At 65.0% G+C, this 461,373-nt stretch carries 359 protein-coding genes, 3 tRNA genes, 11 pseudogenes and 1 riboswitch (2 of these 374 only partly in view); of the genes and pseudogenes, 139 read left to right on the top strand and 234 right to left on the bottom strand.

Features of this window, described 5'->3' with window-relative positions; genetic code table 11:
* The 4 genes from MB901379_RS05835 to MB901379_RS24135 all read right to left on the bottom strand — a co-directional run.
* A protein-coding gene (locus MB901379_RS05835; protein ID WP_158015767.1) for a ferredoxin reductase crosses the window boundary here: on the bottom strand, positions 1–620 show its 5' portion. Its footprint begins 538 nt before the window's first position; only the first 620 of its 1,158 coding nucleotides appear in the window; the start codon lies at positions 618–620; its stop codon lies beyond the left edge, outside the window.
* 221 nt (positions 621–841) lie between these two features.
* Entirely contained in the window at positions 842–1,339 is a 498-nt protein-coding gene (locus MB901379_RS05830; RefSeq protein ID WP_408632337.1) for a DUF6912 family protein, read from the bottom strand.
* Between the two features lie 9 nt (positions 1,340–1,348).
* A complete protein-coding gene (ppk2, locus tag MB901379_RS05825) occupies positions 1,349–2,212 on the bottom strand; it encodes a polyphosphate kinase 2 (protein ID WP_197717865.1) in 864 nt (287 codons plus the stop codon).
* 42 nt (positions 2,213–2,254) lie between these two features.
* Positions 2,255–3,673 carry a WS/DGAT/MGAT family O-acyltransferase gene (locus MB901379_RS24135; RefSeq protein WP_158015765.1) on the bottom strand — a complete coding sequence of 473 codons (1,419 nt, stop codon included), beginning with the start codon at positions 3,671–3,673 and terminating at the stop codon, positions 2,255–2,257.
* A gap of 189 nt (positions 3,674–3,862) precedes the next feature.
* Here MB901379_RS24135 and MB901379_RS05815 point away from each other — a divergent pair, with 189 nt between their 5' ends.
* Positions 3,863–4,396, top strand: a complete 534-nt coding sequence (locus MB901379_RS05815) for an Rv3235 family protein (protein ID WP_158015764.1) — start codon at positions 3,863–3,865, stop codon at positions 4,394–4,396.
* Between the two features lie 3 nt (positions 4,397–4,399).
* On the opposite strand, the gene MB901379_RS05810 is transcribed toward MB901379_RS05815, so the two are convergent.
* The 12 genes from MB901379_RS05810 to MB901379_RS05755 form a co-directional block, all read right to left on the bottom strand.
* Positions 4,400–5,545, bottom strand: a complete 1,146-nt coding sequence (locus MB901379_RS05810) for a cation:proton antiporter (RefSeq protein ID WP_158015763.1) — start codon at positions 5,543–5,545, stop codon at positions 4,400–4,402.
* A gap of 4 nt (positions 5,546–5,549) precedes the next feature.
* A complete protein-coding gene (locus MB901379_RS05805) occupies positions 5,550–6,032 on the bottom strand; it encodes a cation:proton antiporter regulatory subunit (RefSeq protein ID WP_158015762.1) in 483 nt (160 codons plus the stop codon).
* A gap of 118 nt (positions 6,033–6,150) precedes the next feature.
* Entirely contained in the window at positions 6,151–6,906 is a 756-nt protein-coding gene (gene mddA, locus MB901379_RS05800) for a methanethiol S-methyltransferase (protein ID WP_158015761.1), read from the bottom strand.
* Between the two features lie 46 nt (positions 6,907–6,952).
* The gene (secA, locus tag MB901379_RS05795; protein WP_158015760.1) at positions 6,953–9,814 is read right to left on the bottom strand and encodes a preprotein translocase subunit SecA; all 2,862 of its coding nucleotides are present in this window, start codon (positions 9,812–9,814) and stop codon (positions 6,953–6,955) included.
* Positions 9,815–9,926: 112 nt separating this feature from the next.
* Complete coding sequence (hpf, locus tag MB901379_RS05790) at positions 9,927–10,571, bottom strand: ribosome hibernation-promoting factor, HPF/YfiA family (RefSeq protein WP_174236991.1); 645 nt, start codon at positions 10,569–10,571, stop codon at positions 9,927–9,929.
* 346 nt (positions 10,572–10,917) lie between these two features.
* Positions 10,918–11,562: a ComF family protein gene (locus MB901379_RS05785; RefSeq protein WP_158015758.1), complete on the bottom strand. Its 645-nt coding sequence runs from the start codon at positions 11,560–11,562 to the stop codon at positions 10,918–10,920.
* A 70-nt stretch (positions 11,563–11,632) separates the two neighbouring features.
* A complete protein-coding gene (locus MB901379_RS05780; RefSeq protein ID WP_158015757.1) occupies positions 11,633–12,457 on the bottom strand; it encodes an LmeA family phospholipid-binding protein in 825 nt (274 codons plus the stop codon).
* Between the two features lie 55 nt (positions 12,458–12,512).
* Entirely contained in the window at positions 12,513–14,312 is a 1,800-nt protein-coding gene (lpqB, locus tag MB901379_RS05775) for an MtrAB system accessory lipoprotein LpqB (RefSeq protein ID WP_158015756.1), read from the bottom strand.
* Positions 14,312–15,991 carry an MtrAB system histidine kinase MtrB gene (gene mtrB / locus MB901379_RS05770; protein ID WP_158015755.1) on the bottom strand — a complete coding sequence of 560 codons (1,680 nt, stop codon included), beginning with the start codon at positions 15,989–15,991 and terminating at the stop codon, positions 14,312–14,314. The genes lpqB and mtrB overlap by 1 nt, the downstream gene beginning before the upstream one ends.
* Positions 15,992–16,043: 52 nt before the next feature.
* Positions 16,044–16,730: a two-component system response regulator MtrA gene (mtrA, locus tag MB901379_RS05765; protein WP_158015754.1), complete on the bottom strand. Its 687-nt coding sequence runs from the start codon at positions 16,728–16,730 to the stop codon at positions 16,044–16,046.
* Positions 16,731–16,799: 69 nt separating this feature from the next.
* On the bottom strand, positions 16,800–17,453 hold the full coding sequence (locus MB901379_RS05760) for a dTMP kinase (RefSeq protein ID WP_158015753.1): 654 nt from the start codon (positions 17,451–17,453) through the stop codon (positions 16,800–16,802).
* A gap of 140 nt (positions 17,454–17,593) precedes the next feature.
* Positions 17,594–19,678, bottom strand: coding sequence for a PPE family protein (locus tag MB901379_RS05755; RefSeq protein ID WP_158015752.1), 2,085 nt, complete (start codon positions 19,676–19,678; stop codon positions 17,594–17,596).
* A 245-nt stretch (positions 19,679–19,923) separates the two neighbouring features.
* Here MB901379_RS05755 and MB901379_RS05750 point away from each other — a divergent pair, with 245 nt between their 5' ends.
* Positions 19,924–20,169 carry a hypothetical protein gene (locus MB901379_RS05750; protein WP_158015751.1) on the top strand — a complete coding sequence of 82 codons (246 nt, stop codon included), beginning with the start codon at positions 19,924–19,926 and terminating at the stop codon, positions 20,167–20,169.
* On the opposite strand, the gene ahcY is transcribed toward MB901379_RS05750, so the two are convergent.
* The 6 genes from ahcY to MB901379_RS05720 all read right to left on the bottom strand — a co-directional run bounded on the left by ahcY (position 20,163) and on the right by MB901379_RS05720 (position 25,719).
* Positions 20,163–21,641 carry an adenosylhomocysteinase gene (gene ahcY, locus MB901379_RS05745; protein WP_158015750.1) on the bottom strand — a complete coding sequence of 493 codons (1,479 nt, stop codon included), beginning with the start codon at positions 21,639–21,641 and terminating at the stop codon, positions 20,163–20,165. The genes MB901379_RS05750 and ahcY overlap by 7 nt on opposite strands.
* 125 nt (positions 21,642–21,766) lie before the next feature.
* The gene (gene alkX / locus MB901379_RS05740) at positions 21,767–22,417 is read right to left on the bottom strand and encodes a TetR family transcriptional regulator AlkX (RefSeq protein WP_158015749.1); all 651 of its coding nucleotides are present in this window, start codon (positions 22,415–22,417) and stop codon (positions 21,767–21,769) included.
* The gene (locus tag MB901379_RS05735) at positions 22,414–22,596 is read right to left on the bottom strand and encodes a rubredoxin (RefSeq protein WP_162334328.1); all 183 of its coding nucleotides are present in this window, start codon (positions 22,594–22,596) and stop codon (positions 22,414–22,416) included. The genes alkX and MB901379_RS05735 overlap by 4 nt, the downstream gene beginning before the upstream one ends.
* A gap of 67 nt (positions 22,597–22,663) precedes the next feature.
* Positions 22,664–22,825 carry a rubredoxin gene (locus tag MB901379_RS05730; RefSeq protein WP_158018974.1) on the bottom strand — a complete coding sequence of 54 codons (162 nt, stop codon included), beginning with the start codon at positions 22,823–22,825 and terminating at the stop codon, positions 22,664–22,666.
* An 11-nt stretch (positions 22,826–22,836) separates the two neighbouring features.
* The gene (locus MB901379_RS05725; RefSeq protein ID WP_158015748.1) at positions 22,837–24,123 is read right to left on the bottom strand and encodes an alkane 1-monooxygenase; all 1,287 of its coding nucleotides are present in this window, start codon (positions 24,121–24,123) and stop codon (positions 22,837–22,839) included.
* Between the two features lie 111 nt (positions 24,124–24,234).
* Positions 24,235–25,719 carry an amino acid permease gene (locus MB901379_RS05720; RefSeq protein ID WP_158015747.1) on the bottom strand — a complete coding sequence of 495 codons (1,485 nt, stop codon included), beginning with the start codon at positions 25,717–25,719 and terminating at the stop codon, positions 24,235–24,237.
* A 101-nt stretch (positions 25,720–25,820) separates the two neighbouring features.
* Here MB901379_RS05720 and MB901379_RS05715 point away from each other — a divergent pair, with 101 nt between their 5' ends.
* Together MB901379_RS05715 and MB901379_RS05710 are read left to right on the top strand one after the other, a co-directional pair.
* Positions 25,821–27,167 (top strand): FAD-dependent oxidoreductase, encoded by a 1,347-nt coding sequence (locus MB901379_RS05715; protein WP_408632365.1) that lies wholly within the window; start codon positions 25,821–25,823, stop codon positions 27,165–27,167.
* A gap of 96 nt (positions 27,168–27,263) precedes the next feature.
* The gene (locus MB901379_RS05710; protein WP_158018973.1) at positions 27,264–28,661 is read left to right on the top strand and encodes an FAD-dependent oxidoreductase; all 1,398 of its coding nucleotides are present in this window, start codon (positions 27,264–27,266) and stop codon (positions 28,659–28,661) included.
* On the opposite strand, the gene manA is transcribed toward MB901379_RS05710, so the two are convergent.
* The 4 genes from manA to MB901379_RS05690 form a co-directional block, all read right to left on the bottom strand.
* A complete protein-coding gene (gene manA / locus MB901379_RS05705) occupies positions 28,639–29,865 on the bottom strand; it encodes a mannose-6-phosphate isomerase, class I (RefSeq protein ID WP_158015745.1) in 1,227 nt (408 codons plus the stop codon). The genes MB901379_RS05710 and manA overlap by 23 nt on opposite strands.
* Before the next feature lie 7 nt (positions 29,866–29,872).
* Positions 29,873–30,985, bottom strand: coding sequence for a TobH protein (locus MB901379_RS05700; RefSeq protein ID WP_158015744.1), 1,113 nt, complete (start codon positions 30,983–30,985; stop codon positions 29,873–29,875).
* Positions 30,982–32,385 (bottom strand): phosphomannomutase/phosphoglucomutase, encoded by a 1,404-nt coding sequence (locus MB901379_RS05695; RefSeq protein WP_158015743.1) that lies wholly within the window; start codon positions 32,383–32,385, stop codon positions 30,982–30,984. Before MB901379_RS05695 ends, MB901379_RS05700 begins: the two co-directional genes overlap by 4 nt.
* Before the next feature lie 107 nt (positions 32,386–32,492).
* Positions 32,493–32,948: a DUF3499 domain-containing protein gene (locus tag MB901379_RS05690; protein ID WP_197717864.1), complete on the bottom strand. Its 456-nt coding sequence runs from the start codon at positions 32,946–32,948 to the stop codon at positions 32,493–32,495.
* Between the two features lie 173 nt (positions 32,949–33,121).
* Between MB901379_RS05690 and MB901379_RS05685 the strand changes: the two genes are divergently transcribed.
* Entirely contained in the window at positions 33,122–33,544 is a 423-nt protein-coding gene (locus MB901379_RS05685) for a metallopeptidase family protein (RefSeq protein WP_158018972.1), read from the top strand.
* 32 nt (positions 33,545–33,576) lie between these two features.
* Here the strand turns inward: MB901379_RS05685 and MB901379_RS05680 are convergent, their stop codons facing one another.
* Positions 33,577–33,945 carry a WhiB family transcriptional regulator gene (locus tag MB901379_RS05680; protein ID WP_331852728.1) on the bottom strand — a complete coding sequence of 123 codons (369 nt, stop codon included), beginning with the start codon at positions 33,943–33,945 and terminating at the stop codon, positions 33,577–33,579.
* Between the two features lie 373 nt (positions 33,946–34,318).
* On the opposite strand from MB901379_RS05680, the gene cofD reads away from it, so the two are divergent.
* From cofD to MB901379_RS05660, 4 genes are read left to right on the top strand one after another with little or no spacing between them, the layout of a single operon-like run.
* Positions 34,319–35,308 carry a 2-phospho-L-lactate transferase gene (gene cofD / locus MB901379_RS05675; RefSeq protein WP_158015741.1) on the top strand — a complete coding sequence of 330 codons (990 nt, stop codon included), beginning with the start codon at positions 34,319–34,321 and terminating at the stop codon, positions 35,306–35,308.
* Positions 35,309–35,319: 11 nt separating this feature from the next.
* Entirely contained in the window at positions 35,320–36,678 is a 1,359-nt protein-coding gene (locus MB901379_RS05670) for a coenzyme F420-0:L-glutamate ligase (protein WP_174237073.1), read from the top strand.
* A gap of 28 nt (positions 36,679–36,706) precedes the next feature.
* Positions 36,707–38,293, top strand: coding sequence for an Eco57I restriction-modification methylase domain-containing protein (locus MB901379_RS05665; RefSeq protein ID WP_158015739.1), 1,587 nt, complete (start codon positions 36,707–36,709; stop codon positions 38,291–38,293).
* Complete coding sequence (locus tag MB901379_RS05660; protein WP_158015738.1) at positions 38,248–38,841, top strand: NUDIX hydrolase; 594 nt, start codon at positions 38,248–38,250, stop codon at positions 38,839–38,841. Before MB901379_RS05665 ends, MB901379_RS05660 begins: the two co-directional genes overlap by 46 nt.
* On the opposite strand, the gene manB is transcribed toward MB901379_RS05660, so the two are convergent.
* From manB to rfbD, 3 genes are read right to left on the bottom strand one after another with little or no spacing between them, the layout of a single operon-like run.
* A complete protein-coding gene (gene manB / locus MB901379_RS05655) occupies positions 38,823–39,899 on the bottom strand; it encodes a mannose-1-phosphate guanylyltransferase (protein ID WP_158015737.1) in 1,077 nt (358 codons plus the stop codon). The genes MB901379_RS05660 and manB overlap by 19 nt on opposite strands.
* Before the next feature lies 1 nt (position 39,900).
* Positions 39,901–40,791, bottom strand: a complete 891-nt coding sequence (locus MB901379_RS05650; protein WP_158015736.1) for a glycosyltransferase family 2 protein — start codon at positions 40,789–40,791, stop codon at positions 39,901–39,903.
* Positions 40,784–41,707 carry a dTDP-4-dehydrorhamnose reductase gene (gene rfbD / locus MB901379_RS05645; protein ID WP_158015735.1) on the bottom strand — a complete coding sequence of 308 codons (924 nt, stop codon included), beginning with the start codon at positions 41,705–41,707 and terminating at the stop codon, positions 40,784–40,786. The genes MB901379_RS05650 and rfbD overlap by 8 nt, the downstream gene beginning before the upstream one ends.
* A gap of 64 nt (positions 41,708–41,771) precedes the next feature.
* Here rfbD and MB901379_RS05640 point away from each other — a divergent pair, with 64 nt between their 5' ends.
* The 4 genes from MB901379_RS05640 (at position 41,772) to ctpC (ending at position 46,557) form a co-directional block, all read left to right on the top strand.
* Positions 41,772–43,247, top strand: a complete 1,476-nt coding sequence (locus MB901379_RS05640; RefSeq protein WP_408632336.1) for an LCP family protein — start codon at positions 41,772–41,774, stop codon at positions 43,245–43,247.
* Positions 43,235–43,951: a TIGR03089 family protein gene (locus MB901379_RS05635; protein WP_197717863.1), complete on the top strand. Its 717-nt coding sequence runs from the start codon at positions 43,235–43,237 to the stop codon at positions 43,949–43,951. Before MB901379_RS05640 ends, MB901379_RS05635 begins: the two co-directional genes overlap by 13 nt.
* A 119-nt stretch (positions 43,952–44,070) precedes the next feature.
* A complete protein-coding gene (locus tag MB901379_RS05630) occupies positions 44,071–44,349 on the top strand; it encodes a DUF1490 family protein (protein ID WP_158015733.1) in 279 nt (92 codons plus the stop codon).
* A 9-nt stretch (positions 44,350–44,358) separates the two neighbouring features.
* A complete protein-coding gene (gene ctpC, locus MB901379_RS05625) occupies positions 44,359–46,557 on the top strand; it encodes a manganese-exporting P-type ATPase CtpC (protein WP_158015732.1) in 2,199 nt (732 codons plus the stop codon).
* Positions 46,558–46,598: 41 nt separating this feature from the next.
* Here the strand turns inward: ctpC and MB901379_RS05620 are convergent, their stop codons facing one another.
* On the bottom strand, positions 46,599–47,240 hold the full coding sequence (locus MB901379_RS05620; RefSeq protein WP_408632364.1) for a cation transporter: 642 nt from the start codon (positions 47,238–47,240) through the stop codon (positions 46,599–46,601).
* Positions 47,241–47,521: 281 nt separating this feature from the next.
* Here MB901379_RS05620 and MB901379_RS05615 point away from each other — a divergent pair, with 281 nt between their 5' ends.
* Positions 47,522–48,706 carry a CoA transferase gene (locus tag MB901379_RS05615; RefSeq protein ID WP_158015730.1) on the top strand — a complete coding sequence of 395 codons (1,185 nt, stop codon included), beginning with the start codon at positions 47,522–47,524 and terminating at the stop codon, positions 48,704–48,706.
* Positions 48,707–48,976: 270 nt separating this feature from the next.
* A complete protein-coding gene (locus tag MB901379_RS05610; RefSeq protein WP_158015729.1) occupies positions 48,977–51,214 on the top strand; it encodes a SulP family inorganic anion transporter in 2,238 nt (745 codons plus the stop codon).
* 147 nt (positions 51,215–51,361) lie between these two features.
* On the opposite strand, the gene MB901379_RS05605 is transcribed toward MB901379_RS05610, so the two are convergent.
* From MB901379_RS05605 to MB901379_RS05595, 3 genes are read right to left on the bottom strand one after another with little or no spacing between them, the layout of a single operon-like run.
* Positions 51,362–52,531, bottom strand: coding sequence for an acyl-CoA dehydrogenase (locus tag MB901379_RS05605; protein WP_158015728.1), 1,170 nt, complete (start codon positions 52,529–52,531; stop codon positions 51,362–51,364).
* 12 nt (positions 52,532–52,543) lie between these two features.
* On the bottom strand, positions 52,544–53,059 hold the full coding sequence (gene purE, locus MB901379_RS05600) for a 5-(carboxyamino)imidazole ribonucleotide mutase (RefSeq protein ID WP_158015727.1): 516 nt from the start codon (positions 53,057–53,059) through the stop codon (positions 52,544–52,546).
* Positions 53,056–54,315, bottom strand: a complete 1,260-nt coding sequence (locus MB901379_RS05595) for a 5-(carboxyamino)imidazole ribonucleotide synthase (RefSeq protein WP_408632363.1) — start codon at positions 54,313–54,315, stop codon at positions 53,056–53,058. Before MB901379_RS05595 ends, purE begins: the two co-directional genes overlap by 4 nt.
* A gap of 99 nt (positions 54,316–54,414) precedes the next feature.
* On the opposite strand from MB901379_RS05595, the gene MB901379_RS05590 reads away from it, so the two are divergent.
* Positions 54,415–55,098, top strand: a complete 684-nt coding sequence (locus tag MB901379_RS05590) for a GtrA family protein (protein ID WP_158015725.1) — start codon at positions 54,415–54,417, stop codon at positions 55,096–55,098.
* Here the strand turns inward: MB901379_RS05590 and MB901379_RS05585 are convergent.
* Both MB901379_RS05585 and MB901379_RS05580 read right to left on the bottom strand, forming a co-directional pair.
* A complete protein-coding gene (locus MB901379_RS05585; RefSeq protein WP_158015724.1) occupies positions 55,053–55,571 on the bottom strand; it encodes a PH domain-containing protein in 519 nt (172 codons plus the stop codon). The genes MB901379_RS05590 and MB901379_RS05585 overlap by 46 nt on opposite strands.
* 62 nt (positions 55,572–55,633) lie before the next feature.
* Entirely contained in the window at positions 55,634–56,440 is an 807-nt protein-coding gene (locus MB901379_RS05580; RefSeq protein WP_158018969.1) for a biotin--[acetyl-CoA-carboxylase] ligase, read from the bottom strand.
* Between the two features lie 269 nt (positions 56,441–56,709).
* Here MB901379_RS05580 and MB901379_RS05575 point away from each other — a divergent pair, with 269 nt between their 5' ends.
* The 8 genes and pseudogenes from MB901379_RS05575 (at position 56,710) to MB901379_RS05540 (ending at position 64,001) form a co-directional block, all read left to right on the top strand.
* Positions 56,710–58,359, top strand: a complete 1,650-nt coding sequence (locus MB901379_RS05575; RefSeq protein ID WP_158015723.1) for an acyl-CoA carboxylase subunit beta — start codon at positions 56,710–56,712, stop codon at positions 58,357–58,359.
* 70 nt (positions 58,360–58,429) lie between these two features.
* Positions 58,430–58,930, top strand: a pseudogene (locus MB901379_RS24455) (acyl-CoA carboxylase subunit epsilon).
* On the top strand, positions 58,927–59,568 hold the full coding sequence (locus MB901379_RS05565; RefSeq protein ID WP_158015722.1) for a Maf family protein: 642 nt from the start codon (positions 58,927–58,929) through the stop codon (positions 59,566–59,568). Before MB901379_RS24455 ends, MB901379_RS05565 begins: the two are co-directional and overlap by 4 nt.
* A 29-nt stretch (positions 59,569–59,597) precedes the next feature.
* On the top strand, positions 59,598–60,086 hold the full coding sequence (locus tag MB901379_RS05560) for a pyridoxamine 5'-phosphate oxidase family protein (RefSeq protein WP_158015721.1): 489 nt from the start codon (positions 59,598–59,600) through the stop codon (positions 60,084–60,086).
* A 39-nt stretch (positions 60,087–60,125) separates the two neighbouring features.
* Entirely contained in the window at positions 60,126–61,031 is a 906-nt protein-coding gene (locus MB901379_RS05555; RefSeq protein WP_158015720.1) for a sulfurtransferase, read from the top strand.
* Positions 61,028–61,459, top strand: a complete 432-nt coding sequence (locus MB901379_RS05550) for a SufE family protein (protein ID WP_158015719.1) — start codon at positions 61,028–61,030, stop codon at positions 61,457–61,459. The genes MB901379_RS05555 and MB901379_RS05550 overlap by 4 nt, the downstream gene beginning before the upstream one ends.
* 111 nt (positions 61,460–61,570) lie before the next feature.
* The gene (locus tag MB901379_RS05545; RefSeq protein WP_158015718.1) at positions 61,571–63,367 is read left to right on the top strand and encodes an acetyl/propionyl/methylcrotonyl-CoA carboxylase subunit alpha; all 1,797 of its coding nucleotides are present in this window, start codon (positions 61,571–61,573) and stop codon (positions 63,365–63,367) included.
* A 220-nt stretch (positions 63,368–63,587) separates the two neighbouring features.
* Positions 63,588–64,001, top strand: a complete 414-nt coding sequence (locus MB901379_RS05540; protein WP_158015717.1) for an STAS domain-containing protein — start codon at positions 63,588–63,590, stop codon at positions 63,999–64,001.
* Here the strand turns inward: MB901379_RS05540 and MB901379_RS05535 are convergent.
* Both MB901379_RS05535 and MB901379_RS05530 read right to left on the bottom strand, forming a co-directional pair.
* Positions 63,972–64,766 carry an RNA polymerase sigma factor SigF gene (locus MB901379_RS05535; RefSeq protein ID WP_158015716.1) on the bottom strand — a complete coding sequence of 265 codons (795 nt, stop codon included), beginning with the start codon at positions 64,764–64,766 and terminating at the stop codon, positions 63,972–63,974. The two genes, MB901379_RS05540 and MB901379_RS05535, sit on opposite strands and share 30 nt — an antisense overlap.
* A complete protein-coding gene (locus MB901379_RS05530; RefSeq protein WP_158015715.1) occupies positions 64,763–65,200 on the bottom strand; it encodes an ATP-binding protein in 438 nt (145 codons plus the stop codon). Before MB901379_RS05530 ends, MB901379_RS05535 begins: the two co-directional genes overlap by 4 nt.
* 134 nt (positions 65,201–65,334) lie before the next feature.
* Here MB901379_RS05530 and MB901379_RS24985 point away from each other — a divergent pair, with 134 nt between their 5' ends.
* Positions 65,335–65,469 (top strand): hypothetical protein, encoded by a 135-nt coding sequence (locus MB901379_RS24985; protein ID WP_269462798.1) that lies wholly within the window; start codon positions 65,335–65,337, stop codon positions 65,467–65,469.
* A 245-nt stretch (positions 65,470–65,714) separates the two neighbouring features.
* Here MB901379_RS24985 and usfY read toward each other — a convergent pair whose 3' ends face one another.
* The 4 genes from usfY to MB901379_RS05510 all read right to left on the bottom strand — a co-directional run bounded on the left by usfY (position 65,715) and on the right by MB901379_RS05510 (position 68,470).
* Positions 65,715–66,026, bottom strand: a complete 312-nt coding sequence (usfY, locus tag MB901379_RS05525) for a protein UsfY (protein ID WP_158015714.1) — start codon at positions 66,024–66,026, stop codon at positions 65,715–65,717.
* Positions 66,027–66,129: 103 nt separating this feature from the next.
* Positions 66,130–66,543: a hypothetical protein gene (locus tag MB901379_RS05520; protein WP_174236988.1), complete on the bottom strand. Its 414-nt coding sequence runs from the start codon at positions 66,541–66,543 to the stop codon at positions 66,130–66,132.
* A 78-nt stretch (positions 66,544–66,621) separates the two neighbouring features.
* Entirely contained in the window at positions 66,622–67,965 is a 1,344-nt protein-coding gene (gene lat / locus MB901379_RS05515) for an L-lysine 6-transaminase (protein WP_158015713.1), read from the bottom strand.
* Between the two features lie 52 nt (positions 67,966–68,017).
* Positions 68,018–68,470 (bottom strand): Lrp/AsnC family transcriptional regulator, encoded by a 453-nt coding sequence (locus tag MB901379_RS05510; RefSeq protein ID WP_158015712.1) that lies wholly within the window; start codon positions 68,468–68,470, stop codon positions 68,018–68,020.
* Between the two features lie 30 nt (positions 68,471–68,500).
* Between MB901379_RS05510 and hglS the strand changes: the two genes are divergently transcribed.
* Genes hglS through nei2 form a run of 5 tightly spaced genes read left to right on the top strand, consistent with a single transcriptional unit; the run spans position 68,501 to position 77,398 of the window.
* Complete coding sequence (gene hglS, locus MB901379_RS05505) at positions 68,501–69,760, top strand: 2-oxoadipate dioxygenase/decarboxylase (RefSeq protein WP_158015711.1); 1,260 nt, start codon at positions 68,501–68,503, stop codon at positions 69,758–69,760.
* Positions 69,757–71,271 carry an L-piperidine-6-carboxylate dehydrogenase gene (gene amaB, locus MB901379_RS05500; RefSeq protein ID WP_408632335.1) on the top strand — a complete coding sequence of 505 codons (1,515 nt, stop codon included), beginning with the start codon at positions 69,757–69,759 and terminating at the stop codon, positions 71,269–71,271. The genes hglS and amaB overlap by 4 nt, the downstream gene beginning before the upstream one ends.
* A gap of 48 nt (positions 71,272–71,319) precedes the next feature.
* The gene (locus MB901379_RS05495; RefSeq protein WP_158015710.1) at positions 71,320–71,994 is read left to right on the top strand and encodes a TetR/AcrR family transcriptional regulator; all 675 of its coding nucleotides are present in this window, start codon (positions 71,320–71,322) and stop codon (positions 71,992–71,994) included.
* Positions 71,995–72,046: 52 nt separating this feature from the next.
* On the top strand, positions 72,047–76,639 hold the full coding sequence (locus MB901379_RS05490) for an ATP-dependent helicase (RefSeq protein ID WP_158015709.1): 4,593 nt from the start codon (positions 72,047–72,049) through the stop codon (positions 76,637–76,639).
* Between the two features lie 3 nt (positions 76,640–76,642).
* Entirely contained in the window at positions 76,643–77,398 is a 756-nt protein-coding gene (nei2, locus tag MB901379_RS05485) for an endonuclease VIII Nei2 (RefSeq protein ID WP_158015708.1), read from the top strand.
* 6 nt (positions 77,399–77,404) lie between these two features.
* Here the strand turns inward: nei2 and MB901379_RS05480 are convergent, their stop codons facing one another.
* The 3 genes from MB901379_RS05480 to pstS all read right to left on the bottom strand — a co-directional run bounded on the left by MB901379_RS05480 (position 77,405) and on the right by pstS (position 80,734).
* Entirely contained in the window at positions 77,405–78,325 is a 921-nt protein-coding gene (locus MB901379_RS05480) for an alpha/beta hydrolase family esterase (protein ID WP_158015707.1), read from the bottom strand.
* An 89-nt stretch (positions 78,326–78,414) separates the two neighbouring features.
* Complete coding sequence (locus MB901379_RS05475) at positions 78,415–79,554, bottom strand: PPE family protein (RefSeq protein ID WP_158015706.1); 1,140 nt, start codon at positions 79,552–79,554, stop codon at positions 78,415–78,417.
* Positions 79,555–79,651: 97 nt separating this feature from the next.
* On the bottom strand, positions 79,652–80,734 hold the full coding sequence (gene pstS / locus MB901379_RS05470) for a phosphate ABC transporter substrate-binding protein PstS (RefSeq protein ID WP_158015705.1): 1,083 nt from the start codon (positions 80,732–80,734) through the stop codon (positions 79,652–79,654).
* Between the two features lie 246 nt (positions 80,735–80,980).
* On the opposite strand from pstS, the gene MB901379_RS05465 reads away from it, so the two are divergent.
* A complete protein-coding gene (locus MB901379_RS05465) occupies positions 80,981–81,298 on the top strand; it encodes a DUF732 domain-containing protein (RefSeq protein ID WP_158015704.1) in 318 nt (105 codons plus the stop codon).
* An 8-nt stretch (positions 81,299–81,306) separates the two neighbouring features.
* On the opposite strand, the gene MB901379_RS05460 is transcribed toward MB901379_RS05465, so the two are convergent.
* From MB901379_RS05460 to MB901379_RS05450, 3 genes are read right to left on the bottom strand one after another with little or no spacing between them, the layout of a single operon-like run.
* Complete coding sequence (locus tag MB901379_RS05460) at positions 81,307–81,801, bottom strand: DUF3830 family protein (protein ID WP_158015703.1); 495 nt, start codon at positions 81,799–81,801, stop codon at positions 81,307–81,309.
* Position 81,802: 1 nt separating this feature from the next.
* Positions 81,803–83,221, bottom strand: a complete 1,419-nt coding sequence (locus MB901379_RS05455) for an amidase (RefSeq protein WP_158015702.1) — start codon at positions 83,219–83,221, stop codon at positions 81,803–81,805.
* Positions 83,218–84,198 (bottom strand): D-2-hydroxyacid dehydrogenase, encoded by a 981-nt coding sequence (locus tag MB901379_RS05450; protein ID WP_174236986.1) that lies wholly within the window; start codon positions 84,196–84,198, stop codon positions 83,218–83,220. The genes MB901379_RS05455 and MB901379_RS05450 overlap by 4 nt, the downstream gene beginning before the upstream one ends.
* An 81-nt stretch (positions 84,199–84,279) precedes the next feature.
* Here MB901379_RS05450 and MB901379_RS05445 point away from each other — a divergent pair, with 81 nt between their 5' ends.
* The 4 genes from MB901379_RS05445 to MB901379_RS05430 are packed head-to-tail and all read left to right on the top strand — an operon-like array spanning position 84,280 to position 88,556.
* Positions 84,280–84,999 carry a maleate cis-trans isomerase family protein gene (locus MB901379_RS05445; RefSeq protein ID WP_197717862.1) on the top strand — a complete coding sequence of 240 codons (720 nt, stop codon included), beginning with the start codon at positions 84,280–84,282 and terminating at the stop codon, positions 84,997–84,999.
* A 2-nt stretch (positions 85,000–85,001) separates the two neighbouring features.
* Entirely contained in the window at positions 85,002–86,171 is a 1,170-nt protein-coding gene (locus MB901379_RS05440) for a M24 family metallopeptidase (RefSeq protein ID WP_158015700.1), read from the top strand.
* 3 nt (positions 86,172–86,174) lie between these two features.
* The gene (locus MB901379_RS05435) at positions 86,175–87,374 is read left to right on the top strand and encodes an aminotransferase-like domain-containing protein (RefSeq protein ID WP_158015699.1); all 1,200 of its coding nucleotides are present in this window, start codon (positions 86,175–86,177) and stop codon (positions 87,372–87,374) included.
* A 3-nt stretch (positions 87,375–87,377) separates the two neighbouring features.
* The gene (locus MB901379_RS05430) at positions 87,378–88,556 is read left to right on the top strand and encodes a M20 family metallopeptidase (RefSeq protein WP_158015698.1); all 1,179 of its coding nucleotides are present in this window, start codon (positions 87,378–87,380) and stop codon (positions 88,554–88,556) included.
* A 19-nt stretch (positions 88,557–88,575) separates the two neighbouring features.
* On the opposite strand, the gene MB901379_RS05425 is transcribed toward MB901379_RS05430, so the two are convergent.
* Positions 88,576–91,437 carry an FAD-binding and (Fe-S)-binding domain-containing protein gene (locus tag MB901379_RS05425; protein ID WP_158015697.1) on the bottom strand — a complete coding sequence of 954 codons (2,862 nt, stop codon included), beginning with the start codon at positions 91,435–91,437 and terminating at the stop codon, positions 88,576–88,578.
* A gap of 48 nt (positions 91,438–91,485) precedes the next feature.
* On the opposite strand from MB901379_RS05425, the gene MB901379_RS05420 reads away from it, so the two are divergent.
* Positions 91,486–92,217 (top strand): maleate cis-trans isomerase family protein, encoded by a 732-nt coding sequence (locus MB901379_RS05420; RefSeq protein WP_174236985.1) that lies wholly within the window; start codon positions 91,486–91,488, stop codon positions 92,215–92,217.
* Entirely contained in the window at positions 92,214–92,891 is a 678-nt protein-coding gene (locus MB901379_RS05415) for a GntR family transcriptional regulator (protein WP_158015696.1), read from the top strand. The genes MB901379_RS05420 and MB901379_RS05415 overlap by 4 nt, the downstream gene beginning before the upstream one ends.
* Before the next feature lie 21 nt (positions 92,892–92,912).
* On the opposite strand, the gene MB901379_RS05410 is transcribed toward MB901379_RS05415, so the two are convergent.
* Positions 92,913–94,379, bottom strand: coding sequence for an NAD-dependent succinate-semialdehyde dehydrogenase (locus MB901379_RS05410; protein WP_158015695.1), 1,467 nt, complete (start codon positions 94,377–94,379; stop codon positions 92,913–92,915).
* Positions 94,380–94,503: 124 nt separating this feature from the next.
* On the opposite strand from MB901379_RS05410, the gene MB901379_RS05405 reads away from it, so the two are divergent.
* The gene (locus MB901379_RS05405; protein WP_158015694.1) at positions 94,504–95,769 is read left to right on the top strand and encodes an aspartate aminotransferase family protein; all 1,266 of its coding nucleotides are present in this window, start codon (positions 94,504–94,506) and stop codon (positions 95,767–95,769) included.
* Between the two features lie 29 nt (positions 95,770–95,798).
* Here the strand turns inward: MB901379_RS05405 and MB901379_RS05400 are convergent, their stop codons facing one another.
* The 4 genes from MB901379_RS05400 to MB901379_RS05385 all read right to left on the bottom strand — a co-directional run bounded on the left by MB901379_RS05400 (position 95,799) and on the right by MB901379_RS05385 (position 102,656).
* Positions 95,799–97,181, bottom strand: coding sequence for an MFS transporter (locus MB901379_RS05400; RefSeq protein WP_158015693.1), 1,383 nt, complete (start codon positions 97,179–97,181; stop codon positions 95,799–95,801).
* A 161-nt stretch (positions 97,182–97,342) separates the two neighbouring features.
* A complete protein-coding gene (locus tag MB901379_RS05395) occupies positions 97,343–100,267 on the bottom strand; it encodes an arylsulfatase (protein ID WP_158015692.1) in 2,925 nt (974 codons plus the stop codon).
* Entirely contained in the window at positions 100,264–101,130 is an 867-nt protein-coding gene (locus tag MB901379_RS05390; RefSeq protein WP_408632334.1) for a pseudouridine synthase, read from the bottom strand. Before MB901379_RS05390 ends, MB901379_RS05395 begins: the two co-directional genes overlap by 4 nt.
* 530 nt (positions 101,131–101,660) lie before the next feature.
* On the bottom strand, positions 101,661–102,656 hold the full coding sequence (locus MB901379_RS05385; protein ID WP_158015691.1) for a magnesium transporter CorA family protein: 996 nt from the start codon (positions 102,654–102,656) through the stop codon (positions 101,661–101,663).
* Positions 102,657–102,805: 149 nt separating this feature from the next.
* Here MB901379_RS05385 and MB901379_RS05380 point away from each other — a divergent pair, with 149 nt between their 5' ends.
* Entirely contained in the window at positions 102,806–103,456 is a 651-nt protein-coding gene (locus MB901379_RS05380) for a DUF5994 family protein (RefSeq protein WP_232021996.1), read from the top strand.
* A 143-nt stretch (positions 103,457–103,599) separates the two neighbouring features.
* Positions 103,600–103,779, top strand: a complete 180-nt coding sequence (locus MB901379_RS23865) for a hypothetical protein (protein ID WP_162334326.1) — start codon at positions 103,600–103,602, stop codon at positions 103,777–103,779.
* Positions 103,780–103,813: 34 nt separating this feature from the next.
* Here the strand turns inward: MB901379_RS23865 and MB901379_RS05375 are convergent, their stop codons facing one another.
* Positions 103,814–105,571: a glycerol-3-phosphate dehydrogenase/oxidase gene (locus MB901379_RS05375; RefSeq protein ID WP_158015690.1), complete on the bottom strand. Its 1,758-nt coding sequence runs from the start codon at positions 105,569–105,571 to the stop codon at positions 103,814–103,816.
* Positions 105,572–105,589: 18 nt separating this feature from the next.
* Positions 105,590–107,066, bottom strand: a pseudogene (locus MB901379_RS05370) (NAD(P)H-quinone dehydrogenase); the annotation flags it as partial.
* Positions 107,067–107,216: 150 nt separating this feature from the next.
* On the opposite strand from MB901379_RS05370, the gene MB901379_RS05365 reads away from it, so the two are divergent.
* The 3 genes from MB901379_RS05365 (at position 107,217) to MB901379_RS05355 (ending at position 110,419) form a co-directional block, all read left to right on the top strand.
* Positions 107,217–107,696, top strand: coding sequence for a gamma-glutamylcyclotransferase (locus MB901379_RS05365; RefSeq protein ID WP_158015688.1), 480 nt, complete (start codon positions 107,217–107,219; stop codon positions 107,694–107,696).
* A 113-nt stretch (positions 107,697–107,809) separates the two neighbouring features.
* Positions 107,810–108,697 (top strand): endonuclease domain-containing protein, encoded by an 888-nt coding sequence (locus MB901379_RS05360; RefSeq protein ID WP_158015687.1) that lies wholly within the window; start codon positions 107,810–107,812, stop codon positions 108,695–108,697.
* 186 nt (positions 108,698–108,883) lie between these two features.
* Positions 108,884–110,419, top strand: coding sequence for a PE family protein (locus MB901379_RS05355; RefSeq protein WP_158015686.1), 1,536 nt, complete (start codon positions 108,884–108,886; stop codon positions 110,417–110,419).
* A gap of 4 nt (positions 110,420–110,423) precedes the next feature.
* Here the strand turns inward: MB901379_RS05355 and MB901379_RS05350 are convergent, their stop codons facing one another.
* Positions 110,424–111,593 carry an amidohydrolase gene (locus MB901379_RS05350; RefSeq protein ID WP_158015685.1) on the bottom strand — a complete coding sequence of 390 codons (1,170 nt, stop codon included), beginning with the start codon at positions 111,591–111,593 and terminating at the stop codon, positions 110,424–110,426.
* Positions 111,590–112,777: an amidohydrolase gene (locus MB901379_RS05345; RefSeq protein ID WP_158015684.1), complete on the bottom strand. Its 1,188-nt coding sequence runs from the start codon at positions 112,775–112,777 to the stop codon at positions 111,590–111,592. Before MB901379_RS05345 ends, MB901379_RS05350 begins: the two co-directional genes overlap by 4 nt.
* A gap of 90 nt (positions 112,778–112,867) precedes the next feature.
* On the opposite strand from MB901379_RS05345, the gene MB901379_RS05340 reads away from it, so the two are divergent.
* Together MB901379_RS05340 and MB901379_RS05335 are read left to right on the top strand one after the other, a co-directional pair.
* The gene (locus MB901379_RS05340) at positions 112,868–113,674 is read left to right on the top strand and encodes a purine-nucleoside phosphorylase (protein ID WP_158015683.1); all 807 of its coding nucleotides are present in this window, start codon (positions 112,868–112,870) and stop codon (positions 113,672–113,674) included.
* 3 nt (positions 113,675–113,677) lie between these two features.
* A complete protein-coding gene (locus MB901379_RS05335) occupies positions 113,678–115,258 on the top strand; it encodes a phospho-sugar mutase (protein WP_158015682.1) in 1,581 nt (526 codons plus the stop codon).
* 21 nt (positions 115,259–115,279) lie between these two features.
* Here MB901379_RS05335 and upp read toward each other — a convergent pair whose 3' ends face one another.
* Positions 115,280–115,903, bottom strand: a complete 624-nt coding sequence (gene upp / locus MB901379_RS05330; RefSeq protein ID WP_158015681.1) for a uracil phosphoribosyltransferase — start codon at positions 115,901–115,903, stop codon at positions 115,280–115,282.
* An 81-nt stretch (positions 115,904–115,984) separates the two neighbouring features.
* On the opposite strand from upp, the gene MB901379_RS05325 reads away from it, so the two are divergent.
* Entirely contained in the window at positions 115,985–116,884 is a 900-nt protein-coding gene (locus MB901379_RS05325) for an alkaline phosphatase family protein (protein WP_158018962.1), read from the top strand.
* 48 nt (positions 116,885–116,932) lie between these two features.
* A complete protein-coding gene (gene satS, locus MB901379_RS05320) occupies positions 116,933–118,273 on the top strand; it encodes a protein export chaperone SatS (protein ID WP_158015680.1) in 1,341 nt (446 codons plus the stop codon).
* 37 nt (positions 118,274–118,310) lie between these two features.
* On the opposite strand, the gene MB901379_RS05315 is transcribed toward satS, so the two are convergent.
* From MB901379_RS05315 to MB901379_RS24975, 3 genes are all read right to left on the bottom strand, one after another.
* Positions 118,311–119,222 (bottom strand): alpha/beta fold hydrolase, encoded by a 912-nt coding sequence (locus MB901379_RS05315; RefSeq protein WP_158015679.1) that lies wholly within the window; start codon positions 119,220–119,222, stop codon positions 118,311–118,313.
* Between the two features lie 176 nt (positions 119,223–119,398).
* Positions 119,399–119,563, bottom strand: coding sequence for a hypothetical protein (locus MB901379_RS24980; protein WP_158015678.1), 165 nt, complete (start codon positions 119,561–119,563; stop codon positions 119,399–119,401).
* A gap of 244 nt (positions 119,564–119,807) precedes the next feature.
* Entirely contained in the window at positions 119,808–119,933 is a 126-nt protein-coding gene (locus tag MB901379_RS24975) for a hypothetical protein (RefSeq protein ID WP_269462778.1), read from the bottom strand.
* Positions 119,934–120,155: 222 nt separating this feature from the next.
* On the opposite strand from MB901379_RS24975, the gene MB901379_RS05305 reads away from it, so the two are divergent.
* Positions 120,156–121,664 (top strand): NCS1 family nucleobase:cation symporter-1, encoded by a 1,509-nt coding sequence (locus MB901379_RS05305; protein WP_158015677.1) that lies wholly within the window; start codon positions 120,156–120,158, stop codon positions 121,662–121,664.
* A gap of 11 nt (positions 121,665–121,675) precedes the next feature.
* Here the strand turns inward: MB901379_RS05305 and puuE are convergent, their stop codons facing one another.
* Genes puuE through MB901379_RS05275 form a run of 6 tightly spaced genes read right to left on the bottom strand, consistent with a single transcriptional unit; the run spans position 121,676 to position 127,633 of the window.
* The gene (gene puuE / locus MB901379_RS05300) at positions 121,676–122,590 is read right to left on the bottom strand and encodes an allantoinase PuuE (RefSeq protein ID WP_158015676.1); all 915 of its coding nucleotides are present in this window, start codon (positions 122,588–122,590) and stop codon (positions 121,676–121,678) included.
* The gene (gene alc / locus MB901379_RS05295) at positions 122,587–123,546 is read right to left on the bottom strand and encodes an allantoicase (RefSeq protein ID WP_158015675.1); all 960 of its coding nucleotides are present in this window, start codon (positions 123,544–123,546) and stop codon (positions 122,587–122,589) included. Before alc ends, puuE begins: the two co-directional genes overlap by 4 nt.
* Positions 123,543–124,799, bottom strand: coding sequence for a DUF6986 family protein (locus tag MB901379_RS05290; RefSeq protein ID WP_158015674.1), 1,257 nt, complete (start codon positions 124,797–124,799; stop codon positions 123,543–123,545). The genes alc and MB901379_RS05290 overlap by 4 nt, the downstream gene beginning before the upstream one ends.
* 52 nt (positions 124,800–124,851) lie before the next feature.
* A complete protein-coding gene (locus MB901379_RS05285; RefSeq protein ID WP_158015673.1) occupies positions 124,852–125,940 on the bottom strand; it encodes an adenosine deaminase in 1,089 nt (362 codons plus the stop codon).
* Positions 125,940–127,238: a thymidine phosphorylase gene (locus tag MB901379_RS05280; RefSeq protein WP_158015672.1), complete on the bottom strand. Its 1,299-nt coding sequence runs from the start codon at positions 127,236–127,238 to the stop codon at positions 125,940–125,942. Before MB901379_RS05280 ends, MB901379_RS05285 begins: the two co-directional genes overlap by 1 nt.
* Entirely contained in the window at positions 127,235–127,633 is a 399-nt protein-coding gene (locus MB901379_RS05275) for a cytidine deaminase (protein ID WP_158015671.1), read from the bottom strand. The genes MB901379_RS05280 and MB901379_RS05275 overlap by 4 nt, the downstream gene beginning before the upstream one ends.
* Positions 127,634–127,900: 267 nt before the next feature.
* Here MB901379_RS05275 and sdhC point away from each other — a divergent pair, with 267 nt between their 5' ends.
* From sdhC to MB901379_RS05250, 5 genes are all read left to right on the top strand, one after another.
* A complete protein-coding gene (gene sdhC, locus MB901379_RS05270) occupies positions 127,901–128,239 on the top strand; it encodes a succinate dehydrogenase, cytochrome b556 subunit (protein ID WP_232022084.1) in 339 nt (112 codons plus the stop codon).
* Positions 128,236–128,703, top strand: coding sequence for a succinate dehydrogenase hydrophobic membrane anchor subunit (locus MB901379_RS05265; protein WP_158015670.1), 468 nt, complete (start codon positions 128,236–128,238; stop codon positions 128,701–128,703). The genes sdhC and MB901379_RS05265 overlap by 4 nt, the downstream gene beginning before the upstream one ends.
* Positions 128,704–128,713: 10 nt before the next feature.
* Entirely contained in the window at positions 128,714–130,522 is a 1,809-nt protein-coding gene (gene sdhA / locus MB901379_RS05260; RefSeq protein ID WP_158015669.1) for a succinate dehydrogenase flavoprotein subunit, read from the top strand.
* The gene (locus MB901379_RS05255; RefSeq protein ID WP_158015668.1) at positions 130,522–131,325 is read left to right on the top strand and encodes a succinate dehydrogenase iron-sulfur subunit; all 804 of its coding nucleotides are present in this window, start codon (positions 130,522–130,524) and stop codon (positions 131,323–131,325) included. Before sdhA ends, MB901379_RS05255 begins: the two co-directional genes overlap by 1 nt.
* A 1,065-nt stretch (positions 131,326–132,390) precedes the next feature.
* Positions 132,391–134,082 carry a helix-turn-helix domain-containing protein gene (locus MB901379_RS05250; RefSeq protein WP_158015667.1) on the top strand — a complete coding sequence of 564 codons (1,692 nt, stop codon included), beginning with the start codon at positions 132,391–132,393 and terminating at the stop codon, positions 134,080–134,082.
* Positions 134,083–134,199: 117 nt separating this feature from the next.
* Here MB901379_RS05250 and MB901379_RS05245 read toward each other — a convergent pair whose 3' ends face one another.
* Complete coding sequence (locus MB901379_RS05245) at positions 134,200–135,309, bottom strand: alpha/beta hydrolase (RefSeq protein ID WP_158015666.1); 1,110 nt, start codon at positions 135,307–135,309, stop codon at positions 134,200–134,202.
* 727 nt (positions 135,310–136,036) lie between these two features.
* Between MB901379_RS05245 and MB901379_RS05240 the strand changes: the two genes are divergently transcribed.
* From MB901379_RS05240 to MB901379_RS05210, 6 genes and pseudogenes are all read left to right on the top strand, one after another.
* Positions 136,037–136,666 carry a chorismate--pyruvate lyase family protein gene (locus MB901379_RS05240; RefSeq protein WP_158015665.1) on the top strand — a complete coding sequence of 210 codons (630 nt, stop codon included), beginning with the start codon at positions 136,037–136,039 and terminating at the stop codon, positions 136,664–136,666.
* A 29-nt stretch (positions 136,667–136,695) separates the two neighbouring features.
* Positions 136,696–144,125: pseudogene (locus tag MB901379_RS24970) on the top strand (SDR family NAD(P)-dependent oxidoreductase); the annotation flags it as partial.
* Positions 144,126–144,197: 72 nt separating this feature from the next.
* Positions 144,198–153,884, top strand: a complete 9,687-nt coding sequence (locus tag MB901379_RS24965; RefSeq protein WP_456319950.1) for an SDR family NAD(P)-dependent oxidoreductase — start codon at positions 144,198–144,200, stop codon at positions 153,882–153,884.
* A complete protein-coding gene (locus MB901379_RS24960) occupies positions 153,826–155,526 on the top strand; it encodes a type I polyketide synthase (RefSeq protein WP_408632361.1) in 1,701 nt (566 codons plus the stop codon). Before MB901379_RS24965 ends, MB901379_RS24960 begins: the two co-directional genes overlap by 59 nt.
* A gap of 572 nt (positions 155,527–156,098) precedes the next feature.
* Entirely contained in the window at positions 156,099–156,440 is a 342-nt protein-coding gene (locus tag MB901379_RS05215; RefSeq protein ID WP_158015660.1) for a DUF732 domain-containing protein, read from the top strand.
* Between the two features lie 175 nt (positions 156,441–156,615).
* Positions 156,616–157,080, top strand: a complete 465-nt coding sequence (locus MB901379_RS05210; RefSeq protein WP_158015659.1) for a DUF5078 domain-containing protein — start codon at positions 156,616–156,618, stop codon at positions 157,078–157,080.
* A 169-nt stretch (positions 157,081–157,249) separates the two neighbouring features.
* Here MB901379_RS05210 and MB901379_RS05205 read toward each other — a convergent pair whose 3' ends face one another.
* The 5 genes from MB901379_RS05205 to MB901379_RS24405 form a co-directional block, all read right to left on the bottom strand.
* Entirely contained in the window at positions 157,250–157,915 is a 666-nt protein-coding gene (locus MB901379_RS05205; RefSeq protein WP_158015658.1) for an iron-containing redox enzyme family protein, read from the bottom strand.
* Between the two features lie 567 nt (positions 157,916–158,482).
* Positions 158,483–159,862, bottom strand: coding sequence for a cytochrome P450 (locus tag MB901379_RS05200; RefSeq protein ID WP_408632333.1), 1,380 nt, complete (start codon positions 159,860–159,862; stop codon positions 158,483–158,485).
* Between the two features lie 157 nt (positions 159,863–160,019).
* Entirely contained in the window at positions 160,020–177,956 is a 17,937-nt protein-coding gene (locus MB901379_RS05195) for a non-ribosomal peptide synthetase (protein ID WP_158015657.1), read from the bottom strand.
* Positions 177,953–181,129, bottom strand: coding sequence for a type I polyketide synthase (locus MB901379_RS05190; protein ID WP_158015656.1), 3,177 nt, complete (start codon positions 181,127–181,129; stop codon positions 177,953–177,955). The genes MB901379_RS05195 and MB901379_RS05190 overlap by 4 nt, the downstream gene beginning before the upstream one ends.
* A gap of 282 nt (positions 181,130–181,411) precedes the next feature.
* A complete protein-coding gene (locus MB901379_RS24405; protein ID WP_232021995.1) occupies positions 181,412–181,621 on the bottom strand; it encodes a hypothetical protein in 210 nt (69 codons plus the stop codon).
* A 164-nt stretch (positions 181,622–181,785) separates the two neighbouring features.
* On the opposite strand from MB901379_RS24405, the gene MB901379_RS05185 reads away from it, so the two are divergent.
* Together MB901379_RS05185 and MB901379_RS05180 are read left to right on the top strand one after the other, a co-directional pair.
* Positions 181,786–182,016 (top strand): MbtH family protein, encoded by a 231-nt coding sequence (locus MB901379_RS05185; protein WP_158015655.1) that lies wholly within the window; start codon positions 181,786–181,788, stop codon positions 182,014–182,016.
* A gap of 198 nt (positions 182,017–182,214) precedes the next feature.
* A pseudogene (locus MB901379_RS05180) lies at positions 182,215–182,460 on the top strand (IS1634 family transposase); the annotation flags it as partial.
* A 167-nt stretch (positions 182,461–182,627) separates the two neighbouring features.
* Here the strand turns inward: MB901379_RS05180 and MB901379_RS05175 are convergent.
* The 3 genes from MB901379_RS05175 to MB901379_RS05165 all read right to left on the bottom strand — a co-directional run bounded on the left by MB901379_RS05175 (position 182,628) and on the right by MB901379_RS05165 (position 198,872).
* Positions 182,628–194,744 (bottom strand): amino acid adenylation domain-containing protein, encoded by a 12,117-nt coding sequence (locus tag MB901379_RS05175; protein WP_408632360.1) that lies wholly within the window; start codon positions 194,742–194,744, stop codon positions 182,628–182,630.
* A 203-nt stretch (positions 194,745–194,947) separates the two neighbouring features.
* Complete coding sequence (locus MB901379_RS05170) at positions 194,948–196,066, bottom strand: condensation domain-containing protein (protein WP_158015653.1); 1,119 nt, start codon at positions 196,064–196,066, stop codon at positions 194,948–194,950.
* Positions 196,067–197,312: 1,246 nt separating this feature from the next.
* On the bottom strand, positions 197,313–198,872 hold the full coding sequence (locus tag MB901379_RS05165; protein WP_158015652.1) for a DHA2 family efflux MFS transporter permease subunit: 1,560 nt from the start codon (positions 198,870–198,872) through the stop codon (positions 197,313–197,315).
* 541 nt (positions 198,873–199,413) lie between these two features.
* Here MB901379_RS05165 and MB901379_RS05160 point away from each other — a divergent pair.
* Positions 199,414–200,967, top strand: a complete 1,554-nt coding sequence (locus MB901379_RS05160; RefSeq protein ID WP_158018959.1) for a tryptophan 7-halogenase — start codon at positions 199,414–199,416, stop codon at positions 200,965–200,967.
* A 570-nt stretch (positions 200,968–201,537) separates the two neighbouring features.
* On the opposite strand, the gene MB901379_RS05155 is transcribed toward MB901379_RS05160, so the two are convergent.
* The 3 genes from MB901379_RS05155 to MB901379_RS05145 all read right to left on the bottom strand — a co-directional run bounded on the left by MB901379_RS05155 (position 201,538) and on the right by MB901379_RS05145 (position 212,019).
* Positions 201,538–204,435: an MMPL/RND family transporter gene (locus MB901379_RS05155; RefSeq protein ID WP_232021994.1), complete on the bottom strand. Its 2,898-nt coding sequence runs from the start codon at positions 204,433–204,435 to the stop codon at positions 201,538–201,540.
* Positions 204,432–204,854, bottom strand: a complete 423-nt coding sequence (locus tag MB901379_RS05150; protein ID WP_158018957.1) for an MmpS family protein — start codon at positions 204,852–204,854, stop codon at positions 204,432–204,434. Before MB901379_RS05150 ends, MB901379_RS05155 begins: the two co-directional genes overlap by 4 nt.
* 628 nt (positions 204,855–205,482) lie before the next feature.
* Positions 205,483–212,019, bottom strand: a complete 6,537-nt coding sequence (locus MB901379_RS05145) for a type I polyketide synthase (RefSeq protein ID WP_158015651.1) — start codon at positions 212,017–212,019, stop codon at positions 205,483–205,485.
* Positions 212,020–212,663: 644 nt separating this feature from the next.
* On the opposite strand from MB901379_RS05145, the gene MB901379_RS05140 reads away from it, so the two are divergent.
* Positions 212,664–213,272 (top strand): TetR/AcrR family transcriptional regulator, encoded by a 609-nt coding sequence (locus MB901379_RS05140; RefSeq protein ID WP_158015650.1) that lies wholly within the window; start codon positions 212,664–212,666, stop codon positions 213,270–213,272.
* Positions 213,273–213,298: 26 nt separating this feature from the next.
* Here the strand turns inward: MB901379_RS05140 and MB901379_RS05135 are convergent, their stop codons facing one another.
* The gene (locus MB901379_RS05135; RefSeq protein WP_158015649.1) at positions 213,299–213,775 is read right to left on the bottom strand and encodes a condensation domain-containing protein; all 477 of its coding nucleotides are present in this window, start codon (positions 213,773–213,775) and stop codon (positions 213,299–213,301) included.
* A gap of 87 nt (positions 213,776–213,862) precedes the next feature.
* Between MB901379_RS05135 and MB901379_RS05130 the strand changes: the two are divergent.
* Positions 213,863–214,486: pseudogene (locus tag MB901379_RS05130) on the top strand (carboxymuconolactone decarboxylase family protein); the annotation flags it as partial.
* Between the two features lie 198 nt (positions 214,487–214,684).
* Here the strand turns inward: MB901379_RS05130 and MB901379_RS05125 are convergent.
* The 3 genes from MB901379_RS05125 to MB901379_RS05115 all read right to left on the bottom strand — a co-directional run bounded on the left by MB901379_RS05125 (position 214,685) and on the right by MB901379_RS05115 (position 218,566).
* Positions 214,685–215,620 (bottom strand): sigma-70 family RNA polymerase sigma factor, encoded by a 936-nt coding sequence (locus MB901379_RS05125; RefSeq protein ID WP_158015647.1) that lies wholly within the window; start codon positions 215,618–215,620, stop codon positions 214,685–214,687.
* Positions 215,621–215,699: 79 nt separating this feature from the next.
* Positions 215,700–217,994, bottom strand: a complete 2,295-nt coding sequence (locus tag MB901379_RS05120) for a VIT domain-containing protein (protein ID WP_158015646.1) — start codon at positions 217,992–217,994, stop codon at positions 215,700–215,702.
* Positions 217,991–218,566 (bottom strand): MerR family transcriptional regulator, encoded by a 576-nt coding sequence (locus MB901379_RS05115; RefSeq protein ID WP_174236980.1) that lies wholly within the window; start codon positions 218,564–218,566, stop codon positions 217,991–217,993. The genes MB901379_RS05120 and MB901379_RS05115 overlap by 4 nt, the downstream gene beginning before the upstream one ends.
* A gap of 119 nt (positions 218,567–218,685) precedes the next feature.
* On the opposite strand from MB901379_RS05115, the gene MB901379_RS05110 reads away from it, so the two are divergent.
* Genes MB901379_RS05110 through nagA form a run of 3 tightly spaced genes read left to right on the top strand, consistent with a single transcriptional unit; the run spans position 218,686 to position 222,514 of the window.
* Positions 218,686–219,933, top strand: coding sequence for a D-alanyl-D-alanine carboxypeptidase family protein (locus MB901379_RS05110; RefSeq protein WP_158015645.1), 1,248 nt, complete (start codon positions 218,686–218,688; stop codon positions 219,931–219,933).
* Between the two features lie 56 nt (positions 219,934–219,989).
* Positions 219,990–221,369: a sugar porter family MFS transporter gene (locus tag MB901379_RS05105; RefSeq protein ID WP_232022080.1), complete on the top strand. Its 1,380-nt coding sequence runs from the start codon at positions 219,990–219,992 to the stop codon at positions 221,367–221,369.
* Positions 221,366–222,514 (top strand): N-acetylglucosamine-6-phosphate deacetylase, encoded by a 1,149-nt coding sequence (gene nagA / locus MB901379_RS05100; RefSeq protein WP_158015643.1) that lies wholly within the window; start codon positions 221,366–221,368, stop codon positions 222,512–222,514. The genes MB901379_RS05105 and nagA overlap by 4 nt, the downstream gene beginning before the upstream one ends.
* Here nagA and yhjD read toward each other — a convergent pair.
* Both yhjD and trpS read right to left on the bottom strand, forming a co-directional pair.
* Positions 222,511–223,536, bottom strand: a complete 1,026-nt coding sequence (gene yhjD, locus MB901379_RS05095; RefSeq protein ID WP_269462777.1) for an inner membrane protein YhjD — start codon at positions 223,534–223,536, stop codon at positions 222,511–222,513. The genes nagA and yhjD overlap by 4 nt on opposite strands.
* Positions 223,537–223,540: 4 nt before the next feature.
* Entirely contained in the window at positions 223,541–224,572 is a 1,032-nt protein-coding gene (trpS, locus tag MB901379_RS05090) for a tryptophan--tRNA ligase (protein WP_158015642.1), read from the bottom strand.
* Between the two features lie 159 nt (positions 224,573–224,731).
* On the opposite strand from trpS, the gene MB901379_RS05085 reads away from it, so the two are divergent.
* A complete protein-coding gene (locus MB901379_RS05085; RefSeq protein WP_232022079.1) occupies positions 224,732–225,529 on the top strand; it encodes an alpha/beta fold hydrolase in 798 nt (265 codons plus the stop codon).
* On the opposite strand, the gene MB901379_RS05080 is transcribed toward MB901379_RS05085, so the two are convergent.
* Positions 225,522–226,751: an NADP-dependent isocitrate dehydrogenase gene (locus tag MB901379_RS05080; protein ID WP_158015641.1), complete on the bottom strand. Its 1,230-nt coding sequence runs from the start codon at positions 226,749–226,751 to the stop codon at positions 225,522–225,524. The genes MB901379_RS05085 and MB901379_RS05080 overlap by 8 nt on opposite strands.
* Positions 226,752–226,907: 156 nt before the next feature.
* Positions 226,908–227,027, top strand: a riboswitch (SAM riboswitch).
* Positions 227,028–227,066: 39 nt separating this feature from the next.
* Here MB901379_RS05080 and MB901379_RS05075 point away from each other — a divergent pair.
* The 3 genes from MB901379_RS05075 to MB901379_RS05065 are packed head-to-tail and all read left to right on the top strand — an operon-like array spanning position 227,067 to position 230,313.
* Positions 227,067–228,431 (top strand): bifunctional o-acetylhomoserine/o-acetylserine sulfhydrylase, encoded by a 1,365-nt coding sequence (locus MB901379_RS05075; RefSeq protein ID WP_158015640.1) that lies wholly within the window; start codon positions 227,067–227,069, stop codon positions 228,429–228,431.
* 11 nt (positions 228,432–228,442) lie between these two features.
* Entirely contained in the window at positions 228,443–229,582 is a 1,140-nt protein-coding gene (gene metX / locus MB901379_RS05070; protein WP_158015639.1) for a homoserine O-acetyltransferase MetX, read from the top strand.
* Positions 229,579–230,313 (top strand): class I SAM-dependent methyltransferase, encoded by a 735-nt coding sequence (locus MB901379_RS05065; protein ID WP_158018953.1) that lies wholly within the window; start codon positions 229,579–229,581, stop codon positions 230,311–230,313. The genes metX and MB901379_RS05065 overlap by 4 nt, the downstream gene beginning before the upstream one ends.
* A 216-nt stretch (positions 230,314–230,529) precedes the next feature.
* On the opposite strand, the gene MB901379_RS05060 is transcribed toward MB901379_RS05065, so the two are convergent.
* Both MB901379_RS05060 and MB901379_RS05055 read right to left on the bottom strand, forming a co-directional pair.
* The gene (locus tag MB901379_RS05060) at positions 230,530–241,707 is read right to left on the bottom strand and encodes a PPE family protein (RefSeq protein WP_197717861.1); all 11,178 of its coding nucleotides are present in this window, start codon (positions 241,705–241,707) and stop codon (positions 230,530–230,532) included.
* A gap of 460 nt (positions 241,708–242,167) precedes the next feature.
* Positions 242,168–243,610, bottom strand: a complete 1,443-nt coding sequence (locus MB901379_RS05055; protein WP_158015637.1) for an FAD-binding oxidoreductase — start codon at positions 243,608–243,610, stop codon at positions 242,168–242,170.
* 269 nt (positions 243,611–243,879) lie between these two features.
* Here MB901379_RS05055 and MB901379_RS05050 point away from each other — a divergent pair, with 269 nt between their 5' ends.
* The gene (locus MB901379_RS05050; RefSeq protein ID WP_232021993.1) at positions 243,880–244,299 is read left to right on the top strand and encodes a DUF732 domain-containing protein; all 420 of its coding nucleotides are present in this window, start codon (positions 243,880–243,882) and stop codon (positions 244,297–244,299) included.
* A gap of 3 nt (positions 244,300–244,302) precedes the next feature.
* Here MB901379_RS05050 and MB901379_RS05045 read toward each other — a convergent pair whose 3' ends face one another.
* Together MB901379_RS05045 and MB901379_RS05040 are read right to left on the bottom strand one after the other, a co-directional pair.
* Complete coding sequence (locus MB901379_RS05045; RefSeq protein ID WP_158015635.1) at positions 244,303–244,596, bottom strand: DUF3017 domain-containing protein; 294 nt, start codon at positions 244,594–244,596, stop codon at positions 244,303–244,305.
* Positions 244,593–245,438 carry a bifunctional methylenetetrahydrofolate dehydrogenase/methenyltetrahydrofolate cyclohydrolase gene (locus MB901379_RS05040; protein ID WP_158015634.1) on the bottom strand — a complete coding sequence of 282 codons (846 nt, stop codon included), beginning with the start codon at positions 245,436–245,438 and terminating at the stop codon, positions 244,593–244,595. Before MB901379_RS05040 ends, MB901379_RS05045 begins: the two co-directional genes overlap by 4 nt.
* Positions 245,439–245,503: 65 nt before the next feature.
* Here MB901379_RS05040 and MB901379_RS05035 point away from each other — a divergent pair, with 65 nt between their 5' ends.
* The 3 genes from MB901379_RS05035 to MB901379_RS05025 all read left to right on the top strand — a co-directional run bounded on the left by MB901379_RS05035 (position 245,504) and on the right by MB901379_RS05025 (position 252,041).
* The gene (locus MB901379_RS05035) at positions 245,504–246,712 is read left to right on the top strand and encodes an NADH:flavin oxidoreductase (RefSeq protein ID WP_158015633.1); all 1,209 of its coding nucleotides are present in this window, start codon (positions 245,504–245,506) and stop codon (positions 246,710–246,712) included.
* A 139-nt stretch (positions 246,713–246,851) separates the two neighbouring features.
* Positions 246,852–249,488 (top strand): FHA domain-containing protein, encoded by a 2,637-nt coding sequence (locus MB901379_RS05030; RefSeq protein WP_158015632.1) that lies wholly within the window; start codon positions 246,852–246,854, stop codon positions 249,486–249,488.
* A gap of 42 nt (positions 249,489–249,530) precedes the next feature.
* Positions 249,531–252,041: an ATP-binding cassette domain-containing protein gene (locus MB901379_RS05025; RefSeq protein WP_158015631.1), complete on the top strand. Its 2,511-nt coding sequence runs from the start codon at positions 249,531–249,533 to the stop codon at positions 252,039–252,041.
* Positions 252,042–252,045: 4 nt separating this feature from the next.
* On the opposite strand, the gene MB901379_RS05020 is transcribed toward MB901379_RS05025, so the two are convergent.
* The 6 genes from MB901379_RS05020 to MB901379_RS04995 all read right to left on the bottom strand — a co-directional run bounded on the left by MB901379_RS05020 (position 252,046) and on the right by MB901379_RS04995 (position 257,773).
* The gene (locus MB901379_RS05020) at positions 252,046–252,606 is read right to left on the bottom strand and encodes a pentapeptide repeat-containing protein (protein WP_158018952.1); all 561 of its coding nucleotides are present in this window, start codon (positions 252,604–252,606) and stop codon (positions 252,046–252,048) included.
* 17 nt (positions 252,607–252,623) lie between these two features.
* Complete coding sequence (locus tag MB901379_RS05015; protein WP_158015630.1) at positions 252,624–253,226, bottom strand: GTP-binding protein; 603 nt, start codon at positions 253,224–253,226, stop codon at positions 252,624–252,626.
* Positions 253,207–253,602: a DUF742 domain-containing protein gene (locus MB901379_RS05010; RefSeq protein ID WP_158015629.1), complete on the bottom strand. Its 396-nt coding sequence runs from the start codon at positions 253,600–253,602 to the stop codon at positions 253,207–253,209. Before MB901379_RS05010 ends, MB901379_RS05015 begins: the two co-directional genes overlap by 20 nt.
* Positions 253,578–254,009 carry a serine protease inhibitor gene (locus tag MB901379_RS05005; protein WP_158015628.1) on the bottom strand — a complete coding sequence of 144 codons (432 nt, stop codon included), beginning with the start codon at positions 254,007–254,009 and terminating at the stop codon, positions 253,578–253,580. Before MB901379_RS05005 ends, MB901379_RS05010 begins: the two co-directional genes overlap by 25 nt.
* Positions 254,006–256,792, bottom strand: a complete 2,787-nt coding sequence (locus MB901379_RS05000; protein WP_174236978.1) for a sensor histidine kinase — start codon at positions 256,790–256,792, stop codon at positions 254,006–254,008. The genes MB901379_RS05005 and MB901379_RS05000 overlap by 4 nt, the downstream gene beginning before the upstream one ends.
* A gap of 375 nt (positions 256,793–257,167) precedes the next feature.
* Positions 257,168–257,773: a class I SAM-dependent methyltransferase gene (locus MB901379_RS04995; RefSeq protein ID WP_158015627.1), complete on the bottom strand. Its 606-nt coding sequence runs from the start codon at positions 257,771–257,773 to the stop codon at positions 257,168–257,170.
* Positions 257,774–257,922: 149 nt separating this feature from the next.
* Between MB901379_RS04995 and MB901379_RS04990 the strand changes: the two genes are divergently transcribed.
* Both MB901379_RS04990 and MB901379_RS04985 read left to right on the top strand, forming a co-directional pair.
* The gene (locus MB901379_RS04990; RefSeq protein WP_408632359.1) at positions 257,923–258,375 is read left to right on the top strand and encodes a tRNA (cytidine(34)-2'-O)-methyltransferase; all 453 of its coding nucleotides are present in this window, start codon (positions 257,923–257,925) and stop codon (positions 258,373–258,375) included.
* Positions 258,376–258,481: 106 nt separating this feature from the next.
* A complete protein-coding gene (locus MB901379_RS04985; protein WP_158015625.1) occupies positions 258,482–260,263 on the top strand; it encodes a PE family protein in 1,782 nt (593 codons plus the stop codon).
* 11 nt (positions 260,264–260,274) lie between these two features.
* Here the strand turns inward: MB901379_RS04985 and MB901379_RS04980 are convergent, their stop codons facing one another.
* From MB901379_RS04980 to MB901379_RS04970, 3 genes are all read right to left on the bottom strand, one after another.
* Complete coding sequence (locus MB901379_RS04980) at positions 260,275–260,919, bottom strand: nitroreductase family protein (RefSeq protein WP_158015624.1); 645 nt, start codon at positions 260,917–260,919, stop codon at positions 260,275–260,277.
* Positions 260,920–261,008: 89 nt separating this feature from the next.
* Entirely contained in the window at positions 261,009–261,845 is an 837-nt protein-coding gene (locus MB901379_RS04975) for an oxidoreductase (protein WP_158015623.1), read from the bottom strand.
* Between the two features lie 49 nt (positions 261,846–261,894).
* The gene (locus MB901379_RS04970) at positions 261,895–265,200 is read right to left on the bottom strand and encodes an error-prone DNA polymerase (protein WP_158015622.1); all 3,306 of its coding nucleotides are present in this window, start codon (positions 265,198–265,200) and stop codon (positions 261,895–261,897) included.
* 231 nt (positions 265,201–265,431) lie between these two features.
* Here MB901379_RS04970 and MB901379_RS04965 point away from each other — a divergent pair, with 231 nt between their 5' ends.
* From MB901379_RS04965 to MB901379_RS04955, 3 genes are all read left to right on the top strand, one after another.
* Positions 265,432–266,808 carry a wax ester/triacylglycerol synthase family O-acyltransferase gene (locus MB901379_RS04965; protein ID WP_158015621.1) on the top strand — a complete coding sequence of 459 codons (1,377 nt, stop codon included), beginning with the start codon at positions 265,432–265,434 and terminating at the stop codon, positions 266,806–266,808.
* 42 nt (positions 266,809–266,850) lie between these two features.
* The gene (gene otsB, locus MB901379_RS04960) at positions 266,851–268,020 is read left to right on the top strand and encodes a trehalose-phosphatase (RefSeq protein WP_158015620.1); all 1,170 of its coding nucleotides are present in this window, start codon (positions 266,851–266,853) and stop codon (positions 268,018–268,020) included.
* A 297-nt stretch (positions 268,021–268,317) separates the two neighbouring features.
* Positions 268,318–269,784 (top strand): APC family permease, encoded by a 1,467-nt coding sequence (locus tag MB901379_RS04955; RefSeq protein WP_331852725.1) that lies wholly within the window; start codon positions 268,318–268,320, stop codon positions 269,782–269,784.
* Positions 269,785–269,788: 4 nt separating this feature from the next.
* On the opposite strand, the gene MB901379_RS04950 is transcribed toward MB901379_RS04955, so the two are convergent.
* Positions 269,789–270,661, bottom strand: coding sequence for a MaoC family dehydratase (locus tag MB901379_RS04950; protein WP_158015618.1), 873 nt, complete (start codon positions 270,659–270,661; stop codon positions 269,789–269,791).
* Positions 270,662–270,756: 95 nt separating this feature from the next.
* Between MB901379_RS04950 and MB901379_RS04945 the strand changes: the two genes are divergently transcribed.
* The 3 genes from MB901379_RS04945 to MB901379_RS04935 are packed head-to-tail and all read left to right on the top strand — an operon-like array spanning position 270,757 to position 274,608.
* Positions 270,757–271,479 (top strand): histidine phosphatase family protein, encoded by a 723-nt coding sequence (locus tag MB901379_RS04945; protein WP_158015617.1) that lies wholly within the window; start codon positions 270,757–270,759, stop codon positions 271,477–271,479.
* 40 nt (positions 271,480–271,519) lie between these two features.
* Entirely contained in the window at positions 271,520–273,532 is a 2,013-nt protein-coding gene (locus MB901379_RS04940) for an SDR family oxidoreductase (RefSeq protein ID WP_158015616.1), read from the top strand.
* 29 nt (positions 273,533–273,561) lie between these two features.
* Complete coding sequence (locus tag MB901379_RS04935; protein ID WP_158015615.1) at positions 273,562–274,608, top strand: nucleoside hydrolase; 1,047 nt, start codon at positions 273,562–273,564, stop codon at positions 274,606–274,608.
* Positions 274,609–274,623: 15 nt separating this feature from the next.
* On the opposite strand, the gene MB901379_RS04930 is transcribed toward MB901379_RS04935, so the two are convergent.
* Together MB901379_RS04930 and MB901379_RS04925 are read right to left on the bottom strand one after the other, a co-directional pair.
* The gene (locus MB901379_RS04930) at positions 274,624–276,174 is read right to left on the bottom strand and encodes a DNA polymerase Y family protein (RefSeq protein WP_408632358.1); all 1,551 of its coding nucleotides are present in this window, start codon (positions 276,172–276,174) and stop codon (positions 274,624–274,626) included.
* Between the two features lie 38 nt (positions 276,175–276,212).
* Positions 276,213–276,866 (bottom strand): hypothetical protein, encoded by a 654-nt coding sequence (locus MB901379_RS04925; RefSeq protein ID WP_158015614.1) that lies wholly within the window; start codon positions 276,864–276,866, stop codon positions 276,213–276,215.
* Between the two features lie 131 nt (positions 276,867–276,997).
* Here MB901379_RS04925 and MB901379_RS04920 point away from each other — a divergent pair, with 131 nt between their 5' ends.
* Positions 276,998–277,645, top strand: a complete 648-nt coding sequence (locus MB901379_RS04920) for a hypothetical protein (RefSeq protein WP_232021991.1) — start codon at positions 276,998–277,000, stop codon at positions 277,643–277,645.
* Between the two features lie 23 nt (positions 277,646–277,668).
* Here MB901379_RS04920 and guaA read toward each other — a convergent pair whose 3' ends face one another.
* Together guaA and MB901379_RS04910 are read right to left on the bottom strand one after the other, a co-directional pair.
* Positions 277,669–279,246, bottom strand: coding sequence for a glutamine-hydrolyzing GMP synthase (gene guaA, locus MB901379_RS04915; protein ID WP_158015612.1), 1,578 nt, complete (start codon positions 279,244–279,246; stop codon positions 277,669–277,671).
* A 252-nt stretch (positions 279,247–279,498) separates the two neighbouring features.
* Positions 279,499–279,723, bottom strand: coding sequence for a hypothetical protein (locus MB901379_RS04910; RefSeq protein WP_158015611.1), 225 nt, complete (start codon positions 279,721–279,723; stop codon positions 279,499–279,501).
* A gap of 125 nt (positions 279,724–279,848) precedes the next feature.
* Here MB901379_RS04910 and MB901379_RS04905 point away from each other — a divergent pair, with 125 nt between their 5' ends.
* Entirely contained in the window at positions 279,849–280,142 is a 294-nt protein-coding gene (locus MB901379_RS04905) for a hypothetical protein (protein ID WP_158015610.1), read from the top strand.
* Positions 280,143–280,158: 16 nt separating this feature from the next.
* Here MB901379_RS04905 and MB901379_RS04900 read toward each other — a convergent pair whose 3' ends face one another.
* Complete coding sequence (locus tag MB901379_RS04900) at positions 280,159–280,842, bottom strand: winged helix-turn-helix transcriptional regulator (protein WP_158015609.1); 684 nt, start codon at positions 280,840–280,842, stop codon at positions 280,159–280,161.
* A gap of 77 nt (positions 280,843–280,919) precedes the next feature.
* Between MB901379_RS04900 and MB901379_RS04895 the strand changes: the two genes are divergently transcribed.
* From MB901379_RS04895 to MB901379_RS04885, 3 genes and pseudogenes are all read left to right on the top strand, one after another.
* Positions 280,920–282,476 carry an MFS transporter gene (locus MB901379_RS04895; RefSeq protein ID WP_158015608.1) on the top strand — a complete coding sequence of 519 codons (1,557 nt, stop codon included), beginning with the start codon at positions 280,920–280,922 and terminating at the stop codon, positions 282,474–282,476.
* Between the two features lie 84 nt (positions 282,477–282,560).
* A pseudogene (locus MB901379_RS04890) lies at positions 282,561–283,345 on the top strand (beta-phosphoglucomutase family hydrolase).
* Complete coding sequence (locus MB901379_RS04885; RefSeq protein ID WP_158015606.1) at positions 283,342–285,729, top strand: glycoside hydrolase family 65 protein; 2,388 nt, start codon at positions 283,342–283,344, stop codon at positions 285,727–285,729. The pseudogene MB901379_RS04890 and the gene MB901379_RS04885 overlap by 4 nt, the downstream one beginning before the upstream one ends.
* 12 nt (positions 285,730–285,741) lie before the next feature.
* Here the strand turns inward: MB901379_RS04885 and MB901379_RS04880 are convergent, their stop codons facing one another.
* On the bottom strand, positions 285,742–286,308 hold the full coding sequence (locus MB901379_RS04880; RefSeq protein ID WP_158015605.1) for a TetR/AcrR family transcriptional regulator: 567 nt from the start codon (positions 286,306–286,308) through the stop codon (positions 285,742–285,744).
* 60 nt (positions 286,309–286,368) lie between these two features.
* On the opposite strand from MB901379_RS04880, the gene MB901379_RS04875 reads away from it, so the two are divergent.
* Entirely contained in the window at positions 286,369–287,265 is an 897-nt protein-coding gene (locus MB901379_RS04875; RefSeq protein WP_158015604.1) for a TauD/TfdA dioxygenase family protein, read from the top strand.
* Between the two features lie 4 nt (positions 287,266–287,269).
* Here MB901379_RS04875 and MB901379_RS04870 read toward each other — a convergent pair whose 3' ends face one another.
* The 4 genes from MB901379_RS04870 to guaB all read right to left on the bottom strand — a co-directional run bounded on the left by MB901379_RS04870 (position 287,270) and on the right by guaB (position 293,879).
* Entirely contained in the window at positions 287,270–289,006 is a 1,737-nt protein-coding gene (locus MB901379_RS04870) for a GMC oxidoreductase (protein ID WP_158015603.1), read from the bottom strand.
* Between the two features lie 89 nt (positions 289,007–289,095).
* Positions 289,096–290,919, bottom strand: a complete 1,824-nt coding sequence (locus MB901379_RS04865; RefSeq protein WP_158015602.1) for a PPE family protein — start codon at positions 290,917–290,919, stop codon at positions 289,096–289,098.
* A gap of 234 nt (positions 290,920–291,153) precedes the next feature.
* Entirely contained in the window at positions 291,154–292,281 is a 1,128-nt protein-coding gene (locus tag MB901379_RS04860) for a GuaB3 family IMP dehydrogenase-related protein (RefSeq protein ID WP_158018949.1), read from the bottom strand.
* 8 nt (positions 292,282–292,289) lie between these two features.
* Entirely contained in the window at positions 292,290–293,879 is a 1,590-nt protein-coding gene (gene guaB, locus MB901379_RS04855; RefSeq protein ID WP_158015601.1) for an IMP dehydrogenase, read from the bottom strand.
* A 162-nt stretch (positions 293,880–294,041) separates the two neighbouring features.
* Between guaB and MB901379_RS04850 the strand changes: the two genes are divergently transcribed.
* Positions 294,042–294,455 carry a DUF5319 domain-containing protein gene (locus MB901379_RS04850; RefSeq protein ID WP_158015600.1) on the top strand — a complete coding sequence of 138 codons (414 nt, stop codon included), beginning with the start codon at positions 294,042–294,044 and terminating at the stop codon, positions 294,453–294,455.
* Positions 294,456–294,473: 18 nt separating this feature from the next.
* On the opposite strand, the gene MB901379_RS04845 is transcribed toward MB901379_RS04850, so the two are convergent.
* From MB901379_RS04845 to MB901379_RS04835, 3 genes are all read right to left on the bottom strand, one after another.
* Positions 294,474–295,478, bottom strand: a complete 1,005-nt coding sequence (locus MB901379_RS04845) for an anti-sigma-D factor RsdA (RefSeq protein ID WP_158018948.1) — start codon at positions 295,476–295,478, stop codon at positions 294,474–294,476.
* A complete protein-coding gene (gene sigD / locus MB901379_RS04840; protein WP_197717859.1) occupies positions 295,471–296,046 on the bottom strand; it encodes an ECF RNA polymerase sigma factor SigD in 576 nt (191 codons plus the stop codon). The genes MB901379_RS04845 and sigD overlap by 8 nt, the downstream gene beginning before the upstream one ends.
* Before the next feature lie 80 nt (positions 296,047–296,126).
* Entirely contained in the window at positions 296,127–296,921 is a 795-nt protein-coding gene (locus MB901379_RS04835; protein WP_158018947.1) for a hypothetical protein, read from the bottom strand.
* A gap of 444 nt (positions 296,922–297,365) precedes the next feature.
* On the opposite strand from MB901379_RS04835, the gene MB901379_RS04830 reads away from it, so the two are divergent.
* Positions 297,366–297,674: a WhiB family transcriptional regulator gene (locus MB901379_RS04830; protein WP_158015599.1), complete on the top strand. Its 309-nt coding sequence runs from the start codon at positions 297,366–297,368 to the stop codon at positions 297,672–297,674.
* Positions 297,675–297,723: 49 nt separating this feature from the next.
* Here the strand turns inward: MB901379_RS04830 and MB901379_RS04825 are convergent, their stop codons facing one another.
* Positions 297,724–299,394 carry an amidohydrolase gene (locus MB901379_RS04825; RefSeq protein ID WP_158015598.1) on the bottom strand — a complete coding sequence of 557 codons (1,671 nt, stop codon included), beginning with the start codon at positions 299,392–299,394 and terminating at the stop codon, positions 297,724–297,726.
* A gap of 290 nt (positions 299,395–299,684) precedes the next feature.
* Here MB901379_RS04825 and MB901379_RS24390 point away from each other — a divergent pair, with 290 nt between their 5' ends.
* Positions 299,685–300,080 (top strand): hypothetical protein, encoded by a 396-nt coding sequence (locus MB901379_RS24390; protein ID WP_232021990.1) that lies wholly within the window; start codon positions 299,685–299,687, stop codon positions 300,078–300,080.
* A 7-nt stretch (positions 300,081–300,087) separates the two neighbouring features.
* Here MB901379_RS24390 and MB901379_RS04820 read toward each other — a convergent pair whose 3' ends face one another.
* On the bottom strand, positions 300,088–301,299 hold the full coding sequence (locus tag MB901379_RS04820; RefSeq protein ID WP_158018945.1) for an Rv1453 family transcriptional regulator: 1,212 nt from the start codon (positions 301,297–301,299) through the stop codon (positions 300,088–300,090).
* Positions 301,300–301,539: 240 nt separating this feature from the next.
* Here MB901379_RS04820 and MB901379_RS04815 point away from each other — a divergent pair, with 240 nt between their 5' ends.
* Positions 301,540–301,941: a hydrogenase gene (locus MB901379_RS04815; RefSeq protein WP_158015597.1), complete on the top strand. Its 402-nt coding sequence runs from the start codon at positions 301,540–301,542 to the stop codon at positions 301,939–301,941.
* Positions 301,942–302,082: 141 nt separating this feature from the next.
* Here MB901379_RS04815 and groL read toward each other — a convergent pair whose 3' ends face one another.
* The 14 genes from groL to glmS form a co-directional block, all read right to left on the bottom strand.
* Positions 302,083–303,702 carry a chaperonin GroEL gene (gene groL, locus MB901379_RS04810; RefSeq protein WP_158015596.1) on the bottom strand — a complete coding sequence of 540 codons (1,620 nt, stop codon included), beginning with the start codon at positions 303,700–303,702 and terminating at the stop codon, positions 302,083–302,085.
* Between the two features lie 149 nt (positions 303,703–303,851).
* On the bottom strand, positions 303,852–304,154 hold the full coding sequence (gene groES / locus MB901379_RS04805; RefSeq protein WP_011739140.1) for a co-chaperone GroES: 303 nt from the start codon (positions 304,152–304,154) through the stop codon (positions 303,852–303,854).
* A gap of 263 nt (positions 304,155–304,417) precedes the next feature.
* Entirely contained in the window at positions 304,418–305,461 is a 1,044-nt protein-coding gene (tsaD, locus tag MB901379_RS04800) for a tRNA (adenosine(37)-N6)-threonylcarbamoyltransferase complex transferase subunit TsaD (RefSeq protein WP_158015595.1), read from the bottom strand.
* Positions 305,462–305,938, bottom strand: a complete 477-nt coding sequence (gene rimI / locus MB901379_RS04795) for a ribosomal protein S18-alanine N-acetyltransferase (protein ID WP_158015594.1) — start codon at positions 305,936–305,938, stop codon at positions 305,462–305,464.
* Positions 305,935–306,561 (bottom strand): tRNA (adenosine(37)-N6)-threonylcarbamoyltransferase complex dimerization subunit type 1 TsaB, encoded by a 627-nt coding sequence (tsaB, locus tag MB901379_RS04790; protein ID WP_158015593.1) that lies wholly within the window; start codon positions 306,559–306,561, stop codon positions 305,935–305,937. The genes rimI and tsaB overlap by 4 nt, the downstream gene beginning before the upstream one ends.
* Complete coding sequence (tsaE, locus tag MB901379_RS04785) at positions 306,558–307,040, bottom strand: tRNA (adenosine(37)-N6)-threonylcarbamoyltransferase complex ATPase subunit type 1 TsaE (protein ID WP_158015592.1); 483 nt, start codon at positions 307,038–307,040, stop codon at positions 306,558–306,560. The genes tsaB and tsaE overlap by 4 nt, the downstream gene beginning before the upstream one ends.
* Positions 307,033–308,097: an alpha/beta fold hydrolase gene (locus MB901379_RS04780; RefSeq protein WP_158018944.1), complete on the bottom strand. Its 1,065-nt coding sequence runs from the start codon at positions 308,095–308,097 to the stop codon at positions 307,033–307,035. The genes tsaE and MB901379_RS04780 overlap by 8 nt, the downstream gene beginning before the upstream one ends.
* 49 nt (positions 308,098–308,146) lie before the next feature.
* Positions 308,147–309,322: an alanine racemase gene (gene alr / locus MB901379_RS04775; protein ID WP_158015591.1), complete on the bottom strand. Its 1,176-nt coding sequence runs from the start codon at positions 309,320–309,322 to the stop codon at positions 308,147–308,149.
* A 330-nt stretch (positions 309,323–309,652) separates the two neighbouring features.
* The gene (locus tag MB901379_RS04770; RefSeq protein WP_158015590.1) at positions 309,653–311,038 is read right to left on the bottom strand and encodes a glutamate decarboxylase; all 1,386 of its coding nucleotides are present in this window, start codon (positions 311,036–311,038) and stop codon (positions 309,653–309,655) included.
* A gap of 45 nt (positions 311,039–311,083) precedes the next feature.
* Positions 311,084–312,505: an NAD(P)H-hydrate dehydratase gene (locus tag MB901379_RS04765; RefSeq protein ID WP_158015589.1), complete on the bottom strand. Its 1,422-nt coding sequence runs from the start codon at positions 312,503–312,505 to the stop codon at positions 311,084–311,086.
* Between the two features lie 31 nt (positions 312,506–312,536).
* A complete protein-coding gene (locus MB901379_RS04760) occupies positions 312,537–313,250 on the bottom strand; it encodes a rhomboid-like protein (protein ID WP_158015588.1) in 714 nt (237 codons plus the stop codon).
* Positions 313,251–313,301: 51 nt separating this feature from the next.
* Positions 313,302–314,144 carry a DUF4436 domain-containing protein gene (locus MB901379_RS04755; protein ID WP_158018943.1) on the bottom strand — a complete coding sequence of 281 codons (843 nt, stop codon included), beginning with the start codon at positions 314,142–314,144 and terminating at the stop codon, positions 313,302–313,304.
* A 132-nt stretch (positions 314,145–314,276) separates the two neighbouring features.
* Positions 314,277–315,113, bottom strand: coding sequence for a DUF4436 domain-containing protein (locus MB901379_RS04750; RefSeq protein WP_158015587.1), 837 nt, complete (start codon positions 315,111–315,113; stop codon positions 314,277–314,279).
* Positions 315,114–315,215: 102 nt separating this feature from the next.
* Positions 315,216–317,093, bottom strand: coding sequence for a glutamine--fructose-6-phosphate transaminase (isomerizing) (glmS, locus tag MB901379_RS04745; RefSeq protein WP_158015586.1), 1,878 nt, complete (start codon positions 317,091–317,093; stop codon positions 315,216–315,218).
* Positions 317,094–317,179: 86 nt separating this feature from the next.
* On the opposite strand from glmS, the gene MB901379_RS04740 reads away from it, so the two are divergent.
* From MB901379_RS04740 to MB901379_RS04730, 3 genes and pseudogenes are all read left to right on the top strand, one after another.
* Positions 317,180–317,584, top strand: coding sequence for a DUF2510 domain-containing protein (locus MB901379_RS04740; protein WP_232021989.1), 405 nt, complete (start codon positions 317,180–317,182; stop codon positions 317,582–317,584).
* A gap of 9 nt (positions 317,585–317,593) precedes the next feature.
* Positions 317,594–318,433 carry a dienelactone hydrolase family protein gene (locus MB901379_RS04735; protein ID WP_158015585.1) on the top strand — a complete coding sequence of 280 codons (840 nt, stop codon included), beginning with the start codon at positions 317,594–317,596 and terminating at the stop codon, positions 318,431–318,433.
* A 19-nt stretch (positions 318,434–318,452) separates the two neighbouring features.
* Positions 318,453–319,492: pseudogene (locus MB901379_RS04730) on the top strand (LLM class F420-dependent oxidoreductase).
* A 5-nt stretch (positions 319,493–319,497) separates the two neighbouring features.
* On the opposite strand, the gene MB901379_RS04725 reads toward MB901379_RS04730, so the two are convergent.
* From MB901379_RS04725 to eccCa, 9 genes are all read right to left on the bottom strand, one after another.
* Positions 319,498–320,880, bottom strand: a complete 1,383-nt coding sequence (locus tag MB901379_RS04725) for a hypothetical protein (protein WP_158015584.1) — start codon at positions 320,878–320,880, stop codon at positions 319,498–319,500.
* A 2-nt stretch (positions 320,881–320,882) separates the two neighbouring features.
* Complete coding sequence (locus MB901379_RS04720) at positions 320,883–321,230, bottom strand: type VII secretion target (protein ID WP_158015583.1); 348 nt, start codon at positions 321,228–321,230, stop codon at positions 320,883–320,885.
* Positions 321,231–321,279: 49 nt separating this feature from the next.
* Complete coding sequence (glmM, locus tag MB901379_RS04715) at positions 321,280–322,617, bottom strand: phosphoglucosamine mutase (RefSeq protein ID WP_158015582.1); 1,338 nt, start codon at positions 322,615–322,617, stop codon at positions 321,280–321,282.
* Between the two features lie 150 nt (positions 322,618–322,767).
* Positions 322,768–323,238 (bottom strand): 30S ribosomal protein S9, encoded by a 471-nt coding sequence (gene rpsI, locus MB901379_RS04710; protein ID WP_158015581.1) that lies wholly within the window; start codon positions 323,236–323,238, stop codon positions 322,768–322,770.
* Entirely contained in the window at positions 323,235–323,678 is a 444-nt protein-coding gene (rplM, locus tag MB901379_RS04705) for a 50S ribosomal protein L13 (RefSeq protein ID WP_158015580.1), read from the bottom strand. The genes rpsI and rplM overlap by 4 nt, the downstream gene beginning before the upstream one ends.
* A 252-nt stretch (positions 323,679–323,930) precedes the next feature.
* Positions 323,931–324,227, bottom strand: coding sequence for a WXG100 family type VII secretion target (locus MB901379_RS04700; RefSeq protein WP_232021988.1), 297 nt, complete (start codon positions 324,225–324,227; stop codon positions 323,931–323,933).
* Between the two features lie 16 nt (positions 324,228–324,243).
* Positions 324,244–324,570 carry a WXG100 family type VII secretion target gene (locus MB901379_RS04695; protein ID WP_158015579.1) on the bottom strand — a complete coding sequence of 109 codons (327 nt, stop codon included), beginning with the start codon at positions 324,568–324,570 and terminating at the stop codon, positions 324,244–324,246.
* Positions 324,571–324,652: 82 nt separating this feature from the next.
* A complete protein-coding gene (locus tag MB901379_RS04690) occupies positions 324,653–325,885 on the bottom strand; it encodes a type VII secretion-associated protein (RefSeq protein WP_158015578.1) in 1,233 nt (410 codons plus the stop codon).
* The gene (gene eccCa / locus MB901379_RS04685; RefSeq protein ID WP_158015577.1) at positions 325,882–329,568 is read right to left on the bottom strand and encodes a type VII secretion protein EccCa; all 3,687 of its coding nucleotides are present in this window, start codon (positions 329,566–329,568) and stop codon (positions 325,882–325,884) included. Before eccCa ends, MB901379_RS04690 begins: the two co-directional genes overlap by 4 nt.
* A 117-nt stretch (positions 329,569–329,685) precedes the next feature.
* On the opposite strand from eccCa, the gene eccD reads away from it, so the two are divergent.
* Positions 329,686–331,062 (top strand): type VII secretion integral membrane protein EccD, encoded by a 1,377-nt coding sequence (gene eccD, locus MB901379_RS04680; RefSeq protein WP_158015576.1) that lies wholly within the window; start codon positions 329,686–329,688, stop codon positions 331,060–331,062.
* Positions 331,059–332,444 carry a type VII secretion-associated serine protease mycosin gene (gene mycP, locus MB901379_RS04675; protein ID WP_158015575.1) on the top strand — a complete coding sequence of 462 codons (1,386 nt, stop codon included), beginning with the start codon at positions 331,059–331,061 and terminating at the stop codon, positions 332,442–332,444. Before eccD ends, mycP begins: the two co-directional genes overlap by 4 nt.
* Here the strand turns inward: mycP and eccB are convergent.
* Positions 332,397–333,812 carry a type VII secretion protein EccB gene (gene eccB / locus MB901379_RS04670; protein ID WP_158015574.1) on the bottom strand — a complete coding sequence of 472 codons (1,416 nt, stop codon included), beginning with the start codon at positions 333,810–333,812 and terminating at the stop codon, positions 332,397–332,399. The genes mycP and eccB overlap by 48 nt on opposite strands.
* A gap of 92 nt (positions 333,813–333,904) precedes the next feature.
* On the opposite strand from eccB, the gene MB901379_RS04665 reads away from it, so the two are divergent.
* The 4 genes from MB901379_RS04665 (at position 333,905) to MB901379_RS04650 (ending at position 339,072) form a co-directional block, all read left to right on the top strand.
* Entirely contained in the window at positions 333,905–334,717 is an 813-nt protein-coding gene (locus MB901379_RS04665; protein ID WP_158015573.1) for a cutinase family protein, read from the top strand.
* A gap of 133 nt (positions 334,718–334,850) precedes the next feature.
* On the top strand, positions 334,851–335,462 hold the full coding sequence (locus MB901379_RS04660) for a cutinase family protein (RefSeq protein WP_232021987.1): 612 nt from the start codon (positions 334,851–334,853) through the stop codon (positions 335,460–335,462).
* A 284-nt stretch (positions 335,463–335,746) separates the two neighbouring features.
* Positions 335,747–337,423, top strand: a complete 1,677-nt coding sequence (locus MB901379_RS04655; protein WP_158015571.1) for a purine-cytosine permease family protein — start codon at positions 335,747–335,749, stop codon at positions 337,421–337,423.
* Positions 337,424–337,605: 182 nt separating this feature from the next.
* Positions 337,606–339,072, top strand: coding sequence for an amino acid permease (locus MB901379_RS04650; RefSeq protein ID WP_158015570.1), 1,467 nt, complete (start codon positions 337,606–337,608; stop codon positions 339,070–339,072).
* Positions 339,073–339,154: 82 nt separating this feature from the next.
* Here the strand turns inward: MB901379_RS04650 and MB901379_RS04645 are convergent, their stop codons facing one another.
* Positions 339,155–339,709 carry a CGNR zinc finger domain-containing protein gene (locus MB901379_RS04645; protein ID WP_158015569.1) on the bottom strand — a complete coding sequence of 185 codons (555 nt, stop codon included), beginning with the start codon at positions 339,707–339,709 and terminating at the stop codon, positions 339,155–339,157.
* A gap of 73 nt (positions 339,710–339,782) precedes the next feature.
* Here MB901379_RS04645 and MB901379_RS04640 point away from each other — a divergent pair, with 73 nt between their 5' ends.
* Entirely contained in the window at positions 339,783–340,904 is a 1,122-nt protein-coding gene (locus tag MB901379_RS04640) for an EamA family transporter (RefSeq protein ID WP_232021986.1), read from the top strand.
* On the opposite strand, the gene truA is transcribed toward MB901379_RS04640, so the two are convergent.
* The 8 genes from truA to infA all read right to left on the bottom strand — a co-directional run bounded on the left by truA (position 340,876) and on the right by infA (position 345,470).
* Complete coding sequence (truA, locus tag MB901379_RS04635; RefSeq protein ID WP_158018940.1) at positions 340,876–341,721, bottom strand: tRNA pseudouridine(38-40) synthase TruA; 846 nt, start codon at positions 341,719–341,721, stop codon at positions 340,876–340,878. The genes MB901379_RS04640 and truA overlap by 29 nt on opposite strands.
* Entirely contained in the window at positions 341,717–342,304 is a 588-nt protein-coding gene (rplQ, locus tag MB901379_RS04630; RefSeq protein ID WP_158015567.1) for a 50S ribosomal protein L17, read from the bottom strand. The genes truA and rplQ overlap by 5 nt, the downstream gene beginning before the upstream one ends.
* Before the next feature lie 30 nt (positions 342,305–342,334).
* Positions 342,335–343,378, bottom strand: a complete 1,044-nt coding sequence (locus tag MB901379_RS04625; protein WP_158015566.1) for a DNA-directed RNA polymerase subunit alpha — start codon at positions 343,376–343,378, stop codon at positions 342,335–342,337.
* A gap of 87 nt (positions 343,379–343,465) precedes the next feature.
* Positions 343,466–344,071 (bottom strand): 30S ribosomal protein S4, encoded by a 606-nt coding sequence (gene rpsD / locus MB901379_RS04620; protein WP_158015565.1) that lies wholly within the window; start codon positions 344,069–344,071, stop codon positions 343,466–343,468.
* 18 nt (positions 344,072–344,089) lie between these two features.
* Positions 344,090–344,509 carry a 30S ribosomal protein S11 gene (gene rpsK / locus MB901379_RS04615; RefSeq protein ID WP_158015564.1) on the bottom strand — a complete coding sequence of 140 codons (420 nt, stop codon included), beginning with the start codon at positions 344,507–344,509 and terminating at the stop codon, positions 344,090–344,092.
* 6 nt (positions 344,510–344,515) lie between these two features.
* A complete protein-coding gene (gene rpsM / locus MB901379_RS04610; protein ID WP_036352829.1) occupies positions 344,516–344,890 on the bottom strand; it encodes a 30S ribosomal protein S13 in 375 nt (124 codons plus the stop codon).
* A 193-nt stretch (positions 344,891–345,083) separates the two neighbouring features.
* Positions 345,084–345,197 (bottom strand): 50S ribosomal protein L36, encoded by a 114-nt coding sequence (gene rpmJ, locus MB901379_RS04605; protein ID WP_003879483.1) that lies wholly within the window; start codon positions 345,195–345,197, stop codon positions 345,084–345,086.
* A gap of 51 nt (positions 345,198–345,248) precedes the next feature.
* Positions 345,249–345,470: a translation initiation factor IF-1 gene (infA, locus tag MB901379_RS04600; RefSeq protein ID WP_003418601.1), complete on the bottom strand. Its 222-nt coding sequence runs from the start codon at positions 345,468–345,470 to the stop codon at positions 345,249–345,251.
* 254 nt (positions 345,471–345,724) lie between these two features.
* On the opposite strand from infA, the gene MB901379_RS04595 reads away from it, so the two are divergent.
* The 9 genes and pseudogenes from MB901379_RS04595 to mmsB all read left to right on the top strand — a co-directional run bounded on the left by MB901379_RS04595 (position 345,725) and on the right by mmsB (position 353,742).
* A complete protein-coding gene (locus tag MB901379_RS04595; RefSeq protein WP_158015563.1) occupies positions 345,725–346,576 on the top strand; it encodes an LLM class F420-dependent oxidoreductase in 852 nt (283 codons plus the stop codon).
* Between the two features lie 25 nt (positions 346,577–346,601).
* Positions 346,602–347,462: an LLM class F420-dependent oxidoreductase gene (locus MB901379_RS04590; RefSeq protein ID WP_158015562.1), complete on the top strand. Its 861-nt coding sequence runs from the start codon at positions 346,602–346,604 to the stop codon at positions 347,460–347,462.
* Between the two features lie 10 nt (positions 347,463–347,472).
* Complete coding sequence (gene rfbB, locus MB901379_RS04585; RefSeq protein WP_158015561.1) at positions 347,473–348,468, top strand: dTDP-glucose 4,6-dehydratase; 996 nt, start codon at positions 347,473–347,475, stop codon at positions 348,466–348,468.
* Between the two features lies 1 nt (position 348,469).
* Positions 348,470–349,078 carry a dTDP-4-dehydrorhamnose 3,5-epimerase gene (gene rfbC / locus MB901379_RS04580; RefSeq protein WP_158015560.1) on the top strand — a complete coding sequence of 203 codons (609 nt, stop codon included), beginning with the start codon at positions 348,470–348,472 and terminating at the stop codon, positions 349,076–349,078.
* Between the two features lie 68 nt (positions 349,079–349,146).
* Positions 349,147–349,629: a lipoprotein LpqH gene (locus MB901379_RS04575; RefSeq protein ID WP_158015559.1), complete on the top strand. Its 483-nt coding sequence runs from the start codon at positions 349,147–349,149 to the stop codon at positions 349,627–349,629.
* A 97-nt stretch (positions 349,630–349,726) separates the two neighbouring features.
* Positions 349,727–350,102 (top strand): annotated as a pseudogene (locus tag MB901379_RS04570) (ATP-binding cassette domain-containing protein); the annotation flags it as partial.
* 59 nt (positions 350,103–350,161) lie between these two features.
* The gene (locus tag MB901379_RS04565; RefSeq protein WP_158015558.1) at positions 350,162–351,682 is read left to right on the top strand and encodes a CoA-acylating methylmalonate-semialdehyde dehydrogenase; all 1,521 of its coding nucleotides are present in this window, start codon (positions 350,162–350,164) and stop codon (positions 351,680–351,682) included.
* Between the two features lie 5 nt (positions 351,683–351,687).
* Complete coding sequence (locus MB901379_RS04560; protein WP_158015557.1) at positions 351,688–352,848, top strand: isobutyryl-CoA dehydrogenase; 1,161 nt, start codon at positions 351,688–351,690, stop codon at positions 352,846–352,848.
* 12 nt (positions 352,849–352,860) lie between these two features.
* A complete protein-coding gene (mmsB, locus tag MB901379_RS04555; RefSeq protein ID WP_158015556.1) occupies positions 352,861–353,742 on the top strand; it encodes a 3-hydroxyisobutyrate dehydrogenase in 882 nt (293 codons plus the stop codon).
* On the opposite strand, the gene MB901379_RS04550 is transcribed toward mmsB, so the two are convergent.
* The 8 genes and pseudogenes from MB901379_RS04550 to secY form a co-directional block, all read right to left on the bottom strand.
* Positions 353,739–354,293: a TIGR03086 family metal-binding protein gene (locus tag MB901379_RS04550; RefSeq protein WP_158015555.1), complete on the bottom strand. Its 555-nt coding sequence runs from the start codon at positions 354,291–354,293 to the stop codon at positions 353,739–353,741. The two genes, mmsB and MB901379_RS04550, sit on opposite strands and share 4 nt — an antisense overlap.
* Positions 354,294–354,314: 21 nt before the next feature.
* Complete coding sequence (locus tag MB901379_RS04545; RefSeq protein ID WP_158015554.1) at positions 354,315–354,815, bottom strand: MarR family transcriptional regulator; 501 nt, start codon at positions 354,813–354,815, stop codon at positions 354,315–354,317.
* Positions 354,816–355,023: 208 nt separating this feature from the next.
* Positions 355,024–355,673, bottom strand: a pseudogene (locus tag MB901379_RS04540) (thiamine pyrophosphate-binding protein); the annotation flags it as partial.
* A gap of 49 nt (positions 355,674–355,722) precedes the next feature.
* Positions 355,723–356,484, bottom strand: a complete 762-nt coding sequence (locus MB901379_RS04535; protein WP_158018939.1) for an anti-sigma factor — start codon at positions 356,482–356,484, stop codon at positions 355,723–355,725.
* An 89-nt stretch (positions 356,485–356,573) separates the two neighbouring features.
* Positions 356,574–357,107, bottom strand: a complete 534-nt coding sequence (locus MB901379_RS04530; RefSeq protein WP_158015553.1) for a sigma-70 family RNA polymerase sigma factor — start codon at positions 357,105–357,107, stop codon at positions 356,574–356,576.
* Between the two features lie 53 nt (positions 357,108–357,160).
* Positions 357,161–357,961 carry a type I methionyl aminopeptidase gene (gene map, locus MB901379_RS04525; protein ID WP_158015552.1) on the bottom strand — a complete coding sequence of 267 codons (801 nt, stop codon included), beginning with the start codon at positions 357,959–357,961 and terminating at the stop codon, positions 357,161–357,163.
* 2 nt (positions 357,962–357,963) lie between these two features.
* Positions 357,964–358,509 (bottom strand): adenylate kinase, encoded by a 546-nt coding sequence (locus tag MB901379_RS04520; RefSeq protein WP_158015551.1) that lies wholly within the window; start codon positions 358,507–358,509, stop codon positions 357,964–357,966.
* Entirely contained in the window at positions 358,506–359,831 is a 1,326-nt protein-coding gene (gene secY, locus MB901379_RS04515; RefSeq protein WP_158015550.1) for a preprotein translocase subunit SecY, read from the bottom strand. Before secY ends, MB901379_RS04520 begins: the two co-directional genes overlap by 4 nt.
* Positions 359,832–360,110: 279 nt before the next feature.
* Here secY and MB901379_RS04510 point away from each other — a divergent pair, with 279 nt between their 5' ends.
* Positions 360,111–361,061, top strand: coding sequence for a class I SAM-dependent methyltransferase (locus MB901379_RS04510; protein WP_158018938.1), 951 nt, complete (start codon positions 360,111–360,113; stop codon positions 361,059–361,061).
* A complete protein-coding gene (locus MB901379_RS04505; RefSeq protein WP_158015549.1) occupies positions 361,048–361,974 on the top strand; it encodes a class I SAM-dependent methyltransferase in 927 nt (308 codons plus the stop codon). Before MB901379_RS04510 ends, MB901379_RS04505 begins: the two co-directional genes overlap by 14 nt.
* Before the next feature lie 23 nt (positions 361,975–361,997).
* Here the strand turns inward: MB901379_RS04505 and MB901379_RS04500 are convergent, their stop codons facing one another.
* Together MB901379_RS04500 and MB901379_RS04495 are read right to left on the bottom strand one after the other, a co-directional pair.
* Positions 361,998–362,660, bottom strand: a complete 663-nt coding sequence (locus MB901379_RS04500) for a GNAT family N-acetyltransferase (protein ID WP_158015548.1) — start codon at positions 362,658–362,660, stop codon at positions 361,998–362,000.
* A 155-nt stretch (positions 362,661–362,815) separates the two neighbouring features.
* A complete protein-coding gene (locus tag MB901379_RS04495; RefSeq protein WP_158015547.1) occupies positions 362,816–364,153 on the bottom strand; it encodes a xylulokinase in 1,338 nt (445 codons plus the stop codon).
* A gap of 30 nt (positions 364,154–364,183) precedes the next feature.
* Between MB901379_RS04495 and MB901379_RS04490 the strand changes: the two genes are divergently transcribed.
* Positions 364,184–365,173 carry an NAD(P)-dependent oxidoreductase gene (locus MB901379_RS04490; RefSeq protein WP_158015546.1) on the top strand — a complete coding sequence of 330 codons (990 nt, stop codon included), beginning with the start codon at positions 364,184–364,186 and terminating at the stop codon, positions 365,171–365,173.
* On the top strand, positions 365,170–365,835 hold the full coding sequence (locus tag MB901379_RS04485) for an L-fuculose-phosphate aldolase (RefSeq protein ID WP_158015545.1): 666 nt from the start codon (positions 365,170–365,172) through the stop codon (positions 365,833–365,835). The genes MB901379_RS04490 and MB901379_RS04485 overlap by 4 nt, the downstream gene beginning before the upstream one ends.
* Here MB901379_RS04485 and MB901379_RS04480 read toward each other — a convergent pair whose 3' ends face one another.
* A complete protein-coding gene (locus tag MB901379_RS04480) occupies positions 365,836–366,702 on the bottom strand; it encodes a helix-turn-helix transcriptional regulator (RefSeq protein WP_158015544.1) in 867 nt (288 codons plus the stop codon).
* 74 nt (positions 366,703–366,776) lie between these two features.
* Here MB901379_RS04480 and MB901379_RS04475 point away from each other — a divergent pair, with 74 nt between their 5' ends.
* A complete protein-coding gene (locus MB901379_RS04475) occupies positions 366,777–367,472 on the top strand; it encodes a class I SAM-dependent methyltransferase (protein ID WP_158015543.1) in 696 nt (231 codons plus the stop codon).
* Here MB901379_RS04475 and MB901379_RS04470 read toward each other — a convergent pair.
* Together MB901379_RS04470 and MB901379_RS04465 are read right to left on the bottom strand one after the other, a co-directional pair.
* Positions 367,469–368,701, bottom strand: a complete 1,233-nt coding sequence (locus MB901379_RS04470; RefSeq protein WP_158015542.1) for a zinc-dependent alcohol dehydrogenase — start codon at positions 368,699–368,701, stop codon at positions 367,469–367,471. The two genes, MB901379_RS04475 and MB901379_RS04470, sit on opposite strands and share 4 nt — an antisense overlap.
* Complete coding sequence (locus MB901379_RS04465) at positions 368,698–369,471, bottom strand: SDR family NAD(P)-dependent oxidoreductase (RefSeq protein WP_158018937.1); 774 nt, start codon at positions 369,469–369,471, stop codon at positions 368,698–368,700. Before MB901379_RS04465 ends, MB901379_RS04470 begins: the two co-directional genes overlap by 4 nt.
* Before the next feature lie 338 nt (positions 369,472–369,809).
* On the opposite strand from MB901379_RS04465, the gene MB901379_RS04460 reads away from it, so the two are divergent.
* Together MB901379_RS04460 and MB901379_RS04455 are read left to right on the top strand one after the other, a co-directional pair.
* Positions 369,810–370,775 (top strand): class I SAM-dependent methyltransferase, encoded by a 966-nt coding sequence (locus tag MB901379_RS04460; protein WP_158015541.1) that lies wholly within the window; start codon positions 369,810–369,812, stop codon positions 370,773–370,775.
* 30 nt (positions 370,776–370,805) lie between these two features.
* A complete protein-coding gene (locus MB901379_RS04455) occupies positions 370,806–371,720 on the top strand; it encodes a class I SAM-dependent methyltransferase (RefSeq protein WP_158015540.1) in 915 nt (304 codons plus the stop codon).
* A 7-nt stretch (positions 371,721–371,727) separates the two neighbouring features.
* Here MB901379_RS04455 and sppA read toward each other — a convergent pair whose 3' ends face one another.
* Complete coding sequence (sppA, locus tag MB901379_RS04450) at positions 371,728–373,530, bottom strand: signal peptide peptidase SppA (RefSeq protein WP_158015539.1); 1,803 nt, start codon at positions 373,528–373,530, stop codon at positions 371,728–371,730.
* A 49-nt stretch (positions 373,531–373,579) separates the two neighbouring features.
* On the opposite strand from sppA, the gene MB901379_RS04445 reads away from it, so the two are divergent.
* Entirely contained in the window at positions 373,580–374,506 is a 927-nt protein-coding gene (locus MB901379_RS04445) for an LLM class flavin-dependent oxidoreductase (RefSeq protein WP_158015538.1), read from the top strand.
* An 83-nt stretch (positions 374,507–374,589) separates the two neighbouring features.
* Here MB901379_RS04445 and rplO read toward each other — a convergent pair whose 3' ends face one another.
* From rplO to rpsJ, 26 genes are all read right to left on the bottom strand, one after another.
* Positions 374,590–375,030, bottom strand: coding sequence for a 50S ribosomal protein L15 (gene rplO, locus MB901379_RS04440; protein ID WP_158015537.1), 441 nt, complete (start codon positions 375,028–375,030; stop codon positions 374,590–374,592).
* Positions 375,027–375,242 carry a 50S ribosomal protein L30 gene (gene rpmD / locus MB901379_RS04435; RefSeq protein WP_158015536.1) on the bottom strand — a complete coding sequence of 72 codons (216 nt, stop codon included), beginning with the start codon at positions 375,240–375,242 and terminating at the stop codon, positions 375,027–375,029. Before rpmD ends, rplO begins: the two co-directional genes overlap by 4 nt.
* On the bottom strand, positions 375,239–375,907 hold the full coding sequence (gene rpsE / locus MB901379_RS04430) for a 30S ribosomal protein S5 (protein ID WP_158015535.1): 669 nt from the start codon (positions 375,905–375,907) through the stop codon (positions 375,239–375,241). Before rpsE ends, rpmD begins: the two co-directional genes overlap by 4 nt.
* A gap of 37 nt (positions 375,908–375,944) precedes the next feature.
* A complete protein-coding gene (gene rplR / locus MB901379_RS04425) occupies positions 375,945–376,313 on the bottom strand; it encodes a 50S ribosomal protein L18 (protein ID WP_162334433.1) in 369 nt (122 codons plus the stop codon).
* 41 nt (positions 376,314–376,354) lie between these two features.
* Positions 376,355–376,894, bottom strand: coding sequence for a 50S ribosomal protein L6 (rplF, locus tag MB901379_RS04420; protein ID WP_158015533.1), 540 nt, complete (start codon positions 376,892–376,894; stop codon positions 376,355–376,357).
* A gap of 12 nt (positions 376,895–376,906) precedes the next feature.
* Positions 376,907–377,305 carry a 30S ribosomal protein S8 gene (gene rpsH / locus MB901379_RS04415; RefSeq protein WP_158015532.1) on the bottom strand — a complete coding sequence of 133 codons (399 nt, stop codon included), beginning with the start codon at positions 377,303–377,305 and terminating at the stop codon, positions 376,907–376,909.
* Between the two features lie 131 nt (positions 377,306–377,436).
* The gene (locus MB901379_RS04410) at positions 377,437–377,622 is read right to left on the bottom strand and encodes a type Z 30S ribosomal protein S14 (protein ID WP_069417601.1); all 186 of its coding nucleotides are present in this window, start codon (positions 377,620–377,622) and stop codon (positions 377,437–377,439) included.
* Between the two features lie 4 nt (positions 377,623–377,626).
* Positions 377,627–378,208: a 50S ribosomal protein L5 gene (rplE, locus tag MB901379_RS04405; RefSeq protein WP_158015531.1), complete on the bottom strand. Its 582-nt coding sequence runs from the start codon at positions 378,206–378,208 to the stop codon at positions 377,627–377,629.
* Positions 378,209–378,212: 4 nt separating this feature from the next.
* Positions 378,213–378,530, bottom strand: coding sequence for a 50S ribosomal protein L24 (gene rplX / locus MB901379_RS04400; protein ID WP_158015530.1), 318 nt, complete (start codon positions 378,528–378,530; stop codon positions 378,213–378,215).
* On the bottom strand, positions 378,531–378,899 hold the full coding sequence (gene rplN, locus MB901379_RS04395; protein ID WP_003403649.1) for a 50S ribosomal protein L14: 369 nt from the start codon (positions 378,897–378,899) through the stop codon (positions 378,531–378,533).
* A gap of 345 nt (positions 378,900–379,244) precedes the next feature.
* Positions 379,245–380,171: a DUF4436 domain-containing protein gene (locus MB901379_RS04390; protein ID WP_158015529.1), complete on the bottom strand. Its 927-nt coding sequence runs from the start codon at positions 380,169–380,171 to the stop codon at positions 379,245–379,247.
* A gap of 96 nt (positions 380,172–380,267) precedes the next feature.
* Complete coding sequence (locus MB901379_RS04385; RefSeq protein ID WP_158015528.1) at positions 380,268–381,176, bottom strand: DUF4436 domain-containing protein; 909 nt, start codon at positions 381,174–381,176, stop codon at positions 380,268–380,270.
* Positions 381,177–381,276: 100 nt separating this feature from the next.
* Positions 381,277–382,167 carry a formylglycine-generating enzyme family protein gene (locus tag MB901379_RS04380; RefSeq protein ID WP_158015527.1) on the bottom strand — a complete coding sequence of 297 codons (891 nt, stop codon included), beginning with the start codon at positions 382,165–382,167 and terminating at the stop codon, positions 381,277–381,279.
* A gap of 4 nt (positions 382,168–382,171) precedes the next feature.
* On the bottom strand, positions 382,172–382,810 hold the full coding sequence (locus MB901379_RS24380; RefSeq protein ID WP_232021984.1) for a hypothetical protein: 639 nt from the start codon (positions 382,808–382,810) through the stop codon (positions 382,172–382,174).
* A gap of 22 nt (positions 382,811–382,832) precedes the next feature.
* Positions 382,833–385,193: an arylsulfatase gene (locus tag MB901379_RS04370; protein WP_158015526.1), complete on the bottom strand. Its 2,361-nt coding sequence runs from the start codon at positions 385,191–385,193 to the stop codon at positions 382,833–382,835.
* A gap of 180 nt (positions 385,194–385,373) precedes the next feature.
* Positions 385,374–385,754 (bottom strand): 30S ribosomal protein S17, encoded by a 381-nt coding sequence (rpsQ, locus tag MB901379_RS04365; protein ID WP_158015525.1) that lies wholly within the window; start codon positions 385,752–385,754, stop codon positions 385,374–385,376.
* Positions 385,751–385,993 (bottom strand): 50S ribosomal protein L29, encoded by a 243-nt coding sequence (gene rpmC, locus MB901379_RS04360; protein ID WP_158015524.1) that lies wholly within the window; start codon positions 385,991–385,993, stop codon positions 385,751–385,753. Before rpmC ends, rpsQ begins: the two co-directional genes overlap by 4 nt.
* Positions 385,993–386,409 carry a 50S ribosomal protein L16 gene (gene rplP / locus MB901379_RS04355; protein WP_158015523.1) on the bottom strand — a complete coding sequence of 139 codons (417 nt, stop codon included), beginning with the start codon at positions 386,407–386,409 and terminating at the stop codon, positions 385,993–385,995. The genes rpmC and rplP overlap by 1 nt, the downstream gene beginning before the upstream one ends.
* A gap of 3 nt (positions 386,410–386,412) precedes the next feature.
* Positions 386,413–387,240 (bottom strand): 30S ribosomal protein S3, encoded by an 828-nt coding sequence (rpsC, locus tag MB901379_RS04350; protein ID WP_158015522.1) that lies wholly within the window; start codon positions 387,238–387,240, stop codon positions 386,413–386,415.
* On the bottom strand, positions 387,240–387,788 hold the full coding sequence (gene rplV, locus MB901379_RS04345) for a 50S ribosomal protein L22 (RefSeq protein ID WP_158015521.1): 549 nt from the start codon (positions 387,786–387,788) through the stop codon (positions 387,240–387,242). Before rplV ends, rpsC begins: the two co-directional genes overlap by 1 nt.
* Positions 387,785–388,066 (bottom strand): 30S ribosomal protein S19, encoded by a 282-nt coding sequence (gene rpsS / locus MB901379_RS04340; protein ID WP_011739061.1) that lies wholly within the window; start codon positions 388,064–388,066, stop codon positions 387,785–387,787. The genes rplV and rpsS overlap by 4 nt, the downstream gene beginning before the upstream one ends.
* A 31-nt stretch (positions 388,067–388,097) precedes the next feature.
* Positions 388,098–388,940, bottom strand: coding sequence for a 50S ribosomal protein L2 (gene rplB / locus MB901379_RS04335; protein ID WP_158015520.1), 843 nt, complete (start codon positions 388,938–388,940; stop codon positions 388,098–388,100).
* A 30-nt stretch (positions 388,941–388,970) separates the two neighbouring features.
* Complete coding sequence (gene rplW, locus MB901379_RS04330; protein ID WP_158015519.1) at positions 388,971–389,273, bottom strand: 50S ribosomal protein L23; 303 nt, start codon at positions 389,271–389,273, stop codon at positions 388,971–388,973.
* Positions 389,273–389,947, bottom strand: a complete 675-nt coding sequence (gene rplD, locus MB901379_RS04325; RefSeq protein WP_158015518.1) for a 50S ribosomal protein L4 — start codon at positions 389,945–389,947, stop codon at positions 389,273–389,275. The genes rplW and rplD overlap by 1 nt, the downstream gene beginning before the upstream one ends.
* The gene (rplC, locus tag MB901379_RS04320) at positions 389,947–390,600 is read right to left on the bottom strand and encodes a 50S ribosomal protein L3 (protein ID WP_158015517.1); all 654 of its coding nucleotides are present in this window, start codon (positions 390,598–390,600) and stop codon (positions 389,947–389,949) included. Before rplC ends, rplD begins: the two co-directional genes overlap by 1 nt.
* A 14-nt stretch (positions 390,601–390,614) precedes the next feature.
* The gene (gene rpsJ / locus MB901379_RS04315; protein ID WP_003873519.1) at positions 390,615–390,920 is read right to left on the bottom strand and encodes a 30S ribosomal protein S10; all 306 of its coding nucleotides are present in this window, start codon (positions 390,918–390,920) and stop codon (positions 390,615–390,617) included.
* Positions 390,921–391,566: 646 nt separating this feature from the next.
* On the opposite strand from rpsJ, the pseudogene MB901379_RS04310 reads away from it, so the two are divergent.
* Positions 391,567–392,800: pseudogene (locus MB901379_RS04310) on the top strand (cytochrome P450).
* 26 nt (positions 392,801–392,826) lie between these two features.
* Here MB901379_RS04310 and mftG read toward each other — a convergent pair.
* The 7 genes from mftG to mftA form a co-directional block, all read right to left on the bottom strand.
* Positions 392,827–394,263: a mycofactocin dehydrogenase MftG gene (gene mftG, locus MB901379_RS04305; RefSeq protein ID WP_158015516.1), complete on the bottom strand. Its 1,437-nt coding sequence runs from the start codon at positions 394,261–394,263 to the stop codon at positions 392,827–392,829.
* A gap of 8 nt (positions 394,264–394,271) precedes the next feature.
* On the bottom strand, positions 394,272–395,681 hold the full coding sequence (gene mftF / locus MB901379_RS04300) for a mycofactocin biosynthesis glycosyltransferase MftF (RefSeq protein ID WP_158015515.1): 1,410 nt from the start codon (positions 395,679–395,681) through the stop codon (positions 394,272–394,274).
* Positions 395,678–396,433, bottom strand: coding sequence for a mycofactocin biosynthesis peptidyl-dipeptidase MftE (gene mftE, locus MB901379_RS04295; RefSeq protein ID WP_158015514.1), 756 nt, complete (start codon positions 396,431–396,433; stop codon positions 395,678–395,680). The genes mftF and mftE overlap by 4 nt, the downstream gene beginning before the upstream one ends.
* Before the next feature lie 170 nt (positions 396,434–396,603).
* A complete protein-coding gene (gene mftD, locus MB901379_RS04290; protein WP_158015513.1) occupies positions 396,604–397,776 on the bottom strand; it encodes a pre-mycofactocin synthase MftD in 1,173 nt (390 codons plus the stop codon).
* 2 nt (positions 397,777–397,778) lie between these two features.
* The gene (gene mftC, locus MB901379_RS04285; RefSeq protein ID WP_158015512.1) at positions 397,779–398,975 is read right to left on the bottom strand and encodes a mycofactocin radical SAM maturase; all 1,197 of its coding nucleotides are present in this window, start codon (positions 398,973–398,975) and stop codon (positions 397,779–397,781) included.
* Positions 398,972–399,289 carry a mycofactocin biosynthesis chaperone MftB gene (mftB, locus tag MB901379_RS04280; RefSeq protein WP_158015511.1) on the bottom strand — a complete coding sequence of 106 codons (318 nt, stop codon included), beginning with the start codon at positions 399,287–399,289 and terminating at the stop codon, positions 398,972–398,974. The genes mftC and mftB overlap by 4 nt, the downstream gene beginning before the upstream one ends.
* A complete protein-coding gene (gene mftA / locus MB901379_RS04275) occupies positions 399,249–399,338 on the bottom strand; it encodes a mycofactocin precursor MftA (protein ID WP_158015510.1) in 90 nt (29 codons plus the stop codon). Before mftA ends, mftB begins: the two co-directional genes overlap by 41 nt.
* 102 nt (positions 399,339–399,440) lie before the next feature.
* Between mftA and mftR the strand changes: the two genes are divergently transcribed.
* From mftR to MB901379_RS04255, 4 genes are read left to right on the top strand one after another with little or no spacing between them, the layout of a single operon-like run.
* Positions 399,441–400,037, top strand: coding sequence for a mycofactocin system transcriptional regulator (gene mftR, locus MB901379_RS04270; RefSeq protein WP_158015509.1), 597 nt, complete (start codon positions 399,441–399,443; stop codon positions 400,035–400,037).
* The gene (locus tag MB901379_RS04265) at positions 400,034–401,092 is read left to right on the top strand and encodes a DUF2332 domain-containing protein (protein ID WP_232021983.1); all 1,059 of its coding nucleotides are present in this window, start codon (positions 400,034–400,036) and stop codon (positions 401,090–401,092) included. Before mftR ends, MB901379_RS04265 begins: the two co-directional genes overlap by 4 nt.
* A 53-nt stretch (positions 401,093–401,145) precedes the next feature.
* On the top strand, positions 401,146–401,676 hold the full coding sequence (locus MB901379_RS04260) for an RNA polymerase sigma factor (RefSeq protein ID WP_232021982.1): 531 nt from the start codon (positions 401,146–401,148) through the stop codon (positions 401,674–401,676).
* The gene (locus tag MB901379_RS04255) at positions 401,673–402,974 is read left to right on the top strand and encodes a VOC family protein (protein ID WP_158015507.1); all 1,302 of its coding nucleotides are present in this window, start codon (positions 401,673–401,675) and stop codon (positions 402,972–402,974) included. Before MB901379_RS04260 ends, MB901379_RS04255 begins: the two co-directional genes overlap by 4 nt.
* Here MB901379_RS04255 and MB901379_RS04250 read toward each other — a convergent pair.
* From MB901379_RS04250 to MB901379_RS04210, 9 genes and pseudogenes are all read right to left on the bottom strand, one after another.
* Positions 402,971–404,200, bottom strand: a complete 1,230-nt coding sequence (locus MB901379_RS04250; RefSeq protein ID WP_158015506.1) for an NAD(P)/FAD-dependent oxidoreductase — start codon at positions 404,198–404,200, stop codon at positions 402,971–402,973. The two genes, MB901379_RS04255 and MB901379_RS04250, sit on opposite strands and share 4 nt — an antisense overlap.
* A 9-nt stretch (positions 404,201–404,209) precedes the next feature.
* Complete coding sequence (locus MB901379_RS04245; RefSeq protein ID WP_158015505.1) at positions 404,210–405,037, bottom strand: mycofactocin-coupled SDR family oxidoreductase; 828 nt, start codon at positions 405,035–405,037, stop codon at positions 404,210–404,212.
* A gap of 101 nt (positions 405,038–405,138) precedes the next feature.
* The gene (locus MB901379_RS04240) at positions 405,139–405,933 is read right to left on the bottom strand and encodes an SHOCT domain-containing protein (protein ID WP_158015504.1); all 795 of its coding nucleotides are present in this window, start codon (positions 405,931–405,933) and stop codon (positions 405,139–405,141) included.
* A 155-nt stretch (positions 405,934–406,088) separates the two neighbouring features.
* A pseudogene (locus MB901379_RS04235) lies at positions 406,089–406,967 on the bottom strand (PE family protein); the annotation flags it as partial.
* A gap of 154 nt (positions 406,968–407,121) precedes the next feature.
* Positions 407,122–408,312 carry an elongation factor Tu gene (gene tuf / locus MB901379_RS04230; protein WP_158015502.1) on the bottom strand — a complete coding sequence of 397 codons (1,191 nt, stop codon included), beginning with the start codon at positions 408,310–408,312 and terminating at the stop codon, positions 407,122–407,124.
* A 135-nt stretch (positions 408,313–408,447) separates the two neighbouring features.
* Entirely contained in the window at positions 408,448–410,553 is a 2,106-nt protein-coding gene (gene fusA, locus MB901379_RS04225) for an elongation factor G (RefSeq protein ID WP_158015501.1), read from the bottom strand.
* A 116-nt stretch (positions 410,554–410,669) separates the two neighbouring features.
* Positions 410,670–411,140: a 30S ribosomal protein S7 gene (gene rpsG, locus MB901379_RS04220; RefSeq protein WP_158015500.1), complete on the bottom strand. Its 471-nt coding sequence runs from the start codon at positions 411,138–411,140 to the stop codon at positions 410,670–410,672.
* Positions 411,140–411,514: a 30S ribosomal protein S12 gene (rpsL, locus tag MB901379_RS04215; protein WP_003879423.1), complete on the bottom strand. Its 375-nt coding sequence runs from the start codon at positions 411,512–411,514 to the stop codon at positions 411,140–411,142. The genes rpsG and rpsL overlap by 1 nt, the downstream gene beginning before the upstream one ends.
* Positions 411,515–411,887: 373 nt before the next feature.
* Positions 411,888–412,535 carry a TetR/AcrR family transcriptional regulator gene (locus MB901379_RS04210; protein ID WP_158015499.1) on the bottom strand — a complete coding sequence of 216 codons (648 nt, stop codon included), beginning with the start codon at positions 412,533–412,535 and terminating at the stop codon, positions 411,888–411,890.
* A gap of 271 nt (positions 412,536–412,806) precedes the next feature.
* Between MB901379_RS04210 and MB901379_RS04205 the strand changes: the two genes are divergently transcribed.
* Entirely contained in the window at positions 412,807–413,184 is a 378-nt protein-coding gene (locus MB901379_RS04205; protein WP_158015498.1) for a DUF3060 domain-containing protein, read from the top strand.
* A 44-nt stretch (positions 413,185–413,228) separates the two neighbouring features.
* Positions 413,229–413,708 carry a DUF3060 domain-containing protein gene (locus MB901379_RS04200; protein ID WP_158015497.1) on the top strand — a complete coding sequence of 160 codons (480 nt, stop codon included), beginning with the start codon at positions 413,229–413,231 and terminating at the stop codon, positions 413,706–413,708.
* A gap of 42 nt (positions 413,709–413,750) precedes the next feature.
* Here MB901379_RS04200 and MB901379_RS04195 read toward each other — a convergent pair whose 3' ends face one another.
* The gene (locus MB901379_RS04195) at positions 413,751–414,251 is read right to left on the bottom strand and encodes a GbsR/MarR family transcriptional regulator (protein ID WP_158015496.1); all 501 of its coding nucleotides are present in this window, start codon (positions 414,249–414,251) and stop codon (positions 413,751–413,753) included.
* Positions 414,252–414,435: 184 nt separating this feature from the next.
* Between MB901379_RS04195 and MB901379_RS04190 the strand changes: the two genes are divergently transcribed.
* Complete coding sequence (locus MB901379_RS04190) at positions 414,436–414,864, top strand: MmpS family protein (protein ID WP_158015495.1); 429 nt, start codon at positions 414,436–414,438, stop codon at positions 414,862–414,864.
* On the top strand, positions 414,861–417,782 hold the full coding sequence (locus MB901379_RS04185) for an MMPL/RND family transporter (protein ID WP_158015494.1): 2,922 nt from the start codon (positions 414,861–414,863) through the stop codon (positions 417,780–417,782). The genes MB901379_RS04190 and MB901379_RS04185 overlap by 4 nt, the downstream gene beginning before the upstream one ends.
* Before the next feature lie 8 nt (positions 417,783–417,790).
* Here the strand turns inward: MB901379_RS04185 and MB901379_RS04180 are convergent, their stop codons facing one another.
* From MB901379_RS04180 to MB901379_RS04155, 6 genes are all read right to left on the bottom strand, one after another.
* Positions 417,791–418,576 (bottom strand): crotonase/enoyl-CoA hydratase family protein, encoded by a 786-nt coding sequence (locus MB901379_RS04180; protein WP_158015493.1) that lies wholly within the window; start codon positions 418,574–418,576, stop codon positions 417,791–417,793.
* Positions 418,573–419,295 carry a PaaX family transcriptional regulator C-terminal domain-containing protein gene (locus MB901379_RS04175; protein WP_158018934.1) on the bottom strand — a complete coding sequence of 241 codons (723 nt, stop codon included), beginning with the start codon at positions 419,293–419,295 and terminating at the stop codon, positions 418,573–418,575. Before MB901379_RS04175 ends, MB901379_RS04180 begins: the two co-directional genes overlap by 4 nt.
* A gap of 16 nt (positions 419,296–419,311) precedes the next feature.
* Positions 419,312–420,250, bottom strand: a complete 939-nt coding sequence (locus tag MB901379_RS04170; RefSeq protein ID WP_158015492.1) for a crotonase/enoyl-CoA hydratase family protein — start codon at positions 420,248–420,250, stop codon at positions 419,312–419,314.
* A 221-nt stretch (positions 420,251–420,471) separates the two neighbouring features.
* Positions 420,472–422,100, bottom strand: a complete 1,629-nt coding sequence (locus tag MB901379_RS04165) for an acyl-CoA dehydrogenase family protein (protein ID WP_158015491.1) — start codon at positions 422,098–422,100, stop codon at positions 420,472–420,474.
* 64 nt (positions 422,101–422,164) lie between these two features.
* Entirely contained in the window at positions 422,165–423,010 is an 846-nt protein-coding gene (locus MB901379_RS04160; protein WP_158015490.1) for an extracellular catalytic domain type 1 short-chain-length polyhydroxyalkanoate depolymerase, read from the bottom strand.
* A 52-nt stretch (positions 423,011–423,062) separates the two neighbouring features.
* Positions 423,063–423,821 carry a deoxyribonuclease IV gene (locus tag MB901379_RS04155; protein WP_158015489.1) on the bottom strand — a complete coding sequence of 253 codons (759 nt, stop codon included), beginning with the start codon at positions 423,819–423,821 and terminating at the stop codon, positions 423,063–423,065.
* A 335-nt stretch (positions 423,822–424,156) separates the two neighbouring features.
* On the opposite strand from MB901379_RS04155, the gene MB901379_RS04150 reads away from it, so the two are divergent.
* Positions 424,157–426,064 (top strand): neutral ceramidase, encoded by a 1,908-nt coding sequence (locus MB901379_RS04150; RefSeq protein ID WP_269462775.1) that lies wholly within the window; start codon positions 424,157–424,159, stop codon positions 426,062–426,064.
* Positions 426,065–426,151: 87 nt separating this feature from the next.
* Here the strand turns inward: MB901379_RS04150 and MB901379_RS04145 are convergent, their stop codons facing one another.
* From MB901379_RS04145 to MB901379_RS04130, 4 genes are all read right to left on the bottom strand, one after another.
* A complete protein-coding gene (locus tag MB901379_RS04145; RefSeq protein WP_158015487.1) occupies positions 426,152–430,114 on the bottom strand; it encodes a DNA-directed RNA polymerase subunit beta' in 3,963 nt (1,320 codons plus the stop codon).
* A gap of 52 nt (positions 430,115–430,166) precedes the next feature.
* On the bottom strand, positions 430,167–433,694 hold the full coding sequence (gene rpoB / locus MB901379_RS04140) for a DNA-directed RNA polymerase subunit beta (protein ID WP_158015486.1): 3,528 nt from the start codon (positions 433,692–433,694) through the stop codon (positions 430,167–430,169).
* 483 nt (positions 433,695–434,177) lie between these two features.
* Entirely contained in the window at positions 434,178–435,182 is a 1,005-nt protein-coding gene (locus MB901379_RS04135) for an ABC transporter ATP-binding protein (RefSeq protein ID WP_158015485.1), read from the bottom strand.
* Between the two features lie 120 nt (positions 435,183–435,302).
* Positions 435,303–436,817: a carotenoid oxygenase family protein gene (locus tag MB901379_RS04130; RefSeq protein WP_158015484.1), complete on the bottom strand. Its 1,515-nt coding sequence runs from the start codon at positions 436,815–436,817 to the stop codon at positions 435,303–435,305.
* A 107-nt stretch (positions 436,818–436,924) separates the two neighbouring features.
* On the opposite strand from MB901379_RS04130, the gene MB901379_RS04125 reads away from it, so the two are divergent.
* Complete coding sequence (locus tag MB901379_RS04125; protein ID WP_408632357.1) at positions 436,925–437,617, top strand: TetR/AcrR family transcriptional regulator; 693 nt, start codon at positions 436,925–436,927, stop codon at positions 437,615–437,617.
* Positions 437,618–437,682: 65 nt separating this feature from the next.
* On the opposite strand, the gene rplL is transcribed toward MB901379_RS04125, so the two are convergent.
* From rplL to MB901379_RS04095, 6 genes are all read right to left on the bottom strand, one after another.
* Positions 437,683–438,075 carry a 50S ribosomal protein L7/L12 gene (gene rplL, locus MB901379_RS04120; protein WP_158015482.1) on the bottom strand — a complete coding sequence of 131 codons (393 nt, stop codon included), beginning with the start codon at positions 438,073–438,075 and terminating at the stop codon, positions 437,683–437,685.
* A 67-nt stretch (positions 438,076–438,142) separates the two neighbouring features.
* A complete protein-coding gene (gene rplJ, locus MB901379_RS04115) occupies positions 438,143–438,712 on the bottom strand; it encodes a 50S ribosomal protein L10 (protein WP_158015481.1) in 570 nt (189 codons plus the stop codon).
* Between the two features lie 416 nt (positions 438,713–439,128).
* Entirely contained in the window at positions 439,129–442,281 is a 3,153-nt protein-coding gene (locus MB901379_RS04110) for a PE family protein (protein ID WP_158015480.1), read from the bottom strand.
* A 306-nt stretch (positions 442,282–442,587) separates the two neighbouring features.
* Positions 442,588–443,493: an ROK family protein gene (locus tag MB901379_RS04105; protein ID WP_158018932.1), complete on the bottom strand. Its 906-nt coding sequence runs from the start codon at positions 443,491–443,493 to the stop codon at positions 442,588–442,590.
* Between the two features lie 7 nt (positions 443,494–443,500).
* Positions 443,501–444,118 carry a DUF7158 domain-containing protein gene (locus MB901379_RS04100; protein ID WP_232021981.1) on the bottom strand — a complete coding sequence of 206 codons (618 nt, stop codon included), beginning with the start codon at positions 444,116–444,118 and terminating at the stop codon, positions 443,501–443,503.
* Positions 444,115–448,329, bottom strand: coding sequence for a glycoside hydrolase family 38 N-terminal domain-containing protein (locus MB901379_RS04095; RefSeq protein ID WP_158015479.1), 4,215 nt, complete (start codon positions 448,327–448,329; stop codon positions 444,115–444,117). Before MB901379_RS04095 ends, MB901379_RS04100 begins: the two co-directional genes overlap by 4 nt.
* A gap of 238 nt (positions 448,330–448,567) precedes the next feature.
* Here MB901379_RS04095 and MB901379_RS04090 point away from each other — a divergent pair, with 238 nt between their 5' ends.
* The 7 genes from MB901379_RS04090 to mmaA4 all read left to right on the top strand — a co-directional run bounded on the left by MB901379_RS04090 (position 448,568) and on the right by mmaA4 (position 455,959).
* Positions 448,568–449,494: an alpha/beta fold hydrolase gene (locus tag MB901379_RS04090; RefSeq protein WP_158015478.1), complete on the top strand. Its 927-nt coding sequence runs from the start codon at positions 448,568–448,570 to the stop codon at positions 449,492–449,494.
* A gap of 130 nt (positions 449,495–449,624) precedes the next feature.
* Complete coding sequence (locus MB901379_RS04085; protein WP_158015477.1) at positions 449,625–450,971, top strand: ABC1 kinase family protein; 1,347 nt, start codon at positions 449,625–449,627, stop codon at positions 450,969–450,971.
* A 37-nt stretch (positions 450,972–451,008) separates the two neighbouring features.
* Positions 451,009–451,956 (top strand): alpha/beta fold hydrolase, encoded by a 948-nt coding sequence (locus MB901379_RS04080; RefSeq protein ID WP_158015476.1) that lies wholly within the window; start codon positions 451,009–451,011, stop codon positions 451,954–451,956.
* A 68-nt stretch (positions 451,957–452,024) separates the two neighbouring features.
* Positions 452,025–452,885, top strand: a complete 861-nt coding sequence (mmaA1, locus tag MB901379_RS04075; RefSeq protein ID WP_158015475.1) for a mycolic acid methyltransferase MmaA1 — start codon at positions 452,025–452,027, stop codon at positions 452,883–452,885.
* 161 nt (positions 452,886–453,046) lie between these two features.
* Positions 453,047–453,910 carry a cyclopropane mycolic acid synthase MmaA2 gene (gene mmaA2, locus MB901379_RS04070; RefSeq protein WP_158018931.1) on the top strand — a complete coding sequence of 288 codons (864 nt, stop codon included), beginning with the start codon at positions 453,047–453,049 and terminating at the stop codon, positions 453,908–453,910.
* Positions 453,911–454,039: 129 nt separating this feature from the next.
* Complete coding sequence (gene mmaA3 / locus MB901379_RS04065; protein WP_158015474.1) at positions 454,040–454,921, top strand: methoxy mycolic acid synthase MmaA3; 882 nt, start codon at positions 454,040–454,042, stop codon at positions 454,919–454,921.
* A 141-nt stretch (positions 454,922–455,062) separates the two neighbouring features.
* Positions 455,063–455,959: a hydroxymycolate synthase MmaA4 gene (gene mmaA4, locus MB901379_RS04060; RefSeq protein WP_158015473.1), complete on the top strand. Its 897-nt coding sequence runs from the start codon at positions 455,063–455,065 to the stop codon at positions 455,957–455,959.
* Between the two features lie 75 nt (positions 455,960–456,034).
* Here mmaA4 and rplA read toward each other — a convergent pair whose 3' ends face one another.
* The 12 genes from rplA to MB901379_RS04000 all read right to left on the bottom strand — a co-directional run bounded on the left by rplA (position 456,035) and on the right by MB901379_RS04000 (position 461,130).
* Positions 456,035–456,742, bottom strand: a complete 708-nt coding sequence (gene rplA, locus MB901379_RS04055) for a 50S ribosomal protein L1 (RefSeq protein ID WP_158015472.1) — start codon at positions 456,740–456,742, stop codon at positions 456,035–456,037.
* A 99-nt stretch (positions 456,743–456,841) separates the two neighbouring features.
* On the bottom strand, positions 456,842–457,270 hold the full coding sequence (gene rplK, locus MB901379_RS04050) for a 50S ribosomal protein L11 (RefSeq protein WP_158015471.1): 429 nt from the start codon (positions 457,268–457,270) through the stop codon (positions 456,842–456,844).
* 80 nt (positions 457,271–457,350) lie between these two features.
* Positions 457,351–458,067, bottom strand: coding sequence for a transcription termination/antitermination protein NusG (nusG, locus tag MB901379_RS04045; protein WP_162334320.1), 717 nt, complete (start codon positions 458,065–458,067; stop codon positions 457,351–457,353).
* Positions 458,068–458,098: 31 nt separating this feature from the next.
* On the bottom strand, positions 458,099–458,581 hold the full coding sequence (gene secE, locus MB901379_RS04040; protein WP_158015470.1) for a preprotein translocase subunit SecE: 483 nt from the start codon (positions 458,579–458,581) through the stop codon (positions 458,099–458,101).
* A 111-nt stretch (positions 458,582–458,692) separates the two neighbouring features.
* Positions 458,693–458,765 (bottom strand) — tRNA-Trp (locus MB901379_RS04035).
* Positions 458,766–458,910: 145 nt separating this feature from the next.
* Positions 458,911–459,411, bottom strand: coding sequence for a (3R)-hydroxyacyl-ACP dehydratase subunit HadC (gene hadC / locus MB901379_RS04030; RefSeq protein WP_158015469.1), 501 nt, complete (start codon positions 459,409–459,411; stop codon positions 458,911–458,913).
* Between the two features lie 13 nt (positions 459,412–459,424).
* Positions 459,425–459,853: a (3R)-hydroxyacyl-ACP dehydratase subunit HadB gene (gene hadB / locus MB901379_RS04025; protein ID WP_158015468.1), complete on the bottom strand. Its 429-nt coding sequence runs from the start codon at positions 459,851–459,853 to the stop codon at positions 459,425–459,427.
* Positions 459,840–460,319: a (3R)-hydroxyacyl-ACP dehydratase subunit HadA gene (hadA, locus tag MB901379_RS04020; protein ID WP_158015467.1), complete on the bottom strand. Its 480-nt coding sequence runs from the start codon at positions 460,317–460,319 to the stop codon at positions 459,840–459,842. Before hadA ends, hadB begins: the two co-directional genes overlap by 14 nt.
* A gap of 50 nt (positions 460,320–460,369) precedes the next feature.
* Positions 460,370–460,537, bottom strand: a complete 168-nt coding sequence (gene rpmG / locus MB901379_RS04015) for a 50S ribosomal protein L33 (protein WP_007167776.1) — start codon at positions 460,535–460,537, stop codon at positions 460,370–460,372.
* Positions 460,538–460,595: 58 nt separating this feature from the next.
* Positions 460,596–460,669 (bottom strand) — tRNA-Met (locus MB901379_RS04010).
* Between the two features lie 51 nt (positions 460,670–460,720).
* Positions 460,721–460,793 (bottom strand) — tRNA-Thr (locus MB901379_RS04005).
* A gap of 118 nt (positions 460,794–460,911) precedes the next feature.
* Positions 460,912–461,130, bottom strand: a complete 219-nt coding sequence (locus MB901379_RS04000; protein ID WP_158015466.1) for a type II toxin-antitoxin system VapB family antitoxin — start codon at positions 461,128–461,130, stop codon at positions 460,912–460,914.
* Positions 461,131–461,262: 132 nt separating this feature from the next.
* Here MB901379_RS04000 and MB901379_RS03995 point away from each other — a divergent pair, with 132 nt between their 5' ends.
* Positions 461,263–461,373, top strand: the start of a protein-coding gene (locus MB901379_RS03995; protein WP_162334318.1) for an MBL fold metallo-hydrolase. It continues 606 nt past the right edge of the window; only the first 111 of its 717 coding nucleotides appear in the window; the start codon lies at positions 461,263–461,265; the stop codon falls past the right edge of the window.

The following is a 461,373-nucleotide window of genomic DNA, read 5'->3' as shown; positions in this document are numbered from 1 at the left end:
AGGTGCACGATGTCGGTGATTTGGTCGCGACGCACCAACGTCCGCAGCATTGACATCACCGGCGTGATTCCAGATCCGGCGGTGAGAAACAGAATCGATTGCGGCGCCGGGTCGGGTAGCACGAAGTTGCCCTGGGGCGCGGCCAGCCGCACGATGGTCCCCGGTTTGACACCGGCCACCAGGTGGGTGGACAGGAACCCTTCCGGCATCGCCTTCACGGTGATGGTCACCGTGCGGGCGGAGCCCGATATCCCCGTCGTTCTAGTGGCCGGACTCGACGTCAACGAATACGAACGCCAGCGCCAGCGCCCGTCGACCAGCAGCCCGATGCCGATGTACTGTCCCGGCTGATAGTCGAAGCTAAAGCCCCAACCCGGCTTGATGACCAGGGTGGCTGAATCCTCCGTCTCCCGGCGCACCTCGAGAATTCGACCGCGCAATTCCCTCGCTGACCACAGCGGATTGGCCAGTCGGAGATAGTCATCGGGCAGCAATGGCGTTGTGATGCGCGTCGCGATCTTGCGCAGCGCGTGCCAGCCCGGGTGTCTGTCGGCCCCCGCCACGGTGGGCCGTCTGGTATCGATGACGCTGGCGTTGAGCGCGGTGGTTTTCTTACTCATTTGGAAGCTCCTGCTTGCGGTGCGGCCGTGGCGTCCGCCCGAGTCGGGACAATCTGATGCCCAGCAATAAAGCTACGGTACCGTAACTTACGATCGCGTAGCTAGACCTGATACCGGCGGAGTACGTCACATCCGACGCCGATGCCACCGTTGGCGCAGGTCCTCGCGTCTCGGCTAGCCACCCGCTTGGCCCGCCGTGGGGCGCCACCAGATTTGCGCCGTCAGAGCAGGTCAAGCAGGAACGGCAGCTCTTGATTGGCATACCAAGCCAGGTCGTGATCCTGGGCATCCCCAACAACGAGCTCGGCATCCTCGTCGCCGACGTCGGCGGCGTCGATGGCCTCCATCGCGGCGGCGACGGCCGGTTCGGCGGCGACGTTGTCGACGTAGGCCGCGACCACCTGATCAATCGCGACGGGCCCGCCCAGTCTGACGACAGCATCGTCGAGATCGGGGCGGCGAGTGGCGTCGTCGACCTCGGCGGCAAGCACCGCGCGGCGCGGCGGCAGATTCTCGTTGCCGCCGTCGGCCAGTAAGCGCAGCGACGCCAGCGCGGCCTCCTGCAGCGCCACCTCGGCCAGCTCGTCGTCGTCGCCCTCCGCGTAGGACTCGCGCAATGTCGGCGTGACCGCGAACGCCGTGCCGTTGATCGGCCACAACGACCCGTCGGCCACGAGCCGCTGCAACATGGCCAAGGTGGCCGGGATGAATACCTGCACGGTCGCCACTTAGCGCCCGATCAACGTGGACACGTAGTCGTCCACGTACTTGGACAGCTCGCGCGGCGGACGCTGGTAGTTGCCCGTCACGACCGGCCGGTCCGGCAACTTCACCTTCGGTTTGCCCACGTCGCGGTAGTCGATGGTCGAGAGCAGATGCGCCATCATGTTGAGCCTCGCGTGCTTCTTGATATCTGAGTCAACGACGTACCACGGGCTGACCGGAGTATCGGTGTGCACCATCATTTCGTCTTTGGCCCGGGAGTAGTCCTCCCATCGATACACCGATTCCAGATCCATCGGGCTGAGTTTCCATTGCCGGACAGGGTCGCTCTGCCGTGCCTTGAACCGACGCAGCTGTTCTTCGTCCGACACCGAAAACCAGTACTTGCGCAGCAGGATCCCGTCGTCGATCAACATCTGCTCGAAGATGGGCGTCTGCCGCAGGAACAGCGCATGTTCGTGCGGCGTGCAAAACCCCATGACCTTCTCGATGCCGGCGCGGTTGTACCAGGAACGATCGAAGAAGACGATCTCCCCTTTGGCGGGCAGATGGGCGATGTAGCGCTGGTAGTACCACTGGCCGCGCTCCCGGTCGTTGGGCAACGGCAACGCTGCCACATAGGCATTGCGTGGGCTGAGATATTCGGTGATTCGCTTGATCGCACCACCCTTGCCGGCAGCGTCGCGGCCTTCGAATATGACCACCACGCGCGCACCCGAATGCCGCACCCACTCTTGCAATTTCACGAATTCGGTCTGCAAACGGAACAACTCGGCTTCGTAGACAGCTTTGGAGATCTTGTGTCGCGTCGACGCCGGTGACTTCTTCTTCGCCTTCGGCGGCGCGCCGTCGTTCGTCGGGGTGCTCACATCAACGGATGGTATCGCCATGCAGGACTGTTGATCCGCAGACTACCGAGAAGCCTCCAGCAGCTCCTCCAGCGCCTGGTTGAGCAGGCCGGGCAGCAGGTCGACGTCGCTCATCGCGTCGCGATCGGCGTTGATCCCGAAATAGAGCATGCCGTTGTAGGACGTCACGCTGATGGCCAGCGCCTGGTTGTGCAAAAGGGGCGGCACCGAATAGGCCTCCAGCAGCTTGGTGCCAGCAACGTACATTTGCGACTGCGCGCCGGGGGCATTGGTGATCAACAGGTTGAAGGTCCGCTTGGAAAAGCTCGGAAACCTGGTGGCCACCCGGATCCCCATGGCGTGCAAGGTGGGTGGTGCAAAACCTGACAACGTCACGATGGTCCGAGCGTCAACCAGGCTGGCCGCCGTCGGGTTGGACTCGGTGGCGTGCGCAATCTGCGACAGCCGCACCACGGCGTTACCTTCCGCCACTGGCAGATCGATCAAGAACGGCGTCACCTGGCTAATGGCCTGACCGGGCCCGGAAGAGTCGAGTTGGTCGTCGTCGTAGACCGACAGCGGCGCCATTGCCCGCACGGTCGCCGTCGGTGCCACCGCCTCGCCGCGGGACATCAGCCAGTTACCCAGCGCGCCGGCGATCACCGCCAGCACCACGTCATGGACGTCGCAGTCATAGCGTGCGCGCACCGCCCGATAGTCCTCCAAGCGTCCACGGGCAACCGTGAACCGTCGATTGCGCGACACGGTGGCATTGAGCGGACTGCTCGGTGCCGTGCCCCGCGCCACCGTGCGCGCAACATCGAGCAGCCGACGGCCGGTGTCCGCCAGTTGGCCGTGGTTGGTTGCCAACCCGGCGATCGCGGATCCCACGGCCTGCAGCTGCGCGCCCGGTCCCCCAATCCAGTCGCCGATGGCGCCCAGGATCAACCGGGTACTGCCGGGGTCGCGTTCTGGGATCCAAATGTCTTCGGGAAACGGCGGCGGACGCCGGGTCCGGTCGGCGATGACGTGGCCTATCGACAGCGCCGTCACCCCATTGATTAGGGCTTGATGCGACTTGGTGTAGAGGGCGATCCGATTCTTATCCAGGCCCTCGACCAGATACATCTCCCACAAGGGCCGCGACTTGTCGAGTGGCCGCGCCCCCAGCCGCGCAATCAGCTCATGCAATTGCTCGTCACTGCCCGGCGATGGCAGTGCCGAGCGCCGCACGTGATAGGTGATGTCGAAGTCGGGATCGTCAATCCACACCGGCCTGGCCATACCGATCTTGACTTCGCGAATCTTCTGCCGGTACCGCGGCACCTGAGCCAGCCGTTGCTCGATGGTGGCCAGCAACGTTTCGTAGCTCAATCCGGCACGGGGGCGACGCAGAATCATCAGTGACCCGGCGTACATCGGGGTGGCGGTGTTCTCCAACCGATAGAACGACGCGTCCGCTGTGGACAACCGGGTCACCATTAAGGCGCTGCCCTCCTCGCCGATCCGTCGATGCCCGTGGGATCGATGTGGCTCACCGTAGCCGCCAACACCGGCACGCGACGGCGCGGGTACGCGCCGGCGTGGTTTGTGCAAAGATGACCGGCAGTTTGTCTGCCACTCTCCAGCAGGCCGTTCCCATTGGTGATTCGTTGAGTTGGAGAGTGCCCGTTGAGCATCAGTCCCATTGTGGGTCCAGCCAGTGGTGAGTCGTTCGCCGTGGTCCCCGTGATCGAGTACGAACCCCCCACTCGAACCGTCCCTCGATGCCGGCCATCATCTCACGCACCCGTGCGGCCGCGCAGCAGTCCGTGTGCGCCGCGCCGATCCCGCGGCGAGCAGCCGAGGGCCGCCGGCGTGTCGATACCAATGTGTCAGGCCGCGATCTTCACCGATGCGGCATTGCGCCGCGTGCTGGAAGTGATCGACCGCCGCCGTCCGGCCACCCAGCTGCGTGCGCTGCTGTTACCCGGCCTCGTCGACTCGGTGCTGTCGGTCAGCCGACCGATTTCCGGCCAGGAAGGTGCCGCCGTGTTGCGCCGCGTGCGGTTGCAGCAGGCCGGCTGCGTCGGCTCAGCCACGGCGGCCGAAGCGTTTGGCACCTACAGCCGCGGAGACCGGGTCCACGCCATCGCCTGTCGCGTGGAACAGGCGGCGTCGCCGGGCACACCGCGCTGGCTGGTCGTTGCGCTGCATATCGGCTGAAGCTCACGGGGCGGTAGGCGGTGGCCCACCGGTATAGCGAGCCAGCAGCGGACCCGCGATCGCCATGATGAAGACGTAGGAGGTCGCCAACGTCGCCGCAGCCGGGATCGACGTACCGACCAAGCCGATGATGATCAGCGAGAATTCCCCGCGCGCGATCAGTGCGGTGCCCGCGCGCAACTGCCCGCGCCGGGCCACGCCGTCGCGCCGCGCGGCATACATCCCGGTCAACACCTTGGTCGCGGCGGTAACCACCGCCAGCCCGATGGCTACCGGGAGCGCCGGCAGCAACTCTTTTGGTGCAACCGACAATCCGATTCCCAAGAAGAAGATCGCGGCGAACAGGTCACGCAGCGGACCCAACACTCGCCGGGCCCGCTCGGCGGTCTCTCCGGTCAAGGTCAGACCCACCAGGAAGGCGCCCACCGCCGCGGAGGCATGCAAAGACTCGGCCAGCGCCGCGACCATCAAGGTAATGCCCAGCACGCGCAGGAGCAGTTGCTCGGAATCGGGGTGCGCCACCAGGCGGCCAACATAATGGCCCCAGTAGTAGGACGCGGCAAACGCCGCCACAAGAGCACCAATGGCGGCTACGGTGCCGGCGAGCGCTTCCAACCAGCTGCCGTGTAACGCCAGCACCGTGAACATTGGCAGGTAGCCGGCCATCGCGAAATCTTCGAGCACCAGCACCGACAGCACCGCCGGTGTTTCGCGGTTACCGAGCCGGCGCAAATCCTCCAACAGACGCGCGGCGACGCCCGACGACGAAATGTAGGTGACGCCGGCCAGCGCGAGGATGGCAACTCCGCTCAATCCCAGCAGCCAACCGGCCACCGCACCCGGCGCCGCGTTGAGCACCAGGTCCACCCCCGCCGACGGCAGGTGGCGGCGCAGGCTGCTGGCGAATTCGGTTGCCGAGAATTCCAGACCCAACGTCAGCAACAGCAACACAATGCCAATCGGTGCCCCCGTACTGACGAAATCATCAGCGGCGGCCACCGGCAGGATGCCACCTTTACCCAGTGACAGGCCGGCCAGCAGGTAAACCGGGATCGGGGACAGTGCGAAGTGACGCGCAACGGCGCCCAACAGCGCCAGCGTGGTCAGGAGTGCGCCGACCTCAAACAGCAGCGCCCTCGAAACCTCCACCGATTTAGCCCTGGTCGACGATCTGGTCGACTCCGGCGATTCCCTCTTCGGTGCCGATGACGATCAGCACGTCGCGCACACGCAGTGTTTCCGACGGGTTCGGCGACGCGACCACGTCCTGCCCACGCACGATTGCCACGATCGAGGCACCCGTGCGAGTACGGGCGTGGGTATCGCCGAGCGGCCGGTTGACAAATGGGCTCGCGGGCTTGATGACGATGTGCCCAGCCTCCAACCCGGGCACTTCCCGGGTCAGCTCGGTGAACCGCTCCGCGATGCGGGGCGCGCCGAGGATCTGGGCCACGGCTTCGGCCTCTTCGTCGGTGAGGCAGAACACGGGCCGTGCGGTGTCGGGATCGGCTGCGGCGTAGAGGACCACCTCGAAATCGCCGGTACGTCGAGCGACAATGCCAATCCGCTCACCCTTGCTGCTGGTGAACTCGTACCGCAGACCGACGCCAGGCAGCAGCACCTCCTCGACATCCATAGCCCAATACTTGACGAAACTCCGCCGAGATAGAAGTGGCTTCGGCCGATTTCATAAGCGAGGACCGCGCCCAGGATGATGCCGGGGCGCCCGGACACCGGGCAGCGCCGCTCGAAAATCAGTGTTGACCAACCGTTTTACTCGAGTTCCAACGCAGCCGCGGCAGCAGCATCGGCACGTCTCGACGGTAGTCTTGGTATTGGTTTCCCAGCGCTCTCACCAGGTCACGCTCTTCCAGGGGCAGGGCTATCAGAATGTAGCCCGTGGCGCCGATCGCGAACAGCAAGTGGCCGGCCGTCATCGTGGGCGCCGCCCAGAACGCGATGATGAAGCCGAGCATGATGGGGTGGCGGACCAGCCGATACAGCAGACTGGTGCGAAAACCTATGTCCGTATACGGCTTTTCCCGCCACGCCAAGTACACCTGGCGCAGTCCGAACAAATCGAAATGGTTGACCATGAACGAGGAGGCGAATACGGTCGCCCAACCCAACCAGAACAATGCCCACAGCAGCACACGGCCTGCCGAATTGTGGACATCCCAGACAACTGCCGGAATTGTTCGCCACTGCCAATACAGCAAGATCAGTGCAGCGCTGGCCAGCAAGACGTAGGTGCTGCGCTCAATGGGCGACGGCACCAACCGCGTCCACCAACGTTTGAATCCCGGCCGCGCCATGACACTGTGCTGGGCTCCGAACAACCCAAGCAGCGCCAGATTGACCAGCACCGCCACCCCCAACGGCGCGGCGATACCGTGATCGACGTTGCGCGGCACCACGATTGCGCCGACGAAGCCGATGGCATACAAGAAAGCAATCAAAAAGAGCAGGTAACTCAGAACTCCGTAACCGATCATCAGATAGCGCTTCATTCCTCAATTGTGCGCCGGAAATGCGCAGAAAGCGCTAGCCGGCAAATCAGCGCTTCTTCACCGATTTTGGCGGCTTAGGGCCCCGGCCCTGTCGGCGAGCGGCCTCACGCCGCTCACGCCGGCTGGCGCCGGCCGGCACCCCGGCCGGTGTCTTCTGCGCGGCGCCGCCGTTGCGCTGGACCTGGGCCGAGCCGTCCTCCGCGGGCCCGGAATACGTCAGCGCAGGCGAGTCGTTCTCAATGCCCTTGGCGCGCAATCTGCTTGGCGCCTCCTCGCCCCCATCCGCGGACGCCTCGCCAGCGCCACGTTGCTGCGCAGCTGCCGCCGCCGCGGTCGCGAATTCGGCCAAGTCTTCGGGTTCTGCCACCGGTGCGACCTCAACCTGGGGAGCCGGGACCGCCTCGACGCTGACATTGAACAGGAACCCCACCGATTCCTCTTTCATGCCGTCCAGCATCGCCATGAACATGTCGTAGCCCTCGCGCTGATACTCCACCAGCGGGTCGCGCTGCGCCATCGCGCGCAGCCCGATGCCCTCCTTGAGGTAGTCCATTTCATAGAGGTGTTCACGCCACTTGCGGTCGATGACGTTGAGCAGCACGTTGCGCTCCAGCTGGCGCATGGCGCCCTCGCCGGCAAGTTCCTCAAGCTCGGCTTCTCGTGCAGCATAAGCACGTTCAGCATCTTTGAGCAGGGCTTCGAGCAACTCGTCACGGGTGAGGTCGTCACGATCGGAGTCCTCGTCCCGCCGCATCAGCGTGTCGGCTTCGATGCCCATTGGGTACAGCGTCTTCAGCGCGGTCCACAACGCGTCCAGATCCCAATCCTCGGCGTAGCCTTCTGCGGTCGCGCCATCGACGTAGGCGGTGATGACGTCGGTAAGCATCTCTTTGGCCTGCTCTTGCAAATTCTCGCCCTCGAGAATGCGGCGACGCTCGGCGTAGATCACCTTGCGCTGCTGGTTCATCACCTCGTCGTACTTCAGGACGTTCTTTCTGACCTCGAAGTTTTGTTGCTCGACCTGCGTCTGCGCACTCTTGATCGCGCGGGTCACCATCTTGGCCTCAATCGGCACGTCGTCGGGCAGGTTCAGCCTCGTCAACAAGGATTCCAAGGCAGCGCCGTTGAACCGGCGCATGAGCTCATCACCCAGCGACAGATAGAAGCGGGACTCCCCGGGGTCGCCCTGCCGGCCGGAGCGACCACGCAGCTGGTTGTCGATGCGCCGCGACTCGTGGCGCTCGGTACCCAGCACGTAGAGACCGCCCGCGTCGATCACCTCAGCGGCCTCGGCGCCGGCCTCCTCCTTCACCACCGGCAACTCCTGGTGCCAGGCCTCCTCGTACTCGTCGGGCGTCTCGACCGGGTCCAGACCGCGGGCACGCAGCCGCAAATCGGTCAAAAAGTCGACGTTGCCGCCGAGCACGATGTCGGTGCCGCGGCCGGCCATGTTGGTCGCCACCGTGATGGCGCCGCGCCGACCCGCCTCGGCGATGATGCCCGCCTCCTGCTCGTGGTACTTGGCGTTGAGCACGTTATGTGGGATGCGTCGTTTGGTGAATTGCCGGGACAGATACTCCGAGCGCTCGACGCTGGTGGTACCGATCAGGACGGGTTGGCCCTTCTCGTAGCGTTCAGCGACATCGTCGACCACCGCGATGTACTTGGCTTCCTCGGTCTTGTAGATGAGATCCGACTGGTCCGCGCGGACCATTGGCTTGTTCGTCGGGATCGTGACCACGCCGAGTTTGTAGATTTCGTGCAGCTCGGCCGCCTCGGTTTGGGCGGTACCGGTCATGCCGGCCAGCTTGTCGTAGAGCCGGAAGAAGTTCTGCAGCGTGATGGTGGCCAGCGTCTGGTTCTCCGCCTTGATCTCGACGTGCTCCTTGGCCTCGATCGCTTGGTGCATGCCTTCGTTGTAGCGGCGCCCGATCAACACACGGCCGGTGAACTCGTCCACAATGAGCACCTCGCCGTCGCGGACGATGTAGTCCTTGTCACGGGTGAACAGCTCCTTGGCCTTCAGAGCGTTATTGAGGTAGCTCACCAGCGGAGAGTTGGCGGCCTCGTACAGGTTGTCGATACCGAGCTGGTCTTCGACGAATTCCACACCCAGCTCGTGCACCCCGACGGTACGTTTGCGCAGGTCGACCTCGTAGTGGGTGTCTTTTTCCATCAACGGCGCCAACCGCGCGAATTCGGTGTACCAGTTGGAGCTGCCGTCGGCCGGACCGGAGATGATCAGCGGGGTACGGGCCTCGTCGATCAGGATGGAGTCGACCTCGTCGACAATGGCGAAGTTATGCCCGCGTTGCACGCAGTCTTCGAGTGAATGCGCCATGTTGTCGCGCAAATAATCGAAGCCGAACTCGTTGTTGGTCCCGTAGGTGATGTCCGCGTTGTAGGCGATGCGTCGCTCATCGGGCGACATCTGTGCCAGGATCACCCCGACGTCTAGGCCCAGGAAGCGGTGCACCCGGCCCATCCACTCGCTGTCACGTTTGGCCAGGTAGTCGTTCACGGTGACGATATGCACGCCCTTGCCGCCGATACCGTTGAGATAGGCCGGCAACACCGAGGTCAGGGTCTTGCCCTCACCGGTCTTCATCTCGGCAACGTTGCCCAGGTGCAGCGCCGCCGCACCCATTACCTGGACTTCGAATGGCCGCTGGTCAAGCACCCGCCAGGCCGCTTCGCGGGCCACCGCAAACGCTTCTGGCAGCAACTCGTCGAGGCTTTCCGGGTTTTTCGCGTCGGTGTGCCGCCTCTTGAACTCGTCGGTTTTAGCCCGCAGCTCGGCGTCGGTGAGCTTCTCGACGTCTTCGGACAACGTGTCGACATAGTCGGCGACCTTCTTGAGGCGCTTGACCATGCGACCTTCACCAACGCGCAGCAACTTCGACAGCACAGCTATGTCCCCTGTAGGTAGGAGTCTTCGTCTTATATAAGGCGACTCCCATCGTAGGTGACGACGTGGCGAAGGCCGCCGACCATCAGTTGGGCTATCTCAAGCGGCTATCTCAAGCCAGTCGAATCAACCCATAGTCGTAGCCGTGCCGGCGGTAAACGACGGTCGGCCGTTCGGTCTCCTTGTCGAAGAACAAGAAGAAGTCGTGCCCGAGGAGTTCCATTTCATACAGCGCATCATCAACCGACATCGGCTTGGCCGGGTGCTCTTTGATACGCACGATGCGCCCTGGCTCGTGGTCCACGACCGCGCCGTCATGATCGTGTGGCTCGGCGGGTTTCGCATCGAAGGCCCGCTCCGGCGGTAGCACCGCAGCGGTCGCCTCGGCCAATGACACGGGCGTCTTGTCACCGTAGTGCACCTTGCGGCGGTCCTTGCTGCGGCGCAGCCGACTCTCCAATTTCACTACTGCGGACTCCAGCGCGGCATAAAAGCTGTCGGCGCAGGCCTCGCCGCGCACGATTGGCCCGCGTCCGCGAGCGGTGATCTCCACGCGCTGACAGGATTTGCGCTGGCGACGATTGCGTTCATGGTCAAGTTCGACGTCGAACAGATAGATGGTTCGATCGAGCCGCTCGCAGCGGGCGAGTTTCTGGGAAACGTAGATGCGAAAGTGATCGGGAATCTCGACGTTGCGTCCTTTGAATACGATCTCGGCGTGCGAGGTCGGCTCGACCTGTTCGTCGGCTCCGGCCATGGGCCGGTCCAGAACCTGATCGGAATCCGCGGTAAGCCTTGACATACGTGACAACTCGTTTCTCTTTCCACGTCACACGCGCCCTGCGTGCACGGCATTCAGATATGCGCCGACGAGGGTTGGAGCGGCTTAGCCAAGTCACCGCCACAGGCTGCCCGCCGGAGCAAGATGTCGAATACTCACCTCCTACCGCGGGTGTACTTGAACCTAGGAACAACCTGGGAACAACTCGGGAAATCGCGACCGTGAGTCATAAAACGTTGTCTCCGACGTTAGCTCGTGTTTGCCTCGCCGTGCCACCACTTTGGCGCACCTGTTTCGAGTTCTTCACGAACTCTTGTCATCTTTATGCCGCAGCGATCGCTAGCACGGCGGCAACCCGGATACCAACGGCCTGCAGCACGCGAACGGACTCCCGCGCCGTCGCCCCGGTGGTGACGATGTCGTCAACGACCATGACTTCGCTGTGCGCTGCGGTGCCCAACCGCGTGGTGTGCAGCCGCACCCGGCCCGCGATGTTGCGTTCACGATCGGCGGCGCCCAGGCCCACCGAGTCGCGCGCCAGCGCCTTGATTCGCAACGCCGCAACGACACTGATCTCCGGGTGGCCTGCCACCGCCGCGCCGACGATGCGGGCAACCGGATCACCGCCGCGCCGGCGCGCCGCGGCGCGTCGCGTGGGCGCGGGCACGATCGTCACCGGGGTTCGGATTAAGCCCCACCTCAACAACCGGTGAACGCCGACGGCCAAGACCCGCGCCAGCGGCGTCACCAGGTCGCTGCGGCCGCGCTCTTTCATCGCGAGGATCGCGTGGCGCCGCGCACCGACATAGCGGCCAAGCGCGAGCACCGGCACCTGTGGGTCGATGCGGGGAGTCACCACCCGCGGCGCATCGGCAGCCACCAACAGCTCCGTGGCGCAGTCGGCGCACCAACGCGTCGATGGTGTTCCGCAGCCGCCGCATTCCAGCGGCAGAATGAGGTCGAGCACATGTGCAGTGTGCCGGCAGTGGGTGACAAGGCGACCGAGTTAACGCCGGCCAACCTGTCGAGCCGAGGTGCTAGCCTCGCCACCACGACGGCCAGGTGAAGCTGAGCGCACCCTGACTCAGCCGAGTGATGAGGTCCTCGAGATACCTCATTGGCAGGTCCATTCGCCATTCTGGCAGCAGGGCGGACAGCTCCAAAGAATCCACGCCCAACGTGACGTCGGTGATCAGCAGGCCCTGGGGCAGATCGGGCAGCGGAACCCGGTAGGAAGGGGTCCGGCCGGGCAGCGTCCACCGCCGTTGGCCGGTGACCACGGCGCGCGGCCGCAGCCACAACGTCGCGCCGACCACATCGGCGTCTACCTCGAGACCACCCCAACCAGGCCGACGCGCCCAACGGAGTCGAGCGATCCCATCCTCCGACAGCTCACTGCGCAGTTGCGGAGCCACCTGCTGCAGTACCTCCTCGAAGACCGCTGCCGGCAGCGTCGATGACAGTTCGACCGGCGCCGCCACCACGACCGGGGGCACGCCCGGACGGATGTGCACGTTGCGTAGGACGGCAACGGCGCTGTGCAGATGCTGCCCATCCCACCTGATATCGCGGGCGGCCACTCGAACCTCGCCGAGTTGACCGACGGCCAACCCTTGCGGATCGAGCGCGGAATCCAGCTCGGTGACGGTCAGCAGCACATCACGGTCGCCGATACGCACCGTGACTTCCTTGCCGACCAGCAGCTGCTGCAACGTGGTGAACAACGTCCGGTAAGGCATGGCGACGGCATGGGCCGCCCCCGCGCCCACCGACGGCAACCCGGTCGACGACCACAACGAGGCCAAAACATCCAGGGCGCGGAAGGGATCATCCCAACGCAAAAAGGGGACTTTGGGCGACATCGATAAGCGCCTCCTCACTGCGAGGGTAGTCGGTGCGGTCGGAGCGGCCCAGCGCCTATCCCGGTAGCACCGGCGCGGCCCCGGCCACCATCAGACCGGACACCTCTGTCCAACCTTGTTGGCCGTCCGCGGACGACGCCGAGTACATCAGCACCCCTTGCGGACCCGCGACGTACACCGCCGACGGGTTGGCCGCGATAGCGAACAACGGTATCTGCAGGCCTCGAGCGGGGGCGTCGGAATTCACCCCGTCGAGGTTCACATACGACACCGGATGGGTGACATCGTTGCGGGTCACCACGATGTCATCACCGGTTCGCCAGGACAACGACACCACCGAAGTACCCAACCCGAAACCCAGCCGCCGCGGATAGGTCAGGGCGAACTGCCCGGCCTGGGTCTGCTCGACGCTGGCGAGGATCACCTGCCCATCGATCACCATCGCGGCCCGGGTCCCATCGCGAGACAGCTGCAGGTCGGTGATCGCCCCCGGAAAGCGACTGGCCACCGCGGTGGAATCCACCGGAATCCGCGCCGGTTGCCCTGACGCGGGTTCCTGAATCGCCCGCAGCACGTTGTTGGTATCGACCACCACCCAGACCGCGTCGTCCAACGACCAGCTGGGCCGCGACAAATTGTGGCCGTCGGCAGCCTGGACCGCCTCACCGCCCAGATCGCCGATCCACAAGGAGGCCGCGACATCGGGGGCGCCGCGACGCAGCGTCACCACCGAGGCCACCAGGCGGCCGCTGCGGGACAGCGCGGCACCGGTTTGGTCTCCCATCCGTCCGAATGCGCCGGGCACGGTGGTGATCCGCTGGCCGTCCAGCGCGACCAGCGACCCGCCGACCAGGGCATGCAGTCCTGCCCCCGCACCGTCGGCAACGCCCGGGTCGGTGGCGGCGACGTCGGAGGTGGTCCATCCTTCGGCGAACCGGTCGTCGAGCGGGGCACCGTCAGCGTTGATGACGTAGGGCCCCCTGATGTCGGCGCGGGCCAGCGTCCAAATGATCTGTGCGGCCAGCAATTGCCTACTGTGCGGGTCGGTGGTGGCGAGTTTCTCCAGATCGATGCGCGCGCCACCGTACCCCTTGCCGATGCCGCTCTTGCCACCATCGGCACGGGTCACCGGACCGCGCAGCCGCAGTGGCGGGGCCAACAGGTTGCGCACCGAGCGCGCCATCTCCGGACGGGGACCCGCCAACAGCTTGGACACCAGCTCGGTGGCCAGCTGGTCGTGATCGGACACGGCAACGTAGCGCGGGTCGGGAACCACCGTCTTGCCGGTCGGGTCCGCGAAGTACAGCGTGTTGCGCTTGTAGGTGGATTGGAATTGCTGCCAGTCCAAAAACACCCCGTTGGGCAGACGATCGATGCGCCAACCACCAGATGTCTTCACCAACTCGATCGGTCCGGGGTCGGGCAGCTCGCCTTCGGCGGTTTCAAAGACCCCCATGTCGGACAGCGAACCCAGGATGTCCGCTCGCATGGTCGCCGAAACTCGTTCGGCACCACGGGTTTCGACGAATACGACGTGGTCGATCAGGAGCGCGCTGCCGGCGTCATCCCACGAATTGGAGGCCGACTGCGTAAGAAACTGTCGGGCCGCAAGATGCCGGTTGGCCGGGTCCGCCGTTGCCTTGAGGAATTCGCGTAGCAGCACATCGGGATCCATGCCAGGGATCGGCTTGGGCAGGTTCGACGGTGCCGGTCGCTCGACGGTGCCGATGGCTTGCGGGGCCGAGGAGCTGGGCACGCTCGCGCAGCCGCCGAGCAGCGCACCCGCGAACAGCAAGGCCAAAACTTTCGGAAAAACCCGTGGACCAAACCGACCTGCCGCCGGATATCCCCGCATCAGCCGCTCCACTCCGCGTGCTCGCGTGGACGCTGGCGTTCGTCGTGCTCCGTTACGTTCGGTTGTGGGGCCGGTTGCGGGACCGGTTTCATGGGCAGCGGGCTGGTGGTGACCTTATGGCCGCGGACCAGCGGAAGCGTCAGCCGGAAACAGGCACCCTGGCCGGGCTCGCCCCACGCCTCCAACCGTCCCTGATGCAGCCGGGCATCTTCGACGCTGATCGCCAAGCCCAGCCCGGTGCCGCCGGAGCGCCGCACCCGCGAGGGGTCCGCGCGCCAGAACCGGCTGAACACCAGCTTCTCCTCACCGGGCCGCAGCCCCACCCCGTAATCACGGACGGTGACCGCGACGGTGTCTTCGTCGGCGGCCATCCGGATGCGCACCGGTTTATGTTCGGCGTGGTCGATGGCGTTGGCGATCAGGTTGCGCAGTATCCGTTCCACCCGGCGCGCATCGACCTCGGCGATCACCTCTTCGGTGGGCAGGTCCACGAGCAGTTCGATGCCGGCCTCCTCGGCCAGATGGCCCACGTTCCCCAGCGCGTTGTTGACGGTAGCGCGCAAATCGACCGCCTCGACAGACAACTCGGCCACCCCGGCGTCGTGCCGGGAGATTTCCAGCAGGTCGTTGAGCAACGACTCGAACCGGTCCAGCTCGCTGACCATCAACTCGATGGAACGACGCAGCGTCGGGTCCAGGTCTGCGCTGTGGTCGTAGATCAAATCGGCCGCCATTCGAACCGTGGTCAGCGGGGTGCGTAGTTCATGGCTGACATCGGAGGTGAACCGGCGCTGCAGGTTGCCGAACTCCTCGAGTTGGGTGATCTGACGGGACAGGCTTTCCGCCATGTCGTTGAACGACAACGCCAACCGGGCCATGTCGTCTTCACCGCGCACGGGCATGCGTTCGGAGAGATGGCCCTCGGCGAATCGTTCGGCGATCCGCGACGCCGACCGTACCGGCACCACGACCTGGCGCGATACCAGCAGCGCGATGCCGGCCAGCAGGACCAGCAGCACCAGGCTGCCGGTCGCCATCGTGCCTCGCACCAGCGTGATCGTGGCCTGCTCGTTGGCCAGGGGAAAGATGAGATACAACTCCAGGTTCGCCACCCGCGACGACGTCGGCGTACCGACGATGAGCGCCGGGCCGGAGAAACCATCGGTATGCACGGTGGCGTACTGGTAGGCGGCCTGCCCAGCCTTGACGAACCCGCGCAACGCGGGGGGCACCTGGTCGACGGGACCGGCCGTGGAGGCGGCCCGCGGTCCGTCCCCCGGCACCATCAGCACCGCATCAAAGGCGCCCGCTTGGCCGGCACCCGAGGCGGGATCAGTTTTCGACGTCAGCGTGTTTCGGGCCAGTTGCAGGCTGCTGTCCAACGACCTCGTCTCTTCACCGTTGACGATTCCGCTGACGGTGTTGCGCGCTCGCTCGATCTGGTCGATCGCGGCCTTGAGCTTGATGTCGAGCACGCGGTTGGTGACTTGGCTGGTCAGCACGAAGCCCAGCGCCAACACCACGGCCAGGGAAAGTCCAAGGGTCAACGCCACGACTCGCAGTTGCAGCGACCGGCGCCATGCGACACCTACGGCTCGACTCAACGCACTCAAGCCTCGTGTCATCGGGCCAGAGCGCCCCCAACGACCCCGAATGCGTCGCCGCGAGCCCCAAATCAATGGCGCCGCTCCTTAACCTCGCGACGACGCTGGGCGTCGTCGCCGGCGCGGATCACGGAGGTCCGGCCTTGTAACCCACTCCTCGAACGGTCAATACCACGGTCGGGTTCTCCGGGTCTTTCTCGACCTTGGCCCGCAGACGCTGGACGTGCACGTTCACCAGGCGGGTATCCGCCGGGTGCCGGTACCCCCACACCTGTTCGAGCAGCACATCACGAGTAAACACCTGGCGGGGTTTGCGTGCCAGCGCAACCAGCAGGTCGAACTCCAGCGGCGTCAGCGAGATCTGCTCACCATTGCGAGTGACCTTGTGTGCCGGCACATCGATATCGACGTCGGCGATGGAGAGCATCTCGGCGGGCTCATCGTCGTTGCGGCGCAGCCGAGCACGCACCCGAGCGACCAGTTCCTTGGGCTTGAAGGGCTTCATGATGTAGTCGTCGGCACCCGACTCAAGACCCAACACCACATCGACGGTGTCGGTCTTGGCGGTCAGCATCACGATCGGCACGCCGGAATCGGCGCGCAACACCCGACACACGTCGATGCCGTTCATGCCGGGCAGCATCAAATCCAATAGCACCAAGTCGGGGCGCAATTCACGCACCGCAGTCAGGGCCTGAGTACCGTCGCCGATGACCGCGGTGTCGAAGCCCTCCCCACGCAACACGATGGTCAGCATCTCAGCCAGCGAAGCGTCGTCATCGACGACAAGAATCCTTTGCCTCATGATCTCCATGGTGGCACCAGTTCGGTATAAAACTGACGCGCCACACGGGCGTTTCTTGCTTGATTAGGGCAAATACTGTCAAATTCTCCCGTCCGGGGCCGTCGGCGACATCAAAGTCGCCGCCAGATCACCCGGATCGACATCCGCGTCGACGACCAGCCAGGGTCCGCCCCATCCGGCGGCGGCCAACTCGGTATACACCAGGCCGGTGCGCCGCTGCAGTTCGGCGTCGCGTTCGTAGCTGTCGCGCGGCCGGCCGGGGTCCTCGCGGGCCCGCCCACGCGACCTTTCCCCGGCGAGCTCGACGGGCACCGCGAGCAGCACCTGCCAGTCGGGCTCCGGCAACCCGAACCGTTGATACTCCATCCGCCGCACCCAGGCCACCGCCGCGCCGGCGGAGCCCTCATGCAGGCGAGCCGCGCTGTAGGCTGCGTTGGAGGCCACGTAGCGGTCCAGCAGCACCACCTCGTAGGCCAGACACAAACCGTGGATCTCCTCTACTGCGGCGGCCCGATCCAGCGCGAACAGCGTCGCCATCGCGAACACCGACGACGCAAGATCACCGTGCTCGCCATGCAGAGCCTCTGCGGCGATATCGGCCGTGACCGAGCTCCCGTAACGGGGGAAGGCCAGCGTGGCCACCGACTTTCCGGCGGCCTCGAACTCCGTGCGCAGGCCCTCGGACAGGGTTCGCTTACCCGCGCCGTCCACGCCTTCGATCGCGATCAGCACCGCATCAGCCTATTGCGGGCCTATTGCGGGCCATTGCGGGCGTAGGGCGGGCGTAGGGCGGGCGTAGGGCGGGCGTAGGGCGCGGCTAATGCGCGACATGCGGAACCGCCGCGGAGCGGGTCGGTAACCCACCGTCAGCCTCAGTGGAACGGCCCGGACTTGACGTTCTGCGCGTTGAACAAGCCCGATACCTGGTTGCCCAGGTTCCCGAAGCCCGAGTTGAACGTCTCCAACAACCCCGGGGTAAAGGTACCCGCGTTGAAGAATCCGGAGATGAACGTCCCCGAGCTGTTGACGAAGCCCGACATGAAGCCGGGGTTGATGCCCTCGGGGCCGGTGTTTCGGAAGCCCGAGCTAAACGAGCCGGCATTCAAGAAACCAGAACCGAAGTTGCCATGGTTCTCGAAGCCCGAGGAGCTAATGGTGCCCCCTTCTATGTTGTCACCGGAGTCAAAGCCCGAGTTGCCGTTGCCTTGATTAAAGGCGCCCGATTGGTTGACCCCCCCTTTGCCGAATGGTCCGTCGAAGTCATTGGAGAAGCCCGAGTTCACCACCGGTTGATCAAAGGGGCTGAACGGGCCGGTGTTGAGATTGCCCGCATTGAGAACGCCCGTATTTGTGCCGCCGGAGTTGGCGTAGCCGGTATTGATGCTGCCCGAGTTGAAGCCACCGGTATTGATGCTGCCGCCGTTGAAGCTGCCAAAGTTTGCAGTTCCGGCATTGAACGATCCCGTGTTGGTGTCACCCGAATTGAAGAAACCCGTGTTGGTGTCACCCGAGTTGAACAAACCGGTGTTGGTGTCGCCCGAATTGAACAGGCCGGTGTTGGTGTCACCGGAGTTGAAGTAGCCGCTGTTGGTGGAACCCGAGTTGCCCCAGCCAGTGTTGAGCGTGCCCGAGCTGCCGACGCCGGAGTTGAATTCGCCCGAAGTGAAGAATTCGGTGCTCAGTGGACCAACTCCCAAGCCCGAGTTGGCGATTCCGATGTTCTTGTCTCCGGAGTTGAAGAAACCCACGTTGTCGTTGCCGGAGTTGAAGAGGCCAATATTTCCGTGGCCACTGTTCAGCCCGCCGAAATTGATACCGATCTGGTTGTCGCCGGTCAGCCCGAAGCCAATGTTGTTGCTGCCTTTGTTTCCGAACCCGATGTTGTGACTACCCAGGTTCCCCCAACCGACGTTGCCGTCCCCAAGGTTGCCACTGCCGACGTTGACAGAGCCCGTGTTCCCACTGCCGAAGTTGGTGCTTCCGGTATTCCCCAAACCAAAGTTGGAGTCTCCGGTGTTTCCGCTGCCCAAGTTCGCGTTGCCGCTGTTCCCGGAACCAAAGTTGTGGCTGCCGATGTTCCCACTACCGAGGTTCAAGTCGCCGATGTTGCCGAAGCCAAAGTTGGTGTCACCGGTGTTGCCGCTACCCAGGTTGAACATGCCCAAATTGCCGCTGCCCACGTTGAAATCGCCCAGGTTTCCGCTGCCCAGGTTGAAGCTGGACAGGAGCTGTGCCGTGGAGTCCCCGTTGCCCGAGTTGCCGTTTCCGCTGCCCAGGTTGAGATTGCCGAAGTTGCCGTTACCCAGATTGTTGTTGCCCGTGTTTCCGCTACCCAGATTGAGATCTCCGATATTGCCGATGCCCAGGTTGAAGTCACCGATGTTGCCCGGGGTGAAGTTGAGGATGCCGATGTTGTCCGGCAGCGGTATGACGATTCCCCGCGACGTCAGCTCCCACGGTGCCAACTGCGCGGCGGCCGCCGACGCTCCGGCGTGGTAACCGGACATGGCGGACACGTCCTGGGCCCACATCTCCTCGTAGTTGGCCTCGACCGCCGCAATCGCCGGCGCGTTTTGACCGAACAGATTCGAAAACACCAAGGACACCAGCTGGGTGCGGTTGGCCGCCACCGCCAGCGGATGGACGATCGCCGCCCGCGCCGCATCAAAGACGGCGGCCACCCCGTTGGCTTGGGCCGACACCTGGTCGGCTTGAGCCGCAGTCGCGGTCAGGTGCCCAGCGTAGGCCTGCGCCACACCCGTCATCGCCTGGGCCGCAGGACCTTGCCAAAACTGACCGGTCAGCCCCGAGGTCAGCGCGGAAAACCCGGCCGCCGCCGACTGCAATTCGGCGGCCAATTCACCCCAAGCTTCGGCAGCCACCAGCATCGGCTCGGGGCCCGCACCGGCAAACATCAACATCGAATTGATTTCCGGTGGCATTACTGAAAAATTCACTGCAATTTCCCCTTCCGGTCGTGACTATTGGCGACCGCTACGCCCAGCATTGCGACGGAGTCTACATAGCCTCGAGTAAACCGGAATAGCTTTGGGACACTTAATAATTCATAGTTCGATGACATTATTCGTAGCTCATGAGATGCACGTAATAAAGTGGATCTCTTAGCAATTCAGACATCGGCGAATTCAGCCGGAGTTCCCAGTTTCAGAATTGCATGGACCGCTTAGGAATTCACAGTTACATGAAATACATGCACGGCGACACCGCCATCGATGGCGAGTTAATCGCAGAGCGCGCCCCGGCCCGCGGACGGACCGGGGCGGCGTCGCCGGACGCACCGCCGTCAGTAGCGGTGACGCGGGCGGTCGGGTCGGGTGCGCCCGCGCGCGCCGGTGAGTACGACATTGCTGCGGTTGGCCTGCTGCGGCACCGCGGCGACGTCGGGTCCCGCCACAGCTGGAGTGCGGGAAACCGCCTAGGTCAGTAGCGGTAGTGGTCCGGCTTGTACGGGCCTTCGACGTCGACACCGAGGTATTCGGCCTGGTCCTTGGTCAGCTTGGTCAGCTTGCCACCGAGGGCCTCGACGTGGATGCGGGCCACCTTCTCGTCCAAGTGCTTGGGCAGCCGGTACACCTCGTTGTCGTACTCATCGTTCTTGGTCCACAGTTCGATCTGAGCGATCGTCTGGTTGGCGAAGCTGTTGCTCATCACGAACGACGGGTGCCCGGTCGCATTACCCAGGTTCAGCAGCCGCCCTTCGGACAGCACGATGACCGAGCGCCCGGTGTCACCGAAGGTCCACAGGTCGACCTGCGGCTTGATGTTGGTCCGCGTCGCCCCGGAGCGCTCCAGGCCGGCCATGTCGATCTCGTTGTCGAAGTGGCCGATGTTGCCCAGGATCGAGTGGTCCTTCATCGCCTTGATGTGCTCGAGCATGATGATGTCTTTGTTGCCGGTCGACGTCACGACGATGTCCGCGTCACCGATGGCGTCCTCAACGGTGACGACGTCGAATCCCTCCATCATCGCCTGCAGCGCGTTGATCGGGTCGATCTCGGTGACCTGGACGCGGGCGCCCTGGCCCTTCATCGCCTCCGCACAACCCTTGCCGACGTCGCCGTAGCCACAGATCAGGACCTTCTTGCCGCCGATCAGCGCGTCGGTGCCGCGGTTGATGCCGTCGATCAACGAGTGCCGGGTGCCGTATTTGTTGTCGAACTTGGACTTGGTCACCGAGTCGTTGACGTTGATCGCCGGGAAAGCCAGGTCCCCGGCCGCGGCGAATTGGTAGAGCCGCAGCACACCGGTGGTGGTTTCCTCGGTGACGCCCTTGACCGACTCGGCGATCTTGGTCCATTTGCCCTTGTCGGTCTCGAAGCGGCTGCGCAGCAGGTTCAGGAAGACCTTCCACTCCGCGGAGTCGTCTTCCTCAGCGGGTGGCACCACACCGGCCTTCTCGTACTGCATGCCGCGCAGCACCAGCATGGTGGCATCGCCACCGTCATCGAGGATCATGTTGGCCGGCTTGTCCTCGTCGGGCCACGTCAGCATCTGCTCGGCGCACCACCAGTACTCTTCGAGCGACTCGCCCTTCCAGGCGAACACCGGCACGCCCTTGGGCTCCTCGGGCGTGCCATGCGGACCGACGACGACAGCGGCGGCCGCGTGGTCCTGGGTAGAGAAGATGTTGCAGGACGCCCATCGAACTTCGGCGCCCAGCGCGGTGAGGGTTTCAATCAGCACCGCGGTCTGGACGGTCATGTGCAGCGAACCCGAGATACGGGCGCCTTTGAGGGGCTTCACCTCGGCATATTCGCGGCGTAGCGACATCAGGCCGGGCATCTCGTGCTCGGCGATCCGGAGCTCTTTGCGACCGAAATCCGCTAGCGACAGGTCGGCAATCTTGAAATCGATGCCGTTCTTTACGTCGGCAGAGAGCGCAGTTTCGGTCGTCGTCATACGTGTTTCATCCTTCTTACTTTGGGGGTCGAGGGGCACTCAACGGGTGGCTAGAGGCTACTCAAGGCTACTTAGCCTAAATATGCTCTTGTGCCACTGTAGCCGCCGACCCCAAGCCTCGCAGGTCAGGGGACATTAATCACACCGTGACGCTCTGCGAACGGCGTCATCAACCTGGCCAAATCCGCAGCCACGTCGTGGTCCGCCTCTGGTGGCATCGACACGTAGCTCAACGACAGCCGCACGATCGCTCGCGCCAGCACGTTGGCGTCGTCGTCGCTGGTGGCCACCCAGGTCTGGGTGAATGCCGTTGCCAGTCGGGCCGACGCACGGGTGATGATCGGAGCGCTGTCGGTGGTGATGAGCTGCAATAAGTCGGGCTTCGCGACCCCGGTCAACAGCGAGACGACCAGCGGATCGGCCGCCGATTCGCTGAAGAACGACCGGAAGCCTTGCAGGAACGATTCGTAAATGTTGCCCACGTTGGCATCCAGCGCGGCGTGCACCTTGTCAACCAGGCGGTCGGCCAGGCGCAGCGCGTACCCCTGCGCCAGCCCCTGTCGCGAACCGAACTCGTTATAGATGGTCTGACGGCTCACGCCCGCGGCACGGGCAACGTCGGACAATGTGATCGCCGACCAGTCGCGGGTCAGCAGCAGATCCCGCATTGCATCCAGCACCGAATCCCGCAGCAAGACCCGGGATGCTTCGGCGTAGGGAATACGCTTCACAGGCGCGACCATATCTGTTTTGGTAGCGAAGTTGGTGCTGATCATGAGCGAGCCACCTCAACCATCACAAAGTCCGTCTTCGCGGCGCCACAGTCCGGGCAACTCCAGTCCTCCGGGATGTCCTCCCACCGGGTGCCGGGCGCAATGCCTTCATCCGGCCAGCCCAGCTCCTCGTCGTACTCGAAGCCGCATTGGACACATTGATACAACTTGTAATCACTCACTGAGGTGCCTCCTTTCAACAGCCCGACTCCTCCGCCCGCCGTGTGCACGACAAGCATCGTCACCGAACTAGATCCTTTCGAAATCAACTTTCTCGCGCACTGCGCAATCCGGACAGCACCAATCGTCGGGAATCTGGTCCCATCGGGTGCCGGCTGGAAATCCTTCCCTGGGGTCGCCTTTAGCCTCGTCGTAGACGTAGTCGCAGACCGGGCACTGGAAGGCGTTGATCTTGACTTGGGTCATGCCGAACCCTCTTGCCCGGCCCCGTACCGCGCCAGCATCTTGGTCCGGACCCGCGGGTGCAGATTGACCCTGCTGATGTCACCGTCGTAGTGCTCTAGCACCCGGTGATCCATCACCTTGCGCCACAGCGGCGGGAAGTAGGTGAGCGAGATCATCGACGCGTACCCACTGGGCAGGTTGGGCGCACCCGACATGCTGCGCAACGTCTGGTAGCGGCGGGTGGGGTTGGCGTGGTGATCACTGTGCCGCTGCAGGTGATACAGGAACAGGTTGGTGACAATGTGGTCAGAGTTCCAGCTGTGCATCGGCGCGCAGCGCTCGTAGCGGCCTTTTCCAGCAGCGGTGGCGATCTGCTGCCGCAAAAGTCCGTAGTGCTCCAGGTAGTTCACGGCCTCGAGCAGGCTGAACCCGAACACCGCCTGGATGACCACAAACGGAATCAGGCCCACCCCGAAGATCGCGATCAGCGCACCCCACAGCACGACTGACATGGCCCACGCATTGAGCACGTCGTTGCCCGGATATGTCCTCGGGTCCCAAGGGCTGCGGCCCAGCCGGCGGATCCGCTGCGCCTCCAGCCCGACCGCGGAGCGCAGGCTGCCGAACACCGTCCGGGGCAAGAATTCCCAGAACGTCTCCCCGAAACGGGCCGATGCTGGGTCCTCCGGGGTGGAGACACGGACGTGGTGACCCCGGTTGTGCTCGATATAGAAGTGGCCGTAGCAGGTCTGTGCCAGGGTGATCTTGGACAGCCAGCGTTCCAGCGACTCCTTCTTGTGCCCCATCTCGTGGGCGGTGTTGATGCCGACGCCGCCTAGCACACCGATGGTCAGCGCCACGCCGATCTTGCCCACCCAGCCCAAACCGCCGTGGGTGTCCGGGAAGCCGAGCCAACTGAGGTTCGACGCGGTGAACAGGTAGGCACCCAGCACCACGCTGAGGTACTGGAACGGGATGTATATGTAGGTGCAGTAGCGGTAGTACTTATCGTTTTCCAGCCGCTCCATCACCTCGTCGGGTGGGTTCTGCCCATCGGGCCCGAACCGCAGGTCCAGCAACGGCAACAAGCCATAGACCAGGATCGGCCCGATCCACAACGGCAGTTGGGCGGCGGTATGCCAGCCCAGCTGGTTGATCCCCCAAACGAGCGGCAGCATCACGAACAACGCCGTGGGGGCGATCAAGCCCATCAGCCATAGGTAGCGCTTCTTATCCCGCCACTCCCCCACCTCGGGGTCTCGAGCCGGCGCACCAGGCGCATCGGAGCTGAACTGTGTGGTCATATGCCAAACCTCCTTGTGAGTCACACCACGTTGAGGTTGGACAATACTTATCGATTCGTCTGCTGTCTAGACACAGACAATCAATTTGTAAAAAGACTTTCCAAAAGTCCCCTATTTGTCGACAGCCGCGTTGGCGAGCTCCCTTCGCCCCTGCACCGAGTGTTTGCGCCCGTAGCCGAGGTAGATCGCCGTGCCGACCAGTAGCCACACGGCAAACCGGATCCAGGTCAGAGCCGTCAGGTTCAACATCAACCACAGGCAGGCGCACAACGAGGCGATCGGCAGCAGCGGCACCCAGGGCACCCGAAACCCACGTTCCAGATCGGGCCGGCTCCTGCGCAGAATGATCACGCCCGCGGACACCAGCAGGAACGCGAACAGGGTGCCGACGTTGACCATCTCTTCGAGCTTGGTGATCGGGAATACCGATGCCGTCGCACCCACTGCCACCGCGACCAGCACGGTAATCCGGACCGGGGTGCCGCGTGACCCGGTCTTGGCCAACTGCCGCGGCAAGAGCCCGTCGCGCGCCATCGCGAACAACACCCGGCACTGCCCGAGCATCAGCACCATCACCACGGTGGTCAGTCCGGCCAGCGCTCCCACGGAGATGATGCCGCTGGCCCAGTACACCCCGTTGGCCGTGAACGCGGTGGCCAGGTTCGCGTGCCCACCGCCCGGGACCGAGCGCAGCTGCGTGTAGGAAACCATGCCGGACAGCACCACCGATACCGCGACGTACAGCAGGGTGACGATGCCCAGTGAAACCAAAATGCCCCGCGGGACATCGCGCTGGGGATGTTTGGTCTCCTCGGCCATGGTGGCCACGATGTCGAACCCGATGAACGCAAAGAAGACGATCGACGCCCCGGCCAATACCCCGTACCAGCCGTAGTGACTCCCGGCGGCTCCGGTCAGCAACGACAGAACGGACTGGTCGGCGCCCCTGTCGTTGTGGCCGGCCTCAGGTTTGGGGATGAACGGCGAGTAGTTGGCGGTCTTGATGTAGAAGGCGCCGACCACCACGACCAAGATCACCACCGACACCTTGATCCCCGTGACAACCGCGGAAAACCGTGACGACAACTTGGTGCCCAACGCCACCAGGGTAGCCACCACCGAGACGATCAGCAGGGCGCCCCAGTCGACCGTCATCGAGCCGAGATGGACTGTGCCACCTGCGAATCCGAAGACCGTGCCGAGGTAGCTGGACCAGCCTTTGGCGACGACGGCCGCACCGACGGCTAACTCCAGCACCAGATTCCAGCCGATCACCCAGGCCAAAAACTCACCGAAGGTGGCATAGGAGAAGGTATACGCGCTGCCGGCTACCGGCAGCGTCGAGGCGAACTCGGCGTAGCAAAGCGCCGCCAGCGCACAGGTGGCCGCAGCCATCAAGAACGATACCCAGATGGCTGGGCCGGTGATGTCACCGGCAGTCGATGCGGTCACCGTGAAAATGCCGGCGCCAATCACCACCGAGACACCGAAAACCACCAGGTCGCGCCAGGTGAGGTCCTTCCGCAGCCGAGTCTCCGGCTCGTCGGTGTCGGCGATCGATTGTTCTACCGACTTAGTACGCCATCGACCGCCCATTCACATCCCTCTCACGCACGTTTCCAGCCTGCTGTGACCGCACAGTACTGGGTACGCTGCGGGGAATGCGTTCGACCGTGCAAAACCGGAACGACCACGCGCTGGTGATCGGTGCCAGCATCGCGGGTCTGTGCGCCGCACGCGTGCTCTCGGACCGCTACGCCAAGGTGACCGTCTTCGAACGCGACGACCTGCCGAACACGCCGTCATCGCGCGCCACGGTGCCCCAGGACCGGCACTTGCATCTGCTGATGGCGCGCGGCGCGGTGGAGCTGGACAGCCTGTTCCCCGGACTGTTGAGCGATCTGGTGGCTGCGGGTGTGCCCATGCTGGACAACCGTCCGGACTGCATCTACCTGGGTGCGCTGGGTCACGTATTGGGAACCGGACAGCGGCTTCGCCAGCCGTACACCGCCTACCTCCCGAGCCGGCCCCATTTGGAGTGGCAGATGCGACGGCGGGTGCTGGCCCTCGACAACGTCACCATCCAACAACGCGCCGTGCGCGAACCGCGGTTCGACCGCACCCACGAGCGGGTTACCGGCCTGGTATTGGACTGCGGGAGCGGTGATCCGGAATTCGTGGCGGCCGATCTCGTCGTCGACGCCGCGGGCCGAGGTAGCCGGCTGCCAGTGTGGTTGACGCAATGGGGATATCAACGCCCGGCCGAGGAAATCGTGGACATCGGCATCAACTACGCCACTCACCGGATCAGCATTCCCGACGGCCTCATCCGGGAGAAGATGGTGGTGACCGGCGTCCGCGGCGAGCGATCGCTCGGGTTGGGAATGTTGTGCTACGAAGACGGCAACTGGATCTTGACAACCTTTGGGGTGGCCAAAGCCAAACCGCCGGCAACATTCGAAGAGATCCGTGAGCTCGCGTGCCGGCTGCTGCCGAACCGGTTCACGGCCGCACTTTCCCGGGCCCAACCCATCGGTGGCCCGGCATTCCACGCCTTTCCGGCCAGCCGATGGCGACGCTACGACAAACTGAGGCGCTTCCCGGGCGGAATCGTTCCGTTCGGGGATGCCGTCGCCAGCTTCAATCCCACCTTCGGGCAGGGCATGACGATGGCGTTTCTCCAGGCCGGCCATCTGCGGCGCGCCCTGCGGCCCCCGGACCGGGAACCAGCCGGCAAACTCAACCGGGCCACAGCCAAGACCACCCGACCGGTGTGGACGATGAACGCGGTCGCCGACCTTTGCTTCCAACACGCCGATGGGCACATGCCCAGGTGGTATCGACCCGTCGGGGCGCTCTACGACCAATTTCTCGGGGCCGCCGAAAGCGATCCCGTGCTCGCCGAATGGTTCTTGCGTCGGGTCTCACTCCTCGACAGCCTCTACCTGGTGCCGTCGGCTCCGATCGTCGGCCGCGCCGTGGCGCACAACGTGCGGCTGTGGCTTCGCGAACGCAACCAGAAACGGCGCACCGCCGCGGTTTGACGCAAATTCCCCTCGGTGCAATCAAATTACGCACGGCACCGTAGTGGGTACTCTGCGGGCATGAGGGGGAACTCGATAGACACCAAGGACCACGCGGTGGTCATCGGCGCCAGCATCGCCGGTCTGTGCGCGGCGCGCGTGCTTGCCGATTATTACCGCCGGGTGACGCTGTTCGAGCGCGACCAGCTGCCGACCACACCGGCCAACCGCGCCACCGTTCCACAAGACCAGCACCTGCACATGTTGATGGCACGCGGGGCCGACGAGTTCGAACGGCTTTTCCCGGGTCTGCTGGGCGACATGGTGGCCGCCGGAGTGCCGATGCTGGAAAACCGGCCGGACTGTATCTATCTGGGCGCCGGCGGGCATGTGCTGGGCACCGGACACACCCTGCGCGACGAATTCACCGCCTATGTGCCCAGCCGACCACATCTGGAATGGCAGATCCGGCGGCGAGTTCTCGAGCTTGACAACGTCGAGATTGTGCAGCGGTCGGTCGCCGAGCCACGGTTCGACACCGCCCAGCAGCGGGTGACCGGCGTGCTGCTCGATCCCGCAGCCGATGGCCAGACCGGTGCGCCCGAATTCGTGACTGCCGAGTTAGTCGTCGATGCCGCCGGCCGGGGTACCCGGTTGCCGGCGTGGTTGGAGCGGTGGGGCTATCAGCGTGCACCGGAGGCAACCGTGGACATCGGCATCCACTACGCCACCCACCAGTTCCGCATCCCGGAAGGGTTGCTCCGGGAGAAAGTGGTGGTCGCCGGCGCGTCCCACGACCAATCGCTGGGTTTGGGCATGCTGCATTACGAGGACGGTACGTGGGTGCTGACAACCTTCGGGGTGGCAAATGCCAAGCCGCCGAGGACCTTTCCCGACATGCTCGCCCTCGCCGAGCAACTACTGCCCGACCATTTCAACGCGGCGCTGGCGCACGCGGAACCCGTCGGCGAACCGGCATACCACGCATTTCCGGCCAGCAAATGGCGCCGGTACCACAAGCTGAATCGCTTCCCGGCCGGGATCGTGCCGTTCGGGGATGCGGTAGCCAGTTTCAACCCGACGTTCGGTCAGGGTATGACGATGACGTCGCTGCAAGCCGGTCATCTGCGTCGGGCGTTGGCATCTTCACACCGAGCGCCCGACGTCGACGTTGCCGAACAGTTCAACCGGCTAACGGCGAAGACCACCTATCCGGTGTGGATGATGAACGCCATCGGCGACATCACCTTCCACCACGCCGCCGCCGGTCAAATCCCGTGGTGGTGGCGACCATCCGGTGCGCTATTCGACCAATTCCTCGGGGCCGCAGAGACCGAGCCCGTTCTCGCGGAATGGTTTTTGCGCCGATTCTCCCTGCTCGACAGCCTGTACATGATTCCGCCGCCCCGGATCCTCGGCCGTGCCATTGCCCACAATTTGCGGCTCTGGGTTGGTGAGCGTCGGCACGCCGCCAAAAAGCGACGACGAGCTCTCACAGCCCAACCGTCGCCCTAAACAGCTTGGCCGGTTCCGATGCCAGCAGCCGGATCGGTCCGTCGTCGGCGGCTACCCAAGCGGCCTGGCCATGTTCGAGCAACAGCGACTTGGACTTCCCGTGCACCATCGTCGAACCTTCCGTGCACAACAAGATCTGGGGACCGTCGTGGCTGCAGGATGCATCGATCTCGTGGCCGACATGATCACCGTCGAGCGCCAACAGCGCGACTGCGAACTCGTCGGTCGGGGTGTCATAGATCAGCTCCAGCCCGTCGTGGCGGACCGCTGGCCGCAGCTCGGACTCGGCGGTCGGGGTGAAATCGAGCACCCGCAACAGCTCCGGCACATCGACGTGTTTGGGGGTGAGTCCGCCTCGTAAGACGTTGTCGGAGTTGGCCATTACCTCAAGGGCAAAACCCCGCATATAGGCATGCAAATTGCCGGCCGGCAGAAATATCGCCTCGCCGGGAGACAGGCTGATGCAGTTAAGCAACAACGCTGCCAGCACGCCGGCGTCACCGGGATAGCGCTCACCCAGTTCAAGTACCGTCTTGGCTTCGGACTGGAATTCCATAGCGCCAGAGCTGACATAGTGAATGGCCCCGTCGAGCACGGCCGGCACCAGCACGTCGATATCGGGCTGCGGCGCGGTGATCCAGGTGGTGAACAGCGCGCGCAAACCGTCAGCGTCGGACTGGTCGCTCAGCAAATCGATGAACGGGTCGAGGTCGGACACGGCCAGCGCCTGCAACAGCTCGCTGGTGCGAGCCGCCGGCCGGAATCCGGCGAGCGCCGTAAAGGGCTGCAGTGCCACCAGCAACTCCGGCTTGTGGCTGGTGTCGCGATAGTTGCGGACCGGTGAGGACACCGGAATGCCAAGCCGTTCCTCACGCCGGTAGCCCTCGACCGCCTGCTCGGCGCTGGGATGCGCCTGCAACGATAGTGGTTCGTCGGCGGCAAGCACCTTGACCAGGAACGGGAGCACATCGCCGAACCGCGCCCGCGAGCCGGGACCGAGTTGTCCCTCCGGATCGGCGGACAACGCTTCAAGCAGCGAGGTTTCGCCGTTCTCGGTTTCCAACCAGGCCGGGTCCCCCGGGTGCGCGCCAAACCAGAGTTCAGCCTCGGGGTGGGCCGCCGGCACCGGCCTCCCGGTGAACTCAGCGATGGCGGTGCGCGATCCCCAGGCGTACGTCCGTAACGCTCCGCGTAGCAGTTCCACTTTCTACCTATCCCCGCACGAGTCGCTGATACACCGCGGCCATCTCCAGCCGAACGGCCAATACTGCCAGTTGCTGCTCGGCCTGTTGTGTGCCGGTCATCGCCCCATCCGACCCGGCGAGGGCACCGGGCACACCCGGGACCTGTGCCGCATCCTCCGCCGCCACCACATAGACGTCACTAAGCCCGGCAACCCGAGCGCCCACGACCGCCCGCTCCTCGGCCAACGTCAGCGCCAGCACCCGCATCCGCTCGGGCAGCGGTCCGTCGATCTGCTCATCATGGAATAGCGCATTCGCCGAGTAGCCGTCATCGCCGACGCCCGACGTCATACCCGTCCGCAGTGCCACCATCGCGTCGGCCAGCCAGCTGGCCGCGGCCACCTGATGCGCGACCCGCAACAACACCGAACTGCCGTGTCTGGCCAGCGCCAGTGTGGCGGCGTTGTCGCCAACCAAAGCGACCCGGCGGCCGGTGATGCGGGCGGCAAGCGTCTTGGCTGGGTTGGTGAACACCTCGCGGCCGGCACCGTTACGGAGTGCCTCGGCATCAAGCTCGTCGGCGAGCGATGACAGGTCGATACTCAGCCGGTGATCAACCGTCCTGAGCACGGCCAACCCGGCGGCCAGGTACCGGGAGAATCCGAATGCGTCTGGTACCGGCAACCGTGGCGCCAACACCGCAACCCGGCCGGCCGAGCAGTCGCGCAGCGGCCCCTGGTACGGAGCCACCACGACCACCCTCGCCCCGCGGCGCACGCCGGTCGCGGTGGCGGTGACCAGAGCGGGATCACACGGGTCGTCACCGGCAACGACCACCACGTCCAGCGGCCCGACCCAGGGTGGCGCTTCGCGCGCGATCACGATCGGCGCACTGGCCGCCGCACCCAAGGTAGCGGCCAGCATGACCCCCGCCGCTTCGGCGGTACCCCGGCCGGCCACCCAAATCACCGTGCGGGGCCGGTCGTGGCCGTGCAGTGAGTCGAGTTCGCCCTCGTCTCGAGCGGCGGCAACGGCACGCACGTGTGCACCCGCGGTCGATGCGGCTCGCAGCAGGCCTTCCCGATCCGCAGCAATCAGGCCATCGGTGTCTTCGAGATCGATCGCCTGGGTGGCGTTCACGTTCCCGTCTCTCCCCCCGGTTGCTGGGCGGCGATCTCGTCGCTGACCTGCCGAACCAGCGCGTCGACATCATCACCGGTGCGCGCCTCCACGTTGAGCCGCAGCAAGGGCTCGGTGTTGGAGCTACGCAGGTTGAACCAGCTGTCGCCACCCAAGTCCACCGTCACCCCGTCCAAACGGTCGATGGCGACGATCCCGGTACCAAAGGACTTCAGTACCGCATCCACACATAACGATGCGTCGGCCACCCGAAAGTTGATCTCGCCGGACGATGCATAGCGTTGATAGTCGGCGGTGAGTTCCGACAATGGCCGGCCCTGCTCGCCAAGGGCGGCCAGCACGTACAGTGCGGCCAGCATTCCGGAATCGGCGCCCCAGAAGTCACGGAAGTAGTAGTGCGCTGAGTGTTCGCCACCGAATATCGCGCCGGTATCGGCCATCAGCGCCTTGATGTAGGAGTGCCCTACGCGCGAACGCAGTGGCGTGCCGCCGCGTTCGATGACCAGTTCTGGCACCGCACGCGAGGTGATCACGTTGTGGATTACGGTGGCCCCGATCTCTCGCTTGAGTTCGCGCGCGGCCACCAGGCTGGTCACCGTGGACGGCGAGACCGGCTCGCCACGTTCATCTACCACAAAGCAGCGGTCAGCGTCTCCGTCGAAAGCCAATCCGATATCCGCGCCGGTTTCACGCACGTACGCCTGTAGGTCCACCAAGTTCGCCGGATCAAGCGGGTTTGCCTCATGGTTCGGGAAGGATCCGTCGAGCTCAAAGTACAACGGCAATAAGGTGATCGAGTCGATCGGACCGAGCACCGCAGGAGCGGTGTGGCCGGCCATGCCGTTGCCGGCGTCCACGGCCACCCGCAGTGGCCGCAACCCGTCGGTGTTCACCAGCGATCGTAAGAACACCCCGTAGTCGCCGAGCACATCCTTGTCGGCAATCGTCCCCACCAATCCATCGCCCGCGGCCACCGGCTCAGCGTCGATAAGATCCTCACGGATGGCGTTCAGCCCGGTGTCGGCGCCCACCGGTTTGGCGCCGGCCCGGCACAGCTTGATGCCGTTGTAGGCCGCCGGATTGTGGCTGGCGGTAAACATGGCGCCGGGACAATCCAGATTGCCTGAGGCGAAATAAAGCTGATCGGTAGACGCCAGACCGACCCGCAGCACGTCCAGGCCCTGGCCGGTCACCCCGTTTGCGAACGCGGCAGCCAACGACGGTGAGCTATCGCGCATATCGTGGCCGATCACCACCTGGCGCGCACCTTCGACAGCCATCAATCGAGCGAACGCGGCGCCGATATCGGCCGTGAGCGATTCATCGATCTCCTCACCGACCAACCCGCGAACGTCGTATGCCTTGATGACACGATTGATAGCCGCGGCGGGCCAAGACATGGCGGGCTCCTGACGACCTAGTTTTCTTCGGCTGTTGTCCGCCAGCCTATCCGCCCACCAACAGTGCGGACCCCAACGGTCTCGAACCGTCTGGTCACCGCCCGCGGCTAGTCAGCGGGGTCGGGTAAAACCCGCAGGTGTCCGCGACGGCGTCCGGAGCGTGGTTCGGACGGTGCGAACACGCCGCCACTCGGCGCGGTGGCGTGCGCCCCGGCATGCTGTACGACGGGGTCGGCAAATCCGTCGTAGCCGTTCAACCGTGCACCATCCCTGCCCGCGTAGGACGTCTCCGCGTCTGGGCCGCCCTCGCGCACCGCGTCGGCCAGCGCCACCAGGTCGTCTTCATCGGGATGGGTGGGTAGCGGCCCGGCGTGCCGAACCAATTCCCACCCGCGCGGAGCCGTGATACGCCCGGCATGTCCCACGCATAGATCCCAGGAGTGCGGTTCCCGCGCAGTGGCGAGCGGACCGACCACCGCCGTCGAATCCGAGTAGACAAACGTCAACGTTGCCACTGCATAGTGCGGACACCCGGGCCGGCAACAGCGACGGGGTACGTTCACGATCGAAAGGCTATCGTGCGGAAACCCCGCCGAAGTGTCGGACACGCGCAACCGTTCGGAGCGCGATGTACAACCGTTACCATCGGCGCGTGAGCGATTCCCGCAGCTTCGGACGCAGCGGTCGGCCAGACGGCAGATCCGCATCGCGTCGACCGAGGCGTCGGGGCCGCGATTTGCGAGGTCCGCTGCTGCCGCCGACGGTGCCCGGATGGCGTAGCCGGGCCGAACGGTTTGATATGGCGGTTCTGGAGGCCTACGAACCCATCGAGCGTCGTTGGCAGGATCGGGTGTCCGAACTGGACATCGCGGTCGATGAGATTCCCCGCATCGCGGCCAAGGACCCGGAGAGTGTGCAGTGGCCACCGGAGGTCATTGCGGACGGTCCGATCGCGCTGGCCCGGCTGATCCCGGCTGGGGTCGATGTCCGCGGAAACGCTACACGGGCGCGAATTGTCTTGTTCCGCAAGCCAATCGAGCGGCGCGCAAAAGACACGCTCGAGCTTGGCGAATTGCTTCATGAGATTCTGGTGGCCCAGGTGGCAATTTACCTGGACGTAGATCCCACGGTCATCGATCCGACGATCGACGACGACTGACCGGCCGTCCCGCCGGTCGGGCTGGACTCGGATCAGATGATGCCGCGTTTGAGGCGTCGACGCTCGCGCTCGGACAAGCCACCCCAGATGCCGAAACGCTCGTCGTGCGCCAGCGCGTACTCCAGGCACTCATGGCGCACCTCGCACCCCAGGCAGATCTTCTTAGCCTCCCGGGTGGAGCCACCCTTCTCCGGGAAAAACGCCTCGGGATCCGTTTGCGCACAAAGGGCACGGTCTTGCCATTGCTCACTCGGCGGTTCTGCGGAGACCGGCAGGGGTTCGGGCTCGAATGCGGCGGGCGCATCGGGAACCAAACTCAAATGCGGTCGACCAATTTCCATCGATGGCACTGTCATCGCATCGACAGCCGAACCGGCAACGGTGTGCGGTGTGCCTCCCATTACGCCCCGAAGGTGCTCATAGGGCATGCCTCCGCCTCCTCCTAATAGGTACTGAAATGGTTTCCCACTGTTTTGATGTGCAGCTAACCCAATTCGAACTAGTGATCGAATCTCGGTCTGCGACACCGAAACCGGCCGGCCAACCGGGAAATGACACTGATGTGATTAGACACGGCTTGGCCAGCCTGGTCAAGCACTTCGGCGCATTTCCATATCATCTCGTGATCGAATTTCCGCGATTCTGTTTCAGTTGAGCCTTCGGCGTGTCGAGTGGATCTCATCACAGTGGGTGAAGCGGGCATGGCCCAGCTTTGTCCCGGGCTACCCTAGCGGCCCACGAGCGCTCCGCCGCCGGCAGGTACTGTCCTGCGATGTGAAGGTCACCGTTCTGGTCGGCGGAGTCGGCGGCGCCCGCTTCCTACTCGGGGTCCAGCACTTACTGGACCTGGGCCAGTTTGCCACACCCGACGATGACGCGCGGCACGAATTGACCGCAATAGTCAACATCGGCGACGACGCCTGGATCCACGGGCTGCGTATCTGCCCCGACCTGGACACCTGCATGTACACCCTGGGTGGCGGCGTCGATCCGGAACGCGGCTGGGGCCACCGTGACGAAACCTGGCACGCCAGAGAGGAACTCGCGCACTACGGCGTGCAACCCGACTGGTTCCAACTCGGCGACCGGGACCTGGCCACGCACCTGGTGCGCACCCAGATGCTGGGGGCCGGCTACCCGCTTTCGCAGGTCACCACGGCGCTGTGCGACCGCTGGCGGCCCGGCGCGACGCTGCTTCCCGCCAGCAACGATCGTTGCGAGACTCATGCGGTAATTACTGACCCCGTGGATAATTCGCCTCGGGCCATCCACTTTCAGGAGTGGTGGGTGCGCTATCGCGCCCAGCTGCCCACGCACAGCTTCGCCTACGTCGGCGCCGAAAAAGCCAGCGCCACAACCGAAGCGGTAGAAGCGATAAAGGCAGCCGACCTCGTCATGCTGGCACCGTCCAACCCAGTGGTTAGCATCGGCGCCATCCTGGCGGTGCCCGGTATGCGTGCCGCGCTGCGGGCCACCACCGCTCCGATCGTCGGCTACTCGCCGATCATCGACGGAAAACCATTGCGTGGCATGGCTGATGCATGCCTCTCGGTGATCGGAGTGGATTCCACCGCCGCGGCGGTTGGCCGGCACTATGGGGCCCGCAGCGCCACCGGGATCCTCGATGGCTGGCTGGTCGCCGAGGGCGACAGCGCCGACATCGAAGGCGTCGCGGTGGCATCGATACCCCTGCTGATGAGCGACCCGAAGGCAACGGCCGCCATGGTGCGAGCCGGGTTCGACCTGATGGGTGTGGCGCCGTGACCGATGCCAAGCTGCCGCCGACGGGCGAACACGGCACCGCCTCGGCCATCCAGATTCTACCCATTGCCGGCCTTCCCGACTTCCGCCCCGGCGACGATCTCGTTGCGGCCGTGGCGACCGCCGCACCGTGGCTGCGCGACGGTGATGTCGTCGTGGTCACCAGCAAGGTGGTGTCCAAGTGCGAGGGACGGCTGGTGGCGGCTCCCGAAGACCCGGAGCAGCGAGATCAGCTACGTCGCAAGCTGGTCGACGATGAGGCGGTGCGGGTGCTGGCACGCAAGGGCCGGACCCTGATCACCGAGAACCGGCTCGGGCTGGTGCAGGCCGCTGCCGGCGTGGACGGATCCAACGTGGGCAGATCCGAACTCGCTTTGCTGCCAATCGATCCCGATGCCAGTGCGGCCACCCTGCGTGCCGGGCTGCGCGAGCGGCTGGGCGTCACTGTCGCGGTGGTCGTCACCGACACCATGGGCCGCGCCTGGCGTAACGGGCAGATCGACGCCGCGGTCGGGGCCGCCGGCCTGGCGGTGCTGCACAACTATTCGGGTGCCGTGGACCGATATGGCAACGAGTTGGTCGTCACCGAAATCGCGGTTGCCGACGAGGTAGCCGCCGCCGCCGATCTGGTCAAAGGCAAACTGACCGCGATGCCGGTGGCGGTGGTTCGCGGTCTTCCAGAACATGTGGTGGGCGACCCCGACGCGACGGCTCGACAGCTGCTGCGGCCTGGCGCCGACGACCTCTTCTGGTTGGGCACCGCCGAGGCCATCGACCTGGGCCGCCAGCAGGCCCAACTGTTGCGCCGGTCGGTCCGTAGCTTTGCCGACCAACCGGTCGATGCGCAGCTCGTCGAGTCCGCCATCGCCGAGGCGCTCACCGCGCCGGCCCCGCATCACACTCGGCCGGTGCGGTTCGTCTGGCTGCAGACCGACGACACCCGCACTCGGCTGCTCGATCGCATGAAGGACAAGTGGCGAGCCGATCTCGCCGGCGACGGCCGGCCCGCCGACGCCGTTGAACGCCGGGTGGCTCGCGGCCAGATCCTCTACGACGCTCCCGAAGTCGTCATCCCGATGCTGGTGCCCGAAGGCGCACATGCCTACCCCGACGCCGCCCGCACCCAAGCCGAGCACACCATGTTCACCGTCGCGGTGGGAGCCGCCGTGCAAGCCCTGCTGGTCGCGCTGGCGGTGCGCGGACTGGGTAGTTGCTGGATCGGCTCGACCATCTTCGCGGCCGACCTGGTTCGCGAAGAGCTGGGGTTGCCGGCGGACTGGGAGCCGCTGGGCGCCATCGCCATCGGCTATGGTTCCGATCCACCCGCACCGCGCGACCCGGCGCTCGTCGGGGATTTGTTGATCCGCAAGTGAGCGGGATGAGGCGGCGGTACTGGACGCCATGAAGACGTTCGCGGGCAAGAGCGCCGCGTCGGCCGACAAGGTTCGCGGCGGCTACTACACGCCGGCGCCGGTGGCCCGCTTTCTTGCCCGCTGGGTGCTGCAAGCCGGGCCCAAGATTCTAGATCCCTCCTGCGGTGACGGCCGAATCCTGCGTGAACTGGCCAGCGCCAGTCGTGACGCCCGCGGTGTGGAACTCGTCGCGCACGAGGCCGCCAAGGCACGCAAGTTCGCGCCAGTGGACACCGAGGACCTGTTCACCTGGCTCGGCACCGCCAGGGGCGGCAGCTGGGATGGGGTGGCAGGCAATCCGCCGTATATCCGGTTCGGGAACTGGCCGGCAGACCAACGATCTCCGGCAATGGACCTAATGCGCCGCGCGGGCCTGCGCCCCACCAGACTGACCAACGCGTGGGTTCCGTTCGTCGTGGCAAGCACCACGTTGGTACGCGAGGGCGGACGGGTGGGTCTGGTGCTACCCGCCGAACTGCTTCAGGTCACCTATGCCGAACAATTGCGCCAATTTCTGTTGAGCCGCTTCCGTGACATCACGCTGGTGACCTTCGAACGATTGGTGTTCGACGGAGTTCTGCAGGAGGTCGTGTTGTTCTGCGGCGTGGTCGGCCGTGGCACCGCACGGATCCGCACGATCAATCTCCGCGACGCAGACGCTCTTGCCGGCACCGACTTCGGTGGCGAGGCGGCTCCAGCGCTCATGCACGAATCGGAGAAGTGGACCAAATACTTTCTCCGCCCCACCGCGATCCAGACGCTGCGCACGCTCAGGCAGTGCGACACCATGACCAGCCTGGGCAGGGTCGCCGAGGTGGACGTCGGAATCGTGACGGGCCGCAACACCTTCTTCACGTTCACCGACGACCAGGCCCGGCAATTGCGGCTAAAACAGCATTGCGTGCCCCTCGTTTCACGCAGCGCACAACTGCGCGGCCTGGTCTACGACCTCGATTGCCGAGCCGGCGATGTCGCCGCACAGCACCGCACCTGGCTGCTTGACGCTGCCCGCGAACCCACCGACCCAGCCCTGGTCGCGCACATCGAAGCCGGCGAGGCCGCCGGCGTCCACCGCGGCTACAAATGCTCCATCCGCAAGCCGTGGTGGCGCACACCGTCGCTATGGATCCCAGACCTGTTCATGCTGCGCCAGATTCACCGCGCCCCGCGCCTGACCGTCAACACCGCGGCGGCAACGAGCACCGACACCGTGCATCGGGTCCGGCTCAAGGCAACGCCGCCACAGCTCGACGCCACCGCACTGGCCACCGCGTTTCACAACAGCGTGACATTTGCTTTTGCCGAGATCATGGGCCGCAGTTACGGCGGCGGCATCTTGGAGCTCGAACCCGGCGAGGCCGAGCAGCTCCCCATTCCACCACCCACACCCGCCTGTGCCGAATTGGCGCGCGACGTCGACCTGCTGCTGAAGGCCAACGAAATTGACAAGGCGCTCGACATCGTGGACCGACATATCCTGATCGACGAGCTCGGCTTTTCGCCGCAGATCGTGACAGATTGTCGATCGGCATGGATGACGCTGCGCGATCGCCGGACCAAGCGAGGAGCCCGTTGAGTATCCGAGAGTCGACCATTGAGATCCTCACCCATTGGCGGGCCCCCGATCCTGCTCAGGATTCGTTGCGGCACTCCGTGCTGGCCTTTGTCCACGGACGACGCGATGCCTGTCGCCGCGCGTGCGAACCCGGCCACGTCACCGCGTCGACACTGGTGGTCGATTCGGCCAGCGATCGGGTGCTGCTGTGCTTGCATCGCCGGCTTGGCCGCTGGGTGCAGCTCGGCGGCCACTGCGAAGACGACGACGACGACATCGTCGCGGCGGCCTTGCGCGAAGCCACCGAGGAATCCGGGATCACCGGCCTGCGCATCGTGCCACAGCTGGTGGCCGTCCATGTGCACCCAGTGACGTGCTCACTGGGCGTACCGACCCGCCACCTCGACCTGCAGTTCGCCGCGCATGCGCCGGCCGGTGCCCGCATCGCCGTCAGCGAGGAATCCGAAGACCTGCGGTGGTGGCCGGCCGACGCATTGCCACCGGGAACCGACCACGCGCTGGACTACCTGGTCAAGCGCGCAATGCGGAATCACACATCAGACGAGTAACGGATGCCGCCGTCGGGAATGCACACCCCGGGCCACACCCGGGCGCCGCGCAGCAATTCGCAACGCGCGCCGATGTCGGCACCGTCGCCGATCACCCCGTCGCGGATCAGCGCCCGCGGACCAATACGCGCTCCGAAGCCGATGATCGATCGCTCGATGACGCTGCCCGCCTCGACCTTGACGCCGTCGAAGATGACTGCCCCGTCCAGCCGGGCGCCGGGACCGATCTCGGCACCCCGTCCGACGACCGTGCCGCCGATCAACAGCGCCCCGGGAGAAATCGCCGCGCCGTCGTGTACCAGCTGTTCGCCGCGGTGGCCGTGCAGGGCCGGCGAGGGGGCGATCCCACGCACCAGATCGGCCGAGCCACGCACAAAATCCTCCGGTGTCCCCATGTCGCGCCAGTAGGTGGCATCGACATAGCCGCACATTTTGACGCCGGGATCGGCCAGCAACGACGGGAACACCTCCCGTTCCACCGAGACTTCGCGGCCCCGCGGAATCCGGTCGATGACTTTGCGCCGGAAGACGTAACAGCCCGCGTTGATCTGATCGGTGGGCGGATCTTGTGTCTTTTCCAGAAACGCCGTCACCCGGCCGTCCGCGGTGGGAACACAGCCGAAAGCCCGCGGGTCGCCCACCCGCACCAGGTGCAGGGTGACATCCGCTTGGTTGGTTTGGTGAAATTCCAGCACCTGGCCCAGGTCGGCACCGGAAAGTACGTCGCCGTTGAACACCATCACGGTGTCATGACGAAGCTGTCCGGCGACATTGGCGATGCCACCACCGGTACCCAATGGACTGTCTTCGGTGACGTAGTCAATCTGCAGACCCAGCTTCGACCCGTCGCCGAATTCGGCCTCAAACACCTCGGCCCGGTAGGACGTGCTCAGGATCACGTGTTCGATTCCCGCTGCGGCGATGCGCGACAGCAGATGGGTGAGAAAAGGCAGCCCCGCCGTCGGCAACATGGGCTTGGGCGCCGACAACGTCAGCGGGCGCAGCCTGGTGCCCTTGCCGCCGACCAAGACCACCGCGTCGACGTCCTTGGTTGCCAACTCAGTGCCGCCCTTCTGTCAGCTTTCGCCGCGACCCGCGCACCATCAGCCGGGAGCGAACGGCCAGCGATCCTCGAAAAATCCAGCGCAACGGTGCCCACCACCAACCAGGATGCCGATCTGCAAGGAATATATATGTGCTTTTGTGATGTGCCGCCAGGTGATGCGCCGGATCACGCCCGGTGGAATGGCCCTTGTGATGCAGCACCTCGGCCGACGGTACGTACACGTTGAGCCAGCCGGCCCTGCCGAGCCGGTCGCCCAGATCCACGTCCTCCATATACATGAAGTAACGCTCATCGAAGCCGCCGACTTCGGTGAATGCCGCCCGTCGCACCAGCAGGCACGACCCCGACAACCACCCCACCGGCCGTTCGCTGGGCTCGAGGTGCTCCTGACGATAGGCCCTTGTCCACGGGTTGCCCGGCCACATCGGCCCGAGCACCGCGTGCATGCCGCCCCGGATGAAGCTGGGCAGCAGCCGCGCCGACGGGTACACCGACCCGTCCGGATCCCGGATAAGCGGCCCCAACGCTCCGGCTTGGGGCCAACGCTCAGCGGCCTCCAATAGTGCGTCAATACTTCCCGGACCCCATTGCACGTCGGGGTTTGCCACGATCACCCAGTTGTCCACCCAGCGTTCGTCGACCGCGTCGAGCTGGGCGACCGCGCGGTTCACCGCGGTTCCATATCCGAGATTGGATCCCGTCGGGTGCAGCCGCACGTTGGGGTAACGCTCGACTGCGGCCTCTGGCGCTCCGTCGATGGAACCATTGTCGGCCAACACGACACTCACCGGACGCTCCGTAGCCAGCGTCAGGGAGGCCAGAAACCGCTCCAAGTGCGGGCCCGGCGAGTAGGTCACCGCGACGACCGGCAGAACGTCAGTCACGCGTAGAGGGTAACGGTCGTCCGGGCGGCGCTCCCTGCGTTCCGCTGCATGCCGCGGCCAAGGCGGCGACGAGCGCTGCGCGCCAGGGCCGTAGCGGCGTCAGGCCCGCCGCGGCCCACTGCCCACCGGACAGCGCGGAGTAGCTCGGCCGCGGCGCCGGCCGGGGAAATTGGGCACTGCTAACCGGCCGGACCCGCTGGGTCTCGGCACCGCACGCTTCGAAGACCGCGCGAGCCTGCTCGAAGCGGGAGACTGCACCGGAGTTGGCGGCGTGCAGGACGCACCCCCGCAGACCGGTGTCGGCCACCTCCAGCAAGGCAGCGGCAAGGTCGGCGACATAGGTCGGTGAGCCGATCTGGTCGTCCACCACATCGATGGGACCGTCGCCTCCGGCCAACCGTTGCATCACAGCAACAAAATCCTTGCCGGCTCCACCGGTGTACACCCAGGCGGTTCGCACCACGACGGCCTCGGAATGTGCCGCTAGCACGGCCCGTTCGCCGGCGAGCTTGCTGCGCGCGTACACCCCTTGGGGTGCGGTGTGGTCGCTGGGTTCATAGGGACGCGGCTCGGTGCCGTCGAACACGCCGTCAAATACGTAGTCGGTGGAGACGTGGATGAGCCGCGCACCTACGCGCGCGCACGCGCGGGCGAGGATTTCCGGTCCGGTGGCATTAACGGCGTAGGCCCGTGATTCCTCCGTCTCGGCGCCGTCGACATCGGTGTAGGCCGCGCAGTTGATCACCACATCGCCGGTTTGGATGATCCGATCGGCCGCCGCGGGGTCGGTGATGTCCCATTGCGACGACGTCTTTGCCAACATCGTGCGGTCCTGACCGGCTGACAGAGCGGCCAAGAAGCCGCCCAGCTGCCCACCTGCGCCGGTGATAACCAGCCGTCCCGACGTGCTCGACATGTGTTTGAGTCTGGCACGCCGGACCGAGCTACAAAGAAACCGGCTGTGATACAAGTAACCTACAGTGATGCCTGTGCAACGTGTGGCTCGTGCGGCCCGTGCGGTTTCCACGGCATTGGCCGTCGTCGTCGTCCTCGGCACCGGACTGGCATGGACCAGCGTTCGGTCCTTCGAAGACGGCATCTTCCACATGTCCGCCCCCTCGCTGGGGCACGGCGGCGACGACGGTGCGATCGACATTCTGTTGGTTGGCCTGGACAGCCGCACCGACGCACATGGCAACCCACTAACCGCGCAGGAACTGGCGACCCTGCGAGCCGGCGACGAGGAAGCGACCAATACCGACACGATCATCCTGATCCGGATCCCCAACAACGGGAAATCGGCCACCGCGATCTCCATTCCGCGCGATTCCTACGTCCAGGCCCCGGGCCTGGGCAAGACCAAGATCAATGGCGTCTACGGCCAAACCCGAGAGACCAAGCGAGCCAATCTGGTCCAAGCCGGCGCCTCGGCCGCCGAAGCTGCGGCCGCGGGTACCGAGGCTGGGCGCGAGGCGCTGATCAAGACCGTGGCCGATCTCACCGGAGTCACCGTCGATCACTACGCCGAGATCGGACTGCTCGGTTTCGCGTTGATCGCCGACGCACTCGGTGGCGTCGACGTCTGCCTCAAAGAGGCTGTCTACGAGCCGCTTTCGGGCGCCGACTTCCCGGCCGGGCGGCAAAAACTCAACGGTCCGCAGGCGCTCAGTTTCGTCCGGCAGCGCCACGAGTTGCCCCGGGGCGACCTCGACCGCGTGGTGCGTCAGCAAGCCGTGATGGCCACGCTGGCGCACCGGGTGATATCCGGCAAAACGCTGTCCAGCCCGGCCACGCTGAGACGCTTGCAGCAGGCGGTGCAGCGCTCGGTGGTGCTGTCCTCTGGCTGGGACATCATGGACTTCGTGCAGCAGCTACAGGAGCTGGCTGGCGGCAACGTCGCGTTCGCCACCATCCCGGTGCTCGACGGGTCCGGCTGGAGTGACGACGGCATGCAAAGTGTGGTTCGGGTGGACCCGCACCAGGTTGCCGACTGGGTGGCCGGTCTGTTGCACGAGCAGAATGAGGGCAAGACCGAACAGCTGGCCTACACGCCGGCCAAGACCACCGCCAATGTGGTCAACGACACCGACATCAACGGCCTGGCGGCGGCGGTGTCGGAGGTGCTGACCGCCAAGGGATTTGCCACCGGCATGGTGGGCAACAACGATGGCGGACACGTGCAGGGCAGCCAGGTGCGGGCCGCCAAGACAGACGACCTGGGCGCGCAGCAGGTGGCCACGGAGCTGGGCGGGTTGCCGGTCGTCGCCGACCAGTCGGTACCGGCCGGATCGGTGCGGGTGGTGCTGGCCAACGACTACAGCGGCCCGGGCTCCGGCCTCGGGGGCGGCGGCTCCGTATCATCCGCCCGTGCGGCGAGCACCGGGTCCTCGGACACCGCTCCCCCGCCGTCGCCGATCCTCACCGCCGGTTCCGACCAGCCGGAATGCATCAACTGACCACTCTAAGCGAAGCGATTCTCGACCCGATAGTGCGGGCCGATCCGGTCGGGCCGCGCATTACGTACTACGACGACGCCACCGGCGAGCGCATCGAGCTGTCCGCGGTGACCATGGCCAATTGGGCGGCCAAGACCGGCAATCTGTTGCGTGACGAGCTGGCCGCCGGACCGACCAGCCGGGTCGCGGTGCTGCTGCCCGCCCACTGGCAGACTGCGGCGGTCCTGTTCGGCGTGTGGTGGATCGGCGCCGAGGTGGTTCTCGACGGCGCGGCCGATCTGGCCCTGTGCACCGCAGATCGGCTGGACGAAGCCGACAACGCGGTCTCCGGCGGCGAGGTGGCCGTGCTGTCGCTGGACCCGTTCGGCCGGCCGGCGGCCGACTTGCCGGTCGGCGTCACCGACTACGCGACCGCCGTACGGGTGCACGGCGACCAGATCATTGCCGAACGCCACCCCGGCCCGGCGCTGGCCGGCCGAGCCGTCGATCGAGTGCTGGCCGACTGCGCGGAATCGGCGGCACGGACGGGTATCACGGCAACGGATCGGGTGCTCTCCACCGCATCTTGGCCCGGTCCCGGCGAGTTGGTGGACGGCTTGCTGGCGATCTTGTCGGTGGGCGCGTCGCTGGTGCAGGTCGCCAACCCCGATCCGGCCGCGCTGCCACGCAAGATCGAGACCGAAAAGGTCACTCGCGCGCTGTGAGCCGGGCGACCAACGCGTCCACTATTCATGTTGATATCGCGATATTTCGATGTTAACGTCGTGGCCGACGCTGAATGACACAGCGATAGACCGACAACGACGATAGGAAGGTTGCAGCCATGGCGGCGTATGGACTGTTGGCAAAGGCGGCCACATTGGTAGTGCACGGGGTGGTCGGGGCGGCCGCATACGACGTGGTCCGCAAGGCCGCGAAGAAGGCTCCACTGCACCAGACCGCCGTATCGGCGGCCGAGCTGGGCTTGCGCGGCACCCGCAAGGCTGAGGAAGCCGCGGAGTCGGCCCGGCTCAAGATTTCCGACGTGATGTCGGAGGCGCGTGAGCGCATCGGCGAGGAGGCGCCCACTCCTGCCGTCGCAGTCCACGACCACGACCACTGATCCGGCGATATGTCCCTCGCCATCGTTAAGGACGTTGCCACCAGCGACGACGCCACCGAGACCGCCGACCTGGTCGTAGTCTCCGACGCGGCCGGACGGATGCGGGTGCAGGTCGACTGGGTCCGCGGCAATCCCCGGCGGGCCGTGGCAGTCGAGGAGGCCGTGGCCAAGCAGACCGGCGTGCGCGTCGTGCATGCCTATCCGCGTACCGGGTCGGTCGTGGTGTGGTACTCGCCGCGACGATGCGAACGCTCCTTGGTACTGGAGGCGATCAGGGGTGCCGAACACGTGGCCGCGGAGCTGATCCCGACGCGCGCGCCGCATTCCTCGGAGATCCGCAATGCCGATGTTCTTCGCATGGTCATCGGGGGTGCGGCGCTGGCCCTGCTCGGGGTACGCCGCTACGTCTTCGCCCGCCCACCGCTGCTCGGACCCAGCGGCCGGATGGTCGCCACCGGCGTGACCATCTTCACCGGCTACCCGTTCCTGCGTGGCGCCCTGCGTTCGCTGCGTTCCGGGAAGGCCGGCACCGATGCGCTGGTGTCGGCGGCGACGGTGGCAAGCCTCATCCTGCGCGAGAACGTCGTCGCGCTGACCGTGCTATGGCTGCTCAATATAGGCGAATACCTGCAGGATCTGACCCTGCGGCGGACCCGACGGGCGATCTCCGAGCTGCTGCGCGGCAACCAGGACACGGCGTGGATCCGCCTCACCGAGGGCGCCACCGCCGGGACCGAAGTGCAGGTGCCGATCGATAGTTTGCAGATCGGTGACGAGGTCGTCGTCCATGACCACGTCGCCATCCCGGTCGACGGTGAGGCGGTCGACGGTGAAGCCATCGTCAACCAGTCCGCGATCACCGGCGAAAACCTGCCGGTCAGCATCACTCCCGGAATGTACGTACACGCGGGTTCGGTGGTGGTGCGTGGACGGTTGGTGGTGCGGGCCCAGGCGGTCGGCAACCAAACCACCATCGGGCGCATCATCACCCGAGTCGAAGAGGCCCAGCTGGACCGGGCGCCCATTCAGACGGTCGGCGAGAACTTCTCCCGCCGCTTCGTGCCCACCTCGTTCATCGTCTCCGGTATCACCTTGCTGCTGACTGGGGATGTGCGCCGCGCGATGACCATGCTGCTGATCGCCTGCCCGTGCGCGGTGGGCCTGTCCACCCCGACTGCGATCAGCGCGGCAATCGGAAACGGTGCCCGCCGCGGGATCCTGATCAAGGGCGGATCCCACCTCGAACAGGCGGGCCGGGTGGACGCGATCGTCTTCGACAAGACCGGGACGCTGACCGTCGGCCGCCCAGTAGTCACCAATATCATTGCCATGCACAAAGATTGGGAACCCGAGCAGGTGCTGGCATACGCCGCCAGCTCGGAGATCCACTCGCGACACCCGCTGGCCGAAGCGGTGATCCGCTCGACCGAAGAACGCCGCATCAGCATTCCCCCACACGAGGAGTGCGAAGTCTTGGTCGGCCTGGGCATGCGAACCTGGGCCGACGGCAGGACCCTGCTGCTGGGCAGCCCATCGCTGCTGCGCTCCGAGAAAGTCAAGGTGTCCAAGAAGGCATCGGAGTGGGTCGACACGCTGCGCCGCCAGGCGGAAACCCCGCTGCTGCTCGCCGTGGACGGCACCCTGGTTGGCCTGATCAGCCTCCGAGACGAGGTCCGTCCCGAGGCGGCCGAGGTGCTGACGAAGCTGCGGGACAGCGGCATCCGCCGGATTGTCATGCTCACCGGCGACCACCCCGACATCGCCGAGGTAGTCGCCGACGAGCTGGGCATCGACGAGTGGCGCGCCGAGGTGATGCCCGAAGACAAGCTCGAGGTGGTGCGTGAGCTGCAGAGCGACGGCTACGTGGTCGGGATGGTCGGGGACGGCGTCAACGATGCCCCGGCGCTGGCCGCCGCCGACATCGGGATAGCGATGGGCCTGGCTGGCACCGACGTCGCCGTCGAGACCGCCGACGTGGCGCTGGCCAACGACGATCTGCACCGGCTGCTCGACGTGCGGGACCTCGGCGCCCGGGCAGTGGAGGTAATCCGGGAGAACTACGGCATGTCGATCGCCGTGAACGCCGCCGGTCTATTGATCGGCGCCGGTGGCGCACTCTCGCCGGTGCTGGCCGCGATTCTGCACAACGCCTCGTCGGTGGCGGTGGTGGCCAACAGCTCCCGGCTGATCCGCTACCGGCTCGACTGAGGCCCAGCGGGATCGCCGCCGGTGCAGGGCTCGCCACAGCCTCAGCAGCCGCAGTCGTGACCTCGCCAGGCTCGGACGCCCTGCCAAAGCGCGATCGCCGCGATGACCAGCCCGATCGCCGGATCGATCCACCATCCGCCCGGCCAGCCGGCAGTTACCGCGAGGCCGACCAAGACCGCGGCGGCCTGTGCGGCACACAGGTAATTTTGGGTGCCCTCGCCCTCCGTGGCCCCAGAAGCCAGCCGTGCGCCCAGCCGGCGGTTGGCCCAACCGAGAACTGGCATCAGCACCAGGGCGCTCGCGGTCAACCCGATGCCGATCACTGAGGTCTCAGCCCGGCACCCGCCGGCCAGGTCGCGGATGGATTCCACAGCGATATAGGGTGCCGTCAACCAGAACGACACCGCCACTCCACGCTGCGCGAATCGCTCGGCCGTTTCGGACATCGTGCGGTCACCGGTGAAGCGCCACAGCACCATCGCGCTGGCCAGGCCCTCAGATCCGCCACCCAGCGCCCACGCGGTCAGTGCGATGGACCCGACCGCCAGGCCCTGCCACAGCCCGATGCCGCCTTCGACCAGCAACACCACCAGGCTGACCCAGGCCAGCCGGCGCGCCCACCCGACATTCCGCTGCCAGTCGGCATCCCGCGCGACCCCGGCCGATGTCTCCAGCGTGGTCACATCGCAGCAGCCGGCTTGCGGCGAGGTCCTGGCATCCACCCCGACGATGTTAGATGCAAGACCGGTGCGGCGGTGGTTTGTCCAGCTCGGCGGGTGTGCCGATGACTGTTCGCGGCCCCGGGGCTCGAGGCGCCGGCAGCGCTTGTGGTTAATGTGTCTAACCAACAGCTCCTTGAGGAGATTTCCGATGATGTGCACCCGAACGACACCGGGCTATCGCGCCGCTGTGCTGCGCCAGGAGAACCCGGACATTCGGATGGCGCACTAGGGAAGGGCCGGCCATGCTGAAGGACAATCCCGCCAAACCACTTGACGGCTTCCGGGTGCTTGATTTCACCCAGAACGTCGCTGGCCCCCTGGCTGGACAGGTGCTGGCGGATCTGGGGGCCGAGGTCATCAAGGTCGAGGCGCCGGGCGGTGAAGCGGCCCGCCAGATCACCGCGGTACTTCCCGGACGCCCCCCGCTAGCCACCTACTTTCTGCCCAACAACCGGGGAAAAAAGTCGGTGGCGGTGGACCTGACCAACGACGCGGCCAGACAACAGATAGTGCGACTCGCCGACACCGCCGACGTCGTGCTGGAGGGGTTTCGTCCCGGGGTGATGGAACGCATGGGCCTTGGCCCCGACGACTTGCGATCACGCAATCCCAAACTGATCTACGCCCGCCTTTCGGCGTTCGGCGGCAACGGTCCGCACGGCACGCGGCCCGGGGTCGACCTGATGGTCGCCGCTGAGGCCGGCATGACCACCGGCATGCCCACCCCGGATGGCAAACCGCAGATCATTCCATTCCAACTGGTGGACAACGCCAGTGGCCACGTGTTGGCCCAGGCGGTGCTGGCCGCGCTACTCAACCGCGAACGCCACGGTGTGGCCGACACCGTCCGAGTGGCGATGTACGACGTTGCGGTGGGACTGCAGGCCAACCAGCTGACCATGCACCTCAACCGCCGCAGCGACGATCGTCCGAAACCCGAGGAGGCACCGACCGGCAAGCGACGCAAGCGGGTCGGTTTCGCCACCCAGCCATCGGATGCGTTTCGGGCCGCCGACGGTTACCTGCTGATCAGCGCATACGTGCCTAAGCATTGGCACAAGCTGTGCCACATCATCGGCCGTCCGGATCTTTTGGACGACGAGCGGTTCATCGACCAGCGAGCGCGTGCGGTCAACTACCCCGAGCTGACCGAAGAACTCGAGTCGGCCCTGGCGGCAAGGACCGCCGCCGAATGGGTCGAGCTGCTGCACGAAGGCGGCCTGATGGCGTGCCTCGCCTACACCTGGAAACAGGTCGTGGAAACCCCGCTGTTCGCCGAGAATGACCTTGCCCTCCCGGTCGGCAGCGGCGAGCACGCCGTCACCGTGATTCGCACCCCGGCACGCTACGCGAGCTTCAGAGCCGTACTCGCCGATCCCCCGCCGGCGCCTGGCCAGCACAATGACCTGTTTCTGACCGAATCCTAAGTTATCTAGTTGCCAGCCATGCCCTAGTTTTGAATTGCCGATGAATCCGCACCCGGCCTCGGCGAATCGCACCAGCAATCATGCAGGATTTTGACCAGACGCCCTGCCAAGCTTCATAGATTTGCGCAACGCAAATATGACCTGCCTTGTTCGCAACGCTCGGTGGACACTGGATGGAAACACCACGTTGAGGCCGGTGCTGAAAGGTCGTCAGCTCACGGTTGCCCGTCCGCCCGGACGACCATGTTGACCGGTTTCGAGGAGCCAAGAATGAGCACCGCTATCAAGAAACCCGTCGACACCCCGGAATCGCGGTCTCGGTCGATCCTGACCGATCTGAGGCACGACTTTCCCGCGTCTCTGGTGGTCTTCCTGGTCGCACTGCCGCTCTCGCTAGGAATCGCCATCGCCTCCGGGGCTCCGCTGATGGCCGGCTTGATCGCTGCAGTGGTGGGTGGCATCGTCGCCGGATCGCTGGGCGGGTCGTCGGTTCAGGTCAGTGGTCCGGCCGCGGGTCTGACCGTGGTGGTCGCCGGACTGATCGATCAGGTCGGTTGGCCGATGTTGTGCCTAATGACCATCGGCGCGGGTGTGCTGCAGATCGCATTCGGCCTGAGCCGGTTGGCGCGCGCGGCGCTGGCCATCGCCCCGGTCGTGGTGCACGCCATGCTGGCGGGCATCGGTGTCACCATCGCATTGCAGCAGGTTCACGTTCTGATGGGCGGTTCGTCGCACAGCTCCGCGTGGCAAAACATCGCCGCGTTGCCGAACGGCGTCCTCCATCACGAACTGCATGAAGTGATCGTTGGCGCAACGGTCATCGTCATCTTGTTGGCGTGGTCGAAGCTGCCCGCGAGGGTGCGCATCATTCCCGGCCCACTGGTCGCTATCGCCGGGGCGACCGCGCTGTCGCTGGTTATCGACCTGCACGTGGAGCGAATCAACCTTTCCGGCAACTTCTTCGAGGCGATCCAGCTACCCCATCTGGCCCAGCTGGCCCCCAACGGGCAGCCGTGGTCCACGGACATCAGCGTCATAGCCGTCGGTGTCCTGACAATCGCGCTCATCGCCAGCGTCGAATCGCTGCTGTGCGCGGTCGGCGTCGACAAACTGCACCAGGGACCGCGCACGAATTTCAACCGGGAAATGATCGGGCAGGGCAGCGCCAACGTGGTGTCCGGAGTGCTGGGTGGCCTGCCCGTCACCGGGGTCATCGTGCGCAGCTCGGCCAACGTGGCCGCCGGCGCTCGCACCCGAATGTCAGCGGTGCTGCACGGCGTATGGGTCCTGCTGTTTGCCTCGCTCTTCACCAACCTTGTGGAGCTCATACCCAAGGCGGCGCTGGCCGGCCTGCTCATCGTGATCGGCGCCCAGCTCGTCCGATTGGCCCACATCAAGATCGCCTGGCGCACCGGCAACTTCGCGATCTACGCCATCACCATCGTGTGCGTCGTCTTTCTCAATTTGCTGGAGGGCGTGATTATCGGGCTTGCCGTTGCGATCGCCTTCCTGCTGATCCGGGTGGTACGCGCTCCCATTGAGGCCCAGCTGGTAAGCGAGGAAGCCAAGCATTGGCGCGTCGATATCGACGGCACGTTGAGCTTCTTGCTGTTGCCACGTCTGACCAAGGTGCTCTCCACGCTGCCGAAGGCAACGGACGTGACGCTGACACTGAACGCGGATTACATCGATCACTCCATCTCCGAAGCCATCTCCGATTGGAAGACTGCCCACGAAGCGACCGGCGGCACGGTGACCATCATCGAGCACTCGCCGGCAAACCTGGTCAGCGCCCACAGCAGCCCACCAAAACGTCACTACGTTTCCAAGTCTGGACCGTGGCCCTCCCGACGCGACAAGCAGCCGGACAATGACGCCTCCATACTCGACGGCGTCGAGGAATACCACCGCAATGGCGTTAACACGCTGCACCACCACGTGCCCGAGCTGATAGATCCGGCGAACCCGGACACGGTGTTCCTCACCTGTGCCGATTCCCGAATCCTGCCCGACGTCATCACCGCGAGCCGGCCCGGTGACCTCTACATCGTGCGAAACGTCGGCAACTTGGTACCCACCGACCCGGCCGAACGGTCGGTCGACGCCGCGCTGGACTTCGCGGTCAACCAGCTTGGCGTGAGTTCGGTTGTCGTCTGCGGACATTCGTCGTGCCGCGCGATGGCGGCACTACTGGAGAACGGCGGCAACTCCGCGACCCCGATGGACCAGTGGCTAGCACATGCCGGCGAAAGCCTGGCCGCATATCGGGATCACCATCCGGCGCGGCTGAGCGCGATGTCCAACGGCTTCGGCGAGGTGGACCAGCTGGCGATCGTCAACGTGTCCGTCCAGCTTGAACGGCTCGCTCGCCGTCCAATCTTGGCGGCCGCATTGGCTTCTGGCGCGGTCAAGGTCCACGGTATTTTCTTCGATTTCAACACGGTCCACGTCCATGAGGTGAATGGGAGCGGCATCGTCTCGTCCGCTCAACCACTGAGCAAACAATAACGGTCGTCCACGTCCGCCAGCTTGCTCGAGTCAGACGAAAGCCGTCGACGCCCAACTACGCCTGCCCACCCCAGATCGTTGGCAGCAGATGGCGTCGACTCCCACTGGCGGATCCGCCGTGGTGCGGCCCAGTCCCCGCGGGCGCCGTCAGCGCAACAGCGCCCGCGACATCACCACGCGCTGGATCTGGTTGGTGCCCTCGTAGATCTGGGTGATTTTGGCGTCCCGCATCATCCGCTCGACCGGAAAATCGACGGTGTAGCCGGCGCCGCCGAACAACTGCACCGCGTCGGTGGTGACTTCCATCGCCACATCTGAGGCCATGCACTTCGACGCCGCTGAGATGAACCCCAGGTTCGATTCGCCGCGCTCGGCGCGGGCGGCAGCGCTGTAAACCATCAATCGGGCGGCCTCCACCTTCATCGCCATGTCGGCGAGCATGAACTGCACCGCCTGGAAATCACTCACCGCCTGCCCGAACTGCTTGCGGTCCTTGGTGTAGGCGATCGCGGCATCCAAAGCCCCCTGCGCGATACCTACCGCCTGGGCACCGATGGTCGGGCGAGTGTGATCCAGGGTGGCCAACGCGGTCTTGAAACCGGTGCCCGGCTCACCAATGATCCGGTCACCGGGAACCCGGCAGTTCTCGAAGTACAGCTCGGTGGTGGGCGAGCCCTTGATACCCAGCTTGCGTTCCTTGGGGCCGACCGCAAAGCCTTCGTCGTCCTTGTGCACCATGAACGCCGAAATACCGTTGGCACCCTTGTCCGGATCGGTCACCGCCATCACGGTGTACCACGTTGATTTACCGCCGTTGGTGATCCAGCACTTCGCGCCGTTGAGGATCCAGTCGTCACCGTCCGCCTTGGCGCGGGTGCGCATCGACCCGGCATCCGAACCTGCCTCGCGCTCACTCAGGGCGTAGGAGGCCATCGCGCTGCCATCGGCCAGCGATGGCAATACCTGCTTTTTGAGGTCGTCTGAGCCGCGCAGGATCAGACCCATGGTGCCCAGCTTGTTGACCGCGGGGATGAGCGACGCCGATGTGTCGACCCGGGCGACCTCTTCGATGACAATGCAGGCAGCCACCGAGTCGGCACCCTGGCCGCCGTACTCCTCGGGCACGTGCACGGCGTTGAAGCCCGATGCATTCAGCGCCTCCAAGGCCTCCTGCGGGAACCGCGAATTCTCGTCCACGTCCGCGGCGTGCGGAGCGATTTCCTTTTCCGCCAGTGCACGAATCGCCGCCCGCAACTCCTGGTGCTCCTCAGGGAGCTGGAACAAATCGAATGTCGGGTTTCCGGCCCAACCAGCCATGACGGCCTCCTTCTAGTCGCGGGTTAACTTACCCGCAAGCCTCTGCAGTTCCGCATCCTTGGCCCGCACGGTCTGTGCCAGCTGGTCTTGAAATGCGACGATCCGTGCCCGCAACCGCGGATCGGTTGATCCCAGTATCCGCACGGCCAGCAGGCCGGCGTTGCGGGCACCGCCGATGGACACCGTGGCCACCGGCACCCCGGCCGGCATTTGCACGATCGACAGCAGCGAGTCCAGGCCGTCGAGCCGCGCCAGCGGCACCGGCACCCCGATCACCGGCAGCGGCGTGGCGGAGGCGACCATGCCGGGCAGGTGGGCCGCACCGCCGGCGCCGGCGATGATCACCTCAATGCCGCGGTCGGCGGCGCCGCGCGCGTAGTCGAACATCACATCCGGGGTGCGATGCGCGGAAACCACCCGAACCTCGATCGGGATGTCGAATTCGGCCAGCGCCGTGGCGGCATCGGCCATCACCGACCAGTCGCTGTCGCTGCCCATGATCACCGCGACCCGGGCCTGTCGGGTCATATCCGCCGCTCCTTCGCCTCGCCGCGCTCCCCATCGTCACCGACCGCGTGCGGATCCCATCCGTCCGTCCACTGTCCGTGTGACAACCAGTGTGCCGCTAGCTCCGCCCGTTCACCCAGCACGGCGACGCTTGCCGGGTCCATGCCGAGTAAGTTGATGTGCCCCACCTTGCGCCCGGGGCGTTCCATCTTGCCGTACAGGTGCACCCGGGCATCGGGCATGCGTGCCAGCAGGTGATGCAACCGCTCATCCAGGGCCATCGCCGGCGGCTGGGCCGCACCCAGCACGTTGGCCATCACCGTCACCGGGACGATGGCGTCGGTGTCCCCGAGCGGGTAGTCCAGCACCGCACGCAAGTGCTGCTCGAATTGGCTGGTCCGCGACCCGTCCATGGTCCAGTGGCCGGAGTTGTGCGGGCGCATCGCGAGCTCGTTGACCACCAAGGTGCCCTCGGTGGTCTCGAAAAGCTCGACGGCCAGCACACCGACCACTCCGAGCTCGGCGGCCAGCCGCAAGGCCAGCCGCTGCGCGGCGCCGGCCGAATCGTCGGACAACGCCGGCGCGGGCGCGATAACCAGCACGCAGATGCCATTCCGCTGCACCGTCTCCACCACCGGCCACGCCGCGCCTTGGCCGAATGGCGAGCGCGCCACCAGCGCCGACAACTCCCGGCGCAGCTGCACTCGCTCCTCAACCAGCACCGGGACTCCGCCAGCCAGGTAGTCGCGGGCGATGTCGCGGGCATCCGCCAGATCGCGGGCCATCCGCACGCCACGGCCGTCGTAGCCGCCCCGTACCGCCTTGACCACCAGCGGTGCGTCTACCCGCCCGGCAAATGCGTCGAGTTCCGCCAGGCCATCGAGACGGTCGATGCCCACATATCGCGGCACCGGCACACCCAGCTCCTGCAGCCGGTGTCGCATGATGAGCTTGTCCTGGGCATGTACCAAAGCGTGTGGGGGTGGTGCCACCGACACACCTTCGGCCACCAGCTTGTCCAGCAATTCGGCGGGCACGTGCTCGTGATCGAATGTCAGCACGTCGGCTCCGGCAGCGACACGGCGCAGGTCTTCCAGATCGGTGTGCGATCCGAGCACCACGTTGGGCGTCACCTGCGCTGCGGGATCGTCGGCCCCCTCGGCCAGCACGCGCAGGTTCTGCCCCAGCGCGATCGCGGCCTGATGGGTCATTCGGGCTAGTTGGCCACCGCCAATCATGGCGACCACGGGGGTGCGGGGTTTCGGCACGGCCATCATGGTGTCATGGCCCATGACCGGCGTGTTTGGCGGCTATGGCACCGAATCGTTATATATCATTTTGCGTCGTTTTCGTGTCGATCCGTACACTGACGTGTTGTGTCCTTTGCCGATGCCACGATCGCGCGTCTTCCGGGGGTGGTTCAGCCCTACGCGCAGCGTCACCATGAACTGATCAAATTTGCCATCGTCGGCGGCACCACGTTCATCATCGACTCAGCGATCTTCTACACGCTGAAGCTGACCATTCTGGAACCCAAGCCGGTCACCGCAAAGGTAATCGCCGGGATCGTCGCGGTCATCGCCTCCTACGTGTTGAACCGGGAATGGAGCTTCCGCGACCGCGGCGGCCGCGAGCGCCACCATGAGGCGCTGCTGTTCTTCGCCTTCAGCGGCGTCGGGGTGCTGTTGAGCATGGCGCCGCTATGGATCTCCAGCTACGTCTTGCAGCTGCGGGTGCCCATGGTGTCACTGACCTTGGAAAACATCGCGGACTTCATCTCGGCCTACATCATCGGCAACCTGTTGCAGATGGCGTTCCGCTTCTGGGCTTTCCGGCGCTGGGTGTTCCCCGACGAGTTCGCGCGCAACCCGGACAAGGCGCTGGAATCGGCCCTCACCGCGGGCGGCATCGCCGAGGTCTTCGAGGACGAGATCGAGGGCGGCAACGTCACCCTGCTGCGCTCCTGGCGTCATAGGGCCGGCCGGGCCAACCGCGCGGATCTGCGGTCGGCGGCTCAGCTGGGGGCTTCCTCTGAACCCAGGGTGTCAAAGACCTCGTGATACAGCAGCGCGTGCACTTCACGCAGGCGCGGAATGTTGTAGAACTCCAGCGGATCATGTGACGCTGACTCGATAATCAGCGTCCCGGTGCGAAACATCCGTTCGAGAATCCGGTCCCGGAACTCCACACTGTTGATCCGCGCCAACGGTATGTCGATCCCACTTCGGGTGAGCACTCCGCTCCGATACATCACCCGCCGATTGGTCACCACGAAATGTGTGGTCAGCCAAGTCAGGAACGGCCAGAGCGTGAGCCAGCCAACGATCACCAGCCAGATGCCCCAAATGACACCGTGAATGATGTTCTTCGCCAGCTGCTGCCACGGGGTGGAGTTGACGAACCCTGACCCCAATGCGGCCAGCCCGGTAACCAGAATCAGCACCACGACCGGCCAGATCAACCGATTCCAGTGTGGGTGACGATGCAGGACGACCCGCTCACCCGCAGCCATGGAATTGTCCGGATAGCGCATGGTGGCGACCTTAGCCGTCCCGGGCTGCCGTTCGCTTGTTGATGGCCCTGGGAGGGCAGTTACTACCGCAAATGCACCACGTCGCCGGCCGAAACCAAGACGCTCTCCTGCGATGCGTCTGGCCCGCCGGCGCGGGTTTGCACACACAGCCGGCCCTGTTCGTCGATGTCCAACGCGGTGCCGACCAGTTCACGGCCACCGGGCAGCTGAGCGCACACCCTCGAGCCAATCGTCAGGCTGACGGCCCGGTAGGCGGTGATCAGCTGCGGATCGGCTAGCCGCCACTGGGCGATCCGCGCCGCCAGCTCGCGCAGGAGCCGGCAGGCAAGTTGGTCGCGATCGGGCGCGGAGACACCGAGGTCGAACAGAGAGGTCGCCCCGGGACCGTCGACCTCCTCCGGCGCCTGTGTGACGTTGAGGCCCACACCGATCACGGCGAACGGCTGTGCGATCTCGACCAGAATGCCCGCCAGCTTCGCCTTGGCGGCTGCCGAGCCGGCCAAGACGTCGTTGGGCCACTTCAGGCCCGTTTCGACGGCGGTGGGCGCCAGCAAGGGGGCCACGGCGTCGAGCACCGCCAATCCGGTGGCCAGGGGCAGCCAGCCCCACCGCACCGTCGGGACGTCGCGCACAACCACGCCGACCGACATGGTGAGCTGCGCCCGGGGCGCCGCCGACCAGCTGCGACCAAGACGCCCCCGCCCGGCGGTCTGGTGTTCGGCGATCAGCACACTCGCGCCGATGTCGACTCCTGCGGCCGCGCGTGCCAGCAGATCGGCGTTGGTGGAACCGGTCTGCTCGACGACATCGAGTTGTCGCCACGCCGATTCCGCGCCGAGCACCTCGTCGCGCAGCGCATGCACATCCAGCGGGTCGCGTTGCCTCACCCGGTCAGCCTAGAGGGCAAGCGCCCCGCTAACCCGCTGTTCCGACGAGCGCCCGTTTGTGCCCGCCGGTGCCGGCGGCGGCCACGGGGCGGTTCGCCATGAGGTGAGCACCCCACCTGCCAGAAGCGGCAGCGTAACGCGGAACCGGAGCGTTTGCTCCGATTTATCGGCAATGTTGTGCGGGACGCCCGACCGATGTTGTGTGGGACGCCGGACCGATCAAAAATGTCGCTGCCGATACCATCAAACCCATGACCAGCGTTACCGACCACTCGGCTCATTCCGCAGAGCCTGCCGCCGAGCACACCATCGATATCCACACCACGGCCGGCAAGCTCGCCGAGCTGCACAAGCGCCGCGCAGAGTCGTTGCATCCGGTCGGTGAGGCCGCCATCGAGAAGGTACACGCCAAGGGCAAGCTGACGGCCCGGGAGCGGATCTACGCGCTGCTGGACGAGGACTCGTTCGTCGAGCTGGACGCGCTAGCAAGGCACCGCAGCACCAACTTCGGCCTGGAAAGCAACCGACCGCTGGGCGATGGCGTAGTGACCGGCTACGGCACCATCGATGGCCGCGACGTGTGCATTTTCAGCCAGGACGCCACGGTGTTCGGCGGCAGCCTGGGCGAGGTGTACGGGGAGAAGATCGTCAAGGTCCAAGAACTGGCGGTCAAAACCGGACGTCCGCTCATCGGCATCAACGATGGCGCCGGCGCACGTATTCAGGAAGGCGTCGTCTCGCTGGGCCTGTACAGCCGGATCTTCCGCAACAACATCTTGGCTTCCGGCGTCGTGCCGCAAATCTCGTTGATCATGGGGGCGGCCGCGGGTGGACACGTTTACTCTCCCGCGCTCACCGATTTTGTCATCATGGTCGACCAGACCAGCCAGATGTTCATCACCGGGCCCGACGTCATCAAGACTGTCACCGGCGAGGACGTCACCATGGAAGAACTCGGTGGCGCCCACACCCACATGGCCAAGTCCGGTACCGCGCACTACGTGGCCTCCGGTGAGCAGGACGCGTTCGACTACGTGCGCGAACTGCTCGGCTACCTGCCGCCCAACAACTACACCGACGCGCCGCGCTACCCCGCGCCTATTCCCGCGGGGCCCATTGAGGACAACCTCACCGACGAGGACCTCGAGCTGGACACGTTGATCCCGGACTCACCCAACCAGCCCTACGACATGCACGAGGTGGTCACCCGCATCCTCGATGACGACGAGTTCCTGGAGATCCAGGCCGGTTATGCCCAAAACATCCTGGTCGGTTTCGGGCGGATCGAGGGCCGACCGGTAGGCATTGTCGCCAACCAGCCGACGCACTTCGCGGGTTGCCTGGATATCGACGCCTCGGAGAAGGCCGCTCGATTTGTGCGAACTTGCGACTGCTTCAACATCCCAATCGTGATGCTGGTCGACGTTCCAGGCTTCCTGCCGGGTACCGGCCAGGAATACAACGGCATCATTCGGCGCGGCGCCAAGCTGCTCTACGCCTACGGTGAGGCCACCGTGCCCAAGGTCACCGTCATCACCCGCAAAGCCTACGGCGGCGCCTACTGCGTGATGGGCTCCAAGGATATGGGTTGCGATGTCAACCTGGCCTGGCCCTCCGCGCAGATTGCGGTGATGGGCGCCTCCGGCGCGGTCGGATTCGTCTATCGACAGAAGCTGAAGGAAGCGGCCCAAGCCGGCCAGGATGTCGATGCGCTACGGCTGCAGCTGCAGCAGGAATACGAGGACACCCTGGTCAACCCGTACATCGCTGCCGAACGCGGCTACGTCGACGCGGTCATCCCCCCGTCGCACACCCGCGGCTACATCGGCACTGCGCTGCGCCTGCTGGAACGCAAGATCGCGCAGCAGCCGCCAAAGAAGCACGGGAATATTCCCCTGTGAGGTCGAGTGAGCGGAACGAACGCAGTGAGTGACGGGAACGAGCCGAACAATTCGGCACCTGTGAGATCGAGTGAGCGGAACGAACGCAGTGAGTGACGGGAACGAGCCGAACAATTCGGCACCTGTGAGGTCGAGTGAGCGGAACGAACGCAGTGAGTGACGGGAACGAGCCGAACAATTCGGCACCTGTGAGGTCGAGTGAGCGGAACGAACGCAGTGAGTGACGGGAACGAGCCGAACAATTCGGCACCTGTGAGGTCGAGTGAGCGGAACGAACGCAGTGAGTGACGGGAACGAGCCGAACAATTCGGCCCCGAGCGGCATGGATGACGAACCGGGGCTGGGCGCGCCTACATCGCACCGGCACGAGCCGCACATCGAAGTGCTCAAGGGGCGGCCGACCGATCAGGAGTTGGCCGCGTTGGTTGCGGTGCTGGGCAGCATCGGCGGCCCGGCCCCGCCCCCGGCGCCCGAACCCACCCGGTGGGGGCTCCCGGTCGACAAGCTGCGCTATCCCGTCTTCAGCTGGCAGCGGATCACGTTGCAGGAAATGACACACATGCGCATATGACCCGGCTGGTGCTCGGGTCCGCCTCACCCGCACGGCTTAATGTCCTGCGCCAGGCCGGGGTGGAGCCGCTGGTGGTGATCTCCGGGGTCGATGAGGACGCTGTTGTCGCCGAACTGAGATCACCTGTTGCGCCCGGCGACGTGGTGCGTGCGTTGGCCCGAGCTAAAGCCGAGCAGGTCGCGGCTGCGCTGAATCCGCCGTTCGCCGCGGATGCGGTCGTCGTCGGCTGCGATTCCATGCTCTACGTCAATGGCCAGTTATCGGGCAAACCGCAGTCCGTCGCCGAGGCGCGCCGGCAGTGGCAGTCAATGGCCGGACAGCGCGGCGAACTGTACACCGGGCACTGCGTCATCCGGCTGTTGGATGCCGAAACAGTGCGCCGTACCGACGAAACAACAATAACCACAGTGTATTTCGGAAAACCCTCAGCGGCCGATCTGGAAGCGTATCTGGCCAGCGGGGAGTCTTTGCAGGTAGCCGGAGCGTTTACCCTTGACGGCCTGGGCGGTTGGTTCGTCGACCGGATCGACGGTGATCCGTCCAACGTGATCGGGCTGAGCCTGCCAACCTTGCGGTCCCTTCTGCGAAGGGTCGGGCTGTCGGTCGCGGCATTGTGGGCAGGCAACGCCGGCGACTAGCGCACGCACGGCGGTCCTAGTGTCAGGGCATGACCGCATGGACCACATTCGCCGCCGCCGCTCCGCAGATCAGCACCGTCTTCACCCGTCGCCATCGCGCCGCCGGCAACCTGTGTTTGCTCGGCACTATTCGTTCTGACGGTTTCCCACGGATCAGCCCAATGGAGCCGCTGATCTTCGAAGACCGGCTGTGGCTCCCGGGGATGCCGGACACCACGAAATTCCGGGATCTCACCCGCAATCCACGGTTTTGCCTGCACACTGCGACCGTCGACACGAAAGTGACCGACGGCGACGCCAAGCTGTGGGGCCTGGCCCACGACGTGGCCGACCACGCGCTACGCCAGCGGTTTGCGGCCGCCCTGTTCGAGGACACCGGATTTGACCTTCGCGGGGAAATCTTCGCCCTCTACGACACAGACATCACCGGAGCATCGGCGGTCCAGGTCCGTGACGGCCATCTGGACATCACGGTGTGGAATCGGGGTGGACCGGAACGGGTGGTGCGCAAGCACTGAGCCAACAGCGGTTTCCCGGCCAGCGGTAGGCTCGATGATGTGCCGCTTCCCGCAGATCCGAGCCCGACCTTGTCTGCTTATGCCCACCCCGAACGGCTGGTAACCGCCGACTGGCTGTCAGCCAATTTGGGTGCACCGGGGCTGGCGATTGTGGAATCCGACGAGGACGTGTTGCTCTACGACATCGGCCATATTCCGGGCTCCGTGAAGGTCGATTGGCACACCGATCTCAACGACCCAACGGTCCGTGACTACATCGACGGCGCGCAGTTCGCGGCGTTGATGGATCGCAAGGGCATCGCCCGAGACGACACCGTGGTGATCTACGGCGACAAGAGCAACTGGTGGGCGGCCTATGCGCTCTGGGTATTCACCTTGTTCGGGCACCCCGATGTGCGCCTGCTCAATGGTGGGCGTGATCTGTGGCTCGCCGAACGCCGAGATACGACGCTCGCCGTACCGACCAAGACGTCGACCGGCTATCCCGTCGTGCAGCGCAATGATGCTCCGATTCGCGCGTACAAGGACGACGTGCTGGCGACGCTGGGTGCTCAACCCCTGATCGATGTGCGCTCACCCGACGAGTACACCGGCAAGCGCACCCACATGCCCGAATACCCGGAAGAAGGGGTCCTTCGCGGCGGCCACATCCCGACCGCACGATCGATTCCGTGGGGCAAGGCGGTTGACGAGAACGGGCGATTCCGCGAGCGCGAAGAGTTGGAACGGCTCTATGACTTCATTGATCCCGACGACAAGACCATCGTCTATTGCCGCATCGGAGAGCGCTCCAGCCACACGTGGTTTGTGCTGACTCATTTGTTGGGCAAGCCCGGCGTGCGCAACTACGACGGATCGTGGACCGAGTGGGGCAATACCGTGCGGGTACCGATCGTTGCGGGCGAGGCCCCGGGCTCCGTCGATGGATCAGTGCCGGCCCGATGACCACGCCCGCGAGTCTGCCCGCCGCCCTGGCGGAGGTGGTATCCGACTTCGCCGAAGTCCAGGGTCAGGACAAGCTGAAGCTGCTGTTGGAATTCGCCAACGAGCTTCCGGCTCTGCCGCCCCACCTGGCCGAGGCGGCCATGGAGCCGGTACCCGAGTGCCAGTCCCCATTGTTCCTGCACGTCGACCTCAGCAATCCCGAGCGAGTGCGGCTGCATTTCAGCGCGCCGGAGCAAGCGCCGACCACCCGCGGGTTTGCCGCGATCCTGGCCGCCGGCCTCGACGAGCAGCCCGCGGCAGACATCCTGGCCGTGCCCGAGGATTTCTACCGAGAACTGGGCTTAGCGGATCTGATCAGCCCGTTGCGGCTGCGCGGCATGTCGGCGATGCTCGCCCGGATCAAGCATCGGCTGCGCGAGGCGGCATGAATAGGGGAACCGCGTGACCGCGGCTACGGCGCGGCGCATAAACTTCCCCGGACAAGACTTGTAAGAAATTCTCTTAGAGACCAAGAGACGCTCAGCCCTACAGGAGGCGCAGTGGCCAGTCACGCCAGCTCCAGGATCTCCAAGGTTCTCGTCGCCAATCGCGGTGAGATTGCCGTCCGGGTGATCCGGGCAGCCCGCGATGCCGGGCTGGCCAGTGTGGCGGTCTATGCCGAACCCGACGCGGAGGCTCCGCACGTCGGCTTGGCCGACGAGGCGTTCGCACTGGGCGGGCAGACCTCCGCCGAGTCGTACCTGGATTTTGAAAAGCTGCTCGACGCGGCGGCCAAGTCCGGCGCGAACGCCGTCCACCCCGGTTACGGTTTCCTCTCCGAGAACGCCGACTTCGCCCAGGCGGTGATCGACGCCGGGCTGATCTGGATCGGCCCCAGCCCGCAGTCCATCCGCGACCTCGGCGACAAGGTCACCGCCCGCCATATCGCCGCACGCGCCAAGGCGCCCCTGGTGCCCGGCACTCCGGACCCGGTCAAAAACGCCGACGAAGTGGTCGCCTTTGCCAAGGAGCACGGCCTGCCGATCGCGATCAAGGCCGCCTTCGGCGGTGGCGGCCGCGGCATGAAGGTCGCCCGCACCATGGAGGAGATTCCGGAGTCCTTCGAATCGGCCGTGCGGGAGGCCACCGCGGCGTTCGGCCGCGGCGAGTGCTTTGTCGAGCGCTACTTGGATAAACCACGGCACGTGGAAGCCCAGGTGATCGCCGACCAGCACGGCAATGTGGTAGTCGCCGGCACCCGAGACTGCTCACTGCAACGTCGTTACCAGAAGCTGGTCGAAGAGGCGCCCGCGCCGTTCCTGAGCGATGCCCAGCGCAAGGAAATCCACGAATCGGCAAAGCGGATCTGCAAAGAGGCTCACTACTACGGCGCAGGAACCGTCGAATACCTGGTCGGCCAGGACGGCCTGATCTCTTTCCTGGAGGTCAACACTCGCCTTCAGGTCGAACACCCGGTCACCGAGGAAACCGCGGGCATCGACTTGGTCCGTGAACAGTTCCGCATCGCCAACGGCGAGAAACTGGATCTGGCCGAGGACCCCACCCCGCGGGGGCACGCAATCGAATTCCGGATCAACGGCGAGGACGCCGGACGGGGCTTTTTGCCCGCCCCCGGTCCGGTCACCAAGTTCCACCCGCCCAGCGGTCCCGGCGTGCGGCTGGACTCCGGCGTGGAGACCGGCTCGGTGATCGGCGGCCAGTTCGACTCGATGCTGGCCAAACTGATTGTGTACGGGGCCAACCGCACCGAGGCGCTCGAGCGGGCCCGTCGCGCACTCGATGAGTTCCAGATCGAGGGACTGGCCACCGTGATCCCATTCCACCGTGCTGTGGTGTCCGACCCGGCATTCATCGGCGACGACAACGGCTTCTCGGTGCACACCCGCTGGATCGAGACCGAGTGGAACAACACCATCGAACCGTTCACCGGGGGCGAAGCCCTCGACGACGAGGACGCCCGGCCACGACAGAAGGTGGTCGTGGAAATCGACGGCCGCCGGGTCGAAGTGTCGCTGCCCGCCGATCTTGCGCTATCCAACGGTGGCGGTTGCGACCCGGCCGGGGTGATTCGGCGCAAGCCCAAGCCGCGCAAGCGTGGTGCGCACACCGGTGCGGCAGCTTCCGGCGACGCCGTGACGGCGCCCATGCAAGGCACCGTGGTGAAGGTGGCGGTGGAAGAAGGGCAAGAGGTCGCGGTCGGCGAGCTGGTGGTAGTCCTCGAAGCGATGAAGATGGAGAACCCCGTCACCGCCCACAAGGACGGCGTCATCACCGGTCTTGCGGTGGAGGCCGGAGCAGCCATCACCCAAGGCACCGTGCTCGCCGAGATCAAGTAGCCGGCGCGGCGAACCGTTCCCCGCTCACCGGCCTGACCAGTGATTGTTGTCGCCCCCGCGCGCCCCGCGTACGGTTGAAGACAGGTTGAGTTCACAGCCTCCCGGAATCACGTCCTGTCAGTGTGTCGGGCCGCAATAGGAGTGAATTCCCTGCGCGGCGGCGCTTCGCACGCTCGATGTGATCCACAGCTACGAACGTTCGTCGACTGATGGAGTCGCAATGTCTGTGATCCAATCCTGGAAGAAATGCCGAACCGCTACCTTCACCGCTCGCTGCGGGCCATCCACCGGCGTGATCACCGCGCAAGGTGAACTCGATGCCGCTAACGCAGATCAACTCGGCGAGTACGTCCAGCACTGCCTAAAGTACTGCCGATGGCTGGTCCTTGACCTCACCGGCTTGGAATTCATTGGTACTGCCGGGTTTTCCGTGCTACACCGGATCAATGTGGCCTGCTCGGCGGCCGACACGCAATGGGCGATGGTGCCCAGCCGTGCGGTGTTGCGGTTACTAATGGTCTGCGACCCCGACGGCGCACTGCCCACCACGGGGACGATCAACGACACGGGGACGATCAACGACGCTAACGCGGCGAAACCGCGACTACTCCAACTGGTCCCGCAGCCGAGCTAGCGACTTGGCCAACAATCGGGACACGTGCATCTGTGAGATGCCCACTCGCTCGGCGATCTGTGTTTGCGTCATGGACTCAAAAAACCTGAGTACCAATACGGTTCGTTCACGCTCCGGTAACGCCTCCAGCAACGGGCGAAGCGACTCCCGATCTTCGATCCGATCAAGGCCGGCATCCATGTCTCCCAACGTGTCGGCGATGGCGCGGGCGTCGTCGTCGTCGCCACCGCCGCCGCCACCGCTGTCGATCGACAAGGTGTTATAAGAGCTGCCCGCCACCAGGCCTTCAACGACCTCCGCACGGTCCATGTCGAGCTCTGCCGCGAGTTCCGTCGCGGTGGGGGCCCTGCCGAGTCGCTGCGACAACTCCGCGGTGGCGGCGCCCAACCGCAGGTGCAATTCCTTCAACCGTCGCGGAACCTTGACCGACCAGCTGTTGTCCCGGAAGTGCCGTCGGACCTCACCCATGATGGTTGGCACCGCAAAAGAGACGAAGTCCGACCCGGTCTCCACGTCGAAGCGGACTACGGCGTTGACCAATCCGACCCGCGCAACCTGAACTAGGTCATCGCGTGGTTCGCCACGACCTTCGAAACGCCGGGCGATGTGGTCGGCCAGCGGCAAGCATCGCTCCACGATCTTGTCCCGATGGCGCTGAAAGTCAGGCGAGTCGGCGCCGAAGCCGGCCAACTCACGAAACATCTCCGGGACATCGGCGTATTCGTTGGGTCGTGAAGCAGAACCGCCGGCAGCGCGCGAGGTCACCTGCTAGTGGCCGCCCGTCGAGCCGTCAACGTAATGCCGAACACGCTGCCGGCTGCATCGGGCTCGCGACCGTCGTGAAAGGTCTGAACGTCGTCGGCCAGCGACGTCAGAACATGCCAACTGAAACTGCCTGGTGCGACGACGTCGTGGGTGTCGCACGCCGTAGAAGCCTCCACGACCAGTTCGTCCTCGTGTGGATCAACCACCAGCGTCAGGGTGGCGTTTGGGGTGGCCGAGCGAATCAACCGGGTGCAAACTTCATCTACCGCCAGCCGCAGGTCCGCAACGGCGTCGAAATCCAGGTCCTCGAAGGTACCGATGGCGCCGACCAAGGTTCGAAGCATCGCCAGGTTCTCCAAACGGGCAGCAACGTTTAACTCCACGGCACGATGGCCGCGTTGGCGCCCGTTGGAGCGCGAATCCGCATCGGTCATGTGGCCTCCCGGCAATTTTCGACCGACACTACTCCCACGTTGGGACCCACCTCGGTCCCCGCCTTGGGCCCTGGGTTCTAGCCGGTTTGTCATGATCGCCACCGGGTATTCAACCAGCTGTGGACGAGCGTGACATGACCGACACAGTCGCGATGCGCAGGCTGAGGCGCATCGCGGTGATCGCCGGGATAACGTTGGTCGTATTTATCGTGGTCGTAGTAGGTATCTATGTCGGTGCCTTCACGATTCTGTCCCCCATGATGGGGTAATAGCGTTAACGCAACAATGCCGGTGCTCATCATGGTGCACTCGTGATACCCCGTCGGCGCGGACGGCAAAACGTGATTTGGCATTTCCGGTGCATTTCCCGTGATTTTCTGCCGAACTTGCACGGCAGCACGCCCGGACGCACGCGCACCCCGCCGGGCGCGAACCGACCCGTCCCCGCCGCCCGGAATACCGAAGTCACTGGTATTCAAGGCGATTAGCAATTGACAGGACCGGCCCGGGGCGGCTAACTGGCAAGCCGCTGCCGCCGGACTTCGGGATGTTCGGCGTACCACCGATTGGCGATCCTGCGGACTCGGCGGTGTTCGAAGGCCAGCCACATCAGACCCACCACAGCAACGATGACCGCCACCACACCCGAGGCCATGCCTTCCGCGTGATGTCCGGTACCGAAGGCCGCAAGGGCTCCGACGCCACCGATAACACCCGCCACCACCAGGAGGTACCCGGGCCAATGCAGCACATCGATCAGAGACTCGCCAGCAAGTGGCCGCGTCGTCCGCAAGTGGTCGACGGGGTCTCGATAAGTGTCCCCCATGGCTCACTCATCCTTTCTCCCGATTTGATGCCCATTACCAGGCAATACAACCAACGGTAGAACTCGCGGATGCGGATGTGGAGGGGTATCGCCAAACTATTTTTCACTCCAGCAGCGCTGAGCCCAGCGTCGAGGCCAGCGCCGGGCCGGCGATCGAAGGGACTCCCAAAGACACCGCCACCACCATCAGCGTCAGCAGAAACCAACCGGCACCGTGCCAGCCCCACCAGGTGCCTCCGCCACGCCACACCCGATAGGTGCGCACGAACGCCCACACCCCGCTGGCAAAGAGGATCAGCGGGGCGCCGAAGGCGAGCAGGGTGCGCTGCGGCGGCCCGCAGGCGGCCGTATCGATACCGGCCCTTCCGCCGCACGTGCTGACCCATAACGCCGCCATGATGAGGAAGCCGACGCCGCCGGCAGCGGCTAGGACGGCAAACCGGATGGCCGCGCGAACCTCCGCGTCGTCCTCCCCCAGCCGATCATCACCACCTGATCGCTCAAATATTTTCTGCATCCTGAACCCCAATCTTGCGTTCGGCGGATACATAGCAAATTGAATACCCCGGCGTGAGCTGGGTAAACGGTCTGCGGTTTAGGTCACAACCGTCAACGCACCCCGCAGGGCGGCTATCGCCTCGTCGATGTCGGCTCGACTGACCGTCAACGCGGGCCTAAATCGCACGCCGTCTTGGCCGGACGGCAGCACGATCACCGAGCGCTGCCACATCTGGCGGATCAATTCGTCGCGGCAGTCGGCGGTCGGCAGGCTAAACGCGCACATGAGGCCGCGACCGCGCGGATGAAGGACGACGCCCGGAAAGTCTGCGGCCAGCTCGTCGAGCTGGGAGCGCAGGTAGCGGCCCCGCTCGGCCGCCCGCTCGAACAGCTCCTCGGCCTCAATCACCTCCAGGATGCGGCGAGCGCGAACCATGTCGACGAGGTTGCCACCCCAGGTGGAATTCAGCCGCGACTTGATCGCGAACACATGGTCGGCGATCTCGTCGACCCGGCCGCCCGCCATCACCCCGCACACCTGTGTCTTTTTGCCGAAGGCCAGCACGTCTGGTTGCACACCCAGTTGCTGATAAGCCCACGGTGTTCCGGTCAGCCCGCAACCGGTCTGCACCTCGTCGAAGATCAGCAGGGCATCGTATTCGTCGCACAGCCGGCGCATCGCCGCGAAGAACTCCGGCCGGAAGTGGCGGTCGCCGCCCTCGCCCTGAATGGGTTCGGCGAGAAAGCACGCGATGTCGTGCGGGTGCGCATCGAATGCGGCGCGGGCCTGGCGCAGCGAGTCGGCCTCCACCGCGTCCATGTCCACTCCCGGCTGGAGGTAGGGCGCATCGATGCGAGGCCAGTCGAATTTCGGGAAGCGGGCGACGTTGATCGGTTTGGTGTTGGTCAGCGACAGGGTGTAGCCGCTGCGGCCATGAAACGCCCCCCGCAGGTGCAGCACCCTGGTTCCCAACGCCGGATCGATGCCGTGCGCCTCGTTGTGCCGACTCTTCCAGTCGAAGGCGACCTTGAGCGCGTTCTCGACCGCCAGGGCACCGCCTTCGACGAAGAAAAGGTGCGGCAGCCTGGGATCGCCCAAAACGCGCACGAACGTCTGCACGAAGCGGGCCATGGCTACCGAATACACGTCGGGATTGCTGGGTTTGTTCAGCGCAACCTCGGTGAGTTCGGCGCGGAACTGCTCGTCGTCGGCCAGCGCCGGATGGTTCATACCCAGCGCCGACGAGGCAACGAAGGTGAACATGTCGAGGTAGCGCCGCCCGGTTCGGGCGTCGACCAGATACGAGCCGGCCGACCGGGACAGGTCGAGGACCAGGTCGAAGCCGTCGACCAGCATGTTGCGGCCCAGCACTTCCCGGACGTGGTCGGGCGCCAGTTGCCGGCCAGCAGCGGCTGCAAGGGATTCTACGGCGGCAGTCATACCACCATGCTAGCCGTAATCTTACGAAGCACTGATACGTAGACAGGAAAGATTATGGCATGAACTGCCGATCACTGTAATAAGTACTTAATATGATGGTGCTCCGCGTGCGCACGTTCGCGGTTGCTCGGATACGCTGCAGCAGGTCCTCGAGCGCCCGCGCAGACACCACCCGCACCAGCAGGACATAGCTCTCTTCGCCGGCCACCGAATGACACGACACGATTTCTTGGATGTGCTCCAGACGGGCGGGCGCATCATCAGGTTGGGAGGGATCGAGAGGAGTTATCGCCACGAACGCCGACAGCAAGTGCCCCACCGCCTCGGGGTCGACCCGCGCGGTGTATCCCGTCACCACCCCGCGCGACTCCAGCCTGCGCACCCGGGACTGGACCGCAGAGACCGAGAGGCCGGCGACGGCGGCCAGCTCGGAAAGCGTTGCACGCCCGTCGGCGACCAGCTCACGTACCAGGATCCGGTCGATGTGGTCGAGCGACTCACCCATGGGCGCACACTATCGCAGCGCAGGCCCACCATGAGCTCGACGAAGCGGCTGGTCACCTCGGAGCTGCGCGCCCGATTCGCGGCGGGATTGTCGGCCATGTACGCCAGCGAAGTGCCGTTGTACAGCACGCTGGTAGCGGTCAGCGCCCAGGTCAACGCCGACTATGTGACACGTCATGCGGGTGCCGAGCGGTTGGGGTCGCTGCAGCGCGTCACCGCTGAGCGACACGGCGCGATCCGGGTCGGCAACCCGGCCGAACTGACCGCGGTCGCCGACCTGTTCGCCGCATTCGGCATGCTGCCGGTCGGGTTTTACGACCTCAGGACAGCCGAATCACCAATTCCCGTGGTGTCTACGGCCTTTCGACCGATCGATGCAAAAGAACTGGCGTATAACCCGTTTCGGGTGTTTACCTCGATGCTGACCACTGACGACACCCGGTTCTTCGATATCGGGTTGCGCACGCGCGTGCACGCGTTTCTCGACCAGCGCCAGCTGTTCGACCCCGGTCTGCTGGCCCAGGCGCGCATCATCGCGGCCGACGGCGGTTGCGACGCCGGGGAGGCGCCGGCTTTCGTGGCCCGAGCCGTTGCCGCGTTCGCCTTATCCCGCGAACCGATCGACGCGTCCTGGTACCAGGAGCTGTCCCGGGTGTCGGCGGTAGCCGCCGACATCGCGGGGGTCGGGTCGACCCACATCAACCACCTGACACCACGGGTGCTCGACATCGACGATCTCTACGCGAAGATGACCGAGCGAGGCGTCGCCATGATCGACAAGATCCAGGGTCCACCCCGCACCCAGGGACCCGATGTGCTGTTGCGGCAGACCTCATTTCGCGCGTTGGCTGAACCGCGGCTGTTCCGTGCCGACGACGGCACGGTGGCCAGCGGCAGCCTACGGGTGCGGTTCGGCGAGGTGGAGGCTCGCGGTGTCGCGCTGACCCCAAGCGGGCGTAAGCGCTACGACACCGCGATGGCGCAGCTGGTCGGCGCCGGTGATGCGGCCTCGGTCTGGGGCCGCTATTTCCCGTCGACCGATGCCGAGATGGCCGCACAGGGCCTGGCCTACTATCGTGGCGGCAACCCGGCGGCACCTATCGTCTACGAAGACTTCTTGCCGGCCTCGGCGGCCGGTATCTTCCGCTCCAACCTGGACAGTGATGCGCGCCCGGTCGCTGGCGCCGACGGCTCCCGCTACGACCTGCAGCGGTTGGCGGGGGCTATCGGGCGCGACATTCACGATCCGTATGCCCTGTACGAAGCACTCGCCGAGGAGGCGCCCGCATGATGACCGACGACCAGCTCCGCGATCAGGTGTTGACGGCCATCGCGGCCATGGGCGTACGCGACCCCCTTGGCGAGCCGGGCGGAGCCGGAATGCCCGTTAGTACGCCGATCACCGGCAAGACCCTGTTCACCCTCACCGAGACCACGCATGAGCAAGCTGACCACACGATCGCCGAGGCAGCACGGACCTTCACGCGCTGGCGAGCTACCCCGGCCCCGGTGCGCGGCGCGCTGGTGGCCCGTCTCGGCGAACTGCTCACTGAGCACAAAGCCGATCTGGCGACGTTGGTGACGGTCGAGGTCGGCAAGATCACCTCCGAGGCACTGGGTGAAGTCCAGGAAATGATCGATATTTGCCAGTTCGCGGTCGGCCTGTCGCGCCAGCTCTACGGCCGCACCATCGCCTCGGAGCGACCGGAACATCGGCTCATGGAGACCTGGCACCCGCTCGGCGTGGTGGGCGTGATCACCGCGTTCAACTTCCCGGTGGCGGTTTGGGCGTGGAATACCGCGGTGGCGCTGGCGTGCGGAGACACGGTGGTGTGGAAGCCCTCAGAGTTGACGCCGCTGACGGCACTGGCGTGCCAGGCGCTGTTGACCCGGGCGGCCGCCGATGTGGGTGCGCCGCCGTCGGTGGGTGGCCTGCTGTTGGGCGCGGCCGACCTCGGCGAGCAACTCGTCGACGACCCGCGCGTCGCCCTGGTTTCGGCGACCGGTTCGGTGCGGATGGGCCAGCAGGTGGGTCCGCGGGTGGCCCGACGCTTCGGCCGGGTCCTGTTGGAACTGGGCGGCAACAACGCCGCCATAGTGACGCCGTCGGCGGACATCGAACTGGCACTGCGTGGCATCGTGTTCGCCGCCGCCGGCACCGCCGGCCAACGCTGCACCAGCCTGCGCCGGCTCATCGTGCACCGGTCGATTGCCGACGACCTGGTGGACCGTGTCGTGGCCGCCTTCGACCAGCTGCCGATCGGCGACCCGCTGGCCCCGGGCACGCTGGTGGGCCCGCTGATCCACGAGACCGCTTACCGCGACATGGTGGGAGCGCTCGAACAAGCGCGGTTGGACGGTGGTGAGGTTTTCGGCGGTGATCGACGACAGGAAGGTCCGCACGGCGCGTACTACGTCGCGCCGGCGGTCGCGCGGATGCCGGCCCAGACCGCCGTCGTGGCGACCGAAACCTTCGCACCCGTTCTCTACGTGCTCACCTACGATGACCTGGACGACGCCATCGCGCTCAATAATGCGGTGCCACAAGGCCTTTCGTCCGCAATATTCACCAATGACCTGCGTGAGGCCGAACGCTTCCTGAGCGGATCCGACTGCGGTATCGCCAATGTCAACATCGGCACCTCGGGCGCGGAGATCGGCGGTGCGTTCGGTGGAGAGAAGCACACCGGCGGCGGACGTGAGTCGGGTTCGGATGCCTGGAAGACCTACATGCGCCGGGCCACCAACACCATCAACTACTCGAGCGAGCTGCCACTTGCTCAGGGCGTGCAGTTCGGCTGACCACGCGCTCTAGCGGAGCGCCGGGTGTCCGTGAGTAGTATCGTCCCCATGGCGACAGCCAGGAGGCGGTTATCCCCTGAGGATCGACGCGCCGAACTGCTCGCCCTGGGGGCGGAAGTTTTCGGGAAGCGACCGTATGACGAGGTCCGCATCGACGAGATCGCGGAGCGGGCCGGGGTGTCGCGCGCACTGATGTACCACTACTTCCCCGACAAGCGGGCATTCTTTGCCGCGGTCGTCAAGGACGAGGCGGATCGACTATACGAGGCCACCAACATCGCGCCTCCCGTCGGCATGACGATGTTCGAAGAAGTACGCACCGGCGTGCTGGCATACATGGCCTATCATCAACAAAACCCGGAGGCCGCGTGGGCCGCGTATGTGGGCCTGGGCCGCTCGGACCCGGTTCTGCTCGGCATCGACGACGAAGCCAAGAACCGCCAAATGGAACACATCATGTCCCGGATCGGGGAGGTGCTCGGCAGCCTGCCGGGGAACAGAACCCTCGAAGCCGACGTCAAGCGCGACTTGCGGGTGATCATCCACGGATGGTTGGCGTTCACCTTCGAAATATGTCGCCAGCGGATCATGGATCCGGCCATCGATGCCGAACGACTCGGCGACGCATGCGCGCACGGTCTGCTGGATGCGATTGCGCGGGTGCCGGCGATCCCGGACGAATTGGCCGAAGCGATGATGACCGCACGACACGTGCCGCAATAGGCCGCCCTAGTTTCCAATAGTTTTTGTCGGTGCCCGTTGGCACCATAGCGGGGTGAGCACTGCGCCCCCCGATGCACTACACCGGTTCAGCGCGATCACCCGCGAGTGGTTCACCAACACCTTCGCCGCACCCACCGCCGCCCAGGCCAGCGCCTGGACCGCCATCTCCGCAGGTGAAAATACGCTGGTCATCGCCCCAACAGGCTCCGGCAAGACGTTGGCGGCCTTTCTGTGGGCGTTGGATTCCCTGGCCAGCTTCTCCGCTGCTGGTGATCGGCCTGCCGGCACCCGGGTGCTGTACGTGTCGCCGCTCAAGGCGCTGGCGGTCGATGTCGAGCGCAATCTCCGCACCCCGCTGGCGGGGCTGACCCGACTCGCGCAGCGTCGGGGTCTGCCGGTACCGAATATCAGGGTAGGGGTCCGATCGGGTGACACCCCGCCCACCGTGCGCCGGCAACTCATCACCAAGCCACCCGATGTGTTGATCACGACCCCGGAATCATTGTTTTTGATGCTGACGTCGGTCGCGCGCGAGACGCTGGCCGGGGTGCAGACCGTCATCGTCGACGAGGTTCACGCCATCGCCGCCTCCAAGCGTGGCGCCCACCTGGCGTTATCCCTGGAGCGCCTGGACGACTTGGCTCAGGGCGCCGCGCGTTCGACTCCGGGACGCCGCGCGCAGCGCATCGGGCTGTCGGCGACTGTACGTCCGCCCGAGGAACTCGCCCGGTTCTTGTCCGGGCATTCCCCCACCACCATCGTGGCGCCCCCGTCGGTCAAGGCCTTCGAGCTATCGGTACAGGTGCCGGTGCCCGACATGGCGAACCTAACCAACAACACCATCTGGCCCGATGTCGAGGCACGGCTCGTCGACCTGATCTCATCGCACAATTCGACGATCGTGTTTGCTAATTCGCGCCGGTTAGCCGAACGACTCACCGCTCGGCTCAACGAAATTCATGCCGAGAGATCCGGCTCTGCGGTCCCGTCGGAGCCGAACCCACAGGTTGCCGGCGGCGCCCCGGCCTACATCATGGCAAGCGGCCAAACCTACGGGGCGCCCCCACTGCTGGCCCGCGCCCACCACGGCTCGGTGAGCAAGGAGCAGCGCGCCCTCGTCGAGGAGGACCTCAAACGCGGCCGGCTCAAAGCGGTGGTGGCAACGTCCAGCCTTGAACTCGGCATCGACATGGGAGCCGTCGACCTGGTGATCCAGGTGGAGGCGCCGCCCTCGGTCGCCAGCGGCCTGCAACGCATCGGGAGGGCCGGACATCAGGTCGGCGAAATCTCTAGGGGCGTGCTATTACCCAAGCACCGCACGGATTTGATCGGATGCGCGGTGAGCGTGCAGCGCATGCTGGCCGGTCAGATCGAGACCATGCGGGTGCCCGCCAACCCGCTCGACATCCTGGCGCAACACACGGTTGCCGCCGCCGCGCTGGAGCCCCTGAACGCCGACTTGTGGTTCGACACCGTCCGCCGCAGCGCGCCCTTTGCTGCGCTGCCACGCAGCGTCTTCGAGGCAACCCTGGATCTGCTGTCGGGCAAATACCCATCCACCGAATTCGCTGAGCTGCGACCGCGGTTGGTCTACGACCGCGATGCCGGAACGCTGACCGCACGGCCGGGCGCGCAGCGGCTCGCCGTCACCTCCGGCGGCGCCATCCCCGATCGCGGCCTGTTCACCGTCTATCTGGCTAGCGATTCCGAAAAGCCATCGCGGGTAGGCGAACTCGATGAAGAAATGGTCTACGAGTCGCGTCCCGGTGACGTCATTTCGCTGGGCGCCACCAGCTGGCGGATCGTGGAGATCACCCACGACCGGGTACTGGTGGTCCCCGCACCCGGCCAGCCGGCCCGGTTGCCATTCTGGCGCGGGGACGATGTCGGCCGTCCAGCCGAGCTGGGCGCCGCACTCGGGGCGATCACCGGCGAGCTAGCCGGTCTGGACCGTAAGACGTTCGACAACCGTTGTGTGGATTTGGGTTTCGACGAGTTCGCGACCGACAACCTGTGGGGCTTGCTCGATGATCAGCGGGCCGCCACCCGGGTGGTCCCCACCGACACCACCTTGTTGGTGGAGCGTTTCCGCGACGAGCTGGGCGATTGGCGGGTGATTTTGCATTCGCCGTACGGGTTGCGGGTGCACGGGCCGCTGGCGCTCGCGGTGGGCCGACGGCTGCGGGAACGCTACGGCATCGATGAGAAGCCGACCGCCGCCGACGACGGCATCGTCGTGCGGTTGCCCGACACAGTGTCCGACACCGGCTCGGACACCCCGCCGGGCGCGGAACTGTTTGTGTTCGACTCCGACGAAATCGAGGCGATCGTGACCGCGGAAGTCGGCGATTCGGCGCTGTTCGCATCACGCTTCCGGGAATCGGCGGCCCGCGCCCTGTTGCTGCCGCGTCGCCATCCAGGCCGCCGGTCACCGTTGTGGCATCAGCGCCAGCGCGCCGCCCAGTTACTCGATGTGGCCCGCAAATACCCCGACTTTCCGATTGTGTTGGAGACCGTCCGCGAGTGCCTGCAGGATGTCTACGACGTGCCAACTCTGATCGCGCTCATGACCGACATCGCCGGACGCCGGATTCGAGTGCTCGAGGCGGAAACCGCGAAACCGTCGCCGTTTGCGGCGTCGCTGCTGTTCGGTTATGTCGGCGCTTTCATGTACGAGGGTGACGTCCCGCTGGCTGAGCGCCGCGCCGCAGCACTGTCCCTGGACAGCACCCTGCTGGCCGAACTGTTGGGCCGCGTCGAATTGCGCGAACTGCTGGACCCCGATGTGATCGCCACCACCGGCCGACAGTTACAGCACCTAACGGCCGACCGAGCCGCGCGTGATGCCGAAGGGGTGGCGGATTTGCTGCGGCTCCTGGGCCCACTTACCGAGGATGAAGTAGCCGCGCGGGCGAGCGCGCCCGTCGGCACCGACATCGGGGGCTGGTTGGAGGGATTGCGCGCCGCCCGCCGCGCGCTGACGGTGTCGTTCGCCGGCCGTGGCTGGTGGGTGGCCGTCGAGGACATCGGCCGACTGCGCGACGGCGTGGGTGCTGCAGTCCCGGTCGGGTTACCCGCCGCCTTTACCGGGGAAGTGCTCGACCCGCTGGGTGAACTGTTGGGCCGATACGCACGCACTCGCACACCGTTTACCACCGCGGAGGCCGCCGGCAGATTCGGCTTGGGCCTGCGGGTGACCGCCGACGTGTTGGGCCGGCTGGCCAGTGACGGACGGCTGGTGCGCGGCGATTTTATCGCCACCGGGGTCTCCGGTGACACCAGATCCGAGCAGTGGTGCGATGCCGAGGTGTTGCGCATTCTGCGGCGCCGCTCGCTGGCCGCGCTGCGGGCACAGGTCGAGCCGGTCAGCACCACCGCCTACGGCCGGTTCTTGCCGGAGTGGCACCAGGTGGGCGGCGCTACGTCGGGCCACGACGGCGTGGACCGGCTGGCGTCGGTAGTCGACCAGCTCGCCGGTGTGCGGATTCCCGCCTCAGCGCTAGAGCCGCTGGTGCTGGCGCCGCGCATCGGTGACTATGCGCCGGCCATGCTCGACGAGCTGCTCGCGAGCGGCGAGGTTGCCTGGTCGGGGGCTGGGTCGATATCGGGCAGTGACGGCTGGATCGCGCTCCACCTCGCCGATACCGCCCCACTTACGCTGGTCACGCCGGCGGAGATCGAGTTCTCCGACGTCCACCGGGCGATTCTGGACACCCTGGCCGGCGGCGGTGCGTATTTCTTTCGTCAGCTTACCGGAGACGGGTCCGACGACGCGACGCTCAAAGCCGCCCTGTGGGAACTGATCTGGGCGGGCTGGGTCACCGGCGACACCTTCGCCCCGGTGCGGGCGTTGCTCGGCGGCGGCTCGAAGTTCCGCAAGCGGTCCGCTCCTGCTCACCGGGCGCATCGCCCGCCACGCCTGAGCCGATACACCGTCGCGCACGCGCAGTCGCGCACCGTCGACCCGACGGTGGCGGGCCGGTGGTCGGCGCTTCCGCCTCCCGAGCCGGACTCCACACTTCGGTCCCACTACCAGGCCGAGCTACTGCTGAATCGCCACGGAGTGTTGACCAAAGGAGCGGTCGCGGCCGAGGGCGTGCCCGGCGGTTTCGCCGTCCTGTACAAGGTCTTGAGCGCCTACGAGGACGCGGGCCGCTGCCAGCGTGGCTACTTCGTCGAATCGTTGGGAGGGGCCCAGTTCGCCGTCGCGTCCACCGTCGACCGGCTGCGTCGCTACCTCGACGGCATCGACCCGGAACGGCCGCAGTACCGGGCAGTCGTACTGGCCGCCGCCGACCCGGCCAATCCCTACGGGGCGGCGCTACCTTGGCCCACGGCTGGGAGCGACGGCGGGGCCCGGCCGGGCCGCAAGGCCGGCGCACTGGTGGTGTTGGTCGATGGTGACCTGGCCTGGTTCCTAGAACGCGGCGGACGCACCCTGCTGACCTTCACCGCCGACCCGGCCGCCTGCCATGCGGCCGCCGTCGCGTTGGCCGATCTGGTCGCCAACCGACGGGTGGGGTCAATCTTGGTCGAACGCGTTGACGGTGTTCCGGTTCTGCAGTCCGGCGTGCCCGGCCCGGTCACAGACGCGCTGGCCGACGCCGGCTTCGCACGCACACCACGCGGTTTGCGATTGCGGTGAGCCATGCCCGAGGGTGACACCGTATGGCACACGGCGGCCGTGCTGCACCGACACCTTGCCGGCCGCACGCTGACTCGCTGCGATATCCGTGTGCCCAGGTTTGCCACCGTAGACCTCGCCGGGCAGGTAACGGATGAGGTGTTCAGCCGGGGCAAGCATCTGTTTATCAGAATCGGCGCGGTCAGCATTCACTCCCATTTGAAGATGGATGGCAGCTGGCGGGTCGCACAGCGGGCCGTGCGGGTGGATCACCGAGCTCGAATCATCCTGGAAGCCGGTGCTATTCGGGCTGTCGGCGTGGACCTGGGCGTGTTGGAGATTCTTGACCGAGACACCGACGACGCCGTCGTCGCGCATTTGGGCCCGGATTTGCTGGGCGAGGATTGGGACCCCCAGGTCGCCACCGCCAACCTCACCATCGATCCGAACCGCAAGATCGCCGAGGTACTACTCGATCAGCGGGTGCTGGCTGGGGTCGGCAACGTCTACTGCAACGAATTATGTTTCGTTAGCGGATATCTGCCCAGCACTCCGGTCCGCGCCCTCGGCGACCCGCACCGCCTGGTCACCCGCGCCCGGGACATGCTGTGGGCCAACCGCTCCCGCTGGAACCGCTGCACCACCGGCGACACCCGGGCCGGTCGGCAGCTGTGGGTGTATGGCCGAGCCGGCCAGGGCTGCCGCCGGTGCGGAACGCGCATCGAATATGACGGCGCCGGCGAGCGGGTACGGTTCTGGTGCCCGGAGTGCCAACGCTGAGACGACCTACCCGTTTCGGCCGTGCGTTGCGAAGAACTGCGCGATAACCGCCGAACCGGCAAGGGCGCGGGTAGTAGCGCCGATGACCGGCTTGGGTAGATATTGCTTAGCGCCGGGCCAGGTGTGTCCGCCGTTCTCGATCCGATAGAAGACCACTTCGGTGCCCGCAGCACACGCCCAGTAGTCGTAACGGCGCACCAGGGTGCCGTCGCGTAGGTCGGGAAGTTGCTCGACGACCGGATCACCTTGGCAGGCATCGACGGTTCGCCAGCGATCGACCATGCTGAGCGCCGAGATGGCGTGGCTGAGCCCGCCGCGACCGCGCACGTCTCCACCGTTGAACGGAACCACCCGATCGGCGGTCCCATGCGCTTCCAGAACCGACACCGGCTGTGACGGATTGCAGGCCACCCCCACCCCCAGCGTGCCGGCAATCGGCGCAATGGCGGCGAAAACATCCGCACGGTCGCATGCCAGGCGGTTGGACATAAACCCCCCGTTGGACATCCCGGTAGCGAACACATGCCCGGCAGGAATATCGAATTCGTTGCGCAGCTTGGCCACCAGGGTGACCAGGAAGCCAACGTCATCGAGATGGCGGCGGTCCGCGGGCGAGGCGCCCCTGCCGTCGGCCCAGCTCTTATCGAAGCCGTCCGGATAGACCACTAGCAGGTTGTTGGCATCGGCAGCGGTGTCGAATCCGGTCAAGCCTTGCTGCCCGGCGCCGCTGCTGCCGCCGCCGTGCAGGCTGAGCACCAACCCAGCCGGCACCCCGGGTGGCACATGCACGATGTAGGTCCGCTTCAGACCACCGAACTGAAGCGTTCCCGGCTGATCTCGAGAACGCGCCGCCGATACTTGGTGCTCGCCGCACCCGACAAGGCACACCATGACTGTGAACAGCACCAACCACCGCGCCCCTGGCATGACGGCCAAACTACCGACTGACCACCGGGAGCGGTCGACCAACTCCGATATTTGGCGACGCGCCAGTGGCACGCGAAGACACCATCGGATCACCCCGCCGACGGCGGTCGAGGCATGAACGTCCCCTTGAGCTCCAGGCCGTATTCAAGGTCCTCGTACTTTTGCGGTTTTCGCTTGCGCCAACCACTGCCCGCCGAGATCGGCGGCGGCATCAGCGGCGGGAGCATGGGGAGCACGGCCTCATCGGGGGCAAGCGGCGTCGCTGCCGACGCGAGTTGCACCGGCGACTGCGCGGCGGTCAATACGCCGACCGCCGCTGGCGGTGCCTTGAGGTTGCCCATCGAAACGCCAACGCCCACCGCAGCAGTCGGCGCGTCCGCGGCGCCGACGGCCCTTGCCGCGCCGGACAAGGTGGCCGCCGATGCCCCCAGGGCCGACTCCCCCTCCGAGAGACCCTCGGCGATGTCGGGGGCCACCGACGTCAGTGCCTGGGCCGAAGTGTTCTGCGCTAAATAGCTGAGCAGGTTGATGGGGAATCCGGACGAAACGAACTGGTTGAGGTAGGTGTTGGTCAGGCCAAACCAGCCGGCGTTGGGGTCGAAGGTGGCGCCCAGCGCCTGCAGTACCGAATCCAACGGAGAGACGGTGGCCGCCGGTGCCACCGCAGCGGCAGACACCACACTGGCCTGCGCGGCCGACCCCGTCGGACTGACAATCGAGGGCGGCGAGAAGAATTCGGGCAGCTCGAGGGCTTGAGCCGAGGCCGCCTCGTAGCGGTACATGGCCGCCGAATTGCTCACCCACATGTTCTGGTACTGCGCTTCGGTCTCGGCGATGGCGGCCAGGTTTCTGCCGAATCCATTGGTGGCCAGCAACTGTGCCAGCTGGAGCCTGTTGGCGCTAACCTCCGCGGGGTAAACGACCGTCGAGACGGTGGAGCCGAATGCCGCCACTGCGAGCTGCGCCGCCGCACTGAGCTGCTGGCACTGCTGCGCGGCGCCGCGCAACCAGTCGAGGTAGGGCGCGACGGCCTGGATCATCACTGCCGACGACGGACCGTTCCACGCGTCGGCGGCAGTAGCCAACGCCGGAACGTAGGCCCGGACGGTTTCCTCCAAATCGGTGCCCAGACGCTGCCACGCGTGGGCGGCCTCGACAAGTGAGTCCGCGCCGGGTCCCGCGTGGATCAGGGCCGAGGTGACCTCGGGTGGCGATGCAATGAAGTCCATGACATCTCACAAAGACCACGCGAGGAAATTCCGCGCGACATTGCGTTGACCACGGCGCGAAAATAGCTGAAACATTGCGCGCCGCGATGGTGCCAGATCACGAGAGGGCATGAACCGCGGTCGACAACCGTGACTTGAATCCGTCCGGGACCGGAACATACCCATGATCCGCCAGCCCGGCCTGTCCGACGCCGATCGTGCTTTGCAGGAATGCCTTCGCCGCCGTGCCGACCTGCGGTTGCGGGTATTTCGAGCAGACAATCTCATAAGTCACCAGGACGATCGGATACGAGCCTGGCTGATTTGGCCGGTAGAACGAGATCGTGTCCAGGGCGAGGTCGTTGTCCTCGCCGATGAACCATGCGGCCGAAATCGTCTTGCCCACCGACTCCGCGCTAATCGCTACCGGTTCGGGGCCGGCCGACGTGACGATCTGTGCCATGTTCAGGAGTTGCGCCTGCGCAAACGACCATTCCACGTAGGTAATCGAGCCTTCGGTGCGCTTGGCGAGGGCGGCGGCACCGGCGTTGCCCTCGGCGGCTTCGCCGACTCCGCCGTTGAATTTCTTCCCAGCACCCTTGCCCCACATACCTTTGGACGCGGTATCGAGATACCTCTGGAAGTTGTCCGTAGTTCCGGACTCGTCGCGGCGGAAAACGACACGGATCGGCTCATTGGGCAAGCTGGCGCCCGGGTTCAGTGCCTCGATCGCAGGATCATGCCAGTTTGTGACGCCCCCGTTGAAGATCCGGGCCGCGGTCGGACCGTCCAGCGTCAACGAAGTCAGGCCGTTGACGCGGTAAGCGATGGCGATGGGGCCGAATACCATCGGCAGGTTCCACACCGGCGAGCCGCACCGCTGCTCCGCCTTAATGTGCTCGTCCTTGCTCAGTGGCGAGTCCGATCCAGCGAAATCGGTTTTGCTGCTGATAAATTGGCTTATTCCGGCGCCGGAACCGTTGGCCGTGTAGCTCAATGACTGTCCGGGGCAAGCCTGTTCGAAGGCACCAGCAAATAGGGCCATCGCGTTTTCCTGTGCGGTGGAACCGCTGGCTTGTAGCGTTGGCTTGCCGCCACAGGCCACCCCCACCGTTGAGGTGTTGTGCGCGCTGCATGCCGATAACATCGAAATCCCGGCGACCAGAACACCAATTGCGGCGCCAAATCGATTGTGCTTCAAACTGGTTCCTTGAATAATGCAGACTGCCGTCGTCCTCGCCGCATGAGGCATCGTACAAGATCTCCGGTTTCGCAACGGGGCCCCAACATCGCTTGACATGGCCGGACTTCACGAATTCAGCCACAATTTCCGACCGGTACACGGTCTCGACATCTGCGCAACATCGGCGGGCCGGAATGGCCAACTAGAACCGTTCGGGGAAGCCCCGGCTTGCCATCAGCGCTGCGCAACGGGGAGGCTCCAGGAATGGCAACCAGCCGAGAGCGTTCGCTGCTGGCGATCGCGCTGTTCAGCTTCGGGGCGTGGGCGAGTCCCACCGCGCACGCCGACTCGGTCGATGACGCTTTCTTGAACGCCGTGAAGTCGCACGGCATCAACTTCGCCTCCCCTCAGGCCGCGATCATGGCCGGTCATCAGGTCTGCAATGCGCTTGATTCCGGGAGGCAGAAGTCCGATGTCGCCGGTGACGTGGCGGCCAGCAGCAGCCTGGACGGCTATCGCGCGGGGTATTTTGTCGGCGTGAGCATAGCCGCGTACTGCCCCAGGCATCACTCACAAGCCTGATCCGTCGATCACCGGCGGGCGAAGCTCAGCGTCTCGCCGCGCACGCCGCCCATCCACAGGTCCTGGCAGGCGGCGGCCAGTTCGTCCAGACCCTCGACGACCTCACCGAAGACGTTGCCCGGTACCCAGCCCTGATCCCCGTTGATCAGCAGGTTGTTCCGCCCGTAGAACAGCGCCAGGTCAACGATGGCTCCCGTGGTCCCCGTGCCAGTGGTGTTTTCGTATCCATAGGCCGGATTGCCGAGCTCGTCGGAATCGAAGGAGAACCAGCACAGGTCGCCCGGTATCGGCGTGACGGTGGTGTTCTCCTTACCCGGATTGTCGGCGAACGCCGGTAACAGCGTATAGATCTCGTTGCGCGCGTACTTGCCGTGGAACACCGGCGCCGAGAGCGGCAGCGCATTCCACACCGCGGCGCAGGTGCGCGGTGCGGCGTCGTCGAGCAGTCGCGCGACCGCGGTCACGCCACGTTTGTCCAGCGACACCGTGATCAGCCTGCTCATGTCAATGCTCCCCATCCTCATCGGTCGATAGTCTCGGAGTGCGCAGGTGCCAATCGGTGCCGGACTGGTAGGCCTGGCCCACCCGCAACACCAGCGGATCGGCGTGCCTGGCGCCCACGATCTGCAACCCAATCGGCAATCCGGCCGCGGTGAACCCGCAGGGCACGCTCAGCGCCGGCTGCTGGGTCAGATTGAACGGGTAGGTGTAGGGAGTCCAGCTCGTCCAGTCCGGTGACGCCGAGCCGTCGGGCACGTCCTGTCCTGCGGGAAAAGCTCCCAGCGGCAGTGTCGGGGTGACCAGGACGTCGTAGGTCTGGTGGAACTCGCCCATCAGCCGGCCGAGTTCGGTGCGCACCGCCATCGCATCCAGGTAGTCCGCGACGGTATAGGTAGCGCCGAGGGTCGCGACGCGGTGCAGTCCGGGGTCGATGCGGCCGGTCCATGCGTCGAGGCTGCCGTGGGCCTGCAGCACCTTAGCCGCGCCGGCGAACCACAGGACGTGGAAGGCTTGGACCGGATTGCCGAAGCCCGGATCGACTTCGTCCACGTGGGCACCGGCGTCCACCAACACGTCGACGGCCGCGCGGACGGCGCTGTCCACCTCGGCGCAGTTTCGAACGAAACCGAGGTTGGGCGAGAAGGCCACGCGGAGCCCGGAAATCCCGTCGTCGAGTCCCGCCAAAAACGACGCCGCCGGAGTCGGCATGGCTGACCAGTCGCGGGCGTCGAAACCCGTCAGCACGTCGAGCAGCGCCGCGGTGTCCCGCACGGTTCGGGTCATCGGCCCGACATGGGCCAGCGTCCCGAACGGGCTCGGCGGGTAGTGCGGGATCAGCCCATATGTCGGCTTGAGCGCGACGGTTCCGGTGAATGCTGCGGGGATGCGCACCGAGCCCCCGCCGTCGGTGCCGATCGACCACGCTCCCATTCCCAGCGCCACGGCCACCGCGCTGCCGCCGCTGGAGCCGCCCGCCGTCTTCGTCGGGTCCCACGGATTGGCCGTCACCCCGTACCGCGGCGAGTCGGTGACGCCCTTCCACGAGTACTCCGGGGTCGTGGTCTTGCCGAGCAGCACGGCGCCGGATTCACGCAGTCGCGCGACGGCGGGCGCGTCCTCGTCCCAACCCGGTCCGGTGGCGTCGATCAGGTGACTACCGCGCACGGTAGGCCACCCGCGGGTCCACAGGGCGTCCTTGATGGAGGTCGGCACGCCATCGGCGGGGCCGAGCGGTTCACCGGCCTGCCAGCGGGCCTCGGACGCCCGCGCCGCCGCGATCGCGTCCTCCGCGGCAACCAGCACGAACGCGTTGACAACACCGTCGAGGGTGTCGATCGCGTTCAGCGCTGCCTCGGTGACCTCGACGGGTGAGATGGTCTTGTTCCGGTAGCCCGCAACGAGCTCCGTTGCCGTCGGTGTCACGCCGTCGCGCCCGTGGGAACGTAACCCAGCGTTTTGTCCACGACGTTGCACAACGGCTGGCACGTCAGCCATCGCCGGGCGTTGGTGGCGAACTGGGCGGCCAGCGTCTCCCGCCAACCGGCGACATCACCGGACATATGCGCGGTGATGGTCACATTCGGCGCATCCCACAACGGATGGTCGGGTGGCAGCGGCTCGGTGTCGAAGACGTCGAGGGTGGCCGCGCCGATGCTGCGCCGTGCCAACGCGTCGAGCAGTGCGGCCTCGTCGACCAGCGGTCCGCGGGCGATGTTGATCAGGTGCCCGTCGGGTTTCATGGCGGCCAGCACCGCGGCGTCGACCAGGCCGCGGGTGGCCGCGGTCAGCGGCGCGGCCAGGATGAGGTGGTCGCACCAGGCGGCTTCGGCAGCCAAGTTCGCGCTGTCGACGATCTCGCCGAAGTCGGGATCGTCGACGACAACTCGGCGCCCCGCCCCGCGCACCACCAGCCCGGCAGCACGCAGCAGCTTCCCGATCGCTCGCCCGATGCCACCGGTGCCGACGACCAGCGCCGTCGCGCCCGCGATACTGCGCGTCTCGCGGTGGCGCCACTCGTGCCGCCGTTGCAGATCGAAGCTGTTGAGACTGTCTTTGGCGTGGGCGATTACGGCGCCGAGGACGTATTCGGCCATCGGACGGTCGAAGACGCCCCGGGCGTTGGTCACCACGACGTCGGACTCTCGCAGCTCGTCGAACAGCAGCGTATCGACGCCCGCGGCGGCGATGTGGATCCACTCGAGGTGGCTGGCCTCGGTCCACACATCGCGGACCGCCTTCGAGAAGAAGTCCCAAAGCAGCAGTGCCCGCGCACCGCGCAGCGCTTCGGCGAGTCCGTCGGCGGCACAATATCGAAGGTCAACACCCAGGCCATCGAGGCCAGGCAGACGGTCGGTTGGGTTTTCGCTCAGAACCGCGACAACCGGACGGGTTCGAGGCACCGTCCGATGGTAGAAATCGCACCGTACGATTGTCAACAATCGACTTGCGCTGGGGCGCTGGTGCACCCAGACTTGAGGACTATGCGCCGAGCGTCGCTGCAGCAACTGGGGGTCGGGGTGGTCGCGCCGTCCGACTTCGCCCTCGACCGTGAACTCTGGCGTTGGGTGCCCGACGAAGTCAGTCTGCACGTTACCCGCTTGCCCTTCACCCCGCTGCCCGCCACGATCGAGCTCGCGGTGCACATCTCCGACCCGGCTCTGGTCGCCCAAGGGGTAACCAACCTGGGTGCGGTCTCGCCGCTGGTGACCGCGTACGCATGCGCCTCCGGCAGTTTCGTCGGCGGCCTGGCGGGTGAGGCCGCGCTGGTGGCGGCGATGGTCGCGGCCGGCGCCCCCATCGCCGTCACCACCAGCGGCGCGCTGCTGGCCGCGCTGCGCTACCTGGGCCTGAGCCGAATCGTCGCGGTGACGCCCTACCTTGCCGACCTCACCGCCGGGCTGGCCAACTATCTTGCCGAAGCAGGGGTCGAAGTGACCGGGGCTGCCGGGCTCGGCCTGACCACCGGCATCTGGACGGTGCCCTACAACATCACCGCGGATCTCGTCCGGGACAACGACACCGCCGACGCCCAAGCCATATTCATCAGCTGCACCAACCTCCCCACCTACGATCTGATCGCCGCCTTGGAGCGCGAACTCGGCAAACCGGTGCTCACGGCCAATCAAGTCACCATGTGGTCGGCCCTCGACGCCATCGGCCGCAAGGCATTTGGCCCGGGCCAGCACCTGCTGGAGCGCTGAGGATGGCTGCGGGGTTGGAAACCGAATACCCGAGCCGACTGCGGCGCCTGCGAGACACCATGGCACACAAGGAGTTCAGTGCGCTCGTGGTGTGCGATCCGGCGAATCTGTTCTACTTGACCGGCTACAACGCGTGGTCCTTCTACACACCGCAATGTCTGCTGGTTGGCCCTCAGGGGCCGCCGCACCTGTTCACCAGGGCGATGGACGCCGCCGGCGCCCGCCTCACCTGCAACCTCGATGAGGACCACATCCACGGCTATCCCGAAGAATTGGTGCACCGGCCGGACATGCATCCGTTCGACTGGATCTCCGCGTTGATCGGCGAACTGGTCGACCCCGGTGAACCCGTCGCGGTGGAGTGCGACTCGCCCTACCTCTCCCCCCGCGGGTATCGGGCCCTGCAGCGGGGGTTGCCGTCGAACCGGTTGGTCGATTCTGCCGAACTCGTGAACTGGATTCGGGTGATCAAGTCCCCCTACGAAATACAGCAGCTACGCATCGCGGGCAGGATCGCCGAACACGCAATGCGCACCGCCTACGACAACCTGCGGCCAGGGCGCCGACAGTGCGATGTGGTCGCCGCGATCATGGCCGCCCAGGCGTGCGGCACCGCGCAGCACGGCGGCGACTACCCGGCACTCGTGCCGCTGCTGCCCACCGGCCGGGCCGCGGGGACACCACACCTGACCTGGACCGCCCAGCGGTTCCATAGCGGCGAGGCCACCACCATCGAACTGGCGGGCGTTTTCGGTCGCTACCACGCCCCGCTGGCGCGCACCGTCGTGCTCGGCGACCCAGCTCCCCAACTCACCGACACCGCGAAGGTGGTCGCCGAAGCGATGGACGCCACCCTGGCCGCCATCCGCCCCGGCGTGGACGCCGGTCTTGTCCACCAAGCCTTCGAACGGGTGATCAAACCCCATGGAATCAAGAAAGATTCGCGGATCGGCTACTCGATCGGCATCGGATACCCACCGGACTGGGGCGAACGAACGGTGAGCCTGCGCCGCGGTGAGACGACCGAACTCGCGGCGGGTATGGCGTTTCATGTCATCCTGGGCATCTGGATGGATGATTGGGGCTACGAGCTGTCCGAACCGGTAGTGGTCACCGATACCGGGGTGGAGCGCCTGACCGACCTGCCGCACGAACTCACGATCTCGAGGTAAAGCGTGTCAGCTTCCACACTTCCACTTGCCACCCGCGCCGCCGGTCTGGTCGGGTCGGTCATCGACTCCAGTACGTCGCTGTTACACAAGCAATCTCACGACGTGGTGCGGTTCGCCATGGGCAGCCCCGCGGCCGAGGCGGTGCCGACAGAGATTCTTGCCGGGATCGCGTCGATCGAACTGAGCGCGCCCGATGCCTACGACTACGCCGCGACGGAGGGCGATCCGTCGCTGCGCGAGGCACTGCTGGAGATGCTGCGGGGCACCAGCGACGAGACGACACCCGACCGGCTGACGATCACCGCGGGCGGTATGCAGGGGCTGGACTTGTTCTGCAAGGTCTTCGTCGATCCCGGCGATCTGGTGACCGTCGAGTCGCCCACGTATACGAACGGCAGCGCGACCGCCCTGTCCTACGGCGCGATGCTGCAGGAGATTCCGGTCGACGACGACGGCATGGACGTCGATAGGTTAGAGCGGCTGGTCGATGACGCGGGCCGGCCGCCGAAGGCGATCTACACCATCCCCACGTTCCAGAACCCGTCCGGCGTGACGCTGTCGTTGCAGCGCCGACTGCGGCTGCTCGAGCTGGCCCGCCGGTGGGGGTCGATGGTGATCGACGACGACCCGTACGGCATGCTGCGGTTTGCGGGCCCGCCGGTGCCGACGCTGCGCGAACTCGGCGGCGGTGACCCGCTGGTGTTCACGGTCCGGACCTTCTCCAAGATCGTGGCGCCAGGCCTGCGTGTCGGCTGGGTGGACACCGTCCCCGAGCTGCAACCGCTGTTGATCAACGCCAAGCAGGCGATGGACACCTGCACCAACCTGCCCGCGCAGCGCTTGTTGACCGGCTTTCTGTCCGGCGGCCATCTGGCCGATCACCTGAGCGCCCAACGTGCGGAATATCGGCGGCGCAAGGAGGCTATCCAGGCGGCGCTGCGCGAGCACTTCGGTGACAGGGCGCGGTGGACCGACCCGGAGGGCGGTTTCTTCTGTTGGGTCACCCTCGACAACGTCGACACCACAGCACTTTTCGAGCCGGCCCTCGCCCAGGGCGTCGCGTTCATCCCGGGTGCGGCCTTCTCTCCGAGCGGCCGGTTCAACAACGCCTTACGCCTGTGCTTCGCCTCCAACCCGCCCGATCGCATCCATGAAGGGATCGCCCGCTTGCGCCGGGCGGTCGATTCGATCACACCGGACTGAAGCGTGCCGCTGACCCACCGCGAGCGGGCCGTGCTCGACACGATCGATGAGAATCATCTAGTCGAGCTGACCCGGTCGTTGGTGCGAGCCACCGGTCAAAACCCGCCGGGAGAGGAGGCCGCGACGGTAGCGGCACTATCCGGGGCGGCCGCCGAGTTAGGTCTCGACGTGACCGAGCAACGGGTACGGCCTGGTCGACATAATGTGCTGATCACCAAAACCGGCGGTGCCGGTCCGGGATTGTTGTTGCTCGGGCACACCGATGTGGTGCCGGTCGGCGATGGGTGGACCAGGGATCCCTTTGGCGGCGTGATCGAACACGGCCGGATCTACGGCCGCGGCGCGTCGGATATGAAAGGTTGCCTGGCGGCTGCCCTTTCGGCGATGGCCGCACTGCGAGGCACCGAGTTGAGCGGACCCATCGAGTTGGCGGCCCTGGTCGACGAGGAGGACGCCGGCATCGGCATCCGGGCCTATGTCGCGTCGACTGCCCCCAGATCGCACGGCTGCATCACCGCGGAGCCGACCGAGCTGCAGACCGTCATCGGTGCGCGCGGCGCCTCCTACCTCCGGGTACTCGTTCGCGGCACCGCCTGTCACGCCGGCCGCCCGGACGACGGCGCGAACGCGATCTACGGCGCGGCGGCATTGGTGGCCGAGATCGAACGCATGCACGCCGAGTTGGCGGATCACAAACATCCGCTATTGGGTCCCGCGACCTGGAGTGTCGGGCAGATTCAGGGCGGTACCGGCGCCAGCGTGGTCCCGGCGGAATGCGTTGTCACGGCCGATCGGCGGTTACTACCGGGCGAGTCATCCACCGCGGTGCTCGACGACGTGCACGCGCGGATCGAGGCTTTGCGTCTGGCGGACCGCGGCTTGACCTTCGAAATCGAGATGCCAATGGCCATGCCCGCGTTCCTAACACCGGCGGAATCGACGCTGGCCCGCACCGTCGGCGCCGCCGTGGTCGACGCCGGGGGACCGGCGCTGCCACCGGGCGGCTGGGCGGCGGCGTGCGACGGTGGATTTATCGCCCGCGATCTGGGTGTGCCCGTTGTGGTGCTGGGTCCGGGATCGGTCAGCGCACAGGCGCACCGACCGGACGAGTCGGTGGCGATCGACGAAATCATCCTTGCCGCACGGGCTTACGCGCTCACTGCGCTGCGCTTGCTGGCTTGATCTCCGGCAAAACAGTGCCTCAGGGCAGGCCGGTGGCCAGCAGCTCGGCCAGGTGCAGCGCCCGTCGCTCGGTGCCGTGCGCGATCTGCGTACGGCAACTGAAACCGTCGGCGAGGATAACCGTCGAGGGCGCGACGGACCGGACGGCAGGCAGCAGCACCCGCTCCCCGACCGCCCGCGACAGCTCGTAGTGGACGCGCTCGAAACCAAAGTTGCCCGCCAGGCCGCAACATCCGGAGTCTGGCACCTCGGCCCGGATACCGGCCTTGACCATCAACGCACGATCGGCGTCGAAGCCGAGCACGGCGTGCTGATGACAGTGTGTCTGCACCAACGCATCCGTCGCGATGTCCGGGGGCTGCCAACCCGAGCGATCGAGGAACTCGGCAAGGGTAGTGGTCGACGTCGCGAGCAACTCGGCCCGCGTATCCTCAGCCAGCAGCTCGACCGCATCACGGCGCAGCACCGCGGTGCAACTGGGCTCGAGCCCGACGACCGGTGTGCCCGCTCGCAGGTGCGGCTCGAGCACGCCCAACGCGCGCGATAGCCGCCTCTTGGCCGCCCGCAGCTGGCCGGTGGAAATCCACGTCAGCCCGCAGCACACCGGACCAGCGGGTAGCACGACCTGGTATCCGGCCGCCTCCAAGACTGCTGTTGCGGCTTGACCGACTTGCGGCGCAAGGTAATTGGTGAAGCTATCGGGCCATAACACGACCGGTCCCCGGGTAGCCGGCCGGGCCGCCGAGGAGCGTCGGGAGAACCACGACGTGAAGGTCTGCTCGGCGAAGCCGGGGACTTCACGCTGGGGCGCAATCCCGCCCAAGCGTTTCGCCAGCTGCGTACCGGTGATCCGATTGGTCAACCGCGGTGCGACCGAGGCGAACCGTGACAACTGCGGCAGCCAGCCCATCGACCAGTGCGACAGCGGTCTAGCCCAAGGCCGACCAGCGTAGTGGTGGGCAGTGAATTCGGCCTTGTAGGTCGCCATGTCGACGTTGACCGGACAATCGGCCAAGCATCCCTTGCACGACAGACAGAGGTCGAGCGCGTCACGGACTTGGGTGGACCGCCAGCCATCGGTCACCAGCTCCCCTTGCAGCATCTCCCAAAGCAGATGAGCCCGGCCGCGGGTTGAATGCAACTCCTCGTGGGTGGCCTGGTAGCTCGGACACATCACGCCACCGCTGGATTGCCGGCACTTTCCGATGCCGACGCAGCGCCGCTGGGCCTGCGCGAAGTCGTGGTTGTCGTCGGGATAGCTGAACAGCGTCAACAGCTTTCGGTCCTTGGCCGAACCGCGGTGTCGAATCGCCGCGTCCAGTGGCGGCGGGTCGACGATGACGCCGGGGTTCATCACGGCGCCCGGATCCCAGATGGCTTTCATCTCGGCATGCAGCGCCAGCCCGTCCGACCCGTACATCAGACCTAGCAGTTCGGAGCGGGCCCGGCCGTCGCCGTGTTCGCCGGAAACCGATCCACCCAGCGCGACGACCAGAGCCGTGGCCTCCTCGACGAACGACCGGTATGACGCGACGCCAGCCGTGCTGAACAGATCGAAGTCGATCCGCATGTGCATGCAACCCTCGCCGAAGTGTCCGTAGGATGCCCCGTGCAGGCCGTATCGGTTCATGAGGTGGTCTAGCCCGCGCAGGTAATCGGCCAGGCGTTCTGGCGGGACCGCCGCGTCCTCCCAACCACCCCAGGCCTCTCCCCCATCGACACGACGCGTCGCCAAACCGGCGGCATCGGTGCGACACCGCCACAGCACCGCCTGGGCGCGGACATCAGTGACCAATGCGACCGTCGCCGTCGGACTCGAATCACGCAGTTCGGCAAGCATTTGCTCCGCCGCTGCCTCCGCGGCGCCGCGGTCTGCGCCGCCTATTTCCACCAGCAGCCAGGCGCGTCCGGCGGGGAGCCCGGCGTCGGTCGCCGCCCGGCGCACCTCGCCGGGCAGCCGGTCGACCAGATCGACGTTGATGGACTCCATCGTCAGCGGCCGGTGGCCCAACAGCACCGAGACACACTCGGCCGACGCGATCGGATCGGGGAAGCCCAGGACACAGAGCACCCTCGCCGCCGGGAGCGGCGTCAACGCGATCGTCGCCCCCAGGGTGGCTGCGAAGCTGCCTTCGCTGCCGCACAGCAGCCCCGCGACGTTATAGCCATGTTCGGGCAGCAGCCGGTGCAGCGCGTACCCGGAGATCTGCCGGGCGAAGCGGCCGAACCGGCGGCGGATCACCAGCTCGTGGGTGTCCACGAACGCCTGCAGGGACCGATGCAGCTCGCCCTCGCGTCCGGGCCCGCTCGCCAGCTGCTCCCTGACGCCCCGCGACTCGACGACGCAGCGGGTGCCGTCGGCGAGCAGCACATCGAGTGACCGGACGTTGTCGGCCGTCGTGCCCCATGCGACGGAGTGCGCCCCGCAGGCATTGTTGGCGATCATGCCGCCGATCGTCGCGCGGCTGGCGGAGGACGGATCGGCGCCGAAGGTGAGGCCAAGCGGGCGAGCCGCGGTCAGCAGGTCGGTGAGCACCACGCCGGGTTCGACCACAGCGGTGCGCGCGGCTGTGTCGATGCCGCGGATGGCGTTGACGTGTCGCGAGACGTCGATGACCACGCCACCGATGGCGTTGCCGGCCATCGACGTCCCACCGCCGCGCATCGTCACCGGCGCACCGGCCCCGGCGGTGAGCGCCACCGCCGCGGCCAGGTCCTCGGTGTCGGCCGGGACCACCACGAGGTCGGGAGGCAGCCGATAGTTCGACGCATCGACCGCGTACAGCCCCCTGCTGGTGGCGTCGTCGCATACCGCGCCCCGGATATTGGATCGGAGCGCTCTGCCCAGCCTGCCGACGTCGTAGCCTGTACGGGTTAGCATTGTCGACAATCTACCTATCGCGGTCACCATTATCCAAGGGAGATGCGCATGCCAACGGTGGGCCTGCTGTATCCCGGCCACAGCGCCGAAGACGACTTTTCAGTGTTCGAAGCGCGGGTCGGCGGGGCCGTTCGCCTACCGATAGCGATCACCTCGGTCGGCGAGGATGCGCATCGCGTCGACGCCCTGCTCGACCTCGGCCGCGAGCAACGCCTCATCGCCGGGGCGGCGCAGCTGGCCGGCGAGCGACCGGAGGCGATCATGTGGGCGTGCACCTCGGGCAGCTTCGTGTTCGGGCCGCAGGGCGCACACGAACAGGTGGCGGCCGTCGCGGCCTTCGCCGGAGTGCCCGCCGCGTCGACCTCTATCGCGTTTGTCGATGCACATCGACACCTGGGCAGACAACTCGGGATCCGCCGGGTCGCGGTCGCGGCGTCCTACCCCGACGACGTGGCGCAGCACTTCGTGAAGTTCCTTAGCGAGGGCGGCGCGGAGGTGACCGCGATGGCCAGCCACAGCATCTACACCGCCGCCGAGGTAGGCACGCTTTCACCCGACCAGGTGGTGGAGATGGTCACCGCCGCTGACCACCCCGACGCCGAGGCGGTGCTCGTCCCCGACACCGCGATGCACACGCTGGCGATAATCGACAAGTTGGAGGCCGCGGTGGGCAAGCCGGTACTGACCGCCAACCAGGTGACCGTATGGAAAGGGCTCGAGCTGCTCGGCCCGGTGCCGCCGGTGCCCGGGCTGGGCGTGTTGTTCGGAGACCGGATATGAACAGCTTCATCGGCCCGCTCGTCCGGGAGTCAACTCCCAGTATCATCGCCGACAAGTTGCGCCAGGCCATCGCCCATGGCGAGCTCAAGCCGGGCACCCAGCTCGGTGAGGCCGAACTGGCGCGCCGACTTGGCGTCAGCCGTGGCCCGCTGCGCGAGGGGATGCAGCGCCTCACTCAGGAGGGTCTGCTGGTTGCGATCCGCAACCGCGGGCTGTTCGTCATCGACATCACGCCCGACGATGTGCGCGACATGTATCTGGCCCGCGAGGCGATCGAGCGAGCCGCGATGGCCAAGATCCTCGAGGGCGACCACGCCGCGGCCGGTGATGAGTTGCTGCTCATCGCCGACCAGATGGCGGCCGCGGACAGCCCGGCCGAGGTCAGCGAACGCGACATCGCCTTCCACGAGCGCCTGCTGCAGCTGGCCCAAAGCCCACGGCTGTCTCGGATGCACCAAACACTCATCACCGAGACCCAAATGTGCATTCACGCGCTCAGCGACAGCTACGCGGACTCCGAAGTTCGCGGTCAGGAGCACCGAGCATTGGCGGAGGGGATTCGCAAAGGCGACCGCGAACTGGCCGAACGGCTACTGGCCGCCCATATGGACGACGCCATCCGCCGGCTCGTCGAGGGGACCGCGGCCGAGGAACCGAAGCCCGTCGACAGCTAAACTTTCGGGCCTTTGGGGCCCTCAGGGCATCGCGATCCCGATGTACTTGGTCTCGAGGAATTCGTCGATGCCGACGGCGCCGCCTTCGCGGCCGAGGCCGGATTGCTTGACGCCGCCGAACGGGGCCGAGGGATTGGACACGACGCCCTGGTTGAGCCCGACCATCCCGGTCTCCAGCGCTTCGGCGACCCGTAGCGCACGCCGCAGATCGTTGGTGAACACGTAGGACACCAAACCGTATTCGGTGTCGTTGGCGGCCGCGATCACGTCGGCCTCGGTTTCGAACGCGATGAGCGAAGCTACCGGCCCGAAGATCTCCTGCTCACACAAGGCGGCGTCGGGCGACACATTCGTCAGGACGGTGGGCGGGTAGAAGTAACCGCCACCGTCCACTGCTTCACCGCCGGTCAGCACTGCGGCACCGCGCTCCACCGCATCGGCGACCAGCATCTGCACCTTGCGCAACGCGGCCGCGTCGATGAGAGGCCCAACGGCAACACCGGGCTGGGTGCCACGGCCGACCGGCAGCGCCGCCATCCGCTCCGCCAGCCGGCGACCGAACTCGTCGATAACCGACGACTGTACGTAGATGCGATTGGCCGCGGTGCAGGCCTGGCCCATGTTGCGCATCTTGGCGGCCACGGCGCCCTCCACCGCTTCGTCCAGGTCGGCATCGGAGAACACGATGAACGGCGCGTTCCCGCCCAGCTCGAGTGAGGTTCGCAAAATCTTCTCCGCGCACTGCTTCAGAAGTTGCCGGCCGACCGTAGTCGACCCGGTGAACGACAGCTTGCGGGCCAAACCGGACCGGATCAGGGGTTCCATCACCGGTCCCGCGTCGGTGACCGTGATGCAGTTGACCGCTCCGGCGGGTAGCCCGGCCTCGGACAGAATGCCCATCAGCGCCAGCATGGACAACGGCGTTTGGGGCGCGGGCTTGATCACGCTGGTGCAGCCGGCGGCAATCGCGGGTCCCAGCTTGCGCGTTCCCATCGCCATCGGGAAGTTCCAGGGGGTGATCAGCAAGCACGGACCGACGGGCTGGCGGGTGACCAAAAATCGGGCCCCGCCATGGGGTGCTGTCTGATAGCCGCCGTCGATCCGCACGGCCTCCTCGGCGAAGTGTCGGAAAAATTCCGCCGCATAGGCGATCTCTCCCCTGGCCTCGGCCAGTGGCTTACCCATCTCCAACGTCATCAGCAGGGCAAGGTCGTCGATGCGCTCGTGCAGTAGGTGAAACGACTGCATGAGGACGTCGGCCCGCTGCCGTGGTGGCATCGCCGCGAAGTCGGGTTGTGCGGCGACGGCGGCGTCCAGCGCCGCCTGGCCATCGACCACGGTGGCGTTGGCGACCGAACAGAGCGTTTCACCCGTCGCCGGGTCGGCGATATCGAAGGTGCGCCCGTCGGCGGCGTCGACCCATTTGCCGTCGATGAAGAGTCTTTTCTCGACGGCCTGCAGCACGCACGCTTCGTCGCGTTCGCTCACAAACTCCCCCTTATTTATCGACGTTCGGTGGGTTCGATACCATGATTGTCAACAATCTACTCAAATCCGCCCACTCTACTCAAATCTGGTCAAACAACTCAAACCAACTGGCAAGGGGGATGCCGTGCCCGGCTCCGCACAACTCTCGCAGACGCTCAAGCAAGCGACCGGCGTGCTGGCAACTCGCGGTGAGGGCGTTCTGTTGTACGACGAGGACGGCCGTCGATACCTGGATTTCACGGCCGGAATCGGCGTGACGAGCACTGGACACTGCCATCCGCGTGTGGTCGAGGCCGCACAGCGTCAGGTCGGCACGTTGATCCACGCCCAGTACACGACCGTGATGCACCGTCCGCTGCTCACGCTGGTGCAACGGTTGGGCGAGGTGCTGCCGGCCGGTTTGGATCGGCTGTTCTTCGCCAACTCCGGCAGCGAGGCGGTGGAAGCCGCGCTGCGCCTGTCGCGGCAGGCCACCGGTCGGCCGAACGTCATCGTCTTCCACGGCGGGTTCCACGGCCGCACGGTGGCCGCGGCTTCGTTGACAACCTCCGGTACCAAGTTCCGGTCCGGCTTTTCGCCGCTGATGGCCGGCGTACACGTAGCACCCTTCCCCGACCCCACTCACTTCGGCTGGCCAGTCGAGCAGGCCACCGATTTCGCCCTCGCTCAGCTCGATTACGTCCTGCAGACGCTGACCACGCCGGCCGACACCGCGGCGTTCGTCGTCGAGCCGGTGTTGGGCGAGGGCGGCTACGTGCCTGGCAACGAGCGCTTCTTCGCCGGATTGCGGGAGCGCGCCGACCGATACGGCATCTTGCTGGTGATCGACGAAGTGCAGACCGGCGTCGGGCGAACCGGAAAATTCTGGGGCGGCATGCACTTCAACGCCGATCCGGACATCCTGATCACCGCGAAGGGCCTGGCGTCCGGATTCCCACTGTCGGGAATCGCCGCGTCGGCGGAGCTGATGGCCAAGGCGTGGCCGGGATCGCAGGGCGGTACCTACGGCGCCAACGCGGTTGCCTGCTCGGCCGCGGTGGCAACGCTGGACGTGATCCGCGACGAAGGACTGGTCGACAACGCCGCGCAGCGCGGGGCACAGCTACGCGCGGCGCTGCAGCTGGTCGCGGACAAGCACGACGCGATCACCGATGTGCGCGGTCTCGGGCTGATGATCGGCTGCGAGTTTCGCGACGCCGAGGGCAAGCCCGATCCGGTGACCGCGGCCGCCGCGCAGCAGGAGGCGGCACGCCGCGGGCTGTTGCTGCTGACCTGCGGCGCGTGGGGTCAGGTCGTGCGGTTCATCCCGGCACTCGTGGTAAGCGGTGACCAGATCGAGGAGGCCGCCGGCATCTGGGCCGATACCGTCAACTCCGTTGTCGCCCACTGAGTTCGGTTAGCCCGCGCCGCCGAAAGCCCTCACGCCGCGGACCGCTTTACGTAATCCAGCGCAGGGCGAGCCTCGGGAGTACCCGGTGTCTCGGTGCCGTTTAGCGGGCACCGAGTCGTCTCGGGCACATTCGCGAGGGCCAGCGCTCCGACAACGCAGGCGCCCATCATGTAGTAGGCGGGCACGATACTGTCGCCGGTTTTTTCGATGAGCCACTCGTTCACCGCCGGTGCGGTGCCGCCGAAGATCGACGTCGACACGTTGTAGGCGATGGCGAACCCCGCGTAGCGCACATGGGTGGGAAACATGGCCGGGAACGTCGCCGAGATGGTCGCCAGCTGCGGCACATACAGCAGACCGAGAACGGCGAATCCGACCACCGCCCCAAGCACGTTGGTGCCCATTAACGTGAACATCGGCACGCCGGCCACGAATAGACCGACCAGGGAAATCCACCACATCGGTTTGCGCCCAAAGCGATCCGACGCGGCGCCGGCAAACGGCAGGAATACCATCATCGCGAGCATCCCGATGATCGGTACCACCAGCGCCGTGCTGGACGGCAGACCGATGGACTGCTCGAGGTAAGTCGGCATATAGCTCAGCAACGTGTAATTCACCACGTTGAGCGCGACGACCATACCGCCCAGGCGCAGAATGGGCGCCCAGTAACCCATCAGGAGATCCTTGAATTGCGTGCTGGTGCGATCCTCTCTTTCACCGGACTCGGCCAACTCACGAAATATCGGGGTGTCTTCCAGCCGCGACCGCAGGTAGAGGCCGACCAAGCCGAGCGGCGCGGCCACCAGGAACGGCAGCCGCCAACCCCAGGTGTTCATCTGGTCGGCGCTGAGCACCAACGAGAACCCAAGCATCAAGAGCCCGCCAAGCGAGAAGCCGGCCAGTGTGCCGAACTCCAGGAAGCTACCGAAGAAACCCCGCCTGCGGCACGGCGCGTATTCCGCCATGAAAGTGGCGGCCCCGCCGTATTCTCCCCCGGTCGAAAAGCCCTGAATCATCCGCAACAGCACCATCAGCACCGGTGCCCAGAATCCGATCGCGGCATAGGGCGGCACCAGAGCGACACACAGCGTGGCGCCCGACATCAGCAAGATAGTGAAGGCCAGCACCTGCCGACGCCCGATCCGGTCGCCGAGCGGGCCCCACACCAGGCCGCCAATCGGCCTGACCAGAAACGACAGCGCGAACGTTAGCAACGCCAACAAGGTGGCGCTCTGCGTGTCGCCGGGGAAGATGGCGGCCGAAATGTAGGTGACGCCGAACGCATAGATCCCGTAGTCGAACCACTCCGTGGCGTTGCCGACGGCAGACGCCGAGACGGCCTTCCACAACACGGCGGGCGGCGGATCGGTCGTTGCGGTCGACGGCGTGGGGTGATCGGGCGTACCCATCGGGATCCTTCTGTCTGATTAGCGCAACGTGTGCTAAGGGCTGCGCATAGTCGAGAAAACTCCGAGACGGTCCGAGACAGTTTGTAGTGTTGTCAACAATCCGAACATAACATGGTCAATTACTCGCTGAAGGGGCTCCAGTTAATTGCCAATTAATTCTGCTAGCCAGCGGCCCCCTGGCCGACCGCTTGCACCGAGGCGTGCTCATGCAACGCCTGCTCGTCGTCGGGCGCAACCGGCTTGAGGTCGAAGATGACCTCCTTGACGGTGCCGGTGAACGCGTAGGGCGCCTTGTCTTCGTAGTCACGGTCCACGACGAGGCCGTTGTCGCGACCGACGTCGAGCCCGGCGTACGAGGTGAACGCCAAACTCACGGTTTGGGGCAGCTCACCCTCGCCGATCAACCGGTCGTCGACCCACAGCGTCACCCGACCCCCGGAACCGATGACGGGCGCCGCGGAGTCGAACAGCATCCGCACAGTCACGTCGCCGCTAGGGATTGGTTCGGTGGATACCTGTCGATACGTCTCGATGCCGAGGAAGGAATAGGTGTGGTGCAGCCGCTGCTGGTCGTCGATCCAGAGCGCGAACCCGCCCATAAAGTCCGCATTGGCCACGATCACACCCTGCGCACCACCGTCAGGGATGTGCAACCGCGCCTCGATCGCGTAAGAGCGTCCGAAAATGCGTGGAACCATGCCACGTTGGATGTTCTGCACGCCCCCCTGGAAGGCAAACCGAGTGGTGGTGGGCAACGGCGGCAAGTCGCCATACATGACCGCGAGCCCGCCCAATAGCGGCAGCACCCGGTTACGTTCGGCTTCCTGCCACCACAGCTCGATGAGTTCGGCGAGTTTCTCCGGATGCTCGGCCGCAACGTTTCTGGCCTGAGAGAAGTCATCGGGTAGGTAATAGAGCTCCCAGGTGTCATTGTCCGGGTTGTAGTTCCCGGGCGCAAAGCGCTGCATGGTCTGCGGAGACAGATCCCAGGGCGCCTTGTCCAGCCGGGCGCACGCCCACCAGCCGTCCCGGTAGATGGAGCGGCTGCCAAAGTTTTCGAAGTACTGCACCGTATGACGCTCCTCGGCCGCCGCGTCGTCGAAGGTATGCAGGAAGCTCGTCCCGTCCATCGGTTCCTGCTCGACGCCGTCGACACTGGTCGGCTCCGGTAGACCGATGGCCGCCAACACCGTTGGGGTGATGTCGATGCAGTGGGTGAACTGGCTACGAACCCCGCCTTCCCGCGGGATCCGACTCGGCCAGCAGACCACCATCGGGTCCCGAGTCCCGCCCAGGTGGCTGGCCATCTGCTTGCCCCACTGGAACGGCGTGTTGTTGGCATGTGCCCACGCGCTCGCGAAATGCGGTGCCGTGAACTCGTCGCCGAGCGCCTCGATGCCACCGTATTGCTCGATGAGCTCCAGTTGCCGGTCGGCGTCAAGGTCCAGCCCATTAAGAAATGTCATCTCGTTGAACGAACCGGTGATGGTGCCCTCCATGCTGGCACCGTTGTCACCCCAGATGTAGAAGACCAGGGTGTTGTCCGACTCACCGAGACCGTCGATCGCGTCCAGCAACCGGCCCACGTTCCAGTCCGCGTTTTCCGAGAACCCGGCGAACACCTCCATCTGCCGGGCAAAGAGCCTCTGCTGCGTCTCTGAAAGGCTGTCCCAGGCTGGGAACAGGTCGGGACGCTCGGTCAGCTCGGCGTCGGACGGAATGATACCGAGCTGCTTCTGTCGCTCGAACGTTTTCTGCCGGTATACATCCCAGCCCTCGTCGAATTGACCCTGGTACTTGTCGGCCCACTCTTTGAACACGTGGTGTGGCGCGTGCGTGGCACCGGTCGAGTAATACAGCAGCCACGGCTTGCTGGCATTCTGGGCCCGCACGGTGTGCAGCCACTCGATGGCCTTGTCGGTGAGGTCGTCGGGAAAGAAGTAGGGCTTCCCGTCTTGTCCCTGCGGTATGCCAATCACGGAATTGTCTTGGGTGATGATCGGGTCGTACTGTCCCGCGGCACCCGAGGGGAATCCCCAAAAATGGTCGAACCCCCAGCCCGCCGGCCAGTTGTCGAACGGTCCGGCCGCTCCTTGAACGTTGTCCGGGGTCAGATGCCACTTGCCGAAAGCGCCAGTCACATAACCGTTGTCACGCAGGATTCGGGGCAGCGCGGCGCAACTGCGGGGTTTGACCGTCGAATAGCCCGGAAAGGGGCCCGGCAATTCGCAGACCGATCCGAACCCGACCCGGTGGTGGTTGCGGCCGGTCAACAGCGCCGCACGGGTCGGCGAGCAGATCGCGGTGAGGTGAAAGCGGTTGTAGGCCAGACCATTCTGCGCCACTCGGGACAGCGTTGGGGTTCGGATGCCGCCGCCGAAGGTATCCGGCCCGCCGAACCCGGCGTCATCGATGAGTACGATGAGCACGTTGGGCGCATTGTCTGGCGCGCTGGCACCGGCGACGATCGTCCAGTCACCAACCGACTCGTCCAACGTGCGGCCGACGGTGCCGCCGAAGCCACGCTGCGGTATCGGCAGTTTGGTGCGATCCGGATTGAACTTGCCCATCGCTTCCTGAAGCGCTGCACCCAAGCTGCGCAATGTCGAACGGCTCAACTCGGCAACCGATTTCATCGGTGAACCGGACAATGTCTGCTCCACCGGCAACCGGCCCGGCGCCGGTGTCACGGCGATGATCACCGCGCTTCCGGCCGCCATCGCTTGTCCGATCTTGTCGCCCAGCCCACTTGTTATCCGATGTTGGGCGAAGGTGCCCGCCAGCGCTCCCGCCGCCGCGCCGACCGCAGCCGACGCCAGCAACGCCGGTGAGAACAAGCCGACGGCCAGACCCGCCCCGGCGCCCCATGCCGCGCCCCGCCGGCCGAGACGATTGCCGGTGTCAAGCAAGACGGGATTGCCCTCGTCGTCTTTGCCGACCAACGCCGCACCGTGCAACGGCAGCGTCTTGGCGTTGGCCCGGCCGGTCAGATTCTCGAAGTCGTGCCGGGCCGTATCGAGATCCTGATACCCGGCAACGATGACCAGCGTGTTTTCTTCACTCACAACGACACCCCGTTCGCTCATATCTTCCGATGGCTGACGAACTCGCGATGTAGACCGGTGATCGGATCGGTGAACTCAATGCGTTGCGCCAGCAGTTTCAGCGGCATGCTGAAGTCGCTACGGTCTTGGTCATTCTCAGGTATGACTTTGGGGTACAACGGATCTCCTATGATCGGTAGCCCCAATGACGCCATGTGCACCCGCAGTTGATGGGTGCGTCCGGTGCGGGGGGTCAGACGATACAAGCCGTCCGCTGAGATCAGCTCCACCAGGGTTTCCGCGTTGTACTCACCGGGCTCGCACACCGCCTGCAGGTGGCCCCGGCGCTTCACAATCCGACTGCGGACAATGCGGGGCGACACCAACGTCGGGTCGACCGCGGCCCGCGCCAGATAGGACTTGCCCACCTTCCCGTTGGCGAACAGCGTTTGGTATCTGCCCCGCAACTCACGCCGGGTGGTGAACAGCAGCACCCCGGCGGTCAAGCGGTCCAGCCGGTGCGCCGGGCTCAGCTCAGGCAAACCCAGCCCGCAGCGCAACCGCACCAGCGCGGTCTGCACGACGTGGCGCCCGCGCGGCATGGTCGCCAAGAAGTGCGGCTTGTCGACGACGACAATGTCGTCGTCTTGATGGAGCACCGGAAGGTCAAACGGCACCGGAACCTCGTCCGGTAGCTCGCGATGCAGATAGATAAAGGAGCCCGGGGCCGACACGGTGTCGGTATCGACGACGGCTCCGTCGTCAGCGACCACTTCTCCGGCGAGCACCTTGGCCCGGGCCGCCTCACCAAACCTCGCAGTCAGCTCGTCCAGTACCGACCCGCCGTGCAGTCGCACCCGGGCGGGCCCGAGCACGTCGCGAACGCCGAGCGGTGCGGGCTTCAATGCGATCCTCCTAGCCGGATGGCGACGTCGCCGGGTGGAGATTACCGACCGGCGGAGATTTAGGGGCGCTAACGACAAAGTTTCGGCACCTGCAACCGCGGGTCATCGGGCCATGGTGGGATGCCAGATTGCGCAGGAGTCCAGTCCGGCGGTAACTCTTCGGGCTCTCGGGGTTGGTTGACCCAGGTGCCGAACGGACTGATGCTGGATGCGCCTTGAGAGAAAACAGCATGTCCCGCATACGATTTCGGAATTTTCGTGCGTCAATTTCGTGCTCTCGGGCCCGCGCAATACGGGCGGATCGCCGCTGCGCCCTGTTTCGTTTGCCCGGTGGCGGCGTCGCGCACGCCGGCATGCGCGGCCGAAGAGATCGGCCCCAGCCGGTGCGGTCCGGTAGCGCCGTCCAGTAGGTGAAGTCCAGGTCACGGTGCCATCGGGAAGATCAGCCTCGACAACGCCGCGACATTCAGGACGGCCATCGCTTGAACACAAGTTCGATCGTATGCCCGGGGTCCGCCCGCGTTGACTCGTCAAAGCCAGTCGCGACGCCGGAACATCACGTACAGCACCGCCATCAAGATGGCAATCACGCTGGTACTGGTCACGAAACCCGCGATGTTGCCGAAGCCCGGGTAAGGGACGTTTTGACCGTAGAAGCCAGTGATCGCGGTTGGCACCGCAATGATGGCCGCCCAACCGGTCAACTTCTTCATCACGGCGTTGAGCCGCGCATCTTGTAGGGACACGTTGGTCTCGAAAATGGTTGCGATCATGTCGCGTAACGATTCCGTCCATTCCGATACCCGCAGCACATGGTCGTACAGGTCGGCGTAGAGCGGGTCGAGTTCACGCGCGGCCTCCGCGTGAAGACGGTGGTGTTGAAGGGAATTGACGACCTCCCGCATAGGCAACGCGATACGGCGCAAATTGACCAGATCTCGGCGGAGCGAAAAAGTTCGACGCTGGAAGCTTCCCCTCGGCGAGTTGTTGTCGAACAAATCGTCTTCGATCGCTTCGATGCAGTCGTCGAGCGCTTCCACGGCGGCGAAATGGCTGTCCACCACGACGTCGAGCAATCCGTGCACCAGTGCGGCGACCCCGTACTGTTGACCGCCGATCGCCTGCCATCGCCGGGTCACTTCGCTGATGTCGAAATCGGAAGTCAACCGCACCGTGATCAACCCCTGGGCAAGCACAAATGCCGAAATCCGCCGCATGGCCAACATCGGCTGGGGATCGCCGGACTGGGCGACGATGTCGACGGCGTAGACGGTGAGGAAAGTGTGCGTCGGATAGGCGGTGGTCTTGACGCGCTCCGCCGCCGCCACCGCATCTTCCACGGCCCAGGAGTTGAGGTGAAGTTTGTGCGCCAGGTCGGACAAGGTGTCGTAGTCCGGATCGCACAGATCCGCCCACACCAGGGCGTCGTCCTCAGCCAGGTAGTCAGATATCTTGTCGAACTCGAAATCGGCCTGCAGCTTTCCAGCCCGCCACACGCGACCCTGGATACTCGGCGCAACTTGCACGAGGTCATCTTGTCAGCCCACGGCGGGCCGCGGCGCCCTGGCGCCCGTAACCAAATGTTCGGAAAACCGCCACTCGCGCGTGGGGTTCTCGAATCACGGGGTGGCAGTCGCGACCGTACCATGCGTGCAGTCAGTCGACAGGTGGTGTGATGGAAAACGAAATCCGGTTGCAACTCAAACCATTTCGGCCTGCCCTCGAGCACATCGACGGTGCCTGGTGGCCGCGATCGCGGCGGCTGACCGACGAGTTGCCGGGTTTGGTGTCGTCAGTAGCCGAACGGCTGGGGCCCGTCGCCATGGTGGGCTACCACCACAGCGGCTGGGACGACACCCCGCCGCTGATCGAGATCAACGGTGACACCGTTGAATTGCTGGGGTTCAGCAGCGGCGAGCCGGCCAGCGTAATCCTCATCGGCCGAGACGGCCACCATCTGAGCCTGAGCGTCATCCCACCCGACACCAGCGACCAGACCGGCCGTCAGGCACTGGATCAGGCGGGCGGCCGCACCGATACCGATGTCGTATCCTCCGGCCGCTCCCGTTCCCTGGTGGAGCGCTCCGTCGCGGACGTCGCGGACAAGCTGGCCGGCCACGAGGGCATGCAGGACGAGCAGCGAACCGCGCAAATCAGGCGCTGGTGTGCGGAGGCGGCCGCCCAGTTCGTCGAGGCACCCGTACAGACGTTCGTCCCCATCCTGGTCGAGCACATCGTCCGCAACCGCATGATGCGATCCCGGACTTCACCCGCGCTGGTCAACCGCGCGACCGTACCGGCGCGCAACGGCCACCTGTTGCGGTAAATCGGCGGCCAGCCGTCCCGCATCCCGGCTACGACTGAGCTGGAGTTGTTCATCTGACGTTGACACGCATATTTCAGGGTCGACTTCGCCGGCGGATAGGCTAGCAAAGCAGCGGCGTACCCTCCGATCAAAGGAAACCGATGGTGTCGCTTCCGAAAAGCATCTACGAACAGCGCAAGAGCCTGCAAGCCATGGAACTCCTCTCCACACGCTCCCGCGGCGCGGTGCGCGCGGTAGCGCGGGCCGTGACAGCGAAGTTGAGCACGGCCGCCACGGCGCAGCGAGACGCGCCCATGATGGCTCCCGGCGCCGAGCGCTGCTAAGACGCCGGCCGGCTACGCGGCGAAATCGCCACGGTCAATTCAGCGGCACCGGCTCAAGGATTTCGGCACGCGCTTCGGGCGCGCTGGCCCGCAACATATCCGCCGAGACATCGTCGGGCTGGGCCTGCGACAGCACCTCGGCCTCCACCCGCGCCTTGTAGTTCGCGACTTCTCGCTCGATGTCCTTGGTGGTCCACCCGAGCACCGGTGCCACCACCTCGGCAACCTCGCGAGCGCAGTCGACACCGCGATGCGAATATTCGATGGAGATCCGCATCCGGCGGGCCAGGATGTCTTCCAGATGCAGGGCGCCCTCGGCCGCGGCCGAATAGAGGGCTTCCACCTTCAGATAACCGGGTGCTTCCGTGATGGGGCTCAGCAGGGCGGGATCGTCGATCGCCAACGCCAACACCTCGTTGATCAGCGAACCGTAGCGGTCGAGCAGATGCCGCACCCGGTAGGGATGCAGGTTTACCTGCTCGCCGACGTGTTCTACCTGGTTGACCAGCGCGAAGTAGCCGTCGGCACCTAACAGGTTCACCTTCTCGGTGATTGACGGCGCCACCCGAGCCGGGATGAACTGCACGGCAGCGTCGATCGCGTCCGCGGCCATCACCCGGTAGGTGGTGTACTTGCCACCGGCGATGGCCACCAGGCCCGCCGCAGGCACCGCCACGGCGTGTTCCCGCGACAGTTTGGAGGTATCGTCACTTTCCCCGGCCAGCAGTGGGCGCAGGCCCGCGTATACGCCGTCGATATCGGCGTGGGTCAGCGGCGTGGCCAGCACCTCGTTGACGGTTCCCAGGATGTAATCGATATCGGCCTTGGTGGCTGCCGGGTGGGCCAGATCGAGATTCCAGTCGGTATCGGTGGTTCCGATAATCCAGTGGCTGCCCCACGGGATGATGAACATCACCGACTTCTCGGTGCGCAGGATCATCGCGACGTCGCTGACGATCCGGTCCCGAGGCACCACGACGTGCACGCCCTTGGACGCGCGCACCTGAAATCGCCCGCGCTGTTTGGACAACGCCTGAATCTCGTCGGTCCAGACTCCAGTGGCGTTCACCACGACGTGGCCGCGGACGTCGGCAACCGACCCGTCCTCGGAGTCGCGCACGCTGACACCCACCACCCGGTCACCTTCGCGCAGCAGCGCCACCACTTGGGTGGAGCACCGCACGACGGCGCCGTAGTGTGCCGCGGTGCGCGCGACCGTCATGGTGTGGCGAGCGTCATCGACGACGGTGTCGTAGTAGCGGATGCCGCCAACCAACGAACTCCGTTTGAGACCGGGGCTTAGCCGCAATGCACCCGCTCGGGTCAAATGCTTTTGCGCCGGAACCGATTTCGCGCCACCCAGGCGGTCATAGAGGAAGATGCCCGCGGCGATGTAAGGGCGTTCCCACCAGCGCTTGGTCAACGGAAACAGGAACGGCAACGGTTTGACCAGATGCGGCGCCAAGGTGGTCAGCGACAGCTCGCGCTCGAAGAGCGCCTCGCGCACCAGCCCGAATTCCAGTTGCTCGAGATAGCGCAACCCGCCGTGGAACATTTTCGACGAGCGGCTTGAGGTGCCCGAAGCCAAGTCGCGGGCCTCGACCAACGCCACCTTGAGACCACGGGTGGCGGCATCGAGGGCACATCCGGAGCCCACCACGCCACCACCGATGACCACGACGTCGAATTGCTCGGCGCCGAGTCGCTCCCAGGCCAACGCGCGCTGCTCAGGCCCCAGCGAACCAGTCGGCGCGGCCTGCTCGCCACGCGGTGCGTTGATCGGCTTGCTCACGACGACGGACTCCTGTCGGTTACTGGTCGGTAGATGCTGCTCACCAAGGCTAGTTCCTGCGGCATCGGCGAGTCGGACTTCAGTCCAGATCATCGCGCGCCATCAACCGGCGAGCGGCCTCGGTGATGGAACCCGATAGCGACGGGTATACGGCCAGGGTCTGCGCCAGCTCGTTGACCGTAATGCGGTTTTGCACGGCCACCGCGATCGGCAGGATCAGCTCCGAGGCGATCGGCGCCACCACCACCCCGCCGATCACCACGCCGGTGGAGCGCCGGCAGAAGATCTTGACGAACCCCTGCCTCAGGCCCGACATCTTCGCGCGCGCGTTGGTGCCCAACGACAACATGATGGTGCGGGCGGTGACCGATCCGTCGTCGATCGCCGATTGCGGCACACCGACTGCGGCGATCTCGGGTCTGGTGAACACCGTCGCCGCGACGGTGCGCAGCCGGATCGGGCTGACGCCCTCACCCAGCGCGTGGTACATCGCGATGCGGCCCTGCATGGCGGCGACTGACGCCAACGGCAGCAGGCCGGTGCAGTCACCGGCCGCGTAAATCCCCGGCACCGACGTTCGGGACACGCGATCGACGGTCAGGTAGTTGCCTCGGCCCAGCTCGATGCCGACCCGCTCCAGACCCAAACCGCTGGTATTGGGGATCGAGCCGATGGTCATCAAGGCATGGCTGCCCTCAACGGTGCGACCATCGATCATGGTCACCAACACACCGGTTTGCGTGCGGGTGACCGATTCGGCCCGTGCGTTCTTGAACAAGCGGACGCCGCGTTCGGCGAACGACTCTTCGAGCACCAGCGCGGCGTCGGCGTCCTCGTAGGGCAGCACCCGGTCCTGACTGGCTACCACCGTCACCTGCACACCCAATTCGGTGTAGGCGTGCACAAACTCGGCGCCGGTCACCCCGGAGCCCACCACAATGAGGTGCTGGGGCAGCTCCTCGAGACGGTAGAGCTGCCGCCAGGTCAGGATGCGTTCGCCGTCCGGCGGGGCCGAGGACAGGACCCTGGGGCTGGCACCGGTGGCGATCAGCACGACGTCGGCCTCGTGTTCAGTGGTGGAGCCGTCGGGGGCGGTCGCCTGGACGCGGTGTCGGGCCAGGCCGGGCGTGGGGTCGATCAGTTCGCCCCGACCGGCGATCACGTGGACTCCCACGCTGAGCAGCTGCGCAGTAATGTCAGCCGACTGTTCGGCGGCCAGCGTCTTGACGCGGTCATGGATCTTCGGCAACGAGATCTTGGCTTCGTCGAATTCGATGTCGAAGCCCAGCCGGGGCGCCCTGCGCAGCTCGGTGCGCAGGCCGGTAGAAGCAATAAAGGTCTTGGACGGCACACAATCGTCCAGGACGGCGGCGCCGCCGATGCCATCAGAGTCGATGACGGTGACTTGGACTGATTCGGGGTGTGAGGTGGCGGCCACCAGTGCGGCCTCATAGCCGGCCGGGCCTCCACCGAGGATCACGATGCGGGTCACCACAGCCCATAACCTAGCCTGGCGGCCCGAAAACTTCAGAGCGCGCCACCCTGCGCCACCAAACTGGCAGCGCGGCAGACCGATAGTGTCCTGACTCGCGGTCCCGACCACAGCAAAAGCACCGAGGCGGCCCATGCCGTCTAAGCTTTCCCCGTGCCGCTCTATGCCGCGTACGGATCGAACATGCATCCAGAACAGATGCTGCAGCGCGCACCCCACTCGCCGATGGCCGGGACCGGCTGGCTACACGGGTGGCGGTTGACGTTCGGTGGCGAAGACATCGGCTGGGAGGGAGCCCTGGCTACCGTCGTCGAGGATCCGCATTCGAAGGTGTTCGTGGTGCTCTACGACATGACGCCGGCCGACGAGATGAACCTTGATCGGTGGGAGGGCTCCGAATTTGGCGTCCACAAGAAGATCCGATGCCGGGTCCAGCGCTTATCCTCGGACACCACAACAGATCCCGTCCTGGCGTGGCTGTACGTGCTGGACGCCTGGGAGGGCGGGCTGCCGTCGGCGCGCTATCTGGGAGTGATGGCCGACGCCGCCGAGATCGCTGGCGCGCCAAGCGACTACGTCCACAATCTGCGTACCCGCCCGGCCCGTAACATCGGCCCGGGGACCAGCACCTAGCTCTCGTTCGCGAGCGACCGTGTTTGTGCAGCGACACGCCGCAGCGGCCGGCATTTTGCGGACTCTCGTGGCGTGAATTGATTGCGTAGGATCCTGCCCCGACGATTGCAGGCGTGCATCCAGGGCTGAACCGGTTATTCGCCGCGCAGGGTGGCGTTGTCACGTCGGCCCAGGCGCTGAGCTTCCTTACCCGTCGCAGCTTGGAAGCACAGGTAAATTGCGGTGCGCTCCATAAGATTTGGCACGGCATTTATGGTCGCGGCGAAGTGACCACGGCATTGCGACTGCGCGGGCTTGACCTGGCAACCGGCGCAATGGTCGCGGCCTGCATGGGAACCGCCGCGGCCGCGTACGGCTTCGACACCGAGCAAACCGCGGATCTGCACGTCCTCGCCCCCAGCGGTCGGCGGCTGCGATCGACCGATGGCCTAATCGTGCACCGTCGCGAGGGCGCGGCACTCGTCCGGGTCGGTGGACGCCCGGCCACGGCGCCCGCGTGGACGGCGATCGAGGTCGCCCGCGGACTGCGGCGGCCGCGGGCTCTGGCGACGCTGGACGCTGCGCTGCGCAGCAACACATGCCGCCGCTACCAGCTGAACCGCGCCGCCGAGCTGCAGGCCGGCCGTCGCGGCATCGTCAAAGTCCGCGAATTGCTGGGCTTGGCTTCCCCATTGGCCGAATCGCCGATGGAGAGCGAAGCGCGCCTGGTGATGCTCGACGGCGGCTTGCCTCCGCCGGCCCTGCAATATCAACTCGTGGATACGCTGGGGCGTACCTGGCGACTCGACTTCGCCTGGCCTGAATGTCGCGTCGCCGCGGAGTACGACGGCGTTGATTGGCACAGCGGACCGGACGCATTTCGCCGGGACCGCCGACGCTCCGCGGCCCTGCAAGACTTGGCTTGGGTCGTCGTGCCGATCATCGCCGAGGATGTCAGGTGCCGGCCCGCCGAACTTGTCCGACGGCTCGAAGCGCGGCTGGATAGGGGTCGAGCCGCATAAAGCGGGTTTGCGAGCGTCCGCAAAATGCCGCGCCATGCGGCGTGTCTCTGTACAAACACGGCCGCTCGCGGCAATGGGGGCGGGCACGCCCGAACGATTCCGAAATATCTAGTTGGCTCAAACTGCGAATATCCAGCCCTGGCGGCAATACGATCGATTGATGCTGCGCGCTTAGGGAGGTGCGGTATGTCGTTTGTCATCGCGGCACCGGAAATGATTCAGGCGTCGGCCGCGGATTTAGCCCATCTTGGTTCAGCCATTACCTCGGCCTCCGCCGCCGCGGCGGCTTCGACGACGGGGGTGTTGGCCGGGCGTGCCGACGAGGTGTCGGCGGGCATCGCCGCGTTGTTTAGAGCGCATGCCCAGTCGTATCAGGCGCTGAGCGCCCAAGCCGCGGCGTTTCACGACCAATTTGTGCGCGCACTGGCCGCGAGCGCGGGCGCGTATGCCCACGCCGAGGCGGCCAATGCGTCGCCGTGGCAACTCGTGCAGCAGCAGGTGCTGGACCTGGTGAATGCGCCGACCCAGGCGCTGCTGCAGCGCCCGCTGATCGGCAACGGCGCCGACGGTGCTCCTGGAACCGGGGCAAGCGGCGGATCCGGCGGACTGTTGTATGGCAACGGTGGCAACGGGGGCTCAGGCGGGACCAACCAGGCCGGTGGTAGCGGTGGGGCCGCCGGCCTGTTCGGCGACGGCGGGCGAGGCGGGGCGGGCGGCGCGGGCGTGCTGGGCATGCCCGGCGGTGCGGGCGGGACCGGCGGCCACGGCGGGCTGCTCGCGGGCAATGGGGGTGCCGGCGGCACGGGAGGAATCTCACTGACCACTACAGCCGGCGGCCAAGGCGGAGCAGGCGGTATGGGCGGACTGCTCGGCTCCGGCGGCGCCGGCGGCGTCGGCGGGGCCGCGGCGGCGGGGGGTGGTGCCGGCGGCGCCGGCGGCGCGGGCGGCGGCGCGGGGTGGATCGGCTCCGGCGGAGCCGGCGGGGTCGGCGGGAAAGCGGTGGCTGCGGCCGCTGTCGCCGGGGCCGGCGGGGCCGGCGGCGCCGGGGGGATGCTCTCGGGCTCCGGCGGCGCCGGCGGTGACGGCGGGACCGCGCTCAATAGCCTCGGAGTCGGCGGTGCCGGTGGTGACGGCGGCAAGGCGGGTCTATTCGGCAACGGCGGCAACGGCGGAGCCGCTCAGGCTGCCGCGACCTCCGCATTCGGCGGGGGGGCCGGCGGCGCCGGTGGGCTCGTCTTCGGCAACGGCGGCTCGGGCGGGGCGGGCGGCGACGCCTCCGGCGGCTTCGTCGACGGCGGAAGCGGCGGGGTAGGCGGCAACGCCGGACTGCTAGGCGTCGGCGGCGCTGGCGGCGCCGGCGGATCGCACCTTACCGGCGGGGGCGGGAGCGCGGGCACCGGCGGCGCCGGCGGCGCCGGCGGGCTGCTGGTCGGAGACGGCGGCATCGGCGGGGCGGGCGGGCTGGCCAACGGCCCGCTGTTCGGCGGCACCGGCGGCAACGGCGGTAAGGCGGGACTGCTCGGCAACGGCGGCGCCGGCGGGGCCGGCGGGGCGTCCGTCGCAGCCGCCACCACCGGCGGCACCGGCGGCAACGGCGGCGACGCTGTGCTGTTCGGCAATGGTGGTGACGGCGGCGCCGCCGGCACCGGCAGCCCAGCCCTAGGCAGCGTTGGGATCGGCGGCATGGGTGGGGTGCTGTTCGGCCTGAATGGGAGGCCTTAGCCGGCTAGAAAGCTGCGGCCTGCTCGATGATGTTGACCATCACCCGCACACCGATTCCCAGGGCCCGCTCATCGAGGTCGAACGTCGGTTGATGCAGGTCCAGCTGGGGCCCCTCGCCGGACCACACGCCCAAGCGCGCCATGGCACCCGGAACCTCTTCCAGATACCAGGAAAAATCCTCGCCACCGCCGGACTGCCGGGTGTCGGCCAGCACATCGGGACCGACGGCCTCGATGGCGTGGGTCAGGATGTGGGTGGAAACTTCCTCGTTTACCACTGGCGGCACGCCGCGATGGTATTGCAGGGTGTGCTCGATGGCGAGCGGCGCCAGCAGTGCGTCGACGGCATGCCGGATGATCTGTTCGAGGTCGACCCACGTCTGTCGGCTGGCGGTGCGAACCGTGCCGGACAGCACGCCGTTCTGCGGAATGGCATTGGCGGCCACGCCGGCATTGACCGCCCCCCAGACCAAGACGGTGCTGTTGCGCGGGTCGATACGGCGGGACAACACCCCGGGCAGCCCGGTGATCAGGGTGCCCAGCCCGTAGACCAGGTCGGCGGTCAAGTGTGGGCGCGAGGTGTGCCCGCCCGGCGAATACAGTGTCACCACGATCGAGTCCGCGGCTGAGGTGATGGGGCCCTGTCGGACCGCGACCTTGCCCACTTCGAGTCGCGGATCGCAGTGCAAGGCGAAGATCCGCGACACGCCCGCTAACGCCCCGGCCGCGATCGCGTCGATGGCACCACCGGGCATCGCCTCTTCGGCCGCCTGGAAAATCAGCCGCACTCCGGCCGGCAGCTCGGGCACCGACGCCAACGCTAACGCAGTACCCAGCAGGATCGCGGTGTGCGCATCGTGCCCGCACGCGTGCGCCACGTTGGGCATCGTCGAGGTGTAGGGGGCACCGGTGCGCTCGGCCATCGGCAGCGCATCCATATCGGCGCGCAGCGCGATCCGCGGCTGATGCTCAGGGCCGAAGTCGCACGTCAACCCGGTCCCGCCGGGCATCACCTTGGGGTTTAGTCCCGCGTCGGCCAACCGCTCGGCGACGAACTGCGTGGTGGCGAACTCCTGCCGGCCCAGCTCCGGATAGCGATGAATGTGCCGACGCCAGGCGACCAGTTCGTCATAGTTTGCCGCCAGCCACGATTCGGCGCTGTCAACCAGACTCATCGGGCCGCCGCCCTGCGCTGCTGCGCGGCCAGCACCCGGTCCCGCTCGTTGGGCGTCTGAGCGAGCTGAACAACCGTGCGCGCCAGCATGATTGCGCCATCAACGACAGCGCGGTCCGCGCTGGGCCCGGCCGCGGCCGCGGCGAAGGCACGCTGGTGCACGGTGGCGCCACCGGCATCGATACCGATCACCGGATGGATTCCCGGCAGCACCTGCGTCACGTTGCCCATATCGGTGCTACCCAGGGGAAGCCTTGCCTCGAGATCGGACGACACCGGCTGCCGGCCGAGCTGACGCATCTCCTCTCGACAGGTGTCGACGAGCCATTGGTCGGGCTTCAATTCGGCATACGCCGGTGCGGCGGGATCGATGTCGTATTCGCAACCGGCGGCCAGCGCTCCCGCGGCAAAGCAAGCAAACATCCGGCCCTCCAAGTCGCGCAGCGATTCCGATTCGATCGCCCGCATCGCATATTGCAGCGTCGCGTGCCCCGGGATGACGTTGACCGCCTGCCCGCCTTCGCTAACGATGCCATGCACCATCTGCCCCGGCGCGAGTTGCTGCCGCAGCAGCCCAATGGCCACCTGCGCAACGGTTACCGCATCTGCGGCGTTCACCCCCAGATGCGGCGCGACCGCGGCGTGCGATTCCTTACCTCGATAACCCACGGTGACCTCAGACAACGCCAACGATCGGGCCCCGGCGATATCGGTCGGCCCGGGATGCACCATGACCGCCAGCGCGACATCGTCGAAGGTACCCGCTTGCAGCATGAGAGCCTTACCGCCTCCGGATTCCTCGGCCGGCGTGCCCAACAGCGACACCGTCAGACCGAGGTCGTCGGCGACTTCGGCCAAGGCCAAGGCGGCGCCCACCGCCGAGGCCGCAATGATGTTGTGGCCGCAGGCGTGCCCAATCTCAGGAAGCGCATCGTATTCGGCACAGATCCCGACTATCAGCGGTCCGGTGCCGAAGTCGGCGCGAAACGCCGTATCCAAGCCGGCCGCGGCGGGTGTGATGTCGAAACCGCGCTCGCTGACCAGCGTCTGCGCCTTGGCGCAACTGCGGTGTTCGGCGAACGCCAACTCCGGCTCGGCGTGAATCGAGTGGGATAGTTCGACCAGATCACCGCCCCGGTGTCGCACCAACTGCTCGACGGTATCCAAAGCAGTGGGTGCGGACATCCTCGCAGTATCTCATCGACCAGCACCCGCGACGCCGGCGATGCTCAGACGAGCTTGTATCGCGCCATTTCGGCGCTAGGCTCCCCCAGTGTGACCGGCCCGCAGCTTGATCCCGGCGAACTCGCGCGACAGGCGGCATACGTCATCGGCGAGCGCACCGGAACCGACCGGCACGACATCGCGGTCGTTCTCGGGTCGGGGTGGTCGGCGGCCATTGCCGCTCTCGGCACGCCATCGGCCGTAGTGCCCCAAGTGGAAGTACCCGGGTTCGCACCGCCCAACGCGGCCGGGCACGCCGGTGAGCTGTTGTCCGTGTTGGTTGGTGATCATCGGGTGCTGGTGCTGGCGGGCCGCATCCACGCCTACGAGGGACATGACCTAAGCCGCGTGGTCCATCCGGTGCGGACGGCGTGCGCCGCCGGGGCGCGCACGGTTGTGCTCACCAATGCGGCCGGTGGACTACGTCCCGATATGCGGATTGGCCAACCGGTTCTCATCAGCGATCATCTGAACCTGACCGCACGTTCGCCGCTGGTCGGAGCGCAGTTCGTCGACCTGACCGACGCCTACTCACCACGGTTGCGGACGTTGGCCCGCCGATGCGACCCGGAGTTGGCCGACGGGGTGTACGCCGGCATGCCCGGGCCGCACTACGAAACGCCCGCGGAGATCCGGATGCTGCGGATGCTGGGCGCCGACCTGGTTGGGATGTCGACGGTCCATGAGACCATCGCGGCCCGCGCGGCCGGCGCGGAGGTGCTCGGTGTTTCCCTGGTGACCAATTTGGCGGCCGGAATTACCGGCGAACCGCTGAGCCACGCTGAGGTGCTAGCCGCCGGCGCCGCGTCGGCCACCCGGATCGGCGCGCTGCTGGCCGACGTCATAGCCGGGATCTGAGCCGTGCGGCCCGCGGAATGGATCGCACACGATCCCGACCCCACAACCGCCGCCGAGCTGGCCGCATGTGATCCCGACGACGTCGCCACCCGGTTTGCCCGGCCATTGGCCTTCGGCACCGCGGGACTGCGCGGCCCGGTGCGCGCCGGGCCGGACGCGATGAACCTGGCGGTGGTGTTGCGCGCCACCTGGGCGGTGGCACAGGTGCTTGCCGAACCGCCCGGTCCGCGGTCCAGGACAGTGGTCGTGGGACACGACGCCCGGCACGGCTCAGCGACTTTCGCCAACGCGACAGCTGAAGTGTTTGCCGCCGAGGGCTTTTCGGTGATGTTGCTACCCGATCCGGTGCCCACCCCGGTGGTAGCGTTCGCGGTACGCCACAGCGGCGCCGCGGCCGGGATCCAGATCACCGCGTCACACAACCCGGCGACCGACAACGGTTACAAGGTGTATCTCGACGGCGGCATCCAGATCATCTCGCCCACCGACCGCAAGATAGAGGCCGCGATGGCCGACGCCCCCTTCGCCGATCAGATCGGCCGGACACCTGTCGAACCCACACACACCGACGTCATCGAACACTACCTGCGGCGCGCGGCCGGGGTCCGACGCTCGACCGGTTCGGTCCGGATCGCCCTGACACCGATGCACGGGGTGGGTGGTGTGGTGGCGGTGGAAACGTTGCGCCGGGCCGGCTTCGACGACGTACACACGGTGGCGACGCAGTTCGTTCCCGACCCCGACTTCCCCACCGTCGCGTTTCCGAACCCAGAGGAACCCGGCGCCACCGACGCCCTGCTGGCGCTGGCCGCAGCGGTACACGCCGACGTCGCGATTGCACTGGATCCCGATGCCGACCGGTGCGCGGTCGGGATACCCACCGACTCGGGATGGCGGATGCTGTCCGGCGACGAAACAGGTTGGCTGCTAGGCGATTACCTGCTGTCACAACCACAGCCGGACAAGGCGATCGTGGCGAGCACCGTGGTGTCGTCGCGGATGCTGGCCGCGATCGCCGCCCACCATGGCGCGCTGCACGTGGAGACCCGCACCGGGTTCAAATGGCTGGCGCGCGCCGATGTGGACCGGACCGGCACCCTGGTCTACGCCTACGAGGAAGCGATCGGGCATTGCGTGGACCCGGCCGCCGTGCGCGACAAGGACGGCATCAGCGCCGCGGTGTTGGTGTGCGACCTGCTGGCCAAGCTGAACGAGCAGGGCAGTTCGGTGCCCGACGCGCTGGACCGGCTGGCACTACGCCATGGGGTCCACGAGGTTGCCGCGGTACCGCGTCGTGTCGCCGACGCCGACGAGGCCGCCGCGCTGATGCAACGGCTGCGCGAGTCGCCACCGCGCCAGCTGGCCGGTTTCACCACTTCCACCACCGATATCGCCGATGCGCTGATCTTTACCGGCGGCGGCGATGGCACCTCGGTGCGGGTGGTGGTGCGCCCCTCAGGCACCGAACCAAAATTGAAGTACTACTTGGAGGTTCGCTGCGCGGCCACCACCGACCTGGCCGCCGCCCGCCGACAGGCCCAGACGCTGCGTGAGGACTTGGTATGCATGGTGCGAAGCTGGTAAGCGCTGGGCTTTCCGGGGTATTCAGCGGGGGCCGAACTGGCGATCGCCCGCGTCGCCCAGACCCGGCACGATGTAAGCCGCTTCGTTGAGCCCTGCATCGATGGCCGCGGTGAACAACCGCACGTTCGGCGCCACCTTCTCCAGCGCCGCAATGCCTTCCGGAGCCGCGACCACACACAACACGGTGATATCGGTCGCGCGACGGGCCAATAGCAGGTCGATGGCATGCGACATCGAGCCGCCGGTGGCCAGCATGGGGTCCAACACCATCACCGGCACATCGGTCAGATCGTCGGGCAGCGCCTCCAGGTACGGGATCGGCCGGTGCGTCTCCTCGTCGCGGGCAACGCCGACAAAACCGACACTCGACTCCGGCAACGCCAGGTGCGCCTCGTTAACCATGCCCAAACCGGCTCGCAGCACGGGAATCAGCAGCGGGGGTTTGGCCAGCCGCACCCCCGTCGTGTCGGCTAGTGGTGTCCGGACCGCGACCGGCTCGGTCCTCACGTCGCGGGTGGCCTCGTAGACCAATGCCAGCGTGATCTCGCGCAAGGCGGCTCGGAAGGCGGCGTTATCCGTGCGTTCGTCGCGCAGCACGGTCAGCCTGGCTGCCACCAGCGGGTGGTCGATGAGGCGAACGTCCACGGAGTGTGACCCTATATAACGATCGGATTCAGGCCGCTGACACGCATGCTGTCATCCCGGCGGGCACCCCCGTGCGCTCTTATACTCCGGGGCGTGCAGCGGTTGCGACGGCATCTGACCAGGGCATACCAAGCCTTGGCGATGGTTGTCGCGATGACCGTCTCGGTTCCCGCCCAAACTGTCGACGCTCCGCCCGACGTGAGGCTGACCGCGGCGGCCCTGCCGAAGTTCGCCCACGTGGTGATTGTGGTGGAAGAAAACCGCTCGCAGGCCAACATCATCGGCAACTCGTCGGCACCCTTCATCAACGCGCTCGCGGCCAACGGCGCAATGATGGCGCAATCATTCGCCGAAGCGCACCCCAGCGAGCCGAACTACCTGGCGTTGTTCGCTGGCACCACTTTTGGTTTGAAGCAGAACACGTGCCCGGTCAATGCGGGCGCGGCACCCAACCTGGCTTCTGAGTTGCTCGCCGCCGGGCACACCTTTGTCGGCTTTGCCGAGGGTCTGCCCGCCGTCGGCTCAACGGTCTGCAGTGCCGGCAAGTACGCCCGCAAGCACGCGCCATGGGTGAATTTCAGCAACGTGCCCGCAACGCTTTCGATGCCGTTTTCGGCGTTCCCAGCACCGGAGAATTACGCCAGCCTGCCGACGGTGGCGTTCGTGGTTCCCGACGGAGACAACGACATGCACGACGGCACGATCGCTGCGGGCGACGCCTGGCTGAACCACCAACTGTCCGCCTACGCCAATTGGGCCCGCGCCAACAACAGCCTGCTCATCGTGACCTGGGACGAGGACGACGGCGGCCCCCGCAACCAAATCCCCACCGTGTTCTACGGCGCCCACGTGCGCCCAGGGACCTACAACCAGACCATCAGCCACTACAACGTGCTTTCCACGTTGGAGCAAATGTACGGCTTGCACATGACCGGCTATGCAGCGAATGCGCCGGTCATCGCGGACATCTGGGGCGAGTAACTACCACCGGGCCGGGCCGGTCAGCCGGCCGTCGCTATTCTGTGCCGCATGGCTGCTGACCTCGTGCCCATCTGCCTGAGTCTGTCCGACGGTGACCGTTACACGCTGTGGGCACCTCGTTGGCGCGATTCCGGTGACGAATGGGAGGCGTTCCTGGGTAAGGACGACGACCTGTACGCGTTTGACAGCGTCGCCGACCTGGTCGCATTTGTGCGCACCGACACCGAGAACGACTTGGTGGACCATCCGGGGTGGAAGGACCTCACCCAGGCCCACGCACACGAGTTCGATCCGGCCGACGACAAGAAATTCGATTTGGTGATCGTCGAAGAGCTGCTGGCCGAGAAGCCGACCGAGGAGTCGGTGACTGCGTTGGCGGGCACACTGGCGATCGTGTCGTCGGTTGGATCGGTGTGTGAGCTGGCGGCGGTGTCGAAATTTTTCAACGGGAACCCCACGTTAGGCAGCGTGTCAGGCGGCATCGACTACTTCACCGGCAAGGCCGGCCAGAAACGCTGGAACGCGATCGCGGAGATTATTGGGCGCAGCTGGGACGACGTGCTGACGGCCATCGACGCGATCGTCACCATCCCCGAAGTCGATGCTGACCTGTCGGCGCAGGCCGCCGAGGAATTGGCCGAGGAACCCGAGGAGACCGAAGACGACGAGACCTCCGAAGACGACGAGACCTCCGAAGACGACGAGATCTCCGAAGACGACGAGATCTCCGAAGACGACGAGATCTCCGAAGACGACGCCGACGAGGCGACCGACGACACCGACGACGGCGCCGCCGACGAGGAAGCCCGGGCCCCCGGTGACACGGTCGTCCTCGGTGGTGACCAAGACTTCTGGCTGAAGGTGGGGATCGACCCGATCCGGATCATGACCGGTGCGGGCACCCTGTATACCCTGCGGTGCTACTTGGACGATCGGCCAATTTTTTTGGGTCGTAACGGTCGGATCAGCGTCTTCAGCTCCGAGCGCGCGCTGGCCCGCTATCTTGCCGACGAGCACGACCATGACTTGTCGGATCTGAGCACATACGACGACATCCGTACCGCCGCCACCGACGGCTCACTAGAGGTCGACGTCACCGATGAGAACGTCTACGTGCTGACGGGGCTGGCCGACGATTTCGCGGAGGGGCCAGACGCCGTGGATCATGACCAGCTCGACCTCGCGGTCGAGCTGGTTCGAGATATCGGCGACTATTCCGAGGACAGCACCGTCGACAAGGCGCTGGATTCAAGCAAGCCGCTGGGCAAGCTGGTGTCCTACGTGCTGGATCCCGACTCGGTCAGCAAGCCCGCAGCCCCGTACGCCAAGGCGGTGCGCGAGTGGGAGAAATTGGAGGCCTTTGTGGAGTCACGGCTAAGGCGCGAATAGCGCCGAGATTGCCCCCACGGCAGTAGATTCGCCGGAGTCACGACCCGCCCGGCACGTCATGCGCGCACGCGGCGAAGATCGCATCCCAGTCTTCGATGTTGAAATGCCCCTTGCCCTGGGCCCAGTGCAGATCAACCCGCGAAATGGCGCGCTCGAAGTACTCGCCCATCGCTCGGGGTACAAAGGAGTCGCGATCCCCCAACCAGATGTGGGTGGGCACCGACACCTCGGCGACGTCGAATTCCCACGGCCGGTATTCCAGATACGACTCGTAGGCACCACCGCGGCTTCCTTGCCGAAATGCTTCGAGCTGGATGGCTTGGAAATGCCGGAGGAAAAGTTCGTCGCGCAGGTGGTGCTTGTCCGCGGCGGGCACCGAGGCCGTGATGACCGAAGAAAACAAGCCGGGTGTGTACCGTGCGCACCAACCCAGCGGCGCGAACAACGCACCAAACAGTCGCGCCCGCCCGAACCGCGCTAGACGCGCGTAAAAACGGTCGGCGGTGTTGAGGCTGCGCACGATATCCGGCGTCGCCAGCGGCCCCCACGGTCCCAGCGCGCCGACGAACGCCAGCCGGGACTGCGGGATCAACGCACCGCACGCGAACAGATGCGGTCCCGCGCCCGAATGCCCCACCACCCCGAACCTGTCCAGCTCGAGCGCGTCGGCCAAGGCACAGACGTCCGCCGGCCAGTCCCGAAACCTGCGCCCCTCCTGAAACGTCGAACGCCCGAACCCTGGACGGTCAACCGCGATCAAACGGAATCCGGAGCGCTGGGCCGCCTGGTCGGCGAAGGCGCCCTCGAGGCGCGAACTTGGTGTGCCATGAAAGTAGAACGTGGGGAAGCCGGCGGCGTCACCCCATTCCAGGTAGGCGAGCGCACGCCCGTCGGGCAACGTCACGATGTCGGCCTCGGCGGTGCGAATATGGTTCGGCAGCAACTGCATTAACCGATCGCCTTCGTAGGAGCCGGACCGCGCGGTGACACACCCGCCGCTTGAAGCGAGGCACGTGTCAGCGCCGCAAGATCAGGCTGACGCGACCGCTTGCGACGCCCTCACCGGCAGCGCTGGCATCCCGAACGGGCCGGGCCGAGAGCACGCCCGGCCGCTCAAGGCTACGCCTACGCCTGCCCATCGGTCCCGTTTCTGCCCCACAATCTCGCCGCCATGCCGCCGACGCCCGCAGGACCCCCGGAGTCGCCGTCACCGCCGGCGCCACCGTTGCCAATCAGCTGTGCATTTCCACCGTTGCCCCCGGCTGCGGCGACCGTGGGCGCATTGATCACGGCCAGCGGATCGCCCCACGACCCGGACGCTCCAGAGTCACCGGCCGGCCCCGGGCCCCCGTCTGCCCGGTTGGCAATGAGGGGAAATCACACAATCGCCTGGGCGCGTTACCGCATCCAAAGCGGCCTGCAACGGCGAGGCATTGGCGGCTGCACGACGCGGTGATGAAACGCCGCCGCCTGCGCACCCAATTGATGACAAACCTGGGCAACGGCGTTGAATAACGCCGTCCTAGGGGCCGTCCTAGGGGCCGACACCCCGCCGGCAGCGCAGCAGCGCATTGGCGGCATCAAGCGCTGACTCGATAGCGAACAAATCCGACGTCGTGGCCACCGCGATCCGTGGATCCACCGCTAGCAAAAACGACATTGCCTTCCGTCCCGTATCCCGCCCATGCCAGCGCAGCTATTGGCTTGGGCACTCCCCGGTGTCCGCAGAAGACAATGGCGGCAACCCGAACCCCTGACGACGTGAATTACATAGCGCACGTGTTTATTTCGCATTTAATAGGCGCATATTCCGGACGAAATGGCACGGCAACACCACGGAAATAGTGTCACTGTGTCATCAACGGACCGGCGGGAAGGATGCATGGCCGAGATCACCGCACCTCACGATCCAACGCTGTCGGTGGATCACGGGGCCGGGCCGGGAGAAATCAGGCCCGGATACCACCCACGGTTGACGAACCAGGATCTGGCGCCGCTGCGGGTGCAGACCTGGAATACCTACAACATTTTCGCGTTCTGGATGTCCGATGTGCACAGCGTCGGCGGCTATGTCACGGCGGGCAGCCTGTTCGCACTCGGCCTGGCGAGCTGGCAGGTACTCGTCTCGCTCATCGTTGCGATCACGATCGTCTACTTCTTGTGCAACTTGGTGGCCCGGCCCAGTCAATCGACCGGTGTGCCCTACCCGGTGATCTGTCGCAGCATGTTCGGCGTTCTGGGTGCGAACATTCCGGCGATCATTCGCGGTCTCATCGCCGTCGCGTGGTACGGAATCCAAACCTATCTCGCGTCGGCGGCACTGGACGTCGTGATGATTAAGCTGTTCCCCGGACTTGCCCGGTATGCGGCCGTGCAAGACTACGGGTTCTTAGGGCTGCCGGCGCTGGGCTGGGCCAGCTATCTGATCCTGTGGGTTCTACAGGCATGCGTGTTCTGGCGTGGCATGGAGTCGATCCGCAAGTTCATCGACTTCTGCGGTCCCGCAGTCTATGTCGTGATGTTCGTGCTATGCGGCTACCTCATCGGCAAGGCCGGCTGGGCCGCAATCGATCTCAACCTTGGTGACGTCAGGTACGCGGGACTGGATGCGCTGCCCGTGATGCTGGGAGCGATCGCGCTGGTGGTCTCGTACTTCTCCGGACCAATGCTCAACTTCGGCGACTTCTCGCGTTACGGCCGCTCGTTCGCGGCAGTCCGCAGAGGAAACCTCCTGGGGCTGCCGGTCAACTTCCTGCTGTTCTCGTTATTGGTGGTCGTCACGGCGTCGCTGACGGTTCCGGTATTTGGTGAGCTGATCACCGACCCGGTGCAGACGGTCTCGCACATCGACTCGGTTCTTGCGATCGTGCTGGGCGCTTCGACGTTCACCATCGCGACGATCGGCATCAACATCGTCGCCAACTTCATCTCCCCGGCATTCGACTTTTCCAATGTCGACCCGCAACGAATCAGCTGGCGTACCGGAGGCATGATCGCCGCGGTCGGGTCGGCGCTGCTCACGCCGTGGAATTTGTACAACCATCCCGACGTGATCCATTACACGCTGGAGACTCTTGGCGCTTTCATCGGACCGCTGTTCGGGGTGCTGATCTCCGACTACTACTTGGTACACAAGCAGCGTGTGGTGGTCGATGACCTCTTCAGCCTCTCGGAAAGCGGAACCTACTGGTACCGAAAGGGTTACAACCCGGCAGCCATCATCGCAACGGTGGTAGCGGCCGCGGTCGCAATGGTCCCGGTGCTGGCGAACAACGTCTACGGCATGCACACGGCAGCGCAGTACAGCTGGTTCGTCGGCTGCGGTCTGGCCCTGATCCTCTACTACCTGCTCGCCACCCGCGGCCGACTGGCCATCCCGCCGATCCCATGACCCAGCGGCGCTTATCGGCCGCTGGGCGCCGGATGAACCGCGCGCCAGTGCTCGGCAATCTCGATGCGCCGGGCCAGCCAGACCGCGTCATGGGATAGCACGTAGTCCAGGAAACGCTGCAGCGCCGCCGTTCTGGCCGGCCGGCCGATCAATCGACAATGCAGCCCGACGGACAACATTTTTGGGCTGCCGTCCACCCCCTCGGCATAGAGCACGTCGAACGCGTCGCGCAGCTGCGCGAAGAACTCGTCACCGTGGGAAAACCCCGCCGGGGAGGCGAACCGCATGTCGTTGGTGTCCAGGGTGTAGGGCACGACCAGATGATCGGTGCCGCCCACGCGGACCCAGTACGGCAGGTCGTCGGCGTACGAGTCAGAGTCGTAGCTGAAACCGCCGTGTTCGACCACCAGCTCACGGGTGTGCGGCGAGTTGCGACCGGTATACCAACCACGTGGCGCGGCTCCGGTTAGCTCACGATGGATTTGCACCGCCTCGGCAAGGTGCACTCGCTCGGTGTGGCGGTCGATCGTTTGGTAGGACTTCCAACGTAGTCCATGGCAAGCGATCTCATGACCGAGCTCACGAAACGCGGCCACCGCCTCGGCATTTCGCTGCATAGCTCGGGCGACGGCAAAGATCGTCAACGGAATATTGCGCCGTTCGAAGACCCTCAGCACCCGCCACAGCCCCGCACGTGATCCATATTCGAACAGTGACTCCATGCTCATGTCCCGGTCCGGAACAGCCTCTGCCGGCACGATCTCGGACAGAAAGGTCTCCGAAGACCGGTCACCATCAAGGATGCAGTTCTCGCCCCCCTCTTCGTAATTCAGGACGAATTGCACCGCAATCAACGCCCCGCCGGGCCACTGCGGATCGGGCGGCATGCGACCATACCCAGTCATGTCGCGCGGGTACGCGCTCATGCCAACTCTCCGAACAACCGCAGCCGCGACAGTCCGCCGTCGGGGTAGATATCCAATTGCACCTCACCCACAACGTCTTTCGCGTCGGTCAGAAAACGGTGCCGGGTGTCGGCCAGGAGATTAGTTTGCGGTAGCAGCTCGACCCATGCGCCGTCCGCGCGCCGCCCAGTGAGCCGCGCCGAGGCGGGACTGTTGCCTACGAAGTACGACGTGTCGATTTCGGCAAGCCGCACCACGCCCGGTCCGGCCAGCTTGATCCGTACCCAATCGTTGCCGTCGTCCCGGCGCCGGGCGGTCTCCCAACCGTCACCCATGACCCGTGCGACACCTGGAGAGATGATGTTTTGCGGCGAGCTGTAGAAACGGTTGGAACAGTCGAGCACCAACCCGCCGTTTTCCACCGCAGCCAGATCCAGCGGGCCCAGTCCGAGTAGCCGACCGTCGGGGCGTCCGTGTCCGTGCACCCTCAGCCGGGCCACGCCGCCATCCGGGTAGATGTTGAGTCGCACATGGGTCCACCGCTTTTCGGAGGACACCGGAAACGGGTTGCGGGTGTCACCGACCACGTTGGCACGTTTGACAATCGTCTCCCAGCCGGTATCGGCGGCCAGCCGCTTGGCACCCGGGTAACCGGCGACCTCCATCGCCTCGACCGAGATCTCGGGTGGGTAATTACCTTTGAACCAGGCGGTGTCGACCACGACGCCACGGATCACGCCGGGGACACCAAGCCGCACGATCGCCTGATCATGACCGGGCTCGCGACGACGACGGGTTTCCCACCCGTCGTACACCTGCCCCTTGTGACCGAACGACGCCGGCTGGAAACCGGCCGGCTCGGGCTTGATCAGGTTCTCCTTCTCGGCGAACGACTCATCGTTGGCCCAGATCACGGCACCGCCCAACGGGCGCAACGCGAGATCGGGCAGCCAGGTGAAGTCCGGGGTATCGGTCATGATGGATCGCGTTCCTGGGGCATGCGCAGCTTGAGGGCCCGCAGCACCGCCACGGTGGCATCGGGCGCGGCGGCAATCACCTCGTCGGCGGAAAAGGCCCCGCAATTGAGTCCACGCAGCACGATCGTCGCCAGCGCTTCGGCGGTCGCCGGCTCGTCGACGAAGCGACCACCGCTGCGCTCAAGGTAGCCCTGCAACCGCGGCGCGGCGGCAACCAACGCCGCGCGGAAAAACGTGAAGCTCGCCAACCAGCGGGTGACCAGGTGGCCGGGATGCAGGTCCCAACCCTGGTAATAGCCACGCTCCAGCGATCGGATAACCAGCCGGTAGTGGTCCCGGATCGACTGCGCTACTTGCTCTTCCGTCCCCACAGGCACGATGTTGGTGGAGCCGTCGGCAACCCACACACCAGTCTGCGCGGCGGCTGCCAGCATGACCGCCTTGGCGTGGTCGGCTACCGGATGATCGAGCGCTTGGTGCTGCGGGGCGATCCCGCACCCGGCGCTATAATCATAAGTCCCGTAATGCAATCCGGTGCACCGGCGCTGCGATAGATGGATCGCCTGCGCAAGGGTGGCAACGCCATCCGGGCCGATGATCGCCTGCGGACTCTCGATCTGCAGTTCGAATTTCAAGCCGCCGGCCGGCAGACCGTGTGCCTGCTCCAGCGCCACACACAATTGCACCGCGGCCGTAACCTGGCCGACGGCACGAAGTTTCGGCAGGACGAAGACGAACCCGGCAGGAACCCCTCCCGCGCCGTCTAGCACCAACTCGAGGGTGCGTAGCGAGCGACGCCATTCGGCGGTGGTCAAGCCTTTGATTCGCACACCGCAGTTGTCCAGGCCCAACGCTGCCAATGTCTGCCCCGCCCGCACCGCGTCGGCATCCTCCAGGTCCTCGCCCCGCGGCCCATATCCGTCTTCGAAGTCCAACCTCAGGTCCGCGATAGGTGCGGCGGCCAGACGTTGCCGAACGAGACCTAACGCTGCACGGTCACCGAGTTCGCGCAGCATGCCGAGGTGCTGGTCGAGCAACTCAATGGCCGCCGCACTCCATTGCGTCGGCGTCTCGGGTGTTGCCTCGGCGGCGCTGACGTACACGGTGTGCACGGGTTGCACCCCGACACCGTCGCCCGGGTATCGAGCCGCCAACTCCTCGTCGACGCGTTCCAGCACCGTCTCGATCGGTGTAAGCAGGTGCGATGCAACGGTGCTGCTGCCCGCTTTGGGCTTTCCGATCGCTGCTGCCACCCGCCCATCATCACAGATGCGGTGGTGACCGCCGCAGCGAAGGTGTCCCGCGCTACCCGATGAGCACCGCAAACCGCGGCTTGATCACCTCGTCGATAATCTCCAAGCGCTCATCAAACGGAATGAACGCCGACTTCATGGCATTGATGGTGAACCGTTGAAGATCACTCCAGCCGTAGCCGAAGGCCCGCACCAACCGATGCATCTCCTTGCTCATCGACGTATCGCTCATCAGCCGGTTGTCGGTGTTGACAGTGACCCGAAAACGCGCGCGGGCCAACAAGTCGAACGGATGCTCGGCGATGCTTCTGACCGCGCCGGTCTGCACATTGGAACTGGGGCACAACTCCAGCGGAATTCGCTTGTCCCGCACTATCGCCGCTTGACTCCCTAGCCGGAAACCCCCGTCGGGGTCAACGTCAATGTCATCGACAATGCGCACACCGTGACCCAGCCGGTCGGCACCGCAGAATGCGATAGCTTCGTGGATGGACGGCAGTCCGAACGCCTCGCCAGCATGAATCGTGAAGCGCGCGTTGTTATCTCGCATGTACTCAAAAGCGTCGAGATGCCGGGTTGGCGGGTGGCCGGCCTCTGCGCCGGCGATATCAAAGCCGACCACCCCTTTGTCCCGGAACCGGATCGCCAGCTCTGCGATCGCTCGAGACACCGCGGCGTGGCGCATCGCGGTGACCAACAGCCGCACCTTGATGGGATTGCCGGCGGCCGCACAAGCCTTTTCGCCGGCGGCAAAACCCGACAGCACGGCATCGACGATGTCATCAAAGGACAATCCCCGGTCGATATGGAGCTCGGGAGCAAACCGTATCTCGGCATAGGCCACCGCATCGGCGGCCAGATCTTCTACACATTCGAACGCGACCCGGTGCAAAGCATCGGGGGTCTGCATCACGGCTACGGTGTGCGAGAACGGCTCCAGATAACGCTCCAACGAGCCACTGTGCGACTGGGTGCGAAACCATTCGGTCAACCCATCGGCGTCGGTAGCGGGCAGCCGGTCGTAGCCGATCTGCTCGGCGATGTCCAATACGGTGGCCGGGCGCAGCCCGCCGTCGAGGTGATCGTGCAGCAGGGCCTTGGGCGCTTGCCTGATCGCCTCCAGGGTCGGCGTTGCGGTCATCAGACGATCCGATCGAAGATGAGTGGCCGCGGCGGCGGCGAATTGTCCCCGACACTCCAGCCATCGTCCAGTGCCGCCAACGCCGCGCTGAAACGCTCCGGCGTTTCGGTGTACAGCGTGAATACCGGCTCACCGGACACAACCGCGTCACCCGGTCGGCGATGGATCCGAACACCCGCACCGTGTTGCACTCGCGCGCCCGGTCGGGTCCTGCCCGCGCCGAGCCGCCATGCCGCCAGCCCCACTGCCATCGCGTCGATGTTGCCCATTGTGCCGCCCCGATGAGCCGTGACGGTTTCCGAACACCGACCAATTGGCAACGGTTTCGCCAAATCGCCGCCCTGGGCGGCGATCAACCGCCGGAACCGGTCCATCGCGGTGCCGTCACGCAAGGTGTCCGCCGGGTCACGGCCGTCGATCCCGGCCAGCTCGAGCATCTCGCCGGCGAGCCGCAAGGTCAGCTGGACCACGTCGGCGGGTCCACCGCCGGCGAGCACTTCCAGCGCCTCCGCGACCTCCAGCGCGTTGCCGATGGTGGCGCCTAGCGGACAGTTCATGTTCGTCAACAACGCGCTGGTGGGCACCCCGTGGGCAGCACCCAGCGCAACCATAGTGTGGGCAAGTTCACGCGCCGGCGCTTCGGTCTTCATGAAGGCACCCGAGCCGACCTTGACGTCCAGCACCAGGGCGCCGGCACCCTCGGCCAGCTTCTTGCTCATGATCGAGCTGGCGATCAACGGCAGGGATTCCACGGTGGCGGTGACATCGCGCAACGCATACAGCTTGGCATCCGCCGGTGCCAGCTCACCGGCGGCGAAAATCGCCGCCCCGACGTCGCAAAGCTGTTCTCGTACCGTCTGGTTGGCCAGGTTGGCGGTAAACCCGGTGATTGACTCCAGCTTGTCCAGGGTGCCGCCGGTATGGCCGAGTCCATGGCCCGATGCCTGCGGCACCGCACCACCGCAAGCGACAACGACGGGCACCAACGGCAGGGTGATTTTGTCGCCTACGCCGCCGGTGGAGTGCTTGTCCACAGTCACCAGGGGCTGCCCGTTCGCGCGCAGGTCCGTGAAATCCATGCGCGGACCCGACGCCAACATGGCCCACGTCCACCTGGCGAGCTCGCCACGGTCCATGCCCCGCAAGACGATCGCCATCAACAGGGCCGACATTTGCTCGGGAGCTACCCGACCGTCGGTGTAGGCCTCAATGACCCAGTCGATGGCGGCGTCGGATAACCGGCCACCGTCGCGCTTGGTGGCAATCACCGTCGGTGGGTCGAAGTCGAGATCGGTCATGAAGGTTCCCTGGTGAGGTCGGCGTGGAAGGCGTCTGGCAGCAGCTCACCAAGCCGACGGGGTCCCCCCGGATGATCGACCAATAGCTCGGTGCCGCCGTGTTCTAGCAGCACCTGACGACACCGCCCACAGGGCATCAGCAACGAGCCGGCATCGTCGACACATGACAATGCGACCAACCGGCCGCCGCCGCTGGCATACAGAGCACATACCACACCGCATTCGGCACACAGGCCCAGACCGTAGGAGACATTCTCCACATTGCAGCCGGTGACCACCCGGCCGTCGTCGGCTAGCGCCGCGGCACCCACCGGAAACCGCGAATAAGGCGCGTAGGCTCCAGCCGCAGCCTGAGTTGCTTTGTTCCGCAGCACTTTCCAATCGACATCAGGCATTCTCGACCCCGCTCGGCAATCGGCTGACTTAGGAAAGCCACCTTAATCCTGGCACAACACTTGATCTCGATCGGACTGTCCGGTACCGCCAGCAACCTGGTCAAGATAAGCTCGATTGCCCGGCAGGAGCCTGGAAGGGGTCGGCAGAAGGTGAGCACAACAGCAACTACCGCGGATCCGGCGGGGCCCAATACCGGGCCCAAGAAACCGTCCGGAACATTGCGCAAACGGCGACCTCCGCGGACCCTATACCGGGGTGATCCCGGCATGTGGTCGTGGGTACTGCAGCGCATCACCGGCGCAACGATCTTCTTCTTTCTGTTCGTCCACGTATTGGACACCGCCCTGGTGCGGGTGAGCCCGCAGGCCTACAACTCGGTGATCGATACGTACAAGACGCCGATCGTTGGCCTGATGGAATTCGGACTCGTGGTGGCGGTGTCCTATCACGCGCTCAACGGCATCCGGATCATCTTGATCGACTTCTGGTCGCAGGGGCCGCGTTACCAGCGACTGATGTTGGTGATCGTCGCGGTGGCCTGGCTGTTGATCCTGGTACCGGCGGCGGTGGTGCTGGGTATCCACATGGCGGAGCACTTCCTATGAGTGCCCCCGACCTCCAGCTGGCTCGGGGCCGGCTCGCCCCGGTGCGCCAGCGCAGCCACGACCGACCCGCCAGCCTGGACAATCCGCGTTCTCCGCGACGCCGTGCCGGCATGCCGAACTTCGAGAAATTCGCGTGGCTGTTCATGCGTTTTTCCGGCGTCGTGTTGGTGTTTTTGGCACTGGGACACTTGTTCATTGGGTTGATGTGGGAGAACGGGGTCTACCGCATCGACTTCAACTACGTCGCACAGCGCTGGGCGTCACCGTTCTGGCAGACCTGGGACCTGCTGCTGCTGTGGCTCGCCCAACTGCATGGCGGCAACGGCCTGCGCGTCATCATCGACGACTACAGCCGCAAAGACTCCACCCGGTTCTGGCTGAACTCGCTACTAGTGGTGTCCATCGTGTTCACGCTGATCTTGGGGACCTACGTGCTATTGACATTCGACGCAAACATCTCCTGAGGGGCGACAGGTGATTCAGCAACACCGATACGACGTGGTGATCGTCGGCGCGGGCGGCGCCGGCATGCGGGCAGCGGTAGAGGCGGGACCGCAGGTACGGACGGCAGTGCTGACCAAGCTGTATCCCACCCGTAGCCACACCGGCGCCGCGCAGGGCGGCATGTGCGCCGCGCTGGCCAACGTCGAGGACGACAACTGGGAATGGCACACGTTCGACACCGTCAAAGGCGGCGACTATCTGGCCGACCAGGACGCGGTCGAGATCATGTGCAAGGAAGCCATCGACGCGGTGCTCGACCTGGAAAAGATGGGCATGCCATTCAACCGCACCCCCGAGGGCCGCATCGACCAGCGCCGCTTCGGCGGGCACACCCGCGACCACGGCAAGGCCCCGGTACGTCGCGCGTGCTACGCGGCCGACCGCACCGGCCATATGATCCTGCAGACGCTCTACCAGAACTGCGTCAAACACGACGTCGAGTTCTTCAACGAGTTTTACGCGCTCGACTTGGCACTCACCCAAACGCCCACCGGCCCGGTGGCCACCGGGGTCATCGCCTACGAATTGGCGACCGGCGATATTCATGTCTTTCACGCCAAGGCCATCGTGATCGCCACCGGCGGATCCGGGCGGATGTACAAGACCACCTCCAACGCACACACCCTGACCGGAGACGGCATCGGTATTGTCTTCCGAAAGGGACTTCCCCTGGAAGACATGGAGTTCCACCAGTTTCACCCGACCGGCCTGGCTGGCCTGGGCATCCTGATCTCCGAGGCCGTGCGCGGCGAGGGCGGTCGGCTGCTCAACGGAGAGGGCGAGCGCTTCATGGAACGCTACGCCCCGACCATCGTCGACCTGGCCCCCCGCGACATCGTCGCCCGCTCGATGGTGCTGGAAGTGCTAGAGGGCCGCGGTGCCGGCCCGCACAAGGACTACGTCTACATCGACGTCCGCCACCTGGGCGAGGACGTGCTGGAGGCCAAATTGCCCGACATCACCGAATTCGCGCGCACCTACCTCGGCGTGGACCCGGTTCATGAGCTGGTCCCGGTCTACCCGACCTGCCACTACGTGATGGGCGGCATTCCGACGACCGTCACCGGTCAGGTGCTGCGGGACAATACCCACACCGTCCCCGGCCTGTTCGCGGCCGGCGAGTGTGCCTGCGTGTCGGTGCACGGCGCCAATCGATTGGGCACCAATTCGCTGTTGGACATCAATGTCTTCGGCCGCCGTGCCGGCATCGCGGCGGCCCGCTACGCGCGGGGTCATGACTTCGTGGATTTGCCAGCGGACCCGGCCGCGATGGTGGTCAGCTGGGTGGGCGACATCCTTTCCGAGCACGGCAACGAGCGAGTCGCCGACATCCGCACCGCCCTGCAGCAGACCATGGACAACAATGCAGCGGTGTTCCGCACCGAGGAGACGCTCAAGCAGGCGCTCACCGACATCCATGCGCTCAAGGAGCGGTACTCGCGAATCACGGTGCACGATAAAGGGAAACGTTTCAACAGCGACCTGCTGGAGGCGATTGAGCTGGGCTTTTTGCTGGAGCTGGCGGAAGTCACGGTGGTGGGCGCCTTGAACCGCAAGGAGTCGCGCGGCGGTCACGCCCGTGAAGACTATCCCAACCGCGACGACGTCAACTACATGCGGCACACGATGGCCTATAAGGAAATTGGGGCCGACAAGGAAATTGGGGCCGACAAGGAAATTGGGGCCGACAAGGAACGCGCCGAGCTGCTCAGCGACATCAGGCTGGACTTCAAGCCCGTCGTGCAGACCCGCTACGAGCCGAAGGAGCGGAAGTACTAATGGGTAAGTCGGCAGTCGAACCACAGGTGGAGACCTCGTTGGAGCCACCGTTGCCACCGGTGCCGGAAGGCGCGGTGATGGTGACGGTGAAGATCGCCCGCTTCAACCCGGACGACCCGGAGGCTTTCGCCGCGACCGGTGGCTGGCAGAGCTTCCGGGTACCGTGCCTGCCCAGCGACCGGCTGCTGAACCTGCTGATCTACATCAAAGGCTATTTGGACGGAACACTCACCTTCCGGCGCTCCTGCGCCCACGGAGTGTGTGGCTCGGACGCCATGCGGATCAATGGGGTCAACCGACTGGCCTGCAAGGTGTTGATGCGTGACCTGCTGCCGAAAAAGCCGAACAAGCAGCTGACCATCACCGTCGAGCCGATCCGCGGGCTGCCCGTGGAAAAAGACCTGGTGGTCGACATGGAGCCGTTCTTCGACGCCTACCGCGCGGTAAAGCCGTACCTGATCACCAGCGGTAACCCGCCTACTCGGGAGCGGATCCAAAGCCCCACCGACCGCGCCCGCTACGACGACACCACCAAGTGCATCCTCTGCGCGTGCTGCACCACCAGCTGCCCGGTGTTCTGGAGCGAGGGCAGCTACTTCGGCCCGGCGGCGATCGTCAACGCACATCGCTTCATCTTCGACAGCCGCGACGAGGCCGCCGCCGAGCGGCTCGACATCCTCAACGAGGTCGACGGTGTGTGGCGCTGCCGAACCACCTTCAACTGCACCGAATCCTGCCCGCGCGGCATCGAAGTGACCAAGGCGATCCAGGAGGTCAAGCGGGCGCTGATGTTCTCACGCTGAGCGTGAGCAATCACCAATCCCGTTCGCGCGCCGCACCCCCGGCGATCCCGGGGGCCGCTGCTGGGCAAGACCTACCGCGGGTCGATCCCATATCACACAACCCTTGAATATTGACAATTGTCACCAATGCTCTATAGTGACAAACGTCAACTACGGAAGGAGCGTCGTGATCACCAGTGATCGGCCTGGGACCAGGACATATGTTGACCACCGCACGAAGGCCGGCGCCGATAGCGAGGCCGTTCGAACTTGCAGCGGGCCGCCGAATAGGCGTCCCAGCAAGTTGCCAGCAGACTCACAGCAGTTTAGTAACTGTCGCATACTTGTAGCACAACGTAGTCACTCGTAGCGTCCCTCTAACAATTATTTTGGCGGAAAATGCGCGGGCTGTGTAAACACCGGTCGCGGGGTCTCCATGCCGGTCTTCTCAGTCGACAAGTGTAATTCTATAAATGCAAATGGTAACCAAATTCAGGTGCCGACATTACCTCGACAGCTGACGAGACCGATACGCATTAACTTGGCCGACGACACAGCTCGGAGCAGAAGATGGTCGGATCGCTACGACGCCGGGGATGGCCAGAGCTTTGGGGCGCACAGAGGCGCACCAGACCCTAGCGGCGCCAAGGAAATTGGTTCCGCTGGACAGACGAAGAGGTTCGGACCGAAGCGGATGCGAAGTTCGGCTTCTTGAAGCTAGACAGATCGGCAGTGCTCGACAGAGCGGCCGAGAAGTCTCTCTGAAGACACCTAAATAGCCATCGCGCTCGAACGGCCGAGGAAAATATCTGGAGGTCACTTGGATCAATAATAGAAAAACTAAATAAGAGGAATTTCCACACTCCGCAGTGAGAGGCCTCCTGGTGAGGGTCAAGAAGTGACGATCACTCATCTCGCTGGGGAAAGCATGGGGCGGCGTAAAGGCCTTTCAACGCTTGCGGAGTGTCCCGCCGGCAAAGTCCGTGAGCCAATCACGCTTACAGATCGAGTCTTTGCTCAGCATTCAGGCTTTACCCGGTTGCCAGTCGCCAGTAACGCAGCCGGTAGCACCCAGGAGGATAGATCATGGCCGCCCCGCTCACCCACTATCCCGAGTCTTCAACCGACATCCAGGGATTGAAGATTCGCGACCTTCTTGACGAACCACTGATGCGCGGCGCCCGCGTAATAGCCGGCACCGATCGGCTAGACCTGGAATTGACCTGGCTGCTGCCCCTGGCAGAGGTGGCCAGCAGGGCAGACTCGCTTGATGGCGTTGCCCTATATGCACGTCCGGAAGCCTTACTTGCCAACGGTGCCGCGTTAGATACGCTGACCATTCGAGGAGCGACCGCCCTGGTGGTGGACGGCCCGGCACCGGAAGAGTTTATGCACCACCAATTCTCTGACGAGCTGGTAGTTATCGAGATGTCCTCGCGCGTCGGCTTCGGAGCCCTCAATCGGCTGCTGGCGGAGCGCACCCTGAACCACGAACTGCAGATGATGCGCTACGCGATGCGGGTGCGAGCCTCCTTGGCGGAGCTGTTCCACCGGGGTGCCGGGTTGCAGATGCTCACCCGCGAGGTCTGCCACCTCGCCCGCAATCCGGCGATGGCGCTAAACGCCCGGGGACAAGTCGCTGCCCATTGCGGGCTGGGCGGCCGCACCCTCGAGGCGCTGTCAAAGTCGGTTCCCCAGGCGTTGGCGGCCGGCGTGCCCGCCTCACAGCGGGCAGCCATGCAGCACACCAGGGTGGATCGGGTGGCCGGTCCGGACGGCAGTACCTGGACATGCATTGCTAGTCAGATCAACCTGGGCAAGACCTCCCACGGTTGGTTGGCGATCCTGGTCCCGTTCTCCATCCTGGATGCGCGCGACCTGGCCTCACACCGAGTCCTCGCCGAGCAGGCCACCGCAATCATCGGATCAGAGATGCTGCGCTTGCAAAGCGTGGACGAGGCCGAGGAACGCGCACGCGGTGACTTCATCGAGGCACTGTTGCACGGCCGGTTCTCCAGCGACCACGACCTACAGGCCCGCGCCGACCACCACGAGATTGATATCAATTCGTCGTTTGGCGTGTTCGTTGCCCACGGCGTATTGCCGGAGCCGACAGACAATCCGGCGACCGGCATGCTACGACTGGCGCGCCACGCCGCGAACATCTGCGCACAGCCGTCATCGCGCGCCGACGCGACCGTCATCGGCGACGTCATTGTCGTGCTGCGCACTCTGAGCCAAGCCGACGACGTGGACCTGTCACCAGAGATGGACGACTTCGCGCAGGCCATGTGCCAGGCACTCGAGCAACGATGCGGAGCCCCGGTGGCCGTCACCTACGGGCGAGTAGCGCACGGCGCCCGCGAAATTCGCAACAGCTACAGCCAAGCCCGCATCACCCTGGGCCTGGCTCGTCAGCTCGGGCGTAGTGGCGTTAGCTCCTACCGAGACCTGCGCAGCTTCACCGTGCTGGCCGAACTCACCGACACTGAACACGGGCAACAGCTAATCGAGCAGTTCGTCGAGCCGTTGCGAACCGGGCCCAATCTGCTGGAAACCGTGACCAGCTACCTCACCCACGGCGGCAATGTCTGCCTGGCCGCCCGTGCGCTCAGCGTCCATCGCAACACGATGCTGGCCAAACTCGACCGCATCTCGCGCACCATCGATCTCGACATCCGCGAACCAGAAAACCAATTCACCCTCTGGCTAGCGATCCGGCTCAGCATGCTGGCGAACGCCCGAACGACCGCCAATCGGGAAGCAACCTTTGGCTGAGGCTCATGCTCAGCAGTGACCAGGCGCTGGCTGCCGTCGTGGGGTTGGCAGCTTGGGCGGACACCTGAGGCGCGAAAGCAGACTCGGCCGGCACGCTCGGTCGGCCTCGCGATTGGTCTAGCGACAAGATTCTGCGGCCGCGACCGTTTCTGTGCCGCGCCCCGGCGTGGCCCGTCGAATGTATTCCGCGATCTGCCGCAACGAACGCGCGGCTTCGGGCACCATCGGCGCGGCAACCTGGAAATCATGAATCTGGCCGGGCCAGATCCGCAGCTCGACGGGGACGCCAACCTGCGCCAGCTTGCGCGCGGCCAGTCGAGCATCATGCAGCAGAGCTTCGGCGCCCGAGACGTGAATCAGGGTGGGGGGTAAACCAGCTTCGATATGCGCCAAGGGCTCGTAGAGTTCTTCAGGCTCACCGTCGACGCTGTGGTTGGCGGCGGCACCGGCCGCGACCTCGCGCAGAGCATCAAACGCACGTGCCGAAAACATCGTGTCCACCCCGTTGTTGAGATGCCACAGTTTGGGCCTGCTGGCTAGCTGCAGCAACGGCGAGATGGCCACGAGTGCCGCTGGTCTCTCGTTTTGCCGCTGCAGTCGCTGCGCGAGAGTGAGGGCCAGATAGCCACCCGCAGAATCACCGGCCAGAACGATCTGGTCCGGATTGAACCCGTGCGCCCGTAACCACCGGTAGGCATCGTGACAATCGTCAACCGCCATGGCGATCGAGTGTTTGGGGAGTAGTCGATAGTTGACTATCAGGACGGGCGCGTCGGCGTGTCTTGAGAGCGTGTTGACCAGGTGTTTGTGTGAATTAGCTCCGCCCATCAGAAATGCACCACCGTGCATGTAGAGCACCACCCTGCGATTGCCGCTCGCAGGTGTTACCCCGGGCGCATGTACCAACTGGGCGGTGGCGTGCGGCAACTTGATGTTGACGCGAGTGGAGCCAGAGGCCTGTGGCAGCGCCCGGCACGCGAATTCGATCACCCCCCAGGGCCATGCGACATGCGGGGCATAGCTGCCCACCGACACAATCGGCCTGATCGTCATTAAAGATGCGAATGCCATCAATCGGCCGGCAATACTGGGTCCCCGCTCCACGAACTTCGCCGGAGTTCTATTGTTGAGCGCAAATCCGTCGGCATAGCGTCGAAACGTGCTGGCGATTTCTATTTCATCACTAGTTGTCCCCGGTGGTTCGGACACTAGACTTAGTGCGGTCATGATCGACACTCCTGGGTCGTTGCGGCAAAAAGCAATTCCGTCGAACGGAATTCCAAAGGCCCGTTCGCTGTCCGCAAGAGAGAAACTTTATTGTGATTTCTACCCGTATCCGGGCCAGAGTGAAATGGTCACGATGGCCAAGCCTTCGCGTCCCTGTGGGTCAGCTTGCACAACACGTTTCAGAACACCTGGTTGCCTGCGGACAACTTTTCAGCTGGCCGCGGCAGTTCCGCCGATCACCCCGAGCTCTCGCACCGGCGATGGCACGTGTGTGGCCGAACTTCATTCGCCCACAGTACATCCGACGCGCGAGCACGCTTACCGGACAACGGCCAGGCAGCACGCGGGTCTGTGGTACCGGAGCACGAGTGCATCGCCGCTTTGGGTTTGCGCCCCGACCCCCGAGCCCGGTCCCGTAGGCCACCACTCGGCGCAACCGGGTGTCAACGTGCAGTCTGCTGCGCGAGAACCATTCGAGGAGTGCTGGGTGACCATGGCAAACGAACTTGTAGTGCACTAACTTGCTGGCGTACCGACGATAAATCGAAATATGAATGAGAGTCGAATTCATTGGAAATTCATATCGATCGGTCGCGCACTCGGGCGCGTAGCACACGACCAGACGGGTTACCGGGATAGGACATCACGCCAGCGGATTCCAGTTACCACGGCTGAGCCAAAGCATTTCCGGCATATTGTTGATTTCCATTATCGCAAGGGGACCACCATGACCGTCAACAGCGCTCAACTCCTGCCTTCTAACGCCCCTGTCGCGGTGCCGGCCTGCGCCGATCACGACGCCCCGGGACCCGTCACACACGGCGAACCCTCGCAGCGATGCCTCTTGTCTGAACAAGAAATCAGAGCCTTCAGTCGCGACCTTCGAATTCTCCTGGCCACCAACGGCACTCTCACCAGGATCCTAAGTGTGCTAATTGATGAAGAAGTCGCGGTACGGGTACTCGAGCAAACAATCGAGACCAGGTCACCCGAATTGCCGCAGTTCGAGGCATTTGGCGATAGCCGAGTACTTCGACGCAAGGTAATCCTCGAAGGCAAGGTTTCCGAAAGGCCGTTCGTCGCGGCGGACTCATCGATCGCGATAGACCTCTTACCGTCTTCCGTCGAGGCAAACCTGAAGCAAACCAAGCGCCCAATTGGGGAGATCATGGCGAGCAGCCACCTCGAACTGTTTAAGGAAAAGCCGGAATTCTGGATGGGCGATACGCCCGGTTGGGCGGTGCCTGCAATGAACCATGCCTTGCGTCAGAAAACCGTTGGCCGTCGCTACCGGATGATCATCGAAGGCCAGCCGGCCGTGGTGGTCTCCGAGTACTTCCCACTCGATCTTTTCTAGGCCGATTAGCCGGGCGGGGTCATCCGATAATGCAGAATACAAATCTGGCGAGGCTGCTCGCCGAGCAAGCCGTGGACGCGGGATGGTATGACAAACCCGCCTACTATGCGCCGCACGTTGTGACGCATGGCCAAATCCATGACTGCGCCGCCCGCCTTGCGCAGATTCTGCGGGACCGCGACTTGGCTACCACAGATCGCGTCATCCTTTGCCTGCCCGATTCCCTGGACTTGGTTCAGCTGTTGCTGGCATGCTTGGCCTGCGGCATCCCGGCGTTTATCGCGAATCCAGAACTTCACGCCGAAGAGCATGCATTCTACGAGCACGACGTAGCACCGGCACTCGTCGTCGCCGACGACGCGCTGGGCGGTCGATTTACGCACTCAGAAGTCACCAGTCCGGCTCAGCTCTGGTCCGCGGCGGCTGATGCCGCGCCGGCGGCCTATGAACCCGTGGGCAGCGACGCTCTCGCCTACGCCACCTACACGTCTGGCACCACCGGTCGGCCGCGGGCCGCCCTGCATCGGCATGGTGATGCCGTCACCTTTGTTGATGCCATGTGCCATCGTGCCTTGCATCTCACGCAGCAAGACATCGGGCTAAGCAGCGCACGCATGTATTTCGCGTACGGGCTGGGTAATTCGGTCTGGTTTCCGCTTGCTACGGGCAGTTCCGCCATCATCAATCGCACTCCGGTCACCCCGGAACTGACCGCACAGCTGTGCAACGAATTAACGCCGACCGTCCTCTATTCCGTACCGACATTTCTCAGCAGAGTTGTCGAAGCGTGTTCACCCGAATTATTCGGCTCCCTTCGCTGCGTCGTGTCCGCCGGTGAGAGTCTCGAGATCGGTCTCGCCAAGCGTGTCTCGGAATTCTTTGACGGAATCCCCATTCTTGATGGTCTGGGTTCCACTGAAGTTGGGCAAACATTCATATCGAATACGATCGACGATTGGCGTCCTGGGACACTGGGAAAGGTCCTCGACCCGTACGAGATCCGCGTCGTGTCACCAGACGGTACAGCGGTCCAACCGGGTGTCGAGGGTGATCTTTGGGTCCGCGGGCCGTCGATCGCTGCGGAATATTGGAATCGGCCAGCAGAGCTTTCTTTACAAGACGGAGATTGGCTCGACACGCGTGACCGGGTGTCAGTCGACAGTGACGGCTGGATTACCTACCGCGGCCGCGCGGACGGAATCGAGATCATCGGGGGCGTTAATGTCAACCCGCATGAGATAGAACAACTCATCGCTTCAGACGACGCTGTGGATGAGGCCGTCGTTGTCGGGTTGAAGGATGCAACAGGCGCATCGGTCCTACAAGCTTTCCTGGTCCCCCGGCGCGATACTGCACTCGACGAGTCGGCAATCAGCAATATTCATCAGCGGTTGCTCACTCAATTGTCATCGATGAAGGTACCGCATCGATTTTCCGTTCTTGAACAACTTCCGCGGACGCCAACCGGGAAACCGTTGCGGGGTTTGCTTCGGTCGGCCAGTCCCACGGAACCGATTTGGCACCGCGCACAGCACCCGGTGGAACCCGCTGAGACCGCGCTCAATGAGCGGCTGACCGCGTTGCAGCAGGAACGCTACCGCTTGGTGGTGGGTGCGGTCACTTCAGCGACCGCGACAATTCTGGGCCTGGCCGACGGGCAGTCGCTGGACATTGGCCGCGCATTCGCGGACCTGGGCTTCAACTCGCAGATGACAGTCGAACTTCGCAATCGATTGGCCGCAGTAACGGGGCTGCAACTGCCGGACACGATCGGCTGGGACTACGGCTCGATCGCGGAGCTCGCAAAATATTTGGAGAGCGAACTATCCAGGTGGGATAAGCGCGTCGAGACCCCATCCTCCGTGCAGTTGGACGAGCCGATCGCGGTGGTGGGGATGGCGTGTCGGTTCCCTGGTGGGGTGGATTCCGCGGCGGCGTTATGGGAGCTGGTCAGCAGCGGCACCGATGTGATGGGCCCCTTCCCCAATGATCGGGGCTGGGATTTAACGCAGTTGTTTGACTCCGATCCCGACGCGGTCGGTAAAACCTACGCCCGTTACGGCGGATTTCTAGCCCAGGCCGGACACTTCGATGCCGAGTTCTTCGGGATCTCCGCCCGCGAAGCCCAAGCCATCGACCCCCAGCAACGATTGCTATTAGAAGTATGTTGGGAAGCCCTCGAAACCGCCGGGATCGACCCGGCCACCCTGGCCGGCTCCCAGACCGGAGTCTTCGCCGGCACCTGGGCACAGTCCTACGGCGACGGCAACTCCCACAGCGCCGAGGGATACGCCATGACCGGCAGCGCCACCAGCGTGGCCTCCGGACGAGTGGCCTACCTCTTGGGATTACAAGGCCCGGCCATCACCGTCGACACCGCCTGCTCATCCTCCCTGGTCGCCACGCATCTCGCCTGCCAATCACTGCGCAACGCCGAATCCAGTTTGGCGCTAGCCGGAGGCGTGACCATCATGACCACCCCCGGCCCGTTCACCGAATTCGCCCGCCAACGAGCCCTAGCCCCCGACGGCCGCTGCAAAGCCTTCGCCGCCGCCGCCGACGGCACCGGATGGGGCGAAGGCGCCGCCGTCTTAGTCCTCGAACGCCTCAGCGACGCCCACCGCCACCACCACCGCGTGCTGGCCGTCATCGCCGGATCAGCAATCAACCAAGACGGCGCCTCCAACGGCCTAACCGCCCCCAACGGACTCGCCCAACAACGCGTCATCACCCAAGCCGCCGCCAACGCCGCCATCGACCTCGACCACGTCGACGTCGTCGAAGCCCACGGCACCGGCACCACCCTGGGCGACCCCATCGAAGCCACCGCGCTCATCGCCACCTACGGCAGCGCCCCCCACCGCACCCACCCACTATGGCTGGGATCAATCAAATCCAACCTCGGCCACACCCAAGCCGCCGCCGGAGCCGCGGGACTGATCAAAATGATCTGCGCGCTCAACCACGACACCCTGCCCCCCACCCTGCACGTCGACCACCCCAGCCCCCACGTGGACTGGTCAGCAGGCACCGTACAACTACTCACCCAACCCACCCCCTGGCCCGACACCGACCACCCCCGCACCGCAGCCGTGTCCTCCTTCGGCATCAGCGGCACCAACGCCCACGTCATCCTGCAAACCCCCACCACCCCAGCACCAACCACACCCACCCCCACCACCACCCCAGCCTGCGACCCCCCACCGCGGATCTGGCCGCTATCAGCACGCACCCCCACCGCACTTCACGCCCAAGCCGCCCGCCTACACCACCACCTACTCGACCACCCCAACCTCGACCTCACCGACCTCGCCCACAGCCTGGCCACCACCCGCACCCACCACCCCTACCGAGCCGCCCTCACCACCCCCACCACCAGCAACAACCCCCGCGAAGACCTCCTCGAAGCACTACACGCCCTCACCACCAACCACCCCCACCCCGGCCTGGCCAGCCACCACCTAACCCACACCAAAAAAATCGTGTTCGTCCTACCCGGCCAAGGCGCCCAATACCCCGCCATGGCCGCCCAACTCTACGAACACCACCGCATCTTCGCCGAAACCCTCGACCACATCTGCGCCGCCTTCGACCCCCACCTCGACACCCCCCTGCACGACGTCTTAACCGCCCCCGCCGACACCCACCCCGCCCAACTACTCGGCCAAACCGCCTACGCCCAACCCGCCCTGTTCGCCTACGGGGCCGCCATGCACGCCGTACTCACCCACGCCGGCATCACCCCCGACTACCTACTAGGGCACTCCCTAGGCGAACTCACCGCCGCCTACCTCGCCGAAGTCCTCTCCCTACCCCAAGCCGCCACCCTCGTCGCCGCCCGCGGCCGACTCATGCAAACCTGCACCCCCGGCGCCATGCTGGCCATCCACACCAACCCCGAACACCTCACCGACCAACTCCACCACTACCCCCACACCACCATCGCCGCGATCAACAGCCCCACCTCAATCGTGATCGCCGGCCCCCACGACGACATCAACGCCCTCCACCAGTGGTGCACCACCGAGCACTACCAAACCACCCAACTGCCCGTCAGCCACGCCTTCCACTCCCCCACGATGGACCCCGCCCTACCCGAATTCCACGCCATCGCCACCACCTTGACCTGGCACCCACCCACCGTGCCCATCCTGTCCAACCTCACCGGCCAACTAGCCACCCCCGACCAACTCACCTCAGCGCACTACTGGACCCAACACCTACGCCAACCCGTCCGCTTCGCCGACAACCTCACCACCCTGCTGGCCCAAGGCCCACACACCTTCCTCGAACTATCCCCCCACCCCGTCCTGGCCCCCGCCATCACCGACACCCTCACCCACCACACCAACACCGCATCCACCGTCATCACCACCACCCACCGCGACCGCCCCCACCTCGACACCCTGACCACCGCACTGGCCCAACTCCACACCCACGGCCACAGCCCCCACTGGCCCACCCTCTACCCCCACGCCCACACCCTGGAACTACCCACCTACCCCTTCCAACACCACCACTACTGGCTCACCCCCACCACCACCACCGACATCACCGCCGCCGGACTCGACCACCCCGACCACCCCCTCCTCGGCGCCATCACCGACCTCGCCGACCAAGACCAAATCATCCTCAGCGCACGACTTTCCACCCACACCCAACCCTGGCTAGCCAGCCACCGCGTCCACGACACCATCATCTTCCCCGCCGCCGGCCTCATCGAACTACTCCTCCACGCCGGCCAACACACCCACTACCCCACCATCGACGAACTGATCCTGCACAGCCCCCTCACCCTGCCCGAACACACCCCCACCGACCTCCAAATCACCATCCACCCCCCCGACGACACCAACCGACGCCCCCTAACCGTGCACACCCGCACCACCACCAACGACCACCACAACCCCTGGCACCTCCACGCCACCGCCACCCTGAGCACCCACCAACCCCCCACCCCCACCAACCACACCCCACCCCCCCTCCAACCCATCAACCCCGACGACTTCTACCACCAACTAGCCACCCACGGCCTGCACTACCAACCCCCCTTCCAAAACGTCCACGCCCTCCACCACCCCCCCACCAACCCCGACACCATCTACGCCCACATCGCCCTACCCCCCGACACCACCACCACCGGCTACGGCATCCACCCCGCCCTACTCGACGCCGCCCTACACCCCCTGACCACACTCACCCACACCCACCCCGACACCGACCCCGACACCACCCCACTCCCCTTCGCCCTAACCGGCATCACCCTGCACGCCACCACCGCCACCCAACTACACACCCAACTCACCCGCACCAACACCAACACCTACACCCTGCACGCCACCGACCCCACCGGCGCACCCGTCATCACCATCACCACCCTCACCCTGCGCGACCTACCCCACACCCCCCAACAACCCACCCCCACCCCACACCACAGCCTGTTCCACCTCGACTGGCCCGCCCTACCCCCCACCACCCCCAACACCCCAGAAACCCCCAACACCAACTGGGCCCTCATCACCCCCGACACCACCAACAACCCCCACCTACCCCCCACCCTCAACCACCTACCCACCCACCCCGACCTCACCCACCCCGACCTCACCCACCACGACCTCCTCATCTGGCCCCTCCCCCAACCCCACCCCAACACCACCGACCTCCAACACCTCCACACCCTGACCCAACACACCCTGACCCAACTCCAACACTGGCTCACCCGACCCGACACCACCCACACCCACCTAGCCATCCTCACCCACCACGCCATCACCACCAGCCCCCACGACCCCCACCCCAACCTCGCCCACGCCGCAACCTGGGCCCTCATCCACACCACCCAAAACGAACACCCCCACCGCATCACCCTCATCGACACCGACCACACCCCCACCACCAACACCACCCTCCCCACCCTGCTCACCACCCTCAAACACACCACCGAACCCCAACTCGCCCTCCGCCACGGCACCACCCACACCCCCCGACTCACCCCCGCCACCGCCCTGACCCCACCCCCGACCCCCAGCTGGCAGCTCGGCACCACCGGAAAAGGGGACCTGAGCAACCTGGCCCTGCTACCGGCAGAGCCGGAGACCGAATTGAGCGCCGGTCAAATACGCGTGGAGATCCGGGCCGCCGGGCTCAACTTCCACGATGTGGTCGTTGCGGTAGGGGCGATTCCCGATGAAGGCCTCGGCGCCGAAGCCGCCGGTGTGGTGGTCGACACCGCGCCCGACGTGACCGCGTTTCGCCGCGGTGACGCGGTAATGGGGTTGTTCCCCAACAACGCATTTGCCCCGTCCGCTGTCGTGGACCACCGCATGGTCGTCCCCATCCCAACCGGATGGACCTTTGCCCAGGCCGCGTCGGTTCCGGTGGCATTTTTGACCGCATACATCACGTTGGTCGAGATCGCCGGGCTGCGTGCTGGCCAACGGGTATTGATTCACGCTGGCGCCGGCGGTGTCGGTCAAGCTGCAATCCAAATCGCCGCTCAGCTCGGCGCCGACGTGTTCGCCACCTCGCACCCCTCAAAACAGCATGTGCTCACGGCCCTGGGAGTGCCCAGTGGACACATCGCCTCATCTCGGACACTGGAATTTGTCGACACCTTCACCGAGGCCACCGAGCACGACGGTGTGGACGTGGTCCTGAACAGCCTTGCCGGCGAATTCGTCGACAGGTCGCTACAACTGCTGCCCCGTGGCGGCTCGTTCATCGAAATCGGCAAGACCGACATCCGAGCGTCCGACAAAGTCGCCGCCACTCATCCCGGTGTCGTCTACCAGGCCTACGACCTGCACACGGCCGGACCCGACGATCTCAGGGGAGCCTGGACCAGGCTCACCGAGATGTTCACTGCGGGCGTCCTTGAACCGCTGCCCACGACCAGCTACGGCCTACTACAAGCCCCTCAAGCGTTCCGCGCCATGAGCCAGGCTCGACATGTCGGAAAAATCGTGCTCACTCCACCCGCCGCCTGGGACCCGCAGGGCACGGTATTAATCACCGGTGGCACCGGAATGCTCGGCGCACTATTCGCCGAACACCTCATCACCCACTACGGCACCCGCCACCTACTACTGGTCTCCCGCCGCGGCCCCACCGCCCCCGGCGCCACCGAACTCCACCAACACCTCACCAACCTCGGCGCCCACGTCACCATCACCGCCTGCGACACCACCAACCCCACCACCTCGCCACCCTGCTCGACACCATCCCCACCGAACACCCCCTGACCGCGATCATCCACACCGCCGGCATCCTCGACGACGCCGTCCTCACCGAACTAACCGACACCCAACTCCACAGCGTGCTCGCCGCCAAAGCCGACACCGCCTGGCACCTACACCAACTCACCACCAACCACAACCTCGCCGCGTTCATCATGTTCTCCTCCATCGCGGCCACCCTCGGCTCCCCCGGACAAGCCAACTACGCCGCCGCCAACGCCGCCCTCGACGCCATCGCCCACCACCACCCCAACGCCACCAGCCTGGCCTGGGGCTACTGGGAAACCCCCTCAGCGATGACCGCCCACCTCAACCACATCGACCAAACCCGCGCAGCCCGCAACGCCATCACCCCCCTCACCACCCAACACGGCCTAGCCCTCTTCGACGCCGCCCTGACCCACCACCAACCCACCCTCATCCCCGCCCCCCTCAACCCCCGCACCCTCAACCGCCTCGCCCACCGCAACGCCCTACCCCCCATCCTGAGCGCACTGACCACCACCCGCCCCCACGCCGCCACCACCACCAGCCCCACCACCCTGAGCACCCAACTAGCCACCCAAACCCCCGACCAACAACGCCACACCCTGACCACCCTGGTCACCACCACCACCGCCACCGTGCTCGCCCACCCCGACCCCACCACCCTCGACCCCGACCGCCCCTTCAAAGACCTCGGCATCGACTCACTAACCGCCCTCGAACTACGCAACACCCTGGCCCAACACACCGGCCAAACCCTGCCCCCCACCCTGATCTTCGACCACCCCACCCCCACCACCCTCGCCCACCACCTGACCACCCTGCTCACCCACCACAACAACACCACCACCCCAACCGGACCCCACCGACCCACCGCCACCACCAACACCGACGAGCCGATCGCGGTGGTGGGGATGGCGTGTCGGTTCCCTGGTGGGGTGGATTCCGCGGCGGCGTTATGGGAGCTGGTCAGCAGCGGCACCGATGTGATGGGCCCCTTCCCCAATGATCGGGGCTGGGATTTAACGCAGTTGTTTGACTCCGATCCCGACGCGGTCGGTAAAACCTACGCCCGTTACGGCGGATTTCTAGCCCAGGCCGGACACTTCGATGCCGAGTTCTTCGGGATCTCCGCCCGCGAAGCCCAAGCCATCGACCCCCAGCAACGATTGCTATTAGAAGTATGTTGGGAAGCCCTCGAAACCGCCGGGATCGACCCGGCCACCCTGGCCGGCTCCCAGACCGGAGTCTTCGCCGGCACCTGGGCACAGTCCTACGGCGACGGCAACTCCCACAGCGCCGAGGGATACGCCATGACCGGCAGCGCCACCAGCGTGGCCTCCGGACGAGTGGCCTACCTCTTGGGATTACAAGGCCCGGCCATCACCGTCGACACCGCCTGCTCATCCTCCCTGGTCGCCACGCATCTCGCCTGCCAATCACTGCGCAACGCCGAATCCAGTTTGGCGCTAGCCGGAGGCGTGACCATCATGACCACCCCCGGCCCGTTCACCGAATTCGCCCGCCAACGAGCCCTAGCCCCCGACGGCCGCTGCAAAGCCTTCGCCGCCGCCGCCGACGGCACCGGATGGGGCGAAGGCGCCGCCGTCTTAGTCCTCGAACGCCTCAGCGACGCCCACCGCCACCACCACCGCGTGCTGGCCGTCATCGCCGGATCAGCAATCAACCAAGACGGCGCCTCCAACGGCCTAACCGCCCCCAACGGACTCGCCCAACAACGCGTCATCACCCAAGCCGCCGCCAACGCCGCCATCGACCTCGACCACGTCGACGTCGTCGAAGCCCACGGCACCGGCACCACCCTGGGCGACCCCATCGAAGCCACCGCGCTCATCGCCACCTACGGCAGCGCCCCCCACCGCACCCACCCACTATGGCTGGGATCAATCAAATCCAACCTCGGCCACACCCAAGCCGCCGCCGGAGCCGCGGGACTGATCAAAATGATCTGCGCGCTCAACCACGACACCCTGCCCCCCACCCTGCACGTCGACCACCCCAGCCCCCACGTGGACTGGTCAGCAGGCACCGTACAACTACTCACCCAACCCACCCCCTGGCCCGACACCGACCACCCCCGCACCGCAGCCGTGTCCTCCTTCGGCATCAGCGGCACCAACGCCCACGTCATCCTGCAAACCCCCACCACCCCAGCACCAACCACACCCACCCCCACCACCACCCCAGCCTGCGACCCCCCACCGCGGATCTGGCCGCTATCAGCACGCACCCCCACCGCACTTCACGCCCAAGCCGCCCGCCTACACCACCACCTACTCGACCACCCCAACCTCGACCTCACCGACCTCGCCCACAGCCTGGCCACCACCCGCACCCACCACCCCTACCGAGCCGCCCTCACCACCCCCACCACCAGCAACAACCCCCGCGAAGACCTCCTCGAAGCACTACACGCCCTCACCACCAACCACCCCCACCCCGGCCTGGCCAGCCACCACCTAACCCACACCAAAAAAATCGTGTTCGTCCTACCCGGCCAAGGCGCCCAATACCCCGCCATGGCCGCCCAACTCTACGAACACCACCGCATCTTCGCCGAAACCCTCAACGAGTGCGACCACGCCCTGCACCCCTGGACCGGCTGGTCAGTACGCGACGTCCTCACCCAACACCCCAGCGCCCCACCGCTACACCGCGTCGACGTGATCCAACCCGTCCTGTTCGCCATCATGATCTCGCTCGCCGAACTACTCCGCACCTACGGCATCATCCCCGACGCTGTAATCGGCCACTCCCAAGGAGAAATCGCCGCCGCCCACATCGCCGGCGCACTCCCCCTAGACCAAGCCGCCAAGATCGTCGCCCTACGCAGCCAAGCCCTCACCGCCCTATCCGGTCACGGCGCCATGGCCTCCGTACGCCTATCCCCCCACGAACTACACCCGCACCTACAACCCTGGAACAACACCCTCACCATCGCCGCAGCCAACGGCCCCACCCACACCATCATCAGCGGTGACCCCACCGCCCTCGAACAATTCACCGCCACCTGCCAACACCACGGCATCCACATCCGACCCATCGCGGTCGACTACGCCTCACACTCACCCCAGGTGGAACAGCTCCACCAACACCTCCTCCACCAACTCGGCGAACTCACCCCCCAACCTGCCCAAATCCCCCTTTACACCACCGTGCAAAGCGCACAAACCGACGACCCCCTCGACACCACCACCATGAACGCCGACTACTGGTACCGCAACCTGCGTGAACCAGTCGAATTCCACAACACCATCACCACCCTGCTGGCCCAAGGCCCACACACCTTCATCGAACTATCCCCCCACCCCGTCCTGGCCCCCGCCCTCACCGACACCATCACCACCACCGACCAAACCCAATCCACCGTCATCACCACCCTGCACCGCGACCGCCCCCACCTCGACACCCTGACCACCGCACTGGCCCAACTCCACACCCACGGCCACAGCCCCCACTGGCCCACCCTCTACCCCCACGCCCACACCCTGGAACTACCCACCTACCCCTTCCAACACCACCACTACTGGCTCACCCCCACCACCACCACCGACATCACCGCCGCCGGACTCGACCACCCCGACCACCCCCTCCTCGGCGCCATCACCGACCTCGCCGACCAAGACCAAATCATCCTCAGCGCACGACTTTCCACCCACACCCAACCCTGGCTAGCCAGCCACCGCGTCCACGACACCATCATCTTCCCCGCCGCCGGCCTCATCGAACTACTCCTCCACGCCGGCCAACACACCCACTACCCCACCATCGACGAACTGATCCTGCACAGCCCCCTCACCCTGCCCGAACACACCCCCACCGACCTCCAAATCACCATCCACCCCCCCGACGACACCAACCGACGCCCCCTAACCGTGCACACCCGCACCACCACCAACGACCACCACAACCCCTGGCACCTCCACGCCACCGCCACCCTGAGCACCCACCAACCCCCCACCCCCACCAACCACACCCCACCCCCCCTCCAACCCATCAACCCCGACGACTTCTACCACCAACTAGCCACCCACGGCCTGCACTACCAACCCCCCTTCCAAAACGTCCACGCCCTCCACCACCCCCCCACCAACCCCGACACCATCTACGCCCACATCGCCCTACCCCCCGACACCACCACCACCGGCTACGGCATCCACCCCGCCCTACTCGACGCCGCCCTACACCCCCTGACCACACTCACCCACACCCACCCCGACACCGACCCCGACACCACCCCACTCCCCTTCGCCCTAACCGGCATCACCCTGCACGCCACCACCGCCACCCAACTACACACCCAACTCACCCGCACCAACACCAACACCTACACCCTGCACGCCACCGACCCCACCGGCGCACCCGTCATCACCATCACCACCCTCACCCTGCGCGACCTACCCCACACCCCCCAACAACCCACCCCCACCCCACACCACAGCCTGTTCCACCTCGACTGGCCCGCCCTACCCCCCACCACCCCCAACACCCCAGAAACCCCCAACACCAACTGGGCCCTCATCACCCCCGACACCACCAACAACCCCCACCTACCCCCCACCCTCAACCACCTACCCACCCACCCCGACCTCACCCACCCCGACCTCACCCACCACGACCTCCTCATCTGGCCCCTCCCCCAACCCCACCCCAACACCACCGACCTCCAACACCTCCACACCCTGACCCAACACACCCTGACCCAACTCCAACACTGGCTCACCCGACCCGACACCACCCACACCCACCTAGCCATCCTCACCCACCACGCCATCACCACCAGCCCCCACGACCCCCACCCCAACCTCGCCCACGCCGCAACCTGGGCCCTCATCCACACCACCCAAAACGAACACCCCCACCGCATCACCCTCATCGACACCGACCACACCCCCACCACCAACACCACCCTCCCCACCCTGCTCACCACCCTCAAACACACCACCGAACCCCAACTCGCCCTCCGCCACGGCACCACCCACACCCCCCGACTCACCCCCACCCCCCAAACCACCCCCGCCCCCGAAACCACCCCCACCTGGGACCCGCAGGGCACGGTATTAATCACCGGTGGCACCGGAATGCTCGGCGCACTATTCGCCGAACACCTCATCACCCACTACGGCACCCGCCACCTACTACTGGTCTCCCGCCGCGGCCCCACCGCCCCCGGCGCCACCGAACTCCACCAACACCTCACCAACCTCGGCGCCCACGTCACCATCACCGCCTGCGACACCACCAACCCCCACCACCTCGCCACCCTGCTCGACACCATCCCCACCGAACACCCCCTGACCGCGATCATCCACACCGCCGGCATCCTCGACGACGCCGTCCTCACCGAACTAACCGACACCCAACTCCACAGCGTGCTCGCCGCCAAAGCCGACACCGCCTGGCACCTACACCAACTCACCACCAACCACAACCTCGCCGCGTTCATCATGTTCTCCTCCATCGCGGCCACCCTCGGCTCCCCCGGACAAGCCAACTACGCCGCCGCCAACGCCGCCCTCGACGCCATCGCCCACCACCACCCCAACGCCACCAGCCTGGCCTGGGGCTACTGGGAAACCCCCTCAGCGATGACCGCCCACCTCAACCACATCGACCAAACCCGCGCAGCCCGCAACGCCATCACCCCCCTCACCACCCAACACGGCCTAGCCCTCTTCGACGCCGCCCTGACCCACCACCAACCCACCCTCATCCCCGCCCCCCTCAACCCCCGCACCCTCAACCGCCTCGCCCACCGCAACGCCCTACCCCCCATCCTGAGCGCACTGACCACCACCCGCCCCCACGCCGCCACCACCACCAGCCCCACCACCCTGAGCACCCAACTAGCCACCCAAACCCCCGACCAACAACGCCACACCCTGACCACCCTGGTCACCACCACCACCGCCACCGTGCTCGCCCACCCCGACCCCACCACCCTCGACCCCGACCGCCCCTTCAAAGACCTCGGCATCGACTCACTAACCGCCCTCGAACTACGCAACACCCTGGCCCAACACACCGGCCAAACCCTGCCCCCCACCCTGATCTTCGACCACCCCACCCCCACCACCCTCGCCCACCACCTGACCACCCTGCTCACCCACCACAACAACACCACCACCCCAACCGGACCCCACCGACCCACCGCCACCACCAACACCGACGAGCCGATCGCGGTGGTGGGGATGGCGTGTCGGTTCCCTGGTGGGGTGGATTCCGCGGCGGCGTTATGGGAGCTGGTCAGCAGCGGCACCGATGTGATGGGCCCCTTCCCCAATGATCGGGGCTGGGATTTAACGCAGTTGTTTGACTCCGATCCCGACGCGGTCGGTAAAACCTACGCCCGTTACGGCGGATTTCTAGCCCAGGCCGGACACTTCGATGCCGAGTTCTTCGGGATCTCCGCCCGCGAAGCCCAAGCCATCGACCCCCAGCAACGATTGCTATTAGAAGTATGTTGGGAAGCCCTCGAAACCGCCGGGATCGACCCGGCCACCCTGGCCGGCTCCCAGACCGGAGTCTTCGCCGGCACCTGGGCACAGTCCTACGGCGACGGCAACTCCCACAGCGCCGAGGGATACGCCATGACCGGCAGCGCCACCAGCGTGGCCTCCGGACGAGTGGCCTACCTCTTGGGATTACAAGGCCCGGCCATCACCGTCGACACCGCCTGCTCATCCTCCCTGGTCGCCACGCATCTCGCCTGCCAATCACTGCGCAACGCCGAATCCAGTTTGGCGCTAGCCGGAGGCGTGACCATCATGACCACCCCCGGCCCGTTCACCGAATTCGCCCGCCAACGAGCCCTAGCCCCCGACGGCCGCTGCAAAGCCTTCGCCGCCGCCGCCGACGGCACCGGATGGGGCGAAGGCGCCGCCGTCTTAGTCCTCGAACGCCTCAGCGACGCCCACCGCCACCACCACCGCGTGCTGGCCGTCATCGCCGGATCAGCAATCAACCAAGACGGCGCCTCCAACGGCCTAACCGCCCCCAACGGACTCGCCCAACAACGCGTCATCACCCAAGCCGCCGCCAACGCCGCCATCGACCTCGACCACGTCGACGTCGTCGAAGCCCACGGCACCGGCACCACCCTGGGCGACCCCATCGAAGCCACCGCGCTCATCGCCACCTACGGCAGCGCCCCCCACCGCACCCACCCACTATGGCTGGGATCAATCAAATCCAACCTCGGCCACACCCAAGCCGCCGCCGGAGCCGCGGGACTGATCAAAATGATCTGCGCGCTCAACCACGACACCCTGCCCCCCACCCTGCACGTCGACCACCCCAGCCCCCACGTGGACTGGTCAGCAGGCACCGTACAACTACTCACCCAACCCACCCCCTGGCCCGACACCGACCACCCCCGCACCGCAGCCGTGTCCTCCTTCGGCATCAGCGGCACCAACGCCCACGTCATCCTGCAAACCCCCACCACCCCAGCACCAACCACACCCACCCCCACCACCACCCCAGCCTGCGACCCCCCACCGCGGATCTGGCCGCTATCAGCACGCACCCCCACCGCACTTCACGCCCAAGCCGCCCGCCTACACCACCACCTACTCGACCACCCCAACCTCGACCTCACCGACCTCGCCCACAGCCTGGCCACCACCCGCACCCACCACCCCTACCGAGCCGCCCTCACCACCCCCACCACCAGCAACAACCCCCGCGAAGACCTCCTCGAAGCACTACACGCCCTCACCACCAACCACCCCCACCCCGGCCTGGCCAGCCACCACCTAACCCACACCAAAAAAATCGTGTTCGTCCTACCCGGCCAAGGCGCCCAATACCCCGCCATGGCCGCCCAACTCTACGAACACCACCGCATCTTCGCCGAAACCCTCGACCACATCTGCGCCGCCTTCGACCCCCACCTCGACACCCCCCTGCACGACGTCTTAACCGCCCCCGCCGACACCCACCCCGCCCAACTACTCGGCCAAACCGCCTACGCCCAACCCGCCCTGTTCGCCTACGGGGCCGCCATGCACGCCGTACTCACCCACGCCGGCATCACCCCCGACTACCTACTAGGGCACTCCCTAGGCGAACTCACCGCCGCCTACCTCGCCGAAGTCCTCTCCCTACCCCAAGCCGCCACCCTCGTCGCCGCCCGCGGCCGACTCATGCAAACCTGCACCCCCGGCGCCATGCTGGCCATCCACACCAACCCCGAACACCTCACCGACCAACTCCACCACTACCCCCACACCACCATCGCCGCGATCAACAGCCCCACCTCAATCGTGATCGCCGGCCCCCACGACGACATCAACGCCCTCCACCAGTGGTGCACCACCGAGCACTACCAAACCACCCAACTGCCCGTCAGCCACGCCTTCCACTCCCCCACGATGGACCCCGCCCTACCCGAATTCCACGCCATCGCCACCACCTTGACCTGGCACCCACCCACCGTGCCCATCCTGTCCAACCTCACCGGCCAACTAGCCACCCCCGACCAACTCACCTCAGCGCACTACTGGACCCAACACCTACGCCAACCCGTCCGCTTCGCCGACAACCTCACCACCCTGCTGGCCCAAGGCCCACACACCTTCCTCGAACTATCCCCCCACCCCGTCCTGGCCCCCGCCATCACCGACACCCTCACCCACCACACCAACACCGCATCCACCGTCATCACCACCACCCACCGCGACCGCCCCCACCTCGACACCCTGACCACCGCACTGGCCCAACTCCACACCCACGGCCACAGCCCCCACTGGCCCACCCTCTACCCCCACGCCCACACCCTGGAACTACCCACCTACCCCTTCCAACACCACCACTACTGGCTCACCCCCACCACCACCACCGACATCACCGCCGCCGGACTCGACCACCCCGACCACCCCCTCCTCGGCGCCATCACCGACCTCGCCGACCAAGACCAAATCATCCTCAGCGCACGACTTTCCACCCACACCCAACCCTGGCTAGCCAGCCACCGCGTCCACGACACCATCATCTTCCCCGCCGCCGGCCTCATCGAACTACTCCTCCACGCCGGCCAACACACCCACTACCCCACCATCGACGAACTGATCCTGCACAGCCCCCTCACCCTGCCCGAACACACCCCCACCGACCTCCAAATCACCATCCACCCCCCCGACGACACCAACCGACGCCCCCTAACCGTGCACACCCGCACCACCACCAACGACCACCACAACCCCTGGCACCTCCACGCCACCGCCACCCTGAGCACCCACCAACCCCCCACCCCCACCAACCACACCCCACCCCCCCTCCAACCCATCAACCCCGACGACTTCTACCACCAACTAGCCACCCACGGCCTGCACTACCAACCCCCCTTCCAAAACGTCCACGCCCTCCACCACCCCCCCACCAACCCCGACACCATCTACGCCCACATCGCCCTACCCCCCGACACCACCACCACCGGCTACGGCATCCACCCCGCCCTACTCGACGCCGCCCTACACCCCCTGACCACACTCACCCACACCCACCCCGACACCGACCCCGACACCACCCCACTCCCCTTCGCCCTAACCGGCATCACCCTGCACGCCACCACCGCCACCCAACTACACACCCAACTCACCCGCACCAACACCAACACCTACACCCTGCACGCCACCGACCCCACCGGCGCACCCGTCATCACCATCACCACCCTCACCCTGCGCGACCTACCCCACACCCCCCAACAACCCACCCCCACCCCACACCACAGCCTGTTCCACCTCGACTGGCCCGCCCTACCCCCCACCACCCCCAACACCCCAGAAACCCCCAACACCAACTGGGCCCTCATCACCCCCGACACCACCAACAACCCCCACCTACCCCCACCCTCAACCACCTACCCACCCACCCCGACCTCACCCACCCCGACCTCACCCACCACGACCTCCTCATCTGGCCCCTCCCCCAACCCCACCCCAACACCACCGACCTCCAACACCTCCACACCCTGACCCAACACACCCTGACCAACTCCAACACTGGCTCACCCGACCCGACACCACCCACACCCACCTAGCCATCCTCACCCACCACGCCATCACCACCAGCCCCCACGACCCCCACCCCAACCTCGCCCACGCCGCAACCTGGGCCCTCATCCACACCACCCAAAACGAACACCCCCACCGCATCACCCTCATCGACACCGACCACACCCCCACCACCAACACCACCCTCCCCACCCTGCTCACCACCCTCAAACACACCACCGAACCCCAACTCGCCCTCCGCCACGGCACCACCCACACCCCCCGACTCACCCCCACCCCCCAAACCACCCCCGCCCCCGAAACCACCCCCACCTGGGACCCGCAGGGCACGGTATTAATCACCGGTGGCACCGGAATGCTCGGCGCACTATTCGCCGAACACCTCATCACCCACTACGGCACCCGCCACCTACTACTGGTCTCCCGCCGCGGCCCCACCGCCCCCGGCGCCACCGAACTCCACCAACACCTCACCAACCTCGGCGCCCACGTCACCATCACCGCCTGCGACACCACCAACCCCCACCACCTCGCCACCCTGCTCGACACCATCCCCACCGAACACCCCCTGACCGCGATCATCCACACCGCCGGCATCCTCGACGACGCCGTCCTCACCGAACTAACCGACACCCAACTCCACAGCGTGCTCGCCGCCAAAGCCGACACCGCCTGGCACCTACACCAACTCACCACCAACCACAACCTCGCCGCGTTCATCATGTTCTCCTCCATCGCGGCCACCCTCGGCTCCCCCGGACAAGCCAACTACGCCGCCGCCAACGCCGCCCTCGACGCCATCGCCCACCACCACCCCAACGCCACCAGCCTGGCCTGGGGCTACTGGGAAACCCCCTCAGCGATGACCGCCCACCTCAACCACATCGACCAAACCCGCGCAGCCCGCAACGCCATCACCCCCCTCACCACCCAACACGGCCTAGCCCTCTTCGACGCCGCCCTGACCCACCACCAACCCACCCTCATCCCCGCCCCCCTCAACCCCCGCACCCTCAACCGCCTCGCCCACCGCAACGCCCTACCCCCCATCCTGAGCGCACTGACCACCACCCGCCCCCACGCCGCCACCACCACCAGCCCCACCACCCTGAGCACCCAACTAGCCACCCAAACCCCCGACCAACAACGCCACACCCTGACCACCCTGGTCACCACCACCACCGCCACCGTGCTCGCCCACCCCGACCCCACCACCCTCGACCCCGACCGCCCCTTCAAAGACCTCGGCATCGACTCACTAACCGCCCTCGAACTACGCAACACCCTGGCCCAACACACCGGCCAAACCCTGCCCCCCACCCTGATCTTCGACCACCCCACCCCCACCACCCTCGCCCACCACCTGACCACCCTGCTCACCCACCACAACAACACCACCACCCCAACCGGTGACCCAGAGGACGCGGAGATCCAACAACTCATCGCCTCCATCCCCGTCAGCCGACTCAGGGCGGAGGGGGTCCTCGACCTCCTCTTGGGAATGGTTGGACAAGTTCCCCAGACGGGTCCCGACGATAGGCAGGTTGCTATTCAAGACTTGGATGTCGAAGGCCTCGTCGACCTCGTAATGGGTGAGGAATGACGAGGTTTCGGCCCGAAGTCTGCGCAGTTACCTTCGCGAAAAGGCATGTCACGACGGCCGTCAGGTGCGACCGGCGGGCATCTTCCGCGTGGCCACCGAGTGCAGCCCGGCGCTCGCGGGTGTAACCATGTTGCTGTTGGATGCCTGGTGGGACACGTCCGAGGGGCGACCTGCGCTCATCACCGCCTGATGCCACTGCCACGCAATATATTTCACTCGATGCCGACGGTCCGAGTTAGATCCGGGATCGGTAGGCAGCCGATGGTCGCGACTAATGGCGGATGTGGGAAAATATAGGCACTTTGTCGGGCTGCCGAAGAACAATCCGGTGATAATGTCCGTCCCCTTCTGCTCGTTACCTCGCTAATCTTGCTGCCAACAGCGCGATATCGGGAAAACCGAATCGACCATCGCATCGAAATGGCCCCTAGATCTCCAAACGCCTCCCGAAGGGACATCGCCGTGACCAAGTTTTCGAAACGACGCGCGTGGTCACGAGGTGCCATTCAAAGTCCACGCGTCCGAGTCGGATTCCTGGCCGGTCAGCGCACGACGAGTCGGCAAGAACCACAATGAAATTTGTCAAGTTCCTTGCGCCAGCAATAGCCACGTCGGCAATGATGATCTTGGCGGCCCCGGCGCTCGCCGACCCAGATGAGGACTTCAACAATCAGCTCCACGGGTACGGCATCTACGGTCCCCGCGACTACAACGCTTGGCTGGCAAAGATCGCGTGCGGACGCCTCAATGATCGCATCGATAACACAGCCGCCAATTCCGCTCACTTCGCCCTGCTCAACCTTCCGAACGGGACAACCACTAGGCAGAGCTGGGAGTTCGTAGCCACCGCCATCACCACCTACTGTCCTGAGCAAGCGCACATCCTGACCGCAAGCGCCGGACGCGGGGCATGAGATGGCCGCGCGCAACGCAACCCACGCGGCTAAAGAAAGGCTGGTGATGTCCGCCAGGCACGCGCGGCGGCCGCGCCAGCCAATACCGCAGAAGGAGACGTCGTAGCTCCCACTGAGCCCGCAGCCGGCTTACCGATCACTACCAATTCTTGGGAACCGCAAAGGAGATACCCAAATGAACCGATCACGGCGTCAGCACACCCGCTGGTGTCTGCACGTCGGCGGCACCGCACTCACCGCCGCCATCGCCGCGACATCGGTATCCGCGACAGCGGCGGCCGATAGCACCAACGACTACCCCATACCGCACAAGATCATCGAGACAACCTGCACGGCCGAGCAAGTCTTGGCCGCCGCCCGAGACTATGCGCCGGTCTACTATCAGCGGTACATCATCGACATGCACAACAAGGCGGCTGACATCCAGCAAGCGACCAAGGACAAGGCCCACTGGTTCTTTTCGCTCAGCGCGGCAGATCGCAGGGCGTACGCAGAGAACATGTACGCAGGCGGTGCCGACCAGCTTTCGCTAGCGTGGCCAAATCATATGAAGATCTTCTTCAACAACAAGGGCGTTGCGGCCAAGGAATCCGATCACTGCGCGGATTACAGCCGCGATGACCAATCTGTCTGGGGCTGACCACCCTAAAAATACTGCCCCACTTCCACGCGCGCTGAGTCAGCGGTCGCCTAACCGAGAAACCCGAGCGGCTGATGCGTTTCACGCCGACGGTCCTCAGCCGTCAGCGTATCCGCTGCGGGGCGGCGACCCGCAGCGGATACGCCACATCGGCAAACAACCCGTGGCACTAGGCAGATCGGGAGACCGCGAGGTCGAATTGTGCAAAAAAGTCGATCCACAATGACCACATCTGCTCGGCGGCCCGCGTGATAGCAGCTTCCTCATCCTGACTAAAGCGCGGGGCGATCGCCTCATCGGCCGCGTTAACGTGACCGGGTTCCTGCTGCACGTGGATGTCAACCCATGGCAAGCGGTCGCACTGGCTGACGTTGTATACCGCCTTGCCGATACCCGAAACCATTGCCAGGTCAGCTGTCTCGGTACCGTACAAGTACCCCAGGCCCGATAGGGCCTCCACTGTGGAAGTCTCGTACCCGTCGATCAATGCCGCCGTGGCCGGAAGCCTTGGCGCACCAATGACTTCTTCCTTCGTGAACCCGGCCGCGGTCATTGAGTCGATGTAGATGATGGGATGCGCCCGTTGGGGATCTCCTTCACCGAGTTCCTCGAACAGGATGCGAGAGACTGCGGTCTGCACCTCGAAACTGGGTACCACGGCGATCAACTGTGACAAGAATCGCGGGAAGTTGGAAAGTGGGTGCCACCACTGGCCAACTACCGTGGCGACCTCGTCCCTGGAAAGGCCGTAGAGCGTGCGGTCGGAAAAGAAGTTGTGATCGATCAGCTTCGTCCGCAGGTCGTTTGTACGAAGCGAGAGGGGATGTGCGGTCATCGCGTGTTCTCCTTTGTAGGGCGGTGGGATTGTTTGTCTGTCATGCGGAAGGCCTCATACGCTGATAGATCGGAAATTTGAATTCTCCGCAACGACCACAGCCTTTGGTCAGATGGCAAGTGTGGCTATGAGATTAGCCACGCCGAGTGCTGCGACCAATGGGCACGATGGCTAGATGCAACCCGGACAACGCTACAATGTGCACATCCCTCAACAGCGCCACGCGACGCCCGCGCGGCGCCTCCGACGAGAACGAGGTCTTGCGCGGCGACGGTCGACCAGCCTTGGGCGGTAACACATTTCGCGATGACCGCTGGTGTTGACGCAACTGGCTAAGACAGCATTTCAGCAGACGAGAAAGCCGTGGCGCCGATGACTTCACGACGGCGATTCCCGCGAATTCTAGCGCACTGGGCACGACTTCGTCGAATCAACTCGACCTGCTGCGCCCCGAATCACACGGTTGGACAATTCTTTTGCAGAGGAGCGCAATCGGAGAATGCGTCGTAGCCGCATCATTCGTGAGATTGATTGCACCGCCAGGGCTGCCGACAGCGCCCCGGCGATTCAGCCGGTGACGGTGGCGCGTGTTCTCGCTTGCGCCCGAATCGGTAGGGTGGCGGCGGTGCTCCACGGCTCTGGAAGCGGAAACTCATCGTCGAGGGAACGTATTTCGGTGCTGCGGATGATTGTGGCGAGCGCGAGGGTGGCTTCCAGCATCGAAAAGTGGTTGCCGATGCACGACCGCGGCCCGGCCCCAAACGGTATGTACTGCCAGCGGTCGCTAACGGCGCTGTTCTCTGGGTTGAAGCGCTCGGGGTCGAAATCCAATGGCCGGACCCACACCGCGGGGTCGCGATTCAGAAGGTAGACGGCCACGCTGCAGATGGTGCCCGCCTTAACCCGATAGCCAGCCACCTCCATGTCCCTGGTGACCACCCGCGACATGGCTGCCGTGGGCGAACTAAGTCGCAACGCCTCTTGAATGACCTGAACGGTGTACTGCAGCCTCGGCACATCGTCGGATGTCAGCTGCCGATCACCGATTTCGGCAATTTCGGCGCGGACGCGCTCCTGCACATCGCTGTGGCGCCCCAGGGCCCACAACGCATAGCTCATGGTCAGCGCCGTGGTGTCGTTGCCGGCAAACATGAAGATGACGAGTTCGTTGCAGATGTCGTCGTCGGACAACTTCCGACCGGTGGCGGGATCGGTGGCCTCCATCAACGCGCGCACGAGCGGCGCATCCCGGTCCGGGTCTGACCGACAGTCCTGCAGAATCGTATTCGCGAGGGCGTGCAAGGTGGCACCGGCGGCGCGGGCACGGCGGCGTGCCCAGGTGGGCAGCCACCGGGGCGCCCGGAGGGGCCGCACCGCCCGCCGATTGACATATCCAAGCGCCACCCGCATTGCCGCCTCAACCTCATCGGTCCTTTTGTCCAGATCAATACCGAGTACCGACGAGCTGAGCGCCCGCATCGTTAAATGCCGACAATCGGCACCCAGATCGATAACCTCCGAATCCCGCCAACCAGCGGCGACCGTTTCGGCAGCGAGGGCCATGTGGCCGGCAAAGGCGCGAACTCGCTGTTTGGTAAAAGTCGGCTGCAGGATCCGTCGTCGCGGTAGCCAACGTTCATGGTGGAGCACCAGCATTGACGGGCCGAGCAGATGGCGCAATTCGTCGTGAAATCGCGTCACATCGGTAGAGGTTCCGGTGGCGCCAAGGATGTCGTGGGCCGCCTGCGAAGAGGTGGCCAGGACCAGTTCTGGCACCAACCACTTTGGGCCCATTTTCAGTCGAGTAACATCTCCGCCCGCATCTCGCAGGATTTCGATGCCGGTGTAGAACTTTTTCATGGCCAGCATCTGTTGCCGCAGTGGCAACGGATTTCTTGGGACTAACGGTAACGTTGAGATGGCGGTGGGCGCATTAGTCATCGGCATAGCCACGCTTTCTTGGCTCGGGGCGCCCCAAGGGCGCCAATACGATCAGCTCATCGGCACCGAAGAATTGATCAGTGACACGGTTATTTGGCGGGTTTAACATCCTTTACAAACCTGTCCGACATGCTCGCGTTTCCAAGAACATTTTCGGCCTGCCCTAGAGCAGATATGCCCCGAGCTGTTCACCAAAATATTTCAGTGATTCCGGATTGAGCATCTCATCGTGGGCGCAGTCGACAGGGTGTTCGGCGATATTGCCCGCAACGAATGGTTGCCATATTGGCGCCAGCGGTGGTGCGTCGCCCGCCCGTCCCGAAAAGATGATCATGTCGCCATCGAATACGTCGGGTACGTGTCCGGATTGGAGTCGGAGACTGATGTTCAAGTTCTCGACCATGGTTTCCAAAATCCGCTTGGGAGGGAGCGGAAACTCAACCGCTTCGCGATGCCGAAACAGCGCCTCCACCTGCCGGTAAGTAAGCGGCTGCGATTGTTCCTCGATCTCGATGCCATTCATCTGTAGGAATCTCCCTACGATATAGCTTTCGGGTATCGGGTCTTGTTTTTCACTTCCGTCCAGGTCCAGGCGAGGGTCGAGGACGATCAGGGATCGAACCTTGCACCCACGCCGCTGTAGCTCAATGGCAAGTTGATGCGCGACGAGGCCGCCAAACGACCAGCCAATGAGGTTGTAGGGACCCTCGGGATAGAATTCTTGGGCCTTATCCGCGTAGTTGCATGCGATTTCTCGGATTGATCCCAGCCAAGATTCACCAATTGGCTGTTGGAAGCCGACGATGGGGCAGTCCACATACGATTCCAGGTTTCGGTACTGCCAGGCCAGCCCGCCTCCTGGGGGCAAACAAAACAGTGGAATTCCGTCGCATTGTTTGAACACCTCGACGGGAACAACTTCGAGTGAAATTTCCGCCGATTCAAGCTGCTGGCGAAGGCCCGCCACTGTCGGGGCCTCGAACAGCACCCGCACAGGCAGGTCGGCATCCAGTGTGGTGTTGATCGCCGCGATCACCTTCATCGCCAGGATGCTGTCTCCGCCGAGGTCGAAGAAGGAGTCATCAACCCCGACCCGATCCAACCCCAGCACTTGGGCATAAATACCGGCCAGGATCTCTTCGACCGGGCTCGCCGGGGCCCGGTAATGCTCGCTGTGGCCGTACTCAGGAGCGGGCAACGCCCGCACATCAAGCTTGCCGTTCAACGTCAACGGCAACTGCGCCAACCCCACCACCGCCGCGGGCACCATATAAGCGGGCAACCGCTGGGCCAACACCGCCCGAACCGCATCGACCTCGACATCACCGGTGACATAGCCCACCAACCGCTTGGGACCCTCACCATCCTGGCGAGCGATCACCACCGCCTGATCCACACCCTCCACCGCGGCCAGCGCGGCCTGAACCTCACCCAACTCGATGCGATACCCACGGATCTTGACCTGCTCATCAGCACGCCCCAGATACTCCAACTGGCCATCAACACCCCACCGCACCACATCCCCGGTGCGATACATCCGCGCTCCCGGCGCACCCACCCCAGCAAACGGACACGCCACAAACCGCGACCCGGTCAACGACGCCCGCCGCCAATACCCCACACCGACCCCGGCACCGGCCACATACAACTCCCCAGCCACCCCCACCGGCACCGGACGCAACCACCCATCCAGCACAAACAACGCCGCCCCCGACACCGGCGACCCAATCGGCACCACATCCGCACCGGCCACCAACGGCGCACTCATCGATGAGTACCAAGTCTCGGTGGGGCCGTAGGCGTTGAGCATGACCCGCCCCGGTGCCCACCGCTCGACCACCTCGGGCGGGCATGCCTCACCGGCCACCACCAGGGTGGTCGACTCCAACCCCTGCGTCGACAACATCCCCGCCGCGCTGGGGGTTTGGCTAAGCACGCTGACCTGCTCGGCCACCAACAACTCGTGTAGCTCCGCGGGGGAACGGGTCAACTCCTCGGGCACCACCACCAACCGGCCCCCATGCAGCAACGCCCCCCACATCTCGAACACCGAAACGTCGAACCCATACGAATGGCATTGGCTCCACACCTGGTCAGGCGCGGGTACCAGGGCGGTTTGTCTCGAGTCATATAGCCGGACGATGTTGTGGTGGGTGACGGCGACGCCTTTGGGGACCCCGGTGGTGCCCGAGGTGTAGATGATGTAGGCGATATTGTCGGCGGTCGGGACCGGCAACGCGGTATCGGGCTGGGTCTCGATCACCGGATCATCGATATCGACGACCACCACCTCATGACCGGCGAAGCGATCCAGCAACCCCGCGGTGGTGATCACCACCCGCGGCGCGGCATCACCGATCATGAAATCCACCCGCGCCGCCGGCAACGCCGGATCAATCGGCAAATACGCCGCCCCGGTCTTTAACACCCCGACAATGGCCACCACCGCCCGAGCCGAGCGCTCCAACGCCAGCCCCACCACCTCGCCAGCACCGACCCCACAGCCCACCAACAACTGCGCCAACCGAGTAGACGCCACATCCAACTCACGGTAACTCAACGTCTGACCCGCAAACACCAACGCCGGCGCCAACGGCGTGCGCCGCACCTGCGCGGCAAACAACTCCGGCACCGACGCAAACGCCCCCGCCCCCGCCGCGGTCAATGCGGTCCGGTTGCCAATCCGATCCAAACGGGCATGCTCAGCCTCATCAAGCAAATCAATCGAGGACAACCGTCGATCGGGATCAGCGGTCATCGCCTCCAACACCAACCGCAACCGCTCAATCAACCGGCCAATCGTGGCCGCATCAAACACATCGGTGCGGTATTCCACCATCCCCGCAATACCGGCAGGAGCACCCGCAGCGGTAAAACGCTCAGCCAACGAAAACACCAAATCCATCCGCGCGGCACCGGTGTGCAGGGAGATGGGGGTGGCCTCCAGCCCGCCGAGCGCTACTGGGGCACCGAGATTGTCGTGTGGGCCGGCGAAGTTCTGCCAGGCCAACATGACTTGGATCAGGGGGTGATGGGTCAAGCTGCGGGTCGGGTTAAGCCGCTCGACCACCACCTCAAACGGCACGTCTTGATGCTCGAAAGCGGCCAGGCTGCGCGCACGCACCTGGGCCAGCAACTCAGCAAAACTCACATCCCCGTCGAGCTGGACCCGCAACACCAACGTATTGACAAAGAACCCGATCAGCTCATCGAGGGCCGGATCGCTACGACCGGCCACCGCAAACCCCACCGCCACATCACTGCTGGCCGCCAACATCGACAACAGGGCACTAAGCGCGGTCTGGACCACCATGAAACTGGTCGCATTATGCTCAGCGGCCACCCGCGCCACCCGCGCCTGCAACGCCGCCGGCCAGTCCACCTCCACACTGCCACCACGATGATCCGCCACCGCCGGATACGCCCGATCGGTCGGCAACGCCAACCGCTCACCCATCCCGGCCAACTCATCGACCCAATACGCCAACTGCGCACTAGCCGCACTACCACTATCGGCAAGCTCCCCCAAATGAGCGCGCTGCCACAACGTGTAATCGACATACTGCACCGCCAACGGCGCCCAATCCGGAGCCCGACCCGCACACCGGCTGGCATAAGCCACCCCCAGATCAGCGGTCAACGGCGCCAACGACCACCCATCAGCGGCGATATGGTGGATCACCACCACCAACACATGCTCGACAGCGCTCACCCGAAACAGCCGCGCCCGCAACGGAATTTCTACCGCCAAATCAAAACTATGCCGCGCCTGCTGCTCCATGGCCTGCTGCAACTGCGACTGCGACCAGCCACCAGCATCAACAACCTGCCACCCCACCTCGACGCGCTCCACCGGAACAATCACCTGCTGGGCCACCCCATCGACGGTCACAAACACCGTCCGCAAGCTTTCATGCCGGCCCACCACATCAACTAACGCCGCCCCCAACGCCGCATCATCAACACGCCCACGCAACCGCAACGACCCCACCATGTTGTAGATCGGTGAGGGACCCTCCAGCTGATCCAAAAACCACAACCGCTGCTGAGCAAACGACAACGGAATCACCGCCGGACGCTGCACCGCCACCAACGGCGCCCGCCCACCAAAAACCCCACCACCCACACAAGCCGCCAACCCCGCCACCGTCGGCGCCTCAAACAACACCCGCACCGAGACCACAACATCCAACGCGGAATTGATCGCCGCGATCACCCGCATCGCCGACAGCGAATCCCCACCCAAATCAAAGAAAGAGTCATCAACCCCGACCCGATCCAACCCCAGCACTTGGGCATAAATACCGGCCAGGATCTCCTCGACCGGGCCCGCCGGAGCCCGATACCGGTCGGCGTGCACATACTCCGGAGCCGGCAACGCCCGCACATCAAGCTTGCCGTTCAACGTCAACGGCAACTGCGCCAACCCCACCACCGCCGCGGGCACCATATAAGCGGGCAACCATTGGGCCAACACCGCCCGAACCGCGCCGACCTCGACATCACCGGTGACATAGCCCACCAACCGCTTGGGACCCTCACCATCCTGGCGAGCGATCACCACCGCCTGATCCACACCCTCCACCGCGGCCAGCGCGGCCTGAACCTCACCCAACTCGATGCGATACCCACGGATCTTGACCTGCTCATCAGCACGCCCCAGATACTCCAACTGGCCATCAACACCCCACCGCACCACATCCCCGGTGCGATACATCCGCGCTCCCGGCGCACCCACCCCAGCAAACGGACACGCCACAAACCGCGACCCGGTCAACGACGCCCGCCGCCAATACCCCACACCGACCCCGGCACCAGCCACATACAACTCCCCAGCCACCCCCACCGGCACCGGACGCAACCACCCATCCAGCACAAACAACGCCACCCCCGACACCGGCGACCCAATCGGCACCACATCCGCACCCGCGTGCAGGGGGCCGGCGATCGCAACTTCCACGGTCGTTTCGGTCGGACCGTAAACGTTCATCAGCGTGGTGGCCGCGGCGGCGTATCGGTCCGCGAGTTCTCTCGTGCACGCCTCGCCGCCCACCGTCAACCGGACGCTTCGCAGTTGGCTCGCCGGCAGCGCCGCCAAGGCTGTGGGGGTAAATACCGCGTGGGACACGTCTTGTTGGCGCATGAGTTCAAGCAATTGCTCGCCCGGCAACGCCTGGTCCGCGTTGGGTATCACCGCGGCCGCGCCCGTCAACAGTGCGGTCCACATGTTCGACACAGACGCATCGAAGGTTAATGGGGCAAACTGCAGAATCCGGCTCTCAGGCGTAATGACATTGCGTTCCAGGTGGGTGGTCACCAGACCGGCAATTCCGGTGTGGGTGACGGCGACGCCTTTGGGGACCCCGGTGGTGCCCGAGGTGTAGATGATGTAGGCGATATTGTCGGCGGTCGGGACCGGCAACGCGGTATCGGGCTGGGTCTCGATCACCGGATCATCGATATCGACGACCACCACCTCATGACCGGCGAAGCGATCCAGCAACCCCGCGGTGGTGATCACCACCCGCGGCGCGGCATCACCGATCATGAAATCCACCCGCGCCGCCGGCAACGCCGGATCAATCGGCAAATACGCCGCCCCGGTCTTTAACACCCCGACAATGGCCACCACCGCCCGAGCCGAGCGCTCCAACGCCAGCCCCACCACCTCGCCAGCACCGACCCCACAGCCCACCAACAACTGCGCCAACCGAGTAGACGCCACATCCAACCCGCGGTAACTCAACGTCTGACCCTCAAACACCAACGCCGGCGCCAACGGCGTGCGCCGCACCTGCGCGGCAAACAACTCCGGCACCGACGCAAACGCCCCCGCCCCCGCCGCGGTCAATGCGGTCCGGTTGCCAATCCGATCCAAACGGGCATGCTCAGCCTCATCAAGCAAATCAATCGAGGACAACCGTCGATCGGGATCAGCGGTCATCGCCTCCAACACCAACCGCAACCGCTCAATCAACCGGCCAATCGTGGCCGCATCAAACACATCGGTGCGAAACTCGATGCGGAAGCCTAGTTCGCGGCCCGGTAGCACCTGCATCCCCAGGGGGTAGTGCGTGGATTCGTGGCTAGCGATATCGGCGATGGCTAGGTCGCCAGCACCGAGGGGCTTCCCGGAATCCATGGGGTAGTTTTCGTACACCATTAGGGTGTCGAAAAGCTGCTCTCGGCCGGTGATTTGGTGGATCTCATTCAGCGCCAAGAACTGATGCTCCACCGTGTCGTTGTGGAAACACTGAAGCTGGCCAATTAGGTCAACGACGGTGGTGGTGGGAGTGATACGCGCTCGGACCGGCAGCGTGTTAATCAACAGGCCGACCATTGATTCGGCGCCGGCCAGCTCCGCGGGCCGACCCGAAACGGTGGTGCCGAATGCGACGTCGTGGTGGCCGGTCAACCAGGCCACTATTTGCGCCCAGGCCGCCTGCAACACGGTGTTGAGGGTGGCGTGAGATTGACGCGCCAGCCTGGTCAACCCCTCGGTGGTGTTGGCGGACAGGTGGAACCGTTGGGTGCCGCGCGGGCCCAGCCCCAACGAATGTGCCGGGCCGACCAGCGTCGGGGTTTCAAAGCCGTCGAGCACCGACCCCCAGGCCCGATGGGCGCTCTGCACGTCGCGGCTGGCAAGCCAGGTCAAGAACTTGCGATACGACAGGGGTGCGGGCATCGACTGTCCGTTGTAGGCAGCGAATATCTCACCCATCAGGATCGGAATCGACCAGCCGTCGAGCACGATGTGGTGGTGGGTGAGCAGTAGTCGGTGCTGATCGTGCCCGGTGCGGATCAGCGCCGCTCGAAATGGCGGTTGCTGGGTGATATCGCAGACGGCGTCGCGTTCGGTGGTGCACAGTTGCTGGATCCGCTGTTCGACGTCAACGCCGCTGGCGGCTAGGTCCTCATAGTGCCAGGGCAGCATCGGATCGGTGGCGATGATCTGCACCGGGTCGTTGTCTTTGGGCCAGATGAATCGGGCCGCCAGGTTCGGATGGCGGGTAAGCACCGTATGCATGGCACGGTGTAGTCGGTGCTGGTCCAGGTGCCCAGTCAAGGTGAAATCGAACTGCACCGCGTAGGGGTCGCCTAGGTCGTCGTACATGCTGCTGGCGGCGTGGAAAAGCAACCCCTGCTGCAGCGGGGTCAACGGCAAGATGTCGGCGACGCGGTATTGACGCTCGAGGTCTTCGATTTGCCGCTGGCTGAGCCGGGCCGGGAGGATATCGCTGGGGGTCAGCCCGCCCCCACCGCGGCTGACATGTGCGCACATGCCGCGCAGTGCGTCAAACCACAATTGGCTCACGCGGTCGATCTGGTTGCGATCGAGTTTGCCGGACGCCCAGGTCCAACCGGCCTGTAGTTGTGCGCCGGCCTCGGTTTCGACGGTGGCCGCGTTGAGTTCCACCGTGTGCAGCAACGGCATCGCCAGACCAGCATTGCTGTTGCTCGAGGTCGAACTCCACGAGCCGATCCGCCAGGCGTCGTCAGCGCGCGGGCCGGCCGATGGAGCACCCAATCGCCCTAGGTAGTTGAAGCCAATGGCCGGATCGCAACCGGTGAGATCGACCTCATCGTTGAGGTAGCGCAGCAGCCCGTAGGTCCAGCCGTCCGGGAGGGCGCGAAGTTGCTCCTTCGCGTTCTTGATGACGGCACCCAGCCCCGTATGACCGGCGGTGACGTGAGACCAGTCCAACCCGCCGACACACAACGCTACCGGGTATTTGGAGGTGAACCATCCCACGGTGTGCGATAGGTCAATCCCGGCAGCGAGTTCCTCGTGACGCCCGTGGCCTTCGACATCGATGCCGATCGGGGCGTCCCCCGTGCCCAAGAACTGCGCCCACGCCAACCCAAAGGCGATCAATAGGATGTCCTGCACCCCAGCCCCGAAGGCGGCGGGCACTTCGGCAAGAAGCATTCGAGTGGTCTCGGCATCGAGGGATGCCGACAGGTGACCGGCGGTAGCGAAGGTATCCACATCCGGTTCCGGTGCAGGTAACGCGGCGGGTATCGACACCACGTGCTGCCAAGCACCGACCTGCTCAATGACCGCTTCACGGCGTGCGCCTTCGGCCAGCACCGACGCCCAGCGCTGAAACGATGTCCCTCGGGCCGCCAAATGCACGTGTTGGCCCCGGCGGTGCTGATCCCAGCCGCTGTTGAGATCGTCCAGCAAGATCCGCCACGACACCGCATCGACAGCGAGATGATGCACAATCAGCAACAGCTGGCCAGTAGCCGCCGCCCACAGCGCACTGAGCATCACCCCGGAAGCGGGATCCAACAGCGAGCGGGCCGCCACCAGCGCTTCGTCGGACAACGCCGGCACCGGCCGCACACACTTGGCGGCATCGATGGACCCGGGTTCGCGCACCCACAACGACCAATCTCCGTTGCTGTCCGCGGGTGCAACTTGTAGCCGCAGCATGGCGTGGCGATCCACCAACGCTTGCAGTAGGGCCACCACGTCGTGCTCGCCCACCCCGGCCGGTGCCTGTAACAACAGCGCCTGGTTGAAATGCTCCACCGGGCCGGGGGTATTCAGTAGCCACATCATGATCGGTGTGGCTAGCACCTCACCCACGTGGTGGTGGCCCTCGTCGAGCCCCTCGCTGGTGGCACGACCGGCCGCCCGGCCCACGCCGGCCACCGTTTGTTCGGTGAAAAGATCGCGCGCTCGGCACAGCACACCTTCATCGCGGGCGCGCGCGACAACCTGGATCGCCAGGATGCTGTCTCCGCCGAGGTCGAAGAAGGAGTCATCAACCCCGACCCGATCCACGCCGAGCACTTGGGCATAAATACCGGCCAGGATCTCCTCGACCGGGCTCGCCGGGGCCCGGTAATGCTCGCTGTGGCCGTACTCGGGAGCGGGCAACGCCCGCACATCAAGCTTGCCGTTCAACGTCAACGGCAACTGCGCCAACCCCACCACCGCCGCGGGCACCATATAAGCGGGCAACCGCTGGGCCAACACCGCCCGAACCGCATCGACCTCGACATCACCGGTGACATAGCCCACCAACCGCTTGGGACCCTCACCATCCTGGCGAGCGATCACCACCGCCTGATCCACACCCTCCACCGCGGCCAGCGCGGCCTGAACCTCACCCAACTCGATGCGATACCCACGGATCTTGACCTGCTCATCAGCACGCCCCAGATACTCCAACTGGCCATCAACACCCCACCGCACCACATCCCCGGTGCGATACATCCGCGCTCCCGGCGCACCCACCCCAGCAAACGGACACGCCACAAACCGCGACCCGGTCAACGACGCCCGCCGCCAATACCCCACACCGACCCCGGCACCAGCCACATACAACTCCCCAGCCACCCCCACCGGCACCGGACGCAACCACCCATCCAGCACAAACAACGCCGCCCCCGACACCGGCGACCCAATCGGCACCACATCCGCACCGGCCACCAACGGCGCACTCATCGACGCATAAATCGTGGTCTCGGTGGGACCGTAGCCGTTGAGCATGACCCGCCCCGGTGCCCACCGCTCGACCACCTCGGGCGGGCATGCCTCACCGGCCACCACCAGGGTGGTCGACTCCAACCCCTGCCTCGACAACGCCCCCGCCGCGCTGGGGGTTTGGCTAAGCACGCTGACCTGCTCGGCCACCAACAACTCATGCAACTGGTCCGGAGCGCGAGTCACCGCCTCGGGCACCACCACCAACCGGCCCCCATGCAGCAACGCCCCCCACATTTCCCACGACGAGTAATCAAAGGCATATGAGTGGCATTGGCTCCACACCTGGCCAGGCGCGGGTACCAGGCCGGCTGGCGGCGTGGCGAAGAGCCGGGTGAGGTTGTGGTGGGTGACGGCGACGCCTTTGGGGACCCCGGTGGTGCCCGAGGTGTAGATGATGTGGGCGATATTGTCGGCGGTCGGGACCGGCAACGCGGTATCGGGCTGGGTCTCGATCACCGGATCATCGATATCGACGACCACCACCTCATGACCGGCGAAGCGATCCAGCAACCCCGCGGTGGTGATCACCACCCGCGGCGCGGCATCACCGATCATGAAATCCACCCGCGCCGCCGGCAACGCCGGATCAATCGGCAAATACGCCGCCCCGGTCTTTAACACCCCGACAATGGCCACCACCGCCCGAGCCGAGCGCTCCAACGCCAGCCCCACCACCTCGCCAGCACCGACCCCACAGCCCACCAACAACTGCGCCAACCGAGTAGACGCCACATCCAACTCGCGGTAACTCAACGTCTGACCCTCAAACACCAACGCCGGCGCCAACGGCGTGCGCCGCACCTGCGCGGCAAACAACTCCGGCACCGACGCAAACGCCCCCGCCCCCGCCGCGGTCAATGCGGTCCGGTTGCCAATCCGATCCAAACGGGCATGCTCAGCCTCATCAAGCAAATCAATCGAGGACAACCGTCGATCGGGATCAGCGGTCATCGCCTCCAACACCAACCGCAACCGCTCAATCAACCGGCCAATCGTGGCCGCATCAAACACATCGGTGCGGTATTCCACCATCCCCGCAATACCGGCAGGAGCACCCGCAGCGGTAAAACGCTCAGCCAACGAAAACACCAAATCCATCCGCGCGGCACCGGTGTGCAGGGAGATGGGGGTGGCCTCCAGATCACCTAATGCCAGGTCGGCGGGCAGGTTGTTTTGCCAGGCCAACATGACTTGGATCAGGGGGTGATGGGTCAAGCTGCGGGTCGGGTTAAGCCGCTCGACCACCACCTCAAACGGCACGTCTTGATGCTCGAAAGCGGCCAGGCTGCGCGCACGCACCTGGGCCAGCAACTCAGCAAAACTCACATCCCCGTCGAGCTGGACCCGCAACACCAACGTATTGACAAAAGACCCGATCAGCTCATCGAGGGCCGGATCGCTACGACCGGCCACCGCAAACCCCACCGCCACATCACTGCTGGCCGCCAACATCGACAACAGGGCACTAAGCGCGGTCTGGACCACCATGAAACTGGTCGCATTATGCTCAGCGGCCACCCGCGCCACCCGCGCCTGCAACGCCGCCGGCCAGTCCACCTCCACACTGCCACCACGATGATCCGCCACCGCCGGATACGCCCGATCGGTCGGCAACGCCAACCGCTCACCCATCCCGGCCAACTCATCGACCCAATACGCCAACTGCGCACTAGCCGCACTACCACTATCGGCAAGCTCCCCCAAATGAGCGCGCTGCCACAACGTGTAATCGACATACTGCACCGCCAACGGCGCCCAATCCGGAGCCCGACCCGCACACCGGCTGGCATAAGCCACCCCCAGATCAGCGGTCAACGGCGCCAACGACCACCCATCAGCGGCGATATGGTGGATCACCACCACCAACACATGCTCGACAGCGCTCACCCGAAACAGCCGCGCCCGCAACGGAATTTCTACCGCCAAATCAAAACTATGCCGCGCCTGCTGCTCCATGGCCTGCTGCAACTGCGACTGCGACCAGCCACCAGCATCAACAACCTGCCACCCCACCTCGACGCGCTCCACCGGAACAATCACCTGCTGGGCCACCCCATCGACGGTCACAAACACCGTCCGCAAGCTTTCATGCCGGCCCACCACATCAACTAACGCCGCCCCCAACGCCGCATCATCAACACGCCCACGCAACCGCAACGACCCCACCATGTTGTAGATCGGTGAGGGACCCTCCAGCTGATCCAAAAACCACAACCGCTGCTGAGCAAACGACAACGGAATCACCGCCGGACGCTGCACCGCCACCAACGGCGCCCGCCCACCAAAAACCCCACCACCCACACAAGCCGCCAACCCCGCCACCGTCGGCGCCTCAAACAACACCCGCACCGAGACCACAACATCCAACGCGGAATTGATCGCCGCGATCACCCGCATCGCCGACAGCGAATCCCCACCCAAATCAAAGAAAGAGTCATCAACCCCGACCCGATCCAACCCCAGCACTTGGGCATAAATACCGGCCAGGATCTCTTCGACCGGGCTCGCCGGGGCCCGGTAATGCTCGCTGTGGCCGTACTCGGGAGCGGGCAACGCCCGCACATCAAGCTTGCCGTTCAACGTCAACGGCAACTGCGCCAACCCCACCACCGCCGCGGGCACCATATAAGCGGGCAACCGCTGGGCCAACACCGCCCGAACCGCATCGACCTCGACATCACCGGTGACATAGCCCACCAACCGCTTGGGACCCTCACCATCCTGGCGAGCGATCACCACCGCCTGATCCACACCCTCCACCGCGGCCAGCGCGGCCTGAACCTCACCCAACTCGATGCGATACCCACGGATCTTGACCTGCTCATCAGCACGCCCCAGATACTCCAACTGGCCATCAACACCCCACCGCACCACATCCCCGGTGCGATACATCCGCGCTCCCGGCGCACCCACCCCAGCAAACGGACACGCCACAAACCGCGACCCGGTCAACGACGCCCGCCGCCAATACCCCACACCGACCCCGGCACCAGCCACATACAACTCCCCGACCACCCCCACCGGCACCGGACGCAACCACCCATCCAGCACAAACAACGCCGCCCCCGACACCGGCGACCCGATCGGCACCACATCCGCACCGGCCACCAACGGCGCACTCATCGACGCATAAATCGTGGTCTCGGTGGGACCGTAGCCGTTGAGCATGACCCGCCCCGGTGCCCACCGCTCGACCACCTCGGGCGGGCATGCCTCACCGGCCACCACCAGGGTGGTCGACTCCAACCCCTGCCTCGACAACGCCCCCGCCGCGCTGGGGGTTTGGCTAAGCACGCTGACCTGCTCGGCCACCAACAACTCATGCAACTGGTCCGGAGCGCGAGTCACCGCCTCGGGCACCACCACCAACCGGCCCCCATGCAGCAACGCCCCCCACATCTCGAACACCGAAACGTCGAACCCATACGAATGCCATTGGCTCCACACCTGCCCCGGCCCCAGCGGGATCATCTCGGCGTCCAGCCGATCCACGAGTTGGGTGATGTTGTGGTGGGTGACGGCGACGCCTTTGGGGACCCCGGTGGTGCCCGAGGTGTAGATGATGTAGGCGATATTGTCGGCGGTCGGGACCGGCAAAGCGGTATCGGGCTGGGTCTCGATCACCGGATCATCGATATCGACGACCACCACCTCATGACCGGCGAAGCGATCCAGCAACCCCGCGGTGGTGATCACCACCCGCGGCGCGGCATCACCGATCATGAAATCCACCCGCGCCGCCGGCAACGCCGGATCAATCGGCAAATACGCCGCCCCGGTCTTTAACACCCCGACAATGGCCACCACCGCCCGAGCCGAGCGCTCCAACGCCAGCCCCACCACCTCGCCAGCACCGACCCCACAGCCCACCAACAACTGCGCCAACCGAGTAGACGCCACATCCAACTCGCGGTAACTCAACGTCTGACCCGCAAACACCAACGCCGGCGCCAACGGCGTGCGCCGCACCTGCGCGGCAAACAACTCCGGCACCGACGCAAACGCCCCCGCCCCCGCCGCGGTCAATGCGGTCCGGTTGCCAATCCGATCCAAACGGGCATGCTCAGCCTCATCAAGCAAATCAATCGAGGACAACCGTCGATCGGGATCAGCGGTCATCGCCTCCAACACCAACCGCAACCGCTCAATCAACCGGCCAATCGTGGCCGCATCAAACACATCGGTGCGGTATTCCACCATCCCCGCAATACCGGCAGGAGCACCCGCAGCGGTAAAACGCTCAGCCAAGATAAACGCCAAATCCATCCGCGCAGTGCCGGTGTGCACCGGCACCCGGGCGACATCCAGATCACCCAATGCCAGGTTGGCGGGCAGGTTGTTTTGCCAGGCCAACATGACTTGGATCAGGGGGTGATGGGTCAAGCTGCGGGTCGGGTTAAGCCGCTCGACCACCACCTCAAACGGCACGTCTTGATGCTCGAAAGCGGCCAGGCTGCGCGCACGCACCTGGGCCAGCAACTCAGCAAAACTCACATCCCCGTCGAGCTGGACCCGCAACACCAACGTATTGACAAAAGACCCGATCAGCTCATCGAGGGCCGGATCGCTACGACCGGCCACCGCAAACCCCACCGCCACATCACTGCTGGCCGCCAACATCGACAACAGGGCACTAAGCGCGGTCTGGACCACCATGAAACTGGTCGCATTATGCTCAGCGGCCACCCGCGCCACCCGCGCCTGCAACGCCGCCGGCCAGTCCACCTCCACACTGCCACCACGATGATCCGCCACCGCCGGATACGCCCGATCGGTCGGCAACGCCAACCGCTCACCCATCCCGGCCAACTCATCGACCCAATACGCCAACTGCGCACTAGCCGCACTACCACTATCGGCAAGCTCCCCCAAATGAGCGCGCTGCCACAACGTGTAATCGACATACTGCACCGCCAACGGCGCCCAATCCGGAGCCCGACCCGCACACCGGCTGGCATAAGCCACCCCCAGATCAGCGGTCAACGGCGCCAACGACCACCCATCAGCGGCGATATGGTGGATCACCACCACCAACACATGCTCGACAGCGCTCACCCGAAACAGCCGCGCCCGCAACGGAATTTCTACCGCCAAATCAAAACTATGCCGCGCCTGCTGCTCCATGGCCTGCTGCAACTGCGACTGCGACCAGCCACCAGCATCAACAACCTGCCACCCCACCTCGACGCGCTCCACCGGAACAATCACCTGCTGGGCCACCCCATCGACGGTCACAAACACCGTCCGCAAGCTTTCATGCCGGCCCACCACATCAACTAACGCCGCCCCCAACGCCGCATCATCAACACGCCCACGCAACCGCAACGACCTCACCATGTTGTAGATCGGTGAGGGACCCTCCAGCTGATCCAAAAACCACAACCGCTGCTGAGCAAACGACAACGGAATCACCGCCGGACGCTGCACCGCCACCAACGGCGCCCGCCCACCAGAAACCCCACCACCCACACAAACCGCCAACCCCGCCACCGTCGGCGCCTCAAACAGGGCAAACACGGCTAGGTCGACGTCCAGTGTGGTGTTGATCGCCGCGATCACCCGCATCGCCGACAGCGAATCCCCACCCAAATCAAAGAAAGAGTCATCAACCCCGACCCGATCCACGCCGAGCACTTGGGCATAAATACCGGCCAGGATCTCTTCGACCGGGCTCGCCGGGGCCCGGTAATGCTCGCTGTGGCCGTACTCAGGAGCGGGCAACGCCCGCACATCAAGCTTGCCGTTCAACGTCAACGGCAACTGCGCCAACCCCACCACCGCCGCGGGCACCATATAAGCGGGCAACCGCTGGGCCAACACCGCCCGAACCGCGCCGACCTCGACATCACCGGTGACATAGCCCACCAACCGCTTGGGACCCTCACCATCCTGGCGAGCGATCACCACCGCCTGATCCACACCCTCCACCGCGGCCAGCGCGGCCTGAACCTCACCCAACTCGATGCGATACCCACGGATCTTGACCTGCTCATCAGCACGCCCCAGATACTCCAACTGGCCATCAACACCCCACCGCACCACATCCCCGGTGCGATACATCCGCGCTCCCGGCGCACCCACCCCAGCAAACGGACACGCCACAAACCGCGACCCGGTCAACGACGCCCGCCGCCAATACCCCACACCGACCCCGGCACCGGCCACATACAACTCCCCAGCCACCCCCACCGGCACCGGACGCAACCACCCATCCAGCACAAACAACGCCGCCCCCGACACCGGCGACCCGATCGGCACCACATCCGCACCGGCCACCAACGGCGCACTCATCGACGCATACATGGTGGTCTCGGTGGGACCGTACTGATTGACCATGACCCGCCCCGGTGCCCACCGCTCGACCACCTCGGGCGGGCACGCCTCACCGCCCACCACCAGGGTGGTCGACTCCAACCCCTGCCTCGACAACGCCCCCGCCGCGCTGGGGGTTTGGCTAAGCACGCTGACCTGCTCGGCCACCAACAACTCGTGTAGCTCCGCGGGGGAACGGGTCAACTCCTCGGGCACCACCACCAACCGGCCCCCATGCAGCAACGCCCCCCACATCTCGAACACCGACAAGTCAAAACCGTATGAGTGGCATTGGCTCCACACCTGCCCCGGCCCCAGCGGGATCATCTCGGCGTCCAGCCGATCCACGAGTTGGGTGATGTTGTGGTGGGTGACGGCGACGCCTTTGGGGACCCCGGTGGTGCCCGAGGTGTAGATGATGTGGGCGATATTGTCGGCGGTCGGGACCGGCAACGCGGTATCGGGCTGGGTCTCGATCACCGGATCATCGATATCGACGACCACCACCTCATGACCGGCGAAGCGATCCAGCAACCCCGCGGTGGTGATCACCACCCGCGGCGCGGCATCACCGATCATGAAATCCACCCGCGCCGCCGGCAACGCCGGATCAATCGGCAAATACGCCGCCCCGGTCTTTAACACCCCGACAATGGCCACCACCGCCCGAGCCGAGCGCTCCAACGCCAGCCCCACCACCTCGCCAGCACCGACCCCACAGCCCACCAACAACTGCGCCAACCGAGTAGACGCCACATCCAACTCGCGGTAACTCAACGTCTGACCCGCAAACACCAACGCCGGCGCCAACGGCGTGCGCCGCACCTGCGCGGCAAACAACTCCGGCACCGACGCAAACGCCCCCGCCCCCGCCGCGGTCAATGCGCCCCAGTTACCAACCCGATCGAGGTATGCCTGTTCTGAGGGTTCGCCCGCACCGCCCGGCGCGGTGTCGAACAGCATGCTCACCTCGCGCAAGGGGTGGTCCCACATATCGAGCAGCCGCGCCATCATGGCCAGGAGCCGACGCCCCAGCTCCTCCGAGTTGATATCGCCTGGAGACATCTCGCTGGTCGCTATGGTCAGCATCAATTCGCCCTCGGCGATTTCGGCCTGGATGCCGACCGGAAAATGCGCCCGACTTCGCAACGTGGGCGACCGGAAAGTTACCGAGCCGGCGGCCAACCCCCCGCCGCTGATCGAATCGGTCAGGGGAAAATTCTCGAAGGCCAACACGGTGTCGAACAACTCACCCAAACCAGCCAACGACCGGATCTGCGCATGCCCAAGGTAAGCGTGCTCGCGCAACCGGGCACCGTCGCGCTGCATAAGCGCACATTTGCTACCCACCAAAGTCGTTGGCTCAAGACTCACACGCATCGGCACTGTGTTGATCAACAGCCCGACCATGGATTCAACACCGGTTAGCTCGGCCGGTCGAGTAGATACAGTGACACCAAACACCACGTCTTGACTGCCGGTATGCGCCGACAACAACAACGCCCACGCAAGCTGGGTAAGCGTACTCACCGTGACACCGCGGGTACGCGCACCATGAACAAGGCCACTCGTGGCCGCCGCATCGAGGCGCACCACCGTGTAGGTCGCTTCACCGCCCGGTTGCACGCTGTTACCCCCGGGTGACTCCGCCGCCAGCAGCGTCGGCCCAGGCAGACCCGCGAGGTATTGCCGCCACAGCTCTTCTGACTGCGCCACGTCACGACGGGCCAACCAGCTCAGGTAGTCACGATAAGGCCGCGGGGGCGACGGGAGCGCATCAAGGTTGCCGCCCGATTGATACAACCTCAGCAGTTCGTCGATGAACAACACCATCGACCACCCATCGATCACGATGTGATGCACGGCGATATGGAACCGCCACGCCACATCGGACAACTCGATGAGCAAGAACCGGATCGGCGGACCCTTTTCCAGATCGAATCCCTTTGCCCGCTCCTCGCTTTCGAGCGTTACCGCCGACTCCCCGGTCGCGGTGACGTGCTCGAAAGCCAAGTCCACAGCAACAGGCACGACCTGGACCGGATGCGGCAGCACCCGCCCCACGAAGCGCGCGCGCACATTCGGGTGACGCTTGAGCATCAACACCACGCAGTCACGCAACAACTCGCTGTCCAACGGCCCAGTAACATCGATGCCTATCGCCATCGTGTACGGATCATCCGACGGTGCCTCGCTGGCCATCGCCAGCGCGAACAGCCCCTGCTGAAGCGGGCTCAGCGTCATCACATCCTGGATGCCGGAAACATCCGCGCTGGTCTGGGTCATAGCAGCACCGCCGCATCGATCTTTGCCAGCACACCAGGCAGCGCGGCCAATTGCTCGGCGGACAAACCTGACATACTCATCGCCTCGCCGCGCGCATCATTGGACCCATCACAAACAGCGTCGCCCTCGTCCTCACCGGCGGCCATGACGCGGTCCAGCGCCTCCGCCAACTGCTGCACGGTCGGATGATCGAAAATCAGCTGCGGAGTCAGCGGCATACCCGCCGCACGCACACGGGCCGCCAGCTGCATCGCGGTGACGCTGTCACCGCCGAGAGCCACAAAGCGGTCCGCACGCCCGACGCGGGGGATGTCAAGAAGATGCTCAATCGCCTCGGCCAGCAGCCGCTCGGTCTCGGTGCGCGGCGGCTCGGTTGACTGGCTAACACCGCGTGGCGATATCGAAACGCCACCATAACCAGCCGAACCGGTTGTCGGCCAGTGCCGTTTGCGTTGAAAGGCATAGGTGGGCAGCTCCACCCGCCGCGCATCCGAAGCTAAGGATCCGGCGGCCCAATCGATCGATGCGCCACGGACAAACGCCGTTGCCAACCCCCTGATGAACGATTCGTTTTCCTCAATACCCGGCTTGAGCAATGTGGCGGCGCATACCGGTTCGCCAGCCATTTCGTCGGCAGCAAAATTGGCCTCGGCGTAGGCCACGAGTTCGGCACCGGGACCAATTTCCAGGAAATTACTGACCTCGCCCTGCACCCGAGCCCAGCGCAGGGCTTCCATAAACCGGACGGGCTTAGTTAACTGATCTACCCAATACTCGGGCGTAGTCAGCACATCGGCATCGGCAATACGACCGGTGAACCCTGAGATAACTTGGATAGTCGGGACACGATAACTGAGTTTGCGCACAGCTTGCATGAGCTCCGGAATCAGCGGATTCATGTGCGACGAATGCAGCGCGCGGCCGACCCGGCTCCAATTTGTTCGCATTCCGTTGGCCTCGAGCTTTTCCGAAAGTGTATTCAAGGAGCGCTCTTCACCAGAAATCGTCACTGCCAGCGGGCCATTGATGGCAGCCAGCGCACAGCCGGCGAACTCACGCAAATAGGGCGAAACATCACCCTGAGACGCCTCCACACAAAGCATGGCGCCTTCGGCCGGCAACATCTGAACAAGCCGAGCACGTTCCGCCACAAGATGGCAGGCGTCCTCCAACGACCACAAGCCCGCCACGTAGGCGGCTGATATCTCACCCAACGAATGGCCAATCACGTAGTCCGGGCGAAGACCCCACGACTGAGCGAGCCGAAACAGCGCAACCTGGACCGCGAACAGGGCTGGCTGCGCATAGCCGGGTTGATCCAGCAATCTCGGCGCTCCCGGGCCGGCAGCTCCGGAAATCGCGTCACGCAGCGGCGTGCCGATCTGCTCGTCGAAATGCGAACACACCTCATCGAATGCGGCGGCGTATATCGGCGAACGGGCGTAGAGCTGCTGGCCCACACCCACCAGCTGCGCGCTCTCACCCGAAAACAACACCGCTGTTTTAGTGGCATCGGGCGCCGCACTACGCACCACCGCCGACGACGTCGCGTCCGCGGCCAATGACCGGAGCCCGCCAAGCAGTTCGTCACGCTCGCTTCCGACCACAACCGCCCGATGGTTGAAGGTTGTCCGGGAAGTTGCCAACGAGTACGCAATGTCGATCGGACGAAAGTCCGGATCCTGTTCTAGATGCTCTAGTAACCGGGCGCCCTGCATCGGCAGTGCCTCGGCAGATTTCGCGGTGATTACCCACGCGAGCGCACCGGCGCCAGTGGTAGTCGATGGGCCAGTCGCCTCCGCTCGCGCCGAGCGTTCCGCGCCAGCCTCCTCGAGGATCAGATGCGCGTTGACTCCGCTAAGACCGAACCCAGACACACCAGCCCGGCGCGCACCTTCACCCGGCAACCACGGGTGCGCGTCGGCGGCCAGCTGGACACCCCCCGACGACCAATCCACAAACGGTGTCGGTTCCTCGGCGTGCAGTGTCGCCGGTATGACCCGATGGCGCAGCGCCTCTACCATCTTGATCACGCCGCCAACGCCAGCCGCCGCGAGCGTATGGCCCATATTCGACTTGAGCGACCCCAGCCACAATGGCCGGCCATCGGGCCGGTTCCGGCCGTAGGTCTCTATCAACGCTTCGACTTCGGTGGCATCACCCACCGGAATCCCGGTGCCGTGTGCCTCAACCACATCCACTTGAGCTGCCGACAGATCAGCGTCCTGCAGCGCGCGCTGAATCACTCGTTGTTGCGCAAGCCGATTGGGGGCCTCCGGCCCGTTGGTCGGCCCATCATGGTTGACCGCCGAACCACGAATTACCGCCAATACCGGATGCTGGTTTTCCACCGCATCGGATAACCGCTCCAACAGCAGCACGCCCACACCTTCACCCCATCCGGGACGATCCGCAGACGCCGCAAAAGACTTGCATCGACCGGCCGCAGCCGGCTTTTTACCCACCAACCCCACAAAGCCTTGCTGCGTCATCACCGTCACACCACCGGCGATCGCCAGTGGACACTCCCCCGACCGCAGCGATCGGATCGCCCGATGGATCGCGACCAACGATGACGAACATGCAGTATCAAGCGTGATCGCCGGGCCATCGAAACCAAAGAAATAAGAAACCCGGCCAGCGACCATGCTCGCTGCCCAGCTCGTCATGTCTTCTGTTGCCACGCAGACGTTTTGCGTTGTGCTCATATTGGATGTCATGCCGAGGAAGACCCCCGTGTCGGTGCCCCGAACCGTGGCTGGATCGATGCCAGCGCGCTCAAATGCCTCCCAGGCGGACTCCAGAACCACCCGCTGATGGGGATCCATCACCGCCGCCTCACACGCGCCAATCCCAAAGAAGTCAGCATCAAACATGCTGACGTCGGCGATAAAGCCGCCAAACCGCGCTCCCGACGCGGAGTCGAGTTCGTTGACCTCGTCAATCTCCCACCCGCGGTCACTCGGCAAACCCGAAACCAGATCACGCTTTTCACACACCGCCCGCCACAACTCCGCCGGTGAATTCAACCCACCGGGATAGCGGCAAGCCATACCAACGATCGCAATCGGCTCACGGCCTCTGGCTTCGATCTCCCGCAAACGCTGACGTGTCTTCTCCAACTCCAAGACGGCCTGTTTGAGGTAAGAATGAAGTTCTTCATGAGTTGCCATCAACAGCCTTCCATGAGCATGACCGTGCTTCGCGTAAGAAATCTCCAATGCGCATGTAACCCTGAGGAAGAGCTAACGAGCGCCGTACATGAAAAGCGGCTCCGCTATCGAAAGGTTCCGCTATCCCGCACCCGAAAGTCGAGCATTGCCTACCATTCAGGATCAGGCGTGATCAACAGACCATAGTGACCGCGGGGCCTACGAAACCTAACTTCGTTACCCATCCACAGCTCCTTCGATCCACAAACGCTGCTCGCCTTCACAAGTCGCGCGAAAAGGAAGCTAATGCAGGACACAAAGCTTCGCCATGGACAAGTAGCCCTGCACAAAGCGCATCGAAGCAGCACACAGCACATCGAGCTGAGCAACCTCCGGAGGTAGGCGGTCTCCGCCGCTACCCTGACGCAGCCGCACCGATGCGCGGGCATACAGAACATCGCCGGCCCTTTGTCCGGCCGGCTGCACCGCGACAAGCGCGCTCCAAGTCCTCACGCAACCAGTCGCGCCTGGCTGTGCACATTGCCGCCTACCGGGATCTCGTTCTGACAACCATGCCTATGGCCAGTAGTGGTCCGGAGTCGTTAATCTCGTGCTCAACATTCGCGAATCGACATCAGATTCAATTCAAATCCAGGCGAGTGGAAAGTTGGGAACCCTTGACTGTCAATCCGTTTGACGACGACAACGGCATCTTCTACGTCTTGGTCAACGACGAAGACCAACACAGCCTATGGCCCGTCTATGCCGATATCCCAGCCGGATGGCGGGTAGTATTCGGCGAGGCAGCGCGCTCCGCATGCCTCGACTTCATCGACGAACACTGGACCGACATACGGCCCAAGAGCCTACGCGAAAGATTGACGCAGGAACGCACAACCGGCGCGTAATCGATCGTGCCCGGCCCACCTGCCACCGGCCTCCTACATCCCACCAGACCGATCGCGACGTTGGCCAGTGTTGCCGGTGCGCTTCTTCGGCAAGAACGCCGCGGGAATCATCGCAAACACCGTGAGTGCGAAGACAACGACAAACACCACGAATAGGCATGAGACAGGTCAGGCCATCAGGCGGGCCGCGTAGTCGACCGCCCGATCTATCACCGCCTGCGCGAATCCGTCGAAGCGCACCTGAGCATCGTGGTCGCCGCGCTGGCCAATAGCCACTACATCGAGGCCCAAACTGGCCGGACGATCAAGAAATTCGTCCGCACCACCGGCCGCTACCGCAGTGTGAAAGTCAAAGCCGGCAACCAGATCCTCACCGCCGCTGACCCACTACCCGATGACCTTCGCGACGCACTCGTCAAGATCCGCGCAGACAGTGCGCACTAACTGAGCCAAGTCGGTGCACTGACCGCCTGAACCATCACGACGAACAATCACGCGACAACGTCGTACACCACGTCCTTGGACTTGACCCGATGGACTCACTAGCAGTTGTCATTGCCACGCTTCCTTGTCTTCGAGCGCCGGGGAGGCGCCCTCACGACCCGATGACGTTAAAGCAGGTAGGCCGCAAGCCGCGCACCAAATGATTCCAGTGATTCCGGATTTAGCATCTCGCCATGTGCACAGTCGACAGGGTGCTCGGTGATGTTGCCCGCAACGAATGGCCGCCACTCCGGCAATAGAGGCGGGGCATCGCCAGCTCGTCCCGAAAAGATGATCATGTCGCCATCGAATACGTCGGGTACGTGTCCGGATTGGAGTCGGAGACTGAGGTTCAAATTCTCAACCATGGTTTCCACGATCCGCTTCGTTGGGAGCGGAGACTCCACGGCTTCGCGACGCCGGAACAATGCCTCTGCCTGTCGATAGGTAAGCGGCTGCGCTTGTTCCTCAATATCAATCCCGTTCATTTGGAGGAACATATTTATGATGTAGCTTTCGGATATTTGGGCTGGTTCCGCGGTACCGTCTATGTCCAGGCGAGGGTCGAGGACGATCAGGGATCGAACCTTGCACCCACGCCGCTGTAGCTCAATGGCAAGTTGATGCGCGACGAGGCCGCCAAACGACCAGCCAATGAGGTTGTAGGGACCCTCGGGATAGAATTCTTGGGCCTTATCGGCATAGTGGGCAGCGATTTCTCGGATTGATCCCAGCCAAGATTCACCAATTGGCTGTTGGAAGCCGACGATGGGGCAGTCCACATACGATTCCAGGTTTCGGTACTGCCAGGCCAGCCCGCCTCCTGGGGGCAAACAAAACAGTGGAATTCCGTCGCATTGGTTGAACACCTCGACGGGAACAACTTCGAGTGAAATTTCCGCCGATTCAAGCTGCTGGCGAAGGCCCGCCACTGTCGGGGCGTCGAACAGCACCCGCACAGGCAGGTCGGCATCCAGTGTGGTGTTGATCGCCGCGATCACCTTCATCGCCAGGATGCTGTCTCCGCCGAGGTCGAAGAAGGAGTCATCAACCCCGACCCGATCCAACCCCAGCACTTGGGCATAAATACCGGCCAGGATCTCTTCGACCGGGCTCGCCGGGGCCCGGTAATGCTCGCTGTGGCCGTACTCAGGAGCGGGCAACGCCCGCACATCAAGCTTGCCGTTCAACGTCAACGGCAACTGCGCCAACCCCACCACCGCCGCGGGCACCATATAAGCGGGCAACCGCTGGGCCAACACCGCCCGAACCGCATCGACTTCGACATCACCGGTGACATAGCCCACCAACCGCTTGGGACCCTCACCATCCTGGCGAGCGATTACCACCGCCTGATCCACACCCTCCACCGCGGCCAGCGCGGCCTGAACCTCACCCAACTCGATGCGATACCCACGGATCTTGACCTGCTCATCAGCACGCCCCAGATACTCCAACTGGCCATCAACACCCCACCGCACCACATCCCCGGTGCGATACATCCGCGCTCCCGGCGCACCCACCCCAGCAAACGGACACGCCACAAACCGCGACCCGGTCAACGACGCCCGCCGCCAATACCCCACACCGACCCCGGCACCGGCCACATACAACTCCCCGACCACCCCCACCGGCACCGGACGCAACCACCCATCCAGCACAAACAACGCCGCCCCCGACACCGGCGACCCGATCGGCACCACATCCGCACCGGCCACCAACGGCGCACTCATCGACGCATACCAAGTCTCGGTGGGGCCGTAGCCGTTGAGCATGACCCGCCCCGGTGCCCACCGCTCGACCACCTCGGGCGGGCATGCCTCACCGGCCACCACCAGGGTGGTCGACTCCAACCCCTGCCTCGACAACATCCCCGCCGCGGTCGGAGTCTGATTGAGCACGCTGACCTGCTCGGCCACCAACAACTCATGCAACTGGTCCGGAGCGCGAGTCACCGCCTCGGGCACCACCACCAACCGGCCCCCATGCAGCAACGCCCCCCACATCTCGAACACCGAAACGTCGAACCCATACGAATGGCATTGGCTCCACACCTGCCCCGGCCCCAGCGGGATCATCTCGGCGTCCAGCCGATCCACGAGTTGGGTGATGTTGTGGTGGGTGACGGCGACGCCTTTGGGGACCCCGGTGGTGCCCGAGGTGTAGATGATGTAGGCGATATTGTCGGCGGTCGGGACCGGCAACGCGGTATCGGGCTGGGTCTCGATCACCGGATCATCGATATCGACGACCACCACCTCATGACCGGCGAAGCGATCCAGCAACCCCGCGGTGGTGATCACCACCCGCGGCGCGGCATCACCGATCATGAAATCCACCCGCGCCGCCGGCAACGCCGGATCAATCGGCAAATACGCCGCCCCGGTCTTTAACACCCCGACAATGGCCACCACCGCCCGAGCCGAGCGCTCCAACGCCAGCCCCACCACCTCGCCAGCACCGACCCCACAGCCCACCAACAACTGCGCCAACCGAGTAGACGCCACATCCAACTCACGGTAACTCAACGTCTGACCCGCAAACACCAACGCCGGCGCCAACGGCGTGCGCCGCACCTGCGCGGCAAACAACTCCGGCACCGACGCAAACGCCCCCGCCCCCGCCGCGGTCAATGCGGTCCGGTTGCCAATCCGATCCAAACGGGCATGCTCAGCCTCATCAAGCAAATCAATCGAGGACAACCGTCGATCGGGATCAGCGGTCATCGCCTCCAACACCAACCGCAACCGCTCAATCAACCGGCCAATCGTGGCCGCATCAAACACATCGGTGCGGTATTCCACCATCCCCGCAATACCGGCAGGAGCACCCGCAGCGGTAAAACGCTCAGCCAACGAAAACACCAAATCCATCCGCGCGGCACCGGTGTGCAGGGAGATGGGGGTGGCCTCCAGCCCGCCGAGCGCTACTGGGGCACCGAGATTGTCGTGTGGGCCGGCGAAGTTCTGCCAGGCCAACATGACTTGGATCAGGGGGTGATGGGTCAAGCTGCGGGTCGGGTTAAGCCGCTCGACCACCACCTCAAACGGCACGTCTTGATGCTCGAAAGCGGCCAGGCTGCGCGCACGCACCTGGGCCAGCAACTCAGCAAAACTCACATCCCCGTCGAGCTGGACCCGCAACACCAACGTATTGACAAAGAACCCGATCAGCTCATCGAGGGCCGGATCGCTACGACCGGCCACCGCAAACCCCACCGCCACATCACTGCTGGCCGCCAACATCGACAACAGGGCACTAAGCGCGGTCTGGACCACCATGAAACTGGTCGCATTATGCTCAGCGGCCACCCGCGCCACCCGCGCCTGCAACGCCGCCGGCCAGTCCACCTCCACACTGCCACCACGATGATCCGCCACCGCCGGATACGCCCGATCGGTCGGCAACGCCAACCGCTCACCCATCCCGGCCAACTCATCGACCCAATACGCCAACTGCGCACTAGCCGCACTACCACTATCGGCAAGCTCCCCCAAATGAGCGCGCTGCCACAACGTGTAATCGACATACTGCACCGCCAACGGCGCCCAATCCGGAGCCCGACCCGCACACCGGCTGGCATAAGCCACCCCCAGATCAGCGGTCAACGGCGCCAACGACCACCCATCAGCGGCGATATGGTGGATCACCACCACCAACACATGCTCGACAGCGCTCACCCGAAACAGCCGCGCCCGCAACGGAATTTCTACCGCCAAATCAAAACTATGCCGCGCCTGCTGCTCCATGGCCTGCTGCAACTGCGACTGCGACCAGCCACCAGCATCAACAACCTGCCACCCCACCTCGACGCGCTCCACCGGAACAATCACCTGCTGGGCCACCCCATCGACGGTCACAAACACCGTCCGCAAGCTTTCATGCCGGCCCACCACATCAACTAACGCCGCCCCCAACGCCGCATCATCAACACGCCCACGCAACCGCAACGACCCCACCATGTTGTAGATCGGTGAGGGACCCTCCAGCTGATCCAAAAACCACAACCGCTGCTGAGCAAACGACAACGGAATCACCGCCGGACGCTGCACCGCCACCAACGGCGCCCGCCCACCAAAAACCCCACCACCCACACAAGCCGCCAACCCCGCCACCGTCGGCGCCTCAAACAACACCCGCACCGAGACCACAACATCCAACGCGGAATTGATCGCCGCGATCACCCGCATCGCCGACAGCGAATCCCCACCCAAATCAAAGAAAGAGTCATCAACCCCGACCCGATCCAACCCCAGCACTTGGGCATAAATACCGGCCAGGATCTCCTCGACCGGGCCCGCCGGAGCCCGATACCGGTCGGCGTGCACATACTCCGGAGCCGGCAACGCCCGCACATCAAGCTTGCCGTTCAACGTCAACGGCAACTGCGCCAACCCCACCACCGCCGCGGGCACCATATAAGCGGGCAACCATTGGGCCAACACCGCCCGAACCGCGCCGACCTCGACATCACCGGTGACATAGCCCACCAACCGCTTGGGACCCTCACCATCCTGGCGAGCGATCACCACCGCCTGATCCACACCCTCCACCGCGGCCAGCGCGGCCTGAACCTCACCCAACTCGATGCGATACCCACGGATCTTGACCTGCTCATCAGCACGCCCCAGATACTCCAACTGGCCATCAACACCCCACCGCACCACATCCCCGGTGCGATACATCCGCGCTCCCGGCGCACCCACCCCAGCAAACGGACACGCCACAAACCGCGACCCGGTCAACGACGCCCGCCGCCAATACCCCACACCGACCCCGGCACCAGCCACATACAACTCCCCGACCACCCCCACCGGCACCGGACGCAACCACCCATCCAGCACAAACAACGCCACCCCCGACACCGGCGACCCAATCGGCACCACATCCGCACCCGCGTGCAGGGGGCCGGCGATCGCAGCTTCCACGGTCGTTTCGGTCGGACCGTACGAGTTCATCAGCGTGGTGAAGGCACCAAAGCGGTCGACAAGCTCTCTCGTGCACGCCTCGCCGCCCACCTTCAACCGGACGCTTCGCAGTTGGCTCGCCGGCAGCGCCGCCAAGGCTGTGGGGGTGAAATTGCCGTGCGAGACCTTCTGCTCAATGATCAGATCGACCAATTGCTTCCCCGGCAACGCTTGGTCCTGATTGGGGATGACCGCGGCCGCGCCGGTCAACAGCGCAGTCCACAGATTCGCGACAGATGGGTCGAAGGTCAATGGGGCAAACTGCAGAATCCGGCTCTCAGGCGTAATGGCATCGCGTTCCAGCTGGGTGGTCACCAGACCGGCAATTCCGGTGTGGGTGACGGCGACGCCTTTGGGGACCCCGGTGGTGCCCGAGGTGTAGATGATGTAGGCGATATTGTCGGCGGTCGGGACCGGCAACGCGGTATCGGGCTGGGTCTCGATCACCGGATCATCGATATCGACGACCACCACCTCATGACCGGCGAAGCGATCCAGCAACCCCGCGGTGGTGATCACCACCCGCGGCGCGGCATCACCGATCATGAAATCCACCCGCGCCGCCGGCAACGCCGGATCAATCGGCAAATACGCCGCCCCGGTCTTTAACACCCCGACAATGGCCACCACCGCCCGAGCCGAGCGCTCCAACGCCAGCCCCACCACCTCGCCAGCACCGACCCCACAGCCCACCAACAACTGCGCCAACCGAGTAGACGCCACATCCAACTCGCGGTAACTCAACGTCTGACCCGCAAACACCAACGCCGGCGCCAACGGCGTGCGCCGCACCTGCGCGGCAAACAACTCCGGCACCGACGCAAACGCCCCCGCCCCCGCCGCGGTCAATGCGGTCCGGTTGCCAATCCGATCCAAACGGGCATGCTCAGCCTCATCAAGCAAATCAATCGAGGACAACCGTCGATCGGGATCAGCGGTCATCGCCTCCAACACCAACCGCAACCGCTCAATCAACCGGCCAATCGTGGCCGCATCAAACACATCGGTGCGGTATTCCACCATCCCCGCAATACCGGCAGGAGCACCCGCAGCGGTAAAACGCTCAGCCAACGAAAACACCAAATCCATCCGCGCGGCACCGGTGTGCAGGGAGATGGGGGTGGCCTCCAGATCACCTAATGCCAGGTCGGCGGGCAGGTTGTTTTGCCAGGCCAGCATGACTTGGATCAGGGGGTGATGGGTCAAGCTGCGGGTCGGGTTAAGCCGCTCGACCACCACCTCAAACGGCACGTCTTGATGCTCGAAAGCGGCCAGGCTGCGCGCACGCACCTGGGCCAGCAACTCAGCAAAACTCACATCCCCGTCGAGCTGGACCCGCAACACCAACGTATTGACAAAAGACCCGATCAGCTCATCGAGGGCCGGATCGCTACGACCGGCCACCGCAAACCCCACCGCCACATCACTGCTGGCCGCCAACATCGACAACAGGGCACTAAGCGCGGTCTGGACCACCATGAAACTGGTCGCATTATGCTCAGCGGCCACCCGCGCCACCCGCGCCTGCAACGCCGCCGGCCAGTCCACCTCCACACTGCCACCACGATGATCCGCCACCGCCGGATACGCCCGATCGGTCGGCAACGCCAACCGCTCACCCATCCCGGCCAACTCATCGACCCAATACGCCAACTGCGCACTAGCCGCACTACCACTATCGGCAAGCTCCCCCAAATGAGCGCGCTGCCACAACGTGTAATCGACATACTGCACCGCCAACGGCGCCCAATCCGGAGCCCGACCCGCACACCGGCTGGCATAAGCCACCCCCAGATCAGCGGTCAACGGCGCCAACGACCACCCATCAGCGGCGATATGGTGGATCACCACCACCAACACATGCTCGACAGCGCTCACCCGAAACAGCCGCGCCCGCAACGGAATTTCTACCGCCAAATCAAAACTATGCCGCGCCTGCTGCTCCATGGCCTGCTGCAACTGCGACTGCGACCAGCCACCAGCATCAACAACCTGCCACCCCACCTCGACGCGCTCCACCGGAACAATCACCTGCTGGGCCACCCCATCGACGGTCACAAACACCGTCCGCAAGCTTTCATGCCGGCCCACCACATCAACTAACGCCGCCCCCAACGCCGCATCATCAACACGCCCACGCAACCGCAACGACCCCACCATGTTGTAGATCGGTGAGGGACCCTCCAGCTGATCCAAAAACCACAACCGCTGCTGAGCAAACGACAACGGAATCACCGCCGGACGCTGCACCGCCACCAACGGCGCCCGCCCACCAAAAACCCCACCACCCACACAAGCCGCCAACCCCGCCACCGTCGGCGCCTCAAACAACACCCGCACCGAGACCACAACATCCAACGCGGAATTGATCGCCGCGATCACCCGCATCGCCGACAGCGAATCCCCACCCAAATCAAAGAAGGAGTCATCAACCCCGACCCGATCCACGCCAAGCACTTGGGCATAAATACCGGCCAGGATCTCTTCGACCGGGCTCGCCGGGGCCCGGTAATGCTCGCTGTGGCCGTACTCGGGAGCGGGCAACGCCCGCACATCAAGCTTGCCGTTCAACGTCAACGGCAACTGCGCCAACCCCACCACCGCCGCGGGCACCATATAAGCGGGCAACCGCTGGGCCAACACCGCCCGAACCGCATCGACCTCGACATCACCGGTGACATAGCCCACCAACCGCTTGGGACCCTCACCATCCTGGCGAGCGATCACCACCGCCTGATCCACACCCTCCACCGCGGCCAGCGCGGCCTGAACCTCACCCAACTCGATGCGATACCCACGGATCTTGACCTGCTCATCAGCACGCCCCAGATACTCCAACTGGCCATCAACACCCCACCGCACCACATCCCCGGTGCGATACATCCGCGCTCCCGGCGCACCCACCCCAGCAAACGGACACGCCACAAACCGCGACCCGGTCAACGACGCCCGCCGCCAATACCCCACACCGACCCCGGCACCGGCCACATACAACTCCCCGACCACCCCCACCGGCACCGGACGCAACCACCCATCCAGCACAAACAACGCCGCCCCCGACACCGGCGACCCGATCGGCACCACATCCGCACCGGCCACCAACGGCGCACTCATCGACGCATAAATCGTGGTCTCGGTGGGACCGTACTGATTTAGCATCGTCCGGCCCGGTGCCCACCGCTCGACCACCTCGGGCGGGCATGCCTCACCGACCATCACCAGGGTGGTCGACTCCAACCCCTGCCTCGACAACATCCGCAGCGCGGTCGGAGTCTGAGTGAGCACGCTGACCTGCTCGGCCACCAACAACTCATGCAACTGGTCCGGAGCGCGAGTCACCGCCTCGGGCACCACCACCAACCGGCCCCCATGCAGCAACGCCCCCCACATCTCGAACCCCGAAACGTCGAACCCATACGAATGGCATTGGCTCCACACCTGGTCAGGCCCCGGCCGGATGTCTCCCTCCGGCCGGCCGAGCAATTGGGTGAGGTTGTGGTGGGTGACGGCGACGCCTTTGGGGACCCCGGTGGTGCCCGAGGTGTAGATGATGTAGGCGATATTGTCGGCGGTCGGGACCGGCAACGCGGTATCGGGCTGGGTCTCGATCACCGGATCATCGATATCGACGACCACCACCTCATGACCGGCGAAGCGATCCAGCAACCCCGCGGTGGTGATCACCACCCGCGGCGCGGCATCACCGATCATGAAATCCACCCGCGCCGCCGGCAACGCCGGATCAATCGGCAAATACGCCGCCCCGGTCTTTAACACCCCGACAATGGCCACCACCGCCCGAGCCGAGCGCTCCAACGCCAGCCCCACCACCTCGCCAGCACCGACCCCACAGCCCACCAACAACTGCGCCAACCGAGTAGACGCCACATCCAACTCGCGGTAACTCAACGTCTGACCCGCAAACACCAACGCCGGCGCCAACGGCGTGCGCCGCACCTGCGCGGCAAACAACTCCGGCACCGACGCAAACGCCCCCGCCCCCGCCGCGGTCAATGCGGTCCGGTTGCCAATCCGATCCAAACGGGCATGCTCAGCCTCATCAAGCAAATCAATCGAGGACAACCGTCGATCGGGATCAGCGGTCATCGCCTCCAACACCAACCGCAACCGCTCAATCAACCGGCCAATCGTGGCCGCATCAAACACATCGGTGCGGTATTCCACCATCCCCGCAATACCGGCAGGAGCACCCGCAGCGGTAAAACGCTCAGCCAACGAAAACACCAAATCCATCCGCGCGGCACCGGTGTGCAGGGAGATGGGGGTGGCCTCCAGCCCGCCGAGCGCTACTGGGGCACCGAGATTGTCGTGTGGGCCGGCGAAGTTCTGCCAGGCCAACATGACTTGGATCAGGGGGTGATGGGTCAAGCTGCGGGTCGGGTTAAGCCGCTCGACCACCGCCTCAAACGGCACGTCTTGATGCTCGAAAGCGGCCAGGCTGCGCGCACGCACCTGGGCCAGCAACTCAGCAAAACTCACATCCCCGTCGAGCTGGACCCGCAACACCAACGTATTGACAAAGAACCCGATCAGCTCATCGAGGGCCGGATCGCTACGACCGGCCACCGCAAACCCCACCGCCACATCACTGCTGGCCGCCAACATCGACAACAGGGCACTAAGCGCGGTCTGGACCACCATGAAACTGGTCGCATTATGCTCAGCGGCCACCCGCGCCACCCGCGCCTGCAACGCCGCCGGCCAGTCCACCTCCACACTGCCACCACGATGATCCGCCACCGCCGGATACGCCCGATCGGTCGGCAACGCCAACCGCTCACCCATCCCGGCCAACTCATCGACCCAATACGCCAACTGCGCACTAGCCGCACTACCACTATCGGCAAGCTCCCCCAAATGAGCGCGCTGCCACAACGTGTAATCGACATACTGCACCGCCAACGGCGCCCAATCCGGAGCCCGACCCGCACACCGGCTGGCATAAGCCACCCCCAGATCAGCGGTCAACGGCGCCAACGACCACCCATCAGCGGCGATATGGTGGATCACCACCACCAACACATGCTCGACAGCGCTCACCCGAAACAGCCGCGCCCGCAACGGAATTTCTACCGCCAAATCAAAACTATGCCGCGCCTGCTGCTCCATGGCCTGCTGCAACTGCGACTGCGACCAGCCACCAGCATCAACAACCTGCCACCCCACCTCGACGCGCTCCACCGGAACAATCACCTGCTGGGCCACCCCATCGACGGTCACAAACACCGTCCGCAAGCTTTCATGCCGGCCCACCACATCAACTAACGCCGCCCCCAACGCCGCATCATCAACACGCCCACGCAACCGCAACGACCTCACCATGTTGTAGATCGGTGAGGGACCCTCCAGCTGATCCAAAAACCACAACCGCTGCTGAGCAAACGACAACGGAATCACCGCCGGACGCTGCACCGCCACCAACGGCGCCCGCCCACCAGAAACCCCACCACCCACACAAACCGCCAACCCCGCCACCGTCGGCGCCTCAAACAGGGCAAACACGGCTAGGTCGACGTCCAGTGTGGTGTTGATCGCCGCGATCACCCGCATCGCCGACAGCGAATCCCCACCCAAATCAAAGAAAGAGTCATCAACCCCGACCCGATCCACGCCGAGCACTTGGGCATAAATACCGGCCAGGATCTCTTCGACCGGGCTCGCCGGGGCCCGGTAATGCTCGCTGTGGCCGTACTCGGGAGCGGGCAACGCCCGCACATCAAGCTTGCCGTTCAACGTCAACGGCAACTGCGCCAACCCCACCACCGCCGCGGGCACCATATAAGCGGGCAACCGCTGGGCCAACACCGCCCGAACCGCATCGACCTCGACATCACCGGTGACATAGCCCACCAACCGCTTGGGACCCTCACCATCCTGGCGAGCGATCACCACCGCCTGATCCACACCCTCCACCGCGGCCAGCGCGGCCTGAACCTCACCCAACTCGATGCGATACCCACGGATCTTGACCTGCTCATCAGCACGCCCCAGATACTCCAACTGGCCATCAACACCCCACCGCACCACATCCCCGGTGCGATACATCCGCGCTCCCGGCGCACCCACCCCAGCAAACGGACACGCCACAAACCGCGACCCGGTCAACGACGCCCGCCGCCAATACCCCACACCGACCCCGGCACCAGCCACATACAACTCCCCAGCCACCCCCACCGGCACCGGACGCAACCACCCATCCAGCACAAACAACGCCGCCCCCGACACCGGCGACCCGATCGGCACCACATCCGCACCGGCCACCAACGGCGCACTCATCGACGCATAAATCGTGGTCTCGGTGGGACCGTAGCCGTTGAGCATGACCCGCCCCGGTGCCCACCGCTCGACCACCTCGGGCGGGCATGCCTCACCGGCCACCACCAGGGTGGTCGACTCCAACCCCTGCCTCGACAACGCCCCCGCCGCGCTGGGGGTTTGGCTAAGCACGCTGACCTGCTCGGCCACCAACAACTCATGCAACTGGTCCGGAGCGCGAGTCACCGCCTCGGGCACCACCACCAACCGGCCCCCATGCAGCAACGCCCCCCACATTTCCCACGACGAGTAATCAAAGGCATATGAGTGGCATTGGCTCCACACCTGGCCAGGCGCGGGTACCAGGCCGGCTGGCGGCGTGGCGAAGAGCCGGGTGAGGTTGTGGTGGGTGACGGCGACGCCTTTGGGGACCCCGGTGGTGCCCGAGGTGTAGATGATGTGGGCGATATTGTCGGCGGTCGGGACCGGCAACGCGGTATCGGGCTGGGTCTCGATCACCGGATCATCGATATCGAGGACCACCACCTCATGACCGGCGAAGCGATCCAGCAACCCCGCGGTGGTGATCACCACCCGCGGCGCGGCATCACCGATCATGAAATCCACCCGCGCCGCCGGCAACGCCGGATCAATCGGCAAATACGCCGCCCCGGTCTTTAACACCCCGACAATGGCCACCACCGCCCGAGCCGAGCGCTCCAACGCCAGCCCCACCACCTCGCCAGCACCGACCCCACAGCCCACCAACAACTGCGCCAACCGAGTAGACGCCACATCCAACTCGCGGTAACTCAACGTCTGACCCGCAAACACCAACGCCGGCGCCAACGGCGTGCGCCGCACCTGCGCGGCAAACAACTCCGGCACCGACGCAAACGCCCCCGCCCCCGCCGCGGTCAATGCGCCCCAGTTACCAACCCGATCGAGGTATGCCTGTTCTGAGGGTTCGCCCGCACCGCCCGGCGCGGTGTCGAACAGCATGCTCACCTCGCGCAAGGGGTGGTCCCACATATCGAGCAGCCGCGCCATCATGGCCAGGAGCCGACGCCCCAGCTCCTCCGAGTTGATATCGCCTGGAGACATCTCGCTGGTCGCTATGGTCAGCATCAATTCGCCCTCGGCGATTTCGGCCTGGATGCCGACCGGAAAATGCGCCCGACTTCGCAACGTGGGCGACCGGAAAGTTACCGAGCCGGCGGCCAACCCCCGCCGCTGATCGAATCGGTCAGGGGAAAATTCTCGAAGGCCAACACGGTGTCGAACAACTCACCCAAACCAGCCAACGACCGGATCTGCGCATGCCCAAGGTAAGCGTGCTCGCGCAACCGGGCACCGTCGCGCTGCATAAGCGCACATTTGCTACCCACCAAAGTCGTTGGCTCAAGACTCACACGCATCGGCACTGTGTTGATCAACAGCCCGACCATGGATTCAACACCGGTTAGCTCGGCCGGTCGAGTAGATACAGTGACACCAAACACCACGTCTTGACTGCCGGTATGCGCCGACAACAACAACGCCCACGCAAGCTGGGTAAGCGTACTCACCGTGACACCGCGGGTACGCGCACCATGAACAAGGCCACTCGTGGCCGCCGCATCGAGGCGCACCACCGTGTAGGTCGCTTCACCGCCCGGTTGCACGCTGTTACCCCCGGGTGACTCCGCCGCCAGCAGCGTCGGCCCAGGCAGACCCGCGAGGTATTGCCGCCACAGCTCTTCTGACTGCGCCACGTCACGACGGGCCAACCAGCTCAGGTAGTCACGATAAGGCCGCGGGGGCGACGGGAGCGCATCAAGGTTGCCGCCCGATTGATACAACCTCAGCAGTTCGTCGATGAACAACACCATCGACCACCCATCGATCACGATGTGATGCACGGCGATATGGAACCGCCACGCCACATCGGACAACTCGATGAGCAAGAACCGGATCGGCGGACCCTTTTCCAGATCGAATCCCTTTGCCCGCTCCTCGCTTTCGAGCGTTACCGCCGACTCCCCGGTCGCGGTGACGTGCTCGAAAGCCAAGTCCACAGCAACAGGCACGACCTGGACCGGATGCGGCAGCACCCGCCCCACGAAGCGCGCGCGCACATTCGGGTGACGCTTGAGCATCAACACCACGCAGTCACGCAACAACTCGCTGTCCAACGGCCCAGTAACATCGATGCCTATCGCCATCGTGTACGGATCATCCGACGGTGCCTCGCTGGCCATCGCCAGCGCGAACAGCCCCTGCTGAAGCGGGCTCAGCGTCATCACATCCTGGATGCCGGAAACATCCGCGCTGGTCTGGGTCATAGCAGCACCGCCGCATCGATCTTTGCCAGCACACCAGGCAGCGCGGCCAATTGCTCGGCGGACAAACCTGACATACTCATCGCCTCGCCGCGCGCATCATTGGACCCATCACCGGACCCATCACCGCCGCCTCACACGCGCCAATCCCACAGAAGTCAGCATCAAACATGCTGGCGTCGGCGATAAAGCCGCCAAACCGCGCTCCCGCTGACGTGCCTTCCCCAACGCCAAGACGGCCTGTTTGAGGTAAGAATGAAGTTCTTCATGAGTTGCCATCAACAGCCTTCCATGAGCATGACCGTGCTTCGCGTAAGAAATCTCCAATGCGCATGTAACCCTGAGGAAGAGCTAACGAGCGCCGTACATGAAAAGCGGCTCCGCTATCGAAAGGTTCCGCTATCCCGCACCCGAAAGTCGAGCAATGCCTACCATTCAGGATCAGGCGTGATCAACAGACCATAGTGACCGCGGGGCCTACGAAACCTAACTTCGTTACCCATCCACAGCTCCTTCGATCCACAAACGCTGCTCGCCTTCACAAGTCGCGCGAAAAGGAAGCTAATGCAGGACACAAAGCTTCGCCATGGACAAGCAGCCCTGCGGGAGTCTCGACGAGACAGCACACAGCACATACCGCAGGCGATGTCCGCAGCTGCTGGCGAGCCGCCGTACCTTCGCCCGGATCTGCTTGATTTGCCGTCGCCGGACGGCTTTGCCTGGCTGTGCGCGTTGCCGGCTAATATGACCTCGATCTGGCAACGATGCCCATGGGTCACGACACCATCTCGCCGCTAATCCTACTGTTGTATCTACGAATTGACGTTGGAGCAAGATCACGGCAAGCCTACCGGACGGCTGGAAGCCCTTGATTGTCAATCGGTTTGACGCCAGCACGGCATCTTCTACGTCCGAGTCAGCGACGAAGTCCAACACTGCCTATGGCCCGTCTATGCCGATATCCAGCGGGATGGCGGGGAGTGCTCGCGAGGCAGCGCGCTCCGCATCCCTCGACGTCATCGACGAACACTGCACCGGCATACGGCCCAAGAGCTTGCGCGAAAGATTGACACCGGAACGCATAACCGGAGCCTCACCGATCGCGCCCGGCCGACGCCTCAGCTACGCAGTGCTCAGCAGAATCTCGATTTCCCCTCCCGTGACACCGGGTTCAATGTGGCGCCGCGTGTCGAGCCCCGACGAAAGCCGCATGGGTGCGCCTTACCGAAGCGCAAGGTGGCGTTGATATCTAGGAATCGGACTTCGTTGGCAGCAGCGCCGCAGGAATCAGCGCCAACGTCGTGACTACGAAAGCGACCACGAACACGACGGCATAGGCATGAGACAGGTCGTGCATGACGCTGGTCGCGAAGTCGGGACTAAGAGCTCGATGTGGCAGTGACCCAGGATCGAGCGGCGCGCCAATTCTGGCAGCATCCCTTTGCAGGCTTTCCATCTCCTTTGCGGCAGAGATATTTTCGCTGCGCTTCAGTTGATTGGTCAAGATCACAGACATCAGCGCATAGGCCACCGAACCAGCTATCTGATGGTTGACACTGACCAGGGTGGTGGCCCGCGCTATCTGATGCGGGGCCAGGGTCTGTACGGCGGCCGCGCTGGACGGCAGCTGCGTGCTACTTACGCCAAAACCCAGAATGATCATCCCCGCCACCAGGATCGGCAGATAACTAGGATGGTTGATGACGCCGAACGCGAAGATTCCGGTACCCACGGTGACCAGGATGGCCCCGGCTAATACAACCTTTCCTGGCCCACTCTTGTCCACCATCTTGCCAGCCAGCGGGACACTTAGTACCGCGCCGATTCCCACCGGAATGGTGGCTAGCCCGGCCTGCAACGGCGTATGGTGCAGCAACTGCTGAAAGTAACTGGGATACAAGATCCCTGAGCCGGCAAACGCCACCGAGAACAAAAACATCACTGCATTCGCGAGGGTGACCATGCGGTTGGTGAACAAACGCATGTCGATCAACGGATGCTCTGTCCCGTACAGAGCATGGAGCACGAAGGCGATAATCAACACCAGGCCGATCGCGGCCGGTATCCACACGTGCGGATTGGACACTGTGCCGCGGTCGGGCAATGACGACACCCCGTACAAGAAGGTCGCCAAGCCAGGCGAAAGTAGCATCAGGCCCATACAGTCTAGATGTTCGGCGGGTTCAGGCTGATCCTTTGCGAGGATGATCGCCGCCAGGACCGATGTGGCCAATCCGATCGGCAGGTTGATCAAAAAGATCCATTCCCAGCCAAAGTGGTAAATCAGCCAGCCGCCCAGCATCGGCCCACAAATCGGGCCGAGGAGCATAGGGATGCCTACCACCGCTATTAGGCGGCCGACCCTATTCGGGCCGGCCTCACGGGCCACCACCGTAAAGACCAACGGAAGCAAAATACCACCGCCGAGGCCCTGCAGTACGCGAAATACGATCAGCCAGGTGATATTTGGCGCGATGGCACACAACACCGAACCCAATGTAAAGGTCATCATCGAACCGATGAAGAGTCGCTTGGCGCCGAACCGATCTGTTGCCCAACCAGCCGAGGGGGTAACCGTGGCCAGGCCGAGCACGTAACCGATCATCGTCCAGGCGACTGCGGCTTCGGTCGAATCGAACGCGGCGGCAAAAGTGCTTTGGGCAACAAAGACGACCGTGGTGTCCAGACTTACGGTCAACGACGCCAGAACACATACGCCGGCGATCCGGAGCAATGCAGCGTCGAGCTTGTCGGGATATTCATGTCCGGCCGGATGCGACGGACCCAGGGAGCTGGCGGGCGGCGCCATCTCCGGGGCCGGCCGCGGTTTCGTCGCTTGCGGGTCGTCCACGCCACGTACGGCCGCCATAGTCTTAGGCTCCCGCCCGAGCGCGGAGGCGAACAGAAAATGATCTCCGGAATCGCGGGTCGACGCCCAGAGGGCGATAGTCGGGATGCCGATGGAGCTGCCTCGAGTAGCCGCCGCTACCGCCGATGCGAATTGCCATCGGGATCATCGGCTGGATCTGCCCCATGCGATTTCTCCTTACGATCCCATCAGGCAATGTTGCGGACAATGTTTGCGCCGCCCGTATGAGGTGTACCAGGAGCACGCGAGTCAATGCAGCACGACAGTGCCCAGAATCTTGCTGCGACGCAAGTCAATCTGCACATTCCGTGAATGCACACGCCGGTGATATTCAATGTGAGGGCCGTCGATGGACGGTCGAACTACTGCCGGGCCGGACCTCCAACCCGACATCGCGCCGGCCGAATAACCGAATCAATGGCTGTCCGGATGCCGGGGCGGGCATCCAACTGTCGTCGCAACCTGCCGCAGGGAGAAAATGATGCCTCACACAGTTTCTGAAGAGTTCGATGTGATCGTGGTCGGGGGCGGCCCCGCCGGCTCAACGTTGGCCGCTTTGACAGCCATGCAGGACCACCGCGTCTTGGTGTTGGAAAAGGAGTTCTTTCCTCGCTACCAGATCGGTGAATCCCTGCTGCCGTCCACTATCCACGGTGTCTGCCGGCTGTCCGGAGCCGCAGATGAGCTGGCCAAGCAGAACTTTCCCCGAAAGCTTGGCGGTACCTTCAAGTGGGGAGCCAGCCCGGAACCATGGGCCTTCTCCTTCTCGGCCTCATCGCAAATGGCGGGTCCGACGTCCTACGCCTACCAGGTTGAGCGCTCGAAATTCGACGAAATCCTGCTCAACAACGCTCGTCGGGTGGGCGCCGATGTGCGCGAGGGCTGTGCGGTCACTGACCTGATTGGCGACGACGAGCGAGTACGCGGCGTGCGCTACACCGACGCCGACGGCAATCCGCGCGAAGCGCATGCGAAGTACGTGGTGGACGCGTCGGGAAACATGAGTCGCCTACACCGTGAAGTGGGTGGCACGCGGAAGTATTCAGAGTTTTTCCGCAGCCTGGCTCTATTCGGGTACTTCGAAGGCGGCAAGCGTTTGCCCGAGCCGAATAAGAACAACATTCTCTGTGTGGCGTTCGAAAGCGGATGGTTCTGGTACATCCCGCTGAGCTCGACGTTGACCAGCGTTGGTGCGGTGGTTGACCGCGAGATGGCCGAGAAGGTCCAGGGAGACCCCGAGACGGCGCTAAAGTCGCTCATTGAGGAATGCCCGATGATCTCGGATTTCCTTTCGCCTGCCGAGCGGGTGAGAGAGGGCCAGTACGGAAAAATCCGAGTCCGCAAGGACTACTCCTATCACCAGACAAAGTTCTGGCGCCCGGGCCTGGTGTTGGTCGGCGATGCAGCATGTTTCGTCGACCCGGTGTTTTCCTCCGGCGTCCATCTCGCAACCTACAGTGCCCTACTGGCAGCACGGAGCATCAACAGCGCCCTGGCCGGGCTAGTGGACGAGGACGCGGCGATGAAAGAGTTCGAAGCCAGATATCGTCGCGAATACAGCGTGTTCTATGAGTTCCTGCTCTCGTTCTACGAAACGCATCAAGACGAGTCTTCGTATTTCTGGCAGGCCAAAAAGATTACCAAGAACGCCAAGCCGGACTTGGAGGCGTTCATCGAGCTTGTTGGCGGCATTTCCTCTGGGGAGTCCGCGTTGACCGATGCCGAATCGCTCGCAAAGCATTTCGAGGCTCAGTGCGCGGAGTTCGCCGGTGCGGTGGAAAACCTCAGCGAGAGCCCGGGCACTGGAATGATGCCGATGTTCAAGTCCTCAATCGTCCGAAAAGTGATGCAGCAGTTGGTTCAAAGTGGCGCCGAGGTACAGATGCAGGCCCTGCTCGGCGATCACGCCAAGCCCGAAGCCCCGCTCTTCCCGGGTGGGCTTGTGTCGTCGAGCGACGGCATGCACTGGGTCACCCCAGCTCAACGAGGCAGCAAGTCTCGAGGATCCATTCGCCCGGGCTCATCGCGGCACTGACCAGGTGCCGCATCGAGTAACCGCTACGCCATCAGCTGCCGTCTAGCGCGGCGTCGCCTCCCGATAGGGGACGCCGCGCGGTAGCGGTTGGCGGCTCCGTCCGCTGTCGCTCGTGGCCGTCCCGAACTGGCCGCATCGCTCCCGCCGTACTCGGCGGTGCGTACCGGTAAGTGGCTGATTACACGTTATTTCGCGCACGGCCCCGGCCCCGCGACGTCGGATCGAACGTTGGGCACCCGGTGCGACAGCGGTAGATCGTGTTCATTGCTCTTGGCAAGCTCGCTGATGGCTGCGGCGCACTCGGTGCGAGCGCCGTGACGAGTACGGCCGTGCTGCCTCGAAGCGGCAGCGAAACTCGTTGACGGTCAACGCGATCAATCCCGACGGTGCGGGTGGCCATTGGGGGCGTAGGCCAGCATGGCCAGGATTGCCAAGCCGGCCCCGCACTAGGTGTTGGTCCAGGCAGTACTTTCGTGACTGTCTCTATTCATGAATGGTCCGATGCACGGCCACCATGCCTACCAGCTGTCGGCACGCCAGCCTCTTCAGCAGGGAAAGCCCGGCTGGGGGTCAGGACACCACGCCTGCTTCCTGGCGGTGACCGTTGAGGACTGGCAAAGGAGCGCTCTCAGGAAGCGCCTTATGGCGTGCGACGGCGCTGGACCGTCGAGTCCGGACCTGCATGGGCCACCAGAACCACCGCCCTAAGAGAGCGGCGATCGACGGCGTCATAAACGCGCGGACAACGAACGTGTCGAATAACAGACCCAGGGCGATCGTAGTGCCCACCTGACCGATCATGCGCAGGTCGCTGACACCCATGCTCGCCATTGTGGCGGCGAATACCAGGCCAGCCGAGGTCACGACTTTGCCGGTGCCACCCATCGCGCGAATAATTCCAGTGTTAAGGCCCGCGGAGATTTCGTCTTTCAATCTGGAGACCAGCAGCAGGTTGTAGTCGGACCCCACCGCCAGCAGAACAATAACCGACATCGGAAGAACCAGCCAGTGCAATTCGACGCGCATAATGTTCTGCCAGATCAGCACAGAAAGACCAAAGGAGGCCCCCAACGAGATCGCTACGGTCCCGACCACGACCAGGGCCGAAATCAGTCCACGGGTAATGAGCAACACGATGATGAAGATAAGGCACAACGAAGAAATTCCGGCGATCAAGAGATCGTATTTGTCGGTATCGGAGATATCCTTATAGGTGGCCGCGTTGCCGGCGATGTAGATTTTCGCGTCCTCCAGCGGCGTACCCTTGAGCGCTTCCTCGGCCGCAACCCTTACCGCCGCGATGCTCGCCAGACCTTCGGGCGCCGCAGGGTCCCCCCGGTGCGAAATGATAAAGCGCGCCGCCTTACCGTCGTCAGACAAGAAGACTTTCATGCCACGCTTGAAGTCGGAATTGTTGAAGATCTCCGGCGGCAGATAAAACGAGTCGTCGTTGCGAGCGTCGTCGAAGGCCTTCCCCATCGCCGTCGCATTCTGACTCATTTCGTCCATTTGATCATAGATCCCAGACATGGTGCTGTGCATGGTCAGCATCATGGTCCGCATACTTTCCATGGTCTGAATCATGGGCGGGAGCTGCGCGACAATTTCCGGCATGAGCCGATCCATGGTCCGGAGGTCTGCCAGCATGTCGGTCAGCTTGTCGCTCATCTCGTCGACACCATCGATTGCGTCGAAGATCGACCTAAAAGACCAGCAGATCGGGATATCGTAGCAGTGCTTTTCCCAGTAAAAATAGCTACGAATCGGCCGCCATGTATCTTCGAAGTCAGCGATATGATCGCGCAATTCCGCGGTGATTTGATTGATCTCCGCCGTGTCGCTAACCATCTTGTGGGTTACCTGAGCCATTTGTTGCATCAGTTCGTGGGTTCGACTCAAGAGCGCGATCGATTTGGACATCTCGTCCGCCTGGACCAGCATGTCGTCCATGCGGTCCCGTTGATATTTCATGTTCTGCAGCTGGCCAGCATTTTGCATGCTTATCTGAAATGGTATCGACGAATGTTCGATCGGCTTTCCATTGGGCCGGGTCATCGCCTGAACACGGGAAATTCCAGTAACATGGAATATCGCTTTGGCAAGTTTGTCCAAGATGAGAAAATCCGCCGAGTTGCGCATATCATGATCGGTCTCGATCATCAAAATGTCCGGCTTCATCCTCGCGGGCGAGAAATGGCGTTCCGCGGCAGCAAACCCGGCATTAGCCGGTATGGAGGTAGGCATATAGGCGCGGTCGTCGTAGCTGGTCTTGTATCCGGGCAGGGCGAGCAGACCAACAAGCGCGACGGCACATGCCGCGGCAAGAATGGGCCCGGGCCAGCGAACGACCGCGGTGCCCACCCGGCGCCATCCGCGGGTACGCAGCTTCCGCTTGGGATCAAACAGACCGAAGCGGCCTCCGACGGCGAGCATCGCGGGGCCCAGGGTGAGCGCGACAGCGACCGCGACGAGCATGCCCACAGCGGTCGGGAGACCCATGGTCTGGAAGTAGGGCAACCGGGTGAAGCTAAGGCACCCCAAGGCGCCGGCCACCGTCAGACCGGAGCCCAAGATTACGTGCGCGACGCCACGGTAGGTGGTGTAGTACGCCGCTTCCGGATCTTGGCCCGCTTGACGAGCCTCTTGATACCGCCCCACCAGGAATATCGCATAGTCGGTACCCGCCGCGATCGAGATCGTCGTCAGCAATGTGACGGCGAAGGTCGAAAGTTCAAAAAGTTGATGGTCGCCAAGAAGTGCCACAACTCCGCGCGCCGCCTGCATTTCAATACCGACGCTGAGAAGCAGCAGCACCACGGTGATGATCGAGCGATAGACCAGCAAGAGCATCGCGAGAATGACGACCACGGTCAGCAGGAGAATCCTAGCCAGGGATTGGTCACCAGATTTACTCATGTCCGCGACGAGCGCAGACGGGCCGGTCACAAATACCTTGACGCCCGGCGGTGTTGGCGTGCCTGCCACGATCTGCCGCACCGCTTGGATGGATTCGTTACCCAGCGCCTCACCCTGACCGCCGGCAAGATTTATTTGAACGTAGGTGGACTTACCATCGGGGCTTTGCGCCCCCTCCGCGGTGAGGGGATCGCCCCAAAAGTCTTGAATATGCTGGACATGCTTGGTGTCGGCCCGGAGTTCGCGAACCATGCGGTCGTAGTAGCGGTGAGCGGCGTCGCCGAGCGGTTGGTCGCCCTCCAGGACGATGATCGCCACGTTGTCGGAGTCGGATTCCTTGAATACCTTGCCGATATGCTTCGCGGCTACGAAGGAGGACGCATCGCTGGGGCTCGGCGCTACCGAATGCTCCTGTCCAACGACTTCCAGCGGCGGCACCGCCACGTTAAGGAATACGACAATCGCCAGCCACGCCAGGATAATCGGTACCGAAAGCTTTCGGATGATGCGGGCGATAATCGGACGGCTTGCGCCGACGTGCCTGCTGCTCACGCGGACTTCACCACACAAAAGGTGTAGGCGTTCACTTCATTGGATACGCGCTCTGCCTTGATCACGCCGTCGACGGTGATGCGGCATCCGATGTTGTCCGCATTACCCTGTGCCACAATATTTCCCATCACCGCCGGCGAAGTTGTTGAAATGTTCAAGACCCACGGCAAATGCGCCCCATCGACTCGCCTGGGTTCGGCATTGATATCGAAATAGCTGATGTCTGCGACTGTCCCCACCGGTCCGAAGATTTCGTACGTGAGCTGTTTAGCATTGAACTTGGTGGTGTCGTCGCTCTTGCCGTCTACGTATACCGGCCGCTTCTGCGAGCCGAAGAAACCATGGATCCGTGACACGGTGAATCCGGCGGCGACGACAACCACGAGAACGACCAGCGGAATCCAACAACGCATCAGCATCCTGAAAATCATGTTCAACCCATCGGTATTTCCACAGCGAACGAGCGGTCGGCGGCGCCACCTGCGGCACCGCGATCATTGCTCGACCGCATGCGCTTCGGCCCGCGTGCGGGCGGTCTGCACGCCAGGCTTACACAGCGGTCCCAAAAGACCGAGAAGCCGGCAACGTCAATCTGGCGAGCGCTCCGCGGACTGCTCCGACGCCGCCCGGCCTGGCCGTGACGAGGACTAGCACTGCCCAAGGAATCGTCACCCGGCACGCACCCCGCGCCTACTGCCACGGCCTTCGCCACCGGGGCGATCCGCTGGATCTCGTCCATGCGAGTCTCCTTCAGTCCCGCCGTGCGAATAGGTGCTACTCAAAAATGTGTACCAGCAACCCACGTGCCAACGGCACCGCGACAGTGCCCAGACTTCGGCTCGCATGCAGGTCAAACTGCACATTGAACACACACGGGTCGCGACGGGCGACGAAACGGGCCGGCTATCGCGCCGACATGTGCCAACCACCAGGCGCCCGATCGGCAACGCCAATGTGGCACGAATTCCGGTCTAGTGCATTGCCTTACCAGCAATCACTACTCAACTGTCCCGGCACACACCGGCGGCCACACCGGTATCGTCGTGGTTACAAGCCGGCGCGGTCGGTCTCGCCGAGGGTGGGTACGCCGAGAGCAATGGCGAGCAGCTCTTCGGGCGTTGAGCCGTCGATGATCTGTTCAATTTGCTCGCTGCCGTTTTCTTTTCGTTCTGGTGCTGGCTTCTCTCGATGTTCGGCCAGCCGCAACAGCGGATCTAGGAGGCCCGCAGCTCGAAGGTCGCTGATCGGAATGCTGTTGACGATGGATAGCAGCCTTTCGTCATCGGAGCCGAAGGCTTCAGTGTGGTTGCTCTCGGATTGGGGGCGGTGCTTGGCGTCCAGGAGGCCACCAAGCTCTCGGGCCATCTCGGCAGGGGTGGGATGTTCGAAGATCAACGTGGGCGAAAGAGCGAGTCCGGTAGTGGCTTTCAGTCGGTTTCGGAGCTCGACGGCGGTCAGTGAGTCGAAACCGAGTTCCTTGAACGTGTTTTCCGGACGGATATCATCGGATGTTGATTGACCGAGCACCAGCGCGGCCTGCTCGCAGACAAGCTCGGCCAGCAGCTCGTGTCGTTGATCACGGTCCAATCGGTGCAGTCGGGTCAGCAATGCCGATAGGGCCGTGTTGGTACCACCGTTGGCGGTCCTGCGTATGGGAATGCGCTTGACCAGCCCGTGCAACACGACCGGTAGCTCCGCATCCATCGCTCGGCTGGCCAACGCATGGTGATCGATACCGGTGGCCGCCACGGCGGGTTGGTCGGCGATCAGCGCGGCATCGAAGAACTCGAGGGCTTGACTGGTGCTGATCTCCGCCAGGCCGGTACGCCGCATCCTCGCCTTGTCGAGATCGCTGAGGTGGGCGGTCATGGTGCTGGATTGTTCCCACAGCCCCCAACCCAGCGAGGTGGCGGCCAGCCCGAGGCCATGCCGATAGGCAGCCAACGCATCCAAGAATGCGTTGGCTGCCGCGTAGTTGCCCTGCCCAGGCGTTCCCATCACGCCAGCGAGCGAAGAACACAACACAAACATTGGCAACCGCAGATCGACCGTCACCTCGTGGAGATTCCAGGCACCATCAACTTTGGCTCGCAACGCCGTATCCACCCGCTCCGGGGTCAGCGAACTGATCAGCGCATCATCGAGTGCTCCCGCGGCGTGGATAACGCCGGTCAGTGGCGGACACTCCCGTTCCAGCCTGGCCATCAGCTGCCCCACAGCCGCCCGATCGGCAACGTCACAAGCCACCACCAGCACTTGTGCGCCAGCGGACGTCAGCTCGGCAACCACGTCGGCCACCCCGGGGGCGTGTTCACCTCGTCGGCTTACCAACACGACATGACCGACCCGGTAGCGGGTCACCACGTGACGGGCCAGCGCCGCACCAGCCATGCCGGTTCCCCCGGTGATCACCACCGTGCCCGCAGCGATCTCGTTGACGAGCACCTGTGGCATGGTGAGGACAACCTTGCCGATATGACGAGCCTGGCTCACCAGGCGGTACGCCTCCGGGGCGCGGCGGATATCCCAAGTCCTTACGGGCAACGGATGCAGCTCGCCGGCCTCAATCAATTCCCGTAGCTCGCATAGCATCTGCGACAGGCGCGCGGGTCCGGCGTCGACTACGTCAAACGCCCGATATTGCGTGCCCGGGTACTGGGCGGCGATGGTGTTGGCATCGCGGATGTCGGTCTTGCCCATCTCAATGAACCGGCCGCCATCGGCCAACAACCGCAGCGAGGCATCGATGAACTCACCGGCAAGGCAGTTGAGCACCACATCAATGCCACGGTTCCCGGCAACCGCTTTGAACTTCTCCTCGAACTCCAATGTGCGCGAATCACCGATGTGGTCGTCGTCAAAACCCATCTCGCGCAGGGTATCCCACTTGATTCGGCTAGCGGTGACGAAAACCTCCAGCCCCCAGTGCCGCGCCAACTGCACTGCGGCCATCCCCACCCCGCCCGTACCGGCGTGGATCAACACCGACTCGCCCGGCTGTACCCGAGCTAGATCGGCCAACCCGAAAATCGCGGTGAGAAATACCACCGGGACGCCGGCCGCCTGGGCCAGAGTCCAGCCTTTGGGGATGTGAACCAGCAACCGTTGATCCGCCACCGGCCGCGAGCCTCCGTCGATCAAGCCCATCACGGCATCGCCGACGGCCAACCCGCTGACTCCGGTGCCGACTTCGACCACCACTCCCGCACCTTCTGCGCCGAGCACCGGGGTAGGGCCCGGATACATCCCCAGTGTTGCCAACACATCTCGGAAGTTGACGCCAACAGCCTCGACCGCTACCCGAACCTGCCCGGCGCCCAACGGTGCCTGCGGACAGGGTTGCAACACGACGTCGTCGGCCGTACCTGCACCTCCCACGGTCAGCCGCCATCCCGCAGAACCCTCCGGCGGCTGCAGTGCGGGTGGGAGGGGAGCTAACCGAGCCGCAAACACCGTGCCGGCGCGCACCACAAGTTGGGGCTCCCCCAAGCCGACCCAGCCGTGCATTTCGACAAGATGGTCTCCTGGAACATCGTTGTCAATCAGCACTATTCGGCCCGGATATTCACTTTGCGCGGACCTCACCAATCCCCACACCGCCGCGGCGGCCAGGTCGGTAACCCGCTCACCGGGTAGCGCGACCGCGCCGTGGGTACAAATCACCAACGTGCCCGGGTGACCGGTCGCCAACCAAGTCTGCAAAACCGACAACACAGCGTGTGTGTGGTCGTACACCGAATTCACCACGTTCTGATCGGCAGACACGCAGTCCCACACCACCACCGCGTCGCCGTCACCGTCTTGAGGGGTACCGGCGGCAAGAAAATCCTGCCAGAACAACACCGATGCGCAGCGCTCACTGTCAACAGCGTTGGGTTGCTCCGGCAGCTCTGTCCACTCCAGCTCTAGTAAGGGATTACCGGCCCCACCAACCGCGGCACGCAACTGTTCTGCAGAAACCGGCCGGGTGACCAACGAGTCGACCGACAACACTGGCGAGCCCGTATCGTCGGCAATCTCGAGCGAGACCGCGTCGTGCCCGGCCGGAGCAACCCGAACCCGCACCCGCTCGGCACCCACCGCATGTAGCGACACCTGCTGCCAGCAAAACGGCAACCGTATCTGTTCCGCCTCGCCGCCACTGTCCAGTCCGCCCGCGTGCACCCAGGGATGCAGGGCCGCATCCAACAGGGCGGGATGGATCGCATAGTCACCGACCCCCGATCCGAAATCATCAACCCGGGCGACTTCGGCGAAGATTTCCTGGCCTCTCCGCCACATGGCGCGCAAGCCTTGAAACACGGGACCGTACTCATAACCCCGTAACGCCATCTGCTGATAGGCGTCGGAGATGTCCACCGCCGCCGCGCCCGCTGGCGGCCACACGGCCAGATCCGCTATCGGCCGCGCCGGGGCGTCGGGCACCAGGATGCCCTGGGCGTGCAGAGTCCATGGCGAGTCGGGTCGATTGTCGTTGCTATACACCGTGATGGAGCGCTGTTCGGATTCCTGGACGGCCCCGACTATCACCCGCACCGCCACCTCGGACCGGTCACCGAACACCAACGGGGCAAATGTGGTCAGCTCCTGCACTACCGGGCAGCCCACCTGGTCGCCCGCATAGAGGGCCAGCTCCGCAAACCCGGCACCGGAAAACACCACCACCCCGTTGACCGCGTGCTGCGCTAGCCATGGTTGCGCCGCAAGCGACCACCGCCCGGTCAGGACCAACCCACCGGTATCGGGCAACTGCACCACCGCGCCTAACAGACCATGGTGCGTCTCTCCCACACCCAGACCGGCGGTGTCGGCCCGCCCCGCGGTTGCCGCCAGCCAATATCTCTGCCGCTGAAAGGCATACGTTGGTAGATCGACCAGTCGTCCGCCTCCGTCGGCGAACGCCGCCGGCCAATCCACCCGCGCACCGGCGGTAAACGCCTGGCCCACCGAGAGCCAAAACCGGGACAACCCACCGTCATTGCGTCCCAGCGTCGGAATCGCCACCGCTTCGCCCGATTCGGAATGCCCGTCAGCGTCGGCGAGGGTATCCTCGATACCTGCCAACAGAGCCGGATGTGGACTGGCCTCAATGAAAGTCCGATAGCCCTCCTGACGGCAGTACCGCACCGCCCGTTCGAACTGCACCGTCTGGCGAATGTTGCGAAACCAATACTCGGCATCCAGTCCGGCACCATCAACCACATCGCCAGTCACCGTAGACACGAACGCGATTGCTGACGGCTTTGGCTGGATGTCGGCCAGCGCCACAACCAGATCCGTACCTATCGCGTCCAGTTGCGCGGAGTGTGCCGCATAATTCACCTCGATACGACGAGCCCGAACCTGCTGAGCCTCGCACCGACCCAACAGTTCCTCAATCGCATCCAGCTCGCCGGAAACCACCACCGACCCAATACCGTTGATCGCCGCGATGCCAAGCCGATCCCCGAAGGGGGACAGCAAGATGTTCGCCGATGTCGCATCGCACGCCAACGAGACCATCCCGCCGCTTCCCGCCAACCTCACCAACATCCGGCTACGCAATGCCACCACCGCCGCGGCATCGCGCAGCGACAATGCTCCCGCCACATAGGCTGCAGCGACCTCACCTTGCGAGTGTCCAATTACCGCATCGGGCAGCACCCCTACCGACTCCCACATCCGGGCCAGCGACACCATCACCGCCCACAACGCCGGCTGCACCACGTCCACCCGATCGAGCCCCGGTGCTCCAGCCACCCCCGCGACCACATCGAGCAACGACCAGTTCACGAATTCCGCCAACGCCTCTGCACACGAACGCATTTGGTCTGCGAACACAGGTGATACGTCAAGCAACTCACGACCCATGCCGACCCACTGGGAGCCCTGGCCGGGAAAGACCAGCACCGTCTTGCCGGCCGCGTGGGCCCGGCCCGCAGCCACGCCCGCACCGGGCTCACCGGCCGCCAGCGTGGCCAACCGCGCCAGTAGTTCCGCCCGATTCCTGCCCACGACCACCGCGCGATGCTCAAACACCGTTCGCCGTGCCAGCGAATACCCCACATCCACCGGATCGAATTGCTCGTCGGCATCCACCGCGGCCAACAGTCGAGTCGCCTGAGCCGCCAACGCCGCCGGCGACTTGGCCGAGATCACCCACGGTAGCGTCGAGGGCCCCCCAGCAGGTGACTCAGTAGCCGCGTCGATGGCCGGCTGGGCCGGAGCCTGTTCCACAATCAGGTGCGCGTTGGTCCCACTAATCCCAAAGGCGGAGATCCCGGCCCGACGGGGGCGGCCATCCTCGGTCGACCAGCTACGGGAGCGGGTCAACAACTCCACCGCCCCATCGGACCAATCCACATGCGGCGTGGGCGCATCGACGTGCAACGTCGCCGGCATCGTCTGGTGGCGCATCGCCTGAATCATCTTGATGAGCGCGGCCATGCCCGCCGCAGCTTGAGTGTGACCCAAGTTCGATTTGATCGAGCCCACCCACAAGGGTTGGCCCGCAGGGCGATCCTGACCGTAGGTCGCCAACAGCGCACGAGCCTCAATGGGATCACCCAGCGTGGTACCCGTTCCGTGGGCGTCCACCACGTCGATGTCGGCCGCCGACAGCCCGGCGTTCGCCAGCGCCGCCTGGATCACCCGCTCCTGGGATGGTCCGTTGGGCGCCGTCAAACCATTGGAGGCGCCATCCTGGTTGACCGCGCTACCACGCAGCACCGCGAGCACCCGATGACCGCGTCGCAGCGCCTCGGACAATCGCTGAAGGACCACCACCCCAGCGCCTTCGCCCCAACCGACGCCATCGGCGGATTGCGCAAACGCCTTGCACCGTCCGTCAGCGGCCAATCCGCGCTGCCGGGAAAATCCCACGAATACGCCGGGCGTGGCCATGACCGTGACTCCGCCCGCCAGCGCCACATCGCACTCCCCCGAGCGCAACGATTGACATGCCAGATGCAACGCCACCAAGGCCGACGAGCACGCCGTGTCCACCGACACCGCAGGCCCCTCCAAACCCAGCGCGTAGGCGATCCGCCCCGAGGCGACACTTGCCTCCGCAGCGGTCAGCCCGTACCCCTGTAACTCCTCCAACCGCTGTCCCAGCCCATAATCGGGGTTCATCATGCCGACGAACACCCCAGTGGCCGAGCCCCGCAACGACACCGGGTCAATCCCCGCGTGTTCCACTGCCTCCCAGGAACACTCCAACAGCAGCCGCTGCTGGGGATCCATCACCAGCGCCTCACCGGGCGGAATTCCAAAAAAGCCAGCATCGAAATCCGCGGCGTCGGCGAGAAACCCGCCCCAACGGGTGTATGACTTCCCCGCCGCGTCTGGGTCAGGATCAAACAACGCCTCCACATCCCAGCCCCTATCCTCAGGGAAACTGGAGACCGCGTCCCCGCCACCGACCACCAAATCCCATAACCCAGCTGGCGAATCCACCCCGCCCGGAAAGCGACAACCCATACCCACCACCGCCACCGGCTCGCTAGCACGCAATTTCAGGGCGCTGTTTTGGCGCTTGAGCCAATCCAACTGGGTTGCCGCTTTGCGAAGGGCCTCGGTCACTTTGGCGAGCTGCGCGTCCATTTTCTCTCCAAGGTTTGCATTAGTATCCGTACTATCCGTTTGTCGGGCCGGTTGTCTAATGCCATGCGCACCAGTCGGTTTGACCACTCATCGGGCAGCTGATCGCTAGGGGTTAGCAGACACTCAAACCGCCACTCCCCCTAACCTGGCGAGGCCGTCCGGCGAACACGCGTCCGACCCTCGCCCAAGCGCAGGCTAAGCAATGTGAGACCGCGGCGAAAACACGCGGTCTCGACCACAACACCCAGGATGACCTTTGTCTAGCCATCGCATAGCCTTTCAGCGAGAAAGTAATTCACGCTCCCTCGGTCTTTCGTCTCGAATACGAACGCAACACAGCGCCATTGCAGGCGGGGGGAGCGAATTCCCGTCGGTGCACGCGCATGAGTCATCGTCCGCGCAGCAAATTAGTACACGACGGCGGCACTTTCGATGGGCAACCAGCCCTGTCCGGCTGGTCCGGGATGCAGCAGTCCGCACATTGACACCGGACCGGGGACCCCAACGCACCCAGGACTATCGGTGTGCTTTCCGCTGTTGGGGCTGCGGCTTCCCCAAGAATGCCAGGGGCATCCGGCGCGCCGAGTGGTCCGATTCTGCACCACCTGGCCTCATCCGAATCGCTGAACCCCTACGCTGTTGCTGTGGCACGCCCGAAGGTGATCGCGGAGGCAGTCCTTTTGGACCAGTTACTCCAGGCTTTCGCCGACCTCGGTTATCACGGCATCAGCCTGCGCGAGTTGTGTCGGCACCTGGGAATCAGTCACAACCTGATCCACCGACGCTACGAGTCGAAGGAGGCCGCCTGGAAGGCGGCTGTCGACCACGGCTTTCAACAGTTGGCGACCGAGTTGGAGGTGCCCAGCGACCTTGTCGATGCCGACCCGCTCGAGCGGCTGCGCGCGGTGATGCTGCAGTACGCCCAGGCCACCATGAAAAATCCCGCCCTGACCAGGATCATCCAGCAGGAGGCCGCACGGCCCGGTCCGCGGTTCGAATATATGTTTTCTCGCTACGTCGGGCCCACCCGGGAAAACTCCGCACGAGTGCTCGAGGCGCTGCAGGATTTGGGCGTGGTCAGGGAAGGTGCGGTGGAAACCGTGTACTTCTTCCTCACCACCTGGGGAATTGGGGGCCTGGCCAGCGCTCCGGAGCAGATCCGCAACGCGCTGCGGCAGGGTCCGTCCGAAACGACGCTGGCCAGGCTTGCGGTAGACGTTGTAATCGACGGATTGCGCGTCCAAAATCACTAATTCGCTACCGGTGCAGACATTCACAGTCACGACCTACGGTGCTGTGCGAACCTGCTCGGGGCGTTCGGGGACAGACGGCGCCAGACACTTCCGTCATAGGCTCGCACCAATTCACCGATCACCAGCTGCCACGATGGGCCGTCGATGCAAAGGTGGCTGGCGCTAAGCACTAGACGGTCGGGAGCGCCCGGGATCAAGGACACCGCGAATAGCCTTCCGGTACGCATGTCGAAGGCCGCGCGCTGCCTGGCGACCACATCGGCCACCGTGTCGCCCGGGGGCTCCACCGCCCAGCCCCAACCGCCGCCCGGGCGAGCCGCCCAGCAGTCACAGAAGGGTTCGAAGACGGTGCCCAAGGCGGGGTTGGCGGTGAAGACTTCGTCCACAGCCGCACGAATGAGGCGTTGGTCTACCCGGGAGTCGGCAACCAGCACCTCGGTGTGCGCCGCGATCTCGTCGTCCTCAACCTGCGGCAGGTCGGCAAAATACGAGTAGGAAGACATGGCCACATGCTCGGCCGTGATCCTCGGCTAATTCTTGGGAGATTCTTGGAATCGGTCGCGCCGGGCTGGTCACACTCGCACGGCCTGTCTCGTCTGACATGTATGACGCAGAAAACCCGCATCGAGCCTCTGTCCCCCAAGCGCGCCGGCCTACTGACCCGCGCGATGTACCGAGTCGCCAGGCGGCGCTTCGGCGAAGTCCCGGAGCCCTTCACGGTTTCCGCGCACCACCCTAGGCTGCTGATCGCCAACGCCGTGCACGAAACGATGATTCAGCGGGCGTCGCGCATACTGCCGGTCAGCGTTCGCGAGCTCGCGGTGTTTTGGACCGCTCGCACCATCGGCTGCTCATGGTGTGTGGATTTCGGGTCCATGCTGCAGCGCCTCGATGGCCTCGACGTCAAGCGGCTCAAAGACATCGACAACTACGCAACGTCTCCGCTGTTCAGCGACGATGAGCGGGCCGCCATCGACTACGCCCATGCAATGACCACCGACCCGCATTCGGTGACCGACGAGCAGGTCGACCAGCTGCGGGTCCGCTTCGGTGATGACGGTGTGATCGAGCTGACCTACCAGATCGGCGTGGAAAACATGCGGGCGCGGATGTATTCGGCACTGGGTATCACCGAACAGGGCTTCAACTCCGGCGACGCGTGCCGGGTTCCGTGGGCGGTCCCCCAATCGGAGTTCGGGGCCAACCGGTCCTAACCGTCAGGCCTGGTGCGCCGCGGCCGCCGCCGCGCTGCCCGGCAGCTTCGCCGGCCGCCGGTCCGTCCGTCCCCTCCGCGGCCGCCGTGGCCGGTTGGACCGGCGTATCGGTGCCCTGCGCGCCGTCATGCTCGGAAACCCACGAAAGGTCAGCGCATCGAGACTCAGACCGACATTTGCCGTTTCCAACGTATGGTGTCAGCCCGGCCGCTGGCGGGTGAGCTCACGCAGTGGTGAGCCGGTGAACTTGTCGGGGTTGGCGATATCCCATAGGGCGCATACCTTTCCGTCGCGCACCGTCATCGCGGTGATGCGCGGCAGCATCGCCCAATGCCCGTCCTTGCCCTCGGTTCCAGACGTGTAGGCGCCCAGCTCACCGTTGACCAACGCCAGCTGATGTGCCGAGTAGAACGCCGGGCCGTAACGCCGGGCCAGACCAAACATGAACCGAGCCACCTTGTCCGCACCGCGGATGACCCGAGAAGCGGTGGGCGCCCGGCCATTTGCATCACCGATGAAGGTCACGTCGGGATGCAGCAACGACACCACGGCGTCCACGTCGCCCGCGGCCATTGCCGCCATCAGCCGGCCCACCACCTCGTCATGGGTGGGATCGGGCCGCTCCGATACCAGCGCCGGCCCGTCGGCTGTGCCGGCCACGGCCTTGCGGGCTCGCGACGCCAGCTGCCGAGCGGCGGCCTGGGTGGTTCCCAACACCTCGGCGACTTCGGCAAACGGTAGGGCGAACCCGTCGTGCAACACGAACGCAACTCGCTGATCGGGGTTGAGGCGATCCAGCACCACCATCGCGGCGAACCGCGCATCCTCGTGGGCGACCACGGCGGACAGGGGATCGGCCTCATCGAGGCGGGTGACCACCGGCTCGGGCAACCAGTGACCGGTGTAGGTCTCCCGCCGATGCGCCGCGGAGCGCAACTTGTCCAGGCCGAGCCGGCTCACCACGGTGGTCAGCCAGGCCCGCAGGTCGCCAATGGCGGTGTCCTGGTCCGCCCAGCGCAGCCAGGCCTCCTGCACGATGTCTTCGGCGTCGGCTACCGTCCCGGTCACCCGGTAGGCGACGGACAGGAGATGCGGACGCAGGGCTTCGAATTCGGCGACCTGCGTGGAGGTCATAAACCGAGGGTAACGCCAGGAACACTCCCGGCGGCGAAACGCGCCCCGACGTTACGTCGGCGGGCAGACGCCCCAGGAACTACTCCCAGAACCGCAGCTTGTTGACCAGTCGCACCCGATGCTTGGGATGCTGCGCATCGACGATGCGCTTGACCTCGTCGAGGGCCGCGCGCACCCGATCGGCATTCTGCTTGGTGGCGGTGCACAGGTAGCGATTGAGCGCCTCGCACAGTACCGCGAGCGCCGAGGCCAATACCGAATCGGGTGCCCGGTCGCGATGGACGCTCAGCGCGGACCAGACCTCGTCGAGCTCCGGATCGAGTTCGGCGCCGTCACCGCCAATACCCATCGCCACCCGGCGCAGCAAGTCCCGCAGCGGGGGCACCGGAGCGGCGGCCGGGAACGCCATCGGCCGGCCGGCGACCCCGCCGCGCGCCAGGGCTGCTCCCGCGGCCGCCCCGACGAAACCGCCTGCGAGCGGCGCCCACCCGGACGGTGGCTCGACGGGCTGCACGACCTCGGTGATCGGCCCAGCCTCCGTATGTTCTGGGTCGATGGCCACAAACGCGGTGAACCGCGACAGCACGCCATAGCGGATGGAGTGTGCGACCAGGCGCTGCGCCAACTCGTCGGCCCCACGCCCGGATGCGTAGGCATCCTCCAGGTCGCGGACCACCGAGCGGGCCCAGATCGTCTGCACCGCAAGGGCATCCGGCACCAGCCGGGTGGGTACCGTCGCGGTGAAGCGACCGGTCGCACCGTCGGCATCCACGTACAGCTTCGCGTTGGCGGCGGCGCCGCGATATCGTCCGGAGATCACGCACGGCACGCCGGCGAAGGCGTCCGGAACCCGGTCGGGGGTGATGGTGTCCTCGATGATTTCGAAACCTTCGGCGCGCACCCTGACTGAGGTCAGCGCTGGGCGCCCGATGGTGCGAGCCAGTCGGGCCATCACCTCGTCCAGGCGATCTTCCGACTCGACCAACTCGGCTCGACCGCTACCCAAACCCGCCAGCCGCTCGAGGAACCCGGCATTGACGGCACGGTCGACGCCCACGCAGTAGATCCGGGTTCGTCCGACCCCAGGTGCCAGCGATCGCAGCAGGTGGTCCTCCCCGCTAATCTGGCCATCGGTCACCAAGACCACGCTGGCCTGCCGCTCTGCGCTGGATTCGGCGAGCAATTCGACGGCTTTGCTCAGGGGTTGCGCCATGACGGTGCCGCCGCGGCTGCGCAACGAACCCAGCCACGAGGCCGCCGCGAACCGGTTGCGGTCGCACGCCTCCACCAGCCCGTCCGGCATGGCCGGGGATGTATCGATCCGGTCATCGAAGGCCAGCACACAGAACCGGTCACCGGCGTCGAGCATGTCCACAATGCGCCCGGCGGTACGCCGGGCGGCGACCATCTTCCAGCCGGCCATCGATCCGGAGCGATCCAGCACCACCACGACGTCGCGGGCCGCGCTGGATGGTTCGGCCGGCGGCACCAGGGTGAGTGACCAGGTGCCTTCCGCCGCCGGGGAAGCCGCGGTGCGCTCGGCGTCGGGGACCAGCAGTGCCGACGACGAGAGCTGGTCGCGATCGACGCGGAAGCGCAGCACAAGGTCGCGATCGGCCCGGGCACCCGGCGCGACCCGTAAGCGGGTCACCCCATCGGCCGACGGCCGCTGCACCGTGGTTGGCAGCGAAGACCGCAGTTCTGACACCGATAGTCCGCCGCTGTCCAGCGAAATCGTGACCCGCACCTCGGGGCGTACGTCGTGGTCGGTTAGGCGCGGCGGCGTCACCCGCGACGCGTCGGGCACCGCGTCGGTGTCGGGCGCCATCCCGGCGCCGGTCCGGTCGCCGGGCAGCGGGCTACCGGCGGTGTAGCGGGGCGCCACAACCAGCGGGAAACGGAAACTGGCCTCACCGTCCTCGTACTCCAGCGGACCGGTCAGGCGCATCTCGATGGTGGCTTCCTCCCCCGGCCCGAGATTGCCCACCCGGACCGAGAACACGTCGGAGCGGTCCTCCTCCACGATCGCGGCGCGCTGCCCGGCGGACAGCGCCTGCTCGTAGTCGTCGCGCGCCTGACCCCGTTCCTTGAGTACGCCGAGCACCCGCCGGCCGGCAAGCGAGGCGGCGAACTCGGTGACCCCCGCGCGGGCCGGCAACGGGAACACATAGCTGGCCTCGATCGTCGTATCGCCGATGTTGACGAAGCGCTGGCGGACGGTGGAGGTAGCGGTCAAACCGACGATGACGGTGTCGATGGTGAGCGCTTTGAGTGGGAGCCGACGGCCGTCGGCCGAGTTCAGCTCCCCGCACGTCGGCTTGCCCTCGGGCTGGTCGGGTTCGATAGCGATCAGTGGCAGCGACTCAGCGTTCATTGGGAATCCTTTCGAGCGGCGGCGAGAAGGTCCAGCAGCGGCGCGGCGGCGCGGTGCAGACAGTCGAGTTCTGGAAGCGGCCCGTCGATGAGCAATGTGACAGTGTCGGAAAGCCGGACGGCGGCAAGGTTGGTGACTGCCTGCGCGCCGGCGGCCGCTGACAGGTCAACGGTTTGCGGCACGGCCCGCCAGAATCTGCCCGCCGCCCGCGCGGTCTGTGGGACCGGCTCCGGGTCATCCAGGTCGGCAGGTATGGCGGTGGCCGGGATTGCCGCCAGCGACTCCAGTTCCTGAGCCGATATCGACCCCAGACGCTGGGCAATCTCCTCCAGAGACAGCCCCTGACCCTGCAGGCGCTTGATCGCGACCAGGTGTAACAGGTGCGTGCGCCCGTATACGAGCGCGCGCCCCCGCGTTCCCGGGCGGGGCAGCAGGCCGCGCGCGGTGTAGTAGCGGATCATCCGTTCCGCCGGAATCGGTTTGGCCTGGCGGTTATCCGGCACGGCACCAGAGGCCTGCACCGCGCTGGCGGCCACCGCGGCGAATTCGGACAGCGTGAGAAGAGACTGCATGGTACTGACAGTGTTATACGCCTTATTGACACTGTCAAATAAGTTTTTGTAACTTCCGTCTCATTAGTCACAGCGCGGCACCCTGCGAAGCCGCCGTCGATCACCTAGTCTGCTCAGCGATGTACTTCATACGTGCCGCATCGTGCCTGGCCGCAGCCGCTTTCATGGCCGCCGCGCCAGCGCTGGTGGGCGCGCCCGGCGCGCTACCGATCGGCAGGGCCGAGCCCGGCCCCGCGGCCGGTGCCGGGACGGAAAACTGCCCATACAAGGTGTCCACCCCGCCCGCCGTGGACTCGTCCGAGGTGCCACAGGCCGGTGAACCACCGCTGCCCCTGGCGGTGCCCTCGACGCCGGTCGGCGGCAATGCGTTGGGTGGCTGCGACATCATCACCGCACCGGACACCCCGCCGGTGCCCGGCGATATCTCCGCCGAGGCCTGGTTGGTGGCCGATCTGGACAGCGGTGCGGTGCTCGCCGCCCGCGACCCGCACGGCCGGCACCGCCCGGCCAGCATCATCAAGGTGCTGGTGGCGATGGCTGCCATCAACGAGTTGAACCTCAACAAGTCGGTCGCCGGAACCAACGACGACGCCGCGGCCGAAGGCACCAAGGTCGGCGTCAACGCCGGCGGCACTTACACCATCGCGCAGTTGCTGCATGGTTTGTTGATGCATTCGGGCAACGACGCCGCGTACGCGTTGGCCATGCAGCTCGGGGGCATGCAGACGGCGTTAGAAAAGATCAACGTGCTGGCCGCCAAGCTGGGGGGTCGCGACACCCGGGCGGCCACTCCGTCCGGACTCGACGGGCCGGGCATGAGCACCTCGGCCTACGACATGGGCCTGTTCTACCGCTATGCGTGGCAGAACCCCACCTTCGCCGACATCGTTGCCACCCGCAGCTTCCCCTTCCCGGGCCACGCCGACCATCCCGGCTACGAGCTGGAAAACGACAACCAGCTGCTCTACCACTACCCGGGCGCGCTGGGCGGCAAGACCGGTTACACCGACGACGCCGGCCAGACCTTCGTGGGCGCGGCCAACCACGACGGACGGCGCCTGGTTGCGGTGCTACTCCATGGCACCCGCCAACCGATCCCACCGTGGGAACAAGCCGCTCACCTACTGGACTACGGCTTCAGCACACCCCAGGGCACCCAGGTCGGTTCGCTGATCGAGCCCGATCCCACGCTGCTGCCCCACCTCACCAACCCGGCCGACCGTCGGCCCGACAGCGCCCAGGCCGCCGGACTCGTATCATCGGCCGACGCTTTGCCGGTACGGGTTGGGGTGGCCGTCATCGGAGCCGTCATCGTGTTGGGTTTGATCCTGGTAGCACGCTCGTTGAACGGACGGCCGCAACACTAGACTCTGCGGGATGACTGGGCCCTATCTCGCCTTTGCTCCCGTTGCCAGGTCGACAAATATCGCCCGGACAAGCTGAGCGGACCGTGCGGCGGGGAATACTGGTCGGGCTCACCGCGGCCAGCGTTGGTCTTCTCTACGGGTACGACCTCTCCATCATCGCGGGCGCGCTGCTGTTCGTCACCGAGGACTTCGGCCTGACCACCCACCAGCAGGAGCTGCTGACCACCACGGCGGTGATCGGGCAGATCCTCGGAGCGCTGGGAGCTGGTGTGCTCGCCAACACGATCGGGCGCAAGCGGTCGACGGTGCTACTCACCGTTGGCTACGCGGTATTCGCCGTGCTGGGCGCTTCGGCGGTCGCACTGCCGATGCTGTTGGTGGCCCGATTGCTGCTGGGAGTGACCATCGGAGTGTCGGTGGTGGTGATCCCGGTCTACGTTGCCGAATCGGCGCCGACGGCGGTGCGTGGTTCGTTGCTGACCACTTATCAGGTGGCGACCATCACCGGGATCATGGTCGGCTATCTGGTGGGCTACTCACTGGCCGAGTCGCACGGCTGGCGCGCGATGCTGGGACTTGCGGCCGTGCCCGCCATGCTGCTGTTACCGCTGTTGCTGCGCATGCCCGATACCGCTCGGTGGTACATGCTCAAGGGCCGCCCCGATGATGCGCGTCAGGCGCTGCTGCGGATAGAGCCGGAGGCCGCCGTCGACGCTCAACTCGATGAAATCGCCGACGCCCTCAACGAAGGCAGCGGCAAGATTTCCGAGATGTGGCGGCGCCCGTACCTGCGCGCCACGCTGTTCGTCGTCACGCTCGGCTTTCTCATCCAGATCACCGGCATCAACGCCATCATCTACTACAGCCCGCGAATCTTTTCCGCCATGGGCTTCCACGGAAATTTCGCGCTCCTGGGGCTGCCCGCCCTGGTGCAGTTGGCCGGCTTGTCGGCGGTGTTTGTCTCGCTGATGTCGGTCGACCGGTGGGGCCGGCGCCCGATCCTGTTGTCCGGCATCGCAATGATGGTCGGCGCTGACGCCATGCTGATCACCACCTTCGCCAATAGCGACACCGCCGGCCTGATCTTCGGCTTCGGCGGCATACTGCTGTTCATCGTCGGCTTCAACTTCGGATTCGGCTCGCTGGTCTGGGTTTACGCCGGGGAAAGCTTCCCCTCCCGGCTGCGCTCGATGGGTTCCAGCGCGATGCTCACCTCCACCCTGACGGCCAACGCGATCGTTGCCGGCTTCTTCCTCACGATGCTGCACTGGCTCGGTGGCTCAGGAATTTTCGCGGTATTCGCAGTCCTCACCGTCGTCGCCTTCACCGTGGTGTACAGATTCGCGCCCGAAACCAAAGGCCGCCAACTCGAGGACATCAGGTACTTCTGGGAAAACGACGGGCAGTGGCCGGAAGAGCTGACGGAAACACCATGAGCCTCATCCGTGCCAGCGCAGTGGCTGTCAACGGGCAGCTGTACCGGCCAGGATGGGTGCAAACGGCCGGCCGCACGATTCGGGGCTGCGGCGCCGGCGCGCCGCCCGCGGCGGACTTCGATTTCCCCGACGCCATCGTGGTGCCCGGTTTCGTGGACATGCACTGTCACGGCGGCGGCGGTACCTCGTTCATCGACGGAACAGTAGACGAGATTGCCCGGGCCGCAACGTTTCACCTGCGGCACGGCACCACCACAATGTTGGCCAGTTTGGTCACCGCTGCACCGGCAGAGCTGCTTTCGGCGGTGGCCACCCTGTCCGAGGCCATTCGGGTGGGCCGGCCAACCACCATCGCCGGCATCCATCTGGAGGGCCCCTGGCTGAGCCCGGCCCGGTGCGGCGCGCACGACCCCGCGCAGATGCGGGCACCGGACCCGGCCGAAATCGACACGTTGCTCGCCGCCGCCGATGGCACCATCCGGATGGTCACCCTGGCCCCTGAGCTACCCGGAAGCGATGACGCGATCCGCCGCTTTGCCGACGCGGGTGTGGTTGTGGCCGTGGGACATACCGACGCGACCTATGAGCAGACCCGGGGGGCCATTGCCCTGGGCGCGACGGTGGCCACCCACCTGTTCAACGCGATGCCACCCGTGGACCACCGCGAGCCCGGACCCGCATTGGCCTTGTCGCAAGACCCGACGGTGACGCTCGAATTGATCGCCGACCGGGTACACGTGCACCCCGCGGTGCTGCAGGCGGTGATCGGGACCGCCGGCCCCAGCCGGGTCGCCCTGGTCACCGACGCGATCGCCGCAACCGGATGCGGCGCCGGAACATATCGGCTGGGCACAGTTCCGATCGAGGTGTCATCCGGTGTGGCGCGGGTGCAGGGCAAGGCGACGATCGCCGGCAGCACGGCCACCATGGATCAGCTCTTCCGGACCGTAGCGGAGTCGGGCTGCGACGCCGACGCATTGGCCGCCGCCGTGCAGATGACCTCCGCAACGCCCGCGGCGGCTCTCGGGCTGGCGCAGGTCGGCGGACTTCGCCCCGGTCTGGACGCCAATCTTGTTGTGCTGGAACGCGATCTGCAAGTCTGCGCGGTGATGGCCAACGGCGAGTGGCACCAGTCGGAAGATTAGCGCCGGCCGCGAAGCAGCCGGGATAGGGTCAGTGCACCCACGGCTCCGGCGGTCATCGCGGCCAGCGTCTGACGCGCACTCAAGCCTTCGTCGACCTGTATTCGCGGGCTGATGACAGCGGGGCCCGGAGGTGCGACGTGCCGGGAACGTGGGTCAGCGGTGGCCGCCCACGCGGTAGCGAACAAGATGAGGTAGGCGGTGACATTGGCGAACACCATCAAGCCCAGCACCGGCCCGAATGCGGCCCCGGCCGGGCTACGCAGCACCATCCGCAGGTAGATCGACGCCACCTGCTTGAACAGCTCGAACCCGACCGCCGCGATCAGGCCGGCCCGCATCGAGATGGCGAAGCCGCCCGGCTGGCGGGGCAGCCGGGCGATCATCCAGGTGAATAGCAGCCACGACACCAACACCGACAGCAGTATCGAAATAATCCGGAAAAGCACATCGAAGATTGAATGCTCAGGTACGCCAAGCCAGCTCAATGCTTTGGCCATCGGCCTCAGGTGCCCCACCGCGGTGATCCCGATCGTAACCATCATCACCAGGAAGGTGCCGACCATCGCCGTCAAGTCGGAAAGTTTGGTCCGCAGAAAGCCCAGCCGCTCGGCCGGATGTGCCCACATCTCGCTCAACGCCACCCGCAGGTGCGACATCCAATTCAAGCCCGCCCAGGACGCGGCGGCCAGGCCGATGACGCCGACGGACGTTCGCGCGTCGATGGCCGAATTCATCAAGTCGACCACCTGCTGGCTCAGCCCGCCCGTTAACGTGGCGCGGATCCTGCCGTCGATCATCTTGAGCAGCTCCGGGCGCCGCGCCAACACGAATCCGACCACGGCGAAGCCGACCATGAGTAAAGGGAATAACGCGAAGATCGTGTAATAGGTCAAGCCCCCAGCGAAGAACGCGCCGCGCTGTTCGCTGAAACGCTGATAAGCGCGCATCGCATGGTCGAACCACCCGTACCGGGACCGTAACCTGTCGAGGATTCCGGGTTTGTCCGGCTCAGTCGTGGTCAAACGCCTACCCCCGTTGCGGAAGAAACCCTAACCGATCGTAGACCCGTTGCACGGTCCTGCTGGCGACCTCGTGGGCGCGCTCTGCGCCCGCCTTCAACACACCCTCCAGCTCTGCGGTATCTGCAATCAGGTCATCGACGCGAGCCTTGATCGGGCTGATGTACGCGACGACAGCATCCGCGGTGTCTTTTTTCAGGTCGCCGTAGCCCCGTCCGGCATAGCCGTCGACCAGGGTGTCGATCCCGACACGGGTCACCGCTGACTGGATATTCAGCAGATTCGACACTCCCGGCTTTGTCTCCGGGTCATAGCGAATTTCGCGTTCGCTATCGGTCACAGCGGAGCGTATCTTCTTGGCGGACAACGCCGGATCGTCGAGCAGGTTTATTAGACCGGAATCGGTGGCTGCCGACTTGCTCATCTTCGAGGTCGGGTCCTGCAGATCGTAGATTTTGGCAGTGACCTTGGGAATGAGCACATCTGGAATGACCAGGGTGTCTGGAAAACGGCTGTTGAACCGCTGCGCCACGTCGCGGGCGAGCTCGAGGTGCTGGCGCTGGTCCTCCCCCACCGGCACCAGCTCCGCGTCGTAGGCCAGGACGTCGGCGGCCTGCAATACCGGGTAGGTGAACAGCCCGACGGTGGTGGATTCGGTCCCTTGACGCGTCGACTTGTCCTTGAACTGGGTCATCCGCGCCGCTTGCCCGTAACCGGTGAAGCACCCCAACACCCACGCCAGCTGGCTATGCGCGGGCACCTGACTTTGCACAAAGATGGTGGACCGGCTGGGGTCGATACCCAGGGCCAGGTACTGCGCCGCGGTAATCAAGGTGCGGCGACGCAGGGCCTCGGGGTCTTGCGGAATGGTGATCGCGTGCAGGTCGACCACGCAGAAGAAGGCGTCGTACTCGCCCGGGTGGTCGTCCTGCAGCGCCACCCACTGGACGACGGCGCCCAGCGCATTGCCGAGATGAAGCGAGTCAGACGTTGGCTGCACGCCGGAGAAAATCCGGCGGGATCCGGTAGGGGTGCTCATGATGCCCCCGATCTTTTCACGCCGGCACCCGGCCGATTGCAGACGCTTGCGATACCGGCGGTATCACCTAGTACTGTCGGAAATATGAGACGTCTGCTGGGCTCCTCGCCTTCAGTGCCGACCCGCGCACCGATCCACCTGGGTTCTGGCGAGCCGATACTGCTGCTGCATCCTTTCTTGCTGTCCCAGGCGGTATGGCAGACCGTGGCTCGGCAGTTGGCCGACACCGGCCGCTACGAGGTGTTCGCCCCGACCATGGCCAGCCACAACGGCGGCCCCTCGGCGGGCACCTGGTTCCTGTCCTCCGCGGTCCTGGCCGACCACGTCGAGCGCCAAATGGACGAACTGGGCTGGGATACCGCGCACATCGTTGGCAATTCACTGGGCGGGTGGGTGGCATTCGAACTGGAGCGGCGGGGGCGGGCCCGCACCGTCACCGGCATCGCCCCGGCCGGCGGCTGGCACCGCTGGAGCCCGGCCAAGTTCGAGGTCATCGCCAAGTTCATCCTCGGAGTTCCGATGCTGGTGCTTGCTTGGGCGTTTCGGCAGCGGGTGCTGCGGTTGCCGTTTAGCCGCCGCCTGGCCACCTACGCGATCAGCGCGTCGCCAGACGGGGTCCACGACGCCGACCTGCGCGGCATCATTGACGATGTCGCGCATTGCCCCGCCTACTTCCAGCTGCTGGTCAAGGCATCGCTGCTGCACGGCCTGCAGGAGCTCGCCGAGAACGCCGTCCCGGCACATCTGGTGATCTGCGGTAAGGACCGGATCATCCCGGCACCCAGATACACCCGGCACTTCACCAAACACCTACCCGACGACCATCGGGTTACCGTGCTCGAAAACGTGGGACACGTCCCGATGTACGAGGCACCGGACCGCATCACCGAGGTGATCACCAGCTTCATCGAAGACTGCTGCCCGCATGTCCGGGCCGTCGCACCGCCGGCTAGCTGACCAGCCTCTTCTCCAAATTCTCGGCGATCGCATCCAGGAAGTTCTCGCTGTTGAGCCAGGGCTGCCCGGGACCGATCAGAATGGCAAGGTCCTTGGTCATCTTGCCGCTCTCCACCGTCTTGACGACGACGTCTTCCAGCAGCTGAGCGAACTCAATGACCTCGGGGGTCGTGTCCAGCTTGCCGCGGTGCGCCAGTCCACGGGTCCAGGCGAAGATCGAGGCGATCGGGTTGGTGGAGGTCGGCTGACCGGCCTGGTACTGGCGGTAGTGGCGGGTAACGGTGCCGTGGGCGGCCTCGGCCTCGACGGTCTTGCCGTCGGCCGTCATCAGCACCGACGTCATCAGCCCCAATGATCCGTAGCCCTGTGCCACGGTGTCGGACTGGACGTCGCCGTCGTAGTTCTTGCACGCCCAGACGTAGCCGCCCTCCCATTTGAGGCACGCAGCGACCATGTCATCGATCAGTCGATGCTCGTAGGTCAGCCCGGCGGCCTCGAACTGTTCCTTGAACTCCTCTTCATAGATGCGCTGGAATTCGTCTTTGAACATGCCGTCGTAGGCCTTGAGGATGGTGTTCTTGGTAGACAGATACACCGGCCAGTTGGCGTTGAGACCGTAGGAAAACGAGGCGCGCGCGAAGTCCTGGATGGATCGTCGGAAGTTGTACATCCCCATCACCACGCCACCGTCCTCGGGCACCGAGACCATCTCGTGCACGATGGGCTCGCTGCCGTCCGCGGGCGTGAAGGTCAATGTGACGGTGCCCGGCCGGTCGACCTTGAAGTTGGTCGCCCGGTACTGGTCACCGAATGCGTGCCGTCCGATGACGATCGGCTTGGTCCAGCCCGGCACCAGCCGCGGAACGTTGGAGATCACGATCGGCTCACGGAAAATCGTGCCTCCCAGGATGTTTCGAATCGTCCCGTTGGGTGACAGCCACATCTTTTTCAGGTTGAATTCCTGCACTCGAGCCTCGTCCGGGGTGATCGTCGCGCACTTGACACCCACCCCGTGCTTCTTGATGGCATAGGCCGCGTCGATCGTCACCTGGTCGTCGGTGCGGTCGCGATGCTCGATACCCAGGTCGTAGTAGTCCAGGTTGACATCCAGGTGCGGAAGAATCAGCTTGTCCTTGATGAGCCGCCAGATGACCCGGGTCATCTCGTCGCCGTCGAGCTCTACCAGCGGGCCTTTGACTTTGATCTTGGTTTCACTGGACATCTGAGCCCGATTCCTCCAGCGCAGTCAGCTAAGGGCGAGCGGTTGCTCGTCAGGCCAGATTACTAGGAGCATTCGCCGCCTCCCGCCGGCCCGCGAAGGCGCTGCTCGCACAGGGGAGTTGGCATCACCCAACCGCCATACGGTAGGCTGCATGTCGGTCATGAGCGCCAGCGTCAAGCCCCGGCTTGCTGGCCGGCAACCCTCCAACCGCGGTGGGGTGCCCCGGGTGATGACCAGGTTGAGTAGCCACAGCGAGCTACACGGCAAGCGCGGGTCCGCCATGACGGGCCCCTGAGCAGACAGGGAATGCACCTCATGAGCGCCGAAAACAACAACGCCGAAGCCGATCCAACGGCGCATTGGTCGTTCGAAACCAAGCAGGTTCATGCCGGACAGCAGCCGGACCCCGCTACCAATGCCCGGGCCCTGCCGATCTATCAGACCACCTCGTACACCTTTCAAAACACGGCCCACGCTGCGGCTTTGTTCGGTCTGGAGGTTCCGGGCAACATCTACACGCGGATCGGCAACCCCACTACCGATGTGGTCGAGCAGCGCATTGCCGCGCTCGAAGGTGGGGTGGCCGCGCTGTTCTTGTCCTCCGGGCAGGCGGCCGAGACCTTCGCCATATTGAACCTGGCCGGCGCGGGCGATCACATCGTGTCCAGCCCGCGCCTCTACGGCGGCACCTATAACCTGTTCCACTATTCGCTGGCAAAGCTGGGCGTCGAGGTCAGCTTCGTCGACGACCCCGACGATCTGGACTCGTGGCGGGCGGCGGTACGACCGAACACCAAGGCCTTTTTCGGCGAAACCATCTCCAATCCGCAAATCGACATCCTGGACACCCCCGGGGTCGCCGAAGTTGCCCACAGCAACGGAATCCCGCTGATCGTCGACAACACCGTCGCCACGCCGTATCTGATCCAGCCCTTTACTCAGGGCGCCGACATTGTGGTGCACTCAGCCACCAAGTATCTGGGCGGGCATGGCGCGGCCATCGCGGGTGTGATCGTCGACGGCGGCACCTTCGACTGGACCCAGGGGCGCTTCCCCGAATTCACCACACCCGATCCCAGCTATCACGGCGTGGTATTCGCCGAGTTGGGGCCACCGGCGTTCGCGCTCAAGGCCCGCGTGCAGCTGCTGCGCGACTACGGGTCGGCCGCTTCACCGTTCAACGCATTCCTGGTGGCTCAGGGGCTGGAGACGCTGAGCTTACGAATCGAACGACACGTCGCCAACGCGCAGCGAGTCGCGGAGTTCCTGGAGGCCCACGACGACGTACTGTCGGTCAACTACGCGGGGCTGCCCAGTTCGCGGTGGCATGAGCGGGCAAAGAAGCTGGCGCCCAAGGGCACCGGGGCCGTCCTCTCATTTGAGCTGGCCGGTGGCATCGAGGCCGGCAAGGCGTTCGTGAACGCGCTGAAACTGCACAGTCACGTGGCCAACATCGGCGACGTGCGCTCGCTGGTGATCCACCCGGCATCGACCACCCACGCCCAGCTCAGCCCCGCAGAGCAGCTATCTACCGGCGTCAGCCCCGGCCTGGTGCGGTTGGCCGTGGGCATCGAGGGGATCGACGACATCCTGGCCGACTTGGAGCTTGGTTTCGCCGCGGCCGGGGCATACGCGGCCGCAACCAGCGGCGGCGATCCACAGGCCGTCGCGGCGTACTGAGGAGCATTGACGTGACGATCTCGGATGTGCCCACCCAAACTCTGCCCGCCGAAGGCGAGGTCGGCATCGTCGACATCGGCGCGTTGCGCCTGGAGAACGGCACCACGATCGACGATGTCTGTATTGCCGTCCAGCGCTGGGGCGCACTGTCGCCGACCCGCGACAACGTGGTGGTGGTGCTGCATGCGCTCACCGGCGATTCGCACGTAACCGGCTCGGCCGGGCCGGGGCATCCCACGCCCGGCTGGTGGGACGGGGTCATCGGGCCGGGGGCCCCGATCGACACCAACCGCTGGTGCGCGGTGGCCACCAATGTGTTGGGTGGTTGTCGCGGCTCCACCGGGCCCAGCTCACTGGCCCGGGACGGCAAACCCTGGGGTTCACGATTTCCGCTGATCACCGTGCGCGACCAGGTCGAGGCGGACATCGCTGCGCTGGCCGCGCTGGGCATCGCGCAGGTCGCCGCGGTGGTCGGTGGATCCATGGGCGGCGCACGCGCGTTGGAATGGATGATCGGCCACCCTAATCGGGTGCGATCGGGCCTGCTGCTGGCCGTCGGCGCCCGCGCGACCGCGGACCAGATCGGCACTCAGACAACACAGATCGCCGCCATCAAGGCCGACCCGAACTGGCACGGCGGCGACTATTACGAGACGGGCAGCCGGCCTGAGGCCGGGCTGACGATCGCCCGCCGCTTTGCACATCTGACCTACCGCGGCGAGATCGAACTGGACAGCCGATTCGCCAACGACAATCAGGGCAGCGAAGATCCGGCCACCGGGGGACGCTACGCGGTCCAAAGCTACCTCGAACATCAGGGAGACAAGTTGTTGGCGCGTTTTGACGCCGGCAGCTACGTGATCCTGACCGAGGCGCTCAACAGCCACGACGTCGGCCGTGGCCGCGGTGGTGTGCACGCGGCGCTACAGGGGTGCCCGGTACCCGTGGTCGTAGGTGGTATCACCTCCGACCGGCTCTACCCGCTGCGCCTGCAGCAGGAGTTGGCCGAGCAGTTACCCGGATGTGCCGGGTTGGAGGTTGTCGAGTCCATCTGCGGCCACGACGGGTTCCTCGTCGAATCCGACGCGGTCGGTGAATTGATCCGCAAGACACTGCAATTGGCCGACTACCAAAGTGCGCGTTCATGGTGACCCGGTCCAGCCAGGACCCATCGCTGTCGTTCGGTTCGGCCGCTGCGGCTTACGAGCGGGGACGTCCCTCTTATCCACCCGAAGCGATCGACTGGCTGCTCCCCAACGGTGCTCGTGACGTGCTGGATCTCGGCGCGGGTACCGGCAAGCTGACCACCCGCCTGGTGGAGCGCGGTCTCGACGTGGTGGCTGTCGACCCGATCGCCGAGATGCTCGAGTTGTTGCAGGCCTCACTGCCGAAAACTTTGGCGCTACTTGGCACTGCGGAAGAGATTCCGTTGGCGGACAACAGTGTTGACGCCGTCCTGGTGGCTCAAGCGTGGCACTGGTTCGATTCCGAGCGAGCGATTCCCGAGGTGGTCCGCGTGTTGCGCCCAGGCGGGCGGCTTGGTCTGGTGTGGAACACTCGCGACGAACGGCTCGGCTGGGTGCGCGAGCTGGGTCGGATCATTGGCCGGGACGGCGACCCGGTACGCGACAAGGTGACCCTGCCCGACCCGTTCACCGACGTGGCACGCCATCAGGTCGAGTGGACGAATTACCTTACGCCGCAAGCATTGATCGACCTGGTGGCATCGCGTAGCTATTGCATCACATCGCCGACCGAAGTGCGCACCAAGACACTAGATCAGGTACGCGAATTGTTGGCCACTCATCCCGCGCTGGCGAACGCCAACGGCCTGGCGCTGCCGTATGTCACGGTATGTGTACGGGCCACGCTGGCAAAGTAGCTACGCTGAGCGTCCGTCCAACCCTGCCCACCGGTCCTGAAGGTGCACGGGCACGCCCAACCCGGAGAAAGGCCACCCCGCCGATCGGCTTTTCACCCACCGCACTGGGGCCACGTTCGGTAAGCGTTGGCAAATCGTTGAATTTCAGGGGACCGGCTGAAATCTGCGCCTGCGCACCCCGCTGGTCACGCGGATGCGGGCCGACTTGACGCCTGGCTACGGTCCGGTGCCGGTGAAAAGCAAGCCCGAGAGCTGCTCGCCGACGTTGTCGAAGCCCGAGATGAACGCCGAGGTGATGAGGTCGAGGGTGCTCCGGTTGTACACGCCCGAGATCCCGGCGCCGCGGTTGAGCAGGCCGGACAGCTGCGTGCCGAAGTTGGCGAAGCCTGAGGCCGAGCCGAGCGCGGAATCCGAGATCGCGTTGAACCAGCCCGACATGGCCGACCCGAAGTTCCCGTAGCCCGATCCGCCGCCGCCGCCGGTGTTGAAGAAGCCCGACGACGGCACAGTGGTCGAGTTTCCGAAGCCTGGGGTCGCCGGGATGTTGAGGATGGAGATGTCGATGGGGCCGATGGTGGAACCGGCGTGCAGCTCCAGTGGGATCCTGCCGATGACGACCGGCGGCAGGTCGAACGCCGGAGTGCCAGCGGACAGTCCGAAGTCCAGCGGGACCTGCGGAATTAGGGTGCCGCCTGGGATGGTGAAGCCCGGAATTGTCACCTCTAGGGGCAGGGTCACTTGGAGCGGGCCCGAGAGGGGCATCGTGAATCCCGGGATCGTCAGTGTGGTGTTGTCGAACCCGAAGGGTGCAACGGTGAATCCATTCAGTGTGCTCGAGCTCGCGTTGGCGCCGTCGATCGTGAACGCGACGAAACTGAAGCTGGGCCTGAAGACCCAACTGGGCGTCGCGGGGGAGGTCATGTGGATATTCGAGAGCTGACCTCCGATCGAAACACCCGGGAAGGCCAGGGTGATGGGGTCCACGGTGAAGGGCCCCAGATTCACGGTCGGGCCGAGGCCTAGGCGGATGGTGGGGATGGGGATATCGGGAATGGTGACAGGTCCGATGTCGCCGAGTGTGTCGAGGAACAACGGAATTGACGGGATGTGGATGGACGGCAGCACGGTAATGGGGCCCACTCCGCCGGTCACATCCGCGCCCACGGCGGGGAAGAGCGGAATCGTGTAACCCAGCGAGAGGCCGACCAGGCCCTCGTGGTCACCCCGCCACAGGATGCCGTTGCTGTTGTTGCCGGTGATGAGGGCGCCGGTATTGACGTTGCCGGCGTTGAGGATTCCGGTGTTGGAGTCTCCGCTATTGAACCAGCCGGTGTTGATGCTGCCCGGGTTGAAGTCACCGGTGTTGATGTCACCGACGTTGAAGCTGCCGGTGTTGTAGGAACCGGCATTGGCCAGACCGGTGCTGAAATCACCGGCGTTGAACAATCCCGTGCTGGCCACACCCGAGTTGCCGATCCCGGTGTTGTAGCTACCGGAGTTGAACAACCCAAAGTTGCCGGTACCGGTGTTGAAGAGCCCGATGTTGCCAGTGCCCGAGTTGAACAACCCAACGTTGCCCACACCGGAATTCAGGCCACCGATCCCGGTCAGGTTGTTTCCGACCAGACCGATCCCGATATTGCCGGTACCGGAGTTGGCCAGCCCGACATTGCCCGCGCCCGCGTTTGCCAGGCCCATGTTGTCACTACCCGCATTGCCCAACCCGACGTTGCCGATACCCGGCAACCCCGCGGCCAGACCCGAGTTGGCCCACCCCAGGTTGCCCGCACCGATATTGGCGAAACCGAGGTTGTTGTCCCCGATGTTGCCCCAGCCCAGGTTGTGTCCGCCCAGGTTGGCGTTCCCGAAGTTGAAGTCGCCGATGTTGCCGAGTCCGATATTGGCACTGCCGACATTGGCTAACCCGAAATTGACAATGTTGGTCGGATTGACCGCGGACCCACCCGATAGCAGACCGGACAGCTGTTGGCCCACATTGCCGAAGCCGGACACAAAAGCCGGTGTCGCCACGCTCAACCCGCTGGTGTTGTACACCCCCGACACCGCCGACCCCCAGTTCAGCACACCCGAGTTCAGCGCCCCGACATTGGCAATGCCCGAGCCCGCCCCGGCCAGCGCGCTGTGCGCCTGGTTCCACCAACCCGACATGCCCGCGCCGAAGTTGACAAACCCCGATCCGCCGCCGGCGCCAGTGTTGAAGAAGCCTGACGACGGCAGCGTGGTGGTGTTGCCGAAACCCGGTGTCGCGGGAATGTCGATGAGCGGGATGTTGCTCGGGATGACATAAAGCGACCCGTCTGCACTCGCCGGGATCTCCGGCCAGTTGATCGCGGGGATAGTGGCACCCGGAGTACCTCCGGTCACATTCAGGTTTAGCAATGATGCGCCGTCGAATGTCAAACCACCCGGGAAGATCGTGATGGCGTCGACACCGCCTGGCACGGTGAAGCCGATGGGGATTTGGCCAACGGAGATTGTCGGAAGTCCGAAGGCCTGGGTGGCACCGGTAATGACGGCATGAATCGGACCGGTCGTGCCGCCATCGCCTAGGACGATGTCCCCGGTCGGGAATAGATCAAGCGCTGAATAGGTCCGGCCAAATGCGTACCATGTCGGAGGATTCGGAGCCGAACTCCATATGATGAACGGCGATAGCCTCATCTGCCCTATCGTCGTCGACGGACCGATATCGATGGTCGCCGTGACGGGGTCAACACCAGGAATGCTGCCGGGCGCGAGCGTGATCGGGCCCAGGTTGACACTTCCCACGATGTTGGGATGGATCTCGGGAATGTCTATTTGAGGGATAGTGAAGGAGCCCATCGCGGCGTTTCCGCTCAGGTGCATATTGACCGACGGGACTGGGATGGGCGGAATGACCACGGGGCCGAATCCGCCGGTGAAATGCGCATCCAAAATGGGGACCTTGGGAACCACGAGGTCGTAGTGCAGGCTAAACAGGCCTTCGTAGTTGCCGCGCCACAGCAGGCCGTTGCTGTAGTTGCCGGTCATGAACGCACCGGTGCCGACGTTGCCCGAGTTGGCAAAACCCGTGTTGGAATCGCCAGTGTTCAACCAACCGGTATTGACACTGCCCGGGTTGAGATCACCGGTATTGGTATCCCCCACATTGAAGTTGCCCGTGTTGTAACTCCCCGGATTGGCCACACCGGTGTTGAAATCACCAACATTGAACAACCCGGTACTACCCACACCCGAGTTACCAACCCCGGTGTTATAACTCCCCGAGTTGAACAGACCCCAGTTACCACTCCCGGAATTAAAGAACCCAACATTATTCGTACCGGTGTTAAACAACCCGATATTACCGCTGCCCGAATTCAACCCACCGATCCCGGTCAGGTTGTTCCCACTAAGCCCAATCCCAATATTACCGGAACCACTATTGGCCAACCCGATATTGCCCTGCCCCACATTGGCAAAACCAACATTGCCACCACCAGCATTACCCCACCCCAAATTGTGGCCCATCAAGCCCGCCAACCCCGCATTGCCCAACCCGAAATTGCCATCGCCGAGATTGCCCAACCCGATATTGCCGTCGCCGACGTTGCCCCACCCCAAATTCCCGTCGCCAACATTGGCCACACCGAAGTTGAAGCCCCCCACATTGCCGCCACCGACATTGAACGAACCCACATCGGCCAACCCGAAATCGACAATCGGACTCTGCTGCAACACGGTCCCGGCCGCCAACAACCCCGACAACTGCTGACCCACATTGCCAAACCCCGACACCACCGCCGGGGTCCCCACACCCAGCACGCTGGTGTTGTACAACCCCGAAACCCCCGAACCGAAGTTCAACACACCCGACGACAGCGACCCAGCATTCAACAAACCCGAACCCGCACCCGCCACCATGTCGTGGGCCTGGTTGAACCAACCCGACATCCCCGAACCGAAATTCCCGAACCCCGACACCCCACCGGCACCAGAATTAAAGAACCCCGACGACGGCGCCACCGTCGTATTCCCAAACCCCGGAACCGCCGGAACATTAATAATCGGGATGTGGCTGTCGGGCACGCTGATGTTCAGCGCCAGGTTCAATGGAAGTGGATCGATTGTAAGGCCGCCCGGGAAAATCGTGATCGGATCCAGCGCACCTGACGCATCGATCGCAAATGGAATGGCGCTCTCCGGAATCGATAGACCACCCGGGAACAGGGTGAATGCGGGCAGGATGTTACCCGTGACATCAATATTCAACGGAATACTCGAGGTCCCGATTTCCGGGATATTGATGGTCGGAATACTGATAACTGCGCTACCGGTCGATCCGCTACTACCGGCAAAATAGATTGAGATGCCCTGGGTGGGCGCCGTGACGTACCCGTCGACAAATCCCGTTGAACTCGTCGAACCGACCTTCCAGGTGTCGACACCGGAGAATAGGTTGTCTAGAAACACCGTGAGGACCGGCAGCGTAAACGGCGGCGGGGCGGGGCTTGGCGGGCTGTTGAGGGGAATTACGATGTCTTGGGCCGCGATGGTGGTGGCCGGCAAGATCACGATGGGCGGAATCTCCATCGCTTGGTGGATGTCCAACGGTATAGCGGGGATATTGATGGGATCGATGGTGAAGGGTCCGACGGAAAAGACCTCGTGAATATCGAACAGCGACATTCCGGGTATATCGATCTGATCGATGTTGATGGGACCGAAGTTGAGGGTTTCATTGAGGTCCACCAGGGTGCTGCCGGTGATGTCGATGCCAAACGAGAAGCCGATGAGCCCGTGGTAGTCACCGGTCCACAGGGCCCCGTTGTTGAAACTGCCCGAATTGAACGCACCGGTGTTGACATTGCCGGTGTTGAACCAACCGGTGTTGGTGTCACCGGTGTTGAACCAGCCGGTGTTGACGTAGCCCGGATTGACATCGCCGGTGTTGAAGCTGCCCGCATTGAAGCTGCCCGTATTGTAGCTACCCGCGTTGGCCACACCGGTGTTGAAGTCACCCGCGTTGAATAATCCGGTGCTGGCTATGCCCGCGTTCGCGATCCCGGTGTTGTAGCTCCCGGAGTTGAACAAACCCCAGTTACCGGTGCCGGTGTTGAAGAACCCGACATTGCCGGTCCCGGAGTTGAACAAGCCCAAATTGTCTGCGCCGGAATTCAACCCGCCGATCCCCGTCAGGTTGCTGCCACTGAGCCCGATCCCGATATTGCCGGAACCGCTGTTGGCCAGCCCGAGGTTGCCCTGCCCCACATTGGCGAAACCAACATTGTCGGTACCGGCGTTGCCCCAACCCAGGTTGCGACCGGTCAGGCCCGCGAATGCCGAGTTCCCCAGCCCTACATTGCCGTTGCCGATATTGCCCGCGCCGAAGTTGCTGTCACCAAGGTTGCCCAAGCCGACGTTGTTGCCTCCCAGGTTGCCCCAGCCGAAGTTGACGTCCCCGACGTTGCCCGCACCCAGGTTGAAATCCCCGACATTGGCAAAGCCCACGTTGTAATCGCCGACGTTGGCGAGATCAAATACATTGAGCGGGTTGATATACCGCAGCTCGGCGATCAACGAGTCGATGATGCTGCCCGATCCACCTGAGCCCGAACCCGACCCGCCACCGCCGCTGAGCAACGTCAGCAAGCCCTCGTAGGACAAACCTGAAACGTTGTGGCCGAGGTTGCCGAACCCCGAAATCACCCCCGGCAGCCCCACATCCAACGAACTCACGTTGAGCAAGCCCGAAATGTCGGTGCCGGAGTTGACCAAACCCGACGTGAAGCTGCCTGCATTGCCCAGCCCCGAAATCGCTCCCACCATCGAACTCGACGCCTGGTTGAACCAGCCTGACATGATCGAGCCCGTGTTCCCAAAGCCGGAGCCGCCGCCCATACCGGAGTTGAAGAAGCCCGACGACGGCAGGGTTGTCGAGTTCCCAAAGCCGGGCACCGCCGGAACGTTGATGATCGGGATGTCGATGGGCCCGACACTGGTGAGCAGGTCGAAATCCAGCGGAATAGGCTCGGTGCTGATACCCGAGATCGCTACCGCCGGGATGTCCACCGACAAATTGATCGGCAGGACCTCGGACATCGATATTCCTTGGATAAGCGTCGCCGCGATATCGATAGGGGGAATGTTGATGGGAATGGAGTTGCTGAATGATATAGCGTCGAGTGCGATCGGCTCTGTTATTAGGTCGATCGGTATGGTCATCGGAGGAAGCGAGACAATGTCTCCGAGGGGGAAGGGGAAAATACTACCCGATTGGAAACCAACAATTGGCAAGGTAAATGTCACGTTGGTGATTTCGGGAATGAAGAGCGGTCCGACCACGACCGGGCCTGTCGCGATCGTTCCCAGGCTCAGTGCGGAAAGCAGGGTGGCAGCTGGCGCGGTGAAACCGACATTGGCGACGCCGTCGATGCCGATATGAATTGCCGGAATGGGGATGTCCGGCACGATGAATTGATAGTTTGCGTCCCCGGTAACACCCAAATGCAGCGGGGGAAGGATGGTGGTGTCCGGGATGGCGATCGAGCCCACGCTCCCGGTCGAAGTGAAGTGGATCGGGAACTCGGGAATCGTGATTCCGTAGTACAGGCCTGCCAGGCCTTCGTAGTTGCCGCGCCACAGCAGGCCGTTGCTGTAGTTGCCGGTCATGAACGCACCGGTGCCGACGTTGCCCGAGTTGGCAAAACCCGTGTTGGAATCGCCAGTGTTCAACCAACCGGTATTGACACTGCCCGGGTTGAGATCACCGGTATTGGTATCCCCCACATTGAAGTTGCCCGTGTTGTAACTCCCCGGATTGGCCACACCGGTGTTGAAATCACCAACATTGAACAACCCGGTACTACCCACACCCGAGTTACCAACCCCGGTGTTATAACTCCCCGAGTTGAACAGACCCCAGTTACCACTCCCGGAATTAAAGAACCCAACATTATTCGTACCGGTGTTAAACAACCCGATATTACCGCTGCCCGAATTCAACCCACCGATCCCGGTCAGGTTGTTCCCACTAAGCCCAATCCCAATATTACCGGAACCACTATTGGCCAACCCGATATTGCCCTGCCCCACATTGGCAAAACCAACATTGCCACCACCAGCATTACCCCACCCCAAATTGTGGCCCATCAAGCCCGCCAACCCCGCATTGCCCAACCCGAAATTGCCATCGCCGAGATTGCCCAACCCGATATTGCCGTCGCCGACGTTGCCCCACCCCAAATTCCCGTCGCCAACATTGGCCACACCGAAGTTGAAGCCCCCCACATTGCCGCCACCGACATTGAACGAACCCACATCGGCCAACCCGAAATCGACAATCGGACTCTGCTGCAACACGGTCCCGGCCGCCAACAACCCCGACAACTGCTGACCCACATTGCCAAACCCCGACACCACCGCCGGGGTCCCCACACCCAGCACGCTGGTGTTGTACAACCCCGAAACCCCCGAACCGAAGTTCAACACACCCGACGACAGCGACCCAGCATTCAACAAACCCGAACCCGCACCCGCCACCATGTCGTGGGCCTGGTTGAACCAACCCGACATCCCCGAACCGAAATTCCCGAACCCCGACACCCCACCGGCACCAGAATTAAAGAACCCCGACGACGGCGCCACCGTCGTATTCCCAAACCCCGGAACCGCCGGAACATTAATAATCGGAATCGGGATCGGGCCGATCTCAGCGACGCCTTTGAAGGTCGCCGGAACGGTGTCGATAGTGAACCCGCTGGGCAGCAACGTGAACGCGTCCAGCCCTCCGGAGAGATTGGTGACGCCTGCCGACGCTTTCGGGAATTCGAGTCCTGTCGGAGAGAAGAAGGTGAAAGCGTCATTCCCGCCAGACAAGCCCACGGTGACCGGAGTTTGGGCAGGAATGGTGAAGCCATTCGGGAAAAGGATCAAGGGGGTGCTGTCCAGGTTGAAGGCCACCGATAATGGACCGTAGCCTCCGGTGATCCCGTAGAGATTAATGACGATGCCATCCCCAAGATTCAGATCCAGAACTTGGGTGTGGAAACTTGCTAGGCGTACAAGCGGCTGCTTGAAGATGATGGGTCCGATATCGGCGTTGATGTGTCCGGTCAGTTCGTGAAAGAGCACAGTCGGCGCGACGGTGACTTGGCTGAGGTCGACGGATCCCGCGGCGTCGATCGGGATGGCGGGGACGGTGATGGGCGGAACGGTGAACGGGCCCAGGCCGACGGATGCATTAGTGATGTCGAAGTGGAGAGCGGGGACCGGAATGGGCGCGACGTGCAGCGGGCCCGCACCGCCGGTTGCATGTACGGTGATCGGGAATTGGGAAATGGTGGGCCCGAAGTAGGCACCGAATAGGCCTTCGTAGTTGCCGCGCCACAGCAGGCCGTTGCTGTAGTTGCCGGTCATGAACGCACCGGTGCCGACGTTGCCCGAGTTGGCAAAACCCGTGTTGGAATCGCCAGTGTTCAACCAACCGGTATTGACACTGCCCGGGTTGAGATCACCGGTATTGGTATCCCCCACATTGAAGTTGCCCGTGTTGTAACTCCCCGGATTGGCCACACCGGTGTTGAAATCACCAACATTGAACAACCCGGTACTACCCACACCCGAGTTACCAACCCCGGTGTTATAACTCCCCGAGTTGAACAGACCCCAGTTACCACTCCCGGAATTAAAGAACCCAACATTATTCGTACCGGTGTTAAACAACCCGATATTACCGCTGCCCGAATTCAACCCACCGATCCCGGTCAGGTTGTTCCCACTAAGCCCAATCCCAATATTACCGGAACCACTATTGGCCAACCCGATATTGCCCTGCCCCACATTGGCAAAACCAACATTGCCACCACCAGCATTACCCCACCCCAAATTGTGGCCCATCAAGCCCGCCAACCCCGCATTGCCCAACCCGAAATTGCCATCGCCGAGATTGCCCAACCCGATATTGCCGTCGCCGACGTTGCCCCACCCCAAATTCCCGTCGCCAACATTGGCCACACCGAAGTTGAAGCCCCCCACATTGCCGCCACCGACATTGAACGAACCCACATCGGCCAACCCGAAATCGACAATCGGACTCTGCTGCAACACGGTCCCGGCCGCCAACAACCCCGACAACTGCTGACCCACATTGCCAAACCCCGACACCACCGCCGGGGTCCCCACACCCAGCACGCTGGTGTTGTACAACCCCGAAACCCCCGAACCGAAGTTCAACACACCCGACGACAGCGACCCAGCATTCAACAAACCCGAACCCGCACCCGCCACCATGTCGTGGGCCTGGTTGAACCAACCCGACATCCCCGAACCGAAATTCCCGAACCCCGACACCCCACCGGCACCAGAATTAAAGAACCCCGACGACGGCGCCACCGTCGTATTCCCAAACCCCGGAACCGCCGGAACATTAATCCCCTGGATCGGAACCGGACCGATAGTGACGCCGGCTCCGACATTCAGCGGAATGCGATCAATCGTGATCGCAGGGGTGCTGAAAGCGTCGATTTGACCATCGATATCGATCGTCAGCGGGATTGCGCTGGTCGGAATGGTGAATCCCGGAATGGTGAAACCGGGAGTGCCCACGAACGTGTTAGCAAGCAGGTCAATTCTGGGGATTGTCAGGTAGTTCGGGAACAGGGTGATAGTGGGGGTGTGCCAGTCGAGAACCAGAGGGAACTGATCAATTCTAGTGTCGATAGTGGTCGGACCGGCTGAAAGAATAATAGAGCTGTCAGCATCATTAGTTATGGTAATGTTGGGAATATTGATTACCCCTAAGCCCGCTAGTGGGCCGATCGGGAATGTGGTGTTGAATATCTGGGTGCCGAAGAGCACCGCATAGGAGATGGTGAGGGGGCCAACTCCAATAGGAATCCCGAAGCCCCCGCCGATTGGGGGGACGGTGATGTCCGGTACCACGAGTGGTCCGAATTCGAAGGTGTGGTGGATGTTCAGCGGGATGGTGGGAAGGATCTGGATGGGCTCGAGGGTGATGGGCCCGATCCCGGTGTTTAGGTCGAGCCCAATCGGGATTGCCGGAATGCTGGTTCCGGCGGACAGCCCGAACAGGCCCTGGTAGTCGCCTACCCACAGCACGCCGTTGCTGTAGTTGCCTCTGATCAGGGCGCCGGTGTTGACATCGCCCGAGTTCGCGAAGCCGGTATTGATGTTGCCGGTGTTCAGCCAGCCGGTGTTGGTATTACCCGGGTTGAAGTCGCCGGTGTTGAAGCTGCCCGGGTTGAAGCTGCCCGTGTTCAAATTGCCGGCGTTCGCCACACCGGTGTTGAAATCACCCGAGTTGAACATCCCGGTACTGGCCATCCCGGAATTGCCGATACCGGTGTTGTAACTGCCCGAGTTGAACAACCCGAAATTCCCGGTCCCAGAGTTAAAGAAGCCGACGTTGCCGGTCCCCGAGTTGAACAGACCGATATTGCTGGCCCCGGAGTTCAACGGCCCGATCCCGGTCAGGTTATCCCCGACCAACCCGATCCCGATGTTGCCGGTCCCGTTGTTGGCCAACCCGACATTGCCCACGCCGAGGTTACCGAATCCAAAGTTTCCGCTGCCGGCATTGCTCAGGCCGATATTGCCAAGGCCCGGTAGGCCCGCGGCCAGCCCAGAATTGCCGAACCCGATATTGGTGCTACCGAAATTCCCGAAACCGACGTTGCCGCCGCCGATGTTGCCCAGCCCCAAATTCCGCCCGCCGACGTTGGCCGCACCGAAGTTAAAGTCGCCGATATTGGCCGAGCCGATATTGCCATTGCCAACATTGGCCAATCCGGCATTAAAACTGAGTGTCTTCGGAGCGGTGAGCAAAGCATTGAAGAATTCACCCAGCAGACCACCCGGCGAGCCGGCGACCGCCTGCGCCGTCGGGCCAAACGCCTGCAACGCGGACACTGCCGCCGAGGCGCCGCCGTGATAGCCGGCCATTGCGGCCACATCCTGGGCCCACATCAGCTCGTACTCGGCCTCAGCCGCGCCAATCGCGGCCGTGTTTTGACCGAACACATTTGTCAACGCCAACGACGTCAACACCGCCCGATTGGCCGCCACCACCATTGGGTCCACCGTTGCGGCCAACGCCGCCTCAAACACACCCACCAGCGCCCTGGCCTGCCCGGCCGTGGCCTCCGCCGCGGCCGCTGCCGCGTTCAACCAGCCCGCATACGGGGCGGCCGCGGCCGCCATCTCCGCCGCCGCCGCGCCCTGCCATGACCCAGCGGCCAAACCGGCGGTCACCGACCCGAAAGAAGTGGCCGCCGACCCCAGCTCGGCGGCCAACCCGTCCCACGCCGCCGCGGCCGTCAGCAAAGGACCCGACCCCGCACCGCTGTGCAGCAGCACGGAATTGATCTCCGGAGGCAGCACCTGAAAGTTCACCGGCCCCGACCTCTCAGCAGGTGTACGCGTAGAATCGTCCCACCACAACGCGGTGAGCGTCGGCATTTCTGCGATGTCGGTCGTTGCCGGCGACTGGTCAAAGCCCGGGTCACCCCTTGTGTGCTGATCCTCGTACGGGCAAACACCGGATCTGTGCCCGCCGTCGTCAACAACGTGACCCGTCAGTGGCGATCACCCATGCGCAGGAGTCATCCTGCGCATCCATTGCGCCGACGTGTGCCCTCTACTGCCCTCTACTCCACTACTGTCGCTACGATCGCACTTCCCATCACGCTGGCTAAAGGGCAAATTTCCCAACGAATGCCAGGGGGGGCGGGCAAAATGCACATCTTGTCCACGGTGGGCGCCGATATCTTTTCGCACCGTTTATCCCGTCGCGGTCTTCTCCCTGATGTCGGATTGGCGGGCCGCGAAGGTCCCGCACCCCAGGGGATCGCCGTCAGAAGTTGAGACCCGAGTACATCAACCGATCGGGGTCATACTTCTGCCGGATCTCGGTAAGCCGAGACAGATTTGAACCGAAGTATCGCGACGGCGCGGTGTTGGCTTCCAAATAGTTGACATAGCCGCCAACCGAGAACTGTTGCACCGTTTGGTGCGCGGTGCTGATCCATTTGTTGGCAGCGGCTGCTTGGCTGCTGCCGGGTGTCTCGACGTACCAGGACACTACCGCGGCCTGGCGACGCCATGGGAAAGCGGTAGCGCTGGGGTCGACGTCACCGACTGCGCCGGAAAGCGGATCGATGATCGCCGCCGCCTGTCCGGACGCCGGCGGCCACTTTCCAATCGCGGTGACAATCGCCTGTGCTGCAGCCGGATTGAGGTTACCGATGACATCGGATCCGGCCACGAAGCCGCGCGGCGCACTGGTCGGGCTGCCCCCGGCCAGATAGGTCACCAGGTCCATATAGCCCAGTGTCTTGATCTCGACCCCGGTAGGTTGCACACCGGCCGCGGATTTGAGCGCATCGGCCACTGCTCGACCCGAACCGGCCGGACACACGGCCAGCACGTGGCAATTGGCCTTGGATGAGCCGACCGACATGTCCATCAGCGCCCACGTATCGCGGTCGGCCGATGCCAGCCAGGTCTGCCAGCCGGAAAGCACCTGGGCCGCCGACGACGGGGTGAAGTCGACGCGGACCACGTCAGCGTCGGCCGTTGGGAACGTTGTGAAGGTCATCGACGTGGTGACGCCAAAGTTGCCACCACCGCCGCCACGCAGGGCCCAGAACAGATCGGGGTGCTCGTCAGCGGATGCGGTGACGGTTTGACCGGTGGGCAACACGACGGTCGCTGACTTAAGCGCATCACAGGTTAGGCCGGCGCGGCGGGAATCGGCACCGAGTCCGCCGCCAAGGGTCAGGCCAGCGGTGCCGACTGTCGGGCAGCTGCCGGTGGGGATCGTCCGCCCGGCGGGGGCCAACGCCTTGTGCACCTCGTATAGACCGGTCGCGGCCGGCATCGTGACGTTACCGGTGGCACCGTCGAAATTCACTCCGCCAGGCAACCCGCGCAGGTCGATAACCATGGCGCCGCCTGCGGTCGACGCGCCGATGTAGGAATGGCCGCCACTGCGCGGGGCGATCTTGAGTTTGTTGGCGGCAGCGAACGCAACCGCCTTCTCGACGTCTGCCTGCGAAGCAACCGCGATCACCGCGGCCGGGTTTGAGCCGTTGTAGCGCGTATTGAACACCTGCTTACCGGAAGTGAAGGAGGCTCCGCTCGACGGGAGCAGGACGCGGCCCTCGATGGCGGAGGCCAGCCCGGACCAGTCGCCGACCGTGTCCGCGCGGGCCCGCACCGAACCGAACAGCGCCGAGGTCGCCACCGCTCCGACGGTGCCGCGAAGAAACGTCTGGCGAGAGATCATGGACCGCATTGTCGCCCATCGCGGTGGCCAAACAGACTGTCGTACAACGTGTCGCGAAACAGCGTGACGCGATCGTGTCGTTTCCAGGCACGCCTGGTAGCCACGGCCGGAAGTGAGCAACGCGATCATGGGTCGGCCACACCACACGGCGAGACAAGCGGCACATGGAGCGCAAACCTTGACAGCATCGTGTCCGCAATGTGACGGCCATGCGCGAAGGTTCCTGTGAGTGCTTGATTCTTAAGAGTGCTGTGAAGCGCGCCGGAAGGCTTTGGTGCGTGGTCGATACGGACGGGGGAACCGTGCTCAACGCCTGGCGCCATCAGCCACTGACCATTCGTCTGCTAGCGGTGTCCGCGGGCGTGCTCACCGCAGCGGCAGCATTCGCCGCGCCGGCCGATGCCGATGCCATCGATGACAAGTTCATCACCGCACTCAACGACGCCGGCGTCAACTACGGCGACCCAGGAAACGCGGTGGCGTTGGGTCAGGCCGTATGTCCGATGCTCGCCCAGCCCGGTGGATCGTTCAACGCGGCGGTATCTACCGTGGTCGCGCGCACCAGCGGCATGTCCAAGCCGATGGCGGCGGCCTTCACCAGTATTGCGATTTCGACGTACTGTCCGCAGGTGCTGTCGGGTGCGGCCAACGGCGACCTATCCGCCCTGCAGCAGATACCGGGTGTGCCGGCGTTTTGAGGGTCAGCCCGTACCCAACGGGTCGATCGTTGAGGCGATGTAGACCATCGCCGCGCCGACCAGCGTCATGGTGACAAAGTCGGTGCCCTTGCTGCGCACCACCAGCAGCCCGGCGCGATCGTCGGACAGCACCAGCCGCAGCGCCGCTGCCACACCCACGCCGATACCGATCAACAACGAACCTCGGCGCCAGAAATTGGCCCCGGCCAGCACGAACGCCACCGTGAAGATCAGCCCGACGAGCAGGATGGGCCACTGGGCGCGCAGCGCGCGCCCGAAATAGGCCCTGGCGGTCATTGCCGCTCGGCCAACTCGACAACGTTGGTCAGCAGGAATGCACGAGTTAGCGGGCCGACGCCACCGGGATTCGGCGATATATGGCCGGCGACCTCCCATACATCGGGATGGACGTCGCCAACCAGGCCGTCGTCGGTGCGGCTAACGCCGACGTCGACGACCGCGGCGCCGGGACGCACCATGTCGGCAGTGAGCATATGCGGCACACCGACGGCCGCGACGATGATGTCGGCCTGTCTGGTCAGTGCGGGCAAATCGCGGGTTCCAGTGTGGCACAACGTCACCGTCGCGTTCTCCGCGCGACGGGTCAGCAACAGCCCTAACGGGCGGCCCACCGTCACACCACGGCCGATCACCACCACGTGCGCCCCGGCGATGGGGAGCTGGTAACGCCGCAGCAGGTGCACGATGCCGCGCGGAGTACAAGGCAGCGACGCCGGGGTATTGAGAACCAGCCGGCCCAGGTTGGTGGGGTGCAGCCCGTCGGCGTCCTTGTTGGGGTCGACGCGCTCCAGAGCCGCGTTCTCATCGAGCTGCTTCGGCAGCGGCAGCTGCACGATATATCCCGTGCAATCGGGGTTGGCGTTCAATTCGTCGATGGTGTCGTTGAGCGTGGCCGTGGAGATGTCGGCGGGCAGGTCGCGGCGGATCGAGGTGATGCCGACCTTCGCGCAATCGGCGTGCTTACCGCGCACGTAGGTCTGCGAGCCCGGATCGTCACCGATCAGGATGGTGCCCAGTCCGGGAGTGCGGCCGGATGCAGCTAGCGCCGCAACCCGCTGCTTCAGGTCGACGAAGATGTCGTCTCGGGTGGCCTTGCCGTCCAGCGTGATTGCGCCCACGCCAGACAGTCTGGCACGGCCGCCGCGGAGCCAATGACGGCGGCCCGCGCGCGTAGGCTCCTGCTATGTCCCCTGCCCCGGACGTACTTAGCCCCGCCAAGCTGGGCCCCCTTACCCTGCGCAACCGAGTCATCAAGGCGGCAACCTTCGAAGCGCGTACGCCCGATGCGCTGGTGACCGACGACCTGATCGAATACCACCGGCAGCCCGCCGCCGGCGGGGTCGGCATGACCACCGTTGCCTATTGCGCGGTCTCCCCCGGCGGGCGCACCGGTGGCGAACAGATCTGGATGCGCCCGGAGGCGGTGCCGGGGCTGCGCCGACTCACCGAGGCGATCCACGCCGAAGGTGCGGCGGTCAGCGCGCAGATCGGCCACGCAGGGCCGGTGGCCGATGCCCGCTCCAACAAGGCGACCGCCCTGGCGCCGGTTCGGTTCTTCAATCCGATCGCGATGCGGTTTGCCAAGAAGGCCAGCCGGGATGACATCGACGACGTGCTGGCCGCGCATGCCGGCGCCGCACGTTTAGCGGCCGAGGCGGGCTTCGACGCGGTCGAGATCCATTTAGGCCATAACTATTTGGCGAGCGCTTTTCTATCTCCACTGATCAACCGCCGAACCGACGAGTTCGGCGGATCGCTGCAGAACCGGGCAAAGGTTGCGCGCGGATTGGTGCTGGCGGTTCGCCGGGCGCTGGACAACGAGGGAATGCGGCAGATGGCGGTGACCGCCAAGCTCAACATGGCCGACGGCGTTCGCGGCGGCATCAGCACCGAGGAGTCGCTGACCACCGCCACGTGGCTGCAGGAAGACGGCGGATTGGACGCGATCGAACTCACCGCGGGCAGTTCCCTGGTCAACCCGATGTACTTGTTCCGCGGCGACGCGCCGGTCAAGGAGTTCGCAGCCGCCTTCAAACCCCCGATGCGCTGGGGAGTGCGGATGATGGGCAAGAAGTTCCTGCGCGAATACCCCTATCGCGAGGCCTATCTGCTGCGCGATGCTCGCCTGTTTCGCGCCGAGCTGACGATGCCGCTGATCTTGCTGGGTGGCATCTCCAACCGCGAGACCATGGACCTGGCGATGGCCGAGGGATTCGAGTTCGTGGCCATGGCGCGGGCGCTACTGGCCGAACCCGACCTAATCAAGCGGATCGCCGCCGACGGCAGCCGTGTGCAGTCCGCCTGCACGCACTGCAATCAGTGCATGCCGACCATCTACAGCCGGACACGCTGTGTGGTCACCGGGGCGCCGCACGCGACCGACGCGCCCTGATTCCCGCGCTGGCCGTCCGTTCGCTGGTGCGGGACCGGGGTAGGTAGACGGGGTCGCAGTGCACGGGCCTGCGCGATGAGTTGGGCGGGTATGCGCGGCGGATCAAGGGAAACAAAAAGCTTAGATACAGTTGATTTCGATGCCCCAACCTGCCTCACCAGCGCTGACCGTTCGCTGTGACGGGTCACAACGCACCTTCGCGGCGGGCCATGACGTGGTAGTCGGACGCGACTTGCGTGCCGATATGCGAATCACCCATCCGCTGATCTCGCGTGCGCATCTCCTACTCCGCTTCGAGCAGGGCCGCTGGCTGGCGATCGACAACAATTCGCTGAACGGTACGTATGTCAACGGTCGCCGGGTGCCGCTGGTCGAGATTTATGACGGCCAGACCCTCAACATCGGAAATCCCGACGGGCCGCTGCTGACCTTCGAGGTCGGGCGCCACGCGGGGATGGCCGGGCGCCCGCCCCGGACCGAGTCCATGCGCATCGTCGCGCCCGCAGCCCGGTCGTCGGGTCACTACCCCACCCAGCTGGCTCCGCCATCGACTACACATCAAGCCGATTGGCCCTCGCCGCCAACCAGCCGGCTACGTCCCGGCCCGCCGCCGCCCCCGACGGAAATCGCGGGGCAACCCATGTACCCCAGCAGCTCCGCTCCGTGGCCACCAGCCGGGTATCCGAGCACCGCACCACCGCCGTCGTCGACCCACTTCGCACCCGCGCCACCCCGTACCGGGCTGCACCCGCCACCGCCACCGCCACCCGGGTCCAGCACCGCCAAGCCAACCGAAGTGGCAAATCTTGCTACGAAGATGTTCCATGCCCTGCGGCCCCGGGGCGGGACACCCGAGACACCGGCCGGCTCCGTCACCATCGGCCGCGCCACCGACAACGACATCGTCATCCCGGACGTCTTGGCGTCCCGTCACCACGCATTCCTCACGTTGACGCCGCTGGGCACCGAGATCCGCGACGCACACAGCGTCAATGGCACCTTCGTCAACGGCGTCCGGGTGGGCTCGGCGGTGCTGACGGAAGGCGACGTGGTCACCATCGGCAACGTGGACCTGACGTTCACCGGGGGCACTCTGATCCGGAGAACCGAAGCGGCGGCCCGCACCGGCGGCTTAGAGGTCAAGTCGGTGTGCTTCTCGATCGACGGCAAGCAACTTCTCGATCACATCTCGCTGACCGCCCGTCCCGGTTCACTGACCGCGATCATCGGCGGGTCCGGCGCCGGCAAGACCACGCTGTCCCGGCTGATCGCCGGATACACCAGCCCCAGCTCGGGAACAGTGACCTTTGAGGGCCACAACATCCACGCCGAATACGCGTCCATGCGCAGCAGGATCGGGATGGTGCCGCAGGACGACGTGGTGCACCGCCAACTGACCGTCAATCAAGCGCTCGGTTACGCCGCCGAACTGCGGCTACCGCCCGACACCAGCAAAGCCGACCGCGCGCAGGTGGTCGCCCAGGTGCTCGAGGAACTCGAGCTGACCAAACATGCCGACACCCGCGTCGACAAGCTGTCGGGTGGACAGCGCAAACGCGCGTCGGTCGCCCTCGAGCTACTCACCGGGCCGTCTTTGCTGATCCTCGACGAACCGACCACTGGCCTGGACCCGGCGCTGGATCGGCAAGTGATGCTGATGCTGCGTCAACTGGCCGACGCCGGTCGCGTGGTGCTCATCGTCACACATTCGGTGGCCTACCTCGACGTATGCGATCAGCTGCTGCTGGTAGCTCCCGGTGGCAAGACGGCCTTCCTGGGTGCGCCCAGCGAGATCGGCCAGGCCATGGGCACCACCAACTGGGCCGACATCTTCACCAAGGTGGGCGCCGACCCCGACGAAGCCAATCGCCGTTTCCTGGCCCAGAAAGAGGCCCAGCCGGCTGTGCCGTCGGAAGCCAGTCCCGCGGTCGACCTGGGCGAACCGGTGCACACCGACGTGCTGCACCAGTTCTCCACGGTGGCCCGCCGGCAGGTTCGCCTGGTCGTGTCCGACCGCGGCTACACGGTGTTTCTGGCCCTGCTGCCCTTTCTGATCGGATTCCTTACCCTCACCGTTCGCGGCAAGACCGGATACGGCATGTCGGATCCGCTCGGCAACAACCCGGCCCAGCCCGACCAGATTCTGGTGATGCTCAACGTCGGCGCCGTGTTCATGGGTACCGCGTTAACGATCCGTGACCTGATCGGTGAGCGTCCCATCTTCCGCCGTGAACAGGCAGTGGGCTTGTCGACGGCGGCCTACCTGGGCGCCAAAATCGTGGTGTTCTGCGCGTTTGCCATCGTTCAGGCCGGGATCGCCACTCTGATCTCGGTGATCGGCTGGGGCAAGCCGCTGTCGGACGCCGTGCTGTTGGGCGACGTCAGATTCGAGCTGTTCGTCACCGTTGCCGCGACCTGCGTGGCTTCGGCGCTCCTCGGCATGGCGCTGTCATCACTGGCCCAGTCGCAGGATCAGATCATGCCGATGCTGGTGGTATCGATCATGTCGCAGCTGGTGTTCTCCGGCGGGATGATCTGGGTGACCGACCGATTCCTGCTCGATCAGTTGTCCTGGTTCACCCCCGCCCGCTGGGGATTCGCGGCATCGGCGTCGACGATCGACACCCACCGCCTGGTGCCGGGGCCGACGGACCCCAAAGACCAACACTGGGACCACAAGGCCAGCGCGTGGCTGTTCGACATGGCCATGCTTGCGGTGTTGTCCATCGCCTATACCGCGGCGGTGTGGTGGAGAATTCGGCTCAAGCGCCGCTGATGCGCACAACTAATCTCCGACACGCGCAACTAATCTGATGTGGTGACTGGAGCTCAGCGTCCGGTGCTGACGGTTCGGTCTGACCGGTCGCAACGTAGCTTCGCCGCCGGCCCGGACGTGATCGTCGGCAGCGACCTGCGCGCCGACTTGCGCGTCGCGCACCCGCTGATCGACCGCGCGCACCTCCTGGTGCGCTTCGAGCAGGGGAGCTGGATCGCGATCGACAACAATTCGCAGCACGGGATATTCGTCAATGGCCGTCGGGTCCCACTGGTCGACATCCAAGACGGCCTGGCCATCAACCTCGGTAGGCGCGACGGGCCGCAAATCACCTTCGAAGTCGGACACCACCGAGGCCTGATCGGGCTGCTTCCGCCGACCGAGAACCACACGGTGGCCGACCCATCCAGCCATCCGCGGCCCGGCGCCGAGCCGTCACCACCATCCCCGCCGCGACCGCCGTTACGACCCATGCCGCCCCCAGATCTGCCGCCGGGCCCCGTCGCCGGCGTCCGGCCCACGTCGGCCTCGACGGCCCTTCCGATCCCCCCGCCCGCCCCGCACATGAGCCCCGCTCCGGCGACTCCTTGGCCGACCAGGACGGTCTATGTCCTGGGCGCGGATTCCGAGCTGGCGCCGCCGGTCGCGGCCGCCGCATCGATCGGGCGCGCGGCCGACAACGACATCGTGGTTTCCGATGTGCTGGCTTCGCGGCACCACGCATTCCTGACCCCGACACACCTGGGTATCGAAATCCGCGACGCGCACAGCATCAACGGAACCTTCGTCAACGGGATCCGGGTGGGGTCGGCGATTCTGCGCGAAGGTGACGTGGTCACCATCGGCAACGTCGACCTGGCATTCACCGGCGACACCTTGGTGCGCCGCACCGAAGCGGCCACCCGCGCCGGTGGACTCGAGGTCAGCGCGGTCGGCTTCGGCGTCGGCGGGGACACCCTGCTCGAGAATGTTTCGCTGACCGCGCCGCCGGGCTCACTAACCGCCGTCATCGGTGGATCCGGCGTAGGCAAGACCACGCTGGCGCGGCTGGTCGCCGGCTACACCAGCCCCACCTCGGGCACGGTGACCTTCGAGGGCCACAACATCCACGCCGACTACGCATCCTTGCGCAGCAGGATCGGGATGGTCCCCCAGGACGACGTTGTGCACCGGCAGCTCACCATCAACCAGGCCCTCGGCTACGCCGCTGAGCTGCGGTTGCCGCCCGACACGAGTAAACAGGATCGCGAGCAGGTGGTCGCCGGGGTGCTCGAGGAGCTGGGGCTCACCGAGCAGGCCGATACCCGGGTCTCCAAGCTGTCCGGCGGCCAACGCAAACGCGCATCGGTGGCACTGGAACTACTCACCGGACCGTCGCTGCTGATCCTCGATGAGCCCACCTCGGGCCTGGACCCGGCGCTGGACCTGCAGGTCATGACGATGCTGCGACAACTGGCCGACGCCGGCCGAGTGGTGCTGGTGGTTACCCATTCGCTGACCTACCTGGATGTCTGCGATCAGGTGTTGCTGATGGCTCCCGGGGGTAAGACCGCCTACCTCGGCCCCCCCGACCAAATCGGGCGCGCGATGGGCACCACCAATTGGGCCCAGATCTTTGCGAAGGTGGGCGCCGACCCCGATGAGGCCAACCGCCGCTTCCTGGCCCAGCACCGGCCCGCACCGGCGGCGCAGACGAAAAAGCCCGCCGATTTGGGTGCCCCGGCGCACACCAGCGTGTTGCGCCAGTTCTCCACGATCACGCGTCGACAAGTGCGCCTGGTCATCGCCGACCGCGCCTACTTCACGTTCCTGGCAGTCCTGCCGTTCATTCTGGGTGCGCTGTCACTGACGGTGCCGGGAGACACCGGGTTCGGTATTGCCCAACCGACCAGTCAGACCCCCGACGAAGCCGCACAAATTCTGAATCTGCTCAGCGTTGCCGCGGTCTTCATGGGTACCGCGCTGACCATTCGTGATCTGATCGGTGAGCGCGCCATTTTCCGTCGCGAACAGGCCGTCGGTTTGTCGACCTGGGCCTACCTCAGCGCCAAGGTGTCGGTGTTCTGCGCGTTCGCCGGCATCCAAGCGGCGATCGCGACCGGCATTGTGCTGCTGGGTAAGGGCGCGCCGACACAGCACGCGGTGCTGCTCGGCAACCCGAGTGTCGAGCTGTACACCACCGTCGCGGCGACCTGTATGGCATCGGCGATTCTCGGATTGGTGTTGTCCTCGATCGCGCGGTCCAACGAGCAGATCATGCCGCTGCTGGTGGTCTCGCTCATGCTGCAGCTGGTGCTCGCGGGAGGCGTGGTACCCGTGACCAATCGGATCTTCCTTGACCAGCTGTCGTGGCTGACGCCGGCCCGCTGGGGCTACGCCGCCTCGGCGGCCACGGTTAACCTGCGCGAACTGGTGCCCGGTTCGCTCAGCCCGGAGGACAGCCATTGGACCCACAGCCGCACCGTGTGGCTGTTCGACATGGCGATGCTGGCCGTGCTGTCGGTCGTGTACTGCGGCATTGTGCGATGGCGGATCCGGCTCAAGCGCCACTGACCGATCACTCGTCCAGCCCCCCGTCCAAGCAAAGGCCATGTGCCAGGGAAAACGCCAAGGCCTGCGGGACGTCGACCCGCGTCCCGGCCAGCGACGCGGTCCTCCACAGCGACGGGTCCGCTGTCGCGCCCCGCAGATCGGCGGCGTCCAACTTGGCGCCGGTGGTACGTGCTCCGCGCAGGTCGGCCCCGCGCAGCACGCACTTACGCAAGTCCGCCTCGACCAAGCTGGCCTCCCGCAGCCGGCAGCCACTCAGGTCGACACCACGCAGGTCGTTGCCGGCGAGCACCGCGAGCGTGAAATCGACCTCGTCGAATGTCAACGGCCGCAGCCGGCATTGCACGAACACCGAGCCCAGCATGCTGCACTGCGCAAATGTGCTGTGCCACATCATCGTTCGTTCGAAGGTGCAGTTGCGAAAGGCCGATCCTCGGTGCTCAGATTCGGTCAGGTTGACACCGCTGAAGTCGCACTCGGAGAACACGGCCCGTTCGGTCCGCAACCGGCTGAGATCCTCGTCACGAAAATCCCGGCCGGTGAATTCGCAGTCGAACCACTGCGGCAGGTCCGGTTGCGCGGTCATTAGCGGCCCGCCGAAAACGTCGGCGACAGCCTGGCCAGCGCGTATTCACTGACCTCGATCAGCGCGTCGGTCGCCGATTTGCGATCGCGGGCATCCACCGCGATCACCGGAATGTGCGGGGGCAACGTCAGCGCGTCACGCACCTCAGCCATCGAATACCTCGGTGCACCGTGGAATTCATTGACCGCGACCAGAAATGGCAAGCTGCGGTGCTCGAAGAAATCGACCGCGGCGAAACTGTCCTCCAACCGACGGCAGTCCACCAGAACGATGGCACCGATCGCACCGCGTACCAGGTCATCCCACATGAACCAGAACCGGCGCTGGCCGGGCGTGCCAAACAGGTAGAGCACCAGGTCCTCGGCCAAGGTGATGCGACCGAAGTCCATCGCGACCGTGGTGGTCCGCTTGTCCGGTGTGGCCGCAAGCATGTCGACGCCGAACGACGCATCGGTAACCATCGCTTCGGTACGCAAAGGCATGATCTCCGAAACCGCGCCGACGAAGGTGGTCTTGCCGGCACCGAATCCGCCCGCAATGACGATCTTCGTCGATGCGGTGCGGTGCGGTTCAGAGTGCGCCTCAGAGTGCTTTAAGGCCACGCAGGGTCCTCCCTATGAGTTCGTAGCGCTCATCGCAAGTCGAACGGTCGGTCAAGGTCCTGTGCACCTGAAGGTAATCGGACGTCACCAGATCACCCACCAGGACGCGCGCGACGCCCACCGGCAAATCCAGATGAGCCGAGATCTCTGCCACCGAAGGACTCGAGTGGCCGTCGGCGCACAACCGGATGATCTTGCCTCGCACATCGTTGGGCGGCCACCGACGGACCACACCTGCCTGCAGTGCGTGCACGGGCGCTTCCAGCGGGAGCTCGACATCGGTACCAGTGCGTCCGGCCGTCAGCGTGTACGGGCGGACCAGGTTGGCCTTCCGCAGCGCCGCCGGCGAGGCTAGCGGCGGCTCGCGTCTGTCCATTGCGGCTCTGGATTGGAGCGGCGGGCCGACTGCACAACGCTGCCGACCCGTTCGGCCAGGATGGCCATCTCGTAACCGATCTGCCCGATGTCGCAGCCGGTCACCGCCAACGTCGCCAGATGCGAGCCGTCACCGACCCGCATCAGCAGCAGGAAACCATTCTGCATTTCGACCACCGATTGCAGTACCTGGCCGCCCTCGAATAGCTGCGCGGCGCCGCCGGCCAGGCTGGCCAGCCCGGACGCCACCGCGGCCAACTGATCCGCACGTTCCCGGGGCAGATACTCGCTGGCGGCCACGGGCAGACCATCGACCGACACCAACAGGGCGTGTGCCACCCCGGGTATCTCGCGGGCAAACTTGGACACCAGCCAGTCCAGCGGGCTTTCCGACGTACGAGTGTTCATCGCTGATCGGGTTCCTGCCTGGTGCTGCGGGCATGCGCCCGGCCCGTGTGCACTCCGCCGAAATGGCTGCTTATGGACGAGCGAACCGCGTCCGGATCACGCGCCGAGGTGCCGCGTTGCGGCTGCTGACCGGAATCAAATCCCCCGCCCCGTGGCACCGGCTGATCGTGCGCATCCGGCTCGGCATGGGCCGCTCCTGGCACCAATCGGGCGCCGGGAGTGCGCACCGGCAACCCGTGGTCGGTCCGAGCCTCGATGGGCGCGTCCTGGGCCTCGGCGGCCGCCGACCAGCCGCGGTCCCATACCGACCGCCAATTCAGGTCGGGACTGTGCGCCAGCTCGTGCGGGTCACTCATCATTTCCGACAGCATCCGCCGATAGATCACATCGTCATCGTCGGGTCTCGCCGACACGGTCGGCTCGGACGATTCGGATGCCGCCGGCGCCGCGGTCCGGACCGGCGATGTGGGTGTGACGGGCGGCGGGCTGGCGGCAGGCGGGCGCCGGGCAAAAAAGGCCGAGGTGTCCGATGCCGATGTCGGCTGGCCCGATCGCGGGGCCGGCTCCGCGGCCTGTCCGGGTTCCCGCTGGACGCCGGTTTCCCACCAGGGTGTTTTCAGTTGACGCCGGGGTGGCCGTTGTTGCTGCTCGACCGGCTCGCCCGGGACATCGGTGATGCCGCTGGACCCCGGGCTGCGTCGCGGCAACAAGGCGACCGGCGGCACCGGCTGGCCGGCGCCGCTCTGGTGCGAGGCGACCGCGGCGACAGGTTCGGCGGCATGGGCTGGTGGGGCGCTCGGCGGCGTGACCACAAATGCGCGGGGCGGGCGCGCCCGGGTATCGCCGGACGCCCCCGCATCGCCCGGTCGCTGACCCTCGACCAGCACCGTGCGCGGCAGATAGACCTCGGCGGTGGTGCCGTTGCCCGCTTCGCCGGCGGCCGGGCCGCGCAACCCCACCCGGAGACCGTGCCGGGCGGCCAGCTTGCCCACCACAAAAAGACCCATATGTCGGGCGTTGTCTGGAGTCACGTCACCGCCGGAATGAAGCCGCATGTTGGCCATGCGTCGATCGGAGTCGGTCATGCCCAGGCCGGAGTCCGCGATGCGCAGCAGAGCCCCGCCCTCACTGCCCCGCACCGCCGACACCCGAACCTTCGTGGTGGGCGGCGAATAGCTCAGCGCGTTGTCGATCAACTCGGCAAGAAGATGGATGACACTGCCCGCCGCCGCGCCGATCACCGTGCAGTCGGCGACCCCACCTGTTTCGACCCGCCGGTAGTCCTCGACTTCCGACGCGGCGGCGCTGATCACCGTCGACAGCGGCACCGGATCGCGCTGGTCTCGTGAAATCTGCGCACCCGCCAGCACCAGCAGGTTAGCGCTGTTGCGGCGCAGCCGGGCGGTGAGGTGATCGAGGCGGAACAAGCGGTCGAGGCGGTCGGGATCTTCCTCGTTGCGCTCCAGCCCGTCGATGAGCGACAACTGCTGATCGACCAGTGAACGGCTACGCCGCGACATGGTCTCGAACATATCGTTGACCAGCAATCTCAGCCGCGCTTCGTCGCCCGCCAGTAGGAGGGTCTGGGCGTGCAGTTCATCGACCGCATGGGCGACCTGCCCCATCTCCTCGGTGGTGTAAACGGGTAGCGGCTCGGGGATCGGTTCGGCGCCAGCACGGACTCGGGCGAGCTCTTCCTCGAGGTCGGTGTGGGCGACTTTCAAGGCGCCGTCGCGCAGCATGCGCAGCGGTCTGACCAGTGTGCGTGCCACCAAAAACACGATGACCACCACGACGACGATGGCGCCCAACACCAGCACCGCGTCACGGATGGCGGCGTCGCGTCGACTGGCGGCCTGGGCCTGCACCGACTTGGTCACCGCCCCGGTGGCGCTGGTAATGATCTGTTCGGCGATATCGCGGGTGGTCTGGATCGATCGCAGCAGCTCAGGGTTGTTGACCAGCGCGCTGGCCGGATCCGACATGATGGCCATCCGGGTCACCATTTGTTGCTGCAGATTCTTCGCATCCGGAGAGCCGACACCGAGCAGTTCTGTCATCCCGAACAGCGTGGAGGGCTCGGTTCCGGCCAGCGTAATCATCGCCGTACGCAGTTGCGGCTCGGGAAGATCGGCTCCTCGGGTCACCAGAATTTCTTGCATGGTCATCTGTCCGCGGGAGCCGACTGCGCGGCTCAGGCCCTTAACCTGTGCCCGGATCTGCTCGCTGTCGACGCGTACCGACGCATTGATCGCATCCTCGGCTGTCAACAGCAGCGGTGCGTAGGTAGTGAGCCGATCACGCAATCCAATGCTGTTGGCCAGCACGGCATCCAGCAGCGACTGGCCGCCGTTCAATAGGGTGTTCACCCCGGTGCGCACGTCGGGGATCACGTCGGTATTCGCCAGTCGGGTTTGCAGCTCGTATTTGCGGGCCGCGAAGTTCTTCTTTGCCCCCTCGACGTCACGTCCGGTGGAGCTTGCCAGTAGTGCGACATCCAGGGCCGACATGTATTTGGTGACCGCCGCGATGACGTCGGCGCGGGCATCGGCCAGCCGCAGACTGCTCGAGTTGACCAGCTCACCACGGACTCGCAGCCCACCGAGAACCGCCGCCAACAGCAGCGGAACTAGCGCTATCGCAACGACTTTCCAGACCACCGGCCAGTTGCTCGGGGACCAGGCCGGCGGACGTTTCGGTGCCGCGGGGTGCGCACCGGGGGCAGTGGGCTCGCCGGGTGGAACCGCCCCGACCGGAGTGGTCGGGCGGGTGAACATGGTCATGTGATTGCGGCCGTACGACCGGCCGCAGCCTCAATGTGTCGTGCTCGCAGAAACCAGAGACTCATGCAAACTTTCCACTCAATTTCACCCGCCCGGCAGCTGGGCACCACGCAAACGCCTGGCAATCCGACGAGTATGACAGCCCAAAGCCGAGGTCTCCATAATTGTTACCGAGCAGATAGCCGGTCCCGCAACGGGCTGTGGACCAAATGGGCAAATCCCCGGCTGGTGTGCGCGGCCCCACAATGCGACAACCACCGGCCCGCAGACTTCTAATCAGGCGAGGCGACTTTGTTTTGGCTTGCCGGATTATGCTGTGCTGCAACGATTTTGCCTGGCTCCGGCGGGGCATGCGGCGCGCGGCGCGCGGCCGGCCTACGCCGGCCTGAGCAGGGCGACCAGGAACTGGGAGTCATCGGTGAACGGTCGCAGATCCCAGGTGGACAGCAGCAGATCGGGTACAAATCGCGCATCTGCCGCGTCGTCGAGAAACTGGGTGAATTCGTACTCGCGACCGGCGCCGAAGCCGATCACCGCCCGACCGTCGTCGCGGAGGTGGGCCCGTAATCGGCCCAGCACCTGGACTCGGGTGCTGGGGGCAAGAAAAGTCATGACGTTGCCTGCGGACACGATCACGTCGAACGGCTCGGTGATGCCGCGCGTGCACAAATCGAGTTCGGCGAGGTCGCCGACCAGCCAGTGCGGGCCGGGATGATCCTGCTTGGCCGCCTCGATGAGCTGCGGGTCGACATCGACGCCGACCACGTGGTGACCTGCCGCGACCAGATACCCACCCAACCGACCTGGGCCGCAGCCGGCATCGAGGATGCGGGCGCCGCGGGGCGAAACGGCGTCGACCAGGCGCGCCTCGCCAGCCAAATCCTTGCCGGCCTGCGCCATGGCGCGGAAGCGCTCGATATACCACTGCGAATGTCCGGGATCGGCAGCGACCTTCTGCATCCAGATGCTCTGCTCGACCATGCGAGCATTATCGCAACCGCAAGACCGGCACGGCCGCGCCCGTGGTCGAGCTCGATGAACTCGGCTGAGTCCGCGATTGGCGCACGAGCGCCGAGCCAACACGTTCATGACTCCGGGTAGCGGGAGGAGGGGCTGTTGTGTTCAAGGTGATGTTCTACTCACCGCGCATCGCCCCCAATACCGGCAATGCCATCCGCACCGCGGCCGCGACCGGCTGCGAACTGCATCTGGTGGAGCCACTGGGCTTCGACCTGTCCGAACCCAAGCTGCGACGCGCCGGCCTGGACTATCACGACCTGGCATCGGTCACCGTCCACGAGTCGCTGACCGCGGCATGGAAGGTGCTATCGCCGGCGCGGGTGTTTGCATTTACCACGCAAGCCGCTGTTGCGTTCGCCGACGTCAGCTATCGCGCGGGCGACGTGCTGATGTTCGGGCCGGAGCCCTCCGGGCTGGACGCGGAAACCCTCGCCGACGCGCATATCACCCAGCAGGTGCGGATTCCCATGCTGGCCGGGCGGCGCTCGCTGAACCTGTCCAACGCCGCGGCGGTGGCCGTCTACGAAGCGTGGCGACAGCAGGGCTACCGGGGGGCCCTCTAGGAACCCTGTGAAGTAGCTGTGATGTCACCCCAACACGAGACCGGCTGGCCCGAACCGCAATACGGTCTAGGACAGGGATTTTGGCTCAGCGGCCGAAAGGACGACGATGTCGTACGTGGTGGCGGCCCCCGGGGCGGTAACGGCCGCCGCGGCGCATCTGGCGAGCATCGGCGCGACCGTCGACACGGCGAACTCCGCCGCGGCGATCGCGACCACCCGACTACTCCCCGCGGGCAGCGACGAAGTATCGGTGTCGGTGGCCTCCATGTTTTCCGGCTACGCCCTGACCTATCAGCACGTTGCCGCCCGGGTGACGGCGTTCCATAACGAATTCGTGCGGGCCCTAAACGCGAGTGCGGGCGCTTATACCGCCGCGGAAGGGGCCAACGCCGCGCCACTGCAGACCGTGGAACAAGGCATTTTGCGGGCTGTTAATGCGCCCACCGAGACGCTGCTTGGGCGCCCGCTGATCGGCGATGGCGCCGCCGGGACCGCGGCCAGCCCCAACGGCAGCGATGGCGGGCTGTTGTACGGCAACGGTGGTGCCGGCTTCGACAACAGTGCCACCGCCGGGGCCGCTGGAGGCAATGGCGGTAACGCGGGATTGATCGGCAACGGTGGCGTGGGCGGGACCGGGGGCGCCGGTGGCGCCGGTGGTACCGGCGGCACCGGGGGCTGGTTATACGGCAGCGGCGGCGCGGGCGGCGCCGGCGGCAACGCGGTCGTGGCCGGTGGCACCGGGGGCAACGGGGGCGTTGGCGGCGCGGCCGGGCTGTGGGGTGCCGGCGGCGCGGGCGGACACGGCGGCAGCGGCGTGGCCGGGGCCAACGGTGTCAACCCGACACCCAGCCATGACACGGCGCTCAACGGCGCCGACGGCGACAGCAACATCTACGACGCCGCCAACAACACTGTCTCCGCCACCACCGGCGCCGATGGAACGCCCGGCGGCGCCGGTGTCACCGGCGGCAATGGCGGTGCCGGCGGCCACGCCACCAGCCCGGTCACCAACACGACCGCGACCGGTGCCGACGGCGGCAACGGCGCGCAGGGCGGGCAGGGTGGGGCCGACGGTGGTACGGGCGGGGTCGCCGGCGTCGCCGCGTCCTACAACGGCGTCGCCATCGGCGGCAACGGGGGCAACGGCGGCGCCGGTGGCGCCGGCACGGACGGCCAGGCCGGCAGCGCGGGCGGCGCCGGCGGCGCGGGCGGTCGCGGCGGATGGCTTGTCGGCGACGGCGGCGCCGGTGGCGCCGGCGGTGACGGCGGCGCCGGCGGCAGCGGCGACATCGGCGGTACCGGTGGCGCCGCCGGCTTTACCGGCTCCAACAACGACAGCGCCGCCTCCACCTTGTACGGGGCGTACGGCGGCAACGGCGGCAACGGTGGCGCCGGTGGCAACGGTGGCCATGGCGGCGCTGGTGGCAATGCCGGCGACGGCGGCAGCGGGGGTGATGGGGGGTGGCTGATCGGCAACGGCGGAGCCGGTGGTCAGGGCGGTATCGGAGGCATGGGCGGCGCCGGTGGTTCAGGCGGCTCCGGCGTCGCCGGCGCCCATGGCGGCAACGCTACAAGTTCGATAGCGGCCTTCGGCGGTGACGGCGGTGTGGGTGGCGACGCCGGTCATGGCGGCGGGGGCGGCGACGGCGGCAACGGGGGTCAGGGCGGTGGCGGGGGACGCGGCGGAATGCTCGGCGGTCTGCCGGGCGCAACCGGCAATGGTGGCGCCGGTGGCACCGGTGGTGGCGGGGGCCTGCACGGCTCCTTGGGCACCGGAGGTGACCCCGGCACCGGTGGTGGTCAGGGGGCCGACGGCAACCGCGGCGCCGACGGCCTCGGTGGCGCCGCCTTCGACGGTACCCGCGGCAACGACGGCAGCGCGGGCTGACGAGGCGTCGCCTACCAGCTGTTCCAGTGCGTCACGCTTTCGGCGGGCAGCCGTTTGGCCGGCCGGAAATCGGTGCCTTTGGTGTAGGCAATCGGGAACAGCCCGCCCTGGCTGTACTCCTCGTAGGGAATCCCGAGTATCTCGGCCACCTGTTGTTCGCCATCGTCGAGCAGATGCAGGGTTGTCCAGCACGAGCCCAATCCGCGCGAGCGCAGCGCCAGACAAAAGCTCCACACCGCTGGAAACAGCGAGGCCCAGAAGGACACCCCGCCCAGTGGCGACTTGTCTTCCCGGCCCTGGATGCAGGGCACCATCAGCACTGGCACCTCGTGCATGTGCTCGGCAAGATAGCTCGCGGAATCTCTGATCTTGCCCATCCGCTCACCGCGGGTGTCGCCATCGGGGTACTCGGGTGCCGGTGAGCTGAGGTAGCCGCGCGCATTCGCCAGGTAGACCTCGGCGATCGCTTTCTTCTTGTCCGCGTCCTCGACAAACACCCACTGCCAGCCCTGCGAGTTGGAGCCGGTGGGCGCCTGCAATGCCAGATCGAGGCATTGCATGAGGACTTCGCGCGGCACCGGCTGGTCGAAATCGAGTCGTTTGCGGACCGAGCGGGTGGTGGTCAGGACTTCGTCGACGGACAGGTTGAGGGCCATGAGTGGAGGCTACCCGGCCTGGATTCAGGTCCCTGAGCGTCGAACGGGCTCAAGAGATGCCGGTGACCCGGCTGCCGCGGTGGCCATCGTTAGTCGTGATCGGTCGAAACGGACACGTCCCGCCAGGAGTTGATGTCGGAAGTCAGTTGCTGAATCTTTTCCTCCACCGCCGCAACGCAATCGGTGCCCAGCAGCAGATGCACCGGCGGCTCGGTGGCCGACGCGATGTCAACGATGGCCGCGGCGGCCTTGACCGGATCGCCGGGCTGAGCGTGGTTGACGTCGAGGGCATGGGCGCGCATCGCGCCGGCGGTGGGCTCGTAGTCCGCGATCACGGTTTCTTCGGTGCCCAAGCTGGACACATCGAGGAAGTCGGTTCGGAAGTAGCCCGGCTCAACAATCGTCACCCAGATGCCCAACGGCGCGAGCTCCTTGGCCAGCGCTTCGCTGAACCCTTCCATGGCGAATTTGGTGGAGTTGTAGATCCCCCAGCCGGCCGAGCCGAGCAATCCCCCCACCGAACTGATGTTGATGACATGGCCGGCGCGTTGGCCACGCATTATGGGCAGCACGCCCCGGAGCACGGTCAAGGTGCCAAACACGTTGACTTCGTACACCGCTCGAATCGCAGCGTCGGATGCCTCCTCAACGGCCCCGAGCAGCCCGCGCCCGGCGTTGTTGACCACCACATCGATCCGGCCGAAAGCGTCGACCGCCGCCTGGACTGCCCTTGTTACCTGTTCGGCGTTGGTGACGTCGAGGTCGACGGCAAGCATGCTGCCATCCGCGTCGGGAAGGTGGGTGCGGAGCTGGTCCGCGCGCCGCGCGGTGGCGACCACCCGATCCCCCCGACTCAGGATCGCGCGGGCGATCTCGAGCCCGAACCCACGCGATGCGCCGGTAAGAAACCAGACTTTTTCCGACATCGTTGCTCCTCACCCTCCTCGGACAACTCAAGGCTCTCAGTCTTCCTCCTCAGCGGAAGTCGCGCGAACGGGAACCCACCGTGAGGTTGATGCGCCCCATCCGCTCGGCCACGACGGTGACTGCGCCGCTGGCGTTTTGCACCTGGCCGCGAATCAGCAGCGCCGGGGCGGTATGCGCCAGCTTGCGGTGTCGCGCCCACACCCCCGGGGTACAGAGCACATTGACCATCCCGGTCTCGTCCTCGAGGTTGATGAATGTCACCCCTTGTGCCGTCGCGGGCCGCTGCCGGTGAGTCACCGCACCGGCAATCAGCACCCGGGCGCCGTCGGGCACACCGAGTAGCGCGTCCGCGGGCACTACCCCCATAGCGTCCAGATCCGCTCGCAGAAACTGCGTCGGGTAGCTGTCCGGGGAGATTCCGGTGGCCCACACGTCTGCCGCGGCCAGCTCTAGCTCGCTCATTCCCGGCAGCGACGGGATGTTCGAGGACGAACCCACCCCGGGTAACCGGTCCGGTCGCTGGGTGGCCGCGGCCCCGGCCGCCCACAGCGCCTCTCTCCGCGATATCTCAAAGCAGCTCAGCGCTCCGGCCGTCGCCAGCGCTTCGGTCTGCGGCACCGAAAGCTGCACTCGGGAGGTCAGCTCCAGCAGGGAGCTGAACGCTCCGTTGGTGTTTCGTTCTTTGACCAGCTTCTCGGCGAGGTCGTCACCGATATGGCGGACAGCACCTAGACCCAAACGAACGGCATTCCCAGAATCTTCCAACGTGGCGTGCGCCAGGCTGGCATTGACATCGGGTCCTCGCACCACCACACCGTGCCGACGCGCATCGGCCACCAACGACTGGGGCGAATAGAAACCCATCGGCTGGGCTCGCAGCAGCGCCGCGCAAAACGCGGCGGGATGGTGCAGCTTGAACCACGACGAGTAGAACACCAGCGACGCAAAGGACAGGGCATGGCTTTCGGGGAAGCCGAAATTGGCGAAGGCTTCCAGCTTTTCGTAGATCCGGTCGATCACCTCGTCGTCGGCACCGTGCAACGCGCGCATGCCGTCGTAGAACCGGCCGCGCAGCCGTCGCATACGTTCGGTGGAGCGTTTGGATCCCATGGCGCGCCGCAGCTGGTCGGCCTCGGCGGCGGAAAAACCGGCGCAGTCGACCGCGAGCTGCATCAACTGCTCCTGGAAAAGCGGAACTCCCAAGGTCTTGTGTAATGCCGACTCCATGGAGGGATGTTCGTAGACGACCGGGTCGATGCCGTTGCGCCGCCGGATGTAGGGGTGCACCGACCCGCCCTGGATGGGCCCGGGCCGGATCAGCGCGACCTCCACCACCAAGTCGTAGAACACCCGAGGCCGCAGCCTGGGCAGGGTGGCCATCTGCGCGCGGGACTCCACCTGGAACACGCCGACGGAGTCGGCGCGCGCCAGCATTTCGTACACCGCCGGTTCGGCGAGGTCTAGCCGGGCCAGGTCTACCTCGATGCCCTTGTGCTCGGCCACCAGGTCTATGGCGTAATGCAGCGCCGAAAGCATGCCCAGCCCGAGCAGATCGAACTTCACCAAACCGATTGCCGCACAGTCATCTTTGTCCCACTGCAAGACGCTGCGATTCTCCATGCGCGCCCATTCCACCGGACACACGTCGGCAATCGGACGGTCGCAGATCACCATGCCGCCGGAATGAATACCCATATGCCGTGGCAGGTTGCGGATCTGGTTCGCCAGGTCGATCACCTGCTCAGGGATGCCCTCAACATCGGCGGCCTGACCATTCCAGTGACTTATCTGCTTACCCCATGCGTCCTGCTGGCCCTGGGAGAAGCCCAGGGCGCGAGCCATGTCGCGCACCGCGCTGCGCCCGCGGTAAGTGATGACGTTGGCGACTTGAGCGGCATAGTCGCGGCCGTATTTGTCGTAGACATACTGGATGACCTTTTCGCGCTGATCCGACTCGATGTCGATGTCGATGTCGGGTGGCCCATCGCGGGCGGGCGACAAAAAGCGCTCGAACAGTAACTCGTTGGCTATCGGGTCAACGGCGGTGACACCGAGGGCATAACACACGGCGGAGTTGGCCGCCGATCCCCTACCCTGGCACAAGATGTCGTTGCGTCGGCAAAACTGGGTGATGTCGTGCACCACCAGGAAATATCCTGGAAATCTCAGTTGTGCAATAACTTTCAGCTCATGTTCGATCTGGAGATAGGCCCTCGGCGACCGTTCGGCAGGTCCGTAGCGGTCACGGGCGCCCGCCATCACCAACGAGCGCAGCCAGCTGTCCTCGCTATGCCCATCGGGTACATCGAACGGCGGCAACTGCGGCGCGATGAGCGCCAACCCGAATGCGCACTGTTCACCAAGCTCGGCAGCGGCGGTTACCACCTCGGGCCGCTGCGCGAACAGCCGGGCCATCTCCTCGCCGGATCGCAGATGGCAACCACCTAGCGGGGCCAGCCATCCGGCGGCCGAGTCCAGGGATTGCCGGGCCCGGATCGCCCCCATCGCCATGGCCAACCGACTGCGGGCGGGGTGGGCGAAATGGGCCCCGGTAGTGGCGACGACGCCGACACCAAAGCGCGGCGCCAGACCGGCTAGCACCGCGTTGTGTTCGTCGTCGACCGGGTGACCGTGATGGGTCACCTCGATGCTGACCCGGCCGGCGGTGAATCGGTCCACCAAGTCGGCCAGTGCACGCTGCGCCGCATCCGGTCCGCCTTGAGAAAGCGCTTGGCGCACATGCCCTTTCCGGCATCCCGTCAGTATGTGCCAGTGCCCGCCCGCCGCCTCGGTCAGCGCATCGAGGTTATAGCTCAGCTTGCCCTTCTCGCCTCCGGCCAGATGAGCGGCGGCCAGTTGCCGGGATAGCCGCCGGTACCCTTCCGGGCCACGGGCCAGCACCAACAGATGGGGGCCGGGTGGATCGGGTTGCTCGGTGCGGGCCGCAATTCCCAGGGACAGCTCGGCGCCGAATACGGTATCGACGCCGAGCTCGCGGGCCGCTTCGGCGAACCGTACCGCCCCATACAGGCCGTTATGGTCGGTTAGCGCCAGGGCACGCAAATCCAGCCGGGCGGCTTCCTCGACCAACTCCTCGGGCGTGCTGGCGCCATCGAGAAAGCTGTAGGCCGAATGCGCGTGCAGCTCGGCATATGCCACGGACGACGCAACCGATGAGGTGGCCCGGCTGTCACCCGGCTGGGGCGCATAGGTCCCACGCTTGCGTGACAACGGGCCATCCCACTCAGTTTCGACTGCCGAGCCGGCTCCATCCGGCGTACCGGCATGGCGCGGCTTGCCGTCTAGCACCCGCTCCATTTCCGCCCAGCTCGGCGGCCCGTTGCCCCAGCCCATATCGACAGGTTATCGAACTTGTGTTCGAATAGCGAGGGGTTTGGGAACCACTACGCAGACGGCGCGTGAACCCCCCGGAAAGAGTTTGCGAACAGCACAACCCGGTGGCGTATCGCTGCTGTTAAACACATCTTTAACAGGAAAACACATTCTTAACCTGGCAGCCCTATCGCGGCGAGGATTCCGGACGGACACTGGTACTAATTCACAAAAGATGGGCGGGGACTTGTGATGCCACAATTGATGACACTGGACACTGGCTTCCTCAAGGCTCCGGTTCCCGAATGGCACGCGGGCCTGGCGTTCGGCGCGGTTGCCGTCGTCAACGGCACCGCCCCGAATTCCGACCAGCTCAAAGCACTGCTGGCCGAACGGCTGCAATCAATACCCCGGCACGCCCAGGTGCTGCGGACGGATTGGAGAGATCATCCGGAGTTCGATCTCGCCCAGCACATACAGCGGGTGGCACTCCCCAGGCCCGGCGATGAGGCGGAACTGTTCCAGGCGATTGCCAACGCGCTCGAGCGCCCGCTCGACCTGGACCGCCCGCTGTGGGAGTGCTGGATCATCGAGGGCCTGAAGAGCAACCGGTGGGCGATCTTGCTGAAGCTTCATCACTGCATGGCGGACGGCATCTCGGCGGCTCACATTCTCACCCGGCTCTGCGACGACGCCGACCACACGTCGTTCGCGAATCACGTTGCGGTTAAGCAGGTCTCGGCGTCACAACCCGAGCGACCCAGTTGGACCGACGCCATGTGGCAGGCTCCCGCCGCCCTCGGCGCCGCGGCCGCTGTCACCACAAACGTCGTCAAGGCCGCCGCCCGCGCCGTTACCTGGCCCGCAGCGTGGCCGTCGTCGAGCGGCCCGCGGATCACCATGCGGCGTTACACCACGGTGCACGTTTCGATCGCCGACGTCGACCGCGCCTGCCGCAAGTTCGGCGTGTCGGCCAACGATGTTGCGCTGGCGGCCATCAGCGAAGGCTTTCGGACGGTTCTGCTGCAGCGCGGCGAACAACCCCGCGCGGACTCCTTGCCCACCCTGGAACCGGCCGACAGTCGACTCTCGGCCGCGCTGCCGTATCTGCCCGTCGAACACGACGACCCAATCGGGCGGCTGCGGACGGTGCACCGCCAATTGAACCCGGCCCCGCCCGGCCACCAGTCAAGATCCGCGGGCCTATCGGAATACCTGCCTTTTACGTTGTGCGCCAGGGCACTTCAAGCACTGGCGCGGCTGCCCCAGCGCGGCGTCGTGACGCTGGCCACCGATGCACCGGGTCCGCGCCACCGATTGCGACTCATGGGTCAACGGATGGACCAGGTGCTCCCCATCCCGCCGACCGCGCCACAGCTCAGCACCGGAGTCGCGGTGCTGAGCTACGGCGATGAGCTGGTCTTCGGCATCACCGGCGCCTACGACGCCGCACCCGAGATGGTGCAGCTGGCCGCCGGCATCGAACGCGGAATGGCGCGCCTGGTCGCGCTCAGCCAGGATTCGGTCCTGTTGTTCCGCCAGGATGCTCGCAAGCGTTCATCCCGTCCCGTTGCCGGCACCGGACACCGGCGCCGACCGTCCGCTTTCCCGGTACGAGCGCGACGCTGAACCCAACCTGGGCCGCATTGGCCACCATGAGAAGGTGGGACGATGTCGGTCACCGTCGACCCGCGCCACCACGATGCCGTCCTGCTGGACGCCGCGCTGCCATTCACTGACGCCCTGGTCCAGCGGCTACGGGAGGCACGCGTGTACGCCGGTGTCTATTCGCCCGGTGGCGGCGACCAGCAGGACGCACTGATCGGCGCGGCCGACCGGCTGGGGGTGCGACCGGGCAGGTGCGTCGTGATCGCCGCCGACGCGGCGGGCGTCGCAGGCGCGCGCGCCAGCGGATTCGCGCTCGTGATCGGTGTGGACCGGACCGGAGACGGCGACGCATTGCGTCGCCGCGGCGCGGACACCGTGGTCTCGGAATTGAGCCGGGTCCGGGTGCGCACCGGAGACCGGCGAATGTCCGAGCTTCCCGATGCGCTGGGGGCCCTCGCTCAGGGCGAGATCCTTGGCGCCGGCAGGCCCGCGGTGTTCTTCGACTTCGACGGCACCCTCTCGGAGATCGTCGATGACCCCGATTCGGCCAGACCCGTCGCCGGCGCGCTCGAGGCCTTGCGCGATTTGGCCACACGCTGCCCGGTCGCGGTGCTCAGCGGCCGCGACCTGGCCGATGTGACGAAGCGACTTGGCATGCCCGGGATCTGGTATGCCGGCAGCCATGGTTTCGAACTGACCGCACCCGATGGCACACATCATCAAAACGACACGGCCGCGGCGGCGATACCGGTGCTCGCGCAGGCGGCTGACCAGTTGCGCGCGCAGCTCGCAGCAATGCCCGGTGTTGTCGTGGAGCACAAACGGTTTGGAGTCGCAGTTCACTACCGCAATGCCGCCCGCGATTGGGTCGGCCAGGTTGCCGCAGCGGTGCGCACGGCGGGCCAGCGCGCTTCGCTCCGGGTGACCACCGGCCGCGAAGTGATCGAACTCCGCCCGGATCTCGACTGGGACAAAGGAAGGACGCTGCGCTGGGTGATCGATCACCTGCATGATGCGGACGCACGGCCGCTGGTGCCGTTCTACCTCGGCGACGACATCACCGACGAGGACGCGTTCGACGCCGTGCGATCCGACGGAATTCCCATTGTGGTGCGACACGACGATGACGGCGATCGTGCTACCGCCGCGCGGTACGCCTTGGACAGCCCCGCGCGCGTTGCCGAGTTCACCGAGCGGCTGGCCCGCCAACTCGGTAAGGACCGGGTCAACTAGCCCACCACGCTCCGGCGACTGCGCACGACAGCGTGCACAGTATGGCAACGCACCACCGGAATCGGGATAATGTCTGCCCGCGTATGAAACCGGCGGGCGAGAGACGGGCAATACTCGGCGCTGGTGGGACCAACAGGTTCCCACGGAAGCAACGGAGCATAGCGGCGCTAAGAGACGCACTCCACCGCCGCATCGTCGAGCACCAGCTCGGTGTCGGTACCCGCGCTCAGAGTGAGAAAGATCGCACCGGCAACCGACGTGGCGTACCATGTGTCACCTTTGACGCTTCGGTGTTACATCCTTGGTGAGGTCAGCAACCTACAGACAGGACGGTGCGCGATCAGCAAGCTCGGTTTCTGGAGCATTGTCATGCTCGGAATCAATTCCATAATCGGTGCCGGCATTTTCCTGACGCCCGGTGCGGTGATCAAGCTCGCCGGACCGCTTGCCCCAATCGCCTACGTTCTCGCCGGCCTTTTCGCCGGCCTCATGGCCATGGTGTTCGCCACGGCGGCCAGGTATGTCCGGACAAACGGCGCGTCCTATGCCTACACGACCGCCGCATTCGGTCAGCGCATCGGCATCTACGTCGGTGTCACCCACGCGATCACCGCCTCGATCGCCTGGGGTGTGCTGGCCTCCCTCTTTGTCGCGACGCTGCTGCGGGTCCTCTTTCCCGGCAAAAACTGGGCCGAAGACACCGAACTTTTCAGCGTCAAGACACTGACGTTTCTCATCTTTATCGCGGTACTGTTAGTAATAAACTTGTTCGGCAACCGGATAATTAAATGGGCCAACGGCACGTCGACATCGGGGAAGATATTTGCCCTGTCGATGTTCATCGCCGGCGGAATTTGGATTATCGTCACGCAGCATGTGAACAATTACGGCTCCTCGGCCTCACCAGGCGTGTACCAGCGCGCCACATTTTCACTTCTCGGGATTGTAGGGATGGGGCAGAGCACCGGCTCGAGTCTGATACTGGCCACCATTGTCGCGTTGTATGCATTCATGGGCTTCGAATCGATCGCTAACGCTGCCGAGGAAATGCACGAACCGGACCGCAACCTGCCCCGAGCCATACCGCTGGCAATCCTCGCAGTCGGGGCGGTCTACATCCTCGCCGTCGTGGTCGCAATGTTGCTGGGATCGGACAAGGTTGTCTCGTCCAGCGGCACGGTACGACTGGCGGCGGCCATCGGAAACGACGCTTTCCGGACGATCGTCATCGCGGGTGCCTTGGTCTCGATGTTCGGCATCAACGTGGCCGCATCGTTCGGCGCTCCGCGGCTGTGGACGGCGCTGGCAGATCAGGGAACATTGCCGATGCGTCTGTCGAGCAAGAACCGGTTCGGGGTACCGATGATCGCTTTCAGTGTGACCGCGTCATTGGCATTGGCGTTTCCACTGGCCCTCCACTTCGACAATGTGAACCTGACCGGACTTGCCGTGATCGCGCGATTTATTCAGTTCATCATCGTGCCGATTGCATTGATCGCATTGGCGGCCGACCGGACCGGGGAGCGCTCGGCGATCAAGCGCAATCCATTCACCGACAAGGTGTTACCGGTAGTCGCGGTCTCCATTTCGGTCATGCTGGTCGTGTCATTCGATTACCGCACCATATTTCTCACCCAGCAGGGCAGTCCGAATCATTTCTCGATCGCGTTGACCGCGCTCACATTCGTCGCGGTACCGGCAATTGCCTACCTCCACTACTACAGAACCTTGAGTAGCGAAGGAACCATCGGCATCGAGCGCTAGACGGCTAACTCGGTACGTATTCCACCGCGCCGTCGTCCAGCACCACCCGCGTTTCGCCGCCGTCGGATCCGGTGACCTCGGTGCGAAAAACCGCCTTGCCTGGCTCGGTGCGCCAGATCAACGTGCTCAACGTCTCCCCGGGAAACACCGGCTTGGTGAACCGCGCCGCAATCGAGGTGATGTTGGCGGCAACACCGCCGCCGAGCTCGGCCACCAGCGCCCGCCCGGAAACCCCGTAGGTGCACAGGCCGTGCAGGATCGGCCGGGGAAACCCGGCGAGCTGGGTGGCAAACCAGGGGTCGCTGTGCAGCGGGTTGCGGTCACCGGACAACCGGTAGATCAACGCCTGGTCCTCGCGGGTGGGCAGGTCGATCCGGGTATCGGGCTCGCGGTCCGGGAACTCCGGCGCCGCGGGCCGCTGACCGGGTTCTCCCCCGAAGCCGCCCTCGCCGCGGATGACCAGCGTGGTCAGCGTCTCGGCGATCAGCGTTCCGGTATCCGGGTCGGTGCCGCGGCCGCGCAGCATGAGGACCGCGTTTTTGCCCTCCCCCTTGTCCTGGATGTCGGTCACCTCGGAAACCACCGACAGCTTGCCGGCCGGCGGCAGAGGCGCGTGCAGGCGGATGGTCTGGGATCCGTGCAACAGCATGGCCCAGTTGAACTTTCCGACCTTGCCGGCCGCCCCGAACGCGGGGCAGCAGATCACCGCATAGGTCGGCAACACTTGCTGGGTGACGTCGTGGCTATTTTCGGTGGTGAACGACAAGTCCGCGGTCCCGGCGCCGACCCCCAGCGCGTAGAGCAACGTGTCCCGGTCGGTCCACTCGAACAACACCGGTTCGGTCATCGCTCCGATGGCACCCGGGTCGATCGCCATGCGAGTCTCCTCTCGATTGAAGAATTCAAGCCATTTCTGCACTCAACCATCGCAAACCCTTCCCACCGATACGGTCGGCAGGGCAGGCTATCGCCATGGCCAAGCACACGAAGATGCCGAAGATGCCGAAGACCTTCAAGGTCCTAGCTGTGTTCGCCGCGGCAACGATGCTCAGCGCCTGCGGCGGCGGTGGCCCGCAGGCTCGCACCATCACCTTGACCTTCGTTCGGAATGCACAATCCCAGGCCAACGCCGACGGTGTCATCGACACCGACATCCCCGGCACCGGACTGAGCGCCGAGGGCAAGGCGCAGGCCGAGCAGCTTGCCAACCGGGTCACCCATAGCGACTACGACAGCATCTACACATCGCCAATGGCGGCGGCCCAGCAGACCGCCGGGCCGCTAGCCAAAGAACTCAGCAAGCAGGCCGAGATCGTCGAGGAGCTGGAGTCCCTCAACGCCGGGTGGTACAACGGTAAACCCGACTCGATGTCCGATCGGACCTACATGGTGGCGCCCGCCGATTGGCTCAATGGCGACATGCACAGCGCCATCCCGGGCTCGGCTTCCGGCCGTGACTTCAACAGCCGATTCAGCGCCGCGGTATGGAAGATCTACAACAGCGGCCACAACAAACCGGTGGCGTTCTCCCAAGGGGTCGCAATCATGGTGTGGACGCTGATGAACGTCAAGAACCCGAAAACCAACCTGCTCAACAGTCATCCACTGCCCAACATCGGACGCGTGGTAATCACCGGAAACCCACTGACCGGCTGGCGGTTGGTGGATTGGGACGGCATCCGCAACTTCAGCTGATCGGTTGACGCGTGCGGCCACCAGCCGCCACGATGGCTGCATGCGGTATGTCGTTACCGGCGGTACCGGGTTTATCGGGCGGCGCGTCGTCACTCGCCTGCTGGCAGCCCGCCCCGAAGCGCGGGTCTGGGTTCTGGTCCGTCGCCAGTCGCTGAGCCACTTCGAGCGCCTAACCCTCGACTGGGGCGAACGGGTAAAACCCCTAGTCGGCGAATTGCCACAGCTCGCTGTGACCGAGCGGACGCTCGCCGAACTGGGACGCGTTGACCATCTGGTGCACTGCGCAGCGATCTATGACATCACCGCACCCGAGCCGCTGCAGTGGGCGGTCAACGTCGAGGGCACCCGCGCCGTCATCGAGTTGGCGCGACGGCTCGATGCCACGCTGCACCACGTGTCTTCGATTGCCGTGGCCGGCGACTTCGCTGGGGAATACACCGAAGCGGACTTCGACGTCGACCAGCAGCTACCCAGTCCGTATCACCGAACGAAGTTCGAGGCCGAAGCGCTGGTACGCAGCGCAGCCGGGCTGCGTTACCGGATCTACCGCCTGGCGGTGGTGGTGGGTGACTCGCGCACCGGAGAAACCGACAAGGTGGACGGGCCGTACTACTTCTTTGGTGTCCTGTCCAAACTGGCCGCTTTGCCGTCCCTGACGCCGATCCTGCTGCCCGACACTGGGCGCACCAACATTGTGCCGGTCGACTATGTGGTGGATGCGCTGGTCGCCCTGATGCACGCCGCGACCCCGCCATCCCGTGACGGGCAAACGTTCCACCTCACCGCGCCGAAATCCATTGGATTGCGCGGCATCTACCGTGGAATCGCCAAGTCGGCCGGGCTGCCCGCGGTGCGGGGATCACTACCGCGCTCGGTGGCCGCACCGGTGCTGCGGGCGCGGGGGCGCGCCCGGTTGCTGCGCAACATGGTGGCCACCCAGCTGGGAATTCCCGCCGAAGTCTTCGACGTCGTCGACCTCAAACCCACCTTCGTCAACGTCGAAACCCAGAAGGCGCTGCGCGGCACCGGTATTGAGGTTCCCGAGTTTTCTGCCTACGCGCCCAAACTGTGGCAGTACTGGGCCGAGCATCTCGATGCCGATCGTGCCCGACGCGACGATCCACGGGGACCGCTGGCGGGCCGGCACGTGATCATCACCGGCGCATCCAGCGGCATCGGTCGGGCCGCTGCCGTCGCCGTCGCCGAGCGGGGGGCGACGGTGTTCGCGTTGGCCCGTAACGGCGACGCCCTGGACCAACTGGTCGACGAAATCCGGGCCAACGGTGGCCAGGCATATGCGTTCAGCTGTGATGTCACCGACTCGACCTCGGTCGAGCACACCGTGAAGGACATCCTGGGACGCTTCGGTCATGTCGACTACCTGGTGAACAACGCGGGCCGGTCCATCCGCCGCTCGGTGGTCAACTCCACCGACCGCTTACACGACTACGAACGGGTGATGGCGGTCAACTACTTCGGCGCCGTCCGGATGGTGCTGACCCTGCTGCCGCACTGGCGCGAACGTCGGTTTGGCCACGTGGTCAACGTATCCAGCGCCGGTGTTCAGGCCCGCAATCCCAAGTACAGCTCGTATTTGCCCACCAAAGCGGCGCTGGACGCGTTTGCCGACGTGGTCGCCTCCGAGACCCTGTCCGACCACATCACCTTCACCAACATCCACATGCCCCTGGTGGCCACGCCCATGATCGCACCGTCCCGACGCCTCAACCCGGTGCCGGCAATCAGCGCCGAGCGTGCGGCCGCCATGGTGATCCGCGGGCTGATCGAGAAGCCGGCACGTATCGATACGCCGCTGGGCACGCTGGCCGAGGCCGGCAACTACTTCACGCCCAGGCTGTCGCGGCGGTTGTTGCATCAGCTATATCTGGGCTACCCCGACTCCCGAGCGGCGCTCGGCCTGCCTTCCGATACGCGTACCGCGCAGCGGCGCAAAGCCAAGCCGAAACGCACGGTTTCTGCGGTCGCCCGCGGTATCCGGGCGCCCCGGGAGGTCAAACGGCTGGTGCGCTTGGTGCCGGGGGTGCACTGGTAAGCCTCGTCGAGTAGCGGTGCCGCGGTATTGTGGCCGCGGTGCACCCCGTTTTCGTCGATGTCGACACCGGCGTCGATGATGCGCTGGCGTTGGTATACCTGTTCGCCAGTCCGGATGCAGACGTCGTAGGCATCGCCTCGACGGGTGGAAACGTTGCGGTACAACAGGTTTGCGCGAACAACCTGGGCCTGCTCGAGCTGTGCCGAGTCGCCGATGTTCCGGTGTCCAAGGGACCGGAGGGAACTCTGACCGGCCCGCTTCGGGTGACCTCCAGAAACCACGGCCCCAACGGGTTGGGTTATGCCGAACTGCCACTCACCGATCGCCGGCTCACCAGTTACGACTCCGCGACGGCCTGGATACGCGCAGCACACGCCTTTCCCGGTGACCTGATCGGCATTGCAACGGGCCCATTGACCAATCTGGCCCGGGCACTGCGGGCCGAACCCATGCTGCCCAAGCTGTTGCGTCGGCTGGTGATCATGGGCGGACACTACGAAGACAGCACGCCGATGACGGAATGGAACATCAGCGTGGATCCCGAGGCGGCCGCCGAAGTGCTCGCGGGTTGGTCGAGGAAAACCACTGCGGCCGTTGAACCGCAAGGGCTGCCGATTCTGTGCGGCTTGAATCTGACCCGCCGCGTCGAATTGACGCCGGATATCCTGGCCGGACTGGCGGCCGTCGCAGCCTCGGCGACAGCGATGATGAGCGCGGACGACGAACGCGGCACCCGATCGGTGGCCTCCAATCCGTTGATTCGGATGATCGAGGACGCGATGCGTTTCTACTTCGAGGCCTACTACGACAGAGACCACAAGTATCTGGCGTATCTACATGACCCACTGGCCGCCGCCGTCGCGCTGAACCCAGCACTTGTCACTATCCGTCCCGCTACGGTGCGGATCGAACTGAACGAGACACCGAACCGCGGCGCGACGCTGACCGACTGGTCGGGTTCCTCAGAGCCGAATGCGCTCATTGGAATCGATGTCGACCCCGCGGGGTTCTTCGACCAATTCGTGGACAGGGTCGGGTCTTTCGCCCGCGCACTGCAGAGCAACGAATATCGCTAGCGCACATTATGCGCATCACTCGTAACTTCCTTCGAGGTACCACCGCCGCTGGCGGTAGCACAGCAGCAACGCGCGCTCGCTCTCCAACAGTATTTGAGCGCGCGCGGTGCGGCCACTTCCCTGACCGGTCCCAGGCCGGTCGTCCCACCATCGCTCGTCGACCGGCCACGGACCGGCCCACCAGCGCAGCCGGTTGTCCCGGCCGCGGATAATCAGCCGGGCCGGGTCCGCGGAGAACATCCCCCGACTGGTGACTCGTATCAAATTCCCTTGGGCGTCAAGTAATTCCACCGGATCGTCGAGCAGCACCGCCGGCGATGGTTCGGGCAGTTGGCCCGGCCACGGCTGCCCCGGGTCTGCCTGCGATACCGGTTCGGGGTCTACTAGGCCAAGTGGGGTCAAGGTGATGCGTTCGCCCGGCCCGCGACCGCCGGACAACACCGGCACCTGCACCGCCTCCGGACCAAGCAGGCCCTGGACTCGCACCAGCACCCGGCGCGCCCGGAGCCTGTCTTCCGTACCGAGACCACCCCACAACGGCAACTGCAGCGCGCCGGCGGACACCACCTCTATCGCCTGCAGCCGCAACAGAGTCACCGGTGCCGTAGGCCGGTCGGAAGCGGTCCGATTACTCAGCCACCCGTCCAGTTGCCAGCGCACCCGGTCAGCGGTGGCGTTCTCCGTCAGCGGCTCAGCACACCGCCATACCCGACTGCGCTCCTCGCCGTTGGCGGTCGCGGCGTGAATGGCCAGCCGGGTGCACCCCACCCCGGCGCCCATCAGCGCCTGATGCAGCGCGCCAGCCAGCGAACGCCCGGCGAATGCCGCGGCGTCGACCCGGTCCAGCGGTGGATCACAGCGCAGCTCGACGTCGAGTTCCGGTGGTAGTTCGCGCCCGGACGGGGGGCGTTCCGACTCACCGCGAGCGAACCTATGCGCAGACACCGCGTCAGCGCCGAACCGGGAAGCCACGTCGGTGCGCGGTAGCGCGGCGAACTGCCCGATGGTGCGAATTCCCATCCGCCACAACAGATCCGTCAGCTCCTCACGCCCCGCACCGGACAGGCTCGGCTCGGTGGCAAGCTGACGAATCGACAGCACCGAAAGGAACCGTGCATCGCGGCCCGGTTCCACGACGTGGCCCGCACGCGCGGCGAAAACCGCGGTGGACAGGTGGTCAGCGATCCCGACCTGGCACTCGGCTCCGGCTGCGGCCACGGCGTCAATCAGCTGCTCGGCCGCCCGCTGCTCGGACCCAAAAAACCGTGCCGGACCGCGCACCGGCATCACCAAGAGCCCAGGCCGCAGCACCTCGACGTGGGGCACCAGATCGTCCACCGCCGCGATCACGCCTTCAAAGAAGCGTGCGTCGCGGTCTGCATCGGCGGTGGCAATGTGCAGCTGCGGACACCGTGCGGCCGCCTCCCGGCGGCGCAGCCCGCGACGCACTCCGGCCGCACGCGCCGTCGCCGAGCAGGCAATCACCCGGTTTGCCAAGGTAACCGCGACTGGGTCCGTCGCAGACTGGCCCGTGGCCGCCGCGGCCGCGACCGCGGGCCAGTCCATGCACCAGATCGCCAACACTCGGGAAGTGACCACCAGACTCACCCGGTACGAGCTCGTCCGATCGTTCGCCCTCCCGCGCACACCCCGTTGATCTGTAGTCGCACCCCGCTGATCCGCCCGAACCCTGGGGCGGGCACGCCCCTGAGAGTTGGCGTAATTTCATAGCCACACACCCGGGCCTCCAGCCGCGTCGGCGCTCCTTGCCAGTCACCGTCGGTGACCAGCAGAGTGCATCCCTTATGGCGGGCACGGGCCACCACCGCACGAGCCCGCGTCCGCGTCACCCGGCGCCCCCCCAGACCGAGCACCACCAGGTCCATGCCGTCGATGAGCACCGCGGCCACCTCCACCGGATCGGTCCCGGGGTCCGGTATCACCGCGATCCGGCTCAGATCCGCCCCCATTTCGACCGCGGCCAGCAACCCAATACCCGGCTGGCCGACGATGGCCGCATGCCCCCCACCCGCCGTCACCGCGGCCACCATGCGCAGCAACAGCGACCGAGCTCCCGAAAGCACTGCCACCGTTCCCCGGGGCAACGATTCCGGCTCCCCCACCGGCAGGGCCGACTCCGTGTGCGGATCGCCTGGGCGGACGCGCCCCCCAGACATCTCCGCCATCCTTTGGCGCAGTAGTTTCACCTGTTCAGCGCGGTTTTCCCGACGCTGAGCGGAGGCGAAAGCCGCGGTCATGACCAGCCTCCTGAGCGATTCGCGGCCACCCTTGAGGCCAACTCATTCGAAAATATGTTCGATTAATTTGAGTAAACACCCACCCGCCAACCCCGTCAAGCGCCCCAGCAAGCGGCGTGAGACGCTGCCTTGTGCGATCGCGCAGAGCCACCCCGGTGCTGGTGTGGCTACTGCTGTGCAACGGCTGCGCCGGGCCAACCAGCACCGCCACCGCGGACACCCCGACCGACCCGGGGACCTGCCGCCCGGCGGAGTTGTTCGCCACCGACAACGTCGCCGATGGGCTGTTCGAGGCACAGGCCGACCTGACGATCAGCCACAACGGCGCGACGGTGACCGGCTCGACCCTGCTTGACGGCGTGTTTTGGTCAGACGAGCTACAGCAGACCATCAATGAGCGCGCCCGAGAGTTCCACCTATGCAGCGCCGACGGGCCTACCTTGCACACCGTCGCCGAGGCGGTGCGCAGCCAGTTCAACCAGCAAGCGGTGCTGACGTTCGAATACCTGCCGCCGGATGCGCCCCAGCATGGGCCGGCCAATGCGGTCACCATCACCGTGCCCGACATCGACTTTGCACGCTTCCGCGACGCCTTCGCCGCCGATTCGGTCGCACACCATCGACTGCTGGGCGGATCCGTCACCATCACCGATCACGCCTTGATCCTGGTCGCCGGCACCGAGGATCTCGACGTCGCGCGCCGGCTCGTCGGCGCGGCCGGCGGGTGTTGGAGTGCGGCCACCATCGCCTACGGCAAACGTGAGTTCGTCCAGACGTAGCCGACCCTAAAACCGATCCGGGATCATTCCCACTCGATGGTGCCCGGCGGCTTGCTGGTGATATCCAGCACCACCCGGTTGACCTCAGGCACCTCGTTGGTGATGCGGGTCGAGATGCGTTCCAGCACCTCGTAGGGCACCCGAGTCCAGTCGGCGGTCATGGCGTCCTCACTGGACACCGGCCGCAACACGATGGGGTGTCCATAGGTGCGGTTGTCGCCCTGCACTCCGACCGAACGGATATCGGCCAGCAGCACCACCGGACACTGCCATATCTGATTGTCCAGGCCCGCCGCGGTCAGCTCCTCGCGCGCGATCGAGTCGGCACGACGCAGCGTGTCCAGCCGCTGCGCGGTGACCTCACCAACAATCCGGATACCCAGCCCCGGCCCCGGAAAGGGTTGGCGCGCAACGATCTCCTCCGGCAGACCCAGCTCCCGCCCAACCGCGCGTACCTCGTCTTTGAACAGCAGCCGCAGCGGCTCCACCAAGGTGAACTTCAGATCGTCCGGCAAACCACCGACATTGTGGTGGCTCTTGATGTTCGCGGTGCCACTGCCTCCTCCGGACTCCACCACGTCCGGATACAGCGTGCCCTGCACCAGAAATTCGATATCGCGACCGTCCAGCACATCGCGCACCGCGCCCTCAAACGCCCGGATGAACTGCCGGCCGATGATCTTGCGCTTGCCCTCCGGGTTGGTCACACCCGATAGCGCCGCCAGGAAAGTATCCGCCGCATCGACGGTAACCAGATGCGCCTTGGTGGCGGCCACGAAGTCGCGCTCCACCTGCGCGCGCTCGCCGGCCCGCAACAACCCGTGGTCGACGAAGACACAGGTCAATCGGTCACCGATGGCACGCTGCACCAGCGCCGCGGCCACCGCAGAATCCACCCCACCGGACAGGCCGCAGATTGCCTGGCCATCGCCGATCTGGGCACGCACCTGCGCGATCAGCGCGTTGGCGATATTGGCGGGTGTCCACTGCGCACCGATTCCGGCGAAGTCATGCAGAAACCTGCTGAGCACCTGTTGGCCGTGCGGAGTGTGCATTACCTCCGGGTGATATTGCACTCCGGCCAGCCGCCGGTCCCGATTCTCGAAAGCCGCCACCGCGGCACCCGCGCTGCTGGCCACTACCACAAATCCGCCTGGGGCCGCGGTGACCGCGTCGCCGTGGCTCATCCACACCGGCTGGACCCCGGGCAAATCCGAATGAAGTTCGCCACCAAGGACTTTCAGATCGGTACGACCGTACTCGCTGGTGCCGGTGTGGGCGACCGTGCCGCCGAGTACCTGCGCCATCGCCTGAAACCCGTAGCAGATGCCGAACACCGGCAAACCCAAGTCAAACAGCGCCGGATCCAGTTGCGGCGCGCCCTCGGCATACACACTGGCCGGTCCTCCGGACAGGATGAGCGCCAGCGGATCACGGGCCTTGATCTCCTCGATCGAGGCGGTGTGCGGGATCACCTCGGAGAATACCCGGGCCTCGCGAACACGACGGGCGATCAATTGCGCATATTGGGCACCGAAGTCAACTACCAAGACCGGCCTGCCGGTGCGACCAGCCGCAGCGAGGTCAACGGGTTCTGACACGGGTAGTCAGTCTAGAGGCCCAGCAGCGCCGACCATTCTGCGGTCCCGCATGGCAATCCGGGCCACCGAGCGCGTCAACCCGCAACCGCCACCGCCAGTGCCGAGGCCGCCAACCGGGCCTTGTTCAGGCCTGACAAGGAGATCCGCCGCTCATAGATGGTCGCCGGCGATGCCCGTATCAAGTCAGTTGACGACGGTTGATGCTGGCCATGGCCACACAGCACGCGGCGCTGCGGCAGTCAAGGTGCGAAATCAGGCTGGCAGCGCGTAGACCGCGGACAATGCCAAGCCCTTTGCGCATGGCAACAGCCGGATGCCCCGGATGCCCCGGATGCCCCGGATGCCCCGGATGCCGTAGTAGAGGTTCTTCACTTTCCTGCGCGTGATCCCCTCGGCAATCCGGTAGGCATCACCGATATCGGTGATTGCCACGATGGCGATTCCATCGTCGTCCGGGCACAGCACTGCGTCCTTCATCACATCAACCGTGGTGATCGGACCCAACAAGTCGAATGGAGGAAACCAAGCGGTTGACCATCGCGCACCGCGCCGGCGTGATCCAGTCACGGACGCCTGCCGAATTCTCTTGCCCAACAAGAGCTATGTGGCCATACACAGCGCACTCGGGCTGGACCCACCCCGATAGCGACAAGAAGAAGCGGCGCATCCAAGGCGCTAACCAGGCGTGGGAGCAACGCGGTTTCGCGCTGGACCTGACGCAGCTGATCTACTTCGACGAACGCAACCACGCCGCCGGTTATCTTGCCGGCAACGGCTGGCAGGTCACCGCCAGCACCATCACGGAACTCTTTGCGACCCAAGGACTGCCGCCCTTCGACGAAGACGAGGCAACGCGGTTCGCCGACCGGCGCTATGTCAGCGCCGTTCTGAGGTAGCGTCGGGTAGCGTCCGCTAGGGCGAACCGCCGGCACTCCCATCGAGTTGCGAACTTTCGCACAACGAAAACGCGGTGCGTAGCGCGTCGATCGCGCAATGGTCGCCATCGAAGTCGATCCGTTCCAGCGCCGCTTTGCGCGTCGCTTCGCTTGGCCCCAACCGGGCGGTGACAAGGTCCGCCGCGCCGGCGGTGACAGTCGCCGCCGGCGCGGCGTGGGCGGGCCCGAGACGACCGTGATCCACCGCGAATTCGAAACGGCGGCCGTCGATCTCGACACGGTATGTCGCTGCCAACCCGGACGCGCGCGCCGGGTCGAAACCCAAGAGGATTCCGGCGAGGAAACCGTTCAACGGCGACACCACGCTATCGGCGTCGATCGGATCAAGTCGGTCCAGGCCGAACCACGCGATGGCCTGCAAGATGGGCAACACCCGCCGCCAGCCGACGTCGCTGAGGGTGTAAACGGTACGTCCGATCGGCGGCGGCAATTCGGTGCGCTCCACGAGCCCGAAGTCCTGCAGCTCGGCGAGTCGCTGCGCCAGCAGGTTGGTGGCGATGCCGGACAACTCGGCGCGCAGATCACCGTAACGGCGGGCCCCGCCGACCAACTCGCGCAGGATCAGCAGTGTCCATCGCTCCCCGAGGATGTCGAGCCCGCGTGCGATGGGGCAGTTTTGGTTGTAGTTGCGGGCGGACACCCCTTCACCCTACCACCATAGACTTATTTTTCAAGTTATTACTTGATTTATTTGTCTATTAGCTTTACCTTTTTGTCATGCGTACTCAGCCCGTCTTTCGTGACCACTCGATCCCCGCGCTTGCCGTCATCTGCCTATCCGTCTTCGTCATCAGCGTCGACGCCACGATCGTCAACGTCGCCCTGCCCACCGTGTCGCGCGAGCTCGGGGCCAACACCGCGCAGCTGCAATGGATCGTCGACGCCTACACCCTGGCCATGTCGGGCCTGCTGCTATCGGCCGGCAGCCTGAGCGACCGCTACGGCAGGCGCAGCTGGCTCAGCGCCGGCCTCGCCTGCTTCGCGCTCACCTCTGCCGTTGCCGCGCAGGCGAATTCGGCGGATACACTGATCGCGGCGCGAGCCGCCATGGGGGTCGGAGCGGCGGTCATCTTTCCGACCACTCTGGGATTGATCACCAACATCTTCACCGATCCGATTCCCCGTGCGAAGGCGATCGGACTGTGGGCGGCCATGGTGGGCGTCGGCGTGGCCGTCGGACCGATCACCGGGGGCTGGCTGCTCGAACACTTCGCCTGGGGCTCGATTTTCATGGTGAACATTCCGATCACAGCCGTCGCCCTGGTCGGCGGGATCCTGTTCGTGCCGACCTCGCGCGATCCGGCGGCACCCCGCGTCGACCTTCCCGGATTGACCCTCTCCGCAGTCGGGATCACCGCGTTGGTCTACACCATCATCGAAGCGCCCACCTGGGGATGGACCAGCATCCGAGCCGGCGTCGGGTTCGCCGCGGCCGCAACCGTTCTCGCGGGATTCGCGCTGTGGGAGCGGCGCAGCGACCACCCGATGCTGGACGTATCGGTCTTCGTCAACCGCCGGTTCTCCGGCGGCAGTCTGGCGGTGACCGCGGGCTTCCTGACGTTGTTCGGATTCATCTTCGTCATCACCCAGTACTTCCAATTCATCAAGGACTACACCGCATTCCAGACCGGGGTCCGGTTGCTACCGGTCGCGTTCTCGATTGCGCTCGCCAGCATCCTGGGACCCCGACTGGTCGAACGGGTCGGCACCACCGCCGTGGTCGCCGCCGGCCTGGTGGTGTTCGCGGCCGGGTTGGCCTGGGCTTCCACGGCCGTGGCGGCAACCCCGTACACCCACATCGCCCTGCAGATGCTGTTGCTCGGCGGCGGCCTCGGGCTCACCACCGCGCCGGCCACCGAGGCGATCATGGGATCGTTGCCAGCCGACAAGGCGGGGGTCGGCTCGGCTGTCAACGACACCACGCGCGAGCTAGGTGGCACCCTGGGCGTTGCCATCGTGGGTAGCGTCTTCGCATCCGTCTACGCCGGTCATCTCGGTTCGGCGGCGGCGCTGGCCGGTCTACCCGCCGACGTGCGTTCGGCGATGGAAGGCTCAATGGCGTTGGCGCACACGGTGATCGACCAGTTGCCGGCCGGACGAGCCGCCGCAGTCCGCGACGCTGTCAATCATGCGTTCCTCGACGGCCTGCAGATCGGCACGCTGGTCTGTGCCGGCATCGCGCTGGCGGCCGCACTCGTGGTCGCCTGGGTGCTGCCGCCCCGAGCCGGGAACGTCGCGCCATCGCCGACCGCGCCGGCGCTCGCCGAGACCTAGCTCGCCGGGTTGTACCGCGCGGGCGCACCACGCCGCATCGGCGCGGATTTCCCCAGCGCGGGTTCTGCGGGATACCTAAGCGGCATGGTGAACTGGTAGCGCCCGAACTACCGGAAGCGAGGTCCCCCGTGCTGGGTCTCCCTGAGAAGGTCCACGCCTGTCTTTTCGACCTGGATGGTGTGCTCACCGACACCGCCAGTGTCCATACCAAGGCTTGGAAGGCCATGTTCGACGCATACCTGCGCGCGCGTGCCGAGCGCACCGGAGCGCAGTTCGTCCCCTTCGACCCGGCCGCCGACTACCGGCAGTATGTGGACGGCAAGAAGCGGGAAGACGGGGTCCGGTCCTTCCTGAGTAGCCGGGGAATCCAGTTGCCCGACGGAAGTCCCGATGATGCCGGTGACCGTGAAACGATCTACGGCCTGGGCAACCGCAAGAACGAGATGTTCCAGCGGGTACTGAAAACCGAGGGCGTCGATGTGTTTGAGGGGTCACGGCGCTATCTGGAGGCGGTCTCGGCGGCGGGCCTGAGCATCGCGGTGGTCTCGTCGAGCGCCAATACCCGCGACGTGCTCGAGATCACTGGTCTGGACCGGTTTATCCAACAGCGGGTGGACGGCGTGCGGTTGCGCGACGAGCACATCGCCGGCAAGCCCGCTCCCGACTCCTACCTGCGGGGAGCACAGCTGCTCGACACCGCCCCGGCCTTGGCGGCCGTGTTCGAGGACGCAATTTCCGGCGTGCAGGCGGGTCGGGCCGGTAACTTCGGCTATGTGGTGGGTGTCGACCGAGTGGGCCAGGCGGAAGATCTGCGGCGCAATGGCGCCGACGTGGTGATTACCGATCTGGCCGAACTGCTGCCGTCATGATCAGCGAAGAAGCCTTCCCCGTTGAACCGTGGCAGGTTCGCGAGACGCGGCTGGATCTGAACCTGCTTGCGCAGTCGGAGTCGATCTTCGCCCTGTCCAACGGGCATATCGGATTGCGCGGCAACCTCGACGAGGGTGAACCGTACGGTTTGCCCGGGACCTACCTGAACTCGTTCTTCGAAATCCGGCCGCTGCCGTACGCCGAAGCCGGGTACGGCTACCCGGAGGCGGGCCAAACCGTTGTCGACGTCACCAACGGCAAGATCCTGCGCCTGCTGGTCGACGACGAGCCGTTCGACGTGCGGTATGGCGAATTGCTCTCCCATGAGCGCGTTCTCGACCTGCGCGCCGGAACTCTGACCCGCCGGACCCACTGGCGCTCGCCCGCGGACAAGCAAGTCAAGGTGGTGTCCACCCGCCTAGTGTCGCTGTCGCATCGCAGCGTCGCGGCCGTCGAGTATGTCGTGGAGGCCGTCGACGAGTTCGCCCGGGTCACCGTGCAGTCCGAACTGGTCACCAACGAAGACCAGCCGGAGACCTCGGACGATCCGCGGGTGTCGGCCATCTTGGAGCACCCGCTGGAGGCGGTTGACCACGAGAACACCGAATGCGGAGCACTTCTCATGCACCGCACCCGCAGCAGTGCCCTGATGATGGCCGCCGCGATGGACCACGAGGTCGAGGTCCCCGGGCGGGTCGAGATCACCACCGACGCCCGCCCGGACTTGGCCCGGACCACCGTGATCTGCGGGCTACGCCCCGGGCAAAAGCTGCGCATCGTCAAATACCTGGCGTATGGCTGGTCGAGTTTGCGCTCCCGCCCCGCGCTGCGTGACCAGGTCGCCGGGGCGTTACACGGTGCCCGCTACAGCGGTTGGCAGGGTCTGCTCGACACGCAGCGGGCCTACCTCGACGAGTTCTGGGACAGTGCGGACGTCGAGGTGGAGGGCGACCCGGAGTGTCAGCAAGCGGTGCGATTCGGCCTGTTCCACCTGCTGCAGGCCAGCGCGCGGGCCGAGCGTCGAGCGATTCCCAGCAAGGGACTCACCGGGACCGGCTACGACGGGCACGCTTTCTGGGATTCCGAGGGCTTTGTGCTGCCGGTGCTGACCTACACCGTGCCGCATGCGGTGGCCGACGCGTTGCGCTGGCGCGCTTCGACATTGGACCTGGCCAAAGAGCGCGCCGCCGAGCTTGGCCTGGATGGTGCGAGCTTTCCCTGGCGGACCATCCGCGGGGAGGAATGCTCGGCCTACTGGCCGGCCGGCACGGCCGCCTGGCATATCAACGCCGACATCGCCATGGCATTCGAGCGCTACCGGACCGTCACCGGCGATCACTCGTTGGAGAAAGACTGTGGCCTCGCGGTGTTGATCGAGACCGCCCGGCTGTGGCTCTCGCTCGGACACCATGACCGCCACGGCGTCTGGCATCTGGACGGGGTGACCGGACCCGACGAGTACACGGCGATCGTTCGGGACAACGTGTTCACGAATCTGATGGCGGCGCACAATCTGATCACCGCGGCCGACGCTTGTCTGCGCCACCCCGAGGCCGCCCAGGAAATGGGTGTCACCACCGAAGAGATGGCGGCGTGGCGGGATGCGGCCGATGCGGTCAACATCCCCTATGACGAGGAGCTGGGCGTCCACCAGCAGTGTGAGGGGTTCACCACCCTGGCCGAGTGGGACTTCGAAACCAATACGACCTACCCGCTGCTGCTGCACGAGGCCTATGTCCGCCTGTACCCCACGCAGGTGATCAAGCAGGCCGACCTGGTGTTGGCCATGCAGTGGCAGAGCCACGCATTCACGCCGGAACAAAAGGCGCGCAACGTCGACTACTACGAACGGCGCATGGTTCGCGACTCCTCACTGTCGGCGTGTACCCAGGCGGTGATGTGTGCCGAGGTCGGGCATCTGGAGTTGGCCCATGACTACGCCTACGAGGCGGCACTGATCGACCTGCGCGACCTACACCGCAACACCCGCGACGGCTTGCACATGGCCTCGCTGGCCGGGGCCTGGACCGCCCTGGTCGGCGGCTTCGGCGGCCTGCGAGACGACGAGGGCATCTTGTCCATCGATCCCCAGCTACCCGACGGTATCTCGCGGTTGCGGTTCCGGCTGCGTTGGCGAGATTTCCGGTTGACCGTCGACGCCAATCACTCCGACGTCACCTTGACCCTGCGCGACGGGCCCGGCGGCGATCTGACCATCCGTCACGCCGGTGAAGACGTGGTGCTGAGCACGGCCAAGCCGTCGACCATCGCCGTGCGCAAGCGCAAGCCACTCCTGCCGCCACCGCCGCAACCGCCGGGCCGCGAGCCGGTGCACCGGCGCACGATGGCCGCCAAAGTGTGGGCCGCCGCAACCGCGACCTGAGGCTTTGGCCGGCTAGTGCGGCTCGATGATCCGGCTGGCCTCGGCCATCACCGCCTGCCGTAATTCGGTCTCGGTCAACTCTTCCAAACCGGTCGCCGACCGCAGCATGGGTTCGAAGAGGCGCCAACCAAGTTGCAGCGCAATGGCATTGGCGACCGCCAGCCGCGCGCTGGACTCGTCATCGTAACGGGTCCGCACGTAGTTGAGCAGTTCGGCAGCGTTGGGAAAACGGGTCTGCAACTGCTCGGCCGGATACCCGTCGAGCAGGGTGCGGGCCCACACCCGCATCTGCCGATCGAGCGCCCGTTCTACGACGTCGGCAGGCACCGCGGAGTGCAGTAGCTCGGTCAGACTGCTCCCCAGGTGATCGAGCACGGCACCGACCAGCTGTTCCTTCGTACCGAAGTGGCGAAACACCAACCCGTGGTTGACCTTTGATCGGGCGGCGATGTCGCGGATCGACGTCGCCGCCGGGCCCCGCTCGGCGAAGAGATCGGCAGCGGCCTCCAAGACAGCGGCCGCCACCTCCTCCCGGCCGGTGGGCGTCTTCCGGCGGCCGGTTGCCGTGCGTGTAGTCATTCGACTACGCTAGCCTATGTAGTCAGTTGACTACACCCGATTCTGCAAAGGACCACAGCAATGACTGACCGGATAGCCGTAACGAAGCTCGCTAGCCGCATCGGCGCCCGTGTCGATGGGGTGCGCCTGGGCGGGGATCTTGACCCGGCCGCCGTCGATGAAATCCGCCGCGCGCTGATGACGCACAAGGTGATCTTCTTCCGCGGCCAGGATCACCTCGATGACCAACGGCAGCTCGAGTTCGCCGGCCTGCTGGGCACCCCCATCGGCCACCCGGCCACATTGTTGGCAGCGCCGGACGCGCCGATCATCACCCCGATCAACTCCGAGTGGGGCAAGGCCAACCGCTGGCACACCGACGTCACCTTCGCCGCCAACTACCCCGCTGCCTCGATCCTGCGCGCGGTGACCGTGCCCAGCTATGGCGGGTCGACGCTGTGGGCAAATACCGCGACCGCCTACAGCACGCTGCCCGAACCACTCAAGTACCTCGTCGAGAACCTGTGGGCCCTGCACACCAACCGCCACGACTACGTGACGGCCGAGTCGGTCGACGGACTCACCGACACCCAACGGGCGTTCCAGCAGGCCTTCCAGAAGCCCGATTTTCAGACCGAGCACCCCGTGGTGCGGGTACACCCCGAGACGGGTGAACGTACCCTGCTACTGGGCGACTTCGTGCGCGGCTTCGTCGGCCTGGACAGCCAAGAGTCAAGCGTGCTCTTTGAGTTGCTGCAGCGTCGTATCACCTTGCCGGAAAACACCATCCGCTGGAGTTGGGAACCGGGCGACGTGGCCATCTGGGATAACCGGGCCACTCAGCACCGGGCCATCGACGACTACGACGACCAGCGCCGGCTCCTGCACCGGGTCACCCTGATGGGCGATGTGCCCGTCAACGTCCATGGGCGGCGCAGCCGGGTGATCAGCGGGGCGCCACTGGCGCTTGCCGGCTAGCGTCCTAGCCCGCGTTGCTCACCGGGTCGATCGGCAGCCAGCGCAGCGCCCCCGGCGCGTCGGCCGGTACCACCGGATGCTCCGGCTCGATGGGGGCCAGCCGGCGGTACCCGTCACCCTGCAGCGGCCGCTGATCGTTCTCCCCCTTGTTGGGCCACAGCGAGGCGGCGCGCTCCGCTTGCGCAGCGATCGACAGCGACGGGTTGACGCCGAGGTTGGCCGAGATCGCCGCCCCGTCGACCACGAACAGTGTCGGATAGCCGTAGACCCGGTGATAGGGGTCGATGACCCCATTGTCGGGGCTGTCGCCGATCACCGCGCCGCCCAGGAAGTGCGCGGTCAGCGGGATGTTGAACAGCTCGCCCCAGGTGCCACCAGCCACGCCGTCGATCTTGGCGGCGATACGGCGGGTGACTTCGTTGCCGATGGGAATCCAGGTCGGATTCGGCTCGCCGTGTCCCTGTTTGCTGGAGTACCAGCGCGTTCCGAGTTTCCCGCGCTTGGTAAAGGTGGTGATCGAGTTGTCTAGATGCTGCATCACCAGCGCGATCACCGTGCGCTCACTCCACTGTCGCGGATTGATCAGCCGCATCATCATGCGTGGATTGGCGCCCGCCTGTTGCAGCAACTGCTTCCAGCGCGGCACCTCGGTGCCCTCAGGGCCGCTGCCGTCGGTCATCAACGTCTGCAGCAGCCCCATCGCGTTGGAGCCTTTGCCGTAGCGGACCGGCTCGACGTGGGTGTCCGAGGTGGGGTGAATTGACGACGTGATCGCCACGCCGTGGGTGAGGTCCAGATCCGGTGAGACCTTCAGCCTGGCGGCGCCCACGATGGACTCGGAGTTGGTGCGGGTCAGCACCCCGAGGCGCTTGGAGATGCTCGGCAATTTGCCCTTGTCGCGCATCTTGAACAGCAGATGCTGGGTGCCCCAGGTACCGGCGGCCAAGATCAGGTGGGTGGCGGTGAAGGTGCGCCGGTCCCGGCGCAGCCAGCTGCCGGTGCGCACGGTCCGCACCTCCCACAGCCCGTCCGGCCGCTGCTCGAAACCTTTCACCGTGGTCATCGGAATCACTTCGGCGCCGGCCGATTCCGCCAGGCCGAGGTAGTTCTTCATCAGCGTGTTCTTGGCGCCATGGCGGCAGCCCGTCATACAGCAGCCGCATTCCAAACAGCCAGTGCGAGCCGGCCCAGCGCCGCCGAAGTACGGGTCGGGCACGGTCTTGCCGGGCGTCTTGGTGCCGTCGGGACCAAAGAACACCCCGACCGGAGTGGGCACCCAGGTGTCGCCACACCCCATCTCGTCGGCGACCTCCTTGACGATGCGGTCGGCGTCGGTGAAGGTCGGGTTCTTTACCACGCCCAGCATTCGCTGCGCCTGTTCGTAATGCGGCATCAGCTCGGCGCGCCAGTCGGTGATATGCCGCCACTGTTGGTCGGCGAAGAACGGCTCCGGCGGCACGTACAGCGTGTTGGCGTAGTTCAGCGAGCCCCCGCCCACGCCCGCACCGGCCAGGATCATCACGTTGCGCAACGGGTGGATGCGCTGGATTCCATAGCAACCCAGCTTGGGCGCCCACAAGAACTTGCGCAGGTCCCAGGATGTCTTGGCGAATTCGGCGTCCGTGAACCGGCGCCCAGCCTCCAGCACGCCCACCCGGTAGCCCTTTTCGGTCAGGCGCAGCGCGCTGACACTGCCCCCGAAACCCGAACCGATAATCAAGACGTCGTAATCCGGCTTCATCGCTGCAGTATGACCTTCTTTACATCCGGCCCGTCAGTGGGCCACCGGTAACTTTGGTGCGGCCGCTCTCGCACCCGTTCGCTCCACCGTTAGTTGAAGAAGCCGGACTGGTCATCACCGGTGTTGAAGCCGCCGGAGTTGTTGGTACCCGAGTTGGCGATGCCGGAAGTGAACGTGCCCGTGTTGAGGATGCCGATGCCGGCGTAGCCCGAGTTGAAGAAGCCTCCATTGCCTTCGCCGGTGTTGGAGAAGCCCACGTGGTAGTCGCCCGAGTTGTTGAAGCCCGAGGTAAAGCCGGCACCCGGCGCGGTGTTCATGAAGCCGGAGGTCGCGTCGCCGGAGTTATTGAAGCCCGAGACACCGGTGCCGGTGTTGCCGAAGCCCGACACCGAACCAGGTTGGGTGTCCGGGCTGCCAATGCCGGTGTTCACACTGCCCGCGTTGAACAGACCCGTGTTGGTGGAGCCCGAGTTGAAGAAGCCGGTGTTCACGTCCCCGGAATTGAAGCTGCCGGTGTTTCCGCCGTTGACCGTGTTGTCGCCGCCCGAGTTGAAGCTGCCGGTGTTCTCGGTGCCCGAGTTTCCGAAGCCGATGTTGCCTGCGCCGGCATTGCCCATGCCCACGTTGCCCGGGCCCGAATTTCCGACACCGAAGTTGAGGTTGCTCGCATTCCCGAAGCCGGTGTTAAGCGAACCACCGTTCCACGCGCCGGTATTAGTGGTGCCCGAGTTCGAGAAACCGAAGTTGCCATCCCCTGAGTTGAAGAAGCCCACGTTGTTGCTGCCGGAGTTGAAGAACCCGACGTTGTTGTCACCGGAGTTGCCGAAGCCAATGTTGCCGACGCCGCCGTTGAGCCCGGCCAAGTTAATGCCCACTTGGTCATTGCCGGTGAGCCCGAAACCGATGTTGTTGTTGCCGTTGTTCCCAAAGCCCAAATTGTTGTCACCGAGGTTGCCGAAGCCCACATTGCCCAAGCCGTTGTTGCCCAGACCGAGGTTGTAGGTGCCGAAGTTGCCATCGCCGAAGTTGCTGTCGCCGAAGTTCCCGCTGCCTAGGTTTCCGTTGCCGAAGCGGTTTCCGATGCCGAAGTTCCCGATGCCGTTGTTGCCGAGGCCGAAGTTTCCGCTGCCACGGTTTCCGCTACCCACGTTGAGATTGCCGATGTTGCCGTTGCCGAAGTTGGTATTGCCGTTGTTGCCGCTGCCCAGGTTGAAGAAGCCGGTGTTTCCGCCACCCGCATTGGCATTGCCGGTGTTTCCGCCACCCAGGTTGAGGTTGCCGGTGTTTCCGCTGCCCAGGTTGAAGTCGCCGATGTTGCCGATGCTCAGGTTGCCCACGCCGGTGTTACCAATGGCCAAACCGGGGATGACCGATGCGGCCGGGCCGGCCAGCGCCTGCAACCCCTGCTGCCACGACGCCAACCCCGATGCTGCCGCGGACGCCCCGCCGTGATAGCCCACCATCGCGGCGACGTCGGCGGCCCACATCTCCTCATAGATGCCCTCGGCGGCGGCGATCGCCGGTGCGTTCTGACCAAACAAGTTCGTCATCACCAGCTGCACCAGCGAATTTCGATTGGCAACCACCGCCAGTGGATGGACCATGGCCGCCCGCGCGGCCTCAAACGCACCAACTACCCCTTTGGCCTGAACCGACGCCCCGGCGGCCCGCGCCGCCGCCGCGCTGAGCCAGCTCACATACGGCGCGGCCGCGGCCGACATCGCCGCCGCTGCCGGCCCTTGCCAGGATGCGCCCGCCAACCCTGCGGTCACCGAGTTGAACGATTCCGCGGCCGAGCCCAATTCGGCCGCCAGCTCCTCCCAGGCGGTCGCCGCTGTCAGCATGGGCGCCGAGCCCGCCCCAGCAAACATCCGCGCCGAATTGATCTCGGGAGGCAACATCGAGAAATTCATGACAACAGCCCCTTTCTTGACGCTAGCGCCGTCAAGCAACTCATCGTGGGACACCACCCCATGCCCGGCAAGCAGCCAGCCACTTGTTTGCTAGCCACAACTGTTTCCGTTACTCGCGGACCATACTCGGATCCTGGCGCGATGTTGGCGATTTGCGTAGAACCATCCATGATGCGGGAAAACGGTCAACGCATCACGGCGGCGACACGTGCCGCCAACCGGCGCGAGTCGGCGTCAGCCGCCGACGGTCAGCCCGACTTTCTGGAACTCTTTGAGATCGCAATAGCCGGCCTTGGCCATCGATCGACGCAGACCACCAACCAGATTGAGGGCGCCGAACGGATCATCGGAGGGTCCGTTGAGCACCCGCTCCAGCGGCGGTCGTTCACCGATAGCAATCTGCAGCAACGCCCCTCGCGGCAACGACGGGTGCGCCGCCGCGGCCGGCCAGAACCATCCTTCGCCGAGCGCCTCGGCGCTTTCAGCCAACGGCGTGCCCAACACCACCGCGTCGGCGCCACAGGCGATGGCCTTTGCCAGCTCGCCGGAGGTGTGGATATCGCCATCCGCCAGCACGTGAACGTAGCGACCGCCGGTCTCGTCGAGATATTCACGACGCGCGGCGGCGGCGTCGGCGATCGCGGTCGCCATGGGCACACTGATGCCCAACACCTCACCGGTGGTGGTCACCCCTTCGGTGGAGCCATAGCCGACGATGACGCCGGCCGCGCCAGTGCGCATCAGATGTAACGCGGTGCGGTGGTCCAGCACACCGCCGGCAACCACCGGAATGTCCAGCTCGGCGATGAAGGTCTTCAAATTGAGGGGCTCACCATCGCTGGCCACGCGCTCCGCGGAGACGATCGTGCCCTGGATGACGAGCAGGTCGATACCGGCCTGTAGCAGCACCGGAGTGAGCGCCTGAGCATTTTGCGGGCTGATCCGCACGGCGGTGGTTACCCCCGCTTCGCGAATGCGTGCCACCGCCGCGCCCAGCAAATCGGGGTCCAGCGGCGCGGCGTGCAGCTCCTGCAGCAGCCGAATGGCCGCCGAGGGTTCCGGCTCCTTACTGGCGGCCTCGACGAGCTGGGCGATCTTGGCTTGCACATCGGAATGCCGGCCGATCAGGCCCTCGCCGTTGAGCACCGCCAGCCCGCCGAGCCGACCGAGCTCGATGGCGAACTCCGGCGACACCAAGGCGTCGGTCGGGTGCGCCAGAACCGGGATTTCGAAACGGTACGCGTCGAGCTGCCAGGCCGTGGAGACGTCTTTCGACGAACGAGTACGCCGGGACGGAACGATGCTGATCTCGCTGAGTTCATAGGTGCGTCGGGCGGTGCGGCCCATGCCGATCTCGACCATGGTCATCGTCAGCGTGCGTAGTAGTTGGGCGCTTCAACGGTCATGGCAACGTCGTGCGGATGGCTCTCCTTGAGGCCCGCCGGCGTGATCCGGACGAACTGCGCCTGCTGCAGCACTTCGATGCTGGGTGATCCGGTGTAGCCCATCGCCGCACGCAGACCGCCGGTCAGCTGGTGAATCACCGACCCGAGCGGGCCCCGGAACGGCACTCGACCCTCGATCCCCTCGGGTACCAACTTGTCTTCGCTCAGTGCATCGTCGGCGAAGTAGCGGTCTTTGGAGTACGACTTAGCCCCGCCACGTCCTTGCATGGCACCCAGCGATCCCATGCCGCGGTAGCTCTTGAACTGCTTGCCATTGACGAAGATCAGGTCCCCGGGAGCCTCGGCGGTGCCGGCCAGCAGCGAACCCAGCATGGTCGTCGACGCGCCGGCGGCCAGCGCCTTGGCGATATCGCCGGAGTACTGCAATCCGCCGTCGGCGATCACCGGCACCCCGGATGGACGACAGGCCGCCACAGCTTCCAAGATCGCGGTGATCTGCGGCGCGCCCACTCCGGCCACCACCCGGGTGGTGCAGATCGACCCCGGCCCTACCCCGACCTTCACCGCGTCGGCGCCGGCGTCGACCAGGGCCGCGGCCGCGGATCTGGTGGCGACGTTGCCGCCGACCACGTCAACTCGGTCACCAACCTCGAGTTTGAGTTTGTTGACCATGTCGAGCACCAGCCGATTGTGGGCGTGGGCGGTATCGACGATCAACACGTCAACCCCGGCGTCGACGAGCATCATGGCGCGAACCCAGGCATCGCCGCCGACACCGACGGCCGCACCAACCAGCAGCCGGCCGTCGCTGTCCTTGGTGGCCAGCGGGTGTTGCTCGGTCTTGACGAAGTCTTTGACCGTGATCAGCCCGGTCAACCGGCCGCGGCCGTCGACAACGGGCAGCTTCTCGATCTTGTGTCGCCGCAGCAGGCCCAGCGCGGCCGACGCACTGACCCCCTCCTGCGCGGTAATCAACGGCGCCTTGGTCATCACCTCGGCGACCTGCTTGGACTGGTCGACCTCGAAGCGCATGTCCCGGTTGGTGATGATGCCCACCAGCGCGCCCGAGTCGTCGACCACCGGCAGGCCGGAGATACGGAACCGGGCGCACAACGCGTCGACCTGGGCCAGGGTGTTGTCCGGTCGGCAGGTGACCGGATCGGTGACCATGCCGGCCTCGGACCGCTTCACCGTCTCGACCTGACCTGCTTGCTCGGCGACGGGCAAGTTGCGGTGCAAAACCCCCATGCCGCCGGCGCGCGCCATGGCGATCGCCATCCGCGACTCGGTGACGGTGTCCATCGCCGAACTCACCAGCGGGACCTTGAGCCGGATCCTCTTGGTGAGCTGACTGGAGGTGTCCGCGCTGGCCGGCACCACATCCGAAGCGGCCGGCAACAACAGCACGTCATCGAAGGTCAGACCCAGCATCGCCACCTTGTGGGGGTCGTCACCACCGGTCGGGACCGGATCATCCGCCAGGCCACCCACTCGCACGTACGGGCTGTCGACCAGGTCAGAGCTGTCTTCCAGGTGGGACATGCCACGAGACATCGGTGAGGCCTCCATACGAATGCGGAGTGAGAAACCCATCCTATCGGCTCACCAACGCCGCCCGAGCCGCAGCTGCTGGCGTGGCGCGGGCGGAACTCGTCCCGCACGGCGCGCCTGCGCAATTTCTAGCGCGATGGCTACCTGGCTGCGTAGTGTAGAGGCGTGCGCGACCACCTCCCGCCGGGTTTGCCGCCCGATCCCTTCGCCGACGACCCCTGTGACCCGTCGGCGGCATTGGAGGCCGTCGAACCCGGTCAGCCCCTTGATCAGCAGGAGCGGCTGGCGGTAGAGGCCGACTTGGCCGACCTTGCGGTATACGAAGCGCTGTTGGCGCACAGGGGAATTCGCGGGCTGGTTGTGTGCTGCGATGAATGCCAGCAGGACCACTACCACGACTGGGACATGCTGCGCGCCAACCTGCTGCAACTGCTGATTGACGGCACCGTCCGCCCGCATGAGCCGGCCTATGACCCCGAGCCGGACGCCTACGTCACCTGGGACTATTGCCGCGGCTATGCCGATGCGTCGCTCAACGAAGCGACGTCGGACGCGGACGGTTTCCACCGCCGTCACTAGACGCGCCGCTGCGCAGCGCTAGCCCGTCGATGCGTCGGCGGGCTCTTCCGTTGGTGGAGGGCCCGGCGCCGTGGCGCCCGCGCCTGGCGTGCTCGACCCGGTGGTGGGCGCCTCACCCGGCGCTAACGAGGATGGACTCGGCACCGCAGTGGGCATCGTTGTGCTGGCGTTGCTCGGCGACGGCGCCGACGCGTCGGATCCCGCGGCGAGCGGCGACGAGCTGGGTGCCGAGGAAGCCGAGACCACCGGACTGTTCGGTGGCGTTGACTCCGGTACACCCGATGCCGCTGGCGGTGCGGACACCGGCGCCGACGGCGGGGTGGGTGCCGCAGTTTCGGGAGCCAGCGGGGTCTTGGCGTGCCGCGGGGAGTCCCCCGGTCCGACAAGCTCGGACTGGGGCGGCGAACTGGGAGACAACGTCGCGTTCGGATCGCGCTTTTCGACCTTGGTGTTGAGCTGATTCAATTCGTTCATCAAGTTCTGCCGGCGGCTGCCATCATTGACGGCCTGCAAGGTGCTGCTGACTTCGGCCAGTTGCGTCTGGGCCTGGTCCCACTCGCCCAGCGCGATCAGCTGTTCGGCCTTGGCCAGATCTGCCTTGGCGGACAACATGATCTGATCGTCGCTGATCCGCGGCTCGTTGAAGATCATCGCGTGCAGGCCGTAGAGCAGGTCACCGGGGCGCGCTTCGGCCACCACGGCGCCGAACCCGCTCAGCAGCAACAGCGTCGCGGCCACCGACCCGATCGCCGCCAAGCTGCGACGCGAGCGTCGACGCTCCACCATGCCGACAATCAGTGCTTCGACGGCTTCGTCTTGGGAAACCAGCGCGCTCGCCGGTGGCCACCTCAGATCATCGCGCCACTCGCCCAGCAGTGCGGCCAGCGCGTCGTCGTCGGGATCCTCGAGATTGACCTCCTCACGGCCGGCGAGCGCGTCCAGGAGCAGATCGGTGCGGGCCACCTCATCCAAGCGGGGGCCCAGGCTTGGCTGATCACCCAGTGCAAATCCAGAATTAGGCATAGTCACCTGCCGCCACGATTTCGTCTTTGAGCCGCTGGAGTGCGCGGTGCTGGGCCACCCGGACCGCTCCGGTGGTGCTGCCGACGGCGGCAGCGGTCTCCTCGGCGGAGAGGCCGACCACAACACGCAGAATCAGAATCTCGCGCTGCTTGGCCGGCAGGATTTCGAGCAACTCATTCATCCGGGACACCGAATCGGCCTCGATGGCCAGCTGTTCTGGGTCGGCGTCGGCGGATCGGCGCTCGGGCACCGATTCGGCCGGATAGGCAAGGTCGCGCCCCGCCGCGCGATGAGCGTCGGCGACCTTGTGGGCCGCGATGCCGTACAAGAAGGCCAGGAACGGACGTCCTCGATCCCGATAGCGCGGCAGCGCCGTAATGGTGGCCAAGCAGACCTCCTGTGCCACATCATCTGCTGAGAGGCCGCTCCGCTCGACTGTGCCGACTCGCGCTCGGCAATATCGCACAACGATCGGGCGAATGGTCTCCAGCACCTCCCGAAGCGCGTTCCGGTCTCCTGCCACGGCCTCCGCAACCACAGCGTCGAGACGTTCCCCTTCAATTGTCATCGACGGCGATATCTCCAACGTTACGAACCGGACACATCCCGGGCTAACTAACGGATTGACAATAACGGTCGAACGGCGATTCAAGCGGGACGCCACGTTCCACCGGCGCGCCACACCTGATCTGCGCAGATATCACGAATCTCGCGCAACTCGCGTGCCGTAAACGTGACGCTTTCGGTATCGATCAGCAAGCAAGCCAACGCCCAGCGCAGCGGTATCAACCCCAGCCGTCCGGTGGCATCCAGGGCCGCTTCACCGACGCTGCGGGCTCGCTCGGTAGCGCCGGCGCTGCACAGGGCCGCGGCCAGCACCACATCACTTTTGACCCGATGTCTCGCCGATGCGCCAATCATGTTCTGCGCCAGCTCGACTGCCTCCTCCGCGCGGTGCACAGCGGCAGCCCCGTCGCCGGAGACCATCGCCAGTTCCGCGGCCACCCACCCCCGCCGCACCGCCAGCCGGTCCACGACGCGGGCCGGCAATTCGGCCTCCGCGACAACCGCGTCCGCACGCGTCAACAAGGCCGCCGATGCGGCGAAGCGACCGATGCCCAGCGCGTCGGCCGCCAACCCGACCAGCGCATCGGTCCGGGCCTCAGCATCGGTGCCGGCCACCGCAAGCGCCCGACCGTCCCAACCTCGCGCCAGCGTGTGCCACCCGAGCTGACGCAGAAATGAGGCCTGGGCGCTGTGCGCCAGCGATGCCAACGGACCCGCCGCCACGCGCCGCCGCAACGCCGCCAGATCCCCGTACGCGGAGCCGTAGCGCCCTTGCCCACCGGCAGCCACCGCGCGCAGCCACAGCTGGCCCGGTGTGCTCGCCGTCGGCAGCGGCCAGGTGCTCGGGCGGCCACCGAAGGCGGCCTCGATCAGCAGCCCCTCCGCCGGGGGCTCACCCGCCGACTCACCCGCCGACTCACCCGCCGAAGTGTGACACGTTTCAATCACCTTGATAGTCGCGCCTTAGCAGTAAAATGTTTGTGCTTTCCGTGTTACGGAAGTATTACTCACAGGCATCCGTAAGTGAATTACAGGTTGTTCACAGTAGCCCACTGAACTGGGAATTCCTGGTACCGAACCGGTTTCGGCAGCACGTTTGACCTCCCGATAATGCGCGACAGATGAACGCAGAGTTAATTCTCATCCAACGTCCAGGCATTTTGTAGGTTTATGAGGCTATTGACGGAAATTCGGCAACGCCCCTAGCGTTTACCGTTGTTCGGGTAGTCATCGTTGACGCCTCTGATTATCAGTTGCACAACTCGCGCGTTCGCGAACCCAACCTCCACTTGGGTGTGCCGTGCAGAGAGGGAATCAGCAATGCCACAGCCGGAGCAGCTACCGGGGCCCAACGCCGACATCTGGAACTGGCAGTTGCAGGGCCTGTGCCGCGGCGTCGACTCATCGATGTTCTTCCACCCCGACGGCGAGCGTGGTCGCGCCCGCATGCAACGTGAGCAGCGCGCCAAGGAGATGTGCCGCCGTTGTCCAGTGATCGAGGAGTGCCGGTCGCACGCGCTGGACGTCGGCGAGCCCTACGGCGTCTGGGGCGGCTTGTCCGAATCCGAGCGCGACATGCTGCTCAAGGGCGGCATTGGGCGCAGCCGGGGTATCCGCCGTTCCGCCTGAGTTTCCCGGCGCTCGCGCTTGGGCCTTGCTAGGCCTTGAGTGAGCCATGTCATGGCCAGCTGGGCGGGGCGGGCCGCCGGTAGATGGTGCGCCCCGCTTTGATCGTCTCGATGACCCTGATGTCTTTGATCCGCATGGGATCGACGGTGAGCGGATTGCCGTCCAGGATCACCAGATCGGCCAGTTTGCCCTCCGTGATGGAGCCCTTGGACTGTTCCTCGCGGTACTGATGTGCGGCGTTGATGGTGATCGCCTGCAGCGCCTCCAGAGCGGTGACGCGCTGATCGGCGCCGATGACCTCACCACTGCGGGACACGCGATTGACCGCCGTCCACACCACGAACATCTGGTCCAGGGGTGAGACGTTGAAATCTGTGTGGTTGGTGGGACGTAGCCCCAGGTCGATGGCAGCCCGCATCGGGCTGAGGAAATGCGCCTGCTTCTTACCGCGTAACCGCACGTGGGTGTCGCCGAAGTAGAAGGCGTGCTCGGTGAATAGCGAGGGAATCAGCTTGTAGTCGGCGTACTTGGCGAGCTGATCGCGGCGCACGAACTGGGAATGAATCACCGTGGTGTGGCGGTCTTTTGCGAGGTCGTCCGCCGCGGCGTACTCGTGTGCCGCGAGCAGGACATCGATAGCGGCGTCACCGTTGGCGTGGACGTTTAGCGGCACGCCGAGGTCATAGACACGTTTGAACCACGAGTTGACGGTGTCCTGCGGAAAGGGCAGTTCTCCGGTCCACTGATGCTGCCCGTCGGGTCCGTCGACCAGGTATGGGGTGGTGAAGAACGCGGTACGGCCCTGCGGCGAACCGTCCAGGGTGATCTTTACGCCGCCGAGTTTGACGCCGTTGCGGTAGGTCCCGAATGTGTCGGGCGGGTTGTCCTGCAGAACTTCGTCCAGCTCAAGGATGAACGGGTAGGCGATGATGTCAATGAGGTTGGCGCCACCGGCGGCCGCCCGCTGCAAAACGGCGATGTCATCCGCGTGGGTCAATCCTTCGTGAGCGGTGGTGATGCCGGCGGCCGCGTAGAGCTGTTGGCCGGCGATGCTCCACTGCACCTCTTGTTCCCGCGTGGGCTTGGGCAGCGACGCGAAAATCTCCAGGAACGCGGTTTCCATGATCAGCCCGTCGGGTTCATCCGAACCTTCCTTGCGCACAATCACGCCGCCCGGCGGCGTCACGGTGCTTGCCGAAATACCGAACTTGTCCAGCGCGGCCGAATTGAGCACCGCGCCGTGCAGCGAAACATGACGGACCAGCACCGGGTTGCACGGAAAGTCCTTGTCGAGGTCTTCACGATGCAGCGTGCGGCCACCGGCCATGATCGTCTCGTCGTAGCCGTAGCCGATAATGAGTTCCCCCGCGGGGATGTCGTGGGCATCGCGGAAGCTCTTCAGCTGCGCGACGATGGCGTCGACATCGGCGCACGGGCCGGCCGGTGGCGCGAACAGGTTGACCTGGTTGGCTACCGTGAGCGCATTGATGTAGTGGCTGTGCGGATCGATGAAACCCGGCAGCAGTGTGCGGCCATGTAGATCAACCACGCGCGTTCGGGGCCCCCGATGGTGGTGGGCCACGTTCTGCCGAGTCCCGACGGCGACGATGCGGCCATCCTTGATGGCGACCGCTTCGGCCGTCGGCCGTTCCTCGTCGACCGTGACGTCCATTGTGATGATGTCACCGTTGACATAGATGGTGTCGGCATCGCCAGTCATACTGTGCTCCTATTCGAACGGCACCGCCTGCTGCGTCGCAGCGGGCCATGTTGTGGCGCAAGGGATTACCCGGCCGAATTCCCTGGCTGGGACCCGGCGAATCGTCGATCAGCCTACCCATCCAGGCGTCGCTGGCACCGCACGCTTTTGCACCACTATTCCTGCAGAATGGGCGCTTTTGACCCTAGCCTCGGTGACCACTGGGCCTCGATCATGGAGATAACTTCGGCAAGCAGAGAGGACCCACCTGAATGAACACCACCGCCGACAAAGACCGAACAAGGTCTGCCATGAGCACTTCGCTCCGCCGTTGCGCCGCGATCGGCGCGCTCGGTTTTGCACTGGCATCATTGCCGGTGATCGGACTGGGCACACCAGCGATTGGTCGGGCCGACATCAACCAATGCCCTCCCGGCTGGTGGTGGAACGACACCTTACAGCGATGCGCACTGAATCCGGGCCCGTCGACCCTGCCGTCCGCGGGCCCCCCGGCACCCGGCACACCGGGCGGTGTGTATGGCCCCGGCGGCTGGGGCGGCCCGGGCGGACCGGGCGGACCTCCGGCGCCCGGCGAACCCTATGGCCCCTACGGGCCGCAAGTAGGAGCGCCGGGAACACCAGGGTGGCCCGGCACAATGTCCGGACCCAGTCCCACCGCCGGACACGGCGCCATGGGGCACCGCTAGAAGTCGGCTAGCCGGCCGGCTTGCCGCGCCACTGCAGGGCTTCGAGCGCGACGGCCACACGCACGCTGCTGTGGTCCAACGGTCGAGGCAGCAGCTGCTGGGCGCGGTCAAGTCGGCGCAGCAAGGTGTTGCGATGCGTGTAGAGGACTTTTGTGGTGCGCCCGATGCTGCATTGTTCGTTGACGAACGTGAGCACCGTGCGTTGCAGCTCGGGGCTGGCCGACTCGAAATCCCCGAGTGTGTTGGTGATGAAATCGTCTACGGCTTCTGGATTTTGGGCGATCAGGGTGATCAGCTGGACATCCGCGAATAGCGCGACCCGCTGGCGAGAATGCAGCCCGGCCACCATGCGCTGTGTGGTGAGCGCCTCCAGGTGACTGCGCCGGAAACCCTCGATTCCTTTTCCGGCGGTACCGATCGCGATTCGTACTCCGGGAATGTCTTGGACCGCCCGGTGCACCTGCTCGACATCGACGGCGGCGTCGGCCACCCAGACCCAACGGGTGGCCGCGCTGGCGATCACGGTCAGTGGCCGGGCAAATCCGGCGGCGTGGCCGAAGGCGTCGGCGACTCGGTCCAGCTCGTTTAGGTCACCGTCGGGTTCGTCGCTCCAGATGACGGCGCCGGTGTGCGCGCGGTTGAGGGCGTAGCCCAATCGCATTTCGGCGCGCTGGCGGCTAATCGGGGCACCGTCGAGAATCAGCGCGGTCACTTCGCGGCGTTCGGCGTGGGTGCCGCGGGCCAACTCGTCACGCTCGCGCTGCATTCGGGCGGCGATACCGCCAGCCGTGGCGTCGATGAACTCGCTGATTGACCGGTAGGTCACCGCGAGCAGCTCGCGCAGCTCGTCGGGGTCGGAGGTGAGTCCGAACGCAACCTCCATCCACAACCGCCAGCTCACTGTCTGCGCGATGAGAAAGGTGAACGGCTCCAGACCGCGGCGCACCATGTCGCGGGCGATGCTGAGCGGTTCGGGGCCAAGGTTGGCCGGCACCGGGGCCCCCGGCCTACTCACGTTGGCCGCCGCCCAGTGCATCAGGCTCGAGCGGGTGCTACGCCGAGTGGCCTCCGCCAGGACGGGATCGTCGGCAATGGACGGGTTGGCCGCCATGGTCGCTCGGTCGTATTCCTCAAGCCAGTTGCACGGTTCGTCGAGGATGATCTTGGCGCCCTGACTGATCAGTTCACACACCCGCGGCGACGGGCTTTCCCACATCACCCACCCACGGTAAAGCGTGGTGCACACTTTTGCACCATCGACCACTCCCATTAGACGGTTTTAACTCCTGATGAGCACACCCGGCGGGCCTGCGATCGACGCCACCGCCGGACGCGAGGTCCACTCGTCGCCAACCAGCCACCGCGACACGGAAACCAGGCACGCGACACGCCGTGCCGAACGTGCGTTGTCTATGTCTCGAGGAGCGAGCCTACGGCAGGGCGCCGATACTGTGCTGACATGCAGACGGTCTTGTACACACTTGGGTTGATGCTGTTCCTGCTGGGCTTACTGACCGGGTTCGCCATTCCGGCACTCAAGAACCCACGTATGGCGCTAGCGAGTCATCTCGAGGCGGTGCTCAACGGGATGTTCCTGGTGCTGCTCGGACTGCTCTGGCCGCACATTCATTTGCCCAATGCGCTTGGGGCGACCGCGGTGGTGCTCATCGTGTACGGCGCCTACGCGAACTGGCTGGCGACCTTGCTTGCGGCGGCATGGGGCGCGGGCCGCAAACTCGCGCCGATCGCGGCGGGCAACCACAGCGCCACCGCAACACGGGAGCGCATTGTCAGCTTTCTGTTGTTATCTCTTTCGCTGGCAATCGTCGTCGGCGTCGGTATCGTCATCGCCGGACTGTGACGCGCGACTGAGCACCCGGCCGCACTCGGCGGTTTCGATCGCCACCACCCACGACATGTACACCACGACAACGGCCAACCACCCTCAGCTAAGAAGACACCCCCGGACGCAGGCCCGGGGGTGTCTTCTTACGTGGCGAACTCAGTGCGCGTGGCCGTGATGACCGTGGCCGTCGTCCTCAGCCTCGGCGGGTTTGTCCACCACCGCCGTCTCGGTGGTGAGCACCATCCGCGCCACCGATGACGCGTTGAGCACCGCCGACCGGGTCACCTTGACGGGATCAACGATGCCCTCGGCGGCCAAGTCGCCATAGGACAGGGTGGCCGCGTTCAGCCCGTGTCCGGCGGGCAGCTCGCTAACCTTGCTCACCACGACCGATCCATCCAGCCCGGCGTTGCTGGCGATCCAGTACAACGGCGCAGTGAGCGCCTCGGAGAACACGTCCACGCCAATCGCCTCATCACCGGACACCGACGCACGCAGGTCCTGCAGCGCCTTGCGGGCCTGGATCAGGGCGGATCCGCCACCGGCGACGATGCCCTCCTCGACGGCGGCCTTGGCGGCCGCGACCGCGTCCTCGACGCTTTCCTTGCGTTCCTTGAGCTCGGTCTCGGTGGCGGCGCCGACCTTGATGACGGCCACCCCGCCGGCCAGCTTGGCCAACCGCTCACCCAGTTTCTCGCGGTCCCATTCCGAGTCGCTTCTGTCGATCTCGGAACGCAGCAGGTTGACCCGTGCCGCCACGGCGTCGGCGGCGCCACCGCCGTCGACGATGATGGTGTCGTCCTTGCTGACCACGACGCGACGGGCCGAGCCCATCACCTCGATGCCCACCTCACGTAGCACCAGGCCGGCGTCGGGATTAACCACCTCGGCACCCGTCACCGCGGCCAAGTCTTGCAGGAATGCCTTGCGCCGGTCGCCGAAGTACGGCGATTTGACCGCGACTGCCTTCAGTGTCTTACGAATCGAGTTGACGACCAAGGTGGCCAACGCTTCGCCCTCGACATCCTCGGCGATGATCATCAACGGTTTGCCCGATTCGGCAACCTTCTCCAGCAGGGGCAGCAGGTCGGGCAGCGAGCTGATCTTGTCCTGCTGCAACAGGATCAGCGGGTCTTCTAGCACGGCCTGCTGGGAGTCGAAATCGGTCACGAAGTAGGCCGACAGGAATCCCTTGTCAAAACCCACCCCCTCGGTGAACTCCAGCTCGGTGCCCAGCGTCGAGGACTCTTCCACGCTGACCACGCCGTCGTGGCCGACCTTGCTCATCGCCTCGCCCACCAGTTCGCCGATCTGCGCGTCACGTGACGAGACCGTCGCTACCTGCGCGATGGCTTCCTTGCCGGACACCGGTGTGGCCGAGGCCAGCAACGCCTCGGACACCGCGTCGGCCGCCTTGCCGATCCCCGAGCCGAGCGCGATCGGGTTGACCCCGGCGGCGACCAGCCGCAGGCCGGCTTTGACGAGCGCCTGAGCCAGCACGGTCGCGGTCGTGGTGCCGTCACCGGCGACGTCGTTGGTCTTGGTGGCCACCGACTTCACCAGCTGGGCGCCCAGGTTCTCAAACGGGTCTTCCAGGTCAATCTCGCGCGCCACCGTGACACCGTCGTTGGTGATGGTGGGCCCGCCGAAGGACTTGGCCAAGACCACGTGTCGACCGCGCGGCCCCAGCGTTACCCGTACCGTGTCGGCGAGCTTGTCCATGCCCGCTTCCATGGCGCGACGCGCGATTTCGTCGTACTCAATCAGCTTGCTCATCAGGCTCCTTTCCGCCCGGCGACGATGCAGGCCAGCAACGACCTGCGGTGGAGCCGGGAAATTTCACTACCGCCAGCTAGTCCGCTAACGCATGCCGCCCCGGAAATCACCCGCGGTTGTACACGGGGATCGCCGGGGCGGAACACGGGTTACTTGGAAACGACAGCCAGCACGTCGCGTGCCGACAGGATCAGGTATTCCTCGCCGCCGTACTTGATCTCGGTGCCGCCGTACTTGCTGTAGATGACGGTGTCACCCTCTGCCACGTCCAGCGGGATCCGCTTCTCGCCGTCTTCGTCCCACCGGCCGGGGCCGACTGCGACGACGGTGCCCTCCTGGGGCTTCTCCTTGGCGGTGTCAGGAATGACCAGACCGGACGCGGTCGTGGTCTCGGCCTCGTTGGCCTGCACGAGAATCTTGTCCTCGAGTGGCTTGATGTTCACCTTCGCCACGATTGGAGCCCTCCAATAATTTGATCGGATCCGGGACTCGTCGCCCGGACCGGAGTTGGCGGCCGGTCCGGGGCATACCCCGAACCGTCCGAATTACCAGGTGATTCGGCATTCTTCGGTGCCCTCGCGCCGTCGTCGCGGGTGCCGACACAGGGGCCGTCCGATTGCCACCTAGCACTCTATACATGCGAGTGCTAGCACTCAAGGGCGCCCCGGTGCTTCCTGGTTGTTGGCGTGTCCGCCGTGGGCGAAACTCCGCCAACCTAGCCCTTTACCTGCCCGGTTAGCACGGGGAGGCCCGGATCGGTGGCCGCATCCAGCGGCGACGGCGGCGCACCGCCAGCCACCAGGTGGGCGGCGAACGCGGCGATCATCGCGCCATTGTCGGTACACAACCGGGGCCTGGGGACCCGCAGCGTCAGCCCCGCCGCAGCGCAGCGTTGGGCAGCCAGCTCGCGCAGCCTCGAATTCGCGGCCACCCCGCCGGCGATCAGCAGGGTCGAGATGCCGAGCGTGCTGGCCGCGCGGACCGCCTTCATCGTCAATACGTCGGCGACGGCTTCCTGGAATCCGGCGGCAACATCAGCGGTCAGCGCATCCGGGTTGGCCTCCACAAACCTCGCCACGGCGGTCTTGAGGCCCGAGAAACTGAACGCGTACGGGTCGTCACTCGGTCCGGTCATGCCACGCGGAAACGCGACGGCCTCCGGATCCCCGGTACGGGCCAGCTCGTCAAGTACCCTGCCGCCCGGATAGCCCAACCCCAACAGCCGCGCAACCTTGTCGTAAGCCTCACCGGCGGCGTCGTCGACGGTGCTGCCCAGCTCGATGATCGGTTCACCGAGCGACCGCACGTGCAACAGGTGGGTGTGCCCACCGGACACCAGCAGCGCCACGCATTCCGGCAGTGGCCCATGTTCGTAGACATCTGCGGCCAGGTGCCCGCCCAGGTGGTTGACCGCATAGAACGGCACCGACCAGGCGGCCGAATACGCCTTGGCTGCGGCCACTCCCACCAGCAGCGCGCCCGCTAGGCCCGGTCCGATGGTGGCTGCGACGACATCGGGTCGTTGCACCCCGGCGGCCTGTAGCGCCCGCCGCATCGTCGGACCAAGCGCTTCCAGGTGCGCCCGGGAGGCGATTTCGGGCACCACTCCGCCGAACCGCACGTGCTCGTCGACGCTGGAGGCCACCTCGTCCGCCAACAAGGTCACGGTGGCCCCGACACCGGTGCCATCAAGACGCGCAATGCCGACGCCGGTTTCATCACACGAGGTTTCTATGGCCAAGATGGTTTGCCCCGACATCTAGCGTGCACCCCCTGGATCCCTGCGCATCGTGTAGGCGTCGGCGCCGCTGATGCGGTAATACCGCCGGCGCAAGCCGACCTGCTCGAACCCGGCGCTGCGATAGAGGGCGATCGCGGGTTCGTTGTCGGTACGGACCTCCAGAAAAACCACCCCGCCGTCGGCGAACTCCAGCAGCTCACCAAGCAGCCGACGGCCGATGCCCCGTCCCTGGTAGGCCGGGTCCACGCCGATGGTGTGCACCTCGTACTCGTACGGCGCGCTACGCCCCAACCGCGAAATGCCCGCGTAACCCACCAGCAAGGCAGCGGTGCGGGCACCCACGTAGTGGTTGCGCGCGCTGGCCAGCTCCCGCTCGAACGCGACCACCGGCCACGGGTCGTCGCCGTCGAAAAGTTGGGCCTCCAGATCGGCGCACCGCTGCGCGTCCGCGCGGGTCAGTGCACCAATGGTGACCGGCTCGGTGTGGGCCGTCACGCGCGAGCCGCCAACGGTGTGGCGTCCGGCCTGCGCAGGTAGAGCGCCACCAGCGGCACCGGGTCCTGGGCCCAGTTCACCGCGTCCGCCAAGCCGACCGGTGAGGGGTAGACCGGCTCGCACCGCGGCAAGTCAAACAGCGCCGCGTGGTCCGGCGAGCCCGCGACCGCCCGCGCGGTCGCCGGCTCGACGTCGACTGGGGCATTCACCGCCGGCCCGTGGATACGGATCCCGTCGCGGTAGCGCGCCCAGTAGACCTCACGCCGTCGGGCGTCGGTGACCACCAGTGTTTCGCCGCTGGTCTGGCCTCCGATGGCGTCCAGGCTGCACACACCGTGCACCGGGAGGCCCAGGGCATGGCCGTATGCGGCGGCGGTCGCCATCCCGGCCCGCAAGCCGGTGAAGGGGCCCGGGCCACAGCCCACCACAACGGCATCCAGGTCGGTCAACGTCAACCCCGCATCACCCAGGGCGGCCAGCACGTTGGGCGTCAACCGTTCGGCATGGGCTCGGGCGTCGATTGTGACCCGCTCGGCCAGGCAGACACGGCGCGCACCGTCCAGCCTCACCACCCCCGCCGTCACCGCTGGGGTGGCGGTGTCGATGGCAAGAACGAGGCTCATGAGAGATCCCCGGTATCGGCCCACTCCCACGTCGCGATCCGAACGTCGGAGTGGCTCACTCGCTCCAGCCGGATGTCGAGATGCCGCCGCGAAAGCCGCTCGGCCAGGCCCGCACCCCACTCCACCACCACCACCGAGTCATCAAGCTCGGTATCGAGGTCTAAAGAATCGAGCTCACCGAGGAGATCGGCGGCGCCCCGGTCCAATAGCCGATAAAAGTCAACGTGAACCATTGCCGGAGCATCCCGCCGACGTGGTGGATGCACCCGCGCCAACACGTAGGTGGGTGATGTGACCGGGCCATCGACATCCATGGCCGCTGCAATGCCCTTGGCCAACACGGTCTTTCCGGCGCCCAGCGGGCCGGTGAGCACCACCACGTCGCCGGCGCGCAGCTGCTTACCCAACCGGGATCCCAGCGCGACGGTGTCCTCGACGCGTTCCAGCGTTGCCGTACCCGAACCGTGCTGCTCAACCATGGCGACGTAGCCGTTCCCGGAGCCGCTCGCCGACCCTGCGGTAGCGCAGCGTCATCTTGCCCGGAAGGGCACGGTTGACCAGCCGGACCAGCCCCTCGTTGATGGGGTCGGGCTTATCCAGCAACGCCAGATGACTGGCCCCGGCGACGATGACCAGTTCCGACAGGGGTAGCGAGTTCGCCATCTTTCGCGAGTATTCATCGGGGGTGAGCAAGTCATGGTCGCCACAGGCGACCAACGTCGGGATCCTCAGCAATGTCCACAGCCCGGCGGTTTCGTCGTGCACCTCGAGGGCATGCAGGAAGCCCACCAGGGTGGCGATCGGGGTTCCGTTCATCATCTGCTGGGAGAAGGCGTCCAGGCTGCGGCTGACCTGCAGATCGCTGTAGGAAGCCGCGCGCAGTATCGGTCCGACCACCGACCGTGACACGTTGCGACCGCGGTGCATCAGCTTGGGCGCGGACCGGGCGGTGAATCGGACGGCTTGCAGTGCTGGGTTTTTCAGGAACTCACCCAGCGGCGAGCGCGTCACGCCTTCGGCGGCCGAGGAGATCAGCGCGGCGCCCACGATCCGGCGTCCGTAGCGCTGAGGGAACTGCCTGGCATGCGACAGCACGGTCATTCCGCCCATCGAATGACCAACCAGCAGGACCGGACCGCGCGGCGCGGTCGCCTCCAGCACCGTTTCCAAATCCTGGCCGAGTTGGGTCAGGGTGTACGTCTCGGGCGATGCTTCACCGGACTGGCCGTGTCCGCGCTGGTCGTAGAAGACCATCCGCACCTGGGCCCCCCACTGTTCGCCTAGCCGCATTCGTTGAAAGTGAAAGGCGCCCATGTGCAAGCAAAAGCCATGGGCGAAAACGATAGTCACCGGCGCGTCCACCGGGCCGGCTTCTCGCACCGCCAGCGGCACGCCGTCGGGGGTGGTGATCACTAGGCTGCGATCGCTGTCCAACCGTTCGAAATCCTCGCCCGCGTAGGGATCTTCGAAGACGGTGCCGCGTTCGACGATCGACCGGCGGGCGGAGGCGCCGACGATGGTGGCGACCGCGGTCAGCCCGGCGCCTCCCGCAAGCCAGGCCTTGCCCCTGCTGTTGCGGATGTCATTAGGAATCAACGGTTTTCGCCTCGCGATAGGTCCTGATGATCCGCCCGCGCGGGCTGGTGACCACCTCGTAGTGGATGGTGCCGATCAGGTCGGCCCAGTCCTGGGCGGTGGGCTCCCCACGGGTACCGGGTCCGAACAAGATCGCCTCGTCACCCTCGGCGACATCGATCGGTCCGGGGCCTAGGTCGACGACGAATTGGTCCATGCAGATCCGTCCCACTCCTGGGCGGCGCCGGCCGTTGATCAGCACATCCAGCCGCCCGCCCAGCGACCGGAACACCCCGTCGGCGTAGCCGATCGGCAGCAACGCCACATTCGTGTCGCGGGGTGCGATCCAGACGTGCCCATATGACACACCCTCCCCGGCGCGAACCGACTTCACCAGCGCAACAGCAGATTTCACTGTCATTGCCGGCACCAAGCCCATGTCACCCAGCTTGGGTACTGGACTCAGTCCGTACATGGCGATGCCCGGCCGGACCAGGTCCAGGGTCAGATCGGGACGGGCCATGGTTGCCGACGAGTTCGACAGATGCGCCACCTCGAACCGCACTCCCTGGTCACGTGCATAGGCCAGCATGTCTGTGAACTTGTGAGCCTGGACGTCATTGATCGGCTGGTCCGGCGCGTCCGCGTGCACCATGTGCGACATCAGCCCCCGCAGCCGGATCGCATCTTCGGCCAGAGCCTGGCGCAGCCGCGACAACATCTCCGGGTACGACTCGGGCGCAACTCCGTTGCGGTGCAATCCGGTGTCGACCTTGATGGTCACCGTCGCGGTTCGGCCGGTCCGGCGCACCGCGTCGAGCAATTCGTCGAGCTGACGCAACGACGACAGCGCGATTTGCACGTCGGCTTCCAGCGCTGGCCCGAAATCGACCCGCGGCCCATGCAGCCAGGCCAGCACCGGCGCGGTGATGCCGTCGGCGCGCAACGCCAGGGCCTCATCGACGGTGGCGACGCCGAGTTCGACCGCACCCGCAGCCAACGCCGTGCGGGCGACCATGGTCGCGCCGTGACCGTAGCCGTCCGCCTTGACCACAGCCATTACCTGTGCATTTCCCGCCCGCTCGCGCAGCAGCTGGACGTTGTGCTCGATCGCGCCCAGGTCAACCACAGCCTCGGCCACCACGCCCGGCGCCCGGGATATCGAGGTTATGGGCGTAACAGCCAACGAAGTAGCGCTCCTGCTCGTGTGTGTGCCAGTAAGCCGTAGCCATTCTCCCAGAAGGGTCCAGAAGGGTTAGGCAACGCTGCTTATCGGTTCACGGACCGTCCCCGGGCGGCGCTGCATTGATCCAATCAGATCCCATCAGTCACAACAGTCTCGGACGGAGGGCAGTGACAATTTGCCCGCCTTCGAGCGACAAATCGCTAGTGCCGCCCGAAATTTCCGGTGCGGACCCGACCGCGTTTGGTGATCTGTCGCGCAGAGGCGGGCACAACGATCACCCCCGCCGGCAGTGGCTGATGTGACGGAAGCGACAAGACAACACCGGTGAGGCTAGTGCGCGAAGTGCTGTCCGCCGTAGTGCCCACCGGGCTTGAGCTTATCCAGCGTGGCCAAGGTGGTGACGACATCGTCGTGCAGCGCCCTGGCCAGGTCGGCGGACAGTCCTTCGCGGACCACAATGCGCAGGACCGAAACGTCGGTGGCGCTATCCGGCATGGTGTAGGCCGGCACCTGCCAACCGAAGGTTCTCAGCTCGTGGGAGACGTCGAACTCGGTATAGCCACGGTCGCCGGCCAGTTGGAAGGCGATCACCGGAATCGCCGAACCATCCGAGATCAGTTCGCAATGGTCGACTTTGCGTAGCTGCTCACCCAACCACCGTGCGGTCTCCGATAGCGCCTGCATGACCTTGATATACCCTTCCCGGCCCAGCCGCAGGAAGTTATAGTACTGGCCGACCACCTGGTTGCCCGGGCGAGAGAAGTTCAACGTGAACGTCGGCATGTCGCCGCCCAGGTAGTTGACCCGGAAGACCAGGTCCTCGGGCAAATATTCGGGGCCGCGCCACACAACGAACCCGACGCCGGGATAGGTCAACCCGTATTTGTGGCCGCTGACGTTGATCGACACCACCCGCGGCAACCGGAAATCCCATTTGAGATCCGGGTGCAGGAAGGGCACCACAAAGCCTCCGCTGGCGGCATCGACGTGCACGGGAATGTCAACACCGCCTGTTGCCGCCAATTTGTCCAACGCCGCACAGATCTCGGCGACCGGTTCCAATTCACCGGTGTAGGTGGTGCCCAGGATCGCCACCACTCCGATGGTGTTCTCATCGACGGCGTCGACAACCTGTTCGGGTGTGATGACGTAGCGGCCCTTCTCCATCGGCAGGTAGCGGGGTTCGACGTCGAAATAGCGGCAGAACTTCTCCCAGACGACCTGGACGTTGGACCCCATCACCAGGTTCGGTGTGCGACCTTGCCAGTCTTTTCCAACCTGCTGCCGCCAACGCCACTTCAGGGCCAGGCCGCCCAGCATGACCGCCTCGCTGGAGCCGATCGTGGACACCCCGGTAGCACTGGATGGATCGTCGTCCCGCAGCCCCTCGGCGTGGAACAGGTCGGCGACCATGGCCACACAACGGTTCTCGATGGCCGCGGTCGCGGGGTACTCGTCCTTGTCAATCATGTTCTTGTCGAACGTTTCGGCCATCAACCTGCCGGCCTGGGGATCCATCCAGGTGGTGACGAAGGTCGCCAGATTCAGCCGGGAACTACCGTCGAGCATCAGCTCGTCGTGGATGAAGCGGTAAGCGGCCTCGGGATCCATCGACTCCTCGGGCAGCCGCAGCGCCGGTATCGGAGCGGTGAACATTCGGCCGGTGTAAGCCGGAGCGATCGAGTGCGCGGGCACGGACGGGTGGCTGCGGGACACTGCGGATCCTTTCGTTGGCTGACAGGATTTCGGCTGCGCTGTGTTCTATAGAGCAGCTATGGCGGCCCGGATGTGGTGCAGGATTCGTGACGCGGACGTCGGCACGCCGCCAGGGCCAGGATCGGCGGCCGCCATTGCGGCCGCTCGAGCATGGACAAACGCGGCGACCGCGGCCGCCTCGGCGGCCGGAAGCCCGGCCGCCAGCAGCGCCCCGATCATCCCGGACAGCACGTCGCCGGATCCGGCGGTCGCCGCCCATGACTGCCCGGCCGGGCTCAGATAGACCTTGCCTTCCGGGTCGGCGATCACGGTGACATGGCCCTTGAGCAGCACGGTGGCGCCGAACGCATCGGCGAGCTTTCGGCAGGCACCGACGCGGTCGTCCCCCGGGCCAGAACCCCCCAGCCGGGCGAATTCACCCGCGTGCGGTGTCAACACCGTCGGCGCGTCGCGATTGACCACCAGCTCGGGGTGCGCCGCCAGCATCGTCAACCCATCGGCGTCGACGAGTACCGGAAGATCGGTTTCCAGCGCAAACCACAAGGCGGCGGCTCCCGTGTCGTCGGTGCCCAGTCCCGGCCCAACCACCCAGGCCTGTACCCGGCCGGCCGCCGCCGCGGTGGGCGACGCGATCACCTCGGGCCAGCTCGACAGCACTTCGGCGTGCGCGCTGCCCGCATAGCGGACCATGCCGGACGTCGCCGCGACCGCGGCACCCGTGCAAAGCACTGCCGCACCGGGATAGATTGACGACCCAGCCAGCACGCCGGTGACGCCCTGGGTGTACTTGTCGTCGTCGGGTCCAGGCATCGGCCAGCGCGCCGCGGCATCGGCCGCGTCGATGCCCAGCGTGTCTGTATCGGGCAGGTCGAGACCGATGTCAACCAGCACGACCCGCCCGCAGTCAGCCAACCCGTGTACGGGTTTGAGCCCGCCGAAGGTGACCGTCACCGCGGCGTGCACCGCGGGGCCGGTGATCGCCCCGGTCGCCACGTCGACGCCGCTGGGGATATCCACCGCGACCACCGGTATCCCGGCGGCATTCACGGCGTCGAACACCTCGGCGGCGGCCGGTCGCAGCGGCCCCGAGCCGGAGATACCCACCACCCCGTCGATGACGAAATCGGTTGTGGGTGACACGCTCTCGATGACACGTCCACCGGCACTGACGAACGCCGCGAGCGCCTTAGGGTGGGTTCGCTCGGGGTTGAGCAGCACCGCGTCCGCGGCCACGCCGCGGCGACGCAGAAAGGTCGCCGCCCACAGCGCGTCACCACCGTTGTCGCCCGATCCGACGACCGCGCACACCCGGCGTCCGGCCACTGCACCGGTGCGTGCCTGCAACTCCCCGATGATTGCGGTGGCCAGCCCGAACGCCGCCCGCCTCATCAGTGCACCGTCAGGCAGACTCGACAACAGCGGCGCTTCGGCGTCGCGGATCTCGTCTGCAGAGTAGTAATGCCGCATCAGTTGTCAGCATTCCATGTTCACCGCCGGTTCAGGCCGGTGCCTCCCGGGATCGCCGCTTGCGGAAAATCTCCTTGACCTTGGCCGGATTCCAGACCGGGCGCGCGCGTTCCTTGGCCATCCGATAGAAGGCAAGGCCAATGAGGATCGCCGTGAAATGACCGATCGCGGTGAAGTCGAGCTCGGTCTTGTCCATGGTGATCAGCGGGAATCCAAAGATAACCAGTAGCGCGCCCAGATAGCCCCACCGCCACGGCTTGGCGATGTGGTAGGTCAGCACACCCATCACGCCGACCAGGAAATAGCTAACCCCGATGTCGCGGGACTGGACCATTCTTTCGGCCGCATCGCGCGTTTGAATAGCGAAGTAGAGCATGCCCTCACTGAGGTAGGTGGCACCGATGTGCGCTGTCAATCCCACAGTGAGCCAACGCAACTGGCCAAGCCACCGCTCGGCCGGCGCAAGAAACAGGGTAAACAGCAACAGGTACGGTTCCAGGTTCCGGCCGTCGATCCACAGCAGGCTGGAAAACAGTACTTCCAGCGGATCCCGACCCAGATGCATGATATTGGTGGACCGGTGCAGCAGCACCATGTGCAGTTGGCGACCGGTGAGGCTGTTCTGAATGATGGTCGTGATAGTCAATGCAAGCAGCCAGGTGTATGTCAGCGGCGCGCTGGTAACGAAATGCCACACCGCGAGGCCCATGCTTCGCAGTCGCGTCAATGCCGATGCATCCGCCACGACGTCAACCTTTGCACGCGAGACGGGTGCCGTACAGGTTCGGTGTGCCTCTCAGGTCGCTTCGTCCGGGTCGGGTCTCGTGTGCCGCCACCAGCAAGAGACGTAGAGCATCATTGAGATCACCAACACCACGATCACCCAAAGCACGACCCTGATATCGATCCAGGCACCGAATGGTGGCGCGTTAGGCAGCGCGTTTCGCAGCGGTACCACCGCAAAGAGCATCGCCGCGTACCACGTCGTCATCGGCGGCTGAAACTTTCGACGGTCCCGGGCTGTCTCAACCGCAACGAAGAGCCCCATTCCGGCAAGGGCGACCAAAACGCCGACGATGACAAGGGCGAACGCCGCGGTGCCTGGCGAGCGCCGCAACTGCACGTGGTAGGGCGCCACGCCCTCGGCGCCGCTGGCAACCGGAATATCGACCTGCCAGCCGGGAAGATGGTCGGCAAAGGTCACCGTCGCGCGTTCGGGTATTCGAGCATCGCCGCGGAAGATTTCGACGGTGATCGGCCCCGAACGGTAGTGGTCGAGTGGCCAGTCAGCGACATTGCCGGCCAGCATCAGTGGCACGGGAAACGTACCCGGCAGCATGCCTTTCGACCAGGTGCGCTTGGTGGGCGTCACCGCCGAAGTGACCACCACACTGAGGTCTTCGGTCAGACCATGGGTGGCCGGGTCCACCAGCTGCGGCCCAGGCGACAAGGCGAGATTGGTGAGCAGCACGGTGTTGCTCTGTTGCACGTCTTCTAGATTGATGGCCACCGTTGTGCCGTCCGCCGTTGGCCGGCCCTCAGTCACGTTATGCGGGCCCCTACCGGCGCTGCCATACACCACGGTCGAGCCGGCATAGACCGCGATGAACAGCGCCAGGCCAGCGATACCGAATTTCAGAATTCCTCCCTGGTTGCCCGGGCACGATTTCAGCCCACCGTGATTGTACGGTCGAAAGAACCCGTCGGAGGCACAATATGCGAGCAAAAGCCGTGTACCGCAACACCAACCACGCTCGCCCCGAGCGCTGCCTCACCCCTCAGGTGAGAGATGCCGCCACCAGCAGGAGATGTAGAGCATCATCGAGATCACCAACACCACGATCACCCAGACGACGATGGTGATATCGATCCAGCCACCGAAGGGCGGCGCGCCGGGAAGTGCGTTCCGCAGAGGTACCACCGCAAAGAGCATCGCCGCGTACCACGTCGTCATCGGCGGCTGAAACTTTCGTCGATCACGCACCGTCTGGACCGCAACGAAAACGCCCAGGGCGGCAATGGCGACCAGTACGCCGAGGATGACAATCCCGAAGGCCGCCGAGCTTGACGACCGCTCCAATTTCACTCGGTATCCACCGTGCCCGTTGGACCCGCTGACGTCGACATCCCAACCAGACAGATGGTTGACGAACGTCACCGGCACACGTTCGGGTGCGGTTTCTGCGCCGTGGAACAGTTCCACCTCAATCGGCCCCGAACGGTAATGATCAAAGGGCCAACGATTGATCTGACCTGCCAGGGTCAGCGGTACCGGGAAGGTACCCGGAAGCATCCCCTTGGTCCACGTCCGGCGGATTGGGGTCGCTACAGATCTGACGCGGAGAGTCACGTCTTCGTTGAGGTGATGGTCTCGCGGATCCAGCAACGCCGTTGCGGGTATGACGGTCAGGTTGGCGACGAGCACGGTGTAGTTCGTCTGAATTTCTTCGACGTTCATCGTGACCGTCGTCGTGTCGCCCTCAGTCGGGCCTTCACTCTGCGAGTGGGCGGCACCGCTGTGCGCATACAGCACAACCGAAGCGACGTATGCCACCGCGAAAAATACGATGAAAACCGCAATGCCGACTTTCACCACCGGCTTCGGCATGCTTGCCCCCCAACCATCGGAAACACGGCTGCCCCCAGCCACTACCGGGCAATGTAGCTGAAATCAACGGATGAGGCGGGCCATACACCCCAATCGGCCGGCCTATTCGACGGTGACGGACTTAGCCAGGTTGCGCGGCTTGTCGACGTCGTAGCCGCGAGCCTGAGCGACCGCGGCGGCGAACACCTGAAGCGGGATGGTTGACAGCAGCGGCTGCAAAAGTGTTGATACCGCGGGGATTTCTATCAGGTGATCCGCGTAGGGGCGCACGGTGTCATCGCCCTCCTCGGCGATGACAATCGTGACCGCGCCACGGGTCTGGATCTCGCGGATGTTGGACAGCAGCTTTGCGTGCAAGGTGGCCGAGCCCTTGGGCGAGGGCATGATGACGATGACCGGCAGTTCGTCTTCGATCAGAGCGATCGGCCCGTGCTTGAGTTCACCGGCCGCGAATCCCTCGGCGTGCATGTAGGCCAACTCTTTGAGTTTGAGCGCGCCCTCAAGCGCAACCGGGTAGCCGACATGACGTCCCAAGAAGAGCACGGTTGACGACTGCGCGAACCGGTAGGCCAGGTCGGCCACGGGCTTGATCGCAGAAATGACTCGGGCCACCAGATCCGGCATCGCCTCCAACTCGCGGTACTCGCGCTCCACCTCATCGGGGTACTTGGTGCCGCGGGCCTGCGCCAGGGCCAGGCCCAGCAGGTAATTGGCCGCTACCTGCGCCAGGAAGGTTTTTGTGGAGGCCACGCCGATTTCCGGCCCGGCGCGCGTATACAGCACCGCATCGCACTCACGCGGAATCTGAGATCCGTTGGTGTTGCAGATGGCCAGCACCTTGGCCTTCTGCTCCTTGGCGTGGCGGACCGCCTCCAAGGTGTCGGCGGTCTCACCGGATTGCGAGATGGCCACCACCAGGGTGCTGCGGTCCAGGACGGGGTCGCGGTACCGGAATTCGCTGGCGAGCTCCACCTCGACCGGCAATCGGGTCCAATGCTCGATCGCGTACTTGGCGAGCAGACCCGAGTGGTACGCGGTACCGCAGGCGACCACGAACACCTTGTCGATCTCGCGCAGTTCCTGATCCGACAACCGTTGTTCGTCGAGCACTATCCGGTTGCCCACGAAATGCCCCAGCAGCGTGTCGGCGACCGCGACCGGCTGTTCGGCGATCTCCTTGAGCATGAAGTACTCGTAGCCCCCCTTTTCGGCGGCGGCGAGGTCCCAGTCGATGTGAAACTCCCGGTAATCGTGTCCGGGCTGCAAGTCGTCCTTGCCGTCGAAGCCGAAGATCCGGTAGCCGTCCGCCGTGATGACCACCGCTTGATCCTGGCCGAGTTCGACGGCGTGTCGAGTGTGCGGAATGAACGCGGCCACATCGGAGCCGATGAACATCTCCCCCTCGCCAATACCGAGCACCAATGGCGTCGAGCGGCGCGCCGCCACGATGGTGCCGGGATCATCAGCACTGGCGAACACGAGGGTGAAGTGACCTTCCAACCGGCGCAGTACGGATAGCACCGAAGCAACGAAATCCCCGGCCGTGTCGCCATGGCGATATGCCTGCGCCGCCAGGTGCACCGCGACCTCGGTATCGGTGTCGCTGGCAAACTCCACGCCGGCCAACTCCAGCTCCTGGCGCAGGCTGGCGAAATTTTCGATGATGCCGTTGTGCACCACGGCGATCTTGCCGGCGGCGTCACGATGCGGGTGTGCGTTGCGATCGGTGGGACGGCCATGAGTGGCCCAGCGCGTATGCCCCAGGCCGGTGGTGCCGGACAGGGACTCCGGCGACATTTCGGCCACCGCCGACTCCAGGTTGCTCAGCCGACCGGCCCGGCGACGCACGGTGAGCTTGCCATCACCGTCGACCAAGGCGATCCCCGAAGAGTCGTAGCCGCGGTATTCCATCCTGCGCAGCGCGCCCAGCACGACTTCGCAGGCAAGACGCTGCCCCACGTAGCCGACAATTCCGCACATAGCAGACCAGGGTAGTGCAGCCGGCGGCCGGGCACCCGGACCGGCGCTATCGTTGACCTGTTTAACTGCGCGAAAGGCCCACTCTGTTGCAGAACTCCGGGGACCGGTTCTACCTCAAATTGATCAGGCATACCGGGATAGTGCTGTTGTGGCAGCAGCAGACCTATACGGTCACCGGAACGCTGCAGGACTGTGAGGCGGCGTATCGCAGTGCACAACGGCACAACCTGCTCGGCGGATGGTGGAGCCTGACCTCGCTCCTGGCGTTCAATTGGGTTGCCCTGATTTCCAACTTCAATGCTATTCGGCGACTACGTACCGCCGCTGAGGTTCCCGCGGCTCGCCAGCTCGCCCGGCCGGCTCCCACCCCCGCCCAGCCGCCGATGGCGTCTACTCCGGCGGGCTGGTACCGCGACCCGGCCGGGTCCGGACAACGCTATTGGGACGGCGTCGCGTGGACGCACTGGACCCATCCCCCGAGTCACCGCTAACGTCGACGGGTGGCCCGCACCCGCAAGCTGTTCGCCGCCCTGCGCCGCCGTGGTCCTCATCGCGTTTTGCGTGGTGACCTGGCCTTTGCCGGGTTAACCGGAGTCGTGTATGCCCCTGAGGCCGGTCTGAACCTGCCCGGCGTCGCCTTCGGTCACGATTGGCTGACCGGCGTCGCACGCTATTCGGGCCTGCTCGAGCATCTGGCCTCGTGGGGCATCGTGTCCGGAGCCCCCGATACCCAACGGGGGCTGGCGCCTTCCGTGCTGAACCTGGCGTTCGATCTGGGCACCGCCCTCGACATCGTGGCGGGCGTGCGTCTGGGGCCGGGCGATATCAGTGTGCACCCCGCCAAGCTGGGGCTGGTGGGACATGGTTTCGGCGGATCGGCCGCGGTATTTGCGGCGGCCGGCATGCCCAACAAGCCGGCCGCTGTGGTCGCGATGTTCCCGACGGTGACCGCTCCCCCGCCGATGCAGCCCGCCGCGGGCCTGCGGGTTCCCGGCCTGATCGTGAGCGCGCCCGGAGATACCACGACGTTGACCTCGACCGCCCTCGAGTTGTCTCGGGCCTGGGATACGGCCACGCTGCGTATCGTCAGCAAAGCCAAGCCCGGCGGCCTGGTCGAGGGCAGGCGACTGACAAAGGCGGTGGGGCTGGCCGGGGCGGACCGCAAGACCCAACGCAACGTTCGCGCGTTGTTGACCGGGTACCTGCTGTACACCCTCGGTGGCGACAAGACCTATCGCGAGTTCGCCGATCCCGACGTGCATTTGCCCAAGACCAACGCGGTGGACCCACAAGCCCCACCGGTTACCCCCGAGGAAAAGATCGTCGCGCTGTTGAAGTAGCGGGTGGTAGATGTCGAGGATGCGGGTTGGCATTGCCCTGGACTACTCGGGCGGTTTTCACGAAGCCGTGGAACGCATCGTCGAACTCGAGAAGTCCGGTGTCGAACTCGCCATGGTGGCCGAGGCGTATGCCTTCGACGCCATCAGCAGGCTCGGGTACTGGCTGCCAAGACAACGCGCGTCCAGTTGGCTTCCGGGGTGGTGCCGATCTACGTGCGCACGCCGTCGCTGCTGGCGATGAGCGCTGCGGGGCTAGATTTCGTGTCGAATGGCCGGTTCAACCTCGGAGTCGGTACCTCCGGGCCGCAGGTGATCGAGGGATTTGATGGTGTCGAATTCGACGCCCCGATCGGCCGCGCCCGGGAAGTCGTGCAAATCTGCCGACAGGTGTGGCGCCGGGAAAGGCTGCACTACCGCGGAAATCACTACCACATCCCGCTGCCCACCGGTCGCGGAACGGGATTGGGCAAAGCGTTGAAATCATCAATCACCCTGTGCGCGAACGTATTCCGATATCGATCGCGGCTTTGGGGCCAAAGAACGTCGAGCTTACCGCCGAGATCGCCGATGGCTGGCAACCGGCTTTTTTCTATCCGGAGAAAGCCGGATCGATCTGGGGCGAGGCGCTGGCGGCAGGCGCAGCCAAACGGGATCCCGCAATGGGTCCGCTGGATGTGATGGTAGGTACCTCGCTGACCATTGGCGAAAACGTCGATGACCGGCTGAGCTGGGCGAAACCGCAACTGGCGCTATACATCGGCGGAATGGGTGCCAGAGGCCAAAACTTCTACCACAACCTTGCTTCCCGACACGGATATGGCGACGCCGCAAACCGGATTCAGGAGCTCTACTTGGCGGGCCGCAAACAGGCGGCGATCGACGCGGTTCCCGAAGAGTTGGCGCGCGATCTCACTGGTTGGTCCTTGAGGTTTCATCGCCGAACGACTTGCCGCCTACGCCGACGCCGGGGTAACCACGCTATTGGCCAGGCCGCTGACCGCAGATTCGGGTGAGGCGGTGCGCTATGTCGAAGTGCTGCTGCAGCTGCGGCCTTCGTGACTCGATCACTGCCCGGCCTTCGGTAGCTCATCGGCGGCGATCTCACACGGCGTCGGCTCCGCGGCGGGTGTGTGGTCCGGCCCGTTCGCCAGGACATCGCCGTGCGGCGGCGGTGCAACCACCGGCGGCGGGTCGGCCACCGGCGGGGCGGCCGGCCGCGCAACAGGACCGGCCGGCCCGTCGGGCCGCTCTTCCGCGACGCGGCCTGCCTCGCGGACGGCTTCTACTTTCTCGGCTTCTTTCTCGGCGACCAATTTTTCGGCCTTGTCATGCTCCCCGTGGTGCTCGTCGTCTACGGCGGCGGCATCGGCGGCATCGGCGACATCGGCGACATCGGCGACATCGACGGCGGGATCATCGGAGCGCAACAGCCCACCGAGCTCGCCAACCGCCGTCCCCACCAGGCCCCCCATCGCCGCCACGATTCGGTCAGCCAGTTCGCCCAACCCACCGAGCCCGCCCCGGCCGGCCGAACTGCCCGACGCTGACGGGTTGGCGAAGCCATCGCCCCCCACGACTCCAGCCTCTGGCGGCGTCGGCGCCGGGGGTGCGTAGGTCGAGCTTGCCGGGGCCACCGCGGACCGGAGCGGCGCTTGACTCGGCGGGAGGACCCTCGGCGGACCTGCAGCGGTAGCGAGGGCGGCCGGTGGTTCCGAAACGATCGGCGACTCGGAGCCCACCGCGTTCCAACCGGGGCCACGATCGTCGGGGAGCTCAAAGTGCGCGTACGCCGCGGAGCAAAACCGCTCGATCACCGCGTCATATGCAGCTCGCACGCCGGCCACGGTCGACCTCATAGCCGTCGCCCAATCATTGCGAATATCGTTGTCCACATAGGGCTTTACCTGGTGGCGAAGCACTTCCTCGGCCGAAGACCGATCACCCACTCCGCCCATGACCGTACCGGCGGCGGCCAACCACGTAGGGCGCTGCGCGAGCGTACGATCGTCGATGGCCAAGGCCGTCGCAACCTTGGCGTCGACCAACTGCCACAGGGTGTCCCGCAGCGATTCACAGCGCTGGGCGGCGGCACGGATTTCGGCGACCAGGGTGCTTGCGGCCGCACAATGCCGCTGTAGGTAGCCGACCGCGGCGTCGGCCCCCGGCCCGTGCCACGCCGCGGCCAATTCCACAACCTGGACACGTTGCCTCCGCAGCGCTTCGGTAGCCGCCGCTTCCGCCGCGCGCAGCCGGGCGCAGTCACCGTCGAGTGCGGCTAGGTCGAGTCCGTCCTCGCTGGCGTACCAGTCGTGTATCTGAGTAGGACGGGCGGTCAGTTCGGGATGTTGGTAGCCAATTTGCTGGCAGGCCCACACGTAACTCTGCGTATGTTCGACAGCGGGGCGGCCTTCCGCGAGGCGTTGGGCGACGTCTAACCGGTCGGCCACAATCACGCGATCCGGGTCGCGGCGTAATGATCGGCATCAACGTACCGGTTGGCGATACGGCGCAGTGCGTCGGCGATTTCGGTGGCCGCCCGGGACCATCCCGATAGCTGGACGGCTATCCGCTCTAACCCGGCGCTCAGCGCGTCACCTTGCTGTTCGTAGGCCCGGCCGGCGCGAACACCACCGAAAGTCAAGTGCGCCAGGTGGTTTGCTGCCGCATTGTCTAGGATTTCGGCTGCGGAGCTGGTGCGATCGGCGATCACACGCAGCGCTGCCACGTCGACACCGCTGCCGGCTATCGCGGTATTGAACGCCGGAGGCGCAAAGCAATTTCCCTCATCGATTGGCATACCCTTTTCGACGCCGGGTACGGTCTAAGGGTTCCGCCCAAAGCCGCTGTCAGCGGGCGGCGCTTACCGCATCGGCAACGTTAGTGGCCAGCCGCTGCGCAATATCTTGGTCAGCAGCTTCCACCATTACCCGAATCATCGGCTCAGTTCCCGAGGGACGCAACAGGATTCGTCCCGTGTCACCCAACTCGGCGACGGCCTGGTCAACTGCGCTCCGCACTGATGGTGCGGCCGCCGCGGTGGCCTTGTCGGCAACTTCGACATTGATGAGCACCTGCGGCAGCGTTTGCATCGCCGATGCCAGGGTGGACAGGGACAGGCCGGTCTGCACCATGCGTGTCATCAAGCGCAATCCGGTGACGATGCCGTCGCCGGTCCAGCCCAGCCCCGGCATCACGATATGGCCGGACTGTTCTCCCCCGAGGCTGTATTGACCGGTGCGCAACTCTTCGAGCACGTAGCGGTCACCCACGCCGGTCGTGCGCACGGTGACACCGGCCGCCCGCATTGCCAGATGCAGACCGAGATTGCTCATCACCGTGGTCACCAAGGTGTTGGCGGCCAGCTCGCCGGCTTCCTGCATGGCAAGTGCGAGCACCACCATGATGGCGTCGCCGTCGACGATCTTGCCGTTGGCATCAATGGCCAGGCAGCGGTCGGCATCGCCGTCGTGCGCCAAGCCCAAGTCCGCGCCATGGGCGATGACCGCCGCGCGCAGCGAATCCAGGTGCGTCGATCCGCAGCCGTCATTGATATTCAGTCCGTTCGGGTCGGCGTTGATCGCGATGACATGAGCGCCAGCCGCCCGGTACGCGCGGGGCCCCACCTCCCAAGCCGCCCCGTGCGCGCAATCGACAACGACGGTCAGACCGTCCAGCCGGTTGGTGCAGGCCTTGCTCAGCTGGCACAGATAGCGTTCCGCCGCGTCCTCGGCGTCGACGACACGGCCGATCGCCGCCCCGGCCGGACGCAACCCCGGACCCGCCGCGACCAAGTTCTCGATCTGATCCTCGGTTTCGTCATCGAGTTTGTGGCCGCCGGGACCGAAGATCTTGATGCCGTTGTCGGGCATCGGGTTGTGCGAGGCCGAGATCATCACCCCGAAATCGGCATCGTAAGCGCCGGTCAGATACGCCACGGCGGGGGTTGGCAGCACCCCCACCCGCAACGCGTCGACACCTTCGCTGGTCAAGCCGGCGATCACGGCCGCCTCCAGCATTTCTCCGCTGGCGCGCGGATCGCGGCCGATCACCGCGACCCGCCGGCCGGGGACACCCGAATTCACCAGATGGCGCGCCGCGGCCGCGCCCAGTGCCAGGGCCAACTCGGCGGTCAACTCGCGATTGGCGACCCCGCGGACACCGTCGGTGCCGAATAGTCGACCCATGCGGACAAACCTCTCACAGTTGACGGTCTTTCACATTACGTGCATTTCTCTTTCTGACCGCAACCGTGCGCGTTTACGCGCCGACACGCCGATATCCACGCGACAAATTCCCAGGAAGATGCACGGTCGCGGCCAGAAAGTGATCGTTGATCAGCGCTTGCTGTACTGAGGCGCCTTGCGGGCCTTCTTCAGGCCGTACTTCTTGCGTTCGGTGGCACGCGGGTCACGGGTGAGGAACCCGGCCTTCTTCAGCGCCGGCCGGTCCTCCGGATTGGCCAGGATCAATGCGCGCGCGATACCCAGGCGCAACGCTCCGGCCTGGCCCGACGGGCCACCGCCGTGCAATAGGGCGAAGATGTCGTAGCTCTCCGTCCGATCGACAGTGACCAGCGGGGCCTTGATGAGCTGCTGGTGCACCTTGTTCGGGAAGTACTCCTCCAGGCTGCGGCCGTTGAGGTCGAACTTGCCGCTGCCGGGTACCAGCCGCACCCTGACCACCGCCTCCTTGCGGCGCCCGACGGTCTGGATCGGCCGGTCGAACACAAACGCTTCCGCGGGGGCTGCCTCAGCAATCTCTACCGCGGTTTCCACAACCGTGGTGACTGGGGTGGTTTCGGTCATTGCGCCACCTGCTTGATCTCGTACGGAACCGGTTGCTGAGCGGTGTGCGGATGCTCCGGACCGGCATAGACGCGTAGCTTGCTCTGGATCTGACGGCTGAGCTTGTTCTTGGGAAGCATGCCGATGATCGCCTTCTCCACCACGCGGTCGGGATGCTTTTCCATCAACTCACCGATGGTGCGTTTGCGCAGGCCTCCGGGATACCCCGAGTGGCTGTAGGCCATCTTGTTACGCAGCTTCTCGCTGCTGATGGCGACCTTGTCGGCGTTGACGACGATGACGAAATCACCGCCATCGACATTGGGCGCGAACGTCGGCTTGTGCTTGCCGCGCAGCAGGTTGGCCGCTGCGACGGCAAGGCGGCCAAGCACCACGTCCGTGGCGTCGATGACGTACCACGACCTCGTGGTGTCACCCGCCTTGGGCGCGTATGTAGGCACGGCGCTTACCTTCTCTTCTCTCGGGTGGATCCCGGGTCCAGGCCCGGGTGCCGGTCAGGCGTTCACGGTTGGGGCTGGTCTCGGCGACCGACATTGACCCGAGGCCCCTGGCTTCCCGCACGCCAACCGAGCAGCTTACCGACGGGTATCCCCGCAGGTCAAAATGACTGTGTGGTCCCAGCGGCTCTCCTCCGCTGGGACCACACAGAGCCTGGTTGGCGCAGCTACGGCCGCGCCTCCGTTTCGGTGGGGCTAGAACCCCCAGCTGCCGGCGGCCCGGCGGTCGGCATTGGCCACTTCGTCGGCACCGTCGCGGACGGCATTTCCCAGCTCGACCAGGATCTCGTTGAGCGCGGTGGCAGCCTGGTGCCATCTGAGCTGCTCCGCGTGGTATGCGTCCGCCGCTTCTCGAGTCCACAGCTGCAGCAACGGCGCGATGTGAGACTTCAGCTCCTCGAGCGCGGCATTCAGCCGCATCGACGTGCCGTGGATCTCCTGCCGAACCGAGTGTTCGATGGCATCAAAGTTGTACGACAAGATCGGTTCCACCGCCGCTCTCCTCCAATCACAAGTCGCTGCCGGCGGCGGCCACATGGTGGGCATGACTGTGCGCGGCCTCCCGCAGCACCGCCTCGTTGTTCCTAATGGTTTCGGCGATTGTGTGCAGGACGTGATAGAGCCGTGTCGACTCGGCGTTCCAGCGATCGATCACCTCCTTGAATCGTGTGGCCGCCATTCCTCCCCACGTCGACGCCGGCACGCCGCTCATCCGGCCGACGAATGCCTGCAGCATCGCCCGGATCTCCTCATTGCGGCTGTCGGTAGTGGCCGCGACAGTGCGCATCAGGCCAAGGTCGGTATTGAGCATGTTCGCGCCGGACGGTGTGCTCACCTGTTTCCCCCTACGGATCCAGACTGCTGACAACAAATAGGACCGTGTTCGGCACGATTCGGTTCCAGCCGATTCCTCGCGTTCAGGCGATCGCGTGCGCCGAACGCACCGCACATTCACAGACGTCACGCATGGCTTCCTGAGCGGCCGGCCTGCTTTGGCAGCCGACGCTGATCTGAACACCGCCGTCGAGGAGCACCGTCCACCACACGTCATGTCCGGCGCGTACCTCTCGATAGGTGACGGCGGGTCGGCCGGCGCTGACGCCCGAAGGATTGAAGTCGACGAAATCGCCGCCCGGCTCGGCATCGATGGCGCGTTTCAGACGCTCCGCGGTGCCGGCAAGCGTTCCGCCCGGCACCGGCGACTGAGTGAGGTGCAATGCCATCTCGGGGTCAGTCGGCGAGGTAATTTGTACCCGCGCGGAACCGGGCCCCCCGACCACCCGCCGCGTGGTCCAGCCCGCAGGAACCGTCAACGCCACCCGCCCCTCCACGAGAACCGCCGCCGAAGGCGGCCGGGCGGCCGGCGGACCGTGTCGATCGGGTGCCACGACAGCCACGGTGGTGACGGCGACGATCACCACGGCGAGTCGCGCCAGCCGTCCGACGCGACGGCCAGGCCGCACCGTCTCGGTTGGCGCTGGCGCCGACGGCAGCGACACTCCCCTTCCCAGTCGCGCCAGCTGCGCCAGTCGGCCGTCGCTGACTTCGACAACGTTTCGGTCGCCACAACTGCCCCGCACCAGGCCGGAGAGCGCGGAGGCTTCGGCCACCGCGCTCGGCGCATCGACGACCAGCGCCCCCGCCGAGTTGCCCATCATCCCCGCGACGACACCCACGACCGCCTCGGCAACCTGGGGTTCCGAACGGCGCGGCACGGCGACAATATGCTCGCCTGCGCGCTCGCCGACTCCCAGGTACACGACCGCAAGCAACCGATCCGCAATCTCCACAACCACCGCCGCCGGCGTCGCGGCCCGGCGCAGTAGCCAAGATCGCGGGCGCACCTCGACATCGCCGGCATCCCGGGTCACCGCCCGGGCGGCCCGATTGACCACCGCGATACGCGACGGCGACCACCACGTGGGATGCACGATGGTCATACCGTCTCGATGACCACTCGCAAGCGAGCGCAACGATGCCGACCACAGCGAACCGACCGCCACCGGCCGCTCATCCACCAGAACCACCTCGTCGTCGACGGCTTCCAGCGCGGCCGCACACACTTCGGAGTCGACGACACCACCTGTGTCACAACATAATAGGCGGATAGCGCCCGGCCCCGCCTCGATCACGGCACGGTGTGCATTCACGGAGGCGGAGTCCACGCAACCTGAACTGTCTGCTCGTCTCCGGCGCGGGTGACCAGCACCCCACGGCCCGGCGGCAACGGTCCGGGACGAACGGTTCCGAACACTGGCCCGTCGTCACGACGCCCGCTCATCACCAATGCCATGCAGCCAAAATCACACAAGCCGCCGAGTAGCGGTTCGAACATGGCGCGCGCGGCACCCGCACTGCGCCGCGCCACGATCAAGTGTAGCCCGAGATCGGTTGCGTGCGGGAGGTATTCGAGCAAGACCAGCAGCGGGTTACCGGCCGACGTGCAGACCAGATCGTAGTCGTCGACCATCACGTATATGTCGGGCACATCCGGGATATCCGGCCCTCGCCGCCAGGACTTGGTGCGCAACTGCGTCTGGGTCACGTCCGGGGGCGGCATCCGCGATCGCAGCTGCTCAATTAGACCCGGCAACACCGCGCCCAATGCTCGCGCCGAGTTGGCGTAGCCGCCAAGATGTCCCGATTCGACCACACCGAGCAGGGCGCGCCGAAAGTCGACGAGGAAGAGTTGGGCCTGTGCCGCGCTACAAGTGCGGACGATTTCGCGGCACAGGGTGCGCAGCAGAGCGGACTTGCCGCACTCGTTGTCGCCGAGTACCAGCAGGTGGGGATGGCGCTGCAGGTCAAGTGTGGCCGGCAACAATCGGGCCTCATTGAGCCCGATAAGGATGTGTGAACGCAGTTCACCATCCGCGCGGTCCACCACGCTTTGGTAGTCCACCCGCTCGGGCAGGAGCGGTATCGGTGGGGCCGCCGACTCACCGTGGCGACGGGCCAAGGCCGCCGTGTCCAGACTGGGCAGGGCAATCATCATATGCATACCGTCGCGAGACAGACCGCGGCCGGGCCGATCGGGAGGTACCTGCCGCGCCTGCCTGCGGTCCAGTTCCGACTCCGCGGGGTCGCCCAACCGCAACTCGATGCGGGTCCCGATTTGATCCTTGAGCGACGGCCGGATCTCGGCCCATCGCGAAGCGGACACCATGACGTGCATGCCGAACGAAAGCCCTTGACTTGCAAGGGCAGTGATCGACTCCTCAAGTCCTTCGAATTCCTGGCGCAGCGCGGCCCAACCGTCGATAACCAGAAATACGTCAGCAAACCGGCTGCCGTCCACCGCGTTTGGTCGCTGACGGTATTCGGCGATCGAGTTGATGCCGTGATCGCGAAACGCCGACGCGCGCGATCGCAGCGCATAGGCAAGTTCGGCGATCATGCGTCTGATCAAGTCCGGCTCGGACCGTCCAGCGACCGCACCCACGTGCGCCACGTCACGTACCGTCGTCAACACTCCGCCGCCGAAGTCCAGACAATAGAACTGCACCTCATCGGGATCGTGCGTGGCCGCCAGCGCAGCGATCAAGGAGCACAACGCGGTTGACTTCCCCGACTGTGGCGCACCCACAACCGCAACATTTCCTGCGGCCGCGGATAGATCGACCAGCAGCGGGGTTCGGCGTTGCTCATAGGGTCGATCAACGACCCCGATCGGCACCAGCAGCCCGGACGGTGCCGGTGCGACGTCGCTTAGCAGGGCGGCTAACGACGGTGCCGCCCCCAGCGGCGGCAGCCAGACCTGATGTGCGGGCGGACCGGTTTCACACAGCCTGGCCAGGACGCTCCGCAGCAGGCTCGGCGCAGGATTCGCATCCGCGCCGATAGCGGTGACCGGCCCCATCGCTTCGGAGCTGAACAAGCGCACCTCGGGGGAAGCATCGCCGCAGACATTGGCCGTCCGGAGCGGTCCGGACACCATCGAGCTCTGAAATCGGACCAGCTCTCCGGTTGCCTGCCGGAGAAAACCCACGCCGGGCTCGTTCGGCAGCTCGTAGGCGTCCAGCGTCCCCAACACGGTCCGTGACTCATTGGCGGACAAAGTCTTCAGGCACAGGCGGTAGGACAGGTGGGCTTCCAGTCCTCGCAGCCTGCTCTCATCGAGCCGTTGACTGGCCAGCAATAGGTGCATCCCCAGCGATCGGCCCAGCCGGCCAATCGCGACGAACACATCGGCGAAATCGGGGTGTTGACTGAGTAGCTCGGAGAACTCGTCGACGACGATGAAGAGCGACGCAAGCGGCGTCAATGCGGCGCCGCGGCGACGCTCATCCTCATAAGCCGCGGCGCTGACGAGGTTTCCGGCCGCCCGCAATACCTGTTGGCGACGGTTTATCTCGCCGGTGAGCGCCTCGCGCATCCGGGCGACCAGCGGTGCTTCTTCGGCCAGGTTGGTGATGACCGCGGCCACGTGCGGCGCCCCCGCGAAGTCCAAAAATGTGGCACCACCTTTGAAGTCGATCAGAAGCAGATTGAGCACTTCAGGTGAGTTCCGAGCCATCATGCCCAGCGCGACAGTGCGCAATAGTTCCGATTTGCCTGACCCGGTGGCCCCGATGCAGAGACCATGCGGTCCCATCCCGTGCTCGGCCGATTCCTTGATATCCAGTTCCACGGCTTTGCCATCCAGGGTGATGCCAATCGGTGCGCAGAGCCGGTCTCGGCGGCGCTGGCCGCACCACAGGCTAGCCGGGTCGAAGACGCCGATGTCGGCCGTGCCGAGCATGCCCAGCCAGTCCGAGCCTCCAGCACGGCGCCCGGAGTCGTCTCCGACCCGGTACCCGGCCAGCCGGCGGGCGCATACCAAAGCGTCGGCATGCGCCAATTGGTCAGGTCGGGTAAGGATCTGCGCGTCGCCCAGGTGACCGACCACCAAGGGCGCACCGTCGCGGCCGGCACCCACCTCCAGCACGATCGCACCGGGTATCGTCGTGCCGGCGGCTTCGTCGGCGTCGACGATCACCGCGCTGGGCGACACCACACCGCTTAACGCCTCGCACGCCTGTGCCATCGTGCGGTACACCATCCGCGCCGGTCCCAACGCATCACGAGCACCCGGATGTTGGTTGTGTGGAAGCCATTTCAGCCAATCCCAGTGACCTCTGTTGCGATCACCGATCACGCCGACAACCAGTAGGTCGTCGGGAGCGTACCGCACCGCCAGTTGGCAAACCATCGCGCGCAACAGTGCACGGATCCGGCTTTCCTCGCCGTCAATCCTGATGGTCTGACTCGCGCGCAACGGGATTGCGATGGGCGCATCGGTGAGCATTGAATACGCCCCGAGAAAGCGACGCACCGCGATAACGGTGACCGGATCCGATCGTGCGGGCGGCGGGAGCTGCGGGGCCACCAGCCGGCTTGCCAGCGGGACCGCTCCAATGCCGACACGGATGCGGCAGGAATCGCTCCCGGCCGGACGGCACTGCCACATCCCCGGTCCCCCGATCAGCGTCCACAGCGTATCGGGCTCCGGGTGCGCCCGAGTCAACGACAGGCGCTGGGCCGCCGCGGTTTCGGACACCGACCTATGCAGGCCGCTGAGGTACCTCAGATAGTCCATCCGGTCCCGCTCGAGCCCGGCTGCGCCGCGTCGACCGCGTCCGGTTGCGGCCGTTACCGCGAGCGAAACCAGCATCATCACCGGAAACGCGATCAATGTCGGGTTGCGCGCGCCGGGCGTCCCCGTGAGGAAGGCCACCGCCACGGCGCTCAGCGTGGCCATCGACATGACGAGCGGAAGCACCCGCGCCAGCCGGCCCGGCGCGCCGGGTCTCGGCAGCTCCGGCGGAGCCGCAACCACGACGTCGGCGAACACAGTGCAGGACGGTAGGTAGCGGTGCGACCGGCCGCAAGTCGGCTGTGCACAGCCGAATGCGACGCCGGTGAAATCCCGCTAGCGTGCCGTTCATCCGAGTGTGAGGGGGCCACCCAATTGTTCGCCGATCCGGGATTGCGTCGCGTCACCGTTCATGCCGGCACCACTGTCGTCGACCTATCTCTACCCGCAGCGGTGCCGGTCAGCAGCCTGATCCCGGCTATCGTCGACATCCTGGGCAATGCAGGCGATGTCAGTCCGGGGCCGACGGCGCAGCGATACCAGTTGTCCTGCCCGGCTGTGGGCGCCCTGCCAGCGTCAACGACACTGTCCGACAGCGATATCCGGGACGGCGCAGTCTTGGCGCTAAGCCGCTGCGCTCCCGACACCGCACCCCGCTACCTGCGCCACGACGAAGCGGAGGCGGTGTCGGAGGCACTGAATGAACCGATGCCGCCACAACACCGTTGCCACCCGCGACTCACCGGAGCGTTGGTCGCGTGCGGCCTCGCCGCCGCCGGAGCACTGGTCGTGTTTACCACCACAGTCCACGACGAGGCCCCCCACTCCGACGGCACGGTGTGCGTCGCGGCGGCGGGCGGTGTCGCTCTGCTGCTTGCTGCCGTTGCACAACGCATATATCGCGATCCGATGGCCGCACTCACATTGAGTGCCATCGCCATAACCTTCGCCGCGCTCGCCGGCCTGCTCGTGCTGCCCGGCGCGGCCGGCCTCCCGAATCTTCTGCTTGCCGCGATGGCGACGGCCGCCACCGCGGTGCTGGCGATCCGCGTATCCGGCTGCGGCGTTGTGCCATTCACCGCTGTGGCATGCTGTGCCTTGGTTGTCGCCATCGCCACCCTGGCCGGCGTGATCGGCTCGGCGCCAGCCTATGTCGTTGGCTCGTCGGCGGCACTGGCGTCGTTGGGTCTGCTGCAGCTGTCCACCCGGATCGCGATCGTGTTGGCGGGCTTGTCGCCCAGGCTGCCGGCGCTGGACTCGGATGAAGTCGATGCGGCGCCGACGACGGATTCGTTGGCCGCCAAGGCGATCCGCTCCCGCGACTGGCTTACCGGTATGCAAGCCGCGTTCTCGTCATCAGCCACGATCGGCGCCCTGTTGGCCACCCTGACCAGCCGTCGCGGCATCGCTGTTGCCGTCGTCGCTGGTGCTGTTCTGCTGTTGAGCGCACGTTCTACCGCCGACGGAAGAGGAAAGCTGGTGTATGTAGTCAGTGGAAGCGTCACCATCGCAGCCACATTCGCCGCCGCTTCGGTTCGCCTGCAGGTGCCCGAGCCGTGGATCGCGACGCTGGTTGCCACATCGGTTGCCGCGGCAATGTACCTGGCATTCGTCGCTCCCGCCGTGCCGATTTCGCCCCTTGCGCGGCGGGGTATCGATGCGCTGGAATTGGCGGCCCTGGTTGCCATGACTCCGCTGGCCTGCTGGACATGTGGTGTGTTCCGCGCCGTTGGGAACCTCGACCTGCTATGAGGATCGGCGTTTCGCACGTCGGCCGGCTGCTGATCTCGGCTACCGTCGGCACGCTTGCGGTCTGCGGGATACCCTGCGCGCATGGCGTCACGCCGCCGCCGGTCGACGAAACCCGTTTGCCCGCAGCGGCACCGCCCGCCCCGCCGAGACCCACCGTGCAGCGAGAGATATGCGCGGTCGCCACCGCCGAGGCTCGGCGGGCCGACCTCCCCGCCCAGCTGGCAGACCTTGATCTGCCCCGGATCTGGCGGCTCACCCGCGGCGCGGGCCAACGGATTGCCGTCATCGACACCGGTGTCTCACGGCACCGCCGACTCCCACGTCTGGTGGCGGGCGGTGACTACGTCTTCACCGGGGACGGTACCCAGGATTGCGATGCACACGGGACGATCGTCGCCGGAATCATCGCTGCTGCAGAAGATTCCGATCAGGACAAGTTCAGCGGGGTGGCGCCTGAGGCCACCGTGATCAGCATCCGCCAGTCCAGCGTGAAGTTCGCACCCGTCGACGAACGCTCCAGCGGCGGGGTCGGCGACGTTGCCACCATGGCGCAGGCGGTACGAACGGCGGCCGACCTGGGCGCGTCGGTGATCAACATCTCGCCGGTCGCGTGCGTTCCGGCCAGCGCCGCACTCGACGACCGCGCCTTGGGCGCGGCCCTGGCCTATGCGGTCGATGTCAAGAATGCGGTGATTGTGTCCGCGGCCGGGAGTACCGAGCAGTGTGCACCGCAGCGTCTGGACGCATCCTCGGACACCGCTGAGCTGGCGGTAAGTCCGGCGTGGTACGACGACTACGTGTTGACCGTCGGTTCGGTGGACGCCGACGGCGCGCCCTCGGCCTTCACCGTTGCCGGCCCCTGGGTCGACGTCGCCGCCACCGGCGAGAACGTGACCTCGCTGAACCCGATCGGCGACGGAATCGCGAACAGCCTCGACAGTCACCACGGTGCAACGCCACTCGCCGGCACCGGCTATGCCGCACCCGTCGTCAGCGGACTGGCCGGCCTGATTCGGGCCCGGTTTCCGGCCTTGACCGCACGGCAGGTGATGGCGCGCATCAAGTCGACGGCCCACCATCCACCCGGTGGGTGGAACCCGATCGTGGGCAACGGAATCGTCGATGCCCTGGCCGCCATCAGCACCGAGTCGGCGCCACCGACAGTCACCGCCACCACCGGCCGGGAAACCGGACCGGTGCCCATCACGGCACCGGCCAGGTCCCCATCCGCCGATCGCCGCGCCCGCGACGCCGCGGTGCACGGATCGGTCGTCTGCTTGGTTGTCTTGGTGGCGGCGGCAGGCTCGTGGGCTGCGCGGGGCAGCGCGCGCCGGTCACGGCGCCGGGGCCGGCCCGGCCCAGACGGCGTCGTGGGCCACTGACGCCGTAGTCCTACTCAGCTCGGGTCCAGACGGCAGCGTCGCCAACATCGGCCACGGAGCCGGGACCGCATCGGCCAGCCCGAGGTCGTGGGCCGCGTCGTCGTCGTGAATCGGGAACCGCACACCGGTTTCGGTAACGAGGTAGCGCCAGCCCGCCCGGGCACCGTCCCCGGAAAGGCTGTGCGAAATCACGTACGCGTTGCGCCCGTGCGGCAGGTAGATCCCGTCCAGCGCGGGCCCGGGGCCGTCTGCCTGTGCCATCGTCACCGCTGCCTGCCCATCGGGCACCGGCAGGCCGTCGCCGGCCAGCAATGCGGTATCGGGGTGGCCGGATCTCCCTGTGTTCCAGCCCACGCACAGGGTGGCATCGTGGTCATCCAACGGTGTTGGCGCAGCGTCGGGAAGCGCGGGGCCGGGCAGGGTGGTCACGATGGGAGCGGCGCGGATCACATCGGGTGCCACCGTGATGACGTCGGGGGATCCGTGCGAGTCGCTGAAGCGCAGCAGATCAGCGGTGACCCGACCGATCCGCTGTAATCCGGCCTCGAGCACCACGTAGAACTCGTCACCTTCGCTACGTGTGATTCTGAGCACATTGCCGACGGTAAATCGAGCCAGCCCGGCCACACCCCGCCGGCCCGCATGTTTGATCCGTGGAACCGTCAGCGACGGTGCCTCCGGGAGCGCATCGAGCAAAGACTTCGAAACGCGGCGTGGTGTCGCGCCCTCCAGCCTCAGCGCCCGTACCACCGCGGGATCGGTCAGATCCGCCACCGCCCGGTGCCCCCCAACCAGCAGATACGTCGGCGCGCCGGGTCCCGCCGCGACCAGCACCGACTGCTCGGCCGCCAGACGCCGAACGGATGACTCTGCGGTAGGTCCCACTACCACGATGGTGGACGCTGCGTGGTCGGAATCGCAGATGGTCCACTTCGACTCATCCACGGCGAGCGACTGGCCGACAAGTTGTGGCGCCCCGGGAATCCCCAGTAAAGGACCACGTTTTGCGTGCCGCAGATCTGCCTGGCGCACCGGGCGAGGACTGGCGTTGGTGGCCGTGATCAGCCGCGCCGAGGCCAGGTTGAGCACGGGGTGCCAGGTATCGCCGACGCGCACATAGAGCGCTCCGGATTCGCGGGCCATCGCTATCTGGGTGTTGCTCAGCTGCGGCTGCGGCCGCAGCACAGCAACGATTGCGCACCCCGCCACCGCAATCGTCGTCAGCACACAGCCGAACATCAACGCCATCCTGGGCGCCCACAACAATCCGCCGCCCCGGTGCGGATCACGGTGCAGCAACGCGGCCTCCAGGCGCCGCACGACAAAGCGATGAGCGCTGACCTGCAGCCCCAGATCCCCCGAATTCATCCCCACACGCTAGGCGGTGAACAGGACATTCATCACAATTCATGCACAGGCTGGCAGGTTTTACCGCCGCCGGTAGTGGGTAAAATTCGGGCGTGAACAAGCACCCCTTGGCCCTACTGGCCGGCGCTCTGGTCACCGCGACTGGCCTGGTCATTGCGCCGGGCGTGGTGGGAAATGCCATTCCGTCCGCGTCGGCGACGGATTGCCCCGACGCTGAGGTCACGTTTGCGCGCGGAACCAGCGAGCCACCCGGCATCGGCCGTGTCGGCGAGGCCTTCGTCGACTCGTTGCGCCAGCAGACCGGGAAGAACATTGGCGTGTACGCGGTGAATTATGCCGCCAGCCGGCTGCAACTGCACACCGGCGACGGAGCCAACGACGTCATTTCCCACGTCAAGTCCATGGCCTCGTCGTGCCCCAACACCAAGCTGGTCCTGGGCGGCTATTCCCAGGGTGCCGACGTGATCGACATTGTGGCCGGGGTGCCGTTGGCCGGCATCAGCTTCGGAAGCCCCCTGCCGCCTCAATACGCCGACAACATCGCGGCGGTTGCCGTTTTCGGCAACGTGGCGAACCGCTCCGGTGGATCGCTGACCACGCAAAGCGCGTTGTTGGGTGCCAAGGCCATCGACCTGTGCAATCCCAGCGACCCGATCTGTCACGCGGGCCCCGGTAACGAGTGGAGCGGACACACCGAGGGTTACGTGCCTACCTACACCACCCAGGCGGCGAGCTTTGTCGCGGCCAGGCTGTTGGCCTCCTCGATGTCACCAGTGCTTCAGCTACCCGGCCCCGTCCCGCAGGCGCCCGGCCCGGCCCCGCAGGCGCCAGGTCCGGCCAGCCAGGCACCCGGAGCACCCGGGATGCCCGGAACGCTGGTGCGGGAAACGGCCGCCGTCGCCTAGGTTTACTGAACCACTGTCAACAAGCCCGTAAAATCGCGTCATGCGGCTAATCCCCTTTGACGCACGGGCGCGAACGCGTTCGGATCACCGGCGAAGACTGCGGAAAAAACTCGCCCAGCGCTGCGCGCTCCTGATGGCCGCCGCAACCACGGCGGCCGCGTTGTTGCTCGCCTCCCCCGCAGTGCCCGACGCGGCGGCGTCCTGCCCGGACGTCGAGGTGGTGTTCGCCCGAGGAACCGGCGAGCCGCCAGGGCTGGGCCGGGTGGGTAACGCGCTGGTCGCTTCGATACGCCAGCAGACCGGGAGGAGCGTCGGCGCGTATGGGGTGAATTATCCGGCCAACAAGGACTTCCTGGCCGCCGCAGACGGCGCCAACGACGCCAGCGATCAGATCCAGCAAATCGCGAACGACTGTCCCGACAGCAAAATTGTGCTCGGCGGATACTCCCAGGGCGCGGCGGTGATCGACATCGTTACGGCCGCGCCGTTGCCGGGCCTGGGCTTCACCCAGCCACTGCCGGCCGAAGCCGCAGCGCATGTCGCCGCGGTCACCCTTTTCGGCAACCCATCCGGCCGGGCGGGCGGGTTGATGACCGCTTTGAGTCCACACTTCGGCGGCAAGATCCTCAACCTGTGCAACCCGGGCGACCCGATCTGCTCGGACGGCAACCAGTGGAAGGCACACACCGGCTACGTGCCGGCAATGACCAACGAAGCGGCCAGTTTCGTTGCGGGCCGGATCTAGCCGCACGGTCCTCAAGGCAGCCCCCACGACCCATGTTGTGAGGCTGCTGGGCAACTTCTGCCATATCCCTGTAGTCGGCGGCTTCAAGTGGCACGCGGCCCAGTACCGGGTTAGGATCTCGCTGGATCTTAACGTCGTTGCGCGAACGGGTTGACGTTAAGCCACTTTCATGTTTTCCACGAGGGCACGTTTTCGACGAAGGCACGCTTTCCATCAAGGTAAGTGCACGGCACGCCGTGGAAATTCTGGTTGCTGTTAGCCGGTGAGCGCACTCAGGAGGTTCGATGCTGGGTACCGATGTCGACTCAATGCGCTCGGTCCCAACCGCTTTGGAGCAGACAGCGGCCACCAGGGAGACACTGGAAGACTACACGCTGCGCTTCGCGCCACGCAGTTACCGAAGGTGGTCTCCCGCAGTGGTGGGAATCTCGGCTCTCGGCGGGATCGCCTATCTGGCAGACTTCGCCATCGGCGCCAATGTCGGCATCACCTGGGGTACCGCCAACGCGCTGTGGGGAATAGGGATCTTCGCCGCGGTAATCTTCCTGACCGGACTGCCACTGGCTTACTACGCCGCCCGCTACAACATCGACTTGGACCTGATCACTCGCGGTAGCGGTTTTGGCTACTACGGGTCGGTGGTGACCAACGTTATCTTCGCCACCTTCACGTTCATCTTTTTCGCGCTTGAGGGCTCGATCATGGCGCAGGGTCTCAACCTGGGCCTGCACATCCCACTGTGGCTGGGCTACGCACTGTCCACGCTGTTGGTTTTTCCGCTGGTGACGTACGGCATGAAAGTTTTGTCGCAGCTGCAACTTTGGACCACCCCGCTGTGGCTGATCCTGATGGTGGCCCCGTTCGGCTACCTCGTGATCAGCCACCCCGACTCGATCGGACAGTTTTTCGCCTATGCCGGCAAAGACGGCCGCGGCGGTGTGAGTCTCGGCTCGGTGTTGTTGGCGGCCGGCGTGTGCCTGGCGTTGATCGCGCAGATTGCCGAACAGATCGATTACCTACGTTTCATGCCCCCGCGCACCCCAGAAAATTCGCGGCGCTGGTGGGCATGGATGCTGCTGGCCGGGCCGGGTTGGGTAGTCTTTGGCGCCATCAAACAGATCATCGGATTGTTCTTGGCCGTCTATCTGATTTCCAACGTCGCCGGTTCCCTCACGATCGCAAACCTGCCGGTTCACCAATTCACGCAGATCTACCGAAACTTCATGCCGCCGTGGCTGGCATTGACCCTCGCGGTGATTTTGGTGGTACTCAGCCAGATTAAAATCAATGTGACGAATGCATATTCAGGCTCCCTGGCGTGGACCAATTCGTTCACCCGCGTCACCAAGCACTACCCCGGCCGCGTCGTGTTTCTCGGAGTAAACCTGGCCATCGCGTTGGTCCTGATGGAAGCCAACATGTTCGACTTCCTCAACACGATCCTGGGCTTCTACGCCAACTGTGGCATGGCGTGGGTGGTGACGGTGGCGTCCGACATCGTGTTCAACAAGTACCTACTCGGATTGTCGCCGAAGAAACCCGAATTCCGCCGCGGCATGCTGTATGCCATCAACCCGGTCGGCTTCGGGTCAATGCTGCTGGCGGCGGGGCTGTCGATCATCGCCTTCTTCGGCGGCCTGGGCGATACGCTACGACCCTATTCACCGTTGGTGGCGATCCTCATCGCGCTGGTGATGCCGCCAATCTTGGCAATCGCCACCAGCGGCAAGTATTACCTTCGGCGCACGCACGACGGCATCGACCTGCCCATGTTCGACGAGCACGGCAACCCCGCGGCTGACCAGTTGAAGTGCCATGTTTGCCGGCACAACTTCGAACGGCCCGACATGGCGGCCTGCGAAACGCACGGCGCACACGTGTGCTCGTTGTGCCTGTCCACCGACAAGCGGGCCGATCACCTCCTAAGCGCACATCCAACACCCCACCGAAGCGACGCATAAGTCGACAATGAATCCAACGACAACCATTCATATCCAGATTCGCTCTCGTCGTTACGAACTCCGGCCCACAGTCGCGGCCCGTCTCCCAATCTCGAACTAGCTCGACCCCCCTCGACGTTGCGAGCGTCGACCCCGGCAAGCAGACGCACGCCTTTGCCCCGATCCGATGAGGAAATCGAAATATGCTCAACGATGTGGCCACGCAAGACGCCGCTGACACCGCCCCGCATCTGCATCGAGGTCTTTCCAACCGACATATTCAGTTGATCGCGATCGGCGGCGCGATCGGCACCGGCCTTTTTATGGGTTCCGGTCGGACGATCGCCCACGCCGGCCCGGCGGTGGTGGTCGTCTACGCGATCATCGGCTTCTTCGTATTCTTCGTGCTGCGCGCGATGGGCGAGTTGCTGCTGTCGAACATGAACTACAAGTCTTTCGTCGATTGCGCCGCCGACCTGCTGGGTCCGGCGGCGGGATATTTCATGGGGTGGTCGTACTGGTTTGCGTGGATTGTCGCTGCGCTGGCAGACCTGGTGGCGATTACCGGCTACGCGAAATTCTGGTGGTCTGATGTGCCACTTTGGCTACCGGCCCTACTGACTGTCGCACTCATGCTGACGATCAACCTCTTTGGTGTCAGCAACTTCGGCGAAACCGAATTCTGGTTCGCCCTGATCAAGGTCGCCGCGATCGTTGGCCTGATAGTCGTTGGGGCGATTTTGGTGGCCACTCACTTCACCTCTCCCCATGGTGATCACGCAGCGGTCCAGAATCTCTGGAACGACGGCGGGTTCTTTGCCACCGGGTTCATGGGTTTGGTGAGCGGGTTCCAGATCGCGTTTTTCGCCTACATAGGGGTGGAACTGGTCGGTGCTACCGCGGCTGAGGCGGCCGACCCGAGCAGTAGCTTGCCTCGCGCGATCAATGCGGTTCCCCTGCGGGTGGCCATCTTCTACATCGGTGCCCTGCTGGCCATCCTCGCCGTGGTTCCCTGGCGCCGGTTCGCCAGCGGTGAGTCCCCGTTCGTGACGATGTTTTCCCTGGCCGGGCTGGCCGCGGCGGCGTCCGTCGTCAACTTCGTCGTGATCACCTCGGCCGCCTCTTCGGCGAACTCTGGCGTGTTCTCCACCGGTCGCATGCTTTATGGTCTGGCCGACGAGGGCAACGCGCCGGCGCTCTTCGGACGACTGAACCGCAGCGGGGTGCCGGCGCCCGCACTGCTGCTCACCGCGGTGCTGCTGCTCACCTCCATCCCCCTGCTGTACGCGGGCGGTTCGGTGATCGGTGCCTTCACCCTCATCACGACGATCTCGTCGCTGCTGTTCATGTTCGTCTGGACGATGATCATTGTGAGCTACCTGGTCTACCGCCGCCGACACCCACAGCGTCACGCCCAGTCGCGGTACAAGATGCCCGGTGGCGTGGTGATGTGCTGGGCCATCTTCGGCTTCTTCGCCTTTGTGATCTGGACCCTTACCACCGAGACCGAAACCGCGATCGCCCTGGCGTGGTTCCCCCTGTGGTTCGTGCTCCTCGGGGCGGGTTGGCTGATCGTCCGGAGCCGCCCCGGCCATGTCGAGCAGTACCACCGGTTCCAGGCCGAAATGAACGGCACGCAGCCGCTAGATCCGCTCCCAGAAGAAGTCTAGTCACGCGGCAACGCAGGTCCCGGTGACTGGGTGATCAGTTCGCCGCAAACGCCCTCACCGGGCGCCGCGTCTCGGAAACCGCTCAATGCTCTTTGGCGCGGCGTTCCCGATAGGCCGCGACGTGTTGACGGTTTCCGCAATTGCCGGTGTCACAGAATTTCCCTGAGCGATTGCGCGAGAGATCCACCAACACCGCGTCGCAATCCGACGCGGCGCAGACCTTGAGGCGACGCAGCTCGCCGATGCGGATTAGGTCGGCTAGTGCCATGGCCATCTCGGCGCCCATCCGCTGCCAGAGCGGATCGTGCACGGACGCTAGGTGGAGGTGCCACTCCGGCATTTCCGGATGGCGGGTCAACCACGGCGCGGCATGGGTGTCGCTCAGCAGAGCGTTCACCTGACCCACCGCTTGCTCCTCGTCATCGGCGACCGACCAGATCTCGGCGAGCCGCTTCCGCAGGCGATGCACCGAAAGGAGTTCGGCGTCGTCGTGATCTCGCCTACCGGTCCAGCCGAACCCGGCCAGGTATGCGTCGAGCGCGGGCAGGTCGGCAAGCTGCTCGCCATCCACTCGGTCGCTGTTGACCAGCACACACGCCGCGCGCAGCGTGAGATCGGTGTCATGACTGAAAGGCATTTGACTCGTGACCCCCTCTCCCGATAGCGTCATGACCAAAGTTGATTTTACTCATTACACATCAAGGTGCACCGTGACCACGAATCAACTCGACGAACACGCGTCCGTCGACCATTTCCGGCTTGGCCTGCTGTTCGCCGTCGGCTCGGCGTTGGCCTTCGGCTCGTCGGGACCGTTCGCCAAGGCACTGATGGGGGCTGGCTGGAGCCCGACTGCAGCCGTCGTCGCCCGTCTCGCCGGCGGCGCGTTGGCAATGGCCGCCTTCGCGACGATCGTGCGGCCCGGTTGGATTCGCGAATCAGTCGGCCACGCGAGAACCGTCGCGCTGTACGGGGTGGTCCCGATCGCCGGAGCGCAGCTCTCCTATTACAACGCGGTCGCGCACCTGTCCGTCGGCGTTGCCCTGCTGCTGGAGTACACCTCACCGGTTCTCGTCGTCGTTTGGGTTTGGACAACCACTCGGCGCCGGCCGACCCACATGACACTGGCGGGCGTCGGCTTGGCGGTGGTCGGAATCATGCTTGTGCTCAACGTGTTCAGTGACGTCCATTTCAACCTGGTTGGCGTCGGCTGGGGGCTGGCGGCCGCAGTGTGTGCCGCGTGCTACTTCGTGATGTCGGCGAACGTCAGCAATAGTTCCGCCGATGACGAGGGCATCCACCCCGTCACACTGGCCGCAGCCGGTCTGGCAGTCGGGGCCGCCGCGGTCACCCTGCTGGGTGTCGGGGGCATCGTGCCGCTGACCTTCACCACCAGTGACACCGTGCTAGCGGGGTCGACGACGTCGTGGGTGGTGCCAGTGGTCGCGCTCGGCGTGGTCGCCACTGCGATTGCGTACACGCTCGGCATCATGGGTATCGCCCGGCTGCGCCCCCGGTTCGCGTCACTGGTCGGGCTGTCCGAGGTGTTGTTCGCTGTCCTGGCCGCGTGGGCGCTTGTGGGCGAGGCGATGACGCCGGCTCAGGCCATCGGCGGAGCCATCGTGCTGGCGGGCCTGGCGGTGGCACGCCAGGGTGACCGAAGCGAGGAGGCGGCCGACGTTACGCTGCCCGAAGGCGTGCCGATGGGCCAGCCGGCAAGGCCCCTGACCGAAACGGCAACCGACGTGGTTGACCCAGATCGACGCGGGCATGGCGAATCCGGCGGTCGACTTCCTCGCGGCTTGCCTAATCCAGCACCCGTAGACCACGGGTGACCTTGGTACGGGCCTCGAGTTCGTCGTCAGATGGATAGTCGACGCCAACGAGCGTCAACCCCTGTGGCGGCGCCGCTGCGAAGTCGCTCGACCGGCTCGTCGACTCCAATAGCGTGGCGCACCAACCGGGTTCGCGACGGTGCTCCCCGACCGCCAGCAGTGCGCCAACCACCGAGCGCACCATCGACCAGCAGAACGCGTCTGCGGTGACATGCGCCGTGATCAGTTCCCCGTCGCGGATCCAATCCAGCCGCTGCAGGTCGCGGATGGTGGTCGCCCCGTCACGGCGACGGCAGAATGCGGCAAAATTGTGCAGACCCAACAGGTCTCGAGACGCCAAGGCCATCGCATCAACGTCCAGGTCCCGAGGCCACGCGGTGACGTAGCGGGCCTGCTGCGGCTCCACACCGTAGGGCGCAGTCGATAGCCGATAGCTATAGTGCCGACGCAATGCAGAGAATCGGGCATCAAAATCGTTTGGTGCCCGAGCGATGCCGAGCACCCGGACGTCAGCGGGCAGGTAGCGGCCCAGCCGACGCACCAGGGGCAGGAATTCCGGATCACCGGGGCGGGCGGAACGCGAATAGGCGTTCGGCACCGCGTCGACAGGTATGTCCGCGTGGGCCACCTGACCGGTGGCATGCACCCCAGCGTCGGTGCGTCCGGCGGCACGCAGCCGCACCGGCACCCGGAACACGGTCGTCAACGCCTCATCTAGTACGCCGGCGACCGTCCGCTGTCCCGACTGGGTTGCCCAGCCTGCGAAATCGGTTCCGTCGTAGGCGATATCGAGCCGCAGACGAACTGCCCCGCTAATTCTCCGGGGCCTCTTCGGTGCTCGCGTCGGTGGCCTCGGCCTCGGCCTCGGTGGACTCCACCTCGGTAGGCTCGGCCTCGGTGGACTCCGCCTCGGTAGGCTCGGCCTCGGTGGACTCCGCCTCGGTGGACTCGGCCTCCTGCGGCTCGACGGTAACCTCCGGCGTGGCCGCAGCGGCCTTGGAGGCTTTCACTCGCCGCGCCCGATCAGCCTCCGAGGTCACGGTCTTCTCCCGCACCAGCTCGATCACGGCCATCGGAGCGTTGTCGCCCTTGCGCGCCTCAACCTTGATGATGCGCGTGTAGCCGCCCTCACGGTCGGCAAAGAACGGCCCGATCTCGGCGAACAGGGTGTGTACCACGTCCTTGTCACGGATCTTCTTGAGCACCTCACGCCGGTTGTGCAGCGTGCCCTTCTTGGCGTGCGTGATCAGTTTCTCCGCATACGGTCGCAATGCCCGGGCCTTCGGCTCGGTGGTCTTGATCCGGCCGTGCTCGAACAGGGACGTGGCCAGGTTGGCCAACAGCGCCTTCTGATGCGAAGACGACCCGCCGAGGCGAGGGCCCTTGGTGGGCTTGGGCATTGCAGACGCTCCTGTCTAGATCGGAAGCTTTTAGAGCTGTTCGGTTTCGGCGTAGTCCTGCTCGTCGTAAGCACCCTCGGTGGACCAGGTGCCCGTGGCGACGTCATAGCCGGCCACCTCCGACGGGTCGAAGCTCGGCGGGCTGTCCTTGAGCGACAGGCCCAACTGGTGCAGCTTGACCTTCACCTCGTCGATCGACTTCTGACCAAAGTTGCGGATATCAAGCAGATCGGACTCGGTGCGGCTCACCAGTTCGCCCACGGTGTGCACGCCCTCGCGCTTGAGGCAGTTGTAGGACCGCACGGTCAGATCCAGATCGTCGATCGGCAATGCGAACGAGGCAATGTGGTCGGCCTCGGCCGGCGACGGCCCGATCTCGATGCCTTCGGCCTCGACGTTGAGTTCACGTGCCAGCCCGAACAATTCGACCAGCGTCTTGCCCGCCGACGCCAACGCGTCACGAGGAGTGATCGAATTTTTGGTTTCCACGTCGAGGATCAACTTGTCGAAGTCGGTGCGCTGCTCGACACGGGTGGCATCCACCTTGTAGGTGACCTTGAGCACCGGCGAGTAGATCGAATCGACTGGGATACGGCCGATTTCGGCGCCCGAAGCCCGATTCTGCACCGCCGGAACATAGCCGCGGCCACGCTCGACCACGAGCTCGACCTCGAGCTTGCCCTTGTCATTGAGCGTCGCGATGCGCATGCCAGGGTTGTGCACGGTGACACCGGCGGGCGGCACGATATCGCCAGCGGTGACCTCACCGGGCCCCTGCTTGCGCAGGTACATCGTCACCGGCTCGTCCTCCTCGGAGGACACCACCAGGCTCTTGAGGTTCAAGATGATGTCCGTGACGTCTTCCTTGACTCCGGGCACCGTAGTGAACTCGTGCAATACACCGTCGATGCGGATGCTGGTGACTGCCGCCCCGGGGATCGAGGACAGCAACGTGCGGCGCAGCGAATTACCCAGCGTGTAGCCGAATCCCGGCTCCAGCGGTTCGATCACGAACTGCGACCTGCTGTCGGTGAGGACGTCCTCGGACAGTGTGGGGCGCTGTGAGATCAGCATGGTGTTTCTTCTTCTCCTTCTCGGCACCCGCTATTTGATGCCGTTAGGTGCTCCGCTGCGGCGGCCGCCGCAGCGGAAGACTGTGCGTTACTTCGAGTAGTACTCGACTATCAGCTGCTCGGTGAGCGGCACATCGATCTGGGCACGCTCGGGCAATTGGTGGATCAAGATCTGCTGGCGCTCGCCGACGACCTGTATCCAGGACGGGATGGGGCGGTCCCCGGCGGTCTCCCGCGCGATCTGGAACGGCACCGTGTTCAGCGACTTGTCCCGCACGTCGATGATGTCGTACTGCGAGACCCGGTAGCTGGGGACATTGACGTGCACGCCGTTGACGCTGAAGTGCCCGTGGCTGACCAGCTGGCGGGCCATCCGGCGGGTACGTGCCAACCCGGCGCGGTACACGACGTTGTCCAGCCGACTCTCCAGAATCCGCAGCAGTTCCTCACCGGTCTTGCCCGGTTGGCGCACGGCCTCCTCGTAGTAGCGGCGGAACTGCTTTTCCATCACGCCATAGGTGAAGCGGGCTTTCTGCTTCTCCTGCAGCTGCAGCAGATATTCGCTTTCCTTGATGCGTGCACGGCCATGCTGGCCGGGCGGGTAGGGACGCTTCTCGAAGGCCTGGTCGCCGCCGACGAGGTCGGTGCGCAACCGGCGCGACTTGCGAGTGACGGGTCCGGTGTAACGAGCCATTGGTATGTCCTCCTAGACCTAGACGCGCCGACGCTTGGGCGGGCGGACACCGTTGTGCGGCTGCGGGGTGACATCGGAGATCGCGCCGACCTCCAGGCCAGCTGCCTGCAACGACCGGATCGCGGTCTCGCGGCCCGAACCCGGCCCCTTGACGAACACGTCCACCTTGCGCACCCCATGCTCCTGGGCCTTGCGCGCGGCATTCTCCGCGGCCAGCTGCGCGGCGAACGGTGTTGACTTGCGGGATCCCTTGAAGCCGACGTGACCCGACGACGCCCAGGCGATGACGTTGCCCTGCGGGTCGGTGATCGTCACGATCGTGTTGTTGAACGTGCTCTTGATGTGCGCGGCACCGTGCGGCACATTCTTCTTTTCCCGGCGGCGAGTCTTCTGCCCCTTCTTAGCGGACGTTGCCTGCCCTTTTTTTGCTGGTGGCATCGGGGTTTACCTGGCCTTCTTCTTGCCTGCGATGGTGCGCTTGGGGCCTTTGCGGGTCCGCGCGTTGGTCTTGGTGCGCTGGCCGCGCACCGGCAGGCCGCGGCGGTGCCGCAGACCCTGGTAGCAGCCGATCTCGATCTTGCGGCGGATGTCGGCCTGCACCTCGCGGCGCAGGTCACCCTCGACCTTCAAGTTCGCTTCGATGTAGTCGCGCAGATGGGTCAGCTGATCATCGGTGAGGTCCTTGGTACGCAGGTCCTTATCGATGCCGGTGGCGGCCAAAATCTCATTCGAGCGGGTACGGCCGATGCCGAAGATGTAGGTCAGCGCGATCTCCATCCGCTTATCACGCGGCAGATCGACGCCTACTAGTCGAGCCATAGGTGGCGTTTCCTCTTGATCTCAGCGGAGGTCTTTTCCCAGTCCGTTCCCTGCCCAAAAAATCCACTTGGACACGGGGCCCGGCCTCCGTCCGGGCGTAGATGAGCTGACCCATCTCATTTGATGCCAGCCGCTCATTGGTGCTGGGAGGTCTGCATTCAGTTGTATTGGGTGGTCGGGCGGTCCGAACGGACTAACCCTGTCGTTGCTTGTGGCGCGGATCGGAGCAGATCACCATGACCCGCCCGTGCCGACGGATCACCCTGCACTTGTCACAGATCGGCTTGACGCTCGGGTTCACCTTCACGGCAGTCTCGGTCCTGTTCTTCTCTGGGCTTCTCTTTAGGTGTCGTCGCCGCTACTTGTAGCGGTACACGATGCGGCCGCGGGACAGGTCGTACGGTGACAACTCCACGACCACACGGTCCTCCGGCAAGATGCGGATGTAGTGCTGCCGCATCTTGCCACTGATGTGGGCGAGCACCTTGTGGCCATTTTCCAGCTCAATGCGGAACATCGCATTGGGCAGGGGCTCGACCACGCGACCCTCGACCTCTATGGCACCGTCCTTCTTGGCCATTACCTTGTGGCGATCCTTCTCTGTCTCGTCGGTGCACCCGGTTCGGCGCAGCACGCACTACGACTACTAAACGTGAACCGGTGGTGGAAATTCCAGGACTGGGCACGCCAGAAGCCGGCACGGACGCCGCACCGTTGGTCCACCTTACCCGCATCGCCCTTCCTCACGCAAAACCATCAGCATCGGCCTAGCACACGGCTAGGGCACCGAATAGACACGGAATAGAGCGAGGCCCCCACCGAGTTGGTCCAACCATGACCGCGTCAACCGTCAGCAAGCCCGATCTAGGCCGGTTCGGATCGTTCGGGCGGGGCGTCACCCCAGCGCAGGCCAAGCAAATCGAAGCCCTGGGCTACGGGGCGGTCTGGGTGGGCGGCTCGCCTCCCGCCGAGCTGGCCTGGGTCGAGCCCATCCTCGAGGCGACGACCACCTTGCAGGTGGCCACGGGCATCGTCAACATCTGGTCGGCGCCCGCCAAACCGGTGGCGGAGTCGTTTCACCGGATCGAGGCGGCCTATCCCGGGCGTTTCTTGCTCGGTGTCGGCGTTGGCCATCCCGAGGCGACCACCGAGTACCGCAAGCCCTACGACGCCCTGGTGGACTACCTCGACCGACTGGACGATTACGGTGTTCCGGCCAATCGCCGGGTCGTGGCGGCGCTGGGGCCGCACGTGCTGGGGCTTGCGGCGCGGCGCAGCGCCGGCGCACACCCCTACCTGACCACGCCCGAACACACCGCCCGGGCCCGCGAGCTCATCGGCCCGTCGGCGTTGCTAGCACCCGAACACAAGGTCGTACTGACCACCGATCCGGAAAAAGCGCGGGCCGTGGGCCGTAAGGCCCTCGACATCTATCTCAACCTTGCCAACTACCTCAATAGCTGGAAGCGGATGGGTTTCCGTGACGACGATGTCGCGCGTCCCGGCAGCGACCGCCTGGTCGATTCCGTGGTCGCCTACGGCACCACCGATGCCATCGCGGCACGACTGCGCGAACACCTCGACGCCGGCGCCGACCACGTCCCCGTCCAGGTTCTCACCAGAAGTGAGAACCTGGTCCAGTCACTCGCCGAACTGGCCGGGCCACTAGGGTTGGCCCGCACCTGAACTGGAAACGGGGTATCCAGACCCAATGACTGAGTCAGCATCACTGAAACCCGACCTGGGCCGGTTCGGCGTCTGGCTGGGCACCCGATCTCTCAGCCCCGAGTTGGCGGGGCAGATCGAATCGTTGGGCTACGGCGCCGCATGGATCGGTGCATCACCCGATGCGGACCTGGCGTGGGTCGAACCCGCCCTGAATAAGACCACGTCGCTGCAAATAGCCACCGGGATCGTCAACGTGTGGTCAGCACCGGCCCGCGAGGTCGCAGCGTCCTATCAACGCATCGAAAGTGCCCATCCGGGACGGTTTGTGCTGGGCATCGGGGTAGGCCACCCCGAGCACAGCCAGGAATACCGGAAGCCCTACGACGCGCTGGTGGCCTACCTGGATGACATCGACCAGGCGATGGTGCCGGACAGCCGCCGGGTGCTCGCGGCATTGGGCCCCAAGATGCTGCGCCTGGCGGCGCAACGCAGCGCCGGCGCCCACCCGTATCTGACCCCACCCGAACACACGGGTAAGGCGCGCCAACTGGTGGGCAATACGGTGTTCCTGGCGCCGGAGCACAAGGTCGTCCTCACCGAGGACGCCGCCGAAGCCCGTGCGGTCGGGCGCAAGTTCATCGACTTCTACCTAGGGCTGAGCAACTACGTGAACAACTGGCTAAAGCTGGGGTTCACCGAGGACGACGTCCGCAAGCCGGGCAGCGACAGACTGATCGACGCGCTGGTGGCCTATGGCACCCCCGAAGCCATCGTGCGACGCCTCAACGAGCACCTGGAAGCCGGCGCCGACCACGTGGCTATCCAGGTGCTCCGAGGCTCCCGCGACGAAAAGCTGGTGCCCGCACTGACCGACCTGGCAGGAGCACTTGAACTCACCCGTTAGGGTTTGACCCATGCGGCTGCTAGTCACCGGTGGAGCCGGCTTCATCGGCGCCAACTTCGTGCACAGCACCCTGCGTGAATATCCCGCCGACGCAGTGACGGTGCTGGACGCCATGACCTACGCGGGCCGGCGCGAGTCGCTGGCCGATGTCGAGGGTGCCATCCGGCTGGTGGAGGGGGACATCACCGACGCCGAGCTGGTTTCGACGTTGGTTGCCGAATCCGATGCGGTGGTTCACTTCGCGGCCGAGTCTCACGTCGACAACGCACTGGATGACCCGAATCCGTTCGTGCGCACCAACGTGATTGGGACCTTCACCATCCTGGAGGCGGTACGGCGCCACGACGTGCGGCTCCACCACATCTCCACCGACGAGGTCTACGGCGAGTTGGAACTCGACCACCGCCAGCGGTTCACCGAGTCGACGCCCTATAACCCGTCGAGTCCCTACTCAGCGACCAAGGCCGGCGCAGACATGCTGGTCCGAGCCTGGGTGAGGTCCTACGGCGTGCGCGCAACCATCTCGAACTGCTCGAACAACTACGGTCCGTATCAGCACATCGAGAAGTTCATTCCGCGCCAGATCACCAACGTGCTCACTGGCCGGCGCCCCAAGCTCTACGGCAGCGGAGCCAACGTCCGTGACTGGATCCACGTCGACGACCACAACAGCGCGGTCCGGCGCATCTTGGAGAAAGGCCAGCTCGGGCGAACCTACCTGATCAGTTCCGAAGGCGAGCGCGACAATCTGACCGTGCTCCGCACGCTGCTGCGAATAATGGGTCGCGATCCCGACGATTTCGACCACGTCGTGGACCGCGTCGGGCATGACCTGCGTTACGCGATCGACCCATCCTTGCTCTACGACGAATTAGGCTGGGCACCAAAGCACACCGACTTCGACGAGGGATTGCGCGCCACCATCGAGTGGTACCGGGACAACGAATCCTGGTGGCGTCCATTGAAAGATGCCGCGGAGGCACGCTACGAAGAGCGCGGCCAGTGAGATGAAAGTACGCGAGCTCAGCGTTCCCGGCACCTGGGAGATCACCCCAACGATCCTCAAGGATTCTCGAGGAATGTTTTTCGAATGGCTCACTCAGCGCGGGTTTATCGGATTCACGGGCCACCGATTCGACGTGCGACAAGCCAACTGCTCGGTGTCATCGTTAGGCGTGGTTCGCGGCCTACATTTCGCTCAACTGCCGCCGAGCCAGGCCAAGTATGTGACCTGCGTGACTGGCTCAATATTTGATGTTGTCGTCGATATTCGTTTGGGCTCACCAACATTCGGCCGCTGGGACGCAGTTATGCTAGATGCCCGGGATCGACGTTCGGTTTATATCTCCGAGGGCCTCGCACATGGTTTCCTTGCACTGGAAGACAATTCGACTGTGATGTATCTGTGCTCGGCGGAATATGACCCGGAGCGAGAACACGCCATTTGCGCCACGGATCCGGCGCTGGCGATCGACTGGCCGCTGGTCAACGGCGCGGCGCCCAGGCTCTCCGACCGTGATGCCGCAGCCCCCAGCTTCGACGAAGTGCGCGCGTCCGGCATCTTGCCAACCTGGGAAGAGACCCGCCAGTTTATTGACGCCCTGCGCGATAGCTAGCAGACATCTGTACGGCCGCGAATCGAGCGTTCATACTGCTTCAACAGACCTACCCGAAGGAGAATGTCGTGACGCGTGAATTGCTCATCGCGTTGGGCGCGGCAGCCCTGGTTGGCGGCGCTGCCGGGTGCTCCAACGAGACCAAGTCGTCCGAGCCCTCGTCGAGCACATCGAGTAGTTCCGCTGACCCGTCCGCGTCGAGCACCACCCCCGCCGCGGCCGGTGAAACGCGGGTCATCATCGGCGGCCAACCGCAAAACGTCAGCGGCCCGGTGGTGTGCGCGACCAACGAGGGACGGTTTTCCATCGCGGTCGGCGACATGGTCACCGGCGTGATCGTCGGCCTGGAACAGGATGCATCGGTGGTCCATACCGCTGGGCTCGGCACGGTCGACGGTGTGGTCATGAGCTTCACCGAGGGCGCCCCCGGCAACACCGCCACGGCGACCAAGAATGGCAGTAGCTACCAGATCAAGGGCACCGCGACCGGCGTTGATAACGCGGGGCAGCAGGTCAGCAAGGCCTTCGAAGTCGACGCCACCTGCCCCTAGGCCGCCGGGAGATCAGCGGATCGGGTAACCGGGCGCCGTCGCGCGGGCGCACCTCTGCGGCGTCAAACCGAGCCCGGGCCGGGCTTGTTATCCCGATATGGCCCGCGGACAACACACGCAGGGTCTTTCGGCCGGTGGAAGGGCACCAACGGTCGAGCAGCGGGAAGTGGTGCGCGAGATCGGCTCGGCGAGCAAACCGTGCGGGCGATTGACAAATCAGTCTGCAGTTGGCGGGTGGCCAATTCGTGTCGATCGTCGGGCCCTCGGGGGCGGGCAAGAGCACGTTGCTACGCCTGCTCGGCGCGTTGGACTCCCCCGATTCTGGGTCCATCGTTTTCGACGGTGCGGGCATCGACCGCCTCAGCGAAGACCAACAGTCCGAGTTTCGGCATCGTCACGTGGGATTCGTATTTCAATTCTTCAACCTGCCGCCGACCCTGTCGGTGCGGGAGAACGCCCTTGCGCATCCGCGACCACAGTTACTAGGATATGCAAGTATTCTCCCAGAATTGACGACCTCCACGGGAAAGCCATGACCACACAAATTCCGCATTTCATTGATGGACACCGCACCCCGGGCCAGTCGGCCCGCACCGCCGACGTCCTCGACCCCAACACCGGCCAGGTCCAGGCGAAGGTGGCCATGGCGGCACAGGCCGACATCGACGCCGCGGTCGCAGGCGCCGCAAAAGCCCAAATAGGTTGGGCGGCTTGGAATCCACAGCGTCGCGCGCGGGTGCTGATGCGATTCATCGAGTTGGTCAACGACAACACGGACGAGCTCGCCGAGCTGCTGTCCCGTGAGCACGGCAAGACGCTGCCGGACGCTCGCGGTGACATCCAGCGCGGCATCGAGGTGATCGAGTTCTGCATCGGCATCCCCCACCTGCTCAAGGGCGAATACACCGAGGGCGCCGGTCCGGGCATCGACGTGTACTCGCTGCGGCAGCCGCTCGGCGTGGTCGCGGGCATCACCCCGTTCAACTTCCCGGCGATGATCCCGCTGTGGAAAGCCGGACCCGCACTGGCATGTGGAAATGCCTTCGTCCTCAAACCCAGTGAGCGTGACCCGTCGGTTCCGCTGCGATTGGCCGAGCTCTTCGTTGAGGCGGGCCTGCCCCCCGGCGTCTTCCAAGTCGTGCACGGTGACAAGGAAGCCGTCGACGCCATCCTGAATCACCCCGACATCAAAGCGGTCGGCTTTGTTGGCAGCTCCGACATCGCCCAATACATCTACTCCGGTGCCGCGGCCACCGGCAAGCGTTCGCAATGCTTCGGCGGCGCCAAGAACCACATGATCGTGATGCCGGACGCCGACCTCGACCAGGCTGTCGACGCACTGATCGGCGCCGGATACGGCAGTGCGGGCGAACGCTGCATGGCAATCAGCGTCGCGGTGCCGGTTGGTGAACAAACAGCGGATCGGCTGCGCGCCAAACTTGTTGAACGTATCAACAACCTGCGGGTCGGGCACAGTCTGGACCCCAAGGCCGATTACGGCCCGTTGGTCACCGAGGCCGCACTCACCCGGGTACGCGACTACATCGGTCAGGGCGTCGCAACCGGCGCCGAACTGGTGATAGACGGCCGAGAGCGGGCCAGTGACGATCTGGCATTCGGTGACGCGAACCTGGAAGCGGGCTACTTCATCGGCCCGACCCTGTTCGACCACGTCACTCCCGATATGTCCATCTACACCGATGAGATCTTCGGTCCGGTGTTGTGCATGGTCCGCGCCCACGACTACGAAGAGGCGTTGCGGCTGCCCTCGGAGCACGAGTACGGCAACGGTGTCGCGGTCTTCACCCGCGACGGCGACACCGCTCGCGACTTCGTGTCCCGGGTACAGGTGGGCATGGTCGGCGTCAACGTCCCGATCCCTGTCCCGGTCGCGTATCACACCTTCGGCGGCTGGAAGCGCTCGGGCTTCGGCGACCTCAACCAACACGGCCCGACATCGATCCAGTTCTATACCAAGGTCAAGACCGTCACCTCTCGGTGGCCGTCCGGCATCAAAGACGGGGCCGAATTCGTGATCCCAACAATGAAATAAGCGCAATGTTTACGCTCAACGACGACGAACGGGTGATCACCGAGACCGCGGCCGCATTCGCGGCCAAACGACTGGCCCCGTACGCGCTGGAATGGGATGCCAGCAAGCATTTTCCGGTCGACGTGCTACGCGAAGCCGCCGAACTGGGGATGGCGGCCATTTACTGCCGTGACGACGTGGGCGGCAGCGGTCTGCGCCGGCTCGATGGGGTGCGCATCTTCGAGCAGTTGGCGATCGCCGACCCGGTCACCGCCGCCTTCCTGTCCATCCACAACATGTGTGCGTGGATGATCGACTGCTTCGGCACCGACGAACAGCGTAAGGATTGGATCCCGCGGCTGGCCACAATGGATGTCATCGCCAGCTACTGTCTCACCGAGCCCGGCGCCGGGTCGGACGCCAGCGCGTTGAGCACCCGCGCGGTCCAGCAGGGTTCAGACTATGTGCTCGACGGCGTCAAGCAGTTCATCTCCGGTGCAGGCACATCTGATGTGTACGTGGTGATGGCACGGACCGGCGGTGAGGGTCCACGTGGCATCTCCGCTTTCATCGTCGAAAATGGCACTCCGGGAATGAGTTTCGGCGCTCTCGAAGAGAAGATGGGCTGGCACGCACAACCCACTGCGCAGGTGGTGCTGGATGGGGTTCGGGTACCCGCCGACGCGATGCTCGGCGGCATCGACGGCGAAGGCGCCGGCTTTGGAATCGCGATGAGCGGACTCAACGGTGGCCGGCTCAACATCGCGGCCTGCTCGCTCGGCGGCGCCCAGGCGGCCTTTGACAAGGCCGGCGCCTATGTGCGTGATCGGCAGGCGTTCGGCACCAGCCTCCTCGACGAGCCGACCGTCCGGTTCACCTTGGCCGATATGGCCACCGCATTGCAGACATCGCGAATGTTGTTGTGGCGGGCGGCAAACGCACTGGACGAGGACGATGCCGACAAGGTCGAGCTGTGCGCGATGGCCAAACGCTACGTCACGGACACCTGCTTCGACGTCGCCGACAAGGCGCTGCAGCTCCACGGCGGCTACGGCTACCTGCGCGAGTATGGTCTCGAGAAGATCATCCGCGACCTGCGGGTCCATCGAATCCTGGAAGGGACCAACGAGATCATGCGGGTAGTCATCGGTCGTGCCGAGGCCGCACGGTTTCGCGCCAACGCTTAGGAAAGGGACCTAATGTCCAAGTCCTGCCAAATCGCGTTCTTAGGGCTCGGCAACATGGGCGCGCCGATGTCGGCGAATCTGGTTGGCGCCGGCCATACCGTGCGCGGGTTCGACCCGGTGCCCGCCGCGGCGGCGGCCGCGGCTGCGGGCGGCGCATCGGTGCACGACAGCGCCGCCGCGGCGGTGACCGGCGCCGACGTGGTCCTCACCATGCTGCCCAACGGTGAGCTGGTCAAGCGCTGTTACGCCGAGGTGCTGCCAACCGCACAACCGGGTGCGCTGTTCATCGACAGCTCGACGATCTCGGTTACCGACGCTCGCGAGGTACACGCCTTGGCCGAATCACACGGCATGGCGCAACTGGACGCACCGGTCTCCGGCGGGGTCAAGGGTGCGGCGGCTGGCACGCTGGCGTTCATGGTCGGCGGCGATGAGGCTGCCCTGCAACGGGCTCGGCCAGTGTTAGAGCCCATGGCGGGCAAGGTCATTCACTGCGGCGCGGCCGGCGCGGGCCAGGCCGCCAAGGTGTGCAACAACATGGTGTTGGCGGTGCAACAGATCGCGATCGGCGAGGCGTTCGTACTGGCCGAGAAGCTCGGGCTCGCGGCACAGTCGCTTTTCGACGTCATCACCGGTGCGACCGGCAATTGCTGGGCGGTACACACCAATTGCCCAGTGCCCGGACCGGTGCCGACATCGCCGGCCAACAACGACTTCAAGCCGGGGTTCGCCACCGCGCTGATGAACAAGGACCTGGATCTGGCGATGGACGCGGTGGCCTCGACCGGTTCATCGGCACCGCTGGGCAGCCATGCCGCCGAGATCTATGCGAAATTTGCCGCCGCCCACGCCGATAAGGACTTCAGCGCCGTGATCGAGATGCTGCGCGGCTAGTTCTCTTCCACCTTTCGGCCCAGAAATGCCGCCAGCTGATCGGCCGGTGAGCGCTGCGCCGAGCACGGCTGCTCGTCCCCAAACGGTTTGCCTGGCCCACGAAACTGGGGCACCACAAAGCCGCGGACCGCGGCGAGCTGCTCGGTCGCCAACTCGGGATCAAGGTCGCGCGACTGACCGCTGGCAACCGCGAGATCCCACGCGTGGGTCAACACGTCGCTGGTGCGCATCCCGATGAAGACCTGCCCGGGCACCTCCCCGAACGGCAGTTTGAACGGCGTCGACATGCCATCCGGCGCGGCGAAGACCTGCTGGGCGGCTGCGGCCGAGGCCCGGTGTGCCGCAACCAGGTCGCCGGGCCGAGCCGTAGGGCTATCGGTCCCGCCAGCCCATATCCCGACGTGCTCGTTGCCGCCGATAACGTGCTCGATCAGATCGCCGATCGTCCATTGCGAGCAGGGCGTTGGGCCGCCGAGCTGATCGGAGCTCACGTGAGCGAGCACGCCGGCGAACGCATCCTGGGCACGCTGGTGCGCAACAAGTGGGTCCATGATCCTGCCTCTCCGTGCTTGTCAGAAATCGCCGGCGGTGCGCCGTAACGTTTCGATCGACGACACCAACGCTTCGGATTCGTCCGCCGACATCCCGATGTCGGCAAACACCTGTTCGTTGAGCGTGACGGTAGCGTCCTCCACCGTGGAGCGACCCAATTCGGTGATCTGCACCAGGGTGGTCCGGCCGTCGGTGGGGTGCGGAACTCGCCGCACCAGCCCGTCGGCTTCTAGCCGGCGGATCGCGTGGGTGACGCTGGTGACGTGCACCTGTAGTCGGTCGGAGGCTTTGGTGATGGGCAACCCTCCGGTACGGCTGAAGGCCAGCAACCGAAGCAGTTCGAAGCGGGAGAAACTCAGGTCGTAAGGACGTAGCGCCGCCTCGACGCGGGCCAGCAGAATCTGATGGGCGCGCATCACCGATGTCACCGCGACCATGCCCGGCGCGACCTCACCCCAACCGCCGCGTTCCCAGTTGGCCCGCGCCGCAGCGATGGGGTCGCGCTTCTTGTCCGGGGTCACACTCTTTCTTACCGCACAAACGTCAGCATTCGGATACGACCACCGACTTTCCCACGGTGGACAGCACCGCCTGGGTCGACGCGCGGCGACCCACGGTGATGCGCGCGCCGACGTCCTCATAGAGGCGGACCTGCATAACCGTATCGGCCAACTCGTCGCGCCACTGCCGACCCCTCGACGGCAGGTATAGAAAGTTTGCGTGCGAGTCGGCAACGATGGTGACCGGACCACAAGCGTGGCGCAGCGCCCGCGCGATGGGGTGCGGATCGCCGATGGGTCGCAGGTTCGGCGTTGCTGACCGACGACCTGGAATATCCACAAGTCCTTGCTGAATGTCTTTGGGCAGCAACAACACCGCGGGACCACCGGCGTGCGCGGCGGCGATGGCGCGCGGCAGCGCGGTGACGATGCTCGCCGGCGTGAGCACCCGCTCGCAGCTCAGCGACACCGCCGAAAACACCGCTTCGGCATCCAATGCCGAGTTGCGGCCGCTGGTGTCCTGAAAGCTGCCCAGGCCGTTCATTGTCGTGGCGGGTTGACCGACCAGGGCCAACACCGGAACGCGGCCTTGCCAGCGCCTCGCCGAGGCCCGCGACGATGTTCAGTGCGCCGCCCCCGGAGGTCGCCGCCACCACTCCTAGCCCCAAGCCTGCCCCGGCCCCGCTGCGGCTATAGCCGTCAGCCATCGTGGTGGCGGAGAACCCGTGTTTGGCCAGCACCGCGGTGATCGACGGCTGAAAGTGCGCGGCGTCGTAGAGATCTTCGATGTTGGCGCCGTCCACACCAAAGATGTGGTCGACTCCAACTGCCGCGAGGTAGTCGACAATGTCGTCGTACCACCCGGTGTTTCCTGGGCATGCCAGTAACACGACCCGCGGCGAACTTCCGTTCACCGCGGGTGGCGACTTCAGAAAGAACGCTCCAGCAGAACCTGCCCGGTGTCGGCCGAAACCACCTGCACGGAGGCGATCTGGTCAACCGGTGTAGAAATGCTACCGGCAGGTGTTGCGGTGTGACCGGGCTCGGCCACCCACGTCGCGAGCCGGGTCTGACTGCCATCGCGACCCACTACCACCATCGCCAGCGTGTCATGGTGGGCATCCGGCGGAGCCAGGCAGACACACTGCAGATTGATGAAAGTCCCCCAATGCATCCCGCTGACCGACACCGTCGATGCCAACAGGTGCGTCCCGACCTGCGCCATCGGCTGCGCGGACGCGGTAGCCGGCGACGGAGCTGAGGAATGACTCTGCACCCCAACCAGCACACCGATTCCCAGAATCAATGCGGCCGCAGACGAGGCCACCCAGGTTGCCACGCGGGCACGGCGACGGCGCCACCGCACGGTCGCCAGCAACGACGGCAGTAATTGCGGCGACATCTGCTGTGCCGTCGACGCTGTGCCCGCTCCCGGGCCAGACTGACCAATCGCGGCAACGTCTTGGAGATTGAGCTGGGAAAGCAGGGCGGGCACACCCGAGAGTTCGGCGACGGCGGCGCGGCACTGCGAGCAGTCGGCCATGTGCGCCTCGAATTCATGGCGGTCGGCCGCCGACAGTGAACCGAGCACGTAGGCGGCATCCCACGTGGAATAGTGGTGGTCACCCGTAGACAAGTGAGGTACCTCGAAGTCACCGGGCGGACCGAGTCCCCCAAGCGGTGTCCTCATGTCATTCATCTCCCGTCGTCCTCAAGTATTCGTAGCCGCTAGTAGCGCGGATGGTTCTGCAGAAAAGCTCCGCCGAATGAGCACCGCCGTCATCGTGTGACTCCAAGTTCCTGCAGAGTGAGCCGCAATGCCCGCACCGCATAGTGTAAGCGCGACTTCACTGTTCCTTCGGCGATGTCCAAATCCTGAGCTATCTGTGCGGTGGACCAGCCGCGGTAATAGGAACGCTCGATCACGCTACGATGCTCGGCGGATAATTGGGCCATCGCTTCGGTGATCAACAGCCGGTCCAGCGCGGCGTTCACATCGTCCGGCGCGGATTGCTCCGGCGCTCCTTCGGCATCGGTCGAGCCGACGACATAGCGGTACCGCGCGCTGCGCCGGTCGTCGATGATCATGTTGCGAGCGACGGTGAACAGCCACGCGCGTGCTGATCGCCCGCTATCGCCAACGACCTCCGGATGCTGCCAGGCACGCAGCAGCGTCTCCTGGACGATGTCGTCGGCATAACTCGCGTCGCCGGTTAGACGCAGGGCATAGCGCCACAGTATGGCGGCATGCTCGTCGTAGAGCGCCTGCATCAATGCGGCTTCAGCAGCCCCGCCGCCGGCGATAGCAGCCACTGCATCACCTCCCGCTCCTGAACACGAGTCGAGTAGGCGTTTGGTTCAGCCGGTTAACCGAGGGTTAGGATTCGCGGTCCGTTCTCGGTTACCGCCACGGTATGTTCCCAGTGTGCCGCACGCGATCCGTCGGCGGTGATGACCGTCCACTTGTCGCCCAGAACCGTCGTCTTGCTGGTCCCCAGCGTCAGCATCGGTTCGATGGCCAGCACCGAACCGACGGCCAACGCCGGCCCGTGTCCCGGAGCGCCCTCGTTGGGCAGGAACGGATCCATGTGCATCTGGCGGCCGATCCCGTGGCCTCCGTACCCTTCCACGATCCCGAATGAGCGTTGGTAACGGATCTCTGCGGCACGGGTACCCGTTTCGATGGCATGCGCGACGTCGGTCAACCGATTGCCAACCACCATGGCGGCAATGCCCGCCTCCAGCGACGCCTTGGTCGCTCCCGACAGCGCCTCGTCAGCTGGGGTCAGGGCTGCGACCCCGAAGGTTATCGCCGCGTCGCCGTGCCAACCGTCCAGAATCGCGCCACAGTCGATGGAGACCAGGTCAGCCGGCGCCAGGATCTCAGCGGCGGACGGGATCCCGTGAACCACCCGGTCGTTGACCGAAGCGCAGATCGATGCCGGGTAACCGTGGTAGCCCAGGAACGACGGGGTAGCGCCGGCGTCACGGATCACCGACTCGGCGATCTCATCCAGACTCAGGCTGGACACCCCGGCAACCGCGGCCGAGCGGACCGCCTTGAGCGCGGCCGCCACGACCGCCCCCGCAGCGGCCATCGCATCGAGCTCGCCGGGGGTGCGTTGGGGCACGACTCGACGGGTGCGCAGCCGCGCCAAGGCGCGCATCGTTACTTCCCCAGCGCCTGCAACGCGCGCGCGAAAACCTCGTCCAGGGTGCCGATGGCGTCGACGGTCTTCAGCTCACTGCTGTAGTACTCGAGCAGCGGCGCGGTCTCATCGCGGTAGACCTTCATCCGGTTGAGGATGACCTCGTCGGTGTCATCGGCGCGACCCCGGCCCTTGAGCCGCTGCAACAACTCCTCCTGCGATACCCGGAACTCCAGAACCGCGTCGATGTCGGTCCCCCGGTGTTGCAGCATCTTGTGCAGCGCCTTGGCCTGTTCGACCGAGCGCGGATACCCATCCAGGATGAAACCGGCGGCCGTGTCCGCCTGATTCAGCCGATCGTCGACGAGTTGGTTGGTCAGATCGGACGGCACCAAGTCACCGGCGTCCAGGTAGCGCTTGGCTTGGACCCCGAGCGGGGTGCCTTCCTCGATGTTTCGCCGAAACAGTTCCCCAGTGGAGATCTGCGGGATCCCCAGCTTTTCGGCCAGCTTCTGGGCTTGCGTCCCCTTGCCCGCCCCTGGCGGTCCTAGCAAAACGACTCTCACTTGAGGAATCCTTCGTAGTTGCGCTGCATGAGCTGACTCTCGATCTGTTTGACCGTATCCAAACCGACCCCGATCATGATCAGGACCGCCGTACCCCCGAAGGGTAGGTTCTGGACCCCTCCGCTGTTGCCGATCTGGAGGAACAGATTGGGCAACACCGCGATCACGCCAAGGTAGATCGAACCCGGCAGGGTAATCCGGCTCAGCACATAGCGCAGATAGTCGGCAGTCGGCCGGCCAGGGCGGATTCCGGGAATGAAGCCGCCGAACTTCTTCATCTCGTCGGCACGTTCGTCGGGGTTGAACGTGATCGACACATAGAAATAGGTGAAGAAGATGATCAGCCCGAAGTAGATAGCGATATAGCCGAGATTGCTCGGGTCGGACAGGTAAGTGCCGACAAACTTGTCCCACCAGCTGTGTCCGACACCGCCACTACCACTGCGGACCAGCTGGGTGATCAGATGCGGAATATAGATCAGCGAAGACGCGAAGATCACCGGGATAACACCGGCCTGGTTGACCTTGAGCGGCAAGTAGGTCGAGGTTCCGCCATACATGCGCCGGCCCACCATACGTTTGGCGTATTGCACCGGGATCCGGCGCTGGCCCTGCTCGACGAACACCACGCCGACAATGATGATCAGGGTCGCCAAACAGACCGCCGCAAAGATGGCGCCGCCGCGGCTTTCCAGGATCTGATGTCCTTCGGCCGGGATGCGGGCGGCGATACCGACGAAGATCAGCAGCGACATGCCGTTGCCGATACCGCGTTCGGTGATCAGTTCGCCCATCCACATCACCAGCGCGGCGCCGGCCGTCATCACCAACACGATGACCACCAGGGTGAAGATGCTCTGGTCGGCGATGATGTCCAGCGAGCAGCCCTGCAGCAACCCCCCATTGGCCGCCAACGCCACGATGCTGGTGGCCTGCAGAACGGCCAGAGCGATCGCCAGGTAACGCGTGTACTGCGTCATCTTCGCCTGGCCGGCTTGCCCCTCTTTGCGCAGTTCTTCGAACCGCGGAATGACCACGGTCAACAGCTGCACGATGATGCTCGCGGTGATATAGGGCATCACGCCCACCGCGAACACGGTGAGCTTCAACAGCGCGCCACCGGAGAACAGGTTGATCAACGAGTAGATCTGTCCGGCTTCACCGCTGCTAGCTTCTTTGATGCACTGCTGGACGTTGGGGAAGTCGACGCCGGGCGATGGCAGTGCGGCACCCAATCGGTAGAGCACGACAATGCCCAGCGTAAAGAAGATCTTCCGCCTCAGGTCGACTGTACGCAGCGATGAGATGAAAGCCGAAAGCACTCTTCCTCCTGCGCAGCCGAACTCTGGTCCGCGTCATGCCAACCGGGCTTGGTCTGTCCGGCATCTGCTAGTACTGCGTTCACGCGCCCAACACCCGCAGGCCAGGACGTACGGTCCGACTCATTACAGCGCGTCAAACCGTGTACGAGACTAACAGCTGGCCTGGGCAGGTCCTTTGCGGGTCGCCATGGTGGCGCGGCGACGCATCGTTTAGGCGTACAGTTTCGATAGATCTTTATTTCGACTAAATATCAAGCTGGGGGTGTCGTAATGACGCAGATGGGCAGCGCGCGCTTCGACGGTGACAGTTGGGATCTGGCGTCCAGCGTCGGCTTGACGGCCACCATGGTCGCGGCGGCACGCGCAGTCGCCGCGCGCGACCCCGAAGGAGCCGGCGCCGTGGCCACCGACCCTTTCGCCGAGCCGCTGGTGCGTGCGGTGGGTGTCGACTTCTTCACCCGGATGGCCACCGGCGAGCTGGATGCCGCTGATCTCGATGAAGAAACCGCCAACGGCACGCGCCATTTCGGCGCCGCGATGGCCATCCGTACCCGATTCTTCGATGATTTCTTCCTCGGCGCGACAAAGTCCGGCATCCGGCAAGCAGTCATCTTGGCTTCCGGGCTGGACTCCCGCGCATACCGGCTGTCCTGGCCACCGGGCACCACGCTGTTCGAAGTCGATCAACCCCAGGTGATCGCGTTCAAGACCGCGACGTTGTCGCGGCTAGGCGCCCAACCCACCGCAGATCGGCGCACAGTGGCGGTCGATTTGCGCGATGACTGGCCGGCGGCGCTGCACAAGGCTGGCTTCGACCCCTCGGCACCGACCGCCTGGATCGCCGAGGGGCTGCTGGGTTACCTGCCGGCCGACGCCCAGGACCGGCTGCTCGATCAGATCACCACACAAAGCGCGCCAGGTAGTCGGTTCGCCACCGAGGGCCTACTCGACGTCAACGACATTAACGAAGCAGAACTACGGCGCCGCATGCAACGTCAGAACGAGCGATGGAATCGGCATGGCTTCAATCTCGACATGGCGGCCCTCATCTATTTCGACGACCGCACCGACGCGGGAACCTATCTGGGTGCCCGTGGCTGGCAGATCGCCAGCGTCAGCAACGCAGAACTGTTCGCCCACCACGGCCTGCAGCCGCTCGACGGCGACGATGCACCGTTCGGCGAGGTCGTCTATCTCACCGCAGAAAAGGCCGGCGATGACACGCACTGATCAAGACAGCTGGGATCTGGCGTCCAGCGTCGGCGCCACCGCCACCATGGTCGCCGCAGCCCGCGCAGTGGCCACCGAGGAGGCCAACCCGATCATCGACGACACCTTCGCCGCGGCGCTGGTGCGGGCGGTCGGTCTCGACTTTTTCACCCGCCTGGTCGATGGCAAAAGGCCACTCTCGCAGGCGCCCGACCGCGGTGCGGACCACGAACGCAACTTGCAGCTCATGACCGATTCAATCGCGGTACGGACCCGTTTCTTCGACGATTTTTTCCTCGACGCCACCCGCGCCGGTGTTCGCCAGTCGGTCATTTTGGCCGCCGGACTCGACACGCGGGCCTACCGGTTGCCCTGGCCCAGCGGCAGCACGGTCTATGAAGTCGATCAGCCCGAGGTTGTCGAATTCAAAAACACCACGATGGCGGCTTTGGGCGCCATCCCGGCGGCCCAGCGGCGAACCGTCAGCATCGATCTGCGCGACGACTGGCCTGCCGCCTTGCGACACAGCGGATTTGACGACACACAACCGACCGCCTGGAGCGCCGAAGGATTGCTGATGTACCTTCCGCCCGCCGCCCAGGATCGGCTCTTTGACAACATCACCGCGCTAAGCGCACCGGGAAGCCAGCTGGCCACCGAATTCCATCCCGATTCCGAATGGACCTTGACCCAACGCGCCCAGGAGTTCAACGATCGTTGGGCCAGACTGGGTTGTGACATCGACCTGTCGGGCCTGTTCTACGACGGCGAGCGCAGCAACGTGGTCGACTATCTGACCGCTCACCGCTGGCAGGTTTCCACGCGGCCACGCCGGGAGTTATTCGCCGATTACGGTCGCGTGTTCCCCGACGACGAGATGCCCCAGCTGCGGAACATGACCGCCGTCACCGCTACGTTCGAAAACCGCGGCTAGGCCGCGGCTCCGCCGCCCCACCACTACGCGGGATGGGCAGCGGGCGCCCGGGCCACCATGGGAACGGCGGGGAATGCCCAGGCCATCTCCGACCGCGACTTGCGCAGCGCTGCGGTGCCGTAGCCCTTCTTGCGGTGCGCGGGGTGTATCCAAATTCGGACGTCTACCTCTCCGTGGACCAGCTCGCCGAACACCATGCCGACCTTCTCCCCGGCGTCCATGGCGACAAACCATGCGGCCTCTTCGTCTTTGACGCGGGCCAGTGCCGACCTGATCTCGTCGTCGAGGTTGCCTGCGGGACCGCCGGAGCCGTCCCCGGCACCCATTTCCTCGGTCCGCGTGGCGAAGATGTCCCGGTCGTCCTCGGCGGAGAAGGGCCGCAGCTCCAGGCTCTCACCGGAGCTGGCCGGGCGTTCTTTCAGCGTGAAGCTCAGCTGCTTGTTCAGGTCGTCGAGCTCGGCGATGATCCTGGTGCGCGCGTCCTGGGTGAGTTGGTCGAACGACATACTCATGACCGCTTCGGCAGCCAAGTGGGAGGTGCCCAGCAACGTCACGATTGCTTCGACCGCGGCGGCCTTGTTCTCGGCCTCGACTATGGCGTCGGCGACCTCATGCCGACGTTCGAGTGCGGCGAGCAGGGCATCTGCGATCTCGCGACGGGCTGCGGTTTGGTCGTGGTCTGTCATTGCATAAGCGTAGAACGCCACCCCGGGTATTGCGCCACCCTCATGCCAGTGCCGGTTGGGGAAAGATGTTTCGTCCCGCCCAGAAGGTCGAGGTTGCGCCCGGGCTCGGCCATCAACTTGCTTGCCGTGCAACGATTTAGCCGATCCGGCCCCGCTCAGGCCAGCCGCGATCCGCTGAGCTCGAGGAACCGGCGGTACCGGTCCGCGGTCGGGCGCACCCATTCCGGCCGCGGTTGCACGACGCGCTCGACCGAGGCCCAGCGGTCGGCGTCGGCGATCGACGATTCCAGCCCGGCCGCCATGCGGGCGAGGAAAGCCGCTCCCAGCGCCGCTCCCTCGGGAACCCGAGACACCTGCACCGGCCGACCGGTCGCCTCGGCGATGGCCCGCATCCAGGGCTCGACGCGGGTGCCACCACCGGATGCGACGATGCGCGCGACGGGCGCGCCGCTCAGCTCGAGCAGGTGCCGTACGACGAAGCCCGAAGCCTCGAAGGCCGCCCGCCGCAGCGATGCGGCGTCGTGCGTGAGATCCAGGCCGTCAAGCATCGCACGGCGATCCGGATTGTGGAACGGCGTGCGCTCCCCGCGTATGTAAGGCAACCAGACCGGTACCCGACGCGGATCGACCGTGTCCGGATCACCGGGTCCGAGAACCCGATCCACCCAGCCGAGAAACAGTCCGCCGGCGTTGCTGGCACCGCCGATCTGACTCTTACCGGGCGCCGTGTGAGGAATGGTCCACAAGCCGGGCACTTCCCGGGCTTGAGGGCTGGTGATCCACACGATCAGGGTGGTCCCACACAGCACCAGCACGTCACCGTTGCCGTCAGCGCCCGACACGATCTGCTCGCACAGCGCATCGATAGCGCCGGCGCCTAGGACCGCATCGCTGCCGCGCACCTGTCCGATGGCCGAGCCGAAGGTCTCCACCCGCGGCATTTGATCAACGCTGGCCCCGCAATCAGCACAGGCGCGCGGATTCCAGCCCGTCCCATCGAACAGGGGAAGGCTGGTGATGGCCGTGGCAAAGTCGATTACCGCTTCGCCGCCCAGCGCATAGTTGGCTACCGCCGGTGCCGGCCAATAGCCGGCCGCATCGGGAGCCTCCGCGGCCATCCAGCGCAGGAACTCGGCGGCTTCGCCCACCGCCGGCAGCGGCTGCTGGGCCGCACCGGGCACCCGTCCCCTGCCGTCGCCGTATAACAGTCCGGGCGTGCGGGGCCGGCCCGTGGAATCGACGGCGGTCACGGAGGGCACCATGGCCGATACGGCGACCGCTTTGACGTTAGGGCCCACCAGCTGGTCCAGGGCCGCCATCGGACCGCGCCGCCACGCCTCGTCGGCGTCGTGCTCGAACCGGTCCGGGGCGGGTACCCGTAGCTCGTGGGGAATCCGCACCCGCGCCGTCACCTTGCCGTCCCCGTCGGCCACCACCGCTTTGACCGCGGTAGTGCCCACGTCAATACCGATTGTGACGTCTTCGCGTGACACGGGCGCCACGGTACGCCAGCATTGACATACGTGACGTCTCGACCGCGAGCCCTGGTGACGGCCCCACTTCGTGGACCGGGGCTGGTGAAGCTCCGGCAACTGGCCGATGTGGTCTACGACCCATGGATCGGCGAACGCGACCAGGCCCCACTGCGCATCTACGGTGCCGAGCAGTTGGCCGCTCGGATAGTGACCGAACGAGCCGATATCGTTGTGGTGGAAGCAGACTCGGCCAGTGGGCCGGTATTCGAGCTGGGCTTGCGGGCCATCGCTGCCACCCGCGGGGATCCCAACAACGTCGACATCGCCGGCGCCACCGCGGCCGGGATTCCGGTCCTGAAGACCCCGGCCCGCAATGCCGATGCGGTCGCCGAGATGACGGTGGCACTGCTATTGGCCACCACCCGCCATCTGCTGGCCGCAGATTCAGATACCCGATCCGGCAATATATTTCGCGACGGGACCATCCCTTATCAGCGATTCCGCGGGTGGGAGATCGCGGGACTGACCGCCGGGCTGGTGGGTCTGGGAGCGGTTGGTCGAGCTACCCGGTGGCGCTTGTCCGGGCTGGGCCTACAGGTCGTCGCGTGCGATCCGTACTGCGAGGACGCGCAGCATACCCTGGACCAGCTGCTGGCTGAATCGGACGTCGTCTCCCTGCACGCGCCGGTCACCGACGACACGATCGGGATGATCGGCGCCAAGCAGTTCGCATCGATGCGCGACGGCGTCGTCTTCCTCAACACCGCCCGGGCCCAACTGCACGACACCGACGCACTGGTAGGGGCCTTGCGCAGGGGCAAGGTGGCGGCCGCCGGCCTGGACCACTTCGTCGGGGAATGGCTGCCGACCGATCACCCGCTGGCGACCACGCCCAACGTGGTGCTGACGCCCCACATCGGTGGGGCCACCTGGAACACTGAAGCCCGGCAGGCGCAGATGGTCGCCGACGACCTGGAGGCACTACTGCGCGGCGACCGGCCCGCTCACATCGTCAACCCGGAGGTGCTCGGCTCATGACATCCGCAACATCCGTCGCCAACCCCGAGGCCGCGGTGTTGGCGGCGGCCAAGGACATGCTGCGCCGGGGCCTGGTTGAGGGAACCGCGGGCAACATCTCCGCTCGGCGCTCCGACGGCAACCTGGTCATCACGCCTTCGTCGGTCGACTACGCGGATATGGAACTCAACGATCTGGTGCTGGTCGACCCCGACGGTACGGTGCTGCACGCCCAGGGCGGGCGCGCACCATCGACAGAAATGAAGCTGCACCTGGCCTGCTATCAGGCATTCGACGACATCGGCAGCGTCATCCACAGCCATCCGGTGTGGGCGACGATGTTCGCCATCGCGCACCAACCGATCCCGGCGTGCATCGACGAGTTCGCGGTCTATTGCGGCGGCGACGTTCGCTGTACCGAGTACGCCGCGTCCGGCACGCCCGACGTCGGCCGCAACGCGGTCAAAGCGCTCGAAGGCCGCGCCGCCGCGCTGATCGCCAACCACGGGCTGGTGGCGGTCGGGCCCCGTCCCGATAAGGTTCTGCACGTCACCGCCTTGGTTGAGCGTACTGCCCAAATCATCTGGGGTGCTAGGGCTCTCGGTGGACCGGTGCCTATACCCGAAGAAGTGAACCGCAACTTCGCCGGCGTGTATGCCTACGTGCGGGCCAACCCGATGTAGCTAGCCCGGGGTCGGGTCCGGCCGACCACGCCACCGACGCGGCGAGGTGCCGTGCGCCCGGCTGAAGAGCCTACTGAAGTACCCCGGATCCGGTATCCCAACCCGGCTGGCCACCGCGCGGATCGGAAGATCCGTCTTGGCCAACAGGTCTCGAGCCTCGGCCATGCGGCGTTCGATGATCCACTCCTGCACGGTCCGTCCGGTGCGGCGGCGCACCATCGTGGTCAGATGTCCCGGCGTCAGGCCCACTTCACGCGCCACGTCACGCAAAGACAATGGCTCACCGCGGCGCCGGTCGATCACCGCAAAGACTTGGGCCAGCAGCGGTTCGCTGCTGCGCTGCAGATCCCCCACGATGTCGCCAGCCAGCCGCGCCAACTCGATGAGCAGCAGCGTCAAGTGCGCCAACGCCGCTTGCCGATAACCCTCCTGCCGTGCCGACAGCTCAGTCTCGATCGACCGGATCACGTTATCCCACAACGCTCGTCGAGACCGAGGAACGTTGAGCCGCAGCATCCCACCGGCGCGTCCATGCAAGAACGGGAAGAGCAGCGGATGCGTTCGCCACGACGGCCACGGCGATCGCGCATCCTCGCCTAGAACCGCGGGATCGAAGAACACCGCAACCCCGTCTGAAATGGGATCGATTGTTTCCGGCTCGAGCACATCGCCGGCCGCCGCCACGTAGACCACGCCCGCCGTGCGGACGTACCACAGCGCCGGGAAATCGTGAATATGGCGACGACGTTCGATGAGCTCTTCACGGCCAGATCGGACTACGGATACCGGGGGAATATCCGGATCGGTGCGGTATTGGTAGACGGGAATGCCACTGCGGTGGCGGATGAGCCGGGCAGCGTGCGTCACCTCGCCAAAGATAGTCCTAGTTTCATCGAATATCACCCAACTAGTCGCTGCAGCAACCATCCACAATGAGACATATGACCAAAAATAATCCATATCCTGACGGTGGTAACAAGAGCGACCACCGCGACTATCTTCCGGCCGCCGGTCATGACGCACTGCTGCCCGGCTACGATCTGTTGGCCGGTTTGCTGGGCATGAACAAGGTCTATCGGCGACTCATCGCGCAGGCCGAAGTCGTCGAGGGTCAGCGAATCTTGGAGATCGGCTGCGGTACCGGGAATCTCACACTTCGAGTCAAACGCGCACACCCCTCGGTCGAGGCCGTAGGTTCCGACCCTGATCCGCTGGCACTGCATCGGGCGCGACGAAAAGCACGCCTGGTCAGCGGGATCCGGTTCGATCGCGGCTACGCTCAGCAACTACCATACGGCGACGCCGAGTTCGACCGCGTGCTGTCATCAATGATGCTGCACCACATCGACAATGAAAAGAAACCAATTGCGGCACAAGAGATATTCCGTGTGTTGCGGCCCAGCGGCAGCCTTCACCTGGTGGATATCGGCGGGGACATGACCGCACGCGACGGCCTCGCGTCGCGCCTCATCATGCACTGCCACCACGCCGCCGGCAACCTAGGAGACTCGATTCCGCGGCTGCTGCGCGCGGCGGGGTTCGACGTTGCCGAAGTCGCCGCCCAGCGGCACGTTGTTCTCGGGCGGCTGGTTTACTACCGCGCCATCCGTCCGGCACCGGCATCGGCATCCGCCTAACGCTGGTCGAACGCCACCTTGACTGCGCCGCTCTCGGCCTGGTTGGCGATCGCGAGCAAGGCGTCGCGCCACCGTTCCAGCCGGAAGGTATGGGTGAGCATGGGCCGCAAATCCAGCCGGCCGGCAGCGACCAGATCGAGGTAATGGGCGATGGCATGCTGACGCTTGCCCTCAACTTCCTCGACACCGAACGCGTTTGACCCGACCCAGCTGACCTCCTTGAAGTACAACGGGCTCCACTCCCACCGCCCGGGGGCGTGCACACCGGCCTTCACCAACGTTCCGCGCGAGGTCAGCACTCGCACCCCGACTTCGAAAGTCTCCGGCTTTCCCACGGTGTCATAGACGACTTCCACCGCGCCCGGGTGCGCCATCGGCAGGCCCAACAGTGGCTGGCGCAGCCGACCGCCGCCCCAGCCGACAAGATCCTCGATGATGGCCAGGCGCGGCTCGTGCGCCAGGACTAGGTCCGCCCCGAACCGGCGGGCCAGCTCGGCCTGGGCGGGGAAACGTGCCACGACGCCCACAGCCACGTCCGGGTACAGCGCTTGCAGGATCGCCACCGCGCACAATCCCAACGATCCGGCGCCATACACCAACGCGCGGCCGGAGCGGGGCGGCGGATGACGGGTGATCGCGTGCAGGGACACCGAAAACGGATCGGCGAATACGGCCGCCTCGTCGGGTATCTCATCGGCGACCGGTAACAACATGCTGTCGTGAGCGGGCATCAATTCGGCGTATCCGCCCGTCACATCGGCCGACACCCCGGTATGGATGCCCGGTTTGATGTCGCCGTCGGCAAAGCTCCAGCACAGGCTGTAATCGCCGCTTTCGCAGGCCGGGCAGGGCGGCTCGACTCCACGCGGTTGACACGAGAGCCACGGGTTGAGCACCACCCGTTGCCCGACGGCCAACCCGCGTGCCTTGGGGCCCAGCTCGACCACATCGGCCACCACCTCGTGACCCATGACTTGGGGAAACGAACAGAACGCGGCCATGGCGTTGTCCGCGTCGCCCTCGCCGAAGTCCATCAGGATCTGCTTGGAGTCCGACCCACAAACACCCGTCAGCCGCGGCCGGGCAATCACCCAGTCCGGTCGTGGCGGACGCGGATCGTCGAGTTCCCGCAGTGCCGTCGGGGTGTGAGCCAGATTGTGCGCGAGCGGGCCAGCCTGATCGGGAATCTCGAACGGCTCGGGCGGCACCCCGTACACCAAGGCCTTCATTGCCAGGTCATAGCCGCGGCGCCGGCAATAAACGCATCGAGGTCGGCGTTCTTGGCGTCAACAATGTCTTTCAAGGACATCATGTCCGGCAGATAGTGCTCGAAACGGTCGCTGCCGAGGGCGGCGATGATTTCGTCGGCCACCAGATCGGCCGCGACCTTGGGGCCACGGTAGAGGGGTTCCTCGTTGTCCGGCCGATCCCATATCTCGGTGTCAACCGGGCCGGGCTGGATCAGCTTCACCGAAACGCCCGTCCCCGCCAGGTCGACCGCCATCGCCTCACTCCAACCGCACAGCGCGAATTTACTTGCACAATATGCGGATTCATGAATGATCCCGAGTCGGCCACCGACACTGGACACGTTGACGATGGTGCCCGATTTGCGCGCCAACATCCGCGGGAGCAGAGCTAACGTCATCCGCATCGGGGCAAAGAAGTTGACCCGCATGACGGTCTCCACGTCGTTGGGCTTCAGCGCGGCCACCGCCCTACGCTTCGGGATTGCGGCATTGTTCACCAGGACGTCGATACCGCCCAATGCATGCCAGGACTGCAGGGCCAGCCTACCGGCCGCCGAGGTGTCGGCCAGGTCGGCGACCCACATCGCCGACCGCGGCGAGGTCCTTCGGCAATCGGCCAGGACATCATCGAGCCGCTCCCGGCGCCGGGCGATCAGTCCGACCACGGCATCTTGGGCCGCCAGCCGCCTGGCCAGGGCCGCCCCCACCCCCGATGAAGCCCCCGTGATCAATACCCGCTTGCCAGCCAACGTGTACGACATGCCTCAAGGTTGCCCCGCGGCGCCCGACAATGGGTGTGTTTTGCGACGAAAATCTGGGGCCGACCGCATCGACAGCACCGCGCATTGCCGGGTGTCAACACGGCTTTTGCGTCCAGTCAAAGCCGTTGCGGTCAACCACTATTCGGCTCAATCGGCGCTGCACGCACGGCCGCCGCGCGACGGCGGCGAGTTCATCCGGGATTGGCATCGACGCCGAGGCGCGCCGGCGCTCGCCGCAATCTCACCGGGCGCAAGCGGGATTCCATCTTGTTATACTAACTAAGTATTATTCGGTAGCGAACCACTCTTTCCGAACGGGGCAGTACATGACGTCCATCGGTTCCAACAGGTATGACGGCGACACATGGGACCTGGCATCCAGCGTCGGCGTGACCGCAACCATGGTGGCGGCCGCCCGGGCTATGGCGACCCGGGCCGACAACCCACTGATCAACGACCCATTCGCCGAACCATTGGTCCGCGCCGTCGGCGTGGACCTACTGACCCGACTGGCCAGCGGGGAAATCGATGTCGCCGACCTCGACAACGACCCGGAGCGCCCGATGGGGGCGATATCGGACGTCGCGGACAACATGGCCGTTCGCACCAAGTTCTTCGACGAGTTCTTCCTCGATGCCACCCGGGCGGGCATCAAGCAGGTCGTGATCCTGGCTTCCGGACTGGATTCCCGCGCATACCGGCTGCCATGGCCGCCGGCGACCGTGGTCTACGAGATCGACCAGCCGCAGGTGATCGAATTCAAATCGTTTACCCTGGCCGAACTGGGGGCCACGCCCACTGCGGACCGGCGCGTGGTGGCCGTCGATCTACGCGACGATTGGCCGGCCGCCCTGCGTGCGGCAGGCTTCGACTCGACTCAGCCCACCGCGTGGAGCGCAGAGGGCCTTCTGGGCTACTTACCGGCCGACGCGCAGGACAGCCTGCTCGACACCGTGACCGTACTTAGCGCGCCCGGCAGCCGATTGGCCGCCGAAAGTTTGAGCAAAATCGAGCCGGACCAGGAGCACCAGATGACGGAGCGTATGCGGGCGGTGTCCGACCGCTGGCGCGCGCACGGCTTCGACATCGACATGGTGGGGCTCGTCTACCTCGGCGACCGCAATGAAGCTGCGCCCTATCTGTCCGAGCGCGGTTGGCAACTGACGAGCATCCCGCTGCCGGATCTGCGTGCGGCCAACGGACTTCCACCAGCAGCCGATAACGACGTGGCTGTTGAGATGCTCTACATCAGCGGCATACTGGACAAGCCCGCCGCCCCGGTGACGGGGTGAGGGCGCACCTGCACCTCGAAAAGGAACCACATGGCACGCACGCACGATGATGACTGGGATCTGGCTTCCAGTGTCGGGGCCACCGCCACCATGGTCGCGGCTGGACGCGCGATGGCGACCAAGGACCCCCGTGGGTTGATCAACGATCCGTTCGCCGATCCGCTAGTGCGCGCGGTTGGGGTCGACTTCTTCATCAAGATGATGAACGGGGAGCTGGATCTGGCAGAGATCCAGAATTCGTCGCCGGCGCGGATGCAAGCGATGCTCGACGGAATGGTGGTGCGCACCAAGTACTTCGACGACTACTTCATCAACGCCACCAACGGAGGGATCCGGCAGGCGGTGATCCTGGCCTCCGGGCTGGACGCCCGCGCCTACCGGCTGCCCTGGCCGGTCGGTACCGTGGTCTACGAGCTCGACCAACCACAGGTGATCGACTTCAAGACAACCACGTTGACGAAAATCGGTGCCGAGCCGACGGCTGTCCGGCGCACCATTCCGATCGATCTGCGTGGCGACTGGCCAGCTGCCCTGCAAGCGGCCGGCTGGGATGCGATGGCGCCGACAGCCTGGTTGGCCGAAGGGCTGCTGATCTACCTACCGCCGGAGGCCCAGGACCTGTTGTTCGACAACATCACCGCCGTCAGCGCTGCGGACAGCACGATCGCTACGGAATTCGTACCCGGCATAGTCGACTTCGACGCCGAACAGGCGCGCGAAATGGCCGGCACGCTGCGCGACCACGGCCTCGATATCGACATGTCGTCGTTGGTCTACTCCGGCGAGCGCAACCACGTCGTCGACTACTTGAACGGCATCGGGTGGCTTGTCGAAGGTGTGACGCGGACCGAACTGTTCCAGCTCAATGGCCTGACCGTCCCCGACCCCGCCGACGACGACCCACTGGGCGAGATCATCTTTATCAGCGGCGGCCTACCCGGCTAGAGGCCCGCTAGAGGCGCGACTGCCCCAGCCACAACACGCTGGCGCCGTTTAGCGTCTGCTCCACGTGCTCGACGACAGCGGCCACCGAGCGGACCAACAACGCGCCCAACGCATCCGGTATCGAAGCCGCGGCCGGTCGAGATGACGTTCGCGGCATCAACAGGTCCAACAACGACCCGCCCGGATAGCTGGCCAGCCGAACATCAGCGTCCTCATCGAGACCGGCCAGAATTTTCGCCCGCCGCACCGCCGTACGAAGGCCACCGAGCTCATCGACCAGGCCACGCTGCAGAGCGTCGGCACCGGTCCAGACCCGCCCGCGGGCAACCACATCGACATCCTCGGCGCGCAGATTACGGCCGTGTGCCACGCGCTGCACGAAATCGCGGTAGTACAGATCCGCCTCAGCCTCACGACGGGCCTGCTGCTCCGGCGTGAAAGGCTCGTCTATCGACCAGGCATCGGCATTCGCATTGGTACGCAATGTTTCTGATCCGACCCCCAGTCGGTCCTTCAGATCACGAACCACCAGTTTTCCGGTGATGACTCCGATTGAACCCGTGATCGTGCCCGGGTTCGCAACGATCGCATCTGCGCCCATCGAGACGTAGTAGCCGCCAGAGGCGGCGACCGCACCCATGGAAGCCACCACTGGCTTACCGCGCTCGCGAGCACGTTTCACCTCGCGCCAGATGGTTTCCGACGCGGTGACCGAGCCCCCCGGACTATCTACCCGCAGCACGATCGCAGACACCGAATCGTCGCCGGCCAGCTCCCGCAACGCGGCCGCGATGGTGTCGCCGCCGGCGCTGGATGGACCGAACGGAAGGCCCTGCGGGCCGCCGCGTCCGTTGACGATCATGCCCTCGACGGTGATCACCCCGATTGTGGGCTTGGAGTGGCGGCCCGGAATCGGCGGCACGGGCGGCGCCAGCCACGGCCGAGCGGCGCCCGCATACCGCGCCAGGTGCATTCGCGGTGGCTTATCGTCGGTGTCGACCGATTTCGGTGAGACACCAGCTACACCAACCAGTTCCGCCACGCGCGTATAGGCCTCGTCACGAAAGCCGATCCGATCGATCAAGCCGGAATCCAGCGCCTCGTCACGCAGCAACGGAGCCCGGTCGGCGAAGTCGTTGAGCGCAGCGGCATCGATGTTGCGGGCCTCGGCAACCGCACCCCACACCTGGTCCTGCAGGCTCTCCAGCATCCCGGTGACGGCCTCGCGGTGGGCGTCGGTATAGCCGTCTTCGGTGAAAAGGTTTGCCGCCGACTTGTATTCACCACGAGCAACGAATTGGGCCTCGATGCCGGCCTTGTCCAGCGCATCGCGCAGAAACATCGCGCTGCTGGAAAAGCCGATCAGGCCGACACCCCCCGACGGCTGCATCCAGATTTCCCGGAACGCCGAGGCTAGGTAGTAGGACAGCGTGCCCGGATAGGTTTCAGCCCACGCCACCGATGGCTTGACGGCGCTAAACGCCGCGATGGCGTCCCGAAGCTCCTGGACAGCCCCGATCGGCGAGGGCGGAAGCTGCACGCGGGCGATCAGCCCAGCGACCCGGGAATCCTCAGCGGCACGGTGGATCGCGGAAACAGCGTCCCGCAGCGCCATCGGCCGGCCGCCGCCGGAAATGATCGCGAGTGGATCGAAGCCGGTCGTCTCGACCGGCATGGTGCGCAGGTTGAACTCCAGCACACAGCCATTGGGGACGCCGTGATGGCGCGCGGTATCGACCCGATCGGCCAGCGCACGCACGTCGTCGCCCCAATTGGAGAAGCTGGGGAGCTTAGGTAGAAAGCCGAACATATTCGCAGCGTACCGATCGCCGGCCGGGCGACCTGCGTACGGTGGTGAGGTGCGCTTCTCCATCGCGATCCCGCAGCTCGTCTCCGACGACCTCGACGGTGACGGGCTGCGGTCCTATCTCGTGCGCGCCGAGGAGCTCGGGTTCGAGGGCGGCTGGGTGCTCGAGCAGATCGTCGGCGAGGCGCCGCTGCTGGCCCCGCTGGAGTTGCTGGCATACTGCGCGGCCTGCACCCCACGACTGCGCCTCGGGGTTGCGGTCCTGGTGACGTCACTTCATGATCCGCTGCAATTGGCTTCGGCGGCGACCGCTGTTGACCGACTCAGCCATGGACGGCTCGATCTTGGCGTCGCACCCGGCGGCGGTTCCCGTGACTTCGCCGCCTTCGGCGTGGAAAAAAGCACCTATATCAGCTATTTCACCGAAGGCCTGGAGCTGATGAAGGCCGCCTGGTCCGATGCACCCAAGGTGCGATTTCACGGCAGGTTCCGCGAGGTGGTGGATCTGCCAATCCAGCCGAAGCCGGTACAGCGACCGCACCCGCCGCTCTGGTTCGGCGGCCGCGCTCCCAAGGCCCTGGCCAGGGCGGTGCGCCACGGCGATTCGTTCCTTGGCGCTGGATCGTCAACCACCGAATCCTTTGCCGGAGTCGTCACCACACTGCATCGTGAACTGTCGCAACAGCGGAAAGATCCCACGCATTTCACCATCGCCAAACGCGTCTACCTGATGGTCGATAACGACGCTGCGCGTGCCCGCGAGCGCGCCTTGGCCGGTTTGCGGCGCATCTACGGCCAGCGGCCCGATATCGGCTCGGTTGCGGTCTGCGGCACACCGACCGATGTCGCCCGGGGCCTGGCCGAGGTGATCGACGCCGGAGCTCAGATGTTGCTACTCAACCCCGTCGGACCCGATGTCATGCAGAATCGCGAACAGATGGAGCGCCTTGCCGCAGAGGTTATCCCGCGCCTGGGGTAGCCGCCCGATGCCGACCGCGAGCAGACGCGGAATCGCACGAATCGCCCTGGCGTTGTGCGATTCCGCGTCTGCTCGCGCTACTCCTACAGCTGGGTGGCCGAGCCGCCCGCGGCGGTGATCTTTTCCCGGGCGCTGCCGCTGAACTTGTGCGCGGTCACGTCGACCTTGACCGTCAGCTTGCCGTCGCCGAGCACCTTGACCAGGGAGTTCTTCCGAACGGCCCCCTTGGCCACCAGGTCGTCGACGCCGATGGCGCCACCCTGCGGGAACAGCCGGCTGATATCGCCGACGTTGACGATCTCGTATTCGGTGCGGAACCGGTTGCGAAACCCCTTGAGCTTGGGTAGCCGCATGTGAATGGGCATCTGCCCACCCTCGAACGTCACCGGTACCTGCTTACGGGCCTTGGTGCCCTTGGTGCCGCGTCCCGCAGTCTTTCCCTTGGAGCCCTCACCGCGACCAACTCGCGTACGCGGGGTCTTCGACCCTGGCGCCGGGCGCAAGTCATGCAACTTGATGGTCACTTCGCGCTACCTCCTGCCTGTGCAGGCTCTACCTCGACAAGGTGACTCACCACCGCGATCAGCCCACGGGTCTGTGCGTTGTCGTCGCGGATCACCGAGTGGCGAATCCGCCGCAAGCCCAGGGTGCGCAGGCTCTCGCGCTGCTTCCAGCGCGCCCCGATGGTGCTGCGCACCTGGGTGATCTTTAGCTGCGTGGATTGTGCGTCGCTCATGGCTGCGCCCCCGAGGTTTGCGCCTCTCGCACCGCCGCGGCGGCAAGGGCTTCACTTTCCCGTCGCGCCTTCAACATCCCAGCCGGAGCGACGTCTTCGATCGGTAGACCACGACGCGCGGCCACCTCCTCGGGACGCTGCAGCATCTTGAGCGCGGCGACGGTGGCATGCACCACGTTGATCGCATTGTCGCTGCCCAGCGATTTGGCCAGGATGTCGTGCACGCCGGCGCATTCCAGCACCGCGCGCGCCGCACCACCGGCGATCACACCGGTACCCGGGCTGGCCGGCCGCAGCAGTACCACACCCGCGGCCGCCTCACCCTGCACCGGATGGGTGATCGTGCCACGGATCAACGGCACCCGGAAGAAGCCCTTGCGGGCCTCCTCGACGCCCTTGGCGATGGCCGCCGGAACTTCCTTGGCCTTGCCGTAGCCGACCCCAACCATCCCGTTGCCGTCACCCACGATGACCAAAGCGGTGAAGCTGAATCGCCGACCACCCTTGACCACCTTGGAGACACGGTTGATGGCGACGACGCGCTCCAGGTAGTTGCTCTTGTCGCTGTCGCGGCCACCGCGGCCACCGTCGCGCCTGCCGCGGCCCTCGCCACGGCTGTCGCGGCTGTCTGAGGAGCCCTGCCCTCCAGCCGACTGCTCCGCCATTATGCGGTCCTTCCAGTGTTGTTCAAGATCCTCGTCATCAGAATTGCAGTCCGTTCTCGCGGGCGGCATCGGCTAGCGCCGCGATCCGCCCACCGTAGGTGTACCCGCCGCGGTCGAACACCACGGTGTCGATACCGGCGGCCTTGGCCCGCTCGGCGATCAACTGGCCCACGCGGACGCTGTGGGCTTTCTTGTCCCCGGCCAAGCCGCGGACATCGGCTTCGATCGACGACGCGGCGGCCAGGGTGGTGCCGTTGAGGTCGTTCACCAGCTGCACGTGAATGTGTCGTGCAGACCGATGCACCACCAACCGAGGCCGCTGCGCGGTGCCAGCAACCTTCTTGCGCAGCCGCGCGTGCCGACGCAGGCGGGATATCCGCCGGGTAGCGGATATGTTCTGCCCCACCGGCTTTCGTGTTGCGGTTTCAGCCTGTGATTGCGCCATGACTACTTACCTGTCTTTCCGACCTTGCGGCGGATCTGCTCACCTTCGTACCGCACGCCCTTGCCCTTGTAGGGGTCGGGACGACGCAGACGGCGGATATTTGCCGAGATCTGGCCGACCTTCTGCTTGTCGATCCCGGAGATCGTGAATTTCGTCGGCGCCTGGACGGCAAACGTGATGCCTTCGGGCGCCTCGATCACCACGGGGTGGCTGTATCCCAGCGCAAACTCCAGGTTGGTGCCCTTGAGCTGCACACGGTAACCGACACCGTAGATCTCCATCTTGGTGGTGTAGCCCTCGGTCACACCCGTGACCAGGTTTGCCACCAGGGTGCGCGACAGCCCGTGCAGCGACCGGTTGTGCCGCTCGTCGTCAGGACGTGAAACCACGATGGCCCCGGCATCGTTGCGCGACACCGTGATCGGATCGGCGACTGTCAGCGACAAGGTGCCCTTGGGACCCTTCACCGAGACGTTCTGCCCCTCGATCGTGACATCGACTCCGGAGGGAACCGGAACCGGCTGCTTACCAATACGCGACATGGTTAGTTCCTCTCACCACACATAAGCGAGGACTTCGCCGCCCACGCCTTGCCTGGCTGCCTGACGGTCGGTGAGCAAACCCGATGAGGTCGAAATAATCGCCACACCCAGGCCACCGAGCACCCGTGGCAGGTTGGTGGATTTCGCGTAGACCCGCAGCCCGGGCTTGGACACCCGCCGCAAACCGGCGATGCTGCGCTCCCGACTGGGGCCGTACTTGAGCTGGACGATCAGCGATTTGCCGACCCGCGCATCCTCGGTACGGAAGTCGCTGATGTAGCCCTCGTTCTTGAGGATCTGAGCGATGTTGGCCTTGAGCTTGGAGTGCGGCAAACTCACTTCGTCGTGGTACGCCGAGTTGGCGTTGCGCAGACGCGTCAAGAAGTCTGCGATCGGGTCCGTCATAGTCATTGAGCGCTACTCCTCTTCATCGCTGCGCTCGGCATCGTCGTCATCGCAGTCATGACAGCGTCTGTACCCTTCCTCGCGGCGGTTCCCGGTCTGGGGCCTGCCGCGCACCTAAATCCTAAAGATTGGTCCTATTACCAGCTGCTCTTCTGCACGCCGGGTAGCTCACCCGCGTGCGCCATTTCGCGCAGGCAGATCCTGCACAATCCGAACTTGCGAAACACTGCGCGCGGGCGACCGCACTTGCTGCAGCGGGTATATCCCCGCACCGCGAACTTGGGCTTGCGTTGCGCCTTGTTGACCAGTGCTTTCTTTGCCATCTACTCAGTTCTCCTTGAAGGGAAAGCCGAGGGCCCGCAACAGCGCTCGTCCTTCGTCGTCGGTCGTCGCCGAAGTGACAACGTTGATGTCCATGCCGCGGACCCGGTCGATCTTGTCCACGTCGATCTCGTGGAACACCGACTGCTCAGCCAGCCCGAAGGTGTAATTGCCCACACCGTCGAACTGTTTGGGCGACAAACCACGAAAGTCGCGAATACGCGGCAACGCGATCGACGTGAGCCGGTCGAGGAACTCCCACATCCGGTCACCGCGCAGCGTGGCGCGCACGCCGATCGGCATGCCCTCACGCAATTTGAACTGCGCGATAGATTTCCGTGCCTTGCGGATCTCCGGCTTTTGGCCGGTGATCAGCATCAGGTCGTTAACCGCGCCGTTGATCAGCTTGGCGTCTCGAGCGGCCTCGCCGACGCCCATGTTGACCACGACCTTGGTCACGGTCGGGATCTGCATCACGTTGGCGTAGCCGAACTGCTGCTGCAACGCGTCACGAATCTCGCTGCGATAGCGCTGCTTGAGGCGCGGCTGAATCTTCGCCGGGCTTGCTGAGCTTTCTACGGTGGTCATGCCGTTAAATATCCTTGCCATTGCGCTTGGAAATACGGACCCGCTTGCCGGATTCCTCGTCGACCCGATAGCCGATCCGGGTGGGCTTGCCGTCGGAGTCCACAACCATCACGTTGGAGACGTGGATCGGTGCTTCCTGGGTGACGATCCCGCCCGACCGCGCACCGCGCTGGGTAGTCGAGACCGCGGTGTGCTTCTTGATCCGGTTGACGCCCTCGACCAGCACCCGGTTACGGTCCGGGTAGGCCTGCAGCACCTTGCCCTTGGCGCCCTTGTCTTTACCCGAGACCACCAGCACGGTGTCGCCCTTGTGGACCTTCATCTACAACACCTCCGGCGCGAGCGAGATGATCTTCATGAAACGCTTTTCCCGCAGTTCGCGGCCGACCGGCCCGAAGATGCGGGTCCCACGGGGGTCATTGTCGGGCTTGATGATCACCGCGGCGTTCTCGTCAAACTTGATGTAGCTGCCGTCGGGCCGACGCCGTTCCTTGACGGTGCGCACCACGACAGCCTTGACGACATCCCCGCGCTTGACGTTGCCGCCGGGAATAGCGTCTTTGACCGTGGCAACGATGACATCACCGATCCCGGCATAGCGTCGCGACGATCCGCCGAGCACGCGGATGCACAAGATCTCCTTGGCGCCGGTGTTGTCGGCGACCTTCAGCCGCGATTCCTGCTGAATCACTAGATCTCCTGACCTGGTTCACGTGTGCACGGCAGGAGAAAGCCCAATGAGCCCGGTGAACCCCCTGACGAGCAAGGCCCACCACACCCTGACGTGCGCGGTCTTTCGTCACCGAAGGGCACGCGGGGCCGGCACCGCTTGCACGTACCAGCCGAGGTCTGCCCAAGGCAACCCCTAGAGTCTAGGGGACGGCCAGCTCAGCACCAAATTCCCGAGGTGCCAGACCTCTGATGTGCGCCGCCGCTGGTTTCGGCCCGCATCTCAGAATGGTGATGGTTCGTAGGCGGTGTCAGGGGACCCAAGACAGGGCCTCGGACACCCCAGTCCGACATTCAAGTCCGATCTTCAGTCCGATATTCGGTACCACGCGACGATGTACACGACCATCGCTGTCGCCAGCGCAATCAGCACCCAGATCACAATGGCTTGGTCGATCCACGCACCCGCCGGCGGCGAGCCGGGCAGGATGTTGCGCAACGGCACCACAGCAAACAGCATGGCGGCATACCAGGTACCGAACGGCGGCTGGAATTTTCTGCGCCGGGTGAGCATTTGTATGGCCACGAACAGCGCCAACGTCGGCAACGTGATGAGGACAAGAATGATGCCCAGGTCGAAGACCAGCGGGCCCTTGGCCCTCTTGAAGGTGATGATGACGTTGTCGGGACGATCCGAGGTTTGGCTCGAGTCACCGACGCGTTGGACGGTGATGTCCCAGCCTTCCAAGGATCCGGTGACTTCAACCCGGGCTGGCTTGTATTGGCGATTTTCGCCGGCCCCAACCAGCACATCGGCCTGGATGGTATCGGTGGTGTAGGTGTCGAACGGCCAGTTGCCGGGGTCGCCGTGCGCCTCAACGGTGGTCGCGACTTGCGCGGGCGACTTGCCTACCGGGTACTGCAGATCGCCCAGTTCGTTCTCCGGGTAAAACCGCACTGAGGTGTCGATAGTCAACACGTCCAAACGATGATCAATCATCGAATCGTCGGGCATCACCAGCACTTTCACATCGAGGCGATTTGCGATGGTGTGCAGTTCATCGAAGCGCACCAAAACGACCGTGTCGTCGGTGGTACCCACGTCGGGCTTGGGCAGCGGACCCGGCGAGCTGGCTAACCAGTGGTAGCCCAGCAGCGAGAACACATAAACGATGGCAACACCGACAATGATGGTGGTATCGAGCACCAGGTGCTTGCGTCGCGACATGTGCTTGGGCTCGGGTGCGGTTCCCGCGTCCGCCGCAACCGCATGCGGGGCCCCGTCATCGGCCATGTGCGGTCACCGCCAGATATACCGACAGTGCGGTCCCGTCTCGCGACACGGAGACAGATGCTACCAACCGGCTGGTAAGCCGGTTGGCGTTTCAAATCAGTCCGATTGGCGGCGATAAGCGAGGATGAACAGGCTCATCGCCACGATCAATGCGATCAAGACCCACAATGTGACGGCTTGGTCGATCCATGAACCTGGAGGCGGACTGCCCGGAAGGATATTGCGCAGCGGCACCACAGCGAACAACATCGCGGCGAACCAGGACACGAAGGGCGGCAAGAACTTCTTCTGACCCAACACCATCGGAACAGATACCCACAGCGCCAAGGTGGGCAGGCTGATGAGAACCAGAATGATTCCCAGGTCGAAGATCAGCGAGCCCTTGGACCGGGTCAAGGTGATGATCACGTTGTCCGGACGATCCGTGGTTTGGCTGGACTCGCCGACCCGCTGGACGCTGACGTCCCACCCGTCCACGGATCCGATTACCTCGACTCGGGCGGGTTCCTTTACCCGACTCTCGCCAGTCCCGACGATCACGTCGGCGGAGATGACACCCGTGGTGTAGGAATCGAACGGCCAGTTGGCGGGATCGCCCTCGGCCTCGATCTGAGTGCTCACTTGCGCGGGCGTTTTTCCGACCGGGTATTGCAAGTCGCCCAGGTCGTTCTCGGGATACAGCCGCACCGCAAGATCTTGGGTCAACACGTCGAGGCGCTTGTCGAACTTCGAATCTTCCGGAATGACAAGCACATTCACCGTCAGGCGGTTGGCAACTGTCTCCAGTTTCTCAACACGGACTTGCACCACGGTGTCGTCTGTCGTACCCAGATCCGGTTCCGCCAGCGGCGGCGCCGAGGTGGCCAACAAGTGCACACCGATCAGCGAGAACACGTAGACGATGATGATGCTCAGGACGACGGCCGTGCCAATCGCGAGGCGCAGTCCGCGCGATTTGGGCTGTGGCGGTGTCGGCGGCGGCGCGGCGGGCGCCTGGGTGGTCATGCCGTAAGAACTGGACTGGTAGGCGATCGCACGAGGCGAATGCTAATGAAATTCACAGAAAATCCGACGCAACGCGCCGAGCGATAAGTTAGCGAATTCCTCAACTATCCGCCGGATCCGCCACGCAGCGGAATCCGATGTGGTTGGTGGCGGTGTCCTGCGATTGCGGCGAACGTGCCGCCGGTCGGTAGCGGTGGCAGTACTCCGGCGCGCATAGGTGCGAACCACCCTTGAGGGTCTGACTGATGCCCGGATCGGCCGGCCCGGTTGGTGCGCAACACGGCGACGGGGCCTGACCGATGCGGTGATGCGGGGAAAACCGGGTTGTGGTCCACTCCCAGACGTTTCCGACCATGTCGACCAGGCCGAAGCCGTTGGCGGGGAACCTGCCCACCGGCGAGGTACCTACCCAACCGAGCGCGCCGTCGTTGCGGTAGGGGAACCTGCCCTGCCAGGTATTGGCCATCAGTTGTCCCCCCGGCTTCTCCTCCTCACCCCACGAATACGTGGTCGTGGTCCGGCCGCGGGCGGCGTACTCCCATTCCGCCTCGGTCGGCAGCCGCCGGCCCGCCCACCGTGCATAGGCCGCCGCGTCGGGATAGGCCACTTGAACCACGGGATGATCGGCGCGATCGGCGATGTCGCTGTCTGGTCCGAATGGATGACACCAACTGGCACCCGGCGCCCAGTCCCACCACCGCCGCCAGTCGCGCAGGTCGACCGGACCCGGCGTCGGACGAAACACCATCGCGCCCGCGGCCAGCTCATCCGGATTGACCCCGGGATACAGCGCCGGGTCAAGAGGTTGTTCTGCGAGCGTCACATAGCCCGTCGCCGCAACGAACTCGGCGAACTGCGCGTTGGTCACGGGGTGGCGCTCCACCGCAAAGGGGCGCACCGTCACCGTATGGATCGGCGCCTCTTCTGGGTAGAAGCTCGTCGACCCCATCCGGAACGAGCCGCCCGGCAGGTCAACCAGTTCGGTCAGCACTGCTTCAGGGTATGACGATGGCGAAATTCTGCATCAAAGCGGATTTGGCGACCGAAAAGCCCGCCACACCCGTCGGTCCCTCCAAATGGATCGCCACCAGGTACTGCTTGGTGTTCGTCCAAATGTGGGTGATGCGGTCGGCGAACTGAATCGCACCCGAGGATCCGCGCAGGGTGCCGGTCAGCAACTCGCTGCTGTAACCGCAGAACGGATCGCCCGCAATCGAAAAGTTGAAGCCCGGCGCCGAACCCCGCAACGCGGAGGTGTAACCCAGGAACGCGCGGTCCGGCGGCAGGTCGGTAGGGGTGATGGTGACCTTCGCAGTCATGCCATCGGGGCCGGTCAGGATCGATGCCGTATCGCCACTTCCGGCCACCGATGTCCAGCCGTCCGGCACGTTGAGGGTGATCCTCGGCGCGGCCGGGTCGGACACGTTTGCCGGGTGCGCCCGTCCCTCACCGGTGAGCGATGGCACGCACGCGACGGTGTCGGGCGGAATGTGTTCCGGCTCGGTGGCCACGATGCCCGGCACCGGCCTGGCCGGGTCAGGATGAAAATCGGCTTTCGGCGAGCCCCCGCCGCGCTCCCCACAGCCGACCAAGACCCCGGACAGGCACACCAAACTCGCCGTTCCGAAAGCCACGCACAGCAGACCGGATGAACGGCTAGTCCCGTGAAAAGGCAAGTGCAAGTTCTTTTTCCACGTCTTCATACGGCCGTCCGGAAAGATCGAGGGTCACTTGGGCGATAGTGCCGCCAGTAAAGATGAATGGCGCCTTGTAGCGGCTCGACACTGCCGAACCGCCGTTGCGACCGACGGTGATGCCGGCCCCCGCCAGCCCGAACGTTCCGGGATGTGCGCTGACATCGGCAAGCGTACCCACCTCGTTGTGGTCGACGAACATCGACAGATCACCCAGCGGCGTATGACTGTTGGCCACAGTCCCGGTCCGCGAATAGCGGACACCGAGCAGATGCCTGCCCAACGGCACCGGACCGGACGACGAGAGCAGCTGCTGACGCTCACCGAGGAAGTTGTAGACGTAGTGCAGGCGCCCGTCCTGGAGGAACAACACGTGCCCGCCGTGCGCCCCGCCTTGCTTGAACAGCACTCCCTCCGCCCCGGCGGTGTCGACCGTCACCTCGGCCAACAGGGCAAAGGAACGGCCGCGGATCTCGGCCGCGGCACCGATGCCCACATCAGCGCAGTCGGGATAGTAGACATAACTGGATCGTTCACCAGCCAGATACGGCCGCGACCGCATCAGCGTTTCCATCAGGTTCAGATCGGCCAACGGCAGCCCGTTGTACTTGGCGGCTTCGGAGAACCACAGGGCCTTGAGTTCCTCGAGCTTGTCGGGATGTTCGGCGGCCAGGTCGTGGCACTGGCTGCGGTCCTTCTCGATGTGGAACAACTCCCAACGATCGGCCTCAAAGCCCGACCAGCCCGCCGGCGCCGCCGCGTGAATGGTGTTGGCAAACCAGCCCCGATGCCAGATGCCACGAGTACCCAGCATGGTGTAGAACTGGGTTTGCTTACCGGTGTCAGCAGCCGGATCAACAAGAGCCGCCTTGAAACTCACACCGTCGAGCGGCCTTTGCCCAATGCCCTTGACCGTGTCCGGTGGCGTCATGCCCAACAGGTCATAAACGGTGGGAGTGATGTCGCAAACATTGACGTAGTGATCGCGGACCTCGCCCCTGGCCGCAATCCCGTTGGGCCAGGAGATCATCGCGGTATCAGCGATACCGCCTTCATGAGACGCGTAACGCTTGAACAACTTATACGGGGTATTGAAGGCCATCGCCCACCCGATCGGATAATGGTTGTAGGTCTGTGGACCACCGAGATGGTCGAAAAGCTTCATGCTCTCTTCCACGGTGTCGATGTAGCCGTTGAAGAACTTCCCCTCGTTGACCGAGCCGTTGGGCCCGCCCTCACCGCTGGCGCCATTGTCGGAGATCACCACGATAATGGTGTTGTCCAGCTGGCCGGACTCCTCAAGATAGTCCAGGATCCGCCCGATCTGCGCATCGGTGTAGCTGAGGAAACCGGCGAAGACCTCGGCCATCCGGCAAAACAGCTTCCGCTCTTCATCATTGAGCGAATCCCACGGCCGCACCGTGTCCTGCAGCGGCCACGACTGCCCGGACGCACCTTTCACATCGAGATAGGGGTTGATCGGCGACAACTCGGTGTCGGCCGGCACGATCCCCATCGCCTTCTGCTTTTCCAACACGATCTCGCGATAGCGCTCATAACCCATGTCGAACGCGCCGACATATTTGTCGGCCCATTCTTTGAAAACATGATGAGGTGCGTGCCCGGCGCCCGGGCACACGTAGCTAAACCAGGGCTTCTCGGGCGCAATCACCTTGGCATCGCGAATAAACTGGATCGTCTTGTCCGCGATGTCCTTCGACAGGTGGTAGCCATCTTCAGGGGTACCGGGCGGGTTCACCGGATGGTTGTCATACACCAAATCGGGATACCACTGATCGGTCTCCCCACCCATGAATCCATAGAACCGTTCGAACCCGCGCGAGGTCGGCCAATGGCGTCTCGTCGACGCCATACTGGCCTCCTCCAGCGGTGTGAGGTGCCACTTGCCGACGCTGTAGGTGTTGTACCCACGTTCGGCGAGCACCTCGGAGATCAGCGCGGTATCGGCGGGAATACGACCGCTGCAGTTCGGAAACCCGTCGGTGAATTCCTCGATGGTGGCCATCCCGACCGTGGTCGCATTGCGCCCAGTCAACAACGACGCCCGAGTCGGTGAGCACAACGCGGTCGTATGAAACTGCGACAATCGCACACCGTGCTCGGCGATGCGCGTCATCGCCGGCATCTCCACCAGACCACCGAAGCAGTCCCACGTCGCGATGCCGACATCGTCCCACACCAGATACAAGATGTTCGGCGAGTCCTCCGGCGCCCTCGGCGCTGCAAACGGCCCCCAGTCCGGCTCCGAATCACGGATGTCCAACTCAATCCTGCCCTGAAACCCGGTCGACCCCGTCGTCACTGCCAGCCTCACTCCCGTAGTGGACTACTTGCCGAACGTGGTGTGCATCGTGCACCCGTTGCCAGCGTAGCCAGCCGACAGCAGAATTGCCCGAGACCTCAGAGGGTCTCGGGCAATTCTGCTGGGCTAATGAGTCCTTGCTTGGCTTTTCGTTGCCTTTGCTTGGCTATTACTTAGCCTTTACTTGGCTTTCTCCAGGATCTCGACGAGCCGCCAGCGCTTGGTCGCCGACAGCGGACGCGTCTCCATCAACGAGACGCGGTCACCGATGCCAGCGATGCTGTTCTCGTCGTGCGCCTTGACCTTCTTGGTGGTGCGAATGATCTTGCCGTACAGCGGGTGCCGGACACGGTCTTCCAACTCGACCACAATGGTCTTTTGCATCTTGTCACTCACCACGTAGCCAATTCGGGTCTTACGGCGCCCGCGGGGCTTGGGTGTGCTGGGTGTGTGCTTGGGACCCTTTTCTTTCTGCGCGGCACCCTTGGATGCAGCCTCCTTGGGGGCCGCTTTTGCGGTCGACTTGGCCGCCTTGGCGCCAGTCTTAGCCTCTGCCATCACGATTCCTTACCATCGGGATCACCGGGTCCAGAAGACAGACCCAGTTCTCGTTCGCGCAGCACCGTGTAGACGCGCGCGATTTCCTGACGCACCGTGCGGAGCCGGCGGTTGTTGCTGAGCTGCCCGGTCGCCATCTGGAAGCGCAGGTTGAACAGCTCTTCCTTGGACTCGCGCAGCCGCTCGGTCAGCTCTTCGTCGGTGAGCTCGCGCAGTTCGCCAGGGGAAATTCCCACTGCCATCAGAACTGCTCCTCTCGGGTGATGATGCGTGCCTTGATCGGCAGCTTGTGGATCGCGCGGGTCAGCGCCGCACGTGCGATCGCTTCATTGGGGTAGCTCAGCTCGAACAGCACCCGGCCCGGCTTGACGTTGGCCACCCACCACTCCGGAGACCCCTTACCCGAACCCATCCGGGTCTCGGCGGGCTTCTTGGTCAAGGGACGGTCCGGGAAGATGTTGATCCACACCTTGCCGCCACGCTTGATGTGGCGGTTGATGGCGATACGAGCGGACTCGATCTGCCGGTTGGTCACGTAGGCATGCTCGAGGGCCTGGATCCCATAGTCACCGAAGTTCACCGCCGTCCCGCCGCTGGCAATGCCGCGCTGGCGTGGGTGGTGCTGCTTGCGGTGCTTAACCTTCCGCGGAATCAACATAATTCAGCCCTCCGTACTCTGCGCTTCAACAGCCGGGGCAGCATCCGCGGCAGCGGGCTCTTCGCTACCCGCGGCCCGTCCAGCGTCGGTGCCGGTGGCCGTCGTGCCGGATGCCCCGCTGCGTCGCGGGCGGCTGCCGGCCGGCCGCTCGCGGCGCGGACGATCGGCTCCCGCGGGGACGGCGGCGGCCAATTCGCGCTTACCCCCGACGATGTCACCCTTGTAGATCCACACCTTCACGCCGATCCGACCGAACGTCGTCTTGGCCTCGTAGAGGCCGTAGTCGATGTCTGCACGCAAGGTGTGCAGCGGGACACGGCCTTCACGGTAGAACTCCGAACGGCTCATCTCGGCTCCACCGAGGCGACCCGAGCACTGCACTCGGATCCCCTTAACGTTGGGTTGACGCATGGCCGACTGGATGGCCTTGCGCATCGCGCGACGGAACGCCACCCGGTTGCTCAACTGCTCGGCTACCCCCTGGGCCACCAGCTGTGCTTGCGACTCAGGGTTTTTCACCTCGAGAATGTTGAGCTGGACCTGCTTGCCGGTCAGCTTTTCCAGATCCGCGCGGATTCGGTCAGCCTCGGTGCCTCGGCGACCGATGACGATTCCCGGCCGAGCCGTGTGGATGTCGACTCGGACCCGGTCACGAGTCCGCTCGATCTCCACGTCGGCGATCCCGGCGCGCTCCAGTCCGCTGGACAGCAGCCGACGGATGGCGACGTCTTCCTTGACGTAGTCGGCGTACTGCTTGTCGGCGTACCAACGCGACTTCCAGTCGGTGGTGATACCCAGCCGGAAACCGTGCGGATTAATCTTCTGGCCCACTAGTCTGAGCCTCCCTTCGCTTCAGAAGTCTCAGAAGTCTTGGCGGGTGCTTTCTTCGCGGGTGCTTTCTTGGCGGCTGGCGCCTTCTTGGCGGGCGCCTTCGTAGCAGCTTTCTTGGCTGGCGCCTTGGCGGCGGCCTTGCTGCCTTCGGCGCGGCGCGCCCTGGACGACTTCGACGATCGCTGGTCTTTGGTCGGCCGGCTTTCCACGATCACCGTGATGTGGCTGGTCCGCCGGCGAATCCGGAATGCGCGGCCCTGGGCGCGCGGGCGGATGCGCTTGGCCGTCGGACCCTCGTCGGCGTACACCGTGGCCACCACCAGGGTCGTCGGGTCTAACCCGTTGTTGTTCTGCGCGTTGGCGGCCGCGCTCGCGATCACCTTGGCCACCGGTTCACTCGCGGCCTGCGGCGCCCAGCGCAGGATGTCGAGCGCGTCTGACACCGACCTTCCCCGCACCAGGTCGATGACCCGGCGCGCCTTGCGCGGCGACACCCGCACGAACCGCGCCTTGGCGGTCGCCGACGGGAATTCAGTAGTGGTGCTCATCGCCGTTTGCTCTTTCGGTCGTCCTTGATGTGTCCCTTAAAGGTGCGGGTTGGTGCGAACTCTCCGAGTTTGTGGCCCACCATCGACTCCGTGACGAACACCGGGACATGCTTGCGCCCGTCATGCACGGCGAAGGTGTGACCGATGAAGTCCGGGATGATCGTCGAACGCCGCGACCAGGTCTTGATGACCTGCTTAGTGTTCTTTTCGTTCTGCACGTCGACCTTTTTGAGCAGATGGTCGTCGACGAACGGACCCTTCTTCAGGCTGCGTGGCATAGTTGGCTACTCCTAAGTCTGATTGCCCGGGCTAACGCGAGTGCTTCTTGCCGGTGCGCCGGCGTCGGACGATCATCTTGTTGCTGGCCTTGTTCGGATTGCGGGTACGACCTTCGGGCTTGCCCCATGGGCTCACCGGGTGACGGCCACCAGAGGTCTTACCCTCACCACCACCATGCGGGTGGTCCACCGGGTTCATCACCACACCACGAACGGACGGGCGCTTGCCCTTCCACCGCATCCGGCCCGCCTTGCCCCAGTTGATGTTTGCCTGCTCGGCATTGCCGACCTCGCCGACCGTCGCGCGGCAGCGGACGTCGACCCTGCGGATCTCACCGCTGGGCATACGCAGCGAGGCGTAGCTGGCTTCCTTGCCGAGCAACTGGATGCTCGAGCCAGCCGACCGCGCAAGTTTGGCACCGCCCCCGGGCCGCAGTTCCACAGCGTGCACCAGGGTACCGGCCGGGATGTTGCGCAACGGCAGGTTGTTGCCCGGCTTGATGTCGGCGTTGGGGCCCGATTCCACCACATCACCTTGCGAAAGCCCGTTCGGCGCAATGATGTACCGCTTCTCGCCGTCGAGAAAATGGAGCAGTGCGATGCGTGCCGTGCGGTTGGGGTCGTACTCGATGTGCGCAACCTTGGCGTTGACACCGTCTTTGTCGTTACGACGGAAATCGATCAGCCGGTAGGCGCGCTTGTGGCCACCGCCCTTGTGACGCGTGGTGATCCGGCCGTGCGCGTTACGCCCGCCATGCCCATGCAGCGGGCGTACCAGCGACTTCTCCGGCGTCGACCGGGTGATCTCGGCGAAATCGGAAACGCTGGCGCCGCGACGACCCGGGGTTGTCGGCTTGTACTTGCGAATTGCCATGTCTAATCAGGGTCCTTTTCTCGCGCTCGGCTAGGCCGGTGCTCCGAATAGGTCGATCGGCTTGCTGCCCGGCGCCAGGGTAACGATGGCGCGCTTGGTGCTCTTGCGTTTGCCGTACCCGGTGCGGGTGCGCTTGCGCTTGCCCTGCCGGTTGGCCGTGTTCACCGATGCGACCTTGACGGCGAAGATCTTCTCGATGGCGATCTTGATCTGCGTCTTGTTCGAATCGGGGTGCACCAGGAACGTGTAGACGTTGTCGTCGAGCAGCCCATAGGACTTCTCCGAGATAACCGGCGCAAGGATGATGTCGCGGGGATCAGCGATGGTCGCCATCAGGCCGAAACCTCCTCGGACGTGCTAGCGGCTATGTAGGCGTTGAGCGCCTCAACGCTGAACACAACGTCGTCGGCTCGCAGCACGTCATAGGTATTGAGCTGGTCGGCCGACAAGATGTGCACACCAGGCAGGTTGCGGACACTCTTGGCGCCCGTCTCGTCATCACGCCCGATGACCACCAGGACCTGCTTGCGGTCGGTAAGCGTGGCCAGGAATGTCTTGGCGCTCTTCGTGGACGGGGTCTGGCCGGCGACCAACTCGGTGACGGCGTGGATACGACCGTTGCGCGCCCGGTCGGACAACGCTCCGCGCAACGCGGCAGCGATCATCTTTTTGGGTGTGCGCTGACTGTAATCACGTGGCTTGGGGCCGTGCACCACGCCACCACCGGTGAACTGCGGGGCCCGGGTCGAACCCTGTCGGGCGCGACCGGTTCCCTTCTGCCGGTAGGGCTTACGGCCACCACCACTGACTTCACCGCGGGTCTTCGTCGAGTGCGTACCCTGGCGGGCCGCAGCTCGCTGCGCAGTCACCACCTGGTGCATCAGCGCGATGTTCGCCGGAACGTCGAACAATTCGGCCGGCAGCTCGATGGAGCCCTCGACCTTGCCGTCCGGCGTCTTGACCTGAATTTCCAGATTCTTCTGGTTGCTTTGATTTTGGGCAGCCATTACTTCTCACCTCGTTTGACCGCGCTGCGGACCATCACGAGTCCACCGGTGCGACCGGGCACCGCACCCTTGATCAACAGCACGCCGTTCTCGGCATCAACCTTGTGCACCAACAGGTTCTGAACGGTCACCCGATCATTGCCCATGCGGCCCGACATCCGGGTGCCCTTGAACACCCGCGCGGGGGTGGCACAGCCGCCGATAGAACCGGGGCGGCGGTGCACCGCCTGGGCACCGTGGCTGGCCCCCTGCCCGCGGAAGCCATGCCGCTTCATGGTGCCGGCGTAGCCCTTGCCCTTGGAAGTACCGGTGACGTCGACGTAGCTGCCGTCGGAGAACAACTCCGCAGTCAGCTCCTGGCCGACCTCATATTCGGTCGCCGCATTCGGGTCGTCCAGACGCAGTTCCGCCAGGTGCCGGCGGGGGTTGACGCCCGCGGCAGTGTATTGGCCGGTGAGCGGCTTGTTGACCTTACGGGGACTGATCTCCCCATAGGCCAGCTGCACCGCGCTATACCCGTCTCGCTCCGGGGTGCGGATGCGCGTCACCACGTTGGGTCCCGCTTTGACCACAGTCACCGGCACAACCCTGTTGTTCTCGTCGAACACCTGCGTCATGCCCAGCTTGGTGCCCAGAATGCCTTTTCTTGCCATTGTTCGCCGAGCTCCTACTGGATGTTGACGTCGACACTGGCCGGAAGATCGATGCGCATGAGCGCGTCAACGGTCTTCGGCGTCGGATCAAGGATGTCGATCAACCGCTTGTGGGTACGCATCTCGAAGTGCTCCCGCGAGTCCTTATATTTGTGCGGAGAGCGGATGACGCAATACACGTTCTTCTCGGTCGGCAGCGGCACCGGACCTACGACGCTGGCACCCGTGCGGACGACGGTTTCAACGATCTTCCGCGCCGAGGCGTCAATAGCCTCATGGTCGTAGGCCTTCAGCCTGATGCGGATCTTTTGTCCCGCCACGCTTCTCCTACCTCACTTGAAACTTGAGGCCCGTGTCCGGACCTGGTGCCCCCAGCCCGCCGATCGAACCAGGCGATCCCGGGTCAACCATGCGCGCGCCGGATACTGCGCCGCTTTTTACCTGTCGTGGTCCACCGGTCCCCGCGGTCGGGCGTGTTGCCCGCACGCAGCCTTGTAGGCGGCCCAAATTAGTCGCGCTCCAAGGATGGGACCGGACGCGCCCGTGTGGGCGCCGGTCGTATGCCCGGTCAGGCGCAAACCTGGCTCAAGGCAACCTGAACAGTATGCCCCAGATCAACGGTTCGGCCAAATCCCAGGTGGAATTGGTAGTGGCCCCTTCGGCCGGGCACCCGGCCGACGGCCAAGCTTCACGGTCCAGACCGATTGTCCACCTCATTGGCACCTCCGTCTGGCGTAGGTCCTCGCATGCCGCTCACCCACCTGAACGCGAGCAACGAAACCGCCAGCGCATCAGTCGGGACACCGAACGGATTGCCATCGTTTGCGTGCAAAATCGGTTCCTCACCACGGCCGCGTGGTTCGATGACAGGAAGCGGGCGGTCGCGACTCAACGGACGCAACCGGGGCACGGCGCGACCGAGTGCGCCGGGCGCGGCCAGTGAGGTGAGTAGTGAGTAAGCCGATCATCGACGACGCCGCCCAGGTCTTCGCCGACCCCACGGCCTACACCGACGAGACCCGGCTACACGCCGCACTGACCCACCTGCGCGCCCACGCTCCGGTGTCTTGGGTTGACCATCCCCCGTTCCGGCCGTTCTGGGCAATCACCAAACACACCGGTGTCATGGCAATCGAACGTGCCAACAATCTGTTTCTCAGCGCACCGCGTCCGCTGCTGGCGCCCGCCGAGGCCGATGATCTGGCGCAATCGCTGTTGGACTCCGGGATGGGGCTGCGCACCCTGGTACACATGGACGACCCCCAGCACCGGGTGGTGCGGGCCATCGGGGCGGACTGGTTTCGTCCCAAGGCGATGCGCGCCCTGAAAGTCCGGATCGATGAATTGGCCAAGGTCCACGTCGACCGGATGCTCGCGGCCGGCACCGAATGCGACTTCGTCACCAAAGTTGCCAAGAACTATCCGCTGTACGTCATCTTGTCGCTGCTGGGCCTTCCCGAATCGGATTTCCCACGGATGCTCAGCCTGACCCAGGAGCTCTTTGGCGGCGACGATACCGAGTTTCAGCGCGGCACCACCCCCGAAGAGCAACTGCAGGTTCTGCTCGAATTTTTCAGCTATTTCCAGGAACTCACCGCGGCGCGGCGAGCGCATCCAATCGAAGACTTGGCATCGGCAATCGCCAACACTCGAGTGGGCGGAGAGCGACTATCGGACAACGACACCGCGTCGCATTACGTGCTCATTGCCACCGCCGGCCATGACACCACCAGCGCGACCGTCGCCGGCGACCTACACGCATTGATCGAAAACCCCGACCAACTGCGACGGCTGAACGACGATCTGGGTCTCTTACCGCTGGCCACCGACGAGATGATCCGCTGGGTGACGCCGGTCAAGGAATTCATGCGCACTGCCTCCGAGGACACCGCCGTGCGCGGGGTACCGTCGCCAAAGGCGAGTCGGTATACCTGTCCTACGTCTCGGCCAGCCGCGACGAAGAGGTGTTCGATGATCCGTTTCGTTTCGACGTGACACGAGACCCTAACAAACACTTGGCCTTCGGATTTGGCGTGCACTTTTGCCTGGGCGCCGCCTTAGCCCGGATGGAAGTGAGCAGCTTCTTCAGCAAACTGCCCCCGAGGTTGAAATCCATTGATTTGAATGGTGATCCCCAGCTGATCGCAACCACGTTCGTGGGGGCCTCAAGCACCTACCGATTCGATATGCGCTGCGTTGACTCGCCGAGTGCCTGGGAGACGGTTTCTACGCCACGAACTCTGCCGCGCGGTGGCCCAACATCACAATCGTTGCGTGCGGCCCGCGGCTGGTGATCATCGGCAGGATTGCTCCGTCAATCACCCATAGGTTTTCGACACCACGCACCCGACACTGCTGGTCAACGACCGCTCGCGGGTCGGCATCGACACCCATCGGGGCGCTGCCACACAAGTGCTGCGAAGTCGTCCACTGCGCCGTTCCAGGACCGACTAAACCCGTTATTTCACAGGCTAATTCAGCGCCCCGCTGTAGTGCGGCGACATCTTCTGGCTCGCTGTCGTAGCGGTGCTCAATCAGCGGAGGCTGGTCAGGATCTGCCGACAGCAAGGTAATTCGCCCATGCCCGAGCGGTTGCATCAGGGCAACTCCGATGTGCGGCCAATCGGCATGCCCCGCGCTTCCGACACCGGTCATAGCGACGAACCCTCCCGTGTAAGGCCTAATTTCGATGTCATCAGCGGTGCTAAGCACCACCTCCAGGACCGGACGTCCCGGCGCCACGGTCCAAGTGGTGGGCAGCACCCATTCGGGATGGTCGCGGCAATTCGTCCCCACCGGCAACGCCACCAAGACGGGCACCCCGGCCGCCCGTAGCATCGCGGCATCACCAATACCGGAAACCATGAGCAAGTGCGCTGATTCAATTGCACCGGCACACAACACAACTCGTTCAGCGCTAAGTGAGATTGCGCCCTGCGGGCCGATAGCATCAACACCTCTTGCCGTGGTGCCGGCGAAGCGTAAGCGTTGGGCCCGCGTCCGTTCCAGCAGTGTCAGGTTGGATCGTCGCAGTGCCGGCAGCAGATACCCGGCACCGGATCCGGTCCTGACTCCGTCCACGATGTTGAGTGGCACCGCACCTACGCCCGACCCAAGCTCCGCCCCAATATCGTTTAGATCGGCAATCCAGCCGAACCCGGCGCGTTCGGCGGCGCTGACGAAACGCTCGGTGATGCCGGTGAGCTCAGCCGTACGTCGAACCAGAATAGGACCCGTCTTACCGTGTGCCGGAGTATCGAAATCCAGATCCGTCTCAATAGCCCGGAAGTGTTCGAGTACGTCGGACCACGCCCATCCCGGTATCGCGGCACGATCGAAATCCCGCGGCAAACCCCGGCAGAAATAGCCGCCATTGACCGCACCCGAGCCACCGATGGTAGCTCCCCGCACGATCGGCGCCTGGCGAACCGGCCGATCGGTGAGCTGGGTTTGATAACGGCGGACCAGCGGACTGGCCGCACCGAGCGGTAGCTGCAATCCATTGGTGGTCTGAGCCAGCAACCGCCGATCGGCGAGGCCCGGGCCACTCTCGACAACCGTGACCGCACAGTTGGGATCGGCGGAAAGACGCGCGGCGACAACCGATCCAGCGCTTCCCGCACCGATGACGAGGACGTCGCTGTGCCGGCCAGGCCCAGTCAAGGCAGCCGTTATGTCCGGATCTGCGGTTTGAGCGCACCGAAATTGCGCTCGCGCAGCACCCCGTACCACAAGCCCAGCCCGTAAGCCAGGTCGTCGACACGCTTGAGCAGTAGATAGGTCAGCGGTCCGATGCGTTCGCTATCGTCGGCGGCGGCGCGGCGGCCCAGCCAGTCAACTACCCCATCGACGACTGCCGCGACGACCACGACCCGCCGGCACGGCGGAAACAGGAGGGCCGCCACCAAGGTGACCGGCCAATAGTGTCGACATATCGCCGACGCCAATTGCAGTGCCGCCGCCCACAACCCACGGGTGGCCACCACCAACACATCCCCCAGTGACGTCTCGGCGCTGCCCAGGATCTTGGCAACCCGGCGACCCGTCAACACGGCGATGACCAACGATGCCAGCCGCCATATGCCGCTACCCATGGACATCAGCACCCAAGCCATCAGCGCCCAGCCGGAAATCACCAACGGCGCCGTCTTCCCGGGGTGACGCACGGACAGCGGCGCGGCCGAACCGCCATAGAACGCCTTGCGAGCAACCCAGTCCCGCAATTCGGTCCGATGGTCATGGGCCACCTGCGCAATCGGCTCGTACCGCAGCCGAGAGCCGGTTTCGATAAGCCGCCAGCACAGGTCAACGTCCTCGCCGGAGTGCAGGGTCTCGTCGAATCCACCCACCGCCCGGATGGCTGAAGCGCGGCAGATGATCGCGGCGCTGGGAACATAGGACACCGAGCTGTGCGGCAGCACCGGCGCCTCCCGCTGACCTAGGTCCAGTGACGAGCGCACCGCTTCGTAGCGGCCCACCGGATTCTCGCTGGGCGCCAGACCCACGATGCGTGGTGCAACCAACGCGACGGTGGGATCACAGAAGTGGCCGAGCAACGCTTCGAGCCAACCACGCCGGGGCGCCACGTCGGAATCCAGAAATGCCACGAAGTCGGTGGCACAGGCGTTCAACCCGGTGTTGCGGGCCGCTGCCGGCCCCTTGCTGCGTGGATGGTGCAACACTTCAATGTCGCAGTGAGCACCCGCGAAGTCCTCGAGCTCCACCGGGCGTACCGACCCGTCGTCGACCACGATGACGCGCAGCCCCCGAAGAGAGGCCACCAACCGGCGTACCCCAGCTGCATTGTCGCGCACGGGTATAACCACGGTGACGTCTCGATGCGACGGACCAGTGGCCGGTCGCGGATGGGCCACCGTGGCGTCCAGCAGGGTGCGCGCCAGCTGGGCGCTGACGTCGTCGCGCACCTTCAGGCGGCCGTCGCAGAGCATGTCTTGGGCGGCCGGCGCCAACCGCAGCAGCCGGGTGGGCGAACCACCAAGCAAGGCCGAGCCGTCACCTAGCACCCGCACGCGGCGGTCAACCTGCACCGCGAACCCGTCCGGCAGTCGGGTTGCAGTCATGTCAACATCCCGTCGGGTCCGGGCAACCACTGGGTGACTCGTCGCGTGCAATCCTCGACCATCTCCGCCAGGATCCGCCGTCCCTCCGCCGCACTTGCGGTGGTCGGATCTCCCAGGACTCCTATTGGACTGACCGCGGCAACCCCGCCGCGGCGCATCGCCGGCAACAACTCGGGCAGCGGCGTGGCGTTTCCCACCAGCCGCCGATCCGCGAGCACCGTGTCCGGCGAAAGATACAGCAACAGCGACGTTTCAGTATGCCCGGCATGGGCGTCACCGCCCGCGGAGACGCACGGACACCATGCGGCATCGCGACCTTCGGACCGCAGCAGGCGCACCGCGCGGCCCAATGCGCCGACGTTGCCGCCGTGACCATTGACGAAAACCAGGCGTTGGGCCCAGCAAGCCACCGACCTACCGTACTCCACCAGGAGGATCGTCAGCGCCTCGGTACCGATCGAGATCGTTCCGGCGAAACTTTGGTGCTCACCGCTGGCGCCGTAGCCGATCGCGGGCGCCACCAGCCAGCCCGATCGAGACTCCGACCGACCTCCGTCGTGGCCGCGCCCGGCCACCGCCCGGGCGACAGCGGTCGCGATCCGGGTGTCGGTATCCAGCGGCAGGTGCGGGCCGTGTTGTTCAGTTGACCCCAGCGGGACAATTATCGACGCCGAGATGCTTGATAGCTGGCTCGACGTCGCACTCGCTAGTTCGCCGACTACGGGCACTCGCCGATGGTAGGACGAATTCACCTGGCGTGCACCGATTGTTACCACTCCTACAAATATTTTTTTCTCGGCTCAAGGATCAAGCGGGTCAAATTCAACTCGTCTGCCACGGCTGCCACGCCCGTACCAGTGATTCTCTAGCCGACCGTTCATTTCTGTGGTATCTGGGTCATCGGCGCGTAGCGGCGCTCGGACTACCCACCCAGTTTCCGGATGAATCCGGCGGGCATGAGAATGTCGTCCGGCCGCAGATCGTGGACGCTGCCATGCCCGAGGCCCATCAGCGCCGAGTCGATGCCGCCACGCAGGATGTCAAGAACGTTCTCGACACCGACTTGACCGTTGGCCGCTAGACCCCAAAGGTAGGCTCGGCCGATCATCACGGCTCGGGCGCCCAACGCCACCGCCTTGACGACATCGCTGCCCCGCCGGATGCCGCCGTCCAGCAGCACCTCGACCTGGTTGCCGACCGCTGCGGCAACGGCCGGCAGCGCGCGAATCGAAGCGGGTGTGCCGTCGAGATTATTGCCGCCGTGGTTAGAAACCGAGATCGCCGAAACACCGGCATCCACAGCTCTTTTTGCGTCGTCGACGCGCATCACACCCTTGAGCATGAATGGCCCGCCCCACAGTTCACGCAACCAGGCGATGTCTTCCCAGGTCGGCGGCGGCGTCCCCATCCACTCGCCGTACGCCGCGAAGAACGGGGGGCCGGGTTCACCGCGCCGGCCTTGATTGGGCACCCGCAGATCCGGTGGACGCAGGGTCTTGGCGAACTTCCACAACCATCGGGGACGCACGATTGCCTCCGGAGACAGCCGCAGGATGGTCCGCAGGTTCATCTCCTCGGGAATCTTGGGGCTGCCCCAGTCGCGCCCGTGCGAGAACGTCCAGTCGGTGGTCACGATGAGGCCGACTGCGCCGGCCTGCCGTGCCCGCTCGACGCGCTGCGCGATGGCGTCGCGGCCACCGAGCCAGTAGATCTGAAAGAAGGTCTTGGGGTTGGCGGCGATGACCTCTTCGATCGGCTTGCTGGCGAATGACGACAATCCCATCCCGGTGCCACGGGCCGCCGCGGCCCGCGCGACCGCGACCTCACCATCGGGGTCGACGGCCTGCACACCGGTCGGCGAGATGAGTACTGGCATCGAAATATCTTGTCCCATAACGGTGGTCGACAAGTCACGCTTATCCAGCGCGCCGATTACGTGGGGCGCAAAGCCGAGTTCACCAAATGCCTCGACATTGTCGGAGACGGTAATTCCCTTTTCGCTGGCCGAGATCAAAGATGAATACACCGATTTTGGCAACCTCCGCTTTGCCCGTTGCTGGGCAATCGCTACCGTTTCAAACCACTCGTCGGCCACGGCTACACCGGGCTTTCGTTGCAGAGGCGGACGGGCGGCCGGTCGGGAGGTCGCATGGACAGCGTCAGGGGTACGGGCTTGCTGATCGGGTGGCCCCGTGAGTGGTCGCCCCGGGGTCGTGGGGTGTCCCGCTCCCGCGCCAACGCCGGTTCGCCGCGACCTTGCACGCATTCAGGATCCGGCCCATCCATCGGCAGTCCGGTAAAGAACTTCGCCGCCATACAGCCACCCCGGCAGCTGTCGTAGTGCCCGCAGCTACCGCAGGCTCCCGCAGATTGCGGGGCGCGCAGCTCGCGGAACAGCTCGGCATTCCTCCACACGTTGTCAAAACCACCGTCGGACAGCACATTTCCTGCAAGGAAGCGGTCATGGATGGCGAACGGGCAGGCATACACATCGCCCACCGGGTCGATCAGGCACACCACCCGACCCGCTCCACACATATTCAGTCCGGACAACGCACCGGATTCGCCGAGCGGTGACAGGTGAAAGAACGAGTCGCCGGTGAGCACTCGCTCGCCCTTGGCGACCAACCAGTCATACAGCGCAACCTGTTGATCAGCGGTGGGGTGCAGGTCCTCCCAAACGTCGGCACCACGTCCCGACGGCCGCAACCGGGTGATCCGCAAGGTGGCACCATAGCGGCCTGCCAACGCCGCGAATTCGTCGAGCTGGGCGACATTGTGCCGGGTGACGACGACGGAGATCTTGGCACCGCCCGCTTCGGCAAACCCGGCCGCGGCCAGGTTCTCCAACGCGCGCACCGCCATGGCGAATGAACCGGTACCACGGACGGCATCGTTGACCTCGGCGGTGGCACCGTCCAACGAGATCTGGACATCCACGTAGTCGCTGGCGGCCAACCGGGCCGCAACCTCGGGAGTGATCCGAACCCCGTTGGTGGAGAACTTCACCCCGACGTGGTGCCCGGTCGCGTAGTCCACCAGCTCCCAAAAGTCCGGGCGCACAGTGGGTTCGCCGCCACCAATGTTCACGTAGAACACCTGCATCCGTTCCAGTTCATCGAGGATGTCCATGCACTGGCGCGTGGACAACTCGCGTGGATCGCGTTTTCCCGACGACGAAAGACAGTGCACGCAGGCTAAATTGCAGGCATAGGTCAACTCCCAGGTCAGGCAGATCGGCGCATTGAGCCCGCGTTCGAATCGCTCGATGAGCCGGGGCACTTCGGCTGTCATACGTTCTCCTGTGGCACCAGCATGTTGGAACCGACCAGCACATCAAGTGCGTGCAGGTAGGGCTCTTGGCTCGCGTCGGCCACGCCCGCTGCACGGCAGGCGGACCGCACGTCGGGATGGTCGGCCAGCGACTGCACCACCGTCAAGATGATGCGATTCTTCAGAAACGACAGCTTGCGGGTGCCGAAGTGATAGAGCAGCGCGCCGAAGGGCTCGGGCCGAACCGCCACCTGGGGGTGCAACCGCCAGCCGCAGTCAGGGTCGAACACCGGGTCAGTAAACCCCGCACATACCGTCGATGGACACCTCTTCAACCAGGGTCTCGGTGACGAGCTCGGGGTCGGTCTGGGTCTCGTGGTCCATCTGGTTGGCCTTTCGTCGTGGCGCCTCGACAATGAGGAGTGGTTCTGGTCACAATCGTGGTCAGAATATGGCATCGAGTGCCGAAATGGAAGGGCGGGTTGGATGACGCACGGGTCGCGGGTGGGCCGTCGCCGCTCGACGACGCCGCATCACATCACCGACGTTGCCATCGAGCTGTTCACTGCGCGCGGGTTCGACGAGGTCAGCGTCGACGACGTCGCGCAGGCAGCCGGTATCGCCCGACGCACGCTATTTCGCTACTACGCCTCCAAGAACGCGATTCCCTGGGGAGACTTCGATACCCACCTTGCCCAGCTGCAGGAACTGCTCGACAACGTCGATCCCAAGGTGCGGCTGGCCAAGGCGCTACGCGAGGCGCTATTGGCCTTCAACACCTTCGACGAGTCCGAGACCATCCGGCACCGCCAGCGCATGCGCGTAATACTGGAAACCGCTGAACTACAAGCATATTCGATGACAATGTACGCCGGTTGGCGAGCGGTGATCGCCGGCTTCGTCGCTGAGAGGTTGGGCATGAAGGCAGCCGCCCTCCTGCCGCAGACGGTTGCCTGGACGATGCTCGGAGTAGCGCTGTCCGCCTACGAACACTGGTTGGGCGACGAATCGGTCTCGCTGCCAGAGGCGCTCGGGAACGCGTTCGACATCGTCGCCTCCGGTCTGGCAGGCCTGGACCCGTGACCGGTGCCGACGGCGTCGAGCACCTGCTGCACACCCTGCGCGCGCAAGGACGCTTCTGCGCCGGCGCCGGTTCACCGATGTACGGCGAGTTGTTCGAATTGGTCGCCACCGATGTCGAAGCGGGTGGTGTGTTTGCGACCGTCCTGTGCGGGCACGAAGACGACCCATCTCGCGATGCGGTGCCACTGCGCCTCCTCGGCGGCCTGCACCGAATGGTGCTCGACGGCCGCGCACCGTCCTTGCGCCGCTGGTATCCCAGCACCGGCGGCAGCTGGGACGCCACGGCGGCCTGGCCCGACATCGTGCGCACCGCGACCACGCACACCGATGAACTACGCGCGGCGCTGGCCCTGCCGCCACAGACCAACGAGGTTGGCCGATCGGCCGTGCTGATCGGCGGACTCCTCTGCATCAATCACGAATTTGGGCTACCAGTACGCCTTTTCGAGATCGGATCAAGTGCTGGCCTGAATCTGCGGGCCGACCATTACCACTACCGCTATCCCGGGAGCACGTGGGGCCCGGCCGACTCGCCGGTCACGATCGACAATGCCTGGAACGGTCAATTGCCGCCGCCGGGTACGGTGCGTATCGTCGAGCGCCACGGCTACGACGTCGCCCCCATCGACGTCACCGGCGCCGACGGAGAACTGACCGTGTTGAGCTATATCTGGCCGGACCAACGTGCGCGGCTGCAGCGGTTACGTGGCGCCATCACGGTCGCCCGGAAAGTCCCGGCGCAGCTGGAGCGCCGGACCGCCGCCGACGGGGTCGCCAGGCTGAAGCTAACCGAAGGTGCGTTGACGGTGCTGTGGCATTCGATCACCTGGCAGTATCTCGGCGACGACGAACGCGCCGTTGTTCGCGGCCGAGTCGAGGAACTGTCCGCGCAGGCCGGCCCGGGCTCTCCCTTCGCCCACCTCACCCTGGAGCCGGCGCGCGATGGCCCCGGCAGCCCACTGAGGTTTCTGGTACGCGCCGCAACCTGGCCGGACGGCCAGCGCGGCATCTTGGGCGAATGCCATGCTCACGGACCACCGGTGGACTGGCGGTAACTTTCTTGCCCCGACGGCGTCGGAATTTGGCTCGCCACCGCGACGATAAAAGTGTGAGCGCGCAAGCGGACCGACGGTCCGACGCTCGCCGCACGCTGTTGGCCCTGTACGACGCGGCGTTGCCGGTGGTGTACGGGTACTTCATCCGGCGCTGTGGTGATCGCGGAACGGCGGAGGACCTGACGTCGGAGACCTTTCTGGCCGCCGCGGAACTGGCTTGCGACCCGGCGCGTGAAAGCGATCCGCCACCGATCGCCATTCCGTGGTTGCTCGGCGTGGCGCGACACAAACTGGCCGACCACTATCGGCGGCGGCATAACCGGTGGTCGATGCCGGTCGCAGAGCCACCCGAGGCAACCGACCCCATCGACGAATGGGACGCCGCGCTGGACCGCATCGTCGCCGAACGTGTGTTGGCTCAACTTAGTGAGCCGCATCGAACGGTGCTGGTGTTGCGCTATATGGACGACTGCTCGGTCGGTCAGTGCGCCGAGCTGATCGGGCGCACCGTGCATGCCACCGAGGCGCTGCTGGTGCGGGCCCGCAAGGCGTTCAAAGAGCACATGGAGGGAGGCACGTCATGAGTCAACGCGACCAGCGGGAACCGCTGGCAGACCCATTGCGCGTGCTGCACGCCGATGACCTTCCCGTGCAACCCGATCCGACGTTCGCCGCGCGGCTGCGGCGACGCTTGGAAGCGGTACTGTCGTTGCCCGCTGCAACCGAAAGGATGGTTATGACTACTACCACCCAAGCTGTGTCAGACTTGAATGACACCTCCCGCGGCCGGGATTCCGCGCCCCGCCCGGCCGCACTGCCCTACCTATGCGTGGCCGACGCACGGGCCGCGATCGCCTGGTACGCCGACGCCCTCGGCGGCAGGGTGGTTGGGAGTCCAATCGTCATGGACGACGGCCGAATTGGGCATGCGGAAGTCGAGTTGACAAGCGGCATATTTTACCTGGCCGACGAGTACCCCGAGCTTGGTCTCAAAGCTCCCACTCCTGGCTCCGTTTCGGTCAGCCTGATGCTGCATGTCGCGGATACCGATGCGGCCCTAGAGCGGGCTCGCGAACACGGTGCCATCGTCGTGCGCGAGATCCACGAAAACTATGGCTCACGTAGCGCCACCATCATCGACCCATTCGGCCACCGCTGGATGCTCAGTGGACCCATCGCCACACCCGTCGCCAGCATCCAGCATGGCGACATTGGCTACGTTTCCGTGCAGACTCCCGATGCAGACCGCGCGGCCGCATTCTATGGACATGTCCTGGGCTGGACATACGATCCCGGCTCACAGCAGGTCACCAATACCGATCTTCCAACGGGCATCCACCGCCGACCGGGACCGCCAACCCTGTTCTGTTGCTACGCCGTTAGCGATCTGGCCGCCGCCCGCGCCGCAATCACCGCAGCGGGCGGCACCGTGACCACCGCCCGCCGGTCCGAGCATGGGGTCGTCATGGACGCTACCGACCCGCAGGGTGGCGCATTCGCGGTCTTCGAACCCACCGCTGGCCGGAAACGCCCGCAAGTCAACGGGTCCGGGCCAGGAGAGCTATCCTACGTCACCTACGAGGTGGTCGACTCCGCGGCCTTCCGTGACTTCTACGGCCGGGTACTGCGGTGGACCTTCACCCCCGGCCGCGTTGCGGACGGCTGGCAGGTGCAGTCCGTCCATCCGATGGCCGGCGCGGCGGGCGGGTGCCAAACCGCAAGAACGGTCCCGATGTGGACGGTCGCCGATATCGATGCGGCGGTTGCACGAGTCCGCGATGCCGGCGGTACCGTACTCGCGCCACCGTCGCCTCAACCGTACGGCAAATCCGCCGAATGCGTCGACGATCAAGGCACACGCTTTTACTTGGGTGAATTCTAACCCTGGGCGTCGTTCAGCATTTCGGCGATGGGGACGCCGGCTGCGATCTTGGCGCGCACCTTCATCACCTTCCCGGGTACCCCGCCGCCGACCACACCGACCAGCACACCGTCCCGCTCGTAGTAGGCGAGGAACTTTCGGCCGTCGTCCTCGACCAGATGCACGATATCGGTGGCGTGCGGCTCACCCAGGCACTGGATCTTGACGTCGTATTGGTCACTCCAGAAATAGGGAACAACCACGTTGGACGGCACCTCACGGCCCAGCAGGGCGGGAACCACGACACGCGCTTGGTCGGCAACGTTGCTCCAATGTTCTACGCGCGCTTGGTGTCCCATCGGATCGCGCCAGGAAGCGACGTCACCAAGTGCCCACACCTTCGGCGCGCTGGTGCGCCCGGCTTGGTCGCAAATCACGCCGTTGTCGACCTCGATGCCGCTACCCGCCAGCCAGTCTGTCGCCGGGTGCGAACCAATACCGACAACCACCAGGTCCGCGTCGAGTTCCGTGCTGTCGGTCAACACCACCGTCTCGACATGCCCAGCGCCGCGCACCTCGGCCACCCCAAGGCCAGTCCGCACGTCGACGCCTTCGGCACGATGTAGCCGCGCGACCAACTCACCGATCTGCTCGCCCAGCACCGACGCCAGCGGCGTTGGCTGCGGTTCGACCAGCACAACATGCACGCCGAGACCACGCAGACTGGCCGCCACTTCACAGCCGATAAAGCCGGCGCCGACCACGACCGCGTGTTTCGCCGCCGACGCGTGGTTCCGCAGCTCCATGCATTCGTCGAATGAGCGCAGCACCCGAATACCGGCGAGATCGGGAAAGCTTGGGATGCGCCGCGGCACCAAGCCTGTTGCGATGACCAGCTCGTCGTAGCCGAGCTCGGTTCCGTCGGCCAGCGTCACGGTCTGCGCCTTGATGTCAAGGCCGGTGACTGCCGAACCCAGGCGCAGGGTGATGGCTTTCTCGTCATACCATTCACGCGGCTTAAGGGCCACGTCGTCGACCTCGCTGCGCAGCACCTCCTTGGACAGCGGCGGGCGGTCATAGGGCAGGTGCACCTCATTGCTGACAATGGTGATCGGACCCGAGTAATCCGCCCGACGCAGCTGCTCGGCGGTTCGGGCCGCGGCCAGTCCGCCGCCGACAATCACGATCCCTTGGGCCCCGATTCCCTGTTTCACAGCCTCGCTACTGGTCACGTGGAGTTCATACACGATCGCGCGTCAATACTTCAAGGCGCCCTTGTCGACGGGGATCTGCGCACCCGTCAGGGTTCCTGACCCGTCGCTGGCCAGCCACACAACGACGTCGGATACCTCATCTGAGGACATAAAACCCTTGTACTGCAGCGGCATTGGCGGAAAACTGTGGACATATCGGGGGTGTTTGGCGAACACCTGCATCATCGCGTCCGGTTCGATCATCGGGGTGTCCACCGAATACGGATGAATGGAGTTAACCCGGATGCCAAATTCGCCGAGCTCGATCCCCAGCGTGTTGGTCAGCGCGACCAGCCCGTATTTGCTGGCCGCATAGTGACCGTTGCCCGGGGTGGCCTTTAGACCCCCCGAGGAGCTGACCACCACGATGGAGCCACCGTTGCCGGCCTCGATCATCGCCGGCACCGCGGCGCGCAGGGTGCGCCAGGTGCCGGTCAAGTTGACGCCGATGACGGTGTCCCACTGCTCATCGGTTAGTTCCCAGAGCCGGCCCCAGCCAAGCACACCGGCGTTGGCCACCACTACGTCGAGGCGGCCGAACTGCTCCATGCCCTCGGCAACCAGCTGCTGGAGGGCCGCACCGTCGCGGACATCGGCCTGGCGGCACAGCACCTTGCGGCCCTCGGCTTCCACCGCACGGACGGTCTCGTCGAGATCGTCAGCGGTGGCCGGCGCATAGGTGATGCTGTCAGACACCGGTGCGCAGATGTCCAACGCGATGATGTCGGCACCCTCCCGGGCCAGCCGCACCGCATGCGAACGCCCCTGAGCGCGGGCAGCGCCGGTGATGAACGCCACCCGTCCTTGCAGTGATCCAGCCCGTTCGGCCACCTGTTCCCCTCTCGCCGACTGACAGGCTAACAGCGAAATTGAAACGTGTTCTAACCCCCGGCGACGATGCCGCCCACCGAGCGGGCGAGCAGGAGCCGAGCTCAGATTTCACCGATGATCTGGGCACGCTTACTGGCATACTCGTCGTCATTCACCACTCCGCTGGCTCGCAGCGACTCCAGCTCCTGCAGCCGCTCTGCGATCGAGCCCTGCGGGACGGCCGCCGCCGGCGCCTGCTGCTGGGCGGCACGACGTACTACTTGCTGAATCTGCTGCCGCAGTGCAGGATTCGACCGGATGTCGACCATCCGATTCAGCGGAATGCCATTCGCCTTGAGAATCTGCAGTATCTCCATCAGTGGACCGGCCTGCCCACTCAAGTCATAGGTTGCGTTGTCCTCGGCCACACTGAACTGCGCGGGCACTAGACCGTTGACCAAAGCGCTTCGCTCCCAGTCGATCAGATATTGGCCGGTGGCGGGATCGACCAGGACGACGAGCTTGCGCGCCGTGAGGTTGCCAAGACGGGTCACGCTGGCGATAACCCGGTCTTCGGTATCAAAGGGTGTGATTCCGGGGCCGGAGATGTGGAGGTGGACCTTTACCAGCGGCTGTTCGTTGATCCGGGTTCCGGTCTCGGTGAGACCCGTGATTTGGGCAAGCGCCAGCACCCCGCTTTGCTCGAGCGCTAAGTTCTTGGCCGCCGTCTTTGCCCCCCAGTTGGTCAACGCCAGCGCAACCAGGACATCGAGCACGGTGATGATCAGGCCCGCATAGAACATCCACTTCAGCAGGTCCCCCAGCCCGAGGGCGAAGTAGACGATCAGGAAGATCGGCCCGACCAAACCACCGCACACCAGCACCAACAGCTGCATCTTGAGGTAGCGCGCCAGCATCTGTTTGCTCCTCGTTTCGCCGGAAAAGGTGATGCCACAGTAACGCCGATCGGGCCGCTACCGATCACACATTCGGCGATTAGCGGCCGCTCACCCCGGGTCGGGCCAACTCGTCCCGGCGCCGCCGCGGAGGCGCATCACCCTCAGACGATTTGGCCGCCGGGCCAGTTGATGCCCGTGCTGACCCCGCGCACTCCAGCCATGCCGGAGACGCCGAAGAGGAGACCGCCGCGGCCACCAGCCCCGCCAATGCCGCCCAAGGCACCCAGCGTCAGGGGCGCCGACCCGGCGGCCCCACCAGTCCCGCCGGCCCCGCCGCTACCGAACCACCAGGCGTCGCCGCCGGCACCACCATCACCACCGGCCGTCGCGAAGGCGGTGAACCCGCCACCCATTTTCGCGGGCGCGCCCGCACCACCGGCACCACCGGCCCCGCCGTTGCCATATAGCAGACCGCCGTGACCGCCCGCTCCGCCGTGGGTGCCGGCGGGGATGCGGTTGCCGACCGCGAAACCATCGCTGTTGTATCCCGCCCCACCGTTGCCGCCGTTGCCGAGCAGTCCCGCCGCTCCGCCGGCGCCACCAGACATACCGGGCGCGTTGCCGGCTCCCCCGTTGCCGCCGTTGCCCCAAAGGATGCCGCCGGGCTCGCCCGCTTGTCCCGGCGCCCCGTCGTATCCGTTGCCGATCAATGGGCGCCCCAACAGCAGCCGCGTGGGGGCGTTGATCACATCGAGCAGCTGCTGTTCGACATTGGTCGCCTCGGCCGCGGCATATTGCGACGCACCCCGGGTCAGCAGTTCGACAAATTGGGCGTGGAACTGTGCCGCCTGCGCACCAACCCGCTGATAGGCCTGCGCATGTGCGCCGAACACCGCCGCGATGGCCGCCGACACTTCGTCGGCACCGGCGGCCAGGACCGCCGATGTCGGAAAGGCCGCCGAGGCGTTCGCGGCGCCTATGGCCGCGGCAATATTTGCTAGATCCGTAGCGGCGGCCGACATGATTTCGGGCCCGGCAATCACGAAAGACATATGGCCCTCCTGATTCTGAGTCAGATCATAGAACCGAACACCGTCGCCGTCCCGGTGTTTGCACAAGCAAACGAAAAAGCCCCCGAAACCTCGGTTTCGGGGGCTTTTTACACCGGGTTGGCCGGGCGCCAGCCCGGCGAACACCGCTAGTGGATCACTTGATGATCTTGGTGACCCGCCCGGCGCCGACAGTGCGGCCGCCTTCGCGGATCGCGAATCGCAGGCCGTCGTCCATGGCGACGGGCTGGATCAGCTTCACCGAGATGTTGGTGTTGTCACCGGGCATCACCATCTCGGTGCCCTCCGGCAGCGTCACCACACCGGTCACGTCGGTGGTGCGGAAGTAAAACTGCGGCCGGTAGTTGTTGAAGAACGGCGTGTGCCGGCCACCCTCGTCCTTGGACAGGATGTACACCTGGCCTTCGAACTCGGTGTGCGGGGTGGTGGTCCCGGGCTTGGTCACGACCTGGCCGCGCTCGACGTCCTCACGCTTGACACCACGCAGCAGCAGGCCGACGTTGTCACCGGCCTGGCCCTGGTCGAGCAGCTTGCGGAACATCTCCACCCCGGTGACCGTGGTCTTGGTGGTGTTCGGGCGGATGCCGACGATTTCGACTTCCTCGTTCACATTGATGATGCCGCGCTCCACCCGCCCGGTGACAACGGTGCCACGGCCGGTGATGGTAAAGACGTCCTCGACGGGCATCAGGAACGGCTTGTCAGTTTCACGAACCGGGTCCGGGATGGACTCGTCGACCGCGTTCATCAACTCCTCGACGGACTCGACCCACTTCGCGTCGCCCTCGAGTGCCTTGAGCGCGGAGACCCGGACGACCGGAGCGTCCTCGTCGAACTCCTGGGCCGCCAGCAACTCCCGGACCTCCATCTCGACGAGCTCAAGCAGCTCCTCGTCGTCGACGGCATCGGACTTGTTCAGCGCAACCAGGATGTAGGGCACACCGACCTGACGGGCGAGCAGCACGTGCTCACGCGTCTGCGGCATCGGGCCGTCGGTGGCCGCGACCACCAGGATCGCGCCGTCCATCTGGGCGGCACCGGTGATCATGTTCTTGATGTAGTCGGCGTGGCCAGGGGCGTCGACGTGCGCATAGTGGCGCTTCTCGGTCTGGTACTCGACGTGCGCGATGTTGATCGTGATACCGCGCTGACGCTCCTCAGGCGCGTTGTCGATCTGGTCGAACGCCTTCGACTCATTCAAGTCGGGGTACTTGTCGTGCAGGACCTTGGTGATAGCCGCGGTCAGGGTGGTCTTGCCGTGGTCAACGTGACCGATGGTCCCGATGTTGACGTGGGGCTTGGTCCGCTGGAACTTCGCCTTCGCCACTTCTGTGTCCTCCTGGACTGTTGGTGCTTAAAAAAGCAGTGTTGATGTTTTCACTTATGCCGCGGTAGTAACCGAGCCAGGTTACTCCCTGTCTACCTGGCGCCGATTGCTCGACTCCTCACTCGTGAGCTTCGCTCACTCGCCCGTCGCCTTCGCGATGATTTCCTTCGACACGTTCGCCGGCACTTCGGCGTACGAGTCGAACACCATGGAGTAGTTTGCCCGGCCTTGAGTCTTGGACCGTAGGTCGCCGACGTAGCCGAACATCTCCGACAGCGGCACGTGCGCCTTGACGACGCGCGCACCACCCCGCTCCTCCATGGCCTGGATCTGGCCACGGCGGGAGTTCAGGTCGCCGATCACGTCACCCATGTAGTCCTCGGGCGTAGTGACCTCGACGGCCATGATCGGTTCCAAGATCACCGGCTGTGCCTGTGCTGCAGCCTTCTTCAGCACCTGCGAACCGGCAATCTTGAACGCCATCTCCGACGAGTCAACCTCGTGGAAACCACCGTCGAGCAGGGTCACCTTCAGGTTCACCAGCGGGTAGCCGGCCAGCACGCCATACTGCATGGCGTCCTGGGCACCCGCATCCACCGACGGGATGTACTCGCGAGGAACGCGACCACCGGTGACCTTGCTCTCGAATTCGTAGGTGGCGCCGTCTTCGCCGGTGAAAGGCTCGAGCTTGATGATCACCTTGGCAAACTGACCCGAACCACCGGTCTGCTTCTTGTGCGTGTACTCGACGCTGTCGACCACCCGACGGATGGTCTCCTTGTAGGCCACCTGCGGCTTGCCGACGTTGGCTTCGACCTTGAACTCGCGGCGCATCCGGTCCACCAGGATGTCCAGGTGCAGCTCGCCCATTCCGCCAATCACGGTTTGGCCGGTCTCCTGATCCAGGTGCACCTTGAAGGTCGGGTCCTCCTCGGCGAGCTTCTGGATCGACAGGCTCAGCTTCTCCTGGTCGCTCTTGGTCTTGGGCTCGATGGCCACCTCGATGACCGGGTCGGGGAAGGTCATCGACTCCAGCACGATCTGCTGATTCGGATCGCTCAGGGTGTCACCCGTGGTGGTGTCCTTAAGCCCGATCACCGCGTAGATGTGACCGGCACTGGCCGTATCCACCGGGTTTTCCTTGTTGGAGTGCATCTGGAACAGCTTGCCCAGCCGTTCCTTCTTGCCCTTGGTGGAGTTGATGACCTGGCTGCCAGAGTCAACCTTGCCCGAGTACACCCGGACATAGGTGAGCTTGCCGAAGAACGGATGTGTGGCGACCTTGAACGCCAGCGCGGAGAACGGCTCGTCGGTCGACGGCTTCCGACTGACCTCCTCGTCCTCCTTGCCCGGTGCGTGGCCCTCGGCCGGCGGCACATCCAGCGGCGAAGGCAGGTAATCGATGACCGCGTCGAGCATCGGCTGCACACCCTTGTTCTTGAAGGCGCTGCCGCACAGCACCGGGTACGCCTCCGAGTTGATGGTCAGCTTGCGGATCGCGGCCTTGATTTCGGCGACGGTGAGCTCTTCGCCGCCGAGGTACTTCTCCAGCAACTCCTCGTCGGTTTCGGCAACGGCCTCAAGCAACTTGGTGCGGTACTCGTCGGCCTTCTCGGCCAGCTCGGCGGGGATCTCGACGGTGTCGTAGGTCTCCCCGAGCTTGGTCTCTCCGCGCCACACCTTGGCATTCATCTCGACCAGGTCAATGATGCCTTCGAAGTCGCCCTCCGAGCCGACCGGCAGTTGGATCGGAATCGCGTTGGCGCCCAGCCGCTCCTCCATGGTCCGCACGGAAAAGTAGAAGTCGGCACCGATCTTGTCCATCTTGTTGACGAAACAGATGCGCGGGACGTCGTACTTGTCGGCCTGCCGCCAGACCTGCTCGGACTGCGGCTCAACACCCTCTTTGCCGTCGAACACTGCGACGGCGCCATCGAGAACGCGTAGTGAACGCTCGACTTCCACAGTGAAGTCCACGTGACCCGGCGTATCGATGATGTTGATCTGGTTGTCATTCCAGAAGCAGGTGGTGGCCGCGGAGGTGATGGTGATACCGCGTTCCTGCTCCTGCTCCATCCAGTCCATGGTGGCGGCGCCGTCATGCACCTCACCGATCTTGTAGCTAATACCGGTGTAGTAGAGGATGCGCTCTGTCGTCGTGGTCTTGCCCGCGTCGATGTGCGCCATGATGCCGATGTTGCGGACCTTGGTCAGGTCGGTCAGCACGTCCTTCTGTGCCACAGAAGTCTTCCCACTCTTTCGGTTACTTTGTTAGCTATCTGTCGCTGCTGGCGGTGCGTCCCGGACTTCTCCCGAGGGCCGCTGCCTTCGCCGTTTCCGGGCCGACCCGCAATTATCTACCAGCGATAATGCGCAAATGCGCGGTTGGCCTCGGCCATCTTATGAGTGTCCTCGCGCCGCTTGACCGAAGCCCCGAGGCCGTTGCTGGCATCCAGGATCTCGTTGGCCAGGCGCTCGACCATCGTCTTCTCCCGGCGCTGCCGCGAGTAGCCGACGAGCCAGCGCAGCGCCAGCGTCGTGGACCGGTCCGGACGCACCTCGACGGGCACCTGGTAGGTGGCACCACCGACGCGGCGGCTCCGCACCTCCAGGGCGGGCTTGACGTTGTCGAGAGCACGCTTGAGGGTGATCACGGGATCGGTGCCGGTCTTGTCGCGAGCCTGCTCGAGCGCGCCATAAACAATGCGCTCGGCCAGCGATTTCTTCCCCTTCAGCAAGACCTTGTTCACCAGCTGGGTAACCAGCTGCGACCCGTAGACGGGGTCGTTTACCAACGGACGCTTGGGCGCGGGCCCCTTGCGCGGCATTAGCTCTTCTCCTTCTTGGCGCCGTAACGGCTGCGAGCCTGCTTGCGGTTCTTCACGCCCTGGGTGTCGAGCGAACCGCGGATGATCTTGTACCGCACACCGGGCAAGTCCTTCACCCGGCCACCACGCACCAGCACCATCGAGTGCTCCTGCAGGTTGTGGCCCTCACCGGGGATGTAGGCAGTGACTTCAACCTGGCTGGTCAGCTTGACACGCGCAACCTTCCGAAGCGCCGAGTTCGGCTTCTTCGGAGTGGTGGTGTACACGCGAGTGCATACGCCACGGCGCTGCGGGCTGCCCTTTAGAGCCGCGGTCTTGACCTTGCCGATCTTGTCCCGTCGACCCTTGCGGACCAGCTGCTGAATGGTTGGCATCTACCGGCTTTCTGTGTCGCTGTTCACATTCTGTTGAGGACCAGCTTCAGTCCTCGCGCTATATCGAATCTTTGGTACTGCAGTTATGCGCCGCCTCGGAGCCATCCCGCACCCCGCGGCCGGGTGTGTCGCATGCGGTTGGCCCCGAACTCAATCCGCGTGGCCCGCAAAGTCATGGACATGCGAATTGGCCCGGCATCCACGCCCTCACGTCAGGCGCTGTAGGCCGCCAGGCACGAGCAACCACAATACCCGTCGCCGGTCAGGCAGGTCAAAGTGGAGCCCCAACTGACCACGCAACCTCGCTCGCGCACCTGAGATGCAGCATTGCACACCGCCACACCCGAAGACATCGGCTCTGACTCGACGGACGTCAGTCTGGCTCTGCGACGGTTCCCGCGGTACGTCTTTCCATCCCCGCCGCCAGCCTCAACACCATGTCGGAGAACACCGCGTCGGTATCGATTTCATCCATCACGCCGGTCATTTCTAGCAACACGAAGCCATGCATCGCCGACCAGAACTCGAGCGCCGCATAGAAGGCCTCTTCCGCCCCGAGCCCGTACGAGAACAGCACCTCCATCACCGGCGCAGCGGCGGCTCTAGTCGCGGCGGCGTACTCGGTGTCGTCACCGCCCAACGGCATCCGGGTGAAGGCCGAGTACCGACCGGGGTGGTGGTGCGCGTAGCTACGGTAGGCACCGGCCATGACCAGCACCGCGTCGTCACGCGAACGCCCCTCGCCCACCCTGTTCAGCATCGTGATGATGTCGTCGATCACTCGAATCCGCACCGCACGGCGCAGATCTTCCAGGCTGTCCACATGGTTATACAGCGACGGCCCCTTGGTCCCCAGCTGCGTCGCCAAGGCATTGATGGTCAGCGAGTCCCAGCCCTCTCGGTCCAGGAATGTCAGGGCTCCATCGACGATGGCGTCGCGGCTCAACTTGGCCGGGCGCGCCGTGGATTTCGCTGCACGCTGACGCCCAGCCGCTGCCTGCGCTTCCGGCGAAGCTGCCATGACGATCGCCCTTCAGTTGCGACGACGGTCGGTGGTCACCGCGCTAAGTAGTCGCCTTCGATTCAACCAATGACTCTAGATTTGCGAACGACTCTAGTTGACCCGGCGCGCCGGACGCAGCGCGTGACGCGGCGCCGGGAAACCCAGAAACCGCTCGGATTCGCGGCGCAACTATCTGCATCGGAGGCTGTCGTCGCGCCGGGCAATGGCCCTAGGCTGAGTGGACGGCTGAACGCAATGCTGATCACGCACCCAACGAAGGGGGCCCGCAGTGAAATGGACGACCGCCGCCGGAACGCTGGCCACCTGCGCCCTCACCATCGCCGCCCTGCCGGCCGCCCCCGCGCCGGTCGCGCACGCCAAAAACGGTGACACCCATGTGACCGGCGAGGGCATCGAGCAGACAGTGGACTGCAACGACTCCACGTTGTTTGTCAACGGCACCCAGAACATCGTCACCGCGAAGGGAACCTGCTGGGCGGTGACGGTGATGGGTTCGTCCAACACCGTCGTGGCCGACACGGTGATCAATGACATCACCGTCTACGGCTGGGACGAGACCGTGTTCTTCCATAACGGAGATCCGTTCATTTGGGACCGTGGCCGCGAGCTAGGTATGGTCAACCGGCTCCAACGAGTGGGCCCCTAGAGTACTCACGTTCGGACCACGCGCCGCCAAGAATCGAGGAGCCCATGCGCGCCCACCTCCCCACGCCCCGTTCGACGACGATTGCTCTGACACTGGCCGTGGCCCCATTGGTCTTCGGGCTGGCCAGCTGCAGTCAGACAGCCAGTCCCCCCGCCGCTTCCAGCACCAGCTCGGCGCCCTCAGCCACAACGAGCGGCGCGACGGCCTCGCCCGCACCATCGAACGGTCCTACCACCACCGCGTCGATCGAGATCGGCAACACGCTGAACTACGGATCGGTCGGGACGACCGCCACCATTGACTGCGCCGAGGGCAAGTCGTTGAATGTCGCCGGATCGCACAACACCCTCACCGTGTCCGGCACCTGCGCGACGGTGAGCATTAGCGGGATGAACAACAAGATCACCTTCGACAAGATCGATCAGCGAATCACGGTACTGGGTCTCAACAACACCGTTACCTATAAGGACGGCGACCCGGTAGTCGACAACGTCGGATCGGGCAACAGCATCAAGAAGGGCTGACCCGGACCAAGTCCGCGGCGACGGCCGCCGATGTGGCGCCGCTCACGCGTCGTCCGCTTCGGTCGCCTGGCCGTATTGCCCTAGCGCGTCCGAGACGACTTTCTCCATATATGTCAACAGGTCCCGCATTTCGTGCAGCCGGCGGCTACGCTCCGGCGGAGCATCGCCCAGCGCCTTTAGCCCGGCGTCAGCCAGGTTCTGCAGGTCGGCCATGGTCCGGATCCGCTCACGCTCGCCGGCCGCGAAGGCGTTGGGCCGCAACCGAAAATAGGTGCGCCGATCCCCGGCGACTGCGAGCCGCTCGATGAACCCGAATTGGATCAGCATCCGGGCCGTGGTGCTGATCCCGCCGCTGCTGGCCGCCAACGCGGTCGCCAGGTCTTCCGAGGATTGCCGCTCGGGATCACAGACCAGCAACCAGCCCAACAACCGGCCTGCCAGCCGGGTCAGGCCGCTGGACTCGAAATATCCGCCCATCTGCTCGACGAATTCCATAATGTCAGCATCGGTGCCTGCACGATCGACACCGTCGTTGACGCTCACAAGTTTCACTGTACTCTGAAATTTTAGTAGATTTCTTTTGGGGCTGCGTCCGCCAGACTGGCACCATCTCATGCACAGGAGGGAAGCCACCAATGAGCGTTCCGGACTTCGCCACCGAACAAGGCGATCGGGCCGGAACACTCCGGGGCGGCGCCACGTTCGGCAAGATCCTTCGGGAACGGCGATGATAGAAAAGCTCAAACGTGCGTGGATTCCGCTGCTTATCCTGGTTGTGGTCGCTATCGCTGGCTTCACCGTCCAGCGGGTCCGCACCTTCTTTGGCTCCGAAGGCATCTTGGTGACGCCCAAGGTGTTCGCCAATGACCCAGAGCCGTACGACCCCAAGGTGGTGAAGTACGAAATCTCGGGCTCCGGCAGTTACGCCAACATCAATTACCTGGACCTCGACGCGAAGCCGCAGCGCATCGATCGTGCGACCTTGCCATGGTCACTCACCTTGCAGACCACGGCGCCCTCGGCGGCCCCTAACATCCTCGCCCAAGGCAACGGCGATTCCATCAGCTGCCGAATCATCGTCGATGACGTAGTGAAGGACGAGAGGACCGCAACCGGCGTGGACGCCCTGACCTATTGCTTTGTGAAATCCGCATGACCGCACCCACGACAGACGCGCCGACGGACTCCTTCCCGCCAGTCAAGCGCCCGGAGCGGCCGTTGATTCCGAGGCTGATCCGCACCTTCGCCGTGCCGCTCATACTTGGGTGGGTGCTACTCATTGCACTCCTCAACAGTGTTGTGCCGCAACTGGAAATAGTCGGGCAGATGCAGGCGGTGTCGATGAGCCCGGACGAGGCTCCATCGATGATCTCGATGAAACGGATCGGCAAGGTCTTTAAGGAGGGCGACTCCGACAGCGCGGCGATGATCGTGCTCGAAGGCCAGCAGCCGCTTGGTGCCGCGGCGCACAAGTTCTACGACCAGATGATCGTCAAGCTGAAAGCCGACACCAAGCACGTCCAGTCGTTGCAAGACTTTTGGGGCGATCCGCTGACCGCGACCGGTGCACAGAGCGGCGACGGCAAGGCCGCCTACGTTCAAGTGAAACTCGCTGGTAATCAAGGCGAGTCACTGGCCAACGAGTCGGTGGAAGCGGTAAAGAAGATCGTCGACGGCCTGCAGCCGCCGCCCGGCGTAAAGGTGTATGTCACCGGTTCGGCAGCGCTGGCCGCCGATCAACAGCTGGCCGGCGACCGCAGCCTGCAGTTGATCGAGATTGTCACGTTCACGGTGATCATCGTGATGCTGCTGCTCGTCTACCGGTCGATCATCACGTCGGCACTCATGCTGACGATGGTGGTACTCGGGTTGTTCGCTACCCGAGGGGGCGTGGCATTCCTGGGTTACCACCGGATCATCGGGCTCTCGACCTTTGCCACCAACCTGCTCGTGGTGTTGGCGATCGCGGCCGCTACCGACTACGCCATCTTCTTGATCGGCCGCTATCAGGAAGCGCGGGGGCTCGGCCAGGACCGGGAATCGGCGTACTACACGATGTTCGGCGGCACCGCCCACGTAGTGCTGGGCTCAGGTCTGACGATCGCCGGCGCCACATTCTGCCTCAGCTTCACCCGGCTTCCCTACTTTCAGACCCTCGGTGTGCCTTTGGCGATCGGCATGATCATCGTTGTCGTGGCGGCGCTCACCCTGGGTCCGGCGATCATCACCGTGGCGAGCCGGTTCGGCAAGCTGCTCGAGCCCAAACGGATGGCGCGGGTGCGGGGCTGGCGCAAGGTCGGGGCCGCCATCGTGCGCTGGCCCGGGCCTATCCTGGTCGGCGCGGTGGCCCTGGCGCTCGTTGGTCTGCTGACCCTGCCCGGCTACAAGACCAACTACAACGACCGCAACTACCTTCCTGCCGACCTACCGGCCAACGAAGGCTACGCGGCCGCGGAGCGCCATTTCTCGCAAGCCCGGATGAACCCCGAGGTTCTGATGGTCGAAAGCGACCACGACATGCGCAATTCGTCTGACTTCTTGGTAATCAACAAGATCGCCAAGGCCATTTTCGGGGTCGAAGGGATTTCCAGGGTGCAGGCGATCACCCGGCCGGACGGCAAACCCATCGAGCACACCTCGATCCCGTTCTTGATCAGCATGCAGGGCACCAGCCAAAAACTGACCGAGAAGTACAACCAGGACCTGACCGCCAACATGCTCAAGCAGGTCAACGACATGCAGACCAACATCGACCAGATGGAGCGGATGCACAGTCTCACCCAGCAGATGGCCGATGTCACCCACGCGATGGTCATCCAGATGAAGGGGATGGTGGTTGACGTCGAGCAGTTGCGCAACAACATCGCCAATTTCGATGATTTCTTCCGCCCGATCCGCAGCTACTTCTACTGGGAAAAACACTGCTTCGACATCCCGGTGTGCTGGTCATTGCGGTCGGTGTTCGACACCCTCGACGGCATCGACCTCATGACCGAAGACATCAACAACCTGCTGCCGCTGATGGAACGCCTGGACACGCTCATGCCGCAGATGACGGCGATGATGCCCGAGATGATCCAGACCATGAAGCACATGAAGGCCCAGATGCTCAGCATGCATTCCACCCAGGAAGGGCTGCAGGATCAGATGGCCGCGATGCAGGAGGATTCGTCCGCGATGGGCGAAGCCTTCGACGCGTCGCGCAACGACGATTCGTTCTATCTGCCCCCGGAGGTATTCGACAACCCCGACTTCAAACGCGGCCTGGAACAGTTCCTTTCGCCGGACGGGCACGCGGTGCGGTTCATCATCAGTCACGAGGGCGACCCGATGAGCCAAGAGGGCATCGAGCACATCGCCAAGATCAAAACCGCCGCCAAGGAAGCCATCAAGGGCACGCCGCTGGAGGGATCTACGATCTACCTCGGCGGTACGGCGGCGATGTTCAAGGACTTGTCCGACGGCAACACCTATGACTTGATGATCGCCGGAATCTCCGCGCTCTGCCTGATATTCATCATCATGCTGATCATCACCCGCAGCGTTGTCGCGGCCGCCGTCATCGTCGGCACCGTGGTGTTGTCCCTGGGCGCCTCGTTCGGGCTATCGGTGCTGATTTGGCAACACATCCTCGGCATAGAACTGCATTGGTTGGTGTTGGCGATGGCGGTCATCATCCTGCTCGCCGTCGGCGCCGACTACAACCTGCTGCTGGTTGCTCGGCTCAAAGAGGAGATCCACGCCGGAATCAATACCGGCATCATCCGTGCGATGGGCGGCAGCGGATCGGTGGTGACCGCCGCAGGGCTGGTGTTCGCCTTCACCATGATGTCGTTTGCGGTCAGTGAGTTGACCGTAATGGCTCAGGTGGGCACCACTATCGGCATGGGTCTGTTGTTCGACACCCTGATCGTCCGATCCTTCATGACACCATCGATAGCGGCCCTGCTCGGCAAGTGGTTCTGGTGGCCCCAGATTGTCCGGCAACGGCCCCCTGCACAGCCGTGGCCTTCACCATCATCACCACAACCCTTGGTCTCCGTCGGCGCCGACGACGGCTATCAAAAGCACTAGGCCCCGGTCTAATTCGTCGGCTCGTCACGGCTTGCCGGGGCGCCGTGCCGGCCGGCACCCGCGGCGAAGCGTCCGGCCCCCGCCAACGACTCGTGAGCCACCCGGGAAATGCTGGCGAATTCCACATCGAGAGCGGCGGATTCGGGCAGGCCCCACTGGTGCAATGCCGATAGCCGATCCGATCGCAGGCACTGTTGGGGCAACACGGCTAACTCCGCCGCGAGCGCTTCGGCCGCCTGGCGGGCTTGCCCCCTAGGCACCACCCGGTTGGCCAACCCGATCGCCAGCGCTTCATCGGCCGGTACTGCCCGGCCGGTGAGGATCATGTCCATCGCCCGGCCATGTCCGATCAGCCGCGGCAGTCGCACGGTGCCGCCGTCGATCAGCGGGACGCCCCAGCGACGGCAGAACACACCGAACACGGCATCTTCCTCGGCCACCCGCAGATCGCACCACAACGCCAGCTCCAACCCCCCGGCGACGGCGTAACCGCTGACCGCGGCGATCACCGGCTTGGACAGCACCATTCGTGACGGCCCCATCGGTCCGGGGCCGGTCCGGTGCACCGCATTGGCCTCCGACGTGCCGAAAGCTTTCAAATCGGCCCCCGCGCAAAAGGTTCCCCCATTGCCGCACAACACCGCCACCGAAGCCGTGTCGTCGCGATCGAATCGCTCGAACGCCGAGTACAGCGCGGCCGCCGTCGGGCCGTTGACGGCATTACGCGCCGCCGGCCGATTGATGATCACCGTGGTCACCGGGCCGTCCTGCTCCACCAGCACCAAATCACTCACGTGGCCTCCAAGAGTTGGGTTTTGTCACGGCGGTTCACCAGTTCGATGACGAAGTCGTGGTAGGCGGCCCGTAGCGGGATTCCCGGCCAGTCCTCGGGCAATAACTCTGCCGGCAGCATGGGATCGGTGAGCAGGTGACGCACCATCGCCGCGGCCACCACGAACCGGTCTGATACCTGCGCCAATTGAGCCATCTCGTCGAGCAGTCGGTGACCGACCTCGACCCACGCACCCAGATCCCACAGCTGCCCGGCCAATTGGGCCGGCGCGTCATCGCGGGCCTTGAGCACCCGTACCCGAGCCGCCGCATCGGGGGCGAGTTCCACGTCGAGATTGTCTGGTCGCAGCCAAACGCCTTCGCGCAGCTCACCGAAACGCTTGTCATGCATGGTGTTTCGCAGCGCGGCGCGGGTGCGCGCGTCGGTGCCGACACTCGTCACCACGACCAGGTGCCAGTCGCCATGCCAAGCCCGTACCCGAGGGCGCATGGCCTCGTCCTGGCGCCGCTGCCGGGCCAGCAGCCGGTCCGAAAGCCGATAACCATCCGCGGATCGGATCAGGTCACCCGCGCCCACCATCCGAGTCAGCGCTACCCGCAGCGTCGTCTCTTTGATACCGAAATCGGCGGTGAGCCTGACCAGCTCGCTCGCGCTGGCCCATGCGGGATGGGCGCCCAGCAGCACGCTAAGCACCACCGACCGAGCGGTCATGCGGGCCAGCGTTTTCGGCATCGCGCTACACCTGGGATGCCTGGCGACCGTAGTCGCCGAACGGTTCATCTCGGCGCTTCACCGCATCACGAAACCCATGCTCTACCGCGTCGGCGACAAACGCATGTCCCTCGGGCGTGTGCCGGGCCACGCCGTCGAAAACCGTGCTGACCATCCTGCTGGTGGCCACACCCTGTTGCAGCAGAGCCGAATTGAGTGCGAGCTTGATCATGATCAGCTGGTTGACCGGCAGGGCGGCGATTCGCTCCACCAACCGCTCGGTGCGCTCGTCAAGGTCTTTGGGGTCCGGCGCCTCAACCGCCAGACCCCACTCGGCCGCTTGCGCGCCGGTCATGCAGTCACCGGTGAACAACAACCGCTTGGCGCGCTGGTCGCCGAGCCGATGCGCCCACAAGCCGGCCGCCGGGACACCCCACACCCGCGTCGGCGGATAGCCGATCTTGGCATCGGCGGCGGCGATCACCTGATCAGCGTGCAAGGCGATGTCGGTGCCGCCAGCCACGCAGTAACCGTGGATCTTGACCACCGTCGGTTTGTCGGCATGCATCAGGCTGGAGAACCCGCGGACAAACCGGCTCATCATCTGGTAATCGATCATCGGGTCCCACGGCTGATTGGGCAGGTGGTTGACCGCCTGGGCCTTACCGTCCAGCACCGTACCGCGATATCCCCCTTCGGCGCCGGATGACGACGACCCCTCGGCATATGCCGACAGGTCGAAACCCGCGCAGAAACCCTCGCCGCGACCGGATACCAGAATGACGTGCACATTGGGATCGAGATCGGCTCGCTCCACCAGCGCAGACAACTCCAGTGGAGTGTCAGCGACGATGGCGTTGCCCTTCTCCGGCCGGTTGAAGGTGATCCGCGCAACCCGACCGGTGACCTCGTAGGTCATCGTCTTCAGGTTGTCGAAGTCGACCGGCCTGATGGCGTGTGTCATCGGCGCCGCTCCTCCTCATCGCTTCGCTCTGCATCGTCGCCGACGCGTGTCATCGGCGCCGCTCCTCCTCATCGCTTCGCTCTGCATCGTCGCCGACGCGTGTCATCGGCGCCGCTCCTCCTCATCGCTTCGCTCTGCATCGTCGCCGACGCGTGTCATCGGCGCCGCTCCTCCTCATCGCTTCGCTCTGCATCGTCGCCGACGCGTGTCATCGGCGCCGCTCAGCCCTTTACCAGGGCCCGCTCGAGGATCGGCGCCAGATCCAGCCCGGCGGGCATGGTGCCAAACGCGCCACCCCACTGACCGCCGAGGCGGGTGGTCAGAAAGGCCTCGGCGACCGCGGGATGCCCGTGCCGCACCAGCAACGAACCCTGCAGGGCCAGGCAGATATCCTCGGCGACCTTGCGGGCACGGTACTGGATGGTGTCGAGATCACCCAGTTGCTGACGCAACCACTCGACGTGTCCGTCGAGTCGGGCGTCCTGCCCAACGCTTTGGGTCAGCTCATCAAATAGCACCTCGACGCATTCCGGCCGAGTCGCCATGGCCCGCAACGTATCCAGCGCGCTGACATTGCCCGACCCTTCCCAGATGCCCATGAGCGGGGCTTCACGGTACAACCGAGGCATGCCGGAGTCCTCGACATAACCGTTGCCCCCCAGGCACTCCAACGCCTCCGCGGCGTGGGGGGTAGAGCGCTTGCACACCCAGTACTTGCTGGCCGCCAGGCCGATGCGACGCAGCAGCGCTTCGCGCTCGTTTCCACGCACCGCCTTGTCGGTGGCACCGGCCATCCTCATCGCGACGATGGTGGCGGCCTCGGCTTCGACCGCCAGGTCGGCCAGCACGTTGCGCATCAGCGGCTGGTCGATCAGATAGGCGCCGAAGGCCTTTCGGTGCTGGGCATGGTGCATGGCTCGGGTCAGCCCGGTGCGCATGCTGGTGGCGCTGCCCAGCGTGCAGTCCAGCCGGGTGAGGTTAACCATCTCAATGATGGTCGCGACACCGCGACCCTCGTCGCCGACCAGCCACGCAGTTGCGGCGTCGTATTCGACCTCGCTGGAGGCATTGGCGTGATTACCCAGCTTGTCCTTGAGACGCTGCAACAACATCCGGTTGCGGGTACCGTCGGGCAGGATGCGCGGCAGCATAAAACATGACAACCCACCGGGCGACTGCGCGAGCACCAGGAAGATGTCACACATCGGTGCCGAGGTAAACCACTTGTGACCGGTCAGGTGGTAGGTGCCGTCAGCGTTTCGAGTCGCCTCGGTGGTGCCGGCGCGTACGTCGGAGCCGCCCTGTTTCTCGGTCATTGACATACCGGCGGTGATGCCAGCCTTCGTCGTGGCCAGCCTCAACTCCGGGTCATATTCCCGACTGGTCAGCAACGGTTCGTAGACGGCTGCCAGCTCCGGGTTGGCGCGCAGCGCCGGCACAACGGCGTAAGTCATCGAAATCGGACAGATGTGACCGGGTTCAACAGTCCATACGGAAGTCTTGGCGGCCCGCACGACGTGCGATCCCGGCCGCTCGTCGGCCCACGGCGCGGCATGCAGGCCGTGCCCTATCGCGGTACGCATCAACTCGTGGTAGGCGGGGTCGTACTCCACTTCGTCGATCCGGTGTCCGAAGCGATCGTGGGTGTGCAGCATCGGCCGATTGCGGTCGGCCAACTCGCCCCAACGCTGAGCTTCCTGGCCGCCCGAGATCGCCCCGAGCTGGTTCACCTCTTCCAGGCCCCACTGTCCGCCCTCGCGGATCAGCGCTTCGACCAACATCGGAGAGGTCGCGGGATTGTGGTTCTCCAGCGGCGGAACCTGATTGGTGACGACGTGCGTATCTGACATAGGGTCAATGTTACATTTTTTCGACAACCGCACAAGACGTGTAACGTCGATGACGTCACGCACGTCAGCGGGGATGGGCGGCGAAGAATTCCCACAGCATTTCGGTAGCCATTGTCGGCCACTCATGGCCACCGTCATCGACGGTGACCAGCACGACACTGCGATTGTTCGCACAACCCGCCGTCGAAATAGTGACCAACCCGCTGGTCGTGACGGTCGGCGCAGCACATTGATCGACATTGCGCCAGAACGCATTCAAATCCTGAACCGACGGTCCGTCGATCCGCGAGGCGATGCCCGCGCCAGGCCCACCCGAGTAGCGCACCAGTGGATCGCCGGTGCCGTGGACATGCATGACCGACACCGGATGCGGCGATTGGCAGGGATCCAACTGCGTCCCCGAAACGGGGCCGATCGCGGCGAACGAACCGGTGTTGCACGCCAGCGTGTAGGACATGATTGCGCCGTTACTCATCCCAGTGGCATACACCCGCTTCGGATCCACGCCGACGTTTCGGCCGATCTCGTCCACCGCCGCGCTGATGAATGCGACGTCGTCGACACCATCGCGCGCGGACCGGCCGCAGCACCCGCCGCCGTTGGCATTCCAGGCTCGGTTCAGGCCGTTCGGGTAGGCCACGACAAACTTCTCCGAGTCAGCCAATTCATCCCAGTCGTAGGATCTTTCGGCCTGCTTCGCGCTGCCGAACCCGCCGTGCAGCATGACAACCAGCGGAGCCGAACGAGGCAATCCCGCCGGCCGGAAGAGCCGGTAGGTGCGGTCCACTCCGCCGACGTTGATCGTGTGGAAGGTAATGCCCGTGCCGAAGCCACCGGGCGGCGGTGCCCGGTGCGCACATCCGACCAGCACCAGGACCACACCCAGCACAGTGACCACGCGATGGACCACGGGTTAACAGTAAGCGTAGGATCGCCCCAGCGCGCCCCAACCGGCCGGGGAATCAGCCGTTGGCTTTTTCCCGCAGAAATGCGATGTCGTCTTTGCGACCTTCGTCGGCGGTTTCACAGATGACCGGCGCATCGGCGGCCTTGACCGCGGCCACCAGCAACTCCGGATCGATCTGTCCGGCGCCCAGGTTGGCGTGACGGTCACGACCAGATCCCGCCGCATCCCTGGAGTCGTTGCAGTGCACCAGGTCAATGCGACCGGTGATGGCCTTGATGCGGTCTACGGCATCCACCAGCTCCTCACCCGCCGCCCACGCGTGACAAGTGTCCAAACAAAAGCCGATACCCAGGTCGCCAATGACGTCCCAGAGCCTGGCGATGGTGTCGAAACGGCGAGCCATAGCGTGGTCACCGCCCGCGGTGTTCTCCAGGTACACCGGTACGTCGGTGTGCAGCTTGTCGAGCGCCTTACGCCAGCGCTGAAAGCCCTCGTCGAGCTCGCTGTCGTCGCCAACGTGGCCGCCGTGCACGATCACCGCCGCCGCACCGATGTCCGCCGCCGCATCACAGGTCTGTTGCAAGATCTTGCGCGACGGGATGCGCACCCGATTGTTCGCCGACGCGACATTGATCAAGTAAGGCGCGTGCACATAGATGGGCAGCGCCGCGGCTCTGAGCTGGGCGGCGTCTTCGCGCGGCTTGGGCGCTTTCCAACTCTGCGGATTGCCAAGGAAAATCTGCACTACGTCAGCGTCTTCGGCCTGCGCTGCGGCCAGCGGATCCTGTGGACTGACATGCGAACCGATGAGCACCAAGTCAGTCTAGCGACGCGTCGATGTCGACTTTGCCCTCCGCCGAAACATTGGAAATCGGTGCGGCAGCGCCGGTCGAAATCAGTGTGGGTCGACAGGGAGCGGGCGGGGGCGCGAGCACCGAAGTCAGGCCAACGTCGGCGGTGCCCACAGCACCTAGCGCACTGGTTTCGTCCGGCGTCGTCGGCTTACCTGACCTCGGCCCCGGATGCCGCTGCCGCCCATGAGCGCCTGCTCAAGCTCGGCGCAGGAGATGTTCGCTAGGGGGATAGGATGCCCGCGGGCCGCGCTTCGCCGACGCCCGTGAATTCGCTGGTGTTGTGGAGGATGAGGATTTGGCATCTCTTTCGGTCGGGCGCGGCATCGCCGACATCACCGGTGAGTCGGCCGACTGCGGCATGCTCGGCTACGGCAAGACCGATCAACGCACCGCCGGTATCCACCTCCGCTTGCGGTCACGAGCGTTCGTGTTTGACGACGGGAACGCGCGGTTGTTGCTGGTGGTGGCCGATCTGCCGATGCCGATGCGAAACGTCACCGATGAGGTGTTGCGCCGGTTGGCAGAAACATATGGCGACACCTACTCGCAGCGAAACACGCTGATAACCACGACGCACACCCATGCCGGGCCCGGCGGCTACTGCGGCCTGTTGCTATACAACTTGTCGACGAGCGGTTTTAGGCCGGCGACGTTTGCAGCGATCGTCGACGGAATCGTGGAATCGGTGGACCATGCCCACCGCGACCTGGCACCGGCCGAAGTGACGTTGTCGCATGGCGAATTGCACCAAGCAAGCATTAATCGCTCACCGTCGGCATTCGACCGCAACCCTGCCGCCGATCGGGCGTTCTTCCCGAACCGCATTGACCCCCAGACAACGCTGGTCGGTATCAATCGCGGTGATCACACCGTGGGCGCGATCCACTTTTTCGCCACCCACGGCACCAGCATGACCAACCACAACCGGCTCATCTCGGGAGACAACAAGGGCTTCGCCGCCTACCACTGGGAACGCGTTGTCGGGGGCGCGGACTACCTGGATGGTCAACCGGACATCGTCGCCGCCTTCGCGCAGACGAACCCCGGCGACATGAGCCCGCATGTCGACGGGCCCATCGCGGGCGACGCGGTATCGGAGCGCGAGTTGGAGAACACGCGCCAGATAGGTCTGTATCAGTTCGAGGATGCTGTTGAGCAGTTGCCCGGCGCAACGCCGATCGGCGCTGGCATCGATGCACGGTTCACCTATGTGAATCTCAGTTCCATCCACGTGCGTGGCGAATACACACCGGATGGTCAGGAGCACTGCACCGGCCGCCCCATGATCGCGGCCGCAACCATGGCGGGGACGGACGAGGGCGAAGGGTTCCGCGGCTTTCATCAGGGACGAAACCCATTCTGGGACAAATTATCCCATTCGATCTACCGCCTTGCACGCTCATTGCGCGCAGCGCAGGCTCCCAAAGGCATCGTGGTGCCCGCGCATGTGCTCAATCGGATCCATCCCTTTGTCGAGGAAATTGTTCCCGTACAACTGGTGCGGATCGGACGCTTGTACCTGATCGGCATCCCGGGCGAACCGACCATCGTTGCGGGACTTCGGCTGCGCCGCACGGTAGCGTCGATCGTCGGTGCCGAACTGGCCGACGTGCTCTGCGTGGGCTACAGCAACGCCTACATCCACTATGTGACCACGCCCGAAGAATACGTCGAGCAGCGCTACGAGGGCGGCAGCACGTTGTTCGGCCGATGGGAATTGCCCGCGCTGATGCAGACCGTGGCCGGGCTGGCCGAGGAGATGCGAGACGGACGTCCCGTCGCACAGGGCCGCCAGCCCAAGCACACCGAAGCGCTGAGCTGGTTGCGCGCCGCCCCGGCGGACACGGGCGAGTTCGGGGCGGTTGTCTCCGAGCCGGAGGCGGCCTACCGATCCGGTCAAAAGGTGTCGGCGACATTCGTCAGCGCGCTGCCGAACAACGATCTGCGCCGCGGCGGCACCTATCTGGAAGTGGTCCGCTACGACGGCGAGCGCTGGGCTCGAGTCGCCGACGACGGCGACTGGACCACGAGCTTCCGCTGGCAACGCGAGGGGCGATCCGGCTCGCGCGTCAGCATTTGCTGGGATATTCCCGGTGATGCCGCGCCGGGGCAGTACCGCATTGTCCACCACGGCACCGCACGTGACCAGGACGGCACGCTCAGGCCCTTCACCGCAACCAGTCGCGAGTTCACAATCGCCTGAGGCGGAGCCCACCTCCCTCGCGAGCAGACGCAGAATCGCATCGCGAGGGTCCCTCGCGTGCGATTCTGCGTCTGCTCGGCGGGCCAGCTAGCGGTAGTCGCTGTAGCCGTAGTCGTCCAGCGGAACGGCAGCACCGGTGGCCTGACCGAAGTCCGGGCTGTAGTACTGGTCCTCGTAGGACGGGATCGTGTAGGCGGCGGCGCGTGCCTCTTCGGTCGGCTGAACCTGGATGTTGCGGTAGCGGTTGATACCGGTACCGGCCGGGATCAGCTTCCCGATGATCACGTTCTCCTTCAAACCGTTGAGCTTGTCGCTGCGGCAGTTGATCGCCGCATCGGTCAACACTCGCGTGGTCTCCTGGAACGACGCCGCGGAGAGCCACGAGTCGGTGGCCAGCGACGCCTTGGTGATACCCATCAGCACAGGACGCCCGGCCGCGGGCTCGCCGCCCTCGGCCACCACCCGGCGATTCTCCGCCTCGAACTCCGCACGGTCGATCAGCGAGCCGGGCAGGAACTCCGTCGAGCCCGAGTCGATGATGGTGACCCGGCGCAGCATTTGGCGAACGATCACCTCGATGTGCTTGTCGTGGATCGACACACCCTGCGCCCGGTAGACTTCCTGGACCTCGCGGACCAAGTGGATCTGCACCTCGCGCGGGCCCTGAACGCGCAGCACCTCGTGCGGGTCGGCCGAGCCTTCCATCAGCTGCTGGCCCACCTCGACGTGGTCGCCGTCGGACAGCACCCGCTCGGAACCGTCCTCGTGCTTGAACACCCGCAGCCGTTGCCGCTTGGAGAGCTTGTCATAGACGACTTCCTCGCCGCCGTCGTCGGGGACGATGGTGATCTTGTAGAAGCGCTCCCCGTCCTCGAGACGAACCCGGCCGGTGACGTCGGCGATGGGCGCCTTGCCACGGGGAACCCGGGCCTCGAACAGCTCCTGCACACGCGGTAGACCGCCGGTGATGTCCTCACCGACACCGCCCTGGTGGAAGGTACGCATCGTCAGCTGCGTGCCGGGTTCACCGATGGACTGGGCGGCGACGATACCGACCGCCTCGCCGATGTCGACCAGCTTGCCGGTGGCCATTGAACGCCCGTAGCAGGTCGCACACACACCGGTGCCGGTGGTGCAGGTCAGCACCGAACGCACCTTGACCTGGGTGATACCGGCGGCCAGCAGGGCGTCGATCTCCGGGTCGCCCAGGTCCTCGCCGCGCGCGACGATGACGTTGCCGGCCTCGTCAACCGCGTCGGTGCCCAGGGTCCGCGCGTACGCCGAGGTTTCGATGTACGGGTCGCGGATCAGAGACACCGTGCCATCAAGCCCGGCCTGACGCTCGGCCAGCTCGACAAGGATGCCGCGTTCGGTCTCGCAATCGTGCTCACGCACGATGACGTCCTGGGACACGTCCACCAGACGGCGGGTCAGGTAACCCGAGTCGGCGGTACGCAACGCGGTGTCCGCCAGACCCTTTCGAGCGCCGTGAGTGTTGATGAAGTATTCCAGCACCGTCAGGCCCTCGCGGAACGAAGACTTGACCGGACGCGGTATGAACTCACCCTTCGGGTTGGTCACCAGACCCTTCATGCCGGCCAGCGTTCGAGTCTGGGTGAAGTTACCCGTGGCGCCCGAGTCGACGATCGTGATGATCGGGTTGTCGCTTGGGTAGTGCTCGCGCAGTGCCTGACCGACCTCGTCGGTGGCTTCCTTCCAGATCTCCACCAGCGCCTCGTTGCGCTCGTCGTGGTTCAAAGCGCCACGCTGGAACTGCTTTTCCACCTTGTCCGCGCGCTCCTCGTACTGGTCGAGGATCTCCTTCTTGCGCGGCGGTACCAACACGTCGGCCATCGAGACCGTGACACCGCTGCGGGTCGCCCAGTAGAACCCGGCGTCCTTGAGCTTGTCCACGGTCTGGGCGACCACAATCATCGGGTAGCGCTCGGCCAGGTCGTTGATGATCGACGCCTGGACCTTCTTGTGCATCTGCTTGTTGACAAAGGGGTAGCCCAGCGGCAGCAGCTCGTTGAACAGCACCCGACCCAACGTGGTCTCGGCCGTCCACGCATCGCCCGGCTGCCAGCCATTGTGGCCAAACAACGCGTCCTCGATCTCGGCCGGCGGCCGCAGCTGAGTCAAACGCACCTTGATCTTGGCCCGCACCGAGAGCACGCCGCGGTCAGCGGCCATGATGGCTTCGGCCGGCGACGAGTACGCACCGGTCTCCGCGCTGTCTTGGGCGGCCGGCTGGTATTCGCCTTTGTCCCCGTCGACCTCGGTGGTCAGGTAGTACAACCCGGTCACCATGTCCAGCCGCGGCATGGCCAGCGGGCGGCCCGATGCCGGCGACAAGATGTTGTTGGACGACAGCATCAGGATGCGCGCCTCGGCCTGCGCCTCCGCGCTCAGCGGCAGGTGCACCGCCATCTGGTCACCGTCGAAGTCGGCGTTGAATGCCTCACACACCAGCGGGTGCAGCTGAATCGCCTTGCCTTCCACCAGCATTGGTTCGAAGGCCTGAATGCCCAGCCGGTGCAGGGTCGGTGCACGGTTCAGCAGCACCGGGTGCTCGGCGATGACCTCCTCGAGCACGTCCCACACCTGCGGACGCTGTCGCTCCACCATTCGCTTGGCGCTCTTGATGTTCTGCGCGTGGTTGAGGTCGACCAGCCGCTTCATCACGAACGGCTTGAAGAGCTCCAGCGCCATCAGCTTGGGCAGGCCGCACTGGTGCAGCTTGAGCTGGGGACCGACCACGATGACCGAGCGGCCCGAGTAGTCGACACGCTTACCGAGCAGGTTCTGCCGGAACCGGCCCTGCTTGCCCTTGAGCAGATCCGATAGCGACTTGAGGGGCCGGTTACCCGGACCGGTAACCGGCCGACCGCGACGGCCGTTATCGAACAGCGCGTCCACCGACTCCTGCAGCATCCGCTTCTCGTTGTTGACGATGATCTCGGGGGCGCCGAGGTCGATCAGCCTCTTGAGTCGGTTATTGCGGTTGATCACGCGGCGGTACAGGTCATTCAAGTCCGACGTAGCGAACCGGCCGCCGTCGAGCTGCACCATCGGGCGCAGCTCCGGCGGAATCACCGGGACCGCGTCAAGCACCATGCCCATCGGTGAGTTGCCCGACTGCTGGAAGGCGGCGACTACCTTGAGACGCTTGAGCGCACGAAGCTTCTTCTGTCCCTTGCCGTTCCGGATCACATCGCGAAGCGAGTCGGCCTCGGCGTCGATGTCGAAGTTCTCGATAAGCTTCTGAATCGACTCGGCACCCATGGCGCCGGTGAAGTACTCGCCATACCGGTCGATCAGCTCGCGGTAGAGGTTCTCGTCGACGATCAGCTGCTTGGGCGCCAGCTTGGTGAACGTGCTCCAGATGTCCTCCAGCCGGTCCAACTCACGCTGGGCCCGGTCGCGGAGCTGACGCATCTCACGCTCACCGCCGTCACGCACCTTGCGCCGCGCGTCGGCCTTGGCACCCTCGGCCTCCAGCTCGGCCAGGTCGGCCTCCAGCTTTTGCGCACGCGCCTCCAGATCGGCGTCCCGCTGGTCCTCGACCGCCTTGCGTTCTACCATCATTTCGGCTTCGAGCGTGGACAGCTCGTTGTGCCGCATCTCGTCGTCGACCGAGGTGATCACATAGGCGGCGAAGTAGATGATCTTTTCCAGATCCTTCGGCGCCAGGTCCAGCAGGTAGCCGAGCCGGCTGGGCACTCCCTTGAAGTACCAGATGTGCGTGACGGGCGCGGCCAGCTCGATGTGGCCCATCCGCTCACGACGAACCTTGGCGCGGGTCACCTCCACGCCACAGCGCTCACAGATGATGCCCTTGAAGCGCACCCGCTTGTACTTGCCGCAGTAGCACTCCCAGTCGCGAGTCGGTCCGAAGATCTTCTCGCAGAACAGGCCGTCCTTTTCCGGCTTCAGCGTCCGGTAGTTGATCGTCTCCGGCTTCTTGACCTCGCCGTAGGACCATTGCCTGATGTCCTCCGCGGTGGCGAGGCCGATACGGAGTTCATCGAAGAAGTTGACGTCGAGCACGTAACTCCCTTTCCCCTTGCGGGTTTAGTGACTAAACCTAATAAGGACAGATCTATGCGAGATCCTCAACTGAGGCGGACTCGTTGCGGGACAAGTTGATTCCCAAGTTGGCCGCGGCCCGCTCCAGGTCTTCGTCCTCACCTTCGCGCAACTCAATCGCCGCACCGTCACTCGACAGCACCTCGACATTGAGACACAGCGACTGCAGTTCCTTGAGGAGCACCTTGAACGACTCGGGGATGCCCGGCTCCGGGATGTTCTCGCCCTTGACGATCGCCTCGTACACCTTGACCCGCCCGACCGTGTCGTCGGACTTGATGGTCAACAACTCCTGCAGCGTGTAGGCGGCGCCGTAGGCCTGCATGGCCCAGCACTCCATCTCGCCGAACCGCTGACCACCGAACTGCGCCTTACCGCCCAGCGGCTGCTGGGTGATCATCGAGTACGGGCCGGTGGACCGCGCGTGGATCTTGTCGTCCACCAGGTGGTGCAGCTTCATGATGTACATGTAGCCCACCGTCACCGGGTACGGGAACGGCTCACCGCTGCGCCCGTCGAACAGCATGGCCTTGCCGTCACCGTTGACCATCACCTCGCGGTCGCGGTTGGGCAGCGTGCAGGACAACAGCCCTTGCAGTTCGGCCTCCTGGGCACCGTCGAACACCGGGGTCGACACGATGCTGTCCGGTTCGGCCGAAAGCAGGCTGTCCGGCAGCCTGCCGGCCCACTCCGGGACGCCGTTGGCGGTGTCGATCTTCCACCCGGACTTGGCCACCCAGCCGAGGTGCGTTTCCAGGATCTGCCCGATGTTCATCCGTCGCGGCACACCGTGGGTGTTCAGGATGATGTCCACCGGGGTCCCATCCGGTAGGAACGGCATGTCCTCGACCGGCAGGATCTTGCCGATCACGCCCTTGTTGCCGTGGCGGCCGGCCAGCTTGTCACCGTCGGAGATCTTTCGCTTCTGGGCCACGTAAACGCGGACCAGCTCGTTGACGCCGGCGGGCAGTTCATCGTCGTCGTCCCGAGAGAACACCCGAATCCCGATCACCTTGCCGGATTCGCCGTGCGGCACCTTGAGCGAGGTGTCGCGAACCTCGCGGGCCTTCTCACCGAAGATCGCGCGCAGCAGCCGCTCCTCCGGGGTCAGCTCGGTCTCCCCCTTCGGGGTGACCTTGCCGACCAGGATGTCGCCGTCGCGGACCTCGGCACCGATGCGCACGATGCCACGCTCGTCCAGGTCGGCGAGCACCTCGTCGGAGACGTTGGGGATGTCCCGGGTGATCTCCTCGGCACCCAGCTTGGTGTCGCGGGCGTCGATTTCGTGCTCCTCGATGTGGATCGAGGTGAGCACGTCCTCTTCAACGAGGCGGTTTGACAGGATGATGGCGTCCTCGTAGTTGTGCCCCTCCCACGGCATGATGGCCACCAGCAGGTTCTTGCCCAGCGCCATCTCACCGTTTTGGGTACAAGGACCGTCGGCAATCACCTGGCCGGCCTCGACGCGCTCTCCGGTGTCCACGATCGGAGATTGATTGGCGCAGGTGCCGTGGTTGGACCGGGCGAACTTGCGCATCCGGTAGGTGTGCCGGGTGCCGTCGTCGGCCATCACGGTGATGTAGTCGGCCGAAACCTCCTCGATCACCCCGGACTTCTCGGCGACAACGACATCGCCGGCGTCGATCGCCGCGCGCAGCTCCATGCCGGTGCCCACCAGCGGCGCCTCGCTGCGCACCAGCGGAACCGCCTGGCGCTGCATGTTGGCGCCCATCAGGGCACGGTTGGCGTCATCGTGCTCGAGGAACGGAATCATCGCGGTGGCCACCGACACCATCTGGCGCGGCGAGACGTCCATGTAGTCCACCTCGGACGACGGCACGTACTCCACCTCGCCCGCCTTGCGGCGCACCAGCACGCGCGGCTCGACGAAACGACGCTCGGCATTGATCGGCGAGTTGGCCTGCGCCACGACGTGGCGGTCCTCCTCGTCGGCGGTCAGGTAGTGGATCTCATCGGAAACCACACCATCGATCACCTTGCGGTACGGCGTCTCGATGAACCCGAACGGGTTGACCCGGGCATACACCGACAACGAGCCGATCAGACCGATGTTGGGACCCTCCGGGGTCTCGATCGGACACATCCGGCCGTAATGCGACGGGTGCACGTCGCGGACCTCCAGGCCGGCGCGCTCACGGGACAGACCACCAGGGCCCAGCGCCGAGAGCCGGCGCTTGTGGGTCAGCCCCGACAGCGGGTTGTTCTGGTCCATGAACTGCGACAGCTGGCTGGTGCCGAAGAACTCCTTGATCGCGGCGACCACCGGCCGGATGTTGATCAACGTCTGCGGCGTGATGGCCTCGACGTCCTGCGTGGTCATCCGCTCCCGAACGACCCGCTCCATCCTGGACATGCCGACCCGGATCTGGTTCTGGATCAGCTCGCCGACCGTGCGCAGCCGGCGGTTGCCGAAGTGGTCGATGTCGTCGGTTTCCACCGGCACCTCGGTGCCGCCCGGCACGGTCATGGTCGGCTGACCCTCATGCAGGCGCACCAGGTACTCGATGGTGGCGACGACGTCTTCCTCGGTCAGCGTGGTGGTGGTGACCGGGTTCGTCGAATCCTTCCCGTTCAGGCCCAACTTTTTGTTGACCTTGTAGCGACCCACGCGGGCCAGGTCGTAGCGCTTTTCCTTGAAGAACAGGTTCTCCAGCAGCGTTTGCGCCGACTCCTTGGTCGGCGGCTCGCCCGGACGCAGCTTGCGGTAGATGTCCAGCAAGGCCTCATCGGTGCCTGCGGTGTTGTCCTTCTCCAGCGTCCCCATCATGATCTCGGAGAAGCCGAACCGCTCGTGGATCTGCTCAGTGGTCCAGCCCAGAGCCTTGAGCAGCACGGTGACCGGCTGGCGTCGCTTGCGGTCGATGCGTACACCCACCGTGTCGCGCTTGTCGACGTCGAACTCCAACCAGGCGCCGCGGCTGGGGATCACCTTCACACTGTGCAGCAGCTTGTCGGTGGACTTGTCGATCGTCTCGTCAAAGTAGACACCGGGCGACCGCACGAGCTGGCTGACCACAACCCGCTCGGTCCCGTTGATGATGAACGTGCCCTTCTCGGTCATCATCGGGAAGTCACCCATGAACACCGTCTGGCTCTTGATCTCGCCGGTGTTGTTGTTGATGAACTCAGCCGTGACGAATAGCGGGGCCGCGTACGTCATGTCCTTGTCTTTGCACTCGTCGACCGGCGCCTTGACGTCGTCAAAGCGGGGGTCCGAGAACGACAGCGACATCGAGCCGGAGAAGTCCTCGATCGGCGAAAGCTCGTAGAGCACCTCTTCGAGCCCGCCAACGGGCTTTGCGTCGCCGCGATGAGCCGCGGAATCGCGCCAGCGCTGCGAACCGATCAGCCACTCAAACGAATCGGTCTGCACGTCAAGCAGCCCCGGAACCTCGAGCGGTTCGCGGAGCTTGGCGAACGAAACCCGGTTAGGAGCTCCGGGCACGGAGCTGTTTGAAGAACTTTGCGGGCGACTCTGACTGGTACTAACGTCTGTATTGCTTTGGCGGAAATCAGCCAAGATGCGTCCTTCCAGCACCTCGTGCGACTAACGAGAGCCGGTCCCCACCGGGCCTGTTCGCCGCAGATAATTGTGTCGGTTTGGCCGGCGGACGAACTGTCCGGATCTCACGCACGCAACCGAACAGCTGAGCCATGTACTCAGCTCAGGCTAAAGACCACAGTGTCAAGTGGCGGGTGAGGTGGGCAGGAAGTAGCCAGCGCAACGTCCAACACTAGCGCAGGACGGCGCATTCCTCAAATGGCCGCACATTCTCGTCCCAAGGTATCGACGCTGGCTGGCAATCTCGACTTCCCATGGACACGTACAGACACATGCTGCCCAACAGATTGACCCGTTTACGCCCCGCCGTCAAGGGGCACGGGCTGCAAGTTACGCCGAGTTAGCAGCAACTCACCGAGTGATGGCACTCTACGAGGCACTTCGGGCGATTGCCCCACCACGCAGGCCCACCGCAAGCGCCCATCAGCTGCCTGGCTGCACTCAGAATTCGTGTGACTGGTACTTATGAGTTCCCTCGAGATCGTCGAGAATCGCCACCTGAGCCTCCTTCGGCAGGGTGTGCAACATCTCGCGAACCCGAGCCTGACGCCGGGCGACCGCTTTGCGCTCCGGCATGCCTGGCGTCGCAACGATCTGCGGGGGCACGCCCTCGATTTCCTCGGTGCCGCCCGCGTGGTGACCGGCATCGAGCAGGGCCTGCTCTTCGGCCATGGTGGCTTCGTCCTTCTCCTCGGACATCCCGATCGGTCCGATCCGGCGGCCATTGAGAAACTGCCGCACGACCGGCTCGTCGCTGGTCAGCAGCACCTCACGCGGGCCGAACATCACCAGGTGCTTGCGGAACAACATGCCCATGTTGTCCGGCACGGTGCGGGCGATGTTGATGTTGTGAGTCACGATCAGGATGGTGGCGTCGATCTGGGCATTGATGTCCATGATCAGCTGGCTCAGGTAGGCGGTACGGACCGGGTCAAGACCGGAGTCGGGCTCGTCGCACAGGATGATCTGCGGGTCCAGGACCAGCGCACGGGCCAAGCCGGCACGCTTACGCATACCACCGGAGATCTCGCCTGGGAATTTCTTCTCGTCCCCGGTGAGGCCGACCATGGCCAGCTTCTCCATGACGATGTCCCGGATTTCGCTTTCCTTCTTCTTGGTGTGCTCACGCAGCGGAAACGCGGTGTTGTCGTAGAGATTCATCGAGCCGAACAGGGCACCGTCCTGGAACAGCACGCCGAACAACGTCCGGATTTCGTAGAGCTCCTTGGCCGAACATTCGATGATGTCCGTACCGTCGATGACGATCGAGCCACGCTCTGGCCGAAGCAAACCGATCAGAGACTTCAAAAACACCGACTTACCGGTACCCGAGGGACCAAGCAACACGCTGACTTCCCCGGCGGGGATCGTTAGCGTGACGTCTTCCCAAATCCTCGAGGAGCCGAAGGACTTTGTAAGTCCGTTGACCTCGATAGCGACGCCCATGGGAAATCCTTCCGATGCTGATGCCCGCGACCTGCCGATTTATGTGGCTTGAGTCACTGTAGCGCACCGCTAGGGCGCGACATCAGGGTTGGACAGATAACAAATCTCCCTCCAGTCCCATCAGGCGGTGGCCGACCAGTTGCCATGGAAGCCCAGCGGTACCCGCTGCGGCAGGTGCACCGACGCCATCGGCTCCAGTGTCGCAGCGTCCAGCAACACCAGCTGGCCTTCGCCACGGGCGCGGTGATACCCGTAGCCCATGAGGATTCCGTCGTCCTCGGCGGCAGCCGTCGGGTTGGGCACAAAGGACATCTCGCCGATCAGCAGAGCGGGATCCAATGGAGCGACGTCGCATGACCCGGTCGCGTAGTCGTGCTTGTACAGCGATGTCGACATCTCGGTCGCGTCGCTGGCAAGATAGCCGCCGTCCACACCGAGCGTGTAGCCAAACCGATGCCGGCCACCGAGCAGAGTCTCGTTAATCCGGGGAAACTCCTGCGCTCGATCGTCGCGCCGTTCGGTGGCGACGACGCCGGTGGTCAGGTTGATGGTCCAACGGTCCAGCGCGGGGCGGGTATCCCCGGGGCCGCGTCGGTCCCGGTCGAACATCCGCGAATAGCGCACCACGTCAAGGATCAGGATCTCCTCCTCGTCCCGAATCTCGGAGTACGCGTTCAGCGGGTGATAGACGTAGCAAGGTTCGATGTCGAACCACCGCACTGGAGGCTTGCCGCCGACGTCGTCGGTATCCCGGGACATAACGCCGATGCGGGCCGGGTAGTGGGGGTTCCAGGCATAGGGCAGGCGGTGCGACGGCTTCGGGTTACTGTTCATCATCATCGCGATTGGACCGGGAACCCGGACACGTCCGATCAACGACTGCATCACCAGCCGCGCGGGCACCCCCAGCCAGCGCGGCGTGCGCACCGGCAACACCTGGGCGCTGTCGAAGGTCACCGGCAAGTCGTAGATCACCACGTACTTGTCGGTCAGCGAGAAGTCGTGCATCATCGGCGACCCGGCCACCTCGATGTCGACGGTGCGTCGGGCCCGCCCCTGGGGATCGATCACCGAGTACTGCACCCTGGGGCCACGGGTAAACGCGTAGGACACGGCGTGCAGTTCACCGGTCGCCGGATCGCGGTGCGGGTGGGCGGTATAGCCACCGGTTAGGGTGCCGTCGAAGTCGCAGGTCCCGACGGTGTCGAGTTCTTCGGTGAGTTCATAGTTGGCCACACCACCCTCCACCAGAGCCAGGGTGCGACCGGCATGTGTCAACACATTGGTGTTGGCACCCAGGGCCAACATGCCCGCCTTGGGATCAAGCCGGGCCGGCGGCGACTCGCCGAGTGCGGCGCTCACCGACTTGGTGCGCACCCAGCGGTTGCGGTACCAGCGGGCCTGCCCGTCCTGTAGAGCGACCCCGTGCACCATCCCGTCGCCGCTGAACCAGTGATAGGTGGCGGGATCCACCTCGGCGACCGGATTCGGCCCATTACGCAGATAGCGTCCGTTGAGATGCTCCGGGATGTGCCCGCTGACCTTGAGGTCCGTCGCGGTCACTTCCGCACGCACCGGCGCCAGGAAGCCTTCCAGGTACGGGTTGGGGGATTTGGCGGTTCGCATCGTTGTCACGGCTGAACTCCTATAACATTGTTATTTCAGCGTTATTGGAACGGTACGCCGCCGATGAGAAGATGGCAATAATGATGGGCGAGATGACTACGCAGGCCCAACCCAGCGTGCCCGGTGCCCGCAATGTTCGCGACGAGCTGGTGGGTGCCGCCGTCGCCCTGCTCAATGAGGACGGGCCCGACGCCTTGCAAACACGCAAGGTCGCTGCAGCGGCGGGGACCTCCACGATGGCGGTTTACACCCATTTCGGCGGAATGCGAGAACTTATCGCCGCCGTCGCCGAGGAGGGGCTACGGCAGTTCGACGTCGCGCTGACGGTGCCGCAGACCGATGATCCCGTGGCCGATCTGGTGGCTACCGGTGTCGCCTATCGCGGTTATGCCATCCAACGTCCGCACATGTATCGACTGATGTTCGGCAGTACCAGCGCGCACGGCATCAACGCACCGGCGGAAAATGTCCTGACGCTGACAATCGCCGAGATCGAGCAGGACTACCCCAGCTTCGCGCACGTGGTGCGGGGGGTGCATCGATCCATGACGGCTGGTCGACTCACCGTCGGTGCGCCGGGCGACGGAACTCGTGGGGCGACCTCCGACGCGGAGATTGTGGCCACCGCAGCGCAGTTCTGGGCGTTGATTCACGGGTTTGTCATGCTCGAGCTGGCCGGCTTCTTCGGTCAGGAGGGCGCGGCCATCGAACCGGTGCTGGCCTCGATGACCACGAACCTCCTGGTCGCTTTGGGTGATTCACCCGAGCGGGCAACGCGGTCACAACAGTCGGCGCTCGGCGCGCGCTGAGTACGCAAAAACCCCCGGGTGCCGCAGTCGGTCCCGGGGGTTTTGCGTTTGATCGGCTGCAGAAGCTACTTGACGGAGACGGTGGCGCCGGCGGCCTCCAGCTTGGTCTTGGCCTCGTCGGCGGCCTCCTTGGCGACCTTCTCCAGCAGCGGCTTGGGCGCGCCGTCAACCAGGTCCTTGGCCTCCTTGAGGCCCAGGCCGGAGACGATCTCGCGGACCACCTTGATAACGCCGATTTTCTTGTCACCGGCGGCCTCAAGAATGACGTCGAACTCGGACTGCTCCTCGGCGGCCTCAGCGGCAGCGCCCGCCGGGGCAGCGCCCGCCGCGGCGACGGCGACCGGAGCGGCCGCGGTGACCTCAAAGGTCTCCTCGAACTTCTTGACGAAATCGGACAGCTCCAACAGCGTCATTTCTTTGAACGCGTCGAGCAGGTCGTCGGTCGAGATCTTGGACATGTTGTGGGTCCTTCCTAATTTCGGGTTTTTGGGGTTCTAGGGGTTTGGGGCTTCTCGGGCGCTGGTGCTATCCGGCTTCCACCGGTGACTCGCTGGTGGTTGCCTGTGCGGCCGGGGCGGGCTCGGCGGCCTTCTTCTCCTGCAGGGCCGCGGCCAACCGAGCGAACTGCGACGCGGGAGCGTTGAACAGCCCGGCGGCCTTGGCGAGATTGCCCTTCATCGCGCCGGCCAACTTGGCCAGTAGGACCTCGCGAGACTCCAGGTCGGCGATGCGCTCGACTTCGGCGACGCTCAAGGCGTGACCGTCCATGTAGCCGCCCTTGATGACCAGCGCCTTGTTGTCCTTGGCGAAGGTCTTCAGCGCTTTGGCCACGTCGACCGCTTCACCTTTGACGAACGCGATCGCCGTCGGACCGATGAAGAGCTCGTCGAGGCCCTCCACACCGGCCTCGGCGGCCGCGCGCTTGATCAGTGTGTTCTTGGCCACGGCGTAGGTGGCCGATGCCCCCAACGACCTGCGCAACTCGGCCAGGTTGGCCACCGTCAAACCGCGGTACTCGGTGATGACAGTCGCGGTCGAGGCCTTGAACTGCTCGGTGATATCGGCGACGGCGGTGGCCTTGTCAGCCTTGGCCATGCATGCCTCCTGAGGTGGACGTCGGTGTGACTTGTCGTCGGCGATCACCTCAGAACGGTGCTGAACGCCGCAGGAAACGACGAACGCCCCGACGCAGGAAGCGGTCGGGGCGTGAAAATACGCCGGCACATGCCGGCGATAGTGCCTCGTCCTCCTGCGTGGGCCGCCGGGAATTCCCGGACCTTCAACCGATTACTCGGTGACCGACGGTCTTCGGTGGATCGGCAACCACAATAGCGTGGCCCGTTCGATCAGCCAAAACGCGCGCCACAAAGTCCACGATTTTGGCTTTCTCGCGTCATTTCGTGTCATCTCATGTACGCCGACGGCCACCATCGACCACGGGCCAGCCACTGAAACGGTCCATGCGCATACCTTGGACCGCACGGTAGGACCATGTCGGCCAGCCCGTGAACTCAGGGGTGGCCGCCGTCCCCGCCGTGGCCACCGACGCCTCCGGTGCGGCTCACCGCGGCGACGCCGTCCACCCCGGGCTGGCCGAGGTAGTCCACCCCATCGATAGTTGCGATACCGCCGTCGCCACCACGACCACCGTCGCCGCCCCAACCCGACCCTGAACCTCGGCCGCCGGAGCCGCCTTGGCCACCGGAGCCAGCCGTGCCGCCGTAACTGTGGCCGCCGTTACCGCCATTACCGCCGTTACCGGCCACCGGCAGGCCGGAGGGCAAGGGGCTCTGTCCGCCGGTACCGCCATTCCCGCCGTTACCGGCGTTGTAACCGATACCGCCGTGACCCCCGTTGCCACCGTCACCGGGCACCGCACCCAAACCGCCGGGGTTACCTCCGCCGCCGGTGCCGCCGTGGCCGCCGTTGCCGCCGTTGCCTCTGATCCCGCTCTCACCCTGGGCGGCTCTGGTGAAACCGTCGCCGCTGAGGCCACCGGTACCACCGAAACCACCCACGCCGCCGTCGCCACCATGCCCACCATTTCCACCAGGTTGGCCGGCGCTGAAACCGCGGCCATTGGCGCCCGGACCTCCGTTACCGCCCCGAGCACCGTCACCACCGTCGCCACCGGCTCCGCCAACACCGCCGACTCCGTCGGCGCCGTTGTGGAATCCCTCCGCATAGGCGTGCCCGCCGGCGCCGCCGGCGCCGCCACCGCCACCGTTGCCGGCGTGGCCGCCCCTGCCGCCCGCACCGCCGTTTTCACCGTTAACGGTGGTAGGGGTCGCCCCAGCACGCCCGTCACCGCCATCACCACCATCACCGCCGATGCCGCCGACCCCGCCGCCACCACCGTTACCGCCGTGGACACCGCCATCACCGCCGACACCACCCGCGCCACCTCGTCCGGCATCCCCACCAGGGTTCCCGTGCCCACCCGCGTTTTGACCCGAGAAACCTCGGCCGCCGTCCCCGCCATTGCCGCCGGCGCCGCCGAACCCGCCGTTGCCGTAGGCCCCGCCATCGCCACCTCGGCCGCCATCACCGCCGTCGGTACCCGCAACGCCGGAGGCGCCGTTCGCGCCGCTACCCCCGTTTCCTCCCCTACCACCGTCACCGCCGCTGGTCGGGCTGAACCCGTCGTCGCCGCGCGCGCCCGTAGTACCGCCGTTGCCGGCGGCACCGCCCCGGCCGCCGACACCCGGGTCACCGCCATGTCCGCCGTCACCGCCGGCCGCACCCGAGCGCGGCGCGGCGTTGGCACCGTCGCCGCCGTCACCGGCAAGCCCAGCGTCTCCGCCGTCGCCGCCGTCACCGCCGGCACCGCGGGTGCCATCGGCGTATCCGGTGGCCCGCGCCTGGCCGCCCAGCCCACCGTCGCCGCCGTCCCCGCCTGCGCCACCGTTGCCGCCGCTACCGCCGTCCTGCCCGTGGATGTTCCCGCCCGACACCCCATCGGTCCCTGATTGGGCGTCGCCACCGGTACCGCCGGACCCGCCGGTACCGCCATTACCGCCGGCACCTCCGTGACCGCCCAGAGCCCCGCCCAGACCGCCGTCCCCACCGTGGCCACCAGCGCCGCCGCGCTGGCCGGGCGTGCCGGTAGCGCCCGGCGTGCGCCCGTCCACCCCGTCGCGTCCCGAACCACCGGCGCCGCCGTCACCACCGTTACCGCCATTGCCGTAGTCCCCGGCATTCCCACCGGCTCCACCCCTCCCGCCCCCGGCCGAGGCCCCGCCGGTGCCGCCATCGCCGCCGTTACCGCCGTCGCCGTGGAGTCCGCCGTTACCACCGGCCCCACCACGCCCACCGGTAAAGAGCTCCAGGGTGCTATCGGCGCCGCGGCCGCCGTCACCGCCGTCGCCACCAGCCGGCCGGGCACCCTCCGCGCCGTGCACACCCTGCACAGAACCGGTCCCGCCGGCACCACCGATTCCACCCAGCCCCGGATTACCGCCATCGCCGCCAGCACCGCCGACGCCGGTGCCGCCGGCGAACGTGCCGGCGGCACCATTTCCGCCATCACCGGCGACCCCGCCGGTCCCACCGGCGCCACCGGCACCGCCGGCACCTTGCTGCCCCAGGAAGCCGATCAGACTGCCCTTACCGCCGGCACCGCCCAACCCGCCGGCACCGCCGGCACCGCCATCGCCGCCGCGGTCCCCGGCATTGCCCAACGCGACCGCGTCCGCACCGTCGCCGCCGGCACCACCAGCTCCACCAACACCGCCATCGCCGCCGACGCCACCGAAACCAACCAACCAGCCACCCCGGCCGCCGGCTCCACCGTCACCGGCGTGACCACCGCCGCCGCCGGGGGCACCAACACCAGCGGCGACACCACTGCCACCACCCCCGCCCGCCCCACCGGCCCCGCCGGCCCCCAACATCCCGGCGGCACCGCCGACACCGCCATGTCCGCCATTTCCGCCCACACTGCCCACCCCGCCGGCTCCGCCCACCCCGCCGGCCCCGTACACCAGCCCGCCCTGGCCACCGGCCCCTCCGCCACCGCCGCTCAAGGCGCCCTGCCCGCCCGCCCCGCCGGCACCACCATTGCCATACAGCCACCCGCCCTGGCCACCGACGCCACCCGCGGCACCCACGCCCGACACACCGCTGATCCCGCCAGGGCCACCAGCCCCCCCGTGGCCGAACATCCCTGCCGGCCCACCGGCACCGCCGGCCTGACCAACCCCACCCGAACCGCCATTGCCGCCGCTACCCCACAACAACCCACCAGCCCCGCCGGCCTGCCCAGTGCCCGGCGCCCCATTGGTGCCGTTTCCGATCAACGCCCGCCCGAACAACGCCTCGGTGGGTGTATTCACGACCTCCCACAAGCCCCGTTCCACGGTCTGCAACGGCGACATGGCCGCAGCGCTGCCCACCTCGGTGCCGATATAAGCGCCGGCACCAGCGATCAATGTCTGCACAAACCGCTCACCGAACCCGGCCACCTGGGCACTAACCGCCTGATACTGCTGCGCGTAGGCACCGAACAACGCCGCAATCGCCGCCGACACCTCATCCGCGGCCGCCGCCACCACCGTCGTCGACCCCGCCGCCGCCGCGCTGGCCGCCGCGACCGCCGACCCCACAGCGGTCACTTCGGACGCCGCCGCGGCCACCAACTCCGGTGCCACACTGACAAATGACATGACCCACCACCTTTCAACCGTGTTTGGAGAAAAGTTCCAGGCCAAGATGAACTCCGATCGACAAAGCGATGACGTGCCAAAAAGTTGAAAAACGTTCCACCCGAAGCCAATCCGGGAACGTCTCAGCTCGACAGCCGGACCTGCGGCGTCGGGAACAAGGAGCCGCTGTTTGCGTCTCACCGTGATAACGGTGGCGTGCCCTACTTTTGCCGGCACATCGAGAGCGCCCCGCATTTGTCCGCCGGAAATCCCGCCCGAATCAACTGAATCTCACGACAAGGCGCTACCTCAGTGAGCCTTGGATGCCTAGCTCAGCCGCGCGAGCCGGGCGGCGCCGACCAGCCCGGCCTCGCCCCCGAGCTCGGCGGGCACCACCCGCAGCCCGGCCAGAAAATCCAGCCGCGCGTAGTCGCCCAACGCCCGCCGAAGCGGGTCGAACAGCAGGTGCCCAGATTTGGCCACACCCCCACCGACGACCACCAGGTCTAGGTCACACACCGCGCCCACCGAGGCGATCATCGCGGCCAACGCGGTAGCACCGCGATGAAATGCCCGCAGCGCCAGCTCATCTCCGGCCGCGGCCGCAACGGCCAGCTCTCTGGCGCCGTGGCCGGGCGGCGCCGACCAGCCATACGCTCGCGCCCATCGCACCATCGACGGGCCCGACGCGATGGTCTCCACGCAGCCACGCCCGCCACACGAGCACGCCAACCCGTCTTGTTCCACCACCAGGTGACCGACGTGACCGGCATTTCCGGTACGGCCGGCATACGGCATGCCGTCGAGCACCAGTCCCCCGCCGATCCCGGTCGACACCACCATGCCCAACAGGAAACGCGCGTCCCGGCCAGCTCCGAGCCAATGCTCGCCGAGCGCCATGCACACACCATCGCCACCCAGCTTTACCGGCACCCCCGGCACCGCGGCGGCGACCCGGTCCCGCAGCGGGAAGCCACGCCAGGACGGGATGTTGATTGGGCCGACAGCTCCGCTATCACGATCGACGGGGCCGGCCGATGCGATGCCCACCGCATTCACTGCGCCGCCGGCCACGCTGAGCGCCTCGTCGATCTTCTCCGCGACCGCGGCCCAGACCTCCTCGGCTCCGCCGGCCGGGGTAGCGCACTGGGCGCTGTGCACCAGGGTGCCGACGGAATCGACCAGGCCCGCGGCGATCTTGGTGCCGCCGATGTCGAGACAGAGGGTCAGCATGGGCGGATCAATGCCGGTGGGTGTTATCGGGTTGGCGCGGGTCGCCGGGATGCTCATAGCCCGGGGCCAGCTCGACCAGCGCGGCCCGCCGCGCATCCAGCCAGACCCGGAATGCACGGCGCCGCGCGGCGCTCAGCAGCAGCTCGGCGATCGCCCGCCGGACCTGCTCCAATGGCGGACCGGCAACCGCCGGCCTGCGCCACCCGTGCCGGTCGGGCGTCGGCGCGGCGAAGCGAAGCGGGTTGCGGATGTGGTAGTCGGCCACGTCGTCGTCGGTGACCGTGACCTCGGCGGTGACGTCGGCGAATAGCGCCCGCGCCCGCGGATCGGTCAAAGCGGCCGCGGCGATGCTGCCGATCTCCAGCCGCGACGTCACATCGGGCAGCAATTCCGCCTCGGTCGCAACGCTGCACTCGGTCAGGCCGCGCGCGGCCACCTCGGCATCAATCACCCGCTCGGTCACGATCAGTTGGGTGAGCCAACGGCGCAGCTGCCGGCCCTCGCTAGTACCGCGCGCCGGCAGCGCGGCAGCGCGCGGACCGTTGCGCAGCCGCGCTTCGCGCGCGTCGACGTCATCGACGCGGACTTGGGCACCGGCAACCGTCGCGACTAGTTCGACGTTCATGTCACGGTCACTTTCACCGCGGGCGCATAGAGCAGCCGACCCGCGCAGCCGATCCGGACCAACGCCCACCACTGCCCAGATGGCTGCCAAGGCGGCGGCGTCACGTCGAAAACGACTTCGGCGGTGCCGCACGCCGGCAAGATCGCGCCGAGCACGGCCGGGCCGATCCACTCCCAGGTTCCCCACGGGCTGATCAGATGGGCTTCCAGCGCCAAGTCGGCGCGGGCATGGGTACCGACGGTGACGATCAGGCGGGCCGAATCGCCGGGTTCGAGCTCGACGTCGGTCGGCCACCCGCTGAGATACACCAACCGATCCTCCTGAGCACCGCTCCCCGCGTCACCCACGGCCACCACACAGACGTCCTCGACCACCTGGCGCCAGGCCGGCGGCACCGCCTCCCCGCTGACCCGTAGTTGGGCCCGAACCGGATAAAGCCCCGGCGACGTACGGGCCGGCAGCGTCAACGCAACGTCTGCCTCCAGGTGTCCGCCGCTGCACAACGTGAACGGCAACTCGGCGGGCGCGGCCGACCAGCCATCCGGACACACCACCGTCACCTCGCCGCCCAGCGCGCGATCGCTGCAGTCGCTGGCCGCGGTCAGGCGCAAGACCACCTCGCTGCCCGGCTCAGCGGTCATCGATTGCGGGTGCAGGTGCGCGACGGCCGGCAGCCCGCCGAGTGCGGCGGGACCGCGGTTGTGCAGCCAATAACGAGCGTAGAGCGGCTGGGCGGGCTCAGCGTGGGGTCCCAGCGCACCTACGTCCACCGCCAGCATCGGGGGTATCTCGAGCCGCGCCAGCACGGTGCCGACCTGGCACCCGTGCAGTTCGATCGGTAGTTTGCACCGTTTCGGCTTTTCCAATAGGTCGGCGAGTTCGGGGGCACGCACCATCCCCAGGTCAGAGCCGATGACGACGCGAGCGCTGGCCCCGGTCGTCTCCACCAGCCGCAACGCCACCGCGGCAGGGTCGACCGGCTCCGCGCTGCCGCTCACCAACGGGTTTCCCGCCGCTTTGAGCGCTCCCAGGTGCACCGAGTCGGCGGGCTCGACACGCAGCAGCGAGCCGACCGGCGACAGTTTCCGCTGCCCGTTGTGCTGCCCCGTTCCGGGGCTCACCGAGAGCAGTGGATGGGAGAACTGTGCGCTGCGGACCGAGATCTCGGCAGCGCGCCAATCACCGTTGGCGCAGACCAATGCGTAGTCGAAGTCGTGTGTCCAGTGCTGGAGTTGGAAGTTCGAGCCGTCCGGCGCGGTGCGGCGAGGTTCGTCGATCCAGACACCGGACGGCCAACCGGTACAGGACCGCATCAGCGCGGTATGCAGGGTGCCGTCGGCGTCGACGGCAAAGCTCGGCACGCCACGGTTGAACATCGCGACCGTACGAGCCTCGAATTGTTCCATTTCCGACGGGGCGCGTTGGCTGACCACGATCTCCGCGTCCGCGAGGTCGGCTGCCAGCGAAGCGATCTCGGCACGCAGGCTCTGGTCGTCGACGCCGTCAATTACCAGCACCGGCAACGCATGCGGTGGACGCAGGTCGGCCCCGGGCACCCAGGCCGCGGCCAGCGGCCGAAACGCCCTGCCCGCTGGCACCCACACCCTGGCGCGGCCGGTCTGCGCCAGCTGTCGCTCGAGTTCGGCGAGGTATGTCGGGTCGGCGGCGGTTAGCACCGCCTTGGTGAACGCGTTGCGAAACGGCCCGCCCAGCGTGATCCGGGTGTCCGGCAGATTGGAATCGACCTCAAGGTTGCCGTAGCGCGGCTTGTCGGCGCCGCTGCAGGTGGCCGTGACGCCCGCGCGGACCAGGGCAACCATCAGCTCGCGCGCCAGCGGGCCTGACATGCTTTCCGCGGGCGACACCACCTCGGCCACCGACACTGCCCGCACCCCGTCACCGACGCGGACCCGTGCGGCCGAAGACAGCCCGAACCAGCTATAGGCCGGATTGTCCAGCGTCCACAAATGCTCCGCGGTGTCCACCGAGCGAGGTCTCGAACCACCGGAGGCGTGCAGCAACGCGAAACCGCGCCCGATCACGGCGTCGCCCACTTCACTGACCGGCATCGCGCCCGGCACCGGGCACGGCCAGCGCAGTCGCAACAAGCGGTCGACCCCGGTAAACCCGTGAATGGCGGTGCGACAGTCAACGCGCGCCACGCCGTGCCACAGGGTCAGCGTTTGGGTGTAGCCCAGCAGTGCGCCGATCCGGCCCCGCACGACCAACCGTTGACCGAGCGGGCCTTGGTAGGCCTGCACCTGAGCGGGTGATTCCGACGAACAGAGCACCGGCCCCTTGGGCAGCAGATGCCACGGTCCTTCGCCCTGGGTCGGGTGGGACGGGTATTCCTCGTAGACCGCGAGCTCGTTGCCCAGCCGGCCGTCGGCGATCAGCTCGCGGCCGTCATGCACAAGGGACTCCACCCCGCCGCCGCGCTGTGGGTCGACGGACAACCGGTAGTGCTCGTTGGCGATTTCGGTGCCCGCTGCCGGTTGCCAGCCCGCCGGTTCATTGGCAGGGACCAGCCGGTAGGTCCGCCAGCCCAGCGACGGGACATCCCGGGCCAGCCAGGTGACGGATCGTCCGTCGTGCTCGACGAGTGCCGGCATCTCGGCACCATCGCAGTCCAGTACCCGCACCCCGGCGTCCAGCGGCGGGTCGAGCCGGGCCGTGACGACATCAGTGCGCTCGCGGGTCAGCGGGTTCCACACCACGGCCGAACTGTCGGGCGCGTCGACGGTGCCGCAGAGCACCGCCAGCGAGTTGTCCCGCACCGCCCGGCCCAGCTCCCATGCATCGCGCCAGCCGGTGAGCAGATCAAGATAGACCTGGTCGGATTCCGAACCGGTGATGGCGTCGTGGTGTGCGCCGTAGGCCAGCTGCACCCACGCCTTGGCCAACGCCGCCTGCGGATACTGTGCGCCACCGAGCAACGCCGCGAACACCGCGAACCGTTCGGCCGCCAGCACCGTGTTTTCCGCGGCCCGGTTGGCCTGCTTGGTGTCGATATAGGACACGTCCTTGCCGGTGTAAATGGGGTTCATGTCGCGCGTCTGCGGTGATGGCACCGAACCCCGCTCGGCCAGCTCGGCGCGTACCGCCGCGAAGAACTCCCGCGGTAGCCCGCACACGAACCGCGGCCAGGTATAGCGGGCGGCCCAGTCACGGTGGATTTCGGTGACCCATTTGTTGGGCGGCGTGTAGTCGGTTCCCACCGGCAGCAGGATGTTGCGGGTCAGCGCGACCGTTTTGAGCTGGTCGAAGAGGTCGTAGGTGGCCCGCTCGGCCTCGGCCAGTGACGTCGAGGAGTCCATCCACCAGCCCGCCGAATAGTGCGCCGGCATGTAGTGCGTCAACAACCCCCGGCCCGATGGCGAAATCCACTCGAACTCACTGGAGAACTGCATGCGGTCCACATCACCGCCCTGGGCCGGGCCCCACTGATGATGCGGCCCCCGAGCCCACGAACTCGACGTCAGACCGGCGTCGGCAGCCATCCCGGGAAATTGCGGGTCGTGGCCGAACACATCGAGCTGCCACGCGGTAGCCGGGTCGGCGCCCAATACGTCGCGCTGGAACCCGATGCCGTGCACCAGATTTCGGATCGTTGTCTCTGGGCTGGTGAGGTTGGTGTTGGGTTCGTTGTAGGTTCCGCCCATCACTTCGACGCGACCTTCGTTCAGGAATCGACGCAGGTCAGCGCGGTCCTCGGGATGGGTATCCCAATACGGTTTGAGGTAGTCCACCTCGGCCAGCACGAATTTGTATTCGGGCTCGCGCCGAGCCATCTCCAGATGCGCATGCACCAGCTCGAAGCCGTTGGTCTGGCGGGCTCGCCCGGGCGGGTCTTCGGTCCACTGGCTGGTGTAGGCACCCTGGGTGTTCCACCACACCGGGTCGTAATGGAAGTGGCTGACCATGAACATCGTCCACCCCGGCTCGGCCACAGTGAAGGTGAAGGCCAGCCGCGACGCACCGGCATGGACGTGTGCGGCCCGATGCTGGCCGACGACGGGATGCTCAGCGGTGACCGGGATCTCGACGACCACATTCCCGGCGGCCGCAACCGCTTCACCGCTCAGGCGGTCGCCGTCAATGCGGATTGACGTCGGCTCGGTGCACCCGTCAACGGTGACCCGGGCCAGTTGCAGTGGCGCGTCCGCGGGGCCGACGAACAATGCGGTCGACTCCGCCGAAACCACCTGCATGACCGCACCCTACGGCGGCCCGTCGGCTCGACAAAGCAGTTGGGGACAGCATGTCGACGGGCCGGGCCGAAAAGGCTCGACGCGCGTTATGCCGGAACGCCGCCAAACGGTTTACCGCGGGCATGGCGCGAGGCCCGGCCGAGCCTTGCACAGCGCCACCGACTGGCATCGTCTGCGTCCACCCGTTCAGTGAGCCCGGGTATCCAGTCGGCCGGCAGGCGATCGGTAGAAATGAAGCGTGCGCACCAGCAGCGGCGTCGCTCGCCGCGGGACGCCACACGGCCCCGTCGAGCTCTTCTACGAAGACCTCGGCGACCCGGCCGACGCGCCGGTGCTGCTCATCATGGGCCTGGGCGCCCAACTTCCCATGTGGCCGGACGGCTTCTGCGGCCAGCTCGTTGACGCCGGCTACCGGGTCATCCGATTCGACCATCGCGACACCGGATTGTCGGCCAAGATGCACGGCCTGCGGGCCCGGGGCTCGGTCTACCGACGGATAGGCCGCTATCTGTTGGGCCGGTCCAGTCCGGTGCCGTACACGTTGGTCGACATGACCGGGGACGTGGTCGCGCTGCTCGATCATCTCGGCGTTGCGCGGGCACACGTGGTCGGCGCCTCGCTGGGCGGCATGCTCGCGCAGATCCTGGCCGCCACCGAACCGGGCCGGGTGGCGTCGCTGGGCATCATCATGTCGACAACGGGCAAACCGCTCTCGGCGCCGCCGGCCTGGCGCGTCCTCAAGCTGGCGTTCGACCAGCCAGCCAGGGATGCCTCGACCGAGGAGAAGCTGGCCTTCGAGGTGCGCAACGTCGAGGTATTCAACGGGCCCAACTTTCTGCCGTCCCGCGGCGAACTACGACAGCGGGTGCAGCAACTCGCCGACCGGTGCAATTACCCGCCCGGCATGCTGCGCCAGTTCGATGCTGTGCTGGGCACCGGGAGCCTGCTCGGCTACAGCAGGGCGATCACCGCACCGACGGTGGTGTTGCACGGTTCGGCCGACCCGATGGTGCGGCCGCGCAACGGGCGTGCGGTCGCCGCGGCCATCCCCGGCGCACGCTTTGTCGTGGTCGATGGAATGGGTCACGACCTGCCGCGACCGGTGTGGCGGCCGATATTGGAAGCGCTTACGGAAAATTTCTCGCAGACTCCGCCTGGCGGGTAAGCAATGCAAGAATTTCGGCCGCAGTGGGCCGGATTTTCGCAATGGAGGCGGACTCGGGAAGCAATACCCCGCGCGTGAATGGGCTCACAGCAATTGGGACTTGACAGTGTCCGTTTGGCACACTGCAGAAATGACATCTACCAAACACCGCGAGGTGTCCAGGCTTGATCGGGTGCCTTTGCCGGTCGAAGCGGCCCGGGTAGCCGTCACTGGCTGGCAGGTCACCCGCACCGCGGCGCGCGTCGTTGCCCGATTGCCGCGCAAAGGTCCATGGCAGCAGAAAATCATCAAGGAAATCCCCCAGACCTTCGCAGACCTCGGCCCCACATATGTGAAGTTCGGGCAGATTATTGCGTCCAGCCCCGGGGCGTTCGGCGAATCCCTGTCGCGCGAATTCCGGGGTCTGCTCGACCGGGTGCCGCCGGCCAATACCGACGAGGTGCACAAGCTCTTTGTCGAAGAACTGGGTGCCGATCCGGCCGAGTTGTTTGCCACCTTCGAGGAAGAGCCGTTCGCGTCGGCATCGATCGCCCAGGTTCACTACGCAACGCTGAAGACCGGCGAAGACGTCGTGGTCAAGATCCAGCGGCCGGGTATCCGCCGCCGAGTCGCCGCCGACCTGCAGATCCTCAAGAGATTCGCTCAGGCGGTCGAATTGGCCAAGCTGGGCCGTCGGCTGTCGGCCCGAGACGTGGTCGCCGACTTTTCCGAGAACCTGGCCGAGGAGCTGGACTTCGGTCTGGAGGCACAGTCGATGGAAGCGTGGGTCTCCCACCTGCACGCATCGCCGCTGGGCCGCAACATCCGGGTGCCCCATGTGCACTGGGACTTCACCACCAAGCGGGTCTTGACGATGGAACGGGTGCACGGCATCCGCATCGACAACGCTGCCGCCATCCGCAAGGCCGGGTTCGACGGGACCGAGCTGGTAAAGGCGCTACTGTTCAGCGTGTTCGAAGGCGGACTGCGACACGGCTTGTTCCACGGCGACCTGCACGCGGGCAATCTCTACGTCGATGACCAAGGCCGCATCGTCTTCTTCGACTTCGGCATCATGGGCCGCATTGATCCCCGCACCCGCTGGCTGCTGCGTGAACTGGTGTATGCGCTGCTGGTCAAGAAGGACCACGCCGCGGCGGGCAAGATCGTCGTGCTGATGGGTGCCGTGGGGACCATGAAGCCAGAGGCCCAGGCGGCCAAGGATCTGGAGAGGTTCGCCACCCCACTCACCATGCAAACGCTGGGCGACATGTCGTATGCCGACATCGGCCGCCAACTGTCCACGCTGGCCGACGCCTACGACGTCAAGTTGCCGCGGGAGCTGGTGTTGATCGGCAAGCAGTTCCTCTACGTGGAGCGGTATATGAAGCTGCTGGCCCCGAAGTGGCAGATGATGTCGGATCCGCAGCTGACCGGATACTTCGCCAACTTCATGGTCGAGGTGAGCCGCGAGCATCAGACCGACGTAGAAGTCTGAGGGTCGTCCGATGGCTCCGAGGGTCTAGGGTCTGGCTATGGAAATCCGCAGCGGCCTGGCCGTATCGCGGCCCAAGCCGGGCCGGACCGCGGGCCCGGTGGAGCTGTACTACGAGGACATGGGCGACATCAATGATCCGCCTGTGCTGCTGATCATGGGGCTGGGCGCCCAGCTGCTGCTGTGGCGGACCGGGTTTTGCGAGAAGCTGGTTGAGCAGGGCCTACGGGTCATTCGTTTCGACAACCGGGATGTCGGACTGTCCACCAAGATCGAACACCGCACCGCCAGGCGGCCCCTAGCGACGCGGTTGCTGCGATCGTGGCTGGGCCTGCGCAGCCAGGCGCAATACACGCTGGAGGACATGACCGACGATGCCGCGGCCGTGCTGGACCACCTCGACATCCAGCGCGCACACATCGTCGGGGCTTCGATGGGCGGCATGATCGCCCAGATCTTTGCGGCGCGATTTGCCGAACGGACTCAATCGCTGGCGGTGATCTTCTCCAGCAACAATCGCCCGTTCCTGCCACCACCCGCACCCCGCGCCTTGCTCGCGGTGCTCAAGGGTCCGCCGCCGGGCTCGCCACGCGAGGTGATCATCGACAACGTCGTGCGGGTCACCAGGATCACCGGCAGTCCGCGGTACCAACCCACCGAGGAATGGATCCGCGCCGACGCCGCCGAGAACTACGACCGCAGCTACTACCCGTGGGGTATCCCCCGCCACTTCAGCGCGGTCCTGGGCAGTGGCAGCCTGCTGCACTACAACCGCCGGACCGTCGCACCCACCGTGGTGATCCACGGCCGTGCTGACAAGCTGATGCGGCCGTTCGGTGGCCGGGCCGTCGCCAGGGCCATCAACGACGCCCGATTGGTGATGTTCGACGGGATGGGACATGATCTGCCACAGCAACTGTGGGACCAGATTATCGATGTGCTGACGAGCAACTTCGCCCGGCAAGTTGAGGCCAACCGCAGTAGGTAGGTACTCTCCCCCGGAATTTTCGGGTGACGGGCACCGGGTTGTACCGTTGGCGGAGGAGGTTGTGTCACATGGCCAAACTGACACCGTATTACGAAGACTCACAAGCGGCGTACGACATCTCGGACGACTTCTTCGGATTGTTCCTGGACCCAACCTGGGTCTACACCTGCGCATACTTCGAGCGCGAGGACATGACCCTCGAGGAAGCACAGCTCGCCAAGCTGGACCTGGCGCTGGACAAGCTGCACCTCGAACCCGGCATGACGGTGCTCGACGTCGGATGCGGCTGGGGCGGGGCGCTGGTCCGGGCCGTGGAAAAGTACGACGTCAACGTCATCGGCCTCACTTTGAGTAGGAACCATTGTCAGCGCAGCAATGACCGGCTGGCCGCGCTCACCACCACCCGGCGTGCCGAGGCGCGGCTGCAGGGCTGGGAAGAGTTCGACGAAAAGGTTGACCGGATCGTCAGCTTCGAGGCGTTCGACGCTTTCCACAAAGAGCGGTACCGCGCATTCTTTGACCGCTCATACGACATGCTCCCCGGCGACGGCCGGATGTTGCTGCACAGCTTGTTCACCTACGACCGCAGGTGGTTGCACGAGCAGGGCATTGCGCTGACGATGAGCGACATTCGGTTCCTGAAGTTCCTTCGGGAGTCGATCTTCCCGGGCGGGGAACTGCCGTCCCAGCCCGATATCGTCGACAACGCGCAGGCGGCCGGCTTCGCCGTCGCGGACACCCAGCTGATGCAGCAGCATTATGCACGCACCCTGGACACGTGGGCGACCAACCTGGAGTCCGCGCGAGAACACGCCGTCAAAATCCAGTCCGAAGAGGTGTACAACAACTTCCTGCACTATCTGACCGGATGCGCGGAGCGGTTCCGCCGGGGCTTGATCAACGTGGCCCAGTTCACCCTTACCAAGTAGGGTGACCTGGGCAGATTCGGTCGCAGTTTAGTGCTGCGTCGTTGAATCGGATAGCATGCCTCGAACACGCTTGGGGGGACGTTTTCGGTGCTCTGGCGCTCTTGTGCGCCGGTGCTAGCACCGTAGGGCCGTTGCCTCGGCCCGGAAAGGCATTTCAGGTCATGGCCAAAGAACTCACGCCACATTTTGACGACGTACAGGCGCATTACGACTTATCCGACGACTTCTTCCGGCTGTTTCTGGACCCCACCCAGACCTACAGTTGCGCCTACTTCGAGCGCGCCGACATGACGCTGGAGCAGGCCCAGATCGCCAAGGTCGACCTGGCGCTGGGCAAGCTGGGCCTACAGCCCGGGATGACGTTGCTCGACGTCGGCTGCGGCTGGGGCGCCACCATGCGGCGCGCGATCGAAAAATATGACGTCAACGTCGTTGGCCTGACCCTGTCGAAAAACCAGGCCGTGCACGTGCAGAACTCGTTCGACGAGTTGGACACGCCGCGCAGCCGGCGCGTGCTGCTGCAGGGCTGGGAGCAATTCGATGAACCCGTCGACCGAATCGTGTCGATCGGCGCATTCGAGCATTTCGGCCACGACCGCTACGACGACTTCTTTGCCCTCGCCAACAAGATCTTGCCCGACGACGGGGTGATGCTGCTGCACACGATCACCGGGTTGACGGGACCGCAGATTATCGAGCGCGGGATGCCGATGACTTTTGAGATGGCTCGCTTCATCAAGTTCATCGTCACCGAGATCTTCCCCGGCGGCCGGTTACCGTCGATCGAAAAGGTCGAGGAGCATGCCGCCAAGGCCGGCTTCACGCTGACCCGCCGCCAGTCGCTGCAGCCGCACTATGCCAGGACCCTCGACCTGTGGGCCGAAGCGCTCGAGGCGCACAAGGACGAGGCCATCGCGATTCAGTCCGAAGAGGTCTACGAGCGGTACATGAAGTATCTGACCGGCTGCGCCAACGCTTTCCGCGTCGGCTACATCGACGTCAACCAATTCACGCTGGAGAAGTAGTGATTGCGCCGGTCGTGTCCCGATCAAGAAAGACCAGTCTGCGCGGGCTCAAATGCGAAGGACGAGCCTCATTGCGTGTAGGGTGCCGGGGATGGTCACCCGCTGAGGGGGACCATCACAGGAGGACATATGCCTGACACGACGACATCCCTGTCATCGACGCGGTCCAACGCCGACGACGTGCAGGCACATTACGACCTTTCCGACGAGTTCTTCGCGCTGTTTGTCGATCCGACGCGCACCTACAGCTGCGCGTACTTTCCTCGTGACGACATGACGCTGCACGAAGCCCAAGTCGCCAAGATCGATCTGACGCTGGACAAGCTGGAACTGCAGCCCGGGATGACTCTGCTCGACATTGGCTGCGGCTGGGGCTCCGTCCTCAAACGCGCGATCGAGAAATACGACGTCAACGTCGTGGGGCTGACGCTGTCGAAGAACCAGCACAACTACTGCCAGCGCTTGCTCGGCGACGTCGACACCAACCGCTCGCACCGGGTACTGCTGCGCGACTGGGCGGAATTCGACGAGCCCGCGGACCGTATCGTCACCATTGAGGCGCTGGAGCACTTCGGCTTTCATCGTTACGACGATTTCTTCAAGTTCGCCTACGAAGCCCTGCCCGCCAACGGGCTGATGCTGCTGCACGCGATCACCGCGTTACACGTCAAGCAGGTCATCGAACGCGGCATACCGTTGACCATGGAAATGGCGAAATTCATCAGGTTCATCGTCACCGACATCTTCCCCGGCGGCCGACTGCCGATGGTCGAGAAGGTCGAAGAGCACACCGCGAAGGTGGGCTTCACGGTGACCCGCCGGCAGTCTCTGCAGCTGGACTTCGCCAGGACTCTTGATTTTTGGTCCGAGACGCTGGAGGCACGCAGGGACGAAGCCATCAAGATCCAGTCAGAAGAGGTCTACGAGCGCTACATGAAGTATTTGACCGGTTGCGCCAAGGCATTTCGGATGGGCTATATCGACTGCAACCAGTTCACACTGGCCAAGTAGACTTTCGTGCCACAGATGAACGACGCGTGCAATCCTCGCGCGGGTGGGTAATGCTTCGAGAATTCGTACGCTTGCACGGGCAAGCAGAGGTGCCGCGTGTGCGTTGGAGCGGTGAACACTACTCAGGAGAACAGGACGACAATGGTTGAGAAACCGCCGACAGAGACGAAGACTCGGACGCGCTCGGAAGATATCCAGGCGCACTACGACGTCTCCGACGATTTCTTCGCCTTGTTCCAGGACCCAACCCGTACGTACAGCTGCGCCTACTTCGAGCCACCGAACCTCACGCTCGAAGAAGCCCAATACGCCAAGATCGACCTCAACCTGGACAAGCTGGACCTCCAACCGGGTATGACGCTGCTGGACATCGGTTGCGGCTGGGGCACCACGCTGAGGCGCGCGGTTGAGCGCTTCGACGTCAACGTCATCGGCCTGACCCTGTCGAGGAACCAGCACGCGCGCTCTGAGCAGGTGCTGGGCTCGATCGACACGAATCGCTCACGCCGGGTGCTGCTGCAGGGGTGGGAGGATTTCACCGAGCCGGTCGACCGGATCGTGTCCATCGAGGCCTTCGAGCACTTCGGCCACGAGAACTACGACGACTTCTTCAAGCGCTGTTTCAACATCATGCCCGAGGACGGTCGGATGACCGTGCAAAGCAGCGTCGGCTATCACCCGTTCGAGATGGCGGCCCGAGGTAAGAAGCTGAGCTTCGAGACGGCGCGCTTCATCAAGTTCATCATCACCGAGATCTTTCCGGGCGGGCGCCTGCCGTCTACCGAGATGATGATCGAACACGGCGAAAAAGCGGGATTCGTTGTCCCCGAACCCCTTTCACTGCGACCGCACTACATCAAGACGCTGCACATCTGGGGCAACACGCTGGAGTCCAACAAGGAAAAGGCCATCGAGGTCACCTCCGAAGAGGTGTACAACCGGTACATCAAGTATCTGCGCGGCTGTGAGCACTACTTCACCGACGAGATGCTCGACTGCAGCCTGGTGACCTATCTGAAGCCGGGCGCGGCGGCCTAGCCCGCCCAGCAGACACAGAATCGCATCACCGATGTGCGATGTTGGCGATTCTGTGTCTGCTCGCGGGAGGAGGTGCTACACCTCGGTGAAGTTGCGGGTGATCGACGGGTCGACCGGGATGCCCGGGCCCGTCGTCGTCGACACGGTGATCTTCTTCAGGTAGCGGCCCTTCGACGCCGATGGCTTGAGCCGCAGCACCTCATCGAGAGCGGCGCCGTAGTTTTCCGCCAGCTTGTTCTCGTCGAAGGACGCCTTGCCGATGACGAAGTGCAGGTTGGCCTGCTTGTCCACCCGGAAGTTGATCTTGCCGCCCTTGATGTCGGCAACGGCCTTGGCAACGTCAGGAGTGACGGTGCCGGTCTTGGGGTTGGGCATCAGGCCCCGGGGACCCAGCACCCGCGCGATGCGCCCGACCTTGGCCATCTGATCCGGCGTCGCGATCGCTGCGTCAAAGTCCAAGAACCCGCCCTGGATCTTCTCGATCAAGTCGTCGCTGCCGACCACATCGGCGCCGGCGGCCTGGGCCTGCTCGGCCTTCTCGCCCACCGCGAACACCGCGACCCGGGCGGTCTTACCGGTGCCGTGTGGCAGGTTGACCGTGCCGCGGACCATCTGGTCGGCCTTCCGCGGGTCAACACCGAGCCGAATCGCCACCTCGACGGTGGCGTCCTGCTTGGTCGACGACGTCTCCTTGGCCAGCTTGGCCGCCTGCAGCGGGCTGTAGAGGTTGGTGCGGTCCACCTTCTCGGCGGCGGCGCGGTATGCCTTGCTGTTCTTGCTCATTTGATATCCAATCCACTGTTGGGTCGTGGTTTATCAACGGGCCGAAGCTGGCCCTCCCACGGGGTTTTGATGTGTCGGCTTGGCAAAACCTATTCGGATCTACTCAACGGTTATGCCCATCGACCGGGCGGTGCCGGCGATGATCTTGGCCGCGGCGTCAATGTCGTTGGCGTTGAGATCGGTCTTCTTGGTCTCGGCGATCTCGCGGACCTGATCCCAGCTGACCTTGGCGACCTTGGTCTTGTGCGGCTCGGCGGAACCCTTGGGCACCCCTGCCGCCTTGAGTAGCAGCTTGGCGGCGGGCGGCGTCTTCAGCGTGAACGTGAAGCTGCGGTCCTCGTAGACGGTGATCTCTACCGGGATGACGTTGCCGCGCTGGTTCTCTGTGGCGGCGTTATACGCCTTGCAGAACTCCATGATGTTGACGCCGTGCTGGCCGAGCGCGGGGCCTACGGGCGGCGCCGGGTTGGCCTGACCCGCCACAATCTGCAGCTTGATCAGCCCGGCGACTTTCTTCTTCGGGGCCATGAGGTGTCGATCGTCCTTTCTGGTTTCAAGTCTGGTTTCAAGTCTGGTATTAAGACCGCTATCGGGCCGGGTTGGTCTGGCTAGATCTTGGAGACCTGACCGAAGGTCAGTTCCACCGGCGTTTCGCGGCCAAAGATGGAGACCAGCACCTTGAGCTTCTGCTGTTCGCCGTTGACCTCGCTGATCGTGGCCGGCAGCGTGGCAAATGGCCCATCCATGACGGTTACCGATTCGCCGACTTCGTAGTCGACCTCGACCGCCGGACGTTCCAGCCCGCCCGCTTCGGCGACAGCGGCCGTGCTGGTCGCCCCCTTCGCGGCCTTCTTGGCCGATCCCCGCGGCAGCAAGAACTTCACCACGTCATCGAGCGTGAGCGCCGAGGGGCGCGAAGTCGCCCCGACGAACCCGGTAACCCCGGGCGTGTTACGCACGGCGGCCCAGGAGTCGTCGGTGAGGTCCATACGCACCAGGATGTAGCCGGGCAGCACCTTGCGGTTGACCTGCTTGCGCTGGCCGTTCTTGATCTCGGTGACCTCTTCGGTAGGCACCTCCACCTGGAAGATGTAGTCGCCTACGTCGAGGTTCTGCACCCGCGTTTCGAGGTTGGCCTTGACCTTGTTCTCGTACCCCGCGTACGAATGCACGACGTACCACTCGCCGGGCTTGCTACGCAGCTCCGCCTTCAGCACAGCGGCGGGGTCGACCTCTTCGGCCGGGGCCCCTGCATCTTCAGGGGTGCTGACCTCTTGCAGGTCGACAGCCTCGCCCCCGGACGTGTCACCGTCGACGGTACTCACGGTTTTCAGTCCTCTCTGTCACTCTCAAGTCTCAACCAAACACCAACATGACCAGCTTGCTCAGCCCCACGTCGGCGCCGCCCACCAGCGCCACCATGAAGGCCAAAAAAACCAGCACCACGGACGTGTAGGTGAGCATTTGCTTGCGGTTGGGCCAGATCACCTTCCGCATCTCGGCTACAACCTGCTTGAGGTAGTTGTAGACGAAGATGACCGGATTGGCCGCCCGTACCGCCGATTTGTTCGCCTTCTTTTGTTTCTTTGCGTTCGCGGACTTTGCCGCGTCTTTCTTGGCCGATTCTTCCTTGCCGGCTTCTGCTTCGGTCGACGATTCCTGGTCCTCGGCGTCTTCGTCGGCCACTACCGGGCGCCGCCGGGACCGTTTGCCGGTGGGACGTTGCGGCCGCATCACCGACTTTGTCACCAGCGCAGTCCGGCCACCGCCGGCGGAGCTGTCCTCAGATGCGCCGCCGTCGCTGGCGGCGTCGTTGGCAGCGTCGCCCTCGTCGCTCACCCGCGTGCTCCTTTGTTCGCTAACTATCCCGCCGGCCGTCCCACTCTGACTGGGGCAACCTCCCAGTGTCCAGCATGGCACGTTACCGCCGCCGGACGTTCATTCCTTCAGCAGGGGCGACAGGACTTGAACCTGCAACCTGCGGTTTTGGAGACCGCTGCTCTGCCAGTTGAGCTACGCCCCTTCGCGGTTGGCAGGCCAACCCACTCGCGCCGGGGCTTACATGACACGCGCGCCCCCGGTCGGCAATCGCGAACCGACGGACAGCGCGCTGATGTTGGGAAAACCCCGAGGTAAGAGTGTACATCGGCACAGGAGCCAGATACTAATTACGAGGTTCTGATGACCTGCCCGGTTTCCTTGTCCCATTTGAGCTTGGCCGAACCGTCGCCCTGCTGGCCCATCAAGGTGGTGAACGCCTCCAGAACCAGTTCCCCGTCGTCGTTGTGACAGACGTTCTTGGTGACCACGATGTCAGCGCCGAACCGCTCGTCCACCGAATGGATATCCATCCGAGCCCACAGCTTGTCACCGGCGAGTATCGGCTTGTAGAACACGAACCGCTGATCGACCTGGACGATCTGCATGGTCTCCATGCCCACGTCAACATTGCGGAAGAAGTCCGTCTGGACCAGTTTGGCAAGAATCGACACGAAGGTCATCGGCGCAACTATGCCCCCATAACCCAGCTCGGCAGCCGCGTCCTCGTCGTAGCAGGCCGGATCGTCACACTGGATCGATCGAGCGAACCCGCGGACCTGCTCACGGCCGACAACGAAGCAGTCCGGGTATTTCCAACTCATCCCGCGGATGTCGGTTTTGAGAGCCATGGACTGTGTCCGCCTACGCTAACTTTGCCGAGGCGATGGCCCGCCCGAAGATCTTCTTGCCGCCGGTGGTGGCCGTGAGCGCGATCGTCACCGACCTGCTGTCCGGATCGAGCGACTTCACCCGACCGCTGAACACGATCTCGGCGCCCTTGCCGTCGTTGGGGACCGGTACCACCGCGGTGAAACGCACGTTGTACTCGGTCACCGCGCCTGGGTCACCGACCCACGAGGTGACGTAGCCGCCGCCCAGCCCCATGGTCAACATTCCGTGGGCGATCGCGGTGTCCAGTCCGACGACCTTGGCGATCTCGTCGTCCCAGTGAATCGGGTTCAAGTCGCCCGACACCCCCGCGTAGTTCACCAGGTCCTGGCGGGTCAGCGGGTAGGTCCGCTCGGGAAGCTGATCCCCGACCTTGACCGAACTGAACTCACGCAGTGCCATCAGCAAATCCCTCTTCCCCGTCTTCACCGGCACGACCCGCCAGGGTCGTATAGGTCTCCTGCACGATCTCACCGTCGTCGTTGGTGATGATGTTTTTGGTCACGATGATCTCGGTGCCGTGCGCCTTGCGCACCGAATCCACATACACATCGCAGTAGAGCTTGTCGCCCGCCACGATCGGCTTGGCGAACTTCAGCACTTGGTCAACCTGAACGATCTGCGCGTCCTGGACAGCGATGTTTGCATTTTTGAAAAACGCCGATTGCGCCTTGTAGCCGAAGACACAGATAAACGTCAATGGCGCCAGCAGCCCTTGGTAGCCGAGTTCGCCGGCGGTCTTCTCCTCGAAATAGGGCCCATCTTCGTTTTGCACGGCTACCGCGTATTCGCGGATCTTCTCGCGCTCCACCACGTAATGGTCGGGATACCGGTAATGCATCCCGACGATGTTTCCGCTCAGGGCCACGGCTCTAGAACCTACCTAGTCAGTCCGAGTAACTACGTGCGGGCATGCCGTCAGCGCGTCTCGCGGTGCGCCTGGTGCTTGCCGCAGTTCGGGCAGAACTTCTTGAGTTCCATCCGGTCAGGGTCATTGCGGCGATTCTTCTTGGTTATGTAGTTGCGGTGTTTGCACACCTCGCACGCCAACGTGATCTTGGGCCGCACGTCGGTACTAGAAGCCATGACGGTTCTCTCTCAAATCTGGGTAAACGTCTCGTCTGTTGGTGTTGCAGTTGTGTTGTAGCGATGGCCGGACTCGAACCGGCGACCTAACGATTATGAGTCGTTCGCTCTAACCGACTGAGCTACATCGCCTCTGGACCATCCCGTATCGGGTTGGGCCGTCCGCCTGCTCGGCGTCCGCCGAGCCCCCTAACGGAATCGAACCGTTGACCTTTTCCTTACCATGGAAACGCTCTACCGACTGAGCTAAGGGGGCCGGTTGCCCGTAGCGAATAGTCCTGCCGCGGGCAAACAGAGGGTACAGCGTGCCGCATGACGTCACCAAACCACGTGCGAGATCCGACCCGCCAACCGATGGCGGCGGTAGTAGAAGATCAGCCAGAACGCTCCCCCCGACGTGGATCCCACGCGCTTAGATCGCTGAACTCGTCGTATTCTTCTTCCTCTTCGGCGTCTTCGCTGTCCGCTCCGCCCTCGGCGAGAAGGGTCCGCAGCGCCAGGTGGACGGCCTCGCGCGCACCCGCCAGGCGGTAGCGACGGATCGCTTCTTGGACCAGATCGTCGTCGATCTCGATCTCGACCTTCTTCAGCATGGACCAACAATACCCACTGGCGATCCGACTGAGACGTCAGAACGAGCCGCTGCCCAGGTCCGACACCAGCCGACCAGTCAAGTCGAGGGCGGCCAAATTGGACCCACTCGTGCGCAGACATAGTCTGATGACGTGTCAGATTCGGACCGGCTGTACTTTCGTCAACTGCTCTCCGGGCGCGACTTCGCCATCGGCGACATGATCGCGGCGCAAATGCGCAATTTCGCCTACTTGATCGGTGAT

Source organism: Mycobacterium basiliense, from assembly GCF_900292015.1.
Lineage (GTDB): Bacteria > Actinomycetota > Actinomycetes > Mycobacteriales > Mycobacteriaceae > Mycobacterium > Mycobacterium basiliense.
The sequence above is the reverse complement of the archived record's forward strand: the minus strand, read 5'-3'. Positions and strand labels throughout refer to the sequence as shown.

Coding starts and splice junctions, on each gene's coding strand:
- tsaD (WP_158015595.1), bottom strand. CDS start 305,461: ATGTCGGGGCAAACCATCTTGGCCATAGAAACCTCGTGTGATGAAACC.
- nagA (WP_158015643.1), top strand. CDS start 221,366: ATGAGCCTCATCCGTGCCAGCGCAGTGGCTGTCAACGGGCAGCTGTAC.
- MB901379_RS05540 (WP_158015717.1), top strand. CDS start 63,588: ATGTCTGTGATCCAATCCTGGAAGAAATGCCGAACCGCTACCTTCACC.
- MB901379_RS04105 (WP_158018932.1), bottom strand. CDS start 443,493: ATGCTGACCCTCTGTCTCGACATCGGCGGCACCAAGATCGCCGCGGGC.
- MB901379_RS04970 (WP_158015622.1), bottom strand. CDS start 265,200: ATGGGCTGGGGCAACGGGCCGCCGAGCTGGGCGGAAATGGAGCGGGTG.
- MB901379_RS04505 (WP_158015549.1), top strand. CDS start 361,048: ATGACACGCACTGATCAAGACAGCTGGGATCTGGCGTCCAGCGTCGGC.
- MB901379_RS05615 (WP_158015730.1), top strand. CDS start 47,522: ATGCTGAAGGACAATCCCGCCAAACCACTTGACGGCTTCCGGGTGCTT.
- MB901379_RS04565 (WP_158015558.1), top strand. CDS start 350,162: ATGACCACACAAATTCCGCATTTCATTGATGGACACCGCACCCCGGGC.
- MB901379_RS04110 (WP_158015480.1), bottom strand. CDS start 442,281: ATGTCATTTGTCAGTGTGGCACCGGAGTTGGTGGCCGCGGCGGCGTCC.
- sppA (WP_158015539.1), bottom strand. CDS start 373,530: ATGTTCGGCTTTCTACCTAAGCTCCCCAGCTTCTCCAATTGGGGCGAC.
- MB901379_RS05565 (WP_158015722.1), top strand. CDS start 58,927: ATGACCCGGCTGGTGCTCGGGTCCGCCTCACCCGCACGGCTTAATGTC.
- MB901379_RS05075 (WP_158015640.1), top strand. CDS start 227,067: ATGAGCGCCGAAAACAACAACGCCGAAGCCGATCCAACGGCGCATTGG.
- MB901379_RS04825 (WP_158015598.1), bottom strand. CDS start 299,394: ATGACTGGCGATGCCGACACCATCTATGTCAACGGTGACATCATCACA.
- MB901379_RS05170 (WP_158015653.1), bottom strand. CDS start 196,066: ATGACCCAGACCAGCGCGGATGTTTCCGGCATCCAGGATGTGATGACG.
- MB901379_RS05175 (WP_408632360.1), bottom strand. CDS start 194,744: ATGCTGTTCGACACCGCGCCGGGCGGTGCGGGCGAACCCTCAGAACAG.
- MB901379_RS24985 (WP_269462798.1), top strand. CDS start 65,335: ATGACCGACACAGTCGCGATGCGCAGGCTGAGGCGCATCGCGGTGATC.
- sigD (WP_197717859.1), bottom strand. CDS start 296,046: ATGACAATTGAAGGGGAACGTCTCGACGCTGTGGTTGCGGAGGCCGTG.
- MB901379_RS04510 (WP_158018938.1), top strand. CDS start 360,111: ATGGGCAGCGCGCGCTTCGACGGTGACAGTTGGGATCTGGCGTCCAGC.
- MB901379_RS04590 (WP_158015562.1), top strand. CDS start 346,602: ATGACTGAGTCAGCATCACTGAAACCCGACCTGGGCCGGTTCGGCGTC.
- MB901379_RS05520 (WP_174236988.1), bottom strand. CDS start 66,543: ATGCAGAAAATATTTGAGCGATCAGGTGGTGATGATCGGCTGGGGGAG.
- lpqB (WP_158015756.1), bottom strand. CDS start 14,312: ATGCGGGGATATCCGGCGGCAGGTCGGTTTGGTCCACGGGTTTTTCCG.
- MB901379_RS05680 (WP_331852728.1), bottom strand. CDS start 33,945: ATGGGAGGCACACCGCACACCGTTGCCGGTTCGGCTGTCGATGCGATG.
- mycP (WP_158015575.1), top strand. CDS start 331,059: ATGAGGATCGGCGTTTCGCACGTCGGCCGGCTGCTGATCTCGGCTACC.
- ctpC (WP_158015732.1), top strand. CDS start 44,359: ATGTCCCTCGCCATCGTTAAGGACGTTGCCACCAGCGACGACGCCACC.
- MB901379_RS04875 (WP_158015604.1), top strand. CDS start 286,369: ATGACTGACCGGATAGCCGTAACGAAGCTCGCTAGCCGCATCGGCGCC.
- MB901379_RS05195 (WP_158015657.1), bottom strand. CDS start 177,956: ATGACCCAGACCAGCGCGGATGTTTCCGGCATCCAGGATGTGATGACG.
- MB901379_RS05395 (WP_158015692.1), bottom strand. CDS start 100,267: ATGAGCGAACGGGGTGTCGTTGTGAGTGAAGAAAACACGCTGGTCATC.
- MB901379_RS05355 (WP_158015686.1), top strand. CDS start 108,884: ATGTCGTTTGTCATCGCGGCACCGGAAATGATTCAGGCGTCGGCCGCG.
- MB901379_RS05720 (WP_158015747.1), bottom strand. CDS start 25,719: ATGGGCGGTCGATGGCGTACTAAGTCGGTAGAACAATCGATCGCCGAC.
- rplA (WP_158015472.1), bottom strand. CDS start 456,742: ATGAGCAAGAACAGCAAGGCATACCGCGCCGCCGCCGAGAAGGTGGAC.
- mtrA (WP_158015754.1), bottom strand. CDS start 16,730: ATGGAGATCATGAGGCAAAGGATTCTTGTCGTCGATGACGACGCTTCG.
- MB901379_RS05030 (WP_158015632.1), top strand. CDS start 246,852: ATGCCCCAACCTGCCTCACCAGCGCTGACCGTTCGCTGTGACGGGTCA.
- mmaA4 (WP_158015473.1), top strand. CDS start 455,063: ATGGTTGAGAAACCGCCGACAGAGACGAAGACTCGGACGCGCTCGGAA.
- rplV (WP_158015521.1), bottom strand. CDS start 387,788: ATGAGCACCACTACTGAATTCCCGTCGGCGACCGCCAAGGCGCGGTTC.
- MB901379_RS05560 (WP_158015721.1), top strand. CDS start 59,598: ATGACCGCATGGACCACATTCGCCGCCGCCGCTCCGCAGATCAGCACC.
- MB901379_RS05585 (WP_158015724.1), bottom strand. CDS start 55,571: ATGCGCTATCCGGACAATTCCATGGCTGCGGGTGAGCGGGTCGTCCTG.
- MB901379_RS04895 (WP_158015608.1), top strand. CDS start 280,920: ATGCGTACTCAGCCCGTCTTTCGTGACCACTCGATCCCCGCGCTTGCC.
- MB901379_RS04095 (WP_158015479.1), bottom strand. CDS start 448,329: ATGCAGGTGGTTTCGGCGGAGTCGACCGCATTGTTCGTCGGCCCCGCG.
- mftR (WP_158015509.1), top strand. CDS start 399,441: ATGACGCACGGGTCGCGGGTGGGCCGTCGCCGCTCGACGACGCCGCAT.
- MB901379_RS04830 (WP_158015599.1), top strand. CDS start 297,366: ATGCCACAGCCGGAGCAGCTACCGGGGCCCAACGCCGACATCTGGAAC.
- mmaA1 (WP_158015475.1), top strand. CDS start 452,025: ATGGCCAAACTGACACCGTATTACGAAGACTCACAAGCGGCGTACGAC.
- MB901379_RS05425 (WP_158015697.1), bottom strand. CDS start 91,437: ATGCTAACCCGTACAGGCTACGACGTCGGCAGGCTGGGCAGAGCGCTC.
- MB901379_RS05415 (WP_158015696.1), top strand. CDS start 92,214: ATGAACAGCTTCATCGGCCCGCTCGTCCGGGAGTCAACTCCCAGTATC.
- eccB (WP_158015574.1), bottom strand. CDS start 333,812: ATGAATTCGGGGGATCTGGGGCTGCAGGTCAGCGCTCATCGCTTTGTC.
- rpsE (WP_158015535.1), bottom strand. CDS start 375,907: ATGGCGGAGCAGTCGGCTGGAGGGCAGGGCTCCTCAGACAGCCGCGAC.
- MB901379_RS04240 (WP_158015504.1), bottom strand. CDS start 405,933: ATGCTGGCGCGCTACCTCAAGATGCAGCTGTTGGTGCTGGTGTGCGGT.
- hadC (WP_158015469.1), bottom strand. CDS start 459,411: ATGGCTCTCAAAACCGACATCCGCGGGATGAGTTGGAAATACCCGGAC.
- MB901379_RS04200 (WP_158015497.1), top strand. CDS start 413,229: ATGCGCGCCCACCTCCCCACGCCCCGTTCGACGACGATTGCTCTGACA.
- MB901379_RS05665 (WP_158015739.1), top strand. CDS start 36,707: ATGAAGACGTTCGCGGGCAAGAGCGCCGCGTCGGCCGACAAGGTTCGC.
- MB901379_RS05605 (WP_158015728.1), bottom strand. CDS start 52,531: ATGGCTGGTTGGGCCGGAAACCCGACATTCGATTTGTTCCAGCTCCCT.
- MB901379_RS05380 (WP_232021996.1), top strand. CDS start 102,806: ATGGAAAACGAAATCCGGTTGCAACTCAAACCATTTCGGCCTGCCCTC.
- MB901379_RS04880 (WP_158015605.1), bottom strand. CDS start 286,308: ATGACTACACGCACGGCAACCGGCCGCCGGAAGACGCCCACCGGCCGG.
- MB901379_RS04750 (WP_158015587.1), bottom strand. CDS start 315,113: ATGCCGAAGCCGGTGGTGAAAGTCGGCATTGCGGTTTTCATCGTATTT.
- MB901379_RS04560 (WP_158015557.1), top strand. CDS start 351,688: ATGTTTACGCTCAACGACGACGAACGGGTGATCACCGAGACCGCGGCC.
- MB901379_RS05780 (WP_158015757.1), bottom strand. CDS start 12,457: ATGTCGCCCAAAGTCCCCTTTTTGCGTTGGGATGATCCCTTCCGCGCC.
- MB901379_RS05575 (WP_158015723.1), top strand. CDS start 56,710: ATGACCAGCGTTACCGACCACTCGGCTCATTCCGCAGAGCCTGCCGCC.
- mftC (WP_158015512.1), bottom strand. CDS start 398,975: ATGACAGCCGAAGTGCCCCGGCTCATCGAGCGATTCGAACGCGGGCTC.
- MB901379_RS05750 (WP_158015751.1), top strand. CDS start 19,924: ATGAAATACATGCACGGCGACACCGCCATCGATGGCGAGTTAATCGCA.
- MB901379_RS05240 (WP_158015665.1), top strand. CDS start 136,037: ATGACCGTCAACAGCGCTCAACTCCTGCCTTCTAACGCCCCTGTCGCG.
- ahcY (WP_158015750.1), bottom strand. CDS start 21,641: ATGACGACGACCGAAACTGCGCTCTCTGCCGACGTAAAGAACGGCATC.
- rpsI (WP_158015581.1), bottom strand. CDS start 323,238: ATGACCGAAACCACCCCAGTCACCACGGTTGTGGAAACCGCGGTAGAG.
- MB901379_RS04845 (WP_158018948.1), bottom strand. CDS start 295,478: ATGCCTAATTCTGGATTTGCACTGGGTGATCAGCCAAGCCTGGGCCCC.
- MB901379_RS05635 (WP_197717863.1), top strand. CDS start 43,235: ATGCATCAACTGACCACTCTAAGCGAAGCGATTCTCGACCCGATAGTG.
- MB901379_RS04550 (WP_158015555.1), bottom strand. CDS start 354,293: ATGGACCCACTTGTTGCGCACCAGCGTGCCCAGGATGCGTTCGCCGGC.
- mmaA2 (WP_158018931.1), top strand. CDS start 453,047: ATGGCCAAAGAACTCACGCCACATTTTGACGACGTACAGGCGCATTAC.
- rplJ (WP_158015481.1), bottom strand. CDS start 438,712: ATGGCCAAGGCTGACAAGGCCACCGCCGTCGCCGATATCACCGAGCAG.
- MB901379_RS05005 (WP_158015628.1), bottom strand. CDS start 254,009: ATGAACACTCGTACGTCGGAAAGCCCGCTGGACTGGCTGGTGTCCAAG.
- rplD (WP_158015518.1), bottom strand. CDS start 389,947: ATGGCTGCCCAAAATCAAAGCAACCAGAAGAATCTGGAAATTCAGGTC.
- MB901379_RS05725 (WP_158015748.1), bottom strand. CDS start 24,123: ATGACCACACAGTTCAGCTCCGATGCGCCTGGTGCGCCGGCTCGAGAC.
- glmS (WP_158015586.1), bottom strand. CDS start 317,093: ATGTGCGGAATTGTCGGCTACGTGGGGCAGCGTCTTGCCTGCGAAGTC.
- MB901379_RS05660 (WP_158015738.1), top strand. CDS start 38,248: ATGGATGACGCTGCGCGATCGCCGGACCAAGCGAGGAGCCCGTTGAGT.
- glmM (WP_158015582.1), bottom strand. CDS start 322,617: ATGGGTCGACTATTCGGCACCGACGGTGTCCGCGGGGTCGCCAATCGC.
- MB901379_RS05160 (WP_158018959.1), top strand. CDS start 199,414: ATGCCTCACACAGTTTCTGAAGAGTTCGATGTGATCGTGGTCGGGGGC.
- rplF (WP_158015533.1), bottom strand. CDS start 376,894: ATGTCGCGTATTGGTAAGCAGCCGGTTCCGGTTCCCTCCGGAGTCGAT.
- rfbC (WP_158015560.1), top strand. CDS start 348,470: ATGAAAGTACGCGAGCTCAGCGTTCCCGGCACCTGGGAGATCACCCCA.
- MB901379_RS24975 (WP_269462778.1), bottom strand. CDS start 119,933: ATGTCGTTTTTGCTAGCGGTGGATCCACGGATCGCGGTGGCCACGACG.
- MB901379_RS04940 (WP_158015616.1), top strand. CDS start 271,520: ATGCGGTATGTCGTTACCGGCGGTACCGGGTTTATCGGGCGGCGCGTC.
- MB901379_RS04910 (WP_158015611.1), bottom strand. CDS start 279,723: ATGAAGGACGCAGTGCTGTGCCCGGACGACGATGGAATCGCCATCGTG.
- groL (WP_158015596.1), bottom strand. CDS start 303,702: ATGAGCAAGCTGATTGAGTACGACGAAATCGCGCGTCGCGCCATGGAA.
- MB901379_RS04990 (WP_408632359.1), top strand. CDS start 257,923: ATGTTCTACTCACCGCGCATCGCCCCCAATACCGGCAATGCCATCCGC.
- lat (WP_158015713.1), bottom strand. CDS start 67,965: ATGACTGCCGCCGTAGAATCCCTTGCAGCCGCTGCTGGCCGGCAACTG.
- MB901379_RS05120 (WP_158015646.1), bottom strand. CDS start 217,994: ATGAACGCTGAGTCGCTGCCACTGATCGCTATCGAACCCGACCAGCCC.
- rplE (WP_158015531.1), bottom strand. CDS start 378,208: ATGACCACCGTAGAAAGCTCAGCAAGCCCGGCGAAGATTCAGCCGCGC.
- MB901379_RS24390 (WP_232021990.1), top strand. CDS start 299,685: ATGAGCACTTCGCTCCGCCGTTGCGCCGCGATCGGCGCGCTCGGTTTT.
- usfY (WP_158015714.1), bottom strand. CDS start 66,026: ATGGGGGACACTTATCGAGACCCCGTCGACCACTTGCGGACGACGCGG.
- rplK (WP_158015471.1), bottom strand. CDS start 457,270: ATGGCCCCGAAGAAGAAAGTCGCCGGGCTGATCAAGCTGCAGATTGTG.
- MB901379_RS05125 (WP_158015647.1), bottom strand. CDS start 215,620: ATGACCTCCACGCAGGTCGCCGAATTCGAAGCCCTGCGTCCGCATCTC.
- nei2 (WP_158015708.1), top strand. CDS start 76,643: ATGCCCGAGGGTGACACCGTATGGCACACGGCGGCCGTGCTGCACCGA.
- hglS (WP_158015711.1), top strand. CDS start 68,501: ATGAGCTCGACGAAGCGGCTGGTCACCTCGGAGCTGCGCGCCCGATTC.
- mddA (WP_158015761.1), bottom strand. CDS start 6,906: ATGAAGCGCTATCTGATGATCGGTTACGGAGTTCTGAGTTACCTGCTC.
- rplW (WP_158015519.1), bottom strand. CDS start 389,273: ATGGCGACCATCGCTGATCCCCGCGACATCATCCTTGCGCCGGTTATC.
- MB901379_RS04595 (WP_158015563.1), top strand. CDS start 345,725: ATGACCGCGTCAACCGTCAGCAAGCCCGATCTAGGCCGGTTCGGATCG.
- MB901379_RS04170 (WP_158015492.1), bottom strand. CDS start 420,250: ATGACACACGCCATCAGGCCGGTCGACTTCGACAACCTGAAGACGATG.
- MB901379_RS05475 (WP_158015706.1), bottom strand. CDS start 79,554: ATGGACTTCATTGCATCGCCACCCGAGGTCACCTCGGCCCTGATCCAC.
- rplL (WP_158015482.1), bottom strand. CDS start 438,075: ATGTCCAAGATCTCGACCGACGACCTGCTCGACGCGTTCAAAGAAATG.
- MB901379_RS05630 (WP_158015733.1), top strand. CDS start 44,071: ATGGCGGCGTATGGACTGTTGGCAAAGGCGGCCACATTGGTAGTGCAC.
- MB901379_RS04100 (WP_232021981.1), bottom strand. CDS start 444,118: ATGAACGTCGAACTAGTCGCGACGGTTGCCGGTGCCCAAGTCCGCGTC.
- MB901379_RS05150 (WP_158018957.1), bottom strand. CDS start 204,854: ATGCTGATGCGTTGTTGGATTCCGCTGGTCGTTCTCGTGGTTGTCGTC.
- tsaE (WP_158015592.1), bottom strand. CDS start 307,040: ATGGTTGAGCAGCACGGTTCGGGTACGGCAACGCTGGAACGCGTCGAG.
- mftA (WP_158015510.1), bottom strand. CDS start 399,338: ATGGACCACGAGACCCAGACCGACCCCGAGCTCGTCACCGAGACCCTG.
- puuE (WP_158015676.1), bottom strand. CDS start 122,590: ATGAGCGCGTACCCGCGCGACATGACTGGGTATGGTCGCATGCCGCCC.
- MB901379_RS05440 (WP_158015700.1), top strand. CDS start 85,002: ATGGCTGCGGGGTTGGAAACCGAATACCCGAGCCGACTGCGGCGCCTG.
- MB901379_RS05055 (WP_158015637.1), bottom strand. CDS start 243,610: ATGCGGTCCATGATCTCTCGCCAGACGTTTCTTCGCGGCACCGTCGGA.
- purE (WP_158015727.1), bottom strand. CDS start 53,059: ATGACCCGACAGGCCCGGGTCGCGGTGATCATGGGCAGCGACAGCGAC.
- MB901379_RS04650 (WP_158015570.1), top strand. CDS start 337,606: ATGCTCAACGATGTGGCCACGCAAGACGCCGCTGACACCGCCCCGCAT.
- MB901379_RS05465 (WP_158015704.1), top strand. CDS start 80,981: ATGGCAACCAGCCGAGAGCGTTCGCTGCTGGCGATCGCGCTGTTCAGC.
- MB901379_RS05610 (WP_158015729.1), top strand. CDS start 48,977: ATGAGCACCGCTATCAAGAAACCCGTCGACACCCCGGAATCGCGGTCT.
- MB901379_RS04410 (WP_069417601.1), bottom strand. CDS start 377,622: ATGGCAAAGAAAGCACTGGTCAACAAGGCGCAACGCAAGCCCAAGTTC.
- rplB (WP_158015520.1), bottom strand. CDS start 388,940: ATGGCAATTCGCAAGTACAAGCCGACAACCCCGGGTCGTCGCGGCGCC.
- hpf (WP_174236991.1), bottom strand. CDS start 10,571: ATGGCCGGAGCCGACGAACAGGTCGAGCCGACCTCGCACGCCGAGATC.
- MB901379_RS04995 (WP_158015627.1), bottom strand. CDS start 257,773: ATGGTCGAGCAGAGCATCTGGATGCAGAAGGTCGCTGCCGATCCCGGA.
- MB901379_RS05010 (WP_158015629.1), bottom strand. CDS start 253,602: ATGGACAGACGCGAGCCGCCGCTAGCCTCGCCGGCGGCGCTGCGGAAG.
- map (WP_158015552.1), bottom strand. CDS start 357,961: ATGCGCGCCTTGGCGCGGCTGCGCACCCGTCGAGTCGTGCCCCAACGC.
- MB901379_RS05045 (WP_158015635.1), bottom strand. CDS start 244,596: ATGACCGCCAGGGCCTATTTCGGGCGCGCGCTGCGCGCCCAGTGGCCC.
- MB901379_RS04080 (WP_158015476.1), top strand. CDS start 451,009: ATGGAAATCCGCAGCGGCCTGGCCGTATCGCGGCCCAAGCCGGGCCGG.
- MB901379_RS04950 (WP_158015618.1), bottom strand. CDS start 270,661: ATGGCGATCGACCCGGGTGCCATCGGAGCGATGACCGAACCGGTGTTG.
- MB901379_RS24965 (WP_456319950.1), top strand. CDS start 144,198: ATGACCGCCCACCTCAACCACATCGACCAAACCCGCGCAGCCCGCAAC.
- trpS (WP_158015642.1), bottom strand. CDS start 224,572: ATGAGCACCCCTACCGGATCCCGCCGGATTTTCTCCGGCGTGCAGCCA.
- mmsB (WP_158015556.1), top strand. CDS start 352,861: ATGTCCAAGTCCTGCCAAATCGCGTTCTTAGGGCTCGGCAACATGGGC.
- MB901379_RS04965 (WP_158015621.1), top strand. CDS start 265,432: ATGCCACAATTGATGACACTGGACACTGGCTTCCTCAAGGCTCCGGTT.
- MB901379_RS05280 (WP_158015672.1), bottom strand. CDS start 127,238: ATGACCGATCTCGACTTCGACCCACCGACGGTGATTGCCACCAAGCGC.
- MB901379_RS05275 (WP_158015671.1), bottom strand. CDS start 127,633: ATGCCTGATGTCGATTGGAAAGTGCTGCGGAACAAAGCAACTCAGGCT.
- MB901379_RS05250 (WP_158015667.1), top strand. CDS start 132,391: ATGGCCGCCCCGCTCACCCACTATCCCGAGTCTTCAACCGACATCCAG.
- MB901379_RS05445 (WP_197717862.1), top strand. CDS start 84,280: ATGCGCCGAGCGTCGCTGCAGCAACTGGGGGTCGGGGTGGTCGCGCCG.
- rpsL (WP_003879423.1), bottom strand. CDS start 411,514: ATGCCAACCATTCAGCAGCTGGTCCGCAAGGGTCGACGGGACAAGATC.
- rpsG (WP_158015500.1), bottom strand. CDS start 411,140: ATGCCGCGCAAGGGGCCCGCGCCCAAGCGTCCGTTGGTAAACGACCCC.
- MB901379_RS04390 (WP_158015529.1), bottom strand. CDS start 380,171: ATGGCCGATGACGGGGCCCCGCATGCGGTTGCGGCGGACGCGGGAACC.
- MB901379_RS05550 (WP_158015719.1), top strand. CDS start 61,028: ATGACCACGCCCGCGAGTCTGCCCGCCGCCCTGGCGGAGGTGGTATCC.
- MB901379_RS05595 (WP_408632363.1), bottom strand. CDS start 54,315: ATGATGGCCGTGCCGAAACCCCGCACCCCCGTGGTCGCCATGATTGGC.
- MB901379_RS04085 (WP_158015477.1), top strand. CDS start 449,625: ATGACATCTACCAAACACCGCGAGGTGTCCAGGCTTGATCGGGTGCCT.
- MB901379_RS04385 (WP_158015528.1), bottom strand. CDS start 381,176: ATGACCACCCAGGCGCCCGCCGCGCCGCCGCCGACACCGCCACAGCCC.
- MB901379_RS04870 (WP_158015603.1), bottom strand. CDS start 289,006: ATGAAGCCGGATTACGACGTCTTGATTATCGGTTCGGGTTTCGGGGGC.
- MB901379_RS05165 (WP_158015652.1), bottom strand. CDS start 198,872: ATGGCGCCGCCCGCCAGCTCCCTGGGTCCGTCGCATCCGGCCGGACAT.
- MB901379_RS04165 (WP_158015491.1), bottom strand. CDS start 422,100: ATGTCAGATACGCACGTCGTCACCAATCAGGTTCCGCCGCTGGAGAAC.
- MB901379_RS05000 (WP_174236978.1), bottom strand. CDS start 256,792: ATGACCATGTTCACCCGCCCGACCACTCCGGTCGGGGCGGTTCCACCC.
- MB901379_RS04255 (WP_158015507.1), top strand. CDS start 401,673: ATGAGTCAACGCGACCAGCGGGAACCGCTGGCAGACCCATTGCGCGTG.
- MB901379_RS05205 (WP_158015658.1), bottom strand. CDS start 157,915: ATGACCGCACATCCCCTCTCGCTTCGTACAAACGACCTGCGGACGAAG.
- MB901379_RS05245 (WP_158015666.1), bottom strand. CDS start 135,309: ATGACCGCACTAAGTCTAGTGTCCGAACCACCGGGGACAACTAGTGAT.
- MB901379_RS04190 (WP_158015495.1), top strand. CDS start 414,436: ATGATAGAAAAGCTCAAACGTGCGTGGATTCCGCTGCTTATCCTGGTT.
- rfbD (WP_158015735.1), bottom strand. CDS start 41,707: ATGTCGAGCACGTCGGGACGGCTGGTTATCACCGGCGCAGGTGGGCAG.
- tsaB (WP_158015593.1), bottom strand. CDS start 306,561: ATGAGCCTCGTTCTTGCCATCGACACCGCCACCCCAGCGGTGACGGCG.
- rplX (WP_158015530.1), bottom strand. CDS start 378,530: ATGAAGGTCCACAAGGGCGACACCGTGCTGGTGGTCTCGGGTAAAGAC.
- MB901379_RS05115 (WP_174236980.1), bottom strand. CDS start 218,566: ATGCAGTCTCTTCTCACGCTGTCCGAATTCGCCGCGGTGGCCGCCAGC.
- MB901379_RS04885 (WP_158015606.1), top strand. CDS start 283,342: ATGATCAGCGAAGAAGCCTTCCCCGTTGAACCGTGGCAGGTTCGCGAG.
- MB901379_RS04860 (WP_158018949.1), bottom strand. CDS start 292,281: ATGGTCGAGATCGGCATGGGCCGCACCGCCCGACGCACCTATGAACTC.
- MB901379_RS05480 (WP_158015707.1), bottom strand. CDS start 78,325: ATGCCAGGGGCGCGGTGGTTGGTGCTGTTCACAGTCATGGTGTGCCTT.
- MB901379_RS04500 (WP_158015548.1), bottom strand. CDS start 362,660: ATGACAGACCACGACCAAACCGCAGCCCGTCGCGAGATCGCAGATGCC.
- MB901379_RS05460 (WP_158015703.1), bottom strand. CDS start 81,801: ATGAGCAGGCTGATCACGGTGTCGCTGGACAAACGTGGCGTGACCGCG.
- MB901379_RS04485 (WP_158015545.1), top strand. CDS start 365,170: ATGACATCCGCAACATCCGTCGCCAACCCCGAGGCCGCGGTGTTGGCG.
- MB901379_RS04655 (WP_158015571.1), top strand. CDS start 335,747: ATGCTGGGTACCGATGTCGACTCAATGCGCTCGGTCCCAACCGCTTTG.
- MB901379_RS05255 (WP_158015668.1), top strand. CDS start 130,522: ATGGGTAAGTCGGCAGTCGAACCACAGGTGGAGACCTCGTTGGAGCCA.
- MB901379_RS04625 (WP_158015566.1), bottom strand. CDS start 343,378: ATGCTGATCTCACAGCGCCCCACACTGTCCGAGGACGTCCTCACCGAC.
- MB901379_RS04925 (WP_158015614.1), bottom strand. CDS start 276,866: ATGACCGCGGCTTTCGCCTCCGCTCAGCGTCGGGAAAACCGCGCTGAA.
- rplP (WP_158015523.1), bottom strand. CDS start 386,409: ATGTTGATTCCGCGGAAGGTTAAGCACCGCAAGCAGCACCACCCACGC.
- rpmG (WP_007167776.1), bottom strand. CDS start 460,537: ATGGCTTCTAGTACCGACGTGCGGCCCAAGATCACGTTGGCGTGCGAG.
- MB901379_RS05695 (WP_158015743.1), bottom strand. CDS start 32,385: ATGTCTTGGCCCGCCGCGGCTATCAATCGTGTCATCAAGGCATACGAC.
- mftF (WP_158015515.1), bottom strand. CDS start 395,681: ATGACTGCAACCCGACTGCCGGACGGGTTCGCGGTGCAGGTTGACCGC.
- MB901379_RS05215 (WP_158015660.1), top strand. CDS start 156,099: ATGAAATTTGTCAAGTTCCTTGCGCCAGCAATAGCCACGTCGGCAATG.
- MB901379_RS05420 (WP_174236985.1), top strand. CDS start 91,486: ATGCCAACGGTGGGCCTGCTGTATCCCGGCCACAGCGCCGAAGACGAC.
- rpsD (WP_158015565.1), bottom strand. CDS start 344,071: ATGGCTCGTTACACCGGACCCGTCACTCGCAAGTCGCGCCGGTTGCGC.
- rpsK (WP_158015564.1), bottom strand. CDS start 344,509: ATGCCACCAGCAAAAAAAGGGCAGGCAACGTCCGCTAAGAAGGGGCAG.
- MB901379_RS05265 (WP_158015670.1), top strand. CDS start 128,236: ATGAGTGCCCCCGACCTCCAGCTGGCTCGGGGCCGGCTCGCCCCGGTG.
- MB901379_RS05805 (WP_158015762.1), bottom strand. CDS start 6,032: ATGGATGTCGAGGAGGTGCTGCTGCCTGGCGTCGGTCTGCGGTACGAG.
- rplQ (WP_158015567.1), bottom strand. CDS start 342,304: ATGCCCAAGCCCACCAAGGGCCCTCGCCTCGGCGGGTCGTCTTCGCAT.
- MB901379_RS04470 (WP_158015542.1), bottom strand. CDS start 368,701: ATGAAGGCCTTGGTGTACGGGGTGCCGCCCGAGCCGTTCGAGATTCCC.
- rpsS (WP_011739061.1), bottom strand. CDS start 388,066: ATGCCACGCAGCCTGAAGAAGGGTCCGTTCGTCGACGACCATCTGCTC.
- MB901379_RS05200 (WP_408632333.1), bottom strand. CDS start 159,862: ATGCCGATGACTAATGCGCCCACCGCCATCTCAACGTTACCGTTAGTC.
- MB901379_RS05110 (WP_158015645.1), top strand. CDS start 218,686: ATGTACTTCATACGTGCCGCATCGTGCCTGGCCGCAGCCGCTTTCATG.
- MB901379_RS05315 (WP_158015679.1), bottom strand. CDS start 119,222: ATGCAGTTGCTGCCGAACCATATTCGCACCGCCGAGGCCGACATCGTG.
- MB901379_RS04980 (WP_158015624.1), bottom strand. CDS start 260,919: ATGGCCCTCAACCTGTCCGTCGACGAAGTCCTGACCACCACCCGCTCG.
- MB901379_RS04645 (WP_158015569.1), bottom strand. CDS start 339,709: ATGCCTTTCAGTCATGACACCGATCTCACGCTGCGCGCGGCGTGTGTG.
- rpsM (WP_036352829.1), bottom strand. CDS start 344,890: ATGGCTCGACTAGTAGGCGTCGATCTGCCGCGTGATAAGCGGATGGAG.
- MB901379_RS05495 (WP_158015710.1), top strand. CDS start 71,320: ATGGCGACAGCCAGGAGGCGGTTATCCCCTGAGGATCGACGCGCCGAA.
- MB901379_RS05210 (WP_158015659.1), top strand. CDS start 156,616: ATGAACCGATCACGGCGTCAGCACACCCGCTGGTGTCTGCACGTCGGC.
- MB901379_RS05350 (WP_158015685.1), bottom strand. CDS start 111,593: ATGAGTCTGGTTGACAGCGCCGAATCGTGGCTGGCGGCAAACTATGAC.
- MB901379_RS05510 (WP_158015712.1), bottom strand. CDS start 68,470: ATGGGTGAGTCGCTCGACCACATCGACCGGATCCTGGTACGTGAGCTG.
- MB901379_RS04535 (WP_158018939.1), bottom strand. CDS start 356,484: ATGAGGACACCGCTTGGGGGACTCGGTCCGCCCGGTGACTTCGAGGTA.
- MB901379_RS05305 (WP_158015677.1), top strand. CDS start 120,156: ATGGCCGAGATCACCGCACCTCACGATCCAACGCTGTCGGTGGATCAC.
- satS (WP_158015680.1), top strand. CDS start 116,933: ATGGCTGCTGACCTCGTGCCCATCTGCCTGAGTCTGTCCGACGGTGAC.
- MB901379_RS05285 (WP_158015673.1), bottom strand. CDS start 125,940: ATGACCGCAACGCCGACCCTGGAGGCGATCAGGCAAGCGCCCAAGGCC.
- amaB (WP_408632335.1), top strand. CDS start 69,757: ATGATGACCGACGACCAGCTCCGCGATCAGGTGTTGACGGCCATCGCG.
- MB901379_RS04905 (WP_158015610.1), top strand. CDS start 279,849: ATGTGGCCATACACAGCGCACTCGGGCTGGACCCACCCCGATAGCGAC.
- MB901379_RS05145 (WP_158015651.1), bottom strand. CDS start 212,019: ATGGACGCGCAGCTCGCCAAAGTGACCGAGGCCCTTCGCAAAGCGGCA.
- hadB (WP_158015468.1), bottom strand. CDS start 459,853: ATGGCACTGCGTGAGTTCAGTTCGGTCAAGGTCGGGGATCAGCTTCCC.
- alc (WP_158015675.1), bottom strand. CDS start 123,546: ATGACCGATACCCCGGACTTCACCTGGCTGCCCGATCTCGCGTTGCGC.
- MB901379_RS05035 (WP_158015633.1), top strand. CDS start 245,504: ATGTCCCCTGCCCCGGACGTACTTAGCCCCGCCAAGCTGGGCCCCCTT.
- MB901379_RS04210 (WP_158015499.1), bottom strand. CDS start 412,535: ATGGCAGCTTCGCCGGAAGCGCAGGCAGCGGCTGGGCGTCAGCGTGCA.
- MB901379_RS04455 (WP_158015540.1), top strand. CDS start 370,806: ATGGCACGCACGCACGATGATGACTGGGATCTGGCTTCCAGTGTCGGG.
- MB901379_RS04930 (WP_408632358.1), bottom strand. CDS start 276,174: ATGGACTGGCCCGCGGTCGCGGCCGCGGCGGCCACGGGCCAGTCTGCG.
- infA (WP_003418601.1), bottom strand. CDS start 345,470: ATGGCCAAGAAGGACGGTGCCATAGAGGTCGAGGGTCGCGTGGTCGAG.
- MB901379_RS05400 (WP_158015693.1), bottom strand. CDS start 97,181: ATGGGTACGCCCGATCACCCCACGCCGTCGACCGCAACGACCGATCCG.
- MB901379_RS05190 (WP_158015656.1), bottom strand. CDS start 181,129: ATGGCAACTCATGAAGAACTTCATTCTTACCTCAAACAGGCCGTCTTG.
- MB901379_RS04185 (WP_158015494.1), top strand. CDS start 414,861: ATGACCGCACCCACGACAGACGCGCCGACGGACTCCTTCCCGCCAGTC.
- MB901379_RS05345 (WP_158015684.1), bottom strand. CDS start 112,777: ATGTCCGCACCCACTGCTTTGGATACCGTCGAGCAGTTGGTGCGACAC.
- MB901379_RS04000 (WP_158015466.1), bottom strand. CDS start 461,130: ATGCTGAAGAAGGTCGAGATCGAGATCGACGACGATCTGGTCCAAGAA.
- MB901379_RS04660 (WP_232021987.1), top strand. CDS start 334,851: ATGGCCGCCGCAACCACGGCGGCCGCGTTGTTGCTCGCCTCCCCCGCA.
- otsB (WP_158015620.1), top strand. CDS start 266,851: ATGTCGGTCACCGTCGACCCGCGCCACCACGATGCCGTCCTGCTGGAC.
- MB901379_RS05135 (WP_158015649.1), bottom strand. CDS start 213,775: ATGTCTTCCTACTCGTATTTTGCCGACCTGCCGCAGGTTGAGGACGAC.
- MB901379_RS04460 (WP_158015541.1), top strand. CDS start 369,810: ATGACGTCCATCGGTTCCAACAGGTATGACGGCGACACATGGGACCTG.
- MB901379_RS04975 (WP_158015623.1), bottom strand. CDS start 261,845: ATGTCGGAAAAAGTCTGGTTTCTTACCGGCGCATCGCGTGGGTTCGGG.
- rpsH (WP_158015532.1), bottom strand. CDS start 377,305: ATGACTATGACGGACCCGATCGCAGACTTCTTGACGCGTCTGCGCAAC.
- rpmC (WP_158015524.1), bottom strand. CDS start 385,993: ATGGCAGTGGGAATTTCCCCTGGCGAACTGCGCGAGCTCACCGACGAA.
- MB901379_RS24135 (WP_158015765.1), bottom strand. CDS start 3,673: ATGGTGACCCGGTTGTCCACAGCGGACGCGTCGTTCTATCGGTTGGAG.
- rplC (WP_158015517.1), bottom strand. CDS start 390,600: ATGGCAAGAAAAGGCATTCTGGGCACCAAGCTGGGCATGACGCAGGTG.
- MB901379_RS04945 (WP_158015617.1), top strand. CDS start 270,757: ATGGCCAAGCACACGAAGATGCCGAAGATGCCGAAGACCTTCAAGGTC.
- MB901379_RS04135 (WP_158015485.1), bottom strand. CDS start 435,182: ATGGGCGTCGCTATCGAGGTCAACGGACTTACAAAGTCCTTCGGCTCC.
- rpmD (WP_158015536.1), bottom strand. CDS start 375,242: ATGAGCGACGCACAATCCACGCAGCTAAAGATCACCCAGGTGCGCAGC.
- MB901379_RS04815 (WP_158015597.1), top strand. CDS start 301,540: ATGCAGACGGTCTTGTACACACTTGGGTTGATGCTGTTCCTGCTGGGC.
- MB901379_RS04865 (WP_158015602.1), bottom strand. CDS start 290,919: ATGAATTTCTCGATGTTGCCTCCCGAGATCAATTCGGCGCGGATGTTT.
- MB901379_RS04720 (WP_158015583.1), bottom strand. CDS start 321,230: ATGCCAATCGATGAGGGAAATTGCTTTGCGCCTCCGGCGTTCAATACC.
- alkX (WP_158015749.1), bottom strand. CDS start 22,417: ATGATCAGCACCAACTTCGCTACCAAAACAGATATGGTCGCGCCTGTG.
- rfbB (WP_158015561.1), top strand. CDS start 347,473: ATGCGGCTGCTAGTCACCGGTGGAGCCGGCTTCATCGGCGCCAACTTC.
- MB901379_RS04765 (WP_158015589.1), bottom strand. CDS start 312,505: ATGCGGCATTACTACTCTGCAGACGAGATCCGCGACGCCGAAGCGCCG.
- guaB (WP_158015601.1), bottom strand. CDS start 293,879: ATGTCTCGTGGCATGTCCCACCTGGAAGACAGCTCTGACCTGGTCGAC.
- sdhC (WP_232022084.1), top strand. CDS start 127,901: ATGTGGTCGTGGGTACTGCAGCGCATCACCGGCGCAACGATCTTCTTC.
- MB901379_RS05530 (WP_158015715.1), bottom strand. CDS start 65,200: ATGACCGATGCGGATTCGCGCTCCAACGGGCGCCAACGCGGCCATCGT.
- MB901379_RS04985 (WP_158015625.1), top strand. CDS start 258,482: ATGTCGTACGTGGTGGCGGCCCCCGGGGCGGTAACGGCCGCCGCGGCG.
- MB901379_RS05080 (WP_158015641.1), bottom strand. CDS start 226,751: ATGTCCAGTGAAACCAAGATCAAAGTCAAAGGCCCGCTGGTAGAGCTC.
- mmaA3 (WP_158015474.1), top strand. CDS start 454,040: ATGCCTGACACGACGACATCCCTGTCATCGACGCGGTCCAACGCCGAC.
- MB901379_RS04475 (WP_158015543.1), top strand. CDS start 366,777: ATGACCAAAAATAATCCATATCCTGACGGTGGTAACAAGAGCGACCAC.